General features: G+C 68.0%; 398 protein-coding genes, 2 tRNA genes, 1 other RNA gene, 1 pseudogene and 1 riboswitch (2 of these 403 running past the window's edge). Of the genes and pseudogenes, 243 read left to right on the top strand and 159 right to left on the bottom strand.

Annotated features, from left to right (window positions below; all coding sequences use genetic code 11):
- A protein-coding gene (locus Q5Z10_RS19030; RefSeq protein WP_303636912.1) for an MATE family efflux transporter crosses the window boundary here: on the top strand, window positions 1–111 show its 3' portion. The gene continues 1,254 nt to the left of window position 1, outside the view; only the last 111 of its 1,365 coding nucleotides appear in the window; the start codon falls outside the window, past its left edge; its stop codon occupies window positions 109–111.
- Window positions 112–225: 114 nt separating this feature from the next.
- Window positions 226–2,148, top strand: coding sequence for a signal peptide peptidase SppA (sppA, locus tag Q5Z10_RS19025; RefSeq protein WP_303636911.1), 1,923 nt, complete (start codon window positions 226–228; stop codon window positions 2,146–2,148).
- Between the two features lie 119 nt (window positions 2,149–2,267).
- On the opposite strand, the gene Q5Z10_RS19020 is transcribed toward sppA, so the two are convergent.
- The gene (locus Q5Z10_RS19020; RefSeq protein ID WP_303636910.1) at window positions 2,268–2,474 is read right to left on the bottom strand and encodes a hypothetical protein; all 207 of its coding nucleotides are present in this window, start codon (window positions 2,472–2,474) and stop codon (window positions 2,268–2,270) included.
- A 111-nt stretch (window positions 2,475–2,585) separates the two neighbouring features.
- On the opposite strand from Q5Z10_RS19020, the gene Q5Z10_RS19015 reads away from it, so the two are divergent.
- Window positions 2,586–3,362 carry an SDR family oxidoreductase gene (locus Q5Z10_RS19015; protein WP_303636909.1) on the top strand — a complete coding sequence of 259 codons (777 nt, stop codon included), beginning with the start codon at window positions 2,586–2,588 and terminating at the stop codon, window positions 3,360–3,362.
- Between the two features lie 56 nt (window positions 3,363–3,418).
- On the opposite strand, the gene Q5Z10_RS19010 is transcribed toward Q5Z10_RS19015, so the two are convergent.
- From Q5Z10_RS19010 to Q5Z10_RS18970, 9 genes are all read right to left on the bottom strand, one after another.
- Window positions 3,419–4,141 carry a hypothetical protein gene (locus Q5Z10_RS19010; protein ID WP_303636908.1) on the bottom strand — a complete coding sequence of 241 codons (723 nt, stop codon included), beginning with the start codon at window positions 4,139–4,141 and terminating at the stop codon, window positions 3,419–3,421.
- Window positions 4,142–4,202: 61 nt separating this feature from the next.
- Window positions 4,203–4,895 carry a DUF4124 domain-containing protein gene (locus Q5Z10_RS19005; protein WP_303636907.1) on the bottom strand — a complete coding sequence of 231 codons (693 nt, stop codon included), beginning with the start codon at window positions 4,893–4,895 and terminating at the stop codon, window positions 4,203–4,205.
- 43 nt (window positions 4,896–4,938) lie between these two features.
- Window positions 4,939–5,529: an L-threonylcarbamoyladenylate synthase type 1 TsaC gene (gene tsaC, locus Q5Z10_RS19000; protein WP_303636906.1), complete on the bottom strand. Its 591-nt coding sequence runs from the start codon at window positions 5,527–5,529 to the stop codon at window positions 4,939–4,941.
- Window positions 5,530–5,644: 115 nt separating this feature from the next.
- Window positions 5,645–8,143 carry a DNA topoisomerase I gene (locus tag Q5Z10_RS18995; protein WP_303636905.1) on the bottom strand — a complete coding sequence of 833 codons (2,499 nt, stop codon included), beginning with the start codon at window positions 8,141–8,143 and terminating at the stop codon, window positions 5,645–5,647.
- Window positions 8,144–8,364: 221 nt separating this feature from the next.
- Complete coding sequence (locus Q5Z10_RS18990; protein ID WP_303636904.1) at window positions 8,365–9,294, bottom strand: RDD family protein; 930 nt, start codon at window positions 9,292–9,294, stop codon at window positions 8,365–8,367.
- 49 nt (window positions 9,295–9,343) lie between these two features.
- Window positions 9,344–10,084, bottom strand: coding sequence for a pilin (locus Q5Z10_RS18985; RefSeq protein ID WP_303636903.1), 741 nt, complete (start codon window positions 10,082–10,084; stop codon window positions 9,344–9,346).
- A gap of 40 nt (window positions 10,085–10,124) precedes the next feature.
- Complete coding sequence (locus Q5Z10_RS18980; protein WP_108750316.1) at window positions 10,125–10,598, bottom strand: DUF494 family protein; 474 nt, start codon at window positions 10,596–10,598, stop codon at window positions 10,125–10,127.
- Window positions 10,599–10,641: 43 nt separating this feature from the next.
- Window positions 10,642–11,769 (bottom strand): DNA-processing protein DprA, encoded by a 1,128-nt coding sequence (dprA, locus tag Q5Z10_RS18975; RefSeq protein ID WP_303636902.1) that lies wholly within the window; start codon window positions 11,767–11,769, stop codon window positions 10,642–10,644.
- Window positions 11,770–11,869: 100 nt separating this feature from the next.
- A complete protein-coding gene (locus Q5Z10_RS18970; RefSeq protein WP_303636901.1) occupies window positions 11,870–12,997 on the bottom strand; it encodes a LysM peptidoglycan-binding domain-containing protein in 1,128 nt (375 codons plus the stop codon).
- Window positions 12,998–13,124: 127 nt separating this feature from the next.
- Here Q5Z10_RS18970 and def point away from each other — a divergent pair, with 127 nt between their 5' ends.
- The 5 genes from def to Q5Z10_RS18945 all read left to right on the top strand — a co-directional run bounded on the left by def (window position 13,125) and on the right by Q5Z10_RS18945 (window position 19,161).
- On the top strand, window positions 13,125–13,637 hold the full coding sequence (gene def, locus Q5Z10_RS18965) for a peptide deformylase (protein WP_303636900.1): 513 nt from the start codon (window positions 13,125–13,127) through the stop codon (window positions 13,635–13,637).
- Between the two features lie 121 nt (window positions 13,638–13,758).
- Window positions 13,759–14,682, top strand: a complete 924-nt coding sequence (gene fmt, locus Q5Z10_RS18960) for a methionyl-tRNA formyltransferase (RefSeq protein ID WP_303636899.1) — start codon at window positions 13,759–13,761, stop codon at window positions 14,680–14,682.
- Window positions 14,683–14,685: 3 nt separating this feature from the next.
- Window positions 14,686–16,017: a 16S rRNA (cytosine(967)-C(5))-methyltransferase RsmB gene (gene rsmB / locus Q5Z10_RS18955; RefSeq protein WP_303636898.1), complete on the top strand. Its 1,332-nt coding sequence runs from the start codon at window positions 14,686–14,688 to the stop codon at window positions 16,015–16,017.
- A gap of 22 nt (window positions 16,018–16,039) precedes the next feature.
- Window positions 16,040–17,752 carry an ArnT family glycosyltransferase gene (locus Q5Z10_RS18950; RefSeq protein WP_303636897.1) on the top strand — a complete coding sequence of 571 codons (1,713 nt, stop codon included), beginning with the start codon at window positions 16,040–16,042 and terminating at the stop codon, window positions 17,750–17,752.
- Between the two features lie 233 nt (window positions 17,753–17,985).
- A complete protein-coding gene (locus Q5Z10_RS18945; protein WP_303639228.1) occupies window positions 17,986–19,161 on the top strand; it encodes an O-antigen ligase family protein in 1,176 nt (391 codons plus the stop codon).
- Window positions 19,162–19,189: 28 nt separating this feature from the next.
- Here Q5Z10_RS18945 and Q5Z10_RS18940 read toward each other — a convergent pair whose 3' ends face one another.
- Window positions 19,190–19,996 carry a glycosyltransferase family 2 protein gene (locus Q5Z10_RS18940; protein WP_303636896.1) on the bottom strand — a complete coding sequence of 269 codons (807 nt, stop codon included), beginning with the start codon at window positions 19,994–19,996 and terminating at the stop codon, window positions 19,190–19,192.
- Between Q5Z10_RS18940 and Q5Z10_RS18935 the strand changes: the two genes are divergently transcribed.
- Window positions 19,995–21,053, top strand: a complete 1,059-nt coding sequence (locus Q5Z10_RS18935) for a CDP-glycerol glycerophosphotransferase family protein (RefSeq protein ID WP_303639227.1) — start codon at window positions 19,995–19,997, stop codon at window positions 21,051–21,053. The genes Q5Z10_RS18940 and Q5Z10_RS18935 overlap by 2 nt on opposite strands.
- A gap of 76 nt (window positions 21,054–21,129) precedes the next feature.
- Here the strand turns inward: Q5Z10_RS18935 and Q5Z10_RS18930 are convergent, their stop codons facing one another.
- The 4 genes from Q5Z10_RS18930 to Q5Z10_RS18915 form a co-directional block, all read right to left on the bottom strand.
- A complete protein-coding gene (locus Q5Z10_RS18930) occupies window positions 21,130–22,668 on the bottom strand; it encodes a PH domain-containing protein (protein WP_303636895.1) in 1,539 nt (512 codons plus the stop codon).
- Entirely contained in the window at window positions 22,665–23,177 is a 513-nt protein-coding gene (locus Q5Z10_RS18925; RefSeq protein ID WP_303636894.1) for a PH domain-containing protein, read from the bottom strand. Before Q5Z10_RS18925 ends, Q5Z10_RS18930 begins: the two co-directional genes overlap by 4 nt.
- 75 nt (window positions 23,178–23,252) lie before the next feature.
- Window positions 23,253–24,386, bottom strand: a complete 1,134-nt coding sequence (ribA, locus tag Q5Z10_RS18920; protein ID WP_303636893.1) for a GTP cyclohydrolase II RibA — start codon at window positions 24,384–24,386, stop codon at window positions 23,253–23,255.
- 73 nt (window positions 24,387–24,459) lie between these two features.
- Entirely contained in the window at window positions 24,460–25,380 is a 921-nt protein-coding gene (locus Q5Z10_RS18915; RefSeq protein ID WP_303636892.1) for a lauroyl acyltransferase, read from the bottom strand.
- A gap of 61 nt (window positions 25,381–25,441) precedes the next feature.
- Between Q5Z10_RS18915 and dtd the strand changes: the two genes are divergently transcribed.
- The 9 genes from dtd (at window position 25,442) to Q5Z10_RS18870 (ending at window position 33,500) form a co-directional block, all read left to right on the top strand.
- The gene (gene dtd / locus Q5Z10_RS18910; protein ID WP_303636891.1) at window positions 25,442–25,882 is read left to right on the top strand and encodes a D-aminoacyl-tRNA deacylase; all 441 of its coding nucleotides are present in this window, start codon (window positions 25,442–25,444) and stop codon (window positions 25,880–25,882) included.
- 90 nt (window positions 25,883–25,972) lie between these two features.
- Complete coding sequence (rpoD, locus tag Q5Z10_RS18905; RefSeq protein ID WP_303636890.1) at window positions 25,973–27,823, top strand: RNA polymerase sigma factor RpoD; 1,851 nt, start codon at window positions 25,973–25,975, stop codon at window positions 27,821–27,823.
- A 247-nt stretch (window positions 27,824–28,070) separates the two neighbouring features.
- Entirely contained in the window at window positions 28,071–29,471 is a 1,401-nt protein-coding gene (gene yjjJ / locus Q5Z10_RS18900) for a type II toxin-antitoxin system HipA family toxin YjjJ (protein WP_303636889.1), read from the top strand.
- 471 nt (window positions 29,472–29,942) lie between these two features.
- Window positions 29,943–30,018: transfer RNA gene (locus tag Q5Z10_RS18895), tRNA-Ile, on the top strand.
- A 91-nt stretch (window positions 30,019–30,109) separates the two neighbouring features.
- Window positions 30,110–30,751, top strand: coding sequence for a hypothetical protein (locus tag Q5Z10_RS18890; RefSeq protein ID WP_303639226.1), 642 nt, complete (start codon window positions 30,110–30,112; stop codon window positions 30,749–30,751).
- Entirely contained in the window at window positions 30,688–31,722 is a 1,035-nt protein-coding gene (locus tag Q5Z10_RS18885) for a hypothetical protein (RefSeq protein WP_303636888.1), read from the top strand. Before Q5Z10_RS18890 ends, Q5Z10_RS18885 begins: the two co-directional genes overlap by 64 nt.
- 191 nt (window positions 31,723–31,913) lie before the next feature.
- Window positions 31,914–32,333, top strand: a complete 420-nt coding sequence (locus tag Q5Z10_RS18880) for an H-NS histone family protein (protein WP_303636887.1) — start codon at window positions 31,914–31,916, stop codon at window positions 32,331–32,333.
- Window positions 32,334–32,379: 46 nt separating this feature from the next.
- On the top strand, window positions 32,380–32,805 hold the full coding sequence (locus Q5Z10_RS18875; protein WP_303636886.1) for a hypothetical protein: 426 nt from the start codon (window positions 32,380–32,382) through the stop codon (window positions 32,803–32,805).
- A gap of 92 nt (window positions 32,806–32,897) precedes the next feature.
- On the top strand, window positions 32,898–33,500 hold the full coding sequence (locus Q5Z10_RS18870; RefSeq protein ID WP_303636885.1) for a hypothetical protein: 603 nt from the start codon (window positions 32,898–32,900) through the stop codon (window positions 33,498–33,500).
- Between the two features lie 36 nt (window positions 33,501–33,536).
- On the opposite strand, the gene Q5Z10_RS18865 is transcribed toward Q5Z10_RS18870, so the two are convergent.
- The gene (locus tag Q5Z10_RS18865) at window positions 33,537–34,181 is read right to left on the bottom strand and encodes a glutathione S-transferase family protein (RefSeq protein WP_303636884.1); all 645 of its coding nucleotides are present in this window, start codon (window positions 34,179–34,181) and stop codon (window positions 33,537–33,539) included.
- 184 nt (window positions 34,182–34,365) lie between these two features.
- Here Q5Z10_RS18865 and Q5Z10_RS18860 point away from each other — a divergent pair, with 184 nt between their 5' ends.
- Window positions 34,366–34,686, top strand: a complete 321-nt coding sequence (locus Q5Z10_RS18860; RefSeq protein ID WP_303636883.1) for a hypothetical protein — start codon at window positions 34,366–34,368, stop codon at window positions 34,684–34,686.
- Window positions 34,687–34,701: 15 nt separating this feature from the next.
- On the opposite strand, the gene Q5Z10_RS18855 is transcribed toward Q5Z10_RS18860, so the two are convergent.
- Window positions 34,702–35,004 (bottom strand): hypothetical protein, encoded by a 303-nt coding sequence (locus Q5Z10_RS18855; RefSeq protein WP_303636882.1) that lies wholly within the window; start codon window positions 35,002–35,004, stop codon window positions 34,702–34,704.
- Between the two features lie 258 nt (window positions 35,005–35,262).
- Here Q5Z10_RS18855 and Q5Z10_RS18850 point away from each other — a divergent pair, with 258 nt between their 5' ends.
- Both Q5Z10_RS18850 and Q5Z10_RS18845 read left to right on the top strand, forming a co-directional pair.
- Window positions 35,263–36,183 carry an MBL fold metallo-hydrolase gene (locus Q5Z10_RS18850; RefSeq protein ID WP_303636881.1) on the top strand — a complete coding sequence of 307 codons (921 nt, stop codon included), beginning with the start codon at window positions 35,263–35,265 and terminating at the stop codon, window positions 36,181–36,183.
- 95 nt (window positions 36,184–36,278) lie between these two features.
- Complete coding sequence (locus tag Q5Z10_RS18845; protein ID WP_303636880.1) at window positions 36,279–37,232, top strand: alpha/beta fold hydrolase; 954 nt, start codon at window positions 36,279–36,281, stop codon at window positions 37,230–37,232.
- Between the two features lie 120 nt (window positions 37,233–37,352).
- Here the strand turns inward: Q5Z10_RS18845 and Q5Z10_RS18840 are convergent, their stop codons facing one another.
- The 3 genes from Q5Z10_RS18840 to Q5Z10_RS18830 form a co-directional block, all read right to left on the bottom strand.
- Complete coding sequence (locus Q5Z10_RS18840; RefSeq protein ID WP_303636879.1) at window positions 37,353–38,234, bottom strand: RNA polymerase sigma-70 factor; 882 nt, start codon at window positions 38,232–38,234, stop codon at window positions 37,353–37,355.
- Between the two features lie 70 nt (window positions 38,235–38,304).
- Entirely contained in the window at window positions 38,305–38,718 is a 414-nt protein-coding gene (locus tag Q5Z10_RS18835; protein WP_303636878.1) for a cupin domain-containing protein, read from the bottom strand.
- Between the two features lie 30 nt (window positions 38,719–38,748).
- A complete protein-coding gene (locus tag Q5Z10_RS18830; RefSeq protein WP_303636877.1) occupies window positions 38,749–39,228 on the bottom strand; it encodes a carboxymuconolactone decarboxylase family protein in 480 nt (159 codons plus the stop codon).
- A 144-nt stretch (window positions 39,229–39,372) separates the two neighbouring features.
- On the opposite strand from Q5Z10_RS18830, the gene Q5Z10_RS18825 reads away from it, so the two are divergent.
- The 5 genes from Q5Z10_RS18825 (at window position 39,373) to Q5Z10_RS18805 (ending at window position 42,716) form a co-directional block, all read left to right on the top strand.
- Window positions 39,373–39,627, top strand: coding sequence for a sigma factor-like helix-turn-helix DNA-binding protein (locus Q5Z10_RS18825; RefSeq protein ID WP_303636876.1), 255 nt, complete (start codon window positions 39,373–39,375; stop codon window positions 39,625–39,627).
- On the top strand, window positions 39,624–40,658 hold the full coding sequence (locus tag Q5Z10_RS18820; RefSeq protein ID WP_303636875.1) for a LysR family transcriptional regulator: 1,035 nt from the start codon (window positions 39,624–39,626) through the stop codon (window positions 40,656–40,658). The genes Q5Z10_RS18825 and Q5Z10_RS18820 overlap by 4 nt, the downstream gene beginning before the upstream one ends.
- Before the next feature lie 112 nt (window positions 40,659–40,770).
- Complete coding sequence (locus tag Q5Z10_RS18815) at window positions 40,771–41,538, top strand: SDR family oxidoreductase (RefSeq protein WP_303636874.1); 768 nt, start codon at window positions 40,771–40,773, stop codon at window positions 41,536–41,538.
- Window positions 41,539–41,745: 207 nt separating this feature from the next.
- Entirely contained in the window at window positions 41,746–42,198 is a 453-nt protein-coding gene (locus Q5Z10_RS18810; protein WP_303636873.1) for a PA2169 family four-helix-bundle protein, read from the top strand.
- A 167-nt stretch (window positions 42,199–42,365) separates the two neighbouring features.
- The gene (locus Q5Z10_RS18805) at window positions 42,366–42,716 is read left to right on the top strand and encodes a VOC family protein (RefSeq protein ID WP_303636872.1); all 351 of its coding nucleotides are present in this window, start codon (window positions 42,366–42,368) and stop codon (window positions 42,714–42,716) included.
- Window positions 42,717–42,775: 59 nt separating this feature from the next.
- Here Q5Z10_RS18805 and Q5Z10_RS18800 read toward each other — a convergent pair whose 3' ends face one another.
- Entirely contained in the window at window positions 42,776–43,081 is a 306-nt protein-coding gene (locus Q5Z10_RS18800; RefSeq protein WP_303636871.1) for a KGG domain-containing protein, read from the bottom strand.
- A gap of 241 nt (window positions 43,082–43,322) precedes the next feature.
- Here Q5Z10_RS18800 and Q5Z10_RS18795 point away from each other — a divergent pair, with 241 nt between their 5' ends.
- Window positions 43,323–44,240: an NAD-dependent epimerase/dehydratase family protein gene (locus tag Q5Z10_RS18795; protein ID WP_303636870.1), complete on the top strand. Its 918-nt coding sequence runs from the start codon at window positions 43,323–43,325 to the stop codon at window positions 44,238–44,240.
- Between the two features lie 193 nt (window positions 44,241–44,433).
- The gene (locus Q5Z10_RS18790; protein WP_303636869.1) at window positions 44,434–46,968 is read left to right on the top strand and encodes a methyl-accepting chemotaxis protein; all 2,535 of its coding nucleotides are present in this window, start codon (window positions 44,434–44,436) and stop codon (window positions 46,966–46,968) included.
- A gap of 94 nt (window positions 46,969–47,062) precedes the next feature.
- On the opposite strand, the gene Q5Z10_RS18785 is transcribed toward Q5Z10_RS18790, so the two are convergent.
- On the bottom strand, window positions 47,063–47,449 hold the full coding sequence (locus Q5Z10_RS18785; RefSeq protein WP_303636868.1) for a DUF2628 domain-containing protein: 387 nt from the start codon (window positions 47,447–47,449) through the stop codon (window positions 47,063–47,065).
- 216 nt (window positions 47,450–47,665) lie between these two features.
- Here Q5Z10_RS18785 and Q5Z10_RS18780 point away from each other — a divergent pair, with 216 nt between their 5' ends.
- Complete coding sequence (locus Q5Z10_RS18780; RefSeq protein ID WP_303636867.1) at window positions 47,666–47,836, top strand: hypothetical protein; 171 nt, start codon at window positions 47,666–47,668, stop codon at window positions 47,834–47,836.
- Between the two features lie 54 nt (window positions 47,837–47,890).
- Here the strand turns inward: Q5Z10_RS18780 and Q5Z10_RS18775 are convergent, their stop codons facing one another.
- Window positions 47,891–49,933, bottom strand: a complete 2,043-nt coding sequence (locus Q5Z10_RS18775) for a TonB-dependent receptor domain-containing protein (protein WP_303636866.1) — start codon at window positions 49,931–49,933, stop codon at window positions 47,891–47,893.
- 491 nt (window positions 49,934–50,424) lie between these two features.
- Here Q5Z10_RS18775 and mdoH point away from each other — a divergent pair, with 491 nt between their 5' ends.
- The 5 genes from mdoH (at window position 50,425) to hemC (ending at window position 56,294) form a co-directional block, all read left to right on the top strand.
- Window positions 50,425–52,350, top strand: a complete 1,926-nt coding sequence (gene mdoH / locus Q5Z10_RS18770; protein ID WP_303636865.1) for a glucans biosynthesis glucosyltransferase MdoH — start codon at window positions 50,425–50,427, stop codon at window positions 52,348–52,350.
- A 50-nt stretch (window positions 52,351–52,400) separates the two neighbouring features.
- A complete protein-coding gene (locus tag Q5Z10_RS18765) occupies window positions 52,401–53,060 on the top strand; it encodes an alpha/beta hydrolase (RefSeq protein ID WP_303636864.1) in 660 nt (219 codons plus the stop codon).
- Between the two features lie 3 nt (window positions 53,061–53,063).
- A complete protein-coding gene (locus Q5Z10_RS18760; protein ID WP_303636863.1) occupies window positions 53,064–54,107 on the top strand; it encodes a sensor histidine kinase in 1,044 nt (347 codons plus the stop codon).
- A gap of 10 nt (window positions 54,108–54,117) precedes the next feature.
- Window positions 54,118–54,846 (top strand): LytR/AlgR family response regulator transcription factor, encoded by a 729-nt coding sequence (locus Q5Z10_RS18755; RefSeq protein ID WP_303636862.1) that lies wholly within the window; start codon window positions 54,118–54,120, stop codon window positions 54,844–54,846.
- Between the two features lie 536 nt (window positions 54,847–55,382).
- The gene (hemC, locus tag Q5Z10_RS18750; RefSeq protein ID WP_303636861.1) at window positions 55,383–56,294 is read left to right on the top strand and encodes a hydroxymethylbilane synthase; all 912 of its coding nucleotides are present in this window, start codon (window positions 55,383–55,385) and stop codon (window positions 56,292–56,294) included.
- Window positions 56,295–56,409: 115 nt separating this feature from the next.
- Here the strand turns inward: hemC and Q5Z10_RS18745 are convergent, their stop codons facing one another.
- Window positions 56,410–57,186 carry a DUF481 domain-containing protein gene (locus tag Q5Z10_RS18745; protein ID WP_303636860.1) on the bottom strand — a complete coding sequence of 259 codons (777 nt, stop codon included), beginning with the start codon at window positions 57,184–57,186 and terminating at the stop codon, window positions 56,410–56,412.
- 106 nt (window positions 57,187–57,292) lie between these two features.
- Window positions 57,293–57,898, bottom strand: coding sequence for a LolA family protein (locus Q5Z10_RS18740; RefSeq protein WP_303636859.1), 606 nt, complete (start codon window positions 57,896–57,898; stop codon window positions 57,293–57,295).
- 80 nt (window positions 57,899–57,978) lie between these two features.
- Between Q5Z10_RS18740 and Q5Z10_RS18735 the strand changes: the two genes are divergently transcribed.
- Entirely contained in the window at window positions 57,979–58,950 is a 972-nt protein-coding gene (locus Q5Z10_RS18735; RefSeq protein ID WP_303636858.1) for a helix-turn-helix transcriptional regulator, read from the top strand.
- 27 nt (window positions 58,951–58,977) lie between these two features.
- Window positions 58,978–59,772 (top strand): MetQ/NlpA family ABC transporter substrate-binding protein, encoded by a 795-nt coding sequence (locus Q5Z10_RS18730; RefSeq protein ID WP_303636857.1) that lies wholly within the window; start codon window positions 58,978–58,980, stop codon window positions 59,770–59,772.
- Between the two features lie 69 nt (window positions 59,773–59,841).
- On the opposite strand, the gene glpK is transcribed toward Q5Z10_RS18730, so the two are convergent.
- The 3 genes from glpK to Q5Z10_RS18715 form a co-directional block, all read right to left on the bottom strand.
- Window positions 59,842–61,341, bottom strand: coding sequence for a glycerol kinase GlpK (gene glpK, locus Q5Z10_RS18725; protein WP_303636856.1), 1,500 nt, complete (start codon window positions 61,339–61,341; stop codon window positions 59,842–59,844).
- A gap of 536 nt (window positions 61,342–61,877) precedes the next feature.
- Complete coding sequence (gene glpD / locus Q5Z10_RS18720; RefSeq protein ID WP_303636855.1) at window positions 61,878–63,359, bottom strand: glycerol-3-phosphate dehydrogenase; 1,482 nt, start codon at window positions 63,357–63,359, stop codon at window positions 61,878–61,880.
- Window positions 63,360–63,491: 132 nt separating this feature from the next.
- Window positions 63,492–64,127 carry an OmpW/AlkL family protein gene (locus Q5Z10_RS18715; RefSeq protein ID WP_303636854.1) on the bottom strand — a complete coding sequence of 212 codons (636 nt, stop codon included), beginning with the start codon at window positions 64,125–64,127 and terminating at the stop codon, window positions 63,492–63,494.
- Window positions 64,128–64,269: 142 nt separating this feature from the next.
- On the opposite strand from Q5Z10_RS18715, the gene Q5Z10_RS18710 reads away from it, so the two are divergent.
- The 3 genes from Q5Z10_RS18710 (at window position 64,270) to lpdA (ending at window position 68,643) form a co-directional block, all read left to right on the top strand.
- Window positions 64,270–64,830: a DNA-deoxyinosine glycosylase gene (locus Q5Z10_RS18710; protein WP_303636853.1), complete on the top strand. Its 561-nt coding sequence runs from the start codon at window positions 64,270–64,272 to the stop codon at window positions 64,828–64,830.
- Window positions 64,831–64,997: 167 nt separating this feature from the next.
- On the top strand, window positions 64,998–66,728 hold the full coding sequence (gene aceF, locus Q5Z10_RS18705; RefSeq protein WP_303636852.1) for a dihydrolipoyllysine-residue acetyltransferase: 1,731 nt from the start codon (window positions 64,998–65,000) through the stop codon (window positions 66,726–66,728).
- A gap of 106 nt (window positions 66,729–66,834) precedes the next feature.
- Window positions 66,835–68,643, top strand: a complete 1,809-nt coding sequence (gene lpdA, locus Q5Z10_RS18700) for a dihydrolipoyl dehydrogenase (protein WP_303636851.1) — start codon at window positions 66,835–66,837, stop codon at window positions 68,641–68,643.
- 254 nt (window positions 68,644–68,897) lie between these two features.
- On the opposite strand, the gene Q5Z10_RS18695 is transcribed toward lpdA, so the two are convergent.
- On the bottom strand, window positions 68,898–69,716 hold the full coding sequence (locus Q5Z10_RS18695; protein WP_303636850.1) for a hypothetical protein: 819 nt from the start codon (window positions 69,714–69,716) through the stop codon (window positions 68,898–68,900).
- Between the two features lie 503 nt (window positions 69,717–70,219).
- Here Q5Z10_RS18695 and Q5Z10_RS18690 point away from each other — a divergent pair.
- From Q5Z10_RS18690 to Q5Z10_RS18650, 9 genes are all read left to right on the top strand, one after another.
- A complete protein-coding gene (locus tag Q5Z10_RS18690; RefSeq protein ID WP_303636849.1) occupies window positions 70,220–70,552 on the top strand; it encodes a hypothetical protein in 333 nt (110 codons plus the stop codon).
- Between the two features lie 31 nt (window positions 70,553–70,583).
- Window positions 70,584–71,372, top strand: coding sequence for a F0F1 ATP synthase subunit A (atpB, locus tag Q5Z10_RS18685; protein ID WP_303636848.1), 789 nt, complete (start codon window positions 70,584–70,586; stop codon window positions 71,370–71,372).
- A 64-nt stretch (window positions 71,373–71,436) separates the two neighbouring features.
- Window positions 71,437–71,739: a F0F1 ATP synthase subunit C gene (gene atpE, locus Q5Z10_RS18680; protein WP_025877367.1), complete on the top strand. Its 303-nt coding sequence runs from the start codon at window positions 71,437–71,439 to the stop codon at window positions 71,737–71,739.
- A gap of 114 nt (window positions 71,740–71,853) precedes the next feature.
- The gene (locus tag Q5Z10_RS18675) at window positions 71,854–72,324 is read left to right on the top strand and encodes a F0F1 ATP synthase subunit B (protein WP_303636847.1); all 471 of its coding nucleotides are present in this window, start codon (window positions 71,854–71,856) and stop codon (window positions 72,322–72,324) included.
- Window position 72,325: 1 nt separating this feature from the next.
- Window positions 72,326–72,853: a F0F1 ATP synthase subunit delta gene (locus Q5Z10_RS18670; protein WP_303636846.1), complete on the top strand. Its 528-nt coding sequence runs from the start codon at window positions 72,326–72,328 to the stop codon at window positions 72,851–72,853.
- 44 nt (window positions 72,854–72,897) lie between these two features.
- Complete coding sequence (atpA, locus tag Q5Z10_RS18665) at window positions 72,898–74,445, top strand: F0F1 ATP synthase subunit alpha (RefSeq protein ID WP_303636845.1); 1,548 nt, start codon at window positions 72,898–72,900, stop codon at window positions 74,443–74,445.
- An 81-nt stretch (window positions 74,446–74,526) separates the two neighbouring features.
- On the top strand, window positions 74,527–75,390 hold the full coding sequence (atpG, locus tag Q5Z10_RS18660) for a F0F1 ATP synthase subunit gamma (protein ID WP_303636844.1): 864 nt from the start codon (window positions 74,527–74,529) through the stop codon (window positions 75,388–75,390).
- Between the two features lie 38 nt (window positions 75,391–75,428).
- Window positions 75,429–76,835, top strand: coding sequence for a F0F1 ATP synthase subunit beta (gene atpD / locus Q5Z10_RS18655; RefSeq protein ID WP_303636843.1), 1,407 nt, complete (start codon window positions 75,429–75,431; stop codon window positions 76,833–76,835).
- A gap of 112 nt (window positions 76,836–76,947) precedes the next feature.
- Window positions 76,948–77,370: a F0F1 ATP synthase subunit epsilon gene (locus Q5Z10_RS18650; RefSeq protein ID WP_006471332.1), complete on the top strand. Its 423-nt coding sequence runs from the start codon at window positions 76,948–76,950 to the stop codon at window positions 77,368–77,370.
- Between the two features lie 80 nt (window positions 77,371–77,450).
- On the opposite strand, the gene Q5Z10_RS18645 is transcribed toward Q5Z10_RS18650, so the two are convergent.
- On the bottom strand, window positions 77,451–77,834 hold the full coding sequence (locus Q5Z10_RS18645) for a GtrA family protein (RefSeq protein WP_303636842.1): 384 nt from the start codon (window positions 77,832–77,834) through the stop codon (window positions 77,451–77,453).
- 81 nt (window positions 77,835–77,915) lie between these two features.
- On the opposite strand from Q5Z10_RS18645, the gene glmU reads away from it, so the two are divergent.
- Both glmU and Q5Z10_RS18635 read left to right on the top strand, forming a co-directional pair.
- A complete protein-coding gene (gene glmU / locus Q5Z10_RS18640; protein ID WP_303636841.1) occupies window positions 77,916–79,283 on the top strand; it encodes a bifunctional UDP-N-acetylglucosamine diphosphorylase/glucosamine-1-phosphate N-acetyltransferase GlmU in 1,368 nt (455 codons plus the stop codon).
- Complete coding sequence (locus Q5Z10_RS18635) at window positions 79,252–79,785, top strand: GNAT family N-acetyltransferase (protein WP_303636840.1); 534 nt, start codon at window positions 79,252–79,254, stop codon at window positions 79,783–79,785. The genes glmU and Q5Z10_RS18635 overlap by 32 nt, the downstream gene beginning before the upstream one ends.
- Before the next feature lie 37 nt (window positions 79,786–79,822).
- Here Q5Z10_RS18635 and Q5Z10_RS18630 read toward each other — a convergent pair whose 3' ends face one another.
- The 7 genes from Q5Z10_RS18630 to Q5Z10_RS18600 all read right to left on the bottom strand — a co-directional run bounded on the left by Q5Z10_RS18630 (window position 79,823) and on the right by Q5Z10_RS18600 (window position 87,631).
- Window positions 79,823–81,175: a sensor histidine kinase gene (locus Q5Z10_RS18630; protein ID WP_303636839.1), complete on the bottom strand. Its 1,353-nt coding sequence runs from the start codon at window positions 81,173–81,175 to the stop codon at window positions 79,823–79,825.
- Window positions 81,172–82,518: a sigma-54-dependent transcriptional regulator gene (locus Q5Z10_RS18625; RefSeq protein WP_303636838.1), complete on the bottom strand. Its 1,347-nt coding sequence runs from the start codon at window positions 82,516–82,518 to the stop codon at window positions 81,172–81,174. The genes Q5Z10_RS18630 and Q5Z10_RS18625 overlap by 4 nt, the downstream gene beginning before the upstream one ends.
- Window positions 82,519–82,658: 140 nt before the next feature.
- Complete coding sequence (locus tag Q5Z10_RS18620) at window positions 82,659–83,054, bottom strand: PDZ domain-containing protein (RefSeq protein ID WP_303636837.1); 396 nt, start codon at window positions 83,052–83,054, stop codon at window positions 82,659–82,661.
- Between the two features lies 1 nt (window position 83,055).
- Window positions 83,056–84,270, bottom strand: coding sequence for an ABC transporter permease (locus tag Q5Z10_RS18615; protein ID WP_303636836.1), 1,215 nt, complete (start codon window positions 84,268–84,270; stop codon window positions 83,056–83,058).
- Window positions 84,271–84,291: 21 nt separating this feature from the next.
- Window positions 84,292–85,596: an ABC transporter permease gene (locus Q5Z10_RS18610; protein WP_303636835.1), complete on the bottom strand. Its 1,305-nt coding sequence runs from the start codon at window positions 85,594–85,596 to the stop codon at window positions 84,292–84,294.
- 10 nt (window positions 85,597–85,606) lie between these two features.
- Window positions 85,607–86,329: an ABC transporter ATP-binding protein gene (locus tag Q5Z10_RS18605; RefSeq protein WP_303636834.1), complete on the bottom strand. Its 723-nt coding sequence runs from the start codon at window positions 86,327–86,329 to the stop codon at window positions 85,607–85,609.
- Between the two features lie 24 nt (window positions 86,330–86,353).
- Window positions 86,354–87,631 carry an efflux RND transporter periplasmic adaptor subunit gene (locus Q5Z10_RS18600; protein WP_303636833.1) on the bottom strand — a complete coding sequence of 426 codons (1,278 nt, stop codon included), beginning with the start codon at window positions 87,629–87,631 and terminating at the stop codon, window positions 86,354–86,356.
- A 214-nt stretch (window positions 87,632–87,845) separates the two neighbouring features.
- On the opposite strand from Q5Z10_RS18600, the gene glmS reads away from it, so the two are divergent.
- A complete protein-coding gene (gene glmS / locus Q5Z10_RS18595) occupies window positions 87,846–89,684 on the top strand; it encodes a glutamine--fructose-6-phosphate transaminase (isomerizing) (RefSeq protein WP_303636832.1) in 1,839 nt (612 codons plus the stop codon).
- A 456-nt stretch (window positions 89,685–90,140) separates the two neighbouring features.
- A complete protein-coding gene (locus tag Q5Z10_RS18590) occupies window positions 90,141–90,572 on the top strand; it encodes a CBS domain-containing protein (RefSeq protein WP_303636831.1) in 432 nt (143 codons plus the stop codon).
- Between the two features lie 86 nt (window positions 90,573–90,658).
- On the opposite strand, the gene Q5Z10_RS18585 is transcribed toward Q5Z10_RS18590, so the two are convergent.
- Complete coding sequence (locus tag Q5Z10_RS18585) at window positions 90,659–91,087, bottom strand: VOC family protein (RefSeq protein WP_303636830.1); 429 nt, start codon at window positions 91,085–91,087, stop codon at window positions 90,659–90,661.
- Between the two features lie 124 nt (window positions 91,088–91,211).
- Window positions 91,212–91,730 (bottom strand): lactoylglutathione lyase, encoded by a 519-nt coding sequence (gene gloA / locus Q5Z10_RS18580; RefSeq protein ID WP_303636829.1) that lies wholly within the window; start codon window positions 91,728–91,730, stop codon window positions 91,212–91,214.
- Window positions 91,731–91,853: 123 nt separating this feature from the next.
- Here gloA and Q5Z10_RS18575 point away from each other — a divergent pair, with 123 nt between their 5' ends.
- Window positions 91,854–92,966 carry a PLP-dependent cysteine synthase family protein gene (locus tag Q5Z10_RS18575; protein WP_303639225.1) on the top strand — a complete coding sequence of 371 codons (1,113 nt, stop codon included), beginning with the start codon at window positions 91,854–91,856 and terminating at the stop codon, window positions 92,964–92,966.
- Between the two features lie 45 nt (window positions 92,967–93,011).
- Here Q5Z10_RS18575 and Q5Z10_RS18570 read toward each other — a convergent pair whose 3' ends face one another.
- A complete protein-coding gene (locus tag Q5Z10_RS18570) occupies window positions 93,012–93,416 on the bottom strand; it encodes a hypothetical protein (RefSeq protein WP_303636828.1) in 405 nt (134 codons plus the stop codon).
- A gap of 213 nt (window positions 93,417–93,629) precedes the next feature.
- Here Q5Z10_RS18570 and Q5Z10_RS18565 point away from each other — a divergent pair, with 213 nt between their 5' ends.
- The gene (locus Q5Z10_RS18565) at window positions 93,630–95,660 is read left to right on the top strand and encodes a M3 family metallopeptidase (RefSeq protein ID WP_303636827.1); all 2,031 of its coding nucleotides are present in this window, start codon (window positions 93,630–93,632) and stop codon (window positions 95,658–95,660) included.
- Window positions 95,661–95,769: 109 nt separating this feature from the next.
- Here Q5Z10_RS18565 and Q5Z10_RS18560 read toward each other — a convergent pair whose 3' ends face one another.
- The 3 genes from Q5Z10_RS18560 to Q5Z10_RS18550 all read right to left on the bottom strand — a co-directional run bounded on the left by Q5Z10_RS18560 (window position 95,770) and on the right by Q5Z10_RS18550 (window position 97,713).
- Entirely contained in the window at window positions 95,770–96,573 is an 804-nt protein-coding gene (locus Q5Z10_RS18560; RefSeq protein WP_303636826.1) for an SDR family oxidoreductase, read from the bottom strand.
- The gene (locus tag Q5Z10_RS18555; protein ID WP_303636825.1) at window positions 96,570–97,136 is read right to left on the bottom strand and encodes a DUF1415 domain-containing protein; all 567 of its coding nucleotides are present in this window, start codon (window positions 97,134–97,136) and stop codon (window positions 96,570–96,572) included. The genes Q5Z10_RS18560 and Q5Z10_RS18555 overlap by 4 nt, the downstream gene beginning before the upstream one ends.
- 94 nt (window positions 97,137–97,230) lie before the next feature.
- Window positions 97,231–97,713 (bottom strand): YajQ family cyclic di-GMP-binding protein, encoded by a 483-nt coding sequence (locus Q5Z10_RS18550; protein WP_303636824.1) that lies wholly within the window; start codon window positions 97,711–97,713, stop codon window positions 97,231–97,233.
- Window positions 97,714–97,833: 120 nt separating this feature from the next.
- Between Q5Z10_RS18550 and Q5Z10_RS18545 the strand changes: the two genes are divergently transcribed.
- From Q5Z10_RS18545 to Q5Z10_RS18535, 3 genes are all read left to right on the top strand, one after another.
- Complete coding sequence (locus Q5Z10_RS18545) at window positions 97,834–98,730, top strand: DMT family transporter (RefSeq protein WP_303636823.1); 897 nt, start codon at window positions 97,834–97,836, stop codon at window positions 98,728–98,730.
- A gap of 145 nt (window positions 98,731–98,875) precedes the next feature.
- A complete protein-coding gene (locus Q5Z10_RS18540; RefSeq protein WP_303636822.1) occupies window positions 98,876–99,883 on the top strand; it encodes a methionine ABC transporter ATP-binding protein in 1,008 nt (335 codons plus the stop codon).
- Window positions 99,880–100,569 (top strand): methionine ABC transporter permease, encoded by a 690-nt coding sequence (locus Q5Z10_RS18535; RefSeq protein WP_303636821.1) that lies wholly within the window; start codon window positions 99,880–99,882, stop codon window positions 100,567–100,569. The genes Q5Z10_RS18540 and Q5Z10_RS18535 overlap by 4 nt, the downstream gene beginning before the upstream one ends.
- An 86-nt stretch (window positions 100,570–100,655) precedes the next feature.
- On the opposite strand, the gene Q5Z10_RS18530 is transcribed toward Q5Z10_RS18535, so the two are convergent.
- The gene (locus Q5Z10_RS18530) at window positions 100,656–101,258 is read right to left on the bottom strand and encodes a lipocalin family protein (RefSeq protein ID WP_303636820.1); all 603 of its coding nucleotides are present in this window, start codon (window positions 101,256–101,258) and stop codon (window positions 100,656–100,658) included.
- A gap of 125 nt (window positions 101,259–101,383) precedes the next feature.
- Between Q5Z10_RS18530 and Q5Z10_RS18525 the strand changes: the two genes are divergently transcribed.
- Together Q5Z10_RS18525 and Q5Z10_RS18520 are read left to right on the top strand one after the other, a co-directional pair.
- Window positions 101,384–101,701 (top strand): hypothetical protein, encoded by a 318-nt coding sequence (locus Q5Z10_RS18525; RefSeq protein WP_303636819.1) that lies wholly within the window; start codon window positions 101,384–101,386, stop codon window positions 101,699–101,701.
- A gap of 69 nt (window positions 101,702–101,770) precedes the next feature.
- Entirely contained in the window at window positions 101,771–103,867 is a 2,097-nt protein-coding gene (locus tag Q5Z10_RS18520) for a prolyl oligopeptidase family serine peptidase (RefSeq protein WP_303636818.1), read from the top strand.
- Window positions 103,868–103,987: 120 nt separating this feature from the next.
- On the opposite strand, the gene Q5Z10_RS18515 is transcribed toward Q5Z10_RS18520, so the two are convergent.
- Window positions 103,988–105,172 (bottom strand): pyridoxal phosphate-dependent aminotransferase, encoded by a 1,185-nt coding sequence (locus Q5Z10_RS18515; protein ID WP_303636817.1) that lies wholly within the window; start codon window positions 105,170–105,172, stop codon window positions 103,988–103,990.
- A 129-nt stretch (window positions 105,173–105,301) separates the two neighbouring features.
- On the opposite strand from Q5Z10_RS18515, the gene Q5Z10_RS18510 reads away from it, so the two are divergent.
- The 9 genes from Q5Z10_RS18510 (at window position 105,302) to hslU (ending at window position 113,203) form a co-directional block, all read left to right on the top strand.
- On the top strand, window positions 105,302–107,434 hold the full coding sequence (locus tag Q5Z10_RS18510; protein WP_303636816.1) for a S9 family peptidase: 2,133 nt from the start codon (window positions 105,302–105,304) through the stop codon (window positions 107,432–107,434).
- Window positions 107,435–107,489: 55 nt separating this feature from the next.
- A complete protein-coding gene (locus tag Q5Z10_RS18505) occupies window positions 107,490–107,912 on the top strand; it encodes a YbaN family protein (RefSeq protein WP_303636815.1) in 423 nt (140 codons plus the stop codon).
- Between the two features lie 165 nt (window positions 107,913–108,077).
- A complete protein-coding gene (lptM, locus tag Q5Z10_RS18500; RefSeq protein WP_303636814.1) occupies window positions 108,078–108,317 on the top strand; it encodes an LPS translocon maturation chaperone LptM in 240 nt (79 codons plus the stop codon).
- Window positions 108,310–109,161, top strand: coding sequence for a diaminopimelate epimerase (gene dapF / locus Q5Z10_RS18495; protein WP_303636813.1), 852 nt, complete (start codon window positions 108,310–108,312; stop codon window positions 109,159–109,161). The genes lptM and dapF overlap by 8 nt, the downstream gene beginning before the upstream one ends.
- Window positions 109,158–109,832: a DUF484 family protein gene (locus Q5Z10_RS18490; protein ID WP_303636812.1), complete on the top strand. Its 675-nt coding sequence runs from the start codon at window positions 109,158–109,160 to the stop codon at window positions 109,830–109,832. The genes dapF and Q5Z10_RS18490 overlap by 4 nt, the downstream gene beginning before the upstream one ends.
- A gap of 11 nt (window positions 109,833–109,843) precedes the next feature.
- Complete coding sequence (gene xerC, locus Q5Z10_RS18485) at window positions 109,844–110,725, top strand: tyrosine recombinase XerC (RefSeq protein ID WP_303636811.1); 882 nt, start codon at window positions 109,844–109,846, stop codon at window positions 110,723–110,725.
- A gap of 91 nt (window positions 110,726–110,816) precedes the next feature.
- Window positions 110,817–111,017, top strand: coding sequence for a DUF3079 domain-containing protein (locus Q5Z10_RS18480; protein WP_010481389.1), 201 nt, complete (start codon window positions 110,817–110,819; stop codon window positions 111,015–111,017).
- A gap of 154 nt (window positions 111,018–111,171) precedes the next feature.
- A complete protein-coding gene (gene hslV / locus Q5Z10_RS18475) occupies window positions 111,172–111,723 on the top strand; it encodes an ATP-dependent protease subunit HslV (protein WP_005411093.1) in 552 nt (183 codons plus the stop codon).
- 106 nt (window positions 111,724–111,829) lie between these two features.
- On the top strand, window positions 111,830–113,203 hold the full coding sequence (gene hslU, locus Q5Z10_RS18470; protein WP_303636810.1) for an ATP-dependent protease ATPase subunit HslU: 1,374 nt from the start codon (window positions 111,830–111,832) through the stop codon (window positions 113,201–113,203).
- Between the two features lie 112 nt (window positions 113,204–113,315).
- Here the strand turns inward: hslU and smeT are convergent, their stop codons facing one another.
- Complete coding sequence (gene smeT / locus Q5Z10_RS18465) at window positions 113,316–113,975, bottom strand: efflux transporter SmeDEF transcriptional repressor SmeT (protein ID WP_303636809.1); 660 nt, start codon at window positions 113,973–113,975, stop codon at window positions 113,316–113,318.
- 224 nt (window positions 113,976–114,199) lie between these two features.
- Here smeT and smeD point away from each other — a divergent pair, with 224 nt between their 5' ends.
- From smeD to smeF, 3 genes are all read left to right on the top strand, one after another.
- Window positions 114,200–115,381, top strand: coding sequence for a multidrug efflux RND transporter periplasmic adaptor subunit SmeD (smeD, locus tag Q5Z10_RS18460; protein ID WP_303636808.1), 1,182 nt, complete (start codon window positions 114,200–114,202; stop codon window positions 115,379–115,381).
- Window positions 115,382–115,393: 12 nt separating this feature from the next.
- Window positions 115,394–118,516 (top strand): multidrug efflux RND transporter permease subunit SmeE, encoded by a 3,123-nt coding sequence (smeE, locus tag Q5Z10_RS18455; RefSeq protein WP_303636807.1) that lies wholly within the window; start codon window positions 115,394–115,396, stop codon window positions 118,514–118,516.
- Between the two features lie 97 nt (window positions 118,517–118,613).
- Window positions 118,614–119,999, top strand: a complete 1,386-nt coding sequence (gene smeF / locus Q5Z10_RS18450; RefSeq protein WP_303636806.1) for a multidrug efflux RND transporter outer membrane subunit SmeF — start codon at window positions 118,614–118,616, stop codon at window positions 119,997–119,999.
- A gap of 355 nt (window positions 120,000–120,354) precedes the next feature.
- Here smeF and Q5Z10_RS18445 read toward each other — a convergent pair whose 3' ends face one another.
- From Q5Z10_RS18445 to Q5Z10_RS18425, 5 genes are all read right to left on the bottom strand, one after another.
- Entirely contained in the window at window positions 120,355–120,807 is a 453-nt protein-coding gene (locus Q5Z10_RS18445) for an REP-associated tyrosine transposase (protein WP_303636805.1), read from the bottom strand.
- A 223-nt stretch (window positions 120,808–121,030) separates the two neighbouring features.
- Complete coding sequence (locus Q5Z10_RS18440) at window positions 121,031–121,453, bottom strand: low affinity iron permease family protein (protein WP_303636804.1); 423 nt, start codon at window positions 121,451–121,453, stop codon at window positions 121,031–121,033.
- 70 nt (window positions 121,454–121,523) lie between these two features.
- Window positions 121,524–121,850 (bottom strand): hypothetical protein, encoded by a 327-nt coding sequence (locus Q5Z10_RS18435; RefSeq protein WP_303636803.1) that lies wholly within the window; start codon window positions 121,848–121,850, stop codon window positions 121,524–121,526.
- A 74-nt stretch (window positions 121,851–121,924) separates the two neighbouring features.
- Window positions 121,925–122,185: a cyclin family protein gene (locus tag Q5Z10_RS18430; RefSeq protein WP_303636802.1), complete on the bottom strand. Its 261-nt coding sequence runs from the start codon at window positions 122,183–122,185 to the stop codon at window positions 121,925–121,927.
- A 198-nt stretch (window positions 122,186–122,383) separates the two neighbouring features.
- The gene (locus Q5Z10_RS18425; RefSeq protein ID WP_107231974.1) at window positions 122,384–122,836 is read right to left on the bottom strand and encodes a nucleoside deaminase; all 453 of its coding nucleotides are present in this window, start codon (window positions 122,834–122,836) and stop codon (window positions 122,384–122,386) included.
- 80 nt (window positions 122,837–122,916) lie between these two features.
- Between Q5Z10_RS18425 and ubiE the strand changes: the two genes are divergently transcribed.
- The 4 genes from ubiE (at window position 122,917) to Q5Z10_RS18405 (ending at window position 127,238) form a co-directional block, all read left to right on the top strand.
- Window positions 122,917–123,678, top strand: coding sequence for a bifunctional demethylmenaquinone methyltransferase/2-methoxy-6-polyprenyl-1,4-benzoquinol methylase UbiE (gene ubiE / locus Q5Z10_RS18420; protein WP_154264453.1), 762 nt, complete (start codon window positions 122,917–122,919; stop codon window positions 123,676–123,678).
- A gap of 151 nt (window positions 123,679–123,829) precedes the next feature.
- The gene (locus tag Q5Z10_RS18415; RefSeq protein ID WP_303636801.1) at window positions 123,830–125,758 is read left to right on the top strand and encodes a M1 family metallopeptidase; all 1,929 of its coding nucleotides are present in this window, start codon (window positions 123,830–123,832) and stop codon (window positions 125,756–125,758) included.
- Between the two features lie 125 nt (window positions 125,759–125,883).
- Entirely contained in the window at window positions 125,884–126,615 is a 732-nt protein-coding gene (locus Q5Z10_RS18410) for a hypothetical protein (RefSeq protein ID WP_303636800.1), read from the top strand.
- 8 nt (window positions 126,616–126,623) lie between these two features.
- Window positions 126,624–127,238 (top strand): HAD family hydrolase, encoded by a 615-nt coding sequence (locus Q5Z10_RS18405; protein ID WP_303636799.1) that lies wholly within the window; start codon window positions 126,624–126,626, stop codon window positions 127,236–127,238.
- An 81-nt stretch (window positions 127,239–127,319) separates the two neighbouring features.
- On the opposite strand, the gene Q5Z10_RS18400 is transcribed toward Q5Z10_RS18405, so the two are convergent.
- A complete protein-coding gene (locus tag Q5Z10_RS18400; RefSeq protein ID WP_303636798.1) occupies window positions 127,320–128,258 on the bottom strand; it encodes a carbohydrate kinase family protein in 939 nt (312 codons plus the stop codon).
- A 283-nt stretch (window positions 128,259–128,541) separates the two neighbouring features.
- On the opposite strand from Q5Z10_RS18400, the gene Q5Z10_RS18395 reads away from it, so the two are divergent.
- The 5 genes from Q5Z10_RS18395 (at window position 128,542) to rodA (ending at window position 134,414) form a co-directional block, all read left to right on the top strand.
- Window positions 128,542–129,588, top strand: coding sequence for a rod shape-determining protein (locus Q5Z10_RS18395; protein WP_005419402.1), 1,047 nt, complete (start codon window positions 128,542–128,544; stop codon window positions 129,586–129,588).
- A 121-nt stretch (window positions 129,589–129,709) separates the two neighbouring features.
- Entirely contained in the window at window positions 129,710–130,744 is a 1,035-nt protein-coding gene (mreC, locus tag Q5Z10_RS18390; RefSeq protein WP_303636797.1) for a rod shape-determining protein MreC, read from the top strand.
- On the top strand, window positions 130,741–131,226 hold the full coding sequence (gene mreD / locus Q5Z10_RS18385) for a rod shape-determining protein MreD (protein ID WP_303636796.1): 486 nt from the start codon (window positions 130,741–130,743) through the stop codon (window positions 131,224–131,226). The genes mreC and mreD overlap by 4 nt, the downstream gene beginning before the upstream one ends.
- Before the next feature lie 3 nt (window positions 131,227–131,229).
- Window positions 131,230–133,305, top strand: coding sequence for a penicillin-binding protein 2 (gene mrdA, locus Q5Z10_RS18380; RefSeq protein WP_303636795.1), 2,076 nt, complete (start codon window positions 131,230–131,232; stop codon window positions 133,303–133,305).
- Window positions 133,302–134,414 (top strand): rod shape-determining protein RodA, encoded by a 1,113-nt coding sequence (rodA, locus tag Q5Z10_RS18375; protein WP_303636794.1) that lies wholly within the window; start codon window positions 133,302–133,304, stop codon window positions 134,412–134,414. Before mrdA ends, rodA begins: the two co-directional genes overlap by 4 nt.
- Before the next feature lie 38 nt (window positions 134,415–134,452).
- On the opposite strand, the gene Q5Z10_RS18370 is transcribed toward rodA, so the two are convergent.
- Window positions 134,453–134,863: a hypothetical protein gene (locus tag Q5Z10_RS18370; protein ID WP_303636793.1), complete on the bottom strand. Its 411-nt coding sequence runs from the start codon at window positions 134,861–134,863 to the stop codon at window positions 134,453–134,455.
- 867 nt (window positions 134,864–135,730) lie between these two features.
- Here Q5Z10_RS18370 and mltB point away from each other — a divergent pair.
- The 5 genes and pseudogenes from mltB to Q5Z10_RS18350 all read left to right on the top strand — a co-directional run bounded on the left by mltB (window position 135,731) and on the right by Q5Z10_RS18350 (window position 143,170).
- The gene (mltB, locus tag Q5Z10_RS18365) at window positions 135,731–136,876 is read left to right on the top strand and encodes a lytic murein transglycosylase B (protein WP_303636792.1); all 1,146 of its coding nucleotides are present in this window, start codon (window positions 135,731–135,733) and stop codon (window positions 136,874–136,876) included.
- Window positions 136,873–138,117, top strand: a complete 1,245-nt coding sequence (locus Q5Z10_RS18360) for a septal ring lytic transglycosylase RlpA family protein (RefSeq protein ID WP_303636791.1) — start codon at window positions 136,873–136,875, stop codon at window positions 138,115–138,117. Before mltB ends, Q5Z10_RS18360 begins: the two co-directional genes overlap by 4 nt.
- 99 nt (window positions 138,118–138,216) lie before the next feature.
- Window positions 138,217–139,434: a D-alanyl-D-alanine carboxypeptidase family protein gene (locus Q5Z10_RS18355; RefSeq protein WP_303636790.1), complete on the top strand. Its 1,218-nt coding sequence runs from the start codon at window positions 138,217–138,219 to the stop codon at window positions 139,432–139,434.
- A 319-nt stretch (window positions 139,435–139,753) separates the two neighbouring features.
- Window positions 139,754–140,407, top strand: a pseudogene (locus tag Q5Z10_RS21450) (ESPR-type extended signal peptide-containing protein); the annotation flags it as partial.
- 39 nt (window positions 140,408–140,446) lie between these two features.
- Window positions 140,447–143,170, top strand: a complete 2,724-nt coding sequence (locus Q5Z10_RS18350; protein WP_303636789.1) for a YadA family autotransporter adhesin — start codon at window positions 140,447–140,449, stop codon at window positions 143,168–143,170.
- A 243-nt stretch (window positions 143,171–143,413) separates the two neighbouring features.
- Here Q5Z10_RS18350 and Q5Z10_RS18345 read toward each other — a convergent pair whose 3' ends face one another.
- Window positions 143,414–144,472 (bottom strand): lipid A deacylase LpxR family protein, encoded by a 1,059-nt coding sequence (locus Q5Z10_RS18345; RefSeq protein ID WP_303636788.1) that lies wholly within the window; start codon window positions 144,470–144,472, stop codon window positions 143,414–143,416.
- A 296-nt stretch (window positions 144,473–144,768) separates the two neighbouring features.
- On the opposite strand from Q5Z10_RS18345, the gene Q5Z10_RS18340 reads away from it, so the two are divergent.
- The 7 genes from Q5Z10_RS18340 (at window position 144,769) to gnd (ending at window position 152,282) form a co-directional block, all read left to right on the top strand.
- On the top strand, window positions 144,769–145,047 hold the full coding sequence (locus tag Q5Z10_RS18340; RefSeq protein WP_303636787.1) for a YbeD family protein: 279 nt from the start codon (window positions 144,769–144,771) through the stop codon (window positions 145,045–145,047).
- Entirely contained in the window at window positions 145,035–145,748 is a 714-nt protein-coding gene (gene lipB, locus Q5Z10_RS18335; protein ID WP_440138126.1) for a lipoyl(octanoyl) transferase LipB, read from the top strand. Before Q5Z10_RS18340 ends, lipB begins: the two co-directional genes overlap by 13 nt.
- Before the next feature lie 17 nt (window positions 145,749–145,765).
- Window positions 145,766–146,776 (top strand): lipoyl synthase, encoded by a 1,011-nt coding sequence (lipA, locus tag Q5Z10_RS18330; RefSeq protein ID WP_303636785.1) that lies wholly within the window; start codon window positions 145,766–145,768, stop codon window positions 146,774–146,776.
- A gap of 316 nt (window positions 146,777–147,092) precedes the next feature.
- Complete coding sequence (locus tag Q5Z10_RS18325) at window positions 147,093–149,270, top strand: carboxy terminal-processing peptidase (protein WP_303636784.1); 2,178 nt, start codon at window positions 147,093–147,095, stop codon at window positions 149,268–149,270.
- A gap of 219 nt (window positions 149,271–149,489) precedes the next feature.
- A complete protein-coding gene (locus tag Q5Z10_RS18320) occupies window positions 149,490–150,110 on the top strand; it encodes a DUF2242 domain-containing protein (RefSeq protein WP_303636783.1) in 621 nt (206 codons plus the stop codon).
- Window positions 150,111–150,112: 2 nt separating this feature from the next.
- Window positions 150,113–151,366 (top strand): hypothetical protein, encoded by a 1,254-nt coding sequence (locus Q5Z10_RS18315; RefSeq protein ID WP_303636782.1) that lies wholly within the window; start codon window positions 150,113–150,115, stop codon window positions 151,364–151,366.
- Window positions 151,367–151,376: 10 nt separating this feature from the next.
- Entirely contained in the window at window positions 151,377–152,282 is a 906-nt protein-coding gene (gene gnd / locus Q5Z10_RS18310) for a phosphogluconate dehydrogenase (NAD(+)-dependent, decarboxylating) (protein WP_303636781.1), read from the top strand.
- Between the two features lie 177 nt (window positions 152,283–152,459).
- Here gnd and Q5Z10_RS18305 read toward each other — a convergent pair whose 3' ends face one another.
- The gene (locus tag Q5Z10_RS18305) at window positions 152,460–153,503 is read right to left on the bottom strand and encodes an oxidoreductase (protein WP_303636780.1); all 1,044 of its coding nucleotides are present in this window, start codon (window positions 153,501–153,503) and stop codon (window positions 152,460–152,462) included.
- 186 nt (window positions 153,504–153,689) lie between these two features.
- Between Q5Z10_RS18305 and Q5Z10_RS18300 the strand changes: the two genes are divergently transcribed.
- The 4 genes from Q5Z10_RS18300 (at window position 153,690) to Q5Z10_RS18285 (ending at window position 158,068) form a co-directional block, all read left to right on the top strand.
- Window positions 153,690–154,067 (top strand): BON domain-containing protein, encoded by a 378-nt coding sequence (locus Q5Z10_RS18300; RefSeq protein WP_303636779.1) that lies wholly within the window; start codon window positions 153,690–153,692, stop codon window positions 154,065–154,067.
- A gap of 230 nt (window positions 154,068–154,297) precedes the next feature.
- The gene (locus Q5Z10_RS18295; RefSeq protein WP_303636778.1) at window positions 154,298–156,115 is read left to right on the top strand and encodes a sensor histidine kinase; all 1,818 of its coding nucleotides are present in this window, start codon (window positions 154,298–154,300) and stop codon (window positions 156,113–156,115) included.
- Window positions 156,112–156,552 (top strand): response regulator, encoded by a 441-nt coding sequence (locus Q5Z10_RS18290; protein WP_025878695.1) that lies wholly within the window; start codon window positions 156,112–156,114, stop codon window positions 156,550–156,552. The genes Q5Z10_RS18295 and Q5Z10_RS18290 overlap by 4 nt, the downstream gene beginning before the upstream one ends.
- A 4-nt stretch (window positions 156,553–156,556) precedes the next feature.
- On the top strand, window positions 156,557–158,068 hold the full coding sequence (locus tag Q5Z10_RS18285; protein ID WP_303636777.1) for an ATP-binding response regulator: 1,512 nt from the start codon (window positions 156,557–156,559) through the stop codon (window positions 158,066–158,068).
- A 71-nt stretch (window positions 158,069–158,139) separates the two neighbouring features.
- Here the strand turns inward: Q5Z10_RS18285 and Q5Z10_RS18280 are convergent, their stop codons facing one another.
- A complete protein-coding gene (locus Q5Z10_RS18280) occupies window positions 158,140–158,889 on the bottom strand; it encodes a proteasome-type protease (RefSeq protein ID WP_303636776.1) in 750 nt (249 codons plus the stop codon).
- A 92-nt stretch (window positions 158,890–158,981) separates the two neighbouring features.
- On the opposite strand from Q5Z10_RS18280, the gene folK reads away from it, so the two are divergent.
- Window positions 158,982–159,467, top strand: a complete 486-nt coding sequence (gene folK, locus Q5Z10_RS18275) for a 2-amino-4-hydroxy-6-hydroxymethyldihydropteridine diphosphokinase (RefSeq protein ID WP_303636775.1) — start codon at window positions 158,982–158,984, stop codon at window positions 159,465–159,467.
- Between the two features lie 219 nt (window positions 159,468–159,686).
- Here folK and Q5Z10_RS18270 read toward each other — a convergent pair whose 3' ends face one another.
- Complete coding sequence (locus Q5Z10_RS18270; protein ID WP_303636774.1) at window positions 159,687–160,424, bottom strand: pteridine reductase; 738 nt, start codon at window positions 160,422–160,424, stop codon at window positions 159,687–159,689.
- A gap of 59 nt (window positions 160,425–160,483) precedes the next feature.
- Between Q5Z10_RS18270 and Q5Z10_RS18265 the strand changes: the two genes are divergently transcribed.
- Both Q5Z10_RS18265 and Q5Z10_RS18260 read left to right on the top strand, forming a co-directional pair.
- Entirely contained in the window at window positions 160,484–161,668 is a 1,185-nt protein-coding gene (locus Q5Z10_RS18265; RefSeq protein ID WP_303636773.1) for a class I SAM-dependent methyltransferase, read from the top strand.
- Entirely contained in the window at window positions 161,665–162,057 is a 393-nt protein-coding gene (locus tag Q5Z10_RS18260; protein ID WP_303636772.1) for a VanZ family protein, read from the top strand. The genes Q5Z10_RS18265 and Q5Z10_RS18260 overlap by 4 nt, the downstream gene beginning before the upstream one ends.
- A gap of 74 nt (window positions 162,058–162,131) precedes the next feature.
- Here the strand turns inward: Q5Z10_RS18260 and Q5Z10_RS18255 are convergent, their stop codons facing one another.
- The 3 genes from Q5Z10_RS18255 to Q5Z10_RS18245 all read right to left on the bottom strand — a co-directional run bounded on the left by Q5Z10_RS18255 (window position 162,132) and on the right by Q5Z10_RS18245 (window position 168,427).
- Window positions 162,132–164,489 (bottom strand): beta-N-acetylhexosaminidase, encoded by a 2,358-nt coding sequence (locus Q5Z10_RS18255; protein WP_303636771.1) that lies wholly within the window; start codon window positions 164,487–164,489, stop codon window positions 162,132–162,134.
- A 111-nt stretch (window positions 164,490–164,600) separates the two neighbouring features.
- Window positions 164,601–167,270, bottom strand: a complete 2,670-nt coding sequence (locus Q5Z10_RS18250; RefSeq protein ID WP_303636770.1) for a TonB-dependent receptor — start codon at window positions 167,268–167,270, stop codon at window positions 164,601–164,603.
- A gap of 140 nt (window positions 167,271–167,410) precedes the next feature.
- On the bottom strand, window positions 167,411–168,427 hold the full coding sequence (locus tag Q5Z10_RS18245; RefSeq protein WP_303636769.1) for a glucokinase family protein: 1,017 nt from the start codon (window positions 168,425–168,427) through the stop codon (window positions 167,411–167,413).
- A 386-nt stretch (window positions 168,428–168,813) separates the two neighbouring features.
- Between Q5Z10_RS18245 and Q5Z10_RS18240 the strand changes: the two genes are divergently transcribed.
- The 9 genes from Q5Z10_RS18240 (at window position 168,814) to Q5Z10_RS18200 (ending at window position 179,744) form a co-directional block, all read left to right on the top strand.
- A complete protein-coding gene (locus Q5Z10_RS18240; RefSeq protein ID WP_303636768.1) occupies window positions 168,814–170,106 on the top strand; it encodes a sugar MFS transporter in 1,293 nt (430 codons plus the stop codon).
- A gap of 39 nt (window positions 170,107–170,145) precedes the next feature.
- Window positions 170,146–171,213 (top strand): LacI family DNA-binding transcriptional regulator, encoded by a 1,068-nt coding sequence (locus tag Q5Z10_RS18235; RefSeq protein WP_303636767.1) that lies wholly within the window; start codon window positions 170,146–170,148, stop codon window positions 171,211–171,213.
- Between the two features lie 7 nt (window positions 171,214–171,220).
- Window positions 171,221–172,249 (top strand): SIS domain-containing protein, encoded by a 1,029-nt coding sequence (locus tag Q5Z10_RS18230; protein ID WP_303636766.1) that lies wholly within the window; start codon window positions 171,221–171,223, stop codon window positions 172,247–172,249.
- Window positions 172,249–173,412 (top strand): N-acetylglucosamine-6-phosphate deacetylase, encoded by a 1,164-nt coding sequence (gene nagA / locus Q5Z10_RS18225; RefSeq protein ID WP_303636765.1) that lies wholly within the window; start codon window positions 172,249–172,251, stop codon window positions 173,410–173,412. The genes Q5Z10_RS18230 and nagA overlap by 1 nt, the downstream gene beginning before the upstream one ends.
- Window positions 173,412–174,479 (top strand): acyltransferase family protein, encoded by a 1,068-nt coding sequence (locus Q5Z10_RS18220; RefSeq protein ID WP_303636764.1) that lies wholly within the window; start codon window positions 173,412–173,414, stop codon window positions 174,477–174,479. The genes nagA and Q5Z10_RS18220 overlap by 1 nt, the downstream gene beginning before the upstream one ends.
- A gap of 236 nt (window positions 174,480–174,715) precedes the next feature.
- Window positions 174,716–177,742 (top strand): autotransporter family protein, encoded by a 3,027-nt coding sequence (locus tag Q5Z10_RS18215; protein ID WP_303636763.1) that lies wholly within the window; start codon window positions 174,716–174,718, stop codon window positions 177,740–177,742.
- A gap of 135 nt (window positions 177,743–177,877) precedes the next feature.
- Window positions 177,878–178,924 carry a S41 family peptidase gene (locus tag Q5Z10_RS18210; RefSeq protein ID WP_303636762.1) on the top strand — a complete coding sequence of 349 codons (1,047 nt, stop codon included), beginning with the start codon at window positions 177,878–177,880 and terminating at the stop codon, window positions 178,922–178,924.
- Entirely contained in the window at window positions 178,924–179,259 is a 336-nt protein-coding gene (locus Q5Z10_RS18205) for a hypothetical protein (RefSeq protein ID WP_303639224.1), read from the top strand. The genes Q5Z10_RS18210 and Q5Z10_RS18205 overlap by 1 nt, the downstream gene beginning before the upstream one ends.
- Before the next feature lie 50 nt (window positions 179,260–179,309).
- Complete coding sequence (locus tag Q5Z10_RS18200; RefSeq protein WP_303636761.1) at window positions 179,310–179,744, top strand: SseB family protein; 435 nt, start codon at window positions 179,310–179,312, stop codon at window positions 179,742–179,744.
- 35 nt (window positions 179,745–179,779) lie between these two features.
- On the opposite strand, the gene Q5Z10_RS18195 is transcribed toward Q5Z10_RS18200, so the two are convergent.
- Both Q5Z10_RS18195 and Q5Z10_RS18190 read right to left on the bottom strand, forming a co-directional pair.
- On the bottom strand, window positions 179,780–181,000 hold the full coding sequence (locus Q5Z10_RS18195; RefSeq protein WP_303636760.1) for a multifunctional CCA addition/repair protein: 1,221 nt from the start codon (window positions 180,998–181,000) through the stop codon (window positions 179,780–179,782).
- Window positions 181,001–181,057: 57 nt separating this feature from the next.
- Window positions 181,058–183,043: a transglycosylase SLT domain-containing protein gene (locus tag Q5Z10_RS18190; protein WP_303636759.1), complete on the bottom strand. Its 1,986-nt coding sequence runs from the start codon at window positions 183,041–183,043 to the stop codon at window positions 181,058–181,060.
- A gap of 152 nt (window positions 183,044–183,195) precedes the next feature.
- Here Q5Z10_RS18190 and Q5Z10_RS18185 point away from each other — a divergent pair, with 152 nt between their 5' ends.
- Both Q5Z10_RS18185 and Q5Z10_RS18180 read left to right on the top strand, forming a co-directional pair.
- Window positions 183,196–183,603 carry an ExbD/TolR family protein gene (locus Q5Z10_RS18185; protein ID WP_303636758.1) on the top strand — a complete coding sequence of 136 codons (408 nt, stop codon included), beginning with the start codon at window positions 183,196–183,198 and terminating at the stop codon, window positions 183,601–183,603.
- Between the two features lie 262 nt (window positions 183,604–183,865).
- A complete protein-coding gene (locus Q5Z10_RS18180; RefSeq protein WP_303636757.1) occupies window positions 183,866–186,730 on the top strand; it encodes a TonB-dependent receptor plug domain-containing protein in 2,865 nt (954 codons plus the stop codon).
- Between the two features lie 148 nt (window positions 186,731–186,878).
- Here the strand turns inward: Q5Z10_RS18180 and fhuE are convergent, their stop codons facing one another.
- The 3 genes from fhuE to Q5Z10_RS18165 form a co-directional block, all read right to left on the bottom strand.
- Window positions 186,879–189,038, bottom strand: a complete 2,160-nt coding sequence (fhuE, locus tag Q5Z10_RS18175; protein WP_303636756.1) for a ferric-rhodotorulic acid/ferric-coprogen receptor FhuE — start codon at window positions 189,036–189,038, stop codon at window positions 186,879–186,881.
- Between the two features lie 190 nt (window positions 189,039–189,228).
- Window positions 189,229–189,780: a M23 family metallopeptidase gene (locus tag Q5Z10_RS18170; protein ID WP_303636755.1), complete on the bottom strand. Its 552-nt coding sequence runs from the start codon at window positions 189,778–189,780 to the stop codon at window positions 189,229–189,231.
- A 149-nt stretch (window positions 189,781–189,929) separates the two neighbouring features.
- The gene (locus Q5Z10_RS18165) at window positions 189,930–190,412 is read right to left on the bottom strand and encodes an Lrp/AsnC family transcriptional regulator (protein WP_303636754.1); all 483 of its coding nucleotides are present in this window, start codon (window positions 190,410–190,412) and stop codon (window positions 189,930–189,932) included.
- Window positions 190,413–190,484: 72 nt separating this feature from the next.
- Here Q5Z10_RS18165 and Q5Z10_RS18160 point away from each other — a divergent pair, with 72 nt between their 5' ends.
- Window positions 190,485–191,360: an EamA family transporter gene (locus tag Q5Z10_RS18160; protein WP_303636753.1), complete on the top strand. Its 876-nt coding sequence runs from the start codon at window positions 190,485–190,487 to the stop codon at window positions 191,358–191,360.
- A gap of 125 nt (window positions 191,361–191,485) precedes the next feature.
- On the opposite strand, the gene Q5Z10_RS18155 is transcribed toward Q5Z10_RS18160, so the two are convergent.
- From Q5Z10_RS18155 to Q5Z10_RS18140, 4 genes are all read right to left on the bottom strand, one after another.
- On the bottom strand, window positions 191,486–192,223 hold the full coding sequence (locus Q5Z10_RS18155) for an endonuclease/exonuclease/phosphatase family protein (protein ID WP_303636752.1): 738 nt from the start codon (window positions 192,221–192,223) through the stop codon (window positions 191,486–191,488).
- Window positions 192,224–192,276: 53 nt separating this feature from the next.
- Window positions 192,277–193,107: a thiol:disulfide interchange protein DsbA/DsbL gene (locus Q5Z10_RS18150; protein ID WP_303636751.1), complete on the bottom strand. Its 831-nt coding sequence runs from the start codon at window positions 193,105–193,107 to the stop codon at window positions 192,277–192,279.
- 106 nt (window positions 193,108–193,213) lie between these two features.
- Entirely contained in the window at window positions 193,214–193,864 is a 651-nt protein-coding gene (locus tag Q5Z10_RS18145) for a thiol:disulfide interchange protein DsbA/DsbL (protein ID WP_303636750.1), read from the bottom strand.
- 106 nt (window positions 193,865–193,970) lie between these two features.
- Entirely contained in the window at window positions 193,971–194,771 is an 801-nt protein-coding gene (locus Q5Z10_RS18140; protein WP_303636749.1) for a c-type cytochrome, read from the bottom strand.
- Window positions 194,772–194,926: 155 nt separating this feature from the next.
- Between Q5Z10_RS18140 and yihA the strand changes: the two genes are divergently transcribed.
- Window positions 194,927–195,529: a ribosome biogenesis GTP-binding protein YihA/YsxC gene (gene yihA, locus Q5Z10_RS18135; RefSeq protein ID WP_303636748.1), complete on the top strand. Its 603-nt coding sequence runs from the start codon at window positions 194,927–194,929 to the stop codon at window positions 195,527–195,529.
- 326 nt (window positions 195,530–195,855) lie between these two features.
- A complete protein-coding gene (locus tag Q5Z10_RS18130) occupies window positions 195,856–197,220 on the top strand; it encodes a glutamate--cysteine ligase (RefSeq protein ID WP_303636747.1) in 1,365 nt (454 codons plus the stop codon).
- A gap of 39 nt (window positions 197,221–197,259) precedes the next feature.
- On the opposite strand, the gene Q5Z10_RS18125 is transcribed toward Q5Z10_RS18130, so the two are convergent.
- A complete protein-coding gene (locus tag Q5Z10_RS18125) occupies window positions 197,260–198,516 on the bottom strand; it encodes an NnrS family protein (RefSeq protein ID WP_442758927.1) in 1,257 nt (418 codons plus the stop codon).
- A gap of 128 nt (window positions 198,517–198,644) precedes the next feature.
- A complete protein-coding gene (locus tag Q5Z10_RS18120; protein ID WP_303636745.1) occupies window positions 198,645–199,703 on the bottom strand; it encodes an NAD(P)-dependent alcohol dehydrogenase in 1,059 nt (352 codons plus the stop codon).
- 106 nt (window positions 199,704–199,809) lie between these two features.
- Between Q5Z10_RS18120 and Q5Z10_RS18115 the strand changes: the two genes are divergently transcribed.
- Window positions 199,810–200,694 carry a LysR family transcriptional regulator gene (locus Q5Z10_RS18115; RefSeq protein WP_303636744.1) on the top strand — a complete coding sequence of 295 codons (885 nt, stop codon included), beginning with the start codon at window positions 199,810–199,812 and terminating at the stop codon, window positions 200,692–200,694.
- Window positions 200,695–200,733: 39 nt separating this feature from the next.
- The gene (locus tag Q5Z10_RS18110) at window positions 200,734–201,402 is read left to right on the top strand and encodes an SMI1/KNR4 family protein (protein WP_303636743.1); all 669 of its coding nucleotides are present in this window, start codon (window positions 200,734–200,736) and stop codon (window positions 201,400–201,402) included.
- A 9-nt stretch (window positions 201,403–201,411) separates the two neighbouring features.
- Here the strand turns inward: Q5Z10_RS18110 and Q5Z10_RS18105 are convergent, their stop codons facing one another.
- Together Q5Z10_RS18105 and Q5Z10_RS18100 are read right to left on the bottom strand one after the other, a co-directional pair.
- Window positions 201,412–201,828 carry a VOC family protein gene (locus tag Q5Z10_RS18105; RefSeq protein WP_303636742.1) on the bottom strand — a complete coding sequence of 139 codons (417 nt, stop codon included), beginning with the start codon at window positions 201,826–201,828 and terminating at the stop codon, window positions 201,412–201,414.
- A 59-nt stretch (window positions 201,829–201,887) separates the two neighbouring features.
- Window positions 201,888–202,991, bottom strand: a complete 1,104-nt coding sequence (locus Q5Z10_RS18100; RefSeq protein WP_303636741.1) for an alkene reductase — start codon at window positions 202,989–202,991, stop codon at window positions 201,888–201,890.
- A gap of 128 nt (window positions 202,992–203,119) precedes the next feature.
- Here Q5Z10_RS18100 and Q5Z10_RS18095 point away from each other — a divergent pair, with 128 nt between their 5' ends.
- The 5 genes from Q5Z10_RS18095 to Q5Z10_RS18075 all read left to right on the top strand — a co-directional run bounded on the left by Q5Z10_RS18095 (window position 203,120) and on the right by Q5Z10_RS18075 (window position 208,033).
- Entirely contained in the window at window positions 203,120–204,028 is a 909-nt protein-coding gene (locus Q5Z10_RS18095) for a LysR family transcriptional regulator (protein WP_303636740.1), read from the top strand.
- Window positions 204,029–204,109: 81 nt separating this feature from the next.
- A complete protein-coding gene (frmR, locus tag Q5Z10_RS18090; RefSeq protein WP_005411009.1) occupies window positions 204,110–204,385 on the top strand; it encodes a formaldehyde-responsive transcriptional repressor FrmR in 276 nt (91 codons plus the stop codon).
- Window positions 204,386–204,443: 58 nt separating this feature from the next.
- Window positions 204,444–205,553, top strand: a complete 1,110-nt coding sequence (locus Q5Z10_RS18085) for an S-(hydroxymethyl)glutathione dehydrogenase/class III alcohol dehydrogenase (protein ID WP_303636739.1) — start codon at window positions 204,444–204,446, stop codon at window positions 205,551–205,553.
- 50 nt (window positions 205,554–205,603) lie between these two features.
- Window positions 205,604–206,434: an S-formylglutathione hydrolase gene (gene fghA / locus Q5Z10_RS18080; RefSeq protein WP_303636738.1), complete on the top strand. Its 831-nt coding sequence runs from the start codon at window positions 205,604–205,606 to the stop codon at window positions 206,432–206,434.
- A gap of 153 nt (window positions 206,435–206,587) precedes the next feature.
- Window positions 206,588–208,033, top strand: coding sequence for a GGDEF domain-containing protein (locus tag Q5Z10_RS18075; RefSeq protein ID WP_303636737.1), 1,446 nt, complete (start codon window positions 206,588–206,590; stop codon window positions 208,031–208,033).
- Between the two features lie 71 nt (window positions 208,034–208,104).
- On the opposite strand, the gene Q5Z10_RS18070 is transcribed toward Q5Z10_RS18075, so the two are convergent.
- The gene (locus tag Q5Z10_RS18070; protein ID WP_303636736.1) at window positions 208,105–208,545 is read right to left on the bottom strand and encodes a universal stress protein; all 441 of its coding nucleotides are present in this window, start codon (window positions 208,543–208,545) and stop codon (window positions 208,105–208,107) included.
- A 140-nt stretch (window positions 208,546–208,685) separates the two neighbouring features.
- On the opposite strand from Q5Z10_RS18070, the gene Q5Z10_RS18065 reads away from it, so the two are divergent.
- From Q5Z10_RS18065 to Q5Z10_RS18050, 4 genes are all read left to right on the top strand, one after another.
- Window positions 208,686–209,600, top strand: coding sequence for a LysR family transcriptional regulator (locus Q5Z10_RS18065; RefSeq protein ID WP_303636735.1), 915 nt, complete (start codon window positions 208,686–208,688; stop codon window positions 209,598–209,600).
- A 152-nt stretch (window positions 209,601–209,752) separates the two neighbouring features.
- The gene (locus tag Q5Z10_RS18060; protein WP_303636734.1) at window positions 209,753–211,267 is read left to right on the top strand and encodes an MFS transporter; all 1,515 of its coding nucleotides are present in this window, start codon (window positions 209,753–209,755) and stop codon (window positions 211,265–211,267) included.
- Window positions 211,268–211,287: 20 nt separating this feature from the next.
- Window positions 211,288–212,370 (top strand): HlyD family secretion protein, encoded by a 1,083-nt coding sequence (locus tag Q5Z10_RS18055; protein WP_303636733.1) that lies wholly within the window; start codon window positions 211,288–211,290, stop codon window positions 212,368–212,370.
- Complete coding sequence (locus tag Q5Z10_RS18050) at window positions 212,367–213,779, top strand: efflux transporter outer membrane subunit (protein WP_303636732.1); 1,413 nt, start codon at window positions 212,367–212,369, stop codon at window positions 213,777–213,779. Before Q5Z10_RS18055 ends, Q5Z10_RS18050 begins: the two co-directional genes overlap by 4 nt.
- Window positions 213,780–213,814: 35 nt before the next feature.
- Here the strand turns inward: Q5Z10_RS18050 and Q5Z10_RS18045 are convergent, their stop codons facing one another.
- The 5 genes from Q5Z10_RS18045 to Q5Z10_RS18025 form a co-directional block, all read right to left on the bottom strand.
- The gene (locus Q5Z10_RS18045; protein ID WP_303636731.1) at window positions 213,815–214,153 is read right to left on the bottom strand and encodes a hypothetical protein; all 339 of its coding nucleotides are present in this window, start codon (window positions 214,151–214,153) and stop codon (window positions 213,815–213,817) included.
- Window positions 214,154–214,231: 78 nt separating this feature from the next.
- A complete protein-coding gene (locus Q5Z10_RS18040; RefSeq protein ID WP_303636730.1) occupies window positions 214,232–215,173 on the bottom strand; it encodes a DegV family protein in 942 nt (313 codons plus the stop codon).
- A gap of 95 nt (window positions 215,174–215,268) precedes the next feature.
- A complete protein-coding gene (locus tag Q5Z10_RS18035) occupies window positions 215,269–215,901 on the bottom strand; it encodes a 2-hydroxychromene-2-carboxylate isomerase (RefSeq protein ID WP_303636729.1) in 633 nt (210 codons plus the stop codon).
- A 20-nt stretch (window positions 215,902–215,921) separates the two neighbouring features.
- Entirely contained in the window at window positions 215,922–217,184 is a 1,263-nt protein-coding gene (locus tag Q5Z10_RS18030; RefSeq protein WP_303636728.1) for an amidohydrolase family protein, read from the bottom strand.
- Complete coding sequence (locus Q5Z10_RS18025; RefSeq protein WP_303636727.1) at window positions 217,184–218,593, bottom strand: amidohydrolase; 1,410 nt, start codon at window positions 218,591–218,593, stop codon at window positions 217,184–217,186. The genes Q5Z10_RS18030 and Q5Z10_RS18025 overlap by 1 nt, the downstream gene beginning before the upstream one ends.
- A gap of 258 nt (window positions 218,594–218,851) precedes the next feature.
- On the opposite strand from Q5Z10_RS18025, the gene Q5Z10_RS18020 reads away from it, so the two are divergent.
- From Q5Z10_RS18020 to Q5Z10_RS18010, 3 genes are all read left to right on the top strand, one after another.
- Entirely contained in the window at window positions 218,852–222,487 is a 3,636-nt protein-coding gene (locus Q5Z10_RS18020) for an autotransporter domain-containing protein (RefSeq protein WP_303636726.1), read from the top strand.
- 126 nt (window positions 222,488–222,613) lie between these two features.
- A complete protein-coding gene (locus tag Q5Z10_RS18015) occupies window positions 222,614–223,390 on the top strand; it encodes an AMP nucleosidase (protein ID WP_303636725.1) in 777 nt (258 codons plus the stop codon).
- A gap of 43 nt (window positions 223,391–223,433) precedes the next feature.
- Window positions 223,434–223,973: a DUF924 family protein gene (locus Q5Z10_RS18010; RefSeq protein WP_303636724.1), complete on the top strand. Its 540-nt coding sequence runs from the start codon at window positions 223,434–223,436 to the stop codon at window positions 223,971–223,973.
- Between the two features lie 69 nt (window positions 223,974–224,042).
- Here Q5Z10_RS18010 and grxD read toward each other — a convergent pair whose 3' ends face one another.
- The gene (gene grxD, locus Q5Z10_RS18005) at window positions 224,043–224,969 is read right to left on the bottom strand and encodes a Grx4 family monothiol glutaredoxin (protein WP_303636723.1); all 927 of its coding nucleotides are present in this window, start codon (window positions 224,967–224,969) and stop codon (window positions 224,043–224,045) included.
- 59 nt (window positions 224,970–225,028) lie between these two features.
- Between grxD and Q5Z10_RS18000 the strand changes: the two genes are divergently transcribed.
- Window positions 225,029–225,808: a polysaccharide deacetylase family protein gene (locus tag Q5Z10_RS18000; protein WP_303636722.1), complete on the top strand. Its 780-nt coding sequence runs from the start codon at window positions 225,029–225,031 to the stop codon at window positions 225,806–225,808.
- Between the two features lie 292 nt (window positions 225,809–226,100).
- Here Q5Z10_RS18000 and Q5Z10_RS17995 read toward each other — a convergent pair whose 3' ends face one another.
- The 3 genes from Q5Z10_RS17995 to Q5Z10_RS17985 are packed head-to-tail and all read right to left on the bottom strand — an operon-like array spanning window position 226,101 to window position 228,717.
- Window positions 226,101–226,817: a methyltransferase domain-containing protein gene (locus tag Q5Z10_RS17995; RefSeq protein ID WP_303636721.1), complete on the bottom strand. Its 717-nt coding sequence runs from the start codon at window positions 226,815–226,817 to the stop codon at window positions 226,101–226,103.
- A gap of 4 nt (window positions 226,818–226,821) precedes the next feature.
- Window positions 226,822–227,439, bottom strand: a complete 618-nt coding sequence (locus Q5Z10_RS17990; RefSeq protein WP_303636720.1) for an SGNH/GDSL hydrolase family protein — start codon at window positions 227,437–227,439, stop codon at window positions 226,822–226,824.
- A gap of 3 nt (window positions 227,440–227,442) precedes the next feature.
- Window positions 227,443–228,717, bottom strand: coding sequence for a pyridoxal phosphate-dependent aminotransferase (locus Q5Z10_RS17985; RefSeq protein ID WP_303636719.1), 1,275 nt, complete (start codon window positions 228,715–228,717; stop codon window positions 227,443–227,445).
- A 114-nt stretch (window positions 228,718–228,831) separates the two neighbouring features.
- Between Q5Z10_RS17985 and rsgA the strand changes: the two genes are divergently transcribed.
- From rsgA to Q5Z10_RS17970, 3 genes are all read left to right on the top strand, one after another.
- Window positions 228,832–229,941, top strand: coding sequence for a ribosome small subunit-dependent GTPase A (gene rsgA, locus Q5Z10_RS17980; protein WP_303639223.1), 1,110 nt, complete (start codon window positions 228,832–228,834; stop codon window positions 229,939–229,941).
- A gap of 92 nt (window positions 229,942–230,033) precedes the next feature.
- Window positions 230,034–231,287 carry a flavohemoglobin expression-modulating QEGLA motif protein gene (locus Q5Z10_RS17975; protein WP_303636718.1) on the top strand — a complete coding sequence of 418 codons (1,254 nt, stop codon included), beginning with the start codon at window positions 230,034–230,036 and terminating at the stop codon, window positions 231,285–231,287.
- A 235-nt stretch (window positions 231,288–231,522) separates the two neighbouring features.
- Entirely contained in the window at window positions 231,523–233,814 is a 2,292-nt protein-coding gene (locus tag Q5Z10_RS17970; protein ID WP_303639222.1) for a TonB-dependent receptor, read from the top strand.
- Window positions 233,815–233,912: 98 nt separating this feature from the next.
- Here Q5Z10_RS17970 and phbB read toward each other — a convergent pair whose 3' ends face one another.
- The 3 genes from phbB to Q5Z10_RS17955 form a co-directional block, all read right to left on the bottom strand.
- Entirely contained in the window at window positions 233,913–234,653 is a 741-nt protein-coding gene (gene phbB / locus Q5Z10_RS17965) for an acetoacetyl-CoA reductase (RefSeq protein WP_303636717.1), read from the bottom strand.
- Between the two features lie 24 nt (window positions 234,654–234,677).
- Complete coding sequence (locus tag Q5Z10_RS17960; RefSeq protein WP_303639221.1) at window positions 234,678–236,006, bottom strand: CitMHS family transporter; 1,329 nt, start codon at window positions 236,004–236,006, stop codon at window positions 234,678–234,680.
- A 75-nt stretch (window positions 236,007–236,081) separates the two neighbouring features.
- Entirely contained in the window at window positions 236,082–237,221 is a 1,140-nt protein-coding gene (locus tag Q5Z10_RS17955; RefSeq protein WP_303639220.1) for an OprO/OprP family phosphate-selective porin, read from the bottom strand.
- A gap of 303 nt (window positions 237,222–237,524) precedes the next feature.
- Here Q5Z10_RS17955 and Q5Z10_RS17950 point away from each other — a divergent pair, with 303 nt between their 5' ends.
- From Q5Z10_RS17950 to Q5Z10_RS17935, 4 genes are read left to right on the top strand one after another with little or no spacing between them, the layout of a single operon-like run.
- Entirely contained in the window at window positions 237,525–238,214 is a 690-nt protein-coding gene (locus tag Q5Z10_RS17950) for a response regulator transcription factor (RefSeq protein ID WP_303636716.1), read from the top strand.
- Window positions 238,201–239,595: a sensor histidine kinase gene (locus Q5Z10_RS17945; RefSeq protein ID WP_303636715.1), complete on the top strand. Its 1,395-nt coding sequence runs from the start codon at window positions 238,201–238,203 to the stop codon at window positions 239,593–239,595. Before Q5Z10_RS17950 ends, Q5Z10_RS17945 begins: the two co-directional genes overlap by 14 nt.
- On the top strand, window positions 239,592–240,647 hold the full coding sequence (locus Q5Z10_RS17940) for an ABC transporter substrate-binding protein (protein WP_303636714.1): 1,056 nt from the start codon (window positions 239,592–239,594) through the stop codon (window positions 240,645–240,647). Before Q5Z10_RS17945 ends, Q5Z10_RS17940 begins: the two co-directional genes overlap by 4 nt.
- A gap of 55 nt (window positions 240,648–240,702) precedes the next feature.
- Window positions 240,703–241,353, top strand: coding sequence for a response regulator (locus Q5Z10_RS17935; RefSeq protein ID WP_303636713.1), 651 nt, complete (start codon window positions 240,703–240,705; stop codon window positions 241,351–241,353).
- 513 nt (window positions 241,354–241,866) lie between these two features.
- On the opposite strand, the gene Q5Z10_RS17930 is transcribed toward Q5Z10_RS17935, so the two are convergent.
- Both Q5Z10_RS17930 and Q5Z10_RS17925 read right to left on the bottom strand, forming a co-directional pair.
- Window positions 241,867–244,512 (bottom strand): hybrid sensor histidine kinase/response regulator, encoded by a 2,646-nt coding sequence (locus Q5Z10_RS17930; RefSeq protein WP_303636712.1) that lies wholly within the window; start codon window positions 244,510–244,512, stop codon window positions 241,867–241,869.
- Window positions 244,513–244,580: 68 nt separating this feature from the next.
- The gene (locus tag Q5Z10_RS17925; RefSeq protein WP_303636711.1) at window positions 244,581–245,750 is read right to left on the bottom strand and encodes an OprO/OprP family phosphate-selective porin; all 1,170 of its coding nucleotides are present in this window, start codon (window positions 245,748–245,750) and stop codon (window positions 244,581–244,583) included.
- Window positions 245,751–246,082: 332 nt separating this feature from the next.
- Between Q5Z10_RS17925 and Q5Z10_RS17920 the strand changes: the two genes are divergently transcribed.
- A complete protein-coding gene (locus Q5Z10_RS17920; protein WP_303636710.1) occupies window positions 246,083–247,435 on the top strand; it encodes a dicarboxylate/amino acid:cation symporter in 1,353 nt (450 codons plus the stop codon).
- A gap of 230 nt (window positions 247,436–247,665) precedes the next feature.
- Window positions 247,666–249,957: an NADP-dependent malic enzyme gene (locus tag Q5Z10_RS17915; protein WP_303636709.1), complete on the top strand. Its 2,292-nt coding sequence runs from the start codon at window positions 247,666–247,668 to the stop codon at window positions 249,955–249,957.
- A gap of 631 nt (window positions 249,958–250,588) precedes the next feature.
- On the opposite strand, the gene Q5Z10_RS17910 is transcribed toward Q5Z10_RS17915, so the two are convergent.
- On the bottom strand, window positions 250,589–251,335 hold the full coding sequence (locus tag Q5Z10_RS17910; RefSeq protein WP_303636708.1) for a basic secretory protein-like protein: 747 nt from the start codon (window positions 251,333–251,335) through the stop codon (window positions 250,589–250,591).
- A 4-nt stretch (window positions 251,336–251,339) separates the two neighbouring features.
- Entirely contained in the window at window positions 251,340–254,684 is a 3,345-nt protein-coding gene (locus Q5Z10_RS17905; protein WP_303636707.1) for a GH92 family glycosyl hydrolase, read from the bottom strand.
- Window positions 254,685–255,104: 420 nt separating this feature from the next.
- Between Q5Z10_RS17905 and Q5Z10_RS17900 the strand changes: the two genes are divergently transcribed.
- From Q5Z10_RS17900 to Q5Z10_RS17890, 3 genes are read left to right on the top strand one after another with little or no spacing between them, the layout of a single operon-like run.
- Window positions 255,105–255,302, top strand: a complete 198-nt coding sequence (locus Q5Z10_RS17900) for a zinc-finger domain-containing protein (protein WP_182338779.1) — start codon at window positions 255,105–255,107, stop codon at window positions 255,300–255,302.
- 15 nt (window positions 255,303–255,317) lie between these two features.
- Complete coding sequence (locus Q5Z10_RS17895) at window positions 255,318–256,433, top strand: glycosyltransferase (protein WP_303636706.1); 1,116 nt, start codon at window positions 255,318–255,320, stop codon at window positions 256,431–256,433.
- Entirely contained in the window at window positions 256,414–257,745 is a 1,332-nt protein-coding gene (locus tag Q5Z10_RS17890) for an O-antigen ligase family protein (RefSeq protein WP_303639219.1), read from the top strand. The genes Q5Z10_RS17895 and Q5Z10_RS17890 overlap by 20 nt, the downstream gene beginning before the upstream one ends.
- Window positions 257,746–257,889: 144 nt before the next feature.
- Here Q5Z10_RS17890 and Q5Z10_RS17885 read toward each other — a convergent pair whose 3' ends face one another.
- Entirely contained in the window at window positions 257,890–258,807 is a 918-nt protein-coding gene (locus Q5Z10_RS17885; RefSeq protein WP_303636705.1) for an LpxL/LpxP family Kdo(2)-lipid IV(A) lauroyl/palmitoleoyl acyltransferase, read from the bottom strand.
- A 60-nt stretch (window positions 258,808–258,867) separates the two neighbouring features.
- Here Q5Z10_RS17885 and waaA point away from each other — a divergent pair, with 60 nt between their 5' ends.
- Together waaA and Q5Z10_RS17875 are read left to right on the top strand one after the other, a co-directional pair.
- On the top strand, window positions 258,868–260,166 hold the full coding sequence (gene waaA, locus Q5Z10_RS17880; RefSeq protein WP_303636704.1) for a lipid IV(A) 3-deoxy-D-manno-octulosonic acid transferase: 1,299 nt from the start codon (window positions 258,868–258,870) through the stop codon (window positions 260,164–260,166).
- Between the two features lie 222 nt (window positions 260,167–260,388).
- Window positions 260,389–261,642 carry an amino acid permease gene (locus Q5Z10_RS17875; protein ID WP_303636703.1) on the top strand — a complete coding sequence of 418 codons (1,254 nt, stop codon included), beginning with the start codon at window positions 260,389–260,391 and terminating at the stop codon, window positions 261,640–261,642.
- Between the two features lie 89 nt (window positions 261,643–261,731).
- Here Q5Z10_RS17875 and Q5Z10_RS17870 read toward each other — a convergent pair whose 3' ends face one another.
- From Q5Z10_RS17870 to Q5Z10_RS17860, 3 genes are all read right to left on the bottom strand, one after another.
- The gene (locus tag Q5Z10_RS17870) at window positions 261,732–263,090 is read right to left on the bottom strand and encodes a TolC family outer membrane protein (RefSeq protein WP_303636702.1); all 1,359 of its coding nucleotides are present in this window, start codon (window positions 263,088–263,090) and stop codon (window positions 261,732–261,734) included.
- A gap of 16 nt (window positions 263,091–263,106) precedes the next feature.
- A complete protein-coding gene (locus Q5Z10_RS17865; RefSeq protein ID WP_303636701.1) occupies window positions 263,107–263,754 on the bottom strand; it encodes a protein-L-isoaspartate O-methyltransferase family protein in 648 nt (215 codons plus the stop codon).
- A 136-nt stretch (window positions 263,755–263,890) separates the two neighbouring features.
- Entirely contained in the window at window positions 263,891–264,571 is a 681-nt protein-coding gene (locus Q5Z10_RS17860) for a TetR/AcrR family transcriptional regulator (protein ID WP_303636700.1), read from the bottom strand.
- A gap of 123 nt (window positions 264,572–264,694) precedes the next feature.
- Between Q5Z10_RS17860 and Q5Z10_RS17855 the strand changes: the two genes are divergently transcribed.
- The gene (locus Q5Z10_RS17855) at window positions 264,695–265,834 is read left to right on the top strand and encodes an efflux RND transporter periplasmic adaptor subunit (RefSeq protein WP_303636699.1); all 1,140 of its coding nucleotides are present in this window, start codon (window positions 264,695–264,697) and stop codon (window positions 265,832–265,834) included.
- Between the two features lie 3 nt (window positions 265,835–265,837).
- A complete protein-coding gene (locus Q5Z10_RS17850; protein ID WP_303636698.1) occupies window positions 265,838–268,999 on the top strand; it encodes an efflux RND transporter permease subunit in 3,162 nt (1,053 codons plus the stop codon).
- A 547-nt stretch (window positions 269,000–269,546) separates the two neighbouring features.
- Here Q5Z10_RS17850 and Q5Z10_RS17845 read toward each other — a convergent pair.
- Window positions 269,547–270,452, bottom strand: a complete 906-nt coding sequence (locus Q5Z10_RS17845) for a LysR family transcriptional regulator (protein WP_303636697.1) — start codon at window positions 270,450–270,452, stop codon at window positions 269,547–269,549.
- A gap of 118 nt (window positions 270,453–270,570) precedes the next feature.
- Here Q5Z10_RS17845 and Q5Z10_RS17840 point away from each other — a divergent pair, with 118 nt between their 5' ends.
- Window positions 270,571–271,344, top strand: a complete 774-nt coding sequence (locus Q5Z10_RS17840) for an SDR family oxidoreductase (RefSeq protein WP_303636696.1) — start codon at window positions 270,571–270,573, stop codon at window positions 271,342–271,344.
- A gap of 94 nt (window positions 271,345–271,438) precedes the next feature.
- On the opposite strand, the gene leuB is transcribed toward Q5Z10_RS17840, so the two are convergent.
- The 9 genes from leuB to ilvC all read right to left on the bottom strand — a co-directional run bounded on the left by leuB (window position 271,439) and on the right by ilvC (window position 281,098).
- On the bottom strand, window positions 271,439–272,500 hold the full coding sequence (leuB, locus tag Q5Z10_RS17835) for a 3-isopropylmalate dehydrogenase (RefSeq protein WP_303636695.1): 1,062 nt from the start codon (window positions 272,498–272,500) through the stop codon (window positions 271,439–271,441).
- Window positions 272,490–273,068 (bottom strand): 3-isopropylmalate dehydratase small subunit, encoded by a 579-nt coding sequence (leuD, locus tag Q5Z10_RS17830; RefSeq protein ID WP_303636694.1) that lies wholly within the window; start codon window positions 273,066–273,068, stop codon window positions 272,490–272,492. Before leuD ends, leuB begins: the two co-directional genes overlap by 11 nt.
- Window positions 273,068–274,486: a 3-isopropylmalate dehydratase large subunit gene (leuC, locus tag Q5Z10_RS17825; RefSeq protein ID WP_303636693.1), complete on the bottom strand. Its 1,419-nt coding sequence runs from the start codon at window positions 274,484–274,486 to the stop codon at window positions 273,068–273,070. Before leuC ends, leuD begins: the two co-directional genes overlap by 1 nt.
- Window positions 274,487–274,546: 60 nt before the next feature.
- On the bottom strand, window positions 274,547–275,320 hold the full coding sequence (locus Q5Z10_RS17820) for a class I SAM-dependent methyltransferase (RefSeq protein WP_303636692.1): 774 nt from the start codon (window positions 275,318–275,320) through the stop codon (window positions 274,547–274,549).
- A gap of 10 nt (window positions 275,321–275,330) precedes the next feature.
- The gene (locus Q5Z10_RS17815; protein WP_442758926.1) at window positions 275,331–276,917 is read right to left on the bottom strand and encodes a 2-isopropylmalate synthase; all 1,587 of its coding nucleotides are present in this window, start codon (window positions 276,915–276,917) and stop codon (window positions 275,331–275,333) included.
- Entirely contained in the window at window positions 276,914–278,017 is a 1,104-nt protein-coding gene (locus tag Q5Z10_RS17810) for a threonine dehydratase (protein WP_303636691.1), read from the bottom strand. The genes Q5Z10_RS17815 and Q5Z10_RS17810 overlap by 4 nt, the downstream gene beginning before the upstream one ends.
- A gap of 96 nt (window positions 278,018–278,113) precedes the next feature.
- On the bottom strand, window positions 278,114–278,365 hold the full coding sequence (locus Q5Z10_RS17805) for an ACT domain-containing protein (protein ID WP_303636690.1): 252 nt from the start codon (window positions 278,363–278,365) through the stop codon (window positions 278,114–278,116).
- On the bottom strand, window positions 278,349–280,085 hold the full coding sequence (gene ilvG / locus Q5Z10_RS17800) for an acetolactate synthase 2 catalytic subunit (protein ID WP_303636689.1): 1,737 nt from the start codon (window positions 280,083–280,085) through the stop codon (window positions 278,349–278,351). The genes Q5Z10_RS17805 and ilvG overlap by 17 nt, the downstream gene beginning before the upstream one ends.
- A 38-nt stretch (window positions 280,086–280,123) precedes the next feature.
- Window positions 280,124–281,098, bottom strand: coding sequence for a ketol-acid reductoisomerase (gene ilvC, locus Q5Z10_RS17795; RefSeq protein WP_303636688.1), 975 nt, complete (start codon window positions 281,096–281,098; stop codon window positions 280,124–280,126).
- A 703-nt stretch (window positions 281,099–281,801) separates the two neighbouring features.
- Between ilvC and ggt the strand changes: the two genes are divergently transcribed.
- Window positions 281,802–283,520 (top strand): gamma-glutamyltransferase, encoded by a 1,719-nt coding sequence (ggt, locus tag Q5Z10_RS17790; protein ID WP_303636687.1) that lies wholly within the window; start codon window positions 281,802–281,804, stop codon window positions 283,518–283,520.
- 385 nt (window positions 283,521–283,905) lie between these two features.
- Here ggt and Q5Z10_RS17785 read toward each other — a convergent pair whose 3' ends face one another.
- Entirely contained in the window at window positions 283,906–285,483 is a 1,578-nt protein-coding gene (locus Q5Z10_RS17785) for a BCCT family transporter (protein ID WP_303636686.1), read from the bottom strand.
- Window positions 285,484–285,761: 278 nt separating this feature from the next.
- Window positions 285,762–285,863, top strand: a riboswitch (TPP riboswitch).
- Between the two features lie 82 nt (window positions 285,864–285,945).
- Between Q5Z10_RS17785 and thiC the strand changes: the two genes are divergently transcribed.
- The 5 genes from thiC to Q5Z10_RS17760 all read left to right on the top strand — a co-directional run bounded on the left by thiC (window position 285,946) and on the right by Q5Z10_RS17760 (window position 295,064).
- Window positions 285,946–287,790, top strand: a complete 1,845-nt coding sequence (gene thiC / locus Q5Z10_RS17780; protein WP_303636685.1) for a phosphomethylpyrimidine synthase ThiC — start codon at window positions 285,946–285,948, stop codon at window positions 287,788–287,790.
- Between the two features lie 95 nt (window positions 287,791–287,885).
- Window positions 287,886–288,557 carry an ion channel gene (locus Q5Z10_RS17775; RefSeq protein ID WP_303636684.1) on the top strand — a complete coding sequence of 224 codons (672 nt, stop codon included), beginning with the start codon at window positions 287,886–287,888 and terminating at the stop codon, window positions 288,555–288,557.
- 259 nt (window positions 288,558–288,816) lie between these two features.
- A complete protein-coding gene (locus tag Q5Z10_RS17770) occupies window positions 288,817–291,132 on the top strand; it encodes a winged helix-turn-helix domain-containing protein (protein ID WP_303636683.1) in 2,316 nt (771 codons plus the stop codon).
- Window positions 291,133–291,247: 115 nt separating this feature from the next.
- A complete protein-coding gene (locus Q5Z10_RS17765) occupies window positions 291,248–292,147 on the top strand; it encodes a helix-turn-helix transcriptional regulator (protein WP_303636682.1) in 900 nt (299 codons plus the stop codon).
- 49 nt (window positions 292,148–292,196) lie between these two features.
- On the top strand, window positions 292,197–295,064 hold the full coding sequence (locus tag Q5Z10_RS17760) for a TonB-dependent receptor (RefSeq protein WP_303636681.1): 2,868 nt from the start codon (window positions 292,197–292,199) through the stop codon (window positions 295,062–295,064).
- Between the two features lie 149 nt (window positions 295,065–295,213).
- On the opposite strand, the gene Q5Z10_RS17755 is transcribed toward Q5Z10_RS17760, so the two are convergent.
- On the bottom strand, window positions 295,214–296,335 hold the full coding sequence (locus tag Q5Z10_RS17755) for an HDOD domain-containing protein (protein WP_303636680.1): 1,122 nt from the start codon (window positions 296,333–296,335) through the stop codon (window positions 295,214–295,216).
- Window positions 296,336–296,486: 151 nt separating this feature from the next.
- Complete coding sequence (gene ppa, locus Q5Z10_RS17750; protein WP_005410935.1) at window positions 296,487–297,023, bottom strand: inorganic diphosphatase; 537 nt, start codon at window positions 297,021–297,023, stop codon at window positions 296,487–296,489.
- Between the two features lie 183 nt (window positions 297,024–297,206).
- On the opposite strand from ppa, the gene Q5Z10_RS17745 reads away from it, so the two are divergent.
- From Q5Z10_RS17745 to Q5Z10_RS17725, 5 genes are all read left to right on the top strand, one after another.
- Window positions 297,207–297,698 (top strand): hypothetical protein, encoded by a 492-nt coding sequence (locus Q5Z10_RS17745; protein WP_303636679.1) that lies wholly within the window; start codon window positions 297,207–297,209, stop codon window positions 297,696–297,698.
- The gene (locus tag Q5Z10_RS17740) at window positions 297,698–298,174 is read left to right on the top strand and encodes a hypothetical protein (RefSeq protein ID WP_303636678.1); all 477 of its coding nucleotides are present in this window, start codon (window positions 297,698–297,700) and stop codon (window positions 298,172–298,174) included. Before Q5Z10_RS17745 ends, Q5Z10_RS17740 begins: the two co-directional genes overlap by 1 nt.
- 83 nt (window positions 298,175–298,257) lie before the next feature.
- Window positions 298,258–298,758: an RNA polymerase sigma factor gene (locus Q5Z10_RS17735; RefSeq protein WP_303636677.1), complete on the top strand. Its 501-nt coding sequence runs from the start codon at window positions 298,258–298,260 to the stop codon at window positions 298,756–298,758.
- Window positions 298,759–298,849: 91 nt separating this feature from the next.
- Window positions 298,850–299,791, top strand: a complete 942-nt coding sequence (locus Q5Z10_RS17730) for a FecR family protein (protein WP_303636676.1) — start codon at window positions 298,850–298,852, stop codon at window positions 299,789–299,791.
- A gap of 197 nt (window positions 299,792–299,988) precedes the next feature.
- Entirely contained in the window at window positions 299,989–302,904 is a 2,916-nt protein-coding gene (locus tag Q5Z10_RS17725) for a TonB-dependent receptor (RefSeq protein ID WP_303636675.1), read from the top strand.
- A 71-nt stretch (window positions 302,905–302,975) separates the two neighbouring features.
- On the opposite strand, the gene Q5Z10_RS17720 is transcribed toward Q5Z10_RS17725, so the two are convergent.
- Window positions 302,976–303,233 (bottom strand): DUF2789 domain-containing protein, encoded by a 258-nt coding sequence (locus Q5Z10_RS17720; protein ID WP_303636674.1) that lies wholly within the window; start codon window positions 303,231–303,233, stop codon window positions 302,976–302,978.
- A 110-nt stretch (window positions 303,234–303,343) separates the two neighbouring features.
- On the opposite strand from Q5Z10_RS17720, the gene Q5Z10_RS17715 reads away from it, so the two are divergent.
- From Q5Z10_RS17715 to Q5Z10_RS17695, 5 genes are read left to right on the top strand one after another with little or no spacing between them, the layout of a single operon-like run.
- A complete protein-coding gene (locus Q5Z10_RS17715) occupies window positions 303,344–303,931 on the top strand; it encodes a biliverdin-producing heme oxygenase (RefSeq protein WP_303636673.1) in 588 nt (195 codons plus the stop codon).
- A gap of 28 nt (window positions 303,932–303,959) precedes the next feature.
- A complete protein-coding gene (locus tag Q5Z10_RS17710) occupies window positions 303,960–304,427 on the top strand; it encodes a YbaN family protein (RefSeq protein ID WP_303636672.1) in 468 nt (155 codons plus the stop codon).
- Window positions 304,414–305,142, top strand: a complete 729-nt coding sequence (gene exbB, locus Q5Z10_RS17705; protein ID WP_303639217.1) for a tonB-system energizer ExbB — start codon at window positions 304,414–304,416, stop codon at window positions 305,140–305,142. The genes Q5Z10_RS17710 and exbB overlap by 14 nt, the downstream gene beginning before the upstream one ends.
- A gap of 9 nt (window positions 305,143–305,151) precedes the next feature.
- Entirely contained in the window at window positions 305,152–305,577 is a 426-nt protein-coding gene (gene exbD / locus Q5Z10_RS17700; RefSeq protein ID WP_303636671.1) for a TonB system transport protein ExbD, read from the top strand.
- On the top strand, window positions 305,574–306,293 hold the full coding sequence (locus tag Q5Z10_RS17695; protein ID WP_303636670.1) for an energy transducer TonB: 720 nt from the start codon (window positions 305,574–305,576) through the stop codon (window positions 306,291–306,293). Before exbD ends, Q5Z10_RS17695 begins: the two co-directional genes overlap by 4 nt.
- Window positions 306,294–306,335: 42 nt before the next feature.
- Here Q5Z10_RS17695 and Q5Z10_RS17690 read toward each other — a convergent pair whose 3' ends face one another.
- Window positions 306,336–308,363 carry a sodium-translocating pyrophosphatase gene (locus Q5Z10_RS17690; RefSeq protein WP_303636669.1) on the bottom strand — a complete coding sequence of 676 codons (2,028 nt, stop codon included), beginning with the start codon at window positions 308,361–308,363 and terminating at the stop codon, window positions 306,336–306,338.
- Between the two features lie 334 nt (window positions 308,364–308,697).
- On the opposite strand from Q5Z10_RS17690, the gene Q5Z10_RS17685 reads away from it, so the two are divergent.
- Window positions 308,698–309,201, top strand: coding sequence for a hypothetical protein (locus tag Q5Z10_RS17685; RefSeq protein ID WP_303636668.1), 504 nt, complete (start codon window positions 308,698–308,700; stop codon window positions 309,199–309,201).
- A 111-nt stretch (window positions 309,202–309,312) separates the two neighbouring features.
- On the opposite strand, the gene Q5Z10_RS17680 is transcribed toward Q5Z10_RS17685, so the two are convergent.
- Window positions 309,313–309,702: a DUF488 domain-containing protein gene (locus Q5Z10_RS17680; protein WP_303636667.1), complete on the bottom strand. Its 390-nt coding sequence runs from the start codon at window positions 309,700–309,702 to the stop codon at window positions 309,313–309,315.
- Between the two features lie 26 nt (window positions 309,703–309,728).
- Window positions 309,729–310,985 carry a 6-phosphofructokinase gene (locus tag Q5Z10_RS17675; RefSeq protein ID WP_303636666.1) on the bottom strand — a complete coding sequence of 419 codons (1,257 nt, stop codon included), beginning with the start codon at window positions 310,983–310,985 and terminating at the stop codon, window positions 309,729–309,731.
- Between the two features lie 136 nt (window positions 310,986–311,121).
- On the opposite strand from Q5Z10_RS17675, the gene Q5Z10_RS17670 reads away from it, so the two are divergent.
- The 3 genes from Q5Z10_RS17670 (at window position 311,122) to Q5Z10_RS17660 (ending at window position 313,952) form a co-directional block, all read left to right on the top strand.
- On the top strand, window positions 311,122–311,685 hold the full coding sequence (locus Q5Z10_RS17670) for an adenylate kinase (protein ID WP_303636665.1): 564 nt from the start codon (window positions 311,122–311,124) through the stop codon (window positions 311,683–311,685).
- Between the two features lie 327 nt (window positions 311,686–312,012).
- Window positions 312,013–313,377, top strand: coding sequence for a UDP-N-acetylmuramate:L-alanyl-gamma-D-glutamyl-meso-diaminopimelate ligase (gene mpl, locus Q5Z10_RS17665; protein WP_303636664.1), 1,365 nt, complete (start codon window positions 312,013–312,015; stop codon window positions 313,375–313,377).
- Window positions 313,374–313,952, top strand: a complete 579-nt coding sequence (locus tag Q5Z10_RS17660; RefSeq protein ID WP_303636663.1) for an LON peptidase substrate-binding domain-containing protein — start codon at window positions 313,374–313,376, stop codon at window positions 313,950–313,952. Before mpl ends, Q5Z10_RS17660 begins: the two co-directional genes overlap by 4 nt.
- Before the next feature lie 189 nt (window positions 313,953–314,141).
- On the opposite strand, the gene Q5Z10_RS17655 is transcribed toward Q5Z10_RS17660, so the two are convergent.
- Window positions 314,142–316,136, bottom strand: coding sequence for a bifunctional DedA family/phosphatase PAP2 family protein (locus tag Q5Z10_RS17655; RefSeq protein ID WP_303636662.1), 1,995 nt, complete (start codon window positions 316,134–316,136; stop codon window positions 314,142–314,144).
- Between the two features lie 85 nt (window positions 316,137–316,221).
- On the opposite strand from Q5Z10_RS17655, the gene Q5Z10_RS17650 reads away from it, so the two are divergent.
- Both Q5Z10_RS17650 and Q5Z10_RS17645 read left to right on the top strand, forming a co-directional pair.
- A complete protein-coding gene (locus Q5Z10_RS17650) occupies window positions 316,222–316,884 on the top strand; it encodes a serine/threonine-protein kinase (RefSeq protein ID WP_303636661.1) in 663 nt (220 codons plus the stop codon).
- Window positions 316,881–317,387, top strand: coding sequence for a DUF2867 domain-containing protein (locus Q5Z10_RS17645; RefSeq protein ID WP_303636660.1), 507 nt, complete (start codon window positions 316,881–316,883; stop codon window positions 317,385–317,387). The genes Q5Z10_RS17650 and Q5Z10_RS17645 overlap by 4 nt, the downstream gene beginning before the upstream one ends.
- A gap of 63 nt (window positions 317,388–317,450) precedes the next feature.
- Here the strand turns inward: Q5Z10_RS17645 and Q5Z10_RS17640 are convergent, their stop codons facing one another.
- Window positions 317,451–318,134 (bottom strand): hypothetical protein, encoded by a 684-nt coding sequence (locus Q5Z10_RS17640; protein WP_303636659.1) that lies wholly within the window; start codon window positions 318,132–318,134, stop codon window positions 317,451–317,453.
- A gap of 108 nt (window positions 318,135–318,242) precedes the next feature.
- On the opposite strand from Q5Z10_RS17640, the gene Q5Z10_RS17635 reads away from it, so the two are divergent.
- The 3 genes from Q5Z10_RS17635 to Q5Z10_RS17625 all read left to right on the top strand — a co-directional run bounded on the left by Q5Z10_RS17635 (window position 318,243) and on the right by Q5Z10_RS17625 (window position 321,254).
- Entirely contained in the window at window positions 318,243–319,061 is an 819-nt protein-coding gene (locus Q5Z10_RS17635; RefSeq protein WP_303636658.1) for an SDR family oxidoreductase, read from the top strand.
- 90 nt (window positions 319,062–319,151) lie between these two features.
- A complete protein-coding gene (locus Q5Z10_RS17630; protein WP_303636657.1) occupies window positions 319,152–320,144 on the top strand; it encodes a YiiG family protein in 993 nt (330 codons plus the stop codon).
- A 159-nt stretch (window positions 320,145–320,303) separates the two neighbouring features.
- Entirely contained in the window at window positions 320,304–321,254 is a 951-nt protein-coding gene (locus Q5Z10_RS17625; RefSeq protein WP_303636656.1) for a YiiG family protein, read from the top strand.
- Between the two features lie 46 nt (window positions 321,255–321,300).
- Here Q5Z10_RS17625 and Q5Z10_RS17620 read toward each other — a convergent pair whose 3' ends face one another.
- Window positions 321,301–322,173, bottom strand: a complete 873-nt coding sequence (locus Q5Z10_RS17620; RefSeq protein WP_303636655.1) for an ion transporter — start codon at window positions 322,171–322,173, stop codon at window positions 321,301–321,303.
- 67 nt (window positions 322,174–322,240) lie between these two features.
- Here Q5Z10_RS17620 and Q5Z10_RS17615 point away from each other — a divergent pair, with 67 nt between their 5' ends.
- The gene (locus Q5Z10_RS17615; protein WP_303636654.1) at window positions 322,241–323,467 is read left to right on the top strand and encodes an acetylornithine transaminase; all 1,227 of its coding nucleotides are present in this window, start codon (window positions 322,241–322,243) and stop codon (window positions 323,465–323,467) included.
- Between the two features lie 65 nt (window positions 323,468–323,532).
- On the opposite strand, the gene Q5Z10_RS17610 is transcribed toward Q5Z10_RS17615, so the two are convergent.
- Complete coding sequence (locus tag Q5Z10_RS17610) at window positions 323,533–324,135, bottom strand: HAD-IA family hydrolase (protein ID WP_303636653.1); 603 nt, start codon at window positions 324,133–324,135, stop codon at window positions 323,533–323,535.
- Between the two features lie 123 nt (window positions 324,136–324,258).
- On the opposite strand from Q5Z10_RS17610, the gene azu reads away from it, so the two are divergent.
- Window positions 324,259–324,708, top strand: coding sequence for an azurin (gene azu, locus Q5Z10_RS17605; RefSeq protein WP_303636652.1), 450 nt, complete (start codon window positions 324,259–324,261; stop codon window positions 324,706–324,708).
- 106 nt (window positions 324,709–324,814) lie between these two features.
- Here azu and hemL read toward each other — a convergent pair whose 3' ends face one another.
- Window positions 324,815–326,104: a glutamate-1-semialdehyde 2,1-aminomutase gene (gene hemL / locus Q5Z10_RS17600; RefSeq protein ID WP_303636651.1), complete on the bottom strand. Its 1,290-nt coding sequence runs from the start codon at window positions 326,102–326,104 to the stop codon at window positions 324,815–324,817.
- A gap of 16 nt (window positions 326,105–326,120) precedes the next feature.
- Window positions 326,121–326,747, bottom strand: a complete 627-nt coding sequence (gene thiE / locus Q5Z10_RS17595; protein ID WP_303636650.1) for a thiamine phosphate synthase — start codon at window positions 326,745–326,747, stop codon at window positions 326,121–326,123.
- 34 nt (window positions 326,748–326,781) lie between these two features.
- Between thiE and Q5Z10_RS17590 the strand changes: the two genes are divergently transcribed.
- Window positions 326,782–327,006 (top strand): rubredoxin, encoded by a 225-nt coding sequence (locus tag Q5Z10_RS17590; RefSeq protein ID WP_303636649.1) that lies wholly within the window; start codon window positions 326,782–326,784, stop codon window positions 327,004–327,006.
- A 75-nt stretch (window positions 327,007–327,081) separates the two neighbouring features.
- Here the strand turns inward: Q5Z10_RS17590 and Q5Z10_RS17585 are convergent, their stop codons facing one another.
- The 8 genes from Q5Z10_RS17585 to Q5Z10_RS17550 all read right to left on the bottom strand — a co-directional run bounded on the left by Q5Z10_RS17585 (window position 327,082) and on the right by Q5Z10_RS17550 (window position 331,168).
- A complete protein-coding gene (locus Q5Z10_RS17585) occupies window positions 327,082–327,927 on the bottom strand; it encodes a SirB1 family protein (protein WP_303636648.1) in 846 nt (281 codons plus the stop codon).
- Between the two features lie 154 nt (window positions 327,928–328,081).
- Window positions 328,082–328,528, bottom strand: a complete 447-nt coding sequence (locus tag Q5Z10_RS17580) for a DUF192 domain-containing protein (protein ID WP_303636647.1) — start codon at window positions 328,526–328,528, stop codon at window positions 328,082–328,084.
- Between the two features lie 19 nt (window positions 328,529–328,547).
- The gene (gene rpiA / locus Q5Z10_RS17575; protein ID WP_303636646.1) at window positions 328,548–329,195 is read right to left on the bottom strand and encodes a ribose-5-phosphate isomerase RpiA; all 648 of its coding nucleotides are present in this window, start codon (window positions 329,193–329,195) and stop codon (window positions 328,548–328,550) included.
- Window positions 329,196–329,217: 22 nt separating this feature from the next.
- Window positions 329,218–329,697 carry an EVE domain-containing protein gene (locus Q5Z10_RS17570; RefSeq protein WP_303636645.1) on the bottom strand — a complete coding sequence of 160 codons (480 nt, stop codon included), beginning with the start codon at window positions 329,695–329,697 and terminating at the stop codon, window positions 329,218–329,220.
- Entirely contained in the window at window positions 329,694–330,287 is a 594-nt protein-coding gene (locus Q5Z10_RS17565) for a 5-formyltetrahydrofolate cyclo-ligase (protein WP_303636644.1), read from the bottom strand. Before Q5Z10_RS17565 ends, Q5Z10_RS17570 begins: the two co-directional genes overlap by 4 nt.
- An 83-nt stretch (window positions 330,288–330,370) precedes the next feature.
- A non-coding RNA gene (gene ssrS, locus Q5Z10_RS17560) (6S RNA) lies at window positions 330,371–330,556 on the bottom strand.
- 97 nt (window positions 330,557–330,653) lie between these two features.
- A complete protein-coding gene (locus Q5Z10_RS17555) occupies window positions 330,654–330,950 on the bottom strand; it encodes a cell division protein ZapA (protein WP_303636643.1) in 297 nt (98 codons plus the stop codon).
- The gene (locus Q5Z10_RS17550) at window positions 330,947–331,168 is read right to left on the bottom strand and encodes a TIGR02449 family protein (protein WP_108766195.1); all 222 of its coding nucleotides are present in this window, start codon (window positions 331,166–331,168) and stop codon (window positions 330,947–330,949) included. The genes Q5Z10_RS17555 and Q5Z10_RS17550 overlap by 4 nt, the downstream gene beginning before the upstream one ends.
- A 152-nt stretch (window positions 331,169–331,320) precedes the next feature.
- Between Q5Z10_RS17550 and Q5Z10_RS17545 the strand changes: the two genes are divergently transcribed.
- Window positions 331,321–331,869, top strand: a complete 549-nt coding sequence (locus tag Q5Z10_RS17545) for a YecA/YgfB family protein (protein ID WP_303636642.1) — start codon at window positions 331,321–331,323, stop codon at window positions 331,867–331,869.
- A gap of 5 nt (window positions 331,870–331,874) precedes the next feature.
- The gene (locus Q5Z10_RS17540) at window positions 331,875–333,197 is read left to right on the top strand and encodes an aminopeptidase P N-terminal domain-containing protein (protein WP_303639216.1); all 1,323 of its coding nucleotides are present in this window, start codon (window positions 331,875–331,877) and stop codon (window positions 333,195–333,197) included.
- 515 nt (window positions 333,198–333,712) lie between these two features.
- On the opposite strand, the gene pepQ is transcribed toward Q5Z10_RS17540, so the two are convergent.
- The 7 genes from pepQ to rph all read right to left on the bottom strand — a co-directional run bounded on the left by pepQ (window position 333,713) and on the right by rph (window position 340,889).
- A complete protein-coding gene (gene pepQ / locus Q5Z10_RS17535; protein ID WP_303636641.1) occupies window positions 333,713–335,044 on the bottom strand; it encodes a Xaa-Pro dipeptidase in 1,332 nt (443 codons plus the stop codon).
- Between the two features lie 74 nt (window positions 335,045–335,118).
- On the bottom strand, window positions 335,119–335,493 hold the full coding sequence (locus tag Q5Z10_RS17530; protein ID WP_303636640.1) for a PilZ domain-containing protein: 375 nt from the start codon (window positions 335,491–335,493) through the stop codon (window positions 335,119–335,121).
- Entirely contained in the window at window positions 335,490–337,763 is a 2,274-nt protein-coding gene (locus Q5Z10_RS17525) for a DUF1631 family protein (protein ID WP_303636639.1), read from the bottom strand. The genes Q5Z10_RS17530 and Q5Z10_RS17525 overlap by 4 nt, the downstream gene beginning before the upstream one ends.
- Before the next feature lie 134 nt (window positions 337,764–337,897).
- The gene (hemW, locus tag Q5Z10_RS17520) at window positions 337,898–339,124 is read right to left on the bottom strand and encodes a radical SAM family heme chaperone HemW (protein WP_303639215.1); all 1,227 of its coding nucleotides are present in this window, start codon (window positions 339,122–339,124) and stop codon (window positions 337,898–337,900) included.
- Between the two features lie 60 nt (window positions 339,125–339,184).
- On the bottom strand, window positions 339,185–339,781 hold the full coding sequence (rdgB, locus tag Q5Z10_RS17515; RefSeq protein ID WP_303636638.1) for an RdgB/HAM1 family non-canonical purine NTP pyrophosphatase: 597 nt from the start codon (window positions 339,779–339,781) through the stop codon (window positions 339,185–339,187).
- Complete coding sequence (locus Q5Z10_RS17510; protein WP_303636637.1) at window positions 339,778–340,167, bottom strand: VOC family protein; 390 nt, start codon at window positions 340,165–340,167, stop codon at window positions 339,778–339,780. The genes rdgB and Q5Z10_RS17510 overlap by 4 nt, the downstream gene beginning before the upstream one ends.
- Window positions 340,164–340,889: a ribonuclease PH gene (rph, locus tag Q5Z10_RS17505; protein ID WP_303636636.1), complete on the bottom strand. Its 726-nt coding sequence runs from the start codon at window positions 340,887–340,889 to the stop codon at window positions 340,164–340,166. The genes Q5Z10_RS17510 and rph overlap by 4 nt, the downstream gene beginning before the upstream one ends.
- 133 nt (window positions 340,890–341,022) lie before the next feature.
- On the opposite strand from rph, the gene Q5Z10_RS17500 reads away from it, so the two are divergent.
- The 17 genes from Q5Z10_RS17500 to Q5Z10_RS17420 all read left to right on the top strand — a co-directional run bounded on the left by Q5Z10_RS17500 (window position 341,023) and on the right by Q5Z10_RS17420 (window position 363,234).
- Window positions 341,023–341,883: a YicC/YloC family endoribonuclease gene (locus Q5Z10_RS17500; RefSeq protein ID WP_303636635.1), complete on the top strand. Its 861-nt coding sequence runs from the start codon at window positions 341,023–341,025 to the stop codon at window positions 341,881–341,883.
- Window positions 341,880–342,545: a guanylate kinase gene (gene gmk / locus Q5Z10_RS17495; RefSeq protein ID WP_303636634.1), complete on the top strand. Its 666-nt coding sequence runs from the start codon at window positions 341,880–341,882 to the stop codon at window positions 342,543–342,545. Before Q5Z10_RS17500 ends, gmk begins: the two co-directional genes overlap by 4 nt.
- A gap of 110 nt (window positions 342,546–342,655) precedes the next feature.
- Entirely contained in the window at window positions 342,656–342,955 is a 300-nt protein-coding gene (rpoZ, locus tag Q5Z10_RS17490) for a DNA-directed RNA polymerase subunit omega (protein WP_005410877.1), read from the top strand.
- 106 nt (window positions 342,956–343,061) lie between these two features.
- Window positions 343,062–345,224 (top strand): RelA/SpoT family protein, encoded by a 2,163-nt coding sequence (locus Q5Z10_RS17485; protein WP_303636633.1) that lies wholly within the window; start codon window positions 343,062–343,064, stop codon window positions 345,222–345,224.
- 151 nt (window positions 345,225–345,375) lie between these two features.
- Complete coding sequence (locus tag Q5Z10_RS17480; protein ID WP_303636632.1) at window positions 345,376–345,762, top strand: RidA family protein; 387 nt, start codon at window positions 345,376–345,378, stop codon at window positions 345,760–345,762.
- A gap of 7 nt (window positions 345,763–345,769) precedes the next feature.
- Window positions 345,770–347,881: an ATP-dependent DNA helicase RecG gene (recG, locus tag Q5Z10_RS17475; RefSeq protein WP_303636631.1), complete on the top strand. Its 2,112-nt coding sequence runs from the start codon at window positions 345,770–345,772 to the stop codon at window positions 347,879–347,881.
- A 456-nt stretch (window positions 347,882–348,337) separates the two neighbouring features.
- Window positions 348,338–349,276, top strand: a complete 939-nt coding sequence (locus tag Q5Z10_RS17470) for a nucleoside hydrolase (RefSeq protein ID WP_303636630.1) — start codon at window positions 348,338–348,340, stop codon at window positions 349,274–349,276.
- An 89-nt stretch (window positions 349,277–349,365) separates the two neighbouring features.
- On the top strand, window positions 349,366–349,608 hold the full coding sequence (locus tag Q5Z10_RS17465) for a type B 50S ribosomal protein L31 (protein ID WP_006389217.1): 243 nt from the start codon (window positions 349,366–349,368) through the stop codon (window positions 349,606–349,608).
- 296 nt (window positions 349,609–349,904) lie between these two features.
- A complete protein-coding gene (locus Q5Z10_RS17460) occupies window positions 349,905–351,182 on the top strand; it encodes a citrate synthase (RefSeq protein WP_303636629.1) in 1,278 nt (425 codons plus the stop codon).
- Window positions 351,183–351,369: 187 nt separating this feature from the next.
- Complete coding sequence (locus Q5Z10_RS17455; RefSeq protein WP_303636628.1) at window positions 351,370–351,735, top strand: NirD/YgiW/YdeI family stress tolerance protein; 366 nt, start codon at window positions 351,370–351,372, stop codon at window positions 351,733–351,735.
- 207 nt (window positions 351,736–351,942) lie between these two features.
- On the top strand, window positions 351,943–353,007 hold the full coding sequence (locus tag Q5Z10_RS17450; protein ID WP_303636627.1) for a hypothetical protein: 1,065 nt from the start codon (window positions 351,943–351,945) through the stop codon (window positions 353,005–353,007).
- 381 nt (window positions 353,008–353,388) lie between these two features.
- Window positions 353,389–353,895 (top strand): CS1 type fimbrial major subunit, encoded by a 507-nt coding sequence (locus Q5Z10_RS17445; protein WP_303636626.1) that lies wholly within the window; start codon window positions 353,389–353,391, stop codon window positions 353,893–353,895.
- Window positions 353,896–353,950: 55 nt separating this feature from the next.
- A complete protein-coding gene (locus Q5Z10_RS17440; protein ID WP_303636625.1) occupies window positions 353,951–356,671 on the top strand; it encodes a TcfC E-set like domain-containing protein in 2,721 nt (906 codons plus the stop codon).
- The gene (locus tag Q5Z10_RS17435; RefSeq protein ID WP_303636624.1) at window positions 356,668–357,801 is read left to right on the top strand and encodes a CblD like pilus biogenesis initiator family protein; all 1,134 of its coding nucleotides are present in this window, start codon (window positions 356,668–356,670) and stop codon (window positions 357,799–357,801) included. The genes Q5Z10_RS17440 and Q5Z10_RS17435 overlap by 4 nt, the downstream gene beginning before the upstream one ends.
- Window positions 357,802–357,818: 17 nt before the next feature.
- Window positions 357,819–358,517, top strand: coding sequence for a pilus assembly protein (locus Q5Z10_RS17430; RefSeq protein WP_303636623.1), 699 nt, complete (start codon window positions 357,819–357,821; stop codon window positions 358,515–358,517).
- A gap of 67 nt (window positions 358,518–358,584) precedes the next feature.
- Entirely contained in the window at window positions 358,585–362,424 is a 3,840-nt protein-coding gene (locus tag Q5Z10_RS17425; protein ID WP_303636622.1) for an ESPR-type extended signal peptide-containing protein, read from the top strand.
- A 69-nt stretch (window positions 362,425–362,493) separates the two neighbouring features.
- Window positions 362,494–363,234 (top strand): hypothetical protein, encoded by a 741-nt coding sequence (locus Q5Z10_RS17420; RefSeq protein ID WP_303636621.1) that lies wholly within the window; start codon window positions 362,494–362,496, stop codon window positions 363,232–363,234.
- Between the two features lie 24 nt (window positions 363,235–363,258).
- Here Q5Z10_RS17420 and Q5Z10_RS17415 read toward each other — a convergent pair whose 3' ends face one another.
- The 3 genes from Q5Z10_RS17415 to Q5Z10_RS17405 form a co-directional block, all read right to left on the bottom strand.
- On the bottom strand, window positions 363,259–363,903 hold the full coding sequence (locus tag Q5Z10_RS17415; RefSeq protein WP_303636620.1) for a hypothetical protein: 645 nt from the start codon (window positions 363,901–363,903) through the stop codon (window positions 363,259–363,261).
- A gap of 104 nt (window positions 363,904–364,007) precedes the next feature.
- Window positions 364,008–364,253 carry a hypothetical protein gene (locus Q5Z10_RS17410; protein WP_303636619.1) on the bottom strand — a complete coding sequence of 82 codons (246 nt, stop codon included), beginning with the start codon at window positions 364,251–364,253 and terminating at the stop codon, window positions 364,008–364,010.
- A gap of 14 nt (window positions 364,254–364,267) precedes the next feature.
- Entirely contained in the window at window positions 364,268–366,694 is a 2,427-nt protein-coding gene (locus tag Q5Z10_RS17405; protein WP_345783971.1) for a penicillin-binding protein 1A, read from the bottom strand.
- A gap of 220 nt (window positions 366,695–366,914) precedes the next feature.
- Here Q5Z10_RS17405 and Q5Z10_RS17400 point away from each other — a divergent pair, with 220 nt between their 5' ends.
- From Q5Z10_RS17400 to tkt, 13 genes are all read left to right on the top strand, one after another.
- Window positions 366,915–367,973: a pilus assembly protein PilM gene (locus Q5Z10_RS17400; RefSeq protein WP_345783970.1), complete on the top strand. Its 1,059-nt coding sequence runs from the start codon at window positions 366,915–366,917 to the stop codon at window positions 367,971–367,973.
- A complete protein-coding gene (locus tag Q5Z10_RS17395; RefSeq protein WP_303636617.1) occupies window positions 367,973–368,851 on the top strand; it encodes a PilN domain-containing protein in 879 nt (292 codons plus the stop codon). Before Q5Z10_RS17400 ends, Q5Z10_RS17395 begins: the two co-directional genes overlap by 1 nt.
- Window positions 368,848–369,540: a type IV pilus inner membrane component PilO gene (locus Q5Z10_RS17390; RefSeq protein WP_303636616.1), complete on the top strand. Its 693-nt coding sequence runs from the start codon at window positions 368,848–368,850 to the stop codon at window positions 369,538–369,540. Before Q5Z10_RS17395 ends, Q5Z10_RS17390 begins: the two co-directional genes overlap by 4 nt.
- Window positions 369,540–370,073 (top strand): pilus assembly protein PilP, encoded by a 534-nt coding sequence (locus Q5Z10_RS17385; RefSeq protein ID WP_303636615.1) that lies wholly within the window; start codon window positions 369,540–369,542, stop codon window positions 370,071–370,073. The genes Q5Z10_RS17390 and Q5Z10_RS17385 overlap by 1 nt, the downstream gene beginning before the upstream one ends.
- A 21-nt stretch (window positions 370,074–370,094) precedes the next feature.
- Complete coding sequence (locus Q5Z10_RS17380) at window positions 370,095–372,068, top strand: type IV pilus secretin PilQ (RefSeq protein ID WP_303636614.1); 1,974 nt, start codon at window positions 370,095–370,097, stop codon at window positions 372,066–372,068.
- A 164-nt stretch (window positions 372,069–372,232) separates the two neighbouring features.
- Window positions 372,233–373,258: an AAA family ATPase gene (locus Q5Z10_RS17375; protein WP_303636613.1), complete on the top strand. Its 1,026-nt coding sequence runs from the start codon at window positions 372,233–372,235 to the stop codon at window positions 373,256–373,258.
- Window positions 373,259–373,266: 8 nt separating this feature from the next.
- Window positions 373,267–374,196, top strand: a complete 930-nt coding sequence (locus tag Q5Z10_RS17370; RefSeq protein ID WP_303636612.1) for a DUF58 domain-containing protein — start codon at window positions 373,267–373,269, stop codon at window positions 374,194–374,196.
- The gene (locus Q5Z10_RS17365) at window positions 374,193–374,642 is read left to right on the top strand and encodes a DUF4381 family protein (protein WP_303636611.1); all 450 of its coding nucleotides are present in this window, start codon (window positions 374,193–374,195) and stop codon (window positions 374,640–374,642) included. Before Q5Z10_RS17370 ends, Q5Z10_RS17365 begins: the two co-directional genes overlap by 4 nt.
- A complete protein-coding gene (locus Q5Z10_RS17360; RefSeq protein ID WP_303636610.1) occupies window positions 374,639–375,643 on the top strand; it encodes a vWA domain-containing protein in 1,005 nt (334 codons plus the stop codon). Before Q5Z10_RS17365 ends, Q5Z10_RS17360 begins: the two co-directional genes overlap by 4 nt.
- Window positions 375,640–377,472: a VWA domain-containing protein gene (locus Q5Z10_RS17355; RefSeq protein WP_303636609.1), complete on the top strand. Its 1,833-nt coding sequence runs from the start codon at window positions 375,640–375,642 to the stop codon at window positions 377,470–377,472. The genes Q5Z10_RS17360 and Q5Z10_RS17355 overlap by 4 nt, the downstream gene beginning before the upstream one ends.
- Complete coding sequence (locus tag Q5Z10_RS17350) at window positions 377,469–379,175, top strand: BatD family protein (RefSeq protein ID WP_303636608.1); 1,707 nt, start codon at window positions 377,469–377,471, stop codon at window positions 379,173–379,175. The genes Q5Z10_RS17355 and Q5Z10_RS17350 overlap by 4 nt, the downstream gene beginning before the upstream one ends.
- Window positions 379,176–379,232: 57 nt before the next feature.
- Window positions 379,233–380,567, top strand: a complete 1,335-nt coding sequence (locus tag Q5Z10_RS17345; protein WP_303636607.1) for a dicarboxylate/amino acid:cation symporter — start codon at window positions 379,233–379,235, stop codon at window positions 380,565–380,567.
- A gap of 155 nt (window positions 380,568–380,722) precedes the next feature.
- On the top strand, window positions 380,723–382,720 hold the full coding sequence (gene tkt / locus Q5Z10_RS17340; protein ID WP_303636606.1) for a transketolase: 1,998 nt from the start codon (window positions 380,723–380,725) through the stop codon (window positions 382,718–382,720).
- A gap of 116 nt (window positions 382,721–382,836) precedes the next feature.
- On the opposite strand, the gene ybiA is transcribed toward tkt, so the two are convergent.
- The 4 genes from ybiA to Q5Z10_RS17320 form a co-directional block, all read right to left on the bottom strand.
- Window positions 382,837–383,385: a riboflavin biosynthesis intermediates N-glycosidase gene (gene ybiA, locus Q5Z10_RS17335; RefSeq protein ID WP_303636605.1), complete on the bottom strand. Its 549-nt coding sequence runs from the start codon at window positions 383,383–383,385 to the stop codon at window positions 382,837–382,839.
- A 38-nt stretch (window positions 383,386–383,423) separates the two neighbouring features.
- Window positions 383,424–383,894, bottom strand: coding sequence for a hypothetical protein (locus Q5Z10_RS17330; RefSeq protein WP_303636604.1), 471 nt, complete (start codon window positions 383,892–383,894; stop codon window positions 383,424–383,426).
- Between the two features lie 77 nt (window positions 383,895–383,971).
- Window positions 383,972–385,924, bottom strand: coding sequence for an acetyl-CoA hydrolase/transferase C-terminal domain-containing protein (locus Q5Z10_RS17325; RefSeq protein ID WP_303636603.1), 1,953 nt, complete (start codon window positions 385,922–385,924; stop codon window positions 383,972–383,974).
- Between the two features lie 33 nt (window positions 385,925–385,957).
- Window positions 385,958–386,515 carry a flavin reductase family protein gene (locus Q5Z10_RS17320; RefSeq protein ID WP_303636602.1) on the bottom strand — a complete coding sequence of 186 codons (558 nt, stop codon included), beginning with the start codon at window positions 386,513–386,515 and terminating at the stop codon, window positions 385,958–385,960.
- A gap of 118 nt (window positions 386,516–386,633) precedes the next feature.
- Between Q5Z10_RS17320 and Q5Z10_RS17315 the strand changes: the two genes are divergently transcribed.
- Genes Q5Z10_RS17315 through Q5Z10_RS17305 form a run of 3 tightly spaced genes read left to right on the top strand, consistent with a single transcriptional unit; the run spans window position 386,634 to window position 388,754 of the window.
- Window positions 386,634–386,999: a BlaI/MecI/CopY family transcriptional regulator gene (locus tag Q5Z10_RS17315; RefSeq protein ID WP_303636601.1), complete on the top strand. Its 366-nt coding sequence runs from the start codon at window positions 386,634–386,636 to the stop codon at window positions 386,997–386,999.
- The gene (locus tag Q5Z10_RS17310; protein ID WP_303636600.1) at window positions 386,992–388,194 is read left to right on the top strand and encodes a M56 family metallopeptidase; all 1,203 of its coding nucleotides are present in this window, start codon (window positions 386,992–386,994) and stop codon (window positions 388,192–388,194) included. The genes Q5Z10_RS17315 and Q5Z10_RS17310 overlap by 8 nt, the downstream gene beginning before the upstream one ends.
- Window positions 388,191–388,754: a hypothetical protein gene (locus Q5Z10_RS17305; RefSeq protein ID WP_303636599.1), complete on the top strand. Its 564-nt coding sequence runs from the start codon at window positions 388,191–388,193 to the stop codon at window positions 388,752–388,754. Before Q5Z10_RS17310 ends, Q5Z10_RS17305 begins: the two co-directional genes overlap by 4 nt.
- 64 nt (window positions 388,755–388,818) lie before the next feature.
- Here the strand turns inward: Q5Z10_RS17305 and Q5Z10_RS17300 are convergent, their stop codons facing one another.
- Together Q5Z10_RS17300 and Q5Z10_RS17295 are read right to left on the bottom strand one after the other, a co-directional pair.
- Window positions 388,819–389,619 (bottom strand): MBL fold metallo-hydrolase, encoded by an 801-nt coding sequence (locus Q5Z10_RS17300; protein ID WP_303636598.1) that lies wholly within the window; start codon window positions 389,617–389,619, stop codon window positions 388,819–388,821.
- Between the two features lie 11 nt (window positions 389,620–389,630).
- A complete protein-coding gene (locus Q5Z10_RS17295; RefSeq protein WP_303636597.1) occupies window positions 389,631–390,449 on the bottom strand; it encodes a S1/P1 nuclease in 819 nt (272 codons plus the stop codon).
- Window positions 390,450–390,562: 113 nt separating this feature from the next.
- Between Q5Z10_RS17295 and Q5Z10_RS17290 the strand changes: the two genes are divergently transcribed.
- Complete coding sequence (locus Q5Z10_RS17290; RefSeq protein WP_303636596.1) at window positions 390,563–391,690, top strand: GGDEF domain-containing protein; 1,128 nt, start codon at window positions 390,563–390,565, stop codon at window positions 391,688–391,690.
- Between the two features lie 58 nt (window positions 391,691–391,748).
- Here Q5Z10_RS17290 and Q5Z10_RS17285 read toward each other — a convergent pair whose 3' ends face one another.
- Entirely contained in the window at window positions 391,749–392,378 is a 630-nt protein-coding gene (locus Q5Z10_RS17285) for an OmpW/AlkL family protein (RefSeq protein WP_303636595.1), read from the bottom strand.
- 193 nt (window positions 392,379–392,571) lie between these two features.
- On the opposite strand from Q5Z10_RS17285, the gene gap reads away from it, so the two are divergent.
- From gap to Q5Z10_RS17245, 8 genes are all read left to right on the top strand, one after another.
- Complete coding sequence (gene gap / locus Q5Z10_RS17280; protein ID WP_303636594.1) at window positions 392,572–393,576, top strand: type I glyceraldehyde-3-phosphate dehydrogenase; 1,005 nt, start codon at window positions 392,572–392,574, stop codon at window positions 393,574–393,576.
- Between the two features lie 128 nt (window positions 393,577–393,704).
- Entirely contained in the window at window positions 393,705–396,359 is a 2,655-nt protein-coding gene (locus Q5Z10_RS17275; RefSeq protein WP_303636593.1) for a DUF2339 domain-containing protein, read from the top strand.
- Window positions 396,356–397,732, top strand: coding sequence for a DUF3999 domain-containing protein (locus Q5Z10_RS17270; protein ID WP_303636592.1), 1,377 nt, complete (start codon window positions 396,356–396,358; stop codon window positions 397,730–397,732). Before Q5Z10_RS17275 ends, Q5Z10_RS17270 begins: the two co-directional genes overlap by 4 nt.
- Window positions 397,733–397,929: 197 nt before the next feature.
- Entirely contained in the window at window positions 397,930–399,105 is a 1,176-nt protein-coding gene (locus Q5Z10_RS17265; RefSeq protein WP_303636591.1) for a phosphoglycerate kinase, read from the top strand.
- Window positions 399,106–399,155: 50 nt separating this feature from the next.
- The gene (locus Q5Z10_RS17260) at window positions 399,156–399,770 is read left to right on the top strand and encodes an HAD hydrolase-like protein (RefSeq protein ID WP_303639213.1); all 615 of its coding nucleotides are present in this window, start codon (window positions 399,156–399,158) and stop codon (window positions 399,768–399,770) included.
- A 218-nt stretch (window positions 399,771–399,988) separates the two neighbouring features.
- Entirely contained in the window at window positions 399,989–401,455 is a 1,467-nt protein-coding gene (pyk, locus tag Q5Z10_RS17255) for a pyruvate kinase (protein WP_303636590.1), read from the top strand.
- A gap of 206 nt (window positions 401,456–401,661) precedes the next feature.
- Window positions 401,662–402,666 carry a class I fructose-bisphosphate aldolase gene (locus Q5Z10_RS17250; protein ID WP_303636589.1) on the top strand — a complete coding sequence of 335 codons (1,005 nt, stop codon included), beginning with the start codon at window positions 401,662–401,664 and terminating at the stop codon, window positions 402,664–402,666.
- 128 nt (window positions 402,667–402,794) lie between these two features.
- On the top strand, window positions 402,795–403,913 hold the full coding sequence (locus Q5Z10_RS17245; protein ID WP_303636588.1) for an ABC transporter substrate-binding protein: 1,119 nt from the start codon (window positions 402,795–402,797) through the stop codon (window positions 403,911–403,913).
- Window positions 403,914–403,999: 86 nt separating this feature from the next.
- On the opposite strand, the gene Q5Z10_RS17240 is transcribed toward Q5Z10_RS17245, so the two are convergent.
- Both Q5Z10_RS17240 and cysK read right to left on the bottom strand, forming a co-directional pair.
- Window positions 404,000–404,596, bottom strand: coding sequence for an O-acetyl-ADP-ribose deacetylase (locus Q5Z10_RS17240; protein WP_303636587.1), 597 nt, complete (start codon window positions 404,594–404,596; stop codon window positions 404,000–404,002).
- A gap of 334 nt (window positions 404,597–404,930) precedes the next feature.
- A complete protein-coding gene (gene cysK, locus Q5Z10_RS17235) occupies window positions 404,931–405,890 on the bottom strand; it encodes a cysteine synthase A (protein WP_303636586.1) in 960 nt (319 codons plus the stop codon).
- 205 nt (window positions 405,891–406,095) lie between these two features.
- Between cysK and Q5Z10_RS17230 the strand changes: the two genes are divergently transcribed.
- The 10 genes from Q5Z10_RS17230 to Q5Z10_RS17185 all read left to right on the top strand — a co-directional run bounded on the left by Q5Z10_RS17230 (window position 406,096) and on the right by Q5Z10_RS17185 (window position 420,461).
- On the top strand, window positions 406,096–407,079 hold the full coding sequence (locus Q5Z10_RS17230) for a LysR family transcriptional regulator (RefSeq protein ID WP_303636585.1): 984 nt from the start codon (window positions 406,096–406,098) through the stop codon (window positions 407,077–407,079).
- 489 nt (window positions 407,080–407,568) lie between these two features.
- Complete coding sequence (locus tag Q5Z10_RS17225) at window positions 407,569–408,000, top strand: DUF2946 domain-containing protein (RefSeq protein WP_303636584.1); 432 nt, start codon at window positions 407,569–407,571, stop codon at window positions 407,998–408,000.
- A gap of 71 nt (window positions 408,001–408,071) precedes the next feature.
- Entirely contained in the window at window positions 408,072–410,135 is a 2,064-nt protein-coding gene (locus Q5Z10_RS17220) for a TonB-dependent copper receptor (protein WP_303636583.1), read from the top strand.
- Between the two features lie 304 nt (window positions 410,136–410,439).
- Window positions 410,440–411,546, top strand: coding sequence for an efflux RND transporter periplasmic adaptor subunit (locus tag Q5Z10_RS17215; protein ID WP_303636582.1), 1,107 nt, complete (start codon window positions 410,440–410,442; stop codon window positions 411,544–411,546).
- The gene (locus Q5Z10_RS17210) at window positions 411,543–414,668 is read left to right on the top strand and encodes an efflux RND transporter permease subunit (RefSeq protein WP_303636581.1); all 3,126 of its coding nucleotides are present in this window, start codon (window positions 411,543–411,545) and stop codon (window positions 414,666–414,668) included. Before Q5Z10_RS17215 ends, Q5Z10_RS17210 begins: the two co-directional genes overlap by 4 nt.
- Window positions 414,661–415,200 (top strand): GNAT family N-acetyltransferase, encoded by a 540-nt coding sequence (locus Q5Z10_RS17205; protein WP_303636580.1) that lies wholly within the window; start codon window positions 414,661–414,663, stop codon window positions 415,198–415,200. The genes Q5Z10_RS17210 and Q5Z10_RS17205 overlap by 8 nt, the downstream gene beginning before the upstream one ends.
- A 231-nt stretch (window positions 415,201–415,431) precedes the next feature.
- Window positions 415,432–416,949: an alanine/glycine:cation symporter family protein gene (locus tag Q5Z10_RS17200; RefSeq protein ID WP_303636579.1), complete on the top strand. Its 1,518-nt coding sequence runs from the start codon at window positions 415,432–415,434 to the stop codon at window positions 416,947–416,949.
- Window positions 416,942–417,781, top strand: a complete 840-nt coding sequence (locus Q5Z10_RS17195) for a TrmH family RNA methyltransferase (RefSeq protein ID WP_442758925.1) — start codon at window positions 416,942–416,944, stop codon at window positions 417,779–417,781. Before Q5Z10_RS17200 ends, Q5Z10_RS17195 begins: the two co-directional genes overlap by 8 nt.
- Window positions 417,782–418,006: 225 nt before the next feature.
- A complete protein-coding gene (locus Q5Z10_RS17190) occupies window positions 418,007–418,999 on the top strand; it encodes a hypothetical protein (RefSeq protein WP_303636578.1) in 993 nt (330 codons plus the stop codon).
- 10 nt (window positions 419,000–419,009) lie between these two features.
- On the top strand, window positions 419,010–420,461 hold the full coding sequence (locus Q5Z10_RS17185) for an alanine/glycine:cation symporter family protein (RefSeq protein WP_303636577.1): 1,452 nt from the start codon (window positions 419,010–419,012) through the stop codon (window positions 420,459–420,461).
- Window positions 420,462–420,539: 78 nt separating this feature from the next.
- Here Q5Z10_RS17185 and Q5Z10_RS17180 read toward each other — a convergent pair whose 3' ends face one another.
- The 5 genes from Q5Z10_RS17180 to Q5Z10_RS17160 all read right to left on the bottom strand — a co-directional run bounded on the left by Q5Z10_RS17180 (window position 420,540) and on the right by Q5Z10_RS17160 (window position 424,375).
- Window positions 420,540–421,961 (bottom strand): M28 family peptidase, encoded by a 1,422-nt coding sequence (locus Q5Z10_RS17180; RefSeq protein WP_303636576.1) that lies wholly within the window; start codon window positions 421,959–421,961, stop codon window positions 420,540–420,542.
- Between the two features lie 174 nt (window positions 421,962–422,135).
- Complete coding sequence (locus Q5Z10_RS17175; protein WP_303636575.1) at window positions 422,136–422,693, bottom strand: hypothetical protein; 558 nt, start codon at window positions 422,691–422,693, stop codon at window positions 422,136–422,138.
- A 154-nt stretch (window positions 422,694–422,847) separates the two neighbouring features.
- Complete coding sequence (mscL, locus tag Q5Z10_RS17170; RefSeq protein ID WP_049447393.1) at window positions 422,848–423,252, bottom strand: large-conductance mechanosensitive channel protein MscL; 405 nt, start codon at window positions 423,250–423,252, stop codon at window positions 422,848–422,850.
- A 54-nt stretch (window positions 423,253–423,306) separates the two neighbouring features.
- Window positions 423,307–424,023 carry a fumarylacetoacetate hydrolase family protein gene (locus tag Q5Z10_RS17165; RefSeq protein ID WP_303636574.1) on the bottom strand — a complete coding sequence of 239 codons (717 nt, stop codon included), beginning with the start codon at window positions 424,021–424,023 and terminating at the stop codon, window positions 423,307–423,309.
- 70 nt (window positions 424,024–424,093) lie between these two features.
- Window positions 424,094–424,375 carry a hypothetical protein gene (locus Q5Z10_RS17160; protein WP_303636573.1) on the bottom strand — a complete coding sequence of 94 codons (282 nt, stop codon included), beginning with the start codon at window positions 424,373–424,375 and terminating at the stop codon, window positions 424,094–424,096.
- Between the two features lie 178 nt (window positions 424,376–424,553).
- Here Q5Z10_RS17160 and Q5Z10_RS17155 point away from each other — a divergent pair, with 178 nt between their 5' ends.
- Window positions 424,554–424,889: a Rieske (2Fe-2S) protein gene (locus Q5Z10_RS17155; protein ID WP_303636572.1), complete on the top strand. Its 336-nt coding sequence runs from the start codon at window positions 424,554–424,556 to the stop codon at window positions 424,887–424,889.
- Between the two features lie 76 nt (window positions 424,890–424,965).
- Here Q5Z10_RS17155 and Q5Z10_RS17150 read toward each other — a convergent pair whose 3' ends face one another.
- From Q5Z10_RS17150 to thiS, 4 genes are all read right to left on the bottom strand, one after another.
- Window positions 424,966–426,813 carry an SLC13 family permease gene (locus Q5Z10_RS17150; RefSeq protein WP_303636571.1) on the bottom strand — a complete coding sequence of 616 codons (1,848 nt, stop codon included), beginning with the start codon at window positions 426,811–426,813 and terminating at the stop codon, window positions 424,966–424,968.
- 27 nt (window positions 426,814–426,840) lie between these two features.
- Complete coding sequence (gene trmB / locus Q5Z10_RS17145; protein WP_303636570.1) at window positions 426,841–427,575, bottom strand: tRNA (guanosine(46)-N7)-methyltransferase TrmB; 735 nt, start codon at window positions 427,573–427,575, stop codon at window positions 426,841–426,843.
- Window positions 427,575–428,369 (bottom strand): thiazole synthase, encoded by a 795-nt coding sequence (locus Q5Z10_RS17140; RefSeq protein WP_303636569.1) that lies wholly within the window; start codon window positions 428,367–428,369, stop codon window positions 427,575–427,577. The genes trmB and Q5Z10_RS17140 overlap by 1 nt, the downstream gene beginning before the upstream one ends.
- Before the next feature lie 132 nt (window positions 428,370–428,501).
- Window positions 428,502–428,702 carry a sulfur carrier protein ThiS gene (gene thiS, locus Q5Z10_RS17135; RefSeq protein ID WP_108747263.1) on the bottom strand — a complete coding sequence of 67 codons (201 nt, stop codon included), beginning with the start codon at window positions 428,700–428,702 and terminating at the stop codon, window positions 428,502–428,504.
- Between the two features lie 206 nt (window positions 428,703–428,908).
- On the opposite strand from thiS, the gene Q5Z10_RS17130 reads away from it, so the two are divergent.
- The 4 genes from Q5Z10_RS17130 (at window position 428,909) to Q5Z10_RS17115 (ending at window position 434,326) form a co-directional block, all read left to right on the top strand.
- The gene (locus Q5Z10_RS17130) at window positions 428,909–430,741 is read left to right on the top strand and encodes an autotransporter outer membrane beta-barrel domain-containing protein (protein ID WP_303636568.1); all 1,833 of its coding nucleotides are present in this window, start codon (window positions 428,909–428,911) and stop codon (window positions 430,739–430,741) included.
- Between the two features lie 140 nt (window positions 430,742–430,881).
- Window positions 430,882–430,955 (top strand) — tRNA-Gly (locus Q5Z10_RS17125).
- 105 nt (window positions 430,956–431,060) lie between these two features.
- The gene (locus tag Q5Z10_RS17120; protein WP_442758924.1) at window positions 431,061–432,560 is read left to right on the top strand and encodes a tyrosine-type recombinase/integrase; all 1,500 of its coding nucleotides are present in this window, start codon (window positions 431,061–431,063) and stop codon (window positions 432,558–432,560) included.
- 1,007 nt (window positions 432,561–433,567) lie between these two features.
- Window positions 433,568–434,326, top strand: a complete 759-nt coding sequence (locus Q5Z10_RS17115; protein ID WP_202935632.1) for an MT-A70 family methyltransferase — start codon at window positions 433,568–433,570, stop codon at window positions 434,324–434,326.
- Here Q5Z10_RS17115 and Q5Z10_RS17110 read toward each other — a convergent pair.
- The gene (locus Q5Z10_RS17110; RefSeq protein ID WP_162377373.1) at window positions 434,217–434,885 is read right to left on the bottom strand and encodes a BglII/BstYI family type II restriction endonuclease; all 669 of its coding nucleotides are present in this window, start codon (window positions 434,883–434,885) and stop codon (window positions 434,217–434,219) included. The two genes, Q5Z10_RS17115 and Q5Z10_RS17110, sit on opposite strands and share 110 nt — an antisense overlap.
- Window positions 434,886–434,923: 38 nt before the next feature.
- Window positions 434,924–436,585 (bottom strand): MobA/MobL family protein, encoded by a 1,662-nt coding sequence (locus tag Q5Z10_RS17105; RefSeq protein ID WP_303639210.1) that lies wholly within the window; start codon window positions 436,583–436,585, stop codon window positions 434,924–434,926.
- Between the two features lie 437 nt (window positions 436,586–437,022).
- Here Q5Z10_RS17105 and Q5Z10_RS17100 point away from each other — a divergent pair, with 437 nt between their 5' ends.
- From Q5Z10_RS17100 to Q5Z10_RS17090, 3 genes are read left to right on the top strand one after another with little or no spacing between them, the layout of a single operon-like run.
- Window positions 437,023–437,334 carry a conjugal transfer protein TraD gene (locus tag Q5Z10_RS17100; RefSeq protein ID WP_277434757.1) on the top strand — a complete coding sequence of 104 codons (312 nt, stop codon included), beginning with the start codon at window positions 437,023–437,025 and terminating at the stop codon, window positions 437,332–437,334.
- Complete coding sequence (locus Q5Z10_RS17095; RefSeq protein ID WP_303636567.1) at window positions 437,331–437,543, top strand: hypothetical protein; 213 nt, start codon at window positions 437,331–437,333, stop codon at window positions 437,541–437,543. The genes Q5Z10_RS17100 and Q5Z10_RS17095 overlap by 4 nt, the downstream gene beginning before the upstream one ends.
- Window positions 437,540–439,195 (top strand): type 4 pilus major pilin, encoded by a 1,656-nt coding sequence (locus Q5Z10_RS17090; RefSeq protein ID WP_303636566.1) that lies wholly within the window; start codon window positions 437,540–437,542, stop codon window positions 439,193–439,195. Before Q5Z10_RS17095 ends, Q5Z10_RS17090 begins: the two co-directional genes overlap by 4 nt.
- On the opposite strand, the gene Q5Z10_RS17085 is transcribed toward Q5Z10_RS17090, so the two are convergent.
- Entirely contained in the window at window positions 439,163–439,780 is a 618-nt protein-coding gene (locus Q5Z10_RS17085; protein WP_303636565.1) for a hypothetical protein, read from the bottom strand. The genes Q5Z10_RS17090 and Q5Z10_RS17085 overlap by 33 nt on opposite strands.
- A 335-nt stretch (window positions 439,781–440,115) precedes the next feature.
- On the opposite strand from Q5Z10_RS17085, the gene Q5Z10_RS17080 reads away from it, so the two are divergent.
- The 6 genes from Q5Z10_RS17080 (at window position 440,116) to Q5Z10_RS17055 (ending at window position 448,012) form a co-directional block, all read left to right on the top strand.
- A complete protein-coding gene (locus tag Q5Z10_RS17080; RefSeq protein ID WP_303636564.1) occupies window positions 440,116–443,616 on the top strand; it encodes an AAA domain-containing protein in 3,501 nt (1,166 codons plus the stop codon).
- Between the two features lie 204 nt (window positions 443,617–443,820).
- Window positions 443,821–444,699 (top strand): 30S ribosomal protein S6--L-glutamate ligase, encoded by an 879-nt coding sequence (gene rimK, locus Q5Z10_RS17075; RefSeq protein ID WP_303636563.1) that lies wholly within the window; start codon window positions 443,821–443,823, stop codon window positions 444,697–444,699.
- 254 nt (window positions 444,700–444,953) lie between these two features.
- The gene (locus Q5Z10_RS17070; protein WP_303636562.1) at window positions 444,954–445,430 is read left to right on the top strand and encodes a hypothetical protein; all 477 of its coding nucleotides are present in this window, start codon (window positions 444,954–444,956) and stop codon (window positions 445,428–445,430) included.
- 87 nt (window positions 445,431–445,517) lie between these two features.
- A complete protein-coding gene (locus Q5Z10_RS17065) occupies window positions 445,518–445,994 on the top strand; it encodes a hypothetical protein (RefSeq protein ID WP_303636561.1) in 477 nt (158 codons plus the stop codon).
- 7 nt (window positions 445,995–446,001) lie between these two features.
- Entirely contained in the window at window positions 446,002–446,679 is a 678-nt protein-coding gene (locus tag Q5Z10_RS17060; RefSeq protein ID WP_025874286.1) for a response regulator transcription factor, read from the top strand.
- A complete protein-coding gene (locus Q5Z10_RS17055; RefSeq protein ID WP_303636560.1) occupies window positions 446,642–448,012 on the top strand; it encodes a sensor histidine kinase in 1,371 nt (456 codons plus the stop codon). Before Q5Z10_RS17060 ends, Q5Z10_RS17055 begins: the two co-directional genes overlap by 38 nt.
- A gap of 34 nt (window positions 448,013–448,046) precedes the next feature.
- On the opposite strand, the gene coaE is transcribed toward Q5Z10_RS17055, so the two are convergent.
- The 3 genes from coaE to Q5Z10_RS17040 are packed head-to-tail and all read right to left on the bottom strand — an operon-like array spanning window position 448,047 to window position 450,801.
- On the bottom strand, window positions 448,047–448,658 hold the full coding sequence (gene coaE, locus Q5Z10_RS17050; RefSeq protein WP_303636559.1) for a dephospho-CoA kinase: 612 nt from the start codon (window positions 448,656–448,658) through the stop codon (window positions 448,047–448,049).
- 11 nt (window positions 448,659–448,669) lie between these two features.
- Window positions 448,670–449,533, bottom strand: a complete 864-nt coding sequence (locus tag Q5Z10_RS17045; RefSeq protein ID WP_049463888.1) for a prepilin peptidase — start codon at window positions 449,531–449,533, stop codon at window positions 448,670–448,672.
- 8 nt (window positions 449,534–449,541) lie between these two features.
- Window positions 449,542–450,801: a type II secretion system F family protein gene (locus Q5Z10_RS17040; protein WP_303639209.1), complete on the bottom strand. Its 1,260-nt coding sequence runs from the start codon at window positions 450,799–450,801 to the stop codon at window positions 449,542–449,544.
- A 348-nt stretch (window positions 450,802–451,149) separates the two neighbouring features.
- Here Q5Z10_RS17040 and Q5Z10_RS17035 point away from each other — a divergent pair, with 348 nt between their 5' ends.
- Both Q5Z10_RS17035 and Q5Z10_RS17030 read left to right on the top strand, forming a co-directional pair.
- The gene (locus Q5Z10_RS17035; RefSeq protein WP_303636558.1) at window positions 451,150–451,566 is read left to right on the top strand and encodes a pilin; all 417 of its coding nucleotides are present in this window, start codon (window positions 451,150–451,152) and stop codon (window positions 451,564–451,566) included.
- Window positions 451,567–451,665: 99 nt separating this feature from the next.
- On the top strand, window positions 451,666–452,305 hold the 5' end (the start) of the coding sequence (locus Q5Z10_RS17030) for a sulfatase-like hydrolase/transferase (protein ID WP_303636557.1). Its footprint extends 1,475 nt past the window's final position; 640 of the gene's 2,115 nt are visible here — the first part of the coding sequence; the start codon lies at window positions 451,666–451,668; its stop codon lies off the right edge, out of view.

Here is a 452,305-nt window from a genome sequence, read left to right as displayed (position 1 = left end):
CCGCAGGGCATGTGGATCGGCCTGATCGTCGGCCTGACCGCGGCCGCCATCCTGATGGGCTGGCGCCTGCGCCGCAGCAGCCTGCGCATCGGCCAGTCCTCGCTGGCCTGACCCTGCGCCGGCCACGACTGACCGTGACCGGCGATCCCCTGACTTGTGTCCGATGCCGCCTCACGCGGCACCGGCTATGCTGGTACCACGGCAAGAAGCCATCCGGAGTGCTCCATGAACCAACCCGTGCCGCCGCTGCCCCCGGCGAATCGCAACCCTGTCGCCAGCTTCTTCATCGGGCTGTGGGACGTGATGAATTTCACCCGCCGGTTGATCCTCAACCTGGTGTTCTTCGGCCTGTTGCTGCTGGTGCTGGTGATGTTCATCGTCGCAGCAGGCATGGGCGCCGGTGCCAGCAAATCGCTGCAGGACCGCACCACCCTGGTGATCGCGCCGGAAGGGCGGCTGGTCGAACAGTACAGCGCTGATCCGGTCAGCCGCGCACTGGCCAAGGCGGTCGGCGACAACGGTGCCGAGGAAGTGCAGCTGCGCGATCTGATCCGGGTGATCGAGACCGCGCGCGATGACAAGAAGGTCGAGCGGGTGGTGCTGGAGCTGGACAAGCTGCAGCCGTCCGGCTTCGCCTCGCTGCGTGAGGTCGCCGCCGCGCTGCAGGACCTGCGCGCCTCGGGCAAGCAGCTTGTCGCCTTCAGCGAAAGCATGGGCCAGTCGCAGTACCTGCTGGCCGCGCAGGCCGACGAGGTGTACCTCGACCCGATGGGGTCGGTGGTGCTGGAAGGCCTCGGCCGCTACCGCCAGTACTTCCGCACCGGCCTGCAGGACAAGCTGGGCGTGGACGTGCACCTGTTCAAGGTGGGCGAGTACAAGTCAGCTGCCGAGCCGTATGTGCTCGATGCGGCCTCGCCGGCGTCCAAGGAAGCCGACCTGTACTGGATGAACGACGTGTGGCAGCGCTACCTGGGCGACATCGCCAAGGCCCGCCGCCTGGACCCGGCGCAGCTGGCGGCCGGCATCGACACCCTGCCCGAAGGCGTGGCCGCTGCCGGCGGCGACCTAGCCAAGTTCGCCCTGCAGCAGAAGCTGGTGACCGCGCTGAAGACCCGCGAGGAATTCGAGGATCTGATGATCGACCGCGGCGTGGCCGATGAAGACGCCGAAGGCGGTTTCCGCAGCATCGACTTTGCTGCCTATCTGGCCCTGCTCGACGCGCGCCGCAACCCGGTCGACTCGCGGCCGCAGGTGGCGGTGGTGGTGGCCTCCGGTGAAATCAGCGGGGGTGACCTGCCGGCCGGCCGCATCGGGGGCGAATCGACCTCGGCGCTGCTGCGTGCGGCGCGCGACGACAATGACGTCAAGGCCGTGGTGCTGCGCGTGGATTCGCCCGGTGGCGAGGTCTATGCCTCCGAACAGATCCGTCGCGAAGTGGTGGCCCTGCAGGCCGCCGGCAAGCCGGTGGTGGTGTCGATGGGCGATCTGGCGGCATCCGGTGGCTACTGGATCAGCATGAACGCCGATCGCATCTACGCCGACCCGTCGACGATCACCGGTTCGATCGGCATCTTCGGCATGATCCCGAACTTCAGCCGCGCGCTGGACAAGTTCGGCGTGCATACCGACGGTGTGGGCACCACCCGTTTTGCCGGTGCGTTCGATGTCACCCGCCCGATGGATCCGGCCGTGGGCCAGGTCATCCAGTCGGTGATCAACAAGGGCTATGCCGATTTCACCGGTCGCGTCGCCGAGGCCCGCAAGAAGCCGGTCGAGGCCATCGACGAGGTGGCACGCGGGCGTGTCTGGAGCGGTGCGCAGGCCAAGGAACGGGGCCTGGTCGATGCGTTCGGTGGCCTCAAGGATGCCGTCGCCGATGCCGCCGGCCGCGCCAAGCTCGGTGCCAGCGACAAGTACCGCGTGCGCTACATCGAAAAGGCGGCCACCCCGTTCGCGCAGTTCGTCAGCGGTTTCGCTGGCAGCCGCGCCGGTGCCTGGATGCTGTCCGACTCCGGCATGGGCCGGATGATGCTGGCGCGCACGATGCCGGAGATCGATACGCAGCTGCGTTTCGTCGAGAACGCCGCCCGCGAGAAGGGCAATGGCGCCCCGGTGAAGGCGCTGGCGTACTGCTTCTGCGGGTTCTGACCGGCAGACGCCATGAATGAAGGACGCCCGGCTTCGGCCGGGCGTTTTTGTTGGGTAACGCCGGGCCATGCCCGGCGGAGAGGAGGCCGCGCGTTGCGCTCGCCGGGCATGGCCCGGCGCTACCGGGCGGCGTCAGCCTCGGCCTGGTGCCCGCGCTTGGCGCCCTCGTCCACGGTCTTCTGCACGCCTTTGGCACGCTCGAGGGCGCGCGCGCTCGCCGTGGCCTGCGCCTGCGGCTCGGGCGGTCGTTCCGGATTCGGCGGCGCGGGGCGCTGGCACCCGGCCAGCAGCGCGACCGACAGCAGCAGGGGAATCAGGATGCGCATCGCAGCTCTCCTCCAGGGATGTGCGGCCAGTGTCGCATCGCGGGCCGTGGCCGGCCGTGAGCGCGTATCCTTTCCGCATCGCAATACAGTGGGCGCGGCCCCGGAGGATGCATGACCCAGCAACGGTGGCGACTGGATGGACAGACGGCGCTGATCACCGGTGCCAGCGCCGGTATCGGCCTGGCCATCGCGCGCGAGCTGCTCGGTTTCGGTGCCGACCTGATGATCGTCGGCCGTGACATCGACGCGCTGGAGACCGCGCGCGACGAGCTGGCCGACGCATTCCCGGACCAGCAGGTGCGCGCGCTGGCCGCGGACGTGTCCGACGACGAGGACCGCCGGCAGATCCTGGACTGGGTCGAAGACCACGCCGATGGCCTGCACATCCTGGTCAACAACGCCGGCGGCAACATCACCCGGCCGGCCACCGAGTATTCCGAAGACGAGTGGCGTGGCATCTTCGAAACCAACCTGTTCTCGGCGTTCGAGCTGTCGCGCTATGCGCACCCGCTGCTGGCGCGCCACGCGTCCTCGGCGATCGTCAACGTCGGCAGCGTGTCCGGCCTGACCCATGTCCGCAGCGGCGTGGTCTACGGCATGAGCAAGGCGGCCATGCACCAGATGACCCGCAATCTGGCGGTGGAATGGGCCGAGGATGGCATCCGGGTCAACGCGGTGGCGCCGTGGTACATCCGCACCCGCCGCACCTCGGGCCCGCTCTCCGATGCCGACTACTACGACGAAGTGATCGAACGCACGCCGATGCGCCGGATCGGCGAACCGGAAGAAGTGGCATCGGCGGTGGGCTTCCTGTGCCTGCCGGCTTCCAGCTATGTCACCGGCGAGTGCATCGCCGTCGACGGCGGCTTCCTGCGCTACGGATTCTGAGCGGCGTGGTGTCGGGCGCGGCGGCGCGGTAGCGCCGCGCCATGCCCGGCATGCGGTCAGTCCGGCACGGCACAGCTGCTGGCCGCCAGCACGGCCTGCAGGCGCTCGCGCTCGGCACGGGCGGCCTCCCTGTTTTCCGCCGCGGCGAAACGCTCGCGGCCCCGTGCATCGCGGAAGCGCTGTTGCCAGCTGCCGCAGCGCTGGTCCTCGGCCACCTCGCTGCAGCGGTCGCGGACCACTTCGCAGCTGGCGGCATTGACCGGCGTCGCGCCGCCCAGTCCCTCCACGTTCAGCAGTTCACAACGCCCCGGTGCCGCCTCGTACTCATGCAGGTACTGCCCGCCCTGCGCATCCATGCACTGGAAGATCAGCGGCAGCGGGGGTTTTGGCGGTGCGTCCGCCGCGGCCGGCGGGACATCACCCGGACGCGGCAGCATGGCACTGTCGAGGATGGCGTCGCCGCCTTCGCGTTCGACCACGTAGGCCTCGCTGATGATGCGTTCCTGGCCCGCATGCGGCGGTTCCGCGGCTGCGGCCGGCGCCGTGGGTGGCTCGGTCGCGACCGGCGCCGGGACAGGGCGGGCGGGTTCCGGCGCCGGCGCCGTCGGGCGCGGTGCAGACCCGGGCAGCTTCACGATCGTCTGCGTCATGCCGGCGGCACACGGCACGCGTTGCACGACGGGGACGTCGCTGCTGCCGGTGCAGCGGTAGATCACCAGGTCATCGGCCGCCGCAGCAGCGGGCAGCAGGCACAGGGCCAACCAGATCAGCTTCTTCATGCCAGCAGCCTACCGCGACGTCCGTAGCCCCGGAAGGTGCGGGCCCGTACCGGAGCGCGGTTCAGCCGCCGCGGCAGTCCTGCGCCAGGCGGGCGTCGATGCCGCGCTGCTCGTTGCTGATCGCGGTGCGTTCGCTCTGCAGCGCGCTGTTGTAGCGACGGTCCAGCTCCCAGCGGCGATCACGCAGGCGCGCGCACACTTCCTGTGGCGGCAGGGCATGGCAGGTATCGCGCACCAGGATGTTGCCGGCGGGCACGTTGACGCCCACCCCGACCGAAGGCGCGTGATGGATCGGTGTGCCGCTGCCGATGGACAGGCCGCTGCCCGCCGGGCGCGGTCCCGGGTGTGGCCGCGGGCCGGGGCCGCCGTAGTGGCCACGTGGATACCAGACCGTGGTCCACAGCGGCACCCAGCGCGGATTTCCCTCGTTGCTGTCGCTGGTGTAGCGATCGCCGTCTTCGCTGACGCACTCGTACATCGGCCGTGGCGGCTGCACGTAGACATGGCGGACTTCGCGATCGCGCAGCACCGGCGCATCCGCAGGCGGCGCTGGGCGGGTGCTGGCAGCGCGCGGTGGCGGATCGCGTGGTCGTTGCAGGTCGCGCACTTCCTGCCGCCCGGCGGTGCAGGGCTTGTCCTGCAGGGCGACCGCACCGGAACTGCCAACGCAGCGGTAGACCCGCACCTCGTCGGCCGCCAGCGCCGGCAACGGCAGGATCAGGGCCAGGCACAGGGCGGGGCGCAGCAGGGTCATGCGGGCAGCGTGCGCGATTGGCGACGCTGGCGCAATCGGCCGGTCAGGAGCGCAGGACGTTGCCACTGAGCGCGTCGCGGATCGGCGTCGGCTGGGCCAGGCCGCCGGTCTGCCCATCGAGGATGCCGTCGAGCAGGCGCAGCAGGCGCGGGTCCAGCTCGTTGCGGCTGCGGGCGGGGGGCTCGCCGGCCAGGTTGGCGCTGGTGGACACCAGCGGGCCACCCCAGGCGCGGCACAGTGCCGCTACCAGCGGATGGGCACTGATCCGCACGGCGATGCCGCTGTGTTCGCCGGTGACCCAGGGCTGCGCACGGGGCCCGGCGGGCAGGATCCAGGTGTTGGCGCCGGGCCAGCTGGCCAGCACCGCGCGCTGGCGGGCGTCGGGCAGGGCGTGCAGGCGCACCCAGCCGTCCAGCTGCGCAAGTTCGGCAGCGACCAGGATCATGCCCTTCTCGATCGGGCGCTGCTTCAGCCGCAGCACCATGTGCACCGCTGTTTCATGGGCGGGGTCGCAGCCCAGGCCCCAGACCGCCTCGGTCGGGTAGGCGATCACACCGCCGGTGCGGAGCGTGGCGACAGCGGAGTCCAGGGTAAGTTCTTTCATGGCGGCGACCGGCCCGGCGTGGGCCTTCATTATCCCCCTGCTGCGTGCAGATGGAGTGGAACGGGGCCGCCCGGCCGTGCCGGCCGTGGTCGGTGCGGACCGCTGGTCCGCACACCCTGGCCCCTCATCCACGCATGGCGTGGCGCTACTTCTTTGCAGCGGCCTTCTTGGCCGGCGCCTTCTTGGCGGCAGCCTTCTTCACGGCCGCCTTCTTCACCGCAGCCTTCTTCACCGCCTTCTTGGCGGGGGCTTTCTTGGCAACCGCCTTCTTCGGCGCGGCGTCCTTCTTTACGGCCGCCTTCTTGGCCGGTGCCTTCTTCGCCGCGGCCTTCTTGCCGAAGCCCTTGCGCACCGGCTTGCCGGTCTCTTCCATCAGCTGCTGCACCTCGGCCAGGGTCAGCGATGCCGGTTCGCGATCCTTGGGGATCTTGCCGTTCATCCTGCCGTCGCTGATGTACGGGCCGAAGCGGCCGTTCAGCACCTGGATGTCGCTGCCCTCGAATTCCTTGATGATCCGGTTGCGCGCGATCTCTTCCTTCTCTTCGATCAGGAACACGGCGCGGGCCAGGTCGATGGTGTACGGGTCGTCTTCCTTCTTCAGCGAGGCATAGGTGCTGCCACGCTTGGCGAACGGGCCGAAACGGCCGATGCCGACGCTGACCGGCTCACCGTTGTCCTCGCCCAGCGCGCGCGGCATCAGGAACAGTTCCAGCGCGTCTTCCAGGGAGATGGTGTGCATCGACTGGCCGGGCCGCAGCGACGCGAACTTCGGCTTCTCCTCGGCATCCTCGGCGGTGCTGCCGATCGCCGCATACGGTCCGAAACGGCCCAGGCGCACGCTGACCGGCTTGCCGGTCTTCGGGTCGGTGCCCAGTTCGCGTGCACCGCTGGCCTCGGCACGGTCGACCGATTCCTTCTTGTCTTCGACCAGTTCCTTGAACGGTTCCCAGAAGCGCGACATCAGCGGGATCCACTCTTCCTCGCCGCGCGAGACGGCATCGAGCTCGTCCTCCAGCCTGGCGGTGAAGTCGTAGTCCACGTACTGGGTGAAGTGGCTGGACAGGAACTTGGACACCGCCCGGCCAACGTCGGACGGACGGAAGCTGCGGCCTTCCATCTCCACGTACTTGCGGAACAGCAGGGTCTGGATGATCGAGGCGTAGGTCGAAGGACGGCCGATGCCGTACTCTTCCAGCGCCTTCACCAGCGCCGCTTCGGTGAAACGCGGCGGCGGCTGGGTGAAATGCTGTTCGGCCAGCACGCGTTCCAGCGGGATGCGGTCGCCCGGCTTCATCGCCGGCAGCTTGCGGCCTTCATCCTCGTCCTCGGCGCTCTTGTTGTCCTTGCCTTCCTCGTACACGGCCAGGAAGCCGGGCACCACCACGGTGGTGCCGCTGGCACGGAACACGTGCTCGCTGCCGGCCGACAGGTCGACGCTGACGGTGTTGAGCGTGGCCGGGATCATCTGGCAGGCGACGGCGCGCTTCCAGATCAGCTCGTACAGGCGGCGCTCGTCGTCGGTCAGGAAGCGGGCAACCTGGGCCGGGGTCCGCAGTGCCGAGGTCGGGCGCACGGCTTCGTGCGCTTCCTGGGCGTTCTTGGACTTGGTCTGGTAGGTGTTGGGCTGGTCCGGCAGCGAGGCGATGCCGTAGTCGCGGGCGATCACATCGCGGATCTCGGCCAGCGCATCCTGCGACAGGTTCACCGAGTCGGTACGCATGTACGAAATCAGGCCGACAGTCCCTTCGTCGCCGATGGCCACGCCTTCGTACAGCTTCTGCGCCACCTGCATGGTCTTGCGGGTGGTGAAGCCGAGCTTGCGCGAGGCTTCCTGCTGCAGGGTGGAGGTGGTGAACGGCGGTGCCGGGCGGCGCTTGCGCTCCTTGCTGGCCACGTCGGTGACGTGCAACGCGCCCTGCGCGGCCTGCTGGATGCGCAGGCGCGCGGCCTCGGCGGTCTCGCCATCGGTGACGGTGAACTGCTCGAACTTCTGCCCGTCCAGCTTGATCAGCTTGGCGTTGAAATGCTGCGACGGATGCGCGCACTCGGCGCCGATGGACCAGTATTCGCGGGCGATGAAGGCTTCGATCTCCTCCTCGCGCTCGACGATCATGCGCAGCGCCGGGCTCTGCACGCGGCCGGCGGACAGGCCACGCTGCACCTTGCGCCACAGCACCGGCGACAGGTTGAAGCCGACCAGGTAGTCCAGCGCACGGCGCGCCTGCTGGGCGTCCACCAGATCGCTGGCGATGGCGCGCGGCTGGTTGATGGCTTCCTTGATGGCGCGCGGGGTGATCTCGGTGAAGACCACGCGCTGCATCGGCTTGTCCTTGACCAGCCCGCGCTCCTTCAGGATCTCGGCGATGTGCCAGCTGATCGCTTCACCCTCGCGATCCGGGTCGGTCGCCAGCAGGATGTCGTCGGCGCCCTTGGCGGCCTTGGCGATCGCATCGACGTGCTTTTCGTTCTTGTCGATCACGTCGTAGTGCATGGCGAACCCGTTGTCCGGGTCGACCGCGCCTTCCTTCGGAATCAGGTCACGCACATGCCCATACGAGGCCAGGACGGTGTAGTCCTTGCCGAGGTATTTGTTGATCGTCTTGGCCTTGGCCGGCGATTCAACGATGAGCAGGTGCTTGGGCATGGCAGCAGGGTCTGTGGGTAAGCCGCGGGGAAGGGCCGCTAGGGTGGAGCAAACGGCCGCATTAGTGAAGCGGCCACGGGCAAATCAATAAACTGAACGCCCGGGACTGTGCCGGGCGTTCAGGTTTCACCTTATTAGAGGAATCACGCCCGGCCTGCCGTTGTCAAGCAGGGGGGCGTGACGATGGCCGTCCACGACGGCTCCTTGGCCGTCCGCGTGGCTCAGGACGCCATGTTGGCGATGACGCCGACGGCGAAGATGATCGCGGCGAAGCCGAGCAGGGTCAGCAGGCCGCCCAGCACCAGCACCACGATGGTGACCGTGCCCAGTTCGCGCCGCTGCAGCTGGGGCTGGTCGCTGTAGGCCCAGCGATCGACGACGACGGTGTCGCAGATCATGTCGTGCAGACCCTGCTTGCGCTCGGTGAAGGCGGCCATCAGGTAGCCGATGCACAGGGTCAGGCCGCTGAGGATGGTGGCGAAGTAACGGCCGATGCTGCGGCCCAGGGTCAGGCGCTCGCCGTTGCCGCGCACGACCTTGATGCCGATGGCCATCTTGCCCAGGGTGGCGCCGCCGCGGGACGCATGGAACCAGCCGTAATAGGCGGCGCCGATGAACAGGCCGGCAAAGCCACTGACCAGCTGGGTGACCACTTCCACCGCCGTGTCGCCGCTGCCGGCGGCGCCCATGCCCGCGCCGAGCACGAAGCCCAGTATGCCGCCCACCACGCCGCTGGGGATCAGCAGCACGAAGTAGTCGATCAGGTAAGCGGCAACGCGCTTCCAGAAGCCGGCATAGACCACTTCGCCGCCCTGCACCGGCTGCGAATGATCGCCACCGGCCGCGCCGGGGGCGTTGTACGGCGAGCTGCTGAGTGCACCGGTGCCGGGCAGCGGCGCGGTGCCGTTGTCGATCGCGGCGTAGTCGCCGCGCAGGTCGAAGCCGCCGCTGGCGCTGGAGGTGCTCGCGTCGGCCAGGGTCTGCAGGCCCAGCTCGTCCACCACCTGGCGCAGCTGTGCCCATTGGCCCATGCCTTCGCGCCAGACCAGCGTGTCCAGATTCAACTGCCCGCGCTGGAAGCGCTGGCGGATCTCGGTGACCTCCAGCGGCCCCTGGCGTTGCTGTCCTTCGGCGTAGTACCACTCAGTCATTGCATGTCCCCTGTTGGGTCGTCCTTGGTGGGTTGCGCAGGCACGCGGCTCAGCCGCGGCAGTGCGTGGGCAGATACTTGTCGTCGCTTTCGCCGCTGCATTCCCAGCGTCCGCTGTCACGATCGTACTCGAGCCAGAGCAGGTCACCGTCCAGCGCCTTGCCGGGTACCGACAGGGTCGCTTCGATGCCGCAGTGGCCGTTGTTGAAGCGGCCGATGTTCACGGCCGACAGGCCCTGTGCAGCGAAATCGGCGCTGGCCGGGAAGCCGGCATCGTTGGCACCCGGGCAACGGCCCTGATCATCGGCGAAGTGCTGCACCTTTTCCTTCAGCGGTTCCAGTGCGGTCACCGCCGCAGCGACCTTGGCGCGCTGGGTGTAGTCGGAATAGGCGGGCAGGGCGATGGCGGCCAGGATGGCGCAGATCGGTACCAGCACCAGCAGCACGCCGCCGATGATGGCGCCGATCGCGCAGCCGGACAGGCCCTGTTTCGCGGGCGCGGTGGCCATCTGCGGCGCGGTCGCATACGGCGATGCCGGTGGCAGCGTCGGTGGCAGGGGGGCTGCCGGCGGTGGTGGCGGTGCGACGGTGGCGGTGACCGGGGCCTCGACGGCGGGCACGATCAACCCCAGTTCGTCGACCACGCTGCGCAGCGGCTGCCAGTTCGGCAGGCCGTCGCGCCAGACCAGGGTGTCCAGAGTGACCTGGTTGCTGCGGAACAGCTCGATCAGCTGTTCCGCTGGCAACGGGCCTTGCTGGCGGTTGCCTTCGGCATGGAACCACTCACTCACGGGGGACGCTCCTGAATGCGCACGGCCCCCAAGTGTACGGTCAGTGCAGGGGTTCTGGCTCGTCCACGAACATCTGCGTTTCCATCCAGGCGTAGGCCGCCTCGGCGCCCGGCTGGTTGAACAGCACCATCAGCACCACCCACTTCAGGTCGTCCAGGTCCAGTTCGTCCTGGTCCAGGGCCATCGCACGGTCCAGCACCAGCTCGCGCTGGTCGGCGTCGAGGATGCCGTGCTGTTCCAGGTACAGCAGGAAACCACGGCATTCCACGTCGAGCTTGTCCAGCTCCGGGCCATGGTAGATGCGCACCGGGCCATCGACCCGCGCCTGGGCCACGCTCGGACGCTGCGCAGCCAGGGCATCGAGCCAGTCGAATGCCTTGTTGATCTCGGTGGGGCTGAATCCGGCCTGGATCAGGCCATTCTGCAGCGAATCGCGGTCACGGATCAGGTCCGCATCTTCGCTGAAATAGTGTTCAAACAGGTACAGCAGTACATCCAGGATGCTCTCTTTCATTGCCCCTCGGCCTGCGTCGCGCGACGCTGTGGAGGTGAAGAAACTAGGGACGTCGACAGTAGCGGCCGTGTACGCACACCACGATTCCCGCAAGTTCCATGGCCAGCAGCATGGAGGACACCTCCGGCGCCGTCAATCCACACCGCGTGATCAATGAATCCATACCGCTTGGGTCGGGCTCCAGTGCCCGCCACAAGCGCTGGTAGTTCGCGTCGTCCGCCCAGCGGGCCGGCAGGACCGCCGGCGCTGCCTGTTCAGTGGGGGTGGCCAGCCGGGTTTGCAAGGCCGGAAGCTGCTGGCGCAAGGCCGGCGCCAGCAGTTCCAGCACTTCCTCGGGGCGTTCGACCAGCGCGGCACCCTCGCGGATCAGCCGATGGCAGCCTGCCGCACGCGGGTTCAGCACCGAGCCGGGCAGGGCGCAGACCTCGCGGCCGGCCTCGGCGGCGAGCCGCGCGGTGATCAGCGCGCCGGAGCGATGGGCGGCCTCGACCACCACCGTGGCCAGGGCAAGCCCGGCCACCAGCCGGTTGCGGGCCGGGAAGTGGGCCGGCCGCGCCGCCGTGCCGGGCAGGTACTCGCTCAGCACCACCCCGTCCACGCCGATCCGGGCCTGCAGCCGCGCATGGCTGTCCGGAAAGGCCCGATCCGGGCCGGTCCCGATCACCGCGACGGTGCAGCCGCCGGCGTCCAGCGTCGCCACATGGGCGGCCGCATCGATTCCTGCTGCCAGCCCGCTGGTGACCGCCAGGCCCGCTTCCACGAAGCAGGTGGCGAAGCGGGCGGCGAGCGCGCGCCCGGCCGGGGTCGGCGAGCGGCTGCCGACCAGCGCCACCGAAGGACGCCAGGCCCGGGCCGGATCACCGTCCACGAACAGTGCCAGCGGCGGGTTGGGCACCTCCAGCAGGGCGGGCGGGAAGGCCGGGTGGTTGCACGCCAGCAGATGGTGGGTGTCCTGCTGCAGCCAACGCAGGGCCGGCGCCCAGCTGTGGCTGTCGGGGCGTGCCAGCGCCGCGCACTGCGCGGGCGTGCAGCCGTGTGCGCGCCAGCTGGCCGGCCCCTGGGCGATGGCCGTCGCGGCGTCGCCTGCGGCCTGCAGCAGCGCCCGTCGCGGCGCCAGCGCGCCTCCCGCCATCAGCAGGCGCAGCAGCGCCTCGTGTGCATGTGTGGTCATCCACCGACTATCGGCCGCATGCAACGAAGGCGCCCTAGGGCGCCTTCGCGTGTCGATGTCAGGGGAGTCCGGGCCTTGCCGACCAGTGGCCGGCAGGGCCTTACCTGGCGTCCGGGTGCAGCGCGCTGTAGCCCACCCGCACCGGCTTCACGCCCTGCATCACCAGCGCATAGCTGACGTTGTCGAAGGTGCGGAACACCATCGCATGCGCCGCGTACTCGTCGGGCAGGCTGACCCGGCCGGCACCGGAGCTTGTCGAATCGTCCATGCGCGAGGACCCCGGGTATTTCATCCGGTGCGCCACGTGGCTGCCATGGCGCCACAGCGAGAACACGGTGCCGTTGTCCACGCCCTGGGCGCGGCCGGCGGAGATCGCGATCACGTCGCGCGGACCGCCGGTGCTGAACATGTCGGTCACCGCCAGCACGCGCACATCCAGGCCTTCCACGCCGGCGGCGGGCACGTGCGGGAAGAACTGCAGGTCGTACGGGGTGGCTTCGACCGGGACCAGGCGATCGCCGGCCCGCACCTCGCGGCCACCGCTGCCGTTGTCCAGGACCAGGATCGAGGCTTCGGATGCGCCGCCGGCCACCTTGCTGATGGTGCCGGTGCCGACCTGGGCCAGCTCATAGCCGAGCACGCCACGACGCGCGTTCGGGGCACTGAACGCCTTCCACAGGTTGCCGCTGCCCGGGGTGACGTCGCCGTTGGCGGTCAGGTCCTCGGTGGGCTTGGGCTGGGCATAGCGCACGGTCGGGCGGACCACCGCCCAGCGCTGCCCGGCCTGGGCGTCCGGCAGGCGCACATAGGCGGTCTGGCCACCGGTGGCGCGCAGGCGGTTGTCCTCCAGGCCGACCACGTAGGGCAGCTGTTCAATGCTGTCGACCACGCTGAGCTGCTTCAGGAACGGCTCGACTTCGGCCAGCGGCACGCCGGTGACCGGCGCTTCCTGGCGTGGGCCGGGCTGGGCCGTGACCCGGTCCAGATAGGCCAGGCTGAGCACGTCACCGGGATAGATCAGGTGCGGATTGGCGATCTGCGGATTGGCCTGCCAGATCTCCGGCCACAGCCATGGCTTCTGCAGGAACCGCCCTGCGATGTCCCACAGCGTGTCCCCTTTGCGGACCACATAGGTGTCCGGGTGCCCGCCATTCACTTCCACGGCGGTAGCATAGGCAGCCACGGTCAGCATCGCCGCGGCGACGACCGTACGAAAACGAAGCAACATAGGTGTGAAGCCCTGATTCCCCAACAGGTTCGCGCACTATAGTCCAGAAACCGGGGCGCAAGGCAAGCGTTGGAGCTAGAATCTGCGACGTATGCCGGCGTACCCGGCCACCAACCCGGAAATTGCCATGGCTCTCCTCCCCATCCTTGAGTTCCCCGACCCGCGCCTGCGTACCAAGGCCGCGGTGATCGAGGCCGCCGAAGTGACCACGCCGGCGTTCCAGGAACTGATCGACAACATGTTCCAGACCATGTACGAAGCGCCCGGCATCGGCCTGGCGGCCAGCCAGGTGGACGTGCACAAGCGGTTCATGGTCATCGACGTCAGCGAAGAGAAGAACGAACCGCGCGTCTTCATCAATCCGGAAATCGTCGCCCAGGACGGCGGCCAGGTGTACCAGGAAGGTTGCCTGTCGGTGCCCGGCATCTTCGCCGACGTGACCCGTGCCGACACCATCACCGTGAAGTTCCTGGACCGTCAGGGCCAGCCGCAGGAGCTGAGGACCGACGGCCTGCTGGCGGTGTGCGTGCAGCATGAAATGGATCACCTGGACGGCAAGCTGTTCATCGACTACCTGTCGCCGCTGAAGCGCGAGATGGTCCGCAAGAAGCTGGCCAAGCAGCGCAAGCACGTGGCGTGATCGCCGATCCGGGCTGCCCCGCGGGGCGGCCCGTGCCTGCGCGCGCTGCGCAGGCTGCACGGCGCCGGCCGACGGCGCCGTTTTCTTTCCTGCACGATTTCATCCTGCAAGTGGGGTTGCCATGAGGATTGTCTTTGCCGGTACGCCGGAATTCGCGGTGTCGTCGCTGCGCGCGGCTGCGCGTCATCACGAGGTCGTCGCTGTCTACACCCAGCCTGATCGCCCCGCCGGCCGCGGCCGTGGCCTGGCACCGTCGCCGGTCAAGCTGGAAGCGGTCGCCCGTGGCATTCCGGTGTACCAGCCTGAATCGCTGAAGGATGAGGCAGCGCAGCAGCAGCTGCGCGACCTGCAGCCGGACCTGATGGTGGTGGTGGCCTATGGCCTGATCCTGCCCAGGGCGGTGTTGACGATCCCGACCCACGGTTGCTGGAACGTGCATGCCTCGCTGCTGCCGCGCTGGCGGGGCGCCGCGCCGATCCAGCGCGCGATCCAGGCGGGCGATGAGCGCACCGGCGTGTGCCTGATGCAGATGGAGGCGGGCCTGGACACCGGGCCGGTGCTGCTGCACCAGGAGCTGCCGATCGCGGCCACCGAGACCGGTGGCCAGCTGCATGACAGGCTGGCCGAACTGGGCGCGCAGGTGCTGTCCGATGGGCTGGGCCTGCTGCGCGCAGGCATCAAGCCGATCGCGCGCCCGCAGCCGGAGCAGGGCGTGACCTATGCGCACAAGCTGGACAAGGCCGAGGCCCGGCTCGACTGGGCGCTGGAGGCCGGCGCGCTGGCGCGCACGGTGCGCGCGTTCAATCCGTGGCCGATCGCCGAAGCAGTGCTGGCCGGTGAGCGCGTGCGCATCCACGGAGCGGTGGCGGTGGACGTGGACCATGGGCAGGCGCCGGGAACGGTGCTGGCCGCAGGCCGCGAGGGCATCGACATTGCCTGCGGGCAGGGCGCACTGCGCCTGCGCGTGCTGCAGCGCGAAGGGGGCAAGGCGATCACCGCTGCCGACTACCTCAATGCACGCCGCGACCTGCGCGTGGGGGCGTAAGCGGTGGCGAAGCAGAACGATTTCTCCATCGCCAACGCGGCACCCGGTGCGGCGACCCGCATGCTCGCGGCACGTGTGCTGGCGCAGGTGTTCACCCGCGGCCGCTCGTTGAAGGCCGAGCTGGCCTGGGCCCTGCCGAAACTGGCCGACACCCGTGATCGCGCGCTGCTCGAAGCCCTGTGCTTTGCCGTGCTGCGCCGGCGCAGTACCTATGACGCCGCCCTGCAGGCGTGGATGCAGAAGCCGCTGTCGGCCCGCGACGCCGACCTGCGCACGCTGCTGATGGTCGGCTTCGCCCAGCTGGATGTGCTGGAACTGCCGGCCCACGCCGCACTGTCGGCCACGGTCGACGCCGCGCGCGCGCTGGGGCGTGAGCGCCAGGCCGGCCTGGTCAACGCGATCCTGCGCCGGGCCCAGCGCGAAGGCTTCCCCGAACAGCCGGCGCGCGACGCGTTTCCTGCATGGCTGGCCGACGCGGTCGAACGCGATTGGCCGGCGCAGGCCGAGGCGATCTTCGCCGCCAGCCTGCAGCCGGCACCGCTGTGGCTGCGTGCCAACCGCCAGCAGGGCGGGCGCGAGAAGGCGCTGGCGGCGCTGCAGCAGGCCGGCATTGCCGCCGACGCCAGCCCGCTGAGCGCCGATGCGCTGCGCCTGGCAACACCGGTGCCGGTGAATCAGCTGCCCGGCTTTGCCGACGGCATGTTGTCGGTGCAGGATCTGTCGGCGCAGTGCGCCGCCGATGCGCTGGCAGCGCCGGCCGGCAGCCGCGTGCTGGACGCCTGTGCGGCGCCCGGCGGCAAGTCGGCGCACCTGCTCGAGCGCGATCCCGGTCTGCGGTTGCTGGCACTGGATATCGACGCCCGCCGCCTTGCACGTGCCAAGGACACCTTTGCACGCACCGGGGTGGGCGACGGCGCGCAGGTGCAGGTGGCCGATGCCAGCGATCCGGGCGCATGGTGGGACGGGGTTCCCTTCGACGCGATCCTGCTGGATGCGCCGTGCTCGGCCACCGGTGTGATCCGCCGCCAGCCGGACGTGATGTTCCACCGCCGTGCCGAAGACATCGATGCGCTGGTCGGGATCCAGGCCCGCCTGCTGGAGGCCTGCTGGTCGATGCTGCGCCCCGGTGGCGTGCTGCTGTATGCCACCTGCTCGATCCTGCGCGTGGAGAACGTCGAGCAGGTGCGGGGCTTCCTGAAATGGCATCCGGATGCGGAAGCTGCGCCGCTTGGTGACGCTTTTGGTCTGGATTGTGACGGTATCGCGCGGCAACGGCTGCCCGGAGACCACGATGCTGACGGATTTTTCTACGCACGTCTGCTAAAAAAGGCCTGACCTTCCCGCTGTCCGAGTTCCCATGCTGAAAACCCGTGCGTCACGCCAGACGTGGTTGTTCGTAGTGATGGCCCTGCTGGTGCTGGGCGCCGGACTGGGACTGCGCGACCCCTGGCCCTCGGACGAACCGCGCTTCGCCCTGGTGGCCAAGCAGATGGTGGACAGCGGCGACTGGCTGTTCCCGCACCGCGGGCTTGAGCTGTACTCGGACAAGCCGCCGATGCTGATGTGGTGGCAGGCCACGCTGTACAGCGTGGTCGGCAACTGGCGGGTCGCGTTCCTGCTGCCGTCGCTGATCGCCGCACTCGGGACCTTGTGGTGCGTGGTCGATCTCGGGCGCCGGCTGTGGACGCGGCAGGTGGGCCTGTATGCCGGCTGGGCGCTGCTGTTCGCCCTGCATTTCACCTTCCAGTCGAAGAAGGCGCAGATCGATCCACTGGTGGTGCTGTTCATCACCCTGGCCAACTACGGCCTGCTGCGCCACCTGCTGCTGGGCCCGGCCTGGCGCTGGTGGTGGCTGGGCTGGTTCTTCGCCGGCGTCGGGGTGATCACCAAGGGCGTGGGCGTGATCGCCCTGCTGATGATCGTGCCGGCACTGATCGGCTCGGCGCTGCGCTGGCCGCGCGTGCGCCTGCATGCCCGCGACCCGCGCTTCTGGCTGGCACCGCTGGCGTTCCTGCTGGCGATCGCGCTGTGGCTGGTGCCGATGGTGACGACCGCGCTGGCAACGCGCTCCGGCGACTACCTGGCCTACATGGATGACATCCTGTTCCGGCAGACCGCCAAGCGCTACGCGCAGTCCTGGGACCACCACCAGCCCTGGTGGTACTTCCTCGGCACCATGCCCTCGATGTGGATTCCGGCGTTCCTGGCACTGCCCTGGGCGATCCCGGCCTGGCGGCGGCGGCTGCAGCGCCAGGATGCGCGCTACCTGCTGCTGCTGGGCTGGTGGGCGCTGATCGTGCTGTTCTTCTCGATTCCCGATGGCAAGCGCGATGTCTACATCCTGCCCGCGCTGCCGATGTTCTGCCTGGCACTGGCCCCGTTGCTGCCGGGCCTGCTGCGCCGGCGCGACGTGCAGGCAGTGCTGGGCGGCTTCACCCTGCTGCTGGCACTGGGCACGTTGGCCGCGGGCGTGTCCGCGCTGATCGGCAGGCCCGGCTTTGAAGCCCGGTTGATGCAGACCCGCGGCATCGGCAACGGGGAAATGAACGCCCTGGCCTGGGCCGCGCTGGCGATGGGGGGCTGGGGCGTGGCCAGCCTGCTGCTGTTCGGGCGTGGCCGCCGCGAGCTGGCGCTGGTCTCGACCCTGACCGCGGTGTGGGTGCTGTACAGCCTGGTCGGCTATCCGCTGTTGAATGACTCCAGTTCCGCGCGGGGCCTGATGCGGCATACCGGCCAGCGCATCGGTGCCGACGCCGAACTGGGCCTGGTCGCCTGGAAGGAGCAGAACCTGCTGATGGCCGACCGCCCTGCGGCCACCTTCGGCTTCAGGACGCCCTGGGACGAGCAGCTGGCCGCTGCCGTGCGCTGGCAGCAGCTGGTGCCGCAGCGGCGCTGGCTGCTGGTGCACGAAGACGCATTGCTGCCCTGCGTCGATCGCAGCCGCGCCGAACTGGCCGGTATCGCCAACCGTCGTCGTTGGTGGCTGGTGCCGGCCGCCGCGATCCAGGGGCCCTGCGTGGCCAGTGCGGCCGAGCGCGAACGTGAACGGCGCTTGCAACGTGAGGAGTAACCCTGCGGGCCGGCACTTGTCCAGACTGCCCAAGCGGCGCCAAAGGCAGTAAAACGTCAGCGTGGGACCGGCATCGCCGGTCGTCCGGTTCATTCAGCAGGATCGCAGCGAACTTTTTCGACGTGGCAGCTTCACAGCACAACCTGGAATCCACGATCGGCGATCCGCTGGGCGTCCCCGCAGGGCGGCGTCCGCGCGCGGCGCACTGGCTGGCGCAGATCGGCCTGTTCTGCATGCCGGCGCTGGTGCTGACCATTCCGATCAACCTGCTGCCCTACGCGCTCGTGCTGCTGGTCAGCACCGCGATGGTGCCCGGCCTGCTGTGGCAGGCGCGGAAGATGGACCCGCAGCCGATCAAGGTCCTCAGCTGGCTGATGCTGGCCGTGCTGGTGATGGGCATCGTGTCGGTCATGCTGTTCGAGCAGGGCCTGCGCGATGTCGACAATCGATCCCGCTTCCTCGTCATCCCCTGGATCGCGCTGTGGGTGTGTGCGCTGCGCCCGGACATGCGCTGGCTGTGGCGCGGTGCGCTGGCCGGGTTGCTGGGCACTTTCGTGCTCTCGGCCCTGCAGGTGTTCCGGGGTGCGCCACGGGCCGAACTGTTCACCAACGCGATCGTGCTGGCCGACATCGTGATGATGCTGATGGTGCTGCTGGTGTTCTGCCGGCCGTCGCGGCGCTGGTCGCTGGTGATCGTCGGCATGGCTGCCGGTTGCGGCACCATCATCCTGACCGGCAGCCGCGGCGTGTTCGCGGCGCTGCTGGCGCTGCTGGTGGTGCTGGCACTGAGCCTGCGCTGGCGCACCGGCGTAGCCCGGCTGTCGGTGCTTGCCGGCATGCTGGCGATCGGCGCGACCCTGCTGCTGTCGGTGCCGGAGCTGCGCCAGCAGGTGCGCTTGTCCGAACTGCACAGCGATGTGCAGCGCATGGAGCAGGGTGACAGCGATTCCTCGGCCGGTGCCCGCGTGGAGCGCCTGCAGGTGGCCTGGGAGACCTTCCTCGACCATCCGCTGACCGGCGTCGGCATCGGCCACTTCGACACGGCCATGAAGCGGGTGCCGGCCTGCCGCGAGAATCCGCAGGAAATCCGCTGCCACCTGCGCCATGCCCACAACGATCTGGCCGAGTGGGCCGCCACCCAGGGCCTGCCCGGCCTGTTGCTGCTGCTGGCGGTGTACGGGGTGCCGCTGTGGGTGTTCGTGCGCCTGCATCGGCGCAGTGGGCACACCACCTTCCGTGGCCCGGCCGCCGCCGGCGTGATGGTGGTGGTGTCCTATGTGCTGTGCGGCCTGACCCAGTCGATGTTCGCGCACCAGATGACCGCCAGCTTCTACGTCACCATCCTCGGCCTGCTGGTCGGGTTGTCGATCGTGGAAGGCGCGCGGTACCGCGCGCGCCAGAACGGCTGACCGGCCGGCGCCGGGCACCGCCCGGCACTCAGGGCGGCGGCGGGTCGGCCACGGCCTGCCCGTTGCCGAGCATCCACAGCATGATGGTCTTCTGCCGCACGTAGTTGGCGCGCACATAGGCATAGACCAGGCCGTGCCAGCCATCGCGGAAGCCGCCCCGGAACAGGAAGCCGCGCCAGAACCGCCAGGCCGGGGCCAGCACCAGCTTGCCGAGCGTGGCGCGCTTGCCGCGGGCGAATTCGTGCTCGGCCATCATCCGCGCGTACTTCTCGGTCTTGGCCAGCTGCTGCTGCAGCGACCGGTACGGGTAGTGGATCAGATCACCGCGCAGGGTGCCGACGCTGCCATCGACGCTGGCGGCCTCGTGGATCTCGCGCGTACCGCGCCAGCCCCCGTGGCGCCGGTCGAACAGGCGCAGCACCCGGTCCGGGTAGGCATTGCCGTGGCGCAGGAACCTGCCGAAGTACTCGGACAGGCGCGCGAAGCGATAGCCGTGGTGGCCGCTGAAGCCGCGGTCACGGGCCTGTTCGATGGCGGCGCGCAGTTCCGGGCTGATCCGCTCATCGGCGTCCAGGCACAGCACCCAGTCATGCCGGGCCTGCTCGACGCAGAACGCCTTCTGGCTGCGGAAGCCGTCGAAGCGCCGTTGCAGGACGCGGGCGCCTGCGGCCTCGGCGAGGGCGACGGTGGCGTCGGTGGACTGCGAGTCCACCACCACGATCTCGTCGCAGAACGCCAGCGACGCCAGGCAGTCGCCGATGCGGCCAGCCTCGTTGAACGCGATAATGCAGGCCGAGATGCGAGGCCGTTCGTTGGGAGCGGTCGTGGAGGACATGATGGCCGGGTACCTGTTGTTTGCGACGGAGCGCTATGCGCTGCCTATTCTCGCCCCGTTGGTGCAGGCCTTGCACGCATCCGGCCAGGAGGTGGCGGCCTGGTTCGAGGGGGGCGCCGCCGGCAGCCAGCTGCAGGGGGTGCCGAACATCGGTCTGAAGCAGGCGCTGGCGATGCGCCCGCGCGCGGTGTTCAGCGCGGCCAACTGGGTACCGACGTTCCTCTCTGGAGCCAAGGTGCAGCTGTTCCACGGCTTCAACGTGGAAAAGCGCGACAGTGCACGCGGCCACTTCCGCGTGCGCGGCATGTTCGACCTGTACTGCACCCAGGGCCCGGCCACCACCGCGCCGTTCCGCGAGATGGCCGCGCTGCAGGGGCATTTCGCGGTGGCCGAGACCGGCTGGCCGAAACTGGACCCGCTGTTCCGCGACGATGGCGGTGAGAGTGCTGCGCTGCGTGCCGCGGCGGGCGCGCGCCCGGTGATCCTGTTCGGGTCGACCTTCACCGAGCGCCTCAGCGCGGCCCCGCACCTGCATGCGCAGATTGCCGCCGATATTGCCGCCGGTGAGCGCTACTGGCTGTTGACCCTGCACCCGAAGTGCGCGCCGGAGCTGTTCGAGCGCTACCGTGCGCTGGCCGGCGCCAACGCGCGCTTCATCGAACCGGAACAGGTGATGGCCGCGCAGCGTGCCGCCGATGTGCTGGTGTCCGATACCTCGTCGATCGTTTCGGAGTTCATCGTCCAGCACAAGCCGGTGGTGACGTTCCGCAACCGCGTGCCGAAGCCGCACATGATCGATTTCGACGACCCGGCGCAGCTGCCCGCGATGCTGCAGCGCGCGCTGCACCCGGAGCCGGCACTGCAGGCGGAGATCGTCCGCTATGCCGACGCCATCCACCCCTACCGGGATGGGCGGTCGAGCGAGCGGGTGATTGCCGCGACCGAGGATTTCCTGGCCGGCGAGATGGGCCGGCTGCGCCGCAAGCCGTTCGGCAGCTGGGTGCGCGACCTGCAGATCCGCAAGGACCTGGGGTACTGGGGCCCGTCGCAGCGCTGATCAGCGTGCAGCCGCGCCGCGCCCATCGCCCGGCCCTGCGGTTGATCCCCGCCACGCGTGGATCAACGCTGCACCCTCACCAGCGCAGCTTGCGCCGCGCCAGCGCTGCGGCCAGCTGCTCCATCACCTGCTGGGCCTGGGCGTGCGGCAGGTAATTCAGTGCCAGCGCCACATCGCCATGCGCACCGGCGGTGTCCAGCTGCAGGCTGGCGGTACCCAGCAGCTTGTCCAGCGGTGAGCGCTGCAGGCGCAGGCCCTGCACCTTGTCCAGTTCGGCCCAGCGCCACCAGCGCTTCCACCAGCCACCGCGCACGGCCACGAACTGCGCGTCCAGGTGCCAGCCGATGCGTGCCATCTGCCGGTTGGCCACCAGCAGCGCCACGGGCAGCCAGGCCAGCACCAGCAGCGCCCACGGGCCCCAGCGCCAGTACATGCCGGCCGCCAGCAGCGGCACCATCAGCATGCTGGGCAGGCACAGCCGCCACCAGCCACGCTGCGGCACCGGCTGCCAGTGCGGCGGTGGCCACTGCAGCTGCGGCAGCAGGTGCCGCACCAAGCCGTCACAGGTGCCGGCTGCCGCCAGTGGCGCCAGTTCGCGCAGGGCGCGGTCATCGTCGCGCGATGGCCCGCCGGCGGCACTGTCGATGCGCAGCTGGCGCAGCCCGAACCACCGTTGCAACGTGCTTTCGCGCAGGGTCCAGGCCTGGATGCGGCGGCGCGCGACGCTGCTGCGGGTGCGGCTGAGCAGGCCGGTGGATACGGTCAACCGCCGCTCGCGCTCGCTGAGGGTGAAGCCGTGGTAGCGCAGCAGGGTCAGCACCACCGACAGCACGCGCAGCGACAGCCAGCCCAGCAGCAGCGTGGCCAGCAGCAGCATCAGTGCGCCGGCAACGCCGGGATGCAGGTGGCTGGCGTAGCCGAAGGCTTCACGGCCGCCGCGCTGCAGGGCGTCGTCCATCACCGGCCGCGGCACGGTCTGGAACAGTACGCCGAAGGCGGCGATCGCCAGCGCCCAGCCCCGGTTGGAGAGCAGGCCCATGCGCACCACGTCCCAGCTGGACAGGCGCAGCAGCACCGGATCGTCGTCGCGCGTGGTGGCCGCTGCGGCGATGTCATCGGCGACGGCCACGGGCGGCTGGCCGCGTTGGCGTACCAGCTGTTCCAGCGCCAGTGCCTGGTCCAGCCGCAGCACCCGCATCTCGGCTTCCGGGCGCACGCCGCCGGCCGATTCCAGCCGCAGTTCGGCCACGCCGAACAGACGGTGCAGCGGGTTCTGCCGCACTTCCACGTTGTGGATGCGGGCGAACGGAATCTCGCGCCGGTTGCGGGCCAGCAGTCCGCTGCGCACGGTGATCGCATCGCTGCCGATGCGGTAACGGTAGCTGAGGTACTGCAGGACCGAGACCAGTACCAGGGCGACGATGGCGCCCAGCGGGATCAGTTGCGCCCACAGCGGATCGCGGTCGCCGCGCTGGCCGAACACCAGCAGCGCGACCAGCGGCAGGAAGTAGTGGCGCAGCTGCATGAGCAGCACGAACAACCAGGACCAGCGGTGCAGGCGATGCTCTTCGCCACCGCTCGGCAGCGAGGCGGGCAGGGGCGGCGGCTGGCTCACAGGGCGTCGTCGTCCTGGTCGAGCTGGTGGGCCAGGGTGTCGCGCAGGCGCTCGGCATCGGCCTGGTCCAGGCCGTTGATGGTGACCGCGCTGAGGCGGGTGCCGGCGGTGTGCACGATCAGCGTGGCCAGTCCGGCGCGGCGCTCCAGCGGGCCGCGTCGCAGGTCCAGGTGCTGCACGCGCGAGATCGGCAGGCGGGTTTCAAGCTGCCAGAGCAGGTCGCGGCGCAGCCCCAGGCCCTGCGCATCCAGCCGCCAGCGCGTGCGTGAGGTGCGGCGCTGGCCGATCCAGGCACCGAAGGCGATGCCGGCCAGCAGGCCCAGCGAGGCGCCCCACAGGCCACCGGGAAGGTCGAAGAACCACCACGCTGCGGCGAGCGGAATGCCGGGGATGAACACACCACCGAAGGCCCCTTCCAGCGCCGCCAGCCGCGCGGCACGCGGCGGCAGGGGTTGCCAGTGGTCCAGGGCGGGGGGGAGGGCGGGAGCGGCAGAAGGCAGTTCGGTCACGCGGGCGTCCGTCAGGCAGCAGGGCGGGCATGCGCGGTGGCGACCGCACCGGCAGACGGTAGCAGGTCGGCCGCCTTACTGGGCGGCCTGGATCAGTGCGTCGACATCGAGCAGATGGCCGGCGCGGTCGGCCTTGGTGCGCAGATAGTGCTCGTTCTCGGCGGTGATTTCACCGGTGACCGGAATGCAGTCCAGCACTTCGATGCCGGCGTTGCGCAGCCGCTGGGCCTTGGTCGGGTTGTTGCTGAGCAGGGCCACGCGCGAAACCCCCAGGCCCCGCAGCATGGCCACGGCGCTGCCATAGCGGCGCTCGTCGGCGCCGAAACCCAGCTGCGCATCGGCGTCGATGGTGTCCAGGCCGTCGTGCTGGTAACCATAGGCGCGCATCTTGGCGGCAATGCCGGTGCCACGCCCTTCCTGGTCCAGGTACAGCAGCACGCCGCCGCCCAGTTCCTTCAGCTTGCGCAGACCGCGCCGCAGCTGGTCGCCGCAGTCGCATTTGAGCGAGCCGAACAGGTCACCGGTGAGGCAGGACGAATGCACGCGCACCGGCACCACGGCCGACAGGTCCGGTTCGCCGACGATGATCGCGACCTGGTCGCGCTGCGCCACGCCGCCACGGAACACGGCAAAGGTGGTCATGCCGACGTCGCGCAGCGGCACCGGCGAGCGCGCCACCAGTTCGTAATCGTGTGCCGCATGCGCAGCGCCTTCGGCCAGGTCGCACAGCCCGACCTCGGCCGCCCCCTCGAAGGTGGCATCGTCGGTGGCCAGGCGCACGGCCACCATCGCTGGCAGCAGCAGGCCCAGGCGGGCCAGTTCCACCGCACCGGCATCGAAGCCATCGCCGGCGCTCCAGCCTGCCGGCATCGGACCCGGTTCGCGCAGGTAGCCCAGCGACGGCAGCGCATCGAAGGCCACGCCGGCCAGCGGCAGGCGCGCGCCCTCGGGCGCCTCCACGCCCAGCACACGGGCACGGGTGGCGGTCAGGTACAGGTAGTGGCGCTGGCCGGCGGCAGCGGCGAAGGCGGCGAAGCTGCTGGCCGTGGCGCTGTCCAGCGCGATCACCGCCAGGCGCTGGCCCTGGCCATCGTGGAGCAGCACCGGGCGACCGGCACGCAGTTCGGCGACCGCGCGCTCGCAGCGGATCGCCGCCGGATCACCGAACAGGGAGGAAGCAGACATGGCAGGACCGGGGGAGGCGGACATCGGGGTCTCTATGGGGGCGCCAGCGTCGTATTCAACGTGCTGCGGCGCTGTGTCGCAGGCCGCAGCGCCGGGATCAGTGGGGATGTTCTTCGGTCGCGTACGGGTCGTCTTCGCCGCTGCCCGCTGGCCGCAGCGTATAGCGCTTGTAGGTCCACTGGTACTGCGCCGGGTCGCGGCGGGCGATGCGTTCGATGCCGGCGTTGAGCGCGGCGGCGGCCACCTGCGGGTCCGGATCGGCCACCGCAGGGTCGGTCGGCTCGATGTGCAGGGCGAATTCCATGTCCGGGCCGATCCGCTCGCACCAGCCGTACAGCACGGTGGCGCCGGTACGTTCGGCCAGGCGGTTGACCAGGGTCATGGTCAGCGCCTGCACGCCGAAGAACGGCACGAACACCCCGTCGCCGGCCTTGGGCTGCTGGTCGGGCAGGATGCCGGTGGCGCCGCCGTCCTTGAGCACCTTGAACAGCTGGCGCACGGCCGGCCCCTCGGCGCGCACCTGCTGCACGTTCTGGCCGCCGCGCACGATCTGCAGGAAGGCATCGCTGGCCTCGTCTTCCGGCGGCTTGTAGACGATGGCGATCTGCCCGCGCGAGGCCAGCCACTGGTTCAGCAGCTCCCAGTTGCCGAAGTGCGGCGCGGCCACGATCACCCCCTTGCCGCTGGCCAGCGCGGCGTCGTACAGGGCCTCGCCGTGGCGCTGGCGCAGGTGCCGGCGCAGGTTGTCGGCGGGTTCGCGGCTCCACAGGCGCAGGGTTTCGATGGCCTGCAGGGCGGTGGAGCGCAGCAGATCGCGCTGCAGGCGGTCGCGTGCGGGGCCGTCCAGTTCGGGGTAGGCCAGCTCCAGGTTGCGCCGGGTGACGCGGCTCTCACGCGCGTTCAGGCGCAGCCAGGCCCAGGCCAGCGCATGCGCGAAGCCCCGCAGCAGCGGCCAGGGCAGGCGGGCGAACAGGGTGGTGGCGCGGTAGACCAGGCGGGCTTTGCGGTGCGGATTCATCGGCCCCAGTTTAGCCAAGGGCGCTGCTATCGTGGCCGGCCCCGTGAACTGGAAGCCCCCGATGCTTGTCCTGATCCAGCGTGTCACCCAGGCCGCCGTGCATGTGGACGGCGAAGCGGTGGGGCAGATCGGCCCCGGCCTGCTGGCCCTGGTGGGCATGGAGCCGGGCGATACCGAGGCCCAGCTGCAGCGGATGGCCGAACGGCTGCTGGGCTACCGTGTCTTCGCAGACGAGGCCGGGCGGATGAACCGCTCGCTGCGCGATACCGGGGGCGGGCTGCTGCTGGTCAGCCAGTTCACCCTGGCCGCCGACACCCGTTCGGGCATGCGCCCCAGCTTCACCCGCGCGGCCCCGCCGGACGAGGCTGAACGCGGGTTCAATCGATTTGTCGCGATCTGCCGTGAACAACACGCCCCGGGGGTGGAAACAGGCCGATTTGGTGCCCATATGGTCGTCAGCCTGGTCAACGATGGTCCTGTGACCTTCCTTCTCAGGCCCTAGGCCGCCGGGACCACCGCCCGGCAGGCCGGGCCCCGGGCTGGTATAATGCTACGTTCCCTATTTCTCCCCAGCCGGTGGCGCGAGCACTACATGGCCAACGAACGTCCTGCCCAATCCGAAATCAAGCAACTGATCAGCAAGGGCCTGGAACAGGGCTACCTGACCTACGCCGAAGTCAATGACCATCTGCCGGACGACATGGTCGACCCGGAACAGATCGAAGACATCATCGGCATGATCAACGGCATGGGCATTGATGTCCATGAAGTTGCCCCGGATGTGGAAACCCTGCTTCTCAACGACGGCAACACGGGCAACCGTGAGGTCGACGACACTGCGGCCGAAGAAGCCGCCGCCGCGCTGAGCGCGCTCGATACCGAAGGTGGCCGGACCACCGACCCGGTGCGCATGTACATGCGCGAAATGGGTACCGTCGAGCTGCTGACCCGCGAAGGCGAAATCGCCATTGCCAAGCGCATCGAGGAAGGCCTGTCGCAGGTCCAGGCCGCATTGGGCCAGTTCCCGGTGTCGGTCGAATCGCTGCTGTCCGATTACGAAGCGCACAAGGAAGGCAAGAAGCGCCTGGCCGAAGTGATCGTCGGCTTCAACGACCTGGCCGAGGAAGTGGCCACCCCGGCGCCTGCCGTTGCCGAAGACACCAGCGACGAAGAGGGCGATGAAGACGAGGACGAGGATGATGTCGACGGCGGCGATGAAGAAGCCGCGCCGACCGGTCCGGATCCGGAGGAAGTCGCTGCGCGCATGCAGGCGCTGACCGACGCCTTCACTGCCTTCAAGAAGGCGGCCGCCAAGGGCGACAAGAAGAACCTGCCGCGCCTGCGCGAAGAGATGTCGGCGGTGTTCGTCACCCTGAAACTGCCGCTGCCGCTGACCGACGTGCTGACCAAGCAGCTGCGCGACACCATGGCCAGCATCAAGGCCCATGAGCGCCGCGTGCTGAACCTGGCCACGGTCACCGCCCGCATGCCGCGCAAAGACTTCATCCGTTCCTGGGAAGGCAACCAGACCAACCTGGAGTGGGTCGAAGACGCACTGAAGCGCAAGCAGAAGTGGTCCTCGGCGCTGCGTGAGGTGAAGGACCAGATCGTTGCCGAGCAGCAGGCCACCATCGACGTCGAGAAGCTGACCCTGCTGGACCTGGAAGAGCTGAAGGAACTCAGCCGTGCCATGGCCTACGGCGAAGCCAAGGCGCGCAAGGCCAAGAAGGAAATGGTCGAGGCCAACCTGCGCCTGGTGATCTCGATCGCCAAGAAGTACACCAACCGCGGCCTGCAGTTCCTCGACCTGATCCAGGAAGGCAACATCGGCCTGATGAAGGCGGTGGACAAGTTCGAGTACCGCCGCGGTTACAAGTTCTCCACGTATGCGACCTGGTGGATCCGCCAGGCCATCACCCGTTCGATCGCCGACCAGGCGCGCACCATCCGTATCCCGGTGCACATGATCGAAACGATCAACAAGTTGAACCGCATTTCCCGCCAGATGCTCCAGCAGTACGGCCGCGAGGCTACGCCGGAGGAGCTGGCCAAGGAAATGGACATGCCGGAAGACAAGATCCGCAAGGTGATGAAGATCGCCAAGGAGCCGATCTCGATGGAAACCCCGATCGGCGACGACGAGGATTCCCATCTGGGCGACTTCATCGAGGACACCAACGTGGAGTCCCCGATCGAGAACACCACCAACATCAACCTGTCTGAAACCGTGCGCGACGTGCTGGCCGGCCTCACCCCGAGGGAAGCCAAGGTGCTGCGCATGCGCTTCGGCATCGACATGAACACCGACCACACCCTCGAGGAAGTCGGCAAGCAGTTCGACGTGACCCGCGAGCGCATCCGCCAGATCGAAGCGAAGGCCCTGCGCAAGCTGCGTCACCCGAGCCGTTCGGAGCAGCTGCGCAGCTTCCTGGATATCGATTGATTTCCGGGTTGCGCTGATGTGTTGAGAAAACCCCGCTTCGGCGGGGTTTTTTCTTGGGGTGGCGCAGGCCAATACCCGATATATTTGTATCCCCATTGGAACTTGTTACGTAACACTATTTCCGTTTCCATCGGCAGCAATTCTTTACTAATTCCTTATGGAACAAGGGATTGTGAACTTTAATTCTCTTGCGGCGCCTTGGTATTTGCGATAAATACGTAACACTATTCCGCCAACAACCCCCGCCATGGCCCGCCCCGCGCTGTTGCAGCCCCAGGACCTGATCGCCCAGCTTCCCCCCGGTCAGCCATTGCCGGCGGCGGTCCTGACCGAGCGGCTGGGCGTGAACCGCATGACCCTCAGCCGCCTGGTTGCCGCCAGTGGCGGCCAGGTGGTGCGGCTGGGCCAGACCCGCGCGACCGCCTACGCGCTGCGCCAGCCCTCACGCGCCGGCAGCGAATGGCCGCTGTACCGGCTGCGCGAAGATGCGACGCTGGAAGAGCTGGGTCGGATGATCGCGCTCAGTGGCGATACCTTCCACGTGGACGCCAGCCGCGCGCGCACGAACCTGCAGCGTGCCCCCGAGGGCGACCTGCCCGGTTTCTTCCCTGGTCTGCCCTGGTACCTGGACGACCTGCGGCCGCAGGGATTCCTGGGCCGCAGCTTCGCCCACGGCCGCGGCCGTACGCTCGGCCTGCCGACTGACCTCAATCGATGGCAGCGCGATGATGTGCTGACGGCGCTGGTGCAGGGCGGTGGCACCGAAATCGGCGATCTGCTGCTGGGCGGCGACGCCGTGCAGGCCGCTCTGGTTGCACTGGACGCACCGCCGGACCGGGTGGACGCCGCCGATCGCACGCGCTGGTACCCCGAGCGCGCCCGGGCCGCCTTGGCCGGCGAAGACGTCGGCTCATCGCCGGGCGGCGAGCAGCCCAAGTTCACCGCCACTGTGGAAAGCGCGGGCGGCCGACGCGCGGTAGTGGTGAAGTTCGCCCAGCCCGATGGGGGCGACGCTGCGCAGCGCTGGTCCGATCTGCTGGTGTGCGAACACCTGGCCCTGCAGACGCTGCGCGGCGCTGGCATGAATGCCGCCCACAGCGAGCTGCTGCAGACACCCTCGCATACCTTCCTGGAGGTGGAGCGATTCGACCGCACCGCCGGTCAGCTGGGGCGGCGTGGCTTCGTCTCGCTGCTGGCGCTGTCGGCCGCGTTCACCGGTGAAGCAATGCTGGACTGGCCCGCTGCCGGTGCCCAACTGCAGGCGATGGGCTGGTTGTCTGCGCGCACCGTGCAGGCTGTGGCGCGGCTGCACGCATTCGGCCGCCTGATCGGTAACAGCGACATGCACCAGGGCAACGTGGGTTTCCACTTTGTGGATCGCGGCGCGCTGCCCTTGGCGCCGGCGTACGACATGCTGCCGATGTCGCTGGCGCCTTCCCGACTGGGTGTGCTGCGGCAGGACCTGCCCCTGGAAGCAGTGGCACCGCGTGGCAGTGGCGAGCTGGAACACCTGCGCTGGGCGGCACCGCTGGCCGCTGAGTTCTGGGAGCGCGTGGCGGGGGATGCGCGTGTGGGGGCGGCTGGGCTGCGTGCGTTGGCGGCGATGAATGCCGAGCGGGTAAGCGCGATGGGTGTGCGGTTTGGGTGATTTTGGATGACACATCTCCCCGCGTGTCCAACGACTGAACCGCTCGTACGATCCTGGCGCTGCGCCTCGTAACCTGGTTGGCTTTGAGGATTGTTGGAATCTGATAGCAGAATTTTCCTGGGCGCCGTGATCGCTCAGTCACGTTCCCAATCCATTCAAAGCGTTGGATCTCCCGGAAGCTGCATGCTTTCCAGAGCGTGTCGCAATCAGCAATTGAGCCCTCTACCTTCCTTTCTACACGATACTGCGCGCTTGCGCCGGTGCCGGATTGGGACGATGTGATGCGCGACGAGCGCGTGGATCCAGTGGGATTCGCCCGAAGAGCGACGCTGGCGCTGTTCCAGGTCCACCTGCGGCGGCAGGTGTGGTTCGCGGAAGTGGCGGAGAAGCGGTTGGGGCGTGTTGCTGAGGCTCTTACTGCTGCCGGGTAGCCGATCGAGCGCGGCCTCCACTACACTGTGGCGCTGCGCCGGGCCTATAGCTCAACGGTTAGAGCAGGGGACTCATAATCCCTTGGTTCCAGGTTCGAATCCTGGTGGGCCCACCAACCGGCCTCGAGTGAGCGGCTGCAGGTCTCATCGCCCCCGCGAGTCCTGCCAACGCGTCGGTACCCTCTGATCCGCACACAAGGATCGAACCTGCCCGGCACTCACGCCCCGGTGGAAGACTTCACCACCGAAATCGAAGACAGCCGGCACCTGTTTGCCTGGTGCCTGGTCCGCTATGGCCAGGTGCCGGAGGTGCTGGCGCTCGAGCAGGCGCGCAAGCGCTATCCCGACCAGAGCCGCGGCCGCGAATTCGAACAGGCGCTGATCTTCCACGACGAGCCTTGGCATTGGGCGATGCTGCATGTGGAGGGCGAAGGCTATTGGCGCTGGCGCCCGGAGCGTGAGCAGCCGTCGCTGGACTACGAGGCCGAAGCGGATGCGTTATGCCTGGCCCGCGGTGAGCGGGTCCCACTGCTGGATGAGGATGAGTATCTGGGTGCGCTCGCGCATGCGCGCCACATGCGTGCAGGGACGCTGGTCCATCAGGCGGGTCGTTCACCGGACGAAGCGTGTCGGGAGGCACTTGGCCACTATGCGTATCATCCGCGCCATCATCGCGGTCGACTTCAGGTTCATGATCCGCGTGACGGGTGGGGTGATGTGATACGCGCATTGCATATCAACGATTGCGGGTCACGACCCGAGCTGCGGGAACCACCAGAGGCCTATTGGAGCGCGTCCCGCGCCTTTGTTTCGACGCAGGGAATCCGCTTGCCGGACCCGCCCGGCTGAAAGGCAGCGGCATCGGTGGCGCGGCCGCCTGCCTGGTCGAAGGCGGGCAGGTGCGCTGGGCCGAAGGCGCCGCAATGGCAACTCTGGCTGGGTTGCTATCGCTGACACATCGCCTGGCGGCCGCGTGCTGGCCATGCCGCCGTGACGTCCGCTTCGCACAGGTTCTGCAATGCAAGGATGCGGGTTGCCGACACCCCCGCACTCACGTCTGGCTTGCGGAGCGCGTGAAAGGGGAGACACTCGGCTGCCTCGGCAGCGCCCGTGATCCGGGCTTCACGCGTCGCAGGCTATCCACTGAAGGCATGGACCTCATACGACTGCTGCGATCACTCGAAGAATTCCTGTACGAGCTGGTCGGCTGGCTGGTGTTCTACCCCAGGACGTGCTGGCGGGTCCTGGTACGACCGGGTGCGATTGCGCTGTACACGCGCCGGGAGCTGGCCAGGGATGCGGAGCAGCGGTTTTCCGATGCGATCAGTCCGGTGCTGATGCTGATCCTGTCGGTGGTCATCGCCCATGCCCTGGAGATGGCGCTGCGCATGGCCCCACCGACGCTTGGCTCGCCGGTCGGGCAGCTGCTTTTCAGCAACGAGCAGGGCCTGCTGCTGACGCGGTCCGCAGTGTTCTGCGTGTATGCGCTGGGCGCCGCGCTGGGTACGTTGCGCCGCCAACGGCTGGCGGTGAACCGCGAGACGATGCGCGAGCCGTTCTCGATCCAGGCCTTCATCGCATGCCCCTTCGTGCTGGGCCTGGCGCTGGCGCAGGCGGCGGCGTCCCCTGCAACGCATGCTGGACCGTTCGCCGCGCCCCTGCTCGGCACGCTGACGGTGATCTGGTACCTGTGGGCGCGCACGCAGGCGTTCGTGGCCCTGAACGGAGGATCGTCACTGCGCGCGTTCGCTTCGGTGCTCGCCTCCTTCGTGCTGACGACGATGGTGGTCGTCGCCTTCTTCGCTGCGGTGCTGCAGTAGCCACGCGCGCGGCGTTGCGGCCGGATCAATCGAAACGGTGATCCCCGGCGGCACGCACGTGCGAGCAGATCGCAGAGCGCCGTGGGGATGGCCGGCGTGGCGACCGCAGCCCGGTGGCGGTGACACCGATGTCTACGCGTGTCAGTCAAGGCGCCTTGACAGAGGGCTGCGCCGCAGGGGACCTTTCCGCCATGACTATCGACATCGAATCGCTCAGCCTTCGGGAACTGGGTGCCCTGGTGGTTGCCGCAGAACAGCGCAGACAGCTGATTTCCCGCCGTCGTCCGGCCAACGCGGTACGCCGGATGCTGAAGGCTGCGGCGGCCGAGGCGGGCTACACGCTGGAAGAACTGTTCGGCGATGGCGCGGCGCAGGAGGCGGCGCCCGCGCGGAAGCCCGCGCGGCGCAGAACCGGCAAGGTTGCGGCCAAGTACCGCGACCCGGAGTACAAGCGCCTGACCTGGTCCGGCCGCGGGCGCATGCCGCGCTGGTTGGCGGCCAAGGTGCAGAAGGGCCACAAGGTCACCGATTTCCTGATTCCCGGCCTGGCCCGGCCAACGGCGCGCAAGGGCAGCCCGATCGGCCAGCGCACGGTGTTCAAGAAGGACTGAAGGCGGACAGGGCCGCCTGCAGGTTCCCGCAGCGAAGGAGCAAGGGATGAGCGACAACGGCAGTGCGATGATTCCACGCAGGCTTCTGTACATCGCAGGCGCGGTGGGGATGGTGATCAGCCTGTTGGCCTGGTCGCTGGAATGGAGCGGGATGGCCTATGTCTGCCCGTACTGCCGCGTGCAGCGCACCGCCATCGGCGTGCTGGGCGTGCTGACACTGCTGGCGCGACCGGGCGGCATCGTCGTGCCCTGGCTGGCCTGCAGCATGGGCGGCTTCGGGTTCGTGGTAGCTGCGATGCAGCACTTCAACGGTTGGAAGCGCATTTCCGCCGGCAGTTTCAGCCTCAACGCGCAGTGGTATATCGACCCGTGGTTGCTGTCCGGGTGCGCGATGCTGATCCTGGTGGCACAACTGATGCTGGTGCAGGCGGCCTGCCAGCGCATTGCCCGATCCAGCGGGGTGCCCGCATGAGGCGCCGTGTCGGACTGCTTGTCGCCCTCGCTGCATCCGCGGGCACGCCTGCGCTGGCGGCGGAGCCCACCCCCGCACCGAAGCGGCCTTCGGTGGAAACCCTGCAGCGCCTGGTGGTCGACAGGGCCCCGCAGACGCGGGTGGCAGCGCCGGACAGCGAACGCATCACCGCGCGCCGGCTCGATATCGTCGACGAGAACGGCGTGATCCGCATGACACTGTCCGGACAGACGCCGCCACCGATCATCGATGGCATCCAGTACAGGCGTGCCTTCAACGTGGCCGGCATGGTGCTGTACGACGACAAGGGCAGCGAGCGCGGAGGCTTCGGCACCGCCGACGTGGACGGCGGCATGGCCGTGCTGGCGCTGGACCATCCGGCCATGGATGCGATCGGCTGGCGGGTGTCGCCCGATGGCGAGGTGCGCTTCTCGATCAACCAGGCGCCAGCGCTGATCCGCGAACCGGCGCTGGGCAATGCGCTGATTCCGGGCGTGCAGGCGCCCACCCGGATCGGGCTGGTGGTGGCGCCGGACGGTACTCCGGCCATCGCCCTCAACGACAAGGCCGACCGCACCCGCCTGCGGCTGACCGTGACGGCCGAAGGCTACGGTGCGATCGAGTTCCTGGATGCGCAGGGCAAGGTGATCCATACCCTGGCGCCGGAAGCGGAGCAGCAGCGTGGCCTGCGCTGACACCCGCCGCCATCCGCCGCAGGTACCGGCGGTGTTCTACTGCGATTGCTGGAACACCGCCCGTTGCGCCGCGAACGCGCGCTGGTACGCCGGCCGTGCCGTGCCCCGCGCCAGGTAGGCCGCCAGGTTCGGGTACTCGCCGACGATGCCGCTGCTGTGCAGCCGCAGAAGCACCGACACCATCAGCAGGTCGCCGGCGTTGAAGTCGCCGGCCAGCCACGCCGCATCGCCCAGGCGCGTGGACAGCTGGCCCAGGCGCAGGCGCACGCGCTCATCCAGCATCAGCAGCCGCTGCGCGTACCAGGGCTGCTCCCGTTCCAGTATCCAGGCCATGGAGCGCTCGACGATCGGCGGCTCGACGGTGTTGAGGGCGGCGAACATCCAGCAGATCGCCTGCAGGCGTGCGTCGGCGTCGACCGGCAGCAGGCCGGGGTACTGCTCGGCCAGGTGCAGCACGATCGCACCGGACTCGAACAGCACACGGTCGTGCGCCTGGTAGGTGGGAATCTGCCCGAAGGGATGCCGTGCCAGGTGGGCCGGCTGCTTCATCTGCTCGAACGACAGCAGCTGCACGTCGTAGGCCACACCCAGCTCCTCCAGTGCCCAGCGCACCCGCATGTCGCGGGCCAGGCCCTGGCCACGGTCGGGGGAGTGCGCGAATGCGGTCAGTGTCGGCTTCATCGGTTCCGGTTCCAGGATCGGCGGCGGCCCTCTCTCTACCGACGTGGCAGGGGGCGCGCAATCGACACCGGCGGGCGCGCTGCGGGATGGCTGGCCAGCGCCAGGATGAACCGTTCACCCCGGGGGATTCACAGGGCCGGCAGGCGGACGCACTATTGCGCCACTGCACCCCCGGGGAAAACACGTGAGCGCCTCCAGGCTGCCGCGGATCATTGGGTTCGACGTGCCACGGCTTCATCAGAAGGTGGATGCCTCCGCCGACGAAGCGATCACCGCGCTGCTGGACATCGCGCCCGATGCGCTGTGGAGCGCGCGCTTCCTGCAGCAGTGCGGCACGCTCGCCTCGCAGCTGTCCCTGGCGGCGGTGAAGGTGGAGGGCAGCCGCATCTGTTTCCATGGCTCCACCGCCGATGCGCGCGCCCTGGCCGATGCGGTCATTGCGCTGGTGAACCGGCTGAACGACCAGCTGATGCAGGAACACAACCAGCTCGCCGGCGAGGAGTGAGCGGCCTGCCGTGGCTCAGTGCACGGGCTGCAGCGGGAGCGAGCCCGACAGCCGCGCCCAGCACGCCATCGCTACCGTTTCGGAGCCGGGATGGTCGCGCGCGCTGTCGCGCAGGGCAAGCCGTGTCTGCAGGTCGCTGAGCCAGGCGTCGCGGCTGCCGTGCGGGTTGCGCACATAGATATCGCAGGCGAGGCGGATCACCGGCGCCACCTCGCGGCGGAAGTTGATGGCAGGCAGTTCGCCGCTCTGGAACGCCGCCTGCCAGTGCTGCAGCTCGCGTTCGACGTCGACGAAATCCCGGTTGCTGATGCGGTTCACGATGATTCTCCGGTAGGAACATCACCGTACACCGGTGCATGTCTGCACACCGTGTGGGTCCGGGGTGGCCCTGCGCGCGCCACCCGGGCACTGCTTCCCACAGGGCAACACCACGAGTCCGCTGACGGGTCTACTGCGGCGGCCCGGCCTTTCCTACGCTGATTCCACACGGTCCTGCCGTGTTCCGGAGCCGCTGCCCGCGTGCCACGGATCTGTTCACGCCAGCTGCCCGCCAGCCAACCCTTCGTGGAGATCCCCATGTTCAGCCTTGAAAACACTCTTGACCCCGTCGCCCCCGCGCTCGACGAACTGGTCCCCTCGCGCTATGCCGTGAAGATCGGCGACATCGACGTGCTGGTGGTCAGCGATGGGGTGCTGCCGTTGCCGACCCAGATGCTTGGCCACAATGTCCCGGCCGCCGAGCGTGCCGGCTGGCTGCAGGAGATGTACCTGCCACAGGATGCCTTCGACTGGGCGTTGAACGCGATGGTCGTGCACAGTGGCGACCGCACCATCCTGATCGACGCCGGCCTGGGCATGGACCCGGACCTGCAGCTGCCGCGTGCCGGCCAGTTGATCCGCCGCCTCGGTGCGGCCGGCATCAATCTGGAGGAGATCACCGACGTGGTGATCACCCACATGCACATGGACCACGTCGGTGGCCTGCTGCTGGAGGGGGTGAAGCAGCGGCTGCGGGCGGACCTGAAGATCCACGTCGCCGCTGCGGAAGCCGCATTCTGGAAGTCCCCCGATTTCAGCCGCACCAACATGCCGCAGGGCTTCCCCGATGCACTGCGGGCGACGGCCGCGCACTTCTGGGCCGAGTACAGCAGTTGCGTGCAGACCTTCGAGGACGAGCAGGAGATCGCGCCGGGCGTGGTGGCGCGCCGCACCGGCGGGCATACACCCGGTCATTGCGTGGTACGCGTTGCCTCGGGGGGCCAGGCGCTCACCTTCGCCGGCGACGCGGTGTTCGCGGTGGGCTTCGAGCAGCCGAACTGGCACAACGGCTTCGAGCATGATCCGGAGGAGGCGGCCCGCGTGCGCATCCAGCTGCTTGCCGAGCTGGCCGACACCGGCGAAATGCTGGTGGCCACCCATCTGCCGTTCCCGTCGGTGGGCCGGGTGGCACGGGACGGGGACGTGTTCCGCTGGGTGCCGGTGTTCTGGGATTTCTGATCAAGTTTTACGGACGTTGCATCACCGATGGTCCCTGCCGTAAGCGCACAGTACGTCCTGTCACGCCCCCATCCACTTCCGCAGGAGTCGCTTCCATGAACACCGTTTCCCGCACCCTTGCCGCTACCGTCCTAGCCCTGTCGGTGCAGGCGGGCCTGCCCGCACAGGCCGCCGAGCCGGTGCGCGCGGCGGCCGCCACCCGCATCGCCCATACCGCCAGCACCATCACCACCGCCGATGGCGTGCAGCTGTACTACAAGGACTGGGGACCGAAGGACGGTCCTGTGGTGACCTTCAGCCACGGCTGGCCGCTGGACTCGGACAGCTGGGAATCGCAGATGATGTTCCTGGCCGAGCATGGCTATCGGGTGGTCGCGCATGACCGACGTGGTCACGGCCGTTCCAGCCAGCCCTGGGACGGCAATGACATGGATCACTACGCCGATGATCTGGCCACGGTGATCAATACGCTGGACCTGCACAACGTGACCCTGGTGGGGTTCTCCACCGGCGGCGGCGAAGTGGCGCGCTACATCGGACGCCATGGCACCGGCCGGGTCAGCAGGGCGGTGCTGATCAGCTCGGTGCCGCCGCTCATGCTGAAGACCGCGGACAACCCGGGGGGCGTGCCGATCGCGGTGTTCGATGGCCTGCGCAAGGCACAGCGGGAGAACCGCTCGCAGTTGTTCCGCGACATTCCGTCGGGCCCGTTCTACGGCTTCAACCGGCCGGGCGCCAAGGTCAACCAGGCAATGGTCGATGCGTGGTGGGCACAGGGCATGCTGGGCGGGCACAAGAACACCTACGATTCGATCGCGGCGTTCTCGGCCACCGACTTCCGCGGCGACCTGCAGAAGTTCGACGTGCCGACACTGGTGATCCACGGTGACGACGACCAGATCGTGCCGATCGATGTATCCGGCCGGATGTCGGCGAAACTGATCAAGGGGGCCAGGCTGATCGTCTATCCCGGCGCACCGCATGGCCTGACCGAAACCCACAAGGACCAGGTCAACCAGGATCTGCTGGCGTTCCTGCAGCAGAAGTAGCATAGGCACAGGCAGCACCACAGCACGGGCCCCGGTTCATGCCGGGGCCTTCTGCCGTCTGCGAACACCGGCGCTGCGGCGAAACGCCGTGGTCGTGAAGCCACCGCGAAGGGCGCGCTGCTACTGGATCGACGTTGGCCGGGCCAGCGCCTGCAGCTTGTGCGGGTTGCGCTGCACCAGGATCTCGACGATCTGTTCGCCGTTGGTGTCGAAGGCCATGGCCGCTTCCAGCACGCCGTCGAAATAGCGAAGCAGCCCGAGGCGTCCATTGAACGTGGCCGGCACCAGGCGCAGCGCGGCCCTGCGCCGCAGCAGCGGTGCGTACAGCAGCTGGGCAATGCGTGCGCCACCGACCATCGGCCGGGGGAAGCTGGTGACGATGCCGCCACCATCGCCGATCAGCACCGCCGATTCGGCCATCAGGGTCTTCATGGTGCTGAAGTCGCCGTTGCTGACAGCCTCGGCAAAACGTCGCATCAGCTTCTGGTGCACCGCGTGCGGAACGTTGTAGCGCGGGCGCGCCTGGCGCAGCTGCAGGCGCGCGCGATGCACGATCTGCCGGCAGGCCGCTGCGCTCTTGTCCAGCGTTCGTGCCACCACGTCGTAGTCCTGGTCGAGCACATCGTGCAGCAGGAACGCCGCGCGCGCGTCGGGTGCCAGGCGTTCCAGCACGCTGAGAAACGCGACCGAGAGGTCGCTGGCGATTTCCAGGGTGGATTCGGGCGAGGGTGCGTCATCGGTCAGCAGCGGCTCGGGCAGCCACATGCCGACGTAGTGTTCGCGCGTGCGGCGGGCCAGGCGCAGGCCGTCGATGGCGCGCCGGGTGGTGGTGGCAACCAGCCACGCCTCGGCGTTGTCGATATCCTGCGGGTCGACGCTGTGCCAGCGCAGCCAGACGTCCTGCACCACATCCTCGGCCTCGTGCGGGGAGCCGAGCATGCGGTAGGCCACGCCGAACAGGCGCGGGCGAAGACGGGTGAACAGCGCGGTGGAGTCGTCCATGCCAACGCAGACGGGACAGGTCCCCGGATTGTGACATCCGGGGACCACTCGCGGTGGCCGCCCGAAAGGATCAGTGCGGCGGCAGGACGGCCGGCTTGCCGATGTCCTTGATCAGGAACACCACGAAGCTGGCCGGTTCGGTCTGGCTGGCATTGCGGCCGACGGTGTGCAGATCCTCAGGGCCTTCGTGGAAGGCTTGCCCCGGGCCGAGGGTGACCTCGCGGCCGCCGGCCACGCCCATTACGATGCGGCCTTCGAGTACGTACACGAAGCCGTGCGCATCGTGGCGATGGATGGGGTCGGCGCCACCGGGCGGGTACTTCACGGTCAGGATCAGCACCTCCTTGCCGGGCTGTTCCGGCAAGGGACGGGTCATGACCTCGCGCACGATGGGTTCCGGCGCAGGCGACGCAGGGGCCGGTGCTGCGGCCAGACTGCCCAGGGGCAGCAGTGCGAGCAGGACCAGGCAGGGCAGATGACGCATGGCAGGTCTCCAGGGAGGGGGGCGGGCGGCTCAGGCCAAGCCGGCCTTGTCCAGGCCGAATGCCTTGTCCAGGGTGCCGGGTTCGGTCTGGAAGGCGATGTTGGCGCGGTTCCAGGCATTGATCGCCATCACCGCATAGGTCAGATCGACGATCTCCTGTTCGGACAACTGGCTGCGCACGCGCGCATACAGGTCGTCGGCAATGCCGTGCGCAGGCAGCTGGGTCAGGGCTTCGGTCCAGGCCAGGCACGCGCGTTCGCGCGGGCTGAACAGGGTCGATTCGCGCCAGGCCGCCAGGTGGTGCAATCGCAGGGCGCGCTCGCCGCGGATGGTGGCTTCCTTCACGTGCATGTCCAGGCAGAAGCCGCAGCCGTTGAGCTGGGAGGCACGGATGTTGACCAGGTCGACGATGGCCGCTTCGATCGACGCGGAGTGCGCGGCGTGCGAGAACAGGCCGAGCTTCTTGAACAGTTCGGGGGATTGTGCAGCGTAGTCCAGGCGTGGGCTCATGATGGTGTTCCTGAGGGAGTGGAGGGACGCTGCGAGGCTAGACCGGGCGCCCGCGGGCCGGTAGCCGGAGCCGCGGACGCACGGTGTTGTGCGAAAGGCACCAATGGCCTGTCACAGCCCGGGGTGCTCGGCCGTCTGCCGGGCATGGACACCTCATCCGAGCCACGCCGCGCCGCCCGTCCCGCCAGTGAGCAGGTCTGGCAGGCCTTCCTTGCCGCGCTGCATGAACTGCCGCCCGATGCGCGCGCGGTGCTGCTGCTGCACGACGTGCTCGGTGCGGATATCGACGACATCGGGCCACTGCTGGGGTTGGAGCTGCCGGCCTGCCGGCAGCGCCTGGACCTGGCGCGTGCCCATCTGCTTGCCCGCCGCGACCCCCTGGAGCCCGGAACACCATGAATGCCCTGCCGCAATCCTGCCCGGCCAGTACCGGCCACGATCCGCTCAATGCCTCGTTCTCCACCAGCTATGCCGGCGTGCTGGCGTTCATCGCGGTGGCCGCCGAAGGCAGTTTCGCGCGCGCCGGTGATCGCCTCGGCGTCGGCCGCTCGGCCGTCAGCCGCAGCGTGCAGAAGCTGGAAGGACAGCTGGGCGTGCGCCTGTTCCTGCGCACGACACGCTCGACCTCGCTCACCCGCGAAGGCGAACTGTTCCTGGAGGGCTGCAGCCCGGGCGTGGCCTGCATCCTGCAGGCGCTGGACGAGGTGCGCGACCTGCGCGAGGGACCACCGCGCGGGCACCTGCGGATCAGTGCGAGCCACGGCTTCGGCCGGCGGGTGATCGCACCGCTGTTGTCCTCCTTCCGTGCCGCCTACCCCGAGGTGTCGGTGGAACTGCTGCTGGACGAGCAGGCGCCGGACCTGGCTGCCGACCGCATCGATGTCGCGTTCCGCGATGGCCTGCTGGAAGACAGCCAGGTGATCGCCAAGCAGCTGGTGCCGATGCAGCTGGTGGCCTGCGCCTCGCCGGCGTACGTGCAGGAACATGGCCTGCCGCAGACCCTCGAAGCGCTGTCCAGCCACGCCTGCATCGGGCGGCGCCTGCCCGGCGGACGGCTGCAGCGCTGGGAGTTCCGCGTGGAGGGCAGGGAGGTGAATCCCGAGCCGACGGCGCGCCTGGTGTTCAACGACGCCGACCTCGCCCTGCAGGCGGTGATCGACGGCCAGGGCATCGCCCAGCTGCCCAGCTACCAGGTGCACGATGCGCTGCGCGCCGGCGCGGTGGTGACCTGCCTGGACCGCTATGCGCCCCACGACCGCGGCCACTACCTGTGTTACCTGAGCCGCCGCCAGCTGCCCAAGCGGGTCCGTGCATTCATCGATTTCAGTACCCAGCGCGTCCGCGCGCTGGACCTGGACGCGTTCTCCCAGTGGGAAGCGCGCCAGCAGGCCACGGCACACCCCCAGACCGGGCAGCCGGCCTGGACATGAGGCCAGTGGTGCCAAACCGGCAACGCTGCGCGGCCCGCCAAGGGGCTACTGCACCGTCTGCCGCCTTCCTACGATGCAGGCAATCCCGCATCCACGTTCCAGGAGACCTGTCATGAAGATTCTCGTCATCGGCGGCACCGGCCGCATCGGCAGCAAGGTGGTCGACCGCCTGCGCGCCGCCGGCCATGAAGTCGTTGCCGCCGCACCGTCCACCGGTATCGATGTGTTGAGCGGCGAAGGACTGGCGGCCGCCATGGCCGGCACCCATGTCGTGGTGGACCTGGCCAACTCGCCATCGTTCGAGGACGCCGCGGTGCTGTCGTTCTTCGTCACCGCCGGCCACAACATCCTCACCGCTGCTGCCGAGGCGGGCGTACGCCACCATGTGGCGCTGTCGGTGGTGGGTACCGACAAGCTCGCCGCCAGCGGCTACTTCCGCGGCAAGATCGCCCAGGAACGGCTGATCCGCGACTCGGGGCTGGCGTACACGATCATCCATTCGACCCAGTTCTTCGAGTTCCTGCCGGGCATCGTGCAGTCGGCAGGCAGTGGCCAGACGCTGCGGCTGCCCACTGCGGCGGTGCAGCCGATCGCCGCCGAGGACGTGGCCGAGGCGGTGGCCCGCATCGCGCAGCAGGCACCGGTCAACGGCGTGGTGGAAATCGCAGGACCCGAACGGGAATCCATGGCGGTGCTGGCGCAGCGTTTCCTGCGCAGCACGGGGGATGCGCGGCAGGTGGTCGGCGACGCCGGGGCGCCCTACTTCGGTGCGCAGCTGCAGGAGGACACGCTGGTGCCGGCAGGACAGGCCTGGCTGGGCAGCATCGGCTTCGATGCGTGGCTGCAGCAGTCGGGCCTGCTGCAGCACCCACCGGCCTGATCGCGCGGCGCGCTACCGCACGCTCGATGCAGCGCGGAGGGTTCACACGCGGTGAAGGCATCGCCTGCCCGGTGTGAGCGGGTCGGGAAGCGTTGGGCAGGATGAGTACCGCATCAATCGGTGCTCACCCGCGAACCACACCGGGTTCGCCAGTCTGGTGGTGCAGACAACGGACACCACTGTTGTCCCTTTCCGAGGAGAACCTCCATGAGCACCCAGTCCACCATCGAACACCGCCTCAACGATCTGATCGAAATCGCCCGCGACGGCAAGTCGTTCTACGAAGAAGCCGCGACCAAGGTGAAGGATGTCGAGCTTTCGGAGCTGTTCACCCGCATCGCCGGAGTGAAGGGCCGCATCGTGTCCTCGCTGAGCAGCTCGGTCGCCGCCACCGGCGGCAAGCCGGCCGAGCACGGCACCATGGTCGGTTCCATGCAGCAGTTCTACGGCAAGGTGCGTGCCGCCTTCGGGGACACCAACTACGGCTATGTGGCCGAGTTGGAAGAGTCGGAAGATCGCCTGCTGGGTGCCTTCAAGGATGTGCTGAAGGACAACGACCTGCCGCCGGCCGTGCGCCAGGAAGTGACCCAGTGGCTGCCGGACGTGCAGGAGTGCCACAACGTGATGCGCGCCCGCAAGCATGCGATGAAGGCCGCCTGACGGTCTGACGGCTGCAGGTGCCAAGGCCGGGGCGGTTCGCCGTCCCGGCCCGGCGGTCACCCCTGATGACCGCGGATCCACCACGAACCGACTGCGGGGCGACGGCCGGTTGCCGGTTGTCGCCGTCGGCGCCACGATGGGCGCCCGCAACGTCCTGGAGTCCGTGCATGGCCGTCAACCGCATCGTCGCCAACATCGCAACGCCGGACCCGGCGCGCGCGGCCACGTTCTACACCGGCGTGCTGGGCATGCCGGTGCTGATGGACCACGGCTGGATCGTCACCCACGGCGGCCAGGGCCGCGCAGTGGCGCAGCTCAGTTTTGCCAGTGAGGGCGGCTCCGGTACGCCGGTGCCGGACCTGTCGATCGAAGTGGACAACCTGCAGGAGGTGCTGGAGCGTGTACGCGCAGCCGGCATCGCGCTCGAGTACGGCCCGGCCGACGAGCCCTGGGGTGTGCGCCGCTTCTTCGTCCGTGACCCGTTCGGACGCCTGCTGAACATCCTTGCCCACGCCTGAGCATGGGTGCTGCGTTTGCCAGCAGCGCCCTGCTGCCGCGCGCACGGCCGGCCGGACGCTCAGCCCTGCTGCCGCGATGGTGCCCCTGCCGGCGCTTCGGCCTGCGGCTGTCGTTGTTGCTGCTGCTGAAGCGCATGCGCGTGGCGGGCATGCCCGCCCTCGCGGCCGATTGCTGCCATGTGTTGCCGATCGCGGCTGATCGCCTCGCCGCCCTTGCGCCCGGCCGCGCGGGCTTCGGCGGGACTGAATTCATGTGCGTTGCCCGAGGCATGCGCGGCGCGGCCTCCCTTGGCAGCAATCGCCCGTTGCGTGGCCGGGTCCATCGAAGCAAAGCCGCGGTTGGAGCTGCGGGGTTGGTTGGGCATGGGACTCTCCCGTTGCGTGGATGCGGGGTATGCCGCCGCGGCGCGACGACGCCGACCATCCTTGGCGATGCAGTGCTAAGTCCAGGTCGCTACCGTGGCCTCGGCCTTCACGCCGCCTGCGCACGCAGTTGACACGCGATCGCCGGCTGCCGCGCTGCGCGATGCTATCGCCGCGGCCCCGCGGCATGCCTAGAATCGAAGCATCCCGGTAGTTCCCGGGCGCCTCGAGTGAATGGACTCAATGAAGATTCTGCTGACCGGCAGTTCCGGGCGGATCGGGCGCGCCATCTTTGGCGCACTGGCCGCCGATCATGAAGTGGTGGGGCTGGACCGCAGTCCCTTCGCCACCACGCGCATCATCGCCGATGTCACCCACCGCCAGGCGCTGCAGCGCGCGGTACGCGGCATGGATGCGGTGATCCACACCGCGGCACTGCACGCACCGCACGTCGACCTGGTGCCGGATGCGGTGTTCCAGCAGATCAACGTGGATGCCACGGCGCAGCTGCTGCAGCTGGCACGCGATGCCGGTGTGCGGCGCTTCGTGCTGACCAGTACCACCGCGCTGTATGGCCACGCCGTGGTGTCCGGCGGCTGCCGCTGGATCGACGAGGACACCGCGCCGCTGCCCCGCACCATCTACCACCGCACCAAGCTGCAGGCCGAAGCGCTGGCCGAGCAGGCCGCCAGCGATACCTTCCAGGTGCGGGTGCTGCGCATGGCACGTTGCTTCCCCGAAGCACCGGAGCGCATGGCGATGTTCCGCCTGCACCGCGGCATCGATGCGCGCGATGTGGCCAGCGCGCACGCCGCGCTGGTGGACGACGCCGGGCCGGCGTTCCGCCGCTTCATCGCCTGCGCGCCGACCCCGTTCCAGCGCAGCGACTGCCTGCAGCTGGCCGCCGATCCCCGCCAGGTACTGGCCCGCCGTGCACCGCAGCTGCTGGCCGAGTTCGAACGCCGGGGCTGGCCGCTGCCCCTCAGCATCGACCGCGTGTACGACAGCAGCCGCCTGCGGCAGACGCTGGGCTGGCAACCCCGTTTCGGCCCGGAAGGGGTGCTGCAGCAGTACGCGGCCGGCAGCATCGAAGTGCTGCCACGTACGCCCTGGGTCGGCGAGCGTGTGTTCGAGCGGGCGACGGTGCAGGACACGGACTGAGCCGGCAGCTGAGCAGGTTCAGCTTTGTGCGGGTCGCGCGCCTCAACCTCGTCCGGCACTGGCCGTTAACCCGGTGCGCGCCTTCCTGCGCCGGGCTCCGGCCCGGCCAGGGCCGGCGACCCGCGCGAAGGACCGCGCATCTGCGCGGTGCCGCCCCGGTGCCGGTCGACCTGAACTGCCTGCGGATCCTGCCATGCCTCCTTCCCGTTCCGTCGCTGCCCGCCGCCCCGGCAGCATCGCCCACAAGCTGATGCTGGGCACTGCGCTGATCGCCCTGTTGTGCTTCGGCGCGACAGCGTTCCTGATCTACCACCAGGCCAGCTCGGCGCTGGTGGCCTCCTCGCGGCAGACCATGGCCAGCGAAGCGCGTGCCGAAGCGCGCCAGGTCGCTGCCGACCTCGGCACGGCCTTCGCCAGCAACGATGCGATGGTGGAGACCGTGCTGGCCCAGCGCGCCCGTGGCGACGCTCCGGACCGCGCCGCGCTGGCCAACATCATCGGCGAGCAGCTGCACGCCCACCCCGAATGGCTCGGCAAGAGCACCATGTGGGAGGCCAATGCCTTCGACGGCAAGGACAGCGAGTTCGTCGACACCGAGGCGCACGATGCCACCGGCCGCTACATGAGCTACTGGGCCTGGCAGGACGGCAAGCCCCAGCAGTCGCCGATGACCGATTACACCGAAACCCCCAGCGGCTCGGGCAACTGGTACATGCAGCCGAGCCGCGACAAGCTGCCGCTGGTCAGCGAACCCTATGCCTACGACATCGGCGGGCAGCAGGTACTGATGAGCACCCTGAGCACCCCGATCGTCGAGAACGGGACGTTCCTCGGCGTGTTCACCGTGGACTTCTCGCTGGCCGCGCTGCAGAAGCACCTGGCCACGCTGAAGCCGATGGGGGCCGGCCACATCGAACTGCTGTCGCCCAACGGTGTGGTGCTGGCGTCGGCCGATGCCGCCGAGATCGGCAAGCCGCGCAGCGATGCGGTCACCCGCGGCATGCTGGCGCAGATTGCCGACGACAAGACCTATGAAGCGTTCGAACCCGATGCGTTCGGCAATGTGCGCCTGTACGTGCCCCTGCAGGTGGGCGATGCCCCGCAGCGTTTCGCGCTGGGCGTGGTGGTCCCGCATGCGGTGATCGTGGCGCAGGCGCGCGAGCTGCTGTGGATCATCCTGCTGGTGGGGGTGGTGGCGGCGCTGGTGCTCAGTGGTGGCGTCTACGTGCTGCTGCAGCGGCTGGCCGTGCGCCCGCTGGCCCAGGCCGTGCGCATCGCCGGCGACGTTGCCGCGGGCAGACTGGATACCGCGCTGCCGCCGCTGGGCAACGACGAAGTGGGCCGTCTGCTGGAGGCGATGCAGGGCATGCGCGGGCAGCTGCAGGCGGTGATGGCCGCACAGGCCGAGATGGCGCGCCAGCATGATGCCGGCCAGATCAGCTACCGCATGGATGCCAGCGTGTTCCCGGGCGAGTACGGCCGCATGGTCGCCGACAGCAACCAGCTGGTGGCCTCCAGCACTGCCGTGACCCAGCGCCTGGTCGAGGTGATGCAGCGTTACGCGGTGGGCGATCTGAGCGTGGACATGGAGGCCCTGCCGGGCGAGAAGGCGGTGTTCACCGCAGCCATGGCCACCACCAAGGCCAACCTGGCGGCCATCAACGAGCAGATCCAGCAGCTGGCCGCGGCGGCCGCTGCCGGTGACTTCGCGGTGCGCGGCGATGCCGAGCGCTTCGAGCATGATTTCCGCCGCATGGTGGAAACCCTCAACACCATGATGCAGGTGAGTGACCACAACCTGGCGGCACTGTCGACGCTGCTGCGGGCGATCGCCGCCGGCGACCTGAGCACGCGCATGCAGGGCGATTTCCACGGCGTGTTCGCCGTGATGCGCGACGATGCCAACAGCACCGTGCAGCAGCTGACGGGGATCGTCGGCCAGATCCAGCAGTCGGCGGCGAGCATCCGGCTGGCCGCCGGCGAGATCGCCTCCGGCAACAATGATCTGTCGCGGCGTACCGAACAGCAGGCGGCCAACCTGGAAGAAACCGCCGCGTCGATGGAGGAACTGACCTCCACCGTGCGCCAGAACGCCGATCATGCCCTGCAGGCCAATACGCTGGCGGCATCGGCCGCTGGCGTGGCCGGCGAAGGCGGGCAGGTGGTCAGCCAGGTGGTGCAGACCATGGAGCAGATCGAGACCTCGTCGCAGCGCATCGCCGAGATCATCTCGGTGATCGATGGCATCGCCTTCCAGACCAACATCCTCGCGCTCAACGCAGCGGTGGAGGCGGCACGCGCCGGTGAGCAGGGCCGCGGCTTCGCCGTGGTCGCCAGCGAAGTGCGTGCGCTGGCGCAGCGCTCGGCCGGTGCAGCCAAGGAGATCAAGGAACTGATCGACGCCTCGGTTGCCCAGGTCGGCGCCGGCGCGCAGCTGGTGCACGGTGCCGGCCGCACCATGCAGGAGATCGTCGGCCAGGTCGGCCGGGTCAACGAGATCATGGCCGAGATCTCGGCCGCCTCGCGCGAGCAGTCCGCCGGCATCGAGCAGGTCAACCAGACCGTGGTGCAGATGGACGAGACCACCCAGCAGAATGCGGCGCTGGTGGAGGAAGCCACGGCGGCGGCGCGGGCGATGGAGGAACAGGCCGAGCAGCTGGCCGTGGCGGTGTCGCGCTTCCGTCTGCAGGCCGAGGCGAAGGCGCCGGTGGCGTTGCGCGCGGCCTGAACCACGCTGCAAATGACGACGCCCGGCCAAGGCCGGGCGTCGATGCAACTGGAAACCGCTGGTACTGCCGGGCAATGCCGGCAGACAGGCAGGCTTAGAACATGCCTTCGAAGGGGTTCCAGCTGGTATTGCCCTTCACCTGTTCCAGGTAATAGCTGTAGTTGGTGCTGGAGGCCACCAGGAAGTTCATGGCAATGAACAGCGCGCGGGCGACGATGTCCGGCAGGAACATGCTGATCACGACCAGGACAATGTTGATGCCGATCACCACCAGGGCCTTGCGCCACATGCCCAGGATGAACAGATAGATCGCGCCGAAGAAGAAGGCGAAGAAGTTCAGGTTGATCTTCAGGCGGTCGCCGAAGGACAGCGCCTTCCAGGCCTGCTTGAAACCCGGCTCCTTGGGGGCACCGTGCTGCTGGAAGAAGTTGAAGCGGAACTGCCACTTCGGGCTGAAGCGGGAGAGATCGACGGCGTTCATGTGCGTAGGGACATCCCTGTGAGAAAACGTTTACATGATAAATGGGTCGTATTCAGCCTTCCAGTCCGGACCGTCAAAAATGTGACGGATCTACGTCCAGGGGCTTGCGTCCGAGCGTCGCACGTAACCCATCGGCCTTCTTTTTAGGATAGGGTGCGCAGTCCGCCGCTGCCCCACACGCTTTACGGGCGCTGGCGGAATGTCCATGGAGGTTGCATGACCACACCTGCTACACCGGAAAACGCACCCGGACCGGTGCTCCTGCCGACACCCGAAGTGGTGCAGGCACAACAACTGCTCGCCCGCCAGCAACTGGCGGTGGCGATGGACCGTGCACGCAATGCGGCCAGCCGCGATGCTGCGCCGGCCGTGCTGGAAAACGACTGAACCGCATCGTCTTACGATCGCGCTGGCCGCTTGCCAGCGCGATCGCGGTGCGCATCAGAAGCGCGCGGTGATACCGAGGAAGTAGCTGCGGCCCGCCACGAAGTAGTCGGTGGCGCCGTCGGCGTACAGCTTCTTGTCGGCCAGGTTGCTGACACCGCCACGCAGGGTCAGCACGTCGTTGACGTTCCAGGCTGCGGTCAGGTCATACAGCGTGTAGGCCTTCAGGAAGGTGCTGGCCACGCCGGTCTGCTTGCCGGTGTACTGCGCCGACAGGCTGCTGGAGAAGATCGCGTTCGGGGTCCAGTCCAGCGACGAGTAGCCGGAGAACTCCGGGGTATCGATCAGGTTGCGGCCGGTGGTCAGGTTCTTGGCTTCCTTCATCCAGGTGGCCGACGTGCGCCAGCGCCAGTGCTCGCCGAAGCGGAGATTGAGGTTGCCTTCCATGCCGCTGGTGCGTGCGCGCTGCACGTTGCTCATGCGCGTCCACCAGTAGCCGTTGAAGAAGCCCAGCGCTTCGTACTCGATCTTGTTCTTGAAGTCGGTGTGGAAGTAGGTCAGCCCGGCATCGACGCGGTCGTTGTCGAAGCTGATGCCGAGCTCGCGGTTGGTGCTGGTTTCCGGGTCCAGGTCAGGGTTGCCGGCCATGTAGCAGCCGCCGCGCACGTAGCCCAGCGGAATCAGCGAGGTGCAGCCACGGCCGCCGGACTGGGTCGCCGCGCTGGGGGAGTTCTCGGTCAGGCTGGGCGCGCGGAATCCCTTGGAGACGCCGCCGCGGAGGGTCCACTGCCCGGCCGGGTGCCAGACCAGATAGGCGCGTGGGCTGACATGGCCGCCGAACTGCTCGTGGTGGTCCAGGCGCGCGCCCAGGGTCAGCGCGAGGGTGCGATGCAGCTTCAGCTCGTCCTCGACGAACAGCGCCCAGGTATCCACTTCCAGCGCCGAACCCACGACCGGGTTGCCGGCATAGTCGATCGGCGCCCGGCCGATGGTGTCGGTGTTGGTCAGCTCCTGCCGCTTCCATTGGCCGCCCACCGCGAACTGGTGCTCCACGCCCAGCGTGAACGGCGTGCTCAGGCTCGCTTCGAGAATGCTGTCGGTGGCCTCGGAGCGGCCGGTCGGGCCGATATCGTTCTTGTACTCGGTCCAGTACGCGCTCAGCTTGGAGGTGCCGAAGCGCCAGTTGCCATCATGGTTCAGTGCCAGCGAACTGCGCTTGAGTTCGCTCGCCCCCCACGCGCCCTCGTCCTGCTTTTCCAGGGCCTGGGCGATGAAGGCCTGCTGCACGCCGTGGCCGGCCTCCAGCGACAGCTCCTGCGCGTCGCTGAGCTTCCATTCCAGCAGCGCGTCGACATTGCGGTCCTTCTCGCCGGCATAGGCGTTGCCGTAGACGCCGCCGTTGTCGCGGTCAGAGTCGCGGCGCATGCTGTTGGCGCCGATGCGCAGGCCGAAACGTTCGCCCAGCGGGCCAGAGAAGGTGGCCCCGATCTGCTGGGTGTCGCCGCGCTTGCCATCCTGCGGCCGGGTGTAGCTGTGGGTGGCGCTGCCGTTCCAGGCGTCGCCGATGCGCTTGGTGATGATGTTGATCACACCGCCCATCGCGTCCGAGCCATACAGCGATGACATCGGGCCACGCACCACTTCGATGCGCTCGATCTGGTCCGGCGCGATCCAGTTCAGGTCCTGGCGGCCGAGGTCGGGGCGGTAGTTGGTCGAGGCCGAGCTGCCCATGCGCTTGCCGTCCACCAGCACCAGCGTGTAGTTGGATGGCATGCCGCGCAGCTTGATCTTGGACTGCTCGCCGACCGCACTGAGGCCACCGGTGACACCCGGCACGCGGCTGAGCAGGGTGGCCAGGTCGTGCACGGGCTGGCGCTCGATGTCCTCGCGGCTGATCACGCTGATGCTGGCCGGGGCATCCTTGATCCATTGCTGGTTGCCCGAGGCGGTGACCACCACCGTATCGAGGTCCTTGGTCGAGGCGTCGGCGCTGCCTTCAGCGGCGGCGAGCGCCGGCAGGGTGAGCAGGCAGGCGCTGGCCAGGGCACGGGCAAGGTGGGTGCGCGACGGGCGCGCGGAACGGAAAGGGGACTGGGGCATGACGGCTTCCATGGGAGAGGAGAGACCCGGGGAAGCGGCAGGCGCAGGCAGACAGCAGGCAGCCACCCTTCCGTGGGTCGTCGGGCGCACGGCGTGGCCGGCGCAGCTGGGTGGGTCTGGCGCAGAGGGCGCAACGACCTGCCTGGTTAACGGAATGATAACCGTTCTCGTTTGTTACGATCCAGTACCCACGGCCATCAATCGACATCCGGCGGAACCCGGCGGGCAACGCCTGCTGATGGCTGAATGGGGGAAATCCCCGGGCGGCACCTTCGCACCCGGCTTACATTCAGCCCCCTAGACTGGGCCGCATTTTTCGATTCCGCCCCGTTGGAGATCGTGTGGGTTCCGGTAGTGACAGACATCGACTGCGCGGCATGACGCCGTCGCAGACAGGACAAGTGCGGGCGCCGGGAACGCGTGCCAGGAACCTTGGCGCATGCAGCCTGGCCTGGATGGCCGGCTCTGCGGCCTGCGCGGAGTAGGCGGGCATGGGGAGTCAAACCATCAACGCGGAACCGGCCGTTGCCGGTCCCGACGCCGGCTGGGCCGTGCTGCCGGACGAATCGCCGTTGGCGATGCCCGAGCAGACCCTGCGCGAGGGCGAGCTGAAGGTGCGCCGGCATCGTACCTCGCCGCGCATGATCGGCCTGCGCCGGCTGTACATCCTGGGCGGAACCGTGGCGATGACCGCGGTGGCCACCCGCATGATGTGGCGTGTGCTGTCCGGCAACGGCATCAGCGTGCTGGAGGCGTGCCTGCTGGTGCTGTTCGTCGGTCTGTTCGCCTGGATCGCGCTGTCGTTCGCCAGTGCCGTGGCCGGCTTCCTGACCGCCGTGTTCGACCGTGGCTACCGGCTCGGCATCGATCCGGACAAGCCGTTGCCCACCGTGCACAGCCGCACCGCGCTGCTGATGCCGACCTACAACGAAGACCCGCGGCGGCTGCTGGCCGGCCTGCGCGCGATCTACGAATCGGTGGCGGCCACCGGCCAGCTGCAGCGCTTTGATTTCTTCGTGCTCAGTGATACCCGGCGCGACGACATCGCGCGTGCCGAGGAACAGGTGTTCGCCGAGCTGCGCGGGCTGGTGCCCGACGGCCATGCCCGCCTGTTCTACCGTCGCCGCGGCGACAACAGCGCGCGCAAGGCCGGCAACATCGCCGACTGGGTCCGCCGCTTCGGTGGCGCCTACCCGCAGATGCTGATCCTGGACGCCGACAGCCTGATGACCGGCGACAGCATCGTGCGCCTGGTCGCCGGCATGGAGCACAACGCCGATGTCGGGCTGATCCAGACCCTGCCGTCGGTGATCGGTGGCCGCACCCTGTTCGCGCGCATGCAGCAGTTCGGCGGCCGCGTGTACGGCCCGGTGATCGCCCGTGGCGTGGCCTGGTGGCACGGCGCCGAAAGCAATTACTGGGGCCACAACGCGATCATCCGCACCCGTGCCTTCGCCGACCATGCCGGCCTGCCCGCACTGCCGGGGCGCAAGCCGTTCGGTGGCCACGTGCTGAGCCACGATTTCGTCGAAGCGGCGCTGATGCGCCGCGGCGGCTGGGCCGCGCACATGGTGCCGTACCTGGGCGGCAGCTATGAGGAAGGCCCGCCGACGCTGACCGATCTGCTGGTACGGGACCGCCGCTGGTGCCAGGGCAATCTGCAGCACGGCAAGGTGGTCGGCAGCCGCGGCCTGCACTGGATCAGCCGCATCCACATGCTGATCGGCATCGGCCATTACTTCACCGCGCCGATGTGGGCGATGCTGATGCTGATCGGCATCGCCATCCCGCTGTTCCAGGAAGGCATCGACTTCAACGCCCTGCTGCACCTCTCGCCCAGCGTGTACTGGCGCGCGCAGGATGAAGAACAGGTGGTGCGCCTGTTCGCGGCCACCATGGCCGTGCTGTTGATGCCCAAGGTGCTGGGCTATCTGGCCATGCTGCTCGATCCGGTCGATCGGCGCGGCTGCGGCGGTGCGGTGCGTGCGTTCCTGTCGATGCTGGTGGAAACCGTGCTGGCCGCGCTGATGGCGCCGGTGGTGATGTACGTGCAGTCGCGTGGCGTTGCCGAAGTCCTGTCCGGTCGTGATTCGGGCTGGGATGCGCAGCAGCGCGACGATGGCGGCATCTCCTGGATGGCGCTGATCCGGGGTTACGGCGGGCTGGGGCTGTTCGGCGCCTTCATGGGCGTGCTGGCCTGGGCAGTGTCGCCGTCGCTGGCCGCGTGGATGGCGCCGGTGGTGATCGGCATGGTGCTGGCGATCCCGGTCGTGGCGCTGACCTCCTCGCGGGGGCCGGGTGCGTTCCTGCATCGTCTGGGCCTGCTCGACATTCCCGAGGAGAACATCCCGCCGCCGGTGCTGGTCCGTGCCGTGCAGCTGCGCCGCGAAGCCGCCGAGCAGCCGCCGCTGTACTGATCGCACCCCGTCGGCGGCATAATGCGGCTCGAACGCAACGGAGCCGCAACATGCTGCAAACGGTGGAACAGGAGACCGGCGCCTCGCCGCAGTGGTCGGTGATCTGGCTGCATGGCCTGGGGGCCGATGGCCATGATTTCGCCCCGATCGTGCCCGAACTGGTCCGGCCGCAGTGGCCGGCGCTGCGCTTCGTGTTCCCGCATGCACCGGTGCGCCCGATCACGATCAACAACGGTGTGCCGATGCGCGGCTGGTACGACATCGTCGGCATGGATTTCCGCTCGCGGGCCGACATGGCCGGCGTGCGCGAGTCGATGGCGCAGCTGGATGCGCTGATCGAACGCGAGATCGGACGCGGTATCGCCGCCGATCACATCTTCCTGGCCGGGTTCTCGCAGGGGGGCGCGGTGATCCTCAGCGCCGCGCTGGCGCGGACCGCGCCGCTTGCCGGCCTGATCGCGCTGTCGACCTATCTGCCCGATGCCGAAGCGGCCACCCGCGTCGATGGCGCGGTGGACGTGCCGGTGTTCATGGCCCATGGCAGCAGCGATCCGGTGATCCCGCAGGCGGTGGCCGCGCACAGCGCGCAGGTGCTGGGTGCACTGGGCCTGCAGGTGCAGTGGCACAGCTACCCGATGGCCCACCAGGTCTGCGCCGAGGAAATCGACGCGCTGGGCGACTGGCTGCAGGCCCGGCTGGGCGTGGGCTGAGCCATGGCCACGGGCAGCGCCGCGCCGTGGATGCCCGAACTGTGCCGCCTGCCGCGGCTGGCGGCGATGCTCGGCCTGGCCGAGCTGGTGGTGGTGGTGCTGGCGCTGGCGCCCGATGGCAGCCGGCACTGGACGGTCGGCGAACTGGCATCGGCCAGCGGCTTCGCGCTGTGGCTGGCGCTGGCGGTCAGCGCCTGCCTCTGCGTGCTGCGGCAGGCGCTGTCGCGGCTTCCCGAACTGCTCGGCGCACTGGCGGCGGTCGCACTGGCTGCGGTGATCGCGGTGGCCTGCGCCGGCATCGTCCACGCGCTGTATGCGGTGCTGGGTGACAACTTCACCCGTGGCATCGGTTTCTGGCGCTTCACCCTCGGCAGTGCCGCCACCACCGCGCTGATCACCGCACTGGCGCTGCGCTATTTCTACGTCAGCGATCGCTGGGCGGCCCAGGTGCAGGCCCACGCGCGGGCCCAGGCCGACGCCCTGCAGGCGCGCATCCGCCCGCATTTCCTGTTCAACAGCATGAACCTGATCGCCAGCCTGCTGCATCGCGATCCGGCGGTGGCCGAGCGCGCGGTGCTGGACCTGTCCGATCTGTTCCGCGCAGCACTGGGGGCCGGCGAAGGCGATTCGACCCTGCGTGACGAATGCGAGCTGGCCGAGCGCTATCTGTCGATCGAATCGTTGCGGCTGGGCGAGCGCCTGCAGGTGCACTGGCAACGCGACGAGCCGCTGCCGTGGGAGCTGCCGATGCCACGCCTGGTGCTGCAGCCGCTGGTGGAAAACGCCGTGCTGCATGGCATCTCGCGCCTTCCCGAGGGCGGCACCATCGAACTGCATCTGGCCTGCGCCGGCGATGCGCTGACGATCACGGTGCGCAATCCGGCGCCGGATCCACAGGCACCCGGGCTGGCCCTGGCGCAGGGGGCTGGCCACGCCCAGCACAGCATCGGCCATCGCCTGGCCTGGCGCTTCGGGCGCGCTGCGCGGATGACGGCTGGCTGGAGCGAGGGCTACTATGCCTGCCAGGTGACGGTGCCGATCCAGTGAGGGGTTGATCGTGAGGGTAGTCATCGCCGATGACGAGCCGCTGGCGCGCGAGCGCCTGCGCAGCCTGCTGGCCGCGCAGGACGGGGTGGACGTGGTGGCCGAGGCCGGCAACGGCGAGCAGGCGCTGCACGCGTGTGCGGCGCTGCAGCCGGACCTGGTGCTGCTGGACATCGCCATGCCCGGCCTGGACGGCCTGGAAGCGGCACGCCATCTGGCCAGCTTCGAGCCGCGCCCGGCGGTGGTGTTCTGCACTGCGTACGACGCGCATGCACTGTCGGCCTTCGAGGCGGCAGCGATCGACTATCTGATGAAGCCGGTGCGGGCCGAGCGCCTGGCTGCGGCGATTGCCCGCGCACGCACCTTCCTGGCCGGCCGCGATGGCCAGCCGCAGCACACCGGCGGCCAGGCCCGCAGCATGCTGTGCGCGCGGCTGCGTGGCAGCCTGCGCCTGATTCCGCTGGACGACATCCATTACCTGCAGGCCGAAGAGAAGTACGTGGTGGTGCACCACGCGCGTGGCGAGGACCTGATCGAGGAATCGCTGAAGTCGCTGGAAGAGGAATTCGCCAGTCGCTTCGTGCGCATCCACCGCAACTGCCTGGTGGCGCGCCACGAGCTGGTGGAACTGCGGCGGGGCAGCGGTGGGCAGGTGCAGGCGGTGCTGCGGCATGGCAAGCAGCCGCTGGAGGTCAGCCGCCGCTGCGTGGCGACGCTGAAGCAGGAACTGCGGCATCTGTAGGTTTTCCGCGCGGCCTGCGGCCGCGACTGCTTGCGAGCGACGTCTGAAGCAACAGCAACAGCAACAGCGGGTCATGGCTCGTTGTTTTTACGTATTGGGTCGGGCCGGGGTGGGGGCGCGGGACACGCGGTGAACCCATCCATGGGGCTCGATGGCGCCATCCCTGGCGCCAACGGTCCCGCGCCCCCACCCCGGCCCAACCCTCTTGTTGTCCACTGCGTCGGACGGCAAAAGCGTTGGTGTTGTCGGAGGGGGAGAAATGTAGAGCCGAGCCATGCTCGGCTTAGAGCGTCGCGACCCGCTGTTGCCCTGCTTTTTTGATCTTCCGTGGCTGACGCGCACGGAAACTGTCAGAGGCCGGGCGGGGGGGCTGCGCAGGGGCGTGAGCCGCATGGATGCGGCGACCGAGCTTACATGGACGTACTTGCAGCGACCCCTGCGCAGTCCACCCCGCCCGGCCAAGCAAAGCTGTTGCTTCCAGCCACGAGGGGCTCCGCCGTTGGCCGTATCCGCGCCGAAGGCGCGATAATGACCGGATGGATACCGTCCGCATCGCCACCCGCAAAAGCCCGCTCGCCCTCTGGCAGAGCGAACACGTCGCCGATCGACTGCGCCAGGTCCACCCTGGCCTGCACGTGGAACTGGTGCCGATGAGCACCCGCGGCGATGAAGTGCTTGACCGCTCGCTCGCCGCCATCGGCGGCAAGGGCCTGTTCCTGAAGGAGCTGGAGCTGGCCATGCTGCGCGGTGAGGCCGACTGCGCGGTGCATTCGCTGAAGGATGTGCCGATGGAACTGGATGCGCCGTTCGCGCTGCCGGCAATGCTGACCCGGCATGATCCGGCCGACGGGTTCGTTTCCAATCTCTATGCATCGCTGGAGGCGCTGCCGCTCGGGGCCCGCGTCGGGACCTCGTCGCTGCGCCGCCAGGCCCAGCTGCGTGCGCTGCGGCCGGACCTGCAGCTGCTGGACCTGCGTGGCAACGTCAACACCCGCCTGGCCAAGCTCGACAACGGCGGCTATGACGCCATCGTGCTGGCCGTGGCCGGGCTGGAACGCCTCGGCCTGGGCGCGCGTATCGTCGCGCGGCTGCAGCCGCCACAGTGGCTGCCGGCACCGGCGCAGGGGGCGGTCGCGGTGGAGTGCGACGGTGGCAACGCGGCATTGATGGCGCTGTTTGCACGGCTGGACGATGCGTCCACGCGTGCCTGCGTGGAGGCCGAGCGGGCAATGAACCGTGCCTTGCATGGCAGCTGCCATGTACCGGTGGCGGCCATCGCGCAGTGGCAGGGGCAGGATCTGCACCTGCAGGGCCTGGTCGGCAGTGCCAGCGATGGCCGTGCGGTGCGCGCCGAGGCCGTGGGGCCCGCCAGCGACCCGGACGCGCTGGGCCAGCGCGTGGCGAAGATGCTGCTGGATGCCGGTGCCGGCGAACTGCTGAACGTCTGAGCCGCCGATCTGTAGAGTCGAGCCATGCTCGACGGCTCTTTCCTGGCTGGCCAACAGCAGTCGAGCATGGCTCGACTCTACAAATAAAGAACGGGCGCCCTGCGGCGCCCGTTTCTCATTTGAACTTGTAGACCACGTTCATCGTGGTCAGCGTGTCGGTCCTGCGCTTGTCCTCGGCCACGTCGCTGTTGTAACGGGCCTGCCAGCCGGCCTTCAGTGCCAGGTGTTCGTTCATGCTCACCGATACGCCGAAATCGTTCTGGCCAAAGGTGTTGTACGAACCCGATTCGACCAGCAGGGTGTTGATCAGGTCGGTGTTGCCGGTCAGCGAGTACTTCAGGTCGAACAGGCCACGACCGATCAGGCCGGTGCGGGTGCGGTCGTCTTCGGTGCTGTGGGTGCGGCGCACACCGGGGCCGATCTGCGCATCGAACGAGAACCGGTCGGTGTTCCACAGCCGCGTGCCGTAACCCAGACCGAACGAACTCTGGCGGTCGTAGGTGGCGAAATCGTCGCGCTCGGTACGCACCGTGGCGGTCAGCTGGCGGTGCTCGCCCAGCTGCAGCGCGCTGCCGGCGCTGCCGGTATAGCGGTTGGCGGTGGTGTTGTTGCGGCGGGTGGTGGTGCCGTCATCGTTGGTTTCGGTCACCTTGGAGCTGGATCGCAGACCGAACAGGTCCATGCTGTGCACCCAGTCACCGTCGGTATAGCGCAGGCGCAGGCGGCCGTTGAAGCTCTCGGTGCTGCTGTTGCCGCGGGCCGAGGCGAAGCCGAGCTCGCCGCCACTGCCGCTCCACGGCGAGGACATCGCCGCCAGTTCGGAGGCATCCTGCGCATGGGCCAGTGGCGCGCACAGCAGCAGGGGGATCAGCAGGGACACGCGCAGGGACATCGAGGGCTCTCCGGAGCGGTTGACAGCCGGTGATGATACTGGATGCGTGATGACCGTCCGAATCGATCCAATGCGCGCTTCAGCAGGCGTTTGCCACAGCGCCTGTTCAGGGCCGCTCGATACGGACATCCGGATCGTTGAAGCGTGAATAGCGCAGCCGCAGCTGATAGGCCTTGCCGTTGTTGCTGCCGCTGCGCACGATCTGCCGCGGCAGGCCCTGCGCATCCACCCAGTACTCCAGGCGCTCGCCGCCGGCGCCGCGCAGGCGGTAGTGGCGGGTGGGGACACCGTCCAGTGCCTGGCTGCCCAGGTCTTCGGCCTGCAGGGCCGGTGCGGGCACGTCGGCCGGCAGCGGGTTGCGCCACTGCTCCAGCAGGCCCGGCGGGGTCGGCACCTGGCGGATCGCATCGTCGGCCTGCAGGAACATGGTGTCGCCGATGATCACCTGCGGCCCGGCCAGGGTCTGCACCCGGAAACGGTCCGGGGCGACGAAGTCCATCGCCGCGCGGACCGGCTGCGCCGCGCCCAGCACGTCCAGTTCGGCATGGAAGCTGCGCAGGGCGGCGAAGCGCTGGCTGGCCGCCAGCACCGCCTGGGCGGGATCCGCCGCGGGCACGGGCAGGGGCGCAGCGCTGCCGTCAGGCGGGGGCGCGCGGTCGCAGGCCACCAGCAGCAGGCAGGCCAGCAGGGGCAGGACGGACAAGCGGCGCATCGGGCGCTCCGCGGGGCAGGGGCGACCACGATAGCCCAAACCTCCGCCACAACGGCCGCGACTCGGACATAATCGGGGGCATGGACCGATACGAACGCATCACCGCCCTGCATCGTCTGCTCAAGTCCGCACGCTATCCGGTGACGGTGGCGACCCTGCAGGACAAGCTCGGGTGCTCCCGTGCGACCGTCTACCGCGACCTGGCCTTCCTGCGCGACGCGCTGATGGCGCCGATCGAGGGCGACGGCGAGGCCGGCTTCCGCTACCTGGCCGACGAGAGCGACCGCTTCGAGCTGCCCGGCCTGTGGTTGAGTTCGGAGGAGCTGCACGCCCTGCTGGCCTCGCAGCACCTGCTGGCGCGGACCGGGGGCGGCGTCCTGTCCTCGGTGCTGGCACCGCTGCAGCAGCGCATCGAGGGCCTGCTTGCCGCGCAGGCCGGGGTGTCCAGCTGGCCGGTCGACCGGGTCCGGGTGATTCCGCACCGGGGCCGCAAGTTCGACGAGGCCAGCTTCCGTTCGGTGGCCTCGGCGGTGCTGGAGCGCCGCCAGCTGGGCTTCGAATACCGGGCCCGCTCGACCGATGAAGCGACCAAGCGCACCGTGTCGCCGCAGCGGCTGACCCACTACCGCGACAACTGGTACCTGGACGGCTGGGACCATGATCGCGAGGCCCTGCGCAGTTTCGCGGTGGATCGCATCTACAAGGCGCGGGTGATCGACAGCGCCGCCCGCGATGTCGCCGACAGTGAGCTGGACGAGCAGCTGGGTGCCAGCTACGGCATCTTTTCCGGTGCGCCCAAGGGCTGGGCGACCATCCTGTTCAGTGCCAAGGCGGCGCGCTGGGTGGCCGATGAGCACTGGCATTCCAAGCAGCAGGGGCGCTTCCTGCCCGACGGTCGCTACGAGCTGAAGGTGCCCTACAGCGTCTCGCGCGAACTGCTGATGGACGTGCTGCACTACGGTTCCGATGCCGAGATCGTCGAGCCGGTGATGCTGCGCGAGCAGGCCAAGGCGCTGCTGGGCCTGGCCCTGACCAACTACGAACACTCCTGATCCTCCCCCGAGAGACCCGTTGCCCCCATGAAGAAGACCCTCCTGTTGCCCCTGTTCGCCGCTGCGCTGGCCCTGACCGCCTGCGGCAAGTCCGGCGAGCCTTCGCAGAAGCTGGTGGTGGCTGCTACGGCCGTGCCGCACGCCGAGATCCTCGACGTGGTCAAGCCGATCCTCAAGCAGGAAGGCGTGGAGCTGGACGTGCGCGTGTTCAACGACTACGTGCAGCCCAACGACCAGCTGGTGCAGAAGCAGGTGGACGCCAACTACTTCCAGACCGAGCCGTACCTGGATGCGTACAACCGCGACCGCAAGACCGATCTGACCAAGGTGATCGGCGTGCATATCGAGCCGTTCGGCGCCTACTCGCGCAAGGTCACGTCGCTGGCTGAACTGCGCGAGGGAGCCGACGTGGTCATCCCGAACGATCCGAGCAACAACAGCCGCGCGCTGATCCTGCTGCACAAGGCCGGCGTGATCGAGCTGAAGGACCCGGCCAATGCGCTGTCGACCCAGCGCGACATCGTGGCCAATCCGAAGAAGCTGAAGTTCCGCGAGCTGGATTCGGCGATGCTGCCGCGCGTGCTCGACCAGGTCGACCTGGCCCTGATCAACACCAACTACGCCCTGGATGCCGGCCTCAACCCGACCAAGGACGCGCTGGCGATCGAAAGCAAGGATTCGCCGTACGTGAATTTCCTGGTCGCACGCCCCGACAACAAGGACGACGCGCGCGTGCAGAAGCTGGCCAAGGCGCTGACCAGCCCGCAGGTGAAGACCTTCATCGAGACCAAGTACAAGGGCTCGGTGCTGCCGGCCTTCTGAGGTTCCGGTAGCGCCGGGCCATGCCCGGCGGAATCGAAGCTCGCCGGGCATGGCCCGGCGCTACCCCCCTCAATCGACGTGGAAGGCGAGGGTGGCGGCAACGGCCTGCTGCCACCCTGCGTACAGTCTCTCGCGCTGGGCCGCCGCCATCTGCGGCGCGAAGCGCCGATCCAGGCCCCATTGCGCCGCGATCTGCTCGCGGCTTTCCCAGAAACCGACCGCCAGCCCGGCCAGGTAGGCCGCACCCAGTGCGGTGGTCTCGGTCAACCGTGGCCGCAGCACCGGCACGCCCAGGATGTCGGCCTGGAAGCCGGCCAGGAAATCGTTGCTGATCGCCCCACCATCGGCGCGCAGTTCACTCAAGGCGATGCCCGCATCGGACTGCATCGCATCGAGCACGTCGCGGGTCTGGTAGGCCATCGCCTCCAGTGCTGCGCGCACGAAGTGGGCCTTGCCGGTGCCCCGGGTCAGGCCGAACATCGCCCCGCGTACATCGCTGCGCCAGTAGGGCGCGCCCAGGCCGACGAACGCCGGTACCAGGTAGACGCCGGCGCTGTCCGGCACCTGTGCGGCCAGCGCCTGGCTGTCGCTGGCGCGGCCGATCATCTGCAGGCCATCACGCAGCCACTGCACCACCGAGCCGGCGATGAAGATCGAGCCTTCCAGGGCGTATTCCACCTTGCCATCCAGGCCCCAGGCGATGGTGGTGAGCAGGCCGTTGCGCGAGCGCACCGCCTGCGTGCCGGTGTGCATCAGCATGAAACAGCCGGTGCCATAGGTATTCTTGACCATGCCCGGCTGGAAACAGGCCTGGCCGAACAGGGCGGCCTGCTGGTCGCCTGCGATGCCGGCAATCGGGATCGGGTGGTCGAAGAAGAACTGCGGGCGGGTGTGCGCATATACCGCGCTGGAGTCGCGCACCTGCGGCAGCATCGCGCGCGGGATGTCGAGCAGGGCCAGCAGCTCGTCGTCCCACCCCAGGGTATGGATGTTGAACAGCAGCGTGCGCGCGGCATTGCTGTAGTCGGTCACGTGCGCCTGGCCGCCGCTGAGGTTCCACACCAGCCAGCTGTCGATGGTGCCGAACAGCAGTTCACCACGCTCGGCGCGCTGCTGGGCGCCTTCCACGTGGTCCAGGATCCAGCGCACCTTGGTGGCTGAGAAATACGCATCGATCAGCAGCCCGGTGCGCTCGCGGATCAGCGCTTCGTGGCCATCGGAGCGGAGCCGCTCGCAGATCGCCTGGCTTTGCCGCGACTGCCAGACGATGGCGTTGTGGATCGGCTGGCCGCTGGCGCGGTCCCAGACCACGGTGGTTTCACGCTGGTTGGTGATGCCCAGGGCGGCGATGTGCCGCGGATCGATCTGCTCGCGGCTGAGCAGTTCGGTCAGTGTGGCGTACACGCTGGTGAGGATCTCGCGCGGATCGTGCTCGACCCAGCCCGGCTGCGGGAACAGCTGCGCGAATTCGCGCTGCGCGCTGCCGACGATGTCGCCGGCGCGATCGAACAGGATGGCGCGGGAACTGGTGGTTCCCTGGTCGATGGCCAGCACGTAACGGGGCGTCATGCAGCGTCTCCGGTAGCGATGGGGTGATCGTAATGCATCGGCCACGATCCGCCGGGCATGGCGCGGCGCTACCGGGGCCGCGACGAATGCAGGTAGCCCGGGGCCATGCCCCGCGAGCGCGCAGCGCGGCGCTTCCGGCGTGCCGCCGGGCACGGCCCGGCGCTACCGGGGCCGCGACGAATGCAGGTAGCGCGGGGCCATGCCCCGCGAGCGCGCAGCGCGGCGCTTCCGGCGTGCCGCCGGGCACGGCCCGGCGCTACCGGGGCTGCGACGAATGCAGGTAGCGCGGGGCCATGCCCCGCGAGCGCAGCGCGGCGCTTCCGGCGTGCGACCGGGCACGGCCCGGCGCTACCGGGGCCGCGACGAATGCAGGTAGCGCGGGGCCATGCCCCGCGAGCGCGCAGCGCGGGCTTCGGCCACGATCCGCCGGGCGTGGCCCGGCGCTACCGGGCCGCGACGAATGCAGGTAGCGCGGGGCCATGCCCCGCGAGCGCGCAGCGCGGCGCTTCCGGCGTGCAGCCGGGCACGGCCCGGCGCTACCGACCCTGCATCCACGCCTGCAGCCGCGCCACCTGCGTCGCGTCCAGCCGCAGCCCCAGCTTGCTGCGCCGCCACAGCACGTCTTCGGCGCAGCGTGCCCACTCATGGTCGCGCAGGAATGCCACTTCGCGCGCATGCAGGCCGCCGCCGAACGCCTCGCCAAGATCATCCATGCCGCGCACCCCCTGCAGCAGCGCCGCGCTGCGGCTGCCGTAGGCCCTGGCCCAGCGCTGCGCGGTGTCCGGCGCGAGCCAGGGCGCCAGCGCCTGCAGGCGTGATCGCGCCTGCCCGGCATCGCCCCAGTCGCTGCCGGGCAGCGGGTCGCCGGATGCCGTCCACGCCGCCCCCATCTGCGGCAGGTAGGGGCGCAACAGGTCCAGGGCCTCCTCGGCCAGCACGCGGAACGTGGTCAGCTTGCCGCCCAGCACGTGCACGGCCGGCGCGGCGCCATCGTGCAGCTGCAGCCGGTAGTCGCGGCTCAGCTTCGCCGCCTGCGGGTCGGGGTCGGCCAGCAGTGGGCGCACGCCGGCGAACTGCCAGACCACCTCAGCGCGCGACAGCGGTTCGCGCAGGTAGCGGTTGGCCGCCGTGCACAGGTAGTCCACTTCCGCCGGCAGCACATGGCAGCGTGCCGGATCGCCGCGGTAGTCGGTATCGGTCGTGCCCACCAGCAGGTGGTCATCGGCGAAGGGCAGCAGGAACACGACGCGGCCATCGGGCTGCTGCAGCAGGCACGCATCGTCGCCCGGCCAGGGACGACGCAGCACGATGTGGCTGCCCTGCACCAGGCGCAGGGCAGGGCCACCGCTGCGCGCATGCATGCGTTCGAGCAGGCCGCCGGCCCACGGCCCCGCGGCATTGACCACCGCGCGCGCGCTCAGCGTCTGCGGGTGGCCCGCGCGGTCCTGCAGGTGGACCTGCCAGCGCCCGGCTGCCGGTCGCAGCTCCACGCAGCGGGTGCCGGTCAGGATGCGTGCGCCGCGCCGCGCGGCATCCAGCGCGGTGAGCACCACCAGGCGCGCATCGTCCACCTGTGCGTCGGCGTAACTGAAGGCCTGCCGCAGGTGAGGCGACAGCAGCGCGCCCAGCGGGTCCCTGCCCAGGTCGATCGCGCGCGATGCCGGGAACGCGGCACTGCGGCGGCCCAGCGTGTCGTACAGCCAGAGCCCGGCACGCAGCATCCAGCGCGGGCGCAGGTGCGGTTCCCAGGGCAGCACGAAGCGCAGCGGCCGCACCAGGAAGGGGGCCTGCCGACGTACCACCTCGCGTTCGCCCAGTGCCTTGCGTACCAGCCCGAACTCACCCTGTTCCAGATAGCGCAGGCCGCCGTGGATCAGTTTGCTGCTGGCGCTGGAGGTGTGCGCGGCCAGATCGTGCTGTTCGCACAGCAGCACCTTCAGGCCGCGGCCACTGGCATCACGGGCGATGCCGGCACCGTTGATGCCACCGCCGATCACCAGCAGGTCGATGTCGTCCATCGCGCCTCCGCCTCCCGTGTGTGTGTGCGTAGAGTCGACTGTGAGTCGACTCTACCGTCAGCGGGTGACGGAAACGACGACGGGCCCCGCAGGGCCCGTCGCATTACCGCAGTGACGCAGGTGCTGCCTGGATCAGAAGCGGGCACCGATGCCGAAGCCGACGGTCCACGGATCCATCTTGGCTTCACCGATCTTCTCGCCACCGACCTTCACGTCCGGGCGCGAGCGCATGTAGCGGGCGTCGGCACGGGCGAACCAGGTCGAGTTGATGTTCATGTCCACACCGACGGTGCCGATCACGCCCTTGGCATCCTTCAGGCGGATGTCCGAGCTGCTGCCATCAGCCAGCGTTTCGTTGCTGAAGGCCGACTGGAAGTAACCCACGCCCACGAACGGACGGAACACGTTGTCGGCCTGGCCGAAGTGGTACTGGCCGCTCAGGGCCACCGGCTGCTGCTCGACGCTGCCCAGGCGGGTGTTGCCCGGACCCTTCACGCGGTGGTCGAACTTGTCGGCGGCGCCCCACAGCTCAACGGCCCAGTTGTCGTTGATGTAGTAGCTGAAGCTCACGGTCGGCGCCGGGCCGCCGTCGACCTTCTTGATGCCGTCGATCGGGTCATTCTTCGGCTGCAGCAGCGAGACGCCGCCAACCACGGCAAAATGCTTGCCCGAAGCGGTGTCGGTGGTGCTGCTGTCCTGCGCGAAGGCAGCCGGTGCGAACGCGGCGGAGGTCAGCAGGGCGAGACTCAGGATACGGATGGAGCGCATGGGGGAATCTCCTGTTGTTTCTTGTTTTTGGGCCCCCGGTTGCGGGGCGAGCACACCGTAGTCGCCCCAACATGAATCGAATCCGACGCGCGTTAAAAAATAGTTGCAGTTGTTCAGCGAACAGCGCGGGAGACCTGTTTTCATGGGCTTTTCCGCGATCCACGATATTCATGCAGTTGGAGGCAATGTGAGCGAAAGCACCCTGTGCACCGGTCTGCCCGCGCAGGTGAATGCGAACTGCCGCGTGCTGCTGCTCGGTTCGATGCCGGGTATCGCATCACTGCAGGCGCAGCAGTACTACGCGCATCCGCGCAACCGTTTCTGGCCGCTGCTGGCCGGACTGTGCGGTTTCGATGCGGCGCAGCCCTACCGGCAGCGCATGCAGGCGCTGCTCGGCGCCGGCGTTGGCCTGTGGGATGTGATCGGCCAATGCCAGCGCCGCGGCAGCCTGGACGCGGATATCGTGCGCGGCACGGAAGTGGCCAATGCGCTGCCCGAACTGATCGCCGGCCTGCCTGACCTGCAGCTGATCGGCTGCAACGGAGCGGCGGCGATGCAGGCGTTCCAACGCCGGGTCATGCCGCAGCTGGCGCGGGCACCGACGGTGCTGGCACTGCCGTCCACCAGCCCGGCCAACGCCGCGTGGTCCCTGCCGCGGCTGCGCCAGGCCTGGCAGCCGGTGGCCGTCGCACGGGCGACATGAAGCGGACATCGGCAGGACAATACGCTACCCACTGGAGCCGCCGGCGACCCATGGGCAACAGCGTGTCCCGGCTGCGTGCGTACTGAAAACACCTGTAACGGTTGGCGCTGGACCGCGCTGGCCGCACAATAGACGTTTCCCTACACCAGATTGCCGGAGTTCTCCCCATGGCCGAAATCAAGGAAGCACGTGTCCCCGATATCGGTGACTACAGCGATATCCCGGTAATCGAGGTGCTTGTTGCCGTCGGCGATACGGTGAAGAAGGACCAGGGCCTGGTCACGCTGGAAAGCGACAAGGCGACCATGGAAGTACCGTCCTCGGTGGCCGGCGTGGTCAAGGAACTGAAGGTCAAGCTCGGTGACACCCTGTCCGAAGGCAAGGTCGTGGCGCTGATCGAAGTGGCCGAAGGCGAATCCGCGCAGCCCGCTGCTGCCCCGGCTGCCGCTGCCGCTGCCCCGGCTCCGGCCAAGGCGGCAGCCCCGGCACCGGCCGCTCCGGCGGCCCAGCCCGCCCCGGCCGCTGCGGCCAGTGGTGGTGCGGTGGAAGCCCGGGTGCCGGATATCGGCGACTACAGTGGCATCCCGGTCATCGAAGTGCTGGTCGCCGTGGGCGATACGGTGAAGAAGGACCAGGGCCTGGTCACGCTGGAAAGCGACAAGGCGACCATGGAAGTGCCGTCCTCGGTGGCCGGCGTGGTCAAGGAACTGAAGGTCAAGGTCGGCGACAACCTGTCGCAGGGCGACGTGGTGGCGATTATCGCGTCTGAAGGCGCTGCCGCCCCGGCCCCGGCCCCGACCCAGGCGGCGGCTGCAGCGGCCCCCGCCGCTGCCGAGACCGCAACCAAGGTCGAGCCGGTTGCCGTGCCCGCGCAGCCGGACAAGCTGGCGGCCCGCGAGATGGCCAGCGCGCCGTCGGCCGGTGCGCCGAGCAGCCCGCCGGTGCAGTTCAATGCCGACGGCGTGCTGCCGGCCAAGGTGCCCTACGCCTCGCCGGTGGTGCGCGTGTTCGCCCGCGAGCTTGGCGTGGACCTGCTGCAGGTCAGCGGCACCGAAAAGGGTGGCCGCATCACCAGGGCCGACGTGCAGAAGTTCGTCAAGGCCGCGCTCAGTGGGGGTACCCCGGCCGCTGCCGGCGGCACCGTGGCCGCCGGGGGTGGCCTGAACCTGCTGCCGTGGCCGAAGGTCGATTTCAGCAAGTTCGGCGACGTCGAAGTGCAGCCGCTGTCGCGCATCAAGAAGATTTCGGGTGCGAACCTGGCCCGCAACTGGGCCATGATCCCGCACGTCACCCAGTTCGAGCAGGCCGACATCACCGACCTGGAAGGCCTGCGCGTGGCGCTGAACAAGGAGAACGAGAAGGCCGGCATCAAGCTGACCATGCTTGCCTTCCTGATCAAGGCCAGCGCCGCGGCGCTGAAGAAGTTCCCGGAATTCAACGCCTCGCTGGATGCCAGCGGCGAGAACCTGACCCTGAAGAAGTACTTCAACATCGGCTTCGCTGCCGACACGCCGAACGGCCTGGTGGTTCCGGTCATCCGCGATGTCGACAAGAAGGGCGTGGTGCAGATCGCGCAGGAAACCGGCGAACTGGCCAAGAAGGCGCGCGACGGCAAGCTGGGCCCGGCCGACATGAGCGGTGGCTGCTTCTCGATCAGCTCGCTGGGCGGCATCGGTGGCACCGCGTTCACCCCGATCGTCAATGCACCGGAAGTGGCCATCCTCGGCGTCTCCAAGTCGTCCATCCAGCCGGTCTGGAACGGCAAGGAATTCGCACCGAAGCTGATGCTGCCGCTGTCGCTGAGCTACGACCACCGCGTCATCGATGGCGCCCTGGCCGCACGCTTCACCACGTACCTGTCGCAGGTACTGGCCGACATGCGTCGCGTGCTGCTGTAAGGCACCGCTTCGCCCCCACCGTGCGGCCGCTGCCTGCTGGCGCAGCCGCGTGAACAGATGCAGTGACAGCCTGCCGGCCACGCCGGCGGGCACGAGGAAAACCACCATGGCCACGATTGAAATCAAGGTTCCCGACATCGGCGATTACAGCGATGTGCCGGTGATCGAAGTGCTGGTCGCCGTCGGCGACACGGTGAAGAAGGACCAGGGTCTGGTGACCCTGGAGTCGGACAAGGCCACCCTGGAAGTGCCGTCCTCGGCCGCAGGCGTGGTCAAGGAGCTGAAGGTCAAGCTGGGCGACACCCTGTCCGAAGGGGCCGTGGTCGTGCTGCTGGACACCGAAGGCGCCGCCGACGCCCCGGCCAAGGCGGCTGCGCCGGCCCCTGCGGCCGCCGCCCCGGCCAGCAAGCCGCCGGTGACCCCGTCGCACCGCGCCCCGGCCGAGCCGGCCGCACCGAAGCCGGCGCTGTCCAGCGGCAAGCCGGCCGACATCGAATGCGAGATGGTCGTGCTGGGCTCGGGCCCGGGCGGCTACACCGCCGCCTTCCGTGCCGCCGACGTCGGCCTGGACACGGTGCTGGTCGAGCGTTACGCCAGCCTCGGCGGCGTCTGCCTCAACGTCGGCTGCATTCCGTCCAAGGCCCTGCTGCACGCCGCAGCGGTCATCGACGAAGTGGCCCATGCCGGTGATTTCGGCGTCGAGTTCGGCAAGCCGACCATCACCCTGGACAAGCTGCGCCAGTACAAGGAAAAGGTCGTCAACCAGCTGACCAAGGGCCTGGCCGGCATGGCCAAGCAGCGCAAAGTCCGCAACGTGCAGGGCGTCGGCAAGTTTGTTTCGGCCAACGAACTGGAAATCACCGCCGCCGACGGCAGCACCCAGCTGCTGCGCTTCCAGAAGTGCATCATCGCCGCCGGTTCGCAGGCGGTGAAGCTGCCCAACTTCCCGTGGGACGACAAGCGCGTGATGGATTCCACCGACGCGCTGGAGCTGGCCGACGTGCCGGGCTCGCTGCTGGTCGTCGGCGGCGGCATCATCGGCCTGGAAATGGCCACCGTGTATGGCGCGCTGGGCAGCAAGGTCACCGTGGTCGAGTTCATGGACCAGCTGATGCCGGGCGCCGACAAGGACCTGGTCAAGCCGCTGGCCGACCGCCTGAAGAAGCAGGGCATCGAAGTCCACCTGAAGACCAAGGCGTCGGGCGTCACCGCCGATGCCAAGGGCATCACCGTGACCTTCGAAGCCGCCGAGGAAGGCCAGACGCCGGCCCTGGCGCAGGGCACCTTCGACCGCGTGCTGGTGGCCGTGGGCCGCTCGCCGAACGGAAAGAAGATCGATGCCGAGAAGGCCGGCGTGCAGGTCACCGAGCGCGGCTTCATCCCGGTTGATCGCCAGATGCGCACCAACGTGCCGCACATCTTTGCCATCGGCGACATCGTCGGCAACCCGATGCTGGCCCACAAGGCCACGCACGAAGGCAAGCTGGCCGCCGAAGTGGCTGCCGGCCACAAGAAGGAGTGGGTCGCCCGCGTGATTCCGTCGGTGGCCTACACCAACCCGGAAATCGCCTGGGTTGGCGTGACCGAAACCGAAGCCAAGGCCAAGGGCCTGAAGGTCGGCGTGGCCAAGTTCCCGTGGGCCGCCAGCGGCCGCGCGATCGGCATCGGCCGTACCGAGGGCTTCACCAAGCTGATCTTCGACGAAGAGACCCACCGCATCATCGGTGGTGCCATCGTCGGCGTGCACGCCGGTGACCTGCTGGCCGAGATCGGCCTGGCCATCGAAATGGGTGCCGAAGCCGAAGACATCGGCCACACCATCCATGCCCACCCGACGCTGAGCGAGTCGGTGGCGATGGCGTCGGAGATCTACGACGGCACGATCACCGATCTGTACATGCCGAAGAAGAAATAACGCGCTCGCGCGCTGTAGACGAAGAACCCGGCGAACGCCGGGTTTTTTGTTGCCTGAAGATGGCATGAGGCTTCGGTTGCCGTTGTGGCGAGGGTCGTGGCCGCGCCGCGGGTGGCGGGCACAGCCAGCCCCCGACACACCATCAGCCACCCGTTCGACCCACCAACAGTGCACGGAAACACAAAAAAACGCGGCGCCTGGTTGCCCGGGCGCCGCGTTGGAGAGAGAGAGAGAGAGAGAGAGAGCGGTAACGCTTAGAAGCTGACGCTGATACCGGCCACCGGGCCCTTGAATTCCTGCTTCAGGCCGATGGTGCCATCGCTGCCCTTCTTGTCGGCGTCCAGCTTGAACCAGTCGTAGCCGGCGAACACGCCGAAGTTGTCGGTGAAGCGGTAATCGACGATCGCGTTGGCGCGGCTGAGGTCGCCCTTGTAGTCATCGAAGCTGCCCCAGCGGGTGTTCAGGTACTGGCCCTGCAGGGTGATCATCCACTTCTCCGACGGCGTGAAGCTCAGCCGCGCGCCAACCACCGGCGCCACGCCGTCGGTCTTCTCGTCCAGGAACTGGCCTTCATACAGGGTGCCCAGATCGGCATAGCCCTTGGTGCTGACCTTGGCGTACTCGGCACCCAGCTGCAGGCCGAGGTCGAACGTTTCGGTGTCCACCACCGAGTAGTCGTACACCAGGCTGGCGACCTGGTACTTCAGTTCGGCCTTGACGAAGCTGTCGGCCGGCACGTTGACGTTGCCGAAGGAGATGTCCTGGCCCAGCGTCTCGCGGCGGTCCTTGTCGTACTTGAAGTAGTTGAACAGCAGGCGCTGGCGGTTGCTGATGCGGAACATGCCGTCGATGCGCGGCTCCCATTCCTTGCCGCCCAGCTTGAAGTCCTCGGAGAAGCCGATGTCCTGGCCGGCGACGGTGGTATTGCCGCGCAGGGTGTTGTCCGAGTCGATGTTCATGGCACCCAGGCGCAGCGCGAAGCGGTCATCGCCCTCCGCGGCGCGGGCGCCGTCGGCATGGAACGCGCCAGCGGCAAGCAGGGAGAGGGCGAGCAGGGTGGGTACGGAGCGCATCGAAGAGTCCTTGCAGTGGTTCATCGGAATGAAGGCCACTGTGCCGGACGTCCGCGTCCACCATGCGTGAACGTATGGTCCACGCGATGTGGACGGTTCAGCGCGGTCACGCCCGTGCAAAGAATCAAGAAGATGGCCCCGGAGCGCGGCTTCGGGGCCATCGTGGGACCTGCAGGGCGAAGCGTCGACGAGGTTGCTGCGGGCAGGTCGCAAGGTCGGACCGGGCCGCCGCCGGAAAGTTCCGCGGGGTTCGACCAAAGTTCAATGCGTTGCAGCGCAGCATCGTGTGGACGTCATTGTCCCCCCGATGGTCCGCAAATTTCCTGCCCATACCGCAACTTGCACTGTTCCGGTATGAACAGGCAGCGGTTGTCTCGCAAATTGTCCCATTGCTATAATTTGGCGGCTCGATGAGGCCCCCCCTGCTTTAGCCGCCTCAGCCATTCACTTGCAACCACGCGGGACGTCCTGTGCTGAACTCCGTAGAAACGGGTCGGCGACTGATGCTGCGCGCCGCGGTCTACCCGCTGGCCGCAGTGGCTGTCCTGGCTCTGGCCTTCCTGCTGGTCGGGCCGAACTATGCCCTCGGTGCCCTGGCATCCGGCGTGGCGGTCTCGGCAGGTGGCTGGGTGGCGGCCCGGATGGCACTGGGCGGTGGTGCGCTGGGCGCCGGTTCGGCGATGGCGCGCCTGATCGTCGCGGTGGTGGCCAAGTGGGTACTCGTTTTTGGTGTCCTGGTGGTGGGGTTCGTGGTCTTCAAGCTGCCTGCATTGGCGCTGTTGGCCGGTATCGCCGTCGGGTTGATGTTCCAGGTCCTGGCCATGGCCAGGCGCTAATCGAATTCATTTAACTTAAGGTTCCGGACACATGGCAGGCGAGGCGCTTACTCCCACCTCCTACATCCAGCATCACCTGCACAATCTGACTGCAGGTCATGGCACCCCGTGGGCAATCCACGTGGACACGCTGGTGACCTCGCTGCTGATGGGCCTGGTGATGGTCGTCGCCTTCTGGATGGCGACCCGCAAGGCCACTGCGGGGGTGCCGGGCAAGTGGCAGGCCTTCGTCGAGATCTGCCTGGAGTTCGTTGACCGCCAGGCCAAGGACACCTACCACGGCACCAGCAAGCTGGTGACCCCGATCGCGATCACGATCTTCTTCTGGATCCTCCTGATGAACCTCATCAAGATGATCCCGGCCGATTTCATCGCCAAGCCGCTCGAACTGATGGGCGTGCCGTACTGGAAGCCGGTCCCGACCGCCGACGTCAATGCCACGCTGGGCATGTCGATCAGCGTGTTCTTCCTGATGCTGTTCTTCGCGCTGCGCTCCAAGGGTATTGGTGGCTTCACCAAGGAATTCCTGACCGCGCCGTTCGGCAAGTGGATGATGCCGTTCAACCTGATCCTGAACATCGTCGAGTGGCTGAGCAAGCCGATTTCGCTGGCGATGCGACTGTTCGGCAACATGTTCGGCGGTGAAATCGTGTTCCTGCTGATCTGGGTGCTGGGCGGTGCAGGTATCGCCGGCATGTTTGCAGGCGCGTTCGCCGGCTTCGGCTGGATGCTGTTCCACCTGCTGGTGATCCCGCTGCAGGCCTTCATCTTCATGATGCTGTCCATCGTGTACCTGAGCCTGTCGGAAGACGCTCACTGAGTTTCGCTTCACCCTTCATCCGTTTGTTTCTAAACCCTTAGCAATCAAGTTCCTGGAGAAAACCATGTACTTCGCCGTCCTGACCAATCTCGCCCAAGTTCAGAGCTCCACCGTCCTCGCCGTCGGCATCATGATCGGCCTGGCCGCGCTGGGCGCCGGTCTGGGTCTGGCCATCATGGCCGGTAAGTTCCTGGAGTCGGCCGCGCGCCAGCCGGAACTGATCCCGGTCCTGCAGGTCCGCATGTTCATCACCGCCGGCCTGATCGACGCCGCCTTCATCATCTCGGTCGCCGTGGGCCTGCTGTTCGCCTTCGCCAACCCGCTGGTCGGCGAGTTCGTCTCGCGCCTGCCGGCGATCGCTGGCTGATCCAGCGAAAGTGAAACGACCGGGCGCCTCCGGCGCCTGGTCGCGGATGAAGGTTCGGAGGCGCCGCCCGTGTGGCGGCGCATCCATCCCGTCACAACCGACTGAGCGAACCCCATGGATATCGGTTTTACCCTCATCGCCCAGGCCCTGGCCTTTGCCGCCCTGATCTGGCTCATCGCGACCAAGATCTGGCCGCCGCTGATGAACGCGATCGAAGAGCGCCAGCAGAAGATCGCTGAAGGCCTCGCTGCTGCCGACCGCAGCCAGAAAGATCTGGCCCAGGCGCAGGAAAAGGTCAATGAAGCGCTGAAGGAAGCCCGCACCAAGGCCAACGAGATCATCGACCAGGCCCACGCGCGCGCCAACCAGATCGTCGACGCGGCCCGCAACGAAGCGGTTGCCGAAGCCACCCGTCAGAAGGATCTGGCCCAGGCCGAAATCGACGCCGCCGCCAACCGTGCCCGCGAAGATCTGCGCAAGCAGGTGTCCGCGCTGGCCGTGACCGGTGCCGAAAAGCTGCTCAAGCGCGAAATCGACGCCAACGCCCACAAGGCGCTGCTCGACGAGCTGGCCTCGGAGATCTGAGATGAGCCAGGCCCTCACGCTTGCCCGCCCGTACGCCCGCGCCGCGTTCGCGACCGCGCGTGACGAAGGCGCGTTCGCGCCGTGGTCGGACGCCCTGGCGTTCTCCGCCCACGTCGCCGCCGACCCGCGCGTGGCGGCCCTGCTCGCCAACCCGGAGCTGGGTCGTGACGACGCCGTCGCCCTGCTGGCGCCGGACACCCACGGCGAGACCTACTCGCGCTTCCTGGCCGTGCTGGCCGAGTCGCATCGTCTGCCGCTGCTGCCGGAAATCGCTGGCATGTTCGACGCCCTGCGCGCCGAGGCCGAACACGTGGTGAAGGCCACGGTGACCTCCGCGGCCGAGCTGTCGGTTGCCGAACTGGACGCGATCAAGGCCGCGCTGCGCAAGCGCTTCAATCGCGAGGTCGAGGTGACCACCGCGGTCGATGACTCGCTGATCGGCGGCGCCGTCATCGACGCCGGCGACGTGGTCATCGATGGTTCGCTGAAGGGCAAGCTGGCCCGTCTGCAGACCGCGCTCGCTAACTGAATTCATTTAACGTCCGGCCCCGCTGCCGGCACTAGGACTTGACGATGGCAACCACGCTCAACCCCTCCGAAATCAGCGAACTGATCAAGAACCGCATCGAGAAGGTCAAGCTGGCCGCGGAATCGCGCAACGAAGGCACCGTGACCAGCGTGTCCGACGGCATCGTGCGCATCTTCGGTCTGGCCGACGTGATGCAGGGCGAAATGATCGAACTGCCGAACAACACGTTCGCCCTGGCCCTGAACCTGGAGCGCGACTCGGTCGGCGCCGTGGTGCTGGGTGACTACGAGCACCTGCGCGAAGGCGACGTGGCCAAGACCACCGGTCGCATCCTGGAAGTGCCGGTCGGTCCGGAACTGCTGGGCCGCGTCGTCAACGCGCTGGGCGAGCCGATCGACGGCAAGGGCCCGCTGGGTACCGACCTGACCGCTCCGGTCGAGCGCGTTGCCCCGGGCGTGATCTGGCGCAAGTCGGTCGACCAGCCGGTGCAGACCGGTTACAAGTCGGTCGATGCCATGATCCCGATCGGCCGTGGCCAGCGCGAGCTGATCATCGGCGACCGCCAGACCGGCAAGACCGCGATGGCCATCGATGCGGTGATCAACCAGAAGGGCACCGGCATCAAGTGCGTGTACGTTGCGATCGGCCAGAAGGCGTCGACCATCGCCAACATCGTGCGCAAGCTGGAAGAGAACGGCGCGCTGGCCCACACCATCGTGGTGGCCGCGACCGCTTCCGAATCGGCTGCCATGCAGTACATCAGCGCCTACTCGGGCTGCACCATGGGTGAGTACTTCATGGACCGCGGCGAAGACGCGCTGATCGTGTACGACGATCTGTCCAAGCAGGCCGTTGCCTACCGCCAGATCTCGCTGCTGCTGAAGCGCCCGCCGGGCCGTGAAGCCTACCCGGGTGACGTGTTCTACCTGCACTCGCGCCTGCTGGAACGCGCTGCCCGCGTGTCCGAGGAGTACGTCGAGAAGTTCACCGAAGGCAAGGTCACCGGCAAGACCGGTTCGCTGACCGCGCTGCCGATCATCGAAACCCAGGCCGGCGACGTCTCGGCGTTCGTTCCGACCAACGTGATCTCGATCACCGACGGCCAGATCTTCCTGGAAACCGATCTGTTCAACGCCGGCATCCGCCCGGCCGTGAACGCCGGTATCTCGGTGTCGCGCGTCGGTGGTTCGGCCCAGACCAAGATCATCAAGAAGCTGTCCGGCGGCATCCGTATCTCGCTGGCCCAGTACCGCGAGCTGGCGGCGTTCGCGCAGTTCGCCTCGGACCTGGACGAAGCAACCCGCAAGCAGCTGGAGCGCGGTCAGCGCGTGACCGAGCTGATGAAGCAGAAGCAGTACGCGCCGATGTCCATCGCCAACCAGGCGCTGTCGATCTACGCGGTCAACGAGGGTTACCTCGACGACGTGCCGGTCAACAAGCTGCTGGCGTTCGAAGAAGGCCTGCACGCCCACTTCGCCAACACCCAGGGCGAGCTGGTGAACAAGGTCAACGCCACCGGCGGCTGGGACAACGACATCGAAGGCGCCTTCAAGAAGGGCATCGCCGAGTTCAAGACCACCGGCAGCTGGTAACAGCGCATGGGGAACGGGGCCTGGCCCCGTTCCACCGTTGAACAACGCGGGGCAGCAGCCCCGCGCCACGGGAAACAAGAGATGGCAAGCGGACGCGAAATCAAAACCAAGATCAAGAGCGTGCAGAACACCCGCAAGGTGACGCGCGCCCTGGAAATGGTCTCGGCCTCCAAGATCCGCAAGGCGCAGGATCGGATGAAGACCTCGCGTCCGTACGCGCAGGCGATGAAGCAGGTGATCGGCCACCTGGCCCAGGCCAGCACCGACTACCAGCATCCGTTCCTGGTCGAGCGCGAGCAGGTCAAGCGGGTCGGTTTCATCGTGATCTCCTCCGATCGCGGCCTCGCCGGCGGCCTCAACAACAACCTGTTCCGCAGGATGCTGGGCGAAGCCAAGGCATGGCAGGACAAGGGTGCGGAAGTGGACCTGGTGACCATCGGCCAGAAGGCATCGACCTTCTTCCGCCGGGTCAAGGTCAACATGGTCGGCAGCGTGACCCACATCGGCGACCAGCCGAAGCTGGAATCGCTGATCGGTGTGATCAAGGTCATGCTCGACGCCTTCACCGAAGGCAAGGTCGACCGCGTGTACCTGGTCTACAACCGCTTCGTGAACACCATGACGCAGAAGGCCAGCTTCGATCAGCTGCTGCCGCTGCCGCCGGCTGAGAAGCAGGTCGCACACCACGACTGGGACTACCTGTACGAACCCGATGCCGCGACCGTGCTCGAGCACGTGATGACGCGTTACATCGAATCGCTGGTGTACCAGGCACTGCTGGAAAACGTCGCCTCCGAACATGCCGCACGCATGGTCGCGATGAAGGCGGCGAGCGACAACGCCAACAAGCTGATCGGCACCCTGCAGCTCGTCTACAACAAGGCGCGCCAGGCAGCGATCACCCAGGAAATCTCCGAAATCGTCGGCGGCGCGGCAGCAGTCTGACCGCGTTCGTTCAAAGCACACATTTAGAGGATGCAGCAATGAGTCAGGGCAAGATCGTTCAGATCATCGGCGCGGTCGTCGACGTCGAATTCCCGCGTGAGTCGGTGCCGAAGGTGTACGACGCACTGAAGGTCGAAAACACCGAGATCACCCTCGAAGTCCAGCAGCAGCTGGGCGACGGCGTGGTGCGTACCATCGCCCTCGGTTCCACCGACGGCCTGAAGCGCAACCTGGTCGCCGTCAACACCAACCGCGGCATCTCCGTGCCGGTTGGCGCCGGCACCCTGGGCCGCATCATGGACGTGCTCGGCCGTCCGATCGACGAAGCCGGCCCGGTGGCCGCCAGTGACAACTGGGAAATCCACCGTGCGGCCCCGTCGTACGAAGACCAGTCCCCGGCCACCGAACTGCTGGAAACCGGCATCAAGGTCATCGACCTGATGTGCCCGTTCGCCAAGGGCGGCAAGGTCGGCCTGTTCGGCGGCGCCGGCGTCGGCAAGACCGTCAACATGATGGAGCTGATCAACAACATCGCCAAGGCGCACAGCGGTCTGTCCGTGTTCGCCGGCGTGGGCGAGCGTACCCGTGAGGGCAACGACTTCTACCACGAAATGAAGGACTCCAACGTCCTGGACAAGGTGGCGATGGTGTACGGCCAGATGAACGAGCCGCCGGGCAACCGTCTGCGCGTCGCCCTGACCGGCCTGACCATGGCCGAGTACTTCCGTGACGAGAAGGACGAGAACGGCAAGGGCAAGGACGTGCTGCTGTTCGTCGACAACATCTACCGCTACACCCTGGCCGGTACCGAAGTGTCGGCACTGCTGGGCCGCATGCCGTCCGCCGTGGGTTACCAGCCGACCCTGGCCGAGGAAATGGGCGTCCTGCAGGAGCGCATCACCTCGACCAAGAATGGCTCGATCACCTCGATCCAGGCCGTCTACGTTCCCGCGGACGACCTGACCGACCCGTCGCCGGCGACCACCTTCGCCCACCTGGACTCGACCGTCACCCTGTCGCGTTCGATCGCCTCGCTGGGTATCTACCCGGCCGTCGATCCGCTGGACTCCACCAGCCGCCAGATGGACCCGCTGGTCATCGGCCACGAGCACTACGACACCGCCCAGCGCGTCCAGCAGACCCTGCAGAAGTACAAGGAACTGAAGGACATCATCGCCATCCTGGGCATGGACGAACTGTCCGAAGAAGACAAGCAGGCCGTGTCGCGCGCCCGCAAGATCGAGCGCTTCTTCAGCCAGCCGTTCCACGTGGCCGAAGTGTTCACCGGTTCGCCGGGCAAGTACGTGCCGCTGAAGGACACCATCCGTGGCTTCAAGGCCATCGTCGATGGCGAGTACGACCACCTGCCGGAGCAGGCGTTCTACATGGTCGGCGGCATCGAAGAAGCGGTCGAGAAGGCCAAGAAGATGGCCGAGAAGGCCTGATGCGGCAGGGACGGGCAGCCGCCCGTCCCGACCGTGACACGGGGTGGGCCTGCGCCCACCGCTGCGGAATCCCTGCGGTGGGTCACACCCGCCCCCTAGCGAAGAGAGTTACATGAGCACCATCCGTTGCGACATCGTCAGCGCCGAGCAGGAAATCTTCCGTGGCGAAGCGACCCTGGTCGTGGCCACCGGTGAGCTGGGCGAGCTGGGCATCGCGCCCAAGCACGCACCGCTGATCACCCGCCTGAAGCCGGGCAAGGTGGTGGTGACCACGCCGAACGGCGAGCAGCTGGACTTCGCCATTTCCGGCGGCATCCTCGAGGTGCAGCCGCAGGTGGTGACCGTGCTGGCCGACACCGCGATCCGTGCACAGGACATCGACGAAGCCTCGGTCCGCAAGGCCAAGGAAGAAGCCGAGCGCATCCTGGCCAACCGTGGCGAAGCCATGGAAATTGCCGAAGCCCAGCAGAAGCTGGCCGAAGCCGTTGTCCAGCTGCAGGCCCTCGAGCGCCTGCGCAAGACCCTCAAGCACTGAGGGTCAGACGACACCTGCAGAAACGCCGGCCATGTGCCGGCGTTTTTGTTTCCGGCCCGCGCAGGCCCTGCTGCGGCCGGTCAGCGGTACACGACGCAGCGCAGCAGCAGGAACGATACGACGGCCAGCACGCCTTCCACCAGCGGCTTGGCCGCCCACGCGTAGCGCAGGCCCAGTGCGTGGTCGGCAGCGGCGACCAGCAGCGTGCTGGCTGCGGTGAGCAGCAGCCACAACGGCAGGAAGCGCGCGAAGCGACGCCAACCCAGGCGCTGTCCCTCGGCGTCGGCGAAGGTGATGCGGCCATTGAGCCAGAACCCCAGCAGCATCCCGGCCACGCGGCCGGCGATGTTGGCCGGTGCCACCGGCAGCCCCAGCGCCGTGCTGCTGACCAGCACCAGCCAGTCCAGCATCAGCTGAAGCAGGCCGACAACGAAGTAGGAACGACCTTGGCGGAGCAGGCTCATGGCGGGCGCGTGCGGTGGGAGTCCCATGTTAACGGCCCGCGTTCTAGAATCAGCGCCATCGAACGCTGTGGATTACCGCCCATGACCCAACCCCTGCACGTGATCATCCTGGCCGCCGGCGCCGGCAAGCGCATGAAGTCGGTGCTGCCGAAGGTGCTGCAGCCGATCGCCGGTCAGCCGATGCTGGCCCATGTGATCGCCACCGCGCGTGAGCTGCAGCCGGCGGCCATCCACGTGGTGTACGGCCACGGCGGCGAGGCGGTGCGCCAGCGCTTCGCCGACCAGCCCGACCTGCTGTGGGCCGAGCAGGCCCAGCAGCTGGGCACCGGCCATGCGGTGGCGCAGGCCATGCCGGCGGTGCCCGATGCCGCGCAGGTGCTGGTGCTGTACGGCGACGTGCCGCTGATCCGTGCGCAGACGCTGCGCGAGCTGCTGGAACAACCCGGCCGGCTGGCGGTGCTGGTGGCCGAGATGGACGATCCCACCGGCTACGGCCGCGTGCTGCGCGATGCCGAAGGCAAGGTCGGCGCGATCGTCGAGCAGAAGGACGCCGACGATGAACAGCGCCGTGTGCGCATCATCAACACCGGCATCATCACCGCCGAATCGACCGCGCTGCGTCGTTGGCTCTCGCAGCTGTCCAACAGCAACGCACAGGGCGAGTACTACCTGACCGACGTGTTCGCCTTCGCCGCACGCGAGTACACCCCGGCGGAGATGGCGCTGGTGGCCGACGCGCAGGAAGCGGAAGGTGCCAACGATCCCTGGCAGCTGTCGCAGCTGGAGCGGGCCTGGCAGCGCCGTGCGGTCCGTGCGCTGTGCGCCCAGGGCGCACGCGTACTGGACCCGGCACGGCTGGACATCCGTGGCGAGGTGATCGTCGGCAGCGACGTGCTGATCGATGTCGACGTGATCCTGGAAGGCAGGGTGGTGCTGGGCGATGGCGTGACCATCGGCCCGTTCACCCGGCTCAAGGACGTGACGCTGGGGGCGGGGACCGAAGTCCGCGCGCACTGCGATGTGGAGGGCGTGGTGAGTGAGGGCGCGGCCCAGATCGGTCCGTTCGCGCGCCTGCGCCCGGGTACCGTGCTGGCCGATGGCGTGCACGTGGGCAACTTCGTGGAAACCAAGAAGGTGACCCTGGGCGTGGGCAGCAAGGCCAACCACCTGACCTACCTGGGGGATGCGGTGGTCGGCAGCCGGGTCAACATCGGCGCGGGCACCATCACCTGCAACTACGACGGCGTGAACAAGTCGACCACCACCATCGGCGACAACGCCTTCATCGGTTCCAACAGTTCGCTGGTGGCGCCGTTGCTGATCGGCGAAGGTGCGACGATTGCTGCAGGTTCGGTGATTACCCGCACTGCGCCCGATGGCAAGCTGACGGTGGCGCGTGCACGACAGGAAACCATCGATGGCTGGCATCGCCCGGTCAAGAAGTCCTGAGCCCCGGCTCGCGCGCGCCGACGAGCTCGGCGCGCTGCTCCGCATCGAACAGCGTGCCGGCGAACTGCTGAAGGGCCACCCGGCCTATCCGGTGTTTGCCGGCCACGGCCTCGACCTGCCGACGTTGCAGGAGGGCCTGCAGCGCGGACAGCTGTGGGTGGTGGATGGCACCGGGGGCGGGCTTGCCGGCTACCTGCTGGGCGGGGTGCTCGATGGCGATTTCCATGTGCTGCAGATGGACGTGGATCCCAGCCATGCGCGGCGGGGTTACGGGCGAGCGTTGCTGCAGCATGCGCTGGCCGCGTCCAAGGCACAGGGCTATCCGGCGGCGGTGCTGACCACGCTGTCCGACGTGCCGTGGAATGCGGCCTTCTACGCCAGCGAGGGCTTCGTTGCAGTGCCGGCGGGCGGGTGGCCGGCCGGGCTGCGGGCGGTGATGGCCGAGGAAGCCGCGCTGGGCTTCCCGATGCACCTGCGGGTGGCGATGCGGCGAGTGCTGTAGCAACGTCTCCACGCCATGCGGGGAGACGGCCAGCCGCTCACCCCACTGGCAGCAGGATCGACACGCACAGCCCCCCGTCGGGGCGGTTCTGCAGGGACACCCGGCCGCCGTGTGCCTCGACGATCTCGCGGGTCAGCGCCAACCCCAGCCCGGTCCCGTTGCGCTTGGTGGAATAGAACGGCATCAGCGCGTTCTGCAGGACCTGCTCGTTCATGCCCTTGCCGCGGTCGAGCACGTCCAGCCGCAGCCACTGCGGCAGCCGGGTCAGCTGCACACGCACGTCATCGTTCGGCGGTTCTGCCTCGGCGCACGCCTCGTGGGCATTCTTCAGCAGGTTGAGCAGGGCCTGGCCGAACTGCGCGATATCGATGCGGCTGCTCAGCTCCTGGTCCGGTTCGCGCTCCATCGTGAACGGGATCTGCTGGCACAGGCTGGACAGGAACGGCGCCCAGTGCACGGTCTGCAACTGGGGCTGCGGCAGCTTGGCAAAGCGTGCGTAGCCGCGGATGAATCCCTCCAGGTGGCGCGCACGATCTTCGATGGTGGTGAAGATCTCCGGCAGGCGGTCAAAGCGCTCGCGCTTGACCAGCTCGCCACCGGAATGCGCCAGCGACGCAATCGGGGCCAGTGAGTTGTTGAGCTCGTGGCTGATGACCCGGATCACCTTCTTCCAGGTCTGCACTTCCTGCCGGCGCAGCTCGGCGGTGAGCTGGCGCACCAGCAGCAGGTCATGCGGCCGGCCGTTGAGCTGGAACGCGCGGCGCGACAGGTGGTAGACCTGCTCATCGTCCTCGTCGCCGTCCTCGCCCTCGGCCTGCACCGCGAACAGGCTGTCGCCGCCGCGCCCGATCGCATCGCGCAGTTCCACCGGCAGCTGCTCCAGCACGTCTTCCAGGCGCTGGCCTTCCAGCTTCCAGCCACCATGCAGCAGCTTGCGCGCCGCCAGGTTGGAGAACACCACCCGGGCCACGCCATCGCCACCGGCGGCGATCAGCAGCATCGCCACCGGGGTGTTCTGCACCATGGTGTCCAGCAGCAGCTCGCGCTGCACCAGGCCCTGGCGCTGGGCGCGCAGGACGTCGCCCAGCTCGCGGTGCGCCTGCACCAGGTCACCCAGTTCGTCGTTGCCCGGCCAGTACACGCCGAAGGTGTACTCGCCATCGCGGTAGCTGCTGGTGGTACCGGACAGCGCCCGCATCAGCGAACGCACCGGTGCGGTGGCGCGGCGCAGCGTCCACCACATCAGCGAGAGCAGGATGATGGTGGAAACGGTGGTCACCAGCCAGCCATGGTCCATCCAGTACGCCAGCAGCCACGGCAGCGCGGCGGCCAGCGCCAGCACCGGCAGCAGGCGCAGGAACAGGCGGAAGGTGAAGGAGCGCCGTTTCATTCGCGCGGGATGCCGTGGCGGTCCATGCGCCGGTACAGCGCCTGGCGGCTCAGGCCGAGTTCGGCCGCTGCCTGCGCGATGACACCGTGGTTGCGCGCCAGCACGTCTTCGATGCGCGCGCGGTCCGGGTCGTTGCCGGCAGCGGGGGCCGGCCGGGGGGCCGCCGCTGCGCGCGGCAGGTTGAGATCGCCCACCTCGATGCGGGCGCCACTGGCCAGCAGCTCGGCGCGCTGGATCACGTTGCGCAGCTCGCGCACGTTGCCCGGCCACGGGTGCCGCTGCAGGGCGGCGACGGCGGTGCTGGACAGCGGCTTGCCTGCGGTCAGGAAGCGCTCGGCCAGCGGCACGATGTCGCCGGGGCGTTCGGCCAGCGGCGGCAGCACCAGTTCCACCGTGTTGAGGCGGTAGTAGAGGTCCTCACGGAAGCTGCCATCGCGGATCATCGCCGGCAGGTCGGCATTGGTGGCGCTGACCACGCGCACCTTGACCTGGCGTTCGCGGTTGGATCCCAGCCGCTCGAAGCGCCCGGTCTCGAGCACGCGCAGCAGCTTCATCTGCCCACCCAGCGACAGGTTGCCGATCTCATCCAGGAACAGCGTGCCGCCGTCGGCAGCCTCGAACTTGCCCTCGCGCGCCTTGTTGGCGCCGGTATAGGCACCGGCCTCGGCACCGAACAGTTCGGCCTCGATCAGCTCCGAGGGCAGGGCGCCGCAGTTGACCGCCACGAACGGACCCTTGGCCACCAGCGAGTTGGCCTGGATGATCTGCGCGATCTTCTCCTTGCCGGCGCCGTTGGCGCCGGTGATCAGGACCGGCAGTTCCGAACGCGCGACCTGGCAGGCCAGCGCGATCACCCGCTCGCTGGCCGGATCGGCGAACACCGCACCGCACAGGTCGTACTTCTGCTCCAGCGCATGGCGCTGGCGCTGCTCGCGCTGGCGGCGCTGGTCCAGCTCGCGCCGGGCTTCGGAAAGCTCCAGCAGGTTGTTGACCGTGGTCAGCAGCTTGCGGTCGTCCCAGGGCTTGGCCAGGTAGTCGGCAGCCCCGGCCTTGACCAGGTCCACGGCACTGCTCAGGTGGGTCCAGGCGGTGAGCAGGATCACCGGCAGGTCCGGGTGGCGTGCGCGGATCTGCGCGAACAGCGCCTCGCCTTCTTCGCCCGAGGTGGTGTCCTCGCTGAAGTTCATGTCCTGGATGACCAGGTCGACCGGCTGCGATTCCAGCAGCGCCAGCCCCTCGGCCGGGCTCTGCGCCTGCAGCGTGTCGATGTCGTGCAGGGAGAACAGCACATCCAGCGCGGTACCCACGCTGGCATTGTCGTCGATGATCAGGATCGCGGGCATGGGTCGCAAAGAGGTAGCGCCGGGCCATGCCCGGCGGGGCGGGTGCAGTTGCAGCGGCGGCAGCCGCCGGGCATGGCCCGGCACTGCCGGGCCGCTCTGCAATATTAGCGAAACCAGCGGCAGCGCAGGGGTGTCCGGACTCAGCGCGGCGGTGGCGGCGGCGGTGGCGGTGGTGCGGGCGGATTCAGCGCCGGTCGCCACGCCGCGACCGTGACCGGTACCGTCAGCAGCCGGCCGTCGCGGCGCAGCAACAGGTAGACCGTGGGCGACGACGCCCGGTGCATGGCCTGGCCCAGCTGCTCGATCTGCCGCACCGGGGAGTCGTCGGCACGCAGGATGCGGTCGCCGCGGCGCACGCCGAAGCGTGCTTCGGGGCTGGCCGCGTCCACCCGCACCTGGCCTTCGGTCGAGCGCAGCGACAGGCGTGCGTCGTTCTGCTGCCAGTCCAGCGTCTGCGAGGAGGAGGTGGTGGTGCCGGCCAGCGCCGGCAGCGGCAGCACGGCGGCCAGCATCAGTGTCAGCACGCAAGCGCGCATGTCAGGCCCCCCGCGTGGCGACGGCCGGCGGCACCGCAGCGGCGCGGCGGGCCGGCCCGAACACGGCGATCTGGCCCAGCACCCACAGCAGCACCGCACCCAGCGGCAGGTACATCAGCGGCATGCGCGGCAGCTCGTACATGTTCATCAGCGCCAGGTTGATGGCATAGGCCGCCAGCATGCCCAGCACGATGCCCAGCGTGGCCAGCAGGAAGTTCTCGGTCTGGAAATAGCGCAGCACCTGGCCGCGGGTGGCACCGAGCGCGCGGCGGATGCCGATCTGCTTGCTGCGCTGCTGTACCCAGAAGCTGGCCAGGCCGACGATGCCCAGCGCGGTGACCACCAGCAGCGCCACGCACACGGTGACCAGCAGGCCGACCATGGCGCGGTCGTTCTTGAAGTAGTCGGCACGCTGTTCCTCATAGGTCAGCTTCTCGCGCACCAGGCGGTTGGGGTCATTGCGCTCCAGTGCCGCCAGCGCGCCCTTCAGCACCTCGCCGCGCCGTTCCGGCGCGGTGCGCAGCATGTACGGGCCGCGGGTGAAGTCGGTGCGGACCGGCAGGATCATCGACAGTTCGCTGTTGTCGTTGTAGTTGGTCGGCGCCGCCAGGTGGGCGACGATGCCGACCACGTGCAGTGCCTGGTTGCCGGCATAGAAGGTCTTGCCCAGCGCGTTCTGGTCGGGGTACATCTTGGCCGCGACCTGCTGGTTGATGATCACCGGCGTGGCGCGGTCCGGCGTCGGGTTCTTCTGGATCTCGTCGAAATCGACGTACTCGCTGGGCTGGAAGTCGCGGCCAGCGACCAGCTGCAGGCCCAGGGTGGGCAGTGCGTTCTCACTGAGCATGTACAGCGAAACGAACGCGGTCGGCCGTTCCTGCTCGCGCTCGCGCGAGATGCTGGTGTTGGTGGAGTTGCTGCGGAACGGCAGCTGGTTGACCTTGGCCACGTGGGTCACGCCGGGGATGCTGCGCAGCGCAGCCAGGTCCTCGCGGGTGCGGGCCATGCCGTTGGTCTGCTCGCCGATGCCGCTGACCCGGACCATGACCAGTTCGTTCTCGACCAGGCCGCTGGGCTGGCTGATCTTCTCCACGCGCTGGGTGACCAGGAACAGGGCATTGCAGACGATGGCGCAGGTCAGGGCGATTTCAAGCACGATCAGGGCCGCGGCGGTCTTGTGCCGGCGCAGGGTGCTGAGGATGGGGCGGATGTCCATGGGAAGTCCTCGTTCTGGTGCTTACTGCGACTTGAGCTGGATGGCCGGGGTGACCTGCATCGCGCGCCAGGCGGGCAGGAAACCGGCAGCGAGGCTGGCGAGCAGGGTCAGGCCGAGGGCGAGCATCAGCATGCTGCCGTCCAGGTGGGCCAGCTTGGCGTAGTCCACCGGCTGCTGGCGCACCGCATACAGGCCCAGCAGCGCCAGGCCGATGCCGAGCACGCCGCCGACCACGCCGACCGCGCCGGCTTCGACCAGGCACTGCAGGAAGATCTGCCCGCGGCTGGCCCCCAGTGCACGGCGCACGCCGATCTCGCCGCTGCGGCGCAGGAACTTGGCCAGCAGCAGGCCCACGGTGTTGACCAGGCACACTCCCAGGAAGCCCAGTGCCAGCCACATCTGCAGGCGCACATCGCTGGGCACCGCGTTCTTGAAGGTCAGCCATTCCATCACCGGGCGCAGGCGCACGTTGGCCGGGCGTTCGAAGCGGCCAGCCGCACGCTGCTGGTCGGAGTAGTTGACCAGGTAGCGGCGATAGTCATCGACCCTGGACGGGTCCAGTTCCACCCAGTACTGGATCCAGGTGCACGGTGCGTTGAGCGAATTGCTGTCCTCGCCGGGCGGTCCGTCGCGGAAGCAGTTGATGTTGCCGTTGCTGCCCAGCTTGAGGTCCATCGCGGTCGACAGCGGCATCAGCAGATCTTCGTCGCGGCCGTAGGTGCCCACGGTGAGGTCGAAGAAGTGTGGCTCCGGATTCCAGTCCTGCATCACCCCGATCACCCGCAGCGAATGACCGCTGGCGCGGATCTCGCGGCCGACGCTGTTGGCGCCCTGGAACAGCTTGTCGTTGAGCGTCCGCGACAGCACCACCACGCGCGAGCGGCCGTCGTCGTCACTGCGGGTCCAGGCGCGGCCATACTGCATCGGCACGTTGAACATCGGGAAGAAATCGGCCGAGGTCCAGCGCGTGTCGATGCTGAAGGGCTTCAACGTGCTGCTTTCCGGCTCGACGGTCATGTCGCCGGCACTCATCATCGCCTGGTGCTGGCCACGCTTCTCGCGCAGCAGGGTCTCGGCATCGAAGCGCGTCATCTGCTCTTCCGGCTCTTCGCCGGTCAGGTAGCCCGAGCGCGGCCGTGGATCGATCTGCACGTAGAACAGGCGATCGCTCTTGTCCGGGATCGGATCGCCGGACAGCACGTGGAACACGGTCAGGGTGGTCATCGAGGCGCCGATGCCCAGCGCGATGGCCACCACCATCAGCGCGGTGAGTACCTTGTTGCGGCGGAAGCTGCGCACCGCCAGTCGGGCGTAGTAGGCGAACATGGTCGTGCCCTCACTCGTTCACGGCGACGATGCGGCGCGGGGTGGCCAGCACCGGCTCGCGCACCACGTCGGTCACCTGGCCATCGACGATATGCACGTTGCGCTGGGCGCGTGCCGCCAGTTCCGGATCGTGGGTCACCATCACGATGGTGGTGCCGGCGGCGTTGATTTCCTCCAGCAGTTCCATCACCCCGCGTGCCATCTGCGTATCCAGGTTGCCGGTCGGTTCGTCGGCCAGCAGCAGGCGCGGGCTGCCGGCCAGGGCACGGGCAATCGCTGCGCGCTGCTGCTGGCCACCGGACAGTTCGTTGGGGTAGTGCTTCATGCGCGAACCGAGGCCGACCTGGGTCAGCGCCTTCTCGATGCGTTCGCGGCGCTCGTTGGCGCTCATCCTGCGATAGCGCAGCGGCACGTCGACGTTGTCGAACAGGTTCAGGTCCGGAATCAGGTTGAAGCCCTGGAAGATGAAGCCGATCTTCTGGTTGCGCAGGCGGCTGCGCGCGTCATCGCCCAGCGTGCTCACGTCCTGGCCATCGAGCAGGTAGGTGCCGCTGGTGAAGGTCTCCAGCAGCCCGGCGATGTTCAGGAAGGTGGTCTTGCCGGAACCGGACGGGCCGGTGACGGCAACGAACTCGCCTTCCCTGACCTGCAGTTCCAGCGAGCGCAGTGCATGGGTTTCCACCTGTTCGGTGCGGAAGACCTTGGCGACCGAACGCATTTCGAGCATGTACATGGGGTGTCCTCTCTCCAGGATGTATCAGTTGACGGTGACGCGTTCGGCGTCCTTGAACAGGTCGCTGCCCGAGACCACGATGCGGTCCCCCGGCTGCACACCCGACTTGATTTCCACTTCGCCCAGGCTGCTGACGCCCAGTTCCACCGGACGCCGCACCGCCGTGCGGCCGTCCATCACGTAGGCCACGCCGTTGCCCTGTTCGACGAACGGGCCGCGCTCAACCTTCAGCACGTTCCTGCGGGTGTCGAGCAGCACGCGCACCGACATCCGCTGGCTCTGGCGCAGGCCTTCCGGCTGCGCGCTGGCGAAGCGCACGCGGGCGTTGACCTCGCCGTTGACCACTTCCGGCGATACCGCACTGATCTCGCCGGGGAACGGCTGGCCATTGCCACCGGTCAACTGTGCCGGCATGCCGATCGCCAGATCACGGGCGAAGCTTTCCGGCACCTTGATCTCGACTTCGAACCGGGACAGGTCGACCACGCCCAGCACCGGCGCGTTGGCGGCCAGGTTGGTGGCCTGGGTGGCCTGCACCTGGCCGACCTGGCCGTCGAACGGCGCGCGCAGGGTCAGGGCGTCGACCTGGCGCTGCACCTCGGCCACCACGGCCTTCTGGCGGTCGGCCAGCAGCCGCTTGTTGCGCGCATCCAGGTCGGCGCCCTGGCTCTGCAGGCGGGCGTCGGTGGTCGCGTTGACCAGGCTGATGTCGGCCTTCTTCAGGCTGTCCCTGGCCTTGGCCAGGTCGATCTGCGGCACCGCACCGCCGTCGTAGCCGCGCTGGTAGCGCTGCAGGTCACGTTCGGCAGCCTGCCGCTCGATGGTGGCCTGGTCGGTTTCCTTGCGTGCCTTGGCGCGGGCCAGGGTGGCATCCAGGTTGGCACGGCTGGCTTCGGCTTCCAGCCCGGCCAGGGTCGCCTCTTCCTGCGCCAGCTTGCTGCGCAGTTCGGGGCTGTCGATGATCGCCAGCTCCTGGCCCTTCTTCACCACGTCGCCGGCGACCACCTTCAGGTCCACGGTGCCGGCGGAGATCGCGTACAGCACCGGGCTGTTGGCAGCGATCACGCGGCCGTCGGCGGCGATGTCGCGGACCAGGTCACCGCGCTGCACCTCGGCCACGCGCACCCGGCTGCTGTCGAACGAGCGGCTGGCGTTGGACCAGGCGTGCACCGCCCAGCCGATGGCGGCCAGCAGCACCAGGCCGGCCAGCGCCGGCCAGCGGTAGCGGTGCCAGACCGCCTTGGGGGCAGTGGCCGGGGCGGAAGAAACGATCTGGTCCTGGGCGGAGGTGTCGCGGATCATCGGGTTCGTGCCTGTCGGTGCTGCCAGAGTGGTATCCCATCCAAAGCACGTAGCGTGCCAACTTTATTTCATTGCCAATCAAGGGGTTGCGGAAGCGCGGCGACTGTCCGGGTGTCCGCGGACACCTTTGCGGACACTTTCATTAAGCGGACAGGAGGGGGCTGGCAGGCACGCAGGCTAGAATGCGGCCACTGTCTTCAAGGAACTACGTGACATGTGTGGAATCGTGGGTGCGATCGCGGATCGCGATGTGGTGCCGGTCCTGATCGAAGGACTGAAGCGGCTGGAATATCGCGGTTACGACTCCTCCGGTATCGCGGTGATCGACCAGGCCGAGCGGCCCGACGTCCGCCGTGTGCGCCGCACCGGGCGCGTCTCGGAGATGGCCACGGCTGCCGAGAGCGAGGGCTTCAACGCCAGCCTCGGTATCGGCCACACGCGCTGGGCCACCCACGGTGGCGTGACCGAGGCCAATGCGCACCCGCACATCAGCCACGGCGTGGCGCTGGTGCACAACGGCATCATCGAGAACCATGAAGAACAGCGCGAGAAGCTGCGTGCGCTGGGCTACAGCTTCGAGTCGCAGACCGACACCGAGGTGATCGCGCACCTGATCCACCACCATCTGAAGAATGGCGATGACCTGCTGGTCGCCCTGCAGCACACGGTGAAGGAACTGACCGGTGCCTACGCGCTGGCCGTGGTCAGCCGCGCCGAACCGGAACGTTTCGTCTGCGCGCGCATGGGCTGCCCGCTGCTGGTCGGCCTGGGCGAGGGCGAGAACTTCGTCGCCTCCGACGTGTCGGCGGTGATCTCGGCCACGCGCAAGGTGATCTTCCTGGAAGAGGGCGACACCGCCGAGGTGCGCCGCGACGGGGTGAGGATCTTCGATGGCAACGACCAGCCGGTCGAACGCGATGTGCATCTGTCCGATGTCTCGCTTGCGTCGCTGGAGCTGGGCCCGTACCGCCACTTCATGCAGAAGGAAATCCACGAGCAGCCGCGCGCGCTGGGTGACACCATCGAAGCGGCGATCGACGCCGGTGGTTTCCCGGCCGAGCTGTTCGGCAAGAACGCCGAGGCCGTGCTGTCCGGTATCGAAGGCGTGCAGATCCTGGCCTGCGGCACCAGCTACTACTCGGGCCTGACCGCGCGCTACTGGATCGAATCCATCGCCGGCCTGCCGTGCAGCGTGGAGATTGCCAGCGAGTACCGCTACCGCGCCGCCTATGCCAACCCGAAGCACCTGATCGTGACCATCTCCCAGTCCGGCGAAACGCTGGATACGATGGAAGCATTGAAGTACGCCAAGTCGCTGGGCCACACGCACACGCTGTCGATCTGCAACGTGCCGGAAAGCGCGATTCCGCGCGCCAGCGAACTGGTCTGCTACACCCGCGCCGGTGCCGAGATCGGCGTCGCCTCGACCAAGGCCTTCACCACCCAGCTGGCCGCGCTGTTCCAGCTGACCGTGGTGCTGGGCAAGCTGAAGGGCCGTGTCGATGCCGCACAGGAAGCGGACTACCTGGAGCAGCTGCGCTTCCTGCCGGGCAGCGTGCAGCACGCGCTGAACATGGAGCCGCAGATCGCCGCCTGGGCCGAGCGCTTCGCGCGCAAGAGCAGCGCGCTGTTCCTCGGCCGCGGCCTGCATTACCCGATCGCGCTGGAAGGCGCGCTCAAGCTCAAGGAAATCTCGTACATCCATGCCGAGGCCTACCCGGCCGGCGAGCTCAAGCACGGTCCGCTGGCGCTGGTGGACGAGGACATGCCGGTGGTGGTGATCGCGCCCAACGACAGCCTGCTGGAAAAGGTGAAGTCGAACATGCAGGAAGTGCGCGCGCGTGGCGGCGAGCTGTTCGTGTTCGCCGACCAGGACAGCAATTTCAGCGAGTCCGAGGGCGTGCACGTGATCCGCACGCCGCGTCATGCCGGCGTGCTCAGCCCGATCGTGCACACCATCCCGGTGCAGCTGCTGGCCTACCACACCGCACTGGCACGCGGCACCGACGTGGACAAGCCGCGCAACCTGGCCAAGAGCGTGACGGTCGAGTAAGCCGCGCCAGATCCACTGCCTGTCGCACGCGAAAGGGGCCTGATGTGGCCCCTTTCGTTTGTGCGGGCAATGATCCGGCAACCGCAGCAAGTGGGACACCGCCGGGTGGTTGTGTCCGCCTGTCGGCAGCGCATGGCTGCGCTTGAGCGGCGCTCACTGCGGCATTCAGCCTCGGTTTCAGCCACGGTGCCATTCTCTGGATCGTCGCTTGGTTCCCACGACGAACTGTCCCATCCGTGCCGGTAGTGACCGATGGACGCAGTCGTAGAATCGATCCGACCGAGATACGGGCACGCTGTTGAACCCGCCTCGTTCGCGTTGCAGCACGCTGTCTGCCGATCCGTTCCACCGGCAGCCGGGTGCGCCAGACGTGCGCTGAAAGGTCTGTTCCCGGGGAGGGGGCGTATCGGAAGAGCACACTTTTTTGACTTCAGTGACCTGCACCAGGAAACAAGAATGAACGTCCGCGAACTCCTGCAATACAAGAAAGAAGCTGTCATCACCATCGATGCGGAAGACACCATCGGTGCCGCCGCCCACAAGATGAGCGCGAACAAGATCGCAGCCCTGGTGGTGATGAAGGACGGTGCCCCGGTCGGCATCATTTCCGAGAAGGACATCGTGCGTACCCTGGCCGACGACGGTCCGCAGGCCGGGCGACGGGTGATTTCCAGCGTGCCGTCCACCGGCCTGGAAGGCATCGCGCCGGAGGCGACCCTGAAGCAGGCCATGTCGCTCATGACGTATTCGCGTCGTCGCCACCTGATGGTCACCGACGGCAACAGCCTGGTCGGCATCCTCAGCCTGGGCGACATCGTGAAGAACCTGCTGGGCGAGCTGGAACTGGAAAAGGCGGTGTTGCAGGACATCTACATGGCCGCGCACTGACGCCGGCCCGCCTGCGAAAAAGCCGGGCAATGCCCGGCTTTTTCGTTGCTGGCACCGGGCCATGCCCAGCGCGTGCAGCCCGGGAATCAGAAGCTGACTTTCACCGAGTCGGCGCTGTAGGTGGCCGGGCCGTGGTAGACCACTTCGATGTTGTTGCCATCCGGATCGAGCACGAACGCGCCGTAATAGCCGGGATGGTAGGGGCGTTCGCCGGGTGCGCCGTTGTCGGTGCCTCCGGCGGCGATGGCGGCCTTGTGGAATGCATCGACAGTGGCGCTGTCGCGCGCCTGGAAGGCCAGGTGGTGGCGGCCGGTCAGCTGGCCGGCGGCGGCCTCGCTGCTGGCCGTGGAGATGAACAGCTCGTCGGCCCAGAAGTAATCATCGCCTTCGCCGGCGATCGGAATGCCGATCGTATCGAATACCGCCTGGTAGAAGCGGCGGCTGGCGGCCAGATCGCGCACCACCAGTTGCAGGTGGTCGATCAGGCGCCCGCGGTGCAGTTCCATCGTTTCCATACGGACCTCGCAAAAAAGGGGACGGAGTCGGTAGCGCCGGGCCGTGCCCGGCGAGCGCGCAGCGCGGCCTGCTCAAGGCCGCCGGGCATGGCCCGGCGCTACCGGAATTGTGCCCCTTTCCGGGTCAGGCGTTGGAGATGATCTCGACCCAGTAGCCGTCCGGGTCCTTGATGAAGGCCAGGTGCTTCATGCGGCCGTCGGCCAGGCGCTTCTGGAACGTCACGCCCAGGTCCTCGAAGCGCTGGCAGGCCGCTTCGATGTCCGGCACCGACACGCAGATGTGGCCGAAGCCGCGCGGGTCGCTGTTGCCGTCGTGGTAGACCGCGCCGTCCTGGGTTTCGGTGCCGTGGTTGTGGGTCAGCTCCAGCACGCCCGGCAGGCCGGCCATCCACAGGCGGCGCTGGGCATCGTCCTCCGGCACCACCGCGCCGGCCGGCACGTAGGCCAGGAAGTAGAGGCTGAACCGGGCCTCCGGGAAGTCGCGCTTGTCGATCAGCTGGTAGCCGAGCACGCGGGTGTAGAAATCCAGCGAGGCCGTGATGTCCTTGACCCGCAGCATGGTGTGGTTGAACACGAAGCCGGTGGTTTCGGCCGGGGCCTGGGCGGCGACGCCGGGGACATCGCGCAGGGCGGGAATGGTCATGGGGGAGGTCCTTCAGACAGGGCCGTTGCTGGCCGGATGCCCCATTCTACGGTCCGGCAGCTGACGGCACTGCGACGTACAATGGCCGGATCGCACCGTTCCGTCCTGATGACCATTGCCGCCATGTCGCAGCGTGAATGGGTGGCTGCCGCCATCCGCAAGATCGAAGCCGATTTCAATCGTTCCGCCGATACCCACCTGATCCCGCTGGCGTTGCCCGGGTTCGATGGCATCGAGGTCTACCTGAAGGACGAATCCAGCCACCCCACCGGCAGCCTCAAGCACCGGCTGGCGCGCTCGCTGTTCCTGTATGCGCTGGCCAACGGCTGGTTGCGCGAAGGGCGGCCGGTGATCGAAGCGTCCAGCGGCTCCACGGCCGTGTCCGAAGCCTACTTCGCGCGACTGCTCGGGCTGCCGTTCATTGCGGTGATGCCGGCCACCACCTCGCCGGAGAAGATCGCTGCCATCGAGTTCCATGGCGGTCGCTGCCATCTGGTCGAACGCGCCTGCGATCTCAACTGCGACTCGGAGCGCCTGGCCCGCGAAACCGGCGGCCACTTCATGGACCAGTTCACCTATGCCGAGCGTGCGACCGACTGGCGGGCCAACAACAACATCGCCGAGTCCATCTTCAAGCAGATGGCCGAGGAGCCGAGTCCGATCCCGGACTGGATCGTATGCGGCCCGGGCACCGGCGGCACCGCCGCCACGCTGGGCCGTTACGTCAGCTACCGCCGGCACGACACCCGGATCCTGTGCGCCGACCCGGAAGTATCGGTGTTCTTCGACGGCTACCAGGCCGCCGTCGCCGGCGAAAGCCAGTGGCGTGACCTGACCTGCAGCGGCGGTTCACGGGTCGAAGGCATCGGCCGCCCGCGCGTGGAATCGAGCTTCATTCCGACCTGCGTCGACGCGATGGTGAAGGTGCCCGATGACCTGAGCCTGGCGGCGATGCGCCATGTCAGCCGCCAGCTCGGCCGGCGCGTGGGCGGCTCCACCGGCACCAACTTCATCGGTGTGCTGCAGGCGGCGCAGTGGATGCGCGAGGCCGGCCGCCAGGGCAGCATCGTCAGCATCCTGTGCGACAGCGGCGACCGCTATGCACACAGCTACTACGATCCGGCGTGGTACGTGCGCCAGGGCATCGATGTGGAAGCGGCCGACGTGCAGGTGGCAGCGGCGGTGGCGGGGCAGGGACTGCCCGGGCTGCCGTGGTGCAGCCTGGAAGCGCTGTAGCGCCGGGCCATGCCCGGCGAGCGCAGCGGTGCCTCCCCCCCCTGCTCAATACCCGGCCGCGATGAACGCATCCAACACCGTATCGCGCAGGGCATCGGGCAATGCTTCGATGTCCACCGCACGGTCGTCCTGGTGCAGGCGCGGGTCCAGGATGCTGGCGCGGCCCTGGGCCAGGGCCTGCAGCCACAGCAGCACGCAGATCACGAACTCGCGTTCGTGGCCCAGATGCAGGCGGGTGGCGCCCCGTTCGATCACCTCGAACGGATACCACTCCTGCTCGTCGCTGAATCGTCCGCCCTGCTGCTGCAGCGCCTGCAACTGCTGCAGGTGGCGCGGGGCATCGTCGCCGGCATCGCACAGTGCGGCGATCCAGGCCAGTTCGCCCGGGCTTGCCGACAGTGCCAGCGAAAGTGGTGATACGGCGGTTGGAGCTGGAGCCAGACCTTCCATGTGGGGCCTCGTTCGTGCCTGCCGCTGCGGACTCCCCCGCAGCCAAAGCTTCGGGGCGGGACTGTAAGCCCGACGTGAATGCCGGCGCGCGTGCAACGCGCCCGCGACGCCCGACCGGGATCCACCGGTCAGGCCCCCTTGTCTGTGCCCGCCGCCAGCGCCATATCCAAGGGGCTGCCCGCGCTGCCGGGCCCGTAACTCTGGAGACCCGCCGTGACCGATGCCAACCCCCTGCTCGATTTTTCCGGCCTGCCGCGCTTCGAGGCGATCCGCCCCGAGCACGTGGCACCGGCGCTGGACGTGCTGCTGGCCGAGGCCGAGGCCGCGGTGAGCGCGGCCGAGCAGGTGCAGCCGGTCACCTGGCAGACCTTTGTGACCCCGCTGGACGATGCCACCGAGCGTCTGTGGCGGGCCTGGGGCCTGGTCGGCCACCTGCAGGCCGTGGTGAACACCCCGGAACTGCGCGAGGCGTACAACAGCAACCTGCCGCGGGTGACCCGCTTCGCCAGCGCGCTGGGCCAGAACCTGGCGCTGTACCGCCAGTACCAGGCGCTGGCCGCCGGCCCGGAGGCGGCCGGCTTCGACCCGGCGCGGCGCAAGGTGCTGGACAACACCCTGCGCGATTTCCGCCTGGGCGGTGCCGAGCTGGCCGCGGAGGCGCAACAGCGCTTTGCCGCGATCAAGGAAGAACTGTCGGCGCTGTCGGCGAAGTTCTCGCAGAATGTGCTCGACGCCACCGATGCCTGGTCGCTGATCGTCGAGGATGAAAGCCGCCTGGCCGGCGTCCCCGCCGACGTCAAGGCGGCCGCCCGTGCGGCGGCGGAGAAGGACGGTTCGCCGGGCTGGAAGCTGACGCTGCAGATGCCGTGCTACCTGCCGGTGCAGACCTGGGGCGAAGACCGCGACCTGCGCGAGATCCTGTATCGCGCCAGCGCGCAGCGCGCGTCCGAGTTCGGCGACGACGCGCTGGACAACGGCGGCAACATCGATCGCATCCTGGCGCTGCGCGCTGAACTGGCGGCACTGCTCGGCTTTGACTCCTACGGCGACTACTCGGTGGCCACCAAGATGGCCCGGGACCCGGCCGAAGTGCTGGGCTTCCTGCGTGACCTGGCTGCACGCGCCAAGCCGTTCGCGGCCAGGGACCGCGCCGAGCTGGAGCAGTTCGCTCGCGAGCATCTCGGTATCGACACCCTGCAGGCCTGGGATCTGGCATTCGCCGCCGACCGCCTGAAGCAGTCGCGCTACAGCTATTCCGAGCAGGAAGTGAAGCAGTATTTCACCGAACCGAAGGTACTCGGCGGCCTGTTTTCGGTGATCGGGCAGCTGTACGGCCTGCACGTGCAGGAAGACAGTGCGCCGGTCTGGCATGAGGACGTGCGTTTCTTCCGGCTGGTGGATGCGCAGGGCGCGTTGGTCGGCCAGTTCTACCTTGACCTGTACGCCCGCGAGGGCAAGCGTGGCGGCGCGTGGATGGATGACTGCCGCAACCGCCGCGAGCGCGCCGACGGCAGCGTGCAGACGCCGCTGGTGTACCTGGTGTGCAACTTCGGCCGGGGTGCCAGCGGCAAGCCCGCCACCTTCAGCCACAACGAAGTGACCACCCTGTTCCACGAAATGGGCCATGGCCTGCATCAGCTGCTGACCCGCATCGGCGAACTGGGTGTGGCCGGCATCAATGGCGTGGAGTGGGATGCGGTGGAGCTGCCCAGCCAGTTCATGGAGAACTTCTGCTGGGAATGGGAGCACGTGCAGGGCATGACCGCGCATGTGGAAAGCGGCGAGCCGCTGCCGCGCGCGCTGTACGAGCGCATGCTGGCCGCGCGCAACTTCCACAGCGGCATGGCGACCGTACGCCAGCTGGAATTCGGCCTGTTCGACATGCTGCTGCACAGCCAGTTCGCGCCGGCGCAGGAGAGCGTGCTGGCGTTGCTGGAGCGCGTGCGTGCGGAAGTGGCCGTGAACCATCCGCCCAGCTGGAACCGCTTCCCGCACCAGTTCAGCCACATCTTCGCCGGCGGCTACGCGGCCGGCTATTACAGCTACAAGTGGGCCGAGGTGCTGAGCGCCGATGCCTATGCCGCGTTCGAGGAAGCGCCGCAGGCGCTGGCGGAAACGGGTGCACGTTTCCGCGATGAGATCCTGTCGCGCGGCGGCAGCCGCGGCGCCGCCGAGAATTTCCAGGCGTTCCGCGGCCGTGCGCCGCAGATCGATGCGCTGCTGCGGCATTCGGGCATGGCGTAAAAGCAAAAGAGGCGGCGTATCCCGGTAGCGCCGGGCCATGCCCGGCGAGCGCGCAGCGCGGTGCGGCGAGAAGATCCGCCGGGCATGGCCCGGCGCTACCGCACAGCGGTCATTCGGCGTAGATCATCTTCCGGGTCATGCCGCCGTCGACAATGAAGTCCTGCCCGGTGGTGAAGCCGGACAACGAGGACAGCAGGTACACCGCCAGTGCGCCGATGTCCTCGGGTTGGCCGACGCGGCCAACCGGATGCTGGGCATGGTCGGTGGCCGAATGCTGCGGCACGTGCCGGCGCGACGGCGCCTGCCAGGCATCGGTGCTGATCCATCCGGGGCTGATGCTGTTGACCCGCACCGCGGGTCCCGCACTGATTGCCAGTGCATGGGTGAAGGCCACCAGGCCGCCCTTGGCGGCGGCGTAGGCCTCGCTGTGCGCTTCGGACTGCCAGGCGCGGGTCGAGGCGATGTTGATGATCGCCCCGGCAGCACTGCCCGTCAGCGCCGGCAGTGCGTGCTTGCTGCACAGGAAGGCACCGTGCAGCGACGACAGGCGGCGCTGCCACTCGTTCCAGTCCATGTCCTGCAGCAACGTCCCGTGCGGCCCGGCGATGCCCGCGTTGTTGACTAGGCCATCGATACGGCCGAACCGCTGCAGCGCTACGGCGATGAAGGCGCGCACGCTGGCTTCATCGGTGATGTCCAGCCGCTGGAACGCGGCATCATCACCGCGCTGCCATTCGGCCAGGCAGGCCTGGCCCGCCTCCACATCCAGATCGCCGATCAGCACGCGGCCGCCGGCCCCCAGCACCGCCTGGGCGATGCCGCGGCCGATGCCGTTGGCACCGCCGGTGACCAGCACCACCCTGTCGTGCAGCGGCGCAGCCGGCCACAGGGCAATCGGCGGCACCGCGGTCATGACAGGTCGTCGCCGCGCAGGCGACGGTGCCAGCCGTCCACGCCAATGCGGTCGAGCGTCTGGATGTTGCGCTCGACGATCACGTCCGGGTCCGGGTAGACGTCCACCGCGCGCGCGACGCTGTCTTCGCGCAGCAGGTGCAGGGTGGGGAAGGGCGCGCGGTTGGTGTAGTTGCTGGCATCGTCGGCGGCCACGCCATCGAACTGGTAGTCCGGATGGAAGCTGGCCACCTGCAGGATGCCCTGCAGGTCCAACGCCTCGATCGCCGCGTCGGCGTTGTCGAGGAAATCGTTGTAGTCGAGGAAATCGGTCAGCACGTGCGGGTGCACGATCAACGTGGTGTCGATCTGCTCGGCCGGCGTATCGCGCAGCAGCACCAGTTCTTCGGCCAGCTCTTCCACCAGCGCCTCGGGGGTGGTGGCATCGCTGAGCACGATGCGGACCTGGTCCTTCACGTACACCGCCTTGGCGAACGGGCACAGGTTCAGGCCGATCACAATGCGCTCCAGCCACAGGCGGGTGGCAGCAATCGGGTCGTCGGCAGGCAGGGAGGTGTCGGTCATGGCGGGCGCATCGGCTGGCAGGGCCGCCATTGTAGGCGCCTCGCCGGCAACCCGCCGTGGTGGCGGTGGCGCCGGGCAATGCCCGGCGGCCCCCTCAGTCGCGGAAGTTGTTGAACTGCAGCGGCAGGTCGAACTTGCCGGCCTTCAGCACCGCGATCGCGTCCTGCAGATCGTCGCGCTTCTTGCCCTGCACGCGCAGCTTGTCGCCGTTGATCTGGCTTTCCACCTTCAGCTTGGCATCCTTCAGCGCCGCAGCGATCTTCTTGGCGATCTTCTGCTCGATGCCCTGCTTGACGGTGATCTTCTGCCGGGCCTGGGCCAGGTTGGTCTCGATGTCGCCGAACTCCAGGCTGAGCACATCGATGCCACGGGCGGCCAGGCGCGCGCGCAGGATGTCGTTCATCTGCTTGAGCTGGAACTCGGTGGGGGCAGTCTGGTTGATGACATCGCCATCCCGCTCGAACTTGGCGTCCACGCCCTTGAAATCGAAGCGGGTGCTCAGTTCGCGGTTGGCCTGGTCGATGGCGTTGGTCAGCTCGTGGGTGTCGACTTCGGACACGACGTCGAAGGAAGGCATGGGCGAGGCTCCACAGAATTCAGTGACCGCCATTCTATCGCGTGGGTGCGCCTGCCCGCGTCTGCGCGGCGCGGCCCTGCCCGAGGACCCATGATCCGACGCTGTCGGTGATAATGGGCCATGAATGTGCAACGCTCCCCTTCGCGCGCCGTGGCCTGGATGGTCGCCGCGGTCGCCTGCTTCTCGCTGATGGATGCCGGCATGAAGCAGCTGTCGGCCAGCTACCCCTCGCTGGAAGTCACCTTCCTGCGCGGTGCCGCGTCGCTGCCTTTCGTGCTGGTCTGGGTGCTGGCCAGTGCCGGTCCGCGCTCGCTGATCCCGCGCCGCTGGGGCCTGCATCTGCTGCGCGGCGGGCTGGGCATGGCGATGATCGGCTGCTTTGTCTTCGCCCTGCGCGACCTGCCGCTGTCCACGGCGTACACCATCTATTTCGTCGCCCCGCTGCTGATCGCTGCGCTGTCGGTGCCGCTGCTGGGTGAGCGGGTCGGCCCGCGGCGCTGGATCGCCATCGGTATCGGCCTGGTCGGCGTACTGGTGGTGCTGCGCCCGGGCGTGGACGGCTTCATCTCGGTGCCGGGGCTGATGGTGCTGGCCGCTGCCACTGCCTACGCCATCGCCGCGATCACGGTCAGCCTGCTGACCCGCACCGATACCTCGCAGTCGATGGTGGTCTGGTTCCTGGTGATCATGGCCATCGGTGCCGGCCTGCTGGCACTGCCCGGCTGGGTGCCGCTGCAGCTGGCCCACGCGCCGCTGATCGCGGGCATGGGCCTGGCCGGGGCACTGGGCCAGATCGCGCTGACCCGGGCGTTCCAGCTGGGCGAGGCATCGATGATCGCGCCCCTGGAGTACAGCGGCCTGGTCTGGGTGATCGGCTGGGATCTGGCGTTCTGGGGCCAGTTGCCCGACGCGTACACCTGGACCGGCGCGGCCATCATCGTGGCGTCCGGGCTGTACCTGCTGCACCGTGAGCGGGTGAACCGGCAGGAACCGCCGAAGCCGCTGGACCACCCGTAGCGCCGTGGCCGGCCTGCGCGTCACGACCGGCGCGGGCGCCTTAGAACCAAAAGGAATAACATTCTGGCCCATGGCGCGGGCGCGCAGGCGCCGGCGCTGGTAGGCTGCACGCCCCTTTCCATCGCCCGCCCGGTGAGCCGCTCCCGTGATCGAGTTCCAGCGCCTGCACAAATCCTATGCCGTTGCCGGCCGCGCGGTCAGCGCGCTGCAGCCGCTGGACCTGACCATCGAGGCCGGTGAGGTGTTCGGCATCATCGGTCATTCCGGTGCGGGCAAATCGACGCTGATCCGCATGATCAACCGGCTGGAGGAACCCAGCGGTGGCCGCCTGCTGATCGCGGGCGAGGATGTGACGGCGCTGGACGCCGACGGCCTGCGCGCGCTGCGCCGGCGCATCGGCATGATCTTCCAGCACTTCAACCTGCTGTCCTCGCGCACGGTGGCCGGCAATGTCGCGTTCCCGCTGGAGCTGGCCGGCACGCCGAAGGCGGAGATCGACGCACGCGTTGCCGAACTGCTGCAGACCGTGGGCCTGGAGGCGCACGCGCAGAAGTACCCGGCACAGCTGTCCGGTGGCCAGAAGCAGCGCGTCGGCATCGCCCGTGCGCTGGCCACCCGGCCGCAGATCCTGCTCTGCGACGAGGCCACCAGCGCGCTGGATCCGCAGACCACCGCCTCGGTGCTGGCGCTGCTGTCGAAGATCAACCGCGAGCTGGGCCTGACCATCGTGCTGATCACCCACGAAATGGATGTGATCCGCCGCGTGTGCGACCGCGTGGCCGTGCTCGACGCCGGCCAGCTGGTCGAAACCGGCCCGGTCACGCAGGTGTTCCTGCACCCGCAGCACCCCACCACGCGCCGTTTCGTCAGCGAGTCCGAGCATGTGGACGAAGGCGCGCTGCACCGCGATTTCGATGCCGTGGGCGGCCGCATCGTGCGCCTGACCTTCCTCGGTGGCGACACCTACGAACCCCTGCTGGGCAGCGTCGCGCGCCAGACTGGAGTCGACTACAACATCCTGTCCGGCCGCATCGACCGGATCAAGGACACCCCCTATGGCCAGCTGGTGGTCGCCCTGGTGGGCGGCGACCACACGGCCGCGCAGGCCGCCTTCGTGGCGGCCGGCGTGCACGTTGAGGAACTGCGCCGATGATCTTCGCCACCGCTGAAGGATTTTTCCGCCATCTCGATGGCGACAAGTGGGTGGATATCGGCAAGGCGACCGTCGAGACGCTGTTGATGATGGCCGGTTCGTTGCCGCTGACCCTGGCCATCGGATTGCCGATGGGCGTGCTGCTCTATGTGTTCGGTGCGCCGCAACTGAAGCGCCGGCCGCTGGCCTACGGCGTGCTGGCGCTGGTGGTGAACCTGCTGCGCTCGGTGCCGTTCATCATCCTGATGGTGGTGCTGATTCCGGTCTCGCTGTGGCTGATGGGCCAGTCGATCGGCGTGCTCGGTACCCTGCCTGCCCTGGTGATCGGTGCGGCGCCGTTCTACGCGCGCCTGGTCGAGACCGCCCTGCGTGAGGTGGACCGTGGCGTGGTCGAGGCCGCGCAGTCGATGGGGGCCACGACGTGGCAGCTGGTCAGCCGGGTGCTGCTGCCCGAGGCCCGCCCGGGCCTGATCGCAGCAGCGACGGTCACCACCGTGGCGCTGGTGGGCTTCACCGCCATGGGCGGCGCGATCGGTTCCGGGGGCCTGGGTGACCTGGCACTGCGCGAAGGCTACCAGCGCAACCGCACCGACGTGGCGCTGGTCACCGTGGTGGTGCTGCTGGTGCTGGTACAGCTGCTGCAGATGCTCGGCGACCGCCTGGTCGCGCATTACAGCCGAAAGTAACGGCTGCGTTCGCCGGGCATGGCCCGGCGCTACCGGAATCGTCTGTCTGTTGCGGGGAGCGCCGGGCCATGCCCGGCGGCGGCGCCTCAGCGTACGTTCGGTACTTCGTAGCCCAGCTTGCCCACCTGCTCGGGGCGCTGCGGTACACGCTTGAGCTTGTCGGTGTTCACGCCGTACTCGTCGCGCAGGCGCTCGGCCAGCTCCTTGTACAGCGCCTTGTCCATGTCCGGCTGGCGCGCGAAGATCCAGGCCATCTCGCGGCCCGGATAGCCGATCAGCGCCCACGAATAATCCGGCGCCACTTCCAGCACGCGCGAATGGGTCGGCACCACGCGGTAGAACCAGGTGCGCCAGCTGTGGTTGCCGCTGTCCGGGTCGACGCTGGCACGGGCACGGACTTCCTGCAGCGGTTCGCCGAAGCCGTCGCGGTAGCGATAGGTGATGGACACCTTGTTGTCATCGCGCAGCGTGTACTGGTTGACGCTGGTGACGTGCCCCCGTTCGATGAAGTTCGGCACGCGACCGATCACGTACCAGGTGCCCATGAAGCGCTGCAGGTCGATGGGGCCGCCCCATTCGCGGCCTTCGGACGCAGCGGCGCGGGGCGCCGGTGGGTCGCTGGCAGCCAGGGCGGGGCCGCCCAGCGACAGGGCCAGCAACACAGCGCAGAACGGGCGGATCGAGGTCATGCGGGAGCGGGCTCCAGTGGGCTTGCCCGCGCATGGTCACTGTGTGCACGCCATCCGTCAATGGTGTCGCAGCCTGTGAGAAGCGTTGCCGCCACGCTGGCGCGCATCGTCCACGGAGAATTCCCATGCGCCCACGTAGCCACCGCCGCCTGCCAGCTGAACGTGTCGATGAACGCAGCGATCCGCGCCTGCAGCGGGCGGTACCGCAGCTGGCACTGGCCGGACTGGCCGTGGTGCTGGTGTGGCCGGCCGCGCGCGGCAGCAGCGTCTGGCTGGGCTGGCTGCCGCTGTGGCTGGTCGGCATGCCGCTGGCGGCATGGTGGGCGTTGCTGCGGTGCCCGCTGCCCTCGCCGGCGGTACTGCGCTGGCTGCGCGGCCGCGGTGCGCAGGCGCAGCGCCGTCGGCCGGCACGCGCGCGCAGCGCGCGGGCAGCCGCAGCCTGACCTTCGACACGGGGGCCGGCCGCGGGATCCATGCTAGCGTTCCACGGCTGATGACTGCCTGGAGCCCAAATGTCCCGATTCGCTTCCGCCTGCCTGCTGGCCGGCATGATGACCGCTGCCTCGGTGGGGACCGCCGTGGCGGCTGAAGACGCCGACCGTTATGCCTGGCTGGAGGACGTCACCGGCGACAAGCCGCTGTCGTGGGTCAAGCAGCAGAATGCGAAGTCCGAGGCGCGCCTGGCGCAGACCCCGGCGTTCAAGCAGATGGAGGCCAGCATCCGCGAGGTGCTCGATTCCGACGCCAAGATTCCCGCCGTGCAGAAGATCGGCGACTACTACTACAACTTCTGGAAGGACAAGCAGCACGAGCGTGGCCTGTGGCGGCGTACCACCCTGGCCGAGTACCGCAAGGCCTCGCCGCAGTGGGAGACCGTGCTCGACCTGGATGCGCTGAACAAGGCCGAGAACGAGAACTGGGTCTGGCACGGCGCCGAATGCCTGCGCCCGGACTACAGCCGCTGCCTGATCGCGCTGTCGCGCGGCGGCGCCGACGCCGACGTCACCCGTGAGTTCGACCTGTCCACCCGGAGCTGGATCCAGGACGGCTTCTTCCGTCCCGAATCAAAGGGCGGCCTGAGCTGGATCGACCGCGACACCGTGTTCGTCTACACCGATTTCGGTGCCGGCTCGATGACCACCTCCGGCTACCCGCGGGTGGCCAAGCTGTGGAAGCGCGGCACCCCGATGGCCTCGGCCAGCGTGGTGTACGAAGGCAAGCCGGAAGACATGTACATCGCGGCCCTGCACGATGACACCCCCGGCTTCGAGCGCAACCTGGTCAGCCGCACGCTGGCCTTCTACAACAACGAGCTCTACCTGCGCGGCGACGATGGCAGGTTGACCCGGATCGACGCGCCGAACTCGGCCGAGAAGAGCCTGCACAAGCAGTGGCTGACCCTGGAACTGCGTGATCCGTGGACCGTCGGCGGCAGGACCTATGCGTCCGGCTCGCTGCTGGCCACCCGGCTCGACGATTTCCTGGCCGGCAAGCGCGAGTTCGAGGTGCTGTTCACCCCGACCCCGACCACGTCGCTGGCCAGCGCGGTCTGGACCAGGAACCACCTGGTGCTGAACGTGCTGGACGACGTCAAGAACCGCCTGTCGGTGCTGACCCCGGGCGCGAAGGGCTGGCAGAAGAGCGATTTCGTCGGTGCACCGGCGTTTGGCACCCTGGGGGTCAGTGCCGTCGACAGCAACGACAGCGACGCGGTGTGGCTGACCGCCACCGACTACCTCACCCCGACCACGCTGGCCCTGGCCGAGATCGGCAAGGCGCCGGAAACGCTGAAGACCATGCCGGCGTTCTTCGACGCTGACGGCAAGGTCATCGAACAGCACTTCGCCACCAGCAAGGACGGCACCCGCGTGCCGTACTTCGTGGTGCACGACAAGGCGATGAAGCTGGACGGTTCCAACCCGACCCTGCTGTACGGCTACGGTGGTTTCGAGATCTCGCTGACCCCGGCCTATTCCGGCGGCATGGGCCGCGCCTGGCTGGAGAAGGGCGGCGTGTACGTGGTTGCCAACATCCGTGGCGGCGGCGAATACGGCCCGCGCTGGCACCAGGCGGCGCTGAAGCAGAACCGTCACAAGGCCTATGAAGACATGGCCGCCGTCGCGCAGGATCTGGTCACCCGCAAGATCACCAGCGCCAAGCACCTGGGCGTGCAGGGCGGCAGCAACGGTGGCCTGCTCACCGGCAACATGCTCACCCAGTACCCGGAACTGTTCGGTGCGGTGGTGGTGCAGGTGCCGCTGCTGGACATGAAGCGCTACAGCCACCTGCTGGCCGGCGCCTCGTGGATGGCCGAGTACGGCAATCCGGACACTGCCGACTGGGAGTTCATCAAGACCTTCTCGCCGTACCACCTGTTCGACGCGAAGAAGACCTATCCGCCGGTGCTGTTCACCACCTCCACCCGCGATGACCGGGTGCACCCGGGCCACGCGCGCAAGATGGCGGCGAAGATGATCGATGCCGGCAAGGACGTGACCTACTACGAGAACATCGAAGGCGGCCACGGCGGCGCGGCCAACAATGCGCAGGCCGCGCACATGTCCGCACTGGCCTACAGCTTCCTGTGGGAGCGGTTGGGCGGTAAGTGATGGAATGAAGAACGCCGCCCTCGGGCGGCGTTTTTCGTTGGGTATTCGTTGATCGGTAGCGCCGGGCCATGCCCGGCGGCTGCTTTGCCGCGCTGCGCGCTCGCCGGGCACGGCCCGGCGCTACCGGAAATGTTTCAACCCGCGCGCAATCCGCTGCACCGCTTCCTGCAGCCTCGGCACTTCCTGGGTATAGGCCAGGCGCACGTGCTGGTTGGCACGGTGGAAGCCGAAATCCAGGCCCGGGGTGAACGCTACATGCTCGGTTTCCAGGAAATGCGCGCAGAACGCCTGCGCGTCATCGGTGAACGCACTGACGTCGGCATACAGGTAGAACGCGCCCTGCGGCTCCACTTCGATGCGGAAGCCGAGCTCGCGCAGCGCCGGCAGCAGGAAGTCGCGGCGCTGCCGGAACGCTTCGCGGCGCTGCTCGAAGATCGCCATCGATTCCTCGCTGAAGCAGGCCAGTGCGGCGTGCTGGGCGATGCTCGAGGCGCTGATGTACAGGTTCTGCGCCAGCTTCTCCAGGTCCGGAACCGCCGCCGGCGGCGCGACCAGCCAGCCCAGCCGCCAGCCGGTCATGCCGAAATACTTGGAGAAGCTGTTCAGCACGAACGCACTGTCGTCGACCTGCAGCACGCTGGCCGCATCCAGGCCGTAGGTCAGGCCGTGGTAGATCTCATCGACCACCAGGTGGCCGCCGCGTGCGCGCAGCGCGGCCGACAACGCGGCCAGCTCATCGGCCGACAACACAGTGCCGGTGGGATTGGCCGGCGACGCCGCCAGCGCGCCGACACTGTCGGCATTCCAGTGTTGCTGCACCAGCGATGGCGTGAGCTGGTAGGCGGTGTCCGGGCCGACCGGCACCAGCTGCGCGCCGCCTTCCACCAGCCGCAGGAAGTGGCGGTTGCAGGGGTAGCCGGGGTCGGCCAGCAGCCAGTGCCGGCCCGGATCGACCAGCAGGCTGCTGGCCAGCAGCAGCGCACCGGAGCCGCCCGGGGTGACCAGGATGCGTTCGGGGTCGATGTCCAGCCGGTAATGGCTGCGGTAGAAGCCGCTGATCGCCTGGCGCAGCGCCGGCAGGCCGCGCGCGGCGGTGTAGCGGGTGTGGCCGGCGGCCAGCGCGGCCTGGCCGGCACGCACCACCGGTTCGGCGGTGGTGAAGTCCGGTTCACCGATCTCCAGATGGATCACGTCATGGCCGGCCTGTTCCAGCGCCTGTGCGCGGGCCAGCAGGGACATCACGTGGAAGGGGGCGATCTCATGGCTGCGCCGGCTGTAGCCCGGCGTGTGGGGCAGGGTACTCATGTGCCCATGGTACGCCGCGTGCTCCGGCAGTGCCGCGGGTGACCCGCTGCAGGGTTGCCCGCCGTGCCCGCACGACCCAGACTCGGCAACAAGGACGCCATTGCATTGCTGTTCAAGGAGCCTTATCTCATGAAGCCCACCCTCTGCCTGTTGCTTGCGAGCCTGATGACCAGCACCGCCACTGCCGCCACCCCGCCCGTTCCGCCGGATGTCGAGAAGCGCCCGCACGTGGTCAAGGCGCCTTTCGGCGCGACCCGCAACGATGACTATTACTGGCTGCGCGACGACAAGCGCGAAGACACGGCCATGCTGGGCTATCTGCAGGCCGAGAACGCCTATGCCGACCAGCTGCTGGCACCGCTGAAGCCGCTGGAGGACACGCTGTACCAGGAGATCGTCGGCCGCATCAAGCAGGACGATTCCAGCGTGCCGGCGCGCGAGCGCGGCTACTGGTACTACAGCCGCTACCAGACCGGCCAGGACTATCCCATCCACGCCCGCCGCAAGGGCGCGATGGAAGCGCCGGAGGAGATCCTGCTGGACGTCAATGCGATGGCCGCCGGCAAGGGCTATTTCAGCGTCGGCGCGATGGAAGTGAGCCAGGACAACCAGTTGCTGGCGTGGGCCGACGACGATGTGGGCCGGCGCCAGTACACCCTCCGTTTCAAGGACCTGCGCAGCGGCCAGGTGCTGCCGGACGTCATTACCGGGACCTCCGGCGACCTGGTCTGGGCCGACGACAACCGCACCGTGCTGTACGTGGAGAACGACCCGGAAACCCTGCTGACCGTGCGCGTGAAGAAGCACGTGCTGGGCACCCCGGCCAGCGCCGACACGGTGGTCTACGAAGAACAGGACGACAGCTTCTACATGGGCATCGGCCGCACCCGCGATGACCGCTTCATCACCATCGGCGTGCACAGCACCGTGTCGTCCGAAGAGCGCTACGCGCCGGCCAGCGATCCGACCACCTTCACCGTGCTGGCGCCGCGCCAGCGCGACGTGGAGTACGACGCCGACCATTACGACGGCCGCTGGGTGATCCGTACCAATGATGGCGCGAAGAACTTCAAGCTGGTGACCGCGCCGACCGATGCCACCTCGCGCGCGCAGTGGCAGGACTGGATCGCGCACGACGATGCGGTGTTCATCGAAGGCTTCGAGCTGTTTGACACCTATACCGCCATCGCCGAGCGTTCCGAAGGCCTGGAGCGCATCCGCCTGCTGTTCAAGGATGGCCGCAGCGATTACGTGAAGGCTGATGAGCCGGCCTACTCGATGGGCCTGGGCGACAACACCGAAGCCGACAGCCCCTGGCTGCGCTACGTCTACACCTCGATGACCACGCCGACCACGGTGTACGAGCTGAACACCGCCAGCGGCGAACGCCGCCAGCTGAAGCAGCAGCCGGTGATCGGCTATGACGTCTCGAAGTACGAAACCGACCGGGTATGGATCACCGCGCGCGACGGGGTGAAGGTGCCGGTGTCACTGGTCTACCGCAAGGGCTACCGGAAGGACGGCAAGGGCGCGCTGTTCCAGTACGCCTATGGCAGCTACGGCATGTCGATGGATCCGTACTTCAACCAGACCGCAGTGAGCCTGCTGGACCGCGGCGTGGTATATGCCATCGCCCACATCCGCGGCGGCCAGGAAATGGGCCGCGACTGGTACGAGACCGGCAAGCTGCTGCACAAGCAGAACACCTTCAACGACTTCATCGATGTCACCCGCGGCCTGGTCGCGCAGGGTTGGGCGGCAAAGGATCGCGTGGCCGCCTCCGGTGGCAGCGCCGGCGGCCTGCTGATGGGCGCCATCGCCAACCAGGCGCCGCAGGACTACCGCGTGCTGGTCGCGCAGGTGCCGTTCGTCGACGTGGTCACCACCATGCTCGACCCGACCATTCCGCTCACCACCAACGAATACGACGAATGGGGCAACCCGGAGCAGAAGCCGTTCTACGACTACATGCTGTCCTACTCGCCCTACGACAACGTAAAGAAGCAGGCCTACCCGGCGCTGTTCGTGGGTACCGGCCTGTGGGATTCGCAGGTGCAGTACTGGGAGCCGGCCAAGTGGGTGGCCAGGCTGCGCGATGACAACACCGGCCCTCACCCGATCCTGTTCCGCACCAACATGGAAGCGGGCCACGGTGGCAAGTCGGGGCGTTTCCAGCGCTACCGCGAGTTGTCCGAGTCGTATGCCTTCGTGCTGCAGCAGCTGGGCATCCACGACCCGGCCGGCGCCGCTGCGGCGGAATGACGCACGGTGGCGGCGGTGATATCGCCGCCGCCACCGCTGTGGGTATCCTTGTGCGATGAGCCAGCCCGATCCTCCTGCTGCCAAAGCCCCGCCCGCGCCGGTCCGGCCGGTGCGCCTGCGCTGGGCCTGGTGGTTGCTGGCCTACGTCAGCCTGGGCACCGGCATCGTCGGCATCTTCGTGCCGGGGCTGCCGACCACCGTATTCATCCTGATTTCGGCCTGGGCTGCCTCGCGCGGCTCCGAGCGCCTGCACAACTGGCTGCTGCAGCACCCGCGCTTCGGCCCGGCCATCGCCAACTGGCAGGCACACGGCGCGGTCAGCCGCCATGGCAAGTGGATGGCCACGATCACCATGGCCGTGTGTGCCGGCATCATGCTGTGGTGCGTGCCGATCGCCTGGGTGAAGTGGTTCTCGATCGGCAGCATGAGCGTGGTGGCGATCTGGCTGTGGACCCGCCCGCTGCCGCCGCCCGCGTGAGAGTTCGCCGGGCATGGCCCGGCGCTACCTGTGGCGCCCGATTACGGTAGCGCCGGGCCATGACCGGCGGATGTGCGGGGTGCGCGGTTGCGGTAGTGCCAGCCGCTGGCCGACAACCCGGTGGAGTGCACCAATCGCTCAGCTGCCAATGGCTATACTCGGGGCATGAAGATCCCCCATCGAACTGTCATCCTGATTCCGCTGGCAGCGGCCTCGCTGCTGTTCCTCGCCGCGTGCGGCAACAAGGGTCCGCTGGTGCTGCCGCAGAAGCCGGTGCCGGTGGAAGAAACGGTCGAGCCGGCCGCCGATCCCGAAGCGGCCCCGCCGGCCACCCAGGACACCGATGCCGGCAATCCGGCCGCCGTCCCGGACCCGGTCAAGAAGGTGGACGACGGGAATGAGTAAGGCCGGTTCCAACCGCCTGCGCTTCAGCAAGATGCACGGCGCCGGCAACGATTTCGTAGTGATCGACCTGCGCGACGGCACCGCGCCGCCCACCCCGCAGCTGGCCGCCCGCCTGGCCGACCGCCACACCGGGGTCGGCTGCGACCAGATCCTGACCATCGAGCCGCCGCGTGCGGAAGGCTCGGTGGCGTCGTACCGCATCTGGAACGCCGACGGTTCCAACTCCGAGCAGTGTGGCAACGGCGCGCGCTGCATCGCCGCCTGGCTGGTGCGCGAGGGCAGCGCGCAGGGCGGGCGTTTCGTCATCGACAGCCCGCTGTCCAGCCATGCCGTGGACGTGCTGGGTGACGGCCAGTTCGCGGTGGCGATGGGCGTGCCGGCGTTCGAACCGGCGCAGGTGCCGCTGGTCGGGTTCGCGCACCCGCGCGAGGAATACCTGCTGCCGCTGCAGGGCGAGAGCGTGCGCTTCGCCGCCGTGTCGATGGGCAACCCGCATGCGGTCATCGAAGTGGGCCTGATCGATGCCGCGCCGGTGGAACGGGTGGGGGGCCTGCTGCAGCAGCACGCCTCGTTCCCGAAATCGGTGAACGTGGGCTTCGCCCAGGTGATGGGCCCCGAGCACGCCCGTCTGCGCGTGTTCGAGCGTGGTGTCGGCGAAACGCTGGCCTGCGGCAGTGGTGCCTGCGCCGCCGCCGTCACCCTGATGCAGCGCGGCCGCCTGCAGCGCGATGCGCGCATCAGCCTGCCCGGGGGCGAGCTGCGCATCCAGTGGCCGGGCGATGGCCAGCCGGTGGTGATGGCCGGCCCGACCGCATTCGTCTTCGAAGGGGAGTGGATCGCATGACTGAGACCGTCGACAAGCTCGGTGCCCATGAAGTGGCCGCGTGGCTGCGGCGTCATCCGGGCTTCCTCAAGCAGTTCCCGGACCTGGCCCTGACCCTGGTGGTGCCGCGCGATGACGGTCCCACCGCGTCGCTGGCCAGCTACCAGCTGGAGGTGCTGCGTGAGAAGAACCGCGAGCTGGCGCGACGCCTGGCCGACCTGGGCGCCACCGCCCAGGTCAACGAACGGTTGGCGGTGCGTACCCACCAGCTGACGCTGGCACTGATGAAGCAGGACAACGCTGCCGACACGCTGCGTGCGATGGCCGCGTCCCTGCAGGAAGATTTCGCCGGTGACCTGGTGCGGCTGGTCGTGCACACCCCGGTGGCCGGCCTGGAGCAGGCCGAGTGGCTGCAGGTGCTCGCCGCCGATGATGCGCAGCTGGCCCCGTTCCGTGACTGCCTGAAGGATGGCGAGCCGATCTGTGGACGCCTGCACGCCGACAAGAACGCCGTGCTGTATGGCACGCGCAGTGAGGAAGTGCAGACCACCGCGCTGCTGCCGCTGCCGCGCATCGGCCTGATCGCGGTCGGCAGCCATGACCCGAACCGCTTCTACCCGGGGATGGGCACCCTGTTCCTGCGCATGATGGGCGAGGCGCTGGTGGCGGCACTGCAGCGCTTCCCGGGCTGAGAGGCACGACGATGAGCGCGGTGCAGGCCTTCCTGCAGCACCTGCAGGTGGAGCGGCGGATGTCGGCGCACACGCTGGACGCCTACCGCCGCGATCTGGACGCGCTGTCCACCTGGGTCGAACCGCGCGGCGTGGCGGTGGAGGCGCTGGACGCTGAAACGCTGCGCCAGTTCGTGGCCGATGAGCACCGCCGCGGATTGTCGGCCAAGAGCCTGCAGCGCCGCCTGTCGGCGTGCCGCAGCTTCTACGCCTGGCTGCTCCGGCATGGCCGCATCGAAGTCAGCCCGGCGGCGACACTGAAGGCACCGCGTGCGCCGCGGCGCTTGCCGCAGGTGCTCGACGCTGACGAGGCGGTGCAACTGGTCGAGCTGGAGCCGGACGGCGCGCTCGGACGGCGTGACCGCGCGCTGCTGGAGCTGTTCTATTCCTCCGGGCTGCGCCTGAGCGAGGTGTGCGCGCTGACCTGGCGCGACCTCGATTTCGCCAGTGGCCTGGTCAACGTGATGGGCAAGGGCAACCGTCAGCGCCGGGTGCCGTTCGGCCGGCCGGCGCGCGAGGCGCTGCTGGCCTGGCGCAGTGAATGCGGTGGTGGCCCGGCCACGCCGGTGTTTCCCGGCCGCAACGGGCCGATCAGCCAGCGCGCGGTGCAGGTCCGCATCCGCCAGCTGGCGCAGCGCCAGGGCCTGTTCAAGCAGGTGCACCCGCACATGCTGCGGCACAGTTTCGCCAGCCACATCCTGGAATCCTCCGGCGACCTGCGCGGTGTGCAGGAACTGCTGGGCCACGCCGACATCGCGACCACCCAGATCTACACCCACCTGGACTTCCAGCACCTGGCCAAGGTCTACGACGCCGCGCACCCGCGCGCCAAGCGGCGCAGCAAGGCCGGGTAGTGCCGGGCCAGGCCCGGCGGCTTGACCTGGATCATGGCGGAGCAGGGCACAGGGGCGCACCGTGGCCGCAGGCCACGACGGAACCGCCACCATGGCGAAGCCCATTCCACTGCACCCCCGGCATCCCGAGCGCATCTGCTGGGGCTGCGACCGCTATTGCGCCGCCGACGCGCTGGCCTGTGGCAACGGCTCCGGGCGCACCCAGCACCCGATCGAGACGCAGGGTGAAGACTGGTATATCGCCTGGGGTATCGAGCCGAATCCAGACCGGCCATCCCAGGCCAAGCGCTGACGGGCGGTGGCGTCCGCGCGCATTGCGATGCGCTCGATGGAAGGGCGCCGCCCTGCCCATGGGGCGCGGCCAAGCGCTGAACGGCAGCCGTCCACGCAGGCTTGATCGCTCCGGCCGCTGTCCCCATCTCCCGTGAACAGCTATCGGAGGCCGCATGGACCCCAGTCAGAATCCCAATGTTTTCCACGCCACCACCATCGTCTGCGTCCGTCGCGGCGAGCACGTGGCGATCGCCGGCGATGGCCAGGTCACCCTGGGCCACACGGTGATGAAGGGCAATGCGCGCAAGGTGCGCCGCCTGGGCCGCGACGGCCAGGTGCTGGCCGGCTTTGCCGGTGCCGCCGCCGATGCCTTCACCCTGTTCGAGCTGTTCGAGGCCAAGCTGGAAAAGCACGGCCAGTTGCAGCGTGCCGCCGTCGAGCTGGCCAAGGATTGGCGTACCGAACGCCGCCTGGGCAAGCTGGAAGCGCTGCTGGCGGTGGCCGACAAGGAAACCTCGCTGATCATCAGCGGCACCGGCGATGTGATCGAGCCGGAGGACGGCATCATCGCCATCGGTTCCGGTGGTTCGTATGCGCTGTCCGCCGCGCGCGCGCTGATGGCGCACACCGAACTGGATGCGCGCACGATTGCCAGCGAAGCGATCGGCATCGCCGGCGACATCTGCATCTATACCAACCGCAACGTGGTGGTCGAGGAGCTGTGACGGGAAACCCGTCACCGCCCTTCCAGATTCGCCGGGCATGGCCCGGCGCTACCGGCCGGGACCGTTCGGTTTCGGCGTCGTAGACAACGCATTCGTGAGCACACCCATGTCGAAGATCGAAGTTTCCTCCGCCACCATGACCCCGCGCGAGATCGTGCAGGAACTGGACCGGCACATCGTCGGCCAGCACGACGCCAAGCGCGCCGTGGCCATCGCGCTGCGCAACCGCTGGCGCCGCATGCAGCTGGTGCCCGAGCTGCGCAATGAAGTGATGCCGAAGAACATCCTGATGATCGGCCCGACCGGCGTCGGCAAGACCGAGATCGCGCGTCGCCTGGCCACCCTGGCCAACGCACCGTTCGTGAAGGTTGAAGCGACCCGCTTCACCGAAGTCGGCTACGTCGGCAAGGACGTCGAGCAGATCATCCGCGACCTGGCCGATACCGCGGTCAAGCTGTACCGCGAGCAGGCCAAGGTGCGCGTGCGCACCCAGGCCGAGGAACGCGCCGAAGACCGCATCCTGGATGCACTGCTGCCGCGTCGCAGTGGTGGCATCGGTTTCGATCCGGAAGCCGCGCGCAACGAGCCGTCGGCGCAGGACAACGAGACCCGCATCAAGTTCCGCAGGATGCTGCGCAATGGCGAACTGGACGAGCGCGAGATCGAACTGGACCTGACCGCCAACGTCAGCATGGACATCATGACCCCGCCGGGCATGGAGGAAATGGGCCAGCAGCTGAAGTCGATGTTCGCCAACCTCGGCGGCGGCGCCAAGGCACACAAGCGCACGCTGACGATCAAGGCCGCACGCCCGTTGCTGGTGGAAGAAGAGGCCGGCAAGCTGGTCAACGAAGACGACATCCGCACCGCCGCGATCGAAGCCTGCGAACAGCACGGCATCGTCTTCATCGACGAGATCGACAAGGTCGCCAAGCGCGGCGACAACGTGGGCGGCGGCGATGTCTCGCGCGAAGGCGTGCAGCGCGACCTGCTGCCGCTGGTGGAGGGCTCCAATGTGTCCACCAAGTACGGCACGATCAAGACCGACCACATCCTGTTCATCGCCTCCGGCGCGTTCCACCTGGCCAAGCCCAGCGACCTGATCCCGGAGCTGCAGGGCCGCTTCCCGATCCGGGTGGAGCTGGGCGCGCTGAGCAAGGACGATTTCGTCCGCATCCTGACCGAGCCGAAGGCCGCGCTGACCAAGCAGTACGAAGCGCTGCTGGCCACCGAAGGGGTCAAGGTCAGCTTCACCACCGACGCCATCGAGCGCCTGGCCGAGATCGCCTTCCAGGTGAACGAGCGCCAGGAAAACATCGGGGCGCGCCGCCTGCACACGGTGCTGGAGCGCCTGCTGGATTCGCTCAGCTATGAAGCCCCGGACCGCGATGGTGAAACCCTGGCCATCGACCGCGCCTACGTCGAGACCCATCTGGGTGAGCTGGTGCAGGACCCGGACCTGAGCCGCTACATCCTGTAACGCCGACTCTGCAAAGCATGAGGCCGCCGGAAGGCGGCCTTATTGTTTGTCCGTTCGCATCCACGCAGGGCGTGGATCCACCACGGTAGCGCCGGGCCATGCCCGGCGACCCTCACGCGGCCGGCAACGGCTCGGGCACCGAGCCCGGAACGAACACGCCGTCCTTTACGTACGCAGCCAGCGTCATGTCCAGCGCCAGCATGCCGTCGCGCTTGAGATCCATCAGCTCCGGTTCGACCATCGCGCCGTGCAGCACGCCCAGTACGGTGGCATGCAGCATGCGCGCGGCGATCTTCGGGTCGGCGCCATCGCGCAGCTGGCCCAGTTCCTGGGCGCGGCGCAGGGCGCGCTCCATGCGGTCCAGTGCGTCGCGGAAGCCGGCCTGCTGCAGTTCGGTCAGCACCTTGGTATCGGCCGACGCATCACTGCGCAGCATGATCTCCATGGTCTTGCGCAGGCGCTCGTCCTCGGACAGCTCGATGAAGGAATGGATCATCACGGCGCGCAGATCGTGCACCGGCGTGTCGCGCTGATCGCTGGAGGTGCGCTCCAGCTCCTGCATGAAAGGCAGGTGCACGCGCTCGACCATCGCCGCCAGCACTTCGCCCTTGTTCTTGAAATGCCAGTACACCGCGCCGCGGGTATAGCCGGCACGCGCGCCGATCATCTCCAGCGTGGTGCGGGCGACGCCGTGCTCGTGGAAGCAGGTCTCGGCAGCGTCCAGGATGCCTTCCCGGGTCGCCTGGGTGTCCTCTTTGGTCTTGCGGGCCATGGGTGGGTACGAGTGAGCGTGAAACGTGGCTGAATTGTACCGGTTTACAAACAAATACGCATGTATGTATATTTCCGTCCCATCATTCCCGTCGTGCGTGTGGCCGGCCGCCCAGGCCCCTGCGCCCCGCCGGGTGGGCGTTGCTCGCACGGTCCTGCCTCTGCTGGAGGAGGGCCGCCGTATCAGCGCCGGCTGAGACCCTTTCCTTCAAGAGCCTTTCCGTCATGTTGCTGAGCCGAATCCGACCCTTTGCGCTGTCGTTGGCGATCGCCGCGACCGTGGCCGCCTGTGGCGGTGAACCCCAGACCCCCGAGCAGGGGCCCGGCCAGGTCAGCGTGGTCACGCTGAAGTCCGAGACGGTGGGGCTGACCCGCGAACTGCCGGGCCGCACCAATGCGTTCCTGGTGGCCGAAGTGCGCCCGCAGGTCAATGGCATCGTCGCCAAGCGGCTGTTCACCGAAGGCGCCATGGTCAAGGCCGGCGAGCCGCTGTACCAGATCGAGGACGCCAGCTATCGCGCCCAGGCCAACAGTGCCCGTGCCCAGCTGGCCCGTGCCGAGGCCACTGCCAACGCGGCCCGCCTGAGCGCTAAGCGCATCACCGAGCTGGCCAGGGTCGATGCGGTCAGCCAGCAGGATCTGGAAAACGCGGTCGCTGCACAGAAGCAGGCCGAAGCAGACGTCGGTGCCGCCAAGGCATCGCTGGATGCGGCCAACGTCACCCTCGGCTATGCGCGCATCACCGCGCCGATCAGCGGCCGCATCGGCAAGTCCAGCGTCACCCAGGGTGCGCTGGTCAGCGCCGGCCAGGCCACCGCGCTGGCGACGGTGCAGCAGCTGGACCCGATCTACGTCGACCTCACCCAGTCCTCGGCCGAACTGCTGCAGCTGCGCCGCGAACTGGCCGCCGGCCGCCTGCAGGACAACCAGCAGACCCCGGTCAGCATCCTGATGGAAGACGGCAGCGAATTCGCCCACAAGGGCACGCTGGAGTTCTCCGAAGTCAGCGTCGATCCGGCCACCGGCAGCTTCGCGCTGCGGGTGAAGGTCGACAATCCCGATGGCCTGCTGATGCCGGGCATGTATGTGCGCGCGGTGATCGGCGGTGGCGTGCGCAGCGATGCGGTGCTGGTGCCGATGCAGGGCATCGCCCGTGATGCCAAGGGCGATACCAGCGCCATGGTGGTCGGCAAGGACAACAAGGTCGAGGTGCGCCCGGTCAAGGTCAGCCGCACCGTCGGCGACAAGTGGCTGGTCGAGGATGGCCTGAAGGCCGGTGACAAGGTCATCGTCGAGGGCCTGCAGAAGATCGGCCCGGGCATGCCGGTCAACGCCACCGAACAGGGCGCCGCCCCGGCCAAGCCGGCCGCCGCCCAACCTGCAGCCCCGGCCGCAGGCGCGAAGTAAGCGGAGAACCCCATGGCACGTTTCTTCATCGATCGCCCCATCTTTGCGTGGGTCATCGCGATCATCATCATGCTCGCCGGCGGCCTGGCCCTGTTCAAGCTGCCGATCTCGATGTACCCCAACGTCGCACCGCCGGCGGTGGAAATCAGCGCCAGCTATCCGGGTGCGTCGGCCAAGGTGGTCGAGGACTCGGTGACGCAGATCATCGAGCAGAACATGAAGGGCCTGGATGGCCTGATCTACTTCTCCTCCAACAGCTCGTCCAATGGCCAGGCCACCATCACCCTGACCTTCGAGAGCGGCACCAACCCGGACATCGCCCAGGTGCAGGTGCAGAACAAGCTGCAGCTGGCGATGCCGCTGCTGCCGCAGGAAGTGCAGCGGCAGGGCATCAATGTGGCCAAGTCCAGTTCGGGCTTCCTCAACGTGGTCGCCTTCGTGTCCGAAGACGGCAGCATGGATGCCAACGACATCGCCGACTATGTGGGTTCCAACGTCGTCGACCGCCTGAGCCGCGTGCCCGGCGTGGGCAACATCCAGGTGTTCGGCGGCAAGTACGCCATGCGCATCTGGCTGGACCCCAACAAGCTGCACACCTATGGCCTGTCGGTGCCGGAAGTGACCGCCGCGATCAAGGCCCAGAACGCGCAGGTGGCCATCGGCCAGCTGGGCGGTGCGCCGTCGGTCAAGGGCCAGCAGCTCAACGCCACCATCAACGCGCAGTCGCGCCTGCAGACCCCGGAGCAGTTCCGCAACATCATCGTGCGCGGTGCGCAGGATGGTGCCGAACTGCGCCTGGGCGATGTCGCCCGCGTCGAACTGGGCGCCGAGTCCTACGACTTCGTCACCCGCTACAACGGCCAGCCGGCCAGCGGCCTGGCGGTCACCCTGGCCACCGGCGCCAACGCGCTGGATACCGCCGCCGGTGTCGATGCAACGCTGAAGGAACTGGAAGGCTTCTTCCCGGCCGGTCTGAAGGCCGAGATCCCGTACGACACCACCCCGTTCGTGCGCGTGTCGATCAAGGGCGTGGTGCAGACCCTGCTGGAAGCGATCGTGCTGGTGTTCGTGGTGATGTACCTGTTCCTGCAGAACTTCCGCGCCACGCTGATCCCGACCATCGCCGTGCCGGTGGTGCTGCTGGGCACCTTCGGCGTGCTGTCGGTGCTGGGCTTCTCGGTGAACATGCTGACCATGTTCGCGATGGTGCTGGCCATCGGCCTGCTGGTGGACGATGCCATCGTGGTGGTGGAGAACGTCGAGCGCATCATGTCCGAAGAGGGCCTGTCGCCGCTGGAAGCCACCCGCAAGTCGATGGGGCAGATCACCGGCGCGCTGGTCGGCATCGGCCTGGTGCTGTCGGCGGTGTTCGTGCCGATGGCGTTCATGAGCGGCTCCACCGGTGTGATCTACCGGCAGTTCTCGGCCACGATCGTTTCGGCGATGGCGTTGTCGGTGCTGGTGGCCATCGTGCTGACCCCGGCGCTGTGCGCCACCATGCTCAAGCCGCTGAAGAAGGGCGAGCACCACGTGGCCCACAAGGGCTGGTCGGGCCGATTCTTCAACGGCTTCAACCGCGGCTTCGACCGCACCAGCGAAAGCTACCAGCGCGGCGTGCGCGGCATCCTGCACCGCCCGTGGCGGTTCATGGGCATCGTCGCGGCGCTGTTCGTGCTGATGGGCGTGCTGTTCGTGCGCCTGCCCAGCTCGTTCCTGCCCAATGAAGACCAGGGCGTGCTGATGGCGCTGGTGCAGGCCCCGGTCGGTGCCACCCAGGAGCGCACGCTGGAATCGATCGCCGCGCTTGAAAAGCACTTCATGGAGAACGAGAAGGACGCGGTCGAGTCGGTGTTCTCGGTGCAGGGCTTCAGCTTCGCCGGCATGGGCCAGAACGCGGGCATGGCCTTCGTCAAGCTGAAGGACTGGAAGGACCGCGATGCCGACAACGGCGTGATGCCGATCACCGGCCGCGCGATGGCCGCGCTGGGGCAGATCAAGGATGCCTTCATCTTTGCCTTCCCGCCGCCGGCCATTCCGGAACTGGGCACCGCCTCGGGCTACACCTTCTTCCTGAAGGACAACAGCGGCCAGGGCCACGAAGCGCTGGTGGCCGCGCGCAACCAGCTGCTGGGCCTGGCGGCCCAGAGCAGCAAGCTGGCCAACGTGCGCCCGAACGGTCAGGAAGACACGCCGCAGTTCCGCATCGATATCGATGTGGCCAAGGCAACCTCGCTGGGGCTGTCGATCGACCAGATCAACACCACCCTGGCCACCGCATGGGGCAGCTCGTACATCGACGACTTCGTCGATCGCGGCCGGGTCAAGCGGGTGTTCGTGCAGGCCGACCAGGCGTTCCGCATGGTGCCGGAGGACTTCGATCTCTGGTCGGTGAAGAACGACAAGGGCGAGATGGTGCCGTTCAGCGCCTTCGCCAGCAAGCGCTGGGACTACGGCTCGCCGCGCCTGGAACGCTACAACGGCGTATCGGCCACCGAGATCCAGGGTGAGCCGGCGCCGGGTGTGGCCTCGGGCGATGCGATGGCCGAGATCGAGCAGCTGGCCAAGCAGCTGCCGGCGGGCTTCGACGTCGAGTGGACGGCGATGTCCTACCAGGAGCGCCAGGCCGGTTCGCAGACGCCGCTGCTGTACACGCTGTCGCTGATGATCGTGTTCCTGTGCCTTGCGGCCCTGTATGAAAGCTGGAGCGTGCCGACCTCGGTGCTGCTGGTGGCGCCGCTGGGCATCCTCGGTGCGGTGCTGGCCAATACCTTCCGTGGCATGGAGCGCGACATCTACTTCCAGGTGGCGATGCTGACCACGGTGGGCCTGACCAGCAAGAACGCGATCCTGATCGTGGAGTTCGCCAAGGAGCACCTGGAGAAGGGCGCGGGGCTGATCGAAGCGACGATGCACGCGGTTCGTGACCGCCTGCGCCCGATCATCATGACCTCGCTGGCGTTCGGCATGGGCGTGCTGCCGCTGGCGATCTCCACCGGCGCCGGTTCCGGCGCCAAGCAGGCGATCGGCACCGGTGTGCTCGGCGGCATGATCGTCGGCACCGTGCTGGGCGTGTTCTTCGTGCCGCTGTTCTTCGTGGTGGTGCAGCGCGTGTTCAAGCGCAGGACCGCCGAGTAATGAAAACCGGTAGCGCCGGGCCATGCCCGGCGGATGCCTCACCACGCAGTGGCCGGGCCATGCCCGGCACTGCCACCGTGAATCCGAAGGTATTGCCATGAAGCTTCATTCCATCGCTCTGTCCATCGCCGCCGCGCTCGCGCTGGCCGGCTGCTCCACCCTGGTGCCAAAGGACACCGCCGTTGCGCCGGCCATTCCCGCGCAGTGGCCAGCCGAAGCCGCGCAGGGTGAGGTGGCCGACGCCGCCGCCGTCGGCTGGCGCGACTTCTTCACCGATCCGCGCCTGCAGCAGGTGATCGGCCAGGCGCTCGACCACAACCGCGACCTGCGCGTGGCCGTGCTCAATGTGGAGAAGGCACGCGGCCAGTACCGCGTGCAGCGCGCCGACCGCGTTCCGGGCGTGGCCCTCACCGGGCAGATGGATCGCCGCGGTGGCGACGTGCCGGTGACCGAGCAGTTCACTGCCGGCGTGGGTGTCGCCGAGTTCGAACTGGACCTGTTCGGTCGCGTCCGCAATCTCAGCGAGGCCGCGCTGCAGCAGTACTTCGCCGTGGCCGCCAATCGCCGCAACGCGCAGCTGAGCCTGGTGGCCGAGACCGCCACCGCGTGGCTGACCTACGGCGCCGATCAACAGCAGCTGGCCATCTCCGAAGCCACCCTGAAAAGCTACGAGGACTCGTTGCGGTTGGCCGAGGCCCGCCATGAACGTGGCGGCAGCTCGGGGCTGGAACTGAGCCAGACCCGCACCCTGGTCGAAACCGCACGCACGGACGCCGCGCGCCTGCGCGGGCAGCTGGCGCAGGACCGCAATGCGCTGGCCCTGCTGGCCGGTGGCCAGATCGACCCATCGCTGCTGCCGGACACCCTGGCACCGCAGCTGCAGGCCCTGGCACCGCCGCCGGCGGGCCTGCCCAGCGACGTGCTGCTGCAGCGTCCGGACATCATGGCTGCCGAGCACCAGCTGCTGGCCGCCAACGCCAACATCGGCGCGGCGCGCGCAGCGTTCTTCCCCAGCATCCGCCTGACCGGCAGTGTCGGCAGCAGTTCGGGTGAGCTGTCGGGCCTGTTCGACAGCGGCACGCGGGTGTGGAGCTTCCTGCCCACCATCACCCTGCCGATCTTCCAGGGCGGCAAGCTGCGCGCCAACCTGGCGGTCGCCAATGCCGACCGTGATATCGCACTGGCGCAGTACGAGAAAGCGATCCAGAGCGGCTTCCGCGAAACGGCCGATGCGCTGGCATTGAACGTCAGCCTGGACGAGCAGGTCGCCTCGCAGCAGCGTCTGGTCGATGCCGCCGAGCAGGCCAATCGCCTGTCGCAGGCGCGCTACGACGCCGGCCTGGACAGCTTCGTCACGCTGCTCGACGCACGGCGCACCGCCTACAGCGCACAGCAGACCCAGCTGCAGGCGCAGCTGGCGCAGCAGTCCAACCGGATCACCCTGTACAAGGTGCTCGGCGGCGGCTGGCACGAGCGCGGATAAGTCCCGCACGGTAGCGCCGGGCCATGCCCGGCGGCGTTCCGATCCGATGTGCAGCCCGCCCGACGAAGGCCGCGCGTCGCGCCATCAAGACGCCCTCCGGTAGCGCCGGGCCATGCCCGGCGGCTCTCCGTTCCGATGTTCAACCCGCCTGACGCAGGCCGCGCGTTGCGCTCGCCGGGCATGGCCCGGCGCTACCCTGCGCTGTCCCTCCGGTTGTTGCGCCATCAAGACGCCCTCCGGTAGCGCCGGGCCATGCCCGGCGGCTCTCCGTTCCGATGTGCAACCCGCCTGACGCAGGCCGCGCTTCGCGCTCGCCGGGCATGGCCCGGCGCTACCGCGCGTTGTTCCTCCGGCATTACCGCTGGGGCCAGCGACACCACGCAAATGGATACTCGTCCAGCTGGGTTGCCAGTCCAGCCCGGATGGGATTGCCGAGGATGTAACGCGCGTGGCGTCTCAGCGCATCCTCGTGGCGCACGGCATGGTCGAAGTAGCTCGGCTGCCACAGCGGCGTCTCGATCCCGAACTGCTGCCCCAGCAGCCTGCTGCTGCGTGACTTGAGTGTCCCCATCAGTCGCGCGAGGGAACCGCTACGCAGCTGCACCAGCCAATGCAGGTGGTCCGGCATCACGACCCAGGCAAAGGAGTGGCTGAGGCCCATGGATTCGACCACCCGCAGTGCGTCCACGAGACAGGCCGCACAGCGTGGATCGTCAAACACGCGGCGTCGGCGTTGTACAACGGTGGTCAGCACGTAGCAGCCGTCGATACGGGAAATGCGACCACGCTGTAGATGGCGGCTGGACATGGAGGCAGCCTGCGCGATGGCATGCGCTTGCTTCCATCGGCGTCCGCCGTTGGTTCATGTGGGCATCTTCCGGTCCACGCGCTCGCCGGGCATGGCCCGGCGCTACCTCACGCTCACCCTCCGGTAGCGCCGGGCCATGCCCGGCGGCTCTCCGATCCGATGTTCAATCTGCCTGACGCAGGCCGCGCAATCGTGCCCGCCGGTCATGCGGGGCGGGCAGGCGTTACACCGCTTCATCATCCCGGCGCAGGCCGTGGCAGGCACGCACGCGGGCCAGCGCATCGCCGGCTTCGCGTGCCATCTGTTCGTACTCGGCACGGATCTCTTCCAGCCGCGCCTCGTCCAGCTCTTCCAGGTCCAGCAGCTCGTTGTTGGCTTCGGCCGTGGCCCGGATCAGCTCGTCCAGCTTGATCTGCATCGCCGCGGTGTCGGCGTTCTGCGTGTGCTGGATCAGGAACACCATCAGGAAGGTGATGATGGTGGTGCCGGTGTTGATCACCAGCTGCCAGGTGTCGTTGAACTTGAAGATCGGCCCGCTGATGCCCCACACCACGACGATCGCCACTGCGGCCAGGAAGGTCCACGGCGATCCGGTGGCAGCCGCGGCCTTCTTGGCGATCGTATTGAACAGGTTCCGTGCGCTCATCGTCATCGTTCCAGGAAAGTGCCGACGATGATCGGCGCGGCAGCGTGCAGGAGCCGTGTGCAGCGATGGATCAGGCGCGCAGGCGCGGCGCTTCCTGGATCGGCACCGGGCTGGCCAGGTACAGGTGCTGCCAGCAGCGTTCGACGAATTCACGGGCCTGCGCTTCGCTCAGCCGCGGCATGATCTGCAGTGCGTACTGGGTCTGGAACAGCTCGTCACGCTGCGCATTGCTGGCGCGCGGTTGGGTGATCAGCGAATCGCAGGCGAACTTCACCCACGGCACGTAGGTGCCGAACGAGGTATGCGCCAGCGCCCCGTCGGCGTGCTGGCGGCGCCAGTAATCCAGTTCCGCGTCGACGTTGATGACAGGGGGGATGGCAGGGACTTCAGCGTGCATGACATTCCAATCGGTTGGAGTGGAGGGGAGTGGGGGCCCATCACAGTGTGGCCCCGACGGCGGTGGATGCCGCGTCAGCGAGATGTAGAGCCGGTGTCGGTATTGCCGACACGCTGTGCATGTTCGACCGCGCCCAGTTCTTCGGCCAGCTCGGCCATGGCATTGCACAGTCGCGTGCGGTCGCGCGGGTGGGCGCGTACCAGCTCCTGCTGCAGGCTCTGGTAGGCGGTCCAGAAGGGAGCGGTGCGGTGGTGCAGCGTGTACTGCTGCTGCAGGCGGTCCCGGATCGCGGTCAGGGCCGGATCGGGTTGGGGTCGTGCGGCGTGCGCACTCATGGTAGGGCTCCACCGGGATAGGGGGTCCCGGTGCAACCACCCTAGGCCTCTGGCGTGTGCAGCATGTTAGTACCGCGTGTGCAGCTCATGTTGCTGACTGTGCGCCAGCGCACACCAAACAGCGAAGAGCCTGCCAGCACTAGTGAATTCGGGCGCTGAAGCATTCATCAAGCCCGTCGCGGCATCACTGCGCGCCGTTCATTCGCCGATGTCTTCGTTCCAGATTTCCGGATGCTGCGCAATGAAGCCGCCCAGCAGGTCCACGCATTCCTGGCTGTCCAGGTCGATCACGTTGACGCCGTTCCCGCGCAGCCAGTCGATGCCGCCCTGGAACGTGCGCGACTCGCCGACCACCACGGTGCCGATGTTGAACTGGCGCACCAGGCCCGAGCAGTACCAGCAGGGTGCCAGGGTGGTGACCATGATGGTGTCCTGGTAACGGCGCTGGCGGCCGGCCTTGCGGAACGCATCGGTCTCGCCGTGCACCGACGGGTCGCCTTCCTGCACGCGGCGGTTGTGGCCGCAGCCGAGCAGGCGGCCGTCGTTGTGGTACAGGGCCGCGCCGATCGGCACGCCGCCTTCGGCAAGGCCCTGGCGGGCTTCGGCGATGGCGGTCTGCAGCAGGGCCTGGTAGTCGGGCGTGGTGATCATGCGGGGCTCCGGTAAGTCGTGGTCCGCCATGATACGGGCAGGGGGTGCCGCTGGCCCCCGGCGGTGCGATAATCGGGGCCATGAGCGAATCCCCCTACAAAGCCGGTACCACCCATTTCGGGTTCCGCGACGTTGCCGCCAAGGACAAGCAGAAGCTGGTCGGGCAGGTGTTCACCTCGGTCGCGCGCAACTACGACCTGATGAACGACCTGATGAGCCTGGGCGTGCACCGGGCGTGGAAGCGCTATTACGTGGCGACCGCGCAGGTGAAGCCGGGCGACCGCGTGCTCGACCTGGCGGGCGGCACCGGCGACATCGCCGCGCTGCTGAAGGAGCGTGTCGGCGCCGAGGGCTCGGTGGTGCTGGGCGACATCAACGCCGGCATGCTGTCGGTCGGCCGTGACCGCCTGACCAACCGCGGCCTGGTGCTCGGCCTGGATTACGTGCAGTGCAACGCCGAGGCCCTGCCGTTCCCGGACAACAGCTTCGACCTGGTGACCATCGCCTTCGGCCTGCGCAACGTGACCGACAAGGACGCCGGCCTGCGCGAGATGTACCGCGTGCTGAAGGTGGGCGGCCAGGCCCGCGTGCTGGAATTCTCCGAAGTCACCGCCGACTGGTTCAAGCCGATCTACGACTTCCACTCGTTCAAGATCCTGCCGAAGCTGGGCAAGCTGTTCGCCAACGATTCGGACAGCTACCAGTACCTGGCCGAAAGCATCCGCAAGCACCCGCCGCAGGAAGAGCTGAAGGCGATGATGGGGCAGGCCGGTTTCGAGCGCTGCCACTACAAGAACCTGACCGGCGGCATCGTTTCGATCCACTCCGGCTACAAGCTGTAAGCCAGGAGGCAGCCGGGCATGGCCCGGCGCGACCTGGCCGCTTCCGGTAGCGCCGGGCCATGCCCGGCGAATCCTTACCCCGCATCGCGCAACGCCTGCGGGGCCGGAGGGAGGTACCATTGGGGTTTGATCCCCGTAACGGTCCCGATTCATGCGTAATCCGCTGATGCTCCTTCCGCTGGCCGTGGCCCTGGCCGCCGGCTGCTCCCAGGAGGCGGCCGCGCCCGCCGCCGCCCCGACTGCCGAAAAGGCCCCCGCCGCCCCCGTGAACGCCGAGAACCGCAGCCACGACGAAAGCTCGTACGCCGAGCCGGACAAGGTCGTCATCAAGGACATCGCGCTGGACCTGAAGCTGGACTTCGACCAGAAGCAGATCGGCGGTACCGCCACCTACACCCTGGAATGGAAGCAGAAGGACGCCAAACAGCTGGTGCTCGACACCCGCGAGCTGACCGTGTCCAAGGTCGAGGCCGTCGGCGCCGACGGCGCGCGCAGCCCGCTGAAGTTCGAACTGGCTGCCGCCGACAAGGTGTTCGGCAGCAAGCTGACCATCGAGACCCCGGCGCAGCCGGCCAAGGTCGAGGTGACCTACCACACCGCACCGACCGCCTCGGGCCTGCAGTGGCTGGCGCCGTCGATGACCGAGGGCAAGACGCTGCCCTTCATGTTCAGCCAGTCGCAGGCCATCCACGCCCGTTCGTGGGTGCCGCTGCAGGACACCCCGAGCGTGCGCTTCACCTACAGCGCGCACGTGGTCTCGCGCCCGGACGTGATGGTGCTGATGAGCGCCGACAACGACCCGAAGGCCGCGCGTGACGGCGACTACACCTTCAAGATGCCGCAGCCGATTCCGTCCTACCTGCTGGCCATCGCCGCCGGCGACCTGGTGTTCGAACCGATTTCCGGCCGTTCCGGCGTCTGGGCCGAGCCGACCATGGTCAACAAGGCCGCCAAGGAATTCGAAGACACCGAGAAGATGATCGGTGCCGCCGAGAAGCTGTACGGCGAATACCGCTGGGGCCGCTACGACATGCTGGTGCTGCCGCCGTCGTTCCCGTTCGGCGGCATGGAGAATCCGCGCCTGACCTTCGCCACCCCGACCGTGATCGTCGGCGACAAGTCGCTGGTCTCGCTGGTGGCCCATGAGCTGGCGCACAGCTGGTCGGGCAACCTGGTGACCAACGCCAGCTGGAAGGACATCTGGCTCAACGAAGGCTTCACCACCTACGTCCAGGGCCGCATCACCGAAGCCCTGTACGGCAAGGAGATGGCCGAGATGGAGAAGCAGATCGACCAGACCGATCTGCTGGCCGAAGTGAAGGACATGAGCCCGGCCGACCAGGCGCTGGCACTGCCGCCGCTGAACGAGCGCGACCCCGACGAAGCCCTCAGCCAGGTCGCCTACGTCAAGGGTTCGTGGTTCCTGGAGTTCCTGGAACAGCGCTTCGGCCGCGAGACCTTCGATCCGTTCCTGCGCGGCTGGTTCGATGACCACGCGTTCCAGAGCGCGAATACCGACCAGTTCGTCGCGTACCTGAAGAAGAACCTGCTGCCGAAGAATCCGTCGGCGGTCACCGAGGCCGAACTGAAGGCATGGCTGGACGAGCCGGGCATTCCGGCGTTCGCGGCCAAGGCGCAGTCGCGCAACTTCAGCAGCGTCGATACCGCGCGTATCGCCTTTGCCAGCGCCGGCACCGTGCCCAGCAGCCAGGTCATCGCCGACTGGAGCACGCAGGAATGGGTCCGCTTCATCGACGGCCTGGGTGCCACCCAGCCGCTGGACAAGCTGGCCACGCTGGACAAGGCGTTCCACTTCACCGGCACCCCGAACGGCGAGATCGCCATGCGCTGGTACCCGCTCACCCTGCGCAGCGGCTACGAGCAGGCCAATGAAGCGGCCAGTGCCTTCATCGAACGTGTCGGCCGTCGCAAGCTGATCCTGCCGATCTACGCGGAAATGGTGAAGACCCCGAAGGGGCTGGAGCTGGCCAAGCAGGCCTTCGAGAAGGCCAAGCCGGGCTACCACCCGATCACCACCGCCTCGGTGCAGGACATGCTGTCCAAGGCCGAAGCCAAGTAAGAGAAAGCGCCGGGCATCCCCCGGCGCTTTTTTTTGTAGAGTCGGGCCATGCTCGACTGGCGCTTCAACAGCAGTCGAGCATGGCTCGACTCTACAGACATGCGAAAACACGAAGGACCTCTGCCATGAAACGACTGATCCTGCTCACCGCCTGCACCCTCGCGCTGGCTGCCTGCAGCAACCCCGAGGAGGAGCGCAAGGCGCAGGAAGCCGCCGCTGCCGCCGTGCAGGCGCAGAAGGAAGCCAAGGCCGAGGACGTGGCCAGGCAGTACGACACCGCCGTGGCCGCCCAGGAATGGGAGAAGGCCCGCCTGCACGGCAGCGTGCTGCTCGACCAGTACAAGGGCACCGCCGCGGCCGAGCGCATTGCCACCGGCTTCGACGAGGTCAAGAGCAAGGCCGATGCCGCGCGCGACCTGCGCCGCATGCAGGCGCTGTGGCAGTACAACGAGATTCCGGTCGGCAGCAAGGGCGTGCAGCGCTCGGCGTCGATCTACAGCAAGGAGCGCGTGGATGTCGATGGCAGCGGCGCCAAGCCGGTGCAGCTGGTGTTCCGCGACCACCCCGAATGGAAGCGGCATGCCTACCTGGTGCTGCAGGCCGGCGATTTCCGCTGCCCGCAGTGCACGCTGAAGGTGACCGTGGACGACGGCAAGCCGATTTCGATGGCGGCCTGGCGCCCCAAGACCGACGAGGCCATCGCCCTGTTCATCACCGATCAGAAGGCGCTGTGGAAGCTGGCGGCGAAGGGCAAGTCGATCAGCATCGAGTTCCCGGTCAAGGCCGGTGGCACCCGCACGGCAGTATTCGAGACCGGCGGCGTGGACGCCAGCCGCCTGCCGGCGTGGTGGCGGTGATCGAGCCGATGGCGGCGACCGCCCCGGCATTGTCGGCGGTCCGCCACTGGGTGTTCGACATGGACGGTACGCTGACCGTGGCCGTGCACGACTTCGCCCGCATCAAGCGCGAGCTGGGCATTCCCGCCAGCGTGGACATCCTGGCGCACCTGACCGACCTGCCGGCGGCCGAGGCTGCACCGAAGCACGCCTGGCTGCTGGACCATGAGCGTGGCCTGGCCGAAGACGCCGTGGCGGCGCCTGGGGCAGTGGCGCTGCTGCGCGCGCTGGCGGCGGCCGGTTGCCGGCTCGGCATCCTGACCCGCAACGACCACGCGCTGGCGAAGCTGACGCTGCAGGCGATCGGGGTCGGTGACCTGTTCGACGATGCCGGCATCATCGGCCGCGATGAAGCGGTACCCAAGCCCTCACCGGATGGATTGCAGCAGCACCTGCGGCATTGGGGCATTGCGGCGGCGGAGGCGGTGATGGTGGGCGACCACGCCTACGACCTGGACTGCGGCCGTGCCGCCGGTGCGCGTACCGTGCTGGTCAACCTGCCGGATAACCCGTGGCCGGGCCGCGCGGACTGGCATTTCGCCGATTGCCGCGCCCTGTTGGCCGCCTGGCAGCAGAACCGGTAGCGCCGGGCCATGCCCGGCGAGCGCGCCGCGCGGCAGCATTGAACCGGCGCTACCGTTTGCGTTGATGCGCGGGCAATGTGGTTACACGCTGAGCGCGTAACCGAACTGCTGCTTGAACTGCTCGTTGAACTCGTCGAAGGTGAAGCGCTGGTTCTGGGTGCCCGGGTGCTCGACCTTCAGCGCGCCCATCAGGTTGCCCATGCGGCCGATGGTCAGCCAGTCGAAGCCCTTCTGGATGCCGTAGATCAGGCCAGCGCGGAAGGCATCGCCGCAGCCGGTCGGATCGACCACGCGGCGCTCGTGCGCCGGCGGGATGTCATAGCTCTTTTCCGGGGTGTGGATCACCGCGCCCTTCGGGCCACGGGTGGTGATGTAGGCCTTGACCCGGCTCACGATCTCCTTTTCGTTCCAGCCGGTGCGTTCCTGCAGCAGGTTCGACTCGTAGTCGTTGACCACCACGTAGTCGGCCTGCTCGATGAACTGGCGCAGCTCCGGGCCGTTGAACAGCGGCATGGCCTGGCCGGGGTCGAAAATGAACGGCACGCCGTCTTCGTGGAACTCCAGCGCGTTCTGGATCATGCCTTCGCGGCCGTCCGGGCCGACCAGGCCCAGGCTCACGCCGGGCACGTCGCGCACGTGGTTTTCATAGGAACGCATCATCGCGCCCGGGTGGAAGGCGGTGATCTGGTTGTTGTCGTGGTCGGTGGTGATGAACGCCTGCGGGGTGAACAGCTCGTCGATCACCCGCACACGGCTCAGGTCGATGCCCAGCGCGTCGAAGTGCTCGCGGTAGGGGCCGAAGTCCGAACCCACCGTGCCCATCGGGATCGGCTCGCCGCCCAGCAGGTGCAGGTTGTAGGCGATGTTGCCGGCGCAGCCTCCGAACTCGCGGCGCATGCGCGGCACCAGGAACGACACGTTCAGGATGTGCACCTTGTCCGGCAGGATGTGATTCTTGAACTGGTCCGGGAACACCATGATGGTGTCGAAGGCAAGAGAACCACAGATCAGAGCGGACATCGATGTAAGCCTATGCGGTGAATTTTGGGGTGGGCCGGCCTGCTTCGGCAGGCAAGCAAACGGCGCCCATGGGCGCCCGACGGCGCAAAGGTTACCCGCTGGTGCCGCTCAGGGCCAGAACCGGGTGATGCCCGATCAGGCCGAAAGCCTGTGAAGGCGCGGGTTCAGCTGGATTTTTCCTTGCTCGGCGGCAGGCGGGTTGCTAGGCTTGTCGGCCTCGATTTCTGCCCATTTTTTCGCCATCCCGCGGCGGGCACGACACCCCTCAGGACTCCTTCCTCAGATGTTCAAGAAACTCCGTGGCATGTTCTCCAATGACCTGTCCATCGACCTGGGCACGGCCAATACCCTCATCTACGTGCGCGGGCAGGGAATCGTGCTGAACGAGCCGTCGGTGGTGGCAGTGCGCCAGGATCGCGCCATCGGGGGTACCCGCTCGGTGGCAGCCGTCGGCGCCGAGGCCAAGCAGATGCTGGGCCGTACCCCGGGCCATATCACCACCATCCGCCCGATGAAGGACGGCGTCATCGCCGACTTCACCTATACCGAGGCGATGCTCAAGCACTTCATCAAGAAGGTGCACAAGTCGCGCGTGCTGCGCCCGAGCCCGCGCGTGCTGGTCTGCGTGCCGGCCGGTTCGACCCAGGTCGAGCGCCGCGCCATCAAGGAATCGGCCGAGGAAGCCGGTGCCCGTGACGTGTTCCTGATCGAAGAGCCGATGGCTGCCGCGATCGGCGCCGGCATGCCGGTCACCGAAGCGCGGGGTTCGATGGTCATCGACATCGGCGGCGGCACCACCGAAGTGGCGGTGATCTCGCTCAACGGCATCGTCTACTCGGCCTCGGTCCGCATCGGCGGCGACCGCTTCGACGAATCGATCACCAACTACGTGCGCCGCAACCACGGCATGCTGATCGGTGAAGCCACCGCCGAACGCATCAAGGTCGAACTGGGCTGCGCCTACCCGCAGGCGGAGGTGATCGAGATGGAGATCTCCGGCCGCAACCTCGCCGAGGGCGTGCCGAAGATGATCAAGATCAGCTCCAACGAAGTGCTCGAAGCCCTGCACGAGCCGCTGTCGGGCATCGTCAGTGCGGTCAAGCTGGCGCTGGAACAGACCCCGCCGGAACTGTGCGCCGACGTTGCCGAGCGCGGCATCGTGCTGACCGGTGGCGGCGCGCTGCTGCGCGACCTGGATCGCCTGATTTCCGAGGAAACCGGCCTGCACGTGCAGGTGGCCGACGACCCGCTGACCTGCGTGGCCCGCGGTGGCGGTCGTGCCCTGGAACTGGTCGACATGCACGGCAACGAGTTCTTTGCGCCGGAATAAGCCGTCCCGGCCGTTCCTGCCCGCAGCGCCCCTCCGGGGTGCGGCCCGCCCCACTGGCGGGTCGGCACCGGCGGGGCGCCCGCGTGTTTCCCTTCCGCCTTCTGCCAGTTGAATCGCTGCCGTGCCGCCCTACGCCGGACCTCCCGTCGCTTCCCGATCCGGTGATGCCGCCAGCCCGTTGCGGCTGCTGGCCTACCTGGCGTTGGCCATCACCCTGATCGTGCTGGATGACCAGGCCGGCTGGCTGGCGCGCCTGCGCGAGCAGGCCAACAGCCTGGTGCAGCCGGTCTGGGCCCTGGCCGGGCTGCCCGGCAAGCTCGGCAGCCAGGTCAAGGATTCGGCCGCCAGCCATTCGCAGCTGGTGAGTGAAAACCGCGAACTGCGCAACCAGCTGCTGCTGGCCAACGCCCGCCTCACCCGCCTGCAGACCGCCGCGCTGGACAACGCCCAGCTGCGCGAGCTGCTGAACGTGGCCGAGCGCAGTGGCCTGGACGTACAGCTGGCGCCGATCCTGGATATCGACCTGGACCCGGTGAAACAGCGTCTGGTGCTGGATGCCGGCAGCCGCGAGGGCGTGCACCTCGGCCAGGCGGTGATCGATGCCGGTGGCCTGATGGGGCAGGTGATCAGCGTGACCGGTGGCAGTTCCACCGTGCTGCTGCTGACCGACCCCGACCACGCGGTGCCGGTGACCGTGGCCCGCAACGGCGTGCGCCTGATCGTCTACGGCCGCGGCGACACGCTGGAGCTGCGCGACATCCCGCTCAGCGCCGGCGTGGAAGTCGGCGACGAGATCGTCACCTCCGGCCTCGGTGGCCGCTTCCCGGCCGGCTTCCCGGTCGGCACCATCACCGGCCTTCGCCCGGATGACACCCACGCCTTCCTGGTCGGCGAACTGAAGCCGGCCGCCCAGCTCGACCGCGGCCGCGACGTGCTGCTGCTGCGCCCGGGGGCGGCAATTCGCTTGCCTGCGGCGGGCGAATTGCCGCCGACTGCACCTTCGGCGCAACCGGCCCCCGCATCCCCCCTTACCCCCGCGCCGTCGGCGCGCCCCCTTCAACAACAAGGGGGCTCCACTCCAGCCGGCTCTACGGTAGTGCCGGCCGCTGGACTGCAACCGCAACCCACCCAGCCGCAGCCGGAGGTCCAGCGATGAGCCGCCTGCGCGACAACCGTTGGGTGCTGCCGGCCAGCCTGGTGGTGGCGCTGCTGCTGGGCCTGCTGCCGCTGCCGGCGTTGCTGCAGCCGCTGCGCCCGTACTGGCTGGCGCTGGTGCTGGCGTACTGGGTCATCGAAACGCCCGAGCGGGTCGGCCTGGGCATCGCCTTCGCCAGCGGCGTGGTCGCCGATCTGCTGTACGGCGGGGTGCTCGGCGAGCAGGCGCTGCGGCTGGTGATGCTGGCCTTCATCCTGCAGCGCTTCCGCGCGCGCATCCGCTTCTTCCCGATGTCGCAGCAGATGCTGGCCATTGGCGGCCTGCTGTTCAACGACCGCATCGTCAGCGCGCTGGTGCACATCGTGGTGGACGAGCCGACGTTGCCCTGGTCGTACTGGTGGGCACCGCTGCTGGGCATGGGCCTGTGGCCGCTGGTGTTCGTGCTGCTGGATGCGGTGCGCTTCGGCAAGCGCGGGCGCTGAGCCATGATCCCGCGCCGCCAGGTCAAGAATCCGCACGCCGAGGCCGAGCAGTTCCGGCGCCGCGCCGCGCTGGGCTTCCTCGGCGTGCTGGTCTGCCTGCTGGGCCTGGGCGGCTGGTACTTCAAGCTGCAGGTGCTGGACCACGACATCTACGCCACCCGCTCGGAAGCCAACCGCATCAAGCCGCGGCCGGTGGTGCCGGGGCGCGGCATGATCTACGACCGCAACGGCCGCCTGCTGGCCGAGAACGTGCCGGCGTTCCGCCTGGACATCACCCCGGACAAGGTCAAGGACATGGACGCCACCCTGGATGGGTTGGCGAAGATCATCCAGATCAGCCCGGAAGAGCGCGAAGCGTTCAACAAGTCGCGCAAGGCGCGCCGCAAGTTCCTGCCGGTCACCCTCAAGCTGCGCATGAGCGATGAGGAAATGGCACGCTTCGCCGTGGACCGCTGGCGCTTCCCCGGCGTCGAGCTGGAGCCGTACCTGACCCGTCGCTATCCCTATGGCGACCTGTTCGCGCACATCATCGGCTACGTCGGCCGCGTCGATGACAAGGACCTGGAGATCCTGGGCGAGGGCAATGCCGCGCTTACCCACATCGGCAAGTCCGGCCTGGAGCGCTATTACGAGCAGCAGCTGCGCGGCAAGGTCGGCTACGAGCAGGTGGAGACCAACGTGCAGGGGCGTGCGATCCGCACCATCGGCCGCGTGGCGGCGCAGTCCGGCACCGACCTGCGGCTGTCGATCGATGCCGACCTGCAGCGGGCGATGGTGGCCGCCTTCGGCGAGCAGGAAGGCTCGGCGGTGGCCATGGATCCGCGCACCGGCGAAGTGCTGGCCATGGTCAGCCTGCCGTCGTACGACCCGAACCTGTTCGTCAACGGCATTTCGCACGCCGATTTCAAGGCGTTGAATGACAACCCCTCGCGCCCGCAGTTCAACCGCCTGGTGCTGGGCGGCGTTGCGCCCGGTTCCACGCTGAAGCCGCTGATCGCGCTGGCCGGCCTGGATGCGGGCGTGCGCCGGCCGGAGGACAAGGTGCTGTCCACCGGCATGTTCTACCTGCCCGGCACGTCGCGCGGCTGGGGCGACTCGCACCGCGGCGGCCATGGCTGGACCGACCTGCGCAAGTCGATCGCGCAGTCGGTCAATACCTACTACTACAAGCTGGCGCTGGATCTGGGCATCGAGCGCTTCGACCACTACATGGAGTACTACGGCTTCGGCCAGCCGACCGGCATCGACCTGACCGGTGAAATCGGCGGCATCCTGCCGTCGCCGGCCTACAAGCGCAAGAGCCGCAAGGAAGCCTGGTACCCCGGCGACACGGTCAACATCAGCATCGGCCAGGGTGACTGGAAGGTAACGCCGCTGCAGCTGGCGCGCGGCGTCAGCGCGCTGGCCGACGGCCAGCTGCGTACGCCACACCTGGTCATCCAGCAGCGCGCCGGCTTCGATCACGAATGGGCCGCCAGCGAGCCGGGCGCCAGCAAGCCGGTCAGCCCCAACCCGAACAACGTGCAGGCGGTACGCGAAGGCATGATGGCCACCATGTTGCCCGGGGGCAGCGCGGCACGCATGGCGGCGGGTGCGCCCTACACGATGGCCGGCAAGACCGGTACCGCGCAGGTTGTCAGCCGCAAGGGTACGGCCGCCGTGAACCCGAAGAGCCTGCCGATGCACCTGCGCCACCGCGCGCTGTTCGTCGGCTTTGCGCCGGTCGAACAGCCGGTGATCGCCATCGCGATCGCGGTCGAAGGCGGCGGCTACGGCGGTGCCGCGGCTGCGCCGATCGCGCGCAAGGTGTTCGACGCCTACCTGCTGGGCAAGATGCCGGAGGGCATGCAGCCGCTGGACAGCGAGCGTGGCACCACCGCCATCGGCGCCACCGCCTTCGACAACGAGGATGTCGGCGCACGCCAGGCCGGCGACGCCGCAGCCGCCCAGCTGGGCGAACACCCGGTGCTGGTCGGCATGCCGGCACCGGCACCGGCGCCGGCACCCGCGCCGGCGCCTCCGGCGGCCGCCGCGCTGCCGGCCACGCCGCGCCCCACTGCAGCGGAGACCGCCCGATGAAAGTGTTCCTGCGTTGGGCCGGCGACATGCTGCAGCGCTTCTTCAGCAGCCTGGACTGGGTGCTGTGCCTGGCCCTGGGGGCGCTGATGGTGATCGGCCTGGCCACGTTGAAGAGCGCCGGTGGCGACAGCCTGGTGATGGCGCAGGGCGTGCGCTTCGCCGTGGGCCTGGCCGCGCTGTGGGGCATCTCGCGGGTGCCGATCCTGCGCATCCGTTCGGCCACGCCGCTGATCTACGCCATCTCGATGCTCCCGCTGCTGGCGGTGTTCGTGCTGGGCACCGGCAAGTACGGCCGGCAGTGGCTGGACCTGAAGTTCTTCTACCTGCAGCCGGCCGAGCTGCTGAAGGTCAGTCTGCCGATGATGGTGGCCTGGTACCTGCACAGGATGCCGCTGCCGCCACGCATCAACACGGTGCTGGTGTCGATGGTCATCATCGGCGTGCCCACCGGCCTGGTGATGCTGCAGCCGGACTTCGGTACCGGCGTGCTGATCGCGGCCAGTGGTGTGTTCGTGCTGCTGCTGGCCGGCCTGCCGTGGTGGTGGGTGGGGCTGGGCGTGGGGGGCGTGGCGGCGGTCGCACCGGTGGCCTGGTTCTGGCTGCTGCGGCCGTACCAGAAGGATCGCATCATGATGTTCCTGGACCCGGAAATGGACGCGCTGGGTGCGGGCTGGAACATCATCCAGTCGAAGATCGCCATTGGTTCGGGCGGCTTCGATGGCAAGGGCTGGGGCGAAGGCTCGCAGTCGCACCTGAATTTCATTCCCGAGCAGACCACCGACTTCGCATTCTCCGTGCTCAGCGAGGAATTCGGCTGGATGGGTGTGGCGGTCGTGCTGGCGCTGTATCTGGTGGTGATCGGGCGCTGCCTGTGGATCGCCAGCCAGTCGCGCGATTCCTATTCGCGCCTGCTGGCCGGCGCCACCGGGCTCGCGTTCTTCGTCTACGTGCTGGTGAACGGCGGAATGATTTCCGGCCTGCTGCCGGTGGTGGGCGTACCGATGCCGCTGATCAGTTATGGCGGTACCTCGGCGGTTTCGCTGCTGGCCGGCTTCGGCCTGGTGATGGCCGTGCGCAGCCATAACCCGGTGCATGGCGGCTACGGGTAGTTGCCGCCCCCGGCGCAGCCCGCGCGCACGCCACCGCCTCACGCCGCCGGCAGCTGTACCTCCACGTATTCCGACAGGCCACGGCAGGCCAGCAGCAGGCGCTCGCGCGCGTGATCGCCCAGCGGCTGTGCGTCGTTGCCGTCCACGCGCACGCGTTCGCTGGCATGCAGCAGTTCCAGCAGGAAGATCAGCCCGGCGGTGGCGCGGTCGATGCGCGCCAGCGCCATGCGCTGCCCCGGCGAACGCCCCTTGCCCGGCCACGGCTGGCCGTCGGCGGCGTCGACCTGGCGGATCCGCTGCAGGCACGCCTGCAGCGTGGGGCCGTCGGTGGTGGGCGTCGCCTGTGTCGCGGCGAGCGTGGTTTCCAGTGCGCGGGCGATGGGCGCCGGCAGCTGGTTGGCGGCGTCACCCAGCGTGGCGAACAGGTACGGGTAGGTGGAAGCGGACATGGCGGCATCCTTGTGCGGCAGGCAAGGGCCACCCACGCGCAGCGGCGGGGGTGGCGGACGATGCGTGGCTCCAATACCGGTGACCAAGTGTGAAAGCGCCGGTGGGCACGAGGCCCTCCACGCACCGCCCGCCAAAGAGGCACGGACGGATTGCCAGCTGACGCCGCTCAACAAGGAAAGAGCGACGCCGGCCGGCAAGCGTAAACAACACTTGGGTCAACGGGATTGGAGTCCCGCGCCACCCGTTGTCTGTGGCCACACATGATGTGCACGGGAAGCCCTGCGGTTCCCATCAGAATTGTTTGAAACGCGCCGTGGCCCGCAGCCGCTGGCGGCCATCCGCGAAATGCCGATAGCGACAACCCGCGCCGGCGAGGCGGTACGCACGATCAACCTGCCGTTGCCGCAGCGCAGGTTGCGCACGGGCATTTCTGTAATCGTTCCCACAACACCCCGACGCAGCGCGGCCGCTGACGAAGTTCCACAATAAATGTGGCGTGCTTCACATTTTGACGCCACGTTGATCCTGATCAATGGACTTGTCGCAATCGGCCTGCACAATGACGGCCCGTTCGGCACGGCGCGCCGTCATTGATGCAGCGCGAAGGGGAGCCGGACGGGAAGCAGTACTGATCCAACGGGTACAAGGAGCGCGGAGCACTGTCACTGGGGAGCGACAGCCGCGCAGGTACCGACCGGATCCGGTGGCCGGTTGCGTCTGCGGGGATGGGGACGCAACCGGCAACCTCTGCCTGAATGGGGCAGGTCAATCACGACACCTTCACATTTCTCGCTGAACGCGAGCAAATCGTTTTGATTCATGGTGTTAGGGGTTTTAATTCATCCATGACCTGCTAACCTGCGGTGATGATTCGACGTACTCTGGCCTGCATGCTCACCCTCGGCCTGGTCGCCTGCGCGACCCAGCCGACGTCCCCACCGACTTCGCCCCAGGCCAGCAGCACGCCGCGCCACCCGGTCAGCAAGCCTGCCGGCCCGGCTGAAGCCGCGCCGGAAGCGGCAGCCGCCAGCGCGCCGCCGGTGGATCTGACCCCGGTGCCGTTCGAAACCGCGCGCGCGCGCTTCATTGCCGATACCGCCAAGCGCTACGGCCTGAAACCCGATGAGATCCGCACGGTGCTCGACCAGGCTCAGGTGCGTCAGCCGATCATCGCCGCCATGTCGCGACCGGCCGAACGGGTCAAGCCGTGGAACGAGTACCGGCCGATGTTCATCAGCAAGGCGCGCATCGACGGCGGCAGGGCCTTCCTGGCCCAGCACCGCGCTGAACTGGACCGTGTGCAGCAGCGCACCGGTGTGCCGGCCGAAGTGATCGTGGCGATCATCGGTGTGGAAACCAGCTACGGCAAGAACGCAGGCAACCACCGTGTGCTGGATGCGTTGTACACGCTGGCCTTCTATTACCCGCGCAGTGGTGACCCGGCCAAGCTGGAGCGCGAAGTACGCCGCGAGCTGTTCTTCCGCGACGAGCTGGCCAAGCTGTTCGAGCTGGGCCGGGAAGAGAAGCTGGACATCACCACGCTCAAAGGCAGCTATGCCGGCGCGATGGGCATGGGTCAATTCATGCCGTCCAGCTATCTGGATTACGCCGTGGACGGCAACGGCGATGGCCGCCGCGATCTGTTCACCAGCTACGACGACGTGTTCTCGTCCATCGCCAATTACTTCGTGAAAAAGGGCGGTTGGGTGCGTGGTGGCCAGGTGGCGGTGCCGGCAACGCTGGCCGCCGGCCGCGAGGAATTCAACCCGACCGAGTGGATGCCCAGCTGGTCGCTGGCGGATCTGGCGCAGCGCGGCTACCAGCCCAGCGCACCGGTACAGCCCGGTGCCACCGCGACCCCGGTCACGCTGGAGGGAAGCACCGGCAAGCAGTACTGGCTGGGCTTCCAGAACTACTACGCGATCACCCGCTACAACCTTTCCAAGATGTACGCGATGGCCGTGTTCCAGTTGTCGCAGGCCATTGCCGGTCAGGAGCTGCCCCCGGCATGAACATCAGATGGCTGGTCCCTGGATTGATCGTCCTCGCGCTGGCCGCCTGCAGCAGCGCGCCCAACAAGCCGGCCAGCGCCGGCCACGGCGGCAAGCCGTCCTCGACGGTGGTGCAGGGCAGGGGCGGACGCCCGGCGCACTGCCCGGAAGGCTCGCCCTATGCGGCGGCCACCGAAGACCTGTCCACGCGCGGCAACTACACCGCCGGCGGCCTGTACAAGCCGGGAGTGAAGGACACCACGCCCAGCTACGTGCCCAACGTGGCCTGCATCCCCGAGCCGGTGGTGACCGATGAAGGTCGATCGAGCATCGGCAACAAATCGCCGTACGTGGTGCTGGGCAAGCAGTACAAGGTGCTGGACGACACCCGCAATTACGTCGAGCGCGGCACCGCGTCGTACTACGGCGCCAAGTTCCATGGCCGCCTGACCTCCAACCGCGAGGTCTACGACATGTACCAGTTCACCGCCGCGCACAAGACACTGCCGCTGCCCAGTTTCGCCCGCGTCACCAACCTGGACAATGGTGAGTCGGTGATCGTGCGCGTCAACGATCGTGGCCCGTTCCATGATGGGCGCGTGGTTGATCTGAGCTACGCCGCCGCCGTGCGCCTGGGCATCACCCAGCGCGGCACCGGCAATGTGGAAGTGCGTGCGCTGCAGCCCGGCGAAGGCAACCTGATGGCGCAGAAGCCGTCCCGTCGCGAGCGCCGTGCGGCAGAGGCCGCCGCCGCCAGTGCTGCTGTCGCCAGTGCACGTGCGGCCGCCCCCCGTGCGCCGGCCGACAGTGATATCGACCGCCTGGTCAAGCGCTTGCCCGCAGACAGCGCGCCGGCACGTGGCCAGCCGGCCACCACCCAGGCCGCGCTCGGCAGCGGTGCCGACGTGGCTGTCAGCAGCCTGCCGCCCAGTGCGCCGGTGGCGCGCACGCCGGTGCCGGCCGTGGTCGCTGCGGCGCCGCGCAGCACGTCGGCGCCGGCGGCCACGCCCAGCCTGTCGCAGCAGGTGATGGGTGCGGTGATGCTGCAGGTGGCCAGTTTCTCCAGCCGCGACAACGCCACCCGTGCCATGGGCCAGCTCAACGCTGCCGGCATTGTCGGCGCCACCATCAGTGACATCGCTGCCGGTGGCCGCACCCTGTTCCGCCTGCGCGTGCCCGCCAGCGATCACGCCAGCGCGGCGGAACTTGCCGGGCGCATCTCGGGTCTGGGCTTTGGTTCGCCGCAGATCGTCAAGGACTGACACCCCGGGCCGGTGCTGCCGGCCCTTGCCCTACCGGCCTTACAATGGCCACCTCGTACCACCCTCATTTTCCGGCCGTCCCCTGGAGCCTGCTGTCCCATGAATTTCCGTTCCGCCGCCACCGCCCTGGCCGCCACCCTGGTGGTGGGCCTGGCCTCTGCCCAGACGCCGCTGCCGACCCCGGCCGCCCCGGCGCCTGCCGCCGCTGCTGCCCCCGCCACCGTGGCCACCCCGCCGGCGCCCGCACCCAGCGTGTCCAAGGCCTGGGTGCTGATGGACTACGCCACCGGCCAGGTGCTGGCCGGCGAGAACATCCACGAGGAACTGGCCCCGGCCAGCATCACCAAGGTGATGACCTCGTACGTGATCGCCGCCGAGGTCAAGAACGGCAAGGTGCGCCCGGATGACCAGGTGATGATGAGCGAGCGCGCCTGGCGCGAAGGTGGCGCCGGCACCGACGGCAGCTACAGCGGCTTCCCGGTCAACCAGACCGCGCGCCTGGAAGACATGGAAAAGGGCATGGCGATCCAGTCCGGCAACGATGCCGCGATCGCTCTGGCCGAACACGTGGCCGGCAGCGAAGAAGCCTTTGCCTCGCTGATGAACAGCTACGCCGCCAAGATCGGCATGAAGAACTCGCACTTCGTGAACGCCCACGGCCTGACCGCCGAAGGCCACCACAGCAGTGCCTACGATCTGGCGCTGCTCGGCCGCGCCATGGTGCGCGACTACCCGGAAACCTACGCGTACAACAAGATCAAGGAATTCCAGGTCGGCAGCATCAAGCAGCCCAACCGCAACCTGCTGTTGTGGCGCGATGGCAGCGTGGACGGCATCAAGACCGGCCACACCTCCGAAGCCGGTTACTGCCTGATGAGCTCGGCCCAGCGCGGCGACCAGCGCCTGGTGGCGGTGGTGCTGGGCGGTGCGTCGGAAAAGCAGCGTGCCGATGACAGCCTGGCACTGCTGAACTGGGGCTTCCGCTTCTTCGAAACCCACCGCCTGTACGAGCCGGGCAAGGCCGTGGCCGAGCACAAGGTCTGGAAGGGCACCGCCGACAAGGTGCAGCTGGGCGTGGCCCAGCCGATGCTGGTGAGCGTGCCGCGCGGCCGCTACAACGACCTGAAGCCCAGCATCGATGTGCCCAAGACCCTGGAAGCACCGTTCACCGCTGGCCAGCAGATCGGCACCGTGAAGGTCACCCTGGATGGCAAGCTGGTGGCCGAAGCGCCGCTGGTGGCCGTCGCTGCCGTTGAACAGGCCGGCTTCTTCAAGCGCCTGTGGGACAGCTTCTGGATGTGGTGGGAATCGGAATAAGCGTTCGCGCGTGACCGAACCCTGAAAAAGCGCCGGGCATTGCCCGGCGCTTTTTTTCTGTGCGCATGCCGACGGGCGTCAAGCGCATCGAACACAGCGGGTGCTGGGCAGGAGGCGGTGGATCCACGGTAGGAACTGAATCCTCGCGCGGGCATGCAGCACGCGAGCGCCCCCTGCCCACGCGGCGGCGGGGGATCACCGGGCCGGCCCGTCTGTGCCTTGCTTTTAGGCTGGGTCCGATGTTACCGCGGGCGGCCAAGGACGAGCATGCAGCCATCACACCGGGAGCGGGGCCCAGAGGCACTCGGCCCGCCCGGTGATGGTTTCCTCCACAGAGAGCATGCTCATGAACACGATCTATAAGCTGATTTTCAATATTTCGACTGGCACGTGGGCCGTGGCTCACGAGTTGGCGGCTGCGCGTGGCAAGAAGAGCCGCACCCGCCTGGCTGCCGCGATGGCGGTGGCGCTGGCCCTGCCGGCCGGTGCGGCGATGGCGGCTGACAGCCCGGAAGCGCTGACCTGTGCTGCGGGCCAGGTACTGGCCACCGATGGCCTGCGCTGTGAATCTCCTGCCTCGCGGGGTCCGATGAGTGGTGGGGTCGGCATCGCAGCGACCGCCACCGAGCTGTCTGACCTGATCAAGTTCGGTGGAGCGGCGACCGCCGCCACCGCAACGTCTGGCGGGGCTATCGCCATTGGTTCCGGCGCAAGTGCAGATGGCACTGGCGCATTGTTAGCGGCCGTGGCAATTGGCCAGAACGCAAGCGCGAGGGGTAACGCGCTGTCCGTTGGTGCAGGTTCCGAGGCCGCGAACCGCAGTACTGCAGCTGGCGGCGGAGCCATCGCTTCTGCCGATCGCACCACTGCCGTTGGCTACCAGAGCGCGGCTTCAGGTGCAAGAACGGTTTCCTTGGGCTCGAGAGCGAATGCATCGGGTGCAGGTTCCGTTGCCTTGGGTACCGACTCCACTGCCACGGAGGACAATACTGTTTCGGTCGGCAGCGCGACATTGAATCGCCGCGTCGTCAACATGGCCGCGGGCACTGCAGATACCGACGCCGCCAACGTCGGCCAGCTGCGTGGCATCACCACCGCGCTGGGCGGCGGTGCCGCCGTGGCCGCCGATGGCAGCATCACCGCTCCCAGCTACACCGTCGGTGGAACCTCGGTAAGCAATGTCGGTGACGCGCTGACCAACCTTGATGGCCGTACCACGTCCAACGCGACCAACATCAGCAACATCGATGGCCGTGTGTCCACTGCCGAAGGCACCCTCACCACGTTGCAGGGTGATGTGACCAACCTCGGTGGTCGAGTGACCACCAACGAAGGCGACATCACCAACCTGACCACCCAGGTGAACAATCTGGCAGCGGGTACCATTGGCATCGTGACCTATGACGCCGCCGCTGGCGAAGTGAACGTGGCCGCCGGCCAGGCCGGCAGCCGTGTCAATTTCGCCAACGACGCCGGCGACGCCCGCGTGCTGGCGGATGTGGCCGAAGGTTCGCTGGCCGCGGGCAGCACCGAGGCCGTGAACGGTTCGCAGCTGTTTGCCACCAACGAGCGTGTGTCGACCAACGAAACCAACATCGCCGCCCTGGATGGCCGGGTGAGCAGCAGCGAAACCAACATCACCAACCTGGATGGTCGTGTCACCACCAACGAAGGCGACATCACCAACCTGACCACCCAGGTGAGCGAGCTGGCAGCCGGTACCGGTGGCATCGTGACCTACGACGCCGCCGCTGGCGAAGTGAACGTGGCCGTCGGCCAGGCCGGCAGCCGTGTCAACTTTGCCAACAGCGCCGGCGATGCCCGCGTGCTGGCGGGTGTGGCCGAAGGTTCGCTGGCCGCGGGCAGCACCGAGGCCGTGAACGGCTCGCAGCTGTTTGCCACCAACGAGCGTGTGTCGACCAACGAGACCAACATCGCCGCCCTGGATGGCCGGGTGAGCAGCAGCGAAACCAACATCACCAACCTGGATGGTCGTGTCACCACCAACGAAGGCGACATCACCAACCTGACCACCCAGGTGAGCGAGCTGGCCGCCGGTACCGGTGGCATCGTGACCTATGACGCCGCCGCTGGCGAAGTGAACGTGGCCGCCGGCCAGGCCGGCAGCCGTGTCAATTTTGCCAACAGCGCCGGCGATGCCCGCGTGCTGGCGGGTGTGGCCGAAGGTTCGTTGGCTGCGGGCAGCACCGAGGCCGTGAACGGCTCGCAGCTGTTTGCCACCAACGAGCGTGTGTCGACCAACGAGACCAACATCGCGAACCTGGATGGTCGTGTCACCACCAACGAGACCAACATCACGAACCTGGATGGTCGTGTCACCACCAACGAAGGCAACATCACCAACCTGACCACCCAGATGAGTGAGCTGGCAGCAGGTACGGGCGGCATCGTGACCTATGACGCCGCCGCCGGCGCAGTGAATGTGGCCGCCAACCAGGGCGGAGCCACGGTGAACTTCGCCAACAACCTGGGCGCTGCCCGGGTGCTGGCAGGCGTGGCCGACGGCGAAGTGAGCGACACCAGCGATGAAGCCGTGAACGGTGCGCAGCTGAACGCAACCAACGAGCGTGTGACCACGGCCGAGACCAACATCTCGAACCTGGACGGCCGGGTGACCAGCAACGAAGGCGACATCACCAACCTGACCACCCAGGTGACCAATCTGGCCAGCGGCGCCGTGGGCCTGGTGACCATCGACGCTACCAGCGGTGACGTGCGCGTGGCGAACGACAAGGGCGGCACGCGTGTCGACTTCGAAGGCACCGATGGCAAGCGCCGCCTGGGCGGTGTGGCCAACGGTGTTGATGATGGCGACGCCGCCACCATCGCGCAGCTGAAGGCCGCCGGCCTGGTGGACCCGAACGACGGCCGTGCGCTGGGTGCGCTGGTGTACGACGACCTGACGCTGGACCGTGCCACCCTGGGCGGCGCCAACGGTACCGTGCTGGCCAATGTGGGCAATGGCCTGATCGCAGCCGGCAGCCGCGAAGCGGTGAACGGCGGCCAGATCTGGCAGATGAACGCCGACTGGGAAGCCAAGTGGAACCAGATGGATGGGCGTGTCGGCAGCATCGAGCAGGGCATTGCCGACGGTTCCATCGGCGGTCCGGGGCCGGGTACCGGCAATCCGGGCACTTCGCCGGGCATGGGCGCGGGTTCGGTGGCCATTGGTGAGGGCAGCGATGCCTCTGGCAGCGGTTCGGTGGCCATCGGCGAAGGCAGTGCGGCCTCGGGCGCTGGCTCGGTGGCCATCGGTGAAGGTGCCAGCGCTACCGGCGACAACTCGGTGGCCATCGGTGCCGGCTCCACTGCCGACCGGGACAACGAGTATTCGGTCGGTTCGGCCGGCAATGAGCGCATCGTCAGCAATGTGGCGGCGGGTGTGCGCCCGACCGACGCGGTGAACGTGCAGCAGATGAACGACCGCTTCCAGGCCGAGCGCGAGTACACCGATGGCCGTTTCAACGCGGTCGACAAGCGCATCGACCGCATGGGTGCGATCAGTGCGGCCTATGCGGGCATGGCGATCAACACCGCCGGCCTGGGCGGCGACAACCGCATCGGTGCCGGTATCGGTTCGCAGAACGGCCGTTCCGCACTGGCGGTGGGCTACCAGCGCATCCTGGGCGAGAAGAAGAACGTCTCGGTCTCGCTGGGTGGTGCGTTCAGTGGCAGTGACCAGAGCGTGTCGGCCGGCGCCGGCTTCAGCTGGTAAGGATGCTGTAACCGCCGCACGCGGCGGTAGTGGATGCGTCCAGGACAGGGCCCGTGGTCATCATGACCACGGGCCTTTTCCGTTCCCGCCCGCGTTCGCATGCACTGTGCCGTGTGGTGGACGAGCGCCTTGTTGAAGGTGCGGTCAACCTGCGAGGCAGCGTGCGCCGCGCAGCCGGGCACGGCCCGGCGCTGCCACGGCGGGACGAACGCGGTGGGATTCCCGGCGACCCGCGCAGCCCGGTTACAGCGAACGGCTGATGGTGAAGCTGCCGAAGACCGGGGCTTCGCGCTGGCCGTTGAACTCGCGGGTGCTGTGGTAGCGGGCCACCGCGAACTTCCAGCGGCCGCGCATCACCGCCACGCCGTAGCCGCCATAGGCCACGATGTGGCGCTTGTCCACGCTGTGGCTGTTGCGGAAGGTATTGCCGTCCAGGGTGATATCGCGGATCACCCAGGCCGCATCGGTGGTAGCAAACAGGTGCCACGACCAGCCACTGGGCTTGCCGCCACGGGTGGGTGCGGTGTTCTCGCCGGCCGGGCGCAGCGGGGTGCTGCCGAAATCGTCGGGCAGCTTCCAGCCGAAGCGCACCTCGCCGCCGATGTTCGCCTTGGTTTCCAGGTTGCCGATCGAGCCGCCGTAGTGGCTGATCGCATCCCAGCCCCAGCCATCGGCGTTGCTGCTGGCATCGCCGGGCCAACGCCGCATGCGCTCGTGGGTGAGCATGAACACCGGTTCGTTGTGCAGCTGGTTGTCCCAGCCCTGGAACTTCTCGTCGCCCAGCACGTCATGCACCGCGTTCTGCACCTGCCGGCCCTGCGCCCATGGGCCGACCACGCCCAGGGTCAGCTGGGTGGTCTGCAGGCGGTCGCCACTGCGTGCGTTGTAGCCGAAGCTGGCCACCAGCACGCCGGCATACGGCCGATCGTCTTCGATCAGGTCCTTCCGGGTGAAATCGGTCGGGGTGAAGATGCCCTGGGACAGGCTGAAGATCATGTTCTGCTGCTCGAACTCACCCGGGTGCAGGCGTTCCAGGTGCCGGTTCACCCAGCGCGCCAGCTTCGGCAGGCAGGGGTCGTCGGTGTAGTCCACCAGATTGGGCGAGACCAGGGTGAGCTGGGCGCCGTTGGTGTAGCCCTGGTCCTGGTGGCGGCCACCGAACAGGTCGTTGTCAACACGGAAGTTGACCTGCGGCGGATGCTCCCGCATCGCGTCGGGGCCGCACTGGTCGGCGGCGTAGGCAGAAAGGGGCAGGGCGGTGGCCAGCAGGCCGGACAGGCCAAACAGTGCGAAAGGACGCATGGATGGGATGATCATCGGGAAGGGGGTTTTTGTCTGTCGTTATATGCAACGATACGTTACTCCGCCCGGTGTGACGGAACGAGCGCGTTCAGATCACTTGTCTGTTCCGAAAACAACATTGTCTTGTGAAGACAATGCCGCCCCGCGGCAGCGGCCGGTGCGTACCCGCCGCAGGGCGGCATACGGGCCGGCCGGGCTGAATGGCGGTTCAGCTGCAACGCAGCGGCTCGCCCGCAGCACGCTGCGGCGACATGAATACTCTTGGGTTTGGTGCCTTCCGGCCCGATAATGGGCGCATGGAAATCAAGTCCGACAATCCCGAACACGGCTTCCAGTTCCCCGGTCAGTTCGAGCTCAGCGCGATGGGCCCGGCCAACCGCGGTCTGGAACATGAGCTCCCCCGCCTGCTGCTGGCTGCTGGCGTTGACGTGGTGAACGAACGCATCAGCTGGAAGCATTCGTCCAACGGCAAGTACGTCTCGGTCCGCCTGGTCTTCAAGGCCGACAACCGCGAGCAGTACGACGTGGCCCACCAGGCCCTGCGCGACCACCCGGAAGTGAAGTGGACGGTGTAGCCGCAAGCTGCCCTGCCGACGCCCCGGCCCCCGGAGCGCGTCCGCCGCGCCCGGCGCGGGTGCGTGACCTCGGGCGCCAGGCCTATGAACCGGTCTGGCACGCCATGCAGCGTTTCACCGACCAGCGCGACGAGGACACCCTCGACGAGCTGTGGGTGGTGGAGCACGACCCGGTGTTCACCCTGGGCCAGGCCGGCAAGGTCGAACACGTGCTGGCCCCGGGCGACATCCCGGTGGTGCACGTGGACCGCGGCGGCCAGGTGACCTACCACGGCCCCGGCCAGATCGTGATCTACCCGCTGCTGCGCCTGCCGCGGCTGGGCATCGGCGTGCGCGACTACGTCTGCCGCATCGAACAGGCCATCATCGACACCCTGGCCGAGTGGAACATCGGTGCCGAACGTCTCGACGGCGCCCCCGGTGTCTATGTGGGCGGGGCCAAGATCGCCGCGCTCGGCATCCGCGTGCGCCGTGGCTGCACGTTCCATGGCCTGGCGTTCAACGTGGCCATGGACCTGGACCCCTTCCACCGCATCAACCCCTGTGGCTACGAAGGGTTGCAGGTGACCACGGTGCTAGACTTGGGAGGACCGTCCGGGATGGACGCCGTCAAGCCGGTGCTGCTGGACCACCTGGCCCGCCAGTTCGGCCTGCTGCTGCAGCCGGTGCCGGAACTGCCCGATCTCTCTGCGGCCGCCTGACCGCCCCCGGAAATGTCATGACTGAAACCACCGCCCGCACCATTCCCCTGCAGATCGTGCAGGCCGAGCTTCCGTCCACCGCGCCGTTGCAGGCCGGGGTCAAGCAGATGGGTGGCGACAAGATCAACCGCTCGCCGGTGCAGTTCGCCGACGTGCCGGTGCTGCGCAAGCCATCGTGGATCCGTGTGCGCATTCCGTCGGGCAACGCGGTGCAGAACCTGAAGGCCAAGCTGCGCGAAAACCGCCTGGTGACGGTGTGCGAGGAAGCCAGCTGCCCGAACATCCACGAATGCTTCGGCCACGGCACCGCCACCTTCATGATCCTGGGCGAGGTCTGCACCCGCCGCTGCTCGTTCTGCGACGTGGCCCACGGCCGCCCCAAGCCGCCCGATGCCAACGAGCCGGCCAGCCTGGGCCAGACCGTGGCCGACATGGGCCTGAAGTACGTGGTGGTCACCAGCGTGGACCGCGATGACCTGCGTGACGGCGGTGCCCAGCACTTCGTCGACTGCATCACCGCCATCCGCGAGAAGTCGCCGGGCACCCGCATCGAAGTGCTGACCCCGGATTTCCGCGGCAAGGGCCGCATGGAGCGCGCGCTGGAGATCCTGGCGCAGAACCCGCCGGATGTGTTCAACCACAACATCGAGACCGTGCCGGACCTGTACCGCAACGTGCGCCCGGGTGCGGACTACCAGTGGTCGCTGAACCTGCTGAAGAACTTCAAGGCCCAGCACCCGGAGGTGCCGACCAAGAGCGGCATCATGCTGGGCCTGGGCGAGGATTTCGAACAGATCCAGGCCACCATGCGCGACCTGCGCGCGCACAACGTGGACATGATCACCATCGGCCAGTACCTGCAGCCGACCGCGCACCACCACCCGGTGCTGAAGTACTGGACCCCGGACGACTACAAGGCGCTGGAAGACTACGGCTACGCGCTGGGCTTCAGCCACGTGGCGTCGGGCCCGATGGTGCGCTCGTCGTACCACGCCGACGTGCAGGCCAAGGGCGCCGGCGTCCGGTAAGCGGTTGCGCGATGCGCGCTACCGCTTCCCACGATGCGCTGCGCACATCGTGGGCCCCGGCTTACCACCCCCCACACCCCCGCCGCTTCGCGGCCGCCCCCTGACTCAGGGGGCTCTCCACCCGATGCCATCGGCAATCTGACAGCCGGTGTCCTGCGGGGACGCTTCCCGGCCATTCACAATTTGCTACACCGGCCCCGCTAGGCTGGTTTTCCACCGGCTGTGGCCGGGTGACAAACCCGGCAACTTTCGGCACTGTCGTGGTGTCTGAACACCCTGCAGTCTCCCCCTTGGCAAGGCGCCTTCGAGCACGTCCATGAAATTCAAAGCCCCCGCATTCCTGATCGCCCTGGCGCTGGTCGCGCCGCTGGCGCTGGCGGCCAAGGCCGACTCGCCGGCGTTGCCGGCCGCGGCAACCGCCGACCAGGTGACCACCTCCAAGCTGGTGTATGGCCTGCTGTCCGACAGCCGCTACGCCTACCGCCCGCGCGCGCTCGATGAAGCCACGTCCAAGGATGTGTTCAAGCGCTACCTGGAGACGCTGGACGGTGGCAAGCAGTACTTCACCCAGGCCGACGTGGCCCGCTTCGCGCCGTTCCAGGCCAACATCGCCAACGCCATCCGCGGCGGCGAGCTGGAACCGGCCTTCGAGGTGTTCGCGGTGTACAAGCAGCGCGTCGGCGAGCGGGTGGCCTATGCGCGCAAGCTGCTGAAGCAGGAACCGGACTTCAGCACCGACGAGCGTTTCGAGTACGACCGCAAGGACGTGCCGTGGGCCGCCAGCAATGCCGAGCTGGACGAGCTGTGGCGCAAATCGGTCAAGAATGACTGGCTGCGCCTGAAACTGGCCGGCAAGAAGCCGGATGACATCCGCAAGACGCTGGACAAGCGTTACGCCACGCTGGAAAAGTCGGTGAACGAACTGAAGGGCGAAGATACCTTCCAGTTCTTCCTCAATGCCTACACCAGTGCGGTCGATCCGCACACGGACTACTTCACCCCGCGCACCGCCGAGAACTTCAACCAGGCGATGTCGCTGTCGCTGGAAGGCATCGGCGCGCAGCTGCAGCGCCAGGACGATGTGGTGGTGATCCGCGAGATCATCGCCGGTGGTCCCGCAGCGGTGGATGGCACCCTGAAGCCGGGCGACCGCATCGTCGGTGTCGGCCAGGGCACGTCCGGCGTGGTGGAGGATGTGATCGGCTGGCGCATCGATGACGTGGTGGCCAAGATCCGCGGCGCCAAGGACACCCAGGTGAAGCTGGAATTCATTCCCGCCGAAGCCGGTGTCGATGGCAAGCACCACACCCTGGTGCTGACCCGGCAGAAGGTGCGCCTGGCCGAACAGGCCGCCAAGGGCGAGACCATGACCATCCCGGCCAGCAATGGCGAGCCGGCGCGCAAGGTCGGCGTGATCAAGCTGCCGACGTTCTACCAGGATTTCGAAGGCCGCCGCCGCAACGCCACCGATTACGCCTCGGCGACCCGCGACGTGGCCAAGCTGCTGGCCGGTTTCAAGAACGACAAGCTGGACGGCGTGGTGCTGGACCTGCGCAACAACGGCGGTGGTTCGCTGGATGAAGCGATCGAACTGACCGGCCTGTTCATCGAGCAGGGGCCGGTGGTGCAGGTGCGCGAATCCGGCGGCCGGGTGACCGTGAACAGCGACCGCAACCAGGGCGTGGCATGGGATGGCCCGCTGGCGGTGCTGATCAACCGCGGCTCGGCCTCGGCCTCGGAGATCTTTGCCGGCGCCATCCAGGACTATGGCCGTGGCCTGGTGATCGGTGAGACCAGCTTCGGCAAGGGTACGGTGCAGAACATCGTGGACCTGGACCGCTGGCCGAGTGGCGAGACCCAGCGCTTCGGCCAGGTGAAGCTGACCATCGCCCAGTTCTTCCGCATCAGCGGCAGCAGCACCCAGCACAAGGGCGTGGTGCCGGACCTGGCCTTCCCGGCCAGCGTGGATGCCACCGAGTTCGGTGAAAGCACCTACGACAACGCATTGCCGTGGACCCGCATCGCCGCCGTGCCGCACACCCAGTACGGCAACTTCGCACCGCTGCTGCCGAAGCTGGAAACCCGCCACGACGCACGTATCGTCACCGACAAGGAATTCCAGTGGTGGAACGAGGACGTGCAGCAGTTCCGCAGCGAGGCCGCGAAGAAGTACGTGTCGCTGAACGAAGCCACCCGCCGCGCCGAACGCGAGCGCCAGGACGCGCAGCGCAAGGAACGCCAGATCGTGCGCAAGGAACTGGGCCTGGCCCTGGACCCGCTGGCCGATGACAGCAGCGACGATGGCCTGACCGGCAACGAGCGCGACATCGTCAAGGATGCCGCGCGCGAGAAGGCCGCCGAGAAGCGTCCGGACCCGCTGCTGCGTGAATCGGCCTCGATCCTGGCCGATGCGGTGAATCTGCTGGAGGCCGACCGCCCGCTGTCGGCGCAGGTGCTGCCGCAGTCCACCGCCGCAGGCCGCTGGGCCGACTGAGCGGCTCCCCCGTGATGTCCCGAAGGGGCCGGCATTGCCGGCCCCTTTGCGTTTCCGGCAGCGCCGGGCCAGCCCCGGCGGGCGAAGCGGCCCGCGCAGGCCACCGCGCAGGCCGGCGCATGAACCGCCCGCAACGGCCGGCGCCCGGATGCCCGGTATCGACCTGCCGCACACGCCTGCAGGACTACCCTTGCCGGTACCGTCCTGGCTGGAGTACCCATGCGGGCCTCCCTCGTTTCCGCATCCCTGCTGGCTGCGACCAGCGCCCTGGCGCTGGCCGCCTGTGGTGGCCGCGCCGCCGACAGCACCCTCCTGCGCGAGTCGTTCGACTCGGGCGACACCTTCTCGCGCACCGTCGATGGGCGCCCGGCCGAAGCCTGCGAGGCGGCGCGCCGCACGCTGCTCAGCCAGGGCTATGCCATCGCGCGCTCGGATGATGCCCAGGTGGAAGGCAACAAGAACTTCCAGCCGCGCGAGGACGATCACGAACAGCTGGTGCTGCGCGTCTCCTGCGCGCCACGCGGCAGCCAGGCCCTGGTGTTCGTCAGTGCCGTGCAGGACCGCTACGCGCTGAAGAAGAGCCCGACCTCGGCCAGCGTGGGCGTGGGCGCGCTGGGCTCGGTCTCGCTGCCGTTCGGCAGCAACGACGATTCGCTGGTGAAGGTGGCCAGCAGCACGGTTACCGATGCAGCGTTCTACCGCCGGTTCTTCGAGCGCCTGCAGCAGTATCTGCCGGTTGCCGCGGCGCCGCCGGCGCCTGCCGTGGATGAACCGGCTGCGGGCACGCCCGCCGCCACCGAACCGGTACCGGAACCGGCCGCGCCCGCGGACCAGGGCTGAGCGTGCGCGGCAGGGCGCTGGGATGGGGCCTGCTGCTGTGCTGGCCGGTGAGTGCGGTGGCCACGGCGGCGGACTGCAGCCAGGGTCTGCTGGAACGCCTGGGCTGGCGCTTTGAAACCGCCGACATCACCGCGCCACAGGTGCGGGGCGGCGCGGTCTGCACGCGCGCTTCGCTGGCCGATGCGCAGGCGGCCGGTGACCTGCGGGTGCGCTGGCCGGCGGCCCTGGCCGAGGATGCGCGCCGCACGCTGCTGCAGACGCTGCTGGATGACCCGGCCACGGTGTGCGCCTATGCCTTTGAACTGGGTGCGGCCACCGAGCGCGCCACGCGCGCGCTGCAGGACAACCCACGGTTCCGTTTCAGCGGCCTGCAGCTGGGCTGGATCGGCTTCGGTGCACGCGGCGCGTCGGCGCAGGGCTGGCAGCGGGTGCGCAGCTTCGGCCGCGGCTACGTGCCGGCGGCGGGCAACAGCCAGGCGCTGCAGGCCTTCTACAGCGGCCGCGTGCGCGCCGAGTGCGGCGTCGGCCGCCAGGTCGCGCAGCTGGCCACCCAGCGCGAGCTGTACGGCGACGCGGCCTTCGATGCGGAATTTGCCGCCGACGAACTGTCGATCGGCACGCTGCTGGGCCTGCATGACACCGACAGCATCCTGCTCGGTGCGCATGCCGGTGATTTCTTCGCCGATGGCAAGGCGGTGCGCACCTCATCGATGGGCCGGCAGGCCTTTGTCGGCGTGCCGGGCTTCATCGAACATGTGTATGACAAAGGAACACTGGATGACCTGAGCAACCAGGCCGAGAACTTCGTCGTGGTCGAGGTGGGCGAGGGCACTGCGCAGGCGCTGGCCGCACACGGTGGCCTGGCCTGGTACGACCAGCGCAACGCCGAACTGTGGGCACTGGCGCAGGGCATGCCGCGGGTAGGGCGGCGCTATTTCGAGCGGTTGCTGTACGCGCGCGATCCGGCGCTGCGCGCCGCGCTGGCGCCGCGCTACCACGACGCGCTGGCCCGCATGGACCGTCTGCTGGACGATCCGTTCTACCAGCAGTTCGTGATCTATGTGCACCCGCGCGGTATACGTCCCATCGGGTATCACATCGCCCGCCTGCTCGACCGCAACCCGCGCACGCCGTTTTCGATCGACCTGGCGGTGCACAATCTGCATACCACGCTCTACCGGCGTTGGCGCGAGGCGCAGCTGCGCCACTGCGCGGCCACCGGCAGGCCAGGCAGCCTGACCCTAGACCCCAACTGAAGGTGAAACAATGGATATTGCAATGATCGGCCTCGGCCGGATGGGCGCCAACATGGCCCAGCGCCTGCACCGCGGTGGCCACCGCGTGGTCGGCTACGACCCGGGCGAAGGCGCGCGCCAGCGTGCGGCCGAGGCCGGGCTGGAGGTGGTCGATTCGCTGGCGGCGGCGGTGGCCGCGCTGCCGCTGCCGCGGGTGGTGTGGCTGATGGTGCCGGCCGGCGAGACCGTCGACCAGACGCTGGGGCAGTTGACCCCGCACCTGGCCGAGGGGGACATCGTCATCGACGGCGGAAACTCCAATTACCAGGACTCGATCCGCCGTGCCAAGGCGCTGGCCGAGAATGACCTGGGGTACGTCGATTGCGGGACCAGCGGTGGCGTATGGGGCCTGCAGGAAGGCTACAGCCTGATGGTCGGTGGCGATGCGGCGGTGGTCGAGCAGATCGCGCCGTTGCTGCGCACGCTGGCCCCGGCCGAGGATCGCGGCTGGGCCCGTGTCGGTCCGTCCGGCGCCGGCCACTTCACCAAGATGGTCCACAACGGCATCGAGTACGGAATGATGCAGGCCTATGCCGAAGGCTTCGCGCTGATGGAGCGCAAGCAGGAGCTGGCGCTGGACCTGGCCCAGGTGGCCGAGGTGTGGCGCCACGGCAGCGTGGTGCGTTCGTGGCTGCTGGACCTGAGCACCGAAGCCTTGAAGCGCAATCCGTCGCTGGAGGGCATCGCACCCTACGTGGAAGATTCCGGTGAAGGGCGCTGGACCGTGGCCGAAGCCATCGCACTGGATGTACCGGCGCCGGTGATCACCCTGTCGCTGCTGGAGCGCCTGCGCTCGCGTGAAGCCAACTCGTTCACCGACCGCCTGCTGTCGGCGATGCGCAACGAGTTCGGCGGCCACGCCGTCAAGAAGTCGTAGGACGGCAGCGGCATCGGCTCTGCCGGCATGGCGGCAACGCCGGGCCCTGCGCGGCAGAGCGACCTCGATCCCTTGCGGTCTGTCGATGCCCGTTCCTCGTCTACCCGCCTCAGCAGGCCAGCGCCTGCCGAGGCGGTGGCGCGGGTGTGAAGCCGGTGCAGGGCGCGGCCCTGCCGCTCACTGCAGAGCGATCCGCCGGCCCTCGCGCGCGCTGTCCATGCCGGCCTGCAGCAGCCGCATCAACTGCACGGCCTGCAGCGGACTCACCGTGGCGTGGCCATCGCCGTGCATCGCCGCGGCGAAGTCGGCATACAGCCGCCGGTAGTCGCCCGGCAGATTGTCCACCGTGCTGCGTTGCACGGTGTCCTCGGCATCGCAGTGCAGCAGCTCGCCGTGGCGCGGGTCGATGCCCCAGCCCGGTGCGCCCGGTGCGATACCGCGGCGCAGCTGCGCTTCCTGCACGTCCAGGCCGTGCTTGATCCAGCTGGCGCGGGTGCCATGCACGGCGAAGTGCGGTGCAGGCGCTGCGACCAGCGAACCGGCATGCACGATCGCGCGATGGCGGGGGTAGTGCAGCGCTGCGTGGAAGTAATCGACGCCGCTGCCGCCTTCGCGCTGCACTGCCAGATCCGCATCGATCGCCTGCGGCCAGCCGAACAGCACCAGCATCTGGTCCAGCAGGTGCGGGGCGAGGTCGTACCACAGGCCGCTGCCGGGGCCGTCCTGCTCGCGCCAGCGCTCGCGCACCTGTGGCCGGTACCGGTCGAAGTGCGCGTGGCATTCGGCGATGTCGCCCAGCACGCCTTCGGCCAGCAGCGACTGCAGGGTGAGGAAGTCGGCGTCGAAACGCCGGTTCTGGAACACCGTCACCACCCGCCCGGCGCCACGCGCGGCGGCCAGCACGCGCTCGGCTTCGGCCACATCCAGTGCGAACGGTTTGTCCACCAGCACATGCTTGCCGGCGGCCAATGCGGCGATGGCCAGCGGCGCATGCTGCGCGTTGGGGGTGGCGATCACCACTGCATCCACTGCCGGGTCGTCGAACACCGCCTGCGGCGTGGCGCGCACATGCACCTCGCTGAATGTGCGCAGCAGGGTGTCGCGCTGCGAACTGACGATGCTGTGCAGCGCCAGCCCGGGGGTGTGCTGGATCAGGGGCGCATGAAAGACGCGGCCGGCGAGGCCATAGCCGATCAGGGCAAGTTGCAGGTCGGGGCGCATGGCGGACTCCGTGCCGTTCAGGTGAACAGCGTACGCGGCGCAGGGTAAACGCTTTGGCACGGCTGCCGGAAGCTGAACCATTGCCGGTGCAGCGGCGCTGATTCACGGCGACGTGACCGCAGCGCTACGCCTGCACTACATGCAGTTGGTGACACTGGCTGCACCATCCATCAGGAGAACCGCACGATGACTACCACGACCCGTACGCTGTTGGCTTCCGCCCTGACCCTGGGCCTGGCGCTGTCCTCCTCGGCTGCGTTCGCCCAGGATGCCGGTGCCAAGAAGACCGATCATTCGGCCATGACCCATGCTGATCGCCACGACTCCAACGAGCCGGTGACCGACAGCTGGATCACCACCAAGGTGAAGGCCGACCTGCTTGCCACCAGCAATGTGCCGGGCACCGAAGTGAAGGTGGAAACGGTCAATGGCGTGGTCAGCCTGAGCGGCACCGTGGCCACCCAGGCCGAGCGCGACAAGGCTGTTGCCACCGCCAAGGGCATCAAGGGCGTGACCCGCGTCGACGCCGCCGCGCTGAAGGTCAGCGCCGCCGCCAAGCGCTGATGCCGATGCAGGCGCGCCGGGTGACTGCCCGGCAGCGTCGCAGCCCGCACTGCGCGTGCCGAGCGGACGCGGTCCGCTCCGGCACGCAATACGGCCCCGGGTGACTGCCCGGGGCCGTTCAGCTTCTGGTGGATTGCGCCAGATGTGTGACCGCCTGCGCTATATTGCCGGTTCCGCTGCGGTTGATCCTGACTTGGATTGTCGCTCCGTGGCCGAGCTGACGAGGAACTATGGCGCTGGTTTTCAGTGACGACATCTGGGATCGCTGGCGACTGCCTGCCCTGGCATTGGCGGCGGCCGCCATCATCGTGGTGCCGTGGTTGACCCTGCGCAAACTGCAGCAGGACAGCGAACAGGCCATGGCCTGGGTCACCCATACCCAGCAGGTCGGTACTGCCCTGCAGCAACTGCAGACCGATGTACGCGATATCGAATCGGCGGCGCTCACGCTGTCCAAGGGCGTGGATGCCCCCGGGCTGCGCGAACGCATGGCCAAGGCCAACGACATCCCCGACCAGCTGGCCGCGCTGGGACGCATGACCCGGGACAACCCGGACCAGCTGATCCGCATCGGCCGCATCCAGTCGATGCTGGAAGGACGGATGGGGGTTGCCCGGGAACTGGCGCGCTCGGAACCCAACAGTGATCAGCGCGAACTGGTGCAGGACCTCAGCACGCGTTATCCGATCCGCGGACTGGTGGAGGAACTGCAGGCCAGCGAGCAGGCGTTGCTGGCACAGCGCGCCGAACAGGCGGCGCGGCAGCAGCGGCAGACCAACTTCGTATCGTGGAGTTCGCTGGTGGTGCAGCTGGCGCTGCTCGGCCTGGTGCTGTGGCTGCTGCAGCGGCAGATCGGCCGTCGCCTGCTGGCCGAGCGGCAATCGCTGCGCGCGGCCGCGCGGGCGGCCTCGGTGCTGCAGACCGTGCGCGAACCGATCGTGCTGCTGGACCGCGAACTGCGCGTGCAGCTGCACAACCCGGCGTTCTCCGAGCTGTACGGCCTGCAGGACGAACGTGCCGATGGCCTGCTGCTGGAGAACGTGGGCGAGGGTGCGTGGCGCGATCCGGTGGTGCGCCAGCGCCTGGCCGATGTGCTGCTGCGTGGGCGCGAGCTGTGGGATTTCGAACACGAGCAGCGCGCCGCCGATGGCATGGCGCGCTACATGCTGTTGAATGCACGGCGCATGCCGCTGCCCGACAGCGATGACGAGGTGGTGCTGCTGACCGTGAGCGATGTGACCGTGCAGCGCGCGGTGCAGCTGCGGGTGGAAGAACTCAACCGCCAGCTGGAAGGCAAGGTCGCGCAGGTCTCGGAGGTGAACCGTGAGCTGGAGGCATTCAGCTATTCGGTCTCGCACGATCTGCGCGCCCCGCTGCGTCACGTTGCCGGCTTCTCCGACAAGCTGGCGCGCCACCTGGGCGAGGCGGCCGACGAGAAGAGCCAGCACTACCTGGGAGTGATCTCCAGTTCAGCACGGCGCATGGCGACGCTGATCGACGATCTGCTGGTGTATTCGCGGCTGGGGCGCGTGGCGATGCGCCAGCAGACGGTGGACATGCAGACACTGGTGGCCGACACCCGCGCCATGCTGGATGCCAACCTGCAATCCGAGGCGGAAAGCAGCGGCCAGGCGCACCAGCTGGAGTGGAACATCGCGCCGCTGCCGATCGTGGTGGGCGATGAGAACATGCTGCGCCAGGTCTGGCTGAACCTGCTGGGCAACGCGGTGAAATACTCGGCCAACCGCGAGCCGGCCAGGATCCGCGTGGACTACCAGCAGCAGCCTGACGGCGGCCATCAGTTCACGGTCAGCGACAATGGTGCAGGCTTTGACATGGCGTACGCCGGCAAGCTGTTCGGTGTGTTCCAGCGCCTGCACAAGGCCAGCGACTACGCAGGCACGGGTATCGGCCTGGCCAGCGTGCGCCGGGTACTGACCCGGCATGGCGGCCGCATCTGGGCCGAAGCCGAACCGGACGTCGGTGCCACCTTCCACTTCTATCTTCCTCCCGTGATCGACGCGGACAAACAAGGCCCCATCGCATGACCACACTGCGCACCATCCTCCTTGCCGAAGACAGCCCGGCCGATGCCGAGATGGCGATCGACGCCCTGCAGGAAGCCCGCCTGGCCAACCCCATCGTGCACGTCGAGGACGGCGTGGAAGTGATGGACTACCTGCTGCGCCGTGGCGCCTTTGCCAGCCGCGAAGAAGGCCTGCCGGCCGTGCTGCTGCTGGATATCAAGATGCCACGCATGGATGGCCTGGAAGTGCTGCGGCAGATCCGCGAGCACGATGAGCTGAAGCGGCTGCCGGTGGTGATCCTGTCGTCCTCGCGCGAGGAAAGCGACCTGGCGCGCAGCTGGGACATGGGCGTGAATGCCTACGTGGTCAAGCCGGTGGACGTGGACCAGTTCTTCGGCGCGGTGCAGACCCTGGGCAAGTTCTGGGCACTGATCAACCAGGCGCCGGAGATCGAGTAAGCCCATGCCCTTGACCGGTCCCGCACTCGGCGCACTGCGCATCCTGCTGGTGGAAGATTCCCCCGAGGATGCCGAGCTGATGTCCGAACAGATGCTCGAAGCGGGCCTGGAGGCCACGTTCGAGCGGGTGGAGAGCGCTGACGAACTGCGCCAGGCGCTTGCCCGGTTCGAGCCGGACATCGTGCTGTCGGACCTGAGCATGCCCGGATTTTCCGGTGACGACGCGCTGCGCATCGTGCGCAATGCACTGCCCGACCTGCCTTTCATCTTCGTCTCCGGCACCATGGGCGAAGAGAATGCGGTGGCCGCACTGCAGAAGGGCGCCAACGATTACATCATCAAGCACCAGCCGGCCCGCCTGCCGTCGGCGGTGGCGCGTGCGGTCCGCGATGCACGCAGCGCGATCGAGCGCTCGCGCGTGGAAACCGAACTGATGCGCGCGCAGCGGCTGGAAAGCCTGTCGCTGCTTGCTGCCGGCCTGAGTCATGACCTGCGCAACATCCTGCAGCCGCTGCTGATCATGCCCGACCTGCTGAAGGCGCGCACCGACGATCCGCAGCTGCACCATCTGGCCGACGTGATCGCCGAGTGCGGCCGCCGTGGCCACGAGATGGCCGAATCGATGCTGTCGTTCGTGCGCGGTTCGCGCAAGCCGAGCGAGCGCATCCACATCGACGACCTGTTCCAGGCGGTGGCGCTGCTGTTGCGCAGCAACGTGCCCGATGCGGTGCGGCTGGAGCTGCTGGTCGAGGATGACGGCCTGGTGGTGGACGCCAACTACACCGAGCTGCAGCAGGTGCTGCTGAACCTGGCGCTCAATGCGATCCAGGCGATGCCGCACGGCGGCAACCTGAGCCTCACTGCGCGCCATGGCGGCGAGCGCGACGGCGAGGACTGGCTGTGCATCCGGGTGGTCGACGAAGGCATCGGCATGGATGCGGACACCCTGTCGCACCTGTTCAATCCGTTCTTCACCACCAAGGCCGATGGCACCGGCCTGGGCCTGATTTCCTGCAAGCGCATCGTCGAAGGCGCCGGCGGCAGCATCCATGTCAGCAGCCAGCCGGGGCAGGGCACCTGCTTCGAACTGCGCCTGCCGATGCATGCCAGTGCCGAAGGCAGCGAGCCGGTCGAACAGCTGGTGGCGTTGGGCAGTGGCCAGTCGATCCTGGTGGTCGATGGCGAAGCCACACGCTTGTCGCTGCTGGGCAATGCGCTGTCCAGCCAGGGGTACCAGCTGCAGCTGGCATCCGACGGCCCGGCCGCGCTGCGCTGGATGCAGCAGGAGGCGATGCCGGCGCTGGTCATTGCCGATGCCGGGTCAAAGCTGCTGTCGGCCAGCCAGCTGCTGGGCGAAATGGCCACGCTGGGGTACCGCGGCCCGGCGCTGGTGCTGGAAGACGCTGCGGTGGATGTGCCAGCGGATGTGTTCCCGGCCGGCATCGAGGTGCACGTGCTGCGCAAGCCGCTGCAGATGCAGCAGGTGTTCCGCGCGGTGGCCGAAGCGCTGGGCTGACTGCACCTCGCCGGGCATGGCCCGGCGCTACCGAAGGCTGTGGGTAGCGCCGGGCCATGCCCGGCGGCATGTCAGGCATCGCGGTCCGTGGTTTCCCATGGGAACCGGGGCAGGCTGGCCACGGCCTGTTCCAGCCGCCGCGACCAGTTCTGGTGGATATCGGCGTACAGCGCCGAATCGGCGCCCAGGCGCAGCTGCTGGCCGATGCGCAGGTCGCCGTTGCGCAGCAGCGCCAGGTCGATCGGCAGGCCCACCGACAGGTTTGAGCGGATGGTGGAATCCAGCGACACGATCGCCGTGCGCGCGGCATCCTCCAGCTGCGTGGCCGGGCTGATGATGCGGTCCAGGATCGGCTTGCCGTACTTGGATTCGCCGATCTGCAGGTAGGGGGTCTCCGGCGAGGCGGCAATGGCGTTGCCCAGCGGGTAGACCATGTACAGGCCGGCCTGCTCGCCGGCGATCTGGCCGCCGAAGATCAGCGTGGCCTGGGTATTGACCCCGTCATGGCCGTGCTCGGTGTGCTCGCACTGCACCTGGCTGTCCACCAGCAGCCGGCCGACATACTCGGCGGCCTCGAACAGGTGGGTCATGTCGTGCAGGTTGGGCGTGCGCCGCTCGCCGGCATCGCGCTTCAGCCGCGAGACCAGCAGCTGGGTGGTGGCCAGGTTGCCGGCCGCCATCAGTACATAGGCTGCCTTGCCGGGGTATTCGAACACGTGCAGCTTGCGGTGCACGCGGACATCGTCCAGCGAGGCATTGGTCCGGGTGTCGGCGGCGAAGACCAGGCCCTCGTCGACCTCGATTCCAACGCAATAGGTCATGTCGGTGCCCTATCATATGCGTCCCGGATTGTAGGCAGGCCGCTGTGACGACGGCATGCCCGCGCCCTCCCGATTGCCGTTACCGGATCCGCATGACCACCGTGCTCCTGAGCCTGGGCAGCAACGTCCACCCCCGCCGCTACCTTCACGCCGCGGTGGCGGCCCTGCGCGAGCGCTTCGGTGCGCTGCGGGTGTCTCCGGCCTACCGTACGGCGGCGGTCGGTTTCGACGGCCCGGCCTTTCTCAACAACGGCGTGGCGATCGAGACCGATCTGCCGCTGCCGGCCCTGGATCAGTGGCTGCATGCGCTGGAAGACGCGCACGGTCGCGACCGCAGCGGCCCGCGCTTCTCCGACCGTACGCTGGACATCGATGTGGTGTTCTACGGGGACCTGGTGGTGGAAGGCCCCGGCCACCTGCGCATCCCGCGCCCGGAACTGAAACATGCCTTCGTGCTGAAGCCATTGGCCGACATCGCTCCGGATTTCATCGACCCGGTCAGCGGGCTGGACCTGGCCACGTTGTGGCGCGCGCACAAGCAGCATGGCGAAGCGTTCGAGGTCGTGGACCTGGAATGATGCGCCCGCCGGGCATGGCCCGGCGCTACCGATCTGCGTTGTTCGCCGGGGATGGGGTGGCGTTGCCGATCTGTGTGGCCGCCGGGCATGGCCCGGCGCTACCGGTCTGCGTGCTCGTCGGGGATGGGGCGGCGTTGCCGATCTGCGTGGTTCGCCGGGCATGGCCCGGCGCTACCGATCTGTGTGATCCGGTAGCGCCGGGCCATGCCCGGCGGATCGTCAGCTGACCGTGCGCCCGCCATCCACGCGCAGGGTATGCCCGGTCACGAAGCTGGCCTCGGCCACCAGCCAGTACACCGCTTCGGCGATCTCTTCCACGGTGCCGGTCCGTGCCAGCGGCGTGCGCGCCAGCAGGGCCTCGCGGGCGAAATCGTCCTTGCCCTGTTCCGGCCACAGGATCGCGCCGGGGGCCACTGCATTGACCCGCACCTTCGGCGCCAGCTCCAGCGCCAGCGAGCGGGTGGCCATCTCCAGTGCGGCCTTGGCCATGGTGTAGGCGATGTGGTCGCGCATCGGGTCGGTGCCGTGCAGGTCGGTCAGGTTGACGATGCAGCCGTGCTGACGCCGCAGGTACGGCGCGGCGGCCTGTGACAGCAGCAGCGGCGCACGTGCATTGACCGCGTACAGCTCGTCCATCGCCTCGGCCGTGACCTGGCCCAGCGGGGTGGGGAAGAAGTTGGAGGCGTTGTTGACCAGCGCATCGAGGCGGCCGAAATGGGCCACGGCCTGTTCGACCAGGTCGGGCAGGGCCTCGGCGTCGCGCAGGTCGGCCTGCAGGGCCAGCACGCTGCCGGGCCGTGCGTTGTCCAGATCGAAGGCGGCCTGCTGCAGCTCGGCGCTGGAGGTATGGGCGTGCAGCACCACCGACCAGCCACAGGCGTGGAACTGGCGGGCAATGGCCGCGCCGATCCGGCGCGCGCTGCCGGTGATCAGGGCCACGGGGGCGGTGTCGCTCATCGAGGGTCCTCCAAGGCTCGGCTATCCTGTGCACCATTGTCACCGCAATCGAAGACGCCATGCAGCCCACCTTCCCCCTGCCCGAAGCCGATGCCCTGGCCCACAGCGACCAGCTCGCCGCCGCCCTGCGCGCCGAGATCCATGCGATGGGCGGGGCCATGCCGTTCTCGCGCTTCATGGAGCTGTGCCTGTATGCGCCGGGCTGGGGCTATTACAGCGCCGGTGCCAGCAAGTTCGGGGGCAGCGGCGACTTCACCACCGCACCGGAGCTGGGCAGCCTGTTCGCGGGCAGCGTGGCCAATGCGCTGGCCCCGGTATTCGGCCAGCTGGGGGCGCAGGCGCGCCTGCTGGAACTGGGCGGTGGCACCGGCGCCTTCGCCGAAGCAGTGCTGCTGCGCCTGGCCGAGCTGGAAGCGCTGCCGGCGCGCTACGCCATCCTCGAACCCAGTGCCGATCTGCGCGAGCGCCAGCAGCAGCGCCTGCAGCAGAACCTGCCGGCCGAGCTGGCCAGCCGCGTTGAATGGGTCGATCGTCCTTTCGAGGACGACTGGGAAGGGGTGGTGTTCGCCAACGAGGTGATCGACGCGCTGCCGACGCCACGCTTCCTGATCAAGGACGGCGAGGTCTATGAGGAAACCGTCGAGCTCGATGGCGAGGGCAACTTCATGCGCGGCGCGCAGCCGGCCGACGTCCTGCTCAACGGCGCGGTGCGGCATATCGAACGCTACCTGCAGACGCCGTTCGCCGAGGGCTATCGCTCCGAAGTGCTGCCGCAGCTGCCGTACTGGCTGCAGGCGGTGGCCGGTGGCCTGCAGCGTGGCGCGATGCTGTTCGTCGATTACGGCTACAACCGGGGCGAGTTCTACCAGCCCGACCGCGATGACGGCACCGTGCGCGCGTTCTACCGCCACCATGTGCACAACGAGGTGTACCGCTGGCCGGGCCTGCAGGACATCACCGCGTCGGTGGATTTCACCGCCATGGCCGAGGCCGGCCTGCACGGCGGCTTCGAACTGGCCGGCTACTGCAGCCAGGCCAGCTTCCTGCTCGGCAATGGCCTGGACCAGGTACTGGCCCTGGCCGAAGAGCGCACCGATGAAGTGGGCCGCATCCAGCTGCGCGACCAGGTCAAGAAGCTGACCCTGCCGACCGAGATGGGCGAACGCTTCCAGGCCATCGGCCTGCAGCGCGATGTGGATTTCGAACCGGCCTTCGAACTGGGTGACCTGAGCTGGCGGCTGTGAGTGCGGCGGCACCGGTGCTGAAGCCGCTGCGCCGCCGCACGCTGTGGCTGGCGCTGTGGGCGGTCGCGGTGCTGACCGTGGTGGTGGTCTGCCTGATTCCACCGCCGCCGATCCCGCTGCCGGAAAACAGCGACAAGGGTGAGCACTTCCTCGCCTATTTCATCCTGGCCGGCAGTGCGGTGCAGCTGTTCCGGCGCGGCCGGCCGTTACTGTGGGTCGGCCTCGGGCTGGTCCTGATGGGCATAGGCATCGAGTTCGCACAGGGCGCGCTGACCAGCAACCGCAGCGCTGATCCGATGGATGCAGTGGCCAACACGATCGGCGTGCTGGTGGGCCTGGGCACGGCGCTGAGCCCATTGCGCGACCTGCTTCTGCGCTGGCGCGGGTAGGTTGCCCGTAGATCCACGCCCTGCGTGGACGCTCCGATGCCGGCCAGGGCCGGCACCGGAGGGCAGGACCGCCGTCAGTTCCCCAGCGTTACTTCATCCAGCACCCACATCGCCGGGCGCGTATCACCGGTGAAGTTGATGCACAGGTCATCGGTGCCGCGGGTGCCCTTCGGCAACGCGGCGCGCAGGGTCACGAAGCCATCGGCGTCGGGCTGGGCCGGCAGCGGGACCTGCGCCAGCACCTTGCCGCTGCAGTCGCCACGGCGGATCAGCATGTCACCGTGCGCGCTCCTGGACGTTTCGAACCGGCGCTTCGGCTCGTCGTGGGCCAGCTGGAAGTAGTACGGAATGCGCCCTGCGCGCACCTGCACGCTGCCGATGCCGTCCAGCTGCGCCTGCGGCCAGCGCCAGCACGGCTGGAAGATGTCGACGGTGAACACCGCGCGGGTGCCTTCGCGCGGGCCATCGTCTTCCAGGCGCAGGACCAGTCCCTTTTCACCGACGCAGCTGAGCAGCTCCTGGCTGTGCCGCGACAGCAGCGACTGCGCGGTATACGCGGCCACCGTCGGTGCCGCCGCCAGCATCTGGCCCTGGTAGAACGCAGCGGCCTGCACGCTGGCCGGCAGCGGCGCGGTCAGCGGTTGCCGGTACAGCGGCGAACGTGCACTGACCGGCTGGCCGTCGGTGCTGTAGCGCACCTCGTAGCCCAGCGGATTGGCCAGCGAGACGGTGACGGTGTTGCTGCTGCGGTCATCGGTGTAGGCCACGTCCACTTCGAACGGGGTCTGCGCATAGGCCAGGCCCCAGGCGCGGTAGCGCTGCAGCTGCGCCGGCAGGCGTGCGAGGAAGTCGCGGAAGTCACGCTGTTCCGGCGTGCTCCAGCCGGTCTCGGCCACCGCGGCCAGGCGCGGGAACAGGTTGTGCTGCAGGCGCGCGTAGCTGCGCGTGTGCTCGGTGAACATGTTGGCCTGCAGGCCGAGGATGTGTCCGCGCTTGTCGGCGGCCAGATCGGCCGGTACCGGTTCGAAGTTGTACAGCTTGCCGAGGTTCACCTGCGTCGGGCGGCCCGGCGGTTCGTTCGGCGAGGCCGTCTGCAGGTAATCCAGGTACAGATGGCTGACCGGCGACATCACCACGTCGTGGCCGCTGCTGGCGGCGGCCAGGCCGCCTTCGGTGCCGCGCCAGGACATCACCGTGGCCTGCGGCGGCAGGCCGCCTTCGAGGATCTCGTCCCAGCCGATCAGGCGCCGGTCGTGCTGCTCCAGGAAGGTTTCCAGGCGCTTGATGATGTGGCTCTGCATGGCCATCTCATCCTTGATGCCCAGCGCACGCATGCGCTGCTGCACCTGCCTGGACGCCTCCCACTGGTCCTTCACCGCCTCGTCGCCACCCACGTGCACGTACTTGGCCGGGAACAGGGCGATGACTTCTTCCAGCACGTTCTCGAGGAAGGTGACGGTACTGTCTTCCACGTTGAACAGGTTCGGGAACACGCCCCATTCGCTGATCGGCTTCAGCGGCGTGCTGATCGAACCCAGTTCGGGATAGGCGGCGATCGCGGCGGTGGCATGACCGGGCACGTCGATTTCCGGAATCACCTGGATATGCAGCTTGGCGGCATAGGCGATCACCTCGCGGATCTGTTCCTGCGTGTAGAAGCCGCAGTACGGATGTTCCTTGCCGCTGACCGGATCGATGCCGCCATCGCCTGCCGGCAGGCGACAGCTGCCCACGTCGGTCAGCTTCGGATAGCGCTTGATCTCCATGCGCCAGCCCTGGTCGTCGGTCAGGTGCCAGTGGAAGGTGTTGAGCTTGTGCGCGGCCATCGCGTCCAGCACGCGCTTGATCTCGTCCAGGCTCTGGAAGTGGCGCGCGGAATCAAGCATGAAGCCGCGCCAGCTGAAGCGTGGCGCATCCTGGATCTGCACGGCCGGCAGTACGCCGTTGCTGCCGCCCGTGGCCAGCTGGGCCAGGGTGGTGGCGCCATAGAACAGGCCGGTCTCGTTGCCGGCCTGCACCCGTACACCCTGCGCGGTGCTTTCCAGCGTGTAGCCCTCGCCGCTGTCACGGAAGGTCGGCACGATCTCGAAGCGGATGCCACCGCCGCTGGCGGTGCCCTTGCCGGTTGCCACGGCCAGACGCGGACCACCACTGCGTGCCAGCAGGTCGGCGAACTGCCGCGCGACGCGCTGCGCCGCTTCGCCATCAGCGTGCACGGCGGTACCGGCGGTCACGGTGATGCCGGTGCCGCTGCCACGCTGCACGCTGGCCGGCGCAGGAATCAGCATCAGGCTGCCGGCGCGCAGCTGCGGGCCGGGCGCCTCGTTGTTCACCGGTGCATCGGCGGCGAGCACGGGCAGGGCAGGCAGGGCGGCCAGCAGGCTGCCCAGCAGCACGAGGCTGCGCATCCTGGCGCGGGAGGACTTCGTCATCGGAACGACTCCTTGGATCGGTGCGGGGTTCGCTATACATGAAAAACGCCGGGCCCGGTGTGACCCAGGCCCGGCGTGCGTGCACGGCTCGGCGATGCAGCTGCCGGTGGATCAGTACTTGAAGCGGAAGTTCAGATAGTACTGGCGACCGTTGCTGTAGAACGAGGTCGGGATGGCCGCGGTCTGGTAGTACTTGTAGGTCGGGTTGTTGAGGTTCAGGCCGTCCAGGCTGATGCTCAGCCAGTCGGTCGCCTTGAAGCTGAGCGAGGCCGACAGCGTGCCGAAGTCATCCTGGTAGTACGGGTTGGTGCCCGACAGGCTGATCAGGAACGAAGAGCGGCGGGTGTAGCTGACCCGCGCGCCGAAGCGCTCGTTCTCGAAGTAGGCACCCACGTTGTAGGTGTTCTTCGAGGTGCCCAGCAGGTTGTGCGAGCCGTCCGACCAGGTGTGGGCGGTGCTGCCGTTGGCGTAGGTGTAGTTGGCGTTGACGCCGAAGTACTCGCCGATCGGCTGCTCGTAGGCCACTTCCACGCCGGTGACCTTGCCGTCGGCGTTGATCGGGGTGGAAATCTGGTAGGTCTCGAGCTGGTTGGTCAGTTCGCTGTACAGCTGGCGCGAGACCACGTCGAAGGCGATGTAGTCCTTCAGGTCCATGTGGTAGGCGCCGATCGACAGCAGGCCGCGCGGCATGAAGTACCACTCCAGGTTGGCATCCAGGTTGGTCGACAGGGTCGGCTTGAGGTTCGGGTTGCCGCCGCCGCCGGTACGGTTCAGGTCGGAACCGTACGAGGAGGCGCCCAGTGCCGAGTAGTCCGGCAGGGTCTGGGTCTGCGACGCGGCCACGCGCAGCACCAGGTTGTCGTCCAGGTCGAACTTGATGTTGGCGCTGGGCAGCACGCGGTTGCGCTTGTTCTGGAACGCCATGCGCTCCCACATGCCGAACAGGCTGCTGACATCGGCATCGGCGGCGTTGCTGACCGCGTTGTAGGTGTTGATGTCCTGCTTGATGTTGACGTAGCGCAGGCCCAGGTTGCCGCTCCACCAGTCACCGCGGAAGTTGGCCTGCACGTAGCCGGCGTAGTTCTTCTCCTTCACCTGCCACTCGGCGCCGTAGTTGTGGCGACCGGTCGGGCCGTCGTTGCCGGCCAGCCAGGTGGAGTTGTTGGTCACCGCATCCTTCAGCGCACCCGGGGTGAAGTACCAGATGTTGCGCGGGAAGGTGCCGCCGATGTCGCCGGCGAAGCCGTTCGGGTAGCTGGACGTGGCGCCGCTCTTCAGCGCGCTCCAGATATCACCCGGGGTTGCGCCTTCCGGCGACAGCGCCTCGCGCTTGTGGTCGGCGAAACGCACGCCGAAGTCGATCGAGCTCAGCACGCCGCCATCGCTGAAGTACTGGTTGAAGTCGAGCGTGGCCCACTTCTCCTTGTCCTCCGCGGTGACCTGCTGGTTGCCCCAGGTGCCGAAGCTGGTGACGCCGTTGGGCGAGAGATCGCCGCCGACGTTCCAGTCGATCGGCGAGCCGGCGCCATGGGTGGCCCAGCTGGCGCCACCGCCATTGGCCAGGGTCACTTCGGCGATGTACTGGCGCGGAGTCTCGCCGGTGCCCTTGGTGCTGCCGGCCTGGAACTTGGCGGTCAGGCTGTCGCTGATCTGCCAGTCGGCATCGAAGGTGACATAGCTCGACTTGGCCTTCGACTCGCGGTAGATCATGTCGTACACCGCGTAGTCGGTGCCCGGCACGCCGGTGTAGTTGGCATTGGTCAGCACGCCATCCTTCACCACATAGCCCGGATCCGGCGCCTGCGACTTGGCGAAGCTGTTGCCGAACATCATGAAGTTGCGGTTGTAGTTGTTCGCTTCCAGTTCGGAAGTGAAGCCGTTCAGGCCCAGGGTCAGGTTGTCGCTCGGCTTGAACTGCAGCGAGACCAGGCCGCCCTTGCGCTCGCGGGTCTGTTCGAACAGGGTCGAACCCAGCAGGCCGGGAACGTTGACACCGATCAGGTCGGGATTGGTCAGGGCAACCGGATCGTTGGCGCCGATCTTGAAGAAGCCGCCCGGAATCTCCTGCGCTTCACGGCGCAGCTCGCGCTTCTGGCTGAAGCCCTGCACCATCACGCCGAAGGTGCCTTCCTCGTTCTTGTAGTTGAACAGCGCCGAGTACTGCGGGTCGTTCGACTTGGCCTGGTCCGAGCGCACCATGCCGATCGAGCCTTCCGCGGTGAACTGCTTGGAGAACTCCAGCGGCTTGCGGGTGATGATGTTGACGGTACCGGTGGTGCCGCCGTCCTGCAGCTTGGCCTGCGAGGACTTGTTCACTTCCACCGAGCTGACCAGCTCGGACGGCAGCAGCGAGTAGCTGACGCTGCGGCCTACGTTGTTGCCCTGGCTGAGCACGAACCAGTCGGCCGAACCGACGGTGTGGCCGTTGATCAGGGTCTGGGTGAGGCTGGGGCTGGTGCCGCGCAGGCTGACACGGTCGGCTTCGTCGAAGCCGCCTTCGTCGGCGCTGGACGAGCTGATGTTGACGCCCGGCAGGCGCTGCAGGGTGTCGGCCACGTTGTGTGCGGGCAGCTTGCCCACGTCTTCAGCGGTCACCACTTCCACGCGCGCATTGGCTTCGCGCTTGGTATCGAGCGACTTTTCCATCGAACCACGGATGCCGGTGACGGTCACGGTATCCAGATCGGTGGCGGTCGGGGCGGGGCTGGCCTGCTGCGCGTGTGCAGTGAAGGCGAGGCAGCTGACGATGGCGGCCGAAAGCAGGGTCTTGCAGGTGTTCATGATGTCTCTCCTCATCACTCGATTGGATACCGGCGGCGATATTCGATTGCGACTGCGTTGGGGGGCGCGGGCTGGCGATGTCCCGTGCATTGGCGTGCCACGTACTGCGTGCTGCGATTGCGTTGAAGCCGATTGCAGGTTCAGGCGTCGGCGTGGAGCAGGAACCAGCTGGCGGCGCCGATCACGCCCAGCTGCCCGTGCTCGACCACCTTCACCGGGATGCGCGCCAGCGCCTCGCCCATCGGCCCCTTCTGCAGGTAGCGTTCGACGAAGGTGCTGGTGTGCAGGTACTCGCGGATCTGCGGCAGGATGCCGCCGGCCAGGTAGACACCGCCATGGGCGCCATAGAACAGCGCCATGTCGCCGATGGTGCTGCCGAGCAGGCCGCAGAACACATCCAGCGCCTGCCGCGCCAGCGGGTCGGTGCCGGCCATCGCCGCAGCGGTGACCGCATCGGGGCTGGCCAGGGCAGGGGCCTGGTCCTGCAGCGCGCAGACGGCGCGGTACAGGTTCATCAGGCCGGGGCCGGACAGCGCATGTTCGATCGACACGTGCGCGCGGTCGCGCTGCATGTGGCGGACGATGGCCATCTCCAGTTCGGTGCTGGCGGCCAGGGTCGGCTGGCCGGCTTCGGTGGCCAGCACCACCGGGCCGTTGGCGGTCGGGATCCACAGTGCCGCGCCCAGGCCGGTGCCCGGGCCCACCACCAGGGTCGGGCCGCGCGGCGCGCTGTCCGGGCCGCACAGGTGCAGAACGCCACTGGCATCGACCTGCGCGGCGGCGTAGGCCACCGCTTCGAAATCATTGACGATGTGGACCCGCTGCACGCCGACGTCGGCCTCGATCTGCCGTGCCGACAGCGGCCACGGCACGTTGGCGGTGATCACCGTGCCGTCCTCGCGGGCATAGCCGGCGGTGGCGACCACGCAGTGCGCCGGGCGCGCGCCTTCGCCGAGGAAGTCGCTCAGGATCGCGCTGAGGCCGGCGTGGTCGGCATTGCGGTACTTGCGGTAGTCCAGCACCTGCACCGGGTGGGCATCGTCGCCGCTGGCCTGGACCCGGGCGACACGCACATGGGTGCCACCCACGTCGGCCGCCAGGAACGAGGGCGCGACGGGGGACAGGGCATGGGCCGGGGCGGGGTGGCTGGCGGTCACGCGGGCTCCTGCTGCAGGTGGGGCCGGGCCCGGAAAGGGGGCGTGATGGGACCGGCGATTGGGGCGGAGTCTGTAACCGCGTTGACAACGATGTCAACGAGTTCGTGACACTTTCGTTGCTGCGCCGCAGCGAATGCGGAGGGCCGTAAACGTTTACATGACGTGAATGCAGCATCCCGGTCGGAACCCTTGCAGCGAGGGCTTTCAAGGGTGAAGTGCATTCAGCGGAAGCGTCGGGCGGCGGCTTGCGCAGTGCAGCATGCGGTTTCGGCGCCTGCGTTCCGGCGTTGACAAAACGCCCTCGTCCATCGAAAGAATGTGACAACGTTGTTCCCAGCCACTCTCCGACGTCGTGTTCTGCGACCGTCGCCGCAGGAGCCCTCCTGATGTCAGCCGTCCCCGCTGCAAGCGCACGCCCGAACGTGGCCTCGTCCATCGCCATCGTCGGCGTGCTGTTCTTCCTGATCGGCTTCTTCACCTGGCTCAACGGCCCGTTGATCACCTTCGTCAAGCTGGCCTTCGAGCTCAGCGAAGTCGGTGCCTTCCTGGTGCTGATGGTGTTCTACCTGTCCTACTTCTTCCTGGCGTTGCCGGCCTCGTGGATCCTGCGCCGCACCGGCATGAAGAAGGGCCTCAGCCTGAGCCTGCTGGTGATGGCCGGTGGCGCTGCATTGTTCGGCGAGTTCGCCACGCAACGCTGGTACCCCGGTGCGCTCGGCGGGCTGTTCGTGATCGGCAGTGGCCTGGCGCTGCTGCAGACCGCCATCAACCCCTACATCTCCATCCTCGGCCCGATCGAAACCGCAGCGCGGCGCATTGCCCTGATGGGCATCTGCAACAAGATCGCCGGCATCCTGGCCCCGGTGCTGATCGGCACGCTGGTGCTGCACGGCATCGGTGATCTCGATGCGCAGGTGCAGGCCGCCGATGCAGCCACCAAGGCCACGCTGCTGAACGAGTTCGCGGCCAAGATCCATGCGCCCTACCTGGCCATGGCCGCGCTGCTGGTGGTGCTGGCCGTGGCCGTGCTGTTCTCGCCGCTGCCTGAAATCAAGGCCTCCGAGGCCAATGCCACGCCGGCCGGTGCGGCGGGCGCCGCCGAGCGCCGCAGCATCTTCCAGTTCCCGCACCTGTGGCTGGGCGTGCTGTGCCTGTTCGTGTACGTGGGCGTGGAGGTGATGGCCGGCGATGCGATCGGCACCTACGGCCATGGCTTCGACCTGCCGCTGGACCAGACCAAGATGTTCACCTCGTTCACCCTGTTCGCCATGCTGATCGGCTATGTGGTCGGCCTGGCGCTGATCCCGCGGGTGGTCTCGCAGTCGCGCTACCTGACCCTTTCGGCGGTGCTGGGCGTGGTGTTCTGCCTGGGTGCGTTCTTCACCCACGGCTACGTGTCGGTGGCCTTCGTGGCACTGCTGGGCTTTGCCAACGCGATGATGTGGCCGGCGATCTTCCCGCTGGCCATCCGCGGCCTGGGCCGGTTCACCGAAACCGGGTCGGCGCTGCTGGTGATGGGCATCGCCGGCGGCGCGATCATTCCGCAGCTGTTTGCGGTGCTCAAGCAGCACATCGATTTCCAGCTGGTGTTCCTGCTGCTGATGGTGCCCTGCTACCTGTACATCCTGTTCTACTCGGTGGTCGGCCATCGCGCCGGCCTGCCGCAGGACAAGGTCTGATCGGCGATGATGGACGGCAGCCAACCCCAGGAAAAGCCGATGCGCAGAGCGACCATCAAGGACGTTGCCGAGAAGGCCAAGGTCTCGCTGAAGACCGTATCGCGGGTGATCAACAACGAGCCCTCGGTGATGCAGGCCACCCGCGCGCGGGTACTGCGCGCCATTGCCGAACTCGACTACGAACCCGATCCGTCCGCGCGCAACCTGCGCAGCGGTACCACCTTCGTGATCGGTCTGGTGTACGACAACCCCAACCCGTACCACATCATCGGCGTGCAGAACGGCGTGCTCGCAGCCTGCCGCGAAACCGGCTTCGGCCTGCAGATCCACCCGTGCGATTCCAGTTCGCCGCTGCTGGCCGATGAACTGGCCGACTGGGTGCAGCGCTCGCGGCTGGCCGGGCTGGTGCTGACCGCGCCGATGTCCGAGCGCCGCGACCTGATCCAGGCGCTGACCGCGCGTGGCATCAAGCTGGTGCGGATCATCGCCGCCACCGAGGATCCGGCCGATGGCGCCTGCGTCTTCGTCGACGACCGCGAGGCCGCCTACGAGATCACCGAGCACCTGATCCAACTGGGCCACCAGCGCATCGGTTTCCTCTGGGGCGGCATCTCGCACCGTTCCTCGGGCGAGCGCTATGCCGGCTACGAAGCCGCGCTGAAGGACTACGGCATGACCGTGGACAAGCACCTGGTGGTGCAGGGCGACTACACCTTCGACGATGGCTTCCGCGGCGCCCGCCGCCTGCTGGCCCTGCGTGAACCGCCCACCGCCATCTTCGGCTCCAACGATGAAATCGCCGCCGGCGTGCTCGCTGCGGCGAAGTCGGCCGGCATGAACGTGCCCTACGATCTGTCCATCGCCGGCTTCGAGGACAGCCCGTTCTCGCGTCAGTCCTGGCCGCCGCTGACCACCGCCAAGCAGGCCACCGAGGACATCGCCCGTCATGCTGCGCGCCTGCTGATCGCGCAGCTGCGCAGCGATGCCTACGACGATGCCCCGGCAGCGCTGCACAACCAGGGCTTCGTGCCACAGCTGGTGGTGCGCGGGTCGACCGCACCGATGCGCCCGGCCGGCGTACGCCCCCTTCCTTCCGATCCCGCCTGAGCCCGCCATGTCGCTGTCCGACGCTACCGCTACCCTGATGTTCGCCGAGGCCGCCGAAGCGGCCGACGTCGTTGCCCGCCAGTTCGCCCGCAACCACGCGGTGATGGAAACGCTGGCCGCCAGCCTGCGTGCGGCGCCGCCGCCGTTCGTGGTCACCTGCGCACGCGGCAGCTCCGACCACGCCGCCACCTATGGCAAGTACCTGCTGGAAACCCAGCTCGGGCTGGTGGTCGCCTCGGCATCGCCGTCGGTCGGCTCGGTGTACGCCGCACCGCTGCAGCTGCGTGGCGCGCTGTTCCTGGTCATCTCGCAGTCCGGCAAGAGCCCGGATCTGCTGCGCAACGCCGAAGCGGCCAAGGCCGCCGGTGCACGCGTGGTGGCGTTGGTCAACGTCGAGGATTCGCCGCTGGCACAGCTGGCCGATACGGTCATTCCGCTGCACGCCGGCGCCGAGAAGAGCGTGGCGGCCACCAAGAGCTACCTCGCCTCACTGTCGGCGCTGCTGCAGTTGGCCGCTTACTGGAAGCAGGACAGCGCGCTGCGCAATGCGCTGGACCTGCTGCCTGATGCGCTGCGCGACGCCTGGCAATGTGACTGGACCGCACTCACCGATGGCCTGGTGGAGGCCAACAACCTGTTCGTGCTGGGCCGTGGCCTGGGCCTGGGCGCCGCGCAGGAAGCCGCGCTGAAGTTTAAGGAAACCTGCAGCCTGCACGCCGAGGCCTACAGCTCGGCCGAGGTCAAGCACGGACCGATGGCGCTGGTCGACCGCGGTTTCCCGGTGCTGGCCTTCGCCCAACCGGATGAGACCGGCGCCGGCACCCGGGCCGTGGCCGAGGAATTCACCGCGCGCGGGGCACAGGTGTGGCTGGCCGGCGCCGGCGGCAACCTGCCGGTGGCGGCCGCGCCGCACCCGTTGTGCGCACCGCTGCTGACCGTGCAGAGCTTCTATCGCGCGATCAACGCCCTGGCGCTGCGCCGCGGTTTCAACCCGGACCTGCCGCCGCATCTGAACAAGGTCACGGAGACCGTCTGATGGCCACCGCTCCGCGCAAGACGGTGCTGCGCAACGCGCGCGTGCTCACCGGCGACGATTTCCGCGACGACCTCGCGGTGGTGATCGAAGCGGGCCGCATCAGCGCGCTGCTGCCCGACGCCGCACCGCAGCTGGGCGCCGCCGACGAGCAGGTGGATCTGGGCGGCGGCTGGCTGCTGCCCGGCTTCATCGACGTACAGGTCAACGGCGGCGGCGGCGCGCTGTTCAACAATACGCCGGACGTCGCCGCGCTGCGCACGATCGCGCAGGCGCATCGGCGTTTCGGCACCACGGCACTGCTGCCGACCCTGATCAGTGACGACGTGGCGGTGATGCGCGAGGCCATCGCCGCACTGCGCGAAGCGATCGCACAAGGCGTGCCGGGGGTGATCGGCATCCACCTGGAGGGCCCGTACATCGCACCGGCGCGCAAGGGCACCCACGATGCCAGCAAGTTCCGCGTGCCGGACGAGGCGGAGATCGCACTGGCGGCCTCGCTGGACAACGGCGTGACCCTGCTGACCCTGGCGCCGGAGCGCGTGCCGCTGGACACCGTGCGTGCGCTGGTCGAGCGCGGGGTGATCGTCGCGGCCGGGCATACCGCCGGGACCTATGAAGAGATCCGTGCCGGACTGGATGCCGGCGTGCGCGGCTTCACCCATCTGTACAACGCGATGTCGCCGCTGCAGGGCCGTGAGCCGGGGGCGGTGGGGGCCGCGCTGGAAGATCGCGACAGCTGGATCGGCATCATCGTCGATGGCGTTCACGTGCACCCGGCCAGCCTGCGCGTGGCGCTGGCGGCCAAGCCGCGCGGCCGCCTGCTGCTGGTGACCGATGCGATGCCGCCGGTCGGGGCCGACGATCCGAGCTACGTGCTGTATGGCGAAACCATCACCGCCATCGACGGCGTGGTGCGCAATGCCGCCGGGGCACTGGCCGGTTCGGCGCTGGACATGGCCACGGCGGTGCGCAACACCGTGCAGCTGCTCGGCCAGCCGCTGGCCGAAGCCGCGCGCATGGCCTCGACCTACCCGGCGCAGTTCCTCAACGTCGATGACCGCCTGGGCCATATCGCCGAGGGCTACCAGGCCGACCTGGTGCTGCTGGACGACGCCCTGCAGGTGCGCGGCACCTGGATCGCCGGCCAGTACGAGGCCGCCTGATGACCGCTGCGCCGCCACGCCGGCTGGGCTCGATCGACGCCCTGCGCGGCATGACCGTGGCGGCGATGCTGCTGGTCAACAACCCGGGTGACTGGAGTGCGGTGTTCGCGCCGCTGCGCCACGCGGAGTGGCATGGCTGCACGCCCACCGACCTGGTGTTCCCGTTCTTCCTGTTCCTGGTCGGCGTGTCGATGGCCTTCAGTGTGGCACCGCGCGCGCTGGATCCGGCCGCGCGGCCGGCGCTGCTGCGTAGCGTGCTGGAACGCGCATTGCGTATCGCGCTTGCCGGTGTACTGCTGCACCTGCTGGTGTGGTGGGCGCTGCATACGCACCACTTCCGCATCTGGGGCGTGCTGCAGCGGATCGCGGCGTGTGCGGCGCTGGTCGGCGTGCTGGCGGTGTATGCGCGACCGCGCGTGCAGGCGGCCGTGCTGGTCACGCTGCTGGTGGGGTACACCGTGCTGCTGCTGGGCATTGGCGATCTGGCGCCATGGACCAATCCGGCCAGCCGTCTGGATACCACGCTGTTCGCCCCGTGGATCTACCAGTGGCACGCCGATACCGGGCTGGGGCACGACCCGGAAGGATTGCTGAGCACCCTGGGGGCCCTGGCCAGCACCGTGCTCGGCCTGCTGGCCGGTGGCCTGCTGCGCAATGGGCGCGCTGCCGCCCTGGCCGGGCTGGGCGTGGCAACCGCTGTGCTGGGGTTGCTGCTGGCCACCGCGCTGCCGTTGAACAAGCAGCTGTGGACGCCGAGCTATGTGCTGTGGAGCGGTGGCCTGGCAGCGCTGGCACTGTGGCTGGGCCACGTGCTGATCGACCAGAAGGGCTGGCCCGCGCTGGGCCGTCGCTTCGGGGTCAACGCGATCACGGCCTACCTGGGCGCCTCGGTGATCTCGGTGGTGCTGCTGGCGGTGGGTGCCTGGGGGTGGGTCTGGCAACAGCTGGCCGCAGCGATGCCACAGGCGCTGGAGCTGGCCTCGATGCTGCAGGCGTCGGTGTTCGTCGCGCTGTGGTGGGGCGTGGCGTGGTGGCTGGACCGGCGCAGGATCTATCTGAAGATCTGACTGCCTGCGGCGAGGGCTCTTTCCGCAGGGAGGGCTCCGACCCCACAGGTGTCCACCGCTTTCGCCAACGCTGAACCCTTTCAGTCACATAAAACCCAGGTGATGATCGCTGGATTTCACATTAAAACTGTGATGGTTATCGCGTAAATTCACCTGTCGAAACCATTCACCACACGGCAGACTGCCAGCAGTACCGCATATCCGCAGTTCCTGATCCCCCTGTCCAGGAGTGCTGTATGTCCCGTGCCGTCCCGCGTGCGTTCCGACCGCGCCGCCTCACCGTTTCCGTGCTGCAGGTTCTTGCCGTCCCGTCCGCCATGCTGCTGAGCGCCAGTGCCGCCTGGGCGGGCTGTGACTCGGTCGCCCCCGTTGCCGGCCAGACGGTCAGCTGCGTTGCAGCGGCCCCGAATCCGCAGACCGTTCCCATCACCGCCAGCGGCGCGGCCGGCATCACCGTCACTGTCGCCAGCGGTGCGCAGCTGCAGCAGAGCGGCGGCGCAAGCGCCATTGCGCTGCTCGGTGCCGGCGGACACCTGCTGTCCAACCTGGGAACGATCAGTTCGGTCGGCGGCGTGGCAGTGCAGCTCGGTGGCGGCAGCCGGGTGGAGAACGCCGGCAGCATCAGCACCGGCAACAACACCGCGCTGCAGTTCGTGGGTGCCGGCGACAGCGTGCTGGTCAACCGCGGCACCATCAGCGGGCGCACCGGCGTGCAGTTCGGCGCCGGCAATGATCGCCTGGAGATGCTGGCCGGCAGCATCGCGGGCGCCGCGCTGCAGGGCGACGGCAACGACGTGCTGCTGCTCAGCGGCGGCACGATCGACAGCGTCGACCAGGGCACCGGCGACGACCAGATGACCGTCAGCGGCGGCACCGTGACCGGCGTGGTCGCGCAGGGCAGTGGCCGCGACGATTTCGTCATGACCGAGGGCACGATCGGCGCGTTGCAGCAGGGCGACAACATCGACACCTTCCGCATGAGCGGCGGCCGCATCGTCGGCGCGTTCGAAGACGGTGACCAGGCCTGGATGACCGCGGGCCGCATCGGCCGGGTCAACATGAAGCTGGACAAGAACCTGTGGGACCAGTCCGGCGGCACCGTTGACGGCAACGTGGTGACCGGCTTCGACACCGATACCATCATCATCTCCGGCACGGCGTACATCGGCGGCAACATCAGCGTCAGCGGCGGCGCCGACAGCGTCACCATCACCGATGGCACCGTGCGCGGCCAGGTGCTGATGAGCACCGGCGACGACACGTTCACCTGGAGCGGTGGTGGCATCGTCTACGGCGCCATCGACCTGGGTCCGGACAACGACGTGGCCACTCTCAGCAGCCTCAACCAGGGCAACCTCGGTGCGGTGCCGCTGTTCGAGGGGGGCAGCGGCGTGGACCAGCTCAACTTCAACAACATCAAGACGGCGGGCGTCGGTCGCTTCCAGAACTGGGAAGCGATCCGCCTGGCCAACAGCACCGAACTGAGCTTCGACGGCGATCTGGTGCTGGGTGACAGCGCATCCGGTACCGGCTCGCTCAGCGTGGATGACACCAGCACCGTGTATGCCGGCAGCGGTGGCCACGCCATCCGCCCGTTCAACAGCGCCGCTCTCGTGGACATGGTCAACGCCGGGCGCATCGACCTGACCGGCACCGGTGCCGGCGATGTGTTCACCGTACGTGGCAACTACCGTGGCGAGGGTGGCGGCCTGTACCTGCGCACGGTGCTGGGCGCGGACAACTCCAGCAGCGACCGCCTGGTGATCGATGGGGGAACTGCCAGCGGCACCACCGGCATCGGCATCCTCAATGCCGGCGGTAGCGGCGCGGCCACGCTGGCCGATGGCATCCTGGTGGTGCAGGCCCTGAATGGGGGCAGCACCGCTGCGGGCGCGTTCTCGTTGTTCGCCCCGGTCTCCGCCGGCGCCTACGAGTACTTCCTGTTCAAGGGCGGTGTCAGTGCCGGCACCAGCGAGAACTGGTACCTGCGTTCGACCCTGGTGACCGGGCCGACGCCGGCGCCCAACGGCAACGGCAGTGCCACGCCGCCGCCGCTGACACCGCCGGTGGCGCCGCCGCCGCCGATTCCACCGGCTCCGCCGCCGCCGCCGGAGGGCGCCATCGATCCGGACCTGACCGCCGGCGAGACCGCGCCGCCGCCGCCGCCGCCGGAGCCGGCTCCGGTGGCACCGCCCGGTGATCCGGCCGTACCGGATGTCCCGGTGGCCGGGGGCGCGCTGCCCGGCACCGGCACGCCGCCGACACCGGGCGCGCGCCCGGCCGAGGGCGATGTGGTGCCGCTGTACCGGCTGGAGACCGCCGCCTATGCGGTGGCGCCACCGCTGCTGCGCGAAACCTCGCTGGCCAGCCTCGGCACCTTCCATGAGCGGCAGGGCGAACAGCGCCTGCTGTACAACCAGGGCGCGCTGCGCACCGCGTGGGGGCGGCTGGTCGGGCAGAGCAGCGAGATCCACTGGAAGGGCGATGCGCAGCCCGGTTTCGATGGCGACGTGATGGGCATGCAGGCCGGCCTGGATGTGTGGGCGGCCGCTGCCGACAGCCACCGCAACCAGCTGGGTGTGTTCGTCGGCCGCACCCGCGCCCAGGGCAGGACCACCGGCCTCGCGCTGGGGTGGGAGAACGTGCAGGTGGGCCAGAGCCGCCTGGACGACAAGCACGTGGGCCTGTACTGGACGCTGACCGGCACCGCTGGCGCCTACCTCGATGCGGTGGTGATGCAGAGCCGCTACGACGGACGCGCACGCTCGGCGCGTGGCCTCGGCATCGACCTCAAGGGCGACGGCACCAGCGTTTCGCTGGAAGCCGGCAAGCCGCTGCTGCAGTTCGGGCAGTCCGCCTGGTGGCTGGAACCGCAGCTGCAGGTGATCTGGCAGCGCACCTCGCTGGACGATCAGCGCGATGCCGTGTCGACCGTGCGCTTCGACAACGACAACGCCTGGACCGGCCGCGTCGGCCTGCGCCTGGCCGGTGATTACCAGCTGGCCGACAACGGCTGGCAGCCGTATTTCAAGCTGAACTACTGGCATGGCCGCTCGGGCGAGGACCGCATCCTGTTCGACAACGACGCGATCATCAACACGCAGCGCTCGCGCGCGCTGGAGGCCGGTGTCGGCGTGGTCGGTCGTTTCAACCGCACGATCAGCGCCTATGCCGTGGCCGATTACACCCGCGAACTGGGCGGCGACCGCAGCGAGAAGCGCCGCATCATCGAAGGCAACATCGGCCTGCGCGCGGACTGGTAGCGCCGGGCCATGCCCGGCGGCGTGGCGCCTGTGCTGATCTGCCACCGTCGCCATGCCCCGCCCAGCCGGCGTGCGCTGGGCGCTGATGCCGTTCGCCGCTATGCTGCGGCGCTGGACACTGACATGGATGCGTCAATGAATTCCCGCTTCCCCGCGCGCGCGATCCTGGGCGCAGCCCTGCTGCTGGCCTGTGGCAGCCCGGCACTGGCAGCGCCCGCCGAGGCCGTGGAACTGCCTTCTGCCGAAGCGCTCGAACAGATGCTGCACCTGCTGGAAACCCAGTCGCTGTACCGCGACCGCGTGGATTGGAGTGACGTGCGCGCGCGGCTGAGTGCCGCAGCGGATGACCCTGCACAGCAGCGCCGCGTGCTGGATGAGGCGGCCACGCGTAGCAGCGGCGGGCATGGCCGATGGATCTCGCCCAGACAGCAGCAGGCGCGGTCCGCGCGTGCCCAGCGTCTCAATGCCGGGCAGGGCGCAGCGTTGGCAGAATCCCCGAAGGTCGATGCCCGCATTGGCGTGCTCACGGTCGGCCCCTTCGTGGAGGATCTGCAACGCAGCGGGCAGGAGCGTCATGACGCGCGCAGGACCTACGCGTTGGCGCTGCAGCAACGCATCACCGCGTTGGATGACGGCACGCGCTGCGGTTGGGTGGTGGATGTCAGCGGCAACAGCGGCGGCAACATGTGGCCGATGCTGATGGGGCTGCTGCCTTTGTTGCAGGGAACTCCGGATGCGAAGGGGGCGCTGATCGGCGCCTTCCGCAGCGCCGACGGCCTGCAGTGGTGGCGGCAAGGCGAAGGTGAGGTGAGGCAGGACGGCACGCAGGGTCTGCGCTCGCGAGAGGCCGCCTATCGCCTGCGTGCGGGCAGCGCGCCGGTGGCGGTGCTGATCGGTGCGCGCACCGCCAGTTCAGGCGAAGCCGTCGCGTTGGCATTCCGCGGGCAGGCGGGCAGCCGCAGTTTCGGCGAGCCCAGTGCAGGTTTCTCCACCGGCAACCGGCCGACGAAGCTGGTGGATGGCACCACCTTGCTGTTGACCCACAATGTGATGGCAGACCGCAACGGGCGGGGCGACGGTGCCAGCCTGCAGCCGGACCAGACCACCGCCAGCGGACCGGACACCCTGGCCGCCGCCCAGCAGTGGCTGCTGGCCCAGCCCGCCTGCGAGGGCCGCGCATGATGCTGCTGATCGGCCAGCAGGAGCGGGTGGTGGTGGTCGGCCCCACCGAAGCCCACCACTGCCTGCGTTGCCAGACCGAAACCGAGTTCGCCCCACAGCTGCGCTACAGGATGGCGCGCATCGACCTGCTGTTCGGCTTCACCTACCAGCGCCGCTACGAACTGGCCTGCACCCGCTGCGCGCATGGCTGGGTGCTGGATACCGAAAGCATGGACCAGCAGCTGGGCGGGGTGCCGATCCCGTGGCGGCACCGCTTTGGCCTGCCGCTGATGCTGATGGTGGTGGCCGGGCTGGCGGTGGCCGGCTGGATGTGGCGGCACGGTTACGTCGGTTGATGACACGGGCTGTTAAAGTTGCAGCCACCCGCCACACTGCCGGACCCACCATGGACCACGAAACGCCGTTCGAACCCGCCAACGACCTGGAAGTGCGCCTGTTGCAGGCCCAGGACGGAACCCTCACGGCCTCGCAGTTCCTCGACGGCCTGCTGACCGCGCCGGTGTTCGTGCTGCTGGACAAGGCCATCGCTGAAGACGGCGCCTGGGACGAGAGCATTTCGCCGCTGGTGCTGACCAGCGAAAGCGGCGAGCCGATGTTCGCGGTGTTCACGGCGCCTGAGCGCGCCGAGATCTGGCACGAGCAGCTGCCGCAGTTCGCCCATGCGATGCCGATCGCCGTGCACGCGCTGCTGTCGGGCATCGGCGAAGGGGTCGGCCTGGTACTGAACCCCGGCCTGGACGTGGGCATGGAGATGATTCCCGACGCCGTCGCCCAGCTGAAGGAACGCGCTGCGGCGATTACCCGCGGCATGGCGCACTGACCCGGCAGCGGATTTCGGCCAGCGGCCGGCGGCCATCAGCGGGCGGCAGCGATGGCCTTGACCCGTGCCCTGGCCAGCGCTTCACCGATGGCAGGGCCTTTCAGGTGCGTGGTGTCCAGGTCACGCGCCTGCACTGACAGCGCCGCCCGGTGCAGGCGCTTGAGTGTTTCGCCCTGCGGGTAGTCACTGTCCTCGAAACCCAGCCGGCCGCGCTTGTCGGCCTCGCAGCACAGCGCGATGCGTGCCACCCGTTCCGGCCGGCGCAGCGCATCGCAGCGGCCCAGCAGTTCCAGCACGGTCGCATCGCGCAGCTCGTCGATGCGATGCACGTTCAGGTGCTCGCGACAGACCGCCTCGGCCAGCTGCTGGTGCTCGGCGGGAATCTTCAGCCGCGCGCACAGCGCTTTCAGCGGCTTGATGCCGCGCTGCTCATGCATGATGTGGCGCGGCCATTCCTCCGGCGGGGTCAGGCCCTTGCCGAGGTCGTGGGTCAACGCAGCGAAGCCGACCAGATCATCGCCAGGCGCCAGCGTGGCAGCCATGTCGCTGACCATCTCCTGGTGGATGCCGGTATCGACTTCCGGGTGGAATTCCGCGCGCTGCGGCACGCCGTACAACGCTTCCAGTTCCGGCAGGATCGGGCCCAGCGCGTGTGCGTCGTGCAGGGTGCGCAGGAAGGCCGAGGGGCGTTCGCAGACCAGCGCCTTGCGCAGTTCCTGCCAGACGCGTTCGGGCACCAGCGCATCCAGCTCGCCGCTGGCGGCGATGTCGCGCATCAGTGCCATGGTTTCCGGCGCGACGGTAAAACCCAGCGCGGCGAAGCGCGCCATGAAGCGCGCCGCGCGCAGCACGCGCAGCGGGTCTTCGACGAACGCCGGGCCGACGTGGCGCAGTACGCGCTGCTCGATGTCACGCGCGCCGCCATAGGGATCGACCAGCGTACCGGTGTCTTCATCGCAGGCGATGGCGTTGATGGTGAAGTCGCGGCGCTGCAGGTCTTCTTCCAGCGTCACCGCCGGATCGGCATCGACCACGAAGCCGCGATAGCCACGACCGGATTTGCGCTCGGTGCGCGCCAGCGCGTATTCCTCGCCGGTCTCCGGGTGCAGGAATACCGGGAAATCGCGGCCGACGGCGGTGTAGCCCTGCGCTTCCATCTGCGCGGGCGTGGCGCCGACCACCACCCAGTCACGGTCGCCGGCAGGGCGCTGCAGCAGGCGGTCGCGCACGGCGCCGCCGACAAGATAGATCTTCATGGGGGCATGATGACACGGTGGCGCCGGGCATGGCCCGGCGCTACCGATGCAACGCGATCAATCCCCGCCCTGGTCGGCGTCGGCCGCGCAGGTGAAGGCCTTGCGCTTGTCCACCAGGCGGCCCATCAGGCGGTCGCTCAGCGGCAGCGCATCGCCGTTGAGGCGCCAGTCGTAGATCACGCTGAAGGCCAGCACGCGGGCCACGTACTCGCGCGTTTCCTTGTAGCTGATGGTTTCGATCCACAGGTCCGGATCGAAGCCCGGGCGCTGGCTCTGCCAGCGGGCGGTCGGGGTCGGGCCGGCGTTGTAGGCGGCGATGGTCACGTACGGCAGGCCGTCGTACTTGTTCATCAGCTGCCGCAGGTAGGCCGTGCCGATGGCGATGTTGGTGTCCGGGTCGTACAGGCTGTCGGCGCCGCCATAACCGGTCAGGCCGATCGACTTGGCCACGCCGGCACCGGTGGCCGGCAAGACCTGCATCAGGCCCATGGCATTGGCAGGCGAGCGCGCACGCGGCGTAAAGGTGCTCTCGGCGCGGATCTCGGCGGCCACCCAGGCCGGGTCGATCGCGTTGCGCGCCGATTCGCGGCGGATGGTGGCGTCGTGATGCAGCGGGAAGCGCAGATCGTACAGGCGCTGTTCCTGCGGCTGCTTGCCGAGCGCGAACACCGCACGGTCGAACCAGCCGTTGTCCTGCGCCACGCGCACGGCGAGCCGGCGCTGGGTGTCATCGAAGCGCGCCAGCGCGCTGTTCCACTCGGCGACCGCCCAGCCGGTGCGATCGATCTGGTACAGCGCCATCGCGCGCTGGATGGCCGGGTCGCGCGCCACCACCGCCTGCGCCTGCGCGCTGTCGTTGGGCTTCCACGGGCACAGCGTGTAGGGCTGCTGTGCCTTGTCCGCGGCGAGGAAGCCATGGAACGTCGGCGCGCGCGCCGCTTCGCGGAACAAGGCCTGGGCCTGCTGGGCCTGTCCGGTCTTCTCCAGCATGCGGCCTTCGAAATAGCGCCAGCGCGAATCATTGCGCTGGGTCGGGCCCATCTTGCGGATCGCGGCCAGCGTGGCCGGCCAGTCACCGCGCGACATCGCTTCGCGGACGCGCCATTCGTGCAGACGCGCGTCGTAGGCCGAGTCCGGCACGGCATTCAGGCGCCGCGCCGAATCGGGCAGGTAGGACGCCACCGTCCACAACGCGATCTGGTACCGCACCTGGGCCTGCTGTTCGGCGCTGAGGCCGAGCGCCTGCGCGTACTGCGGCAGCTGCTGCTCGGTGGCGCCGGGGTCGGCCTTGGCCAGCTTTTCCAGGCCATCGGTGGCGATGCGCCGGCTGCGTTCACTGCGCGGCCAGTTGAGCGCGCTGGCGTTGGGCTGGTCGACAAAGGCGGCGTAGGTGTTGGCCAGCGCCAGCTCGGCCGCAGGCAGGCCACGTGCGGCCGAACGCATCACCGCCGGTTGCTGGGCATCGGCCGCTGCGTCGATGCGCTCCCAGCGCAGTGCATCGCTCAGGCCGCCCTGCGCCTGCAGTACGGCGAACACGGCATCGCACGCGTCGGGCAGTGATTTGCCGTTCCTGCGCCACAGCTCCTGGGCCTCGCCGATCCACTGCGGATCGAGCTTGCCGGTGGCCTGGCGCGCGGTGAGCTGCGCGCAGCGCAGCCCGAGGTTGTCGGTGGGCGCCCAGTTGGCCAGCAGCGTCGGCCAGTCCTGGCGACGCGCCAGCGACGGCAGCCACGCGCTGCGGAAACTGTTGGCGACGGCCTGGCCCTGGTAGCGCTTCAGGAAGGCCTGCGCCTGTGCGGTATCAACGGTGTCGATGTTGCGCCGCAGATTGGCGTATTCCAGCCAGCCATAGGCGGGGTGGCGGCTGAGCGCAGCGGCCTGGCCGGGATCGAACTGGCCGCGTTCGGCGGCCGCGATGGCGGCCTTCAGCTGCGCGTTCTGGGCATCGAGGGACTGGGCACTGGCGCAGCCGATCAGCAGCGTGGCGGCCAGTGGAAGCAGGGACAGGGCGGTCGAAGATCGTCGGGTCATGCCCAGCAGCATAGCGGGCAGTGGCTGAATTCAGTTTCGCATCGCGTGCACGCGCTACGAGGACAAACGACAGCTGAATGACACCCGCATCGGCCCTGCCGCAGCGGGCGTGACCGGGCGTAAGTTCGGCTTCAGGGCAACCGGCCCTGCACAGGGAGCGGCACATGGCGTTCAGCAGCGCAGGAAGGAGCGGCCCATTGGCGGACATCAATGTCACGCCACTGGTGGATGTGATGCTGGTGTTGTTGATCATCTTCATCGTGACCGCGCCGATGCTGTCGCGGCCGATCACCGTGCAGTTGCCGCAGGCCACCGATCGGGTTGTCGAACGCCCGGAGCCGCCACCGCCGATCGCGCTGCGCCTGGATGCAGGCAACCAGCTGAGCTGGGACGGCCAGCCGATGGCCCTCGGCGATCTGCAGGCGCGGCTGCAGGCGCAGGCCAGCACGCACGCCGGCAACCTGCCGGAGCTGCGCATCAGTACCGATCCAGCGGCCGAATACCAGGGCATGGCGAAGATCCTGGCGGCGGCCGAAGCCACCGGCATGGAACGCATCGCCTTCGTGCAGTGATGGATCCGCCGTGCGGCCTTCCTGCGGGAAGGCCGCATTCCGCCGGGCATGGCCCGGCGCTACCGCAGCGGCAGAGTGTCGTTCGCACATTTCGGTAAATACGCTGCAATTTGACGCTATCGCCTTTCAGATTCGTCAAAAGCGCGTGAATTGGTGTCGGTCATCACGCCATGCCTTTTACCGTTTGTTTACAAAGGAGACGCGGCCGCCGTGCAGAAGGCGGCGCGGCAGTCATCCCGACATTCCTTTGGAGAGAGAGCGAATGAACCACCTGCACCACCGCCCGTTGGCGGTTGCCGTTGCGCTGTGCGTGACCGCCCTGGCACCGTTGGGCGCTGCGGCCCAATCCACGACCACCGACCTTGACCGCGTTGAAGTCACCGGCACCCGCATCAAGCGCGCTGAAGTTGAAGGCCAGGTACCGGTCCAGACCCTCAACCGCGCCGATATCGAGCGCACCGGCCTGACCTCCATCGGTGAGGTGCTGCAGCAGTTGACCGGTTCGGGTTCGGCGCTGAACGCCAAGTTCAACTCGTCCGGCAACTTCGGCTTCCCGCCGGACGGCAGCGGTGTCGGTGCCGGCTCGGCGCAGGTCGACCTGCGCCACCTCGGTGCCAAGCGCGTGCTGGTGCTGGTCGACGGCATCCGCTGGGTCAACGAGTCATCCGCATCGGGCGTCGGTGCGGCGACCGACCTCAACACCATCCCGCTGGCCATCGTCGAACGCATCGAGGTGCTGGAAGACGGCGCATCGTCGCTGTACGGCTCCGATGCCATCGCCGGCGTGGTCAACATCATCACCCGCCGCGACTTCGATGGCGGCCAGGTGACCCTGAACTACGGGGAGTACAGCAAGGGCGACGGCACGCAGAAGGGCGTGGACCTGGCGTGGGGCAAGAGTGGCGATCGCTACAGCCTGTTCCTCGGTGCCAGCTGGACCAAGCAGGACCCGGTGTTCGCCCGCGACCGCGAGCAGTCGCGCTTCCCGATCCCGGGGACCGGCCTGGCCTTCGGCAGCGGCGGCATTCCGCAGGGGCGTTTCGCCTTCGTCGATCCCAACACCGGTGCCGAGCAGGACATCGTGCCCAACACCGGCGTGAGCAGCCCGCGTTACGACGGCAGCGCCGGCTGCAACCGCACCGATGACTACCACTGCTTCACCAGTGCCGACCGCTTCAACTTCGCCGAATACAACATGGTGCTGACGCCGTCCGAGCGCAAAGGCCTGTTCGGCCAGTTCCGCTTCGACATCACCGACAACGTGCAGTGGTACGTCAAGGCGCTGGGCAACCGCCGCGAATCGACCAACCAGGCCGGTCCCGAGCCGTTGTTCTTCGGCCCCGATGGCGCTACCGGCAATCCACTGGCCGACAACATCGTGGTCTCCGCGCTGAACCCGTACAACCCGTTCGGCTTCGACCTGGTGTCGTCGGGCAACATGAGCCTGATCGGCCGGCGCCCGGTGGAGGGGGGCGCGCGCGTGTTCGAACAGGAGGTCAACACCACCTACTTCGCCACCGGCCTGGTCGGCAATTTCCAGGCGGCGGACCGCAGCTGGTACTGGGACGTCAACGGCATGTACAGCAAGAACAAGGCCGAACAGACCAACTACGGCAGCTACAACATCTTCAACGTGAACATGGCGCTGGGTGACCCGGCGGTGTGTGCGGCCACGCCGGGCTGCGTACCACTGAACATCTTCGGCGGCGCAGGTTCGATCACCCCGGACATGCTGCGCTGGATCCAGCCGGTGGTGCGTGACCGCAGCCAGAACGAGCTGAGCCTGTTCACCGCCAACCTGTCCAGCGACCTGTTCACCCTGCCGGCCGGCCCGGTGTCCTTCGCCACCGGCTACGAGTACCGCAAGTACGAAGGGTGGTACCAGCCCGATCCGCTCACCGTGATCGGCCATTACAACGGCGTGCCGTCGCAGCCCACCTCGGGCTCCTACGACGTCAATGAAGCCTACCTGGAGCTGAGCGTGCCGATCTTCGCCGACTCGGCGCTGGGCAAGAAGCTGGACCTGAGCCTGGCCGGGCGCTATTCGGACTACTCGACCTTCGGCGGCGAGTTCACGCCCAAGTACGGCCTGCGCTGGCAGGTGACCGATGACTTCGTGCTGCGCACCACCTATGCCGAAGGCTTCCGTGCACCGTCGATCGGCGAGCTGTACGGCTCGGCTGCGCGCGCCGATCTGCAGTTGTTCGATCCGTGCTCGATCGGCCTCGGTGGCACCGCGCCGCGCGGCAGTGCCGCCAACTGCGCTGCACTGGGCGTGCCAGCGGGCTTCCAGCAGGCCAACTCGCAGATCTCGGTGACCACCGGCGGCAACCGCGAGCTGGAGCCGGAGCGGTCGCGCAGCTTCAGTGCCGGTTTCGTGTGGAGCCCGTGGTTCGGCAACGATACCTCCTGGTCGGAGCGCTTCGACGTGGAAGTGACGTTCTACCGCCACAACATCGATGGTGCGATCCAGGCGATCAACGCGCAGACCCAGCTGGACCTGTGCGTGGATACGCTTGACCCGATCTACTGCGAGGGCATCACCCGTGCCAGCACCGGTGCGGTCAGCAGCTTCAACAACCGCCTGACCAACCTCGGCTCGATCAAGACCGATGGCTGGGACGTGGATCTGTTCTGGACGCTGCCGCAGAGTTCGATCGGCCAGTTCAAGCTGGGCTGGAAGAACACCTTCGTCGGCCGCTACGAGGCCACCGGTGCGGCCGGGCAACGGCAGCCGCAGGAGCCGGGCGTGGAAGTGGCCGACAGCTCGATCCCGGAATGGACCAGCAATGCCAGCATCGGCTGGACGCTGGACAACTGGAGCGCGAACTGGACGGTGCGGCACATCTCCGAGCTGACCGAGGAATGCGGAGATGCGGTGGCGTTCCCGGTGTGCAGCAACCAGACGGCTGGCACCAACACGCTGTCGGCCACCACCTTCCACGACCTGCAGGTGGGCTACAAGATCGACTGGATGAAGGGCCTGCAGCTGACGGCAGGCCTGAACAACGTGTTCGACAAGGACCCGCCGATCTGCCTGTCGTGCTCGTTGAACGGCTACGACGCCTCGACCTACGACATCCCGCGTGGGCGCTACTGGTACCTGCGCGCGGACCTGCGGTTCTGACGAAGGACGGCGCCGGGTTCAGCCCGGCGCCGTTGTAGAGCCGAGCCATGCTCGGCTGCTTTGCGCGAAAGCCAGTCGAGCATGGCTCGACTCTACAAAAACCGCGTACACGACGCAGGGCGCCGGGAATCGCCCGGCGCCCTCTGCATCAGAACGACCAGGTGAAGGTCAGCGAGCCGTTGCGGCCATCGCCGTAGGCCCCGTAGCCATTGATCTGCGACAGGTACTTCTTGTCCAGCAGGTTGTTGAGGTTGGCCTGCACGCTGAACTCCGGCGAGATGCGGTAGCGCACGAACGCACTGACCAGCGCATAGCCGCTCTGCTCGATGCGGCCGTAGGCCGGAACCGCGTAATAGATCCGGTTCTGCCAGTTGGCACCACCGCCGACGGTCAGCGCCTGCAGCGATTGCGGGGTGTAGCTGGTGAACAGCTTCAGCGCGGTCTGCGGCAGGTTGGTGTTGATGTCGGCATCGTTGGCGTCCTTGGCCACGTAACGCGAGGCACCGAAGGTCGCGTTCCAGCCCGGTGCCAGTTCACCGTTCAGCTCGAACTCGAAGCCACGGCTGACCGTACCGCGCGCGGCGCGATAGGCGAATTCGTTCTGGCTGCCGGGCACCGGCTCGCCGGTGATCTGGCCGACGTTGTCCTGCTCGATGCGGAACACCGCCAGCGAGGCATTCAGGCGGTTGTCGAACCAGGCGCCCTTCACGCCCACTTCGTAGCTCTTGCCGTCGACCGGGTCGAGGTAGCTGCCATTGCGGTCCTTCAGCGTCTGCGGCTGGAAGATCTCGGTGTAGCTGGCATAGGTCGAGTAGGTGTCGTTGATGTCGAACACCAGGCCGGCGTAGGGCGTGGTTTCCTTGTGCGAGCGGTCGGCGCCTTCACCTTCGCTCTTCCAGTCGGTGTAGCGCGCACCGAGGATCAGCTTCAGCGGATCGGCCAGCGACAGGCGGGCGGCCACGTAGCCGGCCTTCTGGGTGATGGTGCCTTCACTGGCCAGCGCCAGCGGGTTCCAGTTCGGCTCGGCGATGTTGCCGGTCCAGTTGAGGTAGCTGGTGAACGGGTTCCAGGTCTGGCCGGCGCCGCCGACCTGGTAATCGCCGTAGTTGGCGTAGTCGCGCTTGTTGTAGCTCAGGCCTGCCATCAGCTGGTGTTCGCGGCCGAACAGCTGGAACGGCCCATCGACATAGCCATCGACGCCGGTGACCTTGCGCTCGGTGTTGTAGAAGCCGGACGACGGCGAAATGCCGGCACCGGTGTTCTTGTCGAAGAAGGAGGCACCGGTGACCCAGTCGTTGTAGGCCGGGTAGAACAGCTTGTCGTCGGCCTTGGTCTCATCGTGGGTGGCGCCGATCTTGAACTTCCAGCCGTTGCTGAAGGCATGCTGCAGGGTGGCGAACGCGCGCTTGCTGGTGGTGTCCCAGTAGGTCCAGTCCGGGCTGGCGTTGAACGATTCGTCGTAGCCGGTCGGGCTGCCGTCGGAGAACAGCATCGGGAAGCCGCCCCAGGTCGCGCCGTTGGCGCGCTTCTGCTGGTAGTCGTAGCCGACGCTCAGCTGGGTGTCCGGAGTCAGGTCGGCATCGATCACCACATAGCCCAGGGTCTTGTGCTGGTTGTAGCGATCCATCTGCGCGTCGGTGTCCAGATAGCTGCCGATCACGCGGCCACGCACGCTGCCGCTGGCGTTGAGCGCGCTGCCCACGTCCACGGTGGTGCGGGTGCGGCCCCAGCTGCCGACGTTCACCGACACGCTGCCGGCCAGCTCGGCGCTGTCGGCGTGCTTGCGGATCAGGTTCACCGAGGCCGACGGATTGCCGGCGCCGCTGAGCAGGCCGGTGGCGCCGCGGACCACTTCCACGCGGTCATACAGCGCCAGGTCCAGGCCGGAATCGCCGTAGCTCCAGTTCTGCACCATCTGCGTCGGCAGGCCATCGAACTGGTAGGCATCGATGTAGAAGCCGCGCGCGTAGAACTCGGTGCGCTCGCTGTCGGACTGGGTGCTGGTGACACCGGTGGTGTTGGCCAGCACGTCGATGATGTCGTCCAGGTTCTGATCTTCGATGCGCTGGTGGCTGATGATGCTGACCGACTGCGGGATCTCGCGCGGGGCGAGGTCGAAGCGGGTGCCGGCCGACGTGCGGCGCACCGAGTAGCCTTCGGCGCGCTCGCCCTTCACCACGACCTTGTCGAGCGTGGTCGGGTCGGCGGCGGTTTCAGCGAAGGCCGCCGGGGTGACGACGCAGAGCGCGGCGAGCACGGCACGGGAGAGCCGCTGCGGCTGCAGGGGACGGAAGGCGGGACGGATCATGGGGGTTCCTGGACGGGCACATGCGTTCGGCCGGCATCCAGAGTGGCGTGGCGCAGGGGGAAAAAGGACGGGCACGCCGTCCTGGCGGCACCGGAAACGAAAGGAATGGTAATACGAACTATTCCTATTTACAAACCGTGAACGGCATGGCACGCCCGGTCGCGCCGCGTTCGACGGTGCAACGCGCGGGTCAGCGCAGCAGCGGGCGCGGGTCGCGGGCGCCTTCGCTGCCGTAGATGCCCCAGTGCAGGTGCGGCGGCGTGCCCTTGGCGTTGCCGCTGTCGCCGACATGGCCGAGCAGGTCGCCCGGTTGCACCACCTGGCCGCGCGCCAGGCCCTCGGCCCAGTCTTCCAGGTGCGCGTAGTAGTAGCGCTCGCGCCCGGGACCGATCACCCAGACCTGGCGGCCACCGAGGCCGCTGTCGCGGATGTCGGCGACAACGCCGGGGGTTGCGCTGCGCACCGGGGTGCCGCGCGCGGCGAAGATATCGATGCCGGCGTGGGTGCGGTCGCGTCCGCGTGGTGCGCCGAAGGTATCGGCGATCTGCCGCGGCCGCACGCCGTCCACCGGCACCGGCAGTTCGGCGGCCGGTGGCATGCGCGAGAGTGTCCACAGCATCTTTGGTGCGGCGGCCCACGGGCTGTTCCACAACGCCATGGCGCCGACGCTGGCGATCAGCAGCAGTACGACGCGGAGCAGCCAGCGGCGCAGGTGTCGGGCAGGGGAGGGGGATCGGATCATGGCTCCGGGATGTAGAGTCGAGCCATGCTCGACTGCATGGAAGGTCAGTCGAGCATGGCTCGACTCTACAACGGCAAAAAGCAGAATCAGTCGAGCATGGCTCGACTCTACAACGGCAGAACGCAGAATCAGTCGAGCATGGCTCGACTCTACACAGCCGGTGTCAGCGGCACGTCGAAACTCCGCTTCAACGTGCCCAGCGCCACCGAGGTGCGGAAGCGCTCGATGTTGTCATCGCCACCGAACAGGCGCTCGGTGATCGCTTCGTACTCGTCCATCGACGCCGCCGAGAGCAGCAGCAGGAAGTCACTGTCGCCGGTGATCGCGTAGCACTGCTGCACGGCGGGGTCGTCCTGCACGCGACGGCGGAACGGGGCGACCTTTTCGCGCTGCTCGCTGACCACGCGCACCTCGACGATGATGGTCAATGGCCGGCCCACCCTGGAGGCATCGATCACCGCCACGTTGGCCGCGATCACGCCGCTGTCCTGCAGGCGCCTGATGCGCCGCTGCACGGCCGGCGTGGACAGGTGCACGGCTTCGGCGATCTGCCGTTGCGGCAGGGTGTTGTCCCGCTGCAACAGGGCCAGGATGGCGCGGTCGAAGCTGTCCAGCACGGGGGCGGTGGCCATGGTGAGCAGAAGTTGCGCGGGCGGGCCGTCAATTGAGCCAAGTGCTCGCCGTCGGCGCAATAGACTGGCGGCATGCAGACGTCTCGAATCGCGCCGATGTTGCCGGCGCTGGCGGTGCTCGGCTCGGTCACCGCACTGGCCATCGGTACCTCCTACGCCAAGCAGCTGTTCCCCCTGATCGGTGCCCAGGGCACCAGCGCGCTGCGCGTTGGCTTCTCGGCGCTGTTGCTGCTGCTGTTCTGGCGGCCATGGCGCTGGAAGACCCGCCGCGCGGATGCGATCACCATTCTGCGTTATGGCCTGACCCTGGGCCTGATGAACCTGCTGTTCTACATGGCCATCCGCACCATTCCGTTCGGCATCGCGGTGGCCATCGAGTTCACCGGGCCGCTGACGGTGGCGATGCTGTCCTCGCGGCGGCCGATCGACTTCCTCTGGGTGGGCTGCGCTGCCGCCGGCCTGCTGCTGTTGCTGCCGCTGGGCGGTGGCCCGGCGCTGGATCCGGCGGGCGTGCTGTACGCCATGGGGGCGGCGGCGTGCTGGGGGCTCTACATCGTGTTCGGCAAGCGCGCCGGCCACCTGCATGCCGGGCATTCGGTGTCGCTGGGGCTGCTGGCCGCGTCGCTGGTGGTGGTGCCGGTGGGCGTGATCCATGCCGGGGCCGCGCTGCTCGAACCGAAGATCCTGCTGGCCGGCCTGCTGGTGGCGCTGGTCTCCAGCGCGATCCCGATGTCCCTGGAGATGATGGCGCTCAAGCGCCTGCCCAAGGAGACCTTCGGCATCCTGATCAGCATGGAGCCGGCCGTGGCCGCGCTGTGGGCGATGCTGCTGCTGCACGAGCACCTGCATGGATTGCAGTGGCTGGCCATCGGCTGCACGGTGCTGGCCTCGGTGGGCAGCACGATGACCGCGCGGCGGTTGAAGGTGCCAGCGGCGCAGGCAGGGTAGCGCCGGGCCATGCCCAGCGGAGAGCTGTCAGAAGCCGGGTAGCGCCGGGCCATGCCCGGCGGAGAGCTGGCAGAAGCGGGGTAGCGCCGGGCCATGCCCGGCGAGCGCAGCGGCAGCGCGGGGGATCAGCGCAGCGCGCCGGACGGCACGTCGATCTGCATCGCCAGGGCGAGATGGTCGGAGAACGCAGCCGGCACCGCTTCCACGGTCCGCGTCTGCAGGCCACTGCTGACCAGGATGTGGTCGATCGCGCGGTCCGGGCGCCAGCTGGGGAAGGTCGGCACGATGCAGCCGGGCGGCTGCAGCCGGGTCTTCTGGTACAGCACCTGCATTTCCGGGCGCTCGGCCAGGCAGTTGAAATCGCCCATCAGCACCGCGTTGGGGTGGTCGGACAGCAGTTCGGCGATGAACCCCAGCTGCGCCATCCGCGAACCGGCACCCAGCGACAGATGTGCCACCGCCACGGCCAGGCCGTCGGCACCGTCGCCGAACTTGGCCAGCAGCACGCCGCGCCCGCCGATACGGCCGGGCAGGGCATGGTCCTGCACTTCCACCGGTTCCAGCCTGCTCAGCAGGCCATTGGCGCTGGACGCCACGCCCCCCATGCGCCGGTTCGGCTGGTGGCTCCAGTAATTGAAGCCGGCGCGCTGGGCCAGGTAGTGGGTCTGGTTGGTGAAGCCCGAGCGCAGGCTGCCCGGATCGGCCTCCTGCAGGCCGACGATGTCATGGCCGCGCGCCAGCGTGGCGATCGCGTCCAGGCTGCTGCGTTTGCGTCCCGCCGGCAGCGCATGTGACCAGCTGCGGGTCACATAGTCGCTGTAGCGGCGGGTACTTGAGCCGGCCTGGATGTTGGCCGTCAGCAAACGCAGGGTCCGTGTGTGGGGGGAAGTCACGGCCGGGAAAAACGCCTCGTTGATCAGTGGGCCTGGGCCGCACCGCGTTCGCGGGCGATCAGGTGGTCGGCGATGCGCAGCATGTCCGGGAAGCTCTTGCCCTTCACCAGGTACTTGCCGTTGACGATGATCGACGGGGTGCCGCTGATCTGGCTGCGCTGGGCGAACTGCTTGGCCGAGTTGGTCTTGGCGTTGACCGCGAAGCTGCCCATGGTGGCGGCGAACTGCTTCGGATCCACGCCGTAGGCGGCATAGAACTTGGCGATGTCCTCGACCGAATCACGACCGCGCTCGCCCTTCAGGGTCTTCTGCGAGTGGATGGCGGCATACAGCGCTTCGTGGGTCTTCTCCTGCACGCCCAGGGTCTGCGCAGCGTAGAAGGCGCGGCCGTAGTCATCCCAGGTGTTGCCGAACATGGCCGGCACGTAGACGAAGTTCACGTCGCTGGGCAGGCCCGCCTTCCACGGCCCCACCAGCGGCTGGAACGCGGCACAGGCCGGGCAGACATAGCCGAAGATCTCGGCCACTTCGACCTTGCCCGCTGCCGGCTGGAACGGCTGGCCGTTCGGGATCAGCTGGTAGTCGGCGCCTTCCACCGGGGCCGGGCCGGTCAGTGCGGCCGTGGTCGGGGCCGCTGCAGCGGCCGGTGCGGCGTCTGCCGGGGCCTTGTCGCCTTCGGCCGCCGGGGCGGTCGCGTCGCTGCCTGCGGCCGGGGCGGCGGCGGGTTCGGTGGCCGCCGGGGTCGCTGCCGGCGCTGCCGGGGCGGTGGTGTTGGCGGTGCCGTCGTCGGCCTTGCAGGCCGCCAGGATCGGCAGCAGCGCTGCGAGTGCGAGGGCGGCGAAACGGGTCTTCATGGAAACGTCTCCAGCATCTGGAAAGGTGGGGCCGGCGTCAGGCGCCGGCCAGAGGGAAATGATGACATGCGGCGGCGACAGCGCCGTGTCGATGGTGTGTGTTGGTTCAGCGGCCGCGGGCGGCGCGGGCCTGGGCGATCAGCGCCGAGGCGATGCGCAGCTGGTCGTCGAAGCTCTTGCCGCGGACCAGGTACTGGCCATTGATGATGAGGGCCGGGGTGCCCGGCACCTGGGTGCGCTGGGCGAAGGCGCGCGCCGCATCGACCTTCTGCTGCACCGCTTCACCGCGCAGGGCCTGCTTGTAGCGGTCGGCCGTGACGCCATAGGCGGTGTAGAAGGTGGCGAGCTCATCGGCCGAAACGTTCTGCATCGGCAGCGTGCCGTCAACGTGCAGGGCCTTGAACACCGCGCCATGGCTGCGCTTGGCCACGCCCACTTCATCGGCGGCGTAATAGGCCAGGGCCCAGGCATCCCACGCACCGCCGAAGGCGGCCGGGACCGGCGTGAAGCGCACGTCGGCCGGCAGCTTGGCGGCCCAGGCCGCCAGTTTCGGTTCGAAATGGGCGCAGTGCGGGCAGGTGTAGCCGAAGACCTCGACCACCTCGATCTTGCCGGCCAGCGGCTGGAACGGGCCGGGCTGGGCGATGCGCTCGTAGTCTTTGCCTTCGACCAGCGGGGCGTTGGCAGGGGTGGCGGCGCAGGCCGCCAACGGCAGCAGCACCAGCAGGGACAGCAGAAGGCGGGGAATCAACCTCATCGACACGCATCTCCGTTGAAAATGACAACGCCGGCGCAGCCGCCGGCGTGAAGGAAACATACCGCAGGCGCGGGCCGTCGTGGCGACCGGCGCCGACCAGTGGCGGTCAGGGGGCGGCAGCCGGTCGCGTCGCGGCGACCTCGGCGGCGAGATCGTCGGCCTTGTTGTGCAGGCCCTGCAGATAGCTGGAGAGCGCCTGCACCTCCTGTTCGGTCAGCTTCTGCGCGACCGCGGCCATGATCTGGAAGTGCGCCTTGTCGGTCTCGTTGGTCTGCCCGGCCTGGTACTCCTGCAGGCGGCGGGCGACGTAGCTGGCGTGCTGGCCGCCGATATGCGGGTAGGCCGGGCCGGGGTTGCCGGCGCCGCTGGGGCCATGGCAGGCCATGCAGGCCGGCAGCCCGCGCTGGGCATCGCCACCGCGGTACAGCTGCTGGCCGATCTCGTAGAACTTCATGCCCTTGTAGGGGCCCTCGGCGACCACGGTGTCGTCGGCGATGCCGGCGTTGGCCTTCTGGGTGGCGAAGAACGCGCCGATATCGCGCATGTCCTGCGGGGTGAGGTTCTGCACGAAGGGCACCATCGCCACCGCCGCGCCGGAACTGCGCTGGCCATTGGCGATCAGCGCCATCTGCTGGGCCGAGTAGCGTTCGCTCTGGCCGGCGATGCTGGGGTACATCTCCACCGTGGAGTTGCCGTCGGCGCCATGACAGGCCGCGCAGGCCGTGGCCTTGGTCTGCCCGGCCTTGGCGTCGCCCCAGGTGGTCTTGCTGAAGTCCACCTCCAGCGAGGCGGTGTTGATCGGCCCGTTGTCGGGCAGCGGGGTCAACGTGGTCTGCGCGAAGGCAGCGGCGGCAACGACGACAGCGGTAGCAAGGGCGGATACGGCAAGAACGCGAGCGTGGCGCATGCTGAAGCTCCGTATGGACCGGGCCGGGCGGCGGCGGCCGGCATCGCCTGGATTATCAACGCCGTTTCCGCGCACGGTCAACGCAGCAGTGCAGCATTTTCCCGCCAGGGCCCCCGGGCCGGGCGCGCGGCGCCGCAACATGCGATCCTATGCACATGTCATTGCTCATCGAACGCGCCCAATACCACCTGTCTGCCCACAACATGGGGCAGCTGCCGCCCGATGAGGGGGCCGAAGTGGCCTTTGCAGGACGCTCCAACGCCGGCAAGTCCAGTGCTCTCAACGCATTGACCCGCCAGAACAGCCTGGCCCGGGTCTCCAAGACCCCCGGCCGCACCCAGCAGCTGGTGTTCTTCAAGGTCACCGAAGACGCCCATCTGGTCGATCTGCCCGGTTACGGCTATGCCAAGGTGCCGCTGGACCTGCAGGCGCACTGGCAGGCCTTCATCGATCGCTACTTCCGCACCCGTGAGGCCCTGAAGGGGCTGGTGGTGGTGATGGACATCCGCCATCCGCTGAAGGATTACGACCGGCAGATGCTGGCCTATGCCGTGCAGCGTGGCCTGCCGGCGCATGCGCTGCTGACCAAGGCCGACAAGCTCAGCCGCAGCCAGCAGATGCAGACCCTGCAGAAGGTGCGCAAGGAGCTGCATTCTTCCTTTGGTGATACGGTCAGCGTGCAGGTGTTCTCCGGTGCCGCCCGTACCGGCGTTGACGAAGCCCGCGGCATCATCGGTGGTTGGTTGGGGTTGGAATAAGCGTTTTCCGCTGCGCTCGCCGGGCATGGCCCGGCGCTACCTGGTGGTTGCCGTTGCCGCTGCCGCTGCGCTCGCCGGGCATGGCCCGGCGCTACCAATGGTTGTCGCTGCCGGGATCCGGTAGCGCCGGGCCATGCCCGGCGGCTCCTCATGATGTCGCGAATGGCCGCCCCTGAGCGCGAGTACACGGGGGTCAAGATAGCGTCGGTAGGATGCTGAAACCCGTCTCCGTCGCATGCCGTAACGGGTCGCCACGCTATAGTGCGCCCTTGCGATGCAAGGCCCCCAGCCCCACATCCCCTGCCACCGTCCAGCGAGCCACCCCCTTGTCGAGCCCCAGCCACGTCGCCGATACGCCCATTACCGATCGCTCGCAGCTGGTGCAGGAGATCGCTTCCGGCGAGAAGCCCCGTTCGCAATGGCGCATCGGTACCGAGCACGAGAAGTTCGGATTCCGCCTGGATGATCTGCGTCCGCCGACGTTCGATGGCGAGCGCGGTATCGAAGCGCTGCTCAACGGCCTGGTCCGCTTCGGCTGGACCCCGGTGCAGGAAAACGGCAACACCATCGCCCTGCTGCGCGACGGCGCTTCGGTAACCCTGGAGCCGGCCGGGCAGCTGGAACTGTCCGGTGCCGCGCTGGAAACCATCCACCAGACCTGCGTGGAAACCGGCACCCACCTCAACGAAGTGGCACAGGTGGCCGGTGAGCTGCAGCTGGGCTTCCTCGGCATGGGCTTCCAGCCGAAGTGGGCGCGCGAGGAGATGCCGTGGATGCCCAAGGGCCGCTACAGGATCATGCGTTCGTACATGCCCAAGGTCGGTTCGCTGGGCCTGGACATGATGACCCGCACCTGCACGGTGCAGGTGAATCTGGATTACGCCAGCGAAGCGGACATGGTGAAGAAGTTCCGCGTGTCGCTGGCACTGCAGCCGATCGCCACCGCACTGTTTGCCGACTCGCCGTTCACCGAGGGCAAGCCGAACGGCTACCTGAGCTACCGTTCGCACATCTGGACCGACACCGATGCCGACCGCACCGGCATGCTCGACTTCGTGTTCGACGACGGCTTCGGTTACGAGCGCTATGTCGACTACCTGCTCGACGTGCCGATGTACTTTTCCTATCGCGATGGCATCTATCACGATGCCAGCGGGCAGAGCTTCCGCGATTTCATGCAGGGCAGGCTGCCGGTGCTGCCGGGCGCGTTGCCGACCCTGCGCGACTGGTCCGACCACACCACCACCGCGTTCCCGGAAGTACGCCTGAAGAAGTACCTGGAAATGCGTGGCGCCGATGGCGGTCCGTGGAGCCGGCTGTGTGCGCTGCCGGCGTTCTGGGTGGGCCTGCTGTACGACGACACCGCGCTGGATGCGGCGTGGGACCTGGTGCGCGATTTCAGCCTGGCCGAGCGCCACGCGCTGCGCGACGGCGTGCCCAGGCATGCGTTGAACCTGCCGTTCCGCACCGGCACCGTGCGCGACCTGGCCCGCGAAGCGCTGAAGATTTCCGTGGAAGGCCTGAAGCGCCGCGCCGCGCGCAATGCCGATGGCCAGGACGAAAGCAAGTTCCTGGACGTGCTGCAGGAGATCGTCGAGTCCGGCCTGACCCCGGCCGAACGCAAGCTGGCGCTGTTCCATGGCCGCTGGCATGGCGACGTGGACCCGGTGTTCCGCGAATTCGCGTATTGATCGCGTGGCGGTAGCGCCGGGCCACGCCCGGCGGGCCGCTCAGCCCGGCTTGCCGTCCCGGCGCGGGCTCAGGTAGATCCAGCCCAGCCGTGCCACCCACGGTGCCAGCGCCAGCAGCCAGCCGACGGCGGCGGCGAAATGCCACGCAGGGGCGTCGGGCATCAGCTCGGCGACGATGCGCATGATTACCACCGCCTGCAGCGTGACGAACGCGAACCAGGCCACCGCCGGCATCACCAGCGGGCGCCCGGAATGGCCCTGGGTGACCCGGGTCACCATCGCCACCAGCAGGCTGCCGAACAGGCCCACGGCAAGGGCATGCAACGGCGCGTGGCCGAGCAGGCGGGCGTGGCCGAGCAGGTGGCCGACGTCCTGCAGCAGGTACAGCGCGAAGCTGATCGGCAACCATGTCAGCGCCAGGAACAGGGCCGCGAGCAGGCCCGGCATCGGCGCGCGCGGCCACCAGTGCCACAGCGCCTGCAGCGACAACAGCAGCAGCGGTGCATCGGCCAGCCACAGCGCATTGTCGGCCTGCAACGCGGTCAGCAGCAGCCGCAGCATCAGCAGTGCCCACATCGCGGCCAGCCAGCGCAGCGGCCGCCACGGTACGTAGCCGGCCACCACGTTGTTGGCAAAGAACGGAATCATCCGGTGCGCGACGGAGAGGTAGACCGGCAGCAGCAGGCCGAACGTGCCGAGCGCCACGTTGAGCGGCATCCACGAGGCGTGGCCGCGGGCCACCGCCATGAACAGCAGCAGCCCCAGCCAGCCCAGCAGCAGCGCGGCGTAGCAGGCACGCGCGTGCCAGTTGCGGTTGCGACCGGCGGCCTTGAGCACGCCACCGAGCACGATCAGCCCCGCGCTCCAGCCCGCCAGCGCCAGCAGCAGGCCGGGCCACAGCCCGGGCGCCCAACCGCAGGCCGCGGCAATCAGCAGTGCCTGCCCACCGAACAGGCCCGCGCCCACCGGCGCATAGCAGCGGCGCGGCAGTTCGGGCTGGCCCATCCAGCGCGGGAACACGGTGAGCAGGAAGCCGAAGATGAAGCTGGGCAGCACCAGGTACTGCATCAGCAGCGCGTGCAGCCAGGCCGCAGGCAAGGGAGGCGGTTGCGGTGCCCACAGCCCGCGCAGCGCGCCCAGCCACAACGCCCACCACAGCATGGCCAGCAGCAGGTTGCTGGCGCCGATGAAGAACAGCAGCCGGTGCGGCGCACGCATCAGCATCGCAGGAGAGGGAGGGCAGGCCATGGGGCGAGTCTGCGCCCCAACGGTGGCACGGGCCTTGACCTTGGTCATGCCCGAGGGGTGGGGCAACCGCTGCGCTCGCCGGGCATGGCCCGGCGCTACCTGTCATTGCTGCGGCTGCGCAGGCCCACAAAAAACCCCGGCCAGGCCGGGGTTCTTCGTTCACTGCCGCCGATCGATCAGGCGGCGTTCTTCATGGTCGCCATGTCGATCACGAAGCGGTAGCGCACATCGTTCCTGGCCATGCGTTCCCAGGCTTCGTTGACGTTCTTGATGTCGATCATCTCGACGTCGCTGACGATGCCGTGCTCGGCACAGAAGTCCATCATCTCCTGGGTTTCGGCCATGCCGCCGATCGCCGACCCGGTCAGGTGCTTGCGGCCGAAGATCACGCTGCCACCGGTCAGCGGCGGGTCCAGTTCGGTCAGCACGCCGACCAGGCACATGGTCGCTTCGCGCTTGAGCAGGCCCATGTAGGGGTTGGTGTCGTGGCCGACCGGAATGGTGTTGAGCAGGAAATCGAAGCTGCCGGCGTGCGCTTTCATCTGGTCCGCATCGCGCGAGACCAGTACCTCGTCAGCGCCCAGGCGCTTGGCGTCGGCACCCTTCTCCGGCGTGGTGGTGATCATCACCACGTGCGCGCCGAGCGCCTTGGCGAACTTCACGCCCATGTGGCCGAGTCCGCCGAGGCCGATCACGCCGACCTTCTGGCCGGGGCCGACCTTCCAGTGGCGCAGCGGCGACCAGGTGGTGATGCCGGCGCACAGCAGCGGTGCGGCCGCCTTCAGGTCCAGCGTGTCGGCCACCTTGACCACGAAGCGCTGCTCGACCACCACATGGTCGGAATAGCCGCCATAGGTCGGCGCACCGCTTTCACGCTCGCGGCCGTTGTAGGTCCAGGTGGCGCCTTCGGCGCAGTACTGCTCCAGGTCGTGCGCGCAGGCGTCGCAGTGGCGGCACGAGTCGACCATGCAGCCCACGCCGGCATGATCGCCGACCTTGAAGCGGGTGACGTTGCTGCCGACTTCGGTGACGCGGCCGATGATCTCGTGGCCCGGCACCATCGGGTAGATCGAGCCGCCCCAGTCATCGCGGGCCTGGTGCAGGTCCGAATGGCAGATGCCGCTGTACAGGATCTCGATGCGCACATCGTTGGGGCCAACCGCGCGGCGCTCGAACTCGAAGGGCACCAGCGGGTCGGTATGGGTATGGGCGGCGTAACCACGGGCGAGGGACATGGGGAATCCTTGGCGGGTTTGTCGAAAGGCGTTTTACAATACGCGCGGTAACCCGGGGTAAGAAGCCCGGATATCGGCATGATTCATCAAGGCAGACTGCACAATCATGGCCACTGACAATCTCTCCCACCTGGCCGCGTTCGCCGCGGTGGCCCGCCATCGCAGCTTCCGTCGGGCCGGCGCCGAGCTGGCCCTGTCGACCTCGGCGGTGAGCTATGCGATCCGCGCGCTGGAGGAGCGGCTGGGGGTGGGGCTGTTCCACCGCACCACCCGCAGCGTGGCCCTGACCGAGGCCGGGCAGCGGCTGCTGGAGCGCCTGCAGCCGGCACTTGGGCAGGTGCATGACGCGCTGGAGGAGATGAACCAGTTCCGCGCCGCGCCGGCCGGCCTGCTGCGCATCAACGCCACCCGCGCGGCGGTGCCGACCCAGTTGGGGCCACGGCTGGCGCGCTTCCTGCACGCGCACCCGGATGTGCGGGTCGAACTGACCGAGAACGACGGCTTGGTCGACATCGTGGCCGAGGGCTACGACGCTGGCGTGCGCCTGCATGAGTTCGTGCCCGAGGACATGGTGGCGGTACCGATGGGGCCACCGTTGCGCGGGTTGATCGTCGGCTCCCCGGACTACCTGCAGCGTCGCCCGGCACCGCAGCATCCGCGCGACCTGGCCTCGCATGAGTGCATCCGTTTCCGCTTCGCCAGCGGGCATCTGTACAAGTGGCAGTTCGAACGCGATGGACAGGCGCTGGAAATCGATGTGCCGGGCCGGTTGACGCTGGGCGAGCAGGGCACCGTGGTCGGCGCGGTGCTCGATGGCATCGGCCTGGCCTACGTGCTGGAAGACACCGCGCGGCCGTACATCGATTCCGGGCAGATGGTGGCGGTGCTGGAAGACTGGAGCGAGCCGTTCGCCGGGTTTGCGTTGTATTACCCGAAGCAGCGGCAGATGCCCGGCGCACTGCGCGCGTTCGTGGACATGTTGCGCGCATGACCCTGCGGTAAGGTAGCGCCTCCCAGAACAAGGACGTCCATGAGCACGCTCGCCGGTCTCGAACAGGCCTCCGGCCAGACCTTCCCGCCACTGTTCCGCCAGCTGGTGGAAAGCAACCAGTTCAGCTGGGGCGCGCAGGGCCCGGACTGGTACCGCACGGTGTTCCCGCAGGTACAGCCGCAACCGCCGGTGCTGTTGTACGCCAGTGAGTACGAACCGATCGAACCGCGCGAACTGCGCGCAGCCTGGGAAGATCTGACCGCCGAGGATCACTACAATCCTCTGCGCGATGACCTGAAACTGCTGCCATTCGCGCGGACCGGCGCCGGCGACCATTACTGCTTCTGGACCAATGCGCCGGGCTTCGACGAGCCGCCGGTGCTGCTGGTCTGGCATGACGATGATCGCGCCGATCTGCTGGCGGCCAGTTTCCAGGATTTCCTGTTCCGCAGGATGGCCGAGGCGGTGGTCGAGCTGGAGGAAGAGGACTCGCTGCTTTCCGAAGGCGATATCGCCGCCAACCTGCAGGCCTGGCTCGGCACCCATCGCAACTGGCTGCGCGACGACCAGGTGGTGGCGCTGGAAGCGCTGTACGCGCGGGTGGACGAGATCGCCGACGGCGACATCACCGACGAGGACGTACAGCCGCTGCTGCAGCTGATCGCGTTCGATGGCATCGACAGCGCGATGCCCTACGTGCGGGAGTGACTCCGCCGGTCATTCCAGCAGTGCGTTGTAGCCTTCGCCACTGAACTGGATCAGGCAGAAGCCGTGCCCGAACGGGTCGGCGAGCACGGCAAGGTGGCCCCAGCGACGCTCGCGCACGGGTTGGGTGAGCGTCGCGCCGGCGGCGACGGCACGGGCCAGTGCGGTCTCGATGTCGTCCACCACCCAGTCCAGGTGCAGCGGGGTCCAGTGCCGCTCGTAGTCACGCACGTCGCCGTCTTCGGTGGCTGCGCTGCCCGCCTCGTTCTGCAGCAGGTAGAGCGCGGTGGGGCCCCCCAGCAGTTCGACCGCGGCCGGCCCCAGGCGCCGGCCGATGCGCAGGCCGAAGGCCTGGGTGTAGAAGGCTTCGGCCGCAGCAAGGTCGGGCACGTCGAGATTGACGATGAAGGACGCGGTGGGCGTATCCATGGACAGACTCGGTGGATGCGGGCTGGCAGTGTACGCCCGCACCCACCCGGGGTGAGGAACTACCGGGCCAGCGGGTAGTCCAGATAGCCTTCCCTGCCGCCGCCGTAGTAGGTCGTGCGATCAGGCGTGGCCAGTGCGAGATCGTGCTGCAGGCGCTCGACCAGGTCCGGGTTGGCGATGAACGGTTGGCCGAAGGCGGCGATGTCGATCGTGCCTTCGTCGACCAGGCGCAGGGCGTACTCACGGGTCATGCCGCCGGCCAGCAGCACGGTGCCGCCGTAGGCCTGCTTGAAGGCCTTCAGGAAGTCTTCGCCGATGGCGCGCTCGCCGTGCAGGTAGTTGTCATTCAGATGCACGTAGGCCAGCCCGCGCTTGCCCAGTTCTTCGGCCAGATACAGGTAGCTGGCCTCGTTTTCGGCATACGCGGGCATGTCGAAGACCTGGCTGTTCGGTGCCAGGCGCACGCCGACGCGTTGCGCGCCGATTCTTGCTGCCAGCGCATCGACGGTGTCCAGGATCAGCCGCGCGCGGTTGCGCAGCGAACCGCCGTAGAGGTCCTGCCGATCGTTGGTGAGGGGGTTGAGGAACTGCTCGAACAGGTAGCCATTGGCGGCGTGCAGCTCGATGCCGTCGAAACCGGCGGCGATGGCATTTTCCGCGCCACGCACGAAGTCGCTGACGATGCCTGGCACTTCGTCGGTGCGCAGGGCGCGCGGCGGGGTCGGATCGACACGGCCACGGCTGCCGTCATCCAGGTACACGAAGGCGAAGTTGCGCGGGTCGCTGCCCACGGCACGCGTACCGGCGCTGACCGGCTGGCCGCCGTCGGGCTGCAGCGAGCTGTGCGACATGCGGCCGACGTGCCACAGCTGGGCGAAGATCGTGCCCTGCACGGCGTGTACCGCGTCGGTCACCAACTTCCAGCCCGCCACCTGTTCGGCCGACCAGATGCCCGGCACGTCGATGTAGCCCTGGCCCTGCGGCGAGACCGGCGTGCCTTCGCTGATGATCAGGCCGGCGCTGGCGCGCTGCCGGTAGTACTGTGCGGTCAGCTCGTTGGCCACGGCGCCCGGGTTGCGGGCACGGGTCATCGGCGCCATGGCGATGCGGTTGTGGAGCGGGGTTCCCGCCAGGTCGAAGGGGCGGAACAGCAGGTCGGTCATCTCGGTCAACTCGGTGTGGGGGAGGGCGCCCGTGGCGCCGTGCACACAGGATGGAGTTGACATTGAGGCTCATAAAGAGCTTCGATTTCCCTCTTGGCGGGACATTGTGTCCCCAATGGAGGCTGCAGATGCTGCCCGTGGAGTCCTTGAATGGCCTGGTGACCTTCGTCACCACGGCGCGCGCCGGCACCTTCACCGAGGCGGCCGAAGCGCTGGGCATCTCGCGCTCGGCCGTGGGCAAGGCCATTGCCCGGCTGGAGGCGCGGCTGGGCGTGCGCCTGTTCCACCGCACCACCCGGCGCATCTCGCTGACCACCGACGGCGAGGCCTACTACGCCTCGTGCGCGGCCGCGCTGGATGAGATCTCCGCCGCCGAGGCCTGCCTGGGCTCGGCCGCGCACCTGCCCAGCGGACGCCTGCGCATCGACATGCCCTCGTCTTTCGGTCGCCTGGTGGTGATGCCGGTGCTGCTGAAGCTCTGCCAGCAGTACCCCGACCTGCAGCTGACCGTGACCTTCACCGATCACTTCGTCGACCCGATCGAGGAAGGCATCGACCTGCTGATCCGCTTCGGTGGCCTGCAGCAGGCCGAGCACCTGGTGGCGCGCCGGCTGGGTAGCCAGCGCCTGGTCACCTGCGCCGCGCCGTCCTACCTGCAGGCGCACGGCGTACCACAGACCATCGAGGACCTGCGTGCGCACCGCAGCGTCGTGGGGTTCCGGCACGGGCAGCCGGTGGCCTGGCGGATCGGGCCGGAAGGCGAGCATGCGCCCTTCATTCCCAGTGGCACCCACCAGCTCAACGATGGCGATGCGGTGATCGACGGCGCCATCGCCGGGCTCGGCATCTGCCAGATGCCGGTCTCGCTGGTGCGCCGTCACCTGCAGTCCGGTGCCCTGCAGTCGGTGCTGGACGAGTGCATGCAGCGACATGTCGAGATCCACGCGCTGTGGCCGCCGACCCGCCACCTGCGGCCGAAAGTGCGCTTCGTGGTGGATGAACTGACCCGGCTGGCCGCTGCGGGCGTGTTCGACTGAACGCCCTGGACGGCCCCGCGGATTGAGCCCCGGCGCCGCCTGTGTATACTATCCCCCAGTATAGTTCCGAGGTGGCCCGCGATGCCGCACTCCCCCGAAGAGAAGAAGAAGGTCCTGGCCCGCGTGCGCCGCATCCGCGGCCAGTGCGATGCGCTGGACCGCGCGCTGGAAGCCGGTGCCGACTGTGGGCCGGTGCTGCAGCAGATCGCCGCCATCCGTGGCGCGGTCAACGGCCTGATGTCGGAGGTGATGGAGGCGCATCTGCGCGAGGAGTTCGGCCAGCCCGCGGCCTCCGACGAACAACGCGCCGAACGCGTGCGCGACATGAGCGCGTTGATCCGCTCGTACCTGAAATAAACGATGGCGCACCATGGCGCCGCCCATCCTGTCATTGCCTGTCCCTGGAGAGTCCACCATGAAGTCCCGTGCCGCCGTCGCCTTTGGTCCCGGCCAGCCGCTGCAGATCGTCGAGATCGACGTCGCCCCGCCGAAGGCCGGCGAAGTGCTGGTCAGGATCACCCACACCGGTGTCTGCCACACCGATGCGTTCACCCTGTCCGGTGATGATCCGGAAGGCCTGTTCCCGGTGGTGCTGGGCCATGAAGGCGCCGGCATCGTGGTGGAGGTGGGCGAGGGCGTGACCAGCGTCAAGCCGGGCGACCACGTGATTCCGCTGTACACCGCCGAGTGCGGCGAGTGCCTGTTCTGCAGGAGCGGCAAGACCAACCTGTGCGTGTCGGTGCGTGCCACCCAGGGCAAGGGCGTGATGCCCGACGGCACCAGCCGCTTCAGCTACAACGGCGAGCCGCTGTACCACTACATGGGCTGCTCGACCTTCAGCGAGTACACCGTGGTGGCCGAGGTGTCGCTGGCGAAGATCAATCCAGACGCGAACCCGGAGCACGTCTGCCTGCTGGGTTGCGGCGTCACCACCGGCATCGGCGCGGTGCACAACACCGCCAAGGTGCAGGAAGGCGACAGCGTGGCCGTGTTCGGCCTCGGTGGCATCGGCCTGGCGGTCATCCAGGGTGCGCGCCAGGCCAAGGCCGGCCGCATCATCGCGGTGGACACCAACCCGTCCAAGTTCGCGCTGGCGCGCGAATTCGGCGCCACCGACTGCATCAACCCGAAGGACTTCGACACGCCGATCCAGCAGGTCATCGTTGAAATGACCACCTGGGGCGTGGACCACAGCTTCGAGTGCATCGGCAACGTCAACGTCATGCGTGCGGCACTGGAATGCGCGCACCGCGGCTGGGGCCAGAGCGTGGTGATCGGCGTGGCCGGTTCGGGCCAGGAGATCTCCACCCGTCCGTTCCAGCTGGTCACCGGCCGCAAGTGGATGGGCACGGCCTTCGGCGGCGTGAAGGGCCGCAGCCAGCTGCCGGGCATGGTCGAGGACGCAATGAAGGGCGACATCGAGCTGGCGCCGTTCGTCACCCACACCATGGACCTGGACAAGATCAACGAAGCCTTCGACCTGATGCATGAAGGCAAGTCGATCCGTTCGGTGGTCCACTACTGAGCCACGCCGGGTGGCAGGTCGTCGTGCCTGCCGCCCTTCGGGAGGAACCCATGGAACGCATTGAACACCGCGCCTGCTTCGGTGGCTGGCAGGACGTCTATCGCCACACCTCCACCACGCTGGGCTGCGACATGCAGTTCGCCGTGTACCTGCCGCCGCAGGCGGAAACCCGCAGGCTGCCGGTGCTGTACTGGTTGAGCGGGCTGACCTGCACCGAGCAGAACTTCATCACCAAGGCGGGCGCGCAGCAGTACGCCGCCGAACACGGGGTGATCCTGGTCGTGCCCGATACCAGCCCGCGTGGCGATGCTGTCGCCGACGCCGAAGGCTATGACCTGGGCAAGGGCGCCGGCTTCTATCTCAACGCCACGCAGCAACCGTGGGCGAAGCACTACCGCATGCACGACTACATCGTGCAGGAACTGCCGGCGCTGATCGAGGCGGGCTTCCCGGCGACCGACGCGCGTGGCATCAGCGGCCATTCGATGGGCGGCCACGGCGCGCTGGTGATCGCACTGCGCAACCCCGGCCGCTACCTCAGCGTGTCCGCGTTCTCGCCGATCGTGGCCCCCAGCCAGGTGCCGTGGGGACAGAAGGCGTTCACCGCCTATCTGGGTGACGACCGCGCCGACTGGGCGCAGTGGGACGCCACCGGGCTGGTCGCCGGCGCCAGCGAGCGCCTGCCGCTGCTGGTCGATCAGGGCCAGGCCGATGAATTCCTCGACAGCCAGCTGCAGCCGCAGCGCCTGCAGCAGGCCTGCGCTGCCGTGGGCCATCCGCTGACCCTGCGCCTGCAGCCGGGCTACGACCACAGCTACTACTTCATCGCCAGCTTCATCGGCGAGCACATCGCCCACCACGCCCGCGCACTGCAGGACTGAGCGGGGCCGCCGCCCGACCGCCAGGCAGCGGCCAGCGGCCGTGGCGGCCCGGCGCGGGCCCGGCGGCACCCGGTTTGCTGAGACGGATCACATCACCGTGGCGGCGCAGCGCGCTATGGTGCGCGCAGACGGCCTTGCGGATCTGGGGGATGCATGCCGGTGGTGCTGATGCTGCTGTTCGTGGTCTGCCACGGCCTGGTCCTGGCGTTCTGGCCGGGGACGGCCGGTGGTGGATCGTTCGCCTTCCTGACCGCCGCGCCGTTGCTGGCCGCAGCGGCCTGCCTGTGGCGTGGCCAGCACGACCGTGCGGCACTGGGCTGGCGTGCCACGGCACTGGCGCTGCTGCTGTGGGCCGGCGGCATGGGCATCAACATGCTGGATGCCGTCATCGCCGAGCGACCCGACATCACCCCGCGGGCCAGCCTGCTGCTGTACGTCCTGTACGGCGTGCCGCTGGTGTTCATCCTGGCTCGCGCGCGGCGCGAGCGCTGGACCATCAGCCTGATCGATGGCGTGATGGCTGCACTGCTGGGTGTGCTGTTCTTCGTGCATACCCAGTCCTTTGCCGACCGCATCGACATCGACGACCAGGCGATGGCCAACATGCAGCGCATGTTCGACATCCAGAACCTGTGCATCGCCGGCTTCGCGGTGGTGCGCTGGCTGGCCGGCGATGTTCCCGAACGGCGCAGCTTCTTCCGCGCGCTGGCGCTGTACGCACTGGCCTACCTGCTGGTGGCGTTCTACATCAACCACTACACCGCCGAGCAATCGTTCGGCGCGTACAACGATCTGCTGATCGACCTGCCGTTCCTGCTGCTGGCCGCGCTGGCACTGCGGCTGGCACCGGCACCCGGTCGGGTGCTGCACCCGCGCCTGTCCCGGCTGGTGCAGGCCGGTGGGCCGATCATCCTGCCGCTGCTGCTGCTGGTGGTCGGCACCCTGGTGGTGGACCACGCCCGGCCCCTGGCGGTGACCGCCTTCGTGGTGGCCACGCTCGGCTTCAGCCTGCGCAGCACGCTGTTGCAGATGGACCTGCTCGAGCGCCAGGCCGGCCTGGACCAGCTGGCGCGGCAGGATGGCCTGACCGGGGTGGCCAACCGCCGCCAGTTCGATGCGCTGCTGCTGGCCGAATGGAACCGCGCGCGGCGCAGCGGCAGCGAGCTGGGGCTGCTGCTGGTGGACATCGACCATTTCAAGGCATTCAACGACAGGCACGGCCATCCCGCCGGCGACCGCTGCCTGCAGGCGGTGGCCGCGGTGCTGCAGGCCACCGCCGGACGCGCCGCCGACAGCGTCGCGCGCTACGGCGGTGAGGAATTCGCGGTGATCGTGCCCGGCAGCGCCCTGTCGGGCGTGCTGGCGCTGGCCGAGCGGCTGCGCGAGGCGGTGGAAGCGCTGCCGCTGCCGGAGGGCTCGGTCAGCATCAGTGTGGGGGTGGGCTACCTGCATCCACCGGCGCTGGCCAGCGCCGACCAGCTGCTGGCCGATGCCGATGCGGCCCTGTATGCGGCCAAGCGCGGCGGTCGCAACCAGGTCACGCTGCATGCGCGGGTGCTGGACGATGAAAGCGGCGAGGAAGGCCGGATCGACTGCTGAGCCGTGCGCCCGGCACGCGCCGGGCGATGCCGGGAAGCGGTCGTCACCCACTGCGGGGCGGCCGGCCACGCTCAGCTGCCGCGGGTTTCCACCAGCACCGGGCACGGCGCGTGGTCCAGGGTCCAGTGCGCCACCGAGCTGTCGAGCAGGCGCTGCAGCCGCGACAGGTGGCGGTGGCCGATCACGATCAGGTCGGCGTGGAGGTGGCGCGCGTGCGCACTGATCACCTCGCCCGGATCACCGCTGGGCAGCTGTGCGATGGCATCCACACCGCGTTCGCGCAGGTCGGCCAGGGCATCGGCCAGTACCGCTTCGGCGTGCGCGTGCTGCCGGGCTGCCGCGGCGTACTCGCGCCGGTCGGCCTCGCTGGCGTCGGTTGGCAGGGTGAATTCCGGGTCGAGCACGCACAGCAGGTGCACGCGGCTGCGTGGCCCCGCCAGGTGGCTGACCAGGTCGAGCAGGGCGTCATGCTGGGGGCCGCCGTCGAGGGCGACCAGCAGGGTAGTGAACATCGGCATCTCCTTGGCAGGCGGCGATGGTCGCCCATGCCGCGCCCTGCACCCATGCCGTGCGGCGCAGGCAATACATGCGTGGCACGCAATCGATGGCAGCCGCCAGTGTCGTAGAGTCACGCCAATCATTGGAGACTGCCATGCCCCTGCCCGATCTGAACCTGTTGCTGGCCCTGGATGTGCTGCTGGACGAAGGCAGCGTGGCCGGTGCTGCGCGGCGCATGAATCTGAGCGCTCCGGCCATGAGCCGTACCCTGGGGCGGATCCGCGAGGCGCTGGGCGACCCGGTGCTGGTGCGCGCTGGCCGCGGGCTGGCCCCGACCCCGCGCGCGCTGGAACTGCGCGAGCAGGTGCGCGATGTGATCGAGCAGGCCCACCGGGTGTTCCATGACGGCCGCGAAGTGGACATGCAGACCCTGGAGCACACCTTCAGCATCCGCGCCAACGATGTGTTCATCGGCAGCTATGGCGGCCGCCTGCGCGAAGTGTTCCGCCAGCAGGCGCCGCGCTGCACGTTGCGCTTCATGCCCGAGGGCGATACCGATGATGATGCGATGGTGCAGGGCCGGATCGATCTGTTCATCAGCACCGCCGGCAAGCATACGGCGGAAACCAAGGTGCAGAACCTGTTCACCACCGCGTTGCTGGGCGCGGCGCGCGAAGGGCATCCGTTGTTCGACGGTGACATCACCGCCGAACGGTTCGCTGCCTGCGAGCACATCTCGGTCTCGCGGCGCGGCATCGCCCATGGGCCGATCGACGACGAACTGGCGCAGATGGGCCTGGCGCGGCGGGTGGCGATGGTGATTCCCACCTTCCATGGCGCGATCTTCGCTGCGGCGTCGTCGGACCTGGTGCTGCCGCAGATGCCCAGCGTGATGCTGGACCGGATCGCCTACATGGGACTGCCGCTGCGCATGTTCCCGCTGCCGGTTCCGGTACGCACGGTAGCGCTGGTGCAGGCCTGGCACCCGCGCATGGACAATGATCCCGCGCACCGCTGGCTGCGCCGCGCGATCAAGGCGATGTGCGATGCCGAGCCCCTGCAGGGCTGAGCCGATCGGACCCGTGCGTGCAACGCACGCCTGCCATCGCATCGACGCCATTTTCCGTAGCATTCCCCCTGCCTAGACTGCGCTCCCCACTTTCACGGAGCGCACGCCATGTCGCTTCACCTGCCGTGCGCTGCACGGATCGGCCGCCGCCGATGAGCGCAGTCGTCATGCCCACGGCCCCGGCCGCCCCCGCTGCTCCTGCCTTCGACCGCCGCATCGTGGTCGGCCTGTGCGGCGTGCTGCTGGTGGTGCTGGTATCGGGCTTCAACGAGAACATCACCAAGGTCGCGTTGGCCGACATCCGCGGTGCAATGGGTTTCAGCGTGGACGAGGGCAGCTGGATCATCGGCGTGTACAGCGCGATGTCGGTCAGCGCCATGGCATTCGCGCCGTGGTGCGCGGTGACCTTCTCGCTGCGCCGCTTCGCCCTGGTGATGATCGCCGCCTTCATGCTGCTGGGCGTGCTGTGCCCGCTGGCACCGGACCTGCCCACCTTCCTGCTGCTGCGCGCGCTGCAGGGCCTGGCCGGTGGCGCACTGCCGCCACTGCTGATGAGCGTGGCGCTGCGCTTCCTGCCGCCGGGCATCAAGCTGTACGGCCTGGCCGGCTACGCGCTGACCGCCACCTTCGGACCGAGCATGGGCACGCCGCTGGCCGCGCTGTGGGTCGAGCATGCCGGCTGGCAGTTCGCGTTCTGGCAGATCGTGCCGTTCTGCGTGGCCGGCATGGCCATGGTCGGCTGGGGACTGCCGCAGGACCCGCTGCGGCTGGAGCGCTTCGCCCAGTTCAACGGGGTGGGCCTGGCGCTGGGCTTTCCCGCGCTGGTGATGCTGGTGCTGGGCCTGACCCAGGGCCCGCGCCTGAACTGGTTCGATTCCCCGCTGGTCACGCTGCTGCTGGGCGGTGGTGGCGGCCTGCTGGTGCTGTTCTTCATCAACGAATGGTTCCATCCGCTGCCGTTCTTCAAGCTGCAATTGCTGGCCAACCGCAATCTCAGCTACTCGCTGGTGACCTGCATAGGCGTGCTGTTCGCGCTGCTGGCGGTGATTTCCATTCCGTCCGCCTACCTGGCCAGCGTGCAGGGCTACCGGCCGCTGCAGACCGCACCCCTGCTGCTGTGGGTGGCCCTGCCGCAGATCATCGCGCTGCCTCTGGTGGCCACCTTGATGAACCAGCGTGGCGTGGACTGCCGCTGGGTGCAGGCCGCCGGACTTCTGCTGCTGGCCGCGGCCTGCTTCCTCGGTGCGCACCTGGATGTGCAATGGAACCGCGACAACTTCCTGTGGGTGCAGCTGCTGCAGGTGCTGGCCCAGCCGATGGCGGTACTGCCCCTGCTGCTGCTGGCCACCACGGGCCTGGCGCCGCAGGACGGTCCGTTCGCCTCGGCCTGGTTCAACACCGTCAAAGGCTTTTCCGCCGTGTTCGCCGGCGGCGTGCTGGACGCCATCGGGCAGTCGCGCCGGCACTTCCATTCCACTGCGCTGGTCGAGCACCTGGGCAACCAGCCGTGGTTGCCTGCCAGCGCCGACCTTCCGGCGCGCCTGCATGCCCAGATGCAGGCCCTGGTGTCGGCTGACCTGTACTGGCTGGTGGCGCTGGTCGCGCTGGCCTGCCTGCCGCTGCTGCCCTGGGCCACGCGCGTCCATCCGCCACGCGCTGTGGCATGACCCCATTGCAAGGACTCCCCATGACCCCCAACAAGACAATCCTCCATACCGGCCTTGCGCTGGGCGTGCTGGCCCTGGCCCTCGGTGGCTGGCTGCTGCTGCGTGATGGCCGCTACCAGCGCACGGACAATGCCTACGTCAATGCCGACTTCACGGTCGTTGCGCCGAAGATCGCCGGCTTCGTCAGTACGGTGGAGGTGGACGACAACCAGACCGTAAAGGCCGGCGACGTGCTCGCCCGCATCGACGACCGCGATTACCAGGTGGCGCTGCAGGCCGCGCGTGCCGACCTGGCCAATGCCCGTGCGCAGCTGGCCAACGCGCAGGCCGCGCTGGCCCAGCAGGGCTCGCTGATCGAACAGGCGCGTGCCAGCGTCGATGTCAGCCGCTCCGAGCTGCGCCTGGCCAGTGCCGACCAGCAGCGCTACCGCGAACTGGCCCGGGATGGCGCCGGTACCGTGCAGAACGCACAGCAGGCGCAATCGAAGCAGGCCGTGGCCAGTGCGCACCTGCAGCAGGGCCAGGCGGCGCTGACCACCGCACGCCAGCGCACCGACATCCTGGCCGCCGGCGTGCAGGCCGCGCAGGCAGCGGTGCAACGCGCAGAAGCGGCGCAGGCGCGTGCCGAGCTGGATCTTTCGCACACCGTGCTGCGCGCGCCGATCGATGGCGTGGTCGGCCGCCGCGCGGTCCGCGTGGGGGCGTACCTGACCCCGGGCACGCCGGTGGCAGCGGTGGTGCCGCTGCAGCGCGCGTTCGTGGTCGCCAATTTCCAGGAAACCCAGATGACCCGCATGCAGGCCGGGCAGCAGGTCGAGCTGAAGGTGGACGTATTCCCGGGCACGCCGCTGCGTGGCCACGTCGACAGCATCGCGCCGGCGACCGGCGTCACCTTCGCCGCCGTCGCACCGGAAAACGCCACCGGCAACTTCACCAAGGTGGTGCAGCGCATTCCGGTGAAGATCGTGCTGGAGCCGGGCCAGCCACTGCTGGACCAGCTGCGTGCCGGCATGTCGGTGGAAGCCAGCGTTGACCTGGGCAGCCGCGTGCCTGCGCAGAGCGTGCAGCACCGTCCGGGCCACAAGCGCGGGGAGGGCGCATGAGCGCAGTCACCGTGATGCGCACCGTCGCTGCAGCTGCCCTGTGCGCGGCCCTGGCAGCCTGCACGATGGGGCCGGACTTCGTGCGCCCGCAGGCCGAGCTGCCCAGTCACTGGCAGGGCGAGGCGGTTGCCAGTACTGCGATCGACCAGGACGCTGCCTGGTGGGCCGGCTTCGATGATCCCCTGCTGGGCCATCTGGCTGGCCAGGTGCTGGCGGCCAACCTGGATCTGCAGCTGGCCGCCAACCGCGTGCAGCAGAGCCGCGCCGCACGTGGCATCAGCGCGGCCGACCGGCTGCCCAGTGTCAGCGCGAGCGCCAGTGGCGTGCGCGCACGCAACAGCGAGGTGGGCCTGAATGATCCGTCCGGCAACGGCGGTCGTGATGACTACGGGCTGTTCCAGGCCGGCATCGGCCTGAGCTGGGAACTGGACCTGTGGGGCCGCGTCCGGCGTCAGCTGGAAGCGGCCGATGCGCGCGTGCAGATGGCCGAGGAGGACGCCCACGCGGTGCGCATCGCGCTGCTGGCGGAAACCGCGCGTGGCTATCTGCAGCTGCGGGCGACGCGGCAGCTGCTGGCGATCACCGGGGACAACCTCAGCATCGCCCACGACATCCAGCGGCTGACCGAAGCGCGCCAGCGCCAGGGCGTGGCCAGTACCTTGCAGGTGTCCAGCGCGGCGGCGCAGGTCGCGTCGCTGCAGGCGCGCATCGCACCGCTGCGGCACCGCGAATCCCAGCTGCGCAATGCGCTGGCGCTGCTGCTGGCACAGCCGCCGCAAGCGCTGGACGCGCAGCTGCAGGCCGCGCGCCGCGACTGGCCGGCCCTGCCCGCAGTCGCGGTGGGAATGCCCAGTGAACTGGCCGAACGCCGCCCCGACATCCGGCGCGCCGAAGCGGCCCTGCATGCGGCCACCGCCGGCATCGGCGTGGCCCAGGCCAGCTTCCTGCCGCGCATCACCCTGAACGGCGACGCCGGCTTCCAGGCCAGGCAGCTCGATGAGCTGGACGGCTGGAATGCGCACCGCTTCAGCATCGGGCCGGCGATCAGCCTGCCGATCTTCCAGGGCGGCAAGCTGAAGGCCAATCTTGCAATGAGCAGGCTGCAGCAGCAGCAGGCGTCGCTGCAGTTCCGCCGTACCGTGCTGCAGGCCTGGCATGAAGTGGATGACGCCATTGATGGCTACGCTGCCGAGCAGCAGCGCACGCTGCAGCTGCACGTGGCAGTGGACGAGAGCGAGACCGCACTGGGCGCGGCACGCCGCCAGTACCGGGCCGGCGTGGTCGACATGCTGGATGTGCTGAGCACCCAGCGCATCGCGCTGGACAACCAGGCCGCACTGGCCAACAGCCAGGCGAGCGCGGCGATCGCACGGGTGGAGCTGTATCGCGCGCTGGGCGGTGGCTGGTAGAGATCGGGAAACGCCGGGCCATGCCCGGCGTCACCTCAACGCACGTCGCGCAGCTCCCAATGGCTGCCGGCCAGCAGGCGCAGGCGCTGCTTGAACACGTCGCTGTCGATGCGCGTGGTGGCCACCAGGTTGATGCGCAGGTCCTTCTGTTCACCGGTCACGGTCGCGTCCGGATCGGTCACGCCCCACTGCGGCTCCACTGCATCCGGGTCGGGCTGCTTGGCCTTCCAGCGTTCGAACAGGCTGCCGTTGCGCAGGGCATTCTGCAGTTCTTCGGCAAAGCCGGCCGCGCCCTGCGAATGGAAGGACAGGTCCGGGTCGTTGCCGCGGGCCTTGGACGGGTCGGGCAGGCTGATGTGGTACTGCGCAGGCATGGTGGTCTCCTTGAAGTGCGGCAAGGCTGGCACAGGTGCGGTGGAATCGATGTGCAGAGTGCGGTGTGCGGTTGGCCGTCATTCAAACCGATGTGGCGCATCGGCAAAGCCCACGGTGACCGCGCCCTTGCCGACGTTGACCATGCCGGTCAGGCTCATCACCGATTCGTACACGGTCACGCCATGGCTGGCGCAGACCTCCTTCATCTGCGCATAGCCCGGCAGCGCACGCAGCTCGTCCAGCTCGCCGCCGTAGCTCACGCACACCGTCGGCGTCATCAGTCCGGCGCGCACGCGCTGGCCGACCACCGCGAACAGTTTCAGCACCGCGTTGTCGAAGCCCTTGATCTTGGCGACCGGCCCGGTCTCGCCGCGGTAGCCATGCAGCACCGGTTTGATGTCCAGCGCGCTGCCCAGCGCGGCGCTGAGCAGGCCGACACTGCGGTCGCCCTTATGCCGGGCGCGGGCGCGCATGTAGTACAGGTCGCGGGTGACCATGTAGCCGTGTACGTTGCCGGCCAGCGCCTCCAGGCGTTCGCGGATCTGCTGCACGCTGGCGCCGCTGTCGCGCAGGCGCACCGCTTCCACCGCGGTCACCGCCTGTGCGGCGAACAGGTTCTGGGTGTCCAGCACGCGCAAGGCGAACGGCGAGTTGTAGCCTGCCGCCTGCCGCACCGGCTTGTAGTCGTTGAGGATGGCGAAGCTGGCCTGCAGCGCGTTGTCGTGGATCGGGCTGCGGGTCTTGGTGATGGTCATGCAGAACACGTGGTCGTAATCGATCACCAGCTGCTGCAGGAACAGGTCGCGGATCTGGTTGACGCTGAAAGGAATGGTCTTCGCCTCGGCGCCGTGTTCGGCCACGTGCGCGTGCAGGAAACTGAGCGTGGCCTGCTCATCGCGGTGATCGGCCAGCACGGCTTCGCCGATGCGCACGGTGATCGGAAGCAGCACGATGTTATGGGCGGCAATGAAGTCCTGCGGCAGGTCGCAGGCCGAGTCGACGACGATTCCGATGCGCATCCGCGGCTCCCCCTCCAGGGCGGTTGTAGGTTCGGAAGTGTGAAAACTATCTCAGAATGAGGGCGGGCGCGCGAGGGAAACGCGCCACGCCCTGTTCAGCGACTGCGCTGCACCGCCACCGGCAGGGCGACGGCCTGTTGCCAGTCCGGGTGCTGCAGCAGCCCGGGGTCGTCCAGCACGGCCACCATCAGGGGGTGTGCGTCGTTGCCCCAGAACAGTTCTCCGTCGATGGCCAGGGTCGGGACGCCGAACACGCCGGCTCCGATCGCCGCCTCGGTGTTGCGCCGCAGCTGTTCCTTGATCGCCGGTTCGGCGATGGCCGCGTCCACGTCGGCGATGCCCAGGCGGGCGGCCGGTTCGCGCAGGGCCTCGGCGCTGTCGGCGGCATTGCCGTCGCGCCAGATCCAGTCGAACAGCACGTCCACCGCCTGGGCGCCGGTGCCGGCGGCCAGGCACAGCCGCAGCGCCGCCAGCGGGTTGAACGGATGGCCCGGCGGGAAGCGCAGCGGCGTGCCCTCGGCCTGCGAGGTCCACAGCAGCTGGCGGTACATGAAGCGCCGCTTGGCCGGAATCTCGGCCGGACCGAGGTTGCCCAGGTGATGCAGGACCGCGCCGAAGGCGATCGGCACCGGCTGCACCCGGGCGAACTGCGGCAGCCGTTTCACCTTCTGCCAGTGCAGGTAGGAGTAGGGCGAGACGAAGTCGAAGTACCAGTGCAGGGGAGCCATGGCGGGTCCTTTCGGGGGAATCAGGGCTGGGCGTTGCGCTGCAGGTAGCGGTCACGCAGTTCGGTCTGGCGCGAGCGCATCGGCATCGCACGGCCGCCCAGCCAGACCTGTTCGGCATAGTGCGCCACATCCAGCGGATCGCCTTCCCACAGCACCAGGTCGGCACGCTTGCCCGGCTCGATGCTGCCGATCTGGTCGGCCACGCCGAAGGCCTGTGCCGGCACCCGGGTCAGCCCGGCCAGGCCGTCGGCCCAGGGCAGGCCGTTGGCGACCGCATTGCCGGCCAGCTGGCGCATCTTGCGTGCATTGTGGGTGGCGTCGCCGCGCTGCACGAAGGAGACCGCCACACCTGCACGCTGCAGGCGCGCCGCGTTCTCCAGCGTGGCGCCGAGCTGGTCGAAGCTGGCCGGCAGGTTGGCCAGCACATCGACGAACACCGGCACGTGCGCAGCGGCCAGCTCCGGCGCGACCTGCCACGCTTCGCTGGCACCGGCGATGGCGATCTTCACCTTCTCGCGGGCGGCCCAGCGCAGCAGCTGGCGGATGTCGGCGGCGCGATCGACCTCCACCACGATGCGGCCCTGACCGGCCAGGTAGCGGCCGAGCGTACGGCGCCCGGCCGGCGTCAGCAGCGCGTGCGGCGAGTCCGCAGCGACCTGCCCGCGTGCCTCGTCGATCATCTGCTGCAGCAGCATCCATTGCGCGGCGCGCGAATGCCCGGTGAGTTCGGAGGCCGCTGCGCCGATGCGCAGGAACAGGGCACGCGGGCCGATCGGGTCGGCGCTGCCGTCCAGCCGCATCACGCCGCCCTGGCCGGCCACGAAGCCACCACCGGTGGCCGCGCCCAGTGCGGTGAAGCCGATGCCTTCCAGCCGCGTCACCGGAATCAGCACCGAGGCCGGGTTGTAGGCGAGGGTGACGTCGAACTCCGGGCGAAGGGGCTGCTCGCCGATCTTCAGCGTACTGTCCACCGTGCTCGATTCACCGGACACTTCTTCGATGCCGGTTTCGGTGATGCCGCCGAACAGTGCCGGTGTCAGGGGCCGGCCATCGGCCTCGACCACGGTGGCGCCCGCCGGTACGGCCAGGCCATTGCCCACCGCGCGGATGACGCCACCCTGCACCAGCACGTCGGCATGCTGCAGGCTGCCGCGCGCGCTGGCGGTATGCACCGTGGCGTTGCGCACCAGCAGGTCCTGCGCCGAGGCTGCGGTTGCCATCAACAACAGCGCCACCACGGTAGCGCCGGACCATGCCCGGCGACGCTTGTTCAACACGCCCATCAGCGCACCTCCTGGCCAAGCTGGAAATCGGAACGCGGCGTCGACGCCGGTGCGCTGCGGTCGTACAGCCGACGGCCATCAATGAAGACCTGTTCGGCCAGCGCGTACGAGCTGAAGGGATTGCCGTTCCAGACCACCACATCGGCCATCTTGCCGGCCTCCAGGGTGCCGGTCTGGCCTTCAATGCCCAGCGCCTTGGCGGCGTTGGCGGTCACCCAGGTGATGGCGTGTTCGGGCGTGATCTCCGGCATGCGCGCACGCCGTGCCGAGGCCATGACCTTGGCCGCTTCCTGGTTGAGGCGCTGGATGCCCTCGGGAGAATCGGAGTGGACGATGGCGCAGCTGTTCCTTGCGCGGTCGACCAGGGCGATGTTTTCCTGGATGCCATCGAAGGCTTCCATCTTGAAGCCCCACCAGTCGGCCCACAGCGCACCGCAGACGCCGTCGGCGGCCAGCCGGTCGGCCAGTTTGTAGGCCTCCACGCCGTGGTGGAACGCGGCGACCTTGAAGCCGAATTCCTTGGCCAGGTCGAGCATGGTGGCCATTTCGTCGGCGCGGTAGCAGTGGATGTGCACGCGGATGTCGCCCTGGATCGCGCCGGCCAGCGTGTCCAGCTTGAGATCGCGCTTGCCGCCGGCATCGCCGGCACTGTCACCTTTGTCGCTGCCGAACCAGCCCTTGCGTTTGGCCGGCTTGGGTTTGCTTTTGGCGATGTAGTCGGCGGCATCGATGAAGGCGGCGCGGTAGCCGGCGACATTGCCCATCCGCGTCGCTGGAGCGACGCCCTTGCCTTCGCCGTAGACCCGTTTCGGATTCTCGCCGCAGGCCATTTTCAGGCCCCACGGTGCACCCGGAAATTTCATCGCCTGGTAGGTGATGGCCGGGACGTTCTTCAGGGTCACGCCGCGGCCACCCACCAGGTTGGCCGAGCCCGGCAGCACCTGCATGCTGGTCACGCCACCGGCCAGCGCGGCCTGGAAGCCGGGGTCCTGGGGCCACACCGAATGTTCGGCCCACACGTTGGCGGTGACCGGTGCGGTCATCTCGTTGCCGTCGCTGTGCGCGCCGACGCCGGGGCTGGGATACACGCCCAGGTGCGAATGCACGTCGATCAGGCCGGGGGTCACCCATTTTCCGTGGGCGTTGATCCGGGTGACGCTGGCATCGGCCTGCAGCGCGCTGCCCACGGCAACGATGCGGCCGTCGCGCATCAGCACGTCGGCGTTGTCCAGGCGCTGGCCGGTGCCGGTCAGCACGGTGGCGTTCTGGATCAGCAGCGGGCCATCCGGGTGCGTCCTGTAGGTGCTGGGGTAGGGGTCGGCAACGAAGCGCGACGCGCCCACCGCCGGTGCCGTGCACAGTGAAACCAGCGCCAGCCCGAGCCCGGCGCGCAACAACGTCGATGCCATGCAGAGTCCCCTGCCCGCAGTGTGAATCCCTGGACGCTAGCGGGGAGCGCAGGGGTTTGCCAAGTGACCTTGGACAGGGGCGCAGTGGGGTCTTTCCCGACATCAAGCGCGTGAAAAATGTATTAAGTTCTTGTGACGCGGGCCGATAGCGTCATGCCGGCACGCGCGCGCGCGGGCTCGCCGCCAGGGTGTTGCGCCTCGTGCTCCACGAAGGAGCAGCACCGGAAACATTCCATGGAATCAAGGACGTAATCCCCGATGACCGTTTCAACGTCGTACCGCTCTTCCTTCTCCCGTCGTTCCTTCCTGCCTTCCCCCCTGGCCTCGGCCATCGTCGGCTCGCTGCTGATGGCGGCCGCACTGCCGGCCCTCGCCCAAGGCAGTGCCGATGAGCTGTCGCGCTACCAGTACCAGCGCAGCCTGCAGGCTGCACGTGCGCTTCCGGCAGCGACCGTGGCCGACGTTGCCGCTCCGGTCGTGGTGGCCAGCCCCATTGCCGCCCAGGTCGGCGCCGAGCCGCAGCCGGTGATGGGATCGATGGGAGACCGCGCCAGCTGGCGGACCAGCGAGTTCAACCGCGACTGGGGCCTGCAGGCCGTCAACGCCGACGCCGCCTACGCGCGTGGGCTGACCGGTAACGGTATCCGTCTGGGCGTGTTCGACAGCGGCACGGGCCTGGATCACACCGAATTTGCGGGCAAGAATCATCGAAGCATCCACCTGGCCGACCGCTTGGCCGACGGATCGGCGTGCGGCAACACCACCCTGCTGACCGGGCCGGACGCCTGCTTCAGCAGCGACGGTGATGACGTGGCCATCGACCTGACCATCCTCGACATGGATCAGGCCAACATCGACAACGTCAACGCTCAGGGCCTGTTCGCGGGTCTTGCCTACAACACCCACGGCACGCATGTGTCGGGCACCATCGCCGCCAACCGTGACGGCGCCGGTACCCACGGTGTGGCCTTCGGCGCGGACCTTTCGGTGGCGCGGCTGTTCTTCAACAGCATCACCATCTGGGATGTCGATCCGGTCGCGCAGGAGTACCGTTCCGGTTCGATCGGCCTGGGGCCGTCGGACAGCGTGTTCGCCGATCTGTACGCGCAGTTGAACGCGCAGCAGGTGCGCGCGGTCAACCACAGCTGGGGTTTCAGCAGCGAACCGACCACGGCTGATGAGCAGGATGTGGGCTTCTTCAACAACGCCGCCTACGATGACTACTTCCAGATCATCGGCGACGGTTCGCGTGCGAACGGCATGATCCAGGTCTGGGCGGCCGGCAATACCTACCCGTACAACACCTCGCCGGAGGATGCGCCGATCGCTGGCGTTCATGCCACGCTGCCGCGCGTGCAGGCCGACCTGGAGCCGTACTGGCTGAGCGTGGTGAACGTCAACCGTAATCTGGTGCTGGACGAAAGTTCGATGCGTTGCGGCCTGAGCGCCAACTGGTGCCTGGCAGCGCCGGGCAGCGAGATCGCCTCCACCGTCTATGGCGCCGACTCGCAGATCACCGGCGCACCGTTCCAGACCGGCCCCGACGCGGCGATCGGCCTGGATGTGCAGCAGCGCGTTCCAACCTATCGCTACGAGGACATGACCGGCACTTCCATGGCCGCACCGCATGTGACCGGTGCACTGGGCCTGCTGTTTGAACGCTTCCCCTACCTGGACAACGCGCAGGTGCGCGACGTGCTGCTCACCACCGCCACCGACCTGGGCGCGGTCGGTGTGGACGACGTCTATGGTTGGGGCCTGATGAACCTGGCCAAGGCCATCGAAGGCTACGGTTCGCTGCGCGTGGATACCAACGTAGTGATGAACCAGAAGGCCGGCGGCCTGAAGGTCTGGGAAGGTGACGCCTGGGATGACTGGACCAACGATATCGGTGGCCCGGGCAGGCTGACCAAGAGCGGTGCCGGCTGGCTGCGCCTGAGCGGCGACAACAGCTTCAACGGTGCCGTGGTGCGCGAAGGCGTGCTGGAACTGGACGGCGCCAATACCCTGGGCAGCGTGTCGGTGCCGGGCGGTCGCTTCGTGCTCAACGGTTCGCTGCATTCAACGCCGCTGGGTATCAGCGGTGGTGAGGCCTGGCTCAACGCCGGTTCGGTGACAAGCAACTCCGATATCGATCTTGCCAGTGGCAAGCTCGTGGTCGCTGGCAAGGTGGATGGCCGCTGGCTGGGCATGACCGGTGGCACCGGCACCATCACCGAAACCGGCAACGTCCGCGTCGACTACATGCAAATGCACGATGGCTCGCTGCAGGTGGACGGCACGCTGAGCAGCACGTTCTTCGACATGTTCGGCGGCAATACGCGCGTGGGTGCCACCGGCGTGCTGGACAACACCTTCCTGGACATCGTGGGGGGTGTGGTGTCGTTCAATGGCACCCAGAACGGCGGCATGACCGCCGTGGAAGAGGGCGCCACGCTGAAGGGCACTGGTACGCTCGGCTTTACGATCGTCAAGGGCACCATCGCCCCGGGCAATTCGATCGGCACGCTGACCATCAATGGTGACTACGTGCAGACCGCCACCGGCGTGTACGAGGCCGAAATTGCGCCGGGCAGCCGCAGCGACCAGCTGCATGTCACCGGCACCGCCACCCTCGACGGGACCCTGGTGGCCCTGCCCGAACCGGGCATCTACTACCTGGGTGAGCAGTTCAACTTCATCCGTGCCGACGGTGGAGTGAACGGGCAGTTCGCCACCACCGACTTCAGCGCGTTCTCGCCCTTCATGCAGTTCAACCTGGCCTATGGCGCCAGCGGCGCACGCATCGAAGTGACCCGTGGCAACGCGCTGGTCAGCTCGGCCACCACCGAAAACCAGCGTGCGGTCGCCACCGTGGCCGACACCCTGGCGATCAACCAGGGCCTGCCCAAGCCGTTGACCACGCTGTTCCCGCAGCAGGTTGGCGCCGCGCTGGACAGCCTGAGCGGTGAACTGCACGCGGCCACCTCGGTCGCGCTGGTCGAAGGCAGCCGCTACGTGCGTGATGCCGCCCTGTCGCGCCGCGTCGGCGCAGTCGCCCCGGGCGGTGACGATGCCGCCGCAACCGGCGTCTGGGTGCAGGCGATCGGCGGCAATGGCACGCTGGATGGCAACACCAACACGGCACGTACCGAAGCCAACAGCAACGGCCTGCTGGTGGGCGTGGACCGCGAGTTCGGCGGTTGGCAGGTCGGCCTGCTGGCCGGCACCGGCCGTACCGACCTCAAGCAGCAGGAGGGTCGCCGGGCGAAGTCGAAGATCGACAACACCCACTTCGGCGCCTATGCCAGCCACAACTGGGGCGGTTTCGGCCTGCGCGGTGGCCTGGCCTGGAGCGAGCACGACATCGACAGCACCCGTGAGCTGGCATTCGCCGGCTACAGCGATACGCTGAGCGCGCGCTACGACGGCCGTACCCGCCAGGCCTTCATCGAGGCGGCCTACCGCTTCGGTGGCCGCGAAGCCGGCCTGGAGCCGTACCTGCAGGTGGCGCGTGTTGAAGTGGACCTGAAGTCGATCAACGAGCGCGGCGGTGCCGCGGCCCTGCAGGGCAACGTCGAGGACGCCCGCACAACGCTGGCAACGGCCGGTGTGCGCTTCGACAAGGGCCTGAAGGCCTCGTTCCAGCAGGACAGCTGGCTGCACGTGCGCGGTGGTGTGGGTTACCGCCATGCCTCGGGCGACCGCAGTCCGGTGGCCAAGCTGGGCTTTGCCAGCGGCGGCGACGCATTCGCGGTAAGCGGCGCGCCGATTGCCGACAGCGCGGTGGTGGCCGAACTGGGCCTGTCGGCCTGGCTGACCGCCCGCCAGCAGCTGGAACTGGGCTACACCGGCCAGTTCGGCGATGAAAGTCGCGACCACGGTGCGAACCTGCGCTGGTCGGTGCGCTTCTAAGCGATCCGGTACCCCCGGGGAACCCTGGGAGGGCGGCCGCAAGGCCGCCCTTCTTCGTTGCAGGAGCAGGTGTGACCGGGCAGGCGGACGCCTACACTATCGGCCCCACGCCGTTCTGGAATGCCCATGAAGAGCAAGCAGGAAATCGTCGACAACTGGCTGCCACGCTATACCGGCGTGCCCCTGGACCAGTTTGGCCAGCACATCCTGCTGACCAACTTCGGGGGCTACCTGCACACCTTCTCCGAGCTGACCGGGGCGCCCATCGTGGGCCTGGACCGGCCGATGGCCAGCGCCACCGTCGATGGCATCACCATGATCAACTTCGGCATGGGCAGCCCCAATGCCGCGATCATCATGGACCTGCTGTCGGCGGTGATGCCCAAGGCCGTGCTGTTCCTGGGCAAGTGCGGTGGCCTGAAGCGCAAGAACGCGCTGGGCGACCTGGTGCTGCCGATCGCGGCGATCCGCGGCGAGGGCACCTCCGGTGACTACCTGCCGCCGGAGGTGCCGGCGCTGCCGGCCTTCGCCCTGCAGCGGGCGGTCTCGACCATGATCCGCGACCTCGGCCACGACTATTGGACCGGCACCGTCTACACCACCAACCGCCGGGTCTGGGAGCACGACGAGGCGTTCAAGGAGCGCCTGCGGGCGATGCGCTGCATGGCCATCGACATGGAAACGGCCACGGTGTTCGCTGCCGGCTTCGCCAACCACATCCCCAGCGGTGCCCTGCTGCTGGTCTCGGACCAGCCGATGATCCCCGACGGGGTCAAGACCGAGGCCTCCGATGCCAAGGTCAGCTCCCAGTTCGTGGAAAACCATATCCAGATCGGTATCGAGGCGCTTAAGCTTATCCGGCGCAACGGCAAGTCGGTCCGCCACCTGCGCTTCGACGAATGATGATGACGGCCTGGCGCGGCGCGCCGGCCCTGGGGAGTAGGTGATGGACGTTGCCGCGCAAGTGGTGGAATTCTGGAAGGAGGCGGGCCCTGCGAAGTGGTTCGCGCGTGACGATGCGTTCGATGCGCGGTTCCGTGCGCTGTTCGCGGACGAGCACCATGCGGCGGCGGCGCGCGCGCGCGAACACTGGCTGAGCAGTGCCGATGGCGCGTTGGCGCTGATGGTGCTGCTGGACCAGTACCCGCGCAACTGCTTCCGGGGTACCGCCCATTCCTATGCCACCGATGGCCTGGCCCGGCATTACGCCACGCGCGCCATCGAGGAGGGCCTGGACCTGCAGCTGGTGCCCAAGCTGCGGGCCTTCATCTACCTGCCGTTCGAGCACTCCGAAGACCCACTGGACCAGGACCGGTCGGTGGCGATGTTCGATGTGCTGGGTGACAAGGAATACCTGCAGTACGCCGAGCTGCACCGCGACATCATCCGCCGCTTTGGCCGGTTCCCGCACCGCAATGCGGTGCTGGGCCGGATTCCCACGCCGGAGGAACTGGATTACCTGGCCGAAGGCGGGTTTGCCGGGTAAGCGTGGTGCCGGGCAAGAAAAAAAACGCCGGCGATTGCCGGCGTTTTTCATCGGGCCAGGCGCACCCGCTCAGTACTTCGGCACGCCGTTGTCCACCTCGTCCGACCAGGCATCGATGCCGCCGCTGACGTTGAACACCTGGGTGAAGCCCAGTGCGCGGAACTGCTCGGCAGCCTGCGCGCTGCGGCCACCGTGGTGGCACAGGAAGGCCAGCGCGGTGTCCTTCGGCAGTGCTTCCAGCTCGGCACGGCCGCTGCCGTCAAAGCTGCGGAACGGCACGCCGACGGCGGCGATGGCGCGCTCCTCGGCCGGACGCACGTCCACCAGGATGACGTTGCCCGCGCGCACGCGGTCGTCGGCATCGCGCACGCTGATGTCCTGCACCGGCTTGGGCGCGTTCGGGTTGTCGATGGCCAGGCCTTTGCCGCGGATGTCATCGACCCAATCGATGGTGATGCCATCGGCGCGGCGCGCGCTGGCCAGGTCGAACTGCACGCGCAGGCCGTTGGATTCGGCGGCGATCGCGCCGTCGTCGTGCGGGGCCAGCTGGAAGTTCGGCTGGAAGCGCGCGTCGATGCTCAGCTGCAGCGAGGCACCGGGCGAATCGGCCAGCGCGCCCTTCAGCATTTCCACCGCGGCCGGGGTGACCGTGATGCGCGGCGGAGTGCGGTCCGGCGCGGCCAGGCCCAGCACGCTGCTCAGTTCGCCGCTGGCGGCCATCTGCAGCACGATGTCGCTGCCGCCGACCAGTTCACCATCGATGTACAGCTGCGGGATGGTCGGCCAGTCGCCATAGGCCTTGATGCCCTCGCGGATCTCCGCGTCGGCCAGCACGTTGACATGGGCGAACTCCACGCCCAGGTCCTGCAGGGCGCCCACGGCCTTGGCCGAGAAACCGCATTGCGGCATCGACGGCTGGCCCTTCATGAACAGCACGACGCGGTTGTCGTTGAGGATGGATTCGATGCGCGAACGCAGGGCAGGATCGAGGGACATGGCAGTCATGGGTCCGGAAATTCGAATCATCGATTCTACCCCTCATGGCATCATGGGGCATGACCAACGCAGGAACATTGCATCGCATCCCGACCCGGCCCTGGCGCTGGCTGCCCTGGCTGGTGCTGTCGCAGCTGCTGGTGATCCTGGTCTGGGTGCTGGCGGGCTGGCCCTGGGGCCTGGCCCTGATGGTCGCCAGCCACGCACTGTTCCTGGTGCCGGTGTTCCTGCCCAACAGCCGCTTCTATGCCCCGGTGCTGGATCGGCTGCCCGGGGCCGGCAACAGCGTCTGGCTGACCATCGACGATGGCCCCAGCGGGGACACCCCCGCGCTGCTGGACCTGCTCGACCGCCACCGCGCGCGGGCGACCTTCTTCCTGGTGGGCGAGCGCGCATTGGCGCATCCGGCCCTGGTGGAGGAGATCCTGCGTCGCGGGCATGACCTGGGCAACCACAGCCACAGCCACCCGCAGGCCCGTTTCTGGCGGCTCGGCCCGGCCACCATGGCCGCCGAGATCGAAGGCTGCCAGCAGGCCCTGCAAGCGGTGGGCGGGCAGCCGGTGCGCTGGTACCGCTCGGTGGTCGGCATGACCAACCCGTTCGTGGCACCGGTGCTGAAGAAACTGGGGCTGGTACGCGTGGGCTGGAGCGCCCGGGGCTATGACGGGGTCGGCTGCACGCCGCAGGCCGTACTCGCGCGCCTGCTGCCCGACCTGCGCGCGGGCGCGATCGTGCTGTTGCATGAAGGGGCTGCCCACGGCCACAACCTGGCCATCATCGAGCACGTGCTGCAGGCGCTGGAGGAACGCGGGCTGAAGGCGCAGCTGCCGGCCGGATAGCCGGTTGTGCCGGGCTCGGCCCGGCGAGCGCAGCGGCGCGCATGGCACCCGCCGGGCATGGCCCGGCGCTACCGCTCTCGGCGCGCGACCCGCAGCCGGCTGTTGGTGATGACCGGTTGTGCCGGGCCCGGCCCGGCGAGCGCAGCGGCGCGCATGGCATCCGCCGGGCATGGCCCGGCGCTACCGCTCTCGGCGCGCGACCCGCAGCCGGCTGTTGGTGATGACCGGTTGTGCCGTGCCCGGCCCGGCGAGCGCAGCGGCGCGCATGGCATCCGCCGGGCATGGCCCGGCGCTACCGCTCTCGGCGCGCGACCAGCAGCCAGCTGTTGAACGGTGTACGCCCATGCAGCGGCCGCAGCGCGCCGACCTGCAGCCCGGCCTCGGCCAGTGTTGCCTGCAGCGCCTGCGGGTCCGGGTAGTGGCGTGGGCGCGTGCCCATCCACCCGACCAGCCAGGCCAGGCGGTCGGCGATCCGCGTGGTGCGGTCACGGCGATCCCCGGTCGCCAGCGGCGTACGCAGCAGCAGCTGTGCACCGGGCGCGACGCGTTCGCTTACCGCGCGCAGCAGGTCCAGCTGCGGCGCTTCCTCCAGGTACTGCAGGACGTCCAGCAGCAGCACATGCCCGGCATGTGCGGGCAGCGGTGCCTGCACATCCAGGCAGTGGAACCGTGCGTCGGCCAGCGCGGCGGCGGCGCGTCGCGCGCGCGCGATCTTGCCCGCATCCACGTCCAGGCCCAGGTAGGCCGGGGTCCGCCCGCGCTGGCGCAGCACGTGGGCGAACAGCCCCAGCCCGCAGCCGAGATCGAGCAGTGGCTGGCCGTCGTCGGGAAGGTGCTGCAGCACGCCGTCATACAGCGGGTCGCTGCCCAGCTTGGCGCGCGTGTAGTAGTAGTCGCGGCGGCTGCCCCAGGCGTGCTGCGGGCGGAACGCCTCGGCGATCTGCCTGGCATGCCCGGCCTCCAGCGGCGAACAGGGCAGGGGCGTGCCGGTCCGTGGCGTGCCATCCATGCGCTCAGTCCGCAGCGGCCAGCAGGCGCGCGGCCACCGGCAGTGCCTGTGCGCTCCACCGCGCATACTGCTGCGCGGACGGATGCAGCCCGTCCGCGGCGATCATCGCCGGGTCGGCGCCGCAGTCGCGGCTGAGGCCGGTGATGTCGACGAACGCGGCGCCGTGCCGGGTGCTGATCTCCTCGGCGGCGGCATTGAACGCGTCGGTCTCGCGCGCGACGCGGGCCAGGTCGCGGCCACTGCCCGCGCCGTAGGGCGTCACCCCCCAATCAGGGAACGACAGCACCAGCACCCGCCCGGCGCGGCCGGCGGCAAATCCGGTCGCGCGCTGCAGCAGCGCCTGGAACTGCGCGCGGTATTCGTCCAGCGGGCGCTCACGGTACTGGTTGTTGACGCCGATCAGCAGGCTGACCAACCCGAACGGCCCCTGCGGCGAGGCCGCGTCGATGCCGGCATCGAGTTCGTCGGTGGTCCAGCCGGTGGTGGCGATCGTCTGCGGATCGGCCAGGTCGATGCCCTGCGCGCGCAGGGCGGCGGCCAGCTGGTGCGGCCAGCGCCCTTCCACCGCGACCGCCTCGCCGATGGTGTACGAGTCGCCCAGCGCCAGGTAGGACAGCGCCACGCCTCAGGCCACCGAACGGCGCGGCTTCAGCGGCACGACCTTGGTCGCGTCTTCGGCACGGCGCGCCAGCACGCGGTCGATGCGGGCGAACACATCACGCATCACCGAGGCTTCCGGCAGCAGGGTCACGCGGAAATGATGGCGGTAGGGCACGTTGAAGCTGGAACCCGGTACCACCAGCACGCCCTCGGTGTTCATCAGGTCCAGCGCGAAGCTGTGGTCGTCAAAGCCCTTGGCGGCGGCACCGACCACGGCCGGGAAGGCGTACAGCGCACCGGCCGGCGCGACCAGCGACAGGTGTTCGCTGGCCTCGCAGGCCTCGATCACCGCGCGGCGGGTTTCATACAGGCGGCCGCCTGCGCTGCACAGCGCGGAGATGGTGTCCGGGCCGTTCACCGCGGCGTCGATGGCGTACTGCCCCGGCACGTTGGCGCACAGGCGCAGCGCGCCCAGCAGGTCCAGCGCAGCGCGGAAATCGCCAAGGCGCGCATCGTCGCCGCTCAGGTGCGCCCAGCCGACGCGCCAGCCGCAGGCGCGGTGCACCTTGCTCAGGCCGCTGAAGGTCAGGCAGGGGTGGTCGCCGGCCAGCGGTGCCACCGGCTGGAACACCGCATCGTCGTACAGGATCTGGTCGTAGATCTCATCGACCAGCAGCAGCAGGTTGTGGCGGCGCGCGATCTCGACCACGCGTTCCAGCAGTTCGCGCGGGTAGCTGGCGCCGCTGGGATTGTTCGGATTGATCAGCACGATGGCACGGGTGCGCGAGGACACCAGGGTCTCGATCTCGCTCGGGTCCGGCTGGAAGCCGTTCTCGGCGGCGCAGCGGTAGTACACCGGGCGACCGTCGTTGAGGATGGTCGAGGCCGACCACAGCGGGTAGTCCGGCGAGGGCACCAGCACTTCGTCGCCCGGATTGAGCAGCGCACGCAGCGACAGGTCGATCAGCTCGCTGACACCGTTGCCGACGAACACACGGTCCGGGTGCGCATCGGGTGCGCCGCGGCGGGCGTAGTACGCGGCGATGGCTTCGCGCGCCACCGGCAGGCCCTGCTGGTGGGTGTACGGGTCGGTGCGGCCCATGTCGTCGGCGATCGCGCGCTGCAGGTGCTCGGGCGCACGGAAGCCGAACGCACCCGGATTGCCGATGTTGAGCTTGATCAGCTTGCGGCCCTGCGCCTCCAGCTCCCGGGCTCGTCGCGCCAGCTCTCCGCGGATTTCGTAGCGCACTTCGGAAAGGCGCTCGCGGATGGCCAGGGGCTTGGGCGAGGAGGTGGACATGGGAGCTGGGCCGTCAAATGGCATGGGGCTTCCATCCTACCGGAATTGCTGCAGTGCATGGCAAGGCCTCCAGGCCCGCCACTGCTGGGCTGGCAGGGCATCGGCACGGGTAGAATGGCGGCGATGACCCAGACTCCCGATTTCACCGCCCTGCAGACCATCGGCTGGCCCTGGCCGGGCCCGCCGCAGCAGGCCGACTGGCAGGCCATGATGGCCGCGCACCCGCAGGCCCGTCCGGCGCGGGTGATCGAACAGCACCGCACCCATTACGTGGTGGCCGACGGTCCCGAGGCGGCGATCAAGGCCGAGTCGTTGCCGGAGTGGCAGCGCCCGCGCTTCCCCAGCCACGAACGGCCGGCGGTGGGCGACTGGGTGTTGCTGGAGGGCATCCGCATTGTCGCGCTGCTGCCGCGGCGCACCGCGATCAAGCGCGGTGCCGCCGGCGAGCATTACCACCAGCAGGTGATCGCGGCCAACATCGATACCGTCTTCATCGTCTGCGGGCTGGATGCGGACTTCAACCCGCGCCGGATCGAACGCTACCTGCTGCTGGTCGGTGGCGGCGGTGCCGAACCGGTGGTGGTGCTGACCAAGGCCGACCAGACCGAGTACAGCGAGGACGCGCTGGCGGTGCTGGAGGAACTGGAAATGCAGGGCATCGCCCTGCACGCCATCAACGGCCTGGATGCGGACAGCGTGGCGGTGCTGGAACCGTGGCTGGGCCCGGGCCGCACCGTGGTGCTGGTCGGCTCTTCCGGTGCAGGCAAGTCGACGCTGACCAACACGCTGCTGGGCGAGCAGCGGATGAAGACCAATGCGGTGCGTGCCAACGATTCGCGTGGCCGCCATACCACCACCCACCGCGCGCTGATGCCGTTGCCGATGGGCGCCTGCCTGATCGATACCCCCGGCATGCGCGAACTGAAGCCGACCGGTGAGGAAACCCTGGCCGAAGGTGGCTTCGCCGATATCGAAGCGCTGGCCGCGCAGTGCCGCTTCCGCGACTGCATGCACCAGCAGGAACCGGGGTGTGCGGTGCGCGCGGCGATCGACGCGGGTGAGATCGAAGAGAGCCGGCTGCTGAACTACTTCAAGCTGAAGGAAGAAGTCGCCGCCGCTGCTGCCAAGCTGGCGGTACGCCAGGCCGAGACCGCACAGGAGCGTGGCGGCAGGAAGGGCAAGGGCCAGCAGTTCCGCCCGGCCGGCAAGCCGCGCCGGCGTTGATCGCGGCTGGACCGTGACGCGGGGGAACCCGCTTCTGCCAGGTGTCCCCCTTCGCCCCTGCCAAAGCAAGGACAGGGCGCTATAGTCCGCGCATGGAATCGACCATGACGCTGGACCGTGACGTGGCCCACCATGCAGCGCTCGATGCGCGCCTGGTCGAGGCCGTGGGAGGCATCCGCCTGCTGGGGCTGAGCAGCTGGCCGGCCAGCCTGCAGGCACCGTTCCTGGACAGCGTGGCCCGGGGGCAACCGGTGCTGCCGGTGGTGGATTACCCGAAGCTCGACTTCAGCGAGGAACGCCGCGCGCTGGCCGCCATCGCCGCCGAGTGTGATCCCGGCCATCCGCTGGGCCACTACGTACAGCAGTCCGCGCAGAGCTGGGACCTGGCCGCACAGCTGCTGGAAGGGCTGGGCAGCGCGGCGGTGGACCGCTGTTCGGTGCAGTTGTTCGGTGCGCCCGAACAACCGCTGCCCGGCAACGGACCGAGCACGCGCGAGGCCGCGCGTCATTTCATCCAGATCGCCGCCGAACTCGACCATGAACTGCTGGCGCCGGAAGAACAGGTGCCGGTGTCGGCCATCGCATTGCAGCTGCAGCTGCAGAACGACCTCGATGGCTTCTTCGAATCGCGCATCATCCAGGTGCAGCTGGACCCGGAGCTGGTGTCGAAGGCCGCCGCCGGGCCGACCCGCATCCGTCTGCGCACCAGTGCCCGGTTCAGTGCCTACGACCGCGCCCAGCTGTTCCACCACGAAGCGCTGGTGCATTCGCTGACCGCATTGAACGGGCGCGAACAGCAGGTGCTGCCGAGCCTTGCCTTGTCCTCGCCACGGGTGACGGCCACGCAGGAAGGGCTGGCCACGTTCGCCGAGCAGATCACCGGCAGCATCGACATCGAGCGCCTGAAGCGCATCAGCCTGCGCACCGAAGCGATCGCGATGGCGCGTGAAGGGGCCGACTTCATCGAGGTGTTCCGCTACTTCTGCGATGCGGGACAGAACCCGGAAGAGAGTTTCGCCTCCGCACAGCGGGTGTTCCGCGGCGTACCGCCGAGCGGCGGCCTGGCCTTCACCAAGGACACGGTGTACCTGCGCGGGCTGGTGTCGGTGCATACCTTCTTCCGCCACATGCTGGCCGAAGACCGCCTGCAGGTCTGCCGCTGGTTGTTCGCAGGCAAGATGAGCCTGACCGATGCGATCGCCTTCGCGCCGCTGTTCGAGGCCGGTGTGCTGAAGCCACCGCGCTGGCTGCCGCACTGGGTGAGCCGGGCCAACGGCCTGGCCGGCATGCTGGCGTTCTCGCTGTTCGCCAACCGGATACGGATGGATCAGCTGGCGCCGGAGTGAACGGCGCTGGATGGGTTTCAGCGCCTTCCAGGGATGACCCGCCGGTGCCGTGGTTCCGGTTGCCGTTGCAGGGGCAGGTGCAGGGTGCAGCCCTGCCGGAAACATCCCGCGATGCGACGCGCGTCACGGCCGGCACTCCCTGCACGCCTTCGTAAACAACCTTTCATCTTCCATTCGCATAGTGGCCGCGCGCCGTGCCGAGTCGCGGCGGACTTCCCCCATGCAATGGACCGATATGCAGACCCGACACCTGACGATCGCCGTGGCGATCGCGCTTTCCGCCGCCGCCAGCACCCATGCCGCTGAATCCACCGACGCCAGCACCGATGCCGCGCTGAGCGCCCAGACGCTGGATACCGTCTCGGTCATCGGCCAGGGTGAAACCCGCCAGGTGCAGCGCATCACCACCGTCGACAAGCAGGTGTTGCCGCCGGGCACCAGTGGCCAGAAGATCCTGGACCGCCTGCCGGGCGTGTCGGTGCAGTCCAACGATGCCTTCGGCGCGAACGAAGAGTCGCAGACCATCAGCCTGCGTGGCTTCGACAAGAGCCGCCTGGGCTACACGCTCGACGGCATTCCGCTGGGCGACAACAGCTATGGCAACTACAACGGCCTGAGCATTGCCCGCGCACTGATCGCCGAGAACCTCGCCGGTGCCGAGCTGTCGCAGGGCATCGGTTCGCTGGGCGTGGCGTCCACCAGCAACCTGGGCGGCACCATCCAGTACTTCTCGATGGACCCGTCCACCGAGTTCGGCGGGCGTGCCAGCATCACCGTTGGCGACGACAACCAGCGCCGCGGCTACCTGCGGGTGGATACCGGCGACATCAACGGCTTCTCGGCCTACGTGTCCGGCGTGCACCAGGATGCGGACATGTGGGCCGCGCCCTACCAGAACCAGACCACCCGCCAGTTCAATGCCAAGGCGGTGTGGAACGTGGGCGATCATCGCTTCGGCGCCTTCGTGGCCACCTCGCGGGCCAGCCAGGCCAACTACGCCTATCTGTCCAAGGACATGCTGGCGCGCGGCCTGGGCTATGACTGGAACATCTATGCACCGGACTGGGATCGCGCCGTCGCCGCCGCCTACTGCGCGCCGGGCACGCTGGACCGCAGCAGGTGCCAGTTCAGCGGCGGCGTCAACAGCATCGACGATGCCTACTACCAGAGCCGCGCGCTGCGCGACGACAACCTGTACTCGATCGATGCCGACCTGCGGCTGGGCGAACAGGGCCGTCTGAAGCTGCTGGCCTACCACCACGACAACCGTGGCCAGGGCCACTGGTGGGCACCGGGCCAGCCGTCCTACCCGGGCACCGACAGGATGCTGCCGATCTCGATCCGCAGCACCAACTACACCATCAACCGCGACGGCCTGACCGCCGCGCTGTCGTGGACGCTGGGCATCCACGAACTGGAAGCCGGCCTGTGGCTGGAGCAGAACGACCACAACGTCTCGCGCAACTTCTATTACATCAGCGGCCCGTTCCTGGATGACCTGTACCTGCAGAACCCGGACCGCCTGCTGTTCAACCAGGACTTCGACATCCGCACGCGGCAGTTCTACGTGCAGGACCGCATGCGCTTCCTCGACCAGCGCCTGACCGTGGACGTGGGCATCAAGAGCCCCAACACCCGCATGCGCGCCACCGCGCAGCCGGGCGTGGAAACCAGCATCGCCTCGGGCACGCTGACCGCCAAGGAGTCGGTGCTGCCGCAGCTGGGCGTGGGCTTCAAGCTCACTGCCAACAACGAGCTGTTCGCCTCGTACGCCGAGAACATCGCCGCGTTCGTCGGTGGCGGCAGTGGCGGCCCGCTGCAGGTCTCGCCGGAATCGTTCGCGGCCAGCGCCGGCCTGGAGCCGGAGAAGTCGAAGAGCCTGGAAGCCGGTTTCCGTACCTTCGGTGAGAAGTACCAGGCGTCGATTGCCGCCTACAACGTGAAGTTCGACAACCGCCTGCTGTCGCTCAACCCGTGTTCGAGCATCGAAGTCGGCACGCGCCCGGAGTGCGTGACGCGCTTCATCAACGTCGGTTCGGTGAAGAGCCGCGGCGCCGAGCTGACCTTCATCCTCAAGCCGGTGGACGGCCTGCAGTGGTACAACGCGCTGTCCTGGAACAAGACCACCTACGAGGACGATTACACCTCCGGCGGTGCGATCGTGCCGGTGGCCGGCAAGATCACCGTGGACACCCCGCAGCGCATGGCCTCCAGCGAAATCAGCTGGAACCGCGATGGCTTCTTCGCCAGCCTGCGCGCCAAGTACACCGGCAAGCGCTACTACACCTACACCAACGATCAGTCGGTGCCGGGCGTGACCACCTTCGACGCCGGTGCCGGCTATGACTTCGGCCCCGGTCTGGGCCTGCGCAACGTGCGGGTGTCGTTGAATGCGACCAACCTGACCAACAAGCGCTACGCCGGGCAATTGAGTTCGTTCGCACCGACCGACCCGAACGGTACGCGCTACGCCATCCATGCCAGTGCGCCGCGCCAGGTATTCATGACCGTGGCTGCGGAGTTCTGATCGGTCGAGGCATCCACGCGGGGCGTGGACCTGCTGCAGGAGCGGGGCGTGGATCTACCGGGGGAGGGGCGTAGATCCACGCCGCGCGTGAACGGGCCTCAGCCCATGTACAAGCCGCCGTTGACCGGGTAATCGGCACCGGTCACATACGAGGCCTCGTCCGAGGCCAGCCACGCGACCAGCCCGGCCACTTCGTCAGGGCGTCCCAGCCGCCGCACCGGCACCGATGCGGCCAGGCGGTCAAGCACGTCCGGCGGGAAGCTGCTGATCGCCTGGCTGGCGATGTAGCCCGGCGACAAGGTGTTCACCGTGACCCCGCGCGAGGCCACTTCCGCGGCCAGCGCACGGCTGAAACCGTGCATGGCGGCCTTGGCGGTGGCGTAGTTCACCTGGCCGATCTGGCCCTTGTGCGCGCTGACCGAGCCGATGTTGATGATGCGGCCCCAGCCGCGGCTGGCCATGCCATCGACCACCTGCTTGGTCAGGTTGAACAGCGCATTGAGGTTGGAGGCGATCACCGCGTTCCAGTCTTCCACCGTCATCTGCCGGAACAGCAGGTCGCGGCTGCCGCCGGAATTGTTCACCAGCACGTCGATCTCCCCGACTTCCGCACGCACCTTGGCGAATGCGGCCGTGGTCGAGGGCCAGTCGGTGGCGTTGCCTTCGGAGGCGATGAAGTCGAAGCCCTGGTCGCGCTGCTCACGCAGCCAGTTGGCCTTGCGCGGCGAGTTCGGTGCGCAGCCGGCAACCACGGTGTGGCCGGAACGGGCCAGGCTCTGGCAGATGGCAGTGCCGACACTGCCCATTCCGCTGGTGACGTAGGCGATGCGAAGCGTCATTGCAGGGTGCTCCTTGGCTCGGGATCAGGCGGCGAGGGGATACAGCGCGAACAGCAGGCTGCCCACCATCAGCAGCAGCGAAATGGCGATGGCCCACTTCAGGGTGAACTTCTGGTGGTCGGCGAATTCGACCTTGGCCAGGCCCACCAGCAGGTAGGTGGAGGGCACCAGCGGGCTGAGCAGGTGCACCGGCTGCCCGGCCAGCGAGGCGCGCGCCATCTCCACCGGGGTGATGCCGTAGTTGCCGGCCGCCTCGGACAGGATCGGCAGCACGCCGAAGTAGAACGCGTCGTTGGACATGAAGAAGGTGAACGGCATCGACGCCAGCGCGGTGATCACCGCAAGGTAGGGCCCCCACGATTCGGGAATGATCGCCAGGAAGCTGTGCGACATCGCCTCGACCATGCCGGTGTTGTTGAGGATGCCGGTGAAGATGCCGGCGGCGAAGATCAGCGCGACCACCGACAGTACGTTGCCGGCATGATTGACCACGCGGCGGCGCTGCTCGGCCAGGTTCGGATAGTTGATCACCAGGGCGATGGCGAAGCCGACCATGAACAGCACCGGCATCGGCAGCACGCCGATGATCAGTGCGGTCATCAGCGCCAGGGTCAGTGCCAGGTTCACCCACAACAGCTTCGGGCGCTTGATGTCCTCGGCATCTTCCACGGTCGGCAGCGCCGTGCTGTCATCGGACACGCTGCTGTCCATCCAGCTGCCGCCCTGCGGCAGGGTCACCACGCCCAGCCGGCGGCGCTCCTTCAGGCCCAGGTACCAGGCCAGCAGCAGCACGCCGGCACAGGCGATCACCATCGACGGAATCAGCGGCACGAACACATCGGCCGGGTCCACGTGCAGCGCGGTGGCCGCGCGCGCGGTCGGTCCGCCCCACGGGGTCAGGTTCATCACGCCGCCGGCGAGGATGGTCACGCAGGTCATGTTCAGCGCGTTCATGCCCAGGCGCTGATACAGCGGCAGCATCGCCGAGACGGTGATCATGTAGGTGGTCGAGCCGTCGCCGTCGAGCGAGATCAGCATCGCCAGCACCGCCGTGCCGAGCACGATCTTCATCGGATCGCCCTTGACGAAGCGCAGGATCACCCGCACCAGCGGATCGAACAGGCCGGCATCGATCATCACCCCGAAGTACAGGATGGCGAACATCAGCATCACGCCGGTCGGCGCGATCTTCTTGATGCCCTCCAGCATCATTTCGTCGATGCCGGCGCCGAAGCCGCCGATCAGCGCGAACAGGATGGGGATGGTGATCAGGGCGACGAGCGGCGACAGGCGTTTGCTCATGATCAAGTACATGAACGTAATGACCATGCCAAAGCCGAGGATGCTCAGCATCATCTGCGGACTCCTTGCGGAAACAGGACGTGGGGGAGTGGAAGGGGTCCGGGCGGCGTGCCCGGATTGCCGGGTTCAGAAGTCGTACTGCAGGCGGCCGGTGACTGCGCGCGTGCGGTCCAGCGTGACCCCGGCCAGGCGGTCGCGGTTGCGGCTCTCGATCACGTTGAGCATGAAGCGCAGGTTGTCGCGCAGGTACCAGTTGCCCCCCAGCGTCCATGCTTCGGTGCTGCCGCGGCGCAGGTCCGGTGCACCGTCCAGGTGCTGCGCGCCCCACATCTGGTCATAGCGCAACGCCACTTCGAAGGCACCGGCCTTGTGACGGATGTTCTTCACCCGCGCAAAACGGCCGGTCTTGCGGTCGTAGGCGCGGCTTTCGCCGGTGACGAACCAGCTGAGCATGCCGTAGGCGGCCATCACGTCGCCGCGCTGGGCACCGTCGTCGAAGGTGGCGCCACTGAATTCGCCCTGCCAGGACAGCGGGCCGCGCACCTGCGCGTATTCCAGCGACCACTTGTTGACGTCGGTATCGCGGCCGGCGGAGAAGTCGACCAGGGTCAGGCGGCTTTCGTCCGACAGATGGCCGGCCGGGCGCGGGCGGATCTTCAGCCCGGGGGCACCGCTCGCGCCGGGGTTGTCGTACGCCTCGCGGGCCAGCGACAGGCCCAGGTGCAGCACGTCGCCGTCGCTGGGCGACGGCGCCCAGGTGACGCGGCCACCGGCGGCCCGGCCCTTGACCTGCCAGGCGTCGATGCTTTCCAGGCTGTAGATGCTGGCCGCCCAGGTGAAGTCACCCGGGTTCGCCTGCCACGACGCGCCCAGCCGGTACAGCGGCGCCAGCGTGGTGCCGGCGTTGCCGCGCTCCAGGAAGCTGCCGTAGTTGGAGCTGGTGCGGTCATCCAGCGAGAAATACTGCTTGAACTGGCCGACGGTGAGCTTGCCGGCATTGCCGAAGCTGCGGCTGAGATACACATCCTTGGCCTCGACGCGGTCGCCGGAGAAATCGGCTTCCAGCTTGTAGTCGACCACGAAGAACCTGCCCGATACGTCCAGCCAGGCGCGGCGGATCTCGGTGTCGTCCTTGTTCGGGGTGCCGCGGTTGTCGTTGTCGAAGGTGGCGAAGTCCAGGTGCAGGCGGCCACCGAGGGTGGCGGTGACCGGACGGTCGTCTTCGGCGGCGAGGGCCGGCGCGGACAGCGCAGCCAGGGCCATCATGGCGGCAGGACGCCGCCAGGCAAACGTGAATTCCACAAACCCTCCCAGGTGCGCGCCAGGCGCGCGGCAATCGTGGGCACCGGACGGTGCGCGGCCGCAGTCTGGGTTGCCGTAGCTGTCATCGTCCTGTCAGCGGTTTGTGCGGTGCAGCGTAAAGCGCGCCGCTGCGACCGTGCCCGGTAGCGCCGGGCCACGCCCGGCGGAACACATCGGCGCCGCGACACCCGGTAGCGCCGGGCCATGCCCGGCGGGCCCCTGCGGCGGCATGCGGTAGCATTCGTTTCCCCTCCCACATCCGTACCCATGCGCCTGCTGCTGGTCGAAGACAACCCGGACCTGGCCGATGCGATCATCCGACGCATGCGCCGCAGCGGGCACGCCGTGGACTGGCAGGCCGACGGGCTGGCCGCGGCCAGCGTGCTGCGCTACCAGAGCTTCGATCTGGTGGTGCTGGATATCGGCCTGCCCAAGCTCGATGGCCTGCGCGTGCTGGCCGGCATGCGCGAGCGCGGTGACAGCACGCCGGTGCTGATGCTGACCGCACGCGATGGCATCGAAGACCGCGTGCAGGCACTGGACGTGGGCGCCGACGACTATCTCGGCAAGCCGTTCGATTTCCGCGAGTTCGAGGCGCGCTGCCGGGTGCTGCTGCGCCGCGCCCGTGGCCAGGCCAGCGAGGTGGTGCAGATCGGTGGCTTCCAGTTCGACAACGCCGCGCACCGGGTGAGCCTGGACGGCGAGCCGATCGAACTGCCCAACCGCGAGTACCGGCTGCTGGAGATCCTGGTCGGCCGCCTCGGCCAGGTCGTGGGCAAGGACGAGATCGGCAACGGCCTGTTCGGCTTCGATGACGAAGCCGGTCCCAATGCCATCGAGCTGTACATCGGTCGATTGCGCAGGAAGCTCGCCGGCGCGCCGCTGCGCATCACCACCGTGCGCGGTGTCGGCTACCTGCTGGAAACCAGTGACGATAGCGCCGATGGCGACAGCTGAATCCCCGGCCCCTGCCGCGCCCGGCTCGCTGCGGCGCACCCTGCTGCTGTATCTGGGCGCGTTGCTGGCGGTGTTCGCGGTGGCCCTGCTGTTCGCCGCACGCGATTACGGCCAGCGTGCGGCCAATCGCTCCTACGACCACCTGCTGGTGTCCTCGGCGCTGTCGATCGCCGATTCGGTGGCGCTGGTGGATGGCCAGTGGCAGGTCGACCTGCCCTACGCGGCGCTGGACCTGCTGGCGATGGCGCCGGAGGACCGCGTGTTCTACCGGGTCGCCGACAGCCGCGGCACGCTCATCACCGGCTATGACGACCTGCCGGCATCGCCGCGCCGGCCGGGCACCCAGCCGTACCTGTTCGATGCTGCGTACAGCGGCGAGACCGTGCGCTTCGTGGTGGTCAGCCGCAGCTTCGCCGCCGCGTCGGCGCAGGGCGAAGTGCAGGTCCAGGTGGGGCAGACCCGACGCGCGCGCGAAGCGGTGGCACAGGACCTGGTCAACCGCGCGCTGCTGGCCATCGGGGTGCTGTCGGGCATGCTGCTGGCGCTGGTGGCGTTCGGCGTGCACCGCGCCTTCCGGCCGCTGGTGCGGGTCGAACGCGAGCTGTCGCGGCGCGAGCCGTCCGACCTGAAACCGCTCGATGCCCGCGTGCCGCGCGAGATGGACCAGATGGTGGCGGCGTTGAACCGCTTCATGGAGCGTCTTTCCAGCAGCAACGAGACGCTGCGCGCATTCATGGCCGAAGCCGCGCACCAGATGCGCACGCCGCTGGCGGCACTGCGCGCGCAGGCGCAGCTGGCACTGGACGATGACGATCCGGAAGACATGCGGCGCAGCCTGCTGGCCATCGAACGCAACGCCACCCACATGAGCCGCCTGCTCAACCAGCTGCTCAGCGATGCCAGCGTGATCCATCGCTCGCACCTGCAGCGCTTCGCCGCGGTGGACCTGGCCGAAACCGTGCATCAGGCGCTGCACGAAGCGCTGCCGCAGGCCGGGCCTGCACCGCGCGTGCAGCTGGCGATGACCGCCGAGCCGGTGCAGGTGCACGGCGATGCGCTGCTGCTGCGTGAGGCGATCAAGAACCTGGTCGACAACGCGATGAAGTACGGCGGTGACGGCCCGCTGCAGATCGCGCTGACGGTCGAGGGCGGGCAGGCGGTGCTGACCATCGCCGACCATGGCGCGGGCATCGCCGCCGCCGATGCCGAGCGCGTGTTCGAGCGCTTCGCGCGTGGCGAGGGCGCGCCGTCCGGCGGTGCCGGCCTGGGCCTGGCCATCGTCAAGCGCGTGGTCGACAGCCACGGCGGCCGCATCGACCTCAGCAACCGCCCGCAGGGCGGCCTGGTCGCCACCATCCGCCTGCCCCGGAGCACGCCATGATCCGCCTGTTGGCCACCGCCGTTGCCCTGTTGCTGGCCCTGCCGGTGATCGCTGCACCCGGCGATGTGCGGCGCTTCCCGGCCCAGGGCGCCGGCACCGCGCAGCTGCGCATCCATGGCACCACCGATATCGAGGTGTTCGCCGAAGTCATCGCCGATTACCAGCGCCTGCACCCGGGCACCGAAGTGGTGTACGAGGACATCATCACCCAGGACCTGTATGCGCGGTACCTGCACGACCGCGCCGGCGCGGGATCGCCGGATCTGCTGATCTCCAGCGGCATGGACCTGCAGACCCGGCTGGTCAACGACGGCCACGCGCTGCCGCACCGTTCGGCACAGACCGCGGCGCTGCCGTCGTGGGCGCAGTGGCGTGGCGAAGCGTTCGGCATCAGCTACGAGCCGGTCGTGATGGTCTACAACACGCGCCGGCTGCCTGCGGCGAAGGCGCCGCACACGCGCCGGCAGCTGCTGGACCTGCTGCGCGCGGAAGATCCCCCCCTGCGTGGCCGGGTCGGTACCTACGATATCGAACGCAGCAGCGTGGGGTACCTGCTGGCCACCCAGGATGCCCAGCGCGGCAGCATCGCCGGCGCGCTGCTGGGCGCGCTGGGCGACAACGCCGTGGTGCGCGAGGAGCGCACCGGCGTGCTGCTGGACAAGGTCGCCAGCGGCCAGTTGTCGCTGGTCTACAACGTGCTCGGTTCCTACGCGCAGGCCCGCATCGATGCCGGCGCACCGCTGGCCATCGTCGAGCCCGAAGACTACACGCTGGTGGTGCTGCGTACCGCGGTGATTCCACGCACCGGCCCACACCCGGAAGAAGCCCGGCGCTTCCTCGACTACCTGTTGTCGCCGCGTGGCCAGCAGGTGCTGTCGCGCGAAGCGCGTCTGATGCCGATCGTGACCGGTAACGCACGCGGTGACGATGCACCAGGCCGCAGCCGCCGCCCGATCCAGCTTGGCCCGGGCCTGCTGGTGTACCTGGATGCGCTCAAGCGCCGCCAGTTCCTCGATGCCTGGCGCAGCAGCGTGGAACCGGCGGGGCGCTGATGCCCTGGTAGCGCCCGGCCCGGCGGATGCGATGGGCTGCCGCTACAATGCCCGCATGAGCGAATACACCATCCTGATCGCCGATGACCATCCGCTGCTGCGGTCGGCGGTGGTGCAGTCATTGCGGCAGAGCCTGCCGCTGGCGCAGGTGCGCGAAGTGGCCAGTGCCGATGCGCTGGCCGAGGCGCTCGACGCCCACCCGGACGTGGATCTGGTGCTGCTCGACCTGACCATGCCCGGTGCGCACGGCTTTTCGGCGCTGCTGCACGTGCGTGGTTCGCATCCGGACATTCCGGTGGTGATCCTCTCGTCCAACGATCACCCGCGGGTGATCCGCCGCGCGCAGCAGTTCGGCGCAGCCGGTTTCATCCCGAAGTCGGCCCCGGCCGAGACCATCGGCGAGGCGGTGCAGTCGGTGCTCGATGGCGGGCTGTGGTTCCCGGCGATGGCCCCCGAACGTTCCGAGGCCGACGCACTGCTGGCCAGCCGCCTGGCCCAGCTGACCCCGCAGCAGTTCCGCGTGCTGCTGTGCCTGGCCGATGGCCTGCTCAACAAGCAGATCGCCTATACGCTGGGGCTGGCCGAGAACACGGTGAAGGTGCATGTCACCGCGATTCTGAAAAAGCTCGAATGCCACAGCCGCACCCAGGCGGCGGTGCTGGTGAAGGCACTGGAGCCGGAAGGCGACGCCGGCGCGGGCGTGTAGTTTCCAGCCAACGGCGCAGCCCCTCGTGGGTGGACACGTAGAGCAGTCATGGGTGAGGCCGGGCAGGTGGACTGCGCAGGGGCCGCTGCAAGTACGTCCATGTAAGCTCGGTCGCCGCATCCATGCGGCTCACGCCCCTGCGCAGCCCACCTGCCCGGCCACGGACAGGTTCCGTGCGCATTCATCCACGGAAGAGAAAAGAAGATCAAAAGCAAAGGCAGCCTGGCCGGTCCGCGAAGCCGAGCATGGGCTCGGCTTTACACGAGCAAGCCCAGCGCGCGATCCGCTTTTGATCTTCTTTTTCTTCTCCGTGGGTGGCAGGCCACCGAAATATGTCAGAGGCCGGTCGGGTTGGGTTCGCGGGCGGTGTCAGCCGCATGGATGCGGCTGCCAAGCCTCCAGGGACGGATTCACGGCGTCCCCCGCGCACCCAACCCGACCGGCCCCCCCCACGGCATTTGCTTTCCACGACCAACCAGACACCACCCACGAGGGCTGCGCCGTTGGCTGGAATCACCCGCGATGGCGGACCAGCAACTGACTCATCAGCGCCCGCAGCGCCGGCGGCTTGACCGGCTTGGCCATCAGCCCCCAGCCACGCTCGGCCGCCATCTCGCGCAATCCCGCATCGCGTTCAGCGGTGACCAGCACCACCGGCGGCCGCGCCTGCCAGCGTGCCGCCAGGGTCTCGTACAGCACCGGGCCGTGGTGGTCGCCCATGCGCACGTCCAGCAGCACCAGCTCGGGCACCGCATCGGCAGCAGCGGCCTGCAGCGCGGCCTGCGGTCCATCGGCCAGCATCACCTCGCAGCCCCAGCGCTCCAGCAGGGCACGGCTGGCTGCACACACGTGCGGATCGTCATCCACCACCCATATCCTGCGCGCACGCAGCGGATTGTCCGTCGCCGGTTCCTGCACCAGCACCGGCGCGGGGGCGGTGGCGGGAATCGCGCTGGCGTCGCCGAACGGCACGCCCACCGCGAACACGCTGCCCTGGCCCAGCTGCGAGCGCAGCCGGATCGGGTGGCCGAGCAGGCGGCCGATGCGGTCGACGATCGCCAGGCCGAGCCCGGCACCGCGCTGCTGACCATCATGCAGGCGGCGGAACTCCTCGAAGATCTCGCCCTGCAGCGCATCGGGAATGCCCGGGCCCTGGTCGTGCACCTCGATCCACAGCAGGCCGCCGCGGCGGCGGCAGCCGAGCAGCACGCGGCCGCGCTCGCTGTAGCGCAGCGCGTTGGACAGGAAATTCTGCAGGATGCGCCGCAGCAGCGCTTCATCGCTGACCACCACCGCGTTGGTGTCGACCCAATCCACCACCAGCCCGCGTGACTGCGCGGCGATGCCGAACTCGCGCGCCAGCGTCTGCAGCAGTGGCCCCAGCCGGAACGCCTGCACACGGGTCGGCAGGCTGCCCGATTCCAGCCGCGCGATATCCAGCAGGCTGTTGAGGATCGCATCCTGTGCCGCCAGCGCGGCATCGATGTGATCGGCGGTCTGCTGCTGCGTGGGGTCGCCCAGCTTGCCGCGCAGCACCGACACGAACATGCGCGCCGCGTTCAGCGGCTGCAGCAGGTCGTGCACGGCCGAGGCGACGAAGCGGGTCTTGTAGCGGTTGGCCTGCTCGGCTTCGCGGCGGGCTTCGTCCAGGTCGTGGGTGCGCTCGGCGATGCGGTGCTCGAGCGCATCGGCCAGCGAACGCAGTTCGCGCGCGGCGTTCTTGTAGCTGGTGATGTCGGCATAGCTGGTGACGAAGCCGCCATCGGGCAGCGGGTTGCCACGGATCTCCAGCACCGTGCCGTCGTCCTTCTCGCTTTCGCGCATGTGCGGGCGGCCACTGCGCAGGTGGGTCAGGCGGCGCTCGATGGCCTCATCGATCGGGCCCGGCCCAAGCAGGCCGCGGCGGGCGTTGAAGCGGAACAGCTCCTCGATCGGACGCCCGACCCGGACCAGACCCGCCGGGAAACGGAACAGCTCCAGGTAGCGCGAATTCCAGGCCACCAGGCGCTGGTCGCGGTCGATGATCACCACGCCCTGCGGCAGGTGTTCCAGGCTGCGGCTGAGCCCACTGTCGGCATCGGTGGCGGCCTGCAGCAGGCCATCCTGGGCGGTACGCAGTTCCTGCGCGTGCTGTTTCAGCAGCGTCTCCAGCTCGCGCCGGCTGCGCTGGCGATGCTTGGACAGGCGCCGACGCTGCTGCACGAACAACAGCAGGAAGCCCAGTGCCAACCAGGCTGCGGCGCCGGCCAGGGCGGCGCTACGGCCGGCGCCGGCGGCGGCGCTGGCATCGTGCAGCAGGTGCAGGCTCCAGTGTTCATCGGGGAGCGGCAGGGTCTGCCACAGCATGGCCTGCGGCAGTGCGGGGTCGAGCAGGCGCACCATCCGCCCGCCATCGGCCAGCACGTCCTCGGTGCGCACGCGCAGCGGCTGCAGCGAACGGTCAGCGTACTGGCGGGCATCGAGCATCTCGCGCCGCTCATCATTGCCCAGTGGCCGCAGCAGGCGGTAGCGCCAGGCATCGCGGTTGGCCAGGAACACCACGTCATGGTTGTCGCTGGCCAGCACCACGTCGGGGCTGCTCAACCATTCCTGTTCCAGTGCCGACAGCTCGATCTTGATCACGATCACGCCGATGCGCTGGCTGTCGCCATCCAGGATCGCCTCGGACATGAAATACCCCGGCACGCCGGTGGTCATGCCGATGCCGTAGAAGCGGCCGCGGCCATGGGCCAGGGCCTGCTGGTAGTACGGGCGGTAGCTGTAGTCCTCGCCGACATTGCTGGTCGGCTGGTCGAAGTTGCTGGCGGCCACCGCGACGCCGTCACGGCCGACCAGGGTCAGGGTCGAGGTCCGGGTGACCTGGTTGGCACGATGCAGCTTGAGATTCAGGCGCTGCCGTTCAGCGGGCGAGACTGGCTGGCGCAATGCCTGCTGCAGGTCCGGGTCGAGCGCCATGACCTGTGGCAGGGTGCCAAAGCGATCGATGCGCTGCTGCAGGCCCTGGCCGTACAGCTGCAGCTGTCGCTGGACCTGCGCGCTTTCGCTGGCCAGCGCGCGGCGCCAGGCGTAATGGCCTGCGGCCGCCGCGCACAGCAGCGTACCGCCGACCATCACCAGCAGGGTCAGCAACAGCTGGCGGTGGCGGCTGAGCCAGTACATGGCGGCAGTCTACGCAGGGCCGGCGGGCGTGGCGTGCACGCCCGCCGGTATCTGACGCGTGGAAGGGATCAGAAGTGCATCTGCGCGCGAAGCTCGAAGATCTCCGGGGTGCTGCGCACACCACGGCGGCTGGCATCGACCTTGACGTAGTTGGCCTGGAACTTGAAGTGGCTGGTCAGGTACCAGTTCGCACCCAGGGTCAGGTCGTGCTGGCGGCCGCCGAGGATGCTGCCATCGTCCAGGTCCAGGCGGCTGTAACGCGCGACCAGTTCCACCGCGCCGTAGTCGTGGGCGGGCTTGATGTTGGCCACCGCGCCGGCGTTGTACGGGCGCGATTCGCCGGTCAGCGTCCAGCTGGCCATGGCGTACTGGCCGTGGCCGGTGTAGTCGGGCTTGCCATCGTGGCGGGTGACGGTGGCCTGCAGGGCTTCGGCCTGCAGCGAGAACGGGCCACGGATCCAGATGCCTTCCAGGCCGGTGCGGCGGATCTGGTCGGCGGTGACCAGTGCGCCCGAATCGACGAAGCGGATGTCGGTCAGGCCGGCTTCCGGGCGCGCACGCAGGCGCGCACTGGCTTCATGGTGCACATCGCGGCCGTCGTGGTAGCCGCGCGGGTTTTCCTGCGAATACGCCACGCCCAGGTGGATCACGTCACCAGGCGCCTTCACCGGGGTCCACACCGCGCGCACGGCCTGGGTGGTGCCGTGGTTGTCGCCCTGCAGGTCCTTGCCGCCATAGGCGCCGGCCTGCAGCAGGTACTGCGGTCGCTCCAGCACCCACTCCACGCCGGTACGGCGGCCGGCGTAGAACGCCTGCACCGGCAGCGCGGTTTCCAGGAAACTGCCGGCACGCGAGGACGTGTTCGCGTCCAGGCCGACCGGGGTCTTCATGTAGCCGAAGCGGAAGCGGCCCACGTCACGGCCGAAGAAGGCCTTGCTCTCGAACCGCACGAACACGTCCAGCCAGGTGTCGGCCTGGAAGTCGTAGTAGACCATCGCGTCGTACACGCCCTTCTTCTTCAGGGTCGCGCCGAATTCCTTGCGGCGCACCGCATCGTCATCGTCGATGCCGCTGCCGGAGGAGAAGTCGTTGTAGTCGTAGGCGATGTTGGCGGTGGCTGCCAGTTCGGTGCCGTCGCCGAAGGCGTACTTGGTCGGCCAGTTGTCGAAATCGGCAGCGGATGCGAAGGCGGGGAGGGTGGCCAGTGACAGGGCCAGCAAGGTCGGAATCGGGCGCATGGATGGTGCGGCTCTCTCGGAATGCGTGTGGACAGGACAACAACGGCCGTAATGGCCGGAACTTTCGCTATGACGCACCCGGCCGTTCAGGTCGGGCCACCGGCGTCCCCGCCATCAGCGGTGCGGGGCCAGTGTAGGCACCGCAGCCACCTGAACCGGGGGGCTAGTACCAATAGGTTATCTGCGCAGCGGTGCGTGGCGCGTACAAAGGCGTCCATTGGTCGCACCCCGTGCCTGCGGTCCGGGGCCGGCGATCAGCTTCCACGGTAGCGGCCCCCAGTGCAGTCGCGGGGTCATACACGCCTGAAAAAACGCCCCTTCCGGAGTCCGCCATGCACATCCCGACCGCTGCGCCGGTGCCCAGCAAGCCGTTGCCGCTCTATCGACAGCTGTACTTCCAGGTGATCGTAGCGATCATCCTGGGTGCCGTTCTCGGCCACTACGAACCGCTGCTGGGCGCCAAGATGAAGCCGCTCGGCGATGCCTTCATCAACCTGGTGAAGATGATCATCGCGCCGGTCATCTTCCTGACCATCGTCACCGGCATCGCCGGCATGACCCACCTGCGTACCGTCGGCCGCGTGTTCGCCAAGGCCATGGCGTACTTCCTGTTCTTCTCCACGCTGGCGCTGATCGTCGGCATGATCGTGGCGCACGTGGTGCAGCCCGGCGCCGGCATGAACATCAATCCGCTGGAGCTGGACCAGACCGCGGTGCACAGCTACGTCGAGAAGTCGCATGACCTGACCCTGGTCGGCTTCCTGATGGACATCATCCCGAAGACGCTGATCAGCGCATTCGTCGATGGCAACATCCTGCAGGTGCTGTTCGTGGCGGTGCTGTTCGGCATCGCGCTGGCCTCGGTGGGCGACAAGGGCAAGCCGATCCAGAACTTCCTGGAAGCGCTGGTCGCCCCGGTGTTCAAGCTGGTGCACATCCTGATGAAGGCCGCCCCGATCGGTGCCTTCGGCGCCATCGCCTTCACCATCGGCAAGTACGGCGTGGGTTCGCTGGTCAACCTGGCGTGGCTGGTCGGCTCGTTCTACCTCACCGCGTTCCTGTTCGTGGCGGTCATCCTGGGCGTGGTCTGCCGCCTGTGCGGCTTCTCGGTGTTCAAGCTGGCGCGCTACCTGAAGGCCGAACTGCTGCTGGTGCTGGGCACCTCGTCTTCCGAATCGGCCCTGCCGTCGCTGATGGAGAAGATGGAGCGCGCCGGCTGCAGCAAGTCGGTGGTGGGCCTGGTGGTTCCCACCGGCTACTCGTTCAATCTCGATGGCACCAACATCTACATGACCCTGGCCGCGCTGTTCATCGCCCAGGCCACCAACACCGAACTGACCCTGGGCCACCAGATCGCCCTGCTGCTGGTCGCCATGCTCAGTTCCAAGGGCGCGGCCGGCGTGACCGGTGCCGGCTTCATCACCCTGGCCGCCACCCTGGCGGTGGTGCCGGAAGTGCCGGTGGCGGGCATGGCGCTGATCCTGGGCGTGGACCGCTTCATGAGCGAGTGCCGCTCGCTGACCAACTTCATCGGCAACGCGGTGGCCACCGTGGTGGTGTCGCGCTGGGAGGGCGCGCTGGACCGCGACCGCCTGGCGCTGGCGCTGGATGGCCGTGAAAGCGAACTGCCGCCGCCGGTCGATGCGGTGCCGCTGATGGCCGAGGCCTTGCCGGCCAAGAGCTGACCCGGGTGTGTGGTACTGCGGGGCCGGTCACGACAGTGATGCGGCCCCGCAGCGTTTCCAGGCGTCCCACGGCTGTCATCGGCAGCGCCGAAGCTGGTGCTGCGGGACCCCCACATACGGCCCGGAATTGTGCGGTCGCAGCATCGGTGCGACAGCATAGCGACAGGTCCAACCGCTCCAACGGGGGTATGATCCCCTGTCCCTTCTGCCCATTCATGTAACCCACATCGATGTCCAACGAAGATTTCAAACAGGCCGCCCTCGATTACCACCGGATGTCTCCTCCGGGCAAGATCAAGGTTTCCGCTACCAAGCCCATGCTGACCCAGCGCGACCTGTCGCTGGCGTATTCGCCGGGCGTGGCGTACGCCTGTGAAGCGATCAAGGCCGACCCGCAGCAGGCCAGCGAGCTGACCGCGCGCGGCAACCTGGTGGCGGTGATCTCCAACGGCACCGCGGTGCTGGGCCTGGGCAACATCGGCGCACTGGCCGGCAAGCCGGTGATGGAAGGCAAGGGCGTGCTGTTCCAGAAGTTCGCCGGCATCGATGTGTTCGACATCGAAGTGGACGAGACCGATCCGGACAAGCTGGTCGACATCATCGCCTCGCTGGAGCCGACCTTCGGCGGCATCAACCTGGAAGACATCAAGGCGCCGGAGTGCTTCATCGTCGAGCGCAAGCTGCGCGAGCGCATGAAGATCCCGGTGTTCCATGACGACCAGCACGGCACCGCGATCATCGTCGGTGCCGCCGTGCTCAACGCCATGGCGATCACCGGCAAGAAGATCGAGGAAGTGAAGCTGGCGACCACGGGCATGGGCGCGGCCGGCATTTCCTGCGTGAACATGCTGGTGCAGCTGGGCCTGAAGCCGGAGAACATCCTGGCCTTCGACCGCGAGGGCGTGATCCATACCGGCCGCACCGACCTGGACCCGGAAAAGCAGCGCTATGCGCGCGACACCGACAAGCGCAGCCTGGCCGAGATCGTCGACGGCGCGGACATCTTCCTGGGCCTGTCGGCACCGGGCATCCTGACCGCCGAGATGGTCAAGACGATGGCGCCGGATCCGGTGATCTTCGCGCTGGCCAATCCGACCCCGGAAATCATGCCGGAACTGGCGCGTGCCGCGCGTCCGGACGCGATCATCGGTACCGGCCGTTCGGACTACCCGAACCAGGTCAACAACGTGCTGTGCTTCCCGTACCTGTTCCGTGGCGCGCTGGATGTCGGCGCCACCGCGATCAACGAGGAAATGAAGATCGCCTGCGTGCGCGCGATCGCCGCGCTGGCCCGTCGTGCCGCCACCGACATGGGCTCGGCCTACGGCGGCGAGACCCCGAGCTTCGGCCGTGAATACCTGATCCCGCGCCCGTTCGACCGCCGCCTGCTGGTCGAGCTGTCGGCCGCCGTGGCCCAGGCGGCCATGGATTCGGGCGTGGCCGCCCGTCCGATTGCCGACATGGAAGCCTACCGGCAGAAGCTGTCGCAGTTCGTCTACCGCACCAGCCTGATGATGAAGCCGGTCTACGACCGCGCGCGCGGCGACAAGCAGCGCGTGGTGTATGCCGAGGGCGAAGAGGAAGTGGTGCTGCAGGCCGTGCAGAACGTGGTCGACGATGGCCTGGCGCACCCGATCCTGATCGGCCGCCCGGACGTCATCGAATCGCGCATCGAGCGCCTCGGCCTGCGCCTGAAGATCGGCGAGAACGTTGAAGTCACCAACATCAACGACGATCCGCGCTTCAACGAATACTGGCAGTACTACCACGGCCTGACCGGCCGTCGCGGCGTCACCGTGGCCGCAGCGAAGAACCTGATGCGCTCGCGCCCGACCCTGATCGCGGCGGTGATGGTGGCCCGTGGCGAGGCCGACGCGATGCTGACCGGCATCGTCGGCCGCTTCCACAAGAAGCTGGGCTACGTGCGCAGTGTGCTGCCGCTGGAAACCAAGGTCACCTCGACCTCGGCGATGACCGGCGTGATCAACCAGCAGGGGGTGTTCTTCTTCGTCGATACCCACGTGCAGGAAGACCCGACCGCCGAGCAGCTGTGCGAAGCGACCCTGCAGGCGGCGTACCGCATGAAGCTGTTCGGCGTGGAGCCGAAGGTGGCGCTGCTGTCGCACTCCAACTTCGGCAGCCATGATTCGAAGGACGCGCTGAAGATGCGCCAGGTGCGCGAGCTGCTGCTCAAGCGCAACCCGCGCCTGAACGTGGACGGTGAGATGCAGGGCGACACGGCATGGGATGAAGCCCTGCGCCAGAAGCTGCTGCCGGGCTCGACCCTGCAGGGCCGCGCCAACCTGTTCGTGCTGCCGAACCTGGAAGCGGCCAACATCGCCTACAACCTGGTGCGGGTGTTCACCGACGGCGTGGCGATCGGTCCGATCCTGATGGGCGTCAACAAGCCGGTGCATATCCTGACCACCAGCGCGACCTCGCGCCGGATCCTGAACATGACCGCGATTGCCGCGGTGGATGCGCAGATCCGCAAGCAGATCGAAGCGGAAAAGAAGGCGTAAGCCTTCGTTCCGATGCGATCTGCGGAAACGCGCCCCACGGGGCGCGTTTCTGTTTCCGCCCCGCGGAAACCGGATCGGGTAGCGCCGGGCCATGCCCGGCGAGCGCGCAGCGCGGCGCTCTCCGCATTCCGCCGGGCATGTTCCGCCGGGCATGTTCCGCCGGGCATGTTCCGCCGGGCATGTTCCGCCGGGCATGTTCCGCCGGGCATGGCCCGCCGGGCATGTTCCGCCGGGCATGTTCCGCCGGGCATGGCCCGCCGGGCATGGCCCGCCGGGCATGGCCCGCCGGGCATGGCCCGCCGGGCATGTTCCGCCGGGCATGTTCCGCCGGGCATGGCCCGCCGGGCATGGCCCGCCGGGCATGGCCCGCCGGGCATGGCCCGGCGCTACCGGATTGCAGTCCTGTGGTCACCGCCCTGCAACCTCGTTGCGGCCCAATACGCCCACGCGGCCCGGCCGTGGGAAGGGACCGGACCGGCCTTCCCACCCTGGGCCCGACCAACTTTCCATGGGCGGAGCAGTGTCATGCGCAGTCGAGTGAGCAAGCGGTATTTCCAGCAGCTGTTCGCGCTGTACGCCGGCTTCGTGCAGTCGCGTTGAAGGCCGGGGCATCGCCCCGGCAACGTCGAACTTACCGCCGCTTCGCGCGTCGCGCGGGCGGTGGCGCAGGGGCCGGGGAGCGCGGCTTGGCATACTCCGCCCACAACGCCGGCAGGGTCTTGCCGGTGTGCTTCTGCCACAGCGCCGGTGCATAGCGCCCGTCGCGCAGATCCTTGTCCAGTGCCAGCACCAGTCCCGGGTGCGCCGCTTCGGCCCACTTCAGGAAGGCACCGGTCACCCGGTAGCCGCTTTCCACCGTCTGGCCCTGGCTCAGCTTGTCCGGCAACGCCCAGCCGGCAGCGGCGTTGTTCATGCCGTAGCGATCGCGGGCGTAGTCGGCAATGCCCTCCACCAGCCAGCCCGGCACGCGCTTGTCGCCATAGCCGGGGTAGCCCTGCACGATGTGCATCGCTTCGTGGGTCACCAGATCGATGTCATCCGGATGCTGGACCAGCCAGCCGGGATTGATGGTGATGGTGCTGGCCTTGTCCTTGTCACCCACGTAGGCCACGCCGTTGTAGGCCGGATCGATCACGATGCGTACCTCGTTCGGCGCGGCCGGACGGAAATCGGCACGCTCGCGCAGATAGGCGAAGTAGAACGTATCGATGATGCGCTTGCGCACCGGCGCGGCCAGCGCGCCCGTCGCGTCCTGGTAGTACAGGGTCACGCCGTCACGGCTGACCTGGCCATCGAAGGCCTGGGTCTGCGGCTGGGCAGGACTGGCAAAGGGAAAGGCAAGGGTGGCGAGAGCGAGGGGGAGGACACGTAGGCGCATGGCGTCATTGTAGGGGGGCGGGTGTCAACAGTTCGACTTCGGCCAGCGACAGGCGTCCAGGCGCCGCCAGCCGCAGGCGGTACTCGCTGTAGCGCGCCGGCTTGGCAATACGGAACGGACGGGTCTGGCGTGGCGAGGGGAAGTCTTCGCTGCGGCGCTGGTCCAGCGTCTGCCAGCGTCCGTCGCCGCTGCGCGCTTCCAGGGTCCATGCGCCGCCGCGGATCGGGCCCTCGCCACTGGTCAGCGTGTACATCGTCGGTGCGCCGTCGCCCACCGGGTGCAGTGCGATGCTGGCACCACCGCCGAGCGGCACGCTGGTGGCGGCGTCATCGTCGATCAGGGCGGGCAGGGTACGGCCATCGGCCAGCGCCGCCTGCGCGCTGCTGCCGAGCAGATCGTGCAGCAACTGCGGGCGCTGGCCGCGGGCGGTGAGCGAGCGCGGGGCATCATCCACGCCGCTGCCCCAGCGTGAGGGGTGCGGGCCCATCACGAAGTCCAGGGTCGCCCCCTTGGCGATCACCTCGTGCGGCACCCAGGTCCGGCTCCACGGCTGGCCGTTGATCTTCAGCGATTGCACGTACACGTTCTGCGGCGAGTTGTTGGCGGCGTTGACGGTCAGCACCGCACCGCCCTGCAGCTCGACCCGGGCATGTTCGAACGCCGGCGAGCCGATCGCATACTCCGGCGATCCCATCCGCAGCGGGTACAGCCCCAGCGAGGCCAGTACGTACCAGGCCGAGGTCTCGCCGTTGTCTTCATCGCCGGGGTAGCCCTGGCCGATCTCGCTGCCCACGTACAGCCGCGACAGGATCTCGCGCACGTGCTGCTGGGTCTTCCAGGGCTGGCCGGCGTACAGGTACATCCATGGGATGTGGTGTGCCGGCTGGTTGCTGTGCGCGTACATGCCCATGCGCACATCGCGCGCTTCGGTCATCTCGTGGATGATGCCGCCGTACGAGCCGGCGAACGCCGCATCGGCGGTTTCCGGTGTGGCGAAGAAGGCATCCAGCTTGGCGGCCAGCTTTTCGCGGCCGCCATACAGCGCGGCCAGGCCTTCGCCATCATGTGCAGCGGTGAAGGCGAAGGTCCAGCCATTGGATTCGGTGTAGTCGTGGCCCCACACGCGCGGGTCGTAGTCCTTGGCGTCCACGCGCCAGCGGCCATCGGCCCTGCGGCCCTGGAAGAAGCCGGCGGCCGGATCGAACATGGTCGCGTAGCTGGCGGCGCGGTGGCGGAAATAGTCGGCCTCGGTGCTGTAGCGTTCGCGTGCGGCCGGGGTGATCGCACGCTTGGCCAGCGCTTCGGCCATGTTGGCGATGCCGAAGTCATTGAGGGCACCTTCCATCGTCCACGACATGCCCTCATGCACGTCGGCGCTGGCGTAGCCGCGGAAGGTCGAGCGCTCCATGCCCTTGCGGCCGACGTGGCGATCGGGGGGAACCACGGTGGCGTTCTTCAGTGCTGCGGCATACGCCTCTTCCGGGTCGAAGCCGCCGATGCCCTTCAGCCATGCATCGGCGAAGGCCACATCCGAACTGGTGCCGACCATCAGATCGGCATAGCCGGGCGAGGACCAGCGTGCGATCCAGCCACCGGCGCGGTACTGCTCGATGAAGCCCTGCACCAGCTGCCCGGCATCGTCCGGGGTGAACAGTGCATACGCCGGCCAGGTGGTGCGGAAGGTATCCCAGAAGCCATTGTTGACGAACACCCTGCCATCGCGCACGGGCGCGAAGCTGCGGCTGGCGCTGCCGTCGGTGTCGTCCTCGGCGGCGCTGGCCTGGCTGGCGTAGCGCCAGTCCGGCGCGGCTGCGCTGCCGGCGTTCTCATGGCCCGAGTTGGGGTACAGGAACAGCCGGTACAGGCTGGAGTACAGCGTGGTCTTCTGGTCGTCGCTGGCATTGCCGATGTCGAAGCGGGCCAGGCGTGCGTCCCAGGCGTCCTGGGCGCGGCCGGCCACGCTTTCCAGCGTATCGGCTGCGCTGATTTCCAGTGCCAGGTTGTGGCGCGCCTGTTCGATCGAGATCAGCGACGTTGCGATGCGCATCGTCACCCGGTGCTCGCTGCCCGCGTCGAACTTGATGTAGCCGGTCGGGCGCCCGCTGTCGATCAAGCCACTGCTGCGCCACGGGCGGTCGAAGCGGGCCAACACGTACATGCGGGTGGCGCCGTTGGACAGGCCGCTGCGGGTATCGGTGTAGCCGGACAGGGTCTGCGTGGCCGCATCCAGGACCAGTCCGCCGCGTGCATCGACGTTGTCGAACAGCAGGTTGGCATCGCCGCCTTCGGGGAACTCGAAGCGGAACAGCGCGGCATGATCCGTGGGCGCGATGGCGGCGGAGATGCCGTTGTCGAAGCGCACGTCGTAGCGATAGGGGCGGGCGCGTTCATGCTGGCGGTCGAACGACAGCGCGCGCTTGCGGCGGTCGGCGTCGGGTACGCCGCGGCTGGCCGAAGGCATCACCTGGAAGGTCTGGCGGTCGCCCATCCACGGGCTCGGCTGGTGGCTCAGCGCCAGCGCCTGCAGCTGTGGCCGGTTCTGCGCGTCGTTCTGCTCGTTCCAGCGGTACAGCCAGTTCAACGCACCGGCATCGGTGACCGGCGTCCAGAAGTTGAAGCCATGCGGCACCGCCGTGGCCGGGAAATTGTTGCCGCGCGAGAAGGTCCCGTTGGCCTGGGTCCCGCGGGTGGTCAGTACCCAGTCGGACGCGCGCTGCGGTGCCGGGCGTGGCTGCACCTGCAGGCGCACGTCGTCGATCCAGCCCGATACCGGCGCGCCGGCGGCGCTGGCCACCTCCAGTTCGATGGCGCGCACGCGGCGACCCTGCAGCGCGGGTACATCGCCCAGGCGCACGGCCTTGCGCGCCCACTGCTGGGGATACAGCGTCTTCGAATCGCCCTGTGCGCGTGCGCCCAGCGCGACGCCGTGCTGGTCGCGCGCAGCACCGGCGGAGACCCGGCTGCCATCGTCCAGCAGCAGGTCCAGCGATACGTAGGTGGACGCCACAGTGTCGTTGCCAACGATTTCGGGCAGCACCAGCCAGGACACTATGGTGTCGGCCTCGATCGCCTGGTCGGTCTGGAACAGCACGCGGCGCGCGCTCCCGCCGCTGCTGCGGTAGTGCAGCGCATGCAGGCCGCTGTAGCCCACGTTGCGCTTGGCCGCATAGGGCGCTGCCGGGCCGCTGCCGATGGCCACCTCGAGCGTGCCCGACGCCTTGGCCGGCGCCGGTTCGCCCGGCTCGAAGGACGTCTGCCAGCCGTCTGCCCGCACCGGCATCGCGGTGGTCGCACAGGCCAGGGCCAGGGCGAGCGGAAGCAGGGCGCGGCGCGGATCGGACAGGGTCATGCAGGGTCTCCCGGTAGGGCAGGCGGCAGGCAGTACCCGCATCGGCCGGCGCCACGGACAGCATCGCGCCGACGGCCGCAGCGGCCGCCGGAAGCGATGCAGGTCCGGTGGGGGACGGGCCACGCGATCGGGTCGGAATGGGGTCGGTCCGGTCAGGACCTGGGCCGATGCTGCAACAGCGGGCGGCGCCCTGACAAGTGCCATTTAGTTCGATCCAAATGCGGCAAATATCGCCGGTGACGGGAATCTGCAGGGAACTCCTTGGATCGATTGAAGAAATCCCCGCCAGCGCGAGTCGTCAGGCGGGGCGCCGGGCCCGGCCGAATCGCGGCGCGCGCCCGCGATCCTGCTGCGGCGCAGTGCTGGCCCGGCCCAGATGCTAGAATCGCAGGCCTCGCAATCCGTTCATCGACATCCGCCATGAGCCATACCGCCACCGCGCCCGCCAACGCCGAAAAGCGCTACACCGTGCACCGCAGCGATCTGCCGCTGAGCTGCCCGACCCCGGAAATGGCGCTGTGGAACTCGCATCCGCGGGTGTATCTGCCGATCGAAGACGAGCCCAATGGCGAAGCGAAGTGCGCGTACTGCGGCGCCGTGTTCGTGCTGGCGGACTAAGCAGGCCTTCGATCGATGCGCCGATTGACCGTGGTGCAGTTGCTGCCGGCGCTGCACTCCGGCGGTGTCGAGCGCTCGACCCTTGAAATTGCTGCGGCGCTGGTCGCTGCCGGCCAACGTGCGCTGGTGGTCTCGGCCGGCGGCCGGCTGGTGCAACCGCTGCTGGACAGCGGCGCCGAGCACCTCACCCTGGATATCGGCCGCAAGTCGCTGCTGACGCTGCGTCACCTGCCGACCCTGCGGCGGCTGTTCACCGACGTGGGGGCCGATATCGTGCATGCGCGCTCGCGGCTGCCGGCCTGGCTGGGCCTGTCTGCGATCCGCGCGATGCCGGCCGCGCAGCGGCCCCACTGGGTGACCACCGTGCACGGGCTCAATTCGCCCAGCCGCTACAGCGCGGTGATGACCAGTGGCGAGCGCGTGATCTGCGTGTCCAACAGCGTGCGCGATTACGTGCAGCGGCACTATCCCACCGTGCCCGAAGCAAAGCTGCAGGTGATTCCGCGTGGCGTGGATGTCGCCCAGTTCCCGCGCGTAGCGCGCGCCGACCGGCGGCCGCGGCTGGCGTTGGCCGCCGACCACCCCTGGTTACCGCAGGTCGAAGGGCCGTTGCTGCTGCTGCCCGGCCGCGGTACCCGCCTGAAAGGCCATGCACACGCCCTGCAGCTGTTGGCCGATGTCCGCGCCGCAGGCGTGCCGGCGCAGCTGTGGATGCTGGGCACCGACGAGCCGGGCCGCGAGGCCTACCTGGCCGAGCTGCGCAGACAGGCGACGGAGCTGGGCGTGGACGCCGCCGTACACATCAGCCCGCCGACCGCCCGCATCGCCCAGGCGTATGCGGCGAGCGATCTGGTGCTGCAGTTGTCCGACAAGCCCGAGGCCTTCGGCCGTACCGTGGTGGAAGCGCTGTCGGTCGGCCGCCCGGTACTGGGCTGGGACCATGGCGGCGTGGGTGAGCTGCTGCAGCAGCTGCAGCCCAGTGGCGCCGTGCCACATGGCGATGCGCAGGCGCTGGGTGAACGTGCGCTGGCCCTGCTGGCGCAACCGCCGTCACTGCCGGGCCGTATCCCGTTTACCCTGCAGGCCATGCAGCGTGACACCCTCCGCCTTTATGCCGATCTCGCCGGCTGACGCCGCGTCGTCCGCGCGCGACGAGCGTGCCGGGCGCTGGGCACCCTGGTGGGTGCTGGCCTACGTCGCGTTGTGGCCGCTGCCGGGCATCGCCGAAGGCGTGCTGGGTCTGGGCGCGTTGTACGCCGCCACGCGCATGGTCATGCGCAGGCTGCAGCATCGCCCGCATCTGCTGAGCCCGGCGGCCTGGGCGCTGACGTCGATCCTGTTCCTCGGCTACTGGCTGCCGCAGGCGCTGTCCGCCGTCGATGCCGTCGATCCCTCGGCCGCGTGGACCAAGGCGGCCGCCGGACTGCGCTATCTGCCCTTCATGTGGCTGGTGGCGATCGCCGTTGCCACCCCGCAGCGGCGGCGATTGACCCTGGGTGGGCTGGCGCTGATCACCGGGCTGTGGACGCTGGATGCGCTGGTGCAGGCCGTGGCCGGCAGCAGCCCGTGGTTCTGGTCGCTGCAGCAGATCAAGCTGGCCATCAGCGGGCATGGCCTGTGCCCGCCCCAGGAAGCCGCGCTGGCTGACCGCCTCAGCGGTGCGCTCGGGCCGTGCAATCTCAAGTTCGGCCAGGTGCTGGCCAGCCTGTCTGCATTCCTGCTGCTGCCAGCGGCGCGCCGCTTCGGCACGGCCGGCTGGTTGCTGGCCACCGTCGCGGTGGGCGTGGCACTGCTGTTGGCCGGCTCGCGCGCGTCCTGGATCACCTTCGGTCTGGTGGTGCTCTACAGCGGCCTGCGCCAGCTGGGCTGGAAGCGGCTCGGCCTGCTGGTGCTGGCCGGGCTGCTCGGTGCCGGCGCGCTGGTCTCGGGCGTGCCGCAGCTGCGCGAACGCGTGGCGCGCACGGCGCTGGCCTGGGACGGGGGCGAGGACGGCGTCGAGCAGGCGCTGTCCGGGCGCACCCGCATCTGGTCGGCTGCGGTCTGCATGATCGAAGCGCATCCGCTCAACGGCGTCGGCGCACGCGGCTTCCGCGATGCCTATCCGCACTGCGTGGCCGAGCAGGGCGATGCCGTGTGGGGCGAAGCGCCGGCCCTGCATGCGCACCAGATCGTGCTGGAAATCCTCGCCGAAACCGGTGTGCTCGGGTTGCTGCTGTGGCTGGCCGCGGCCGCCCAGGCCTGGCGCGCGTGGCGCTTCGCACCGGCCACCGCGCGCGAACGCGCACGGCCCGCGATGCTGGCGCTGGCGGTCACCGTGTTTCCGCTCAACACCCATCTGGCGTTCTATTCCACGTTCTGGGGCGGGTTGACCGTGCTGCTGGCCGGGCTGTTCGTCGGCACCCTGCTGGCGCGCGAACCGGAAGAGCTGGCGCCGACGATCTGATCGTGCGCACCGGCGATGCGTGGACCGGCCTGTGCCGACCCGCTGCCGGGCAGGCGCTCGCCAGGCGGCAGTGGCGTCCTGGCCGACGGCAGGGCGTCGGTGGCCGTTGCAGGCCCGGGTCCCGGACCGGACAGCCGCCGCCGGCTACGTGTAGAAATCACTCCGGCCGCCCGGCTGGCGCTTGAAGCGGCGATGGATCCACAGGTACTGGTCCGGTGCCTCGCGCACCATCTGCTCGATGGCCTGGTTGACCCGCGTGGTATCGGCCTCGACGTCTTCGCTGGGGAAGTTCTCCAGCGGTGCGCCGATCTTCAGGAAGTACTTGCCGCCCTCGCGGCGGTGGAAGTACGGAATCACCGCACAGCCGGTCATCCGTGCCAGCTGGTGGGTGGCGGTGATGGTGGACGCGGTATGGCCGAAGAACGGCACGAACACGGTGTCCTTGCCGCGCATGTCCTGGTCCGGCGCGTACCACAGGAAGCCGCCCTTCTTCAGGTGACGCACGGTGGCGCGGATGTCCTCGTTGGCGTACATCGCCTTGGCGTAGCGCAGGCGGCCGAACTTCACCGCCCACTCGTAGACCGGGTTCTTGTGCTTGCGGTACATGCCCGACAGATCGACGTAGTCGCACAGCAGGCGGCCGCACATTTCCAGGGTCATGAAGTGGCCGGAGACCAGCAGCACGCCGCGGCCTTCAGCCTGCATCCGCCGCAGGTGTTCCAGGCCCTCGATCCGCACCTGCGGGCGGAGGCGGTCGATGCTGCCCCACCACGCGCGGATGCACTCGAACACGCCCACGCCCAGGGCGTCGAAGCTGTCGCGCACCAGGCGCTGGCGCCAGGCCTCGTCCTTTTCCGGGAAGCAGAGCCTGAGATTGACTTCGGCGGCGCGGCGGCGGCTGCCGAGCAGGCGCCAGCTCACCCAGCCAACGCCGCGCCCCAGCGCCCGCTGCAGCAGCCACGGCAGACGGGCAATGGCGAAGGCACCGAGCATGGCGGCGAACATCGGCCAGTTGCGGGGATCGCGCAGCGACGGGCGGACGGCGGTAGAGGCATCGGACATGCCGCCATTCTACCAACCCGGCCGCGTGTCTTTCCCGGGGGGCTCCCGTATCCTTGCCGCATGCGCAAAGACCCTGTCGAATGGATCCTGCGCGGCCTGTATTCGGCCGTGCTCTACATCCTGCTGCCGATCACGGTGTACCACCTGGTGTGGCGGGGTTTCCGGGTCCGCGAGTACTTCCGGCGCTGGGACGAGCGTTACGCCTCCTACCCGCAGCCGACCGGCCAGCCGCGGGTCTGGCTGCATGCGGTGTCGGTGGGCGAGGTCAATGCCGCCGCGCCGCTGGTCAATGCGTTGCGTGAGCAGCGCCCGGACATCCGCTGGGTCATCACCACCATCACCCCGACCGGCTCCGAACGGGTACGCGCCCTGTGGGGCGATGCCCTCGACCACGTCTATCTGCCCTACGACGTGCCCGGCAGCGTCAACCGTTTCCTTGGCCACTTCCAGCCCAGCCTGGCGCTGATCCTGGAAACCGAGCTGTGGCCGAACATGCTATTCGGCTGCCGCGACCGCCGCATTCCGGTCTACATCCTCAATGCGCGCCTGTCGGCACGCTCGCTGCGCGGCTACCGGGTGCTGGCAGCGCTGATCCGCCGCGCGCTGCGCACGGTCACCTGCGTGGCGGCGCAGTCGCAGGATGACGCTGCACGCTTCGTGCAGCTGGGTGCCGCGCCGGAACAGGTGCAGGCGCTGGGCAACCTGAAGTTCGACATCGCCACCCCGGATGTCCAGCCCTTCATCGCCCAGTTCCACGCCCACCTGCCCACGCCGCGTCCGGTCTGGATCGCGGCCAGTACCCATGAGGGCGAGGAGCAGGCGGTGATCGACCTGCACCGGCGGCTGTGCCAGCGCCACCCGGATCTACTGCTGCTGTGGGCGCCGCGTCACCCCGAGCGTTTTCCGCGGGTCGAGGCACTGGCCCGGGAGCAGGGCTGGAACGTGGCGACGCGCCGTGCCCAGCAGTGGCCGGAGGCGGGCAGTGATGTGTTCGTCATCGATACGCTGGGCGAGCTGATGCCCTTCTACGGGTGCGCACAGGTGGCCTTCGTCGGCGGCAGCCTGCAGTCGATCGGCGGCCACAACCTGCTGGAACCCGCAGCGATGGGGACCCCGGCGGTGACCGGCCCGCACCTGCACAACTTCGCCGAGATCTCGCGGCGCATGCGCGAGGCCGGCGCGCTGCTGATCGGCGAAGACGTGCAGGCGGTCGGCGATCTGCTGCAGCGTCTGCTCGACGATGCGCCGGCGCGCCAGGACATGGCGCGGGCCGGCTGTGCGCTGGTCAGCAATGGACGCGGTGCGCTGCAGCGCACGCTGGCGCTGGTGGCGCCGCATCTGCCGCCGCCGCGCGGCTGAGGTCGCGGCACCGGCACCGGCAGCGTGGCGGGCGCTGTCGTGATCGCCTGTATCAAGTCTGCTTGATGTCGCTGATTCTGTCGCGAATCCCACGGTCGGTCGGCGTGCTGCGTGCAGGCCATCACATCGTGGCGTCTGTCGCGCAGATTCCGGTTCCGGATTTCCCGCCGGACTGCCAGCCTGCATGGCGACCCTGCCTGGACGGCATCAAGGGAGCTTTGAATGGGCGGCGACAACAGCGACATCGCGCATGCCAGTGCGGCGTGCCGGACCGTGGGTACCGATCACCTGCTGGTGGCAGCGCTGACGCTGGTGATGGGCGGCAGTGTGATCGCCCTGGTCGGCCAGTACACCGCGGCGCAGGCGGGGCCGGCCATCGTGCTGAGTCTGCTGTTGGCCGCGCTTGGCACGCTGCCGATGCTGTACTGCCTGCGCGAGGCGATGCGACGCAGTCCCGCCGCGGGCGGGCTGTATGCGCTGTTGCACGCAGCCTGGGGGCGGCGGGTGGCCGCTGCGCTGACGATCCTGCTGGTGCTGGAGCTGACCCTCACCGTGGCCGGCCTGGCGCAATCCACATCGCAGCACCTGCAGGCTGCCACTGAAGCCGCAGGCCTCGTTCCGGGGGATGGGCTGCCGCTGCCGCTGGCGGCGGCACTGACGCTGCTGCCACTGGGTGCCTGCGCCGCGCTGTGGCATCCACGCCCTGTGTTGCTGCTGGCCTGCGCACTGCTGACGGTGAAGCTCGGCATCGGTCTGCTGCTGTTGCTGCTGGCGGCGCGCCACGTGCACTACGCACACTGGATTCCGTGGCTCCCTTCGGCGGTGGCGCCCTATCGCTTCGGGCTGGGCGGTGTGCTGGCGGCCAGCGTGCCCCTGCTGGGCATCCTGCTGGGCACCGGGCTGTTGGCCGGGTTCGCCGGGCTGGCGTCGCGCCCACGTGCGCAGGTGTCCAAGGCGGCCAACGGGGGCGTGCTGGGGGCGATGCTGCTGCTGATGGGACTGGCCGCGCTGCAGTCGGGTCTGGTCGAATTCGCCGCGCTGGCCAGTCCCCGGCCGCTGTCCGTCGCGCTGCAGGGGCTGCCGCAACTGCAGTGGCTGTTGCCGTTGCTGCCGTTGGCCGGGGGCGCCGGGCTGGCGGCGCTGCAACTGGTCCTGCTGCTGTTGGCGGCGCGGTTGAGCGGCGCGGTCTGGCCGCCGGCGGGCAGGCCGGCACGGGGCACGATCACCCTGTCACTGGTGCTGGTTGCTGCCGTGCTGGCGGTGTGGCTGCCCGAAGGCCATCTGCCGCAACTGCCTGGCGCGGCCGCGCTGCTGGTGCTGGCGGCGGTGTGCATGGGGACGCTGCGTCAGCTGCCCGCGGCCGATGGCGCGGTCCGGTCGCGGCGGGCTGCCGCACTGCGGTTGCTTGCTCCGCTGGCCGCGCTGCTGTGCCTGTTGCCGGTGCTGCAACGGATCCCTCTGCCGCTGCTGGCGTGACCGGCGCGAAGGCGCCGGCCGCTGCGAAGGCCGGACAATGAAAAGCCACCCGTGAGGGTGGCTTTCCAGGTCAGGCCGTTGCCATCGACTCAGCGCGTGGTCGTTGCCGGGTTGCCTGCATCCAGGGTCAGCAGGCGGTTGATGTCCTGCAGCTCGGCCACGTCCAGTGCGCCCAGCGACTGGCTCAACAGCAGGCGGTTCTGCAGGAAGGTGTAGCGCGCCTGCGCATAGTCCAGCTGCGCCGAGAACAGGATGCGCTGGTTCTGGATCACATCCAGCACGGTACGCGTGCCGACTTCCAGGCCGACCTGCGACGCATCGTAGGCGCTCTGTGCCGACACCACCGCCAGGCGGCGTGCTTCCACTTCGCTGATGCCCTGCACCAGGGTCTGGTAAGCGTTGCGGGTGTTGCGGTCCAGGGCGCGCTTCTGCTGCTCGTAACCGTCCTGGGCGATATCACGCTGGGCCAGTGCCTGGCGCACGCCGGACTGGGTCGCGCCGCCGGAGAAGATCGGCACGCTCAGGGTCAGGCCGATGCTGTTGGTACGCGCATCCGGAGACAGCGAGCTGGCACCGACGCTGTCGCCCCAGGTTGCGCTCTTGCCCCAGCTGCCGCCCAGCGACAGGGTCGGGTAGTGACCGCCGCGGGCGGCCTGTACGCCGGCTTCAGCCGCACTGACCTTCAGCTCCTGCGCCTTCAGCGCCGGGTTCTGGCTGCTGGCCTGCTGCACCAGTTCGTCGATGTTGCCGCGATTGGCCGGCACTTCCGGACGGAAGTCGGCCGGCAGGCCCTTGAGGTTCATCACCGGCTGGCCGGTCAGTTCGGTCAGGGCCTGGTAGTTGTCGGCCAGGGTGTTCTGCGCAACGATGGTGTTGGCGCGCGCCTGGTCGTACTGGGCACGCGCTTCATGCACGTCGGTGATCGGCGCCAGGCCCACTTCCAGGCGCTTGTCGGCGAAGTCGAACTGCTTCTTCGCGGCGGCTTCGTTGGTCTGTGCGGCGTTCAGCGATTCGATCGCCACCAGCACGTTGAAGTACGCCGCCGAGGTGCGCACGATCAGGTTGTCGTTGGCCGAATCCAGGGTGAAGTCAGCCGCCTTGCTCAGTTCGCGCTGCGAACGCAGGTTGTTGATCTGGGTCCAGTTGAACAGCGTCTGCGAGCCGTCGATCGTGTAGTTGCGGCGCTTGCTGGTGACCGTGCCGGAATTGGCATCGTGGTCGGCTTCGGTACGGGTGCGGCTCAGCTGGGCCTGGCCGTTGATCTGCGGCAGCAGGGCAGCGCGCGCCTGCACGGCGCCTTCCTTGTCGTACAGCCGGGTCGATTCGGCGGCGGCCAGCTGCGGATCGCCATTGCGCGCCATTTCATAGACCTGCAGCAGGTCGGCGGCATGGGCAGACAGCGGCAGCAGGGCAGTGGCCAGCGCAACAGCGAGGGATCGGCGGATCATTGCGGCTTCCTTGGACTCAGAGGTGGAACTGGGGGGCCGGGGCGGCACCACGCAGGTAATCGATATCGGTCTCGAACAGCGATTCGGTGCTGCCGTCGGCCTTCACCAGCAGTGCTTCCATCGCCGGCGAACGGCCCTGGATGACGAACAGGCGACCCCCCGGACGCAACCACGAAGCAAACTGTGACGGCACCACGTTGACGGCGCCAGTGACACAGATCACATCGAAGCGGCGCTCGGTCTGCCAGCCCAGCGCATCGGCCACTTCCACGCGCACGTTGGTGCCCAGGCCCGATGCATCCAGGCGGGCGCGCGCAGCAGCAGCCAGTTCCGGATCGATCTCCAGGCTCAGCACGTCGCGCGCCAGCGCGCCGATGCAGGCCGACAGGAAACCACTGCCGGTGCCGATTTCCAGCACTTCGTCACCCGGCTGCAGGTCCAGTGCCTGCAGGGTACGGCCCTCGATGACCGGCTTCATCATCTTCTGGCCATTGCCGATCGGCAGTTCAACATCGGCGTAGGCCAGCGCCCGGTGCGCGTCGGCGACGAAGGCCTCGCGCGGCAGGCGGGCCAGGACGTCGAGCACCTTGATGTCCAGCACGTCCCAGGGACGGATCTGCTGTTCCACCATCAGTTCGCGGGCGTGGGCGTAATCAATCGTCATGAGGTTCAAATCCAGCGCAGTGGGCCGGCCATTTTACCGGTGCCGGAGGCCGGCGGCGCGCCCAGAGCATCAGCTGCCGGGTGGCCGGGGTCGCAGTGCCGGAAGTCATCGCGACCTCCGGTTCGTTCAGTTATGGTTATCCGGTCATTCCGCCTCCCCGCGGCGCATACGCGCGCAGGAAGAAATCGACACTGGCGGCCACATGCCGCGCCGCGTCGGTCTCGACCGGGGACAGTGGCATGCCGCACATCATATGCATGTGCACTTCGCCCTTCACCAGCGTCAGGAACTGCTGGCCGGCGACCGCGCAGTCGGGGATGTCCAGCTCGCCGCGCGCGCAGCGCGAACGCATGAAGTCGGCCAGGGCCTCGCAGGTGCGCTTGGGCCCGGCCTGCCAGAACAGTTCGCGCAGCCGTTCATCGGTCTCCGGCGCCATCATCACCCGCTGGATCGAGAGCGCCGCGTCGGAGGTGATCATCTCGAAGAAGGCCATGCCGATGCCGATCAGCTGGTCGCGCAACGGCCCTTCCACGTCCGCCACGAACAGCGCGTCGGGCAGCATTTCCATGCACTTGGACTGCACAGCTTCGGAGAACAGGGTCTCTTTGTCGCCGAAATGGCTGTATACGGTCAGTTTCGACACATTGGCGCGGGCGGCGATGCTGTCCATGCTCACACCGCTGTAGCCCTGTTCGATGAACAGTGTCTTGGCGGCCTCCAGGATCGCCGCGCGCTTGCCCAGGTCCTTGGGGCGCCCGGGTCCGGCAGCCTTCGCAGCCGGCCTGGCCGGCGGCTTTCGGGAAGGGGGAGAAATCATCGCGCCAATACTAGACCAAGCGGTTCGATATTTATACTATACCGACTGGTTCACTAATGTCCGTGTCGCAACAGTATGTTGCCGACGCGTTCCCCCGGATCCCCTTTTCAGGTCCTGTACCTCATGAAGAACATGCGTTGGTTGGGTGTTGGCGTGCTGGCGGTGGTGGTGGCAGCCTGCGGCAGGCAGGCCGCCGAACCGGTGGCGGCCATTCCGGTGCTGGTGGTGCATCCCACCACACAGGACGGGCAGGCCCCGGCGGCGTATCCCGGCGAGGTGCGCGCCCGCCAGGAAAGCCCGCTGTCGTTCCGGGTCGGTGGCAACCTGGTCAAGCGCCATGTCGACGCCGGGCAACGGGTGAAGAAGGGCCAGCTGCTGGCCGAGCTGGATGCGGCCGACTATGCCTCGCAGGCGGCCGCCTCGCAGGCGCAGCTGGCGGCGGCGGAAGCCGACCTGGTGCGCGCCCGCGATGACCAGAAGCGCTATGCCAAGCTGGCCGAAGACCAGCTGGTCAGCCGTTCGGCGCTGGACCAGCAGACCGCCGCGTTCAAGGCCGCGCAGGGCCAGGCCAATGCCGCCCGGGCCAATCTGGCGGTGGCGCGCAACCAGGCCGAGTATGCGCAGCTGCGCGCGCCGGCCGACGGTGTCATCGCCAGCCGCCAGGCCGAAGCCGGGCAGGTGGTCAGTGCCGGGCAGACGGTGTTCACCCTGGCCGCCGACGGTGGCCGCGAAGTGCTGATCGCGCTGCCGGAAAGCAGCATCCGTGATTACCAGGTCGGGCAGCCGGTGCAGGTCGAACTGTGGAACCGCCCGGGCCAGCTGCTGCCGGGTACCCTGCGCGAGATCGCGCCGGCCGCCGATGCGCAGGCGCGCACCTACGCGACGCGGGTCAGCCTGGCGCCGGAAGCGCTGAGCGAAGTGGAGCTGGGCCAGAGCGCGCGGGTATTCGCCGCTGCCGGCCGCAGTGGCACGCTGCAGCTGCCGCTGGCGGCGGTGCAGCGGGGCAGTGATGGCAAGGCCAGTGTATGGGTGGTCGATCCGTCCAACGGCGCCGTCAAGGCAACGCCGGTGACGGTCGGTGCCTACGGTGCGCAGGCGGTGCCGGTCCTGTCCGGCGTGGCCGCAGGGGACTGGGTGGTGGCTGCCGGCGGTCACCTGCTGCGTGAGGGCCAGCGGGTGACGCCGGTCGACCGCCAGAATCGCCCGGTGCTGGCAGCGGCGACCACGCCGGCCGCTGCGCCGGCCGCAGGCAAGGGGCACTGATCCGTGCGCCGCTTCAATCTCTCCGAATGGGCGTTGGGCAATCGCCCGCTGGTGCTGTTTGCGATGCTGGCCTTCGCCGTCATCGGCGCCTGGTCGTACAAGCACCTGGGCCAGTCTGAAGATCCACCCTTCACCTTCAAGGCGATGGTGGTGCGCACGATGTGGCCGGGCGCCACCGCCGAGCAGGTCTCGCGGCAGGTAACCGAGCCGATCGAGAAGGCGCTGATGAACACCGGCGAGTACGAGTTCATCCGCTCGTACTCCCGCCCGGGCGAATCGCAGGTGATCTTCATGGCCCGCGACAGCCTGCGTTCCAAGCAGATTCCCGACCTCTGGTACCAGGTGCGCAAGCGCGTGGGCGACATCCGCGCCACGCTGCCGCGCGAGATCGTCGGGCCGTTCTACAACGATGAATTCGGCGACACCTTCGGCAACATCTACGCGCTCACCGGCGAAGGCTTCGACTATGCGGTGATGCGTGACTATGCCGATCGCATCCAGCTGGAACTGCAGCGCGTGCCCGACGTCGGCAAGATCGATCTGGTCGGCCTGCAGGACGAGAAGGTGTGGATTGAACTGTCCAACACCAAGCTGGCCACGCTGGGGGTATCGCTGCAGCAGGTGCAGCAGGCACTGGCCGACCAGAACGCGGTGACCGCCACCAGCTTCTTCGAGACCCCGACCGACCGCGTGCAGCTGCGCGTGACCGGCCAGTTCGATTCGATCGAGGACATCCGCAGGTTCCCGATCCAGGCCGGCGAACGCACCGTGCACCTGGGCGACATCGCCGAGGTGAAGCGGGGCTTTGCCGATCCGGCCTCGCCGAAGATGCGCTTCATGGGCCAGGACGCGATCGGCCTGGCGGTGGCGATGAAGGACGGCGGTGACATCCTGAAACTCGGTGCCACCCTCGATGCCGAGTTCGAACGCCTGCAGAAGACCCTGCCGGCCGGCATGCAGCTGCGCAAGGTGTCCGACCAGCCGCACGCGGTGGAGGAGTCGGTGGGCGAGTTCGTGCAGGTGCTGACCGAAGCGGTGGTGATCGTGCTGCTGGTCAGCTTCTTCTCGCTGGGCCTGCGCACCGGCCTGGTGGTGGGCGTGACCATTCCGCTGGTGCTGGCGATGACCTTCTTCGTCATGCACTACTTCGACATCGGCCTGCACAAGATCTCGCTGGGCGCGCTGGTGCTGGCGCTGGGCCTGCTGGTGGACGATGCGATCATCGCGGTGGAGATGATGGCCACCAAGATGGAGCAGGGCTACGACCGCCTGCGTGCGGCCAGCTTCGCCTGGGAATCTACGGCCTTCCCGATGCTGACCGGCACGCTGATCACTGCGGCCGGCTTCCTGCCCATCGCAACGGCGGCCTCGAGCACCGGCGAGTACACCCGTTCGCTGTTCCAGGTGGTGACCATCGCACTGGTGGTGTCCTGGATCGCAGCGGTGCTGTTCATCCCCTACCTGGGCGACAAGATGCTGCCGGACCTGTTCAATCCGCAGCTGCCCAGGCCCGACAGCCTGGCCGGTCGCTGGCGTGCCAGGCGCCTGCAGTGGGCCGACCGCCATCCGGCGCTCGCGCGCTGGATCGCGCCGAAGGAACATGCGCACGACCATGATCCGTACCAGCGGCCGTTCTACACCCGGTTCCGCGGCTTCCTGGATACCTGCCTTCGCCATCGCTGGTGGGTGATCGGCGCGACCATCGCACTGTTCATCGGCTCGCTGATGCTGTTCCGCTTCGTGCCGCAGCAGTTCTTCCCCGACTCCACCCGCCCCGAGCTGATGGTGGACATCGAACTGGCCGAAGGGGCGTCGCTGGCCGCGACCCAGGCCCAGGCCGACAAGCTGGAGAAGCTGCTGAAGGGCCGCGAGGGCATCAGCAACTACGTGGCCTATGTCGGCACCGGTTCGCCGCGCTTCTACCTGCCGCTGGACCAGCAGCTGCCGGCCACCAACTTCGCCCAGTTCGTGGTGCTCACCGAAGATGCCAAGGCCCGCGAAGCCACCCGCGACTGGATGCTGAAGGACGTCATCAAGCAGTTCCCGGATGTGCAGATGCGCGTGACCCGGCTTGAGAACGGCCCGCCGGTCGGCTATCCGGTGCAGATGCGTGTGTCCGGCGAGCACATCGCGCAGGTGCAGGCGATCGCGCGCCAGGTCGAAGCCAAGGTGCGCGAGAACCCGCATGTGATGAACGTCAACCTGGACTGGAGCGAGCCGAGCAAGGTGGTGCGGCTGGTGATCGACCAGGACCGTGCACGCGCGCTGGGCGTCAGCAGCGCGCAGGTCAGCCAGTTCCTCAGCAGTTCGCTGTCGGGCATGAGCGTGAGCACCTACCGTGAAGGCAACCGCCAGATCGAGATGCTGCTGCGTGGGCCGGACAACGAACGCGCACAGCTGGACCTGATCGGCAGCCTGGCGATCCCCACCAGCGGTGGTACGGCGGTCACGCTGTCGCAGGTCGCGCGGCTGGAGTACGCCTTCGAGGACGGCATCATCTGGCATCGCAACCGCCTGCCGACGGTGACCGTGCGTGCCGATATCAGTGATGGCATGCAGGCGCTGGACGTGGTGCAGCAGATCGTGCCGACGCTGGACGGCATCCGGGCCGACCTGCCCAGTGGCTACCTGCTGGAGACCGGCGGCTCGGTGGAGGATTCGGCGCGTGGGCAGAACTCGATCAAGGCCGGCATGCCGTTGTTCCTGATCGTGGTGGCCACGCTGCTGATGCTGCAGCTGCGCAGCTTCTCGCGCGCGGCGATGGTGCTGGTCACCGCACCGCTGGGCATCATCGGTGCCACGCTGTTCCTGCTGCTGTTCCGCGCGCCGTTCGGTTTCGTGGCGTTGCTGGGCACGATCGCGCTGGCCGGCATGATCATGCGCAACTCGGTGATCCTGATCGACCAGATCCAGCAGGACATCGACGCCGGACATGACCGCTGGCATTCGATCATCGATGCGACGGTGCGCCGCTTCCGCCCGATCGTGCTGACCGCGCTTGCCGCGGTGCTGGCGATGATTCCGCTGTCGCGCAGTGCGTTCTATGGCTCGATGGCGATCTCGATCATGGGTGGCCTGATCGTGGGCACGGTGCTGACCCTGGTGTTCCTGCCGGCGCTGTATGCCGCGTGGTTCCGGGTCAAGCCGGATGAATCCGGGGCGTGATGCCCCGGGTTTTCCGCGTCCGTCGAGCATGGCTCGACGCTACAGAAGCATCCACGCAGGGCGTGGGCTGGGTTGCTCGCGGGATCTGCTTTCTGTAGAGCCGAGCCATGCTCGGCTGTTCTTCGCGCGATGAGGGGATGAGTCGAGCATGGCTCGACGCTACAGACCCATCCACGCAGGGCGTGGGCTGGGTTGCTCGCGGGATCGGCTTTCTGTAGAGCCGAGCCATGCTCGGCTGCTCTTCGCGCGATGAGGGGATGAGTCGAGCATGGCTCGACGCTACAGAAGCATCCACGCAGGGCGTGCATTGATCTGCTCGCGGGATCTGCTTTCTGTAGAGCCGAGCCATGCTCGGCTGCTCTTCGCGCGATGAGGGGATGAGTCGAGCATGGCTCGACGCTACAGAAGCACCCACGCAGGGCCTGGATTGATCTGCTCGCGGGATCGGCTTTCTGTAGAGCCGAGCCATGCTCGGCTGTTCTTCGCGCGATGAGGGGATGAGTCGAGCATGGCTCGACGCTACAGAAGCATCCACGCAGGGCGTGGGCTACTGCAACTGCAGTTCGCTGCGCAGCAACGGCAGCAGCCAGTCGATGAACACCTGCACGCGGTGTGCGCGATGCTGGCGGTGCGGCTGCAGCAACGTCACCGGCAGCGGCTGCGCCACATGCTGGGGCAGCACTTCGACAAGCGCGCCCGAACGCAGTTCCGCCTGCACGTCGTAGCGCGGAATCTGCAGCAGGCCCAACCCTGCCAAGCAGCAGGCGATCGACGCCTCGGCACTGTTCACCCTTACCCAGCCGTGCATCGGCTGCGTGCGCAGCTGGCTGCCGTCCTGCCATTCCCAGGGCTCCACCCGCGCCGTCGTCGGCGAGGCATAGTTCACCGCGCGGTGGTGTTGCAGGTCCGCTGCGGCCTGCGGTACGCCGTGTGCCTGCAGATACGACGGCGCGGCCACATTGACGAAGTCGAGCATGCCCAGCGTGCGTGCGATCAGGCTGGAATCGCCCAGGTGACCCACCCGCAGCACGGCGTCGCAGCCGTCCTCGATCAGGTTCACCGCGCGATCGGTCATGCCCAGGTCCAGTTCCACCTGGGGGAAGCGTGCGAAGAACGCCGGCAGCGCCGGCGCGATGATGCAGCGGCCGATCCGGCTCGGCACATCGACCTTCAGCGTGCCCGTTGGCGGTGCGTCGTCCTGCTGGAACAACGCCTCGGCATCTTCTACCTCGGCGACCAGGCGCAGGCAGCGCGCATAGAAGGTGTCGCCGTCATGGGTGGTCGAGACCCGTCGCGTGGAGCGCTGCAGCAGGCGCGTGCCCAGACGCTGTTCCAGCTCGGCTACCGCCGCCGATACGGTGGAGCGGGGCAGGCCGAGCTGGTCGGCGGCCCGGGTGAAGCTGGCGCACTCGACGACCCGGGTGAAGATGCGGAAACGTTCGATCCGATCCATTGTTCGTCGGCTCTGGAAGGTTAAGTCAATGTTGCGGGCTTTATCCGCGATTTCTGCACGATATCGTCGTCAGGGCAGGGTTGCCACCCCGGCCAACCCCCTTCCCGAGACCGACGCCATGACCGACCATTCCCTCCAGGGCAAGACCGTGCTGATCGCCGGCGGTGCCAAGAACCTTGGCGGCCTGATCGCCCGCGACTTCGCCGCCCAGGGCGCCAGCGCCATCGTCATCCACTACAACAGCGCCGCCACCCAGGCCGACGCCGAGGCCACCGTTGCAGCGGTACAGGCCGCCGGCAGCAAGGCGCTGGCCCTGCAGGCCGACCTGACCTCGGCCGCGGCCATGGAACGCCTGTTCGCCGATGCCGTGGCCGCGGTCGGCCGGCCCGACATCGCGATCAACACCGTGGGCAAGGTGTTGAAAAAGCCCCTGCTGGAGATCAGTGAAGCGGAGTACGACGAGATGAGCGCGGTCAACGCCAAGTCAGCGTTCTTCTTCCTCAAGGAAGCCGGCCGTCACGTCAACGACGGCGGCCGCATCTGCACCCTGGTGACGTCGCTGCTGGGCGCGTACACGCCGTTCTACTCCAGCTACGCCGGCACCAAGGCACCGGTCGAGCACTTCACCCGTGCAGCGTCGAAGGAGTTCGGCGAGCGCGGCATCTCGGTCACCGCGATCGGTCCCGGTCCGATGGACACGCCGTTCTTCTACCCGGCCGAAAGTGCCGATGCGCAGGCGTATCACAAGACCGCAGCGGCGCTGTCTGCGTTCACCCGCACCGGCCTGACCGACATCGCCGACATCGTGCCGTGGATCCGCTTCCTGGTGACCGACGGCTGGTGGATGACCGGGCAGACCGTGCTGGTCAACGGTGGGTACACCACCAAATAAGGCAGCGGTGTACCTGTGGAGTCGAGCTTGGCTCGACTCTACGGGTGTTGCATGAGTCGAGCTTGGCTCGACTCTACAGGTGTTGCCGGATGGATCAGCCGAGCTTGGCCAGCACCGCGTCGGTGGCGGCCGCCGTGCTCACCGCCTGGCCCTTGGCGGCCAGGTCGGCGGTGAACACGCCGTCATCCAGCACCGCATGCACGGCAGCTTCCACCGCTGCGGCTTCCGCTTCCAGCCCCAGCGAATGGCGCAGCAGCATCGCCGCGCTGAAGATCGTTGCGTAGGGATTGGCGATGCCCTTGCCGGCGATATCCGGCGCCGAACCGTGGATGGGCTCGTAGATGCCGACCGCCCCCGGCTCGCCCAGCGACGCCGACGGCAGCAGGCCCAGCGAGCCGGCCAGCATCGAGGCCTCATCGGTGAGGATGTCGCCGAACATGTTCTCGGTCACGATCACGTCGTACTCGCGCGGCTTGGCCAGCAGGTGCATGGCCATCGAATCGACCAGCTGGTGTTCCAGCGCCACGTCCGGGAATTCCTCGCGGCCGATCCGCGCGGCCACGTCGCGCCACAGCCGCGAGGTTTCCAGCACGTTGGCCTTGTCCACCGAGGTGACCTTGCCACGGCGCTGCCGGGCCAGGCGGAAGGCGCTGCGCAGCACGCGTTCGATCTCGGCCACGCTGTAGCGGCACAGGTCGCTGGCGCTGTCGGCATCGCGGGTCTTGTCGCCGAAGTAGATGCCGCCGGTCAGCTCGCGCACCACCACGAAGTCCACGCCCTGCAGCAGCTCGGCCTTGATCGGCGAGGCGTGCAGCGCCGCTTCATGGGTGCGCACCGGGCGCAGGTTGGCGTACAGGCCCAGCGCCTTGCGGATCGCCAGCAGGCCCTGCTCCGGGCGGACCTTGGCGTTCGGGTCGGACCACTTCGGGCCACCGACGGCGCCCAGCAGCACCGCGTTGGCGCCCTGGCAGGCGGCGAGGGTGGCGGCCGGCAGCGGCTCGCCGTGGCGGTCGATGGCGATGCCACCGATGTCGTGCTCGCTGAAGGTGAAGGTGTGGTTGAAGCGGTCGGCGATGGATTTCAGGACCGCAACCGCGGCGGCGGCCACTTCCGGGCCGATGCCATCACCGGGCAGGACGACAATCTCAGCGTGCATGCTCACTCTCGTAACGTTCGATTTCAGGGACACGGCCCAACAGATACCCCAACTGGTCCACACCTTCCAGCAGGCAGGTCTGCGAGAAGCCGTCCAGCGGGAAGGTATAGACACGGCCATCGGGCGTGCGCAGCTCGCGCGCGGCCACGTCGATGGTCAGCGCGTCGTCGGGGCGCTGCATCAGCGCCTGCACGTCGGCCTCGTCCAGCACGATCGGCAGCAGGCCGTTCTTCAGCGAATTGCCGCGGAAGATATCGGCGATCTCGCTGCTGACAATCGCGCGCAGGCCGAGGTCGGTCAGCGCCCACGGCGCATGCTCGCGCGAGGAACCGCAACCGAAGTTGCGGCCGGCCAGCAGGATGCTGCGGCCGGCGTTGTGCGGCTGGTTGAAGGCAAAGTCGGCCACCGGTGAACCGTCGGCCTGCCAGCGCCAGTCATTGAACGCGTTGCGGCCCAGGCCGGCGCGCTCGGTGGTGGACAGGAACCGTGCCGGAATGATCTGGTCGGTATCGATGTTGGTCTGGCGCAGCACCACACTGGCCGAGGTCAGGGTACGGAAGCCGCTCATCACGCCACCTCCTGCGCAAACAGTTCACGGGTGTCGGCAACGCGGCCCTGCACGGCGGCCCACGCCGCGCTCATCGGCGAGGCCAGCAGGGTGCGCGAACCGGGGCCCTGGCGGCCCTCGAAGTTGCGGTTGCTGGTGCTGACGGCCAGCTGGCCGGGGGCGACCAGGTCACCGTTCATGGCGATGCACATCGAGCAGCCCGGCTCGCGCCATTCGGCACCGGCGGCACGCACGATTTCGTGGATGCCTTCGGCCTCGGCCTGGCGCTTGACGATTTCCGAACCCGGCACCACCAGCATGCGCACCCGCTCGGCGACGTGGCGGCCGCGCAACACCTGCGCCACTTCGCGCATGTCGCTCAGGCGGCCATTGGTGCACGAGCCGACGAACACCACGTCCACCGGCGTGCCAGCCAGCGTCTCGCCGGCCTGGAAGTGCATGTAGTCCAGCCCCTTCTGCGCGGCCGCATCGTTGGCCGCCGGAATCGGCGCGTCCACGGCGATGGCGGTGCCCGGATGGGTGCCCCAGGTCAGGGTCGGGCGGATGTCGGCGGCATCGATATGCACTTCGCTGTCGAAGCGGGCGCCAGGGTCACTGCGCAGCTGCGACCAGCGCGCGACCGCCGCCTCGAAGTCGGCGCCCTTGGGGCCGCGTGGCGTGCGGGCGACGAAGTCGAAGGTGACCTGGTCGGGGGCGACCATGCCGGCGCGCGCGCCGGCCTCGATCGACATGTTGCACAGGGTCATGCGCTGTTCCATGTCCATCGCTTCGATGGTGCTGCCGCGGAACTCGATGACGTGGCCGGTGCCGCCGTTGACGCCGATCACGCCGATGATGTGCAGGACCACGTCCTTGGCGCCGACGCCCGGCGCCAGCGGACCGTCCACGGTGATCGCAAAGGTCTTCGCCTTGCGCTGCAGCAGGCACTGGGTGGCCAGCACGTGGCCGACTTCGCTGGTGCCGATGCCGAAGGCCAGCGAGCCGAACGCACCGTGGGTGGAGGTGTGGCTGTCGCCGCAGACGATGGTCATGCCGGGCTGGGTGAAGCCCTGTTCCGGCGCGATCACGTGGACGATGCCGCGGTTGTCCGAGGCCATGTCGAACAGCTCGATGCCGTGCTCGGCACAGTTGCGCGCGAGCGTGGCGACCTGTGCCTCGGAGGCGGCGCTGGCATAGGGCAGCGTGCCGTCGGCGGCGGCCGGCAGGGTCGGCGTGGAGTGGTCCATCGTCGCCTTGGTGCGATCGGGCCGGCGCGGTGCCAGCCCGCGCCCGCGCAGTTCGGTGAAGGCCTGCGGCGAGGTGACCTCGTGGATCAGGTGCAGGTCGATGTACAGCACGGCGGGCGCGCTGTCGGATTCAGGAACCACCACGTGGGCGTCCCACAGTTTGTCGTACAGGGTGCGGGGTGCGGAAGTCATGCGTATGCCTGGCAGAAGTACGAAGTTGCGAACATCACTAGGGAAGGGGAACGGGGCACGTCAGCGACGGCGGGCGAGCACGCGCAGGCGCACGTAGTCGGCCAGCGGCTGGCCGGCGGGGTCACGCGGCAGATCGTCCAGCAGCGCCGCAGCGGCCTCGCGCACGATGGCACGCGCAGGGGTGGGCAGGTCGTCCAGCAGCGGTGCGGCAAACACCCGCAGCCAGCCGGCGACACCGGAGGGCAGCGCGGTCGGGCGCGCGGTGCATTCGATCAGCTGCACCTGGAAACCATGCTGGCGCAGGCGGTCGGCGTAGTCGTCGGCGGTGGGCAGGTACCACGGGTTGGCGACGGCGGCATGGCCGTGGGCCACGCGTGCCGCCTGCACGGCCGCGATGATCGTGGCCACGTTGCCATGACCGCCGAACTCGGCGACGAAGCGGCCACCCGGGCGCAGCGCGCGGCGCACGCCTTCCAGGACACGGTCCGGGCGGGTCATCCAATGCAGCGCGGCATTGCTGAACACCGCATCGAATTCGCCATTGAAGGCCAGTGCATGACCGTCCATCACCTGCGCCTGGACACCGCGCGCACGCGCGGCGATCACCATTTCCGGCGAGGCGTCGATCCCGTGCATGCGCGCACCACTGAGCGCCAGTTCGGTGGTCAGCACGCCATCGCCGCAACCGAGATCGAGAATGTGCTCGCCTACCCGCGGATCCAGCAGCCGCGCCACTGCGCCGCCGAGCATGGGTACGAAACCGGCGTCGATGGCATAGTCCTGGGCGTTCCAGCTCTGCCCGGCGGGCAGGGCGGTGGTGTCGAATGCGCTCATGTCGGGGTCCTCAGGCCGTCGCGGGGGTCTGTGCTTCGGCCGTGCCGGTGGCGGCGGCCTGGCGCTGGCGCAGCAGGCGGTTGGCGACGTCCAGCCACGCCAGCGCCGATGCCTCGATGATGTCCTTGCTGGTGCCGGTGCCGTCGTACTCGATGCCGTCGTGGCGAACGCTCAGATTGGCTTCGCCGCGCGCATCGGCGCCGATGCCGACGCTGTGCACGTGGTAGCTGTCCAGCATCAGCTGCACGCCGGTCGCGGCCGACAGCGCGCCGAACAGCGCATCGACCGGGCCATCACCCTGCGCGGTCTCGGCCACGCGGTTGCCTTCCGGGTCGGACAGTTCCACCAGCGCATTGGCACGGCTGCCGACATCGCTGATGGTCATCGAGGCCAGGCGATAACCCTGCGCATTGGAACCGCCCTGCATCAGCGTCTGCAGGTCGGCGTCGGTGACCACGCGCTGCTGTTCGCACAGGCCCTTGAATTGCTCGAACACCAGCTTCAGCTCATCCTCGTCCAGCCAGAAGCCCAGCGCACGCAGGCGCGCCTCGACCGCGGCGCGGCCACTGTGGCGGCCCAGCACCATCTGCGAGTCCTCCCAGCCCACGTCTTCCGGGCGCATGATCTCGTAGGTGCCGCGATGGCGCAGCATGCCGTGCTGGTGGATGCCCGATTCATGGGCGAAGGCATTGGCGCCGACGATGGCCTTGTTGCGCTGGACCGGCATGCCGACCAGGCGCTGCAGCAGCTGCGAGGTGCCGACGATGCGCGGCGTGTTGATCGCGCTGTCCTGCTCGTAGAACGCCTGGCGCACCTTCAGCACCATCGCGATCTCTTCCAGCGAACAGTTGCCGGCGCGCTCGCCGATGCCGTTGATGGTGCACTCGACCTGGCGCGCACCGCCCTCGATGGCCGCCAGCGAATTGGCCACGGCCAGGCCCAGGTCGTTATGGCAGTGGGCGCTGAAGATCACGTTGGCCGCGTTGGGTACGTCGGCGACGCCGGCGATGACCTGCTGGAACATCGCGCGGATCTCTTCCGGCGTGGTGAAGCCGACGGTGTCGGGCAGGTTGATGGTGGTGGCACCAGCGGCAATGGCCACCCGCGCGACTTCGATCAGGTAGTCCAGCTCGGTACGGGTGGCATCTTCAGCGGAAAATTCGACGTCGTCGATGTACGAGCGTGCCAGCGATACGTGCTTGCGGACCGATTCCAGTACCTGCTCACGGGTCATCCGCAGCTTGTGCTCGCGGTGCAGCGGGCTGGTTGACAGGAATACGTGCAGGCGCGGGTTGGCAGCGGCCTCCAGGGCACGTGCGGAGGTTTCGATGTCGGCCTGCAGGCAACGCGACAGCACCGCCAGGCTCAGGCTCGGGCGGCGCAGTTCGCGGCCGATCAGTGCCATTGCTTCGCGGTCGGACTGCGAGCTGGCCGGGAAGCCGGTCTCGATGATGTCCACGCCCAGTTCGTCCAGCGCACGCGCCATCACCAGCTTCTGCGGTGGGCTCATGCTGCAGCCGGGGGACTGCTCGCCGTCACGCAGGGTGGTGTCGAAGATGCGGATGCGCGGGGGGGTAATTCGTTCGATGGTGGTCACAGGGAAATCTCCTCGACAGCGGGTGCGACGGCGTGCAGGTTGGAAGGGGAAGAGGTGGGGGAGGCGGGGGCGCTGGCCTTGGTGGCGGGGCGCGGTGGTGTGCGGTTGGTGTCACTGCGGCGCCGCCGCGGCTTGCGCGGTGGGCGCGGCCGGATATCGGTCAGCAGGCCGGCCAGCACGCCGGCATCGATGTTGCCGCCGGAGACCACCGCGCACTTGCGGCGGCCGGCCACACGGCGGCCCGCGGCCAGGGCCAGCGCGCCGGCGCCCTCGGCGATGATGTGTTCTTCCAGCGCCAGCCGGACCAGGGTTTCGCGCAGCTCGGCTTCGCGCACGATCACCACGTCGTCCAGCAGCGAGGTGCACAGGCGCCGGGTCAGGAAGCCGGGGATCTTGACCCGCACGCCATCGGCCAGCGACGGCACCGGCGCGATCTCGCGCACGTCGCCGCGGATCGCGCGGGCCATCGAGTCGACGCCCTCGACCTGCGCACCGACGATGCGCACGCCCTGTGATTTCAGTGCCAGCGCCACACCGGAGGCCAGGCCACCGCCACCGATCGGCACGATCACCACGTCCGGTGCGTGCGCGGCCAGTTCGATGCCGACCGTTCCCTGCCCGGCGATGACATCGGCATCGTCGAACGCGGACAGGAAGCGGTAGCCATGGCGTTGCGCCAGCTCGACCGCGAAGGCATAGGCCTCATCGTAGCTGTGGCCATGCTGGCGAACGGTCGCGCCCCAGTGGGCGACGCCGGCGATCTTGGTGGCCGGTGCGCCGTGCGGCATCACGGTGATCGCCGGCACGTCCAAGCGGTAGGCGGCCCAGGCCACGCCCTGGGCGTGGTTGCCGGCGGAGGCGCAGATCACCGGCCGCGCATCGCCACGCTCGCGGCCGGCCAGCAAGGCGTTCAATGCGCCGCGCACCTTGTAGGAGCCGGTGCGCTGCAGGTTCTCCAGCTTCAGCCAGGTGCCGAAGCGCTCGGCATGGTGCAGCGGGGTGGGCGGCAGGAAACGGCGCAGGCGCGCCTGCGCGGCCAGCACGTCGGCGACGCTTACGTCGCCGACATCGCTTTCCTTGCTGGCATCAGCGGCCGGCATGGGCCACCAGCGCGGGGCAGGCGACCGCCGCATGCGGGCGCGGGCGGCGAAGAAGACGCCTCCGTACCGGCACCGTGGTCGCTACGGTACGGGTCTTCATGGCAGTACTCCTTCCAGTGCGGTCATCTGCACCGACACGCAGTCGTAGATCTTCTCCATCTGCCGGCACAGGGTCTCCGGCGGACGCTGTCCATCCACCACCAGCTGCAGGTGCCAGCGGCCATCGTCGGCGGCCATCGGCGCACCGGTGATCGCGCGCGGCGCGAAGCCACGACGCTCGGCCATGCCGATCACGCGCAGCAGCGCGCCTTCGGCCGGGTGCAGCACCAGGTCAAGCCGGTATTGCATTGGGGATCTCCTGGCGGGCATGGGCGGGGTTGCTTTCCAGCATCGTGCTGTTGGCGGTGTTCGGCGGCACCAGCGGCCACACATTGGCGCGTGCGTCGATGGCCACGTGCAGCAATGCCGGGCCGGGCTCGGCCAGCAGCGCGGCCAGGCCGCCTTCGACGTCGTCGCGATGCTCGATGCGGGTGGCGGCGATGCCGAACACCTTGGCCAGGGCCACGAAGTCCGGGTTGTCGGACAGATCGATCTCGCTGTAGCGCTCGGCGAAGAACAGTTCCTGCCACTGCCGCACCATGCCCAGCGAACTGTTGTCCAGCAGCACGATCTTCACCGGCAGGCGGCAGCGGGCGATGGTGGCCAGCTCCTGCACGTTCATCATGAAGCTGCCATCGCCAGACACCAGCACCACCGTGCGCTCGGGGCAGGCGAACTGCGCACCCATCGCTGCCGGCAGGCCGAAGCCCATCGTGCCCAGCGCGCCACTGGTCAGGTGGTTGCGCGGGTGGTTGAAGCGGCAGTGCTGGGCCACCCACATCTGGTGCTGGCCGACATCGCAGGCGATCACCGCATCGGCCGGCGCCAGCTCGCTCAGGCGCTTCAGCAGCGCCGGCGCATAGATGTGCTGGCCGGGCGCGTCGTAACGCGCGATGAAGCGTTCGCGATGCTGGCTGCAGCGCCTGCGCCATGCCTCCTGGTGCGCCTTGGGGGAGGGGAAGGCGGCACGCAGGGCGCGGATGGCATGACCGACATTGCCGGGGACGGCGACATCGGCGCTGCGCAGCTTGGAGATTTCGTAGGCATCGGCGTCGATGTGGACGACGCGGGCGAACGGTGCGAACTCGGCCAGCTTGCCGGTGGCGCGATCATCGAAGCGCGCACCCAGCACCAGCAGCAGGTCGCTTTCCTGCACCGCCATGTTGGCCGCGCGGGTGCCATGCATGCCCAGCATGCCCAGCGACTGCGGGTGGCTGGCCGGCAGCGCGCCCAGGCCGCGCAGGGTCATCACGGTGGGGATGGCGCTGGCTTCGACGAAATCACGCAGGTCCTGCACGGCATCGCCCAGCGCGATGCCACCACCGGCGTAGACCACGGGCTTCTCCGCCGATGCCAGTGCGGCGATGGCCTCGGCGATGGCGGCCTCGGCCGGTGCCGGCGGTGGTTCGACACTGGCTGGCACGTGCGCGGGCAGATGACCGGCATCGGCCAGCTGCACGTCCTTGGGCAGGTCGATCAACACCGGGCCGGGCCGGCCCTCGCGGGCGATGCGGAACGCATCGGCGACCACGCGCGGCAGGTCGTCGACGCTGCGCACCAGCCAGCTGTGCTTGACGATCGGCATCGTCAGACCGAACACGTCCAGTTCCTGGAACGCATCGGTGCCCAGCAGCGGGGTGGCGACCTGGCCGGTGATGCAGACCATCGGCACCGAGTCCAGCATCGCGTCGGCGATGCCGGTGACCAGATTGGAGGCGCCCGGGCCGGAGGTGGCCACGCAGACGCCGACCTGGTTGCTGGCGCGGGCGAAGCCATTGGCGGCCAGCGCCGCGCCCTGCTCATGGCGCACCAGGATGTGCTTCAGCGACGAATCCACCAGCGCGTCGTAGAACGGCATGATGGTGCCGCCGGGATAGCCGAACAGCGTACGGACGCCTTCGGCCTCCAGTGCCTGGGTCAGCCAGCGCGCGCCGTTGGGCGGCGCGCTGCGAGGTGTGGAAGAGTTCATGGGGGAACCTTGCAGAGCGGGTGGGGGAGGCCGCGTGGTTACGCGGCCTGTCCTTGCAACCAGACCATCTTGGCGCGCAGTTCCTTGCCCACCTTCTCGATCGGATGCTCCAGGTCGGCCTGCTTGAACCTGTTGTAGTTCGGCAGGCCCGCTTCGTACTCGGCCACCCAGTTCTTGGTGAAGGTGCCGTCCTGGATGTCCTTCAGCACTTCCTTCATGCGCTCCTTGGTGCCGGCGTCGATCACCCGCGGGCCACTCACGTAGTCGCCGTACTGCGCGGTTTCGGAGATGAACTCCAGCATCCGCGAGATGCCGCCTTCGTAGAACAGGTCGACGATCAGCTTCAGTTCGTGCAGCACTTCGTAGTAGGCGATCTCCGGCTGGTAGCCGGCTTCGACCAGGGTCTCGAAACCGGCCTGCACCAGTGCCGAGGCACCACCGCACAGCACCGCCTGCTCGCCGAACAGATCGGTCTCGGTCTCTTCCTTGAAGGTGGTCTGGATCAGGTTGGCGCGGGCACCGCCGAGGCCGGCCGCATAGGCCTGCGCATGCTGCGCGGCCTGGCCGCTGGTGTCCTGGTAAACCGCCCAGATGCAGGGCACGCCACGGCCGATCTCGTACTCGCGGCGCACCAGTGCGCCGGGGCCCTTCGGTGCGACCAGCACCACGTCCAGGTCGGCGCGCGGCTCGATCATGCCGTAGTGCACGTTCAGGCCATGCGCGAACAGCAGGCAGGCACCCTGTTTCATGTTCGGCGCGAGCACCTCGTTGTAGAGCTTCTTCTGCACCATGTCCGGGGTCAGCACGGCGACCAGGTCGGCGTCCTTCACCGCCTCGGCCGGCGCGATCACGGTGAAGCCGTCGGCCTGCGCCTTGGCTTCGGTCGGGCCGCCCGGACGCAGGCCTACCACCACGTCGAAGCCGGATTCGCGCAGGTTCAGCGCGTGCGCGCGGCCCTGGCTGCCGTAGCCGATGACGGCGATCTTGGTCTGGGGCAGGTCGTTGGTGCTCATGGGGGAGGTTCCTTGCGGTGGGAAGAAAAAAAGAACGGCCGGTCGTCGAGGTGACGTGCCGGCCGGTCAGGGGAAAGCGGTGGAGGTGGTACCGCGCATCGCACAGGCACAGCCCCCACGGGGCATCGTGGTGCTGCGGGTCCGGGTTGTGTGGTTGGCGGTGTGCATGGTGGTTGCGTCTGAAACCAGGTCCTGAAATGAAAAAACCCGCACCGGGGCGGGTGCGGGTTTTTGAAGAGTTCCGGTGTGTCTGTTGCTTACACGCTGGCTCGTCCCGCACCTGTAGGTTGGGTAATAAGTACGAGCACAAGAATCGAACGCAGCGAGGCGGCGCCGGTGTCGGCGGCTTCGATGTGGGTTCGCGGTGGCGTGTTGTGATGCAACATGTGATCGAGAGAAACACAGCCATTTTGGCGCTGTCAACCCTGGTGACCGATTTTTCTTCGGTTTCGCGTGCATCCAGTGCAAACGCTTGTGGCAGAAGGATGGTTGCCGCTGAAAGTGTTTCAGTGAACCGGAATTCACTCTTTTCAGGGCGCTTTTTGCGCGGATTCCGCGGCGACCGGCCGCTGTGCCAGGCATGGCCCGGCGCCACTGGAACGATGACCGGCGGGCGGTGATCGCCGCCCATGACCTCTGCCTGATTCCAGGTGCAGGCCGCAGCAGCGAAGATCGGGGATCACCCCTCCCTCGGACCCCGACCGTGTCCCGATGCCTCGCCCGTTCCCTGCTCGCCGCCGCCGTGCTGGCTGCCGTGCCCACGCTGACCCTGGCCGCCGATCGCATTACCGGCCATACCTTCGCCACCCGTTCGGAAGTGATCGCGCCCCATGCGATGGCCGCCACCTCGCAGCCGTTGGCCACGCAGATCGCGCTGGACGTGCTGAAGGGCGGTGGCTCTGCCGTCGATGCCGCGATCGCCGCCAATGCGGCATTGGGCCTGATGGAGCCGACCGGCAACGGCATCGGCGGCGACCTGTTCGCCATCGTCTGGGACCCGAAGACGCAGAAGCTCTACGGCTACAACGGCTCGGGACGCTCACCGAAGTCGCTGACGCTGGCCGAGTTCCAGCGCCGCGGGCTGAAGGAGATTCCCGCTACCGGCCCGTTGCCGGTGTCGGTGCCCGGCGCGGTCGATGGCTGGTTCGCCCTGCACGAGCGTTTCGGTCGCAGGCCGATGGCCGACAATCTGGCCCCGGCCATCCGCTATGCCCGCGAAGGCCATCCGGTGGCCGAAGTGATTGCCTACTACTGGGATCGTTCGGTGCCGCGCCTGTCGAAGTACCCCGGCTTCACCGAGCAGTTCACCATCGACGGCCATGCCCCGCGCAAGGGCCAGATGTGGAAGAACCCGAACCTGGCCAGCACCCTGCAGAAGATCGCCGACGGCGGTCGCGACGCCTTCTACAAAGGCGAGATCGCCCGCACCATCGGCGACTACTTCAAGGCCAACGGCGGTTACCTGAGCTACCAGGACATGGCCGACCACCACGGTGAGTGGGTGGAACCGGTCAGCAGCAACTACCGCGGCTACGATGTGTGGGAACTGCCGCCGAACAGCCAGGGCATCGCCGCGCTGCAGATCCTCAACGTGCTGGAAGGCTACGATTTCTCGAAGATTCCGTTCGGCTCACCCGAGCATGTGCACCTGTTCGTGGAAGCGAAGAAGCTGGCGTTCGCCGACCGCGCGCGCTTCTATGCCGACATGGCGTTCCAGCCGGCACCGGTGCAGAAGCTGGTTTCCAAGGAGTACGCGGCGCAGCGTCGCGCGTTGATCTCGATGGACAAGGCCCTGAAGGAAGTGCAGCCGGGCACCCCGAAGCAGCTGGAAGAGGGTGACACCATCTACATGACCGTGGCCGACGCCGACGGCATGATGGTGTCGCTGATCCAGTCCAATTACCGTGGCATGGGCAGCGGCATGGCACCGCCGGGACTGGGCTTCATCCTGCAGGACCGTGGCGAGATGTTCGTGCTGCAGAAGCACCATCCCAACGGCTACGCGCCGGGCAAGCGACCGTTCCAGACCATCATCCCGGCGTTCATCACCAAGGGTGGCAAGCCCTACGCCAGCTTCGGGGTGATGGGCGGCGCGATGCAGCCGCAGGGCCATGCGCAGATCGTGATGAACCTGGTGGACTTCGGCATGAACCTGCAGGAAGCCGGCGACGCACCGCGCATCCAGCACGAAGGTTCCACTGAACCGACCGGGCAGGCCACGGCAATGAGCGATGGCGGTGAAGTGAATCTGGAAACCGGATTCCCGTATGAGACGGTGCGCGCACTGATGCGCAAGGGCCATCGCGTGGTGTTCGCCGATGGGCCCTATGGCGGCTACCAGGCGATCCTGCGTGATCCGGAGACGGGCGTGTATTACGGCGCGTCGGAGAGCCGCAAGGACGGGCAGGCGGCGGGCTACTGAAGTTTCCCGGCCAACGGGCGCAGCCCCCTCTGCGGTGGTGGTGGTTTCAATGATGCTTGGCTTGGCCGGGCGGGCGGGTTGTCTGGGGGACGCTGCAAGTACGCCCATGTAAGCTCGGTCGCCGCATGCTCGTGTGCGCTGTCCTGCGCACACGAGCAAGGCGCCATCGAGCCCCATGGGTGAGGGCGCTTTGCTTGCGAGGCACTGCTTCGCAAGCGCCCGAACGCCCAGCCGCCAGCGGCTGGGCCGGGCTGGGGGTTTACGGCGTGTCCTGCCCACCCACTCCGCCCCACCCAACCAGCAGAAAACCAGAGCCGCTCTGGCTCTCGAACTCGCTCTTGCTTGAAAGAAAAGCAGTGCAGCCGCAGGCTGCAAAACACCATCTTCAATCCTGATCCTGCGCGCGCGCCGCCTCCGCCTGTGTTTCCTCCTGCGCCGCCATCTCCCGCGCGATCCACGCATCGATCATGTGCCGCTGGCGCTGCGTCTGCCGCCGCTCGCGCGTGTACTCCTGGTCCAGCACCCGGTACAGCGACACCATCACCAGCACCATCAGCAGCGCGAACGGCAGTGCCGCAATGGTGATCATGCCCTGCAGTGCATCCAGGCCACCGGCCAGCAGCAGCGCCGCAGCGATCAGCGCGACGGCGATGCCCCACGCCAGCTTGCGCTTCAGGGGCGGATCACCGGCCTCGTCCGTGGACATGCTGGCCAGCACCAGCACCGCGGAGTCGGCCGAGGTGACGAAGAAGATCATCAGCAGCACCAGCGCCACCACCGCCAGCATCAGCGAAGCCGGCAGGCTGTCAAACAGGGTGAACAGCACGGTTTCATAGCCGTTGCCGAGCGCCTGCACCAGATCGGCATGACCGAAGATCTGTGCCCACAGCGCCGTCCCGCCGAACACGGCGAACCAGAAGAAACCCAGCAGGGTCGGCGCCAGCACCACGCCGATGACGAATTCGCGGACGCTGCGGCCACGCGAGATGCGGGCGATGAACGAGCCCACGAACGGTGCCCACGAGATCCACCAGGCCCAGTAGAAGATCGTCCAGTCTGCGACCCAGGTGCTGCCCGAGAAGGGCGACATGCGCAGGCTCATGGTGACCAGCTGGTTGAGATAGGAGCCCAGCGTGGTGGTGAAGGTATCGAAGATGAAGCCCGTCGGCCCCAGTACCAGCACGGTGGCCGCCAGCAGTGCGGCCAGGGCCAGGTTGAAGTTGGACAGCCATTTCACCCCGCGCTCGACACCACTGGCGGTGGACGCCATGTACAGCACGAAGGCGATGGCGATGATGGTCATCTGCATCGGCACCGTGGCCTGCAGCCCGAACACGCGCTCCACACCGGCCGCGATCTGGATGGTGCCGAAGCCCAACGTGGTGGCGACACCGATCGCGGTGGCGACCACGGCCGCGATGTTGACCACGCGGCCGATCCAGCCGCGATGGTGGCGGCCGATGATCGGCTGCAGCATGTCGCTGACCAGGCCACGGCCGTTGCGGTTGAACTGGAACCAGGCCATCGCCAGGCCGATCAGCGCATAGATGGCCCAGGGGTGCAGGCCCCAATGGAAGAACACATAGCGCATGGCTGCACGCGCGGCGTCCATGCTTTCGGGCGCAAGTCCCTCCGGGGGCTTGCTGAAGTGCGAAATCGGCTCGGCCGCACCCCAGAACACCAGGCCGATGCCCATGCCGGCGGCGAACAGCATCGACATCCAGCTGGCCCGCGAGAATTCCGGCTCGGCGTCTTCACCGCCGATGCGCAGGTTGCCGAAGCGGCCGAACGCCAGGTACATCAGGAACACCAGCGCCAGGAACACGACCAGCAGGTACAACCAGCCGATGCCGCGGATGAGTTCACCGAGGATGCTCTGCACCACGGCATTGAAGGGCCCCGGTGCAACGCCGGCGAGCAGCACCAGCAGCAGGACCAGTGCGATGGAAACGCGAAACACCATGAAGGGGCTTCTCCGATCAAGGGATTGAGGGGAGCGAGCAGAGCTTGCAGCGAAGGGCCGGCGGCTGGGGCACATACCGGGCAGGGGCGCTGCATACGGCGGAGGAAACGCCGGTGGCAGTGGCCCGATGCGTCTACACGTTACTGAACGCGGCGTCACGATTGCGTTAATGACCCGCGGCCGCGCCACGCGAGGGGCGTGCTGTTCGCAGCAGGGAGCCGCAGCTCGGCGGCGGACAGATCCAACCCGCAATGCGCGTGCTGTGTGCTCTAATGCACGGCAAGAAGCGGGGGTACCGCGGCCTGGTGGCCACGGTTGAGACAGTCCCTTGGAACCTGATCCGGCTCATACCGGCGTAGGGAAGCTTTGCAATGCAACCGCACCCGGCCCCCGCCCAGGGAGTGTCCGTGCGCGGGCGCAGTGCGCCGCCGCTTCGTCCCTGACCTTCCTGGACGATGCCCGATGAACGCACAGCCCTCCGCCCTGCAGCAACAGGCCCAGCAGCTTTCCGAAACCGTGACCCGGCCGATTCCCGGCTCGCGCAAGATCCATGTGCCCGGCTCGCGTCCGGACATCCAGGTGCCGATGCGGGAAATCGCGCTGACCCGCACCCCGACGGCGTTTGGCGGTGAAGAGAATGCACCGGTGACTGTCTATGACACCTCCGGTCCGTACACCGATCCGGCGGTGCGCATCGACCTGTCGACCGGGCTGCCGGCGCTGCGTCGTGGCTGGGTGGAAGCGCGCGGCGATACCGAGCAGCTGCAGGCCCTCAGTTCGTCGTTCGGCCGCGACCGCGAGCACGATCCGAAGCTCGACGGCGTGCGTTTCCCGGCCCGCAGCCTGCCGCGCCGTGCGCGCGCAGGTGCCAACGTCACCCAGATGCACTACGCGCGGCGCGGCATCATCACGCCGGAAATGGAGTTCGTGGCCATCCGCGAGAACCAGCGCCTGGATGCGATCCGCGATACCGCACTGCTGCAGCAGCATCCGGGCGAGGCGTTCGGTGCGTCGATCCAGAAGATCATCACGCCGGAGTTCGTGCGCGAGGAGATCGCCCGCGGCCGCGCGGTGCTGCCCAACAACATCAACCACCCGGAAAGCGAACCGATGATCATCGGCCGCAACTTCCTCACCAAGATCAACGCCAACATCGGCAACAGCGCCGTGTCGTCCGGCATTGCCGAAGAAGTGGAGAAGCTGGTGTGGGCGATCCGCTGGGGCGGGGACACGGTGATGGACCTGTCCACCGGCAAGCACATCCATGAGACCCGCGAATGGATCATCCGCAACTCACCGGTGGCGATCGGCACCGTGCCGATCTACCAGGCACTGGAAAAGGTCGACGGCCGCGCCGAAGCGCTGACCTGGGAGATCTTCCGTGACACCCTGATCGAGCAGGCCGAGCAGGGCGTGGACTACTTCACCATCCATGCCGGCGTGCTGCTGCGCTACGTGCCGCTCACCGCCAAGCGGGTCACCGGCATCGTCAGCCGCGGCGGCTCGATCATGGCCAAGTGGTGCCTGGCACACCACAAGGAGAATTTCCTCTACACGCATTTCGAAGAGATCTGCGAAATCATGAAGGCCTACGACGTGACCTTCTCGCTGGGTGATGGCCTGCGCCCGGGCTGCATCGCCGATGCCAACGATGCAGCGCAGTTTGGTGAGCTGGAAACGCTGGGCGAGCTGACGAAGATCGCGTGGAAGCATGATGTGCAGACCATGATCGAAGGCCCTGGCCACGTGCCGATGCAGCTGATCAAGGAGAACATGGACAAGCAGCTGCGCGAATGCGGCGAGGCGCCGTTCTATACGCTGGGCCCGCTCACCACCGATATCGCGCCGGGTTACGACCACATCACCAGTGCGATCGGCGCGGCGATGATCGGCTGGTTCGGTACCGCGATGCTCTGCTATGTCACGCCGAAGGAACACCTGGGCCTGCCCAACCGGCAGGATGTGCGCGACGGCATCATGGCATATCGCATCGCCGCCCACGCGGCAGACCTTGCCAAGGGCCATCCGGGCGCACAGGTGCGCGACAACGCCTTGAGCAAGGCGCGTTTCGAATTCCGCTGGGAAGACCAGTTCCATCTTGGCCTGGACCCGGAGAAGGCCAGGGAATTCCACGATGAAACCCTGCCCAAGGATGCGCACAAGCTGGCCCATTTCTGTTCGATGTGCGGCCCGCACTTCTGCTCGATGAAGATCACCCAGGACGTGCGCGACTATGCCGAGAAGGGCATGCAGGCGAAGTCGGAGGAGTTCCGCGCCGCCGGTGCCGAGGTGTACCAGCAGCGGTGATCCCGCCTGGGCAGCGCCGGGCCATGCCCGGCGCGACCGGCGCCTCACATCCTGCCCGGCTATGCTCGCCCCATCGCCCAGGGGAACAGGACGCCATGCCCATCGCCACCACCACCCGCTGGCTGGCCATTGCCCGCCGCCATCCCTCGGCATGGCTGCTCGCCGCGCAGCTGCTGGCGGTGCTGCTGTACCCGGCGCTGGACGACACCGCGGCCGGCCGCGCAGCGCTGGGGGTATTCGGCATGGCGGTGCTGGGCCTGGCGTTGTGGGTGGTACAGCGCAGCCCGCTGGGTACCTGGCTGGCCCTGCTGCTCGCCCTGCCGGCGGTGGTGTTCTCGCTGGCCGCAGCGCTGCTCGACCGGCCTGCGCTGGGTACCACCGCCCAGCTGCTGGAAAGCCTGCTGTACTTCTATACCGCCGGCGCGCTGATTGCCTACATGCTGCAGGATCACAAGGTGACGCGTGACGAGCTGTTCGCCGCCGGGGCCACGTTCACCCTGCTGGCGTGGGCATTCGCATTTGCCTTTGCGGTGTGCCAACAGTGGTATCCGGGCAGTTTCCAGGGCGCCGGAAGCGGGCCGCAGCGCACGTGGATGGAACTGCTTTATCTCAGCTTCAGCTTGCTGTCAGGGGTGGGTTTGAGCGACGTGGTTCCGCTGCACCCGCAGGCGCGTGCGCTGGTCATGCTGGAGCAGTTTTCCGGCGTGATGTACGTGGCCCTGGTGGTTTCACGACTGGTCGGACTGACCATGCTGCGGCGCTTCTGAAAATGAACGCCAGATAAAAATTTCGCGCCCGAAAGGGCGCGAATGGTGAGGCTTATTATGTGAATGCGTCGGCGAGAGAGAGCCTGATGTCGACCACGCGATAGGCGAGGTAACCTGCATAGGCTAGTATTCCGGGGCTTCGTTTTTTTTGCGGTATGCGCCGATGCTTTGTGCGGAATCTGGCTTCTTGCTGTGCCAAGGACGGAATCATGCCGATGGCGAACAGTGTCCGCGACCTGTTTCTCCCATTTAGCAGCGAATGATCAGCAGCGAAACCCCATCGCACGAACCCGATCGCATCCGCGTCGGTGACTGCATCGTCACTTTGTCCTCGCGCGAGGTCGAAGTGGTCGGTGCGCGTCGCCCACGGCGGCTGACGCCGAAGGCGCTGGGTGTGCTGCGCGCGCTGCTGCGTCAACCCGGTCGCGTGGTCACCCGCGACGAGCTGTTTGCCGAGGTGTGGCCGGACACGCTACCGACCAACGACGTGCTGACCCAGGCCGTGACCCAGCTGCGCAAGGCCTTCAGCGGCGGCGATGACAACGGCCAGGCCTACATCGAAACCATCGCCAAGACCGGGTATCGCCTGCTGGTGCCGGTGCAGGCGCTGGACGATGCCGAGGGCGATGCGCTCGGCGCAGCCGACGCCGGCGCCGCAGCGCCTGTCCCTGCCGCACCGGCAACCGCCGTGGCGCGCGCCGAGCCTGCCCGCCGCCGCTGGCGATACCTGCGCCGACGCGTGTTGCTGGTGCTGGGGGTGGCGATGCTGATCGCGTTGCTGGTGCTGAGCGTGCTGCTGCTGCGCCAGCCGGCGCCGCCGAGCTCGCCGCTGGATGCGGCGGTGGAAAACGGTACGCGGGTGATCGGCAGCCCCGCGAGGCCCTATCGGCTGATCACGGCAACGTCGGGTTTCGAGACCTATCCCACGCTGTCGCCCGATGGATCGCAGGTGGCCTACGAAGGCGCCAACGACGACGGCAAGGGCGGCAGCGCGATCAAGGTGCAGACCTCCGGCAATGCGCCGGCGCGCCAGCTGCTGGCACCGCCGGCCGGGGCCAGTGACCGCTTCCCGAAATGGTCACCGGATGGGCGCGAGATCGCGTTTGCCCGCTTCGGTGCCGATGCCAGCTGCCAGGTGCTGATCGCCAGTGCCACCGGCGGCGCCGTGCGCCAGGCCACGCGCTGCGACGGCACCGAACTGCTGAGTTTCGACTGGACGCCCGATGGCCGCGGCCTGGTGTTCGGCAGCATGGTCGGCCGCTACGCCCATCGCGGCATCCGCGTGCTGGATCTGGCTAGCGGGCAGTGGCGCGCACTGGACTATGCGGTCGAGCAGGATGACTTCGACTATGCGCCGCGCTATTCGCCCGATGGGCGATGGCTGGTGTTCGTGCGCAACCCGCAGCTGGGCGACCTGTGGCGCATGCCTGCCCAGGGCGGTACGCCCGAGCAGCTGACCACCGAGTCGGCCGAGCTGCGCGGCTGGGCCTGGCTGGGCGATGGCCGGCATATCGTGTTCGGCCGTCGCGTGGACAGCGAGGCCCGTCTCTACTACCTCGACGTGGAACGCCGCACGCTGCGCGATGCGGGGCTGGACGATGCACAGTGGCCGGCGGTCTCGCGCCGCGGCGACATGCTGGCATTCGTCCATCGCCGTGCCCAGTTCGGCGTGTTCAGGATGCCGCTGCAGGGGGGCGATGGCGAACGCCTGTTCGCCTCCAGTGGCCGCGATGGGCAGCCGATGGTCGCGCCCGATGGGCGGCAACTGGTGTTCAGTTCCGATCGCTCCGGCAGCTTTGCGCTGTGGTGGGCCGACATGCAGCGGCCGGAGTCGCTGCGGCCGATCGAAGGGCTGCGCCCGGAAGCGCGGCAGGCCCCGGACTGGTCGGCCGACAGCCGCCGCGTGCTGGTGGTGGGTCGCGATGAGCATGGCCAGGCCGTGGTCTATGAGATCGCCCCGCGCGATGAGCAGCTGCAACGCCTGCCGGTACCGGCCGAACAGCCGCTGCAGGCGCTGTACGGCGCTACCCCTGACCAGCTGCTGGTGGTCGAGCGCGATGCGGACCAGCACACCCGCTTGAGCCTGTTCGATCGCAGCACGCAGCCCTGGCGGCGGCTGGCCAGCCTGGAGGGGGTCTCCCAGGCGCGCTTCGACCGCAGCACGGGCCGGGTACTGTTCACCCGCCTGGCTGCCGGTGGCCTGTGGTCGGTGGACCCGGCGCTGGGTGCGGCCAGCGTGCAGCAGGTCAGTGAGGACCTGCCGACGCGGTGGCGGTACCGCACCTGGACCGTGTCCGGCACGGGCAGCATCGATTACCTCGGCAGCAGCGCGACCTGCGGCACCACCTTGGTCCGCATCCAGGCCGGCCGCGAAGCCCCGGTGCGCTGCCTGGACGCGCAACGCCTGAGTGCCGGCAACGGGCTGAGTGTCAGTGCCGACGGCAAGGCACTGTATCTGGCACTGGCGATCAGCGACGGCGCCGACATCGGCGTCATGCGGCTGCCCGCGCAGCCACCGGCGCCGTTCCCGGCCTTCTCCAACGTTTTGATATTGAAAGAGAAATTGTCTTCGTGATTTCTTCGTGATGATCTCGGGGCAATTTCGTGGGGATCTCGGCAGACCTTCCTGACGCGCTGTGACCTGATTTGGCAAAACGGAGGCCTGTACTTGGCAAATCCGTGGTGCCCCCATGCGTCAACTCTCCCTGGCCGATCGCGGCCAAACCGTTTCCCTGGACAAGGCGATCGACGATGTCTCGCCCACCTGTCTGGGGGTGGCCCGCCTTGGCAGCCTGCAGACCGCCGGCACCAGCTTCAGCGTCTGGATGCAGGTGCGGGGTACCTCGTGGGTGGAAGCCAAGGAAGGACGCTTCCGGCTGCGCCAGGGCGAGTGGATCGCGTTCGAGAAGGAATCGCGGCCGCTGGTCCAGGCCGGGCGCAACGGCCTGTGCGTGGGCATGAACCTGAACGCCGAAGCGCTGCGCGTGCTGACCGAAATGGCCGACTGCGGCCTGTATGCCGGCCGTGGCCAGATGAACCGCGCCGAAGCCCGCGTCGCCCTGCGCCTGTGGCGCGATGCCCTGGCCAGTGGTCAGCCGGCGCAGGCGCTGCGCCCGCTGCTGCTGCACCTGGCCGGCCTGCAGCGCAGCCTGGCCGACAACGTGCAGCGCTGCCCGGGCCGCTCGCGCAGCCGCAAGCGCCAGGTCTTCGGCCGCATGCAGCGCGCGCGCCTGTACCTGGAAGGCAACAGCCACCGGGTGGTGCGCATCGGTGAACTGGCCGAACTGACCAACTTCTCCAGCTGGTACCTGTCCAAGACCTTCCAGAGCCTGTACGCGGAAAGCCCGCAATCGCTGTCGGCACGCCTGCGCCTGGAGCGTGCCGCCGATCTGCTGCGCGATACCGACATGATGGTGGGGGAAGTGGCCGCTGCCAGTGGCTTCGACAACTGCTGCAGCTTCGCGCGCGCCTTCCGTGCCCGCTACGGCCAATCGGCATCGCGGTTCCGCGAGAACGGCGGGAAGCTTCCGCCACACTCCGCAAAGTCTCCGGTTGTGTCGCGCAAATACAGCGCTGCAACGCAATCGTAACGTGCTACGGCGTTTTAACACGCTACTAACACGTACCTTGGAGAGATTGATGAACGTTCGTATTCCCGCAGTGCGGCTCGGCTTGCTGCCGGCCGGCATTGCGCTTGCCTTGGCACCGTCCTTCGCTTCGGCGCAGGACGCAGCTGCCGGCGGCACGACCGACCTGGACCGCATTTCGGTCACCGGTTCGCGCATCCGCCAGGCGAGCATGGAAACCGCGCAGCCGGTGATCGCGCTGCAGCGCGCCGACATTGAAAAGCAGGGCTACACCAGCGTTGCCGACATCGTGCAGAACCTGTCGGCGACCGGTTCGCCGGCGATCAGCCGCGCCGATGCACTGTCCTCGGGCGAAGAAGTCGGCGGCCAGTACGTCGACCTGCGCAACCTGGGCCCGGAGCGCACCCTGGTGCTGCTGGACGGCAAGCGCATGGGCACCAGCACCGGCGGCTACACCGACCTGGCATCGATCCCGACCTCGGTCGTGGAGCGCATCGAAGTGCTGACCGACGGTGCGTCGGCCATCTATGGTTCCGATGCCATTGCCGGCGTGGTCAACATCATCACCCGCAAGAACTTCGATGGCCTGGAAGCCAGCGTCTACGGTGGCCAGTACGGCCAGGGCGACGGCCAGAAGCAGGTCTACAACTTCGTCTACGGCCAGACCGGTGAGCGCGGTTCGATCACCTTCGGTGCCGAGTACAGCAAGGAAGACGAGGTCCAGGCCAAGGACCGCGCCTTCAGCCGCTACAACAATGGCCGCTTCCATCCGTTCCCGACCGACGCCGAAGGCGCCAACGGCTGGTCCGCTGCGACCAACCAGGGCGTGCTGATCGACGGCAACGACAACTGGTATGTGCGCAACCCCGATGCGGCCGGTACCACCCTGGCCGACTTCCACGATTTCGGCCTGGCGGACTACACCAATGCCAGCCAGGAAATGTGGCTGCAGAACAAGCTGACCCGTCGCTCGGTGTTTGCCAACGGCAACTACGACCTGACCGACACCATCCGCGCCACCGCGAACGTGCTGTACACCAAGCGCACCGCCACCTCGCAGATTGCCGGCTACCCGTACCAGTCCGAGGTCTACGGCACCCCGCTGTCGGCCGACAGCATCTACAACCCGCTGGGCACGGATGCGAACTTCATCCGTCGTACCTCCGAGTTCCCGCGCCAGACCGAATCCGAGCAGGAAACCTTCCGCTTCTCGGCCGGTCTGGAGGGCTCGTTCGAGTTCGGTGACAAGTTCTGGGACTGGGACGTGGGCTACGTCTACAACCAGAACAAGGGCGTCAAGACCGGCACCGGCAACCTGTTCATTCCGAACGTGCAGAACGCCGTCGGCCCGTCCTTCATGGACGGCAACGTCGCCCGTTGCGGTACCCCGGACAAGGTGATCGCCGGCTGCACGCCGTGGAACCCGCTGGCGCCGTACGGCACCACCGGCAACGGTTCGCTGGCTGATCCGGCCCTGCAGGCCTACCTGTTCCTGCCGAGCCACGACACCTACACCAACACCACCAAGGCCTACAGCGCCAACCTCTCCGGTTCGCTGTTCACGCTGCCGGCGGGTGAGCTGGCCATTGCCGCCGGTTACGAGCACCGCGAAGAAAGCGGCGAGTACAACCCGGATGCACTGCTGCAGTCGGGCCTGAGCACCGACCTGGCCGGCGCGCCGACCAAGGGCAGCTACAAGCTCGACGAGTTCTACGTCGAACTGAACGTGCCGGTGCTGGCGGACATGCCGTTCGCCAAGGAACTGTCGCTGGACATGGCCGGTCGCTACTCCGACTACAACACCTTCGGCGACACCATCAACAGCAAGTTCGGCCTGAAGTGGAAGCCGATCGACGACCTGCTGGTGCGTGCGACCTATTCGACGGGCTTCCGCGCGCCGAACATCGCCAACATGTACGGCGGCACCTCGCAGACCTTCGACGCCTACACCGATCCGTGCGACAGCAGCTTCGGTTCGGCGGCGCGCAACCCGTCGGTGGCCGCTGCCTGCCAGGCACGTGGCGTGCCGGCCAACTTCCGTCAGATCACCTCTGGCGGCGCGTTGTCCACCGGCCCGGGCACCCAGTCCTACAGCGCCTTCGAATCCGGTTCCAACCCGGAACTGCAGCCGGAGACCTCCAAGACCTGGACCGCTGGCCTGGTCTACAGCCCGAACTTCGTGCAGGGCCTGGACATCAGCCTGGACTGGTGGAAGATCCGCATCGACAACGTGATCGCCGCCGAGTCGGTGACCTCGATCCTCAACCAGTGCTACGTGCTGGGCGTGGCGTCGGCGTGTGAGCGTTTCGATCGCGGTACCGAAGGCCGTACCGCCAACCAGGTGGTCGACGTCACCCGTACCCTGATCAACGGTGGTTACCAGGAAACCGCAGGTTACGACCTGGGCATCAAGTACCGCCTGCCGGAGTTCTCCTTCGGCAAGATCGTGGTCGACTGGAAGACCACCTACGTCGATTACCTCGAGTACAAGCGTGACAACGAAGCCGAGACTCCGGTCGAGCAGCACACCAGCTGGGCGACCGGCGACTGGGGTGCCAACTTCCGCGTCCGTTCGAACCTCAATGTCGATTGGAGCCTGGGCAACTTCGGCGTGAACTGGGCCGTGCGTTACTACTCGAGCATGAAGGAGCCGTGCTCCTACGATACCGAGTGCAACCTGCCTGACTTCAGCTCGGCCTACACCCTGGGCCAGCCGACCCGCAAGGTGGGTTCGAACACCTTCCACGACCTGCAGGTCCGCTACACCCTGCCGTGGGAAGCGACTGTCTCGCTGGGCGCCAACAACGTGTTCAACCACGAAGGCCCGGTCATGTACAGCCAGCCGAACTCGAGCTTCTCGTACTACGGCGGCTTCGACATCGGTCGCTACTACTACATGAAGTACACCCAGCGCTTCTGATCCATCGAGGCGTGACGGCAAGACAGGAGGGCGGGCCGCAAGGCCCGCCCTTCTTCGTTGCCGATGTGTGCATGCGCCGCGTGCGCGATCCACCCAGAAAAAAGGCAGGCCGTGCGGCCTGCCCTTGATCGTCCTGCACGGCCTGCGGATCAGGCTTCGCTCGGCACCAGCCCCATCAGGCTGTTGGCGTGCTCGCGCCATTGCGGCAGCTTGTTGAGCACGCCGGCACGCTGCAGGTAGTCCTCATCGACCGGATCGCCGTTGACCAGCGCCAGCGCCACGTGCACCGCGCCGGTCACCCAGAAGCTGCGGGTGTTGGCGCGCTGTGGCTGCAGGTGGAAGGCCACTGCCTCGATGATCGGCATCGGCAGGCCCCACAGTCCCAGCAGGTAGGCGCCGGCCTCGGCATGGCCAGGGCGGGTATCGTCGGCCAGCGACGGCTCGCTGCGCTGGTTGCGTACACCCGGCAGCAACAGGCCGATATCGGCCAGCAAGGCGGCGGTCGCACCCAGTTCGGCGCTGGACTCGGGCAGCATGCGCGCCGCCAGCCGTGACGCCAGCAGGGCCCGTTGCTGCAGCGAATTGCGTTCGGCGCCGGACAGGGTCGGCGCCGAGAACACCTCACTGGCCAGCACCAGGTCGCGCAGCGTGGCCAGGCCCAGCCGGGTCACCGCCGTGCGCAGGTCGGCGATGGTGCGGCCCTGGCTGAAGAACGCGGAATTCGACAGTTGCAGCACCTTGGCGGCGATCGCCGGGTCAGCGGCGACCAGCTTGGCGACATCGGCGCTGTCGGCGTCGTCGTCGTGCTCCAGCGCCTGGGTCAGGCTCAGGTACAGGTGCGGCGGCGAGGGCAGCTTCTCGATGCGGCCGATGGCATCGCGCAGGCGCGGGCTGTCCAGCACTTCGCGCAGTTCTTCCAGGCTGGTCAGCGCCTCCAGCAGCACTTCCGGCGCCAGCGGCAGCGGCAGGAAGCGGTGGGCGACACCGATCAGGCGCGCCGGCGGTGGCCGGTTGCCATGCTGCGCATCGACCAGCGCGATGCGGATGGTCTCCGGGCGCAGCGTGCGGATCTGTCCCAGCAGCGTCGTCGCGTTGAGATCGGGCAGCTGCGGGCAGACGATCACCGCGTCCACGCCCTGGGTGGCCACCGCGGTCATCGCGGCCTGGCCATCAGTGGCGGTCAACGGCTGCCAGTCTTCCCCAAGATCGGCAATGAATTCGGTCAGCTCGGCCGGCAGGCTGGCTGCATCCCCAACAAGCAGAATACGCACGACACATTCCCCTGGCTGTCTCGACGGTCACTGTCGACGACGTGTGAAGTGACGCAATTTACCTAATACGACGGCAACAGTGATGTGCCGTCGTCATGAAACGTGACCCGCATCGCTCCGACGCGCTGCGCCGGAGCGATCCTGTTCAGGCTCAGGCCTTGCTGTCGAGGTGGCGCTGGTGCGCTTCGATCAGGATCTGCTTGGCCTCGGCCGCACCGCCCCAACCGTCCAGCTTGACCCACTTGCCCTTTTCCAGGTCCTTGTAGTGCTCGAAGAAGTGGCCGATGCGCTCCAGCCAGTGGCTGGACACCTGGGCGATGTCTTCGACATGGGCGTAGCCGCTGAAGATCTTCGAGACCGGCACGGCCAGGATCTTCTCGTCGCTGCCCGCCTCATCGCTCATCTTCAGCACGCCGACCGGACGGCAGCGCACCACCGAACCCGGGACCAGCGGCAGCGGCAGCACCACCAGCACGTCGGCCGGGTCGCCATCGCCGCACAGGGTGCTCGGCACGTAGCCGTAGTTGCACGGGTAGCGCATCGGGGTGGACAGGATGCGGTCGACGAAGATCGCGCCGGTTTCCTTGTCCACTTCGTACTTCACCGGCTCGGAATCCTTCGGGATCTCGATGATGACGTTGATTTCTTCCGGCGGGTTCTTGCCGGGCGAGACGAGTTCCAGACCCATGGTGTGCTCCAGGTGGGGGTGTAGGCGGATAGCTCTCCATTTTATGCCTTTGCCGGGCGCTGTGCAGGGTGGGGCAGGGCCGACCCGCGCCAGGGGGATCGGCGGGGCGCCAGGACGGGGTTTCCCGATGGGGCCCGTCCGCTCCCCGCGGCAGGCTGGAGACACTCTCGAAGGAGCCCTGCCATGAACGGCCACCGCTGGTGCTGGTTCGTTGTCCTGTTGTTGATTCCCCTGCCCGCGCTCGCGCGCGGGCCCCATGTCGACCTGGTCCACTACCCCGCCCGCGAGGCGAGCTGGGATCGGGCCGTCGCGCTGGAGGCCGCGCTTGCCCGCGACTTCGCCGCGCTGTGCGCAGACACCCTGTGCGAAGGTGACTACAGCAACTACCGGGTGATGGAATTCCGCTGTGCGGTGCTGGCCCACCGCGGCACGGTGCAGCGCTGCGTCTGGGTGGTGGCCGCCAGCGAACTGGCGGTCCAGCCGGATGATGGCGAGGTGCAGGTCGACAACCGTCGCTGGGTGTGCACGGTGGCCCTGCAGCCGGGCGTACCCGTCGCGGCGTTCTTTGCCTCGCTGGAGGCTCCCGGCGGGCTGGCGGCGCCCCTGCCCGGGCTCGATCACGGTCTGTTCGAGGTGCTGCCTGCCTGTCTGCAGGGGCAGGGGAGGACTGGCTGATGGGGATGTCCGCAAGCCGGTGGCTGGCCTGTGGCCTGATCCTGGCCGCAAGCGCGCAGGCCGCGCCCGCCTACATCGATGCGCGCGACTACCCGGACCCGGCCAGCGGCCGGGAGCACTTCCTGGCGGCCGAGCGGTCCCTGGTGAGAGGGTTCGATGACATCTGCGGCGACACGTTCTGCGAGGGGCAGTACTACAACCTGTGGCCCATGCGCTTCCGCTGCTCGGTGGAGCGGACCACCGGCATCGTGGCCCGCTGCGTCTGGACCTTTGCCGGCAGTGACACCTGGGTGGGCCGGGACGGGCGCATCGATGTCGACCTCGGCAGCTATGCCTGCGTGCTGCCTGTGGCGGTCGGCACGCCCCTGCAGGCGCTGCTGGCGCTGTGGCAGGGCGGTCCCGGGCATGAAGCCCTGCATGCGCCGCTGCCCGGGACCGGCGTGAGCGTGTATGACGCGCTGACCGACTGTCTCTGACAGCAGGCCTCAGATGAGAACGTGACTGATTCGCATTAACGGAGTAGCATGCGCGCCGCCCTGTTTGCCCCCTGACGCCGCGCATGCCCTCCAATGCCTTGACCTTGACCGAACTGCTGATCCGCGAACGACCGGCGCTGCTGCGGCGGGTCCAGCGCATTCTTGGCGGCGACAGCGGTGCCGAGGACGTGATCCAGGCCGTCTGGTTCAAGGCGCGCGGGGTCGACAACCAGCAGAACATCGACAATCCCCGGGCCTATCTCTACCGGCTGGCGATCAATCTGGCCACCGACCACGGCCGTGAGTCGACCCGGCGCAACCGCCTGCTGGCCGAGCACTACCTGTGGCAGGAGGACGAGGAGATCTCCACCGAAGAGCAGGTGATGGCCCAGGACGAGCTGCAGCGGGTGCTCGATGCGGCAGGCCATCTGCCCGAGCCGACGCGCACCATCTTCCGGCTCAACCGCCTGCAGGGTCTGACCCAGGCCGAGATCGCCCGCCAGCTGGGCGTATCGGTGACCACGGTGGAGAACCATGTGCGCAGCGCGCTGCAGCGCCTGGCCTGGGCCCGCAGCGGCCGCTAGCAGCGCGCTTGGGGTCCGGTACTGTTCACTCGTCTTGATAGGAGGGCCGCCCTGCGGTCCTGTCCCTTTGCCCGCAGCAGCACGCCAGCCAATGAGCCCGCCTTCGCCGTCCCCCTGCCGCAGCGACGATCCCTTGGCCGAACAGGCCCGGGACTGGATCGTCTGCCTGGCCTCCGGCGACATCAGCGACGCGCGCATGCAGGCCTTCGAACAGTGGCTGGCGCGGCCCGGGCATCGCCGCGCCTTCGAGCATGAGCGACGGTTGTGGCGAAGCATGGGGCCGCGTCCGGCGGCGGTCGGTGCACGCTCACCACGGCGCCGGCCGCGCCGGGTGCAGTGGGCCGCCGCAACGGCGGCGGCGCTGGCGCTGCTGGTGGCCTGGCCCGATGCCTGGCTGCGCCTGCAGTCCGATCATCGCAGCGGGCACCGGATGCAGGAGGTGCAGCTGCCCGACGGCAGCCGTGCCGTGCTGGACGCCGACAGCGCGATCGCGGTGCATTTCGACGGCGAGCGTCGTCGTATCGACCTGCTGCGCGGGCGCGCCTGGTTCAATGTCGAACCGGATGCACAGCGCCGCTTCAGCGTGGCCGCCGGCAATGGCGTGGTGGAGGACATCTCCACGGCCTTCACCGTGGCCCACGTCGATGCCGGCGTCGAGGCCGAAGTGGGACAGGGCCGCGTACGCGTGGCCAGCCCGGCCGAGGGCGGCTGGACCTATCTGCAGGTCGGGCAACGCGCGCGCTATGGCCGCGACGGCGGCGTGCAGCGACTGCACGATGTTGCCGCCGACAGTGTCGGTGCCTGGCGCAACGGTGAACTGCTGCTGGAACAGGCCCGCGTGGTCGATGCCATCGACAACGTCGGCCGCTATCGTTCCGGCCCGACCTTCGTGCGCGGTGATCTGTCCGGCCTGCCGGCGATCAGTGCCGCGCTGCGCATCGATCATCCCGAACAGGCACTGGATGCATTGGCGGCAACCGCCGGGCTGCAGGTCACCCGCCTGCCGCTGGGCGTGGCCATCGTCCACCCGTAGTTCCACGCCGTGCGGGGATGATCGTCGCCGCGTGCCGGGCAACGGCCGGCCGCCACCGCGAGCGCGCCCTTGGGGTTGCCACGTCTTCATCCGTCTTACTTCGCGAACGTACCCGCCGCCGCCACGTACGTCGTTGGCTCCGCGCCCGCCGCGGAGGATGCCGCGTCTGCGGCCACGCTCCTCTGACAGGTTTCCCCATGTACGAATCCCGCCGCCCGGGCCGCACCCCGCGTCCGTCCCGCCTGTGCATCGCTTTGCTGGCCGCCGGCCTGGCGAGTGCCGCCCCCAGCGTGCTGGCGCAGTCCAGCAGCGACAGCCACGCTGCCGTGCAGCGCTTCGACATTCCCGCGCAGGCGCTGGATGCCGCGCTGCGCACCTACATGCGCCAGTCCGGTGTACAGGTGGTGTACCCGAGTGCGCTGGCCAGCGGTGTGACGTCGCAGGCCGTCAGCGGCTCCCTGTCGGCGGGCGACGCGCTGGCGCGCCTGCTGCAGGGCAGTGGCCTGGCCATCCGTCGGGTCAGTGCCGACGCGGTGACCCTGGAAGCCGGTGCGCCAGACCGCGCCAGTGGCGTGATCGTCACCGACACGCTCAGCGTCGCCGGTGATCGCGTAACGGGAAGCGGCAGCAGCGATGAAGCGCGCCTGCTCGACAGCTACCGTACCGCGGGCTCGGTCACCGCCTTGGACCGCACCCATCTGGAGCGCTTCCGCGGCACCTCCAACGGCGACATCGTCAAGGGCGTGGCTGGCGTCACCGCCGGTGATCCGCGCGTGGGCAACGGCTTCGACGTCAACATCCGTGGCATCCAGGGCCAGAGCCGCGTACCGGTGATCATCGACGGCGGTCAATCGAGCATGGACACCTACCGTGGTTACGCGGGCCAGTCGCAGCGCACCTACCTGGACCCGGACCTGATCTCGCGGCTGACCATCACCAAGGGGCCCAGCCTGCAGGCCAACGCCTCCGGTGGCATCGGCGGCGTGGTGGAAATGGAGACGCTCAACGTCGATGACGTCCTGCGCGAGGGCCGCGATGTCGGCGTGCGCGTGCGCGGCGGCCTGGCCAATGGCAGTGCCAACAACCTGCCCGGCTACGATGCCGTGCCGCGCAGTGACCGCAGTGCCACCGGCAGCCAGTTCTTCAACGTCGCGGCCGCCAAGCACTGGGATGACTTCGACCTGGTCGCGGCCTATGCCTACCGCGACAACGGCAACTACTTCTCCGGCAAGAACGGCTATGACGACTTTCCGCAGACCCGGCGCACGCTGGCGCCGCTGAATCCGCCGCGTACCGAAGTGTTCAACACCTCCTCGCGTTCAAAGTCGGCGCTGCTGAAGGGCACCTGGCGCATCGACGACGTGCAGACCCTGGAACTGGGTTACCGCCGCTATGAAGGCACCGCCGGCGAAATCATGGCCTCGCAGATCATCCGCGTGGAGCGCGACCGCGTGCCGCAGTGGGATCCGGGCCACGTCGATATGGACAGCTACAGCGCGCGCTACCGCTTCAACCCGGACAGCGAGCTGATCGACCTGCGCGTCAATGCCTGGTACACCGACGCCGACAGCGTGATGTACAACAGCCTGACCGGCATCACCCCGTGGTACTTCGATCGCCGCACCGAGTGGTACGACGCGCCCAGCTTCAGCGGCAACCCCGGCTACAAGGACGCCTATCGCAATCCGCTGCGACAGAAGCGCTTCGGGCTGGATGCCAGCAACACCTCGGTGTTTGACAGCAGGGCCGGCCGTTTCACCCTCGACTACGGCCTGTCCTACAGCGATGAGGACATCGCCCCGGGCAGCTCCGGCCCGATCATGCAGGATGACCTGGTCAACAACCGCTTCCTGCGCAACGCCGAGCGCAAGGAATACAGCGCGGTGGCGTCGCTGAAATGGGTGCCGGATGAACACTGGGAGATGCTGCTGGGCGGACGTTGGAACCGCGTGGACGTGCACGACCGCAACCGCCTGGCCACGCCCGACGCCTATGAAGTGCAGGGCCAGTACCGCTACACCGAACTGCTCAATGGCAACCCGAAGCTGCCGTCGTGGCGCGCCAAGCGCATCGCGCTGCTGAACTGGTACCCGGATGCCAATGGCAACTTCACCCAGGACTCGTTGCTGGCCTCGCCCTACAAGAAGGGCACGGTGGCCGACATCGGCGGCTGGAATTTCTATGATGCCGATGCGGCCGAAGACCTGCGCGTGCCGGTCAGCTGGACCTGGTCGACGCCGATCCGCCGCCGCGACAGCGCGTTCTCGCCGACCGCCAGCGTGGCGTTCCGCTTCAGCGAAGACAGCATGGTCTACCTGAAATACGCCGAAGGGACCAAGCTGCCGAGCCTGTTCGAGACCACGCTGGGCCTGTTCACCGCCGCCAAGCCGGTGGACGAGCTGAAGCCCGAGCGTGCGCACAGTTGGGAACTGGGTGCCAGCACCATCCAGCATGACCTGTTCACCGCGGGCGACCGGCTGGCGCTGAAGCTGGCGTACTTCGATACCCGCATCGACGACCTGATCACCCGCGACTACCGCACGCTGTCGGCCGGCCTGATCCGCAACGTCGATCGCTTCAAGGTCTCGGGTCTGGAGTTCCAGTCCAGCTATGACGCCGGCAAGCTGTTCGCCGACCTGTCGGCGCACTATTACTTCAAGGCCAAGACCTGCGCGCCGGACATCGCCGCCGAGCGTCGCGCCTACGGCGTGCAGCGGAAGATCGCGGAGCTGGCCAACACCCCCGACTGCGTCGATGGCGGCTTCGAAGGCTCCTACAGCAACACGCAGAACCCGCCGCGCTACATGGTCAACCTGACCGTGGGCTCGCGCCTGTTCGACGAGCGCCTGACCTTCGGTACCCGCGTGGTGCACAACGCAGGGCCCATCAGCAAGCTGGACAAGGAATGGAACGTTGGTTTGTCGGCGATCCAGCAGCTGTACCGGCCGACCACGCTGGTGGATCTGTTTGCGAGCTGGAACTTCAACGACCAGTGGTCGGTGGAAGCGAATGTGGACAACGTGACCGATCGGTACTATCTGGACCCGCTTGCCTTGGGCGTGATGCCTGCCCCGGGTCGCACCGCGCGGTTGGCCATCACCTGGCGGTATTGATTGGCGATCCACGCGTGGCGTGGATCCATTGACCAGCTGCAGGGTAGCGCCGGGCCATGCCCGGCGTCTGCTTACACCCCGCGCGCAGCCTTCACCGCTTCTTCGTGCAGCGACTCGTTCAGTTCATCCACAACCGTGCTCCACGCGGCGTCGGCCTGCAGCGACTCGGCCAGGAACTGGCGCTGCGCTTCATTCCAATAGGGCGCGTCGGCCACTTCCACGTCGGCAGCGAGCTGATGGCCGCGGATGAACGTGGCGATGCCCTCGGCACTGGCATCCAGGCCCAGCTGCAGGAACAGGTTGGTCATGCGGGGTTCGGTGGTGATCATCGGTAGTGGCCTGGCAGGTGAATGGAAAGCAGCATTATCGGTGCAAGCGGGCTTGGGGGAAGTCCCGCCGGGAGCGTCTACAGGAGGACGCTTCCGCTGGCATTGCCCCCATGACCGCCCAGACATCCCACGAAAGCAGCCGCAGCGTGCGGCTGAAGGCCGCTACCCGCGACAGCCATGGTGCACTCGACAAGCGCATCATGGCCGGTGACATCTTCGCCGACCGCAGCAACTTTGCCCGCTTCCTGCGCGTGCAGTACCGCTTCCACCGCAGCATCGACGCGCTGTATGCCAGCCCCGCGCTGGACGCGCTGCTGCCCGACCTGTCCGAGCGCCGCCGCCTGCAGCAGGTCCGCAGCGACCTGCAGGATCTGGAACAGACCCTGCCCGGCGAGGACATCCAGGCCCTGGGCGACGACCTGCCGCTGCCGACCGCGCTGGGCTGGCTGTATGTTGCCGAAGGCTCCAACCTGGGCGGCACCGTGCTGTACAAGATGGCCGGCGCTCTGGGCCTGGACCGGGATTTCGGTGCCCGTCACCTGGCAGCGCACCCCGATGGCGCCGCACGGCACTGGCGCGAATTCACCGCCGCGCTCGATGCAGTGCCGCTGACCCCGGCGCAGGAGCAGCAGGTGATCGACGCCGCCGATGCCGCGTTCCGCAGCGTGCATGGCCATGTTGAAGTGGAATTCTCCTGATGCACGGGCAAGCACAGGGCCACGGCTGATGCGTTGGCTCTGGTTCGTGCTGGGCTGGCTGATGGTCGCGCTGGGCGTGATCGGCGCACTGCTGCCGGTGATGCCCACCACCATCTTCCTGATCCTGGCGGTGGGCTGCTTCGCCCGCAGTTCGCCGAAGTTCGAGCAGCGCCTGCTCGCCCATCCACGCTACGGCCCATCGTTGCGGCTGTGGCGCGAGCAGGGCGCGGTATCCGGCAAGGGCAAGGCGTTCGCCAGCGCCGGCATGGCGGTGGGGTTCGCGCTTTTCTGCTGGGGCGCGCATCCCTCCTGGCGGCTGTTGCTGGGGGTAGGCCTGTTCTTTGCCGTCAGCGCCGGCTATGTGCTGAGTCGACCGGCGCCCCGGTCTGATCCTGCGCCGCTGGTGGAAGTGGACGATGCGGCCGATCCGCGCGCCTCCCGCCGCCGTGCGACGCCCCCCGATTCCAATGGAACCCCCGATGATGCTGCCTGCTGACCTGGCTCCCGTGGCCGCCCCCGCCCTCACGCCCTGGGGCATGTACCTGGCCGCCGATGTGGTGGTGAAGGCGGTGATGATCGCGCTCGCGCTGGCCTCGCTGGCAACCTGGACGGTACTGCTGGCCAAGGGATGGGAACTTGCCCGGCAGGCCCGCGCGCTGCGTGCCGCACGTGCGCTGCTGCTGTCTGCGCCCAGCCTGCCGGCCGGCAATGGGGGCGGCCCGCTGCAACAGGGCATCGCTGCGGCCATGCTGGATGCCGCGCGTACCGAGCTGCGGCTTTCGCAGGAACTGGATGCACGCGAGGGCATCAAGGAACGCGTGGCCTCACGCCTGGAGCGGCTGGAACTGGAGACAGGACGCAGCCAGCGTCGCGGCATCGGCGTGCTCGCCAGCATCGGTGCGGTGGCCCCGTTCGTGGGTCTGTTCGGTACGGTGTGGGGCATCATGAACAGCTTCATCGGCATCGCCCACAGCAACACCACCAACCTGGCGGTGGTCGCCCCGGGCATTGCCGAGGCGCTGCTGGCAACCGCACTGGGCCTGGTTGCCGCGATTCCGGCGGTGCTGGTCTACAACCACTTCACCCGTGTGCTGGCCGGTCTGCGCGGATTGCTGGGCGATCTGTCCGCCGCGGTGCAGCAGCTGGTGTCGCGCGATCTGGATCGCGCCGCGCCACGGGTGACGGCCGGCCCGCTGCGTGCCGTGCACTGAGGCACGACGATGGCGATCAGGACCGCATCCGGGCGCGAGGAATCACCGGAAGAAGCACATGAGATCAACGTCACGCCCTTCATCGATGTGATGCTGGTGTTGCTGATCATCTTCATGGTGGCCGCGCCGCTGGCGACGGTGTCGGTGCCCGTGCAGCTGCCAGCCAGCAGCGCACAGGCGACGCCGGCAGAACGCGCGCCGGTGTATGTGACCGTGCAGGCCGACCTGTCGCTGCGCGTTGGCGAACAGCCCGTTACGCAGGCGACGCTGCCCGCTGCGCTGCAGGCGGCAACCGCAGGCGATGCCTCGCAGCGCATCTATCTGCGCGCGGACCAGCGCGTGCCCTATGGTGAGCTGATGGCTGCGCTGGATGCCCTGCGCCACGCCGGCTACCTGAAGGTCGCCCTGGTGGGCCTGGAGCAGGGCGCTCGATGAGCGGACTGCAGCGCTGGGCAACGAGCCTGGTGATCGTGCTGTTGGCGCATGCGCTGTTGATCGCGGCGGCGTGGTGGTGGGCCGTGCGGGCACCCAGGGTCGCGGCGGTCGCGCCTGCCGCTGCCCTGATGCTGGAACTGGCACCGGCCGCACAGGCGCCACCGGTACCGCCGCGCGCGCTGCCGGCAGGGCCGCTGCAGCAGGAGCAGCAACGGCGCGCGCCACTGCCCAGGCCGCAGGAGCCGATCAAGGCGCCGCCGCAGCCGCAGGGAACGTTGGCACCCCCCCACGAGCCGCCTGCGGAGCCGACACAGGACACCGCCGACGCCACTGTCGATCGAACCCTGGCACCGCCTGACGTTCCTGCGCAGGCGGCGGCCAGTTACGCGGCGCCGCGCACCACAGCGGGCGAGCGCAGTCGCGCCAACGCCACCTGGCAGGCGTTGCTGCTGGGGCATCTGCAGCAGCATCGACGCTATCCACGGCAGGCCGAGCGGCTGCGCCAGCAGGGCATCACCTATGTGCGCTTCGCCGTCGCCCGCGACGGTCGCGTGTCCGCGCCGCACGTCGAGCGCAGCAGCGGCTTTGCGTTGCTTGACCAAGAGACGCTGGAGACCGTGCAGCGTGCCAGCCCGGTGCCGGCGCCGCCGGCCGAGGTGGCCGGCGACCCGGTGGAAGTGATGGTGCCGGTGGCGTTCTACCTGCGCGGACGCTGACCGGCACGGGCGGCGGATCCATCAACCACGCATCGCGTGGATCTACAGCAGCGGCACCAGCAGCAGCGCCACGATGTTGATGATCTTGATCAGCGGATTGATCGCCGGGCCGGCGGTGTCCTTGTACGGGTCGCCGACGGTATCGCCGGTGACCGCCGCCTTGTGCGCGTCGCTGCCCTTGCCGCCGAAGTGGCCGTCCTCGATGTACTTCTTGGCGTTGTCCCAGGCACCGCCGCCGGTGGTCATCGAAATGGCCACGAACAGGCCGGTGACGATCGTGCCGATCAGCAGGCCGCCCAGCGCGCGCGGCCCCAGCAGCAGGCCGACCACTACCGGCACCGCCACCGGCAGCAGCGACGGCACGATCATTTCGCGGATCGCCGAGCGGGTCAGCATGTCCACCGCCCTGTCGTACTGCGGCTTGCCGGTGCCCTGCATGATGCCGGGGATCTCGCGGAACTGGCGCCGCACTTCCTCGACCACCGCGCCGGCGGCGCGGCCGACCGCTTCCATCGCCATCGCACCGAACAGGTAGGGAATCAGCCCGCCGATCAGCAGGCCGATGATCACCGTGTGGTCGCTCAGGTCGAAGCGGAACTCCTGGCCGGGGTTGGCGGCCTGCAGGTTGTGCGTGTAGTCGGCGAACAGCACCAGCGCGGCCAGTGCCGCCGAGCCGATCGCGTAGCCCTTGGTGACCGCCTTGGTGGTGTTGCCCACGGCATCGAGCGGATCGGTGATGTCGCGGATCTCCGAGGGCAGCTCGGCCATCTCGGCGATGCCGCCGGCGTTGTCGGTGATCGGCCCATAGGCATCGAGCGCGACGATCATGCCGGCCATCGACAGCATTGCAGTGGCGGCGATGGCGATGCCGTACAACCCGGCCAGTGCATACGCACCCCAGATCGCCGCGCACACCGCGATCACCGGCAGCGCGGTGGACTTCATCGAGATGCCGAGCCCGGCGATGATGTTGGTGCCATGGCCGGTGGTCGACGCCTGGGCGACGTGCTGCACCGGCTTGTACTGGGTGCCGGTGTAGTACTCGGTGATCCATACGATCAGGCCGGTCAGCACCAGGCCGATCAACGCGCAGCCGTACAGCGCCATCGGGCCATGTACGTTGTCGGCCATCAGCCCGGTGGTGATCGGGTAGAAGGCGATCGCGGCCAGCACGCCGGAGACGATGACCCCCTTGTACAGCGCGCCCATGATCGAGCCGCCAGGCTTCACCTTCACGAACAGCGCGCCGATGATCGAAGCGATGATCGAGACCCCGCCCAGCACCAGCGGGTACAGCACCGCATTGGCACCGGCTTCGCTCAGCATCAGGCTGCCCAGCAGCATGGTGGCGATCACGGTGACCGCGTAGGTCTCGAACAGGTCGGCGGCCATGCCGGCGCAGTCGCCAACGTTGTCACCGACGTTGTCGGCGATCACCGCCGGGTTGCGCGGATCGTCCTCGGGAATGCCGGCTTCGACCTTGCCGACCAGATCGGCACCGACGTCGGCGCCCTTGGTGAAGATGCCACCGCCGAGGCGCGCGAAGATCGAGATCAGCGAGGAGCCGAAGGCCAGGCCGACCAGCGCATGCAGCGCCTGTTCCATCGGCAGGCCCAGCCGCAGCAGCAGGGCGTAGTAGCCGGCCACGCCCAGCAGGCCCAGCCCGACCACCAGCATGCCGGTGATCGCGCCACCGCGGAAGGCGACATCCATCGCCGCGCTGATGCCATGGCGCGCGGCTTCGGCAGTGCGGACATTCGCGCGCACCGAGACGTTCATGCCGATGTAGCCGGCCGCACCGGACAACACCGCGCCCACGGCGAACCCGATCGCGGTGTACCAGCTCAGGAAGATGCCGACCAGCACGAACAGCACCACGCCGGCGATGCCGATGGTCAGGTACTGGCGGTTGAGGTAGGCGCGCGCGCCCTCCTGGATGGCCGTTGCAATCGCGACCATGCGTTCGTTGCCGGTGGGTTGGCGCAGGATCCAGCGCGCCGAGACGATTCCGAACAGGATCGCGAGAATGGCGCAGCCCAGCGCCAGTGACAGCCCGTGACGTTCCAGCATTAGACCCCTCCGCAGAATGGATGGACAAGCATCCAGTGGCGATGAACGGCACCACGAGGGGGACGACGGGCTGCAGCCTGGAACCAACCCGTGCCGACCGTGGCGGTCGTCCGACGTATGGCGGTGTTCAGCATTCCCTGGTGGCTGCAGTATGCGTTCGGCGCCCTGTAGAGTCGAGCCGTGCTCGACTGGCTTCTGGAGGCCATGCTCGACTGGCTCCTGCGAGCCGCGGCGCATGCCGCCAGTCCATGGGCATGATTCGAAAGCCGCAGGCCTTTGCACCCCGTTAAGCCAGCCTCTGCAAGCCTGCGCACAGTCCCGTAGGAGATTCCCCATGCGCCTGTCCCTGTTGATGCTTGCCGCTCTGGTCCCGGCCGTACCGGCACTGGCCGCGGAGACTCCGGAACGGCAACGTGCCGTCGGTGCACCGCAGGCGGTGGGCGCAGTGCACACCCTGCGGCAGATTCCCGAGGCCTGCGCACGCCTGGAAGGGGCGTTCACCGGCCAGGCCGCCGAGCCGTACCGCTTCTCCGCCGTACGCACCAGTGAACAGTGCCAGCCGCGTGCGCGTTTCGTCGACTACGCCAAGGCGCAGCCGAGCGCCGACAAGGGCTGGAAGCTCAACGACGTGATCCGTGTACCCAACGCTGCCTGTCCGGCACAGCAGGCGGTGGTGCGCGTGTGGCGCCTGCCGGTGAACAACACCCAGGCCCTGGATGGACAGGGCCAGTCGCGGATCTACCTGGAAGAAGCAAAGAAGCAGGCCGCGGCCGGCCAGATCCCGAAGGTGACGATGTTCGCCGCGCAGCTGCAGATGGAAGGCAAGGCCTGCAACTGAGCCGGCGTGTACCCGCATCGCGGGGACACACTGCGGCTCACACGGCCAGCGCCGGGCCATGCCCGGCAGAGAACCCGATGGTGCCGGTTGCTGGCCGGCACCCCGCCATCATCAGCCGGCCAACCTCGCCCCGCGCGCCACCAGCAGCTCGCGCAGGGCCTTGCGGTGGCAATGCGCCTCGTCCTCACAGTAGCACCCCACGCTGATGTCGCTGTGCTGCGACAGTGCGGCCAGCAGGTCCAGCGTGTGGGCCGCGTCGGGCGCCTTCATCTCGGCCTTGTAACGGCGGAAGAACGCATTCCAGTCGGCGGCAGACCTCGCTTCATGCGCCTGCTTCACCAGCGCCGCGCTGGGTGACAGTGTCGGCAACCACACGTCGTACCAGTCCTGCCTGGCGAACTCACTGCGCGGCACGCCACGGGGTGGACGCCGCACGGTGCCGATGCGCAGGCCCTCGCCAGCGGCGCGCGGCGTACCGAGCCGAACAACACGCAGTGCCATGATGTTTCTCCGTCCCCTTTTTCGGATCAGCCCTCGAATGGCGGCAGTTTCTGCTTCACTGCGACGTTCTTCAGCGTGACGTACTTCGGCAGGCCATCGGCGCCATAGGGCAGCGGAGCCTCGCCCTTGATCAGGGGCTGCAGGTAGGCACGTGCCTTGGCGGTGATGCCGAAACCATCGCGGCGGATGAAGCCGGCCGGCATCTTCTTCTCGTGGTTGGCGATCTTCGACAGCGGTGCGGCTTCGATCTTCCAGCGGTAGGGCGCATCGCTGCTGCGCACGATCACCGGCATCACCCCGTTCTGGCCCTTCAGCGCCAGCTGCACGGCGGCCTTGCCGACCGCCTGTGCCTGCTCCCAGTCGGTCCGGCTGGCCAGATGGCGGGCCGAACGCTGCAGGTAATCCGGCAGTGCCCAGTGCACCTTCAGGCCCAGCTGGTCCTTGACCCGGCCGGCCAGGTGCGCGGCCACGCCGCCCAGCTGCGCGTGGCCGAACGAATCCTTGCCGCCACCGGCATCGGCGACGAAGCGGCCATCGGCGGTGGCGATGCCTTCCGACGCCACCACCACGCAGTAGCCGACGCGCTCGACCACGGCCTTCACCTTGGCCAGGAACACCGCCTCGTCGTAGGCGCGCTCGGGCAGCAGGATGATGTGCGGCGCCTCGTCATCGCCGTTGCCGGCCAGGCCCGCCGCAGCGGCCAGCCAGCCGGCATGGCGGCCCATCGCCTCGTAGATGAAGACACGGGTGGAGGTCTCGGCCATCGCTGCCACGTCCAGCGCGGCCTCGCGCACCGAGACCGCGGTGTACTTGGCCGCCGAGCCGAAGCCCGGGCAGGTGTCGGTCACCGCCAGGTCGTTGTCGATGGTCTTGGGCACGCCGATGCAGGTGAGGTCGTAGCCGGACGCCTTGGCCAGCTGCGAGACCTTCAGCGCGGTATCGGCCGAGTCGTTGCCGCCGTTGTAGAGGAACCAGCGCACGTCGTGGGCGCGCAGCACCTCCAGCAGACGGTCGTATCGGGCGCGGTCGGCGTCGAGCGACTTGAGCTTGACCCGGCACGAGCCGAACGCGCCGCCCGGAGTATGGGCCAGGGCCCGGATGGCCGCAGCGCTCTCCCTGCTGGTGTCGATCAGTTCCTCGCGCAGGGCGCCGAGGATGCCGTTACGCGCGGCCAGGACCTTGATGCCCTTGGCGCGGGCCTGTTCGATCACCGCGGCGGCGGTGGCATTGATGACTGCGGTGACGCCGCCGGATTGGGCATAAAGGAGGGTGCCAGTACGCATGCTGCTACCTGCTCGGGGGAGGGGACATTGCAGGGACATTACCCGTATGCGGTAAAGTGGCGCTATTGCGGTGCAGCGATACCGGTCCGTCCGGGGCGCGAACCTTCTTTGTTTTCAACACGTTGGAGTCAGGTCAATGCGATTGGTTCTGTTGGGACCGCCCGGTTCGGGCAAGGGGACACAGGCGACGCGCCTGAAGGAAAAGCTGGGCATCGCCCACATTTCGACCGGTGACATGCTGCGCGCGGAGATCGCCGCGGGCACGGAACTGGGCAAGCAGGCCAAGACGGTGATGGATGCCGGCAACCTGGTGTCGGACGACATCCTGCTGGGCATGCTCGAGTCGCGCCTGACCCAGGCTGATGTCGCCAAGGGCTTCATCCTCGATGGCTACCCGCGCAACGTGGCCCAGGCCAATGCGATGGACGGCCTGCTGGCCAAGATCGGCCAGCCGCTGGACGCCGTGGTGCAGCTGGACGTGGCCACCGAGCTGCTGGTCGAGCGCATTGCCGGTCGTGCCAAGGAGCAGGGCCGCGCCGATGACACGCCGGACGCGGTGCGCCAGCGCCTGCAGGTCTACAACGACCAGACCGCGCCGGTGGTCGATTTCTACGCCGGCCGTGGCACCCTGGCCCGCGTCGATGGCGTCGGCGAGCTGGACGAGGTCGAAGCCCGCATCATGGCGGCGCTCGAGCGCTGACCCGGTGGGCCGGCGGCTGCCGGCCCTCGCAGGCACAAAAAACACAGGCCTGATCCGCGAGGATCAGGCCTGTGTCGTTGGAAGGTGCCAGCAAAGGGCTTGCTCAGGGCCCCCACAGCATGAGCTCCCTTGGGGATGGCCTCTTGGGGAGTAGGACCGGTTCGGGTACTGCGGCTGGCATCCTGAATTGTGTCCGGGTTCACATAACATCGCTATCGGGAATTCCCTGACATGCGATTGGAGTTTTCTCACAGTGGGTGTAGGGGTTCTCTTACCCGGTTTCCGACAATGGCCCTATACAGCCGTGATCGGTCACAATCCCCGCTCATGAGCAGCGTACATATCCTTGCAATCGCCGGTACCTTCATGGGCGGCGTGGCCGCCCTGGCACGGGAACTGGGCCAGACCGTCAGCGGCAGCGACCAGGCCATCTATCCGCCGATGTCGACCCAGCTCGAACAGCTGGGCATCACCCTGGACCAGGGCTACCGCGCCGACAGCGTGCCGCCGGGCACCTCGGAAGTCGTCATCGGCAACGCATTGTCGCGTGGCAATCCAGCGGTGGAAGCCGTACTGGATGCTGGCCAGCGCTACATTTCCGGTGCCCAGTGGTTGTCCGAACAGGTCCTGCCGGGCCGCGACACGCTGGCCGTGGCCGGTACCCATGGGAAGACCACGACCACCACCATCCTGACCTGGCTGCTGGAAAGCGCCGGCCGTGCCCCCGGCTTCCTGATCGGTGGCGTCGCCGAGGACTTCGGCGTATCCGCCCGTCTCGGGCAGGGCCGCGAGTTCGTTGTCGAAGCCGATGAGTACGACACCGCCTTCTTCGACAAGCGCAGCAAGTTCGTCCACTACCGGCCGCTGGTGGCGATCCTCAACAACCTCGAATACGACCACGCCGACATCTTCCCGGACGTGGCCGCGATCCAGCGCCAGTTCCATCACCTGGTGCGTACGGTGCCCGCGCGCGGCCGCCTGATCGTCAACGGAGAGGACCCGCACCTGGCCGAAGTGCTGGCCATGGGCTGCTGGACCCCGGTCGAGCGCTTCGGCTTCGACCCGTCACTGGAATGGCATGCCGAGCTGCTGGCCGCCGATGGCAGTGCGTTCCGCGTGCATCATCGCGGGCAGGCACTGGGCGAGGTGCACTGGCCGCTGCTGGGCCGGCACAACGTGCTCAATGGCCTGGCCGCGCTGGCCGCCGCGCATGCGGTGGGAGTGGCCCCGGCCGAAGTGATCCCGGCACTGGCGCGCTTCCGCAGCGTCAAGCGGCGCATGGAAGTGATCGGCAGCCACGAAGGCATCACCGTCTACGACGATTTCGCCCATCATCCGACCGCGATCGCGACCACGCTGGAAGGGCTGCGTGCCAGGGTCGGCGATGCGCGCATCGTGGTGGCGATGGAGCCACGCAGCAATTCGATGCGGCTGGGCGCACATGCGCAGGCGTTGGCGCCCTCGCTGGCGCTGGCCGATGAAGTGGTGTTCCTGCATCGGCCGGAACTGGCCTGGGATGCGGCGGCGGTGATCGCCGCGGTGCGTGGCGAAGCGCACGCGGTGCCCGACACCGACGCGCTGCTGGCGCAGCTGCAGGCCGACGCGCGCCGCGGTGACCATGTGGTGTTCATGTCCAACGGCGGCTTCGACGGCGCGCCGCGGCGTTTCCTCGCCGGCCTGCAGGCGCGATGAGCGGCGACGCGTCGCTGCCGCTGTTCCCGCTGCACACCACGCTGCTGCCCGGCGCGGCTGTTGGCCTGCGCGTGTTCGAGCCCCGCTATCTGGATCTGGTCCGTGAAACCGGCCGCAGCGGCGAGGGGTTTGGCGTGTGCCTGATCCTGGAGGGGCACGAGACGGGGGCGCCGGCCACACCGGCCGCGTTTGGCGTGCAGGTGCGGATCGAGGATTTCGACGTCGGGGCCGACGGCGTGCTGCAGCTGCGCCTGCGCGGTACCCGCCGCTTCCATGTGGAGCGCACGCGGGTGCGTGACAACGGGCTGGTGGTCGCCGACGTGCGCTGGTGCGAGGACGACCCCGACGATGAACTGCGGCCGCAGCACGCGCTGCTGGCGACGGTGCTGGGCCATATCATCGAGCAGGCGGGGGCGGCCTTTGCCCCGGCCCGTCCGGCCCTGCTGGACCAGGCCAGCTGGGTCAGCTGGCGGCTGGCCGAACTGCTGCCGTTGAGCGAACAGCAGCGCCTGCAGCTGTTGCAGCTGGACGATCCGCATCAGCGGCTGCAGCAGTTGCTGGGCTGGATGCCGTAGATCGCCAGCCACGCATGGCGTGAACGTTGCGCCGGGCATGGCCCGGCGCTACCAGGCCGCATTCCGGTAGCGCCGGGCCATGCCCGGCGGATCCATCACGGCACGGATTGCAGGTAGCGCCGGGCCATGCGCGGCGGATCCATCACGGCGCGGATTGCAGGTAGCGCCGGGCCATGCCCGGCGGATCCATCAGCGTGCCGTCTTCAACCGCAGCACCGGCAACCCGGTTTCGCTGTGCACGTCCTCGCGCTGCGGCAGGCCCTGCACGGCCTCCTTCACCGCGTTCAGCGCCGGATCGATGCCGCGCACCGGATGCCACATGCCGATCCACTGGAAGTGGCGCTCGTAACGCAGCGTCTGCGCGCTGCCGAGCCACAACGGGGTATCACCCGGCTGCAGCTGGGCCGGCGCCTGCCACAGGCGCAGCACGTAGCGTTCGTCCGGTTGCGCGCCTTGGCGCACCATCAGCAGGGCTTCCACACGGGTATCCAGCGTTGCCGGCAGCACCGGCAGCGCATCGGCGCCGGTGTTCTTGTCCAGCATCTGCAGCGCTTCCTCCCAGCCGGCCTGCGCCTGCATCTTCCAGCCACGTGCTTCCAGCTGTGCCTGCAGCGGGGCCAGTGGTCCGGCCACCTGCACGTCCAGCGGCCAGCGCTGGTCGTCGTCGAACTCGTTGCGACGGGCCGGCAGCTGCGACCAGTCACGCTGCCACCAGGCCTGCAGGTCCATCGCCTGCGGCGCCGGCAGGGACGGTTCGAAGCGTTCCAGCTTCACCGGGATGTTGCGCGGCGCGTACCACATCGCGGCCACGGCGAAGACACCGTAGAACAGCCACGCCACCGGCTTGACCCAGAACGAGCGGTTGAAGCGGCGGCGGTAGGCGATCCCCAGCACCAGCAGCCAGAACGTGCCGAACAGCATGCCGCCGATCACATCGCTCAGCCAATGCGCACCCAGGTACAGGCGCGCGAAGCCGATCAGGCTGACCACGATGCCCGACACCAGGTAGGGCCAGACGCGGGTGCGGCCGGGCATCTCACGGGCGATCAGCACCGCGAAGAAGCCGAAGGTGATGGTGGCCATGGTCACCGACACCGAGGGGAAGCCAAAGCCGCTGCTGGCATCGACCGGGCGCACCACATCCACCGTGGCGCCGAGCAGCATCGTCAGGGCCAGGCCGAACGCCAGCGCGGCCAGCCAGTGTGCGGCGGCCATCCAGCGCCGGCGCCAGACCAGGTAGCCCATCGCCGCAGCGGTGGCCGGCAACAGCACCTGCCAGGCGCCCAGCGACGCCAGCGCGGCCATCGGGTAGTCGGCCAGCGGATTGCGCAGGGCCAGCATCGCCTGGTGCACCAGCAGGTCGACGGCCAGCGGCTCGCCGTGGGCGACCACCACGGTCAACAGCGCGAACCAGCCCCAGCCCAGCAACAGCAGCATCAACGCCAGCATCGCCAGCGGCACCGATTCGCGGCGCTTCGGATCGAGCACGCCGACCGTGTAGCGGCCCAGCGTCGGGTGGCGGTTGGACCAGTCCAGCAGACGCGCCAGCCAGTTGTCCATGCGTGCGGCCGACCAGCGGTAGCCGTACAGCACGATGGCCCAGACCAGGCTGAGGATCACCGCCAGCAGGCCGACCACGACCACCAGACGGCCGGCCACGGCGGCCACCGCGTCGTAGGCTTCGCCAAGAATCCAGCCCGGGGCCAGGAACAGCACCGCCCAGGAAATGCTGGCAATGCCACTGGCCTGCACGTAGCGGCCGGCCGGCATCTTCATCATGCCGGCGATGGCCGGTACGAACGGGCGGATGGCACCGACGTAGCGGGCCACCAGGATGCTCTTGAACGCATTGCGGCGGAACAGGTTCTCGCCGCGGTCGAGCAGCTGCGGATAACGGCTGAACGGCCAGATGCCACGCAGGCGATCCCCCCAGCGGCGGCCGATCCAGTAGCTGATGCCATCGCCGGCGAACGCGCCCAGTGCAGCGGCGGCCACGGCGTACGGTCCGGAGATCTGGCCCAGGCCGATGAACACGCCCACGGCGAACAGCAACGGCAGTGCCGGCACGATGGCGCCGAGAATGATGACCGCATCGCAGAAGGCGATCAGAAAGATGACCGCACCCGCCAACACGGGATGAGCGGCAATCCACGCGAGGGTGGCGTCGATCCATGAAGAGTCCATTGACCGATTATAGAGGCGTGAAGGTGACTGGTTCCCAGCCGCTTGGTGACCGTTTGCAACCGGCGCCATCGCCTAGAATGGGTCCATGCCGCACACGCCAGACGTTCCCTCGCATGCCCTGAAGGCCGACAGCTTCGGTCGCATCCTGCTCGTTCATGGGCCGGCGGGGCGCTTCGTCCGCCGCGATCTGGGAGCCACGCCGCTGTGGCTGCGCCTGCCTGCGTGGTGGCTGGCGCGGCGCGAAGCACGCGCGCTGCGCCATATCCACGGCATGGCCGACGTGCCACAACTGCTGGACTGGAACGGCCGTCATCTGGACCGCAGCTTCATGGCCGGCGATGCGATGTACCAGCGCCCGCCACGTGGCGATCTGGCCTGGTTCCGTGCCGCTCGCCGGCTGCTGCAGCAGCTGCACCGCCGTGGCGTGGCCCATAACGACCTGGCCAAGGAAGCCAACTGGCTGGTGACCGAGGACGGCCGCCCGGCGCTGATCGACTTCCAGCTGGCGGTGATCGGCAACCCGCGCTCGCGCTGGATGCGCCTGCTGGCCCGCGAGGACCTGCGCCACCTGCTCAAGCACAAGCGCATGTACTGCCGTGAATCGCTTACGCCGGTGGAGAAGCGGGTACTGAAGCGCACGTCGTGGGTGCGCGAACTGTGGTTCGCCACCGGCAAGCCGGTCTACCGTTTCGTCACCCGCCGCATCCTGCATTGGGAAGACAATGAAGGGCAGGGGCCGAAGCCGTGAAGGCTTCGCAGGTGGTGGCCGCCCCGCCGAGTGCGGGCAGCGTGCTACGTGCGCAGTTGCCCGGTGCTGATTTCGTGCATGCCTGCCGCGCGGCAACCCGTCGAGATGGGCGCTCGGCATTGCAGGCGTACCGCGATATGGCGGCCACCATTCCGGTATGGTTCGATCGGCTGATGGCGCTGCGCAACCACGGCATGCGCCTGCTCGGCATGAAGCATCTGGGCTCGTTGCGTGCAGTGCAGGACATCGAGCGACCGCATCCGGGGCAGCGGCTGGGCATCTTCACCCTGCAGGCGCTGGAGGACGATGCCATGGTACTGGAAGACGATGATCGCCACCTGCGCGTGCAGCTGGCAGTGCAGTGGCAGGGCGACGTGCTGGAAGTGGCGACGGTGGTGCATACGCATAACGCGTTCGGGCGTGTGTACATGCTGCCGGTTGCCCCGGTGCATCGGCTGATCGTGCCGCACCTGCTGCGGAAGCAGGTGCGCGCCTATCGGTAGCGCCGGGCCATGCCCGGCGGCATTGAACGTTGCGTCCGCCGGGCATGGCCCGGCGCTACCTGCTTACGGCGTGGCCGGCACCACCTGCTGGCCGATGAAGTTGCGCTTGCCATCGAAGTCGTAGGCGATCTGCAGCTGGCCCACGTCCGGGCAGGCGTGGCAATCGCGCAGCGGGGTGCGGTACAGCAGGCGGATGCCGCCGCCTTCCAGCGGCGCGCTGCCGGCGGCCTGGGCCGGCGCGAACGGCGTGGCCTGCGGATGGGCCTTCAGCACGTCCTGCACCGTCGGGTCGGCGCGCAGGGTGTCGTCCAGCTGCACTGCATCGACGTCGATACGCTTGCCGCCCGCATCGACCAGCCGGGTGCCCTGGTTGGTGTTGGCGCGGAACGGATACTCGATGGTGGCCACGCCCAGCCCGTCGTGCTCATGCCAGGCCGTTACGTAGGCCAGCTCGCCGCCGGTCGACAGCTGCCCGGCAGCGGTGATCGCATCGGCGCTGGCACCACCGGCACGCATCGCCTCACGCAGGCAGTCGCGGGTGGCGCTGCTTTCGCCCTGACGGCACGCGTTGAGGTCGCCATCCCAGACCACGCGCTCGCTCCAGCGCAGCGTGCCATCACTGGCTGCCTTGTCGACGCTGGCCGGGTTGTCGTTGCCCGGATCGCTGCCGGGCTCGGGCGGACGGCCCTGGCAGGCGGTCAGCAGGGCAAGTCCCAGGGCAGGCAGCAACAGGCGGGAACGGCGCATGGCGTGGACCTCGTGCGTTGTCTGGAGGCCCGAGTATCGTCAAGGCCGGGTGAACTCCGTGTCGGCACGGCATACTGGCGGCTCATTGCATGCGCTGGAGTGTGGAACGTGGGCAGTCTGCAGGGAAAAACCCTCTTCATCACCGGTGGCTCGCGTGGCATCGGCCTGGCCATTGCGCTGCGCGCCGCGCGCGACGGCGCCAACGTGGCCATCGCAGCGAAGTCGTCGGTACCGAACCCGAAGTTGCCGGGCACCATCCACAGCGCCGCCGAAGCGGTGACCGCCGCAGGCGGCCAGGGCCTGGCGCTGAAGTGCGACATCCGCGAGGAAGACCAGGTGCAGGCGGCGGTTGCCGCAGCGGTGGACACCTTCGGCGGCATCGACATCCTGGTCAACAACGCCAGCGCGATCTGGCTGCGCGGCACGCTGGACACGCCGATGAAGCGCTTCGACCTGATGCAGCAGGTCAACGCGCGTGGCAGCTTCCTGTGCGCGCAGGCCTGCCTGCCGTATCTGCTGCAGGCACCGAACCCGCACATCCTGACCCTGGCGCCGCCGCCCAGCCTGGCGCCGAAGTGGTGGGGGCCGCACACCGGCTACACGCTGGCGAAAATGGGCATGAGCTTCGTCACCCTGGGCCTGGCCGCGGAGTTCGGCCCGCAGGGCGTGGCCGTCAACGCGCTGTGGCCACGTACGGTGATCGCTACCGATGCGATCAACATGATTCCCGGCGTGGATGCAGCCGGCTGCCGTACGCCACAGATCATGGCCGACGCCGCGCATGCGGTGCTGGTGCGCGAGGCCGCCGGTTTCCACGGCCAGTTCCTCATCGACGATGAGGTGCTGGCGCAGGCCGGCATCACCGATCTTTCGGGCTACGCGGTGGACCCGTCGCGGCCGTTGCTGCCGGATCTGTTCCTCGACTGACCGTGGCGTGCGCGAGGGCCGGGGCTGCCAGCGCCGGTGTGCTGCGTTAGAATGCGCGGCTGTAATCGTTTTCAACAAGGATGTGAGCAGATGACACGTACGTTTTCCATCGCGGCGCTGGCCGCTTCGCTGTCGTTGATCCTGACCGCCTGCGGGGGCAAGGCGCCGGCAACGACGGCTGACGCGGGCCCGTCCGGCACGCCGGACGCCGGCGCGACGCCGCCCGATGCACAGCAGCAGCTGACCGCCAAACTCAACGCCTACATCGGCTGCTTCAATGCGCTCGATGCGGAGACCCACCGCAGCATCGAGTCCTACACGCGCTGGATCAAGGACGTTGAGGCCGGCCCGACCGGGCGCGAGACGCAGGTGTACGGGCCGTCGGAGATCGGCGACTACGACATGAAGCAGTGCGACGCCCCGGTGACCGAAGCAATCGCTGCCAAGCCGGCGCTGGCCGATCTCGATGCCGCTGCGGGCCGCTACCAGCAGGCGCTGAAGGCACTGGTGCCGGTCAGCAAGGACGCGCACGACTATTACGATCGGCAGGACTACGAGGACGACCAGTTTGCCAAGGGCAAGCAGATGCACGCGCCGCTGATGGCGGCCTTCAAGGCGTTCGTGCTTGCCAGCGAAACGTTCAACGCCGAACTGGAGCGCCAGAACGACGCTGCCCAGCGCGAGCAGCTCAAGGCGCTGGAACAGGCTGAAGGGCGCACGCGCGAGTACTACCGCCTGGCGATGATGCTGGAGGCGAAGGCGATCGTGGAGCTGATGAGCGAGGACGACTTTGATACGGCCAAGGCCGGCGAACGGCTGGATGCGTTCAACCGCATTTCCGACGAAGCGCATGCCAAGGTGGCCGATCAGGAGCCGGGCAAGCTGGACTGGAACAGCTTCGAGCGCGAAGCCGAGAACTTCCGTCGGGAAGGCAAGGAGCGCCTGCAGCGGGTCAGCAGCAAAACGCCGTACAGCGATTTCGAGCGGCGCATGCTGGACTCGCCGTCGATGGCCCCGCGCGGTTCGGCCGGCAAGCTGATGCAGGAATACAACTCGCTGGTGTTCCAGAGCAACCGCCAGTAACCGCAGCGTCCAGCCCGCCAGGCGTGGCGCAATCGAGCACGTCGATTGCGCCATGACGCATCGCCGGATCGCGCACGGCAGCGCCTGTCGGCAGTCGTCGTGGCATGCCTTCATGCCATAGGACGATGCTTGCTTCTTTCACTTCTGCAAGGAATCGATTTGAACGCATCCACACGCGTCCTTCCTCTTCTTCTGCTGGGCACGCTGGCCGGTGTGGCCGGCTGCGACAAGGTCGCGGATCTGTCGGCGGCCGACCCGGGCCTGGAGAAGGTCAACGCCTACATCGCGTGCTACAACGGCGTCGAACAGCCCATCCACGACGGCTTCCAGACCTACACCGGCTGGATCAAGGATCCCGAAGCCGGTCCGACCGGCAAGGAAGCGCAGCCGCGCTCACCGGGCAAGCTGCTGTCGCACCGCGTGGACTACTGCGGCCAGCCGCTGAGCGATGCGCTGGCAAAGACCCCGGCGCTGCCGATGGACGGTGCTGCCCGCGCGTATCAGCAGACGTTCCAGGCACTGAACACGCTGATCGAGCGCGCCGATGGCTACGTCACCCGCGAAGACTACCGCCGCGACGGCGGTGACGGCCTGCGCCGCCAGCATGCGCCGCTGATGCAGGCCTATGCGGCGTTCTTCAAGGCCAGTGAGGCCCTGGACGCGGCGCTGGAGAAGAACGAGGAAGACCGCCGTGCTGCGCAGCTGAAGCAGATCGAAGCGAGCGAGGGTCGTTCGCTGGCCTATTACCACCTGCGCCTGCTGGGCGATGGCAAGCAGCTGGCCATGGCATTCCAGGGCGATGCACCGGACCTGGCGGCGTTGCGCACGCAGCTGGCCGATTACCAGGCGCTGGTGACCGAAATCCAGGCTTCCGGGGTGGGCAAGGACGACCCGATGTGGGGCCACGTGCAGCGTTCGGCAGACAAGCTGGTGCGCACGGCCGGGCGTGGTGTCGAGCGTCTGCAGCAGGGCAAGCCGATCACCGCCGAAGGCCTGGCCGCCGAGCGCAAGGCCTCCGGCAGCTGGGACACCTCCGCCCCGGAAGGTGCGCAGTCCACCCTGCTGGACGCCTACAACGACCTGGTGACCACCAGCAACCGCCTGCGCTGAGCGCGGATGTTCCATGGTAGCGCCGGGCCCTGCCCGGCGAACGGCCTCAATGGTTGAACGGATCCGGCAGTTGACCGCCACACTTGCGGCAATGCCGTGCATCCGGCTCGTGGCCTTCCAGCCCGCAATGCGGACAGCCGCGGGCATCGCGGCGTGCGGCCTGTTCGGCTTCACGCATGCTGTTGGCCAGTTCGGCGGTGTAGATGCCGGTGGGCACGGCGATGATGCTGTAGCCGATCAGGATCAGCACCGAGGTGACGAAGCGGCCGAGCACGGTCTGCGGCACGATGTCGCCGAAGCCGACGGTGGCCATGGTCACCACCGCCCAGTACATGCTGGCCGGAATGTTGCTGAACCCATGTTCCGGACCCTCGATGACATACATCAGGGTGCCGGCGATGATGGTGATGGTGATCACGGTGAACAGGAACAGCAGCACCTTGCGCCGGCTGCGCCACAGTGACTGCATCAGGATGCCGCTTTCCTCGATGTAACGGGTCAGCTTGAGGATGCGGAACACCCGCAGGATGCGCAGCGCGCGCACCACCAGCAGGCTCTGCGCGCCGGGGATGAACATCGACAGGTAGGCGGGCAGGATCGACAGCAGGTCGATGATGCCCCAGATGCTGACCGCGTACCGCAGCGGACGCTTCACCACCGCCAGCCGCAGCAGGTACTCGGCGGTGAAGAGGATCGTGAAGCCCCATTCGACGATGTACAGCCCATCGGCCCATTCGGCATGCAGGTGCTGCACGCTGTCGATCATCACCACCAGGATGCTGGCGACGATCGCCACCACCAGGATCAGGTCGAAGTTGCGCGAGGGCCGGGTGTCGTGCCGGTAGATGATGTCGAACCAGGTACGGCGCCAGCCGGTCTCGGTGGCGGGGTTCAGCTGGGGGGCGGTGAACGGGATCATGGGCACATTGTGCCGCAGGGGTTCCGGCGCGAGAATGGACCTTTCCTGAATTCCGCCGACCACCGCCATGACCGCCGCCACCGATCCGCTGATCTCCCTGTCGCATTACTACCTGCCGGTGTACAAGCCGCGCCAGGTGGTGCTGGAGCGGGGCCAGGGCGCCCGCGTATGGGACAGCCAGGGCCGGGAATTCATCGATCTAGCCGCCGGCATCGCGGTCTGTGGCCTGGGCCACAACGATCCTGACCTGGTGGCCGCGCTGGTCGAACAGGCCGGCAAGCTGTGGCATACCAGCAACGTGTTCTACAGCGCGCCGCCGCTGCAGCTGGCCGAGGAGCTGGTGAAGTCCAGCCGTTTTGCCGAGCGCGTGTTCCTGTGCAACTCCGGCGCCGAAGCCAATGAAGTCGCGATCAAGATGGTGCGCAAGTGGGCGTCCAGCCAGGGCCGGCCGGCCGACAAGCGCGTCATCATCACCTTCCGCGGCAGCTTCCATGGCCGCACCATGGGCGCGGTCACCGCCACCGCGCAGCCGAAGTACCAGGAGGGCTACGAGCCGCTGCCCGGTGGCTTCCGCTACATCGACTTCAACGATGAAGTGCAGCTGGAAACGGCGATGGCCGCAGGCGATGTGGCGGCGGTGATGCTGGAGCCGATCCAGGGCGAGGGCGGAGTGATGCCGGCCAAGTCCGGTTTCCTCAAGCGCGTGCGCGAGCTGTGCGACCAGCACAATGCGTTGCTGGTGCTGGACGAGATCCAGGCCGGCATGGGCCGCACCGGTACCCTGTTCGCGCACTGGCAGGACGACGTGGTGCCGGACATGGTGACCCTGGCCAAGGCGCTCGGCGGTGGATTCCCGATCGGTGCGATGCTGGCCGGCCCGAAGGTGGCCGAAACCATGCAGTTCGGTGCCCATGGCACCACCTTCGGCGGCAATCCGCTGGCTGCAGCGGTGGCCCGCGTCGCCCTGCGCAAGCTGGCGTCGCCGGAAATCGCCGCCAATGTCAGCCGCCAGTCGAAGGCGCTGCGCGATGGCTTCGCGCGCATCAGCGACGAGTTCAAGGTGTTCAGCGACGTGCGTGGCCGTGGGCTGATGCTCGGCGCAGTGCTGAGCCGGGAGTTCGCCGGCCAGGCCGGTGCGATCCTCGACCACGCCGCCGAGCAGGGCCTGCTGACCCTGCAGGCGGGTCCGGACGTGCTGCGTTTCGTGCCGGCGCTGAACATCACCGATGAAGAAGTGGCCGAGGGCCTCAAGCGCCTGCGCGCGGCCATCGCCGCGTTCGTCGCCGCACGCTGATCCGGTAGTGCCGGGCCATGCCCGGCGAGCGCAGCGGGACAGGGAACGCCGGGCATGGCCCGGCGCTACCGCACCGCGTAGCGCTGCAGCACCTTGCCCAGCCCCCGCCCATCGCGCACCGTTTCGGCGTGCAGGCCCGCGCTGCGTGCACCGCGCACATGGGTGAACAGGTCATCGACGAACAGCGTATGTGCCGGCGCCACACCCAGTGCGTCCAGCGCGCGCAGGAAGACCTCCGGTGCTGGCTTGCGCGCCCCGAAATCGGCGCTGCAGAACACCCGGCCGTGCAGCGCCGGGAACAGCTGCGGCAGCAGCGTGGGCAGTGTCTGCACCATCAAGGGGCCGTTGTTGGTCAGCACCGCCATCGGCACCTGCAGCGCCTGCAGCCGCTGCAGCACCGCTTGCTGCGGCTGACTGGCCGCACACCGTGCGGCAATCCAGGTCTCCCGGTCCACCGCCTTTCCAAGCTGTGCGCCCAGACGTGCCAGATAGGCCGGGCCATCCAGCGTGCCGTTGTCATGCGCGGCTTCCAGCCCGCTGTCGTACAGCGCGGCCTGCACGGTTTCCGGCGCGACATCCAGCACCCGCGCCAGGTGCAGCACGCGCTGCGCGCGCTGGTACTGCACCAGCACCCCATCCACATCCAGCAGCAACAGGTCGATCCGCATTGGCCGAGCATGCCATTGCAGTGAAGGCGCGGGAAACCCTGGAGCAGCCATGCGACAGACGGTCGCAGACGCGGCCACCAGGGGCTGCCTAGAATGGCGCTTGAACCCGCAGGAGATGCAACGATGAAGGCTTGGATGGTGGCAGTGGGACTGGGCGCGCTGATGCTGGCGCCGTCGGCGATGGCGCGGGTGTGTGCGGTAAGCATCGACAGCACCGACCAGATGAGCTTCAGCAGCCGCGAGATCAAGGTCGCCGCCGACTGCAGTGCGGTGGACCTGACCCTGCGCCACACCGGCAAGCTGCCCGCCACCGCAATGGGCCACAACTGGGTGCTGACCCGTACCGCCGATTACCAGCCGGTGGCGATGGCGGGCATGCGCATGACCCTGGCCGACAGCTACCTGCCGAAGGCCGACAAGCGCGTGCTGGCGCACACCAAGGTCATCGGGGGGGGCGAGACCACGCGCGTGCGCTTCTCTACGCAGGGGTTGCAGAAGGGCGGTGACTACACCTTCTTCTGCTCCTTCCCCGGCCACTTCGCGATGATGAAGGGCAAGCTCGTCTTCGGTTGATGCCCTGTGTAGCGTCGAGCCATGCTCGACTGCTCTGTGCCAACCAAGGTTGGCATCTACCAGATGCGGCGGTGCCAACCCAGGTTGGCACCTGGCAGAGCGAGACTCAGCCCTTGGCGGCCTGGAACGCCACGCGCGCGGCGGCCAGCGTGGCCTCGATCACGGCATCGTCGTGAGCACTGGACAGGAAGCCGGCCTCGTAGGCCGAGGGTGCCAGGAACACGCCCTGGTCCAGCATCGCGTGGAAGAAGCGGTTGAACGCCGGAATGTCACAGGCCGTGGCCTGCGCATAGGTCTCCACCTTCTCGCTGGTGAAGAACAGGCCGAACATCGCGCCCACGCGGGTGGTGGTCACTGCCACGCCCGCGTCCGCCGCGGCCGCTTCCAGGCCCGCACACAGGCGCGCGGTGCGCTCGGCCAGATCGGCGTGGAAACCCGGCTGCTGGATCAGTTCCAGCATCGCCAGGCCGGCGGCCATCGCCACCGGATTGCCGCTCAGCGTGCCGGCCTGGTAGATCGGGCCGGCCGGGGCGATCTGCTGCATCAGGTCGCGGCGGCCGCCGTAGGCACCCACCGGCATGCCGCCGCCGATGATCTTGCCGAAGGTGGTCAGGTCCGGGGTGATGCCGTAGTGCGCCTGCGCACCGCCAAGGGCGACGCGGAAGCCGGTCATCACCTCGTCGAAGATCAGCAGTGCGCCGTGCTGGGTGCACAGCGCGCGCAGGTGCTGCAGGTAGCCCTCGCGCGGCGGGATGCAGTTGGCATTGCCCACCACCGGCTCGATGATCAGGCCGGCGATCTCGCTGCCCTGCTGTTCGAACAGCGCGGTGGCGGCGTCGAAATCGTTGTAGGGCAGGGTCAGGGTCAGTTCGCTCAGGCCGGCCGGCACACCCGGCGAGGTCGGCACGCCCAGGGTCAGCATGCCGCTGCCGGCCTTGACCAGGAACGAGTCGCCGTGGCCGTGGTAGCAGCCTTCGAACTTGACGATGCGGTTGCGGCCGGTGGCGCCGCGCGCCAGCCGGATCGCCGACAGCGTGGCCTCGGTGCCGGAGTTGACCATGCGCACCATTTCGCACGACGGCACCAGGCGGGTGATGGTCTCGGCCATGGTGACTTCGGCCGCGCACGGCGCGCCGAAGGACAGGCCGTTGTCGATCGCTTTCTTCACCGCCTGGCGCACGGCCGGGTGGTTGTGGCCGACGATCATCGGACCCCACGAGCCCACATAGTCGATGTAGCGGTTGCCGTCGACGTCATACAGGTAGGCGCCGTCGGCGCGCTCGACGAAGAACGGCTCACCGCCCACCGACTTGAACGCGCGGACCGGTGAATTGACGCCGCCGGGCAGCAGGGCCTGGGCGCGGGAGAACAGGGCGTGGGACTGGTCGTGGTTCATGGAGCTTTCCTGGGCATTACGCGAACTGGGCGAGGAAGGCGCGCTGGGTCGCGACCGGGTCCGCTGCGGCGTAGATGCCGCTGACCACGGCCACCAGGTCGGCGCCGGCATCGATGATGGGACCGACATTGTCCGGGGTCAGCCCGCCGATCGCCACCCGCGGCACGCCCAATGCGGCGCTTTGCCGCAGCAGGTCGGTATGGGCGCGGCTGCTGGTGACCTTGGTGGTGGTCGGGAAGAAGGCGCCGAAGGCCACGTAGCTGGCACCGGCGGCCACGGCCTTCTCGGCGTTGGCCAGCTGGTCGTAGCAGGAGGCGCCGATGATGGCGTCGGGCCCGAGCAGCGCGCGCGCGCTGGGGATGTCGCCGTCGGTACCGCCCAGGTGCACGCCGGCGGCGCCCACGGCCTTGGCCAACACCGGATCGTCGTTGATGATCAGTGGCACGCGGTGGGCGGCGCACAGGCCCTGCAGGGCCGCCGCCTGTTGCTGCCGCAGCGCATCGCTGGCGGTCTTGTTGCGGTACTGCAGCCAGGTGGCGCCAGCGGCCAGCAAGGGCGCGGTGCGGGCCAGCAGGCGCGCGGTGTCCGGTTCATCCGGAGTGATCAGGTAGACGCCACGGGGCGCCGGGGAAGCAGAAGTCATCGATGGCTACCGGTGAGTGGACCGCGGTGGGACAATGGCGGTCCGTGAATCCATCCCTGATTATCCGATGAGCGAAGCCACCCCCACCACCTTGCGTACCTGGATGTGCGTGGTCTGCGGATTCCTGTACCGCGAAGCGGACGGGTTGCCGGAAGAGGGCATCGCCCCGGGGACGCGCTGGGAAGACATTCCCGATACCTGGACCTGCCCGGATTGCGGTGTGACCAAGGACGACTTCGAGATGGTCGAGATCGATTGATGGCACTGGCCGCCGGGCGTGGCCCGGCGCTACCGGTGGGGCGGACCGTTGCTCCGCACACCGGCTGGTCCGGCCTCAATGCAGCCGCGGCACCGGCCCGCCGAGGTCGATGAGCTTCTCGCGCAGCCATTGCGCGTCGCTGGCCTCGGGGCTGCGCTTCAGGTACAGGCCGAGGTCGTGGCGGGCACCGGCCAGATAGTCCAGCTGCAGGTAGGCCAGGCCGCGGTCGCGCAGCGCGTCGTCCTGTTCGGGGGCGAGCTTGAGCAGGCGGTCGGCGCTGCGTGCCGCGCGATCCCACTCGTTGGCTTCGGCATAGACCCCGTGCAGGTTGCGCAGCATGCGGATCAGGATCGCGCGGGTCGGCGCCGGGTCCAGGATCTGCGCCAGCACCTGGTCATCGGGTGCCTGGCCGCCCAGGTGGGATCTGGCACGTTCGCGCAGTTCGTCCACGTCCAGCGGGCGCCCGCCGTTGAACGGGTCCATCACCAGCACCCCATCGTCCACCGGCAGCCGTACCAGGAAGTGGCCGGGGAAGGACACCCCATCCAGCGGAATGCCCAGCCGCCGCGCCACTTCCATCTGCACCAGCGCCAGTGAGATCGGATTGCCGAGCCGGCGTTCAAAGACCTGGTTGAGGTAGCTGTTACGCGGGTCGTAATACTCCTGGTGGTCACCGCTGTAGCCCAGTTCGTCGAACAGGTGGCGATTGATCGCCGCCATCTTCAGCGGGCTGTGCTCGATGCTGTCCACTTCCGGGCGCAGGTGATCGACATGGCTCTGCACCAGGGCGTCGTACACGCCGGGCTGGAGATCGGGGTATTCATCGCGCGCGATCAGCAGCGCGGTCGACAGCAGTGGCAGCGCCTCGTCATCGACGTCGGCCAGTGCATCCCAGTCGGGGAGTGAGATCCGGTCCTGCATGGCCACAGACTGGCGTCAATCGCAGGCGGATTCAAGCGGTGCCGCGTGAATTCCGCCTGTCATCGATTCCTCCACCCGCCCTGCCATGGACAGCGGGCTTTCGGTGCAGCCGTGGCCCGGCGTCGGCGGGGGCCGGGCGCGGCGCGGCCGTCCTTCAGTTCTCGATGCCCGGGCCGAAGGTCAGCTCGGTGCCATCCTTCAGCTTGAGCTTCTCGGCCTGGCCGGCGTTGAGCTCCAGCACGTAGCGCGCCGGGCCGCCGCTCGGGTAGGGCGGGCACATGTCGCCGGCCGAGCAGGGCGGCACGTCGCGCTGCTGGCTGACCAGCCGGCGCTCGCTGTCGAAGTACAGGATGTCCAGCGCCAGCTTGGTGTTCTTCATCCAGTACGCCTGCATTTCCTCGCGGTCGTGGATGAACAGCATGCCGTGGTCCTCGGCCATGGTGTCCCGGAACATCAGCCCGCGCGCGCGGGTTTCATCGTTGCTGGCCAGTTCGACCTGGTAGCGCGCACCCTCCAGTTCCACCCAGTGATGGGCGGCATCGGTGGCGCAACCGGCCAACGCCAGCAGCGGGAGCATCAACAGTGAACGCAGCAGTGACATGGTCGGCTTCCTTGTCTGATCAGAGAACGACCGGCGGTTCGCCACCGACGATCACCAAATCGGCGCGGCGGCGCGCGAACAGGCCGACGCAGACCACGCCGGGCAGCTGGTTGAGCTCGCGCTCCAGCTTCTCCGGGTCGGTGATCTGCAGGTTGTGGATGTCCAGGATCTGGTTGCCGTTGTCGGTCACCACGCCTTCGCGCCAGGTCGGCTGGCCGCCGGTCATGTCGCGGATCTGCCGGGCGACCAGGCTGCGTGCCATCGGGATCACTTCCACCGGCAGCGGGAACTTGCCCAGCACCGGCACCTGCTTGCTCGGGTCGACGATGCAGACGAAGCGCTCGCTGGCTTCGGCGATGATCTTCTCGCGGGTCAGCGCGGCGCCGCCGCCCTTGATCAGGCACTTGCCCGGATCGCACTCGTCGGCACCGTCCACGTACAGCGACAGGGTGCCGGTGTGGTTCAGTTCGATCACCTCGATGCCATGCTGCTTCAGGCGCGCGGTGCTCTGTTCGGAGCTGGAGACCGCGCCCTTGATGCGGTGCTGGATGCGGGCCAGGGCATCAATGAAATAGGCGACGGTGGAACCGGTGCCGACACCGACGATCATGCCGTCTTCGACGTATTCGATGGCTTTCTCGGCGGCCAGGCGCTTGGCTTCGGACATGGGGAAACTCTCAGGCAGGGATTCAGGATTTTTTTTCCAGGGACAGCAGCAGCTTCCACTGCGCGGCCGTCACCGGGAACACCGACAGCCGGTTGCCCTTGGCAACCAGCGGAAAGCCCTCGCCGAGTTCGTCGGCGTGCAGCTTGATCTCGTCCAGCGCGATCACCTGCGTGAGCTTGCGGTCGAAGGCCACGTCCACCAGCATCCAGCGCGGGTTCTCGCGCGTGCTCTTGGGGTCGTGGTAGTCGGATTTCGGATCGAACTGGGTGTCGTCCGGGTAGGCCGCGCTGGCCACCGTGGCCAGGCCGACGATGCCCGGCACCTTGGTATTGGAGTGGTAGAACAGGATGCCGTCGCCGACCTGCATGCCATCGCGCATGAAGTTGCGCGCCTGGTAGTTGCGGACCCCGTTCCAGGGCTCGACCTTCACCTTGGCCAGGTCATCGATGGAGAAAGCGTCCGGTTCGGACTTCATCAGCCAATAGCGCTTGCGGGCGGTCATGCGTTCACGGGGGCAGCGGAGGGGAACAGGGTGCCGTCTTCGGTGCAGATCGCATCCACCGGCACGTCCCAGGACGCCACCGGCAAGGACTCGACCTGCTGCACCGCGAACGCCGCGCCAACCAGCCAGGGCGGCGCCGGCCGGTCGTGGCGGAAGGCGAAGCTGCGATCATACCAGCCGCCCCCCATGCCCAGCCGCCGGCACTGTGTGTCGAAGCCCACCAGCGGGGTCACCACCAGCGCCATCTGCGCCGGTTCCAGGGTGTCTTCCACGGCGACGTCCGGCTCGGGAATGCCGTAGCGGTTGCTGGTCAGCGGCTGTCCCGGCCGCCAGGGTGCGAAGCGCAGCACATCGCCGGCCAGTACCGGCAGGCAGTAGGTGAGTCCTTCGGGCAGCTGCAGCTGCCAGCGGTGCAGGGCGATTTCGCCATCGAGCGCCCAGTACCCGGCCACCCACCCGTTGCGCGGGGCGAACGGCAGCGACAGCAGCGCGTCGGCCAGCGCGTCGGCGGCGGCGATGCGGGCCGGGGCGGAAAGGTCGCGGCGGCGTTGCCGCAGGTCGTGGCGCAGGGCCTGGCGCGGGTCGGTCATGGCAGCGTGCGGCAAGGAACAGCCGTCATTGTGCCGGAAAGAACAAGGGCGACGCCCGAAGACGCCGCCCTTGCTGGAATATTGCATTCTCCGCAATGTCGATGCATGCGAAACGACCTTGAACCCGGGGGCTCAAGTGGGAACGCTGGAGAACCATCGGGCTTCCCGCTGCAAGGCGGACCTGCACTCCCGGCGCTGTCGCGCTCCCGGTGTCGTTCTTAAGGGACAAGGCGAATGTTTGCACATGCCGTCGAGTACCGCAGAGAACGCGTGGCCATTATAGCCAGACCGCAGGATCTGGATAGGCCGTTCGTCGGCAACAGTCCGTGCCAATTCAGAAAGGAGAAGACGCTGCTGGCGCGATCGTCAGCTGGAGCTGTCGATCGCGCGGTCCAGGCGCCGGTTCAGGTCGGCCAGGGTCTGCTGCAGCGTGATCGCCTGGCGGGCATTCTCGTCGCGCAGCTGCTGCAGTTCGTGGGCCAGGTTGAGCGCGGCCAGCACCGCCACCCGGTCCACCGCCGCCATGCGGTTGCTGCCGCGGATCTCGCGCATGCGCGCATCCAGCAGGCGGGCGGCGGCCATCAGGCTGTCGCGTTCATCGCCGCCGACACCGACGGTGTATTCACGATCGAGGATGCGGACACTGACCGGTTCGGCGCTCATGTGTGCTGCTCCAGGGATTTGAGCCGGCTGATCATCGCTTCCACCCGCGAGCGGGCCTGTTCGTTCTTGGCCAGCAGCGTCGAGCGCTCCGCGACCAGCTGTTCCTGCTGGTGGCGCAGGCTGCGGTTCTCCTCGGCCAGCCGCTGGTTGCGTTCAAGCAACGCGTCCACACGGGCGGCGAAGGCCTGCAGCTGGGCGAGGGGATCGGCGGGTTCCATGCCGCACGATAGGCAAGCCGGGTCAGGGTGGTCAAGCGCCCGTGCAGCAAGGCCCGGCTGTCGCCTGGACGATGCCGGCAGGTTGCTACACTAGCGGGCTCACGGGCGCGCGCGTGCGCGCTCCGGTGTTTCCCTTCCGAACGAGCCGCACGATGACCGAACTTCCCTCCGTCGACGACGTTTCCCGCGCCAGCCAGGAACTGGGCCTGGGTGCCACTGCCGCCGAGTTGCATGGCGGCCTGTGCGGTTGGCTGGCCGCCGGCGGCGCCCCCGGCAATGACTGGCCGGCGCGCGTGCTGGCCGACGACCACCTGCCGCCGGTCGCCGCCGACAGCGTGCTGGGGCAGCTGCTGCAGGCCAGCATCAAGCAGCTGGAAGACCGCGACTTCGCCTTTGAGCTGCTGCTGACCGACAACGCCGACGTGGCCGCGCAGGCCGATGCCATGTTCAGCTGGACCCGCGCCTTCCTGGGCGGCTTCGGCCTGGGCAGCGGCGGCAACCGCCCGACGCTGTCCGAAGAGGGCGAGGAAGCGCTGAACGATCTGGCCAGCCTGGCCCGCGCCTCCAGCGAGGATTTCGAGGCCGGCGGTGAGGATGACGACGAAGCGCTGTCGGAGATCGAGGAGTTCATCCGCGTGGCGGTGCTGCTGCTGCACGGCGACGTGGTGCTGGCCGCGCGCCACCGGCAGCGCCTGAACTGATGGAGATCAAGCAGCGCACCGGCATCGCGGCCGGCGAGTACAAGCGTCGCCGCCGGCAGTTGATGGACATGGCCGGCGAAGACGCGATCCTGGTGCTGCCGGCAGCGTCGGAGAAGGTGCGCAGCCTGGATACGCATTATCCGTACCGGCAGGATTCGGACTTCCAGTACCTGAGTGGCTTCCCGGAGCCGGAGGCGGTGCTGGTGCTGATTCCCGGGCGCCGGCATGGCGAGGCGATCCTGTTCTGCCGCGAGCGCGATGCCGATCGTGAAGCCTGGGATGGCAGCCGGGCGGGCCAGGAAGGCGCGGTGGCCCAGTACGGGATGGATGATGCCTATCCGATCGATGATCTGGATGACATCCTGCCGGGCCTGCTGGAAGGCCGCTCGCGCGTCTACTACCACTTCGGCCGCGACGCGGACTTCGACCTGAAGCTGATCGGCTGGGTCAACCGCGTGCGCTCGCAGGTGCGCCATGGCGCGCAGCCGCCGCATGAGTTCCTGGAACTGGGGCACCTGCTGCATGAGCAGCGGCTGTTCAAATCCGGTGCCGAAGTGGCGCTGATGCAGCGCGCGGCCGAGATCAGCATGCTGGCGCACCGCGCCGCCATGCAGGCGGCCCGCGCGGGCATCCACGAATACGAACTGCAGGCCGAACTGGAACGCGTGTTCCGTGCCAACGATGCGGTGCCGGCGTACTGCAGCATTGTCGGTGCTGGCCGCAACGGCTGCATCCTGCACTACCGCGACAACAACGCGCGTTCGCGCGATGGCGAGCTGGTGCTGATCGATGCCGGCGCCGAATACCGCAACTATGCCAGCGACATCACCCGGACCTTCCCGGTCAACGGGCGCTTCAGTGCCGAACAGCGCGCACTGCACGATCTGGTGGGGGCGGCGCAGGCCGCCGCGCTGGCCCAGGCCGTGCCCGGGGTGCCGTACGAGGCCGGGCATCTGGCCGCGGTGCAGACGCTGACCGAGGGCCTGCTGCGGCTCGGCCTGCTGAAGGGCACGCTGGAGAAGAACCTGGCCGAGGGCCTGTACCAGCGCTTCTACCGGCACAAGACCGGACACTGGATCGGGCTGGATGTGCACGACGTGGGCGATTACCGCCTGGCCGGCGACTCGCGCCTGCTGGAGCCGGGCATGGCGTTCACCATCGAGCCGGGGCTGTACATCGGCGTGGACGACACGACGGTGGAGCCGCGCTGGCGCGGTATCGGCATCCGTACCGAGGATGACGTGCTGATCACCGACGACGGCCATCGCGTGCTGACCGAAGGATTGGCACGCAGCGCCGACGAGATCGAAGCGCTGATGGCGGGGTAAGGGGCTTTTCAGCAGGGCTTGCAGCCCTGCACCTGCTCAATGCAACGGCAACGGCGAAAGCAAGAGCGGCATTCCGTGGGATGGCGGGGCGGTGTGGGTGGTCAGGACACGCCGTAAACCCCGCTCCGCGGTCCGGCCCAGCCACACCGCCCCACCTCTGACAGGTTCCTGCGGCTGTTGGTGGGTGCCGACCGTTGGTCGGCACATCTGTCAGATATCGAATGAATCACCCACGCATGGCGTGGATCTACTGGCTGCTGCGGCTGCTGGCAGGTGTCGACCTTGGTCGACACAGAGCGAGCGCAGCGAGCGAGCCGCTTTTGCTTTTCTTTTTTCTTTTCCGTGGTTGAACGCGCGCAGGAAACTGTCAAAGGCGGTGCGGGTGGGCCATGCAGGGGCGTTGGCGCCATGGATGGCGCCATCGAGCTTGCAGGGACGTACTTGCAGCGTCCCCTGCATGGCCCACCCGCACCGCCAAGCGCGGCTTCTGCTCTAAGCGTCAAACCACGAGAGGCTCAGCCGTTGGCCGCAGCAAACTCCGGCCGCGTCAGGTTGTCCGCCTCGCCGTCGGTGCACAGCACCTCGTCCTCGATGCGGATGCCGCCATACGGGCGGAAGAAGTCCACGCGCTCCCAGTTGATCGCATCACCCTGGCCGGCGGCCTTCACCTCGTTCAGCAGCATGTCGATGAAGTACAGGCCCGGCTCGATCGTCACCACCATGCCCGGCTCCAGCACGCGGGTCAGGCGCAGGTACGGGTGGCCGGCCGGGCGCTCGATGCGGCCGCCTTCCTCGCTGGCCGCAAACCCGGCGACATCGTGCACCTGCAGGCCGATCAGGTGGCCGATGCCGTGCGGGAAGAACGCGGCGCTGACGCCGGTCTCCAGTGCGGTCTGCGGCGAGACGTTGATCACGCCGAAATCCTTCAGCACGCCCATCAGCGAAAGATGGGCGTCTACATGCAGCTGCCTGTAGTCGACGCCTGGGCGCACTGCGGCGCACATCTGCTGCTGGGCGGCATCGACCGCCTGGATCATCGCGGCAAACTCGTCGTGGCCGTGCGCCGCGTAGGTGCGGGTGATGTCGCTGGCGTAGCCCTGCGCGCTGGCACCCGCATCGATCAGGAAGCTGCGCAGCGGCTGCGGCGCCTTGCTGCCCAGTTCGGTGTAATGCAGCACCGCAGCGTGCTCGTTCAGTGCCACGATGTTGCCGTAGGGCAGCTCGTTGGCATCCTGGCCCACGGCCTGGCAGTACGCCATGTGGATGCTGAACTCGTCGGCGCCGTTGCGGAATGCAGCCTCGGCGGCGCGGTGGCCGCGCACGCCCAGCACCTGCGCCTGGCGCATCAGCGCGACTTCGTACGGGGTCTTGCAGGCGCGGTGCCATTCCAGGTAGTTCACGACGGGTGCCGGATTGTTCGGCACATAGGCACCCAGCGCGCTCTGCGGCTCGCCCAGGATCGCGCAGCGCGACGGGTCGGACGGCAGCAGCGCCAGCGCGTCTTCCGGCGTGCGGATGATGTGGATGTCGAAGTGGTCCACCCACCAGCCACTCGGGGCGTCCGGCACCACGTGCCAGTAATCGAAGGGCTGGTGGAAGATGACCGCGGGGCGCTTGCCCGGGGTGAACACGATCCAGCTGTTGGGCACGCGGGTCAGCGGCAGCCAGGCCTTGAACTGCGGGTTCACCGCATAGGGGTAGTCACGATCGTCGAACACCTGGTAGTGCAGGGTGCCGCTGGGCACCACCAGATGGTCGAAGCCGCCGCGCGCCAGCGCCTGTTCGGCGCGTCGGCACAGCACGGCCAGGTGGTCGGGATACAGGGCGCCGGGGTCTTGCTGGATCATTGCGGTGGCTCGACACGGAAACGGCCCTAGATTCTGCCGCATACCGCTGCAGACCGCTGTGCCGGAACCGGCACTCAGCCCGTCGAAACCGGTGTCTCGTCGTTGTCCTCGCCGATCCACTGGCGCAGCAGCTGCCGATGCTCGCGCGACAGCGTCAGGAAGCGGAAGCCGGCCCAGCTCTGCCCCGGCGCATGCGCCGGTTCGCTCCACAGCAGATGCACGCCGACATCGATCGGCTCGCTGCGGCCATCGCCCAGCGGCAGCGGGAAACGCAGCTGGTACAGCGCGTCGTCACGCAGCGGCGCGCTGGCCAGCATCAGCATGCCGGTTTCGGACACATTGCCGAGGCGCCCGACCACGCACGCGCGCATCTGGTCGGTGACCGGCACCAGGTCGGCGACCTGGCGCCGCGGTGCGCGACGGGTATCGACAGGGGGTGGGGTACTCATGCGTCGGGCTCCTGCGGGCGGCGACCGGCAAGCGCACGCAGGGCGCCCAGGCTGGCCTGCCAGGCGCGGTCGACCAGCCGGCCCTTGTCTTCGGTGACCAGTTGCGCGCGGCCGGCGCTCATCTGCCGGGCCAGCGCGTCCAGGTGGGTTTCGGCGAGCTTCTGCCCGCGTGCGTTGACGAACAGTACGTGTCCGGTCAGCAGGCTGTACCAGGACAGGCGCTGCCGGCGCATCCGGCCCTCGCCGTCGTCGATGTCGAACCAGCTGCCGAACGGCAGCGTGCACAGCTGCTGGTAGCAGCGCTCTTCGGCATCGCTGCGCTGCACGGCTTCGCTGGCAGGCGCCTCGCTGCCGGCATGCTCGCCCAGCCGCGCGCGCGCTCTCAGGCGTGCGCTCAGTTCGGTGCGTGACGTGCTTTCGTCCTCGCCGCCAGGGGTGGACAGGCGCCGCGCAACCGCAGCGGCTTCCTCGGCGTGGTAGCCGACCTGCAGCAGTGCCGACTCCACCTCGGCGGCCAGCGGGGCGTCGGGGGTGCTGTCGTCGCTGGCGGCGCCGGCGGTAATGGTGGCGATGCGTTCGGTCTGCTGCAGGCGTTCCTGCCACTGTGGCGAGTCGTCACCATGGCGTAGCCGGGTCAGCGTCAGCGCGTCGGCCCAGGCCTGGCGCAGCAGGGTCTGCACGAAACGCGGGGGCGCCTGGGCATCGCAGCACTGGTCGATCTGCGCCGTGGCCTGGCGCCGCGCCAGCGCCAGCCGCTCCTTGCCACGCGCGGCTTCGACATGGCGGCGTTCGGCCAGTTCGGCGCGGTGCGCGGCGGCGCGCTGGTGCTGCTGGATCTCTTCGTTGGCCGCAGCGAACGCCTCGGGCGTGCGCGCATCCTGGCCCAGCAGGCCCTGCACGCTCTGCGCCAGCCGCTGCATCAGCTGCGGGTCCACATCGTCATCGCCCAGCCAGTTGGCCCCCGCTTCGGCGACATGGTTGAGCAGTTCGCGCGCCGGATGCTCGTCGCGCACGAAGAAGCCGGGGTCGGCCATCGCGGCGCGGGCCAGCGGCACCTGCAGGCGTGCGAGCAGCGCGGCGGGCACCGGGTCCGGCCGCTGTTGCTGCTGGACCTGCTGCAGCAACAGCCGCAGCAGGTCGAGATTGTCGCGCTCATGGCTGCCCAGCTGGGCCTGCGCCCCGTGCTCGCTGCGCAGCTGGGCGACCAGCGCGGCCTGCAGGTCGGTGACCGCGGTGGCGGCACTGGCCTGGCCCTGCAGGCGTGCCAGCACAGCATCGACGGCAGCGCTCGGCAGCGCGTTGGGTTCCGCGGCCGGCGAGGGCGCGTGTCGTGCCTGCTGCAGCATGTCGTGCAGCACACTGCTGGCGGGCGCGGTCAGGCCGGCCGCCGCGCCCGGCGCCGCGGTGTCGGCCAACGCATCCTGCATCAGCGTGGACCACGAGCCCGGCGGTGCGGAACCGGACCAGCCGGTCAACGGTGTCGGCACGCGCGGAGACGGCCGCCCGCTGCGGCCGCTGCCGACCGACTGGGTGATGATCCGGCGCGTGCTGGACGAGCGGGCCAGGTAGGGGGTGTAGACCAGGCCGGGCAGGATCCCGTGCTGGGCCAGCAGGGCATTGGCGCGATCGAGCACGTCACCGAGCCGCTCCAGCACCTGTCGTTCGAAACTGCGGTACAGCGCCAGCTGCACCTCGGCACTGAGTCCATCCTGTTCGGCGGTCCGCCGCACCATCGCGCACAGCGCCTGCGGGGCCAGCGGCAGCGTGTCGGCCTCGAACGCCGGGGCGCCGGCGATGACGCCCAGGCGCTGGCCCAGCAGGTTCAGCGCATTGGCCGAGCGCAGCGTTTCCCGCCGGACCATTTCGGACAGCAACAGGTCGCGGTCGACCTCGTGTTCGGCAACCAGGCTCAGCCCGAGCAGGCCGGGCAACGTGGGGGGCGTGACGGCGGCGGCAGGCGCGGCCGGTTCGCGCAATTGCACCAGGGCATCGGCCAGCGCTGCCAGCATGCGGTCACTGAAGTGGCCGGAGAACGCATGCAGCTGCCCACGCTGGGCGAGCAGATCGGCCTGTTGCTGCGGATTGCGCGCGTGGTCGGCGTCATGCAGCAGCATCTGCTCCAGCGCTTCCACGGTCAGGATCAACGGCGCGGTCAGGACGTGGTGGCAGAGGCCGATCAGCGCGCCCAGCAGCTCACGCGCCCGCGGTGGCAGGTCGGCAGCGGCCAGGCGCGCCTGGTCGGCGCTGGAAAGGGAAAAGACGGCTGACATCGGCGAGCGGTACCCGGATTCCCGCGGATCGATTCTGGAATCTACCGTGTCGGCCGGTGAAGGCGCTACTTGAGGGGGGAGATCGGCCGCGTCAGCGACGGCGTGTGCGGCCGATGCCGCTCACGGCGGCAGGCTCATTCCTCCAGGAACAGGCTCACCACATCGTTGGTGAAGCGGCGGCCGAGTTCGGTTGGCTGCACATGGTCGCCGGACCGTTCAAGCCAGCCACGCCGCACTGCTTCGGCCAACGGCGCGTCCAGGACGCTGCGCGCCAGCCCGGTGCGCGATTCGAAGTCGCGCAGGCCGAAGCCTTCATGCAGGCGCAGCAGGTTGAGCATGTATTCGAACGGCAGGCGCTCGGCACTGATGACCTCGTCACCACCGAACGATGCCGGGCTGCCGGCGCTGTCCAGGTAGGCCTGCGGATGCTTGAGCTTCCAGCGCCGCAGCACGTGCTCCTCGGCACCGGAACTGATCTTGCCGTGGGCGCCGGCGCCGATGCCCAGGTAATCGCCGAACCGCCAGTAGTTCAGGTTGTGCGCGCTCTGCCGGCCGGGGCGCGCGTAGGCACTGACTTCGTACTGGCCGAAACCGGCCTGCGCCAGCAGCGCCTGGCAGTGCTCCTGCATGTCCCAGGCGTTGTCTTCATCGGGAATGCCCTGCGGCGGCCGCGCGAAGAACACCGTGTTCGGTTCCAGGGTCAGCTGGTAGTGCGAGATGTGCGCCGGCTGCAGCGCGAACGCACGCTCCAGATCGGCCTCGGCGCCGGCCAGGGTCTGCTCCGGCAGCGCGTACATCAGGTCGATGTTGAAATTGTCGTAGCCCGCGTCCTGCGCCATCTTCACCGCGCGCTCGGCTTCGCCACTGTCGTGGATGCGGCCCAGGCGCTTGAGCATCGCATCGTCGAAACTCTGGATGCCGAAGCTGAGCCGGTTCACCCCGGCGGCACGGTAGCGGTCGAAACGGCCATGCTCGGCGGTCCCTGGGTTGGTCTCCAGGGTGATCTCGGCATTGGGCGCAAATCGCAGCCGCGCGCTGGCCTGTTGCAGGAAGCGGTCGATCGCTTCGGGGGGGAACAGGCTGGGCGTGCCGCCACCGAAGAACACGCTGTGTACCACCCGGCCCCAGACCAGCGGCAGGTCCTGGTCCAGGTCACGCAGCAGGGCATCGATGTAGGCATCGAACGGCAGCTCGCCCTTGGCCTGGTGGGAATTGAAATCGCAGTACGGGCACTTGCGTACGCACCACGGCAGGTGCACGTACAACGACAGCGGTGGTGGCACCAGACGCGGCGGGCTGTCGTGGTCAGCGGAGCAGGCTTCGCCGGGCAGGTGGTTGCAGTGGTCGTGGGCGTGCGGCATGGCGGCGTTCATCGGTAGTGCCGGTGCTGGGCCGGCTTCCCTGGTTCGATCGGGCGGGCGTCAGTACACCGTCGCCAGCTGCTGCTTGAGCTGCTGCAGGGCGAGGGCACGGTGGCTGATGGCGTTCTTCAGCGCCGGCTCCATTTCCGCGGCAGTCAGGCCGTGGCGGGTGTCCAGGAACACCGGGTTGTAGCCGAAACCATGGGTGCCACGCAGTTCGCGGATGATCTGTCCTTCCCAGCGGCCTTCGCAGATCAGCGGCTGCGGGTCGGTGGCGTGGCGCAGCAGCACGATCACCGCGTAGAAGCGCGCGCTGCGCTGGCCATCGGGCACCTCGGCCATCGCTTCCAGCAGCTTGGCGTTGTTGGCCGCGGCATCGGTCGGGTGGCCGGCATAACGCGCGCTGTACAGGCCCGGCGCGCCGCCCAGCGCGTCGACGATCAGTCCCGAATCATCGGCCAGTGCCGGCAGGCCGGTCGCTGCGCAGGCCGCGCGTGCCTTCAGCAGGGCGTTCTCGACGAAGGTCAGGCCGGTTTCTTCCACATCGCCCAGGCCCAGTTCGGCGGCCGAGGTGATCTGCAGCGGCAGATCGGCAAGGATCTCCTGCATCTCCACCAGCTTGCCGGCGTTGTGGCTGGCCAGTACCAGTTTCTTCATTGACGGGGCTCCAGCAGGTCCCAGGTGTTGCCATACAGATCGCGGAACACCGCGACCGTTGCATACGGTTCTTCGCGCGGCGCTTCCAGGAACTCGACCCCGGCGGCCAGCATCGCCGCGTGGTCGCGGTGGAAGTCGTCGGTGTTGAGGAAGAAGCCGACGCGGCCACCGGTCTGGTTGCCGATGCGGCTGCGCTGTTCATCGGTGCTGGCACGCGCCAGCAGCAGTGCGGCAGCGCTGCCGTCGGCCGGGCCGACCACCACCCAGCGCTTGTTGCCTTGGTCGATGTCCTCCAGCAGCTGGAAGCCGAGCTTGCCGGTATACCAGGCAATGGCCTCATCGTATTCGGCCACCACCAGGGTGGTCAGGGCGATGCGCCGGTTCATGCCGACAGTGCCGCCTGCTGTGCGTCCAGCAGTTCGCGCACACCCTTTTCGGCCAGGCCCAGCAGCGCATCCAGTTCATCGCGGCGGAAGGCATGGCCTTCGGCGGTGCCCTGCAGTTCGATGAAGCCGCCACCGTCGTTCATCACCACGTTCATGTCGGTGTCGCAGTCGCTGTCCTCGGCGTAGTCCAGGTCCAGCACCGGGGTGCCGCGGTACACGCCCACCGACACGGCGGCGACCGCGCCCAGCACCGGGTTGCGCTTGATCTCGCCGCGCTTCATCAGCACGTTCACCGCATCGACCAGGGCCACGTAGGCGCCGGTGATGGCAGCGGTGCGGGTGCCGCCGTCGGCCTGCAGCACGTCGCAGTCCAGGGTGATGGTGCGTTCGCCCAGGGCATTGCGGTCCACGCAGGCGCGCAGGCTGCGGCCGATCAGGCGCTGGATCTCGAGGGTGCGGCCGCCCTGCTTGCCACGCGCCGCTTCACGGTCGCTGCGGGTATGGGTCGCGCGCGGCAGCATGCCGTACTCGGCAGTCACCCAGCCTTCGCCCTTGCCGCGCAGGAAACCCGGCACGCGGTTCTCGACGCTGGCGGTGCACAGCACACGGGTTTCACCGAAGCAGACCAGCACCGAGCCCTCGGCGTGGCGGGTGAAACCGCGCTGGATGACGACCGGACGGAGCTGGTCGGGCTGGCGGCCGCTGGGGCGGGAGTCGGACATGGGGCAGGTTCCCTAGAGGGTATGACGGGCAGGGGAGAACGCCGCCATGCCCGCAGCCTTCACGGCGCGGGCAAGGGGGCTCAAATGAGACCGCTAGGGTACCATTCCCCCTTTGCAAGCATCGGAAACGCTCATGATTCGAAGCATGACCGCCTACGCCGGCGGCGAGCGCGCCACGCCCTGGGGCACGCTGGGCTGCGAGCTGCGCTCGGTCAACCACCGGTTCCTGGAAGTGGGCACCCGCCTGCCCGAGGAACTGCGTGCCCTGGAACCGCAGCTGCGCGAGCGGGTGTCCGCGCGCCTGAGCCGCGGCAAGCTGGACCTGGTGATGCGCCTGCGCGCGCCGGAAGCGGCAGGCAGCCTGCAGGTGAACGAGGCGCTGCTGGGCCAGCTGGGCCAGCTGGCGCACCGCCTGACATCCGACTTCCCCAACCTGCAGGTCAGTTTCACCGAGCTGCTGCAGCTGCCCGGCGTCACCCAGGGCGAGGCGACCGATGCCGCCGCCCTGCAGGTCGAGGCGCTGGCGCTGCTGGAGCAGGTGCTGGATGGCTTCGTTGGCGCCCGTGAACGCGAGGGCGACACGCTGGCCAGGGCCATCGCCGACCGCGTGGATGCGATCGAGCGCATCGCCGCCGAGGTGCGTACGCTGATCCCGGCCATCCGTGAGGGGCAGCGCGCCAAGCTGGCCGCGCGCCTGGCCGACCTGCCGCATCCGGTCGATCCCGGCCGCGCCGAGCAGGAGCTGGTGCTGTGGCTGCAGAAGCTCGATGTCGACGAAGAGCTGGACCGCCTGTCCAGTCACATCGTGGAGATCCGCCGCGTCCTCAAGCAACGTGAGCCGGTCGGCCGCCGCCTGGACTTCCTGCTGCAGGAGTTCAACCGCGAAGCCAACACGCTCGGCTCGAAGTCGGTGGACAGCCGTACCTCCAACGCCGCGGTGGAACTGAAAGTGCTGATCGACCAGATCCGCGAACAGGTGCAGAACATCGAATGAGCATCCAGCCCACTCCCGCCGGCGCACCCGCGCGCGGCACGCTGTACATCGTTGCCGCCCCGTCCGGCGCCGGCAAGAGCAGCATCGTCAATGCCACCCTGGCGCGCGACCCGCAGATCGCCCTGTCGATCTCCTTCACCTCGCGCGCGATGCGCCCGGGTGAAGTGAACGGCCAGCACTACCACTTCGTCAGTGCCGACGAGTTCGAGCGGATGATCGCCGCCGGTGACTTCTTCGAGCACGCCTGGGTGCACGGCGACTGGAAGGGCACCGCCCGCCAGTCGGTCGAGCCGCAGCTGGCCGCCGGCCAGGATGTCCTGCTGGAGATCGACTGGCAGGGCGCGCAGCAGGTGCGCCAGCTGGTGCCGGGCACGGTGACCGTGTTCATCCTGCCCCCGTCCCGGCAGGCCCTGCAGGACCGCATGCGCAAGCGCGGCCAGGACAGCGAGGCGGTGATTGCCCAGCGCCTGGGCGCCGCGCGCGAGGAAATGCTGCATTTCAACGAGTTCGACTACGTCATCGTCAATGAAGTCTTCGACACCGCCGTGGACGAGCTGTGCGCGATCTTCACCGCCAGCCGCCTGCGCCGCGAGTCGCAGAAGGTCCGCCATGCTGGCCTGATCCAGGCGCTGCTGACCCCAGATCCGGGCGCAACTGACTGATTCCAAAAGAATCGGGTGGGGGTTGGCTTGATTTTGTCCAGCCCCTGCCAGTACACTCCGTCCCCTTTCCCTCATTCGACTGAGCGGCCGACCGGTCGCCGGGAGCCCGTATGGCCCGCATCACCGTAGAAGATTGCCTGGAAGTCGTTAACAACCGTTTCGAGCTGGTCATGATGGCCTCCAAGCGCGCCCGCCAGCTCGCCAATGGCGTGCAGGCCACGCTGGACAACAGCGAGACCGAGGACAAGCCGACCGTGCTGGCGCTGCGCGAGATCGCCGCCCGCAAGATCGACAACGCACTGATCGACGAAGTCGAGAAGGCCGAGCGTGAGCGTGCCGAGCGCGAAGCGCTGGAGTGGGCCGCTGCGGAAGTGGTCGCCGACGAAGACATGTCCAAGAACGACGATTGATCGCATCGATCAAGGTCATTGCTGGATACGCCGAACAGCCCGCCCCGTGCGGGCTGTTTCGCATTCAGGATTTGCCGTAAACGGCGCACTGGCATAGGCTTCGGGCATGAACCCAGGCCCCACTGCCAAGGTCGCCGCAGTCCCCGCTGCCGCCGTACCCGACTACGTCCTCCAGCTCGAACGCGCCGCCCACTACCTGCCGCCCGAGCAGCTGCCGCTGCTGCGCCGCGCGTGGGAGGTCGGCGCCTCCGCGCACGCCGGGCAGACGCGCAAGTCGGGCGAGCCCTACATCACCCATCCGGTGGCGGTGGCACAGGTGCTGGCCGAACTCGGCCTCGACGTGGAGGCGCTGATCGCCGCGATCCTGCACGACACCATCGAAGACACCCCGTTGACCCGCGAAGCCCTGTCGGCCGAGTTCGGCGAGGCGGTGGCCGAACTGGTGGACGGCGTCACCAAGCTGGACAAGCTGAAGTTCCGCGACCGCCAGGAAGCGGCCGCCGAGAGCTTCCGCAAGATGCTGCTGGCGATGTCGCGCGACCTGCGCGTGATCATGATCAAGCTGGCCGACCGGCTGCACAACATGCGCACGCTGGGCGCGCAGAGCCGCGAAGCGCGCGGCCGCATCGCCCGCGAGACGCTGGAGATCTACGCCCCCATCGCCCAGCGCCTGGGCATGAGCCTGGTCAAGAGCGAGCTGCAGAACCTGGGCTTCAAGGCGCTGTATCCCTGGCGCCACGCCATCCTGGAAAAGCACATCCGCAGCCAGCCGGTGGTGCGTCGCGAGGCGCTGGCGCAGGTGGAAGTGCAGCTGTCGCAGCGGCTGTCCAAGGAGGGCATCGAACACCGCCTGGTCAGCCGCATCAAGACGCCGTGGAGCATCTACAACAAGATGCGCGACGAGAACAAGACCTTCGACCAGGTGATGGATGTGTTCGGCTTCCGCCTGGTCGTGCGCAGCGTGCCCAGCTGCTACCACGCGCTGGGCGCGGTGCACGCCACCTTCAAGCCGCTGGACGGGCGCTTCCGCGACTTCATCGCCATCCCCAAGGCCAACGGCTACCAGTCGCTGCATACGGTGCTGTTCGGGCCGTATGGCTCGCCGATCGAAGTGCAGATCCGTACCGAGGAAATGGACCTGATCGCCGAACGCGGCGTGGCCGCGCACTGGACCTACAAGTTCGGCGGGGACTCGCCCAACAGCGCGCAGAGCCGCGCGCACGCCTGGATCGTGGAACTGATCGATTCGCAGCGTGCGGCCGGTTCGTCGCTGGAGTTCCTCGACAACGTCAAGGTCGACCTGTTCCCGGATGAGGTCTACCTGTTCACCCCGAAGGGCAAGATCCTGGCCCTGCCGCGCAACTCCACCGCGCTGGACTTCGCCTATGCCGTGCATACCGACGTCGGCAACATGGCGGTGGCCTCGCGCGTGGACAAGAAGCTGGTGCCGCTGCGCACCAAGCTGGTGTCCGGGCAGTCGGTGGAGATCATCACCGCGCGCTCGGCCACGCCCAAGCCGCAGTGGCTGGAATTCGTGGTCACCAGCAAGGCCCGCACCGCCATCCGCCACCAGCTCAAGCAGCTGGAGCACGAGGATGCCGTGCAGCTGGGCCACCGCATGCTCGATCGCGCGCTGGAAGCGATGGACAGTTCGCTGGAACGGCTGCCGAAGGGGCGCCTGGATGCGTTCCTGGCCGAGCACCGGTTCCCGCGCCTGGAGGCGCTGCTGGCCGAAGTGGCGCTGGGCAACTGGATGCCGACCCAGGCGGCGCAGGCGCTGATGGCCTACGCCGAACTGCGCGGCGGTGCACATTCGCGCCACAGTTCGCAGGAAAAGATCCTGATCAATGGCAGCGAGCGTGGCGTGGTCACCTTCGCCGGCTGCTGCCAGCCGATTCCCGGCGACGACATCATGGGCTACCACACCGCCGGCAAGGGCATCGTGGTGCACCGCATGGACTGCCCGAACCTGGCCGAGCTGCGCAAGTCGCCCGAGCGCTGGGTGCTGATCGGCTGGGACACCACCGTGTCCGGCGACTACGACACGTCGCTGGTGGTGGAGGTGGAGAACGGCACCGGCGTGCTGGCGCAGCTGGCCGCGGCGATCGCGCAGAGCCATTCCAACATCGAACGGGTGGACTACCTGGACCGCGATTTCAACGCGGCCGTGCTGGCGTTCAACATCCAGGTGCGCGACCGCAACCACCTGGCCGAAGTCATGCGCCGCCTGCGCCGCCTGTCGGTCGTGCAGTCGGTGCGCCGCCAATAGATCCGCGCCATGCGTGGATGATCCGCGCTGGCGCCGGGCCATGCCCGGCGAGCGCGCAGCGCGGCATGGATCGGATGCCGCCGGGCATGGCCCGGTGCTGCCGGGTTGGTACAATCACTGCTCTGTTTTCCCCTACGTACCGGAGCGACCCATGTCCCGCCAGATCATCAACACCGAACAGGCCCCGGCCGCCATCGGCCCGTACTCGCAGGCCGTGCGCGCCGGCAATACCGTGTATTTTTCCGGCCAGATTCCGCTGGACCCGGCGACCGGCGAGATCGTGGGCGTCGGTGACGTGGAAGCCCAGGCCCGTCGTGCCTTCGACAATCTCAAGGCCGTGGCCGAAGCCGCCGGCGGCTCGCTGGACAAGGTCGTGCGCCTGGGGCTGTACCTGACCGACCTGGCCGAGTTCGCCAAGGTCAACGCGGTGATGCAGGACTATTTCCAGGCTCCGTTCCCGGCCCGTTCCACCATCGAAGTCTCCGGCCTGCCCAAGGGCGCCAACTTCGAGGTCGATGCGGTGATGGTCATCGACTGACCCCCACGTGGCACGCAAGGCGGCGGTCACCCCGGCACTGTCACCGTCCGGCGAAGCATCCCTGGCGATGCTCGCCGGCGTCGGTCCGGCCGTGGCCGCCAAGCTGCAGGCGCGTGGCCTGGCCACCCTGCAGGATCTCTGGCTGCACCTGCCGCTGCGCTATGAAGACCGCACCCGGCTGACCCGCATCGAAGACCTGCGCAACGGCGTGCCGGCGCAGGTGGATGTGCGGGTGGTCGCGGTGGAGCGCGGCATGCGCTACCGGCCGATGCTGAAGGTGGCGGTGGAAGATGAAGGGCAGGGCACCCTGGTGCTGCGCTTCTTCCACTTCCGCCAGCAGCAGGTCGGTCAGTTCGCGGTAGGCAACCGGCTGCGTTGCTTCGGCACGCCCAAGGCCGGCCACCTCGGTCTGGAGATCGTCCACCCCAGCTACCAGGTGCTGGGCCGCAACGACGATCCCGATCTCGGCGACCGCCTCGACCCGGTGTATCCCACCGTCGAGGGCGTTGGCCCGATGACGATGCGCAAGCTGATCGGCCAGGCGCTGGACCGCCTGCCCGAGGAAAGCGCGCTGGAGCTGCTGCCCAGTGGCTGGCTCGACGGCCTCGGCCTGCCGTCGCTGCGCAGCGCGCTGCTGACCGTGCACCGGCCGCCGCCGGATGCCGATCTGGCGGCGCTGGCGGCAGGTACCCATCCGGCGCAGCGTCGGCTGGCGATGGAAGAACTGCTGGCCCACCACCTCAGCCTGCGTCGCCAGCGCATCGCATTGCAGGCCCATCACGCGCCGCCGCTGGCCGGTCCCGGCAGGCTGGCCAAGGCATTGCTGAAGCAGCTGCCGTTTGCACTGACCGGCGCGCAGGCGCGCGTGTTCAAGCAGATCCGCGAGGACCTGGCGCGGCCCAGCCCGATGCTGCGGCTGGTGCAGGGCGATGTCGGCTCGGGCAAGACCGTGGTTGCTGCATTGGCAGCGATGCTGGCGGTGGAGCAGGGCAAGCAGGTCGCGCTGGCCGCACCGACCGAGCTGCTGGCCGAGCAGCACCTCAACAACCTGCGCGGCTGGCTGGAACCCCTGGGCGTGCGCATCGCCTGGCTGGCCGGCAAGGTCACCGGCAAGGCGCGCACCCGGGTGATCGAGCAGGTCGCCAACGGTGAAGCGCAGGTGGTGGTCGGTACCCATGCGCTGATGCAGGACGCGGTGGTGTTCCAGGACCTGGCGCTGGCGATCGTGGATGAGCAGCACCGCTTCGGCGTGCACCAGCGGCTTGCACTGCGCGACAAGGGGGCGGGCGGCAACAGCGTGCCGCACCAGCTGGTGATGACCGCCACCCCGATTCCACGCACGCTGGCGATGTCCGAGTACGCCGATCTGGACGTATCGGCGATCGACGAGCTGCCGCCGGGGCGCACCCCGGTGCAGACCGTTGCGCTCAACAATGACCGTCGCCCGGAGCTGATCGAGCGCATCGCGCTGGCGTGCCGGGAAGGGCGGCAGGTGTACTGGGTGTGTACCCTCATCGAGGAAAGCGAAGAGCTGGATGCCACGCCGGCGCAGGCCACCTACGAATCGCTGCAGGCGTTGCTGCCGGGTGTCCGCGTCGGGCTGGTGCATGGCCGCCTGAAGGCGGCGGAAAAGCTGGCGACGATGGTGGCGTTCAAGGCCGGTGACATCGATCTGCTGGTGGCGACCACGGTCATCGAAGTGGGCGTGGACGTGCCCAATGCCTCGCTGATGGTGATCGAGAACGCCGAGCGCCTGGGCCTGGCCCAGCTGCATCAGCTGCGTGGCCGGGTCGGCCGCGGCTCGGCGGTATCGCGCTGCGTGCTGCTGTACCAGGCGCCGCTTTCGCAGATGGCGCGCGAGCGCCTGCAGACCATGCGCGAGACCAACGACGGCTTCGTCATTGCCGAGAAGGACCTGGAACTGCGCGGTCCCGGCGAACTGCTCGGCACCCGGCAGACCGGCCTGGCCGGGTTCCGCATTGCCGACCTGGCCCGTGACGCCGGCCTGCTGCCCGGCGTGCACGAGCTGGCCGAGCGCCTGCTGGACCAGCAGCCTGCGCTGGCCGACCGCGTGGTGCAGCGCTGGATAGGCACCGCCGTGCGCTACGCCTCGGCGTAAGTGCCGCTGCGCTCGCCGGGCATGGCCCGGCGCTACCGGAGCACCGAAGCATCGGTAGCCGGGCCATGCCCGGCGGCTGTCCGCGCTACGCGCGTGAGTCGAGCGTGGGCTCGACGCTACAGACAGCCTTCCCGATCATCTCGTGGATGTGTCGACCAAGGTCGACACCTGAAAGGACAGAACGCCGTTCCGGCAGACTGCAGAAATCTGTCGAAGGCGGGGTGGGGCCGGTGGCGGGGGCGTGAGCCGCATGGATGCGGCGACCGAGCTTACAGGGACGTACTTGCAGCGTCCCCCGCCACCGGCCCCGCCCCGCCAACCCACGGATAGCCAGCTTTTGCTCTTGCCGTTGCATTGAGCGGGTGCAGGGCGCAGCCCTGCCGAACCCCCAACCCCCATACTTGCAACGGTCATCATCCCGGTCCACACTTCGTTGCCGATCTGAAGACGGCAACGATGACCCACAAGATCCCGCTGTTGATCGATACCGACCCCGGTGTCGACGACGCACTGGCCCTGCTGATGGCCTTCGCCGATGAACGGCACGACGTGGTCGCCCTGACCATCGCCGCCGGCAATGTCGGCCTCGACTACACCGTCCGCAACGCCCTCAAGCTCTGCGACATCGTCGGCCGCACCGACGTGCCGGTGTTCGCCGGCAGCCCGGATCCGCTGCTGCATCCCGCCGTCGACGCTGCCCACGTGCATGGCCGTGATGGCTATGGCGACGTGGACCTGCCGCCGCCCAGCCGCCAGGCCGAGGCCGAACATGCCGCGCTGGCCATCCTGCGCCTGTCGCATGAACATGCCGGCCAGTTGATGCTGGTCATGCTGGGGCCGCTGACCAACCTGGCGCTGGCGCTGAAGCTGGATCCGACCCTGCCGCAGCGGATCAAGCGCATCGTGGTGATGGGCGGTGCGGTCACCTGCCACGGCAACATCACCCCGGCGGCCGAATTCAACATCGCCTTCGATCCGGAAGCGGCGCACGTGGTGTTCACCTCCTTCCGGCACCTGCTGGTGTCGGACTGGGAAGCGACCGTGGCCCATGGCCTGCCGCTGGCGGAGGCCGAAACCTGGCTGCAGGCCGATTCCGATCGCGCCCGCTTCTACGAGCTGATCTCGCGCAAGACCCGCGGCCTGTCCGAGGACAGCAAGGGCGGCCGCTGGTACACCGCCGACGCCCTGGCCATGGCCTGGGCGCTGAACCCGGAAGGGCAGCTGCAGGTCGAGTCGCGCCCGCTGAACGTGGAACTGAACGGCACGTTCAGCCGGGGGGCCACCCTCGTCGACTGGAACCGGCAGACGGGCCAGCCGGACAACTGCGACCTGCTGATGGCGTACGACCAGGCCCGCTTCGAGGCCCTGGTGCGGCAGGCACTGGGCGCGGCCTGAGCCCGCAGGGGCAGCAACCGGTTGCCGCGGGCGGCAACCGGTGTTTATAATGCCGCTCTTGACCACCAGCCCATTTACGGTGTGAGCCCATGAAGGCCGATATCCATCCGAACTACCGCGACGTCGTCTTCCATGACGTCACCTCCGATTTCAAGATCCTGACCCGCTCGACCATGAGCACGAAGGAAACCATCAAGTGGGAAGACGGCAACGACTACCCGCTGGTCAAGGTTGAAATTTCCTCTGCTTCGCACCCGTTCTACACGGGCAAGCACAAGGTCATCGATACCTCGGGCCGCATCGACAAGTTCCAGAAGCGCTACGCGCGCTGATCTGTCGAACCTGGTTCGATCAAACGGCCGCGCTTTGCGCGGCCGTTTGTTTTTCCCCGCCAGCCACCCAACGGGTGTTTGGATGGACGGAACACTGCGTCCTTGTGACAACCCTTTTGCCGAACCCGGCCGCTTGTTGGCAGGTTCCCGGCTGCCTGTCGTCTACGACTTCTGTCTAGCGCCGGGCAAATGCTGCTGTGCGATAATGACCTGATCCCCGGCACAGGCCGAGGACGTCATTCACGTGCCTGACCAATGCGCTTGGGCAGGCGCCTTCCCATGAAGGAGCGCACACAGTGTCCGATCTTGATCAGGTCACGCTCAACGCCGGCGATACGTCGGTCGTTCTGCCCGTCATCAAACCCACCCTTGGCAACGACTGCGTCGACATCGCGAAGCTGACCAAGGAAACGGGGTATTTCACCTACGATTCCGGTTTCACCGCGACGGCCAGCTGCAAGTCCGCCATCACCTACATCGACGGCGACAAGGGCGTGCTGCTGTACCGCGGCTACCCGATCGAGCAGCTGTCGGAGAAGTCGAGCTACGTCGAAGTGGCCTACCTGCTGATCAACGGCGAGCGCCCGAGCGCCGAGCAGCTGAAGGCCTTCACCGACGAGCTGGCGGCTGAAGCCAACGTCGATCCGTCGATCAACACCCTGATCGGCAGCTTCGCCAAGGATGCCCATCCGATGGCCATCCTGACCGCCGCCATCGCGCAGCTGTCGGGCATCTACCACGCCTCGCTGGACCTGTCCGACGCCGAACAGCGCCGCCAGGCCGCCGTGCGCCTGATCGCCAAGGTGCCGACGCTGTCGGCGCTGATCTACCGCCACGGCAAGGGCCTGCCGGCCAACACGCCGGACACCTCGCTGGACTACGTCAGCCGCTTCCTGAAGCAGACCTTCGAGTCGGCCGATGGCCAGTACGATCTGAACCCGGACGTGGTCAAGGCGCTGGACCTGCTGTTCATCCTGCACGCCGACCATGAGCAGAACGCCTCGACCTCGACCGTGCGCCTGGTCGGTTCGACCGGTGCCAACCCGTACGCGTCGGTCGCCGCTGGCGTCACCGCGCTGTGGGGTCCGGCCCACGGCGGTGCCAACGAAGCCGTGCTGAAGATGCTGGAAGAGATCGGCAGCGCCGACAACGTCGAGTCCGCCGTGGTCAAGGCCAAGGACAAGACCTCCGGCTTCCGCCTGATGGGCTTCGGCCACCGCGTGTACAAGAACTTCGATCCGCGCGCCAAGGTCATCGGCGAGATGACCAGCAAGGTGCTCAAGCAGCTGGGCGTGCAGGATCCGCTGCTGGACGTGGCCGTGAAGCTGGAACAGGCCGCGCTGCAGGACGAATACTTCGTCGCCCGCAAGCTGTACCCGAACGTCGATTTCTACAGCGGCATCATCTACAAGGCGCTGCAGATCCCGACCGAGATGTTCACCGTCATGTTCGCCCTGGGCCGTACCTCCGGCTGGGTCTCGCACTGGCTGGAACAGCAGGTCGACCCGGAAATGAAGATCGGCCGTCCGCGCCAGGTCTACACCGGCAGCGACGTGCGCGACTACCAGGGCTGATCGCCCGCGTCGGTTGTGCTGAGGACGCCCCGCATCTGCGGGGCGTTTTTTTTGCGTGCACGGTGGGCTGTGCGTGCCTGCCGCTGCCGGTTTTCACGCGTTTTCGGACACATTGCATGGGCATCACGGCCGCTGCGGTACAAGCTGTCTGCGTCATAGGACATCCCATTCACTCCAGGAGCTCCCCATGAAGCATCTGCTTGCTCTCGCCCTGATCGCCGCGCCGCTGGTCGCCGTCACCGGCCCCGCGCAGGCCCAGTACACCGGCCCGGGCGCCACCAGCGCCGTCACCACCGTTGCCGAGGCCCGCAGCCAGCGCGATGACCACCCGGTCGTCCTGCAGGGCAAGCTGGTTGCCAAGGTCGGCCACGAGCGCTATCGCTTCAAGGACGCCAGCGGCGAAATCGACGTGGAGATCGACGACGACGACCTGCCCAATCACCAGGCCATCGGTGCCGACACCGTGGTCGAACTGCACGGCGAAGTGGACACGCACCGCTTCAAGCCGACCGATATCGATGTCGAGATCGTCCGCATCGTCGGCGCGCGCTGACGCCGCACTACCGCCGGAAACGCCCCGCATTGCGGGGCGTTTTCTTTTGTGCGTGCGTGGCAGGTGCCAACCCCGGGCGGCACGGCGTTGGCGGCACCCTCACCGCGCCAAGACCGCGTGATTCAGGGGTCTCGCCAGCTTCACAAGCGCTCGCGCAGCCTCGGTACGCCAGCTGCCTGCGCAGCACTGATACGGAGCGTCCATTCCATGAGTACCCGATTCGATCCCGCCGAGCGCGGCCCGCTCGGCGCCGACATCACAACCGTTGTCACCGCGCCCATCATTCCGCCCAGCAGCGAAAGTGCCGTTTCCTGGGGGGCGATCCTCGCGGGCGCGGTGGCGGCTGCTGCGCTGTCGCTCATCCTGCTCATCCTCGGCGTCGGCCTGGGCCTGTCCTCGGTGTCGCCGTGGTCGTTCGAAGGCGTCAGCAAGGAAACCTTCGGCTGGTCCAGCATCGCCTGGCTCACCTTCACCGCACTGGCCGCGTCCGGCCTGGGCGGCTACCTGGCCGGCCGCCTGCGCACCAAGTGGACGCAGATCCACGGTGATGAAACCTACTTCCGCGATACCGCGCACGGCTTCGTGTCGTGGGCGGTGGCGACGCTGCTCACCGCGGGCCTGCTGACCTCGGCCATCAGTGGCGTGCTCGGCACGGGCGCGAAGGTGGCCGGCGCCACTGCAGGCGCCGCTGCATCCACGGCCGGCGTTGCCGCTGCGGGTGCCGGTAGCGCCGCCGCGGCCGCGCCGGAAGGCGACCTCAACTACTGGGTGGATTCGCTGTTCCGCAGTGCCACCAACGCCGGTGTTGCCGATCCCGCGGCGCCGCCACCGCCGGGCGCGCCGATGGATCCGAACACGGCTCCGCCGCCGGCACCGAATGCGGGCCCGCGCGAGGCCGGCATGGCGCCGCCGCGTCCGATGCCGGGCCGTGCATCGTCCGGCGACCGTCGTGAACTGCGCGCCGAAGTGAACCGCATCATCGTCAACAGCCTGCAGGGCGATGGCCTCGACCCGGCCGACACCCAGTACCTGTCGCAGCTCATCGCGCGCGAAACCGGCATGAGCCAGGCCGAAGCGCAGGCCCGTGTGACCGATGTGCAGACGCGCATGCGTGCCGCGCTGGAGAAGGCAAAGACCACCGCCAAGCAGGCGGCCGACGATGCCCGCAAGGCCGCAGCGTATGCCGCGCTCTGGCTGTTCATCACCCTGCTGATCGGCGCGTTCTTCGCCAGCCTCAGCGCCACCTGGGGCGGCCGCCGCCGCGACCTGTAAGACACCGCTACTGCAAGGAGACCGACCATGAAAATGATTCTGCTGTGGCTGCTGGGCGTTCCGATTCCGCTGTTGATCCTGTACGCGATCTTCTTCTGATCCCATCCCGTGAAGCGATGACGTCAGGCCGCCGCAAGGCGGCCTGATGTATTTGGCGTTGCCGCAATGAGGTTTGTTGCAAAGGGCTGGTGAGGACAATTGCATAATCCTCAAACTTTGAGCGACTTCAAGGAATCTCCTTAACATTCATCCATTTAGGAAAGCTTGAATGGCCGCAGGATAGGCCGCTGCCTACCATTCTCTCCGTCGCCCGCCCCCATGCAGGCGGGTGATGCCTCCCGCACCGGAGGCTTCATATCCCACCGTCCGAGAGAGACAACCATGCACGCCATTTTCAAGAAGGCCGCGCTCGCTGCAGCGCTGGCTACCGTTTCGCTGTCGGCGAACGCTGCCGAAACCCACATCACCGTCCTGGCCGACGTCGACCCGACCCTGGCCCTGCTGCAGGCCGATGGCAGCGCGCTGCCGGACGCGATCAAGCTAGACCACGCCCCGGGCCGTGGCCTGATTCCGTGGTCGCAGCAGGTGCGCATCTATTCCAACGACATCGACAAGGACATCGAGGTGCGTCTGATCAACGAGCCGGTGCTGGTCGGCGATGCCGCCGGCACGCCGTCGGTGCCGCTGTCGGTCAGCCTCAACAGCCGTGAACTGGGCCTGGCCGCCACCGATTACCTGGCCGCCGATCTGTTCGACGGCGCACTGCCGGGCGCCTCGGTGTCCATGCCGCTGCAGATCGCGCAGAAGACCCCGGGCGCCATCAGCGTGGCTGACCGCTTCCAGGGCATGGTCAGCATCGCCATGAAGCAGAAGACCGCCAGCCCGTAAGTTCTCCCCGTGCCGGCCCGTTTCCGGGCCGGCCGCTTCTGGTCGCCCCGCTCCCATGAACGTTCCCGCCCCCGCCGTGACCCGGCTGGCGTTCGCGCTTGCCCTGTCGCTGGCTGCACCGATGGCCGCCGCGCGCAGCGTTCCCGCCGGCTTCGAGGATCTGGTCGAAGGCCAGACCGAGCAGCTGGATGTCCGCCTGTTCGGTCGCTCCAGCGGGCTGCTGCCCGTGCGCGTCACCCTCGACCACGTGCAGCTGGAAGCGCCCGCCGAAGCGCTGCAGGCGCTGCAACTGCCGGCCGAAGCGCAGGCGGCGTTGCTGCCGGCGTTGTCGCAGCCACTGCCGCGCAACAGCCACCTGGCCTGTCGCTACGGCGGCGCCGCCGCCGGTTGCGGCTATCTCGATCCTCCGGAGGACCCCACCGCCGTGCGCGCACTGTATGACGAGGGCGAGGGCGCCGTGCGCCTGTTCGTCGCCCGCCAATGGATTCCCGGCGAACCGGCCGCGCAGCGCCACCACCAGGTCAGCGCCAACGCCGAGAACGCCTTCCTGCACCAGCAGACGGTCAACCTCAGCGGCGGCCGTGATTACCAGTCGCTGGCGGCGCAGGGTGCCGGCGTGCTGGGTCTGTTCGAGCGCGGTCATGTCTCGGCCAACTGGACCTTCAGCCACCAGCGCTACCGCAACCAGCGTACGCGGCACGACTTCCAGTTGGACAACGCGTACTACCGGCACGACATCGGGCCGGAACACTACCTGCAGGGCGGCCGCATGGACCGCCGCAACCTGTCCAGCCCACAGGGCGGCACCTTCAGTTTCAGCATGCTGCCGCTGGACCGTTTCCAGGGCCTGCGCGTGGGCACCACCCAGGCCTACGTGGACAGCGAAGCGGCCGTGCAGGCCACGCCGCTGACCGTGCTGTTGGCGCGCGATGCCCGCGTGGATGCCTTCGATGGCCAGCGCCTGCTGCAGACCTACTACCTGCAGGCCGGCATCAACCAGATCGATACGCGGCGCTTCCCGTTCGGCAACTACACCGTCACCCTGCGCATCTACGAAGACGGCGTGCTGGTGCGCAGCGAGGAAGCGCCCTTCGACAAGGGCGGCGACTGGGCCGACAGCAGCGTGCAGTGGTTCCTGCAGGGCGGCCGCCGCAGCGAACGCCGCAGCGACCAGTTCGACGGCGAAAGGGCCGCCATGGCCGGCGTACGCGTGCCGCTGGGCCGCAGTGCCACCGTCACTGCGGGCGTGGCCGATCTGGGCGGCTTCCGCTATGGCGAACTGCGCGTGGACCTGCGCAGGGTGTTCGCCACGCAGGAGATCCGCGCCAGCTTCAGCGGCATGCAGGGCAGTGATGGCAGCCGCGGCCAGCAGCACCAGCTGTCGTACCGCCGCCGTGCCTCATGGAACCTGTACCAGCAGCGCATGCGCGGCAAGGCCTGCGAGTTCCGCGACGATGCCCGCGACCAGCTCGGCTGTGCCGATTCGCTCAGCGCTTCGGTGGCGCTGCCGGTAGCCGGTGGCCATGCGTACCTGGCCTATACCCGGCGCCAGACCTGGCGGCAGGGCGTGGGCGTACCGGGCGATATCGACGATCCGCTGTACGGCCTGGATCCGTTGCTGCCGCCGTGGGCGCCACGTCCCAGCCGCGAACCACAGCTCAGCCGTACCTGGCAGGCCAGCTACAACCGCAGTGAGCGCTGGGGCGACTTCAGCGCCTCCACGCGCGTGGGCGTGTGGCAGCAGCACAGCGACGGCAGCCTGCGCAGCAGCCGCGACCGCGGCGTGTTTCTCACCCTCACCCTCACCCGCCTGCAGCAGGGCGAGCGCGGCAGTGCGCAGCGCCGCTACGGGCTGGATCTGCGCCAGCCGCAGCACCAGCGCCCGGATGTGACCTACAACGTGGCGCAGAGCCTGCGCCAGGACCGCGACGATCAGTTCCGCGAACTGTCCGCCGAACTGCGCGGCAGCAACAATGATCGCTACAGCGCCACCCTCAGCGGGCAGCTGCAGAACCGCATCGGCCACACCGGCGCCACCGTGTCGCACTACCAGCAGCGCGGGCGCGATGAAGTGGCCTACAGCGCCACCCACAGTTCCGGCGTGGCGCTGGGGTCGCGCGGTCTGTACTGGGGCGGCGGCCTGGGCGCCGACGCAGGCCTGGCCGTGCAGGTGGATGGCACCGACGACCTGGAACTGACCGGCGTGGCCGCCGAACTGCAGGTGGGCGGCCTGCGCCGCCAGCGCCTGAAGCTGGGCGACCGCCGCCTGCTGCCGGTGTCGGCGTATCAGTCGCATCGTGCCGAAGTGCAGGATGCCAGCGCGCTGGACAGCATCGCCTCCATCCGCGTGACCGGCGTGGGCGGTGCGCGCCCGCTGTTCCTGCCGCCCGGCAAGCTGCTGCGCATGCCGGTGCCGATTGAAGTGACCTACACCTTCATCGGCAACGCGCAGGATCTGGCCGGCACGCCGCTGCGCGGTGCCCGCATCCTCAACGCGCCGGTGCCGGGCACCGGCAGCAACGGCGGCTTCGTAGCCGACTTTCCGCGCCGCGAAGCGGTGCTGTACCTGCTGCAGGACGACCGCCTGCTGCAGTGCCCGCTGCAGGTGCGCGAGCGCCGCCAGGTAGTGCTGCTGGTGGGGGCCGTGCAGTGCGAGCCGCTGCACGTGGCGCAGCTGCCGGCCGACATCCGCCAGCAGGCGCGGGTGACGCGCCTGCTGCAGGAAAAGGCGCTGATCGCCAGCAGCCAGCAGGCTGCTGCGGGAGGTGCGCGATGAGCCGGCGGCTGTGGTGGTGGCTGGTGCTGTTCTGCGCGCTGGTGCTGGTGGTGCCGCGTGCGATGGCGCAGCGACCGCCGGAAACGCATCCGACCGATGAGCATCGCGACATCGTGATGAGTTGGGATCGGTCTGCGATGCCGGGGGACATCGTGTTGATGCCGCCGCGCACAATTCTTGGCTATGAGCAGACTGGAGTCATGGACTACGGGCACATGTTCATGACTTGTCGATCTGAACTGACTGCGGAAAAGGGCCGTTGCCCGAGTGAGGACACAAAAGAAGACAGCATTGGCATCCCAAGCACCATTCCACTTCGCTTCACTGAGCTTCGAAGTGGAATGGAAGTCGAGCTGAATGTCCTCGCATCCATTCGGCGAGCGGATGCGAATGTTGCCTGTAGTTCCGATTACTGGTCTGGGCCACCGCGAAAAATATGGTCGTCCGCAGCGGGAGCTTGCGCGGGCCGCGCACGAGTGGGAACTGCTGGAGAAATTTCGCTGGCGGGAGCGGAGTTGGCTCGACTGGTTGCAGGTCGATGGGCAGCCACTCTTGAGCTTGTCCTTAGCACTCCTTTACAGGCGAATCTTGCTCTATACAGCTTCAGATTCGAACTCACCATCACCGACTACGACGCGGTCTCCATCTACCTGCCTGAATTCCAGGAAGCCACACCCACCGTAGGCCTCAATCTCAGCTACGACCCCATTGCCCGAACGGTCGGTGGCCGCGCTCACCTGGACATGTGCCTGTATGACGGCCTCGGTTCGCAGAGTGAGTACCTGGGGGTCACCGTGCGCGACAGCGGCACGCGCCCTCCCGGTCCCACCGGCTATTCGGTCTGGCACACCGACGGTGCCGGCGGTGACAGCCAACGCATGGACTACACCGTCACGCTCGACCACAACGGCGCGCGCATTCCATTGCGCAACGGGGTGGAAGAGCAGCTACGCAACATCGATACGGCGCGCCTGCGCCTGGTGATGTTGCCCGGGATGTCGCAGCCGGTGTTCTGCGTGCCTACGCCGCTCACCCTCGATACCCCGCGCGTACCCATCGACGAGAAACGCTCTGGTGCCTACCAGGGCGATCTGAAGGTCGAACTGCGCCTGCCTACCTCCCGCCCGTGAAGCCGATGGAGCCCACCATGCATCCCGCCTTGTCCTGCCTGTTCACCTGCGCGCTGTTGCTTGCAGTCGCGCCCGCCCACGCCAACCTCACCGTGCATCCGATGCGTACCTCGGTCGAGGCCCGCAAGGGCGCGCAGATCCGCGTGTACTCGCAATCCACCACGGCGCAGTACGTGCAGGCCACCGTTCGCCGCATCGACGACCCTGCCAGTACCGATGAGCAGGAAGTCGAGATCGAGCCGGCCGAGGCTGCCATTGCCATCACGCCGGGCAAGTTCGCCCTGGCCGGTGGCGGCAATCGCCTGATCCGGGTCATTCCACTGCAGCCGGTCGAGAAGGAAACCGCCTACCGCGTGTACTTCGAAGGTGTGCGCGGTCCTGATGACGCAGAGCCGGACGATCCGGCCACCCGTGCTGCGGTGGGCATGAGTCTGGTCTGGGGGGCGCTGGTGAACGTGGTGCCGGCCAACGGGCACGTGGACGTGCGCGTGCAGGGCAACAGCCTGGTCAATGCCGGCACGCTTCGCGTGGGCCTGACCAGCGTGGCCGACTGCGATGCGGCCGGCGCCTGCACCGCCCATGACGTCTCGCGCAGCCTCTACCCCGGTGCATCCCTGCAGTTGCCCTTTACCCCGACGCCCGGCCATCGCCTGCAGCTGCGCTATCGGTTGACCCGCGATGGCTACCGCGAACACGTGCAGGCCCTCGCGCTCTGAAGCGCACGGTCCGTCGCAGCGCAGCGCTGCGACGGGCTTCTTTTCCCTTGCTTGTTAAGGACGAACCATGAACAGAATCCATCGTCGTATCTGGTGCACTGCGCGGCAGTGCTGGATCGTGGCCAGTGAGCTGGCCACGGCGCGCGGCAAGCGTGCCGCCTCATCCGGCGCAATCGTGCTGCCGGTTGTTGCATCGGCCTTGATGGCATTCTCCGCTGCGGCTGACGTTATGCCTGTCGAAGAGGATGAGAGTGCCGATCCAGGGATGTATTTTTCCCCGAAAGGAGTCGATGGCGTCGGCGCGATTCTGTTCGGGATTGGGGTGCGCAGGGAGGACGCAATGGGAATTGCGACTGCGCCGATACACTCCCAATATGCGCTGACATCAGACTACCTCTACCGCAATTCCACCATCAGTGGTGACCTGTTGTTGATGCTGGGGTCGCGGTCTTCCATGAGCGGAAACCGATCGGTTGCATACGGCAGCTTGATTACCGCGGAGGGCGACAACAATACCGCCATTGGCTACGGTGTGGAGGTCTCGCGAGGCGGCTACGCAACCGGTGTCGGCGCTCGTGCCATTGCCAGCGGGATTGGAACCACCGCGCTTGGCAACGACGCAAGGGCGTATTCGCAGAACTCCATTGCCATTGGTAGTGGCTCACAAACGGTGGAGAGCCGTGCGGGGATTGCGCGGATAGCCATCGGCGGCAATGCCTTTGCAGGAACGGCCGGATACTCGGGTGCGGTGGCGCTCGGTGGAAACGCGCGCGCTGAATACAATGGCGTCGCCCTTGGTCATCACGCCAAGGCGTTGGCGGTCGGAAGTGTTGCGCTGGGCCTGGACTCGGAGGCGACCGAATCAAACTCGGTCTCTGTGGGTAGCAGCAGCACGAAGCGCAGAGTCGTCAACGTGGCAGACGCGCGCCTGTCCACCACCAGTACCGACGCGGTGACCGGCAAGCAGCTGCATGCCACCAACCAGAACGTCACCACCGCGACCAATATGGCCAATGCCGCCAAGACCACTGCCGACCAGGCACTGGTCAACACGCGCCTGGTCACCCAGACCTCGGCCAGCAGTGCCGTACGCGTGGGCGGTGACAACACGGGGACCCAACTGGACATCCGCAACAGGTCCAACGCCAACCGCAAGTTGACCGGAGTGGCCGATGCCACGCTCAGCACCACCAGCACCGAAGCCGTAGCCGGCAAGCAACTGCATGCCACCAACACTGCAGTGGCAACGGCGCGGACCACGGCAACGGCAGCGAAGAGCGTGGCAGATGCGGTGTCGGCCCGTGTGGACGCGCAGGCACTGGCACTGGGGCGTTCAGCGGTGGCCGGTGGCAGCGGAGATTCGGCCAGTGTTGCATTGGGTGGCACGGCCGCGGCCTACAACCGTGACAGTGTTGCTGTGGGGCCGAAGGCGCGGGCAGGCGTGGGCGAGGATGGTGAGAAGAACACTGGGGTGGGTGCCACATCGATCGGCTCCGGCAGCTGGAGCGCGAATGCGGCCACGGCCATTGGCTATCGGGCCAGGGCAGTGGGCAATCGCTCCATTGCCATGGGCATGGATGCCACGGCCTCTGCACCAAACGCGGTTGCACTGGGTGACGACGCGGTGTCCAGCTTCGCCGGCAGCCTCGCACTGGGCAGCGGGTCGCGTACCACGGATGTCAATCAGGTTTCGGTCGGCAACGCTGCGGTCAAGCGCCGTATCGTCAATGTCAACGATGGCACGCTCAGCGCAACCAGCAGCGATGCCGTGACCGGCAAGCAGCTGTATGCGACCAACACCACGCTGGCCAGCGTCAGCAGCACCGCTACCGCGGCGAAGACGACCGCAGACAATGCCCTTGGTCAGGTGACCACAGTGGCCGGTCTGGTCGGGCAGGTCTCCGCCAGTGGTAGTGTGCGCCTCGGTGCGCAGAACACCGGCACCGTGCTGGATGTAGCCAACAGGAACGGTGCTGCCCGCCGTATCAGCAACGTAGCCAACGCTACGCTCAGCGCATCAAGCACCGATGCCGTGACCGGCCAGCAGCTGCATGCCACCAACACGGCGGTAACCGCCGCACAGTCCACGGCAACTGCCGCGAAGACGGCGGCTGACAGCGCCATCAGCCAGGTGGGTACCGTGTCTGGTCTGATCGGGCAGGTGTCGGCCAATGGGCAGGTTCGCCTGGGCGCAGCGAACACCGGCACCGTACTGGACGTGTCCAACAAGAATGGCGCGCGGCGTCGCATCCAGAACATCGCCAATGGCATCCTGAGCGCATCGAGCACCGATGCAGTGACGGGTCAGCAGCTGTTTGCCAGCAACGAGCGCGTAGGCGTGGCCGAGGCGCGGAACGAGGCCCAGGATCTGCAATTGCTGGATCACGCTGATCGCCTGGCTGACCATCGCGTGGATCTGGACCGCCTGCGCACCGACTTTGATGGCTTCGAACCGGATCTGGAGGGCGTGGTGAAGTTCAATGCTGACCGGACCCTGGTTGATCTCGAAGGTGCGGTGGTGAAGGGTGTTGGTCCGGGAGATATCAGCTCGGCTGTCAGTACGGACGCGGTGAATGGTGGGCAGTTGTTTGCTACGAATGCTCGCGTTGATGAAATGTCGCAGCGGTCGAAGTTTCTTTCTATTGGTCCTGGTGGTGATCAGCAGGGAGCGTCTGCTGGGTTGATCTCGGTAGCCATTGGCGATTCGGCCGAGTCATCCATTGGCAGTGAAGGCGGGGTTGCAGTCGGTGCATACAGTCGTGCATCGGGAAAGAACTCAGTTGCCCTGGGCCGTGCTGCATTTGTTGCTGATGACGCGGAGAGTGGCTTTGCTCTCGGAGTGGGAGCTACAGTGAATCAAGAGCATGGCGTGGCTATTGGTGCTGAAAGCCGGGTTGAAGCCAGGGCGATGAACAGTGTCGCGATCGGCTACGGATCTGTTGCGAGAGATTCTCTGACTGTTTCATTTGGAAATGACTCGTTGCGCCGAAAGCTAGTGAATGTAGGTCGGGGTTCTGCTGACCATGACGTCACCACGGTTGCCCAGCTCAACGAGTCCTTAGCCACCCTCGGTGGCGGCGCCAGCCTCGACGCCAGTGGCAACATCATCGCGCCCACCTACGCGATTCAAGGAAGCAACCACAGCACCGTCGGCGATGCGCTGACCGCTTTGGATGGCGCTGTAGTGGCGACCGATGCACGGGTCGGCTCGCTGGAAGGCAAGCTGCGCTCAGCATTCCAGGACACCACGATCCGTGCTGATGGTTTGAACCAACTCACGCTGTCCGGCGCACAGGGTGCGGTGCTGACCAACCTGGCTGATGGCCGCATTGCGGCGGGCAGCCGCGATGCCATCAACGGTGGGCAGCTGCACGACGTACAGCAGCAGCTCAATGGCCGCATGGATGGGCTGGAGCAGCGCATTGACGACCAGCCGCAGGCGCGCGTTGCCGCCAACGCCGCCGGTGCACCCGAGGCACCCACGCCGCCGGCCGAAACGCCGACCGTGGCAGATTCCGGCAACGCCCCCAACGCCGCGCCGGAAGCGCCGAAGGAGCCGACTCCGCAGGTCGATACCGCCGAACTGGAAAAGATGCTGGCCCGCGCCAACCAATACAGCGATGGCATCTCGCGCGAGGTGGATCGTCGCCTGGAAAAGATGGACAAGCGCTTCAACCGCATGGCGGCGATGAACAGTGCGCAGAGCGCGATGGCGATGAACACCGCGGGCCTGGCCACCTACAACCGCCTCGGCGCGGGCGTGGGCTATGCCGAGGGCGAATCGGCGATGGCGGTGGGCTACCAGCGCGTGCTCAACGACAAGGGCTCGGCCACCTTCAGCCTCAATGGTGCGTTCACCAACAGCGGTGAACGCAGCCTGGGCGTAGGCGTGGGTATCGGCTGGTAATCCGCATTGCTGCGGTCTGGCCGGCACGGTGTCGCGGGCCAGGCCGCAGCCCTCATCGGGGAGAACGCGATGTACAACGTCCTGGGGGTGTTCATGAGCTATCGGCGCTATTACCTGTGGCGTGCCCGCTACCGCTACTACACGCGCAACATGGATCGCTGGACACTGGTCCATGCCACGGCAACGCTGTGCCTGATCCTGCTGCTCTGGTACCACTGGCGGGCGCTGAGCGTGCCGCCGCCGCGAGTGCACCCGGAAGCGGCCGCATTGCGGGTGGAGGGCATCACCAACGAGGCGATCCACCGCATCGTGCTGGTGCGCCATGGCGGTACGCCGCGGGGCGTGGAGTTCACTACGCCCGCGGATATCCGGGCCAGTACGCGGCGTACGCTGCAGGTGCGCCGCACGCTGGACAGCGCTGTGGCCTGGCAGTTGCGGGCCAACCTGCTGGCCGACATCGGTGACTACATCGGGGCGACGGGGGGCTGTGCACCCTATGACTGCTGGCAGGTGAAGGACCGTATCGCGTTGCTGCGCAAAGCCAGTGCGGAGAATGCGGCGATCAACAGCGCGCTGGAGCCGATCCTGGAGATGCCGCCACACCTGACGCCGAACCTCAACGGCGGTGAGCGGGGGCGGGTGAAGAGCGGCTGGTCCGACTCCTTCAACGACATCTACTACCAGACCTGGCTGCTGGGCGACCTGCAGCGGATGCACGCGCGGATGATGGTGGAGTATCCGAAGCGGGCACCGGCCCCGTGGCTGCCAAGGTTGCTGACCGACCCCATCAAGGAGCCGGTGATCTGGTAGCGCCGCGCTGTGCCGCGCGCCCGCTCAGCCCGCGATATAGGCGGTCACTTCCGCATCGGTCAGCAGCTGCCGCAGCTGTGCGGCCGATGCGCGCTTCATCGGCTTCTCATCCACCGGCGACAACGGCGCCTGACGCAATGCGTCGTAAGGCAGCACGGCCAGGTCGAAGGTCAGCTCTTCGGCGGTGAATACCCAGACCGGCACGTCGAGGCTGCGCTCGCGGTCCAGACGCAAGCGGCGCACGCGCGACTCGGCTGGAATGCCGTGTTCGTCCAGGAAACGGTGCACGGCTTCCGGGTCGTCGCTGTGCAGGTGCAACTGCACGGGGCTGTGGGTGTCGGCGGTGCCATCGAGCACCGGCCCGGTCAGGCGTGGGGTGAAGCCGTGCAGGAACTCCAGCGCACGCAGCGCAGACTCGCGGCGCCGCTGCAGCTCGCTGCCGTGCTGCGGGCCCGAGAACAGGCGCTGGTACTCGCGCAGGGCGTCTTCGATCTCGGTATTGCGCGGCAGCGACGCATCGTCGTGGATGCCGAGGCGGCTGGCGGCCTTGAGCTTGGCCTGGTGGAAGTCGCGGATGCCGCCTTCGGCCATCAGGCGGGCGGCTTCGTGGGCGAGGCGGTGGCGCCGCTCGCGGGTCTGGCTGGCAGCATGCTGACGGGCGCGGTGCATGCGGTAACTCCCTGTTGCGACCTGGCTACAGACTAGCGCAGGGATGTGACATCTGCGTGGGTGGACGGAACAGCGCCGCTGCGCTCGCCGGGCATGGCCCGGCGCTACCACGCCACATCGGTGCGCCACCTGTCCCGGTAGCGCCGGGCCATGCCCGGCGGATGCACCCGGTAGCGCCGGGCCATGCCCGGCGAATGTACCCGGTAGCGCCGGGCCATGCCCGGCGGATGCACCCGGTAGCGCCAGGCCATGCCCGGCGGATGCACCCGGTAGCGCCGGGCCACGCCCGGCGGATGCACCCGGTAGCGCCGGGCCATGCCCGGCGGATGCACCCGGTAGCGCCGGGCCATGCCCGGCGTCACCGTCAGAAGATATCGAACGCGGCGGCGTCAGCCTGCGGGGTGCTCTGCAGGTTGAGGTCGTAGTCGGTCAGGCGATCCATGTCTTCCACCTTCACCCATTCCACGGCACCGTTGAGGGTGGCCTGGACCATGCCGCTCGGCGGCTCGTTCTGGGCGATCGGGGTGTCCTTCAGCGCGGTGCGCATGTAGTCGATCCAGATCGGCAGGGCCGCCTTGCCACCGTACTCGCGGTAGCCCAGCGAGCGGAAGTCGTCGCGCCCCACCCATACGGTGGTCACATACGGCCCGCCGAACCCGGAGAACCAGGCGTCGCGGTGGTCGTTGGTCGAGCCGGTCTTGCCGCCCACGTCTTCGCGGCCCAGCACCTTGGCCTGCACGCCGGTACCGCGCTGGACCACGTCCCGCATCATCGACACCAGCTGGTAGGCGGTGCGGGCGTCGATCGCGCGCGGGGCGGTGCGGGCATCCGGATTGACCGGCGAGGCTGGCGTTTCGGGCTTGGCTTCCGGCTGGGCGGCGGTGGCGTCGGGCTTGGGCGCCGGTGCGCCGAAGTTGAAGCCGTCCACCACCTGGTTGACCGGCTGGCCGCCGCTGGTGCCTGCGCAGTCGCGGCAGGCCATGGCGGGATTCTCCTTGAAGACCAGGTTGCCATCGCGGTCGACCACCTGGTCGATCAGCCAGGTATCCACGCGCGAGCCGCCATTGGCGAACACCGCGTAGCCGCGCGCCACCGACAGCGGGGTCAGCGAGGCGGTACCCAGCGACATCGACAGGTTCGGCGGCAGCTCGGACTCGGCAAAGCCGAACTCGCTGATGTACTTGCGTGCGTAATCCACGCCCATGCCGTCGAGCAGGCGCACCGAAACCAGGTTGCGCGACTGCACCAGCGCCTCACGCAGGCGCATCGGGCCGCGGAAGCCGCCGCCGTCGTTCTGCGGTGCCCAGGTCTTGCCGCGCCGGTCGCGGAACACCACCGGCGCGTCGAGCACGATCGACGCCGGGTTGTAGCCCTTGTCGAACGCGGCCGCATAGATGAACGGCTTGAAGCTGGAGCCCGGCTGGCGGCGCGCCTGGGTGGCACGGTTGAACTTGTTGCCGGAGAAGCTGAAGCCACCCACCAGTGCCTTCAGCGCACCGCTGCTGGCGTCCAGCGAGACCAGCGCCGACTGGCCGCGCGGCAGCTGGTCCAGCAGCCACTCGCCGTCCTTGGCACCGGCGCGCACGCGCACGATGTCGCCGCGCTGCACCAGCTTGGCCGGGGTCTTGTTGGTCCACTTGGCGGCGCCGGCCGGCAGCACGACCTCGCTGCGGTTGCCCAGCACCACCGTGGCGCTGCCATCGGCGCTGGTGCTGGCGACGATCGCCGGCAGCAGGCCGGCCTGGCCCTGGATGCCGCGCAGGTGCGCCGCCAGGGCAGCGGCATCGTCGCCGGCGCCCAGCGCCACCTGCTTCTCCACCCCGTGCCAGCCGTGGCGGTGGTCGTACAGCAGCAGGCCATCGCGCACGGCCAGGTTGGCGGCGGTCTGCAGCGGTGCATCGATGGTGGTGGTCACGTGGTAGCCCTTGTTGACCACATCGCCGCCGAAGCGGGCGATCATTTCCTGGCGCACCAGTTCGGCCACATAGGGCGCGTCGACCTGCACCGGGGGCTCATGCGCGGTGGCGTGCATCGGCACGGCCTTGGCCGCGTCGGCCTCGGCCTGGCTGACGAACTTCAGGTCCGCCATGCGCTGCAGCACGTAGTTGTCGCGGCGCTGGCGGGCCCGCTCGGGATTGGAGATCGGGTTGCCCGACGAGGGGAACTTGGGGATGCCGGCCAGCGAGGCCATCTCATCGAGGTCCAGCTCGTTCAGCTTCTTGCCGTAGTAGAACTGGGCGGCCGCCGCCACGCCGTAGGCGCGGTTGCCGAAGAAACTCTTGTTCAGGTACAGCTCGAAGATCTCGTCCTTGCTCAGCTCGGACTCGATCTTGCGTGCCAGCAGGATCTCGGCCAGCTTGCGGGTGTAGCTGTACTCGGAGCTGAGGAAGAACTGCCGGGCCACCTGCTGGGTGATGGTGGAGCCACCGGGCACGCGCTTGTCATTGGTGGTGGCCAGCAGCCATACCGCCCGGCCGATGCCCTTGTAGTCCACGCCGCCGTGCTCGTAGAAGCGGGCGTCCTCGGTGGCCAGGAAGGCCTGCTTCAGCTTCTCCGGCACGTCCTTCATGGTGATGGGGGTGCGCCGGGTCTCGCCGAAGACCGCCATCAGCTTGCCATCGGCCGCGTAGACGTACATGGGCTCCTGCATCTCCACGTCGCGCAGGGTCTGCACGTCGGGGAGCTTGGAGGAAACGGCGTAGTACAGGCCGCCAACGGCGGCCGCTCCGACCAGCGCCAGGACCAGTACAACAAGGAAGATCCAGCGCAGCCAGCGGCGGAGTCGGGTCATCGGTGTCAGATTCCGATTGCGAATTTCGTGGTCGCAGAGTATAGATTACGCAAGGTGGCGGCTGGGGTCGGCACCGGGGAGCGCAAGGGGAAATCGCCAGGGGCTGCGTGTTCATCCTGTGAGGGAGTTCACAGCAGGGCGGTTGCCATTTGCTAAGAATACGTTATTAATGCGCGGACGCAGCTCTTGCGTCCAAGTGCCCGTCGGCAGGGGAGAAACCGTGGGGCTCATCCCAAAAAGTCAGTCGCCGCTCATTGGCGTCGACATCAGTTCGACTGCGGTAAAGCTTTTGCAGCTTTCCCGCAGCGGCAACCGTTTCCGTGTGGAACATTATGCCGTGGAACCATTGCCGCCGAACGCGGTGGTGGAAAAGAACATCGTTGAAGTGGAGGCCGTGGGAGAGGCCATCCGCCGCGCGATGAACCGTTCCGGCAGCAAGGCCAAGCTGGCCGCCGCGGCCGTGGCCGGTTCGGCGGTGATCACCAAGGTGATCCCGATGCCGGCCGAGCTGGACGAAAACGACATGGAAGCCCAGATCGAGCTGGAAGCGGTCAACTACATTCCGTACCCGATCGAGGAAGTGAACCTGGACTTCGAGGTGATCGGGGCGATCCCGAACAACCCGGAAATGGTCCAGGTGCTGTTGGCGGCCTCGCGCTCGGAGAACGTGGAGCTGCGCCAGTCCGCGCTGGAACTGGGCGGCCTGCAGGCCAAGGTGATGGACGTGGAGGCCTTCGCGGTCGAGAACGCCTTCGCCCTGGTTGCCAGCGAGCTGCCGGTGTCGTCCGAGGGCGTGGTCGCGCTGGTCGATATCGGCGCCACCATGACCACCCTCAACGTCCTGCGCGGCGGCCGCAGCCTGTACAGCCGCGAGCAGGTGTTCGGCGGCAAGCAGCTGACCGACGAGATCATGCGCCGCTATGGCCTGAGCTACGAGGAAGCGGGCCTGGCCAAGCGCCAGGGCGGGCTGCCGGAAAGCTACGAGATGGAAGTGCTGGAGCCGTTCAAGGAAGCGACCGTCCAGCAGATCAGCCGCCTGCTGCAGTTCTTCTATGCCGGCAGCGAGTTCAACCGGGTCGACCACATCGTGCTGGCGGGCGGCTGTGCCGCCCTGGCCGGTCTGCCGGAGATGGTCGAGGAACAGCTGGGCGTGCCGACCGTGGTCGCCAACCCGCTGGCACAGATGACCCTGGGGCCGAAGGTGCAGGCGCACGCGCTGGCCCAGGACGCCCCCGCGCTGATGATCGCGACCGGTCTGGCGCTGAGGAGCTTTGACTGATGGCACGCATCAATCTACTGCCCTGGCGCGCCGAACGGCGCAAGCAACGCCAGCGCGAGTTCTACGCCATGCTGGGCATGGCCGCCATCGGTGGCCTGCTGCTGTCGCTGGCGATCTGGTTCTACTACGACCTGCAGGTCAGTGGCCAGAGTGACCGCAACGCGTATCTGCAGACCGAGATCAACAAGGTCAAGGAGCAGAACAAGGAGATCGACCGGCTCGACGAGCAGAAGAACCGGCTGCTGGCGCGCAAGCAGGTGATCGAGCAGCTGCAGGCCAAGCGCTCGCAGATGGTCCACCTGTTCGACGCACTGGTCCGCACCATCCCCGACGGCGTGGTGCTGACCGCGCTGCAGCAGGAGGGCGACGTGTTGACCCTGGAAGGTCGCACCCAGTCCAACGCCCGCGTTTCGGCCTACATGCGCAACCTGGAAGTGTCCGGCTGGATGACCAACCCGGAGCTGTCCATCATCGAAGCGCGTGCGCCGGACAAGGACAAGGAAGGTCGTGCAACCGGTCCGGTGGCTGACATCAAGGCCCTGCCGTACGTGTTCAAGGTCAAGGTGAAGCTGCCCGCGCAGAGCGAGGAAGAGACCACGCCGGGCCTGAATCCGGATGGCAGCGTTGCCGGTCCCGATGCGGCGGCACCGACCGTTGCCCCGCTCAGCGCAGCACCCGAGGCCACCGCGCCGGGCGCAGCGCCTGCGCCGGTGGCGGCTCCGGCCGCGGCACCGCAGGGCAGCACGCCTGCCGCGCCGGCCCCGTCCGCGCCCAAGCCCGCCCCGGCCGCCACGCCGGCCCCGGCCAAGCCCGAGGGCAGTCGCCTGGCGCAGCCGCCGCAGGCCTTCCACGCCCCGCTGCAGGGGGATCGCGCATGAGCAAGAAAGTCGAGCTGAAGAACCTGGAATTCAACGACATCGGCAACTGGCCGCAGAAGGCCAAGATCGTCTTCTGTGCGCTGCTGGCCGTGGTGATCATGTTCCTGGCGTGGATGCTGCTGATCAGCGACAAGCGCGAGGAACTGGCCAACCTGGAGTCGCGGGAAGTCCAGCTGCGCGCCGAGTTCACCAAGGAGCAGGAACGCGCGGTCAATCTGGAGCCGTTGAAGCAGCAGCTGGCGCAGATGGAGCAGGTGCTGCAGCAGATGCTGCGACAGCTACCGAGCAAGACCGAAATGCCGGACCTGATCATCGACATCTCGCAGACCGCGCTGTCCAGCGGCCTGGCCAACGAACTGTTCGAGCCGGAGCAGGAGCAGATCAAGGAGTTCTACGCCGAGAAGCCGATCAAGCTGCGGATGGTGGGCAGCTACCACCAGTTCGGCGCCTTCGTCAGCGGCGTGGCCTCGTTGCCGCGGGTGGTGATCCTGACCATGCACGACATCAACCTCAAGCCGAAGGACAAGACCGGCGGCAACATCCGCGCCGGTGCGCTGGAGCTGTCCGGCACGGTCAAGACCTACCGCTATCTTGACGAGCAGGAAGTGCAGGCGCAGCAGGCCGTTGCCGAGGCTGAAGCCAAGGCGAAGGCCAAGGCCAAGGGCAAGGGCAAGGGGGGCAAGAAGTGATGCGCAGGTACATCGCACGTGGAGGAATGGCGTTGACGGTGCTGCTGCTGGCCGCCTGCGGCCGCGGCGTGACCAGCACGCCGGGTGATGCGCCCAACCTGCAGAAGTGGGTCGAAAGCGAGCGTGCGCGACCGGCGCAGCCGCTGGAGCCGCTGCCGGTGATGCAGCAGTTCGAGACCTTCGAGTATTCCGCGCAGGGCATGCGCGATCCGTTCACCGATGCCTGGACCAATCCGCAGCAGGGCGCAGGGGGATTGCGTCCTGACCCGAACCGGCGCAAGGAGCCCATGGAGGGCTTCCCGCTGGACGCGCTGGACATGGTCGGCACCATCGGCACCGGTGCTGGCACCGTGGCCCTGGTGATGGGGCCGGACAAGGTGACCTACCGGGTACGTCCCGGCGGTTACCTCGGGCAGAGCGACGGGCGGGTCACCGCGGTCTTCGAAGACCGCGTGGAGCTGATCGAACTGGTGCCGGATGGCGCGGGTGGCTGGCTGGAACGTCCAGCCACGCTCGCGCTGGAAGATCAATGATCGTTTACTGGGGATAGCACGATGACCTTTCACCAAGCCAAGGGGCTGCGTCCCATCCGGCGCTCTACCTTGAACCGCATCAGCGCGCTGGGAGTCGCGTTGATGCTGGCCTGCGCTCCGGCGCTGGCCGCCGCACCGGCGGAGAAACCGTCCGGCACGGCGCTGGCCGCAACGCCGGCCGCCGCACCGGCAGGCCTGTCGGTCTCCCGGATCGACTTCAAGCGCGGCGATGACGGCGCCGGCCGGCTGATCCTGCAGTTCGACGGGCAGGGCGCCATGCCCGACCTGCGCAGCCAGGGCAACAGCGTGGTGGTCGATGTCGGCAACGCACGCCTGCCGGCAAACCTGCAGAAGCCGATGAACGTCACCGACTTCGCCACGCCGGTGCAGCGCATCGACGCCCGGCCCTCGGGCGCGGGCACCCAGCTGGTGCTCAGCACCGGCGGTGCGGTTGAATCGCTGGCCTACCAGAGCGGCAACGAGTACGTGGTGGAGATCAGCCCGCGCCAGGCCCAGGCCGCGGTGGGCGCGGTCACTGCCGGCAGCGTGACCCAGGCCGCCAAGGGCCTTCCGCAGCGCGGCTATGCCGGCAAGCCGGTCACCTTCAACTTCCAGGACGTGCCGGTGCGTACCGTCCTGCAGCTGATTGCCGAAGAGTCGAACCTGAACGTGGTCGCGTCCGATTCGGTGCAGGGCAATGTGACCCTGCGCCTGGTCAACGTGCCGTGGGACCAGGCACTGGACATCGTGCTGCGCGCCAAGGGCCTGGACAAGCGTCGTGATGGCAGCGTGGTGTGGGTTGCGCCGCAGTCCGAACTGGCCAAGTTCGAGCAGGAGAAGGAAGACGCGCGCATCGCCATCGAGAACCGCGAAGACCTGGTCACCGACTACGTCCAGATCAACTATCACAGCGCCACGCAGATCTTCAAGGCGCTGACCGAGGCCAAGGGCATCGGTGGGGGCAGCGGCGGCGGTGGCGGCGGCGGCTCCTCGTCGCAGGAAGAAAGTGGCTTCCTGTCCTCGCGCGGCCGCATCGTTGCCGACGAGCGCACCAACACGCTGATGATCAGCGACATCCCGAAGAAGATCGCACGCATGCGTGAACTGATCGGCGTGATCGACCGCCCGGTCGACCAGGTGCTGATCGAAAGCCGCATCGTCATCGCCACCGATACCTTCGCCCGCGAACTGGGCGCGAAGTTCGGCATCAGCGGCAGCCGGGACAACGTGTACTTCAGCGGCAACCTGGAAGCCAACCGCCTGACCCGCCAGTCGCAGGTGGATGCCAGCAACGCCAACGCCAAGGCCGAGCGTGACTGGATTGCCGGCGGCCGCGTCGGCCCGCCGCCGGTGGCGGTCGGTTCGTCCATCACCCGTGGCCTGAACTGGAATCTGCCGGTGGCAGCGACCAGCAACCCGGGCTCGCTGGCGCTGTCGATCCTCAATGCCGGCTACCTGCTGGATGTCGAACTGTCGGCCATGCAGGAAGAATCGCGCGGCGAAGTGATCTCCAACCCGCGCGTGGTCACCACCAACCAGCGCGAGGCGTTGATCAAGCAGGGCAAGGAAATCGGCTACGTCACCATCAGTGGTGGTGGTGCGGCCGGCGGCGCGGCCACGCCGAACGTGCAGTTCAAGGAAGTGGTGCTGGAGCTGAAGGTCACCCCGACCATCACCAACGACAACCGCGTCTTCCTCAACATGCAGGTGAAGAAGGACGAAGTCGAAAGCTACATCGTGCTGGAAGGGTACGGCCAGGTGCCGAACATCAACCGTCGCGAGGTCAATACCGCGGTGCTGGTGGAGGATGGCCAGACCGTGGTGATTGGTGGCGTGTACGAGTTCACCGACCGCAACAGCGTCAGCAAGGTGCCGTTCCTGGGCGATGTGCCGTTCCTGGGCAACCTGTTCAAGAAGCGCGGTCGCAACAAGGACAAGGCCGAACTGCTGGTGTTCGTGACCCCGAAGGTGCTGCGCGTGGCCAAGCAGAACTGAGTTCCGCGCGCGCGCAACACCCCGCAGGGGCCGCCACGTGCGGCCCCTGTCCGTTTCAGGGGCAGCCTGTGCTGCTTCGCGTTCAGGCGTTCTTGATGCCAGCGCTGGGTGGGCCTGCGATGATGTAGGGAACCGGCGCCACCCTGTGCCGGTCAAAGGCCCCCATGAACCTGCCCCCGCCGATGCCCGACACCCTTGCCCCGCCGCCTGCTCCCGTCATCTCGCGCCTGCACGGAGCGTTCAGCGCGCTGCGCGACGCCCTGTCGGCCGAGATCGTCGGCCAGTCGGCGCTGGTCGAACGCCTGTTGATCGCGCTGTTGGCCGATGGCCATCTGCTGGTGGAGGGCGCGCCGGGACTGGCCAAGACCACCGCGATCCGCGCGCTGGCCGCCCGCCTGGAAGCGGATTTCGCGCGCGTGCAGTTCACCCCCGACCTGCTGCCGGCCGACCTGACCGGCACCGAGATCTGGCGTCCGCAGGAGGGCCGCTTCGAATTCGTTCCCGGTCCGATCTTCCATCCGATCCTGCTGGCCGATGAAATCAATCGCGCCCCGGCCAAGGTGCAGTCGGCACTGCTGGAGGCAATGGGCGAGCGCCAGGTGACCGTGGGCCGCCACACCTACGCGCTGCCGTCGCTGTTCCTGGTCATGGCAACGCAGAATCCGATCGAACAGGAAGGCACCTTCCCGTTGCCCGAAGCACAGCTCGACCGGTTCCTGATGCACGTGCGCATCGGTTACCCCGACCAGGCGGCCGAATCGGAAATCCTGCGGCTGGCCCGTGACCGTGCACGCGGCGCACTGGGAGAACCGGCTGCTGCGCCGGCGAAGCTGCCGATGCAGGACGTCTTCGATGCCCGCCGCGAAGTGCTGGACCTGCACATGGCGCCGGCGCTGGAGCGCTACCTGATCGAACTGGTGCTGGCCTCGCGCGAGCCCGCGCGGTACGACGCTGCGCTGGGCCGACGCGTCGCGTGGGGCGCGAGCCCGCGGGGTTCGATCGCGCTGGAACGCTGCGCCCGCGCCCGCGCGTGGCTGGCCGGACGTGACTTCGTCACGCCCGACGATGTGCGTGCGGTGGCCGCCGACGTGCTGCGCCATCGTGTGCTGCCCAGCTATGAAGCCACCGCCGAAGGCTGGGATGGCGAGCGGCTGGTGCAGGAGCTGCTGGCCCGGGTCCCGGCGCCCTGAGCGCGCGCATGATCGGCACCCCCCAGGAACCGGCGGCCGTTGCCCTCGAGGGCGATGGCCTGCGGCCGCAGCTGGCTGAACTGGTGGCGCTGCGCGGACTGGCGCAGCGTCCGCCGCCGCCGCGCCGTGGCCGCGCCGGCAGTGCAGGGCAGGCCCCCTCGCCATTGCGTGGGCGCGGCATGGAGTACGCCGAGTCGCGTGAGTACGTGGCCGGCGACGATGCCCGCCACATCGACTGGCGCGTCACCGCGCGCACAGGCCGCGCCCACACCAAGCTGTTCCAGGCCGAGCGCGAACGCGTCACCCTGCTGGTGGCCGACACCTCGCCCGCGCTGTATTTCGGCACCCGGGTCCGCTTCAAGTCGGTGCAGGCCGCACGCGCCGGCGCCATCGCAGCATGGTCGGCACAGCGGCGTGGTGATCGCATCGGTGCACTGCGCGGCAGTGACCGCGAAGCACCGGTGGCACCGGCGGGCGGTGCGCGCGGCGTGCTGCGCGTGCTCGACGCGCTCACGCGCTGGTACGCACAGCCGCCCGCGGACGATCTGGGCCTGGCGCGCGCGCTGGACCATGCGGCGCGTGTACTGCGCCCGGGCGCCCGGATGCTGGTGCTGGCCGATCCCCAGCAGGCCATCCGCATCCCTCCGGCACGCTGGAGCACATTGGCGCAGCACCACGATCTGAGCCTGCTGCTGCTGGTCGATCCGCTTGAGCTGCAACCGCCTGCCGCGCCGCTGCAGTTCCTCGCCGCGCAGCAGCGCATCGGTCTGGACCTGCGCCGCTCCGACGTGCAGGCGCACTGGCATGCGCACTTCGTCGCGCCGCTGCAAGAGCTGCGCCGGCAACTGGTCGCGCGCCGGGTCGATGTGCAGCTGCTGTCCACCGACGCCGCCAGCGACGCCTGGTTGGCACCGGTGCCGACCGAGGTACCGGCATGAGCACCGCGCTGCCGCTGCGGGATGTGCAGCTGCCGCCTTCGCCATCGTGGTGGCCGCCGGCACCGGGCTGGTTGATGGTGATGGCCGGCGTCGCGCTGCTGCTGGCCATCGCCGGCGTCATGATCTGGAGGCGACGCCGACGCCGGCAACGCTGGCTGCGCCAGTTCGACCAGGAGCTGGCGGCCGCTGCCGGCGCGCCGGCCGAACTGGCCGCCATTGCCGGGCTGCTGCGCCGTGCCGCACGCCAGGCGCACCCCGGAAGCGAAGCGCTGCGCGATGATGCGTGGTGGAACCATGTGGACCCGCGCGCCAGCCTGGGGCCTGCGCAGCGCGGCCTGCTGGCCGATGGCGCCTACCGTCCGCAGGTGGAGGCCAGCGAGGTGGCCGCGATCGCGGCCTGGGCGCGGCAGCGTTACCTGGCGCTGCTGCAGGAGCGCCGCCGATGAATGTCATTGCGGGCTACTGGCCGTGGCCGGATCTGCAGCTGGCCTGGCCGTGGGCACTGTTGGCGCTGCCGCTGCCGATCCTGATGTACGCCTGGAAGCGGCGTGCAGAGCCGGGCGCGGCACTGCGGGTGCCCTATGCCGCCGCCGAACTGGAAGCACTGGCCGGCGCTGGCCGCCTCAGTGCCTCATGGCTGCGCGACGTGCTGCTGTGGGTGGGCTGGATGGCCCTGTGCGTGGCGATGGCACGCCCGCAGCAACTGGGTGAAGCCATCACGCCGCCGCAGCAGGGCCGGCAGATGATGCTGGCCATGGACGTGTCCGGCAGCATGAGCGAGCCGGACATGGTGCTGGGTGCGCAGGCGGTGGAACGGCTCACCGCGGCCAAGGCGGTGCTGGCCGACTTCCTCGACCGCCGCGCCGGTGATCGTGTCGGCCTGCTGGTGTTCGGCGATCGGGCCTATACGCTCACCCCGTTGACGGCCGACCTGTCCAGTGTCCGTGACCAGCTGCGCGACAGCGTGGTCGGCCTGGCCGGCCGCGAGACCGCCATCGGTGACGCCATCGCGCTGGCGGTCAAGCGCCTGCGCAGCCAGCCCGAAGGGCAGCGGGTACTGATCCTGCTGACCGACGGCGTCAGCAATGCCGGTGTGCTGGAGCCAGTACGTGCCGCCGAACTGGCCCGCGCCGAAGGCGTGCGCGTGCATACCGTGGCGTTTGGCGGCGACGGCAGCATGCGCTTGTTCGGCATTCCCGTGGCGGCCGACCGTGATCCGGTCGACGAGGCAACGCTGCGGCGGATTGCAGAAATGACCGGTGGCCGCTTCTTCCGCGCGCGCGATACCGATGAGCTGGCCGGCATCTATGGCGAACTGGACCGGCTGGAACCGATCGCGGCGAAAGGCCCGAGCCTGCGCCCGCGCAGTGAGCGCTATGCATGGCCGCTGGCGCTGGCGATGCTGCTGGGAGCCCTGGCCTGGCTGTGGCCGGAGCGTCGCCGATGATCGACAGTGTCATGCACCTGTTCGATGCCGCTGCGCTGGATTGGCGCGCGCTGCATTTCCTGCGCCCGCAGGGGTTGTGGGCGCTGCTGGCGCTGCCGCTGATCGTGGCCATGGCGATCCATCGGCAGCGGCGCCGCGATGGCTGGCGGCAAGCGGTCGACCCGCATCTGCTGGCGCACCTGCTGGCCGCCGGCGAGCGCCGCCGTGCGCGCCTGCCGTGGGCGCTGCTGCTGGGCTGGACCCTGGCCGCGCTGGCCCTGGCTGGACCCAGCTGGCGCCAGCAGCGACAGCCGATGTACCAGGCCAGTGCGCCGCTGGTGGTGGTGCTGGATCTTTCCACCCGCGTCACCGCCACCGATCTTCCACCTTCGCGCCTGCTGCAGGCACGGGCCAAGATCGGTGCGCTGCTGCGCGCACGGCAGGGCGGCCAGGTCGGCCTGGTGGTGTATGCGGAGGACGCCTATACCGTCGCCCCGCTGACCGATGACACGGCCAACGTGGCGTTGTACCTGGACGCGCTGGCCCCGGAGGTGATGCCGCGCGATGGCCAGCGCGCCGACCGCGGCATTGACTGGGCGGCGCGCCTGCTGCGCCAGACCGGTGCGCTGCGTGGCCGGATCCTGCTGATCAGCGACCAGGCCGATGGCGAAGCGGCCCTGGCCGCCTCGCAGGCACGCGGCCTGGGCCTGGAGGTGTCGGTGCTGGGGCTCGGCACGCCCTCCGGTGCGGCCTATCGCGATGGCCGCGGTGAGATCGCACAGGCCGCGCTGGACGAAGGCAGCCTGCGCGCCGTGGCCAGTGCCGGTGGCGGGCACTACCAGCGCATCGGCAGCGACGATCGCGATCTGCAGGCGCTGGGTGTGCTGGACGCCCGCGACGGCAGTGCGCAGCAGCGCCCCGGGCAGGGGCGGCAGTGGCAGGACGACGGGTACTGGTTGTTGCCACCGGTGATGCTGCTGGCGTTGCTGGCCTTCCGCCGCCGCGCGCTGCTCGCCGCGGTGCTGGCGGTGGGCCTGCTGCCGTTGAGCGGCAACCTGCAGGCACAGCCGCGCACCCAGGCGCCGGCAGCCGGCACGCTGTGGCAGCGCGCCGACCAGCGCGAACACGCGCGCCTGGCCGCCGGCGTCCAGGCATACCGGCAGGGTGACTTCGCCACTGCCCGCCAGCAGTTCGAAGGCATCGACAGCGATGCCGGCTGGTACAACCTCGGCAACGTGCTGGCGCGCCAGGGGGACTATGACGGTGCCATCGCGGCCTACGACCGCGCGCTGGCGCACCACCCGCAGATGGCCGATGCGGTTGCCAACCGTGCGGTGGTCGAGGCCGCGCGCAGGCGCAAGCCGCCGTCGGGAGGGAGCCAGGGGGACAAGGGCCAGCAGAAGCCGCAGCAGGGCCAGCAGCAGTCTCCCCCGCAGGGCCAGCAGAACCCACAAGGGCAGCAGAACCCGCAGGGTCAGCAGAACCCAGAAGGTCAGCAGGGCCAGCAGGATCGCGCGCCGGGCCAGTCCTCATCGCAGGAAGCGCAGCCACCGTCGGCCAGCGCTTCGCGCCCGCCGCAGGGCACGCCACAGGCGCCACAGGCAGCCGACCCGCAGGCACAGGCCCGGGCCGATGCACAGCAACGCGCGCGCATGCAGCAGGCCATGCAGCAGGCGCGTACCGGCAAGGACGGCAAGGCGGCGGTGCGCGGTGAGGGCGCCACGCCGCAGCAACGCGAGGAACAGCAGGCGGTGGAGGCGTGGATGCGGCGGGTGCCGGATGAGCCCGGCGCGCTGCTGCGTGCCAAGTTCCAGCTGGAAAACGAACGCAGGAAGAGGGAAGGGCGATGAGGGTGGTAGCGAACAGGCATCTGCGATGGTCATTGCCCGTGCTGGCCCTGTTGCTGTGGCTGCCGCTGGCGGCCCTGGCGCAGACCCGGGCATGGCTGGAACGGGACCGCATCGCGGCCGGTGACGCGGTCACCCTGCATATCGAAACCGATCAGGGCGCACCCGACTACGCACCGCTGAATGCCGATTTCGTGCTCAGCGCGCAGAGCAGCAACCGGCAGATGCAGTGGAGCAACGGCGGTGTGCAGCAGCGCAACCTCTACACCGTTGCGCTGACGCCGCGGCGCACCGGCACGTTGCAGGTGCCGTCGCTGCAGGTGGGCCAGGTGCGCACGCCGCCGCTGGCGCTGCAGGTCAGCGAGGCGGCGGTGGCGACGCCGCAGAGCAATGCGACGGCCTTCATCGAGACCGACGTGGATGATCCCACCCCCTACGTGCAGCAGAGCGTGGGCGTCGTGGTCAGGCTCTATTTCGCCTCGCAGCTGGCTTCGGGCGAGCTGGTACTGGATACCCCCAGCGGTGCCTCGCTGCAGCGGGTCGGCGAGGACCGTACCGATGTCCGCCAGGTCAATGGCCGCCGCTACAACGTGGTCGAACGCCGCTTCCTGCTCATTCCCGAGCGCAGCGGTGAGCTGCGCCTGCCAGGCGCGCGTTTCAGCGGGCGCAGTGCGGGCGGCTTCTTCGACGACTTTTTCGGTACCGGTGGCGATGGCCGCATGAACGCGGTGGCTCCCGAACGCACCCTGCAGGTACGGCCGCAACCGGCGCAGGCGGTCCAGCCGTGGCTGCCGCTGCACGGTCTGCAGTTGCGCTACACCACGGCGCCGACCACCGCGCGTACCGGCGAAGCGGCCAACGTGGTGGTGGAGGCGGTCGCAACCGGCGCCACCCGGGCCCAGTTCACCGACCTGCCGGTGCCCGACCTCGGTGACGCCGCGCAGGTGTTCGCCGAACCGGCGCAGTACGAGGAAACCTTCGAGGGCAGTACGCCGCGGCTGAAGATCACCCGCCGCTACGCCATCGTGCCACGCCAGGTGGGGGCATTGCAGGTGCCCGGCCCGCGCGTTGCCTGGTGGAACGTCGATAGCGGCAGCGCGCAGCAGGCCAGCCTGCCGGACCTGGCGTTGACCGTGGCCGCCGGGCGGGCCGGTGCGCCGGTACCGCAGCCGATCGATACCCGCGACGCCGTGCCCGACGACGGCGCGCCGGCGCCTGCAGTGGCGGTTTCGCCCAGCGACGCGGGCGCCAGGCCCTGGCCGTGGATGGCCGCTGCCGCCGGCCTGGCCGTGCTGTGGCTGCTGACCCTGGCATGGGGATGGCAGCGGGGCCGGCGACCGGCCGCGCGCGTGCCGGCGCGTGCCGGCCAGCTGCCCGGCCCGCAGGCAGCCACCGCCACGCCGACGCGCGCGCGCGTGGCCGAACTGCGACGGGCCATCGATGGCGAGAGCTTTGACCAGGTAGAAGCGCTGCTGTGTTCGATGGCCGGGGTGGACCGCCTGGAGCAGGTGATCGAGCGCCTCGCCGATCCGGCCCAGCAACAGGTGCTGCAGGCGTTGCAGCAGGCGCGCTGGGGGGGAACGGGCGAGTTGACGGCGCTGCGGGCGCGACTGCGCGAAACCTTCCGTGACGGACCGCACTGGTCGGCCACCGGCGGCACCGCCGACACTGGGCTGCCGCCGCTGTATCCGCCGCGGCAACCCTGAACCGGCGCGGCTTTCGCGCTTTGTTAGAGTAGATTCATTTTTCGAGGAATCCCGCGTATGACAGCAGCTGCTGCCGACAGGAAGAAGTTGCCCCTGCATTGGAAGATGGGCATCGGCTTCGCGATCGGCCTGGTCCTGGGACTGACCGTGCACGCCCTGGGTGGCAGCGTCGAAGGTCTGCAGGCCGGTGCCAAGTGGGTCATGGACTACATCACCACCCCGGCGTCGGGCCTGTTCCTCAATCTGATCTTCATGCTGATCGTGCCGCTGATCTTCTCGGCGCTGATCATGGGTGTGTCCGAGATGGGCGACATCCGCGCCCTGGGCCGCATCGGCTGGAAGACCCTGGCCTACACCGTGCTGCTGTCGGGTATCGCAGTGGGCATCGGCCTGGTGCTGGTCAACCTGCTCAAGCCGGGTGCGGGCGTCGATCCGCAGGTGGCCGCCTTGATGCTTTCGGAGAATGCCGAACGCAGCAAGGAGATCGTGGCGGGCATCCATGGCACGCCGAAGGGCATGGACATGCTGCTGTCGATCGTGCCGAGCAACGTGCTGCAGGCGGCATCGGACAACGGTGCGATCCTGTCGCTGATGTTCTTCGCCTTGATGTTCGGCATCGGCATGGTGCTGACCGATGAAGCCAAGGTGGCGCCGCTGCGCCGCGCGATCGAGGGCGTGTTCGAGATCTCGATGACCCTGATCAATCTGGTCATCCGCCTGGCCCCGTATGCGGTGGCCTGCTTCATGTTCAACCTGGCCGCGCTGTTCGGTTTCGACCTGATCATCCGCCTGGGTGCCTATGTGGGCGTGGTGGTGCTGGCGCTGGGCCTGCACATGGTGGTGACCTACGGCACCGCGGTGTGGCTGTCCGGTCGATCGCCGCTGTCGTTCTTCCGCGATACCCAGGAGGCGACGGTGATGGCCTTCTCCACCGCGTCCAGCAATGCCACCCTGCCGACCGCGTTGCGCGTGGCCGACCAGATGGGGCTGCCGCAGCGCGTGTCGCGCTTCGTGCTGACCGTGGGGGCTACCGCAAACCAGAACGGCACCGCGCTGTTCGAGGGCGTGACGGTGATCTTCCTGGCCCAGTTCTTCGGCGTGGACCTGTCCATCGGCCAGCAGATCATGGTGATGGCGGTCTGCATCCTCGGTGGCATCGGTACCGCGGGCGTGCCGTCCGGCTCGCTGCCGGTGGTGGCGATGATCTGCGCGATGGTCGGCGTCAACCCGCTCGGCATCGGCCTGATCCTGGGCGTGAACCACTTCCTGGACATGTGCCGCACCGCGCTGAACGTGACCGGCGACCTGGCCCTGACCACCCTGGTGGCCAAGGGCGAGGCCCCGGATACCCCGGCCGAGGCGGCCGCCGCTGCCGCCCGCGTCGAGCGCTGACCCCGGCAGCCACTGGACGGGGCCGGATCCCTTTCCCGCGGGAAAGGGACCGGCCCTTTTCCGTTTCTGGACGGCGTTGACCTGACCCTGCCGGGCGTCTGTGGGACAATGGTGCGCCCGCAGTTCCGCGGCCGCCTCCCGATTCCGACAGAACCATGACGCAGCCTACCCGTCGCCAGTTGGCCAACGCCATCCGCTTCCTTGCCGCCGATGCGGTTGAAACCGCAAAGTCCGGCCACCCCGGCATGCCCATGGGCATGGCCGACATTGCCGAAGTCCTCTGGAACGACTATCTCCGCCACAACCCGAACAACCCGCAGTGGTTCAACCGTGACCGCTTCGTGCTGTCCAACGGCCACGGTTCGATGCTGCAGTACGCGCTGCTGCACCTGAGTGGCTACGATCTGCCGATCGAGCAGCTGAAGCTGTTCCGCCAGCTCGGCAGCCACACCGCCGGCCATCCGGAGCGTCATGAGACCCCGGGCGTGGAAACCACCACCGGCCCGCTGGGTCAGGGTTTCGCCAACGCGGTCGGTTTCGCCCTGGCCGAGAAGCTGCTGGCACAGCGCTTCAACCGTCCGGAACTGGACATCGTCGATCACCGCACCTGGGTCTTCATGGGCGACGGCTGCCTGATGGAAGGCGTATCGCATGAAGCGGCCTCGCTGGCCGGCACCTGGGGCCTGCACAAGCTGGTCTGCTTCTGGGACAACAACCACATCTCCATCGACGGCAACGTCGAGGGCTGGTTCACCGACAATACCCCGGAACGCTTCGAAGCCTACGGCTGGAACGTGGTGCGTGATGTCGACGGGCACGATCCGGAGAGCATCAAGGCCGGCATCGAAGCAGCCCTGGCGCAGGACGAAAAGCCGACCCTGATCTGCTGCCGCACCACGATCGGTTTTGGTTCGCCGGCCAAGGCCGGCAAGGAATCCAGTCACGGCGCCCCGCTGGGCAAGGACGAGCTGGAAGCCACCCGCAAGGCGCTGGACTGGAACTACGGCCCGTTCGAGATTCCGGACGAGATCTATGCCGGCTGGCGGGCCGGTGGCACCGGCACCCTGCGCCAGGCCGAGTGGGAACAGCAGTTCGACAAGTACGCCGCGCAGTACCCGGCTGAAGCCGCCGAGCTGACCCGCCGTTCGCACGGCGAACTGCCGGCCGACTTCGTGGCCAAGGCCGATGCCTACATCGCCCAGGTCGCCGCGGAAGGCCCGACGATCGCCTCGCGCAAGGCCTCGCAGCTGGCCATCGAAGCCTTCGCGCCGCTGCTGCCGGAAATCGTCGGCGGCTCGGCCGATCTGGCCCACTCCAACCTGACCCTGTGGAAGGGCAGCAAATCGGTCGCCAGCGACGACGCCAACGCCAACTACGTGTACTACGGCGTGCGCGAATTCGGCATGACCGCCATTGCCAATGGCCTGGCCCTGCACGGTGGCTTCATTCCGTTCGATGCCACCTTCCTGGTGTTCAGCGACTACGCCCGCAACGGCGTGCGCATGAGCGCGCTGATCCCGGCCCACGCCATCCACGTCTACACCCACGACTCGATCGGCCTGGGCGAAGATGGCCCGACCCACCAGCCGGTGGAGCACCTGGCCTCGCTGCGCTACATCCCGAACAACGACGTGTGGCGTCCGTGCGATGCGGTCGAGTCGGCGGTGAGCTGGAAGGCCGCGATCACCCGCCAGGACGGCCCGAGCTGCCTGGTGTTCAGCCGCCAGAACCTGCCGCACCAGCCGCGCAGCGCCGAGCAGATCGCGCAGATCGAGCGCGGTGGCTACGTGCTGGCCGACGCTGCCGGTACCCCGGACGTGATCCTGATCGCCACCGGTTCGGAAGTCTCGCTGGCCACCGAAGCCAAGGCCCAGCTGGATGCCGCCGGCCTGAAGACCCGCGTGGTCTCGATGCCGTCCACCGACGTGTTCCTGCGCCAGGATGCGGCCTACCGTGAATCGGTGCTGCCGAATGCCGTGCGCAAGCGCGTGGCGGTCGAAGCCGGCGTCACCGGTTTCTGGCGCCAGTTCGTCGGCCTGGACGGTGCGGTGATCGGCATCGACACCTTCGGTGCCTCGGCTCCGGCCGACCAGCTGTACAAGCACTTCGGCATCACCGCCGCCCACGTGGTGGAAGCGGCCAAGGCGCTGTAAGCCGCACCGCAGCGCGATGAAGGAAAGGCCGGCGCACGCCGGCCTTTTCTTTGGGCATCTGCGGTCACGCGCGATGCATGCCGGTCAACAGATCCACGCCACACGTGGACCCGTGACTACATCGCTTGGCGAACCTCCATCAGCGCAAATCCCAGCAGGTTCAATCCGCGCCACTGCGCAGGATTGCGTGCGTCGGCGTGGTCCTGGGCCAGTCCAATGCCCCAGATGAAATCCACCGGGCTGGCTTCCACCAGCACCTGGTCGCCGGTTTCGCGCAGGAACTCGCCCAATTCCGGGTTCTGCGCGAATTTGGCCCTGTTGCCTTCGACCACCAGGCCGTAGCGTGCCTGTACCCAGCGCGCCTCATCGAAGCCCTCGATCCTGCGGCCGAACGCTTTGACCTTGTCCGGCGTGGTACTGGCAAGGATCTTTTCGAGCATGTCGGTGGCGCCAAACAGGCGCGCCTTGCCGGCCATCATGTAGTGTTCGGCGGTGCGGTAATGCACGCCATCGATGTCGAAGCCCGCGTCATACCACTGGCTGAAACAGGAAGCAGACACACCGCTGCGCGGCGGCTGGTGGCCCCAGAAGCACAGATAGCGCAGGTCTTCGCCTGCGGCCTGGCGTTGTTGCAGGTCGAGCAGGAATCGGGAATCGTCGTTCATCGCACCAGCATAGCGCGGCGGCAGCGCCCGCTTGGGTGCTATGACGCGCCGATGCGTTCATCGAGCAGTCGCTTGTGCTCGGCCAGCGCGTGCTTGAAATCATCCAGCGCGAAACTGACCGGTTTGACGTGCGTGTTCCAACGGGTGCATGCGCCCACCTCCAGCCCGCCGCTGACGCTGAGACCAAACCGGCGCCACTGCAGGGTATCGCCGTCCACTACCTGTTCGGCCATCAGTACGGCGCAGTCGAAGTCCATATCGGAGCTGCACACCAGCAGCGGAACCAGCGTCGATGTGCCGTCCTCGGCGGGCATGATGCGCCGATTGGCCAGCGCATCCTCGCCATCGTCGGACAGCCAGACCAGCGAAAGGGCGTGCAGTTCAAGGTCGGGCTGGCCCAGATGCGTTGCCAGCCACACCTCGATCGGTACGCCATCAACGGCGAGCCACGGACACGCGGCGCTGGCAAAACGTCCCTGATGGTTGATGGCGGTAATATGGTGGTGCACGCGGCGTTCCGGTGGCGACAGCTGACGATTGTGCCACCGGACGCGAACGCCAGCGCCTGGGCACCGGCGATGCGCGATCAGGCCGTGCGTGCCAGTGCCAGCCGCAGCAGCCGCGCGTTCAAGCGTTCGGCGAAGTCCTTCGGCGCCTGCAGACCCATCCGCTGCAGGTACACGGCATCGCCATCGCCGGCAGGCTGCCACAGTGCCGACCACACGGTCTGCAGCTTGCTGCCGCGCGTCTGTGTGTTGGCTTTCAGCCAGCCCAATGCCTTCACCAGGACCTGTTCGGCATCGGTGAAATCGCTGCCGAGCGGATAATCCGGCAACGTGCCATCGGCGCGGAACGGCGCCAGTGCGGTGGCCAGCGCCTGCGGCGTGTTGCGCTGCTGGCGCTGCGGATCCGGCGCCGTGGCGGCCAGCAGTTTGCGCGCGCTGTGTGCCTGCTGCAGAAGAGTGCCCTGGAACGGTGCTTCGGTGATCGCAGCCATCGCATGCACGCAGTCTTCGTCGGTCAGCCCGCGCAGGTCGGCGATGCCGTATTCGTTGAGATAGATGTCACGCAGATGGCGCGGGATGGTGGTGTGGCCGTAGTTCCAGCGCACGTTCGATTCGCGCCGGCCCTTGTCGTCACGCGCCGCGCGGAACATCAGCACGCTGCGCGCTTCCGGAAGCGCGTGCGCCATCGCCACGAAGTTGTACTGGCCGCCCACGCCGGAGACCACCCGCCCGTCCTCCAGCGCATCGGATACGGCGGCACCCAGCGCGGTGGCCATCATGCAGGAATTGAAGAAGCGCGCATGGCGCCGCTGCAGGCGTTCCAATGTCTCGTTGCCGCCATACAGCTGGTTGATCTCGCTGATGCGGCGCATGCCGATCGCGCGGCACGCGTCCTCCGGCAGCGTGCGCAGCCATTCGTAGAATTCCGAGGAGCCCAGATAGAAGGCGCCGTGCAGGTATTCGCCTTCGGCCTCCAGCGTGGCGTGGTCGATGGACAGCGTGCTGCCGTTCTCGATGCGCTGCATCAGCGCCAGGTCGTCATGCACCTTGCGCTTGATCACACCGGTCTGCACCAGCCTGCGGAAGCCTTCGTTGAGCATTTCGCTGCAGCCATACAGGCCGATCTCGAACGGGTCCAGGCCACCGACCTCCTGCACCAGCGGATGGCTGGCCAGCTGCGGGTCCAGTGCGTTCAATACGCGCCGGTAGCGTGCATTGTCGGTGTGGCGCAGTACCAGCGCATGGCTGAGCGCATCGGCCAGGGTGCCGATGCCGATCTGCAGCGTGCCGCCGTCGCGCACCAGCGTGCTGGCATACAGGCCGATGGCATAGTCGGCATCGGCCACCAGCTGCCGTGGCAGCGCGAACAGCGCCGGATACGGCGGCGGCGGGGTGATGACCAGATCGAAGAAGGACACATCCACCGTCGCCGAACCGCCCAGGTAAGGCAGCTGCGGGTCGATCTCGGCGATCAGCAGCGGACGCGGCAGGCCGCGCGCGGCCATGGCATCCAGCGTGTCCTGGGTGATGTCGTTGTTGCACGACAACGACAGCCGCCGGTCGTCCGGACGCATCGCCACCTTCTGCACGATCACCTGCGGCGCGCGCTGGGCCACTGCATCGGCGGCATGGGTGTAGTTGAGGCTGGTGTAGCTGGATTGCGCCTGCCGCGAACCGAGCAGCGCACCGGACTGCATGTAGAACTCCTCCACCTGCACGTGTGCCGGAAGCGCGTCACGCGCGACCGCATCGGCATACGCCAGGCGCGGGAAATCCTCGCCGAAATGGCGGGCCGCGAAGGGCGCCATGAAGCGCGCTTCCAGGCCGGTGCCGCGGGCCTGTGGCGGGTTCAACGACAGTGCCGTGTACAGCTGCAAAGGGCGCGACGGATCCTGCGCGACGCGCGCATACAGGGCGTTGAGCAATCGGTGCGGCTTGCCCAGGGCCAACGGAGCACCGATCCGCAACGGCCCGTCCACGCGCGCGAACAGCCAGTCAACGGCGGCGTCCAGGTCGGTGAGGTGTTCGGTCATCCGGGGAGATCCTGCGTCTGGGGAGTGCGGGCATTACAGCATGTCGGGCTTGAACCGCCGTCGACGCGAGACTTCCGCGCCGGACACCATGAACTGCCCATCGCCCCGGTAATGCACCGTGCGCGGCAGTTTCGGCCGGGGCGCAACATGGGCGCGCACGATTTCCCAGATGAACAGATTGCTCGCTGCTACCTGGCTGTCGTCGTACAGGCGGCACTCGAAGCAGGAATGGCATTGCCCGACCAGCGGCGCGCCGACCTCGCGCGCAGGCAGCGCATCGAGCCCGAAGCGGGCGAACTTGTCGACGTCGCGGCCGCTGCAGTTGCCGATGTCCACCACGGTATCCAGCAGCTCCACCCCCGGCACATTGATCACGCATTCCTGGCTGCCGAGGGCCAACGCGTGGCTGTGGTTCTCGTTCCACAGGTAGGTGGCGACCAGCGAAGGCGAGAAGCCCATCACCATGTGCCAGCCCATCGTCATCAGGTTGCGCTGGCCGCGCCAGGCCGTGCTGACCAGCACGATCGGGCCGGGTTCGAGGAAGCGGCGGGCCTGCTCGACCGGAAACTCCTTCTTGGGCAGCGGTTTCATGCGGTGTCCGCAGGGGGAGAGGCCGATGTTGGCGCAGCGGCGATGAATCCGGAGTCGAGGGGCTTGACAGGGGGATCGATTACGCGCGTAATTGAATCGTCGATTACGGATGTAAACCATGACCCCGATCAGCGAAGCCGAAGCCGTCGTGATGGAGGTGCTGTGGCAGCAGGCCCCCCGTAGTGCTGACGACGTGGTCGCCGCACTGGCCCACCGCGACTGGGCCGAGCCGACCATCAAGACCCTGCTCAACCGCCTGTTGACCAAGGGCGCGATCGCCGCCGAGCGCGAGGGACGGCGTTACCTGTACCGGCCGCTGCTGCAGCGACAGGCGTGGGTGGAGGCGCAGAGCCAGGACTTCATCGGCCGTGTCTTCGAAGGGCGTGTGGCGCCGCTGGTCGCGCACTTCAGCGAACGGGGCCAGCTGAGTGCGCAGGACATCGCCGAACTGAAGAAGCTGATCCAGGAGCTGGACCATGACTGAGCTGCTCGACGGACTGTGGCAGGCCAGCCTGTGGCTGGCCGTGGGCGTGGTCCTGCTGGCGGTGCTACGACCACTGCTGGTGCGGTTGGGGGGCGCTGGGCTGGCCTACCGCAGCTGGTGGCTGCTGCCGCTGCTGCTGGTGGCCCTGCTGCTGCCGCTGCCACAGTTTGCGCTGTTGCAGCATGTGCCGACGTTGCCGTTGAAAGTGGTACCGGGGGCCACCGACGGTGTGGCTGCGCGGTCGTTGCCTGGGGCATGGCTGTTGCTGATGGCCTGGGCCCTGGGCATGGGCATCTGCCTGCTGCGCGACCTGCGCGCGCAGCGTCGCTTTGAACGCAGCATGGGGCCACTGGAGCCGCGCGCCGATGGCAGCTGGCAGGCCAGTGGCGATCCCGGCTTGCCCGCACTGGTCGGTCTGTGGCGCCCCCGCATCGTGGTTGGCCCCGACTTCGACCAGCAGTTCACCGCGCAGGAACAGAGCCTGATCCTGCAGCACGAGCGCAGCCACCGGCGCAATGGCGATCACTGGGCCAATGGTGCGTTGCTGCTGGCGCGCACCGTGTTCTGGTTCCACCCGCTTCTGCCATGGGCTGCGGGCCGCTTCCTGCGCGACCAGGAACTGGCCTGCGACGCCCGCACCATGGCCCCGCAGCCGGCGCTGCGCGGCCTCTACGCCAGCACGCTGCTGAAGGCGCAGCTGGTCCACCCGGTTGCGCCCGCGGTCTGCCATTGGCGCAGCCAACCCGTGTTGAAGGAGCGTATCGCCATGTTGAAGCAGTCCAAGCGGAAGGCATTGCCGTGGGTGTCAGGTCAGGTGCTGGTGGTCGGCCTGTGCCTGGGAATGGGAGCGGTGGCGTGGGCCAGCCAGGGCAATACGATGGCCGGCAGCCCGGCAGCGGCGGCCATGGATCGGGACATCCAGATCGACAAGATGCCACCGCCGTCCTACCCGAAGTCTGCGTTCGATCAGCGCCAGGTAGGCGTGGTGAACCTGCGCGTGGAAGTGGATGCGCAGGGGCGTCCCACCGATGTCCAGGTGCTCAATGCCACAAATCCGGGCGTGTTCGACGCGGTGTCGATTGCTGCAGCGCGCAGCTGGACCTATCGTCCGGCAATGAAGAACGGCAAGCCGGTGGCAGGCGCAGTGAAGATTCCGATCACCTTTGCCATGGACGACACCGAGGACGCGAAGTGAAGTGCGCGCCGCTGTTGATGACGGCGGCGCTGTTGGCCGGATGCGCGAGCCAGGAGCGGCTGACCACGGTAGATACCCGCAGCGAGAATGTCGGTCACCAGCGCCTGCAGCCGCAGGCGGGCGGCGGCAGTGGGCAGCTGCAGGTGTATTCGCTGGGTGCGACCGAGGGCTACCGGATGCCGCAGCTATACGCGGCACCGGATCCTGAGGTCGGCGATCGTGATCCGCGCGCGGAACTGGCACCGACTACCATCTGCCTGCAGGTGGTGGTGGATGCGCAGGGCAGCGTCGAACGCAGCATGCCGCTGACCGATCGGCAGGACTGCGCCGCAGGGGCTGCACGCGAGAATGCGCCCCTGCTGCAAGCTGCGCAGGACGCCGTGGCGATGTGGAAATACTCGGCCGCAGCGGTGTGCCACTTCCCGGCCGGCAAGGTGCCATCGAACCGTGGCGACTGTCGCGGTGCCGAGCGTATCGAGCCGGTGGCAGTCAGCCTGCAGTACGCCTTCACCTTCGAGATCGTGAAGGGCCAGCACGTGGTGCGCACCCAGGGGAAATGAAGGCGGGTGATCTCCGACGGACACGCGGGCGCCGGGCCAGACCCGGCGAACGCAGCGGCGCGTGTCAGGCCCCGCCCTGGATGTTGGCCTTCACCGCCGGCTGCATCAGTGCCGGCTCGGCCAGGGTGGCATCGCGGGCCTGGCGCACGCTGACGAACTCCGCCTCGGCCACGCCGTCATGGACATGGATGTTGTGCGCGCGCTGTTCGCCGATGGTGGTTTCGTTGGCGATGGCGCGGCCGCCCGGGCCGTAGTCATGGCAGACGAATACGCGGGTGGCGTCGGGCAGGGCCAGCAGGCGCTGGATCGAGCGGTACAGCTGCGCGGCATCACCGCCCGGGAAATCGCAGCGGGCGGTGCCGCCGTCGGGCATGAACAGCGAGTCGCCGGTGAACAGCGCATCGCCGATCAGGTAGGCGATGCTGTCGCTGGTATGGCCCGGCACCGCGATCACCTGGCCACGCAGCGTGCCAACGGCAAAGGTTTCGCCATCGTTGAACAGGTGGTCGAAGATTTCATCCGCAGCAGGAAGCTGCAGGCCATAGCGCGGTGCGAAGGTGGCCTGTACCGCACGGATGCCTTCGCCGATGGCCAGCGTGGCCTGCGGGAAGTGCTGCTTGAGCCGGCGCCCGGCCGACACATGATCGGCGTGGGCATGCGTCTCCAGCAGCCAGCGCAGCTGCAGGCCCTGTTGTTCGATGGCCTGCAACGCTGCGCGCAGCGGCGATTCGCTGCTGGCGTCGGTGTCCGGGTCGTAGTCCAGGACCGGGTCGATCAGCGCTGCTTCGCCACTGGCGGGATCGCTGACCAGGTAGCTGAAGGTATGGCTGTCGCGGTGGAAGAACGACTGCACGTGGACCGACATCGGAACGCTCCTCAGCGCGCGGCGAGCACGCGGTTCAGCAACTGCGCCAGGTTCTCACCGGCCAGTCGCAGCTGCGCTTCGGCCAGCGGCCGGTAGCGCGCGGTGTATTCGTCACCGATTTTACGCGAGGCCGGATAAACGCCCGCCTGCATGGAGATGCGGCAGCTGGCTTCGGCCCAGGCCTGCGGGTCGCGCTGCGGGTTGGACTGGCGCGCCAGCTTCGGTGCGCGCTGGCTGTGCAGCAGCGGCAGATAGCCCGCGTCGTCCAGCTTGCGGGTGTTGAGCATGCCGCTGTCCCACAGCGAGTGCAGGTTGGTACCGCGGTTGCCGAACTGCAGCTGGAAATCGTTGCCGCCCTTGTCGTGGGCGTAGCCGGCATGCATCGGCTGGTGGATATCGCCGACCAGGTGCACGACGAACTTCAGCGCCTGCAGGCGCTCGCCGTCGGTCAGGCTGCGATCGCCGAGGATGGCGCTCTGTGCCTTCAGGGCTTCGACGATGCAGTTGCCGTTCCTGCAGTGCTTCGGTGCTTCGTAATGGCAGTTGTCTTCGGCGATGTTGACGTAGTGCCAGCCAGCCGAGCGGCGACCCAGGCCAGGGTCCTTGGCGCGCAGCTGGTCGGCCCAGGGCGCGATGCTGGCCAGCGTGGCGCCCGGCTCGGCCGCCAGCAGGCGGTCGACTTCGGCGCGCGCGGCGGGGCTGAGGCGGGCGTCGGCCACGTCGGCAACCAGACGATGGCCCTGCGCACCCCAGGCATGGGCCGGGGCGGACAGGGTGAGCAGGGCCGGCGCCAGAGCGGCGGCAAGAAACAGGGAGTGCAGGGCGTTCATGGGCCCATTCTAGCGGGGCGGCCGCAGCGCGGATTGATGCAACGCGGCCTCTCGCCACATCGTCTTGATCGGCGTGCGGTTACGGTGGCCCGGTCACGGGCGGGGAGGCGGCGATGACCATCACCGACAGGCGGATCATGGCGGGGCATCCGCCCGCCGACGGATTTTCCGCCGCCTTCAATGCACAGGTGGTCTGGCGCATGCGCTGGGCCTGTGCCGTGGCTGCGCTGTTCTCGCTGGGGTTTGCCGCGCTCGACCATGCCTGGCTGCCGCCGGAGGTGCACGCGCCGGTGCTGCGCTGGCGCCTGGCCCTGCTGCTGCCGGCGCTGCTGCTGGGGCTGGCGCTCACCTTCCTGCCGGTGTTCCGCCGGCATCTGCAGTGGCTGGGCGGCAGCGTTGTGCTGGTCAGCGGGCTGACCCTGGTGACGATGATCTGGACCGCGCACCGGGCCGGCGTGGACTATCCCTATGAAGGCATCAGCCTGTTCCTGCTGCTGAACTACTTCCTGTGCGGGCTGCGGGTCGGGGTCGCAACACTGACCGGCACGCTGATCACGCTGGCCTTCATCCTGGCCGAGCTGCAGGTGGGCCGGCACTGGGCGCAGATGCTGCAGAGCGTGATGTTCGTGCTGGCCAGCAACGTGGCCGGCATCGTCGGCAGCTACATTTCCGAACGCCAGGCGCGTGCGACCTACCGTGCCGAACAGCAGCTCGACGCGCTGGCCAACCACGATGGACTGACCGGCCTGCTCAACCGGCGTGCCTTCGACCGGCGCGCCCACCAGATCTTCCACGACTACCTGCGTTCACCGCACGCACGCGGCGCACTGCGCATTGCGATGATCGACATCGATTACTTCAAGCGCTACAACGATCACCACGGGCATCCTGCCGGCGATACCGTGCTGCACGCGGTGGCGGTGACACTGGCCGCGCAGCTGCGCGGCAGCGACGCGGTGGTCGCGCGCTACGGCGGCGAGGAGTTCGTGGCGCTGGGCCGTTGGCAGCCCGGCCAGCCGGAGTCGGCGCCGTTCGAGCAGCTGCGGCAGCAGGTGCAGGCGTTGGCGATCGCCCATGCCGATTCGGACGCCGCGCCGGTGGTCAGCGTGAGCATTGGCGTGGCACGCTGGCATGACGATGGCGGTGACACGCTGGAACAGGCCCTGGCGCGGGCCGATGCGGCGCTGTACCGGGCCAAGGCGGGGGGCCGCAACCGGGTGGAAGTGGCGGCGGACGGGTGATCAAAAAAGGCCCCGGCACACACATACCGGGGCAACATGCTGCGAGGGGGGTTCTGCTTCAGAACTTGAAGACGTAGGACGCGCCGTAGACCAGCGGATCGATGTTGACCGTGCCGATCTTCTCGCCGTTCAACTTCACCTTGCTGTCGATGTCGATCCAGCGCATATCGACGCGCAGCGCGCCCTTCTCGCCGATCGCGAAGTCCAGGCCCGCATGTGCAGCCAGGCCCCACGAATCCTGCAGCTTCAGCGTGCTGCCGGCCAGCGCGCCGGTGGTGTCTTCGCTGAAGAAGGTGGTGTAGTTCACGCCGGCACCGATGAACGGCGACACCTTGCCCTTGCTGTTGAAGTGGTACTGGAGGGTGACCACCGGCGGCAGCTGCTTGGTGCTGCCCACGCGGCCCAGGCCATTGATGTTGATGTCGTGCTTGAACGGCAGGGCGGCCAGCACTTCGATGCCCAGGTTGTCAGCGATGAAGTACTCACCGGTGATGGTCGGCTTGACATCGTTGTCGACGTCGACCTTCAGCGTGCCGCCGGCCAGCCAGCCGTTGTTCGACTTCGGCGCCACCTGGTGCACGCCGGCCGACAGGGTCCAGTCGCCCTTGGACTGGGCCATGGCCGGGGCGGCGGCCAGGGAGAGGGCGGCGGCCAGGCTGGCCACGATCAGGGGGGAGGTCTTGCGCATGGGGGGATCTCGTTGCGGGGTGGATGTGGCCAGTCTCGGCCTCACGCCGCGCTAACGCTTTGATCCGGATCAAATCCTGTCCGGCCCCCGCCCCGGGGCGCGGGCCTGGCCGGCGGTGGTCAAGCTCGGCCTGCTAGACTTGTGGGCCCTATCCACCCCGCCGCACCTGTCGCGGCTGCAGGAGCTTGAGAACATGGCAATCAAGGTTGGTATCAACGGTTTCGGTCGCATCGGGCGTAACGTCCTGCGCTCGGCGGTGCTGAACTTCGGCGACGACATCGAAATCGTGGCCATCAACGATCTGCTGGAGCCGGATTACCTGGCCTACATGCTCAAGTACGACTCCGTGCACGGCCGCTTCAAGGCCGACGTAGCCGTCGATGGCAAGGATCTGCTGGTCAATGGCAAGAAGATCCGCCTGACCCAGGAACGCGACCCGTCCAACCTGAAGTGGGACGAAGTAGGCGTCGACGTCGTGCTCGAAGCCACCGGCCTGTTCCTGGACAAGGTCAGCGCACAGAAGCACCTCGACGCGGGCGCGAAGAAGGTCATCCTGTCGGCACCGTCGAAGGACGACACGCCGATGTTCGTGTTCGGCGTGAACGACAAGACCTACGCTGGCCAGGCGATCATCTCCAACGCCTCGTGCACCACCAACTGCCTGGCGCCGCTGGCCAAGGTCATCAATGACAAGTGGGGCATCAAGCGTGGCCTGATGACCACCGTGCATGCGGCCACCGCTACCCAGAAGACCGTCGATGGCCCGTCCAACAAGGACTGGCGCGGTGGCCGTGGCATCCTGGAGAACATCATTCCGTCGTCCACCGGTGCGGCCAAGGCCGTCGGCGTGGTGATTCCGGAACTGAACAAGAAGCTGACCGGCATGAGCTTCCGCGTCCCGACCTCGGACGTGTCGGTGGTCGACCTGACCGTCGAGCTGGAAAAGGAAGCCACCTACGCCGAGATCTGCGCCGAAGTGAAGGCTCAGAGCGAAGGCGCCCTGAAGGGCATCCTCGGTTACACCGAAGACAAGGTGGTGGCCACCGATTTCCGCGGTGAAACCCACACCTCGGTGTTCGATGCCGATGCCGGTATCGCCCTGGACGGAACCTTCGTCAAGCTGGTGTCGTGGTACGACAACGAGTGGGGCTATTCCAACAAGTGCCTGGAAATGGCCAAGGTCGTCGCCGCCAAGTAAGGCGCGCCAAGACCGTCGCTCGAACCCCGGCCTGGCCGGGGTTCGTCGTTTCAGGGGCCCTGCCTGACGTAGCATGGGCCGTCGACCGCCGCCATCGTGGCGTGCGGGATCGCATCGGAAGGCAAGGAATGGAAGCACTCTTGGTCCTGGCAGTACTGGTCCTGCTGGCGATACCGCTGCTGCTGGTGGTCGCGCTGGTGATGATTGCCGGCCTGCGCCGGCGCGTGGCCGCGCTGGAAGGCGCATTGGCCGAAGACAGGCCTGCCGCCGCGCCGTCGCGCATGGCCGAGGCACCGGTCGCGCCGCCACGGCCGCCGGTGGTTGCCGCGGATTCCAGCGAGCCGCCGTTCCTGCGCCCGGCCGCCGCGCCTGCGCCGCCGACGAAGGTTGCCGAGCCGGTGGCCGCTGCCGTACCACCGCCGCTGTCGCCACCCCCTGTACCGAAGACGCCGCCGCTGCCTGCCGAACCGGCGCTGCCGAACGTGGTCGAGCGCGCCGCCGGCGCGGTCAAGCACTGGTTCACCCATGGCAATGTGCCGGTGAAGATCGGCATGCTGGTGCTGCTGGCCGGCGTCGCTGCGCTGCTCAAGTACGTCAGCGACCAGGGCTGGCTGGTGCTGCCGATCGAACTGCGTCTGGCCGGCATCACCGTCGGCGCGCTGGGCCTGCTGGGCTTCGGCTGGCAGCAGCGCGAACGCCGGCGGCTGTTCGCGCTGGCGCTGCAGGGCGGTGCCATCGGCGTCCTGCTGCTGACCATCTTTGCCGCCTTCAAGCGCTTCGAACTGCTCGCTCCCGGTTTCGCATTCGCTAGTTCGATCGCGCTGGTGGCGGGCCTGTGCGTGCTGGCGGTGGTGCAGAACTCGCGCACGCTGGCGGTGCTGGGCATCCTGGCCGGGTTCATGGCGCCGCTGTGGCTGTCCACCGGCAGTGGCAACCACGTCGGCTTGTTCAGCTACTACGCAGTGCTCAACGCGGGCGTGTTTGCCATTGCCTGGTTCCGTCCGTGGCGCGCGCTGAACCTGCTCGGCTTCGCCTTCACCTTCGGCATCGGCACGTTCTGGGGCGTGCTGCAGTACCGGCCGGACAAGTTCGCCAGTACCGAACCGTTCCTGCTGCTGTTCTTCGCCTTCTACCTGCTCATCCCGCTGCTGTATGCGCGTCGCCAGCCCGCCGAACGTCGCGACCTGGTCGATGGCAGCCTGGTGTTCGGCACGCCGCTGGTGGCGTTCTCGCTGCAGGCCGGCATGCTGTACCAGCAGCCGATGACGCTGGCGCTGTGTGCGCTGGGCCTGGCAGCGATCTACGCGCTGCTGGCGCGGGCGCTGATCGCACGCAGCGCCTACACCGTGCTGGCCCAGTCGCACGCGGTACTGGCGGCCGGCTTCGCCACGCTGGCAGTGCCACTGGCGCTGTCGGCACGCGCCACCGGCGCGGTGTTTGCGCTGGAAGGCGCTGGCCTGGCCTGGCTGGGGTTGCGCCAGAAGCGCTGGCTGCCGCAGGTTGCCGGTGCGCTGCTGCAGTTCGCCGCGTCGTTTGCATTCGTGGTCGGTGCCGACCATTGGCACCAGGACGCGCGCTTCCTGCTCAACCCGACCGCGATCGGTGCCGTGCTGCTGGCCGTGGCCGGGTTCGCTGCCGCGTGGAGCTACCAGCGCAGGCAGCGCCATGACATCGCGCTGGCGTACTACCTGTGGGGCCTGCTGTGGTGGCTGGGCGGCTGCGCGCACGAGATCGGCCGCTTCTTCGCCCATGCCACGCAGGCCGATGCGCTGCTGGTGCTGGCGGCGCTGACCGGCTGGCTGGCCGCAGAGGTGCAGCGCCGGCAGCCGGCACGCGCGCTGGGCATGACCGCGCTGGCGATGCTGGCACTGGGGTTCCCGCTGGCACTGCTGCAGAGCGATGCGCACCAGCAGCCGTTCGCCGGCTACGGCGGCCTGGCCTGGGCCGCGTTCGCGCTGCTGGGCGTGCGCAGCCTGCTGTGCCTGCGCCAGGGCGGCGATGGCGTGGCCCGCATCGCGCAGTTCCTGTGGTGGCTGCTGTGGCCTTCGCTGCTTTCGCTGCTGGCCCTGTGGGGCGGCGGCGATGCGCGCCTGGCCCAGGGCTGGACCGCGCTGCTGGTGACCTTGCCGTGGCTGCTGCTCGCCGCGTTGTCGCTGTGGCACTGGCGCGTGCTGCGCTGGCCGTTGGGGGCCCGCTTCGATACGGCACGGCTGCCATTGCAGTGGGTGGTGTTTGCAGTGCTGGCGCTGGCCTGGGGAATCGGTCTGACCCTGGCGGGCGACGCCACGCCGCTGCCCTGGCTGCCCGTGCTCAATCCGGCCGAACTGGCGCAGTGGATCAGCCTGCTGCTGGCCGCGCGCTGGCTGTACCACGCGCAGGGGCCGGCGCCGCTGCAGCGCCTGCGCGTGCCGCTGCTGGCGGTGGCTGGCTTCATCGCCCTGACCAGCACGGTGCTGCACGGCGTGCATCATTGGGGCGGGCTGGCGTGGACGCCGGGGATGGCCCGCTCCAGCCTGGCCCAGACCAGCCTCACGGTGCTGTGGAGCGTATTGGGCGTGATTGCCTGGGTATGGGGCTCGCGCCGCGGCCAACGGGTGCTGTGGAAGGTCGGCGCCGTGCTGATGGCGGTGGTCCTGGCCAAGCTGGTGCTCATCGATCGCCAGCATCTGGGCAACCTGCTGGGCATCGCCTCGTTCATCGCCTACGGACTGCTGTGCACCGTGGTGGGTTACCTGGCGCCAGCGCCCCCGGGCGCAGCGCCAATCGTGGAGGAAAATCAATGAAGACGTGGAGCAGGGCGCTGCTGCCCGTGCTGTTGGGAGTGGCCGGTGCCGTCGCGGCACAGGCGGTGGACTACCGCACGCAGTACGCCGAACAGTGGCCGCTGAGTCTGTCCAGTGCACAGTCCGGCGCGTACCGGGTGGTGCTGGAACCGGCCATCTACCGCCGTGCCGGCAGTGCCGACCTGGGCGATCTGCAGGTGTTCAACGCCGCGGGGCAGGCCTTGCCGTCGGCGCTGCTGGCGCCGGACCAGCCGCTGGCACAGCCACCGGTGCAGCGTGAGCTGCCGTGGTTCGCGTTGCCGCCGCTGGCAGAAGGGCAGCGCAATGACCTGCAGCTGTTGACCGAGCGCGACACCGATGGCCGCGTGCGCCGGGTCGAGGCGCGGGTCGGTGGCGGCGCCGTGGCGAACGGGCAGGGCGGTTGGCTGATCGATGCCAGCGTGCTCGGCCAGCAGCCCCTGGCGGCGCTGGTGCTGGACTGGCCCGACAGCGGGCAACCGCTGCAGGCACAGGTACAGCTGGATGCCAGCGACGATCTGCAGCGCTGGCGCGCGATCGCCCGCGATGTGCCGCTGGTGGACCTGCAGCGGGCCGGCAAGCGCCTGCTGCAGCGGCGCCTGCAGGTCGATGGCAATGCGCGCTATCTGCGGATCCTGCCGCAGGGCGAGGCGCGCCTGCCGGCACTGCGCAGCGTGCTGGCCGAGCTGCCGCCTGCGCCGGCCACCGTGCCGTGGGAATGGCTGTCGCTGAGCCCGGTCGCGCAGGGCAAGGGCGAGTTCACCTTCGAGCTGGACGGCCGCTTCCCGGTGACCCGCGCCGACGTGGCCAGCACCGACAACAGCCTGGTGCAATGGACGTTGTTCAGCCGCGACGATGAACGCGCCGACTGGCAGCGCCGCAGTGCGCCGTGGATCGCCTACCAGCTGCAGCAGGGCGCGCCGGGCCAGCGCCAGCAGTCGGCCGCGCAGCCGCTGGGTGGCATGTACCGCGACCGCTACTGGAAACTGGTGGCCAGTCCGGTGGAAACCACCAGTGCACCGACCCTGCGGCTGGGCTACCAGCCGGAAGTGCTGGTGTTCCTCAGCCAGGGGGCTGCGCCCTACGCACTGGCAGTGGGCAGTGCCACCGCGCGTCGTGCCGAAGCCCCTATCGCGGTGCTGATCGAGGAGCTGCGCCAGCGCAATGATCCGTCGTGGCAGCCGACGCTGGCGCGCCTGGAAGGCGCACCGGAGGCGTTGGCCGGTGAGGCGGCACTGAAACCGCAGCACGACTGGAAAGCGTGGTTGCTGTGGGCCTTGCTGGGGCTGGGCGTGCTGGTGGTGGGGGGGCTGGCGGTCAGCCTGCTGCGGCAGAAGCCCGCGCCTTCGGCGTAGCTTCGCGCGAACGGCGCCGCCCCTCGTGGGGGGCGCAGGACGCCGCGCATGCGCTTGGCCGAGCGGATGGGCGGTTGCTGTTCGCTGTTGCACTGCGCTTCTGGCCGCCGCAGGCATCGGCCCTCCCACCAGCCGCACCCGATACAATGGCCGTCTGCCGCATTCCGGCATCCCGTCCCTGAGCCAAAGAGTTGCCCATGTCCATCGTCCGCATGACCGACCTCGACCTCTCCGGCAAGCGCGTGCTGATCCGCCAGGATCTGAACGTGCCGATCGAGAATGGCCGCATCACTTCCGAACAGCGCATCACTGCTTCGCTGCCGACGCTCAAGCGCGCGCTGGAGCAGGGCGCGGCGGTGATGGTCACCTCGCACCTGGGGCGCCCGAAGGAAGGCGTGTGGAGCGAGGCCGATTCGCTGGCGCCGGTTGCTGCGCGCCTGTCCGAACTGCTCGGTCGCGAGGTGCCGCTGGTGCGTGACTGGGTCGACGGTGTCGACGTGCAGCCGGGCCAGCTGGTGCTGCTGGAAAACTGCCGCATGAACGTCGGCGAGGGCAAGGACGATGAAGCCCTGTCGAAGAAGTACGCGGCGCTGTGCGACGTGTTCGTGATGGACGCCTTCGGTACCGCGCACCGCGCGCAGGCGTCCACCCACGGCGTGATCCATTTTGCCCCGGTTGCGGCCGGTGGCCCGCTGCTGATGGCCGAACTGGACGCGCTGGCCAAGGCGCTGGACGCGCCGGCCAAGCCACTGCTGGCCATCGTTGCCGGCAGCAAGGTCAGCACCAAGCTGGAGCTGCTGGCCAACCTGGTCGGCAAGGTCGACCAGCTGATCGTCGGTGGCGGCATCGCCAACACCTTCATCGCCGCAGCCGGTTACAAGGTCGGCAAGTCGCTGTACGAGCCGGACCTGCTGGATACCGCCAGGAAGATCGTGGCCGATGCCAAGGCGCGCGGTGCGGACATTCCGCTGCCGGTCGACGTGGTCACCGCCAAGCAGTTCCTGCCGGACGCGCCGGCCGAGGTGAAGGCGGTCGACGCGGTTGCCGACGATGATCTGATCCTGGACATCGGCCCGCAGACCGCCGCGCAGTACGCGCAGCTGATCGAGAAGGCCGGCACGGTGGTCTGGAACGGCCCGGTGGGTGTGTTCGAATTCGAAGCCTTCAGCAAGGGCACCGAAGCGCTGGCCAGGGCCATCGCCAGCTCGCCGGCATTCTCCATCGCCGGCGGCGGCGACACCCTGGCAGCGGTCGACAAGTTCGATATCGCCAACGACGTCAGTTACATCTCCACCGGTGGTGGCGCGTTCCTGGAGTTCCTGGAAGGCAAGACCCTGCCGGCCGTCGCCGCGCTGGCGGCCCGCGGCGCGTGACGTCGGCAGCCCTGCGCCACGGAGAAGAGCGTGCAACGCTCTTCTTCGACATGGACGGCACGCTGATCGATTCGGAAGTGGGCATCACCACCTGCATCGCCCATGCGCTGCGGAAGATGGACCATCCGGTGCCTTCGCAGGACACCCTGCAGGGCTGGATCGGCCCGTCGCTGCGCACCACCTTCGGCCCGCTGTTCAACGACCCGGCGCGTGTGGAACAGGCGGTGGCGTTCTACCGCGAGCGTTTCGACGTGGAAGGCTGGCGCGAACACACGATCTACCCGGACATCGAAGCCGTCGTGCGGGCGCTGCATGCGCGCGGCCATCGGCTGGCCGTGGTCACCGCCAAGAACGAACCGCATGCACGCCGCATCGTCGAGCACCTGCCGTTTGGTGAACTGTTCGAGGACGTGATCGGGTCCACGCCGGATGGCGCGCGCAGCAGCAAGCCGCAGCTGGTCGGCGAGGCGCTGCGGCGCCTGCAGCTGGCGCCGGAAGGCTGCTGGATGATCGGTGACCGCCGCATGGACATCGAGGGTGCCCGCCACCATGGCCTGCGCAGCATCGGCGTGCTGTGGGGCTTTGGCGGCGAGGACGAGCTGACCGAGGCGGGCGCCGGGCAGCTGGCGCGAGATCCGGCGCAACTGCTGGCGCTGCTGGACTGAGGCCGGGGATCACGGCCGCCGGGCGCGGCCCGGCGCTACCGGGTGGGACGGCGTGATGCCGCTCGCCCGGCGGCGCTTCGGCTGCCATCGACCAGCGTATGTCCGGAACATGTCCGTGCGATGTCCCGCAGAGTCAGGCAGCACAAGGCTGTAACCGTATACATGGGACGTGAAGGATGTGCTAATTTCCGTGCTTTAACGGGAGAGGCCCATCCATCATGTTCGAGCGTCAGCGTCGCACCAAGATCCTTGCCACCCTCGGTCCGGCCACCGATCCGCCGGGCGTGCTGGAGGATCTGTTCCGCGCCGGCGTCAACGTGGTGCGCCTCAACTTCAGCCACGGTGACCCGTCCGGCCAGGCCAAGCGCGCCGCCGACGTGCGTGCCGCGGCGCAGCGGGTGGGCGTGGAAGTGGGCATCCTGGCCGACCTGCCGGGCCCCAAGATCCGCATCGAACGGTTTGCCGAAGGCAAGGTGCAGCTCAAGGCGGGCGACCGCTTCGACCTGATTGCCAGCACCGATGCCGGCCCTGGCGATGCCACCCAGGTGGGCGTGAGCTACCTCGGCCTGCCGCAGGATGTCAGCGCCGGTGACGTGCTGCTGCTCGACGACGGCCTGATGCAGCTGCAGGTGGTGGAGGTGCAGGGTGAGCGCATCATCAACACCGTGCTCAACGACGGCACGCTGTCCGACCGCAAGGGCCTGAACAAGCAGGGCGGTGGCCTGTCGCTGGGCGCGCTGACCGAGCGCGACAAGGAACTGATCGGCATCGTCGCCAGGATCGGCGTGGACTTCATCGCCGTTTCGTTCTGCCGCAATGCGCAGGACATGAACGATGCCCGCGCGATCGCCGAATCGCACGGCTGCCATGCCGCGCTGGTGTCGAAGATCGAGCGCACCGAGGCCATCGAGAACCTGGAAGAGATCGTCGATGCCAGCGATGTGGTGATGGTGGCCCGCGGCGATCTGGGCGTGGAAATCGGCGACGCCGAACTGCCGGGCCTGCAGAAGAAGATCATCAAGGCCTCGCTGGCGCAGAACAAGGTGGTGATCACGGCCACGCAGATGCTGCAGTCGATGGTGGAAAGCCCGATCCCGACCCGCGCCGAAGTGCTGGACGTCGCCAACTCGGTCATCGACGGTACCGATGCGGTGATGCTGTCGGCCGAAACCGCGGCCGGTGCGTATCCGGTCAAGGCGGTCGAAGCGATGGCGCGCATCTGCCTGGGGGCCGAACGCCAGTTCCAGACCGAGACCGACTTCGGCGCCTCGCCGCGCAACCTGGAACGCGCCGACCAGGCCATTGCCATGGCCACCATGTTCCTGTCGCAGCACGTGGGCGTGCGGGCGATCGTAGCGATGACCGAATCGGGCGGCACCGCGCGTTACCTGTCGCGTTTCCGCGCGTCGGCACCGGTGTTCGCAGTGACCCGCCATGATGGCGCGCGCCGGCAGATGGCGCTGATGCGCGATGTGTTCCCGATCAACTTCGACAGCCGTGGCTTCACCCCCCGTGAAGCAGCACGCGGCAGCATCCGCCTGCTGGTGGAAGGCGGCATGCTGCAGGCCGGCGACCGCGTGGTGTTCACCAGCGGCGAACACATGGAAACCCATGGCGCGACCAACACCCTGCGCCTGCTGGAAGTGGGCGAAGACGGCCGCGCCAGCGGCCTGGGCGACCTGTAAGCGGAGGCCCCGCGCATGCGCGCAGCCGCCTCCTGGCCCAGGAGGCGGCTGTCCAGGCACAGCGCGTGCAGGGGACAGGCCCGGTCCGCATGGGCCATTTCATGTCCCGCGTGGACTTGGAATCGTTTCCACCCTGGCCTCCACGTCGAGGTAACGGGGTGGCGGGGCTATACTTACGTTTTTCCCGCACCCGCCACAGGAAGTACATGAGCATCGAACAGCTGGCTGAAACCGCCCAGGCCATGGTTGCCCCGGGCAAGGGCATCATCGCGATCGACGAATCCACCGGTACCATCGCCAAGCGCTTTGCCAGCGTGGGCATCGAGAACACCGAAGAGAACCGTCGCGCCTACCGCGAACTGCTGCTGACCACGCCGAAGCTCAACGAGCACATTTCCGGCGCGATCCTGTACGACGAGACCATCCGCCAGTCGACCAAGGACGGCGTGCCGTTCGCCAAGTACATGGCCGACCACGGCATGATCCCGGGCATCAAGGTGGACAAGGGCGCGCACCCGCTGGCCGGCTGCCCGGGCGAGCTGGTCACCGAAGGCCTGGACGGCCTGCGTGAGCGCCTGCAGGAGTACTACAAGCTGGGTGCACGCTTCGCCAAGTGGCGTGCGGTCATCAACATCGGCGAGAGCATTCCGTCGGGCACCTGCATCGAGTCCAACGCCCATGCGCTGGCCCGCTATGCCGCGCTGTGCCAGGAATGTGGCCTGGTGCCGATGGTCGAGCCGGAAGTGATCATGGACGGTGACCACGACATCGAGACCTGCTACGAAGTCACCGAGGCCACCCTGCGTTCGCTGTTCGACGCCCTGTACCAGCAGAACGTGCTGCTGGAAGGCACCATCCTGAAGGCGTCGATGGTCATCTCCGGCAAGGGCTGCGATGAGCAGGCCGACGTCGAGGAAGTGGCCGAGTCGACCGTGATGTGCCTCAAGAGCACGGTGCCGGCGATCCTGCCGGGCGTGGTGTTCCTGTCCGGCGGCCAGAGCGATGAGCAGTCCACCGCGCATCTCAATGCCATGAACCAGATGGGCAACCTGCCGTGGCCGCTGAGCTTCTCCTATGGCCGTGCCATGCAGCAGGCAGCGCTGAAGCTGTGGGGCAAGGACATGAAGGGCAACTACGCTGCCGCGCAGAAGACCGTCTACGAGCGTGCCAAGGAAAACGGCCTGGCTGCGCTGGGCAAGTGGAACGGCTGATCGGCCGCTGCACCGCATGAACCGACAGGGCGACGCCGGCATTCTGCCGGCGTTTGCTTTTGCCGGTATCGTTGCCGCGCGCCAGGCCAGTGCGCGGGGACTACAGGGATGGCCAGGGAGAAGAACACATGCGTATCGCAGCACTCACGCTGGCCGTGGCGACGGTGCTCGCCGTCGGCGGCTGCAACCGGATGGGCGGCAGCGCCGACAGCGGCAAGGCGCCCTCGCTGGAGTTCGACAAGCCGGTATCGGGTGAAATCACCTCGCGCAGCGGCATCAACTTCAACGATGGCAGCCACCATCAGCTGTACCAGATAAAGCTGGAGGACAAGGCACTGGTCGGCATCAAGCTGACCGGCGCACTGAGCGGTTCGATTGCCGTGTTCAACGACGGCAGCCTGGTCGCCAGCAGCAGTCCGGGCGACGAGCGCAGCGAAGACGTCGCACTGGCGTTCCGCAGCACCGGCGCCGGCATCTACCAGATCGCGGTCAACGCCAACGGCCCCACCGCCTTCGGTCCCTACCGCCTGCGCGTGGAAAAGCTCGTGCCGTACAACGGCAAGCCGATCACCTCCGGTGGCGAGATCCTCGACCTGCTCGCGTCCCGATCACAGGACTACACCCTGCAGGTGGACAAGGCCGGCCTGTACGAGATCCGGTTGGAGTCGGACGCCTTCGACACGGTGCTGAAGCTCGAAGGCAAGGGGGTCGTGGTCGAGAATGACGACGGTGGCGACAGCACCCATTCGCGCCTCAGCCTGCCGCTGGAGCCGGGTCGCTACACGCTGAGTGTGCGCAGCCTGGGCGAGCGCGCCACCGGCGCGTTCAAGCTGACTGCCCGCAGCACCGAACTGCCGGCCAACATGGTCAGCCGCGACGGTACGTCCCTGCCGACCTCCGGCAGCGTGTTCACCATGCTCGACAGCCAGGGTCGCCGGCGCTTCCTGCTGAGCCTGGATCGCCCGGCCGATGTGCGACTGGACGCAATCTCCAGCCAGGTCGACACGGTGCTGCGCCTGGTCAATGGGGATCTGGAACGGGTGGATGACGATGGCGGTGGCGACACCAATGCGCGGCTGCAGGAATCGCTGCCGGCCGGTCATTACACCGTCGAGGTATCCAGTCTCAGTGACGAGCAGGCCATGGTTGAAATGCGTGTGCAGATCGACGGCGCCAGCGCGGGCGACGCTGCGGCCGCTGCCGCTGCCGCTGCCGCGACCGCCGACGCGGCTGCCGAAGTGGACTGAGCCGGTACCTGGCCACGCCGGCCAGCACGTCGGGAACACGGAACAGGCCGGGCGGTGCCCGGCCTGTTCATTCGCTCGCGGGGAGCTCAATGCGCCGCTGCGAACCCGGCATTGCCCAACGGGGGCAGCAGCGCGGCGCGCTCGCTGTCGACCGGCTGGCCCGCTGCCGCCAGCGCCTGCTGGTAGGCCTTGGCCGTCGCGGTATTGAATGCGACCAGCACGATCCGCATCGGCTGCGCGTGGCTGCGTTGCCAGGCCAGCGTTTCAGTAACGGCAACCTGCGCTGCCTGGTACAGCGGGTAGCCGTACACCCCGCAGCTGATCGCCGGGAACGCAATCGACTGCACGCCGAGGGATTCGGCCAGCTGCAGTGACTTCCAGTAGCAGTTGGCCAGCAGCGCCGGCTCGTCACGGTGGCCGTCGTGCCAGACCGGGCCCACGGTGTGCAGCACGTGCCGGGCCGGCAGGGCATGGCCCTGGGTGGCCCGCACTTCCCCGGTGGGGCAGCGCACGCCCGGCCGCAGCTCCGGCAGGCGCTCGCATTCGGCCAGCAGGGCGGGGCCGGCGGCGCGGTGGATCGCACCGTCGACACCGCCGCCGCCGAGCAGTGATTCATTGGCCGCGTTGACGATCGCATCCACCGCCAGGGTCGTGATGTCGCCCTGCCACACTTCGATCTTCATGCGTCCGTCTCCTGCCTGTTGTTGTTGCGCGCCATACCCCGCGCTGGCTGCACCCATACCTTAGAGGGCAGGGCATCCATGCTGTGTCATGACCGTCTCACGCGCTGCGATTTCCGGCCTTCACGCACGATGGCGGGCGCCGCCTTCACGCAGGCTGAAGCGATCACCGGGCGGCCGGATCGAAGGCCGCCGGGCCGGTCGGCCTGCGTCTGCACGACACCGCTGTCCGCCGTGCGCGGCAACGCCCGGATGAACATGCGAGGACAGCAACGCCCAGACGAGAACGCCCACCGCGAGGGTGGGCGTCATCCCGCTGTCATCGACAACGCAGCGATCAGGGCAGGCCGGCCAGCCAGTCGTCGTCGGAGCCTTCGTTGACATCGGCGAACAGGGGCGTGGAGAAGTAGCGCTCGCCGGTATCCGGCAGCATTGCCAGGATCACCGCGCCGGGCTCGGCGCGGGCGGCGACGTCCAGCGCGCTGGCCACGGTGGCGCCGGCCGAGATGCCCACGAAGATGCCTTCTTCGGCCGCCAGCCGACGCGCGGTCGCAATCGCGCGGTCATCGTCCACGGTGACCAGTTCATCGACCACCGCGCGGTTGAGCACGTCCGGCACGAAGTCCGGCGTCCAGCCCTGGATCTTGTGGGGCTTCCAGTCGTCGCCCTTCAGCAGTGCGGCACCGGCAGGCTCGGTGGCGACGATGCGGGTATCGGGCCGGGCGACCTTGAGCACCTCGCCAACACCGGTGAGGGTGCCGCCGGTGCCCCAGCCGCTGACGAAGACGTCCAGCCGCCGGCCGGCAAAATCGCGCAGGATCTCCGCGGCGGTGGTGTTGCGGTGGTAGGCCGGGTTGGCCGGGTTGGCGAACTGGCTGGCCAGGAACCAGCCATGCTGCTCGGCCAGCTCGCGCGCCTTGCGTACCATGCCGCTGCCACGTTCCGCCGCCGGGGTCAGGATCACCTTGGCGCCGTACGCGCGCATCAGCTTGCGTCGTTCCACCGAGAACGTTTCGACCATCGTCGCCACGAACTTGTAGCCGCGTGCCGCGGCGACCATCGCCAGTGCCACGCCGGTATTGCCGGAGGTGGCTTCGACGATGGTGTCGCCCGGCTTGAGCAGCCCGCGCTGTTCGGCGTCGAGGATGATCGCCAGCGCCAGCCGGTCCTTCACCGAGCCACCCGGGTTGAACGATTCGACCTTCGCATAGAGGCTGACCTGCGGCGGAGCGAGGCGCTGCAGCTTGACGATGGGGGTGTTGCCGACGGTATCGAGGATGGAGTCGTACAGGGCCATGATGGCGCTCCGGAAACGGGCCGCGCCGGGTCGGGAGCGGCGGGAAGAGGGGGCTGGCAGGCAGGCCAGCGGCTGCCGGCTGACCGTAACGCCGGCATATGACGCCCGGAAATGACCAGATGCCTTTCTTAAACAACCTTTGGTTATAAGCTGGTGACGGGAATTGACCCTAGAGTGGACTACCGCCTCCGCCACCCCGCCTGTCATGACGCTGACCCAGCTGCGCTACCTGGTTGCCATCGCCGACGCCGAGCTGAACATCACGCTCGCGGCCTCGCGCGTGCACGCTACCCAGCCGGGGCTGTCCAAGCAGCTCAAGCAGCTGGAGGACGAGCTCGGCTTTCTGCTGTTCGTGCGCAAGGGGCGCAGCCTGGAGTCGGTCACCCCGGCCGGCACCGAAGTGATCAGCCGCGCCCGCGCGGTGCTCGCCGAAGCCAACAACATCCGCACCTACGCGGCCAACCAGCGGCGTGAAAGCCAGGGCCAGCTGATCCTGACCACCACCCACACCCAGGCCCGCTTCGTGCTGCCGCCGGCGGTGGCGCGTATCAAGCAGGCTTACCCGCAGGTCAGCGTGCATCTGCAGCAGGCCGGTGAAGCCGACGCGTTGGACCGCTTGAACCAGGGCGATGCGGATATCGCCATCATCAGCACCGCGGGCGCCGAGCCCAGCGATGGCATTGCGGTGCCGTTGTTCCGCTGGCGTCGGCTGGTGGTGGTGCCCAAGGGCCACCCGCTGGCCCGCGCCGGTCGTGCACCGGACCTGGCAGCGCTGGCCAGGCAGCCGCTGATCAGCTACGAATCGTCCACCCGGCCCAACTCTTCGTTGCAGCGCGCGTTCGCGGCCAACCAGCTGGTGCCTGATCTGGCCCTCACCGCGCTGGATGCCGACCTGATCAAGACCTATGTGCGTACCGGGCTGGGCGTGGGGCTGCTGGCGGAGATGGCGATCAGCGCCGCCGACGAAGACCTGCAGGTCTGGCCGGCACCGGCGCCGATCACCGAGTGCATCGCGTGGGCGGTGCTGCCGCGCGACCGGGTGCTGCGTGACTATGCGCTGGAGCTGGTGCATGTGCTGGCGCCGCAGATCGACCCGCGCGACCTGCGGCGGGTGCTGGATGGCAACCAGGCGGCCGCGTGGCCGGTACCGCCGACCTGGGAGTCACTGACCCAGACCATCACGGTCTGAGGGGTGGGGGTCGGCAGGGCTGCGCCCTGCACCTGCTACGACATTCAAGCAACGGCAACAGCAACAGCAGAAGCGTGCTTTCCGTGGGGTGGCGGGGCGGTGTGGGCAGGCAGGACACGCCGTGAATCCATCCATGGAGGCTCGATGGCGCCATTCATGGCGCCAACGGTCCTGCCTGCCCACACCGCCCCACCGCTGACAGATTCCGGCGGCTGTTGGCAGGTGTCGACCTTGGTCGACACGGCAATCCACGCCATGCGTGGATGCGTTTCGATTCCAATTCGAAATAGTCGATTCCGATGGAGATTCATCCACGCATGGCGCGGATCTACTGCAGATCGCGGAGATCCGCCATCCCCCAGAAAGCTCGCTTCTGCTGTTGCTGTTGCTCCAGCTCGTAGCAGGTGCAGGGCGCCGCCCTGCCGATAAACCCCCTCCTGCGACGGTTCGTCGCACGGGCAACCCTGGACCCGGCTCTAAACTAACGGGGTGACCCGCCTGTCCCGCCCGCAGCGCCTTCTGCTCCAGCTCGCCGTCCTGGCGACGCTGCTGATGGTGCTTGCGCCACTGGTCAGCCGCGCGCTGCAGGCGCAGCCGATGGAGCACGCCGCGATGGCAGGCATGGACCACGCCGCCATGGGCCATGACATGCACGCCATGGCCATGGCCGGCCACCATCAGCACGATGCTGCGCCGGCAGCGCCCGATCGCCCGGTCGACCCCCACGCCATGCACGGCGACGCCTGCGAATACTGCGTGCTGGCGATGCGCCTGCTGCCGTGGCTGGCGGTGCTGGTGCTGCTGTTGCCGCTGCTGTGGCGGCCGCGGTTGGCGTTCCCGTGGTCACAGCAGGTACTGCCCGCGCTGCGCTGGCCGGCGCATGCCGCGCGTGGACCGCCGCGTTTCTCCATCGTCCGCTGATGTCCCCATGAATCTGCCGCACGACGCCTGAGCAGGCGCCGTGCGCGCGTGCGTACCCTGGAGCTGTTCCGATGAAAATGACTTCCCGCCCCGCGGGCGCCTGTGCGCGCCTGCCGGTTGCCCTCGGCCTGGCCGTGGCCGCGTCACTGGCCCGTGCTGCGCCCGCCGAACAGGCGCGCACCCTCGACACCATGGTGGTCACCGCCGCCGCGCCGTCTTCGCCGCTGCACTGGGTGACCGATCCGCGCCTGCCGCGGCAGCCGGTGCCCGCCAGCGATGGTGCCGATTACCTGAAGACCGTCCCCGGCTTCTCCGCCGTCCGCAATGGCGGCACCAACGGTGACCCGGTGCTGCGCGGCATGTTCGGTTCGCGCCTGAACATCCTCAGCAATGACGGCAACCTGATCGGTGCCTGCCCGTCGCGCATGGACAATCCGCTGTCCTACATCGCGCCGGAGAGCTTCGACCGGCTGACCATCATCAAGGGGCCGCAGGGCGTGCGCTGGGGCGCAGGCGCTTCGGCCGGCACCGTGCGTTTCGAGCGCGATACGCCGCGCTTCGAGCAACCGGGCCTGCGTGCCGACGCCAGCGCGCTGGTTGGCTCGCGCAACCGCAACGACCAGGTGCTGGACCTGACCCTGGGCCAGCCGACCGGCTATGTGCGCGCCAGCGGCAACCGTTCCGAAGCCGATGACTACACCGACGGCCACGGTGACGTGGTGCCGTCGAAGTGGCGCAAGTGGAATGGCGACGTGGCCATCGGCTGGACGCCGGATGCCGACACCCTGCTGGAAATCTCCGCCGGGGCCGGCGATGCCATCGCGCGTTACGCGGGCCGTGGCATGGACGGGGCGGCGTTCGAACGCACCAGCTACGCGGCGCGCTTCGAGAAGCGCAATCTGCCGGGTGCGTGGGACACGCTGCAGGCCAACGTGTACTACAACGAGGCCGACCACGTGATGGACAACTACACGCTGCGCACGCCGAACCCGCACAGCATGATGCCGATGCCGATGGCTTCGAACGTGGACCGCCGCACCCAGGGCGGCCGGATCAGTGCCGAGTGGCGCTGGCAGGAGGTGCTGCTGGTGGCCGGCGTGGATGGCGAGGACAGCCGCCATCGTGGCCGCATGGGCATGGGCCGCGATACCTACCGGCAGGCAGCGTGGCAGACCGATGCGGAGTTCCGTCGCCATGGGGTGTTCAGCGAGTTGACCCTCGGCGCCGGCACCGGGCAGCGCTGGATCAGCGGGCTGCGCATCGATCGCGCCAGCGCCCGCGATGCGCGGCAGTCGATCCGCGGAATGATGGGCGACCGGCCCAATCCCAGTGCCGGGCAGACGCGCAGGGAATGGCTCGGCAGCGGCTTCCTGCGCTATGAGCAGGACCTGGCCGATGGCCTGACCGGGTACGCCGGCCTGGGCCACAGTGAACGCATGCCCGACTACTGGGAGCTGTTCTCGCCCGACCGCGGCCCGGGCGGTGCAGCGAACGCGTTCACCGGCGTGCAGCCCGAGCGCACCACCCAGCTCGATGTCGGCCTGCAGTACAAGGGGCCGCGTGTGCAGGCCTGGGTCTCCGCCTACGCCGGTCAGATCCAGGACTACATCCTGTTCACCTACCACGGCAGCGGCATGATGGGCATGAGCCAGGCCAGCAACATCGATGCGCGCATCGCCGGTGCCGAGGCGGGCCTGGAGGCGAGGCTGGCCGGGCAGTGGACGCTGGGCGGCACCCTGGCCTATGCCTGGGGCGAGAACCGCGACCAGCAGCGTCCGCTGCCGCAGATGCCGCCGTTGGAGGCGCGCCTGAGTGCGAACTGGGAAGGCCAGCGCTGGAGTGCCGGTGCGCTGCTGCGTGCGGTCACCCACCAGCAGCGTGTGGCTGACGGCCAGGGCAACGTGGTCGCGCAGGATCTCGGGCCCAGTGCGGGTTTCGCCACGTTCGCGCTCAATGCGGCGTACCGCTTCAGTTCGCAGCTGCAGCTCAGCGCGGGTGTCGACAATCTGTTCGACCGCGCCTACAGCGAGCATCTGAATCTGGCCGGCAGCGCCGACTTCGGCTTCCCGGCCGATCCGGTGCGGATCAACGAGCCCGGGCGCAGCGTCTGGATGAAGTTGAACTACCGGTATTGATCCGCCGGGCATGGCCCGGCGCTACCGTCATGCGCCGGGCAAAAAAAACGGGGCCGGATCCGCGCCAGGATCCGCCCCCCACCCGACGCGGCGGGCCGGACAGCATCGACGCTGCGACGGCAGCGACCGCCGCAGGGGCGGGCGATACATCCCGACATACGCCGACATCGCCGTTGGCAGCCTTGCATGGATGCGGTTGACGGCGCTATCGCGGGGCCGGTTCCACGCCGGTAAACGCTTGGCACATACCGCTTTCATGGGGGGATGCCTACACTCGGCGGCCGTGGATCACTCTGGACCGTTCATGTTGGCTCGTCTTGCTTCGACCCTGGCCCTTGGCCTCAGCCTGGCCGCCCTGGCCGGGTGTGCAGGCAAACAGGAGGCCGCCGCGCGTCGGCAGGGCGAAGCGGTGCCGGTCACCGCGCAGGTCGTGCAGTCCCTGCCGTGGAACGACACGCTGCAGGCACTGGGTACGGCCAAGGCGCGCGAGTCGATCAGCGTGACCGCCAAGGTCAGTGAGATCGTGGAGCGGGTGCATTTCGAAAGTGGCCAGCAGGTGGCCGCCGGCGCACCGATCGTGACCCTGCGCGGGCAGGCCCAGGAAGCGGCGCTGGTGCAGGCGCAGGCGACCTTCCGCGAAGCCGATCAGCTGTACCGGCGCCAGCGCGAGCTGGCCGCACAACGGCTGGTGTCCAGCGCCACGCTGGATACCCAGAAATCGATCCGCGACGCCGCCGAGGCACGCGTTGCCCAGATGCAGTCGGACATCGGCGATCGCCGCGTCCGCGCCCCCTTCGCCGGCGTGCTCGGCATCCGCCAGGTCAGCCCCGGAACGCTGCTGACGCCGACCACGGTGATCGCCACGCTGGATGACATCGAACGCATGCATGTCGACTTCCAGGTGCCGGAAGTCGAACTGGCTGCGCTTTCCACCGGCGATGCGGTGCAGGCCAGCAGCGTGGCCTGGCCCGGACGTACCTTCGAGGGCGTGGTCAGCACCATCGACGCACGCATCGATCCGGCCACCCGCGCGGTGACCGTGCGCGCCGATTTCGCCAATGCCGACCACGCCCTGCGCCCGGGCATGCTGCTGGACGTGCGCCTGTTCCACCCCGAGCGCCCGGCGCTGGTGATTCCGGAAATCGCGGTGGTGCAGGTAGGCCGCGATACCTTCGTTTACCGCATCAAGGCCGATGACACTGTCGAGCGCGTCGACGTGGCCACCGGCGCACGCCGCGCCGGTGTGGTCGAGATCAGGCAGGGCCTGCAAGCGGGCCAGCGCATCGTGGTCGATGGCACCGGCAAGCTGCGTGCCGGGCTGAAGGTGGCCGCGCAGGACGCGGCCCCGGTCACGGGGGCCCAGCCGGCGGATGCACCGGCGCCGGTTGCCGCGGAGGGCCACGGCGGATGAAGCTGTCCGACGTCTCCATCCAGCGGCCGGTGTTTGCCGTGGTGATGAGCCTGCTGCTGCTGGTGCTGGGCGTGATGTCGTTCACCCGCCTGACCCTGCGCGAGCTGCCGGCCATCGATCCGCCGATCGTCTCGGTGTCGGTGGACTACACCGGCGCCTCGGCGGCGGTCATCGAAAGCCGCATCACCCAGGTGCTGGAAGACGCGCTGGCCGGCATCGAAGGCATCGATACGATCAACGCGCGCAGCACCAATGGACGCTCGCAGGTCAGCATCGAGTTCACCTCCAACCGCGATATCGAAGCGGCGGCCAACGACGTGCGCGATGCGGTCAGCCGCGTTGCCGACCGCATGCCGGAAGAGGCGCGGCCGCCGGAAATCGCCAAGGTCGAAAGCGATGCCGACCCGATCATCTGGTTCAACATGGTGTCTTCGACCATGGACACGCTGGAGCTGAGCGACTACGCCGACCGCTATGTGGTCGATCGCTTCTCCAGCCTCGATGGCGTGGCCCAGGTCCGCATCGGCGGCCGCCAGCGCTACGCGATGCGGATCTGGCTGGACCGCGACCAGCTGGCCGCGCGCGGGCTGACCACCGGTGATGTGGAAACCGCGCTGCGCAACGAGAACGTGGAGCTGCCGGCAGGCCGCATCGAATCGACCGACCGCGATTTCACCCTGCGCGTGGAGCGCAACTACATCAAGCCCGAGGACTTCGCGACCATCCCGCTGGGCAAGGGCCGCGACGGCTACGTGGTGCGCATGGGCGACGTGGCGAAGATCGAGCTGGCCTCGGCCGAGCGCCGCGCGTACTACCGCAGCAACGGCGAGCCGGGCATCGGCCTGGGCATCGTCAAGACCTCCACCGCCAACTCGCTGGACGTGGCGCGCACCGCGCGCGCTGAAGCCGAGCGGGTGGCGCTGACCCTGCCCAAGGGCACGCAGATCTTCGTGGCCTTCGACAACACCACCTTCATCGAAGCCGCGGTGGACCGCGTCTACGCCACCCTGGTGGAGGCGATGATCCTGGTGCTGGCGGTGATCTGGCTGTTCCTCGGCAGCTTCCGCGCCGCGCTGATTCCGGCGGTGACGGTGCCGGTCTGCCTGGTCGCCGCGTTCATCGCGCTGTATGCCTTCGACTTCTCGATCAACCTGCTGACCCTGCTTGCCCTGGTGCTGTGCATCGGCCTGGTGGTGGACGATGCGATCGTGGTGGTGGAGAACGTGCAGCGCCGCATCGATCTGGGCGAGCCGCCGCTGGTGGCCTCCAAGCGCGGTACCGCGCAGGTGGCGTTCGCGGTGATCGCCACCACCGCCGTGCTGGTGGCGGTGTTCCTGCCGGTCGGTTTCCTGGAAGGCAACACCGGGCGGCTGTTCCGCGAGCTGGCCGTGGCGCTGGCGGCGGCGGTGGCGCTGTCGGCCTTCGTGGCGCTGACGCTGACACCGATGATGGCCTCCAAGCTGCTCAAGCCGCATACCGGGCAGGCGCCGCGCGGGCTGCACGGCGTGGTCAACCGCAACCTGGACCGCCTGGCCGGCGCCTATGGTCGCGTGCTGGAACGCCATGTCGACCGCACCTGGATCTACCTGCTGGTGATGGTCGCTGCGCTGGCCGCCAGCTGGGGCCTGCTGAAGCTGCTGCCGTCCGAGCTGGCCCCGGCCGAGGACCGGGGCTCGTTCCAGATCATGATCGACGGCCCCGAAGGCGCCGGCTACGACTACACCGTGCAGCAGGTGCAGCAGGTGGAGGCGCTGCTGGCGCCGCATGTCGGCCCGGACAAACCGATCGTGCGCGCCAATCCCCGCGTGCCGGGGGGTTGGGGCGCCAGCGAGGAAATGCACACCGGCCGGGTCAGCATCTTCCTGCAGCCGTGGCGCCAGCGCAGTGAAGGCACGCCGGAAGTGGCCGACGAGCTGCAGAAGGAACTGGACACCATGCGCGGCGTGCGCGTGCGCACCCAGGTCGGGGGCGGCCTGGTGCGCAGCGGCGGCCAGCCGTTCCAGATCGTGCTGGGCGGGCCGGAATATGCCGAGATCGCGCAGTGGCGTGACCGCATCCTGCTGCGCATGGCCGACAACCCGGGCCTGGTCGGTCCGGATTCGGACTACAAGGAAACCCGGCCGCAGATGCGGGTGAACATCGACCGCCAGCGCGCGGCCGACCTCGGCGTGCCGGTCACCGCGATCGGTTCGGCGCTGGAAACCATGATGGGCTCGCGCCGGGTCACCACCTTCGTCGACAACGGCGAGGAGTACGACGTGCTGGTCCAGGCCGGCCGCGATGGCCGCGCCAGCCCGGCCGATCTCGCCGCGATCCGCGTGCGTGCGACCTCCGGCGAACTGGTACCGCTGTCCAACCTGGTCACGCTGAGTGAAGTGGCCGAGGCCGGCACGCTCAACCGCTTCAACCGGCTGCGCTCGATCACCATCAGCGCGGGCCTGGCGCCGGGCTACCCACTGGGCGAGGCCATCGCCTGGGCGCAGGACGTCGCTCGCGAGGAACTGCCGCAGTACGCACAGGTGAACTGGAAGGGCGAATCGCGTGAGTACCAGAGCGCCGGTGGCGCGGTGCTGCTGACCTTCGCCATGGCCCTGCTGGTGGTGTATCTGGTGCTGGCCGCGCAGTTCGAGAGCTTCATCCATCCGCTGACCATCATGCTGACCGTGCCGCTGGGCGTGCTCGGCGCACTGGTCGGGCTGTGGGTCAGCGGTGGCACGGTTAACCTGTTCAGCCAGATCGGCATCGTCATGCTGGTCGGCCTCGCGGCGAAGAACGGCATCCTCATCGTCGAATTCGCCAACCAGCTGCGCGACGACGGTCGCAGCGTGCGCACGGCGATCATCGAATCGGCGATGGTGCGCCTGCGCCCGATCCTGATGACCTCCATCGCCACCGTGGTCGGTGCGATCCCGCTGGTCGCGGCCGGGGGCCCGGGCTCGGCCAGCCGTGGCACCATCGGCATCGTGATCATCTTCGGCGTCACCCTGTCCACGTTCCTGTCGCTGTTCGTGGTGCCGGCGTTCTACGCGCGGCTGGCCCCGTACACCCGTTCGCCGGAAGCGGTGAAGCGCGAACTGGAGACCCAGGAGGCGGCGTCGCCGTCGGTGGGTGGCCATGCCTGACCCGGGCTACCGCCTGCAGGGTGAGGGCTTCGTGCTGCGGCCCTGGTGCAGCGACGATCTGCCTTCGCTGCTGCGCCATGCCAACGACGCCGAGGTCTCGCGCGGGCTGCGCGACCGCTTTCCGTATCCCTACACGCGCGCCGATGGCGAGGCCTTCCTGGCCGGCCGCGTGCTGGCCCCGGGTACCCTGAACCTGGCCATCGAGATCGGCGGTGAGGCCTGTGGCAGTGTCGGTGCACAGCAGGGCAGCGCCGAACGCGCGCACATGGCTGAACTGGGCTACTGGCTGGGGCAGGCCTACTGGGGCCGGGGCCTGATGACCCGCGTGGTGGGCCTGTTCGCGCCGTGGGTGATGGACGAGCTGCGCCTGTTCAGGCTGCAGGCCGGCGTGGTCGACTTCAACCTCGGCTCGGCGCGGGTGCTGGAAAAGAACGGCTTCCAGGAAGAAGGCGTGGACCGCTGCGCGGTCTACAAGCGCGGCGTGCTGCACGATCTGCGCCGCTTCGCCCGGGTGCGCACGCAGCTGCCTTGACCCGCTGCCGGGCATGGCCCGGCGCTACCCGCGAAGCTGCCGCGCGCCGGAACCCTGCGCGGCGATACCGCCCGGCGCGACCCGCGGGGCTGCCGCTGCTGCCGGTAGCGCCGGGCCATGCCCGGCGGATTGCTTCCGGCGCTACCGCAGTGGCCTTCGATCAGGGAGAATCGACCCGTCCCCTCCAGCCGACGGGACGTCCTCACAACCCGCCGACTGGAGAGAGCGAGCGTGGAAGCAACCGTACATTTCATCAACAGCATCATCTGGAGCAAGGCACTGATCTTCGTGTGCCTGGGCGCCGGCCTGTTCTTCAGCCTGCGCACGCGCTTCATGCAGATCCGCGGGTTCCTCGAGATGTGCCGGCTTACCGTCAGGGGTGAGAAGTCCGACGCCGGCGTCTCCTCGTTCCAGGCCCTGGCCATGTCGATGGCCGGCCGCATGGGCATCGGCAACATCGCCGGCGTGGCCACCGCCATCGCCTTCGGCGGCCCCGGCGCCATCTTCTGGATGTGGGTGATGGGCTTCCTCGGCGCGTCCACCTCGTACGTGGAATGCACCCTGGCGCAGATCTACAAGACCAAGGATGCCGAAGGCCGCTACCGCGGTGGCCCTGCCTACTACATCGAAAAGGCCATGGGCCTGAAGTGGTACGCGTTGGTCTTCGCCATCGCCACGATCATTGCGGCCGGCTTCCTGATGCCGGGCGTGCAGGCCAATGCCATCGCCGACAGCATCATCAACGCCTGCCGCGGCACCGCCCTGTGTGGCCCGCTGGATGGCCAGACGCTGGGCATGGAATCGGTGCAGGCACTGAAGCTGGGTATCGGCATCGTGGTGGCACTGCTGCTGGGCGTGGTGATCTTCGGCGGCGTCAAGCGCATCGCCAACTTCGCCGAAGTGGTGGTGCCGTTCATGGCTGCGGCGTTCATCCTGACCGCCATCGTCATCATGGTCATCAACTACGACCGCGTGCCGGAAATGTTCGGCATCATCTTCAAGAGTGCGTTCGGTACCCATGCTGCGTTCGGCGCAATGATGGGCCTGGCGGTGGAGTGGGGCATCAAGCGCGGCATCTACGCCAACGAAGCCGGCCAGGGCTCGGGCCCGCACGCTGCAGCCGCCTCGGAAGTCTCGCACCCGGCCAAGCAGGGCTACGTGCAGGCCTTCGCCATCTACTTCGACACCATGATGGTGTGCACCGCCACCGCGTTCCTGATCCTGGCCAGCGGCACCTACAACGTGTACTCACCGGTGCCGGGCGCCGCGCCGATCTTCCAGGGCCTGGCCGGCATTCCGGAAGGTGCCGGCTACGCGCAGGCCGGCGTGGAAGCGGTGCTGCCGGGCTGGGGTTCGGCGTTTGTATCCATTGCGATCTTCTTCTTCGCCTTCACCACCATCATGGCCTATTACTACATGGCCGAAACCAACCTGACCTACGTCAACCACAACAAGAAGCGCCCGCTGACCGTGCTGGTACTGCGCCTGGGCATCATCGGCATGGTGGTGTTCGGCGCGTTCCATAATGCAACCCTGGCCTGGGCGCTGGGTGACATCGGCGTGGGCCTGATGGCCTGGCTGAACATCATCGCCATTCTCATCATCCAGAAGCCGGCCATGCTGGCCCTGCGTGATTACGAACGACAGAAGAAACTCGGCCTCGATCCGACCTTCGACCCCGATGCCCTGGGCATCAAGAACGCCGATTTCTGGCGTCAACGCAAGCTGGAGTTGTCCCGTAGTGAATGATCCCTGGAAGAACGCCCGCCGCCCGTCGTCGCGACCGCCGCGGGCCACCCCGCTGCCCCCGCGTGAGGGTGGTACCCCGCCACCGCCGGGGCGCGGCAACGACGAACTGCGCCTGTATGGCTGGAACGCCGTGCAGGCCCTGTTCGACAAGCGCCCGCAGGCCCTGCGCAAGCTGTACCTGGTGGAAGCGCTGATTCCGCGCCTGCAGCCGGTGCTGAAGTGGTGCGTGGCCAACCGCGTGGGCTATCGCGTGGTGGAGGAGGGTGACCTCAACAAGCTGGCCGCGACCACCCATCATGAAGGCCTGGTGGCCGACGTGCTGCGTGCGCCGGTACAGGCGCTGGATGCCTGGCTGGCGACGCTGCCGGCCGGCGCGCCGGCGCTGGCGCTGTGGCTGGACGGGGTCGGCAATCCGCACAACTTCGGTGCGATCCTGCGCTCGGCCGCGCACTTCGGGGTCAAGGCCCTGCTGCTGCCGGCCGGCAGCACGCTGGCGCTGTCCGGCGCCGCAGCGCGCGTGGCCGAAGGGGGCGCCGAATCGGTGCCGCTGGTACAGCTGCCGGACAACGCGCGGGCGATGGCGCAACTGCGTGCGGCCGGCTTCGGGCTGGCCGCCACCCTGGTCGAGGGCGGCGAAGACGTGTTCCGCGCATCGCTGCCGTCGCGCCTGGTCTATGTGATGGGCGCGGAGAGCGAGGGCATGGACCGCGACCTTGCCGGCCAGTGCGACCTGCAGGTGTCCATTCCCGGAAGCGGCGCCGTGGAAAGCCTCAATGTCGCATCCGCCACGGCCGTGCTGCTGGCGCAGTGGGCGAGCCGCCGTACCGGCTGAGCCTGTCGCTTTACCACCTTGTCGATGACGTGACCCGGCCCTTGTGGCCGGGTTTTTTCTGCGCGATGCAGCGAGGGGGCTCAACATCGGGCCGGCTGCGTCATCGCGTGCCTCTTCAAGCGCGCTTGATGAAAGTTAAGACAATTTTAGAACTTGTCTCATTGTTGGGCCATGTCCTGCGCCGCACGGTGGAACTCCTTTCAGCGTCGAACAGGAGTGGTTTCCATGCGTCCCATCCAACACCGCACTCTGTGCACCTGCCTGGTGCTGGCAATCGCTTCGCTGGCACCCCCGCTGGTACAGGCAGCGGAGCGCAGCCTCGACGGCGTCAACTTCACCGGTCCGCTGATCACGCCCAACCCCGCCGGCCTGCCGCAGGGCCACTGGTTCATCGAGCCCTATCTGGTGCGGATCGACAGCCGCGACCACTACGACGGCAACGGTGATCGTCGCCGCAGCGCCGAGCGCAGCGGCGCGTGGGCGACCGTGGTACCGATCATCTACGGCTTCAGCGACCGGGTGATGGGCCAGGTCAATCTCAGCGCCTCGCGCTCCGAATCCGGCAGCGCGCGCAGCAGTGGCTTCCGTGCCGGTGACACCACCGCACGCCTGCAGTACCTGCTGCAGGCGCCCAATGCCGATGGCACCCGGCCGGCGGTGTCGGTGGCGCTGGTGCAGCGCTTCAGTACCGGCAGCCACGATCGCATCACCGGCAATGCGCTCGATGCGCAGGGCGACGGCGTGCAGCGCACCACGGCCGCGCTGGGCGTGCAGCAGGTGGTGTGGCTGGGCAACGATCGTCCGTTGCGCTGGCGCGCCCAGCTCAGTGCCGGACCGGCCCCGGCGCGCACCGCCATTTCCGGCACCAGCGTGTATGGCACCGATGCCAGCTTCCAGGGGCACATCGCGCGCGGCTCGGTGCTGGGCCTGTCGGTAGGCGCCGAGTACAGCTTCAACGCACGCTGGGTGGGCGTGATGGAAATGGCAGCCAGCCGCGAGACGGGACAGCGCCTGAGCGGCTTCGCGCGCAACGGCAGGGGTGAGATCGAACGCATTGAAGAGCACCGCCCGGCCAGCCGCAACGTCACTCTGGCACCCGCGGTCGAGTATCACTTCAGCCCAACGCTGGGCCTGATCGCCGGCGTCGAGTTCACCGTGGCCGGGCGCAACACCGGCCGCACCTTCAGCCCCCAGGTCGCCCTGGGCATGTTCTTCTGAGGAGGCGCCGATGAACATCGAATCTGTCGTCAACGCGATCCTCGGCATCGTCTGGAGCCCGTACCTGGTGGTGCTGTGCCTGCTCACCGGGCTGTACTTCAGCGTGCGTACCCGCTTCATCCAGCTGCGCGCGCTGCCGGACATGCTGCGCCTGATGTTCCGCCACGAGCGCTCCGCCGCCGGCGTCTCACCGTTCCAGGCGCTGTCGCTGTCGCTGTCCAGCCGGGTCGGCGTCGGCAACATCGCCGGTGTGGCCATGGCCATTGCCTTCGGCGGGCCCGGTGCGATCTTCTGGATGTGGATCGTCGCCTTCCTCGGCGCCTCCAGCGCCTTCATCGAGTCCACGCTGGCGCAGATCTACAAGGATCGTGATGCCAACGGCCAGTATCGCGGTGGCCCGGCGTACTACATCGAAAAGGGGCTGGGCCAGCGCTGGTACGCCGTGCTGTTCGCGCTGGTCACGGTGCTGGCGGGGGCGATGCTGGCGGGCACGCAGTCCAACGCCATCACCAGTGCGGTGAACGAAGCCTGGGATGTTCCGGTGATGGTCACCACCGGTGTGCTGCTGGTGGTGTTGGCGGCGATCCTGCTCGGCGGCGTGCGTCGCATCGCGCGCGTCGCCGAATGGGTGGTGCCGGTGATGGCCGTGGCTTACCTGCTGGTCACTGCGGTGGTGATGGTACTCAACGTCGAGCGCGTGCCTGAGGTCATCGCCCTGGTGCTGCGCAGCGCATTCGGTGTTGACGCCGCATTCGGCGCGATGATCGGGACCGCGATCCAATGGGGGGTGCGTCGTGGCGTGCTGTCCAACGAAGCTGGCATGGGCAGTGGCGCGCATCCTGCCGCTGCAGCTGAAGTGTCGCACCCGGTGAAGCAGGGGCTGGTGCAGTCGTTCTCGGTGTACATCGACACCATGGTCGTGTGCAGCGCGACGGCCTTCCTGATTCTCTCCACCGGGCTCTACAACGTCTACGACCCCGCGGTGAACGGTGTACCGGATGAGGCGCGTCTGCTGCTGGGCAACCTTCCCGGCGTGGAAGCAGGGCCACGCTTCGTGCAGCATGCGGTGGAGTCGGCCTTGCCCGGCTTCGGCAAGTCGTTCGTCGCACTGGCGATTCTGCCATTCGCGTTCACCACCATCCTGGCCCTGTACTACATGGCCGAAACCAACGTCAGTTACCTCTTCCGCGATCGTCCCCAAGGTTGGGTGATGGGCACCTTCCAGTTGTTGTTCCTGGCCGCTACGGGCTACTCGGCGATGAACAGTGCGACAGTGGCGTGGGCGCTGGGTGATATCGGGGTAGGCATGATGAGTTGGCTGAATATCATCGCCATGCTGCTGCTGCAGAGGCCCGCGTTGGCGGCGCTGCGCGACTACGAAGATCACCGGCGTCAGGGACGTGACCCGTTGTTCAACCCGAAGCTGCTGGGGGTTCGCAATACCAGCGTGTGGGCGCACTAGGCACCCAGGCCGGTAGCGCCGGGCATGGCCCGGCGCTACCCGGTCATGAGTCACTCCACGCACAGCGTGGAAGTGGACTCACTCGTTCGGCGGGGTGGTCGCCTTGGCTTCGCTGCCGAAGCTGCCATCGGCGTCGGCGGCCAGATACGCGAACACGGCATACGCGGCCACGTTCTGCGCCAGCGCCTTCGGGTCGATCTTGTCGAGCGTGTCGTCGGCGGTGTGGTGCAGGTCGAAGTAGTCCGAACCATCCTGCGCCAGCCAGGCCCAGGCACCGCCCTTGGCGGCCAGCGGGCCGACATCCGGGCCCGGGCCGCCCTTGTCGGCCTGGTACTCGATGCCCAGCGGCTTCATCACCTCGGCAATCTGCCGGGTGGCCTCGCGCGAGCCTTCCGGATTCGGCGAGCCCGTGTTGAAGGCATAGATGCGGCCAGCGCCGAAATCGCTTTCGGCGGCCAGCTGGTGCAGGGCCACGTCCTTGGCGTGCGCTTCGGCGTAGGCCTTGCCGCCATACAGCCCCTGTTCCTCGTTGGCGAAGGCGATCACGCGGATGGTGCGCTTGGGCGCCTGCTTGAGCTGGCCGATCAGGTGGCCGGCGGCCATGGTGATGCCCACGCCTGCACCGTCATCGACCGCACCGGTGCCCAGATCCCAGGAATCCAGGTGGCCGCCGATCACCACCACTTCCTTCGGCAGGCTGCGGCCGGTGATCTCGCCGATCACGTTGTACGAGGTGGCCGTACCATCCCAGCCGCAATCCAGCGCAACCTTCACCGTGGTCGCGCCACGGGCCAGCAGGCGCGCCAGCTGGTCTGCGTCGGGCACCGACAAGGCCGCCGACGGCACCGGGGTCAGGCCATCGTCGAAGCGGGTGATGCCGGTATGCGGCACGCGGTGCGAATCGGTACCGGCCGAACGCATCAGGAAGCCGACGGCGCCCTTGCGGATCGCCTCGGACGGCCCCTTGCTGCGGATCGCGCCGCCGCGGCCATAGTCGCGGCCATCGCGGAACGGCAGCATCTGGTAATCGACGAAGGCGATCTTGCCCTTCAGCGATCCGGCCGGTGCCGCCTGCAGTGCGGCCAGGTCGGCAAAGCGCACCACCTCCGCTTCCACGGTGCCGCCCGGGCTGCCGCCCAGCGCGGTGATCTGCAGCGGCTGCGGGTGGTTCCCGGTCACTGCGGCGTGCTCGCTGCGGCGCTCCCACTTCGGGAAGCTCACCGGCTCCTTCCATACCTTGTCGAAGCCAAGCGCCTTGAACTTGGCTTCGGCCCAGGCCACGGCGCGTGCGTCGGCTTCGCTGCCGGCAATGCGCGGGCCGATCTCGGTGGTCAGCGATTCGACGACCTTCCAGCCGGTGTCGTCGGCCAGCGCCTGGTCGCGCAGCTGCGCGGCAGTGGCCAGCGAGGCCGGGGGCAGGGTGGTGGTGCGCGGCGCCGCAAAGGCCGGCGCGGCCAGCAGGGCGAGGGAGGATGCGATGGCAAGGACGCGGCGACGCATGGACAGCTCCGGGAAGGGTGTAAGCCTTGGAGCTTAACAGTCGTTCAGCGCGGCGCATGGGCGGGAGGTCATGGCTGGCGCGGACGCTGTTTTCCGCCAGATGCAGCAAAGCGAAAGCCCCGCCGGAGCGGGGCTTTCGCTCACTTCCATGGCGCCCAAGGGCGCCGCTGGCAATCACTTGGCTGCGGTATCCAACTTCATGATGTAGCTGGCAACACCGTTGCCGGCGTTGTTGATGTAGTCGTTCAGGAACTGCTTGTCGAGCGACAACAGCGGCGAACCCTTCAGCGAATCGTAGGTGGCATCGACCGTCAGCAGCCCGAAGCGCTTGGCCAGCGCAGTCACTGCTTCATGGCGGGCCTTTGGCGAATCGCCGGCCTTCTGCAGATCGGTGGCGATCTGGTACTCGGCACTCTTGGCTTCCAGCGCCTGGTTCAGTACGCCGGCCATTGCAAACAGAGACTCGCGGGTCAGCGTCGGGTCCAGGCCGCGCGCTTTCATCTGCGCTTCGATCGGCTGCGCGGCCGCCAGCAACAGGTCGGCGTGGCTGTAGCCGTCCAGCGGCGCGGCTACGCCCTTGGGCAGTGCCATCCCAGGCTTGTAGGTCAGGTAACGGCCCTTACCATCGGTGACAGAGACATCGCGCGCCTGCGCGGTGCCGGCCACGCACATGCAGGCAGACAGCAACAGGGGGATGGCGAGTGCGCGCATGCGCGGGATGGGGGTGTTCAAGCGGTGCCTCCTGGCATCCACCGCAGGGGGGCGGTGGTTCGTGCTTTCCGCGCGGCGCGAGGGCACTGCGCGGGCGCAGGAGGATAGCAGCAACGCCGCATGGGCAGCATCGCAGACATGCAGATGGAAAGGGCGCCCGCAGGCGCCCGTTCCATTATTTCTTCAGGCTGTCGCGGATCTCGCGCAGCAGCACCACTTCTTCAGCCGGTGCGGCCGGTGCCGCTTCCTTCTTGCGCGACAGGCGGTTGATCACCTTGATCACCAGGAAGATGGCGAAGGCCACGATCACGAACTGGATCAGCGTATTGATGAAGTCACCGTAGCCGATCACCACCGCCGGGATCTCCTTGCCATCGGGTCCAATGCGCGCCGGCGACAACGTCCATGCCAGCTGCGAGAAATCCACCTTGCCGATCAGCAGTCCCAGCGGCGGCATGATGATCTTCTCCACCAGCGCGGTGACGATCTTGCCGAAGGCCGCGCCGATCACCACGCCCACGGCGAGGTCGATGACGTTGCCGCGCATCGCGAATTCCTTGAACTCGGTGAGCATTCCCATTGTTGTAGTTCTCCGGTGGGGAAGTGGACAGCGCGCAGGGTAACGCAGGTGATGTCAGCCCGCGATCACGCCGTGGCGTTCGGCCACGTTTTCCAGGCGGGCACTGAAGCGGTCGCCCGGCTGCAGCGCGGCCACGCCGGACGGCGTGCCCATGAACACCAGATCGCCGGCGCGCAGCTGCCACAGCTTGGACAGCTCATGCAGGATCTCCGGCACGTTCCAGATCATCTGGTCCAGCAGGGACTGCTGGCGCACTTCGCCGTTGACCTCCAGTGACAGGTTCAACGCGGCCAGATCACCCACTTCGCCGGCGTGGACGATCTCGCTGATCGGCGCGGACGCATCGAAGCCCTTGGCCGAATCCCACGGATGACCCTTCTCCTTGGCTGCCGCCTGCAGGTCGCGGCGGGTCAGGTCCAGGCCGACGGCATAGCCGTACACCAGCGCCTCGGCATCGGCCACGGGCAGTTCACCGGCGGGTGCGTCGCGGCCGATGGCCACCACCAGTTCCACCTCATGGTGCAAGTTGGCGGTGGCGGGTGGGTAGGGAATCACATCGTCGTGGCCGACCACGATCGCATCGGCCGGCTTGGTGAAGAACATCGGACGGCCACGATCATCGGCAGCGGGAACGGACGCGCCCATTTCGAGTGCATGGTCGGCGAAGTTGCGGCCGACACAGTAGACGCGGTGCACGGGAAAACTGCCGCCGCCGACCACCGGAACACGGGGCGTGGCTGCAGCAGGGATCACATCGGAGACATCGGACATGCGGGCATCCAGGAAGGGAGTGCCCGCAGTCTAGAACGCAGCGAGGCCCGCCGTCAGCGGGCAGCGTCGATCAGCGCGAGGCCGGCAGCGCCGATTTGCGCACCACGCGGTACTCACCCTCGACCACGTTCGGATCGGCCGGGCGGTTCTGCCCGGGCTTGCGTGATGCCAGCAGCTTCCACGCCAGGCCGACCAGGATCATGGCCGCACCGACGAACACGCCGATGAACACCATCGCGGCCAGAATCGCCAGGCCGAGCAGACCCACCGCAACGCGCACCAGCGGGTGACGAGGCTTGCGCGGGGCAAACAGGGTGCGGAACTGGTTGAAGGCGAAATCGCGATTGAACATGGCGGCTCGATAGGCTGGAAATCAGCGAACCCAGAGTATCCGGAGCCGGCTCTGTCATTGAGTGAAAAACTCGTTAAATATAGCCTTGGCTTATTACGGATCAATGACTTGTGTTCATGTCGCAGCCAGTCATATGACCGGGCGTGCGACAATGCGCGATTCCGTTCGAGCCTTCGCCATGACTGCCGCTGCTGCCCTGATCGCCCTGGATGCCATTGCCGATGGGGCCTTTGCCGAAGTCGAGGCGCTGCTCGACGGCGATGCCGAGTCGCTGGTGCTGTACCGGGAGGGCACCGAGGTGCGCGCGTTCCTGAATGTCTGTCCGCATGCCGGGCGCCGCCTCGACTGGGCCCCCGGCCAGTTCCTGAAAAGCCGCGACGGCCACCTGGTCTGCGCGGCCCACGGCGCCTCGTTCGCCCTGGACAGTGGCGACTGCATCGCCGGCCCGTGCAAGGGTGACCGCCTGCGCGCGGTGCCGGTGCACGTGCGCGATGGGCAGGTCTTTCTGGCCTGAGGCCGCGCGATGTTGCCTGGGGCGGGTGCGGGCAATCCCGCAGGTCAGGGCGCAGCCCTGCCAGCACACTTCCCCCTCAGAACATCAGGTTGATCATCACCACCACCACGCAGGTGTAGATCAGCGACAACGGTCCACCCACCCGCCACATCTCACGCGGGGTGTAGTTGGCCGGGCCGGTGATCATCGAAATCACCGGGTTCGACGCCGTCATCAGGTTGTTGGACGCCGACAGCGCGACGATCAGCGCGAACGCGGTGGGATTGCCGCCCGCCGCCAGTGCCAGGTTCACCGCGATCGGCACCATCACGATGGTCGCGCCAACGTGGCTGATCACCAGCGAGAACACCGTGGTCAGCAAGGCCAGCGCCAGTTCCAGTACCCAGACCGGAATGCCGGTGGGCAGCTTGTCGATGGTGTGGCCGGCCACCCACGCCGCTGCGCCGCTGGAGTCCATCGCCCAGCCCAGCGGGATCAGCCCGGCCATCATGAACACGGTCTTCCAGTTGATCGAGGCGTAGGCCTCGTCCATGCGCAGCACGCCGGTCAGCAGCATGCCAGCCACGCCGGTCATCAGGGTCAGCGCCACCGGCAGCTTGCTGGTCAGCGCGATCAGGATGGTCAGCGCGAAGATCGCCATCGCGATCTTGAACTTGTGCGGGCGCTGCTCGCCGGTCGGGTAGTCGGTCACCACCACGAAGTCGCGGCTGCGCGCGGCCTGCGCCAGGTCGGTCCAGATGCTGTGGAAGACCAGCATGTCACCGGCGCGCAGCTGCACATCGCGCACGTCCTCGCGGATCACCTGCTTGTCGCGGTTGATCGCCAGCAGGCTGATGCCGCGCTCCTTGCGCAGGCGCAGGTCGGCCGCGCTCTTGCCGATCACGTTCGAGGTCGGCGGTACCACCGCCTCGGAAATGCCGGCGCGGCTGGGATTGAACAGGTCGCCCAGGTGCTTCAGCCGTGACGACATGCGCAGGAACTGGTTCTGGGCGAAATCATGGATCTGCTCGCGCGGGCCCATCGCGCCCAGTACGCTGCCGACCCAGATGCGCATCTCCGCCGGCGGTGCCAGCCGGGTGTCGTTGCCGGTCTTCAAGGCCAGTAGCAGCGGTGCGTCGTGCAGGTTCTCGGCCTCGCCCAGGGTCATGCCCACCAGCGGGCTTTCGGCGCTCACCACCAGCTCGAACACATCGCCTTCGATGCCATAGGTCTTGGCGAAGTAGCTCTCGGTGCGGGCCGGGGTGACGCCGTCGTTCACCAGGCTTTCTTCCTCCACCAGCTTGCGGTCGCCGTAGTAGCGGAAGTACAGCAGCGAGGCGACCAGCAGGGCCACGCCGATCGGCAGCGGCGCGAACATGCGCAGTGGTTCGATCGTGGCCAGGCCGGAGGGCAGGTTGTTGTTGGCCGAGGCCAGCAGATCGTTCAGCAGGATCAGCGGCGAGTTGCCGACCATGGTCAGCGCGCCGCCCATCACGATCGCCGCCGAAATCGGCAGCAGCAGCCGCTGCAGGGTCAGCCCGGTGCGCGCGGCCAGCCGCGAGGCCACCGGCAGGTACAGCGCCATCACCGACGGGTTCTGCATGAAGGAGGAGTTCAGGCCGGCAATGGCCGTGGTCATCATCAGCAGCCGCTGCTCCACCCCGTGGCCGCGCCGCAGCAGCCAGGCCGCCAGCCGGTTCAGTGCCCCGGTGCGGTCCAGGCCCGCACCGAGGATGGTGGTGGCGATGATGCTCATCACCGCATTACCGGAGAAACCGCCGAAGATCTCCTCCGGCGCGATCAGGCCGGTCACGCCCAGCACCACCAGCACCACCAGCGCGACCACGTCGGCGCGGATGCGCTCGAACAGGAACATCGCCATCGTGAAGCCGACCAGCCCGAGCACGAGCTTCATGTCGTTGGTCAGCGTCAGCGCGGTATCCATGTGGGGCGCGGTGTCCTCAGGCGATGGTCAGGTGCGGTCGTACAGCAGGTCCCAGACGCCGTGGCCCAGCTTCTGGCCGCGGGTCTCGAAGTGGGTCTGCGGGCGCCAATCCGGGCGCGGCACGCTGCCGCGCGGACCGGCACGGTTGACCAGGCCGGCGGTGGCGTCGAGCACGTCCCACATCTGCTCGGCATAGTCTTCCCAGTCGGTGGCGCAGTGCAGGCGGCCACCCGGGCGCAGCTTGCGCACGATCAGCTCGGCGAACGCCGGCTGCAGCAGGCGCCGCTTGTTGTGGCGCTTCTTGTGCCACGGGTCCGGGAAGTAGATGCGCACTTCGTCCAGCGCACCGTCGGCGATCTCGTTCTGCAGCACTTCCACCGCGTCGTGGTGATACAGGCGCACGTGGTCGGCGTTGTCCTCGGCCAGCGCGTTCAGCAGCCGGCCCACCCCGGGCGCGTGCACTTCGATGCCGATGTAATCGCGCGACGGGTCATGCTGGGCGGCAAAGCGCAGCGCGGCGCCGTTGCCGAAGCCGATTTCCAGCACCTTGTGCGCCGGGCGCCCGAAGGTGGCATCCAGGTCGCGCGGCTGGCCGTTGTAGTCGATGCCGAAACGCGGCCAGCGTTCGTCGAACGCGCGCTGCTGGGCGGGGGTGAAGCGGCCCTGGCGCAGCACGAAGCTGCGCACTTCACGGCGGCCTTCGCTGACGGTGAAGGGCTTGGGCGGGGCCTTGGACCCGGCGCTGTCGAAAGGATTGGTCATCAGCCGATCAATCCATCAACCGGCGAGGAGGCACTGGCATACCGCTTGCGCGGAATGCGGCCGGCCAGGAACGCTTCGCGCCCGGCCTCGACCGCCTTGCGCATCGCGCTGGCCATCAGCACCGGGTTGCGTGCACCGGCAATGGCGGTGTTCATCAGTACGCCGTCGCAACCCAGCTCCATCGCGATCGCCGCATCCGAGGCAGTGCCCACGCCGGCGTCGACGATGATCGGCACCTTGGCGTCTTCGATGATCTGCAGCAGGTTGTACTTGTTCTGGATGCCCAGGCCCGAGCCGATCGGCGCGGCCAGCGGCATCACCGCGGCGCAGCCGATCTCTTCCAGGCGCTTGGCCAGGATCGGGTCGTCGGAGGTGTAGACCATCACCTCGAAGCCGTCCTTGACCAGCTGCTCGGCGGCCTTGAGGGTCTGCATCACGTCCGGGTACAGGGTCTTCTGGTCGCCCAGTACTTCAAGTTTGGTCAGGTTGTGGCCGTCCAGCAGCTCGCGGGCCAGGCGGCAGGTGCGCACCGCGTCCTCGGCGGTGTAGCAGCCGGCGGTGTTGGGCAGGATGGTGTAGCGGTCCGGCGGCAGTACATCGAGCAGGTTCGGTTCGCCCGGGTTCTGCCCGATGTTGGTGCGGCGGATGGCCACGGTGACGATCCGGGCGCCAGCAGCCTCGGTGGCCAGGCGGGTTTCTTCCAGATCCTTGAACTTGCCGGTGCCGGTCAGCAGCCGCGAGCCGTAGGTCTTGCCGGCGATCACCAGCGAATCGGGGGAGACATGAACGTTCATGGCGTGATTATCGCTTATCCGCCTGAAGATGGGGTCGTCACATCAGCACCGCCGGGCACGACCGGCGTTCCCCTGTGTCCGCCCCGGCAGCGCCGGGCCATGCCCGGCGAACGCAGCGCGCGGGGGCTTGCCTCAGCCCCCACCGAGCGCGTGCACGATCTCCACCACGTCTCCTTCGGCCAGTACGTGTTCGCCGTGGCGGCTGCGGCTGACGATCTCGCCGTTGACCTCCACCGCGACCCGCCGCTGCAGCAGCTGCTCGGTCGCAAGCAGGTCGAGCAGGGTGGCCGAAGCGGGCAGGGTACGGGGTTCGCCGTTGAGCTGGATGTTCATGGCGTCATTGTCGCTGATCCCCTGTCCGGATCGGAACTGTTGCAATCGTCCGTGCACGCCACCTTCGGCACAGCCCGCCAGGCCTGCAAGCGGCGACAATCCATGCGGCGGCGCAGCGTGAGCAATGGGCGGCACGGTGAAACCATGCACCGTGCGCCGGCGTACGTGTGCCGGGTTCTCAACGACATCCCCACAGGAGTTTCAACATGCTGCTCAGCAAACGCCCGATCCGCTCCCTCATGGCAGCGGCAATCGCGCTGGCCGCGCTGCCGGCCATGGCAGGCGAATCCCCGTTCAGCCGAACCGTGTTCTTCGGTGACAGCCTCACCGACAGCGGCTACTTCCGCCCGCTGCTGCCGCCCGAAGCGCGGCCGGTCACCGGCCAGTTCACCACCAATCCCGGCCTGGCCTGGTCACAGGTCGTGGCCGACTATTACGGTCTCAACGCCAGTCCGAACGGCAACGGCCAGGTCGGCGACAACCATGCCGTCGGTGGTGCCCGCGTGGGTACCGATCTGACCCAGCCGGCGTTCGGCAACGTGCCGGTGCCGTCGCTGAAGACGCAGATGGCCAATTACCTGGCCGCCAATGGCGGCAAGGCCGACCCGAATGCGCTGTACACCGTGTGGGGCGGCGCCAATGATCTGTTCTCGATCACCGCCCCGGCCCAGGCGCCGGCGGTGATCGGCGCGGCGGTGACCACGCAGATCGGCATCGTGGCCAGCCTGAAGCAGGCCGGTGCCCAGTACGTGATGGTGCCCAACCTGCCTGACGTCGGCATCACCCCCGGGTTCATCGATCGCGGTGCGGCCGGACAAGCCCAGGGTACCGCCCTGTCCACCGCCTACAACACCGCGCTGTATGGTGGCCTGAAGCAGGCCGGCATCGACTTCATTCCGCTCGATACCTACACCCTGCTGCATGAGATCACCGCCAACCCGGGCAGGTATGGTTTCAGCAACGTCACCGGCCGCGCCTGCCTGACCGCATCGTCGCTGACCTGCAGCCCGCTGGCCTATGCGCGCCCGGATGCCGCCAACACCTACCTGTTCGCCGATGATGTGCACCCGACGTCGGCGGCGCACCAGATGCTGGGCCAGTACGCCATTTCAATCCTGGAAGGTCCGCGCCTGCAGCAGGTGCTGACCCATTCGGCGCAGACCATCGGCCGCTCGCGCGCGGACCAGGTCAGCCTGCATCAGGCCGGGCGCCCGGCGGACGGCCTGTCCTGGTGGGGCGGGGTACGCGGTGACATGCAGCGCCACGACCATGCCGACCTGTACGACGGCCTGGCCCCGGCCGGCCTGTTCGGTGTCGACTGGGCCCGCGATGGCATGGTCTTCGGTGGTTTCGCCGGCTTCGGCCGCCTGAATGCCGACTTCGGCAACAGCCGTGGCGATTTCACCCAGAAGGACACTACGGCCGGCCTGTTTGCGGGCTGGTACGGCGATCGCATCTGGGTCAATGGCCAGGTCAGCTACACCTGGCTGTCCTATGACGTGAACCGCAAGGTCCAGCTGGGCCCGGCCACCCGTGAACATGGCGGCTCGCCGGACGGCAGCAACCTGACCGCCGCGCTGAATGCCGGGTATGAGTTCGGCACCGAAGGTGGCTTCCGCCATGGCCCGATCGCCTCGGTGATCTGGCAGCAGGTGAAGATCGACGGTTACACCGAAAGCGCCGATGCCGGCACGCTGGCCACCGCGCTGGGTTACGGCAAGCAGGACGTTGATTCCACCGTCGGCCGCGTCGGCTGGCAGGCCCGTTTCGATGGCGGCAGCGTCAAGCCGTACGTGCAGGTGACCTACGATCATGAGTTCGAGGACACCAAGCAGGCCAGCGCCTGGGTGCAGAGCCTGCCGGAGGTGGGCATGTACCGCGTGCCGGGCATGGACTTCGACAAGAACTATGCCACCGCCATCCTGGGCGCACGCATGGAACTGTTCGGCCTGCAGAGCAATATCGGCCTGAGCGCGACCACCCTGCAGAAGCGTGCGCAGGACGCCACGCTGTTCGCCAGCTTCAGCGGCAGCTTCTGATGCCGGTGGGGGCGGGGCCCTTTCCGCAGGGGAAGGGCTCCGACCCCGTTGTCGCACGGCAGCGCCGGGCCCTGACCGGCGGATGTGGTGGCCGCCATTGCGCAACACCGGCCGCTCCGCATAGACTTTCATCCTGCAACGCGGGCGTAGCTCAATGGTAGAGCTGTAGCTTCCCAAGCTACTGACGTGGGTTCGATTCCCATCACCCGCTCCACTCAAGACCCATCATGCTCCTAAGTGCATGAATTTGCAAGGGTTTTAGTCAAGAAAAACGACTTCTCAAGCGACCCGTTTAGGTATCGTTTGAGGTATCGTTTTCGTGCCGAAGCCCCTGCTTCTTTCGCGTCCAAGCGGGCTCTATGCCCGCTTTCTCGTGCCGATGGATTTGCGCCCCGTCGTGGGGTCGCGCTTCCTCGTGCGTCCGCTCCATCTACCTCCAGGGGACGCGGCGCGACTGGTCGCCGCATGCATGGCCGTGGCACTCTCTCATGCGTTCGACGCACTGCGCAGGGGGCAGACCGTGGATTGGAAGAAGGCATTGGAAGCGGCACAGGCGGCAGGCCGGAAGGATCTCATCCTGGAAGGTCTCACTTTCTCCGACGGGACGAAAATCGATCGCGCTCGGCTGGACACGGCCGAAGATGTTGCGATGCTCTCGGCTCTGGCTGAGCAGCGCCGCGCTCAAGTGAGCGCCAGCAGCGCCCGCATTGCCGCCGCCGCTGCCGGCCGTCGCTTGCGCCTGTCCATGGCAATCGCGGCACACCTGGGCGACCTGGAGGGCGCTCGGCTACATGCCAAGACGATCCTGGAAAGCCGCCACACCCTGCGCCTGTTCTCCGAAGTGGTAGGCGCATCCACGCCGGTGGCCGAACTCACACAGGAGCACGTGCGCGCCTTCTTCGCCGCCGTGCGCTGGTGGCCTTCGAACGCGTCCAAGCGCCCCGAGTATCGGGATCTTCCGGTGCTTGAGGTCTTCGAGTTGGCGAAGAAGAACGGCGAACCCGCGCCAGCTGCGTGGACCATTGCGAAACACCGACAGCGCTTGTCCGTGTTCTTCGTGTCGCTGGTGGCTTCCGGAGACTTGGCCACCAACCCCCTGGCGGGAGTGCGCGCCGTCGCCACGCCCGACAACGAGGACCGCGGCGCGCCGTTTTCGGATGATGAACTGCGGGCCATCTTCGGCCCCGCGTTCGTGCCCTGGGCATCGAAATACCCGCATCGCTGGTTCGGCTCCATGCTGGGGCTGTTCTCTGGTGCGCGGGTCAATGAGGTGGCCCAGCTCCGCGTGGAGGACGTGGAAACGGTCGATGGCGTGCCTGGCTTCTACATTCGGGCCGCAGCGAAGGGCCAGAGCGTCAAAAACAGGAACAGCCGCCGCTTTGTGCCCTTGGCCCAGCCGGTGGTTGCTGCTGGGTTTTTGACGTATGTCGATGAGGCCAAGGCCGCCGGTCATGCGCAGTTGTTCCCCAACCTGCCGAACTCCACCGGGCTGGGCTTTGGCCGGCAGTTGTCGCGCCAGTTCTCGGCCTACATCAAGGGCCTGGGCATTGAAGAGAAGGGGCAGGGGTTCCACGGCTTCCGCCACACCCTCGCTGACCGTCTAGACGCGGCCGGCGCGTCCGCTGCTGCCATCGGCGCATTGACGGGACACGCGGCGGGGCAGACCGTGCTGGAGAAGCACTACATCCACCGCAGCACGCTTCCGGACCGGGTGGCAACGCTCGCGAAGTTCTCGCCGCCGGTGACGCTGCCGGCTTACACGCCTGGGCAGTTCGCGGGGGCACTGAAAGGGGTGGCGGCTACGAAGCGCAAGCGGTAGGAGAGGGGCCGTCGAAAAATTTCGCCCGTTTGCTTTTCCAGAGCATGCAAAGGCTTTTCTTGAGCAAGGAAAAGCCAGGTATTGCGGTTGCATGGGTCTGGTGTCTGCAACTGCAACAGGGATACGGAGAACGAAAGCGCCCCCTGCTTTGCCCTTCATCGCCGGGTCCGCTTCGCTCCCCCGACGATGAAGGGCAAAGTCTCCCCGGGACCTCCGCCTTAAGGGCGGCCGGGGCGACTTAGCCCCTGCTGGTTACCACCTCGAAGGTGGCCCGACAGTCGGGCACGGTGATAGATGGACTACACCGCTACGACAGGTTCACGCGGTCCAACCGCGCCGGCTCTGGGTCCTGTCACCAAGCTCTCGCCTGGCGTCTCTCCAGTGGGCTCGCCCGCTCCCCAGCCGTCGCTGGGGAATGTCATCCTAGCTTCCTTCCTTGGGCCACAACCCCTTGGCAGTCGGATCGCGACAGGGCACACGAGCGGGGCCAGATTGAGCACTCCCCGCGCCTCTGCGACGCTTGAACTACCTGGGTAGGCGCAGGTTGCAAGGCCAGACAGCGCCTATTGTCCCCCTGCTTCAAAGCCCGCTCACTCCGGTGGTGGTCAGCCCAAGCCCCTCAATGGGGCGCCCGTTCCTTGTGCGCGGCCCGGTTTCACCCGGGCACCGTGCTACGGCTACCTAGGGCACCAAGGCAGTGAGAGGAGACGAGGGAAGGGGGGGTTGCGGTCGGGCCCTGGCTTGTTATCGTGACCCTAGGGGCCGCGCCTGGGCTCGGCAGTCATCACCTGCCTAGCTCGCCTCCGGGCTTCACTCACCCGGGGGCCTTCCCTTCAAAGTAGCTCGCCCCGGTCATTCGTCAAGGTGGCCGGGGCGTTCTCTTTTCAGTCGCAGCCGGTGCGAGCGCGCCCTCCTAGTCTTTAGTCATGACGCGCTCATTGCCCTTGCCTTTGGCACTCCAGCCAGCGACCATTGAGGATCTTTTTGCTCCCTCAATGCCCCCGCCAGTGTCCAAGAAAAACCTCGCCCAGCAGGCGGCCCAAGAACTCAAGGCCTTGGCCCCGTCGAAGGGCTTTAAGACCGTGATGGCGGATCCGCCGTGGCGCTTCCAGAACCGCACGGGGAAGATGGCCCCAGAACACAAGCGGTTGAGCCGCTACGGCACGATGGACTTGCCGGAAATCATGGCCCTGCCGGTGTCCGAAATCGTGGCCGACACCGCGCACCTGTATCTGTGGGTGCCCAACGCGCTGCTACCCGAAGGCCTGGAAGTGATGAAGGCGTGGGGGTTCTCTTACAAGTCCAACATCGTGTGGCACAAGATCCGAAAGGACGGCGGGCCAGACGGCCGGGGGGTGGGCTTCTACTTCCGCAACGTCACCGAACTGCTGTTGTTCGGGGTGCGGGGCAAGAACGCGCGCACGCTGGACCCGGGCCGCACGCAGGTGAACTTCCTAGCAACGCAGAAGCGCGAGCACTCCCGCAAGCCCGATGAGCAATACCCGCTGATTGAGGCGTGTAGCCCTGGCCCATTCCTGGAGATGTTCGCGCGTGGCCCGCGCAAGGGCTGGAGCGTGTGGGGCAACCAGTCGGACGACTACGCGCCGACCTGGAACACCTACGCCAATCACTCGCAGGCAGACCGGAGCCCGTCGGTTAGTCCGCGCGCTGCGGCTCCAAAAGGGGAGCCGGTGCGGGCTTCTTCTTCGCCTTCGCTTTCTTCGGCACAGCGGGCGGCTCGGCGTCGGTCAAAAGGGACTTCTTGATACCGATGACCAGCAGGGGGCAGCCGCCCCCGCTGCCACCCTCCACGCGCGGCAGCAGCTTGCCCATGTGGGTGGTGCTGTTCCCGTAAGAAGAGCCGCGACCCATCGCGTCGAACACCTCTTGCAGCTCGTCGGCCCGGGTGAAGATAACCCCGACACTGACCACGCCCAAGTCAAACAACAGGCGAAAGTTGTTGAGGTCACGGTCGTAGAACGGATCCTTGTTGTTCCATTCGACCTCAAGCGCTACCCGATTTCGGAAGCAATCCACTTTGTGGGTTGGGCTGTCCCTGGTGATCTCATCAACCTTGATCTGCGTGTTGAACTTCGTCTCTACCCATCCCCGCTCGCCCAACGTGTGGTCAACCCATGCGGCGAGGTTAGAGCGGTTGCCACCGCCCACCTCAATCCAGCCCTTATAGAGCCTGAAGTCCTCCAGCATTCGCAGGATATCGGCCCACTCGTCTGGGAAGTCCGACTTGAGGATGGCGACAGCGTGCCGCCATTCGTGGAGCTCGTAGTTCGCGCGGATGAAGTCGCTAAAGTCGGTCTCGGCCATGGCCGGATCCTATTCAGCGCCGCCGCCCTTGCATACCCCTAGCGCATGCGCGGCCTTTGTCGTTCCTGGAGGGACGTCCGCCCAGGTGTCGGCTCCACGCCCGGGGCCAACGTGGGCGCGGGCTCGGGTTGCTGCGGGGGTTTCGCGTCGAAGCGGGGCACGGGCATGCCAAAGGCCTGGGCGAACTGGGCCCGCGCCTTTTCGGCAACGGCTTCTGCTTGCTGACGCTGCCGGCTGGCGGCATCGCGATCCGCCTTGGCCTGGGCCTCGGCAACCTTCGCCCGCTTCACGGTTTCAGCGGCGTCCAAGGCCTGGCGGTCGTGCGCCGTGGGATGGCCCAGGGCTCTGCGCATTCGGCTGAAGGGGTCATCTGCCGGCGGCCCGTAGTGCCCCCGGTCGGCACGGGCACGGCGAACCGCTTCCCGCGCTTGCTTTCGCTCCTCGACCGTTCGGCGCCATGCCTCCCGGGCCTCGCCTGCGGCGTCATGGGTTTCAAGCAGGGTGCGCGCGGTGGCCCGCTGCCATGGGGTTGCTTCTGGCTGCTGGAGGGCTCGCCTGGCGCGGGCCAGCATTTCGGCAATCAATTCTTCAAGCTGCTTGGCGGCTTCTTGCACCACGACGTTCTCCACCTGGACACGATCTTTCCCTCGGGCTGCGCGCTCGACGGCTGCCGACCCCTTCCCCTGCTGACCAGCGGCGCCAGCCGCCCGCCGGGGCATGGATGCCCCGGCCTTGTGCGAAGCGGGACGCTTTGCACGCGCCAGGACGGCGGCCTTTGGCGTGGGGCTGTTAGGGGTGGCCTGGGCCATGGCGGCAGTTCGCAGCCGCTGGGCGCCCTCCTTGCGTCGCTCCAACAAGGCGCGCGCGTGTAGGGCTTGCTCGTCCACCAGCTGCAAGCGGCCGTCGGCGGCCGCCTTGGCCTTGAGGTCTTCAAATCTGCGGGTGTGCTGGTTGAAGCGGCGCTCACTGGCCGTTCTTGCTCGGTCGTTGCGCTTTGCCCTGGGCAGGCGTTCGCCCCGGCGGCGGGCCTGGGTGACGGCCTTGCCCTCGTGTTTAGTCGGCACGCGGTCCAATTGGGCGACCGCGCCGAAATCGCCGCGTTGGGCTGCCTCGGCTTTCTGGTCCACAAGGCGCCGGTGGTCCACGCGCGAGGCAACGCCAGCGGCGGTTAGGGCGGCATTGATACGCGCGCCGATGGCGGCCCGTAGGTCTTTCAGTTCCTGCGCCCCTGCCTTGAATTCGTCCAGGACTTTCGCCGCACTGTTGCCGAAGCCATCCGGGCCCACCTGGCGCGGGGTGATGAGTATGTGCGCGTGAAAGTTGCGGTTGTCTCCGCCTTTGTCGGGTGCGTGGAGCGCGACCTGGGCGGCAACGCCGTAGCGTTCGACCAGCAATTGCCCCAGGTCTTTAGCCAGGCCGCGCCGCTGCTCGGGGTCCAGTTCGTGCGGCAAGGCCACCAGCACCTCACGCGCAACGCGCGCGTTCTTCCGCGTCTCGTGGCCTTCGACCTTGGCCCAAAGCTGCCGCGGATCCGTGGCCCACGCGGGCGCGCCATCGGGTGCCAGCATGTCCACCGACAGAACACCGCCTTTCTTGCTGTAGTCGTGGCGCGCGCCGCTGGGGTCGTCCAAGCACAGGCCAGCGCGGTAAGCAGCGGCAGCGGTCGCGCTGTCGCCCTTCCCACGGCTAAGACTTTTCACCTGGACCGAGTAAATCGCCACTACCTGAAAACCCCAACAACGACGGAAGCGCAGCCCCCTCTGGGGGCGAGCATTGGGGGGCAGGCGTGCGAAGCGCGCCGGGGTGTCGGGGGCGTAGCCCCTGACCGCACGGTTTCGCGAAGCGAAACCATAAGTGCGCTCTTGCTGTTTTCTTCGGGGCGAAAATCGCCCCTTCGAACCGCAGAGAACCGGGGCTGCTCGCTGCGCTCGCTGGCCCCCCGTTTCAGGTTCCCATGCACGCAAAAGCTGTCAACTTTTTAGCCAAAGCAAGAGCGGCGCTCGCTATCCGCTCGCGCCATCGATTGGGGCGTTGCCCCCCTTGCGCTCCGCGCGATTTCTGCTTGCATGGTTTATCAAGGCTTTTGTGAGCGTGGGTCGTGTCAGATGTTGAGAAGCGAAAGCTAAAACTGGATCGCATGATTGAAGCGGTGGCGAAGGAGCAAGCCAAACTGCTCCTGGCCGAACGCGAAGAGCAGCGGAAACGCCGCCGCGCCGAACTCAAGCAACGCGAAGCCGATAGGCGCGCCGACGCGCACCGCAAGATTGAGCTGGGTGGCCTCGTCATCGCTGCAGGTGTGGACGAGTGGAACGAGGCGGAAATCGTCGGCGCGCTGCTGGCCGTTTCCGAACAACTCGCACAACAACCGCAAGGCCGCGACCGGCTGCGACGCAAGGGCCTTGACCACCTAGAAGCCCGTGCGGCCTCTCGAAAGGCGGCGAAACAATGAGGCGCGTTCCACCACATGCCGACGGCTTCCGCCGCGCCGTGGTGGACGAAGCCCTGGCTGTGGACGGCGCATTGGTCTACGTCGTGCGCCTCTACTTCCCCAACGGTCATCTGTCGGTGACCCGCACCCATGCGACCTACCAGGCCGCGGCTCAAGAAGTCGCGGACTGGATGGACTGGTCCGAGCGCATTCCCCCGAGGCTCCCATGAAGAACAAGCACAAGCGCCGCGCCAACGGCTTCGGCCTCGTTGAAACCCTGCTGACCCTGGGCGCGCTGTCCGCGCTCTCCCTGGGCATCTATCTGGTTCTCTCTCCGGCCTCGGCCGCCGCCCAGGCCAAGCGCGAGCAGGACAATCTGCGTGACCTGTCCACGGCCGTGGACCAGTCGTTTGGCCTGCTTGGCAGTTTCCAGGGCGTGAGCGCGTCTCGGGTGGTTGAGGACGGATTGGCGCCGACCCGCATGGTCGAAGGCGACACGCTCCGCACCTCCTGGGGCACGTCGGTGACCATCGCACCCCACGCGGTCAAAGCCGCGGCGGATGGGTTCGTGGTCGTGTATCCGTTCGCCCCTGCTGACGTGTGCCCCCGCCTGGCGGCCGCCGTCTCGCGCGACGCCTATGACATTCGCGTCGAAGGGGTGAGCGTCTACGACGGTGGGCAGCTCAACCCCAGCGCAGCGGCTGCTGCATGCGGCCAGGCCGACACGGCCACGATGGAGTTTGTGTATCACTCCGGCCTGGTGGCCGGCACGGCCGTGGCCGCCCCGGCTCTCGTTCTGCCGCCTGCTCCTCCGTCGGTTTCGCCTCCTACCTCGCCGCCCATCGGTGGCCCGGTCGGCCCTGCGGGCCCAGTGGGTCCTGCGGCCCCGATTGCTCCAGCGCTGACCGCTCCACCGGTTGCCCCGCCGCCGCCGCTCCTGCCGCCGGCACCGCCGCCGTCGAGCGTGACCACCACGACGCCGCCAGCAGTGACCCCGCCGCCGGTCACGCCCCCCACCACGGTGGCCGCGTGCGTGGTGCCGCCCGCGTGGACGCAATCGGAAGCGCGTAGCGTCGCGTGTGCGGCAGGCCAGTTTGGTGCGGTGACGGAAGGGCGCACCGCCCAGCACACGTTCGATTGCCCCGAAGCGTGGGACGCTCCGCGCGAAACCGTGAGCCCCTGGACCGCCTGGACGGTCACGGGCAGCACGTGCGTGAACTGCCCGGCGCCGTCGACGCAGTCGGAAGCGCAGTGGGTGGCCACGCCCAGCAGCTGCGCCGCCGGCCAATACGGCACGCGCAGCTGGGAGCGTGAGCAATCGCGGAGCCGCGGTATTTCCTACAACTGCCCCGCTGGCACCACCTCGCTGCCGCCTGCCACGGTGGGCGCCTGGTCGGCCTGGGCCGACACGGGCGCCACGCGCAACGTGGTGAACACCTGCGCACCCAACGCCTGCACTGGACCTTGGTCGCCGGTGTCCTCGTCAAGCGGCTTGGCGGTCAACTTCGCCAGCGTGTGCCTGTTTACCAACGACGCCGGCAACTACCAATCGAGCGTGTGTAGCTATTCGTCTGGCTGGCCTGCTGCGTGGTCCACGCCACCCAGCAGCTTGGGACTGTATCGGGTTGAAACGACAAGTGCCGGCCTCATGCCGCCCGCGTTCGCAAAAGTCGTGCTGACAAACAACGGCGATACGCAAGCACTGGAGTTGAACATTCCGGGTGGGTCATCGAGCGGATACAACGGCAATTTGTCCCAGACGATCTCTGTGGGTGGAGAGGAATTTCAGATCACACTGAACTGCTGGTATCAGCCGGTTAGCATGAGCCCCCCTTCCGCTCGGTGCTCACTATTCGGCCCGCGCAAGCGCACGTGCCCCTAACGCTTGCGCTTCAATCGGCCCCAAGTCACGCCGGTGCTTTTTGCCACGGCCGTTCTGGAACAACAGCCGGCCGTTGGTGATGAGATAGCCTGGGCCGGCGTCGAAATCACGTTCGGAGAATTCCCCCCCATTCTCAATCCGCATTTCCCGCACGCCTCGCAGGGAAGCGTCCCCCAAGGCCACCGCGGCCGCCCTCGTGGCTTCAGTGAGTTTGATGTAGCCGCCTTTACTGGTCGGCGGATGGGAATGGAAGGTTTCCGAGGTGGTCTCCATACCCTCCGGGGCCACCCCGTATGCGAACACGCATTCGAACTGACTGCGCAAGGTAATGACTTTCAGACCCCAGCGGTCCTCGCCTTTGGCCTTGGCCACGAACGCGCAAGCCTCGGCCTGGTTCTCTTCGGTCCAAGCGGCAATTTCCGGCGCGATGCGCAGCAAGAAAGCCTCTTTTGCCTCCCCCAGCTCGCTGGTGTAAGTAGCCACTGGCCACGCTTTCGCAGAGACCGGCTTTGGACTTGAACCGCCGTGCGCCCACGCTTGCCCACAGGCCAGCAACGCCAGGACCATGAAAATGAACCGCTGCATGTCGCCACTCCGGTGCTTGAGTGGCGACCCACGACCCCGCTATGCTTGGGTATCGTTTGAGGTATCGTTTTTACCCCCTAGGCCCAAAAACAAACGTTTTTAGCTCAAGGGGTTAGCTGGTTTTGGATTCTGTTCCCATCGCCCGCTCCACTTCCAGGCTCGACTGCCTGTATCGAGGCCGCACCGGCGCACAGGCTCCGGGATTTGCGGCGCTCCTGTCCCGAGCGAGTTTGCGGTCTTACCGCCTTGATGTCTGTCGGGAGATTTCCGACCCGACACCAGGCCCGTGCTGTGGTTGAATCCTGATTCTGCAGATTCCAGGACGACAAACAGGCATGGATGCTTCGGTGCTGGCGTACCTCCGCTACGCGAACCAATCTCTTGCGGATGCAACGCGTATTTCGCCTTCCTTGAGCGAGAGTGACGCCGTCAGCGTGTCGCCAGACGAGTTGCAGCGCGGCCAGTTGGGTGACACCGCCCGTCGGGCGTTGCTCGAGCGGGCGCGCAACATGGCTGAAAAGCAGAAAAAGCCGTTCAATGCCGATGACGTCTGGCCGCTGAGCCTGGTGGTGATACCCAAAGTGTTCGCTTCGCGACCGGAGCATGGGCAGTGGAAGACATCACGGCCACGCCTTGTCGCACCGCTCCTGCTGGGGGCTCGCCTGGAGCGTGACGGCAACCTGCTGCCGGAAGAATCCGCCGAACGCCAGGCCTTCATTTCGCGGGAACTGCTGGAGCCCAGCCAGCAGAAGGTCACGATCGGTTCGGTGGAGGCGGCGGATGAAGCGTACGCCCAGAACGGCGCGCGTGCGGAGAGCTGGGCTCTGCAGATGGCAAAGGGCGTTGCCATCATCGAGGCCGTTACCGGAATGGAGTACGAACGGCTACATATCGAGGAATATGATCTGCTTGATGCCGCCAAGGTTGTGGTGTGCGGTGGATCCGGAGCGACCCGCAGCATCCAGAACCTGACCGGTTACCTGCTTGAGCGCGCCGATGTGGAGGTTCCTCTGCTTGCATCGCTGGTCACCCCGGCCGCCGATGCCCCCCTGTTGGACGCGCGTGAGCAGTTGCGGGTGTCGGCCGGGCACCTGGGCCAGATGGAATGCCGTTACGGCCTGTCGCCCTCGCAACGGGAGGCGCTGGCGCAGCATCTGGCGGCGCGGGAGAGCAATGGTGTGCTGGCCGTTGACGGCCCGCCGGGTACCGGCAAGACGACCCTTCTCCTGAGCGTCATCGCCACGCACTGGGTGCAGCACGCCGTCGACGGCGCCGCGCCCCCCCTCATCGTGGCGACCTCGACCAACAACCAGGCCGTGACCAACATCCTGCGAGCGTTTGCCGGGGTGGTTGAGGTTGATGGACCATTGGCCGGCCGTTGGCTGAAGGCAATGAAGAGCTATGGTCTGTACATGCCGGCCATGACGCGTAAGGAAGTTCTGGACTTCCCAGTGCATGAGCTGCGGCAGAATGGCAGGGAGTCCAGCTTCGATGCCAGATGCTACGAAGACGCGGCCGGGCTCGCGCAAGGGCTGCAGGAATTTCTCGAGCGGGCCAGCGCCGCGTTTGCAATGGATGCCGCAGAAGGGCTGGATGCAGCCGTCATGCACCTGCAGCATGCGTTGAAGGACGAAGTGCGGCAGATCGGACAGGCGGTCTCGGCGCTGGTCGCCATCGCTGACTACGCGGGAAACGTATCTGATGCAGCGGTAGCCGCCTCCCGTCAACAGATGCAGGATCAGCAGCAGAAGCTGCAGACCCGCATGCGCGACAGCGAGTGCCGGTTGCGCCAGCTCGATGCACTGCAGGTGGCCTGGGCAGAGCATCAACTCAGTGAGCCCCTGTTGATTGGCCTGATGGCGTGGATCGGGTTGACCGGACGCCGGCAGCTGCGTAACCGCGCGTTCTGGACACGTCAGCGCGCCGCCGCCCCATCCGAGGCCGTCGAGGCCCTGCGTGATGTTTCCTCCGCGCAGGTGGAGGCGCAGCTTGAAGCATGGCGCAATGCTGCCGACGAGGAGATCAGTGCCGCCAAAGCGGGCATCGATACACTGACGCGCCAGCAGGCGGATCTTCAGCACCAGCTGCAGATCCTGCACCCGCTGCTGGCGGGTCGACCGCTTGCCATTGAGGTCGTCCAGCAGGCGCTGGACATGGGCGCCCGCTATCGCGCATTCAAGCTGGCTACCCATTACTGGGAAGGTCGCTATCTACAACTCCTGAAGGCTCAACTCGGCACATCCGAAGGGGTGGTAGACGGCATGCAGCCAGAGCGCGTGCTGGAGCGCTACCGCCGGCTGGCCATGCTCCATCCCTGCTTTGTGGCCACGCTGTACACGTTGCCGGGGCGGTTCACGGCGTTCAACGGCACGGTCATGCCCCTGTTGAACTCGATCGATCTGCTCATCGCAGACGAGGCGGGCCAGGTGCCGCCGGAGGTCGCCGTGGCCAGCTTCGCGTTGGCCAAACGGGCGATCGTGGTCGGGGACGTGGACCAGATCGAACCCATCTGGGCGGTGCCGGCGACGGTCGACTTGGCCAATGCCCGACACACCGGCGTGATGCCCGCGACGGCAACGCCAGAAGACCTGCGCCGTGCCGGCATCGCTGCGTCCAACGGCAGCCTGATGAAGATGGCACAGCGCGCCACTTCGGTTGCCAGGTTTCCCGAACGTGGCCGGGGCATGTTCCTGTCCGAGCATCGCCGCTGCTGGAAAGAGATCATCCAACTCTGCAATACCCTGGTTTACGCCGGGCGATTGCAGCCGCTCAGGGACGACAACGGCGTGCGTCCCATCCAGCCCTCGCTGGGCCACGTCCATATCCCCGGTACAGATCAGCTCCGCGGCGGAAGCCGTGAGAACGACAGGGAGGCGCAGGCGATCGCCCGCTGGATCGGCAAGAACAGCGCTGCCATCCGCCGTGCCTACGGTCAAAGCGCGCTGGGTGGGCTGATCGCCGTGGTCACCCCATTCTCGGCCCAGGCGCGGCGTGTGCTCACTGAGTTGAACACCCATCTCGGAAAGGGGCACGGCATAACGGTGGGGACTGTCCATGCACTGCAGGGCGCGGAGCGCCGCATCGTGATCTTCTCGCCGTGCTACGGCTTGAACACCGTGCCAGGCAGTACCTTCATTGATCGCAATCGCTCCATGCTGAACGTGGCCATTTCCCGTGCGCAGGATGCCTTCCTGGTGTTTGGAAACATGCACCTGTTCCGGCCGGAAGGCGGGCACCCGTGCGCGGTCGTCGGCCGCATGCTGTTCGACCAGGGGCGGGAGATCGAAGGGGTTGACGCTGATCTGCTGGTTCCTGCGCCCATGCCCGGGCGTGGACGCCTGGTATCGGACCTGCAGGGCCACCGTGCGCTGCTGCAGGAGGCGTTGATCACTGCGCGCAGGACGCTGGTGATCGTCTCACCGTTCCTCACCCAGGATGCGATCATCACCGACGGGATCGAGGCGGGCATCAAGGCCGCCACAGCGCGCGGCGTGAAGGTAAGAGTGGTGACCGATCCCTCTCTCGCCAGGGAGCGCGAGCTTGCGGTCTGCAGCCGTCGCCTGACCGCCGCAGGCGCACAGGTACGCTTGGCCAGGACGCAGGGTGTGCACAGCAAACTCCTGCTCGTTGACAGATCCTGGTTCGCCATCGGTTCGTTCAACTGGTTGTCCGCAGTCAGGCGCGAAGGGGACCCGCACGCGCGGTATGAATCGTCACTGCGCTACGACGGTGATGAGAGCTTCTCGATGATCACCCGCACTCTCGAAGACATCGCACGGCTGGTCGCGGAGGTACCGTCCGCTGCGCCACTCACCGACGAGGCGGCACCCCTCTAGAGCAGCGCGGCCGACGCTCCCGCAGCAGTGTCTGGTCGATCCGGCTCCAGTGATCGCCGGAGTGGGCTCCCCGGCAGGGCGCTTGACCGCGGGCGGGGCGCGGCATGGGGCTCGGCAGCGGGCAATGCGGCACGCCGAAACCGGCATCATCCTCCCGCAACGCTGCCGCGCTATGCTGCGCGCCTGCCGACCGATCCCCTCGCGATGAAGCTCGCCATCCTGTCCCGCAATACCCGGCTGTACTCCACCCGCCGGCTGGTCGAGGCCGCACGTGCACGCGGCCATACCGTGCGCATCCTTGATCCGTTGCGTTGCTACATGCGCATCGCCACCGACGGCTTTTCGATGCACTACAAGGGCCGCCCGATGACCGGCGTGGATGCGGTCATTCCGCGCATCGGCGCCTCGGTGACCCGCTATGGCACCGCGGTGCTGCGCCAGTTCGAGCTGATGGGGGCGCGCACGCCCAACCCCTCCGACGCGATCCTGCGCTCGCGCGACAAGCTGCGGGCGCACCAGTTGCTGGCCGCCAAAGGGATCGACATGCCGGTCACCGTGTTCGGCGACAACCCGGATGACACCGTCGACCTGCTGTCGATGCTGGGCCCGCCGCCGCATGTGGTGAAGCTCAATGAAGGTACCCAGGGCCGCGGCGTGATCCTCACCGAAAAGGCCAGCGCGTCGCGCGGCATCGTCGAAGCCCTGCGCGGGCTGTACGCCAATTTCCTGATGCAGGAGTTCATCGGCGAGGCCAAGGGCGCCGATCTGCGCTGCTTCGTGGTCGGCGACCAGGTGGTGGCCTCGATGCAGCGGCAGGCGCCGGAGGGCGATTTCCGCTCCAACCTGCACGCCGGGGGCACGGCGGTGGCGGCCAAGGCCAACCGGGCCGAGCAGCAGATGGCGGTCCGCTCGGCCAAGGCACTGGGCCTGACGGTATGCGGGGTGGACCTGATCCGGTCCGAACGCGGTCCCCTGGTGCTGGAAGTCAACTCCACGCCGGGCCTGGAGGGGATCGAGGCCGCGTGCGGGGTGGATGTGGCCGCGCGCATCATCGAACATGTCGAGAAGATAAAGAAGCCTTGATTTTTCAATGGCTTGAGATTTAATTCCGGCGGATGGCAGCGCTTTAACACCCCTTTAATCGCCCCAGGCGTAGTCTTCAACGAACCGCAGCTCTGCCTCTCAGCAGGATCGGTATCGGGATACGACTTCAGACCCAGGCGGGTGCACCGCCTGGGTCTTTTTTATGCCGTCGGCCCCCTGCCGGAGGTCCCTTGTGGGCACGCGGGGACACTCGTAGAGTTGGGCCTTCGCACCGAGGGATCGGGAGGTTGGCGATGTACCGCACCACGATGATCGTGCTGTTGTTGTGCCTGCCTGGCGTTGCATTGGCCAAGCCGGACAAGGCGGTTGTGCAGATGGACCGGCAGGGACCGGTCGCCGAGCAGGTCCGCCAGGTCGAAAATGCCCTCCAGCAGGGCGATTACAGCGAAATTTCCGCCGAAGATCGCAGCGAGGTCCGGCAGGCCCTGGCGCGGATCACCCAGCGGATGGGCGACCACCAGACCGTTCAGGCGCTGCCGCCCCAGGTCCAGAACGAGATCTTCAATGACCAGGAGCGGGTCAATACCCTGCTGACGCGGGCCCATGAAGACAGCCGCCAGGTCTGTACCCACCAGCGCACCACCGGCAGCAACATGCCCAAGAGCCGTTGCCTGACCGTGGCCGAGCGACGCCGGATCGAGGAGAAGGGCAAGGCCCTGATCAACGACCAGCGCACCTACCGCAACCTCAATCCGAGTTCCAACCTGTAGCGCCGGAGGCGCTGCCGGACAGCACTTGCTGGCAGCGCGTGCCTGCGCATACAGTCGGCGTTCACCTCAGACAGGGACCCGTTTGTCATGAAGCATCCAATGAAGTTGGCGGTACTCGTATCGGCGCTGGCGCTGGCCGCCGGATCGGCAGCGGCCAAGAGTACCGAAGAGGTGTTCCTGCCGGGCAAGCCGCTGCTGCAGCAGGTCGAGCGCATCGAGATCGAGCTCAACGACGGCGAGACCTACTCCGAACTGCGCCTGCAGGAGCGCGGCAAGGTGCGTGAGTCGCTGGTGCGCATCCGCAGCGCCGCCGAGCAGTACCCGACCAAGGACGCCATGCCTGAATCGGTACGAACTGAAGTCTTCAACGATCAGCAGGTCGTGAACACGGTTTTGACACAGGCGCGTGAAGATAGTCGTCTAATATGCCGGCGTGAGAAGCAGATCGGCTCGAACCGGTCGACCACACAGTGCATGACCGTCGCCGAGCGTGCTCGGCAGAAGGACAAGGCGCAGCGCGACATGGGCCGGGCCCAGCGCATCGGCCATTCCGTAACAGATTGAGGTGACAGTGAGAATCCTGGTAATCGAAGACAACAGCGACATTGCGGCCAATCTGGGCGACTACCTGGAGGACCGGGGCCACACCGTGGACTTCGCTGCCGACGGGGTGACCGGTCTGCATCTGGCCGTAGTGCATGAGTTCGACGCGATTGTCCTGGACCTCAACCTGCCCGGCATGGATGGCATCGAAGTCTGCCGCAAGCTTCGCAATGAAGCGCGCAAGCAGACGCCGGTGCTGATGCTCACTGCCCGCGACTCGCTGGACAACAAGCTGGCCGGGTTCGATTCCGGTGCCGACGACTACCTGATCAAGCCGTTCGCACTGCAGGAAGTGGAAGTGCGTCTGAACGCCCTGTCGCGTCGCGGCAAGGGCGTGCAGACCCGTGTGCTGGAAACCGGTGACCTGGAATACAACCTGGACACGCTGGAAGTGCGCCGCCAGGGCAAGCTGCTGCAGCTCAACCCGACCGCACTGAAGATCCTGCAGGCGCTGATGGAAGCTGCCCCGGCCGTGGTCACCCGGCAGGAACTGGAAACCCGCGTGTGGGGCGAGGAGCTGCCTGATTCCGACTCGCTGCGCGTGCACATCCACGGCCTGCGTGCCGTGGTCGACAAGCCGTTCGAAGTCCCGATGATCCAGACCCGCCATGGCATCGGATACCGCATCGCCACGCCGGAAGCCTGATTCGGTGGCAAGCAGGGGGGAGCGTCGGCGCACGCCTTATCGGCGGCGCCTGCGCAGCCGCATCATCGTCTCGTTCGTGTTGTTGGGCTTCTGCCTGACGACACTGTTCGCCTTTGCCACCAACTGGGCACGCCTGCGCGTGGAAAACCAGCTGGTGGAAGACGTGATGAACCGCAACATCAGCGAGTACGTGCGGCGCTACTACGAGAGCCCGGACCGCAACCCTGACCTGCCCGTGCAGCAGATGCGCGCGCGCCTGATCAAGCCGGACAAGTTCGAGGCGCTGCGCCAGGAAGAACCGGACTGGTACGAGTTCAAGGACGGCCTGTACAACATGGGCGGCGTGGACGAGCGCGGCGAGCGTTATTCCTACAAGCTGGCCGTGCGCAAGACGCCCGACGCGTGGGCATTTCTGGCCTACGACATGACCGACAGCGTGCGCGGCGGGCAGCAGCTCAATCGCGCGCTGTTCCTGTCGGTGCTGGTGTTCAGCCTGTTGTCGCTGGTGCTGGGCTGGTGGTCGGCATCGAAGGTGATGAAGCCGGTATCGGATCTGGCAGCGCGGCTGCGCGCCTACCGCGGCGGTACCAGCGACCCCGAGCCGCTGGCGCCGCGTTTCCCCGACGACGAAGTGGGGCAGCTGGCGCAGGCGCTGGATGACTATTCCTCGCGGTTGACCGAAGTCGTGCAGCGCGACCGTGAGTTCAACGCCGACGTGAGCCACGAACTTCGCACGCCGCTGGCGGTGATCCGTGGTGCCACCGAACTGCTGCTGACCCGGCCTGGGCTGGACGAAAAGGTGCTGCAGCGCCTGCAACGCATCCAGCGTGCCGAGCAGCAGTGCAGCGACCTGATCGGTGCGCTGCTGCTGTTGTCGCGCAACGAGCGCGGGCAGGGCACCAGCAATGTCGCGCGCGTGGCCGAGCAGCTGCTGGACGCGCACCGTGCCCAGCTGGGTGGCAAGCCGCTGGAGCTGGTGCTGGAAGGCGAGCGCGATCTGGTGATCGATGCGCCCGAAGCCGCACTGTCGGTGGCCTTGGGCAACCTGATCGGCAACGCGGTGAAGTACTCGCAGGATGGCGACGTGCGTGTGCACGTCGGCGGCAATGCGGTGTCGGTGACCGACAGCGGCCCTGGCCTGAGCGAGGAAGATGCGGCCAAGCTGTTCCAGCGTGGCTACCGTGGCACCCACGCCGGCCATTCGCAGGGCGGTGGCATCGGCCTGTCGATCGTCAGCCGCCTGTGCGACCTGTACGGCTGGCAGGTAAGCGTGCGGCCGGGCGGCCAGCGCGGCGTGATCGCCACGCTGACGTTCTCGCCGAAGCCGCTGTAATCCCGGGGACTGAAATCCGGAATGCGCCAATAGGTCAGCGCGCCGCAGCCGCCAGATACTGCCCATGCAGCGCTTCCACCTGCGCCTGCAACGCATCCGGGTGGCCATCGTTGACCACCACGTCATCAGCCAGTGCCAGGCGCTGTGCGCGGCTGGCCTGGGCGGCGATCATCCGGTCGGCCAGGGTGGGGTCGATGCCGTCGCGCTGCATCAGGCGCGCGTGCTGCACGGCTTCGGGCGCATCCACCACCAGCACACGGTCCAGCCAGGGGTAGGCCTGGCGGCCGCCCACCTCGGTCAGCAGCGGAATCGCCGCCAGTGCATACGGGCTCGCGGCCTGCTCGCACTGCTGCTGCATCAACCGGCGGATGGCCGGGTGGGTGATCGCTTCCAGCGCTGCACGCTCGGCCGGGTCGGCAAAGATGTGGGCGCGCAGGCGTGCGCGATCCAGGCTGCCGTCGGCCAGCAGCATGCCGGCACCGAAGCGCTCTGCGATCAGGGAAAGGGCCGGGCTGCCGACGGCCACCACCGCCCGCGCGGCCAGGTCGGCGTCGGCCACCACGATCCCCAGCGCCTCGAAGCGCCGGGTGACTTCACTCTTGCCCGAGGCGATGCCGCCGGTCAGGCCGATCACATACCGGCTCATGGGGATTCCCCTCAGCGCAGCCCGCTCATCACCAGATACTGGTTCAACAGCGGCTCGCCCCACATGAAGAACAGCCAGCCGGCCAGTGCCAGGTAGGGCCCGAACGGAATCGGCGTGGCCCGGTCGCGGCCGCGGCTGTACAGCCAGATCGAGCCGATCAGCGCGCCCAGTACCGACGACATCAGGATGATCGGCAGGATGCCCTTCATCCCGCACCAGGCCCCCAGCGCGGCCAGCAGCTTGAAATCACCGTGGCCCATGCCTTCCTTGCCGGTGAGCTGCTTGAACAGCCACCACACCGACCACAGCGACAGGTAGCCCAGCAGCGCCCCGAGCAGGGCCGGCTTGGCCGGCATGTACAGGTTGTCGATGCTGCCTATCAGCCCCAGCCACATCAGCGGCAGGGTGAGCTGGTCGGGCAGCAGCTGGGTGCGCAGGTCGATGCCGGACAGGGCGATCAGGAAGCAGGTCAGCACGATCGCGCCAAAGCCCTGCCAGCCGAAGCCGAACTGCCACACGCAGGCCAGCACCATCACGGCGGTCAGCGCCTCCACCAGCGGGTACTGGATCGAAATCGGCGCCTTGCAGTGGCGGCACTTGCCGCCCTGGATGATCCAGCTGAACAGCGGGATGTTCTCGTACCAGGCCAGCTTGTGCTTGCAGTGCGGGCAGTGTGACGGCTCGACCACGATGCCCGGCGGGGGCGGCTCGTAGAAGTCCGGCTCCTCCAGCACTTCGCGCGCATCGCGCTTCCACTGCCATTCCAGCCGCTTGGGCAGGCGCAGGATGACAACGTTCAGGAAACTGCCCAGCAGCAGTCCCAAGCCGGCCGCGGCGGGATAGCCGAGGCCGGGATGCTGGTCGAGAAATGCCATAAGTTCTTTTATCCGACGACGGCGCCCAGCTTGAAGATGGGCAGGTACATGCCGATGACCATACCGCCTACGACGACGCCGATGAAGACCATGATCATCGGTTCGAGCAGGCTGCTCAGGGCATCCACGGCATTGTTGACTTCCTGCTCATAATACTCGGCAACCTTGAACAGCATGGTATCCAGGGCGCCGGCCTCTTCGCCGATGCCGGTCATCTGGATCACCATGTGCGGGAACAGGTTGAGCTGCTTCATCGCCACGTTGACCGGATAGCCGACCGACACGTCGTCGCGCATGCGCAGCACGGCCTCCTCGTAGACCTTGTTGCCGGTGGCGCCGGCGACGATGCCCAGTGCCTCCACCAGCGGCACACCGGCCTTGAAGGTCACCGCGGTGGTCCGCGAGAACCGGGCAATCGCGCTGTTGTTCATGATCTGCCCGATGACCGGCACCTTCAGGATCAATCGGTCCATCGTGTGCTGCATCCTGGGTGAGCGCTTGTAGGCCATGACGAAGCCGACGCCGGCACCGATCAGGACGATCGCGATCAACCACCACCACGAGACCATGAAGCGGGACAGGTTGACGATCATCTGGGTGAAGGCCGGCAGCTCGGCGCCGAAACCCTGGAACACTTCCTCGAACTGCGGCACCACGAAGATCAGCATGATGGCGCTGACCAGCAGGGCCACCACCACCACCATCGCGGGGTAGAACAGCGCCTTCTTGATCTTGCCCTTCAGCGATTCGATGTTCTCCTTGTACGTGGCAACGGTGTCGAGCACCGTCTCCAGTACACCCGCGCCTTCGCCGGCCCGGACCAGATTGCGGTAGAGCTCGTCGAACTGCACCGGGTACTTGCTGACCGCCTCATACAGCGAGGAACCGCCCTCGATATCGGTGCGGATGCCATCGACCATCTTCTTCATGCGCGGGTTCTTGTGCCCGCTGCCGATGATCTCCAGCGCCGAGACGATCGGCACGCCGGACTTCATCATGGTGGCCATCTGCCGGCTGAAGAAGGCGATGTCCTTCGGGCCGACGGCCTTGCCGGCCGCGCCGAACAGCGGCTTGGGCTTGGGCTTGACCTGGCCGGGATTGATGCCCTGCCGGCGCAGTTCGGCACGCAGCAGGTTGGCGTTCTTCGCCAGCTGCTCGCCCTTCATCTTCACGCCGCGCTTGTCGGTCCCCACCCAGACAAACGCCTGCAATTCCATGGTGGCGCGCGCCACCGGTTCTTTCTTGATCGCACTGCGACTGACAGACATGTTGGCTCCCCGGCCCGCCATCCCCAGACGGGCATCCGCCGATGGTAGCGGGTTCATCGCCGACTTGGCAGATCCTGAGGGGGCGGGAATGCGAATTCGTGCCGGCTGCCGGCCAAAGGTGACGTACTGCGTCACATTGCCGGGTCCATCGCAGAATGATGACTGGGGGGTTCACATCCGGGAAATTGCTGCCATCATGGGCCCGGGGAAATCCAGGGGGAGGCGTGCCGGGGTTGGCACGCAACCTGCGTTGATCCACCCGCAGGGTGCAGGACCCGCTCAGCCGGCCGATGGCCGGATCGATCCTGCGCACTGACTCAACCACCACTATCTTGGGGATGTATCACTATGAAGAACCAGAAGGGCTTCACCCTTATCGAACTGATGATCGTTGTTGCGATCATCGCCATCCTGGCCGCCATTGCACTGCCGGCCTACCAGGACTACACCATCCGTTCGCGCGTCTCGGAAGGCGCCGTGCTGGCCTCGGGCGCCAAGGCCACCGTGGGTGAGAACATCGCCAATGCCGGCGGCGTGATCGACGATACCGCCTGCAACGGCGTTGCCACCTTCAACACCCCGACCAAGAACACCGCGAGCCTGGCCTGCGCCGAGGGCAAGATCACCGTCACCGGTACCGATGCCGCGAAGAACGTTGCGTTGGATTTCACCCCGACCCCCGCCAGCGCTGGCATCACCTGGAAGTGCGAGTCGACCGCTGACAACAAGTACCTGCCGGCCGAATGCCGCAGCGCTGCTCCGTAATCGGGCTGTCAGGCTGACTGCCGGGCAGTGACTGCGCGGTGGACCAGTTGAAGAAGGGCCCTGCACCGCAGGGCCCTTTTTTTTGTTGAAGGGGGGGGGATGAAAGGGAATGTCGTCCGCCAGTATGTGGCGGCCGCTGCCATGGGGCTGGCGCTGCTGGCCCAGCAGGTCCATCAGATCGCGGCCCGCTTCGGCGAGGAGGGCATGCACGCCCGCACCGATCTGATGCAGCAGTTCGCCACCGAGCTGCTGGAAGGGCCGGGATTCGCCGCCAAGGTGGCTGTGTTCGTCCTGTTTGCGATCGGCGGTCATCTGCTGCTGACCGTCGGTGCCCTGTGGATCTATCGCCGGGCCTGCGGCCAGGTCCTGCCTGCGCGGCAGGATGCCTTCTGGCGCAGCGTACTGTTCGTCGCAGTGGCCACCCTGCTGGCGATGTTCGCCAATCGATGGCTGTTCCCGCAGTCGTCGTCCTTCATCGATGCCGAACTGCTGATGATCCAGCCGTTGTCACCCGTGCTGGTGGTCGCCTGCATCGTCGTGGTGGCGTTGGCGCTGCTGGCCGCGCTTTACTCCCTGTTGCGCCGGCGGCGCAATCTGGTCGCCGGTGGCGCCCTTGCGGCGCTGGCACTGTGCCTGGGGGCATGGGGATGGAGCGGCGGCGTCCGCGAGCGCACCGATGACCGTCAGCCCGATGTGATCATCCTGGGGGTGGATTCGCTGCGCCCGGACTATCTGGCGG

It is taken from the genome of Stenotrophomonas sp. 704A1 (assembly GCF_030549525.1).
Taxonomy (GTDB): domain Bacteria; phylum Pseudomonadota; class Gammaproteobacteria; order Xanthomonadales; family Xanthomonadaceae; genus Stenotrophomonas; species Stenotrophomonas tuberculopleuritidis.
The sequence above is the reverse complement of the archived record's forward strand: the minus strand, read 5'-3'. Positions and strand labels throughout refer to the sequence as shown.

Excerpts from the sequence above, each read along its gene's own strand:
- sppA (WP_303636911.1), top strand. The coding sequence starts at position 226 with ATGAACCAACCCGTGCCGCCGCTGCCCCCGGCGAATCGCAACCCTGTC.
- Q5Z10_RS19020 (WP_303636910.1), bottom strand. The coding sequence starts at position 2,474 with ATGCGCATCCTGATTCCCCTGCTGCTGTCGGTCGCGCTGCTGGCCGGG.
- Q5Z10_RS19015 (WP_303636909.1), top strand. The coding sequence starts at position 2,586 with ATGACCCAGCAACGGTGGCGACTGGATGGACAGACGGCGCTGATCACC.
- Q5Z10_RS19010 (WP_303636908.1), bottom strand. The coding sequence starts at position 4,141 with ATGAAGAAGCTGATCTGGTTGGCCCTGTGCCTGCTGCCCGCTGCTGCG.
- Q5Z10_RS19005 (WP_303636907.1), bottom strand. The coding sequence starts at position 4,895 with ATGACCCTGCTGCGCCCCGCCCTGTGCCTGGCCCTGATCCTGCCGTTG.
- tsaC (WP_303636906.1), bottom strand. The coding sequence starts at position 5,529 with ATGAAGGCCCACGCCGGGCCGGTCGCCGCCATGAAAGAACTTACCCTG.
- Q5Z10_RS18995 (WP_303636905.1), bottom strand. The coding sequence starts at position 8,143 with ATGCCCAAGCACCTGCTCATCGTTGAATCGCCGGCCAAGGCCAAGACG.
- Q5Z10_RS18990 (WP_303636904.1), bottom strand. The coding sequence starts at position 9,294 with ATGACTGAGTGGTACTACGCCGAAGGACAGCAACGCCAGGGGCCGCTG.
- Q5Z10_RS18980 (WP_108750316.1), bottom strand. The coding sequence starts at position 10,598 with ATGAAAGAGAGCATCCTGGATGTACTGCTGTACCTGTTTGAACACTAT.
- dprA (WP_303636902.1), bottom strand. The coding sequence starts at position 11,769 with ATGACCACACATGCACACGAGGCGCTGCTGCGCCTGCTGATGGCGGGA.
- Q5Z10_RS18970 (WP_303636901.1), bottom strand. The coding sequence starts at position 12,997 with ATGTTGCTTCGTTTTCGTACGGTCGTCGCCGCGGCGATGCTGACCGTG.
- def (WP_303636900.1), top strand. The coding sequence starts at position 13,125 with ATGGCTCTCCTCCCCATCCTTGAGTTCCCCGACCCGCGCCTGCGTACC.
- fmt (WP_303636899.1), top strand. The coding sequence starts at position 13,759 with ATGAGGATTGTCTTTGCCGGTACGCCGGAATTCGCGGTGTCGTCGCTG.
- Q5Z10_RS18950 (WP_303636897.1), top strand. The coding sequence starts at position 16,040 with ATGCTGAAAACCCGTGCGTCACGCCAGACGTGGTTGTTCGTAGTGATG.
- Q5Z10_RS18945 (WP_303639228.1), top strand. The coding sequence starts at position 17,986 with ATGCCGGCGCTGGTGCTGACCATTCCGATCAACCTGCTGCCCTACGCG.
- Q5Z10_RS18935 (WP_303639227.1), top strand. The coding sequence starts at position 19,995 with ATGATGGCCGGGTACCTGTTGTTTGCGACGGAGCGCTATGCGCTGCCT.
- Q5Z10_RS18940 (WP_303636896.1), bottom strand. The coding sequence starts at position 19,996 with ATGTCCTCCACGACCGCTCCCAACGAACGGCCTCGCATCTCGGCCTGC.
- ribA (WP_303636893.1), bottom strand. The coding sequence starts at position 24,386 with ATGTCCGCCTCCCCCGGTCCTGCCATGTCTGCTTCCTCCCTGTTCGGT.
- Q5Z10_RS18915 (WP_303636892.1), bottom strand. The coding sequence starts at position 25,380 with ATGAATCCGCACCGCAAAGCCCGCCTGGTCTACCGCGCCACCACCCTG.
- dtd (WP_303636891.1), top strand. The coding sequence starts at position 25,442 with ATGCTTGTCCTGATCCAGCGTGTCACCCAGGCCGCCGTGCATGTGGAC.
- rpoD (WP_303636890.1), top strand. The coding sequence starts at position 25,973 with ATGGCCAACGAACGTCCTGCCCAATCCGAAATCAAGCAACTGATCAGC.
- yjjJ (WP_303636889.1), top strand. The coding sequence starts at position 28,071 with ATGGCCCGCCCCGCGCTGTTGCAGCCCCAGGACCTGATCGCCCAGCTT.
- Q5Z10_RS18880 (WP_303636887.1), top strand. The coding sequence starts at position 31,914 with ATGACTATCGACATCGAATCGCTCAGCCTTCGGGAACTGGGTGCCCTG.
- Q5Z10_RS18875 (WP_303636886.1), top strand. The coding sequence starts at position 32,380 with ATGAGCGACAACGGCAGTGCGATGATTCCACGCAGGCTTCTGTACATC.
- Q5Z10_RS18865 (WP_303636884.1), bottom strand. The coding sequence starts at position 34,181 with ATGAAGCCGACACTGACCGCATTCGCGCACTCCCCCGACCGTGGCCAG.
- Q5Z10_RS18850 (WP_303636881.1), top strand. The coding sequence starts at position 35,263 with ATGTTCAGCCTTGAAAACACTCTTGACCCCGTCGCCCCCGCGCTCGAC.
- Q5Z10_RS18845 (WP_303636880.1), top strand. The coding sequence starts at position 36,279 with ATGAACACCGTTTCCCGCACCCTTGCCGCTACCGTCCTAGCCCTGTCG.
- Q5Z10_RS18840 (WP_303636879.1), bottom strand. The coding sequence starts at position 38,234 with ATGGACGACTCCACCGCGCTGTTCACCCGTCTTCGCCCGCGCCTGTTC.
- Q5Z10_RS18835 (WP_303636878.1), bottom strand. The coding sequence starts at position 38,718 with ATGCGTCATCTGCCCTGCCTGGTCCTGCTCGCACTGCTGCCCCTGGGC.
- Q5Z10_RS18830 (WP_303636877.1), bottom strand. The coding sequence starts at position 39,228 with ATGAGCCCACGCCTGGACTACGCTGCACAATCCCCCGAACTGTTCAAG.
- Q5Z10_RS18825 (WP_303636876.1), top strand. The coding sequence starts at position 39,373 with ATGGACACCTCATCCGAGCCACGCCGCGCCGCCCGTCCCGCCAGTGAG.
- Q5Z10_RS18820 (WP_303636875.1), top strand. The coding sequence starts at position 39,624 with ATGAATGCCCTGCCGCAATCCTGCCCGGCCAGTACCGGCCACGATCCG.
- Q5Z10_RS18815 (WP_303636874.1), top strand. The coding sequence starts at position 40,771 with ATGAAGATTCTCGTCATCGGCGGCACCGGCCGCATCGGCAGCAAGGTG.
- Q5Z10_RS18810 (WP_303636873.1), top strand. The coding sequence starts at position 41,746 with ATGAGCACCCAGTCCACCATCGAACACCGCCTCAACGATCTGATCGAA.
- Q5Z10_RS18805 (WP_303636872.1), top strand. The coding sequence starts at position 42,366 with ATGGCCGTCAACCGCATCGTCGCCAACATCGCAACGCCGGACCCGGCG.
- Q5Z10_RS18800 (WP_303636871.1), bottom strand. The coding sequence starts at position 43,081 with ATGCCCAACCAACCCCGCAGCTCCAACCGCGGCTTTGCTTCGATGGAC.
- Q5Z10_RS18795 (WP_303636870.1), top strand. The coding sequence starts at position 43,323 with ATGAAGATTCTGCTGACCGGCAGTTCCGGGCGGATCGGGCGCGCCATC.
- Q5Z10_RS18790 (WP_303636869.1), top strand. The coding sequence starts at position 44,434 with ATGCCTCCTTCCCGTTCCGTCGCTGCCCGCCGCCCCGGCAGCATCGCC.
- Q5Z10_RS18785 (WP_303636868.1), bottom strand. The coding sequence starts at position 47,449 with ATGAACGCCGTCGATCTCTCCCGCTTCAGCCCGAAGTGGCAGTTCCGC.
- Q5Z10_RS18780 (WP_303636867.1), top strand. The coding sequence starts at position 47,666 with ATGACCACACCTGCTACACCGGAAAACGCACCCGGACCGGTGCTCCTG.
- Q5Z10_RS18775 (WP_303636866.1), bottom strand. The coding sequence starts at position 49,933 with ATGCCCCAGTCCCCTTTCCGTTCCGCGCGCCCGTCGCGCACCCACCTT.
- mdoH (WP_303636865.1), top strand. The coding sequence starts at position 50,425 with ATGGGGAGTCAAACCATCAACGCGGAACCGGCCGTTGCCGGTCCCGAC.
- Q5Z10_RS18765 (WP_303636864.1), top strand. The coding sequence starts at position 52,401 with ATGCTGCAAACGGTGGAACAGGAGACCGGCGCCTCGCCGCAGTGGTCG.
- Q5Z10_RS18760 (WP_303636863.1), top strand. The coding sequence starts at position 53,064 with ATGGCCACGGGCAGCGCCGCGCCGTGGATGCCCGAACTGTGCCGCCTG.
- hemC (WP_303636861.1), top strand. The coding sequence starts at position 55,383 with ATGGATACCGTCCGCATCGCCACCCGCAAAAGCCCGCTCGCCCTCTGG.
- Q5Z10_RS18745 (WP_303636860.1), bottom strand. The coding sequence starts at position 57,186 with ATGTCCCTGCGCGTGTCCCTGCTGATCCCCCTGCTGCTGTGCGCGCCA.
- Q5Z10_RS18740 (WP_303636859.1), bottom strand. The coding sequence starts at position 57,898 with ATGCGCCGCTTGTCCGTCCTGCCCCTGCTGGCCTGCCTGCTGCTGGTG.
- Q5Z10_RS18735 (WP_303636858.1), top strand. The coding sequence starts at position 57,979 with ATGGACCGATACGAACGCATCACCGCCCTGCATCGTCTGCTCAAGTCC.
- Q5Z10_RS18730 (WP_303636857.1), top strand. The coding sequence starts at position 58,978 with ATGAAGAAGACCCTCCTGTTGCCCCTGTTCGCCGCTGCGCTGGCCCTG.
- glpK (WP_303636856.1), bottom strand. The coding sequence starts at position 61,341 with ATGACGCCCCGTTACGTGCTGGCCATCGACCAGGGAACCACCAGTTCC.
- glpD (WP_303636855.1), bottom strand. The coding sequence starts at position 63,359 with ATGGACGACATCGACCTGCTGGTGATCGGCGGTGGCATCAACGGTGCC.
- Q5Z10_RS18715 (WP_303636854.1), bottom strand. The coding sequence starts at position 64,127 with ATGCGCTCCATCCGTATCCTGAGTCTCGCCCTGCTGACCTCCGCCGCG.
- Q5Z10_RS18710 (WP_303636853.1), top strand. The coding sequence starts at position 64,270 with ATGGGCTTTTCCGCGATCCACGATATTCATGCAGTTGGAGGCAATGTG.
- aceF (WP_303636852.1), top strand. The coding sequence starts at position 64,998 with ATGGCCGAAATCAAGGAAGCACGTGTCCCCGATATCGGTGACTACAGC.
- lpdA (WP_303636851.1), top strand. The coding sequence starts at position 66,835 with ATGGCCACGATTGAAATCAAGGTTCCCGACATCGGCGATTACAGCGAT.
- Q5Z10_RS18695 (WP_303636850.1), bottom strand. The coding sequence starts at position 69,716 with ATGCGCTCCGTACCCACCCTGCTCGCCCTCTCCCTGCTTGCCGCTGGC.
- Q5Z10_RS18690 (WP_303636849.1), top strand. The coding sequence starts at position 70,220 with ATGCTGCGCGCCGCGGTCTACCCGCTGGCCGCAGTGGCTGTCCTGGCT.
- atpB (WP_303636848.1), top strand. The coding sequence starts at position 70,584 with ATGGCAGGCGAGGCGCTTACTCCCACCTCCTACATCCAGCATCACCTG.
- atpE (WP_025877367.1), top strand. The coding sequence starts at position 71,437 with ATGTACTTCGCCGTCCTGACCAATCTCGCCCAAGTTCAGAGCTCCACC.
- Q5Z10_RS18675 (WP_303636847.1), top strand. The coding sequence starts at position 71,854 with ATGGATATCGGTTTTACCCTCATCGCCCAGGCCCTGGCCTTTGCCGCC.
- Q5Z10_RS18670 (WP_303636846.1), top strand. The coding sequence starts at position 72,326 with ATGAGCCAGGCCCTCACGCTTGCCCGCCCGTACGCCCGCGCCGCGTTC.
- atpA (WP_303636845.1), top strand. The coding sequence starts at position 72,898 with ATGGCAACCACGCTCAACCCCTCCGAAATCAGCGAACTGATCAAGAAC.
- atpG (WP_303636844.1), top strand. The coding sequence starts at position 74,527 with ATGGCAAGCGGACGCGAAATCAAAACCAAGATCAAGAGCGTGCAGAAC.
- atpD (WP_303636843.1), top strand. The coding sequence starts at position 75,429 with ATGAGTCAGGGCAAGATCGTTCAGATCATCGGCGCGGTCGTCGACGTC.
- Q5Z10_RS18650 (WP_006471332.1), top strand. The coding sequence starts at position 76,948 with ATGAGCACCATCCGTTGCGACATCGTCAGCGCCGAGCAGGAAATCTTC.
- Q5Z10_RS18645 (WP_303636842.1), bottom strand. The coding sequence starts at position 77,834 with ATGAGCCTGCTCCGCCAAGGTCGTTCCTACTTCGTTGTCGGCCTGCTT.
- glmU (WP_303636841.1), top strand. The coding sequence starts at position 77,916 with ATGACCCAACCCCTGCACGTGATCATCCTGGCCGCCGGCGCCGGCAAG.
- Q5Z10_RS18635 (WP_303636840.1), top strand. The coding sequence starts at position 79,252 with ATGGCTGGCATCGCCCGGTCAAGAAGTCCTGAGCCCCGGCTCGCGCGC.
- Q5Z10_RS18630 (WP_303636839.1), bottom strand. The coding sequence starts at position 81,175 with ATGAAACGGCGCTCCTTCACCTTCCGCCTGTTCCTGCGCCTGCTGCCG.
- Q5Z10_RS18625 (WP_303636838.1), bottom strand. The coding sequence starts at position 82,518 with ATGCCCGCGATCCTGATCATCGACGACAATGCCAGCGTGGGTACCGCG.
- Q5Z10_RS18620 (WP_303636837.1), bottom strand. The coding sequence starts at position 83,054 with ATGCGCGCTTGCGTGCTGACACTGATGCTGGCCGCCGTGCTGCCGCTG.
- Q5Z10_RS18615 (WP_303636836.1), bottom strand. The coding sequence starts at position 84,270 with ATGGACATCCGCCCCATCCTCAGCACCCTGCGCCGGCACAAGACCGCC.
- Q5Z10_RS18610 (WP_303636835.1), bottom strand. The coding sequence starts at position 85,596 with ATGTTCGCCTACTACGCCCGACTGGCGGTGCGCAGCTTCCGCCGCAAC.
- Q5Z10_RS18605 (WP_303636834.1), bottom strand. The coding sequence starts at position 86,329 with ATGTACATGCTCGAAATGCGTTCGGTCGCCAAGGTCTTCCGCACCGAA.
- Q5Z10_RS18600 (WP_303636833.1), bottom strand. The coding sequence starts at position 87,631 with ATGATCCGCGACACCTCCGCCCAGGACCAGATCGTTTCTTCCGCCCCG.
- glmS (WP_303636832.1), top strand. The coding sequence starts at position 87,846 with ATGTGTGGAATCGTGGGTGCGATCGCGGATCGCGATGTGGTGCCGGTC.
- Q5Z10_RS18590 (WP_303636831.1), top strand. The coding sequence starts at position 90,141 with ATGAACGTCCGCGAACTCCTGCAATACAAGAAAGAAGCTGTCATCACC.
- Q5Z10_RS18585 (WP_303636830.1), bottom strand. The coding sequence starts at position 91,087 with ATGGAAACGATGGAACTGCACCGCGGGCGCCTGATCGACCACCTGCAA.
- gloA (WP_303636829.1), bottom strand. The coding sequence starts at position 91,730 with ATGACCATTCCCGCCCTGCGCGATGTCCCCGGCGTCGCCGCCCAGGCC.
- Q5Z10_RS18575 (WP_303639225.1), top strand. The coding sequence starts at position 91,854 with ATGTCGCAGCGTGAATGGGTGGCTGCCGCCATCCGCAAGATCGAAGCC.
- Q5Z10_RS18570 (WP_303636828.1), bottom strand. The coding sequence starts at position 93,416 with ATGGAAGGTCTGGCTCCAGCTCCAACCGCCGTATCACCACTTTCGCTG.
- Q5Z10_RS18560 (WP_303636826.1), bottom strand. The coding sequence starts at position 96,573 with ATGACCGCGGTGCCGCCGATTGCCCTGTGGCCGGCTGCGCCGCTGCAC.
- Q5Z10_RS18555 (WP_303636825.1), bottom strand. The coding sequence starts at position 97,136 with ATGACCGACACCTCCCTGCCTGCCGACGACCCGATTGCTGCCACCCGC.
- Q5Z10_RS18550 (WP_303636824.1), bottom strand. The coding sequence starts at position 97,713 with ATGCCTTCCTTCGACGTCGTGTCCGAAGTCGACACCCACGAGCTGACC.
- Q5Z10_RS18545 (WP_303636823.1), top strand. The coding sequence starts at position 97,834 with ATGAATGTGCAACGCTCCCCTTCGCGCGCCGTGGCCTGGATGGTCGCC.
- Q5Z10_RS18535 (WP_303636821.1), top strand. The coding sequence starts at position 99,880 with ATGATCTTCGCCACCGCTGAAGGATTTTTCCGCCATCTCGATGGCGAC.
- Q5Z10_RS18530 (WP_303636820.1), bottom strand. The coding sequence starts at position 101,258 with ATGACCTCGATCCGCCCGTTCTGCGCTGTGTTGCTGGCCCTGTCGCTG.
- Q5Z10_RS18525 (WP_303636819.1), top strand. The coding sequence starts at position 101,384 with ATGCGCCCACGTAGCCACCGCCGCCTGCCAGCTGAACGTGTCGATGAA.
- Q5Z10_RS18520 (WP_303636818.1), top strand. The coding sequence starts at position 101,771 with ATGTCCCGATTCGCTTCCGCCTGCCTGCTGGCCGGCATGATGACCGCT.
- Q5Z10_RS18515 (WP_303636817.1), bottom strand. The coding sequence starts at position 105,172 with ATGAGTACCCTGCCCCACACGCCGGGCTACAGCCGGCGCAGCCATGAG.
- Q5Z10_RS18510 (WP_303636816.1), top strand. The coding sequence starts at position 105,302 with ATGAAGCCCACCCTCTGCCTGTTGCTTGCGAGCCTGATGACCAGCACC.
- Q5Z10_RS18505 (WP_303636815.1), top strand. The coding sequence starts at position 107,490 with ATGAGCCAGCCCGATCCTCCTGCTGCCAAAGCCCCGCCCGCGCCGGTC.
- lptM (WP_303636814.1), top strand. The coding sequence starts at position 108,078 with ATGAAGATCCCCCATCGAACTGTCATCCTGATTCCGCTGGCAGCGGCC.
- dapF (WP_303636813.1), top strand. The coding sequence starts at position 108,310 with ATGAGTAAGGCCGGTTCCAACCGCCTGCGCTTCAGCAAGATGCACGGC.
- Q5Z10_RS18490 (WP_303636812.1), top strand. The coding sequence starts at position 109,158 with ATGACTGAGACCGTCGACAAGCTCGGTGCCCATGAAGTGGCCGCGTGG.
- xerC (WP_303636811.1), top strand. The coding sequence starts at position 109,844 with ATGAGCGCGGTGCAGGCCTTCCTGCAGCACCTGCAGGTGGAGCGGCGG.
- Q5Z10_RS18480 (WP_010481389.1), top strand. The coding sequence starts at position 110,817 with ATGGCGAAGCCCATTCCACTGCACCCCCGGCATCCCGAGCGCATCTGC.
- hslV (WP_005411093.1), top strand. The coding sequence starts at position 111,172 with ATGGACCCCAGTCAGAATCCCAATGTTTTCCACGCCACCACCATCGTC.
- hslU (WP_303636810.1), top strand. The coding sequence starts at position 111,830 with ATGTCGAAGATCGAAGTTTCCTCCGCCACCATGACCCCGCGCGAGATC.
- smeT (WP_303636809.1), bottom strand. The coding sequence starts at position 113,975 with ATGGCCCGCAAGACCAAAGAGGACACCCAGGCGACCCGGGAAGGCATC.
- smeD (WP_303636808.1), top strand. The coding sequence starts at position 114,200 with ATGTTGCTGAGCCGAATCCGACCCTTTGCGCTGTCGTTGGCGATCGCC.
- smeE (WP_303636807.1), top strand. The coding sequence starts at position 115,394 with ATGGCACGTTTCTTCATCGATCGCCCCATCTTTGCGTGGGTCATCGCG.
- smeF (WP_303636806.1), top strand. The coding sequence starts at position 118,614 with ATGAAGCTTCATTCCATCGCTCTGTCCATCGCCGCCGCGCTCGCGCTG.
- Q5Z10_RS18445 (WP_303636805.1), bottom strand. The coding sequence starts at position 120,807 with ATGTCCAGCCGCCATCTACAGCGTGGTCGCATTTCCCGTATCGACGGC.
- Q5Z10_RS18440 (WP_303636804.1), bottom strand. The coding sequence starts at position 121,453 with ATGAGCGCACGGAACCTGTTCAATACGATCGCCAAGAAGGCCGCGGCT.
- Q5Z10_RS18435 (WP_303636803.1), bottom strand. The coding sequence starts at position 121,850 with ATGCACGCTGAAGTCCCTGCCATCCCCCCTGTCATCAACGTCGACGCG.
- Q5Z10_RS18430 (WP_303636802.1), bottom strand. The coding sequence starts at position 122,185 with ATGAGTGCGCACGCCGCACGACCCCAACCCGATCCGGCCCTGACCGCG.
- Q5Z10_RS18425 (WP_107231974.1), bottom strand. The coding sequence starts at position 122,836 with ATGATCACCACGCCCGACTACCAGGCCCTGCTGCAGACCGCCATCGCC.
- ubiE (WP_154264453.1), top strand. The coding sequence starts at position 122,917 with ATGAGCGAATCCCCCTACAAAGCCGGTACCACCCATTTCGGGTTCCGC.
- Q5Z10_RS18415 (WP_303636801.1), top strand. The coding sequence starts at position 123,830 with ATGCGTAATCCGCTGATGCTCCTTCCGCTGGCCGTGGCCCTGGCCGCC.
- Q5Z10_RS18410 (WP_303636800.1), top strand. The coding sequence starts at position 125,884 with ATGAAACGACTGATCCTGCTCACCGCCTGCACCCTCGCGCTGGCTGCC.
- Q5Z10_RS18405 (WP_303636799.1), top strand. The coding sequence starts at position 126,624 with ATGGCGGCGACCGCCCCGGCATTGTCGGCGGTCCGCCACTGGGTGTTC.
- Q5Z10_RS18400 (WP_303636798.1), bottom strand. The coding sequence starts at position 128,258 with ATGTCCGCTCTGATCTGTGGTTCTCTTGCCTTCGACACCATCATGGTG.
- Q5Z10_RS18395 (WP_005419402.1), top strand. The coding sequence starts at position 128,542 with ATGTTCAAGAAACTCCGTGGCATGTTCTCCAATGACCTGTCCATCGAC.
- mreD (WP_303636796.1), top strand. The coding sequence starts at position 130,741 with ATGAGCCGCCTGCGCGACAACCGTTGGGTGCTGCCGGCCAGCCTGGTG.
- mrdA (WP_303636795.1), top strand. The coding sequence starts at position 131,230 with ATGATCCCGCGCCGCCAGGTCAAGAATCCGCACGCCGAGGCCGAGCAG.
- rodA (WP_303636794.1), top strand. The coding sequence starts at position 133,302 with ATGAAAGTGTTCCTGCGTTGGGCCGGCGACATGCTGCAGCGCTTCTTC.
- Q5Z10_RS18370 (WP_303636793.1), bottom strand. The coding sequence starts at position 134,863 with ATGTCCGCTTCCACCTACCCGTACCTGTTCGCCACGCTGGGTGACGCC.
- mltB (WP_303636792.1), top strand. The coding sequence starts at position 135,731 with ATGATTCGACGTACTCTGGCCTGCATGCTCACCCTCGGCCTGGTCGCC.
- Q5Z10_RS18360 (WP_303636791.1), top strand. The coding sequence starts at position 136,873 with ATGAACATCAGATGGCTGGTCCCTGGATTGATCGTCCTCGCGCTGGCC.
- Q5Z10_RS18355 (WP_303636790.1), top strand. The coding sequence starts at position 138,217 with ATGAATTTCCGTTCCGCCGCCACCGCCCTGGCCGCCACCCTGGTGGTG.
- Q5Z10_RS18345 (WP_303636788.1), bottom strand. The coding sequence starts at position 144,472 with ATGCGTCCTTTCGCACTGTTTGGCCTGTCCGGCCTGCTGGCCACCGCC.
- Q5Z10_RS18340 (WP_303636787.1), top strand. The coding sequence starts at position 144,769 with ATGGAAATCAAGTCCGACAATCCCGAACACGGCTTCCAGTTCCCCGGT.
- lipA (WP_303636785.1), top strand. The coding sequence starts at position 145,766 with ATGACTGAAACCACCGCCCGCACCATTCCCCTGCAGATCGTGCAGGCC.
- Q5Z10_RS18325 (WP_303636784.1), top strand. The coding sequence starts at position 147,093 with ATGAAATTCAAAGCCCCCGCATTCCTGATCGCCCTGGCGCTGGTCGCG.
- Q5Z10_RS18320 (WP_303636783.1), top strand. The coding sequence starts at position 149,490 with ATGCGGGCCTCCCTCGTTTCCGCATCCCTGCTGGCTGCGACCAGCGCC.
- gnd (WP_303636781.1), top strand. The coding sequence starts at position 151,377 with ATGGATATTGCAATGATCGGCCTCGGCCGGATGGGCGCCAACATGGCC.
- Q5Z10_RS18305 (WP_303636780.1), bottom strand. The coding sequence starts at position 153,503 with ATGCGCCCCGACCTGCAACTTGCCCTGATCGGCTATGGCCTCGCCGGC.
- Q5Z10_RS18300 (WP_303636779.1), top strand. The coding sequence starts at position 153,690 with ATGACTACCACGACCCGTACGCTGTTGGCTTCCGCCCTGACCCTGGGC.
- Q5Z10_RS18295 (WP_303636778.1), top strand. The coding sequence starts at position 154,298 with ATGGCGCTGGTTTTCAGTGACGACATCTGGGATCGCTGGCGACTGCCT.
- Q5Z10_RS18290 (WP_025878695.1), top strand. The coding sequence starts at position 156,112 with ATGACCACACTGCGCACCATCCTCCTTGCCGAAGACAGCCCGGCCGAT.
- Q5Z10_RS18285 (WP_303636777.1), top strand. The coding sequence starts at position 156,557 with ATGCCCTTGACCGGTCCCGCACTCGGCGCACTGCGCATCCTGCTGGTG.
- Q5Z10_RS18280 (WP_303636776.1), bottom strand. The coding sequence starts at position 158,889 with ATGACCTATTGCGTTGGAATCGAGGTCGACGAGGGCCTGGTCTTCGCC.
- folK (WP_303636775.1), top strand. The coding sequence starts at position 158,982 with ATGACCACCGTGCTCCTGAGCCTGGGCAGCAACGTCCACCCCCGCCGC.
- Q5Z10_RS18270 (WP_303636774.1), bottom strand. The coding sequence starts at position 160,424 with ATGAGCGACACCGCCCCCGTGGCCCTGATCACCGGCAGCGCGCGCCGG.
- Q5Z10_RS18265 (WP_303636773.1), top strand. The coding sequence starts at position 160,484 with ATGCAGCCCACCTTCCCCCTGCCCGAAGCCGATGCCCTGGCCCACAGC.
- Q5Z10_RS18255 (WP_303636771.1), bottom strand. The coding sequence starts at position 164,489 with ATGACGAAGTCCTCCCGCGCCAGGATGCGCAGCCTCGTGCTGCTGGGC.
- Q5Z10_RS18250 (WP_303636770.1), bottom strand. The coding sequence starts at position 167,270 with ATGAACACCTGCAAGACCCTGCTTTCGGCCGCCATCGTCAGCTGCCTC.
- Q5Z10_RS18240 (WP_303636768.1), top strand. The coding sequence starts at position 168,814 with ATGTCAGCCGTCCCCGCTGCAAGCGCACGCCCGAACGTGGCCTCGTCC.
- Q5Z10_RS18235 (WP_303636767.1), top strand. The coding sequence starts at position 170,146 with ATGCGCAGAGCGACCATCAAGGACGTTGCCGAGAAGGCCAAGGTCTCG.
- Q5Z10_RS18230 (WP_303636766.1), top strand. The coding sequence starts at position 171,221 with ATGTCGCTGTCCGACGCTACCGCTACCCTGATGTTCGCCGAGGCCGCC.
- nagA (WP_303636765.1), top strand. The coding sequence starts at position 172,249 with ATGGCCACCGCTCCGCGCAAGACGGTGCTGCGCAACGCGCGCGTGCTC.
- Q5Z10_RS18220 (WP_303636764.1), top strand. The coding sequence starts at position 173,412 with ATGACCGCTGCGCCGCCACGCCGGCTGGGCTCGATCGACGCCCTGCGC.
- Q5Z10_RS18215 (WP_303636763.1), top strand. The coding sequence starts at position 174,716 with ATGTCCCGTGCCGTCCCGCGTGCGTTCCGACCGCGCCGCCTCACCGTT.
- Q5Z10_RS18210 (WP_303636762.1), top strand. The coding sequence starts at position 177,878 with ATGAATTCCCGCTTCCCCGCGCGCGCGATCCTGGGCGCAGCCCTGCTG.
- Q5Z10_RS18205 (WP_303639224.1), top strand. The coding sequence starts at position 178,924 with ATGCTGCTGATCGGCCAGCAGGAGCGGGTGGTGGTGGTCGGCCCCACC.
- Q5Z10_RS18200 (WP_303636761.1), top strand. The coding sequence starts at position 179,310 with ATGGACCACGAAACGCCGTTCGAACCCGCCAACGACCTGGAAGTGCGC.
- Q5Z10_RS18195 (WP_303636760.1), bottom strand. The coding sequence starts at position 181,000 with ATGAAGATCTATCTTGTCGGCGGCGCCGTGCGCGACCGCCTGCTGCAG.
- Q5Z10_RS18190 (WP_303636759.1), bottom strand. The coding sequence starts at position 183,043 with ATGCTGCTGGGCATGACCCGACGATCTTCGACCGCCCTGTCCCTGCTT.
- Q5Z10_RS18185 (WP_303636758.1), top strand. The coding sequence starts at position 183,196 with ATGGCGTTCAGCAGCGCAGGAAGGAGCGGCCCATTGGCGGACATCAAT.
- Q5Z10_RS18180 (WP_303636757.1), top strand. The coding sequence starts at position 183,866 with ATGAACCACCTGCACCACCGCCCGTTGGCGGTTGCCGTTGCGCTGTGC.
- fhuE (WP_303636756.1), bottom strand. The coding sequence starts at position 189,038 with ATGATCCGTCCCGCCTTCCGTCCCCTGCAGCCGCAGCGGCTCTCCCGT.
- Q5Z10_RS18170 (WP_303636755.1), bottom strand. The coding sequence starts at position 189,780 with ATGATCCGATCCCCCTCCCCTGCCCGACACCTGCGCCGCTGGCTGCTC.
- Q5Z10_RS18165 (WP_303636754.1), bottom strand. The coding sequence starts at position 190,412 with ATGGCCACCGCCCCCGTGCTGGACAGCTTCGACCGCGCCATCCTGGCC.
- Q5Z10_RS18160 (WP_303636753.1), top strand. The coding sequence starts at position 190,485 with ATGCAGACGTCTCGAATCGCGCCGATGTTGCCGGCGCTGGCGGTGCTC.
- Q5Z10_RS18150 (WP_303636751.1), bottom strand. The coding sequence starts at position 193,107 with ATGAAGACCCGTTTCGCCGCCCTCGCACTCGCAGCGCTGCTGCCGATC.
- Q5Z10_RS18145 (WP_303636750.1), bottom strand. The coding sequence starts at position 193,864 with ATGAGGTTGATTCCCCGCCTTCTGCTGTCCCTGCTGGTGCTGCTGCCG.
- Q5Z10_RS18140 (WP_303636749.1), bottom strand. The coding sequence starts at position 194,771 with ATGCGCCACGCTCGCGTTCTTGCCGTATCCGCCCTTGCTACCGCTGTC.
- yihA (WP_303636748.1), top strand. The coding sequence starts at position 194,927 with ATGTCATTGCTCATCGAACGCGCCCAATACCACCTGTCTGCCCACAAC.
- Q5Z10_RS18125 (WP_442758927.1), bottom strand. The coding sequence starts at position 198,516 with ATGACCAAGGTCAAGGCCCGTGCCACCGTTGGGGCGCAGACTCGCCCC.
- Q5Z10_RS18120 (WP_303636745.1), bottom strand. The coding sequence starts at position 199,703 with ATGTCCCTCGCCCGTGGTTACGCCGCCCATACCCATACCGACCCGCTG.
- Q5Z10_RS18115 (WP_303636744.1), top strand. The coding sequence starts at position 199,810 with ATGGCCACTGACAATCTCTCCCACCTGGCCGCGTTCGCCGCGGTGGCC.
- Q5Z10_RS18110 (WP_303636743.1), top strand. The coding sequence starts at position 200,734 with ATGAGCACGCTCGCCGGTCTCGAACAGGCCTCCGGCCAGACCTTCCCG.
- Q5Z10_RS18105 (WP_303636742.1), bottom strand. The coding sequence starts at position 201,828 with ATGGATACGCCCACCGCGTCCTTCATCGTCAATCTCGACGTGCCCGAC.
- Q5Z10_RS18100 (WP_303636741.1), bottom strand. The coding sequence starts at position 202,991 with ATGACCGACCTGCTGTTCCGCCCCTTCGACCTGGCGGGAACCCCGCTC.
- Q5Z10_RS18095 (WP_303636740.1), top strand. The coding sequence starts at position 203,120 with ATGCTGCCCGTGGAGTCCTTGAATGGCCTGGTGACCTTCGTCACCACG.
- frmR (WP_005411009.1), top strand. The coding sequence starts at position 204,110 with ATGCCGCACTCCCCCGAAGAGAAGAAGAAGGTCCTGGCCCGCGTGCGC.
- Q5Z10_RS18085 (WP_303636739.1), top strand. The coding sequence starts at position 204,444 with ATGAAGTCCCGTGCCGCCGTCGCCTTTGGTCCCGGCCAGCCGCTGCAG.
- fghA (WP_303636738.1), top strand. The coding sequence starts at position 205,604 with ATGGAACGCATTGAACACCGCGCCTGCTTCGGTGGCTGGCAGGACGTC.
- Q5Z10_RS18075 (WP_303636737.1), top strand. The coding sequence starts at position 206,588 with ATGCCGGTGGTGCTGATGCTGCTGTTCGTGGTCTGCCACGGCCTGGTC.
- Q5Z10_RS18070 (WP_303636736.1), bottom strand. The coding sequence starts at position 208,545 with ATGTTCACTACCCTGCTGGTCGCCCTCGACGGCGGCCCCCAGCATGAC.
- Q5Z10_RS18065 (WP_303636735.1), top strand. The coding sequence starts at position 208,686 with ATGCCCCTGCCCGATCTGAACCTGTTGCTGGCCCTGGATGTGCTGCTG.
- Q5Z10_RS18060 (WP_303636734.1), top strand. The coding sequence starts at position 209,753 with ATGAGCGCAGTCGTCATGCCCACGGCCCCGGCCGCCCCCGCTGCTCCT.
- Q5Z10_RS18055 (WP_303636733.1), top strand. The coding sequence starts at position 211,288 with ATGACCCCCAACAAGACAATCCTCCATACCGGCCTTGCGCTGGGCGTG.
- Q5Z10_RS18050 (WP_303636732.1), top strand. The coding sequence starts at position 212,367 with ATGAGCGCAGTCACCGTGATGCGCACCGTCGCTGCAGCTGCCCTGTGC.
- Q5Z10_RS18045 (WP_303636731.1), bottom strand. The coding sequence starts at position 214,153 with ATGCCTGCGCAGTACCACATCAGCCTGCCCGACCCGTCCAAGGCCCGC.
- Q5Z10_RS18040 (WP_303636730.1), bottom strand. The coding sequence starts at position 215,173 with ATGCGCATCGGAATCGTCGTCGACTCGGCCTGCGACCTGCCGCAGGAC.
- Q5Z10_RS18035 (WP_303636729.1), bottom strand. The coding sequence starts at position 215,901 with ATGGCTCCCCTGCACTGGTACTTCGACTTCGTCTCGCCCTACTCCTAC.
- Q5Z10_RS18030 (WP_303636728.1), bottom strand. The coding sequence starts at position 217,184 with ATGGGCGTGTTGAACAAGCGTCGCCGGGCATGGTCCGGCGCTACCGTG.
- Q5Z10_RS18025 (WP_303636727.1), bottom strand. The coding sequence starts at position 218,593 with ATGGCATCGACGTTGTTGCGCGCCGGGCTCGGGCTGGCGCTGGTTTCA.
- Q5Z10_RS18020 (WP_303636726.1), top strand. The coding sequence starts at position 218,852 with ATGACCGTTTCAACGTCGTACCGCTCTTCCTTCTCCCGTCGTTCCTTC.
- Q5Z10_RS18015 (WP_303636725.1), top strand. The coding sequence starts at position 222,614 with ATGAAGAGCAAGCAGGAAATCGTCGACAACTGGCTGCCACGCTATACC.
- Q5Z10_RS18010 (WP_303636724.1), top strand. The coding sequence starts at position 223,434 with ATGGACGTTGCCGCGCAAGTGGTGGAATTCTGGAAGGAGGCGGGCCCT.
- grxD (WP_303636723.1), bottom strand. The coding sequence starts at position 224,969 with ATGTCCCTCGATCCTGCCCTGCGTTCGCGCATCGAATCCATCCTCAAC.
- Q5Z10_RS18000 (WP_303636722.1), top strand. The coding sequence starts at position 225,029 with ATGACCAACGCAGGAACATTGCATCGCATCCCGACCCGGCCCTGGCGC.
- Q5Z10_RS17995 (WP_303636721.1), bottom strand. The coding sequence starts at position 226,817 with ATGGATGGCACGCCACGGACCGGCACGCCCCTGCCCTGTTCGCCGCTG.
- Q5Z10_RS17985 (WP_303636719.1), bottom strand. The coding sequence starts at position 228,717 with ATGTCCACCTCCTCGCCCAAGCCCCTGGCCATCCGCGAGCGCCTTTCC.
- rsgA (WP_303639223.1), top strand. The coding sequence starts at position 228,832 with ATGGCGGCGATGACCCAGACTCCCGATTTCACCGCCCTGCAGACCATC.
- Q5Z10_RS17975 (WP_303636718.1), top strand. The coding sequence starts at position 230,034 with ATGGAATCGACCATGACGCTGGACCGTGACGTGGCCCACCATGCAGCG.
- Q5Z10_RS17970 (WP_303639222.1), top strand. The coding sequence starts at position 231,523 with ATGCAGACCCGACACCTGACGATCGCCGTGGCGATCGCGCTTTCCGCC.
- phbB (WP_303636717.1), bottom strand. The coding sequence starts at position 234,653 with ATGACGCTTCGCATCGCCTACGTCACCAGCGGAATGGGCAGTGTCGGC.
- Q5Z10_RS17960 (WP_303639221.1), bottom strand. The coding sequence starts at position 236,006 with ATGCTGAGCATCCTCGGCTTTGGCATGGTCATTACGTTCATGTACTTG.
- Q5Z10_RS17955 (WP_303639220.1), bottom strand. The coding sequence starts at position 237,221 with ATGATGGCCCTGGCTGCGCTGTCCGCGCCGGCCCTCGCCGCCGAAGAC.
- Q5Z10_RS17950 (WP_303636716.1), top strand. The coding sequence starts at position 237,525 with ATGCGCCTGCTGCTGGTCGAAGACAACCCGGACCTGGCCGATGCGATC.
- Q5Z10_RS17945 (WP_303636715.1), top strand. The coding sequence starts at position 238,201 with ATGGCGACAGCTGAATCCCCGGCCCCTGCCGCGCCCGGCTCGCTGCGG.
- Q5Z10_RS17940 (WP_303636714.1), top strand. The coding sequence starts at position 239,592 with ATGATCCGCCTGTTGGCCACCGCCGTTGCCCTGTTGCTGGCCCTGCCG.
- Q5Z10_RS17935 (WP_303636713.1), top strand. The coding sequence starts at position 240,703 with ATGAGCGAATACACCATCCTGATCGCCGATGACCATCCGCTGCTGCGG.
- Q5Z10_RS17930 (WP_303636712.1), bottom strand. The coding sequence starts at position 244,512 with ATGTACTGGCTCAGCCGCCACCGCCAGCTGTTGCTGACCCTGCTGGTG.
- Q5Z10_RS17925 (WP_303636711.1), bottom strand. The coding sequence starts at position 245,750 with ATGCGCCCGATTCCGACCTTGCTGGCCCTGTCACTGGCCACCCTCCCC.
- Q5Z10_RS17920 (WP_303636710.1), top strand. The coding sequence starts at position 246,083 with ATGCACATCCCGACCGCTGCGCCGGTGCCCAGCAAGCCGTTGCCGCTC.
- Q5Z10_RS17915 (WP_303636709.1), top strand. The coding sequence starts at position 247,666 with ATGTCCAACGAAGATTTCAAACAGGCCGCCCTCGATTACCACCGGATG.
- Q5Z10_RS17910 (WP_303636708.1), bottom strand. The coding sequence starts at position 251,335 with ATGCGCCTACGTGTCCTCCCCCTCGCTCTCGCCACCCTTGCCTTTCCC.
- Q5Z10_RS17905 (WP_303636707.1), bottom strand. The coding sequence starts at position 254,684 with ATGACCCTGTCCGATCCGCGCCGCGCCCTGCTTCCGCTCGCCCTGGCC.
- Q5Z10_RS17900 (WP_182338779.1), top strand. The coding sequence starts at position 255,105 with ATGAGCCATACCGCCACCGCGCCCGCCAACGCCGAAAAGCGCTACACC.
- Q5Z10_RS17895 (WP_303636706.1), top strand. The coding sequence starts at position 255,318 with ATGCGCCGATTGACCGTGGTGCAGTTGCTGCCGGCGCTGCACTCCGGC.
- Q5Z10_RS17890 (WP_303639219.1), top strand. The coding sequence starts at position 256,414 with ATGCCGATCTCGCCGGCTGACGCCGCGTCGTCCGCGCGCGACGAGCGT.
- Q5Z10_RS17885 (WP_303636705.1), bottom strand. The coding sequence starts at position 258,807 with ATGTCCGATGCCTCTACCGCCGTCCGCCCGTCGCTGCGCGATCCCCGC.
- waaA (WP_303636704.1), top strand. The coding sequence starts at position 258,868 with ATGCGCAAAGACCCTGTCGAATGGATCCTGCGCGGCCTGTATTCGGCC.
- Q5Z10_RS17875 (WP_303636703.1), top strand. The coding sequence starts at position 260,389 with ATGGGCGGCGACAACAGCGACATCGCGCATGCCAGTGCGGCGTGCCGG.
- Q5Z10_RS17870 (WP_303636702.1), bottom strand. The coding sequence starts at position 263,090 with ATGATCCGCCGATCCCTCGCTGTTGCGCTGGCCACTGCCCTGCTGCCG.
- Q5Z10_RS17865 (WP_303636701.1), bottom strand. The coding sequence starts at position 263,754 with ATGACGATTGATTACGCCCACGCCCGCGAACTGATGGTGGAACAGCAG.
- Q5Z10_RS17860 (WP_303636700.1), bottom strand. The coding sequence starts at position 264,571 with ATGATTTCTCCCCCTTCCCGAAAGCCGCCGGCCAGGCCGGCTGCGAAG.
- Q5Z10_RS17855 (WP_303636699.1), top strand. The coding sequence starts at position 264,695 with ATGAAGAACATGCGTTGGTTGGGTGTTGGCGTGCTGGCGGTGGTGGTG.
- Q5Z10_RS17845 (WP_303636697.1), bottom strand. The coding sequence starts at position 270,452 with ATGGATCGGATCGAACGTTTCCGCATCTTCACCCGGGTCGTCGAGTGC.
- Q5Z10_RS17840 (WP_303636696.1), top strand. The coding sequence starts at position 270,571 with ATGACCGACCATTCCCTCCAGGGCAAGACCGTGCTGATCGCCGGCGGT.
- leuB (WP_303636695.1), bottom strand. The coding sequence starts at position 272,500 with ATGCACGCTGAGATTGTCGTCCTGCCCGGTGATGGCATCGGCCCGGAA.
- leuD (WP_303636694.1), bottom strand. The coding sequence starts at position 273,068 with ATGAGCGGCTTCCGTACCCTGACCTCGGCCAGTGTGGTGCTGCGCCAG.
- leuC (WP_303636693.1), bottom strand. The coding sequence starts at position 274,486 with ATGACTTCCGCACCCCGCACCCTGTACGACAAACTGTGGGACGCCCAC.
- Q5Z10_RS17820 (WP_303636692.1), bottom strand. The coding sequence starts at position 275,320 with ATGAGCGCATTCGACACCACCGCCCTGCCCGCCGGGCAGAGCTGGAAC.
- Q5Z10_RS17810 (WP_303636691.1), bottom strand. The coding sequence starts at position 278,017 with ATGCCGGCCGCTGATGCCAGCAAGGAAAGCGATGTCGGCGACGTAAGC.
- Q5Z10_RS17805 (WP_303636690.1), bottom strand. The coding sequence starts at position 278,365 with ATGCAATACCGGCTTGACCTGGTGCTGCACCCGGCCGAAGGCGCGCTG.
- ilvG (WP_303636689.1), bottom strand. The coding sequence starts at position 280,085 with ATGAACTCTTCCACACCTCGCAGCGCGCCGCCCAACGGCGCGCGCTGG.
- ilvC (WP_303636688.1), bottom strand. The coding sequence starts at position 281,098 with ATGAGCACCAACGACCTGCCCCAGACCAAGATCGCCGTCATCGGCTAC.
- Q5Z10_RS17785 (WP_303636686.1), bottom strand. The coding sequence starts at position 285,483 with ATGGTGTTTCGCGTTTCCATCGCACTGGTCCTGCTGCTGGTGCTGCTC.
- thiC (WP_303636685.1), top strand. The coding sequence starts at position 285,946 with ATGAACGCACAGCCCTCCGCCCTGCAGCAACAGGCCCAGCAGCTTTCC.
- Q5Z10_RS17775 (WP_303636684.1), top strand. The coding sequence starts at position 287,886 with ATGCCCATCGCCACCACCACCCGCTGGCTGGCCATTGCCCGCCGCCAT.
- Q5Z10_RS17770 (WP_303636683.1), top strand. The coding sequence starts at position 288,817 with ATGATCAGCAGCGAAACCCCATCGCACGAACCCGATCGCATCCGCGTC.
- Q5Z10_RS17765 (WP_303636682.1), top strand. The coding sequence starts at position 291,248 with ATGCGTCAACTCTCCCTGGCCGATCGCGGCCAAACCGTTTCCCTGGAC.
- Q5Z10_RS17760 (WP_303636681.1), top strand. The coding sequence starts at position 292,197 with ATGAACGTTCGTATTCCCGCAGTGCGGCTCGGCTTGCTGCCGGCCGGC.
- ppa (WP_005410935.1), bottom strand. The coding sequence starts at position 297,023 with ATGGGTCTGGAACTCGTCTCGCCCGGCAAGAACCCGCCGGAAGAAATC.
- Q5Z10_RS17745 (WP_303636679.1), top strand. The coding sequence starts at position 297,207 with ATGAACGGCCACCGCTGGTGCTGGTTCGTTGTCCTGTTGTTGATTCCC.
- Q5Z10_RS17740 (WP_303636678.1), top strand. The coding sequence starts at position 297,698 with ATGGGGATGTCCGCAAGCCGGTGGCTGGCCTGTGGCCTGATCCTGGCC.
- Q5Z10_RS17735 (WP_303636677.1), top strand. The coding sequence starts at position 298,258 with ATGCCCTCCAATGCCTTGACCTTGACCGAACTGCTGATCCGCGAACGA.
- Q5Z10_RS17730 (WP_303636676.1), top strand. The coding sequence starts at position 298,850 with ATGAGCCCGCCTTCGCCGTCCCCCTGCCGCAGCGACGATCCCTTGGCC.
- Q5Z10_RS17725 (WP_303636675.1), top strand. The coding sequence starts at position 299,989 with ATGTACGAATCCCGCCGCCCGGGCCGCACCCCGCGTCCGTCCCGCCTG.
- Q5Z10_RS17720 (WP_303636674.1), bottom strand. The coding sequence starts at position 303,233 with ATGATCACCACCGAACCCCGCATGACCAACCTGTTCCTGCAGCTGGGC.
- Q5Z10_RS17715 (WP_303636673.1), top strand. The coding sequence starts at position 303,344 with ATGACCGCCCAGACATCCCACGAAAGCAGCCGCAGCGTGCGGCTGAAG.
- Q5Z10_RS17710 (WP_303636672.1), top strand. The coding sequence starts at position 303,960 with ATGCGTTGGCTCTGGTTCGTGCTGGGCTGGCTGATGGTCGCGCTGGGC.
- exbB (WP_303639217.1), top strand. The coding sequence starts at position 304,414 with ATGCTGCCTGCTGACCTGGCTCCCGTGGCCGCCCCCGCCCTCACGCCC.
- exbD (WP_303636671.1), top strand. The coding sequence starts at position 305,152 with ATGGCGATCAGGACCGCATCCGGGCGCGAGGAATCACCGGAAGAAGCA.
- Q5Z10_RS17695 (WP_303636670.1), top strand. The coding sequence starts at position 305,574 with ATGAGCGGACTGCAGCGCTGGGCAACGAGCCTGGTGATCGTGCTGTTG.
- Q5Z10_RS17690 (WP_303636669.1), bottom strand. The coding sequence starts at position 308,363 with ATGCTGGAACGTCACGGGCTGTCACTGGCGCTGGGCTGCGCCATTCTC.
- Q5Z10_RS17685 (WP_303636668.1), top strand. The coding sequence starts at position 308,698 with ATGCGCCTGTCCCTGTTGATGCTTGCCGCTCTGGTCCCGGCCGTACCG.
- Q5Z10_RS17680 (WP_303636667.1), bottom strand. The coding sequence starts at position 309,702 with ATGGCACTGCGTGTTGTTCGGCTCGGTACGCCGCGCGCCGCTGGCGAG.
- Q5Z10_RS17675 (WP_303636666.1), bottom strand. The coding sequence starts at position 310,985 with ATGCGTACTGGCACCCTCCTTTATGCCCAATCCGGCGGCGTCACCGCA.
- Q5Z10_RS17670 (WP_303636665.1), top strand. The coding sequence starts at position 311,122 with ATGCGATTGGTTCTGTTGGGACCGCCCGGTTCGGGCAAGGGGACACAG.
- mpl (WP_303636664.1), top strand. The coding sequence starts at position 312,013 with ATGAGCAGCGTACATATCCTTGCAATCGCCGGTACCTTCATGGGCGGC.
- Q5Z10_RS17660 (WP_303636663.1), top strand. The coding sequence starts at position 313,374 with ATGAGCGGCGACGCGTCGCTGCCGCTGTTCCCGCTGCACACCACGCTG.
- Q5Z10_RS17655 (WP_303636662.1), bottom strand. The coding sequence starts at position 316,136 with ATGGACTCTTCATGGATCGACGCCACCCTCGCGTGGATTGCCGCTCAT.
- Q5Z10_RS17650 (WP_303636661.1), top strand. The coding sequence starts at position 316,222 with ATGCCGCACACGCCAGACGTTCCCTCGCATGCCCTGAAGGCCGACAGC.
- Q5Z10_RS17640 (WP_303636659.1), bottom strand. The coding sequence starts at position 318,134 with ATGCGCCGTTCCCGCCTGTTGCTGCCTGCCCTGGGACTTGCCCTGCTG.
- Q5Z10_RS17630 (WP_303636657.1), top strand. The coding sequence starts at position 319,152 with ATGACACGTACGTTTTCCATCGCGGCGCTGGCCGCTTCGCTGTCGTTG.
- Q5Z10_RS17620 (WP_303636655.1), bottom strand. The coding sequence starts at position 322,173 with ATGATCCCGTTCACCGCCCCCCAGCTGAACCCCGCCACCGAGACCGGC.
- Q5Z10_RS17615 (WP_303636654.1), top strand. The coding sequence starts at position 322,241 with ATGACCGCCGCCACCGATCCGCTGATCTCCCTGTCGCATTACTACCTG.
- Q5Z10_RS17610 (WP_303636653.1), bottom strand. The coding sequence starts at position 324,135 with ATGCGGATCGACCTGTTGCTGCTGGATGTGGATGGGGTGCTGGTGCAG.
- azu (WP_303636652.1), top strand. The coding sequence starts at position 324,259 with ATGAAGGCTTGGATGGTGGCAGTGGGACTGGGCGCGCTGATGCTGGCG.
- hemL (WP_303636651.1), bottom strand. The coding sequence starts at position 326,104 with ATGAACCACGACCAGTCCCACGCCCTGTTCTCCCGCGCCCAGGCCCTG.
- thiE (WP_303636650.1), bottom strand. The coding sequence starts at position 326,747 with ATGACTTCTGCTTCCCCGGCGCCCCGTGGCGTCTACCTGATCACTCCG.
- Q5Z10_RS17590 (WP_303636649.1), top strand. The coding sequence starts at position 326,782 with ATGGCGGTCCGTGAATCCATCCCTGATTATCCGATGAGCGAAGCCACC.
- Q5Z10_RS17585 (WP_303636648.1), bottom strand. The coding sequence starts at position 327,927 with ATGCAGGACCGGATCTCACTCCCCGACTGGGATGCACTGGCCGACGTC.
- Q5Z10_RS17580 (WP_303636647.1), bottom strand. The coding sequence starts at position 328,528 with ATGTCACTGCTGCGTTCACTGTTGATGCTCCCGCTGCTGGCGTTGGCC.
- rpiA (WP_303636646.1), bottom strand. The coding sequence starts at position 329,195 with ATGTCCGAAGCCAAGCGCCTGGCCGCCGAGAAAGCCATCGAATACGTC.
- Q5Z10_RS17570 (WP_303636645.1), bottom strand. The coding sequence starts at position 329,697 with ATGACCGCCCGCAAGCGCTATTGGCTGATGAAGTCCGAACCGGACGCT.
- Q5Z10_RS17565 (WP_303636644.1), bottom strand. The coding sequence starts at position 330,287 with ATGACCGACCCGCGCCAGGCCCTGCGCCACGACCTGCGGCAACGCCGC.
- Q5Z10_RS17555 (WP_303636643.1), bottom strand. The coding sequence starts at position 330,950 with ATGAGCGCCGAACCGGTCAGTGTCCGCATCCTCGATCGTGAATACACC.
- Q5Z10_RS17550 (WP_108766195.1), bottom strand. The coding sequence starts at position 331,168 with ATGGAACCCGCCGATCCCCTCGCCCAGCTGCAGGCCTTCGCCGCCCGT.
- Q5Z10_RS17545 (WP_303636642.1), top strand. The coding sequence starts at position 331,321 with ATGACCGAACTTCCCTCCGTCGACGACGTTTCCCGCGCCAGCCAGGAA.
- pepQ (WP_303636641.1), bottom strand. The coding sequence starts at position 335,044 with ATGATCCAGCAAGACCCCGGCGCCCTGTATCCCGACCACCTGGCCGTG.
- Q5Z10_RS17530 (WP_303636640.1), bottom strand. The coding sequence starts at position 335,493 with ATGAGTACCCCACCCCCTGTCGATACCCGTCGCGCACCGCGGCGCCAG.
- Q5Z10_RS17525 (WP_303636639.1), bottom strand. The coding sequence starts at position 337,763 with ATGTCAGCCGTCTTTTCCCTTTCCAGCGCCGACCAGGCGCGCCTGGCC.
- hemW (WP_303639215.1), bottom strand. The coding sequence starts at position 339,124 with ATGCCGCACGCCCACGACCACTGCAACCACCTGCCCGGCGAAGCCTGC.
- rdgB (WP_303636638.1), bottom strand. The coding sequence starts at position 339,781 with ATGAAGAAACTGGTACTGGCCAGCCACAACGCCGGCAAGCTGGTGGAG.
- Q5Z10_RS17510 (WP_303636637.1), bottom strand. The coding sequence starts at position 340,167 with ATGAACCGGCGCATCGCCCTGACCACCCTGGTGGTGGCCGAATACGAT.
- rph (WP_303636636.1), bottom strand. The coding sequence starts at position 340,889 with ATGTCCGACTCCCGCCCCAGCGGCCGCCAGCCCGACCAGCTCCGTCCG.
- Q5Z10_RS17500 (WP_303636635.1), top strand. The coding sequence starts at position 341,023 with ATGATTCGAAGCATGACCGCCTACGCCGGCGGCGAGCGCGCCACGCCC.
- gmk (WP_303636634.1), top strand. The coding sequence starts at position 341,880 with ATGAGCATCCAGCCCACTCCCGCCGGCGCACCCGCGCGCGGCACGCTG.
- rpoZ (WP_005410877.1), top strand. The coding sequence starts at position 342,656 with ATGGCCCGCATCACCGTAGAAGATTGCCTGGAAGTCGTTAACAACCGT.
- Q5Z10_RS17485 (WP_303636633.1), top strand. The coding sequence starts at position 343,062 with ATGAACCCAGGCCCCACTGCCAAGGTCGCCGCAGTCCCCGCTGCCGCC.
- Q5Z10_RS17480 (WP_303636632.1), top strand. The coding sequence starts at position 345,376 with ATGTCCCGCCAGATCATCAACACCGAACAGGCCCCGGCCGCCATCGGC.
- Q5Z10_RS17470 (WP_303636630.1), top strand. The coding sequence starts at position 348,338 with ATGACCCACAAGATCCCGCTGTTGATCGATACCGACCCCGGTGTCGAC.
- Q5Z10_RS17465 (WP_006389217.1), top strand. The coding sequence starts at position 349,366 with ATGAAGGCCGATATCCATCCGAACTACCGCGACGTCGTCTTCCATGAC.
- Q5Z10_RS17455 (WP_303636628.1), top strand. The coding sequence starts at position 351,370 with ATGAAGCATCTGCTTGCTCTCGCCCTGATCGCCGCGCCGCTGGTCGCC.
- Q5Z10_RS17450 (WP_303636627.1), top strand. The coding sequence starts at position 351,943 with ATGAGTACCCGATTCGATCCCGCCGAGCGCGGCCCGCTCGGCGCCGAC.
- Q5Z10_RS17445 (WP_303636626.1), top strand. The coding sequence starts at position 353,389 with ATGCACGCCATTTTCAAGAAGGCCGCGCTCGCTGCAGCGCTGGCTACC.
- Q5Z10_RS17440 (WP_303636625.1), top strand. The coding sequence starts at position 353,951 with ATGAACGTTCCCGCCCCCGCCGTGACCCGGCTGGCGTTCGCGCTTGCC.
- Q5Z10_RS17435 (WP_303636624.1), top strand. The coding sequence starts at position 356,668 with ATGAGCCGGCGGCTGTGGTGGTGGCTGGTGCTGTTCTGCGCGCTGGTG.
- Q5Z10_RS17430 (WP_303636623.1), top strand. The coding sequence starts at position 357,819 with ATGCATCCCGCCTTGTCCTGCCTGTTCACCTGCGCGCTGTTGCTTGCA.
- Q5Z10_RS17425 (WP_303636622.1), top strand. The coding sequence starts at position 358,585 with ATGAACAGAATCCATCGTCGTATCTGGTGCACTGCGCGGCAGTGCTGG.
- Q5Z10_RS17420 (WP_303636621.1), top strand. The coding sequence starts at position 362,494 with ATGTACAACGTCCTGGGGGTGTTCATGAGCTATCGGCGCTATTACCTG.
- Q5Z10_RS17415 (WP_303636620.1), bottom strand. The coding sequence starts at position 363,903 with ATGCACCGCGCCCGTCAGCATGCTGCCAGCCAGACCCGCGAGCGGCGC.
- Q5Z10_RS17410 (WP_303636619.1), bottom strand. The coding sequence starts at position 364,253 with ATGGCCCGGCGCTACCGGGTGCATCCGCCGGGCATGGCCCGGCGCTAC.
- Q5Z10_RS17405 (WP_345783971.1), bottom strand. The coding sequence starts at position 366,694 with ATGACCCGACTCCGCCGCTGGCTGCGCTGGATCTTCCTTGTTGTACTG.
- Q5Z10_RS17395 (WP_303636617.1), top strand. The coding sequence starts at position 367,973 with ATGGCACGCATCAATCTACTGCCCTGGCGCGCCGAACGGCGCAAGCAA.
- Q5Z10_RS17390 (WP_303636616.1), top strand. The coding sequence starts at position 368,848 with ATGAGCAAGAAAGTCGAGCTGAAGAACCTGGAATTCAACGACATCGGC.
- Q5Z10_RS17385 (WP_303636615.1), top strand. The coding sequence starts at position 369,540 with ATGCGCAGGTACATCGCACGTGGAGGAATGGCGTTGACGGTGCTGCTG.
- Q5Z10_RS17380 (WP_303636614.1), top strand. The coding sequence starts at position 370,095 with ATGACCTTTCACCAAGCCAAGGGGCTGCGTCCCATCCGGCGCTCTACC.
- Q5Z10_RS17375 (WP_303636613.1), top strand. The coding sequence starts at position 372,233 with ATGAACCTGCCCCCGCCGATGCCCGACACCCTTGCCCCGCCGCCTGCT.
- Q5Z10_RS17370 (WP_303636612.1), top strand. The coding sequence starts at position 373,267 with ATGATCGGCACCCCCCAGGAACCGGCGGCCGTTGCCCTCGAGGGCGAT.
- Q5Z10_RS17365 (WP_303636611.1), top strand. The coding sequence starts at position 374,193 with ATGAGCACCGCGCTGCCGCTGCGGGATGTGCAGCTGCCGCCTTCGCCA.
- Q5Z10_RS17360 (WP_303636610.1), top strand. The coding sequence starts at position 374,639 with ATGAATGTCATTGCGGGCTACTGGCCGTGGCCGGATCTGCAGCTGGCC.
- Q5Z10_RS17355 (WP_303636609.1), top strand. The coding sequence starts at position 375,640 with ATGATCGACAGTGTCATGCACCTGTTCGATGCCGCTGCGCTGGATTGG.
- Q5Z10_RS17350 (WP_303636608.1), top strand. The coding sequence starts at position 377,469 with ATGAGGGTGGTAGCGAACAGGCATCTGCGATGGTCATTGCCCGTGCTG.
- Q5Z10_RS17345 (WP_303636607.1), top strand. The coding sequence starts at position 379,233 with ATGACAGCAGCTGCTGCCGACAGGAAGAAGTTGCCCCTGCATTGGAAG.
- tkt (WP_303636606.1), top strand. The coding sequence starts at position 380,723 with ATGACGCAGCCTACCCGTCGCCAGTTGGCCAACGCCATCCGCTTCCTT.
- ybiA (WP_303636605.1), bottom strand. The coding sequence starts at position 383,385 with ATGAACGACGATTCCCGATTCCTGCTCGACCTGCAACAACGCCAGGCC.
- Q5Z10_RS17325 (WP_303636603.1), bottom strand. The coding sequence starts at position 385,924 with ATGACCGAACACCTCACCGACCTGGACGCCGCCGTTGACTGGCTGTTC.
- Q5Z10_RS17320 (WP_303636602.1), bottom strand. The coding sequence starts at position 386,515 with ATGAAACCGCTGCCCAAGAAGGAGTTTCCGGTCGAGCAGGCCCGCCGC.
- Q5Z10_RS17315 (WP_303636601.1), top strand. The coding sequence starts at position 386,634 with ATGACCCCGATCAGCGAAGCCGAAGCCGTCGTGATGGAGGTGCTGTGG.
- Q5Z10_RS17310 (WP_303636600.1), top strand. The coding sequence starts at position 386,992 with ATGACTGAGCTGCTCGACGGACTGTGGCAGGCCAGCCTGTGGCTGGCC.
- Q5Z10_RS17300 (WP_303636598.1), bottom strand. The coding sequence starts at position 389,619 with ATGTCGGTCCACGTGCAGTCGTTCTTCCACCGCGACAGCCATACCTTC.
- Q5Z10_RS17295 (WP_303636597.1), bottom strand. The coding sequence starts at position 390,449 with ATGAACGCCCTGCACTCCCTGTTTCTTGCCGCCGCTCTGGCGCCGGCC.
- Q5Z10_RS17290 (WP_303636596.1), top strand. The coding sequence starts at position 390,563 with ATGACCATCACCGACAGGCGGATCATGGCGGGGCATCCGCCCGCCGAC.
- Q5Z10_RS17285 (WP_303636595.1), bottom strand. The coding sequence starts at position 392,378 with ATGCGCAAGACCTCCCCCCTGATCGTGGCCAGCCTGGCCGCCGCCCTC.
- gap (WP_303636594.1), top strand. The coding sequence starts at position 392,572 with ATGGCAATCAAGGTTGGTATCAACGGTTTCGGTCGCATCGGGCGTAAC.
- Q5Z10_RS17275 (WP_303636593.1), top strand. The coding sequence starts at position 393,705 with ATGGAAGCACTCTTGGTCCTGGCAGTACTGGTCCTGCTGGCGATACCG.
- Q5Z10_RS17270 (WP_303636592.1), top strand. The coding sequence starts at position 396,356 with ATGAAGACGTGGAGCAGGGCGCTGCTGCCCGTGCTGTTGGGAGTGGCC.
- Q5Z10_RS17265 (WP_303636591.1), top strand. The coding sequence starts at position 397,930 with ATGTCCATCGTCCGCATGACCGACCTCGACCTCTCCGGCAAGCGCGTG.
- Q5Z10_RS17260 (WP_303639213.1), top strand. The coding sequence starts at position 399,156 with ATGGACGGCACGCTGATCGATTCGGAAGTGGGCATCACCACCTGCATC.
- pyk (WP_303636590.1), top strand. The coding sequence starts at position 399,989 with ATGTTCGAGCGTCAGCGTCGCACCAAGATCCTTGCCACCCTCGGTCCG.
- Q5Z10_RS17250 (WP_303636589.1), top strand. The coding sequence starts at position 401,662 with ATGAGCATCGAACAGCTGGCTGAAACCGCCCAGGCCATGGTTGCCCCG.
- Q5Z10_RS17245 (WP_303636588.1), top strand. The coding sequence starts at position 402,795 with ATGCGTATCGCAGCACTCACGCTGGCCGTGGCGACGGTGCTCGCCGTC.
- Q5Z10_RS17240 (WP_303636587.1), bottom strand. The coding sequence starts at position 404,596 with ATGAAGATCGAAGTGTGGCAGGGCGACATCACGACCCTGGCGGTGGAT.
- cysK (WP_303636586.1), bottom strand. The coding sequence starts at position 405,890 with ATGGCCCTGTACGACTCCATCCTCGATACCGTCGGCAACACCCCCATC.
- Q5Z10_RS17230 (WP_303636585.1), top strand. The coding sequence starts at position 406,096 with ATGACGCTGACCCAGCTGCGCTACCTGGTTGCCATCGCCGACGCCGAG.
- Q5Z10_RS17220 (WP_303636583.1), top strand. The coding sequence starts at position 408,072 with ATGAAAATGACTTCCCGCCCCGCGGGCGCCTGTGCGCGCCTGCCGGTT.
- Q5Z10_RS17215 (WP_303636582.1), top strand. The coding sequence starts at position 410,440 with ATGTTGGCTCGTCTTGCTTCGACCCTGGCCCTTGGCCTCAGCCTGGCC.
- Q5Z10_RS17210 (WP_303636581.1), top strand. The coding sequence starts at position 411,543 with ATGAAGCTGTCCGACGTCTCCATCCAGCGGCCGGTGTTTGCCGTGGTG.
- Q5Z10_RS17205 (WP_303636580.1), top strand. The coding sequence starts at position 414,661 with ATGCCTGACCCGGGCTACCGCCTGCAGGGTGAGGGCTTCGTGCTGCGG.
- Q5Z10_RS17190 (WP_303636578.1), top strand. The coding sequence starts at position 418,007 with ATGCGTCCCATCCAACACCGCACTCTGTGCACCTGCCTGGTGCTGGCA.
- Q5Z10_RS17185 (WP_303636577.1), top strand. The coding sequence starts at position 419,010 with ATGAACATCGAATCTGTCGTCAACGCGATCCTCGGCATCGTCTGGAGC.
- Q5Z10_RS17180 (WP_303636576.1), bottom strand. The coding sequence starts at position 421,961 with ATGCGTCGCCGCGTCCTTGCCATCGCATCCTCCCTCGCCCTGCTGGCC.
- mscL (WP_049447393.1), bottom strand. The coding sequence starts at position 423,252 with ATGGGAATGCTCACCGAGTTCAAGGAATTCGCGATGCGCGGCAACGTC.
- Q5Z10_RS17165 (WP_303636574.1), bottom strand. The coding sequence starts at position 424,023 with ATGTCCGATGTCTCCGATGTGATCCCTGCTGCAGCCACGCCCCGTGTT.
- Q5Z10_RS17160 (WP_303636573.1), bottom strand. The coding sequence starts at position 424,375 with ATGTTCAATCGCGATTTCGCCTTCAACCAGTTCCGCACCCTGTTTGCC.
- Q5Z10_RS17155 (WP_303636572.1), top strand. The coding sequence starts at position 424,554 with ATGACTGCCGCTGCTGCCCTGATCGCCCTGGATGCCATTGCCGATGGG.
- Q5Z10_RS17150 (WP_303636571.1), bottom strand. The coding sequence starts at position 426,813 with ATGGATACCGCGCTGACGCTGACCAACGACATGAAGCTCGTGCTCGGG.
- trmB (WP_303636570.1), bottom strand. The coding sequence starts at position 427,575 with ATGACCAATCCTTTCGACAGCGCCGGGTCCAAGGCCCCGCCCAAGCCC.
- Q5Z10_RS17140 (WP_303636569.1), bottom strand. The coding sequence starts at position 428,369 with ATGAACGTTCATGTCTCCCCCGATTCGCTGGTGATCGCCGGCAAGACC.
- thiS (WP_108747263.1), bottom strand. The coding sequence starts at position 428,702 with ATGAACATCCAGCTCAACGGCGAACCCCGTACCCTGCCCGCTTCGGCC.
- Q5Z10_RS17130 (WP_303636568.1), top strand. The coding sequence starts at position 428,909 with ATGCTGCTCAGCAAACGCCCGATCCGCTCCCTCATGGCAGCGGCAATC.
- Q5Z10_RS17110 (WP_162377373.1), bottom strand. The coding sequence starts at position 434,885 with ATGGCCGAGACCGACTTTAGCGACTTCATCCGCGCGAACTACGAGCTC.
- Q5Z10_RS17100 (WP_277434757.1), top strand. The coding sequence starts at position 437,023 with ATGATTGAAGCGGTGGCGAAGGAGCAAGCCAAACTGCTCCTGGCCGAA.
- Q5Z10_RS17095 (WP_303636567.1), top strand. The coding sequence starts at position 437,331 with ATGAGGCGCGTTCCACCACATGCCGACGGCTTCCGCCGCGCCGTGGTG.
- Q5Z10_RS17090 (WP_303636566.1), top strand. The coding sequence starts at position 437,540 with ATGAAGAACAAGCACAAGCGCCGCGCCAACGGCTTCGGCCTCGTTGAA.
- Q5Z10_RS17085 (WP_303636565.1), bottom strand. The coding sequence starts at position 439,780 with ATGCAGCGGTTCATTTTCATGGTCCTGGCGTTGCTGGCCTGTGGGCAA.
- Q5Z10_RS17080 (WP_303636564.1), top strand. The coding sequence starts at position 440,116 with ATGGATGCTTCGGTGCTGGCGTACCTCCGCTACGCGAACCAATCTCTT.
- rimK (WP_303636563.1), top strand. The coding sequence starts at position 443,821 with ATGAAGCTCGCCATCCTGTCCCGCAATACCCGGCTGTACTCCACCCGC.
- Q5Z10_RS17070 (WP_303636562.1), top strand. The coding sequence starts at position 444,954 with ATGTACCGCACCACGATGATCGTGCTGTTGTTGTGCCTGCCTGGCGTT.
- Q5Z10_RS17065 (WP_303636561.1), top strand. The coding sequence starts at position 445,518 with ATGAAGCATCCAATGAAGTTGGCGGTACTCGTATCGGCGCTGGCGCTG.
- Q5Z10_RS17055 (WP_303636560.1), top strand. The coding sequence starts at position 446,642 with ATGGCATCGGATACCGCATCGCCACGCCGGAAGCCTGATTCGGTGGCA.
- coaE (WP_303636559.1), bottom strand. The coding sequence starts at position 448,658 with ATGAGCCGGTATGTGATCGGCCTGACCGGCGGCATCGCCTCGGGCAAG.
- Q5Z10_RS17045 (WP_049463888.1), bottom strand. The coding sequence starts at position 449,533 with ATGGCATTTCTCGACCAGCATCCCGGCCTCGGCTATCCCGCCGCGGCC.
- Q5Z10_RS17040 (WP_303639209.1), bottom strand. The coding sequence starts at position 450,801 with ATGTCTGTCAGTCGCAGTGCGATCAAGAAAGAACCGGTGGCGCGCGCC.
- Q5Z10_RS17035 (WP_303636558.1), top strand. The coding sequence starts at position 451,150 with ATGAAGAACCAGAAGGGCTTCACCCTTATCGAACTGATGATCGTTGTT.